431 protein-coding genes, 2 tRNA genes, 2 other RNA genes and 3 riboswitches (1 of these 438 running past the window's edge) are annotated in these 450,830 nt (G+C 66.1%); of the genes, 259 read left to right on the top strand and 176 right to left on the bottom strand.

Annotation, left to right across the window (positions count from 1 at the left end):
• The 11 genes from ACFOOL_RS02175 to ACFOOL_RS02125 all read left to right on the top strand — a co-directional run.
• Nucleotides 1-840, top strand: the 3' portion of a protein-coding gene (locus ACFOOL_RS02175; protein ID WP_380094466.1) for an ABC transporter permease. It extends 147 nt beyond the left edge of the window; the window shows 840 of its 987 coding nt (coding positions 148-987); its start codon lies beyond the left edge, outside the window; its stop codon occupies nt 838-840.
• Nucleotides 840-2,015 carry an ABC transporter permease gene (locus ACFOOL_RS02170; RefSeq protein ID WP_380094464.1) on the top strand — a complete coding sequence of 392 codons (1,176 nt, stop codon included), beginning with the start codon at nt 840-842 and terminating at the stop codon, nt 2,013-2,015. Before ACFOOL_RS02175 ends, ACFOOL_RS02170 begins: the two co-directional genes overlap by 1 nt.
• Before the next feature lie 4 nt (nt 2,016-2,019).
• Nucleotides 2,020-3,753: an ABC transporter ATP-binding protein gene (locus tag ACFOOL_RS02165; protein ID WP_380094462.1), complete on the top strand. Its 1,734-nt coding sequence runs from the start codon at nt 2,020-2,022 to the stop codon at nt 3,751-3,753.
• 9 nt (nt 3,754-3,762) lie between these two features.
• Nucleotides 3,763-4,548, top strand: a complete 786-nt coding sequence (gene hyi, locus ACFOOL_RS02160) for a hydroxypyruvate isomerase (protein ID WP_380094460.1) — start codon at nt 3,763-3,765, stop codon at nt 4,546-4,548.
• Between the two features lie 3 nt (nt 4,549-4,551).
• A complete protein-coding gene (locus ACFOOL_RS02155; RefSeq protein WP_380094458.1) occupies nt 4,552-5,427 on the top strand; it encodes a 2-hydroxy-3-oxopropionate reductase in 876 nt (291 codons plus the stop codon).
• Nucleotides 5,428-5,502: 75 nt separating this feature from the next.
• The gene (locus ACFOOL_RS02150) at nt 5,503-7,614 is read left to right on the top strand and encodes a beta-galactosidase (RefSeq protein WP_380094456.1); all 2,112 of its coding nucleotides are present in this window, start codon (nt 5,503-5,505) and stop codon (nt 7,612-7,614) included.
• A gap of 73 nt (nt 7,615-7,687) precedes the next feature.
• Nucleotides 7,688-8,671 (top strand): LacI family DNA-binding transcriptional regulator, encoded by a 984-nt coding sequence (locus tag ACFOOL_RS02145; RefSeq protein ID WP_380094454.1) that lies wholly within the window; start codon nt 7,688-7,690, stop codon nt 8,669-8,671.
• A 105-nt stretch (nt 8,672-8,776) separates the two neighbouring features.
• Complete coding sequence (locus tag ACFOOL_RS02140; protein WP_380094453.1) at nt 8,777-9,052, top strand: hypothetical protein; 276 nt, start codon at nt 8,777-8,779, stop codon at nt 9,050-9,052.
• 156 nt (nt 9,053-9,208) lie between these two features.
• The gene (locus ACFOOL_RS02135) at nt 9,209-9,817 is read left to right on the top strand and encodes a Tim44/TimA family putative adaptor protein (protein WP_380094451.1); all 609 of its coding nucleotides are present in this window, start codon (nt 9,209-9,211) and stop codon (nt 9,815-9,817) included.
• A 10-nt stretch (nt 9,818-9,827) separates the two neighbouring features.
• On the top strand, nt 9,828-10,199 hold the full coding sequence (locus tag ACFOOL_RS02130; RefSeq protein WP_380094449.1) for a DUF488 domain-containing protein: 372 nt from the start codon (nt 9,828-9,830) through the stop codon (nt 10,197-10,199).
• On the top strand, nt 10,196-11,587 hold the full coding sequence (locus tag ACFOOL_RS02125; RefSeq protein WP_380094448.1) for an NAD(P)H-dependent flavin oxidoreductase: 1,392 nt from the start codon (nt 10,196-10,198) through the stop codon (nt 11,585-11,587). Before ACFOOL_RS02130 ends, ACFOOL_RS02125 begins: the two co-directional genes overlap by 4 nt.
• A gap of 248 nt (nt 11,588-11,835) precedes the next feature.
• On the opposite strand, the gene ACFOOL_RS02120 is transcribed toward ACFOOL_RS02125, so the two are convergent.
• From ACFOOL_RS02120 to fgd, 8 genes are all read right to left on the bottom strand, one after another.
• Nucleotides 11,836-12,723, bottom strand: a complete 888-nt coding sequence (locus tag ACFOOL_RS02120) for a LysR family transcriptional regulator (RefSeq protein WP_380094446.1) — start codon at nt 12,721-12,723, stop codon at nt 11,836-11,838.
• A gap of 57 nt (nt 12,724-12,780) precedes the next feature.
• Nucleotides 12,781-13,623 (bottom strand): amidohydrolase family protein, encoded by an 843-nt coding sequence (locus ACFOOL_RS02115; RefSeq protein WP_380094444.1) that lies wholly within the window; start codon nt 13,621-13,623, stop codon nt 12,781-12,783.
• Between the two features lie 243 nt (nt 13,624-13,866).
• Entirely contained in the window at nt 13,867-14,868 is a 1,002-nt protein-coding gene (locus tag ACFOOL_RS02110) for a TIGR03842 family LLM class F420-dependent oxidoreductase (RefSeq protein WP_380094441.1), read from the bottom strand.
• Between the two features lie 70 nt (nt 14,869-14,938).
• Entirely contained in the window at nt 14,939-15,742 is an 804-nt protein-coding gene (locus tag ACFOOL_RS02105; protein ID WP_380094439.1) for an ABC transporter ATP-binding protein, read from the bottom strand.
• Nucleotides 15,739-16,740: an iron chelate uptake ABC transporter family permease subunit gene (locus ACFOOL_RS02100; RefSeq protein WP_380094437.1), complete on the bottom strand. Its 1,002-nt coding sequence runs from the start codon at nt 16,738-16,740 to the stop codon at nt 15,739-15,741. The genes ACFOOL_RS02105 and ACFOOL_RS02100 overlap by 4 nt, the downstream gene beginning before the upstream one ends.
• A gap of 17 nt (nt 16,741-16,757) precedes the next feature.
• Nucleotides 16,758-17,594, bottom strand: a complete 837-nt coding sequence (locus ACFOOL_RS02095; protein WP_380094436.1) for an ABC transporter substrate-binding protein — start codon at nt 17,592-17,594, stop codon at nt 16,758-16,760.
• 363 nt (nt 17,595-17,957) lie between these two features.
• Nucleotides 17,958-18,770, bottom strand: a complete 813-nt coding sequence (cofE, locus tag ACFOOL_RS02090; RefSeq protein ID WP_380094434.1) for a coenzyme F420-0:L-glutamate ligase — start codon at nt 18,768-18,770, stop codon at nt 17,958-17,960.
• The gene (fgd, locus tag ACFOOL_RS02085; RefSeq protein WP_380094432.1) at nt 18,767-19,774 is read right to left on the bottom strand and encodes a glucose-6-phosphate dehydrogenase (coenzyme-F420); all 1,008 of its coding nucleotides are present in this window, start codon (nt 19,772-19,774) and stop codon (nt 18,767-18,769) included. Before fgd ends, cofE begins: the two co-directional genes overlap by 4 nt.
• A 139-nt stretch (nt 19,775-19,913) precedes the next feature.
• Between fgd and ACFOOL_RS02080 the strand changes: the two genes are divergently transcribed.
• On the top strand, nt 19,914-20,867 hold the full coding sequence (locus ACFOOL_RS02080) for a nucleoside hydrolase (protein WP_380094431.1): 954 nt from the start codon (nt 19,914-19,916) through the stop codon (nt 20,865-20,867).
• A gap of 102 nt (nt 20,868-20,969) precedes the next feature.
• Nucleotides 20,970-21,458: a YciE/YciF ferroxidase family protein gene (locus ACFOOL_RS02075; RefSeq protein WP_380094429.1), complete on the top strand. Its 489-nt coding sequence runs from the start codon at nt 20,970-20,972 to the stop codon at nt 21,456-21,458.
• A gap of 110 nt (nt 21,459-21,568) precedes the next feature.
• Here ACFOOL_RS02075 and efp read toward each other — a convergent pair whose 3' ends face one another.
• The gene (gene efp / locus ACFOOL_RS02070; RefSeq protein ID WP_380094427.1) at nt 21,569-22,138 is read right to left on the bottom strand and encodes an elongation factor P; all 570 of its coding nucleotides are present in this window, start codon (nt 22,136-22,138) and stop codon (nt 21,569-21,571) included.
• Between the two features lie 128 nt (nt 22,139-22,266).
• On the opposite strand from efp, the gene epmA reads away from it, so the two are divergent.
• Together epmA and ACFOOL_RS02060 are read left to right on the top strand one after the other, a co-directional pair.
• Nucleotides 22,267-23,325, top strand: a complete 1,059-nt coding sequence (gene epmA / locus ACFOOL_RS02065; protein WP_380094425.1) for an EF-P lysine aminoacylase EpmA — start codon at nt 22,267-22,269, stop codon at nt 23,323-23,325.
• A 158-nt stretch (nt 23,326-23,483) separates the two neighbouring features.
• Nucleotides 23,484-24,518 carry a lysine-2,3-aminomutase-like protein gene (locus tag ACFOOL_RS02060; RefSeq protein WP_380094424.1) on the top strand — a complete coding sequence of 345 codons (1,035 nt, stop codon included), beginning with the start codon at nt 23,484-23,486 and terminating at the stop codon, nt 24,516-24,518.
• Nucleotides 24,519-24,546: 28 nt separating this feature from the next.
• On the opposite strand, the gene ACFOOL_RS02055 is transcribed toward ACFOOL_RS02060, so the two are convergent.
• Nucleotides 24,547-25,323, bottom strand: a complete 777-nt coding sequence (locus tag ACFOOL_RS02055; RefSeq protein ID WP_380094422.1) for an SDR family NAD(P)-dependent oxidoreductase — start codon at nt 25,321-25,323, stop codon at nt 24,547-24,549.
• Nucleotides 25,324-25,513: 190 nt separating this feature from the next.
• On the opposite strand from ACFOOL_RS02055, the gene ACFOOL_RS02050 reads away from it, so the two are divergent.
• From ACFOOL_RS02050 to ACFOOL_RS02005, 10 genes are all read left to right on the top strand, one after another.
• Nucleotides 25,514-26,710, top strand: coding sequence for an efflux RND transporter periplasmic adaptor subunit (locus ACFOOL_RS02050; RefSeq protein ID WP_380094420.1), 1,197 nt, complete (start codon nt 25,514-25,516; stop codon nt 26,708-26,710).
• A gap of 10 nt (nt 26,711-26,720) precedes the next feature.
• Nucleotides 26,721-28,733: a MacB family efflux pump subunit gene (locus tag ACFOOL_RS02045; RefSeq protein ID WP_380094419.1), complete on the top strand. Its 2,013-nt coding sequence runs from the start codon at nt 26,721-26,723 to the stop codon at nt 28,731-28,733.
• A 220-nt stretch (nt 28,734-28,953) separates the two neighbouring features.
• Entirely contained in the window at nt 28,954-29,973 is a 1,020-nt protein-coding gene (locus tag ACFOOL_RS02040) for a helix-turn-helix domain-containing protein (protein ID WP_380094417.1), read from the top strand.
• Between the two features lie 211 nt (nt 29,974-30,184).
• Nucleotides 30,185-31,105 carry an acetamidase/formamidase family protein gene (locus ACFOOL_RS02035; RefSeq protein WP_380094415.1) on the top strand — a complete coding sequence of 307 codons (921 nt, stop codon included), beginning with the start codon at nt 30,185-30,187 and terminating at the stop codon, nt 31,103-31,105.
• A gap of 299 nt (nt 31,106-31,404) precedes the next feature.
• Complete coding sequence (locus ACFOOL_RS02030) at nt 31,405-32,703, top strand: ABC transporter substrate-binding protein (protein ID WP_380095894.1); 1,299 nt, start codon at nt 31,405-31,407, stop codon at nt 32,701-32,703.
• A gap of 133 nt (nt 32,704-32,836) precedes the next feature.
• Entirely contained in the window at nt 32,837-33,709 is an 873-nt protein-coding gene (locus ACFOOL_RS02025) for a carbohydrate ABC transporter permease (protein ID WP_380094412.1), read from the top strand.
• A gap of 90 nt (nt 33,710-33,799) precedes the next feature.
• The gene (locus tag ACFOOL_RS02020) at nt 33,800-34,627 is read left to right on the top strand and encodes a carbohydrate ABC transporter permease (RefSeq protein ID WP_380094410.1); all 828 of its coding nucleotides are present in this window, start codon (nt 33,800-33,802) and stop codon (nt 34,625-34,627) included.
• 13 nt (nt 34,628-34,640) lie between these two features.
• On the top strand, nt 34,641-35,642 hold the full coding sequence (locus tag ACFOOL_RS02015) for an ABC transporter ATP-binding protein (RefSeq protein WP_380094408.1): 1,002 nt from the start codon (nt 34,641-34,643) through the stop codon (nt 35,640-35,642).
• Nucleotides 35,643-36,053: 411 nt separating this feature from the next.
• The gene (locus ACFOOL_RS02010; protein ID WP_380094405.1) at nt 36,054-37,934 is read left to right on the top strand and encodes an autotransporter assembly complex protein TamA; all 1,881 of its coding nucleotides are present in this window, start codon (nt 36,054-36,056) and stop codon (nt 37,932-37,934) included.
• A complete protein-coding gene (locus ACFOOL_RS02005) occupies nt 37,934-42,265 on the top strand; it encodes a translocation/assembly module TamB domain-containing protein (RefSeq protein ID WP_380094404.1) in 4,332 nt (1,443 codons plus the stop codon). The genes ACFOOL_RS02010 and ACFOOL_RS02005 overlap by 1 nt, the downstream gene beginning before the upstream one ends.
• Before the next feature lie 933 nt (nt 42,266-43,198).
• On the opposite strand, the gene ACFOOL_RS02000 is transcribed toward ACFOOL_RS02005, so the two are convergent.
• From ACFOOL_RS02000 to ACFOOL_RS01985, 4 genes are read right to left on the bottom strand one after another with little or no spacing between them, the layout of a single operon-like run.
• Nucleotides 43,199-45,040 (bottom strand): extracellular solute-binding protein, encoded by a 1,842-nt coding sequence (locus ACFOOL_RS02000; protein ID WP_380094402.1) that lies wholly within the window; start codon nt 45,038-45,040, stop codon nt 43,199-43,201.
• A 50-nt stretch (nt 45,041-45,090) separates the two neighbouring features.
• On the bottom strand, nt 45,091-46,713 hold the full coding sequence (locus tag ACFOOL_RS01995; protein ID WP_380094399.1) for an ABC transporter ATP-binding protein: 1,623 nt from the start codon (nt 46,711-46,713) through the stop codon (nt 45,091-45,093).
• A complete protein-coding gene (locus tag ACFOOL_RS01990; RefSeq protein ID WP_380094397.1) occupies nt 46,710-47,804 on the bottom strand; it encodes an ABC transporter permease in 1,095 nt (364 codons plus the stop codon). The genes ACFOOL_RS01995 and ACFOOL_RS01990 overlap by 4 nt, the downstream gene beginning before the upstream one ends.
• A complete protein-coding gene (locus ACFOOL_RS01985; RefSeq protein WP_380094395.1) occupies nt 47,801-48,907 on the bottom strand; it encodes a microcin C ABC transporter permease YejB in 1,107 nt (368 codons plus the stop codon). Before ACFOOL_RS01985 ends, ACFOOL_RS01990 begins: the two co-directional genes overlap by 4 nt.
• A 397-nt stretch (nt 48,908-49,304) precedes the next feature.
• On the opposite strand from ACFOOL_RS01985, the gene ACFOOL_RS01980 reads away from it, so the two are divergent.
• The 12 genes from ACFOOL_RS01980 to uxuA all read left to right on the top strand — a co-directional run bounded on the left by ACFOOL_RS01980 (nt 49,305) and on the right by uxuA (nt 64,246).
• The gene (locus ACFOOL_RS01980) at nt 49,305-49,538 is read left to right on the top strand and encodes a hypothetical protein (RefSeq protein WP_380094394.1); all 234 of its coding nucleotides are present in this window, start codon (nt 49,305-49,307) and stop codon (nt 49,536-49,538) included.
• A gap of 123 nt (nt 49,539-49,661) precedes the next feature.
• Nucleotides 49,662-50,252, top strand: coding sequence for an AprI/Inh family metalloprotease inhibitor (locus tag ACFOOL_RS01975; RefSeq protein ID WP_380094392.1), 591 nt, complete (start codon nt 49,662-49,664; stop codon nt 50,250-50,252).
• 438 nt (nt 50,253-50,690) lie between these two features.
• Nucleotides 50,691-51,821: a cell division protein ZapE gene (gene zapE / locus ACFOOL_RS01970; protein WP_380094390.1), complete on the top strand. Its 1,131-nt coding sequence runs from the start codon at nt 50,691-50,693 to the stop codon at nt 51,819-51,821.
• A 256-nt stretch (nt 51,822-52,077) separates the two neighbouring features.
• Nucleotides 52,078-53,040, top strand: a complete 963-nt coding sequence (gene mdh, locus ACFOOL_RS01965) for a malate dehydrogenase (protein ID WP_380094388.1) — start codon at nt 52,078-52,080, stop codon at nt 53,038-53,040.
• Between the two features lie 91 nt (nt 53,041-53,131).
• Entirely contained in the window at nt 53,132-54,331 is a 1,200-nt protein-coding gene (sucC, locus tag ACFOOL_RS01960; protein WP_380094386.1) for an ADP-forming succinate--CoA ligase subunit beta, read from the top strand.
• A 29-nt stretch (nt 54,332-54,360) separates the two neighbouring features.
• Complete coding sequence (gene sucD, locus ACFOOL_RS01955) at nt 54,361-55,269, top strand: succinate--CoA ligase subunit alpha (RefSeq protein WP_380094384.1); 909 nt, start codon at nt 54,361-54,363, stop codon at nt 55,267-55,269.
• 468 nt (nt 55,270-55,737) lie between these two features.
• Nucleotides 55,738-58,740 (top strand): 2-oxoglutarate dehydrogenase E1 component, encoded by a 3,003-nt coding sequence (locus tag ACFOOL_RS01950; protein WP_380094382.1) that lies wholly within the window; start codon nt 55,738-55,740, stop codon nt 58,738-58,740.
• Nucleotides 58,741-58,764: 24 nt separating this feature from the next.
• A complete protein-coding gene (gene odhB / locus ACFOOL_RS01945; RefSeq protein ID WP_380094380.1) occupies nt 58,765-60,030 on the top strand; it encodes a 2-oxoglutarate dehydrogenase complex dihydrolipoyllysine-residue succinyltransferase in 1,266 nt (421 codons plus the stop codon).
• A gap of 154 nt (nt 60,031-60,184) precedes the next feature.
• A complete protein-coding gene (locus tag ACFOOL_RS01940) occupies nt 60,185-60,631 on the top strand; it encodes a hypothetical protein (RefSeq protein WP_380094378.1) in 447 nt (148 codons plus the stop codon).
• Nucleotides 60,632-60,795: 164 nt separating this feature from the next.
• A complete protein-coding gene (lpdA, locus tag ACFOOL_RS01935; protein ID WP_380094376.1) occupies nt 60,796-62,205 on the top strand; it encodes a dihydrolipoyl dehydrogenase in 1,410 nt (469 codons plus the stop codon).
• Between the two features lie 86 nt (nt 62,206-62,291).
• Nucleotides 62,292-62,909: a trimeric intracellular cation channel family protein gene (locus tag ACFOOL_RS01930; RefSeq protein WP_380094374.1), complete on the top strand. Its 618-nt coding sequence runs from the start codon at nt 62,292-62,294 to the stop codon at nt 62,907-62,909.
• Between the two features lie 116 nt (nt 62,910-63,025).
• Nucleotides 63,026-64,246 carry a mannonate dehydratase gene (gene uxuA / locus ACFOOL_RS01925; RefSeq protein WP_380094373.1) on the top strand — a complete coding sequence of 407 codons (1,221 nt, stop codon included), beginning with the start codon at nt 63,026-63,028 and terminating at the stop codon, nt 64,244-64,246.
• Between the two features lie 51 nt (nt 64,247-64,297).
• Here uxuA and ACFOOL_RS01920 read toward each other — a convergent pair whose 3' ends face one another.
• From ACFOOL_RS01920 to ACFOOL_RS01895, 6 genes are all read right to left on the bottom strand, one after another.
• Nucleotides 64,298-65,032 carry an ABC transporter permease subunit gene (locus ACFOOL_RS01920; protein ID WP_380094372.1) on the bottom strand — a complete coding sequence of 245 codons (735 nt, stop codon included), beginning with the start codon at nt 65,030-65,032 and terminating at the stop codon, nt 64,298-64,300.
• Nucleotides 65,032-65,844, bottom strand: a complete 813-nt coding sequence (locus tag ACFOOL_RS01915; protein WP_380094370.1) for an ABC transporter permease subunit — start codon at nt 65,842-65,844, stop codon at nt 65,032-65,034. Before ACFOOL_RS01915 ends, ACFOOL_RS01920 begins: the two co-directional genes overlap by 1 nt.
• A 53-nt stretch (nt 65,845-65,897) precedes the next feature.
• On the bottom strand, nt 65,898-66,650 hold the full coding sequence (locus ACFOOL_RS01910) for a transporter substrate-binding domain-containing protein (RefSeq protein ID WP_380094368.1): 753 nt from the start codon (nt 66,648-66,650) through the stop codon (nt 65,898-65,900).
• Nucleotides 66,651-66,716: 66 nt separating this feature from the next.
• Nucleotides 66,717-67,514, bottom strand: coding sequence for an ABC transporter ATP-binding protein (locus ACFOOL_RS01905; RefSeq protein WP_380094366.1), 798 nt, complete (start codon nt 67,512-67,514; stop codon nt 66,717-66,719).
• A gap of 212 nt (nt 67,515-67,726) precedes the next feature.
• A complete protein-coding gene (locus ACFOOL_RS01900; protein WP_380094365.1) occupies nt 67,727-67,891 on the bottom strand; it encodes a DUF1328 domain-containing protein in 165 nt (54 codons plus the stop codon).
• Nucleotides 67,892-68,012: 121 nt separating this feature from the next.
• Nucleotides 68,013-68,807, bottom strand: coding sequence for a response regulator (locus tag ACFOOL_RS01895; RefSeq protein ID WP_380094363.1), 795 nt, complete (start codon nt 68,805-68,807; stop codon nt 68,013-68,015).
• 177 nt (nt 68,808-68,984) lie between these two features.
• On the opposite strand from ACFOOL_RS01895, the gene ACFOOL_RS01890 reads away from it, so the two are divergent.
• The 4 genes from ACFOOL_RS01890 to ACFOOL_RS01875 all read left to right on the top strand — a co-directional run bounded on the left by ACFOOL_RS01890 (nt 68,985) and on the right by ACFOOL_RS01875 (nt 72,193).
• On the top strand, nt 68,985-69,188 hold the full coding sequence (locus ACFOOL_RS01890; protein WP_380094362.1) for a NepR family anti-sigma factor: 204 nt from the start codon (nt 68,985-68,987) through the stop codon (nt 69,186-69,188).
• 4 nt (nt 69,189-69,192) lie between these two features.
• Nucleotides 69,193-69,747 (top strand): RNA polymerase sigma factor, encoded by a 555-nt coding sequence (locus ACFOOL_RS01885; protein ID WP_380094360.1) that lies wholly within the window; start codon nt 69,193-69,195, stop codon nt 69,745-69,747.
• Between the two features lie 128 nt (nt 69,748-69,875).
• The gene (locus tag ACFOOL_RS01880) at nt 69,876-71,285 is read left to right on the top strand and encodes a sensor histidine kinase (RefSeq protein WP_380094358.1); all 1,410 of its coding nucleotides are present in this window, start codon (nt 69,876-69,878) and stop codon (nt 71,283-71,285) included.
• Between the two features lie 2 nt (nt 71,286-71,287).
• On the top strand, nt 71,288-72,193 hold the full coding sequence (locus tag ACFOOL_RS01875; RefSeq protein ID WP_380094357.1) for a diacylglycerol/lipid kinase family protein: 906 nt from the start codon (nt 71,288-71,290) through the stop codon (nt 72,191-72,193).
• A 12-nt stretch (nt 72,194-72,205) separates the two neighbouring features.
• Here the strand turns inward: ACFOOL_RS01875 and ACFOOL_RS01870 are convergent, their stop codons facing one another.
• The 8 genes from ACFOOL_RS01870 to ACFOOL_RS01835 form a co-directional block, all read right to left on the bottom strand.
• Nucleotides 72,206-72,637: a hypothetical protein gene (locus tag ACFOOL_RS01870; protein WP_380094355.1), complete on the bottom strand. Its 432-nt coding sequence runs from the start codon at nt 72,635-72,637 to the stop codon at nt 72,206-72,208.
• A 2-nt stretch (nt 72,638-72,639) separates the two neighbouring features.
• Nucleotides 72,640-72,987 carry a DUF883 family protein gene (locus ACFOOL_RS01865; RefSeq protein WP_380094354.1) on the bottom strand — a complete coding sequence of 116 codons (348 nt, stop codon included), beginning with the start codon at nt 72,985-72,987 and terminating at the stop codon, nt 72,640-72,642.
• 167 nt (nt 72,988-73,154) lie between these two features.
• Entirely contained in the window at nt 73,155-73,313 is a 159-nt protein-coding gene (locus ACFOOL_RS01860; RefSeq protein ID WP_380094352.1) for a DUF3309 family protein, read from the bottom strand.
• A gap of 48 nt (nt 73,314-73,361) precedes the next feature.
• Nucleotides 73,362-73,529, bottom strand: a complete 168-nt coding sequence (locus tag ACFOOL_RS01855; protein WP_380094350.1) for a hypothetical protein — start codon at nt 73,527-73,529, stop codon at nt 73,362-73,364.
• 127 nt (nt 73,530-73,656) lie between these two features.
• Nucleotides 73,657-75,225, bottom strand: coding sequence for an FGGY-family carbohydrate kinase (locus ACFOOL_RS01850; protein ID WP_380095892.1), 1,569 nt, complete (start codon nt 75,223-75,225; stop codon nt 73,657-73,659).
• A 60-nt stretch (nt 75,226-75,285) separates the two neighbouring features.
• On the bottom strand, nt 75,286-76,761 hold the full coding sequence (locus tag ACFOOL_RS01845; protein WP_380094348.1) for a mannitol dehydrogenase family protein: 1,476 nt from the start codon (nt 76,759-76,761) through the stop codon (nt 75,286-75,288).
• 17 nt (nt 76,762-76,778) lie between these two features.
• Entirely contained in the window at nt 76,779-77,612 is an 834-nt protein-coding gene (gene sseA, locus ACFOOL_RS01840; RefSeq protein ID WP_380094347.1) for a 3-mercaptopyruvate sulfurtransferase, read from the bottom strand.
• A 95-nt stretch (nt 77,613-77,707) separates the two neighbouring features.
• Entirely contained in the window at nt 77,708-78,727 is a 1,020-nt protein-coding gene (locus tag ACFOOL_RS01835; RefSeq protein WP_380094346.1) for a substrate-binding domain-containing protein, read from the bottom strand.
• A 477-nt stretch (nt 78,728-79,204) separates the two neighbouring features.
• Here ACFOOL_RS01835 and ACFOOL_RS01830 point away from each other — a divergent pair, with 477 nt between their 5' ends.
• The 7 genes from ACFOOL_RS01830 (at nt 79,205) to ACFOOL_RS01800 (ending at nt 85,888) form a co-directional block, all read left to right on the top strand.
• Nucleotides 79,205-80,473, top strand: coding sequence for an ABC transporter substrate-binding protein (locus ACFOOL_RS01830; protein WP_380094345.1), 1,269 nt, complete (start codon nt 79,205-79,207; stop codon nt 80,471-80,473).
• Between the two features lie 93 nt (nt 80,474-80,566).
• Nucleotides 80,567-81,553, top strand: a complete 987-nt coding sequence (locus tag ACFOOL_RS01825) for a carbohydrate ABC transporter permease (RefSeq protein ID WP_380094343.1) — start codon at nt 80,567-80,569, stop codon at nt 81,551-81,553.
• The gene (locus ACFOOL_RS01820; protein ID WP_380094341.1) at nt 81,553-82,398 is read left to right on the top strand and encodes a carbohydrate ABC transporter permease; all 846 of its coding nucleotides are present in this window, start codon (nt 81,553-81,555) and stop codon (nt 82,396-82,398) included. The genes ACFOOL_RS01825 and ACFOOL_RS01820 overlap by 1 nt, the downstream gene beginning before the upstream one ends.
• A gap of 14 nt (nt 82,399-82,412) precedes the next feature.
• Nucleotides 82,413-83,417 carry an ABC transporter ATP-binding protein gene (locus ACFOOL_RS01815; RefSeq protein WP_380094340.1) on the top strand — a complete coding sequence of 335 codons (1,005 nt, stop codon included), beginning with the start codon at nt 82,413-82,415 and terminating at the stop codon, nt 83,415-83,417.
• Nucleotides 83,418-83,542: 125 nt separating this feature from the next.
• Complete coding sequence (locus ACFOOL_RS01810; protein WP_380094338.1) at nt 83,543-84,331, top strand: ThuA domain-containing protein; 789 nt, start codon at nt 83,543-83,545, stop codon at nt 84,329-84,331.
• 188 nt (nt 84,332-84,519) lie between these two features.
• Nucleotides 84,520-85,563: a Gfo/Idh/MocA family protein gene (locus ACFOOL_RS01805; RefSeq protein WP_380094336.1), complete on the top strand. Its 1,044-nt coding sequence runs from the start codon at nt 84,520-84,522 to the stop codon at nt 85,561-85,563.
• Between the two features lie 73 nt (nt 85,564-85,636).
• On the top strand, nt 85,637-85,888 hold the full coding sequence (locus tag ACFOOL_RS01800; protein WP_380094334.1) for a GlsB/YeaQ/YmgE family stress response membrane protein: 252 nt from the start codon (nt 85,637-85,639) through the stop codon (nt 85,886-85,888).
• Between the two features lie 68 nt (nt 85,889-85,956).
• On the opposite strand, the gene ACFOOL_RS01795 is transcribed toward ACFOOL_RS01800, so the two are convergent.
• On the bottom strand, nt 85,957-87,561 hold the full coding sequence (locus tag ACFOOL_RS01795) for a bifunctional metallophosphatase/5'-nucleotidase (protein WP_380094332.1): 1,605 nt from the start codon (nt 87,559-87,561) through the stop codon (nt 85,957-85,959).
• 264 nt (nt 87,562-87,825) lie between these two features.
• On the opposite strand from ACFOOL_RS01795, the gene ACFOOL_RS01790 reads away from it, so the two are divergent.
• From ACFOOL_RS01790 to ACFOOL_RS01765, 6 genes are all read left to right on the top strand, one after another.
• Nucleotides 87,826-88,287: a GtrA family protein gene (locus ACFOOL_RS01790; RefSeq protein WP_380094330.1), complete on the top strand. Its 462-nt coding sequence runs from the start codon at nt 87,826-87,828 to the stop codon at nt 88,285-88,287.
• Nucleotides 88,284-88,916 (top strand): class I SAM-dependent methyltransferase, encoded by a 633-nt coding sequence (locus ACFOOL_RS01785; protein ID WP_380094329.1) that lies wholly within the window; start codon nt 88,284-88,286, stop codon nt 88,914-88,916. The genes ACFOOL_RS01790 and ACFOOL_RS01785 overlap by 4 nt, the downstream gene beginning before the upstream one ends.
• Before the next feature lie 63 nt (nt 88,917-88,979).
• Nucleotides 88,980-89,630 carry a ThuA domain-containing protein gene (locus ACFOOL_RS01780; RefSeq protein ID WP_380094327.1) on the top strand — a complete coding sequence of 217 codons (651 nt, stop codon included), beginning with the start codon at nt 88,980-88,982 and terminating at the stop codon, nt 89,628-89,630.
• Between the two features lie 85 nt (nt 89,631-89,715).
• Entirely contained in the window at nt 89,716-90,570 is an 855-nt protein-coding gene (locus tag ACFOOL_RS01775; RefSeq protein WP_380094324.1) for a cytochrome b/b6 domain-containing protein, read from the top strand.
• Nucleotides 90,567-91,358 (top strand): molybdopterin-dependent oxidoreductase, encoded by a 792-nt coding sequence (locus ACFOOL_RS01770; RefSeq protein WP_380094322.1) that lies wholly within the window; start codon nt 90,567-90,569, stop codon nt 91,356-91,358. Before ACFOOL_RS01775 ends, ACFOOL_RS01770 begins: the two co-directional genes overlap by 4 nt.
• 42 nt (nt 91,359-91,400) lie before the next feature.
• Entirely contained in the window at nt 91,401-93,050 is a 1,650-nt protein-coding gene (locus tag ACFOOL_RS01765; RefSeq protein ID WP_380094320.1) for a DEAD/DEAH box helicase, read from the top strand.
• A gap of 60 nt (nt 93,051-93,110) precedes the next feature.
• Here ACFOOL_RS01765 and ACFOOL_RS01760 read toward each other — a convergent pair whose 3' ends face one another.
• Both ACFOOL_RS01760 and otsB read right to left on the bottom strand, forming a co-directional pair.
• Nucleotides 93,111-94,523, bottom strand: coding sequence for an alpha,alpha-trehalose-phosphate synthase (UDP-forming) (locus ACFOOL_RS01760; protein WP_380094318.1), 1,413 nt, complete (start codon nt 94,521-94,523; stop codon nt 93,111-93,113).
• 52 nt (nt 94,524-94,575) lie between these two features.
• Entirely contained in the window at nt 94,576-95,361 is a 786-nt protein-coding gene (otsB, locus tag ACFOOL_RS01755; RefSeq protein WP_380094317.1) for a trehalose-phosphatase, read from the bottom strand.
• Nucleotides 95,362-95,512: 151 nt separating this feature from the next.
• On the opposite strand from otsB, the gene ACFOOL_RS01750 reads away from it, so the two are divergent.
• On the top strand, nt 95,513-95,671 hold the full coding sequence (locus ACFOOL_RS01750; protein WP_380094315.1) for a hypothetical protein: 159 nt from the start codon (nt 95,513-95,515) through the stop codon (nt 95,669-95,671).
• Between the two features lie 22 nt (nt 95,672-95,693).
• On the opposite strand, the gene ACFOOL_RS01745 is transcribed toward ACFOOL_RS01750, so the two are convergent.
• From ACFOOL_RS01745 to ACFOOL_RS01725, 5 genes are all read right to left on the bottom strand, one after another.
• Nucleotides 95,694-96,326, bottom strand: a complete 633-nt coding sequence (locus ACFOOL_RS01745; protein ID WP_449240182.1) for a nucleoside deaminase — start codon at nt 96,324-96,326, stop codon at nt 95,694-95,696.
• Nucleotides 96,323-97,081, bottom strand: coding sequence for an META domain-containing protein (locus ACFOOL_RS01740; RefSeq protein WP_380094312.1), 759 nt, complete (start codon nt 97,079-97,081; stop codon nt 96,323-96,325). The genes ACFOOL_RS01745 and ACFOOL_RS01740 overlap by 4 nt, the downstream gene beginning before the upstream one ends.
• A gap of 73 nt (nt 97,082-97,154) precedes the next feature.
• Entirely contained in the window at nt 97,155-97,664 is a 510-nt protein-coding gene (locus ACFOOL_RS01735) for an ureidoglycolate lyase (RefSeq protein ID WP_380094310.1), read from the bottom strand.
• 2 nt (nt 97,665-97,666) lie between these two features.
• On the bottom strand, nt 97,667-98,482 hold the full coding sequence (locus ACFOOL_RS01730; RefSeq protein ID WP_380094309.1) for a bifunctional allantoicase/(S)-ureidoglycine aminohydrolase: 816 nt from the start codon (nt 98,480-98,482) through the stop codon (nt 97,667-97,669).
• A 51-nt stretch (nt 98,483-98,533) separates the two neighbouring features.
• On the bottom strand, nt 98,534-98,866 hold the full coding sequence (locus ACFOOL_RS01725) for an ArsR/SmtB family transcription factor (RefSeq protein WP_380094306.1): 333 nt from the start codon (nt 98,864-98,866) through the stop codon (nt 98,534-98,536).
• 51 nt (nt 98,867-98,917) lie between these two features.
• Between ACFOOL_RS01725 and ACFOOL_RS01720 the strand changes: the two genes are divergently transcribed.
• Both ACFOOL_RS01720 and ACFOOL_RS01715 read left to right on the top strand, forming a co-directional pair.
• Nucleotides 98,918-99,376 (top strand): SRPBCC domain-containing protein, encoded by a 459-nt coding sequence (locus tag ACFOOL_RS01720; protein WP_380094304.1) that lies wholly within the window; start codon nt 98,918-98,920, stop codon nt 99,374-99,376.
• Nucleotides 99,377-99,433: 57 nt separating this feature from the next.
• Nucleotides 99,434-99,583 (top strand): hypothetical protein, encoded by a 150-nt coding sequence (locus tag ACFOOL_RS01715; protein ID WP_380094302.1) that lies wholly within the window; start codon nt 99,434-99,436, stop codon nt 99,581-99,583.
• A 3-nt stretch (nt 99,584-99,586) separates the two neighbouring features.
• On the opposite strand, the gene puuE is transcribed toward ACFOOL_RS01715, so the two are convergent.
• The 6 genes from puuE to ACFOOL_RS01685 all read right to left on the bottom strand — a co-directional run bounded on the left by puuE (nt 99,587) and on the right by ACFOOL_RS01685 (nt 103,752).
• A complete protein-coding gene (gene puuE / locus ACFOOL_RS01710; protein ID WP_380094301.1) occupies nt 99,587-101,005 on the bottom strand; it encodes an allantoinase PuuE in 1,419 nt (472 codons plus the stop codon).
• A 78-nt stretch (nt 101,006-101,083) separates the two neighbouring features.
• Nucleotides 101,084-101,515, bottom strand: coding sequence for an SRPBCC family protein (locus tag ACFOOL_RS01705; RefSeq protein WP_380094299.1), 432 nt, complete (start codon nt 101,513-101,515; stop codon nt 101,084-101,086).
• Complete coding sequence (locus tag ACFOOL_RS01700; protein WP_380094297.1) at nt 101,512-101,943, bottom strand: DUF1801 domain-containing protein; 432 nt, start codon at nt 101,941-101,943, stop codon at nt 101,512-101,514. The genes ACFOOL_RS01705 and ACFOOL_RS01700 overlap by 4 nt, the downstream gene beginning before the upstream one ends.
• A 10-nt stretch (nt 101,944-101,953) precedes the next feature.
• Nucleotides 101,954-102,391: a DUF1801 domain-containing protein gene (locus tag ACFOOL_RS01695; RefSeq protein WP_380094296.1), complete on the bottom strand. Its 438-nt coding sequence runs from the start codon at nt 102,389-102,391 to the stop codon at nt 101,954-101,956.
• Nucleotides 102,388-102,711, bottom strand: coding sequence for an ArsR/SmtB family transcription factor (locus ACFOOL_RS01690; RefSeq protein ID WP_380094295.1), 324 nt, complete (start codon nt 102,709-102,711; stop codon nt 102,388-102,390). Before ACFOOL_RS01690 ends, ACFOOL_RS01695 begins: the two co-directional genes overlap by 4 nt.
• Before the next feature lie 57 nt (nt 102,712-102,768).
• Entirely contained in the window at nt 102,769-103,752 is a 984-nt protein-coding gene (locus tag ACFOOL_RS01685) for a LysR family transcriptional regulator (RefSeq protein WP_380094293.1), read from the bottom strand.
• Between the two features lie 159 nt (nt 103,753-103,911).
• On the opposite strand from ACFOOL_RS01685, the gene uraH reads away from it, so the two are divergent.
• The 11 genes from uraH (at nt 103,912) to ACFOOL_RS01630 (ending at nt 118,453) form a co-directional block, all read left to right on the top strand.
• A complete protein-coding gene (gene uraH, locus ACFOOL_RS01680; RefSeq protein ID WP_380094291.1) occupies nt 103,912-104,265 on the top strand; it encodes a hydroxyisourate hydrolase in 354 nt (117 codons plus the stop codon).
• Nucleotides 104,266-104,268: 3 nt separating this feature from the next.
• The gene (gene xdhA / locus ACFOOL_RS01675; protein WP_380094289.1) at nt 104,269-105,735 is read left to right on the top strand and encodes a xanthine dehydrogenase small subunit; all 1,467 of its coding nucleotides are present in this window, start codon (nt 104,269-104,271) and stop codon (nt 105,733-105,735) included.
• Complete coding sequence (gene xdhB, locus ACFOOL_RS01670) at nt 105,735-108,062, top strand: xanthine dehydrogenase molybdopterin binding subunit (protein WP_380094287.1); 2,328 nt, start codon at nt 105,735-105,737, stop codon at nt 108,060-108,062. Before xdhA ends, xdhB begins: the two co-directional genes overlap by 1 nt.
• Before the next feature lie 10 nt (nt 108,063-108,072).
• Nucleotides 108,073-108,939, top strand: coding sequence for a xanthine dehydrogenase accessory protein XdhC (gene xdhC, locus ACFOOL_RS01665; protein ID WP_380094285.1), 867 nt, complete (start codon nt 108,073-108,075; stop codon nt 108,937-108,939).
• A 1-nt stretch (nt 108,940) separates the two neighbouring features.
• A complete protein-coding gene (locus ACFOOL_RS01660) occupies nt 108,941-110,473 on the top strand; it encodes an ABC transporter ATP-binding protein (protein ID WP_380094283.1) in 1,533 nt (510 codons plus the stop codon).
• Entirely contained in the window at nt 110,457-111,539 is a 1,083-nt protein-coding gene (locus ACFOOL_RS01655) for an ABC transporter permease (protein WP_380094281.1), read from the top strand. Before ACFOOL_RS01660 ends, ACFOOL_RS01655 begins: the two co-directional genes overlap by 17 nt.
• Entirely contained in the window at nt 111,536-112,462 is a 927-nt protein-coding gene (locus ACFOOL_RS01650) for an ABC transporter permease (protein ID WP_380094278.1), read from the top strand. Before ACFOOL_RS01655 ends, ACFOOL_RS01650 begins: the two co-directional genes overlap by 4 nt.
• Nucleotides 112,463-112,495: 33 nt before the next feature.
• Nucleotides 112,496-113,578 carry a BMP family ABC transporter substrate-binding protein gene (locus tag ACFOOL_RS01645; protein WP_380094276.1) on the top strand — a complete coding sequence of 361 codons (1,083 nt, stop codon included), beginning with the start codon at nt 112,496-112,498 and terminating at the stop codon, nt 113,576-113,578.
• Nucleotides 113,579-113,725: 147 nt separating this feature from the next.
• Complete coding sequence (locus tag ACFOOL_RS01640) at nt 113,726-114,946, top strand: urate hydroxylase PuuD (protein ID WP_380094274.1); 1,221 nt, start codon at nt 113,726-113,728, stop codon at nt 114,944-114,946.
• Entirely contained in the window at nt 114,943-116,244 is a 1,302-nt protein-coding gene (gene guaD / locus ACFOOL_RS01635) for a guanine deaminase (RefSeq protein ID WP_380094272.1), read from the top strand. Before ACFOOL_RS01640 ends, guaD begins: the two co-directional genes overlap by 4 nt.
• A 55-nt stretch (nt 116,245-116,299) precedes the next feature.
• Complete coding sequence (locus tag ACFOOL_RS01630; protein ID WP_380094271.1) at nt 116,300-118,453, top strand: malate synthase G; 2,154 nt, start codon at nt 116,300-116,302, stop codon at nt 118,451-118,453.
• A gap of 57 nt (nt 118,454-118,510) precedes the next feature.
• Here the strand turns inward: ACFOOL_RS01630 and ACFOOL_RS01625 are convergent, their stop codons facing one another.
• Nucleotides 118,511-120,139 carry a CocE/NonD family hydrolase gene (locus ACFOOL_RS01625; protein ID WP_380094270.1) on the bottom strand — a complete coding sequence of 543 codons (1,629 nt, stop codon included), beginning with the start codon at nt 120,137-120,139 and terminating at the stop codon, nt 118,511-118,513.
• 4 nt (nt 120,140-120,143) lie between these two features.
• Nucleotides 120,144-121,853: an adenine deaminase gene (gene ade, locus ACFOOL_RS01620; protein WP_380094268.1), complete on the bottom strand. Its 1,710-nt coding sequence runs from the start codon at nt 121,851-121,853 to the stop codon at nt 120,144-120,146.
• A gap of 132 nt (nt 121,854-121,985) precedes the next feature.
• Here ade and ACFOOL_RS01615 point away from each other — a divergent pair, with 132 nt between their 5' ends.
• From ACFOOL_RS01615 to ACFOOL_RS01605, 3 genes are all read left to right on the top strand, one after another.
• Nucleotides 121,986-122,144, top strand: a complete 159-nt coding sequence (locus ACFOOL_RS01615) for a hypothetical protein (protein WP_380094267.1) — start codon at nt 121,986-121,988, stop codon at nt 122,142-122,144.
• Nucleotides 122,145-122,227: 83 nt separating this feature from the next.
• Nucleotides 122,228-123,274 carry an NAD(P)-dependent alcohol dehydrogenase gene (locus ACFOOL_RS01610; RefSeq protein WP_380094265.1) on the top strand — a complete coding sequence of 349 codons (1,047 nt, stop codon included), beginning with the start codon at nt 122,228-122,230 and terminating at the stop codon, nt 123,272-123,274.
• 77 nt (nt 123,275-123,351) lie between these two features.
• Entirely contained in the window at nt 123,352-123,861 is a 510-nt protein-coding gene (locus ACFOOL_RS01605; RefSeq protein ID WP_380094263.1) for an MgtC/SapB family protein, read from the top strand.
• 168 nt (nt 123,862-124,029) lie between these two features.
• Here the strand turns inward: ACFOOL_RS01605 and murD are convergent, their stop codons facing one another.
• From murD to ACFOOL_RS01590, 3 genes are all read right to left on the bottom strand, one after another.
• Nucleotides 124,030-125,322, bottom strand: coding sequence for a UDP-N-acetylmuramoyl-L-alanine--D-glutamate ligase (gene murD / locus ACFOOL_RS01600; RefSeq protein WP_380094262.1), 1,293 nt, complete (start codon nt 125,320-125,322; stop codon nt 124,030-124,032).
• A complete protein-coding gene (locus tag ACFOOL_RS01595) occupies nt 125,312-126,643 on the bottom strand; it encodes a hypothetical protein (protein WP_380094260.1) in 1,332 nt (443 codons plus the stop codon). The genes murD and ACFOOL_RS01595 overlap by 11 nt, the downstream gene beginning before the upstream one ends.
• Before the next feature lie 70 nt (nt 126,644-126,713).
• On the bottom strand, nt 126,714-127,604 hold the full coding sequence (locus ACFOOL_RS01590) for a metallophosphoesterase family protein (protein WP_380094258.1): 891 nt from the start codon (nt 127,602-127,604) through the stop codon (nt 126,714-126,716).
• 113 nt (nt 127,605-127,717) lie between these two features.
• On the opposite strand from ACFOOL_RS01590, the gene ACFOOL_RS01585 reads away from it, so the two are divergent.
• Nucleotides 127,718-128,191 carry an NUDIX domain-containing protein gene (locus tag ACFOOL_RS01585; RefSeq protein ID WP_380094256.1) on the top strand — a complete coding sequence of 158 codons (474 nt, stop codon included), beginning with the start codon at nt 127,718-127,720 and terminating at the stop codon, nt 128,189-128,191.
• Between the two features lie 50 nt (nt 128,192-128,241).
• Here the strand turns inward: ACFOOL_RS01585 and ACFOOL_RS01580 are convergent, their stop codons facing one another.
• Complete coding sequence (locus tag ACFOOL_RS01580; RefSeq protein ID WP_380094254.1) at nt 128,242-129,201, bottom strand: glutathione S-transferase family protein; 960 nt, start codon at nt 129,199-129,201, stop codon at nt 128,242-128,244.
• Between the two features lie 355 nt (nt 129,202-129,556).
• Between ACFOOL_RS01580 and ACFOOL_RS01575 the strand changes: the two genes are divergently transcribed.
• The 3 genes from ACFOOL_RS01575 (at nt 129,557) to ACFOOL_RS01565 (ending at nt 131,988) form a co-directional block, all read left to right on the top strand.
• Nucleotides 129,557-130,102, top strand: coding sequence for a GNAT family N-acetyltransferase (locus ACFOOL_RS01575; RefSeq protein ID WP_380094253.1), 546 nt, complete (start codon nt 129,557-129,559; stop codon nt 130,100-130,102).
• Nucleotides 130,103-130,183: 81 nt separating this feature from the next.
• A complete protein-coding gene (locus ACFOOL_RS01570; protein WP_380094251.1) occupies nt 130,184-130,810 on the top strand; it encodes a CoA pyrophosphatase in 627 nt (208 codons plus the stop codon).
• On the top strand, nt 130,807-131,988 hold the full coding sequence (locus tag ACFOOL_RS01565) for a CCA tRNA nucleotidyltransferase (protein ID WP_380094250.1): 1,182 nt from the start codon (nt 130,807-130,809) through the stop codon (nt 131,986-131,988). The genes ACFOOL_RS01570 and ACFOOL_RS01565 overlap by 4 nt, the downstream gene beginning before the upstream one ends.
• A gap of 9 nt (nt 131,989-131,997) precedes the next feature.
• On the opposite strand, the gene ACFOOL_RS01560 is transcribed toward ACFOOL_RS01565, so the two are convergent.
• From ACFOOL_RS01560 to ACFOOL_RS01550, 3 genes are all read right to left on the bottom strand, one after another.
• On the bottom strand, nt 131,998-132,183 hold the full coding sequence (locus tag ACFOOL_RS01560) for a DUF1059 domain-containing protein (protein WP_380094247.1): 186 nt from the start codon (nt 132,181-132,183) through the stop codon (nt 131,998-132,000).
• A 64-nt stretch (nt 132,184-132,247) separates the two neighbouring features.
• On the bottom strand, nt 132,248-133,120 hold the full coding sequence (hemF, locus tag ACFOOL_RS01555; RefSeq protein WP_380094246.1) for an oxygen-dependent coproporphyrinogen oxidase: 873 nt from the start codon (nt 133,118-133,120) through the stop codon (nt 132,248-132,250).
• Nucleotides 133,121-133,200: 80 nt separating this feature from the next.
• Nucleotides 133,201-133,671 carry a tRNA (cytidine(34)-2'-O)-methyltransferase gene (locus ACFOOL_RS01550; RefSeq protein ID WP_380094244.1) on the bottom strand — a complete coding sequence of 157 codons (471 nt, stop codon included), beginning with the start codon at nt 133,669-133,671 and terminating at the stop codon, nt 133,201-133,203.
• Between the two features lie 229 nt (nt 133,672-133,900).
• On the opposite strand from ACFOOL_RS01550, the gene petA reads away from it, so the two are divergent.
• The 5 genes from petA (at nt 133,901) to ACFOOL_RS01525 (ending at nt 137,500) form a co-directional block, all read left to right on the top strand.
• On the top strand, nt 133,901-134,428 hold the full coding sequence (gene petA, locus ACFOOL_RS01545; protein WP_380094243.1) for a ubiquinol-cytochrome c reductase iron-sulfur subunit: 528 nt from the start codon (nt 133,901-133,903) through the stop codon (nt 134,426-134,428).
• A 14-nt stretch (nt 134,429-134,442) separates the two neighbouring features.
• Nucleotides 134,443-135,693, top strand: a complete 1,251-nt coding sequence (locus tag ACFOOL_RS01540) for a cytochrome b (RefSeq protein ID WP_380094241.1) — start codon at nt 134,443-134,445, stop codon at nt 135,691-135,693.
• A gap of 14 nt (nt 135,694-135,707) precedes the next feature.
• The gene (locus ACFOOL_RS01535; protein WP_380094239.1) at nt 135,708-136,562 is read left to right on the top strand and encodes a cytochrome c1; all 855 of its coding nucleotides are present in this window, start codon (nt 135,708-135,710) and stop codon (nt 136,560-136,562) included.
• A 186-nt stretch (nt 136,563-136,748) separates the two neighbouring features.
• Nucleotides 136,749-136,943 (top strand): hypothetical protein, encoded by a 195-nt coding sequence (locus ACFOOL_RS01530; RefSeq protein WP_380094238.1) that lies wholly within the window; start codon nt 136,749-136,751, stop codon nt 136,941-136,943.
• 23 nt (nt 136,944-136,966) lie between these two features.
• Nucleotides 136,967-137,500: an adenine phosphoribosyltransferase gene (locus ACFOOL_RS01525; RefSeq protein ID WP_380094237.1), complete on the top strand. Its 534-nt coding sequence runs from the start codon at nt 136,967-136,969 to the stop codon at nt 137,498-137,500.
• 35 nt (nt 137,501-137,535) lie between these two features.
• On the opposite strand, the gene ACFOOL_RS01520 is transcribed toward ACFOOL_RS01525, so the two are convergent.
• The 5 genes from ACFOOL_RS01520 to ACFOOL_RS01500 form a co-directional block, all read right to left on the bottom strand.
• The gene (locus ACFOOL_RS01520; RefSeq protein WP_380094235.1) at nt 137,536-137,928 is read right to left on the bottom strand and encodes a VOC family protein; all 393 of its coding nucleotides are present in this window, start codon (nt 137,926-137,928) and stop codon (nt 137,536-137,538) included.
• A 109-nt stretch (nt 137,929-138,037) separates the two neighbouring features.
• Nucleotides 138,038-139,051, bottom strand: a complete 1,014-nt coding sequence (locus tag ACFOOL_RS01515; RefSeq protein WP_380094234.1) for a TerC family protein — start codon at nt 139,049-139,051, stop codon at nt 138,038-138,040.
• Nucleotides 139,052-139,189: 138 nt separating this feature from the next.
• Complete coding sequence (locus tag ACFOOL_RS01510) at nt 139,190-139,534, bottom strand: hypothetical protein (protein ID WP_380094233.1); 345 nt, start codon at nt 139,532-139,534, stop codon at nt 139,190-139,192.
• 31 nt (nt 139,535-139,565) lie between these two features.
• Nucleotides 139,566-140,123 (bottom strand): MaoC/PaaZ C-terminal domain-containing protein, encoded by a 558-nt coding sequence (locus ACFOOL_RS01505; protein ID WP_380094231.1) that lies wholly within the window; start codon nt 140,121-140,123, stop codon nt 139,566-139,568.
• Nucleotides 140,120-140,599, bottom strand: a complete 480-nt coding sequence (locus tag ACFOOL_RS01500) for a MaoC family dehydratase (RefSeq protein ID WP_380094229.1) — start codon at nt 140,597-140,599, stop codon at nt 140,120-140,122. The genes ACFOOL_RS01505 and ACFOOL_RS01500 overlap by 4 nt, the downstream gene beginning before the upstream one ends.
• A 162-nt stretch (nt 140,600-140,761) precedes the next feature.
• Between ACFOOL_RS01500 and ychF the strand changes: the two genes are divergently transcribed.
• The gene (gene ychF, locus ACFOOL_RS01495; protein ID WP_380094227.1) at nt 140,762-141,859 is read left to right on the top strand and encodes a redox-regulated ATPase YchF; all 1,098 of its coding nucleotides are present in this window, start codon (nt 140,762-140,764) and stop codon (nt 141,857-141,859) included.
• A 672-nt stretch (nt 141,860-142,531) separates the two neighbouring features.
• Entirely contained in the window at nt 142,532-143,878 is a 1,347-nt protein-coding gene (melA, locus tag ACFOOL_RS01490) for an alpha-glucosidase/alpha-galactosidase (RefSeq protein ID WP_380094224.1), read from the top strand.
• Nucleotides 143,879-144,559: 681 nt separating this feature from the next.
• Here melA and pth read toward each other — a convergent pair.
• The 7 genes from pth to lgt all read right to left on the bottom strand — a co-directional run bounded on the left by pth (nt 144,560) and on the right by lgt (nt 150,296).
• Nucleotides 144,560-145,267, bottom strand: coding sequence for an aminoacyl-tRNA hydrolase (pth, locus tag ACFOOL_RS01485; protein WP_380094223.1), 708 nt, complete (start codon nt 145,265-145,267; stop codon nt 144,560-144,562).
• A 70-nt stretch (nt 145,268-145,337) separates the two neighbouring features.
• Nucleotides 145,338-145,958 (bottom strand): 50S ribosomal protein L25/general stress protein Ctc, encoded by a 621-nt coding sequence (locus tag ACFOOL_RS01480; RefSeq protein ID WP_380094221.1) that lies wholly within the window; start codon nt 145,956-145,958, stop codon nt 145,338-145,340.
• 141 nt (nt 145,959-146,099) lie between these two features.
• The gene (locus ACFOOL_RS01475; RefSeq protein ID WP_380094219.1) at nt 146,100-146,456 is read right to left on the bottom strand and encodes a hypothetical protein; all 357 of its coding nucleotides are present in this window, start codon (nt 146,454-146,456) and stop codon (nt 146,100-146,102) included.
• Nucleotides 146,457-146,546: 90 nt separating this feature from the next.
• Nucleotides 146,547-147,479 carry a ribose-phosphate pyrophosphokinase gene (locus tag ACFOOL_RS01470; protein ID WP_380094218.1) on the bottom strand — a complete coding sequence of 311 codons (933 nt, stop codon included), beginning with the start codon at nt 147,477-147,479 and terminating at the stop codon, nt 146,547-146,549.
• Nucleotides 147,480-147,588: 109 nt separating this feature from the next.
• The gene (gene pgeF / locus ACFOOL_RS01465) at nt 147,589-148,353 is read right to left on the bottom strand and encodes a peptidoglycan editing factor PgeF (protein WP_380094216.1); all 765 of its coding nucleotides are present in this window, start codon (nt 148,351-148,353) and stop codon (nt 147,589-147,591) included.
• Complete coding sequence (locus ACFOOL_RS01460; RefSeq protein WP_380094215.1) at nt 148,350-149,429, bottom strand: class I SAM-dependent methyltransferase; 1,080 nt, start codon at nt 149,427-149,429, stop codon at nt 148,350-148,352. Before ACFOOL_RS01460 ends, pgeF begins: the two co-directional genes overlap by 4 nt.
• 42 nt (nt 149,430-149,471) lie before the next feature.
• Nucleotides 149,472-150,296 (bottom strand): prolipoprotein diacylglyceryl transferase, encoded by an 825-nt coding sequence (gene lgt / locus ACFOOL_RS01455; protein ID WP_380094213.1) that lies wholly within the window; start codon nt 150,294-150,296, stop codon nt 149,472-149,474.
• Nucleotides 150,297-150,469: 173 nt separating this feature from the next.
• Here lgt and ACFOOL_RS01450 point away from each other — a divergent pair, with 173 nt between their 5' ends.
• From ACFOOL_RS01450 to proC, 4 genes are all read left to right on the top strand, one after another.
• On the top strand, nt 150,470-150,931 hold the full coding sequence (locus ACFOOL_RS01450) for an NUDIX hydrolase (RefSeq protein WP_380094211.1): 462 nt from the start codon (nt 150,470-150,472) through the stop codon (nt 150,929-150,931).
• Between the two features lie 77 nt (nt 150,932-151,008).
• Nucleotides 151,009-151,260 carry an accessory factor UbiK family protein gene (locus ACFOOL_RS01445; RefSeq protein WP_380094209.1) on the top strand — a complete coding sequence of 84 codons (252 nt, stop codon included), beginning with the start codon at nt 151,009-151,011 and terminating at the stop codon, nt 151,258-151,260.
• Nucleotides 151,261-151,538: 278 nt separating this feature from the next.
• On the top strand, nt 151,539-152,039 hold the full coding sequence (locus ACFOOL_RS01440) for a type III secretion system chaperone family protein (protein ID WP_380094207.1): 501 nt from the start codon (nt 151,539-151,541) through the stop codon (nt 152,037-152,039).
• Nucleotides 152,039-152,860, top strand: a complete 822-nt coding sequence (gene proC, locus ACFOOL_RS01435) for a pyrroline-5-carboxylate reductase (protein WP_380094205.1) — start codon at nt 152,039-152,041, stop codon at nt 152,858-152,860. Before ACFOOL_RS01440 ends, proC begins: the two co-directional genes overlap by 1 nt.
• Before the next feature lie 23 nt (nt 152,861-152,883).
• On the opposite strand, the gene ACFOOL_RS01430 is transcribed toward proC, so the two are convergent.
• Both ACFOOL_RS01430 and ACFOOL_RS01425 read right to left on the bottom strand, forming a co-directional pair.
• On the bottom strand, nt 152,884-153,357 hold the full coding sequence (locus ACFOOL_RS01430) for a hypothetical protein (RefSeq protein WP_380094203.1): 474 nt from the start codon (nt 153,355-153,357) through the stop codon (nt 152,884-152,886).
• 123 nt (nt 153,358-153,480) lie between these two features.
• Complete coding sequence (locus ACFOOL_RS01425) at nt 153,481-153,918, bottom strand: MarR family winged helix-turn-helix transcriptional regulator (RefSeq protein ID WP_380095890.1); 438 nt, start codon at nt 153,916-153,918, stop codon at nt 153,481-153,483.
• A 217-nt stretch (nt 153,919-154,135) separates the two neighbouring features.
• Here ACFOOL_RS01425 and ACFOOL_RS01420 point away from each other — a divergent pair, with 217 nt between their 5' ends.
• Nucleotides 154,136-155,026, top strand: a complete 891-nt coding sequence (locus ACFOOL_RS01420) for a branched-chain amino acid aminotransferase (protein WP_380094201.1) — start codon at nt 154,136-154,138, stop codon at nt 155,024-155,026.
• Between the two features lie 74 nt (nt 155,027-155,100).
• Here ACFOOL_RS01420 and ACFOOL_RS01415 read toward each other — a convergent pair whose 3' ends face one another.
• The 6 genes from ACFOOL_RS01415 to ACFOOL_RS01390 all read right to left on the bottom strand — a co-directional run bounded on the left by ACFOOL_RS01415 (nt 155,101) and on the right by ACFOOL_RS01390 (nt 160,444).
• Entirely contained in the window at nt 155,101-155,547 is a 447-nt protein-coding gene (locus ACFOOL_RS01415; protein WP_380094200.1) for a molybdenum cofactor biosynthesis protein MoaE, read from the bottom strand.
• Between the two features lies 1 nt (nt 155,548).
• Entirely contained in the window at nt 155,549-155,800 is a 252-nt protein-coding gene (locus ACFOOL_RS01410) for a MoaD/ThiS family protein (RefSeq protein WP_380094199.1), read from the bottom strand.
• Complete coding sequence (pgsA, locus tag ACFOOL_RS01405) at nt 155,797-156,363, bottom strand: CDP-diacylglycerol--glycerol-3-phosphate 3-phosphatidyltransferase (protein WP_380094197.1); 567 nt, start codon at nt 156,361-156,363, stop codon at nt 155,797-155,799. Before pgsA ends, ACFOOL_RS01410 begins: the two co-directional genes overlap by 4 nt.
• A gap of 104 nt (nt 156,364-156,467) precedes the next feature.
• On the bottom strand, nt 156,468-157,541 hold the full coding sequence (locus ACFOOL_RS01400; protein ID WP_380094195.1) for a 3-deoxy-7-phosphoheptulonate synthase: 1,074 nt from the start codon (nt 157,539-157,541) through the stop codon (nt 156,468-156,470).
• A gap of 234 nt (nt 157,542-157,775) precedes the next feature.
• Nucleotides 157,776-159,659, bottom strand: coding sequence for an excinuclease ABC subunit UvrC (uvrC, locus tag ACFOOL_RS01395; protein ID WP_380094194.1), 1,884 nt, complete (start codon nt 159,657-159,659; stop codon nt 157,776-157,778).
• The gene (locus ACFOOL_RS01390; protein ID WP_380094192.1) at nt 159,656-160,444 is read right to left on the bottom strand and encodes an SDR family oxidoreductase; all 789 of its coding nucleotides are present in this window, start codon (nt 160,442-160,444) and stop codon (nt 159,656-159,658) included. The genes uvrC and ACFOOL_RS01390 overlap by 4 nt, the downstream gene beginning before the upstream one ends.
• A 173-nt stretch (nt 160,445-160,617) precedes the next feature.
• Here ACFOOL_RS01390 and ACFOOL_RS01385 point away from each other — a divergent pair, with 173 nt between their 5' ends.
• On the top strand, nt 160,618-160,938 hold the full coding sequence (locus ACFOOL_RS01385) for a hypothetical protein (protein ID WP_380094190.1): 321 nt from the start codon (nt 160,618-160,620) through the stop codon (nt 160,936-160,938).
• Nucleotides 160,939-161,010: 72 nt separating this feature from the next.
• Nucleotides 161,011-161,934, top strand: a complete 924-nt coding sequence (locus ACFOOL_RS01380) for a DMT family transporter (protein WP_380094188.1) — start codon at nt 161,011-161,013, stop codon at nt 161,932-161,934.
• Between the two features lie 49 nt (nt 161,935-161,983).
• Here ACFOOL_RS01380 and ACFOOL_RS01375 read toward each other — a convergent pair whose 3' ends face one another.
• A complete protein-coding gene (locus ACFOOL_RS01375; protein ID WP_380094186.1) occupies nt 161,984-162,430 on the bottom strand; it encodes an SH3 domain-containing protein in 447 nt (148 codons plus the stop codon).
• 160 nt (nt 162,431-162,590) lie between these two features.
• On the bottom strand, nt 162,591-163,013 hold the full coding sequence (locus tag ACFOOL_RS01370; RefSeq protein ID WP_380094184.1) for a hypothetical protein: 423 nt from the start codon (nt 163,011-163,013) through the stop codon (nt 162,591-162,593).
• Between the two features lie 127 nt (nt 163,014-163,140).
• On the opposite strand from ACFOOL_RS01370, the gene ACFOOL_RS01365 reads away from it, so the two are divergent.
• The 3 genes from ACFOOL_RS01365 (at nt 163,141) to hemH (ending at nt 166,863) form a co-directional block, all read left to right on the top strand.
• Complete coding sequence (locus ACFOOL_RS01365) at nt 163,141-164,058, top strand: LysR family transcriptional regulator (RefSeq protein ID WP_380094183.1); 918 nt, start codon at nt 163,141-163,143, stop codon at nt 164,056-164,058.
• A 75-nt stretch (nt 164,059-164,133) separates the two neighbouring features.
• Nucleotides 164,134-165,735, top strand: coding sequence for a HoxN/HupN/NixA family nickel/cobalt transporter (locus ACFOOL_RS01360; protein ID WP_380094181.1), 1,602 nt, complete (start codon nt 164,134-164,136; stop codon nt 165,733-165,735).
• Nucleotides 165,736-165,840: 105 nt separating this feature from the next.
• Nucleotides 165,841-166,863 carry a ferrochelatase gene (hemH, locus tag ACFOOL_RS01355; RefSeq protein WP_380094179.1) on the top strand — a complete coding sequence of 341 codons (1,023 nt, stop codon included), beginning with the start codon at nt 165,841-165,843 and terminating at the stop codon, nt 166,861-166,863.
• Nucleotides 166,864-167,065: 202 nt separating this feature from the next.
• Here the strand turns inward: hemH and ACFOOL_RS01350 are convergent, their stop codons facing one another.
• The 3 genes from ACFOOL_RS01350 to uvrB all read right to left on the bottom strand — a co-directional run bounded on the left by ACFOOL_RS01350 (nt 167,066) and on the right by uvrB (nt 170,939).
• Nucleotides 167,066-167,434 carry a hypothetical protein gene (locus tag ACFOOL_RS01350; RefSeq protein WP_380094177.1) on the bottom strand — a complete coding sequence of 123 codons (369 nt, stop codon included), beginning with the start codon at nt 167,432-167,434 and terminating at the stop codon, nt 167,066-167,068.
• 77 nt (nt 167,435-167,511) lie between these two features.
• The gene (locus ACFOOL_RS01345; RefSeq protein ID WP_380094175.1) at nt 167,512-167,892 is read right to left on the bottom strand and encodes a hypothetical protein; all 381 of its coding nucleotides are present in this window, start codon (nt 167,890-167,892) and stop codon (nt 167,512-167,514) included.
• Between the two features lie 545 nt (nt 167,893-168,437).
• The gene (uvrB, locus tag ACFOOL_RS01340) at nt 168,438-170,939 is read right to left on the bottom strand and encodes an excinuclease ABC subunit UvrB (RefSeq protein WP_380095888.1); all 2,502 of its coding nucleotides are present in this window, start codon (nt 170,937-170,939) and stop codon (nt 168,438-168,440) included.
• Between the two features lie 355 nt (nt 170,940-171,294).
• On the opposite strand from uvrB, the gene ACFOOL_RS01335 reads away from it, so the two are divergent.
• Nucleotides 171,295-171,666 carry a DoxX family protein gene (locus ACFOOL_RS01335; protein WP_380094173.1) on the top strand — a complete coding sequence of 124 codons (372 nt, stop codon included), beginning with the start codon at nt 171,295-171,297 and terminating at the stop codon, nt 171,664-171,666.
• 30 nt (nt 171,667-171,696) lie between these two features.
• Here the strand turns inward: ACFOOL_RS01335 and ACFOOL_RS01330 are convergent, their stop codons facing one another.
• The 5 genes from ACFOOL_RS01330 to ACFOOL_RS01310 form a co-directional block, all read right to left on the bottom strand.
• Nucleotides 171,697-172,098, bottom strand: coding sequence for a hypothetical protein (locus tag ACFOOL_RS01330; RefSeq protein WP_380094171.1), 402 nt, complete (start codon nt 172,096-172,098; stop codon nt 171,697-171,699).
• A 110-nt stretch (nt 172,099-172,208) separates the two neighbouring features.
• Nucleotides 172,209-172,781 carry a peptidase inhibitor family I36 protein gene (locus ACFOOL_RS01325; RefSeq protein WP_380094169.1) on the bottom strand — a complete coding sequence of 191 codons (573 nt, stop codon included), beginning with the start codon at nt 172,779-172,781 and terminating at the stop codon, nt 172,209-172,211.
• 106 nt (nt 172,782-172,887) lie between these two features.
• Nucleotides 172,888-173,544 (bottom strand): SH3 domain-containing protein, encoded by a 657-nt coding sequence (locus ACFOOL_RS01320; protein WP_380094168.1) that lies wholly within the window; start codon nt 173,542-173,544, stop codon nt 172,888-172,890.
• A gap of 204 nt (nt 173,545-173,748) precedes the next feature.
• Entirely contained in the window at nt 173,749-174,138 is a 390-nt protein-coding gene (locus ACFOOL_RS01315; RefSeq protein ID WP_380094166.1) for an acyl-CoA thioesterase, read from the bottom strand.
• A gap of 2 nt (nt 174,139-174,140) precedes the next feature.
• On the bottom strand, nt 174,141-174,734 hold the full coding sequence (locus ACFOOL_RS01310; protein ID WP_380094164.1) for a thymidine kinase: 594 nt from the start codon (nt 174,732-174,734) through the stop codon (nt 174,141-174,143).
• 417 nt (nt 174,735-175,151) lie between these two features.
• Between ACFOOL_RS01310 and ACFOOL_RS01305 the strand changes: the two genes are divergently transcribed.
• Nucleotides 175,152-175,544 carry a hypothetical protein gene (locus ACFOOL_RS01305; RefSeq protein ID WP_380094163.1) on the top strand — a complete coding sequence of 131 codons (393 nt, stop codon included), beginning with the start codon at nt 175,152-175,154 and terminating at the stop codon, nt 175,542-175,544.
• Between the two features lie 21 nt (nt 175,545-175,565).
• On the opposite strand, the gene ACFOOL_RS01300 is transcribed toward ACFOOL_RS01305, so the two are convergent.
• Entirely contained in the window at nt 175,566-176,471 is a 906-nt protein-coding gene (locus ACFOOL_RS01300; protein WP_380094161.1) for a DMT family transporter, read from the bottom strand.
• Nucleotides 176,472-176,668: 197 nt separating this feature from the next.
• On the opposite strand from ACFOOL_RS01300, the gene ACFOOL_RS01295 reads away from it, so the two are divergent.
• The 4 genes from ACFOOL_RS01295 (at nt 176,669) to ACFOOL_RS01280 (ending at nt 178,023) form a co-directional block, all read left to right on the top strand.
• Entirely contained in the window at nt 176,669-177,049 is a 381-nt protein-coding gene (locus ACFOOL_RS01295) for a DUF983 domain-containing protein (protein WP_380094160.1), read from the top strand.
• Between the two features lie 160 nt (nt 177,050-177,209).
• Complete coding sequence (locus ACFOOL_RS01290; RefSeq protein WP_380094158.1) at nt 177,210-177,392, top strand: hypothetical protein; 183 nt, start codon at nt 177,210-177,212, stop codon at nt 177,390-177,392.
• A 62-nt stretch (nt 177,393-177,454) separates the two neighbouring features.
• The gene (locus tag ACFOOL_RS01285; RefSeq protein WP_380094156.1) at nt 177,455-177,592 is read left to right on the top strand and encodes a hypothetical protein; all 138 of its coding nucleotides are present in this window, start codon (nt 177,455-177,457) and stop codon (nt 177,590-177,592) included.
• A gap of 32 nt (nt 177,593-177,624) precedes the next feature.
• Nucleotides 177,625-178,023, top strand: a complete 399-nt coding sequence (locus ACFOOL_RS01280) for a GNAT family N-acetyltransferase (protein WP_380094154.1) — start codon at nt 177,625-177,627, stop codon at nt 178,021-178,023.
• 8 nt (nt 178,024-178,031) lie between these two features.
• Here the strand turns inward: ACFOOL_RS01280 and ACFOOL_RS01275 are convergent, their stop codons facing one another.
• A complete protein-coding gene (locus ACFOOL_RS01275) occupies nt 178,032-178,460 on the bottom strand; it encodes a CBS domain-containing protein (RefSeq protein ID WP_380094153.1) in 429 nt (142 codons plus the stop codon).
• 126 nt (nt 178,461-178,586) lie between these two features.
• Nucleotides 178,587-178,886, bottom strand: coding sequence for a hypothetical protein (locus ACFOOL_RS01270; protein WP_380094152.1), 300 nt, complete (start codon nt 178,884-178,886; stop codon nt 178,587-178,589).
• Nucleotides 178,887-179,128: 242 nt separating this feature from the next.
• Between ACFOOL_RS01270 and ACFOOL_RS01265 the strand changes: the two genes are divergently transcribed.
• Nucleotides 179,129-180,331 (top strand): pyridoxal phosphate-dependent aminotransferase, encoded by a 1,203-nt coding sequence (locus tag ACFOOL_RS01265; protein ID WP_380094151.1) that lies wholly within the window; start codon nt 179,129-179,131, stop codon nt 180,329-180,331.
• 1,263 nt (nt 180,332-181,594) lie between these two features.
• Here the strand turns inward: ACFOOL_RS01265 and ACFOOL_RS01260 are convergent.
• The 3 genes from ACFOOL_RS01260 to greA form a co-directional block, all read right to left on the bottom strand.
• On the bottom strand, nt 181,595-182,494 hold the full coding sequence (locus tag ACFOOL_RS01260) for a LysR family transcriptional regulator (RefSeq protein WP_380094149.1): 900 nt from the start codon (nt 182,492-182,494) through the stop codon (nt 181,595-181,597).
• A gap of 201 nt (nt 182,495-182,695) precedes the next feature.
• A complete protein-coding gene (gene trxB, locus ACFOOL_RS01255) occupies nt 182,696-183,646 on the bottom strand; it encodes a thioredoxin-disulfide reductase (RefSeq protein WP_380094147.1) in 951 nt (316 codons plus the stop codon).
• A 237-nt stretch (nt 183,647-183,883) separates the two neighbouring features.
• Nucleotides 183,884-184,357, bottom strand: coding sequence for a transcription elongation factor GreA (gene greA, locus ACFOOL_RS01250; RefSeq protein WP_380094146.1), 474 nt, complete (start codon nt 184,355-184,357; stop codon nt 183,884-183,886).
• Nucleotides 184,358-184,624: 267 nt separating this feature from the next.
• Between greA and ACFOOL_RS01245 the strand changes: the two genes are divergently transcribed.
• Nucleotides 184,625-185,797, top strand: a complete 1,173-nt coding sequence (locus ACFOOL_RS01245; protein WP_380094144.1) for a PQQ-dependent sugar dehydrogenase — start codon at nt 184,625-184,627, stop codon at nt 185,795-185,797.
• A gap of 84 nt (nt 185,798-185,881) precedes the next feature.
• Here the strand turns inward: ACFOOL_RS01245 and ACFOOL_RS01240 are convergent, their stop codons facing one another.
• A complete protein-coding gene (locus ACFOOL_RS01240; protein WP_380094142.1) occupies nt 185,882-186,091 on the bottom strand; it encodes a cold-shock protein in 210 nt (69 codons plus the stop codon).
• A gap of 515 nt (nt 186,092-186,606) precedes the next feature.
• Here ACFOOL_RS01240 and ltaE point away from each other — a divergent pair.
• From ltaE to ACFOOL_RS01225, 3 genes are all read left to right on the top strand, one after another.
• Complete coding sequence (gene ltaE, locus ACFOOL_RS01235) at nt 186,607-187,632, top strand: low-specificity L-threonine aldolase (protein ID WP_380094141.1); 1,026 nt, start codon at nt 186,607-186,609, stop codon at nt 187,630-187,632.
• Nucleotides 187,633-187,727: 95 nt separating this feature from the next.
• Nucleotides 187,728-188,894, top strand: coding sequence for a GNAT family N-acetyltransferase (locus tag ACFOOL_RS01230; RefSeq protein ID WP_380094139.1), 1,167 nt, complete (start codon nt 187,728-187,730; stop codon nt 188,892-188,894).
• Nucleotides 188,887-190,191: a lipopolysaccharide biosynthesis protein gene (locus tag ACFOOL_RS01225; protein WP_380094138.1), complete on the top strand. Its 1,305-nt coding sequence runs from the start codon at nt 188,887-188,889 to the stop codon at nt 190,189-190,191. The genes ACFOOL_RS01230 and ACFOOL_RS01225 overlap by 8 nt, the downstream gene beginning before the upstream one ends.
• Before the next feature lie 44 nt (nt 190,192-190,235).
• On the opposite strand, the gene carB is transcribed toward ACFOOL_RS01225, so the two are convergent.
• The gene (carB, locus tag ACFOOL_RS01220) at nt 190,236-193,547 is read right to left on the bottom strand and encodes a carbamoyl-phosphate synthase large subunit (protein ID WP_380094137.1); all 3,312 of its coding nucleotides are present in this window, start codon (nt 193,545-193,547) and stop codon (nt 190,236-190,238) included.
• Between the two features lie 272 nt (nt 193,548-193,819).
• Here carB and ACFOOL_RS01215 point away from each other — a divergent pair, with 272 nt between their 5' ends.
• On the top strand, nt 193,820-194,212 hold the full coding sequence (locus ACFOOL_RS01215; protein ID WP_380094134.1) for a VOC family protein: 393 nt from the start codon (nt 193,820-193,822) through the stop codon (nt 194,210-194,212).
• A 49-nt stretch (nt 194,213-194,261) separates the two neighbouring features.
• Here ACFOOL_RS01215 and ACFOOL_RS01210 read toward each other — a convergent pair whose 3' ends face one another.
• Both ACFOOL_RS01210 and ACFOOL_RS01205 read right to left on the bottom strand, forming a co-directional pair.
• Nucleotides 194,262-194,462, bottom strand: coding sequence for a CsbD family protein (locus ACFOOL_RS01210; protein WP_380094132.1), 201 nt, complete (start codon nt 194,460-194,462; stop codon nt 194,262-194,264).
• A 70-nt stretch (nt 194,463-194,532) separates the two neighbouring features.
• On the bottom strand, nt 194,533-195,696 hold the full coding sequence (locus tag ACFOOL_RS01205; protein WP_380094131.1) for a THUMP domain-containing class I SAM-dependent RNA methyltransferase: 1,164 nt from the start codon (nt 195,694-195,696) through the stop codon (nt 194,533-194,535).
• A 70-nt stretch (nt 195,697-195,766) separates the two neighbouring features.
• On the opposite strand from ACFOOL_RS01205, the gene yghU reads away from it, so the two are divergent.
• The 4 genes from yghU (at nt 195,767) to ACFOOL_RS01185 (ending at nt 199,095) form a co-directional block, all read left to right on the top strand.
• Nucleotides 195,767-196,630, top strand: a complete 864-nt coding sequence (gene yghU / locus ACFOOL_RS01200) for a glutathione-dependent disulfide-bond oxidoreductase (protein WP_380094129.1) — start codon at nt 195,767-195,769, stop codon at nt 196,628-196,630.
• Nucleotides 196,631-196,969: 339 nt separating this feature from the next.
• The gene (gene motA / locus ACFOOL_RS01195; protein ID WP_380094127.1) at nt 196,970-197,833 is read left to right on the top strand and encodes a flagellar motor stator protein MotA; all 864 of its coding nucleotides are present in this window, start codon (nt 196,970-196,972) and stop codon (nt 197,831-197,833) included.
• A 21-nt stretch (nt 197,834-197,854) separates the two neighbouring features.
• Nucleotides 197,855-198,775 carry a flagellar motor protein MotB gene (locus ACFOOL_RS01190; protein WP_380094125.1) on the top strand — a complete coding sequence of 307 codons (921 nt, stop codon included), beginning with the start codon at nt 197,855-197,857 and terminating at the stop codon, nt 198,773-198,775.
• A gap of 146 nt (nt 198,776-198,921) precedes the next feature.
• Complete coding sequence (locus ACFOOL_RS01185) at nt 198,922-199,095, top strand: DUF1328 family protein (RefSeq protein WP_380094124.1); 174 nt, start codon at nt 198,922-198,924, stop codon at nt 199,093-199,095.
• 16 nt (nt 199,096-199,111) lie between these two features.
• Here ACFOOL_RS01185 and ACFOOL_RS01180 read toward each other — a convergent pair whose 3' ends face one another.
• From ACFOOL_RS01180 to ACFOOL_RS01170, 3 genes are all read right to left on the bottom strand, one after another.
• On the bottom strand, nt 199,112-200,647 hold the full coding sequence (locus tag ACFOOL_RS01180; protein ID WP_380094123.1) for a permease: 1,536 nt from the start codon (nt 200,645-200,647) through the stop codon (nt 199,112-199,114).
• Nucleotides 200,644-201,387, bottom strand: coding sequence for an ABC transporter ATP-binding protein (locus ACFOOL_RS01175; protein WP_380094121.1), 744 nt, complete (start codon nt 201,385-201,387; stop codon nt 200,644-200,646). The genes ACFOOL_RS01180 and ACFOOL_RS01175 overlap by 4 nt, the downstream gene beginning before the upstream one ends.
• 142 nt (nt 201,388-201,529) lie before the next feature.
• Nucleotides 201,530-202,438: a sugar kinase gene (locus ACFOOL_RS01170; protein ID WP_380094120.1), complete on the bottom strand. Its 909-nt coding sequence runs from the start codon at nt 202,436-202,438 to the stop codon at nt 201,530-201,532.
• 193 nt (nt 202,439-202,631) lie between these two features.
• Here ACFOOL_RS01170 and ACFOOL_RS01165 point away from each other — a divergent pair, with 193 nt between their 5' ends.
• The 3 genes from ACFOOL_RS01165 (at nt 202,632) to ACFOOL_RS01155 (ending at nt 206,678) form a co-directional block, all read left to right on the top strand.
• Nucleotides 202,632-204,098, top strand: a complete 1,467-nt coding sequence (locus ACFOOL_RS01165; RefSeq protein WP_380094118.1) for a mannitol dehydrogenase family protein — start codon at nt 202,632-202,634, stop codon at nt 204,096-204,098.
• Between the two features lie 94 nt (nt 204,099-204,192).
• The gene (ypfJ, locus tag ACFOOL_RS01160) at nt 204,193-205,107 is read left to right on the top strand and encodes a KPN_02809 family neutral zinc metallopeptidase (protein WP_380094116.1); all 915 of its coding nucleotides are present in this window, start codon (nt 204,193-204,195) and stop codon (nt 205,105-205,107) included.
• Between the two features lie 74 nt (nt 205,108-205,181).
• The gene (locus ACFOOL_RS01155; RefSeq protein ID WP_380094114.1) at nt 205,182-206,678 is read left to right on the top strand and encodes a glycosyltransferase family 32 protein; all 1,497 of its coding nucleotides are present in this window, start codon (nt 205,182-205,184) and stop codon (nt 206,676-206,678) included.
• A 28-nt stretch (nt 206,679-206,706) separates the two neighbouring features.
• On the opposite strand, the gene carA is transcribed toward ACFOOL_RS01155, so the two are convergent.
• Nucleotides 206,707-207,918, bottom strand: coding sequence for a glutamine-hydrolyzing carbamoyl-phosphate synthase small subunit (carA, locus tag ACFOOL_RS01150; protein WP_380094112.1), 1,212 nt, complete (start codon nt 207,916-207,918; stop codon nt 206,707-206,709).
• A gap of 192 nt (nt 207,919-208,110) precedes the next feature.
• Here carA and ACFOOL_RS01145 point away from each other — a divergent pair, with 192 nt between their 5' ends.
• The gene (locus tag ACFOOL_RS01145; protein WP_380094110.1) at nt 208,111-208,563 is read left to right on the top strand and encodes a GatB/YqeY domain-containing protein; all 453 of its coding nucleotides are present in this window, start codon (nt 208,111-208,113) and stop codon (nt 208,561-208,563) included.
• A 1-nt stretch (nt 208,564) separates the two neighbouring features.
• Here the strand turns inward: ACFOOL_RS01145 and ACFOOL_RS01140 are convergent, their stop codons facing one another.
• On the bottom strand, nt 208,565-209,710 hold the full coding sequence (locus tag ACFOOL_RS01140) for a GGDEF domain-containing protein (RefSeq protein WP_380094109.1): 1,146 nt from the start codon (nt 209,708-209,710) through the stop codon (nt 208,565-208,567).
• A gap of 215 nt (nt 209,711-209,925) precedes the next feature.
• Between ACFOOL_RS01140 and ACFOOL_RS01135 the strand changes: the two genes are divergently transcribed.
• A complete protein-coding gene (locus ACFOOL_RS01135; RefSeq protein WP_380094107.1) occupies nt 209,926-210,489 on the top strand; it encodes a DUF308 domain-containing protein in 564 nt (187 codons plus the stop codon).
• Between the two features lie 18 nt (nt 210,490-210,507).
• On the opposite strand, the gene ACFOOL_RS01130 is transcribed toward ACFOOL_RS01135, so the two are convergent.
• A complete protein-coding gene (locus tag ACFOOL_RS01130) occupies nt 210,508-210,900 on the bottom strand; it encodes a hypothetical protein (RefSeq protein ID WP_380094105.1) in 393 nt (130 codons plus the stop codon).
• Nucleotides 210,901-210,958: 58 nt separating this feature from the next.
• Between ACFOOL_RS01130 and dnaG the strand changes: the two genes are divergently transcribed.
• The 6 genes from dnaG (at nt 210,959) to ACFOOL_RS01100 (ending at nt 216,701) form a co-directional block, all read left to right on the top strand.
• Nucleotides 210,959-212,896 (top strand): DNA primase, encoded by a 1,938-nt coding sequence (dnaG, locus tag ACFOOL_RS01125; protein WP_380094104.1) that lies wholly within the window; start codon nt 210,959-210,961, stop codon nt 212,894-212,896.
• 194 nt (nt 212,897-213,090) lie between these two features.
• The gene (gene rpoD, locus ACFOOL_RS01120) at nt 213,091-215,127 is read left to right on the top strand and encodes an RNA polymerase sigma factor RpoD (RefSeq protein WP_380094102.1); all 2,037 of its coding nucleotides are present in this window, start codon (nt 213,091-213,093) and stop codon (nt 215,125-215,127) included.
• A gap of 14 nt (nt 215,128-215,141) precedes the next feature.
• A complete protein-coding gene (locus ACFOOL_RS01115) occupies nt 215,142-215,789 on the top strand; it encodes a uracil-DNA glycosylase family protein (RefSeq protein WP_380094100.1) in 648 nt (215 codons plus the stop codon).
• Entirely contained in the window at nt 215,786-216,100 is a 315-nt protein-coding gene (locus ACFOOL_RS01110; RefSeq protein WP_380094099.1) for a DUF2442 domain-containing protein, read from the top strand. The genes ACFOOL_RS01115 and ACFOOL_RS01110 overlap by 4 nt, the downstream gene beginning before the upstream one ends.
• Before the next feature lie 19 nt (nt 216,101-216,119).
• A complete protein-coding gene (locus ACFOOL_RS01105; protein ID WP_380094097.1) occupies nt 216,120-216,410 on the top strand; it encodes an HlyU family transcriptional regulator in 291 nt (96 codons plus the stop codon).
• 69 nt (nt 216,411-216,479) lie between these two features.
• On the top strand, nt 216,480-216,701 hold the full coding sequence (locus ACFOOL_RS01100; RefSeq protein ID WP_380094096.1) for a hypothetical protein: 222 nt from the start codon (nt 216,480-216,482) through the stop codon (nt 216,699-216,701).
• A 139-nt stretch (nt 216,702-216,840) separates the two neighbouring features.
• On the opposite strand, the gene ACFOOL_RS01095 is transcribed toward ACFOOL_RS01100, so the two are convergent.
• Nucleotides 216,841-217,230, bottom strand: a complete 390-nt coding sequence (locus ACFOOL_RS01095; protein WP_380094095.1) for a hypothetical protein — start codon at nt 217,228-217,230, stop codon at nt 216,841-216,843.
• 254 nt (nt 217,231-217,484) lie between these two features.
• Complete coding sequence (locus tag ACFOOL_RS01090; protein WP_380094094.1) at nt 217,485-219,695, bottom strand: OmpA family protein; 2,211 nt, start codon at nt 219,693-219,695, stop codon at nt 217,485-217,487.
• 257 nt (nt 219,696-219,952) lie between these two features.
• On the opposite strand from ACFOOL_RS01090, the gene ACFOOL_RS01085 reads away from it, so the two are divergent.
• Entirely contained in the window at nt 219,953-220,372 is a 420-nt protein-coding gene (locus tag ACFOOL_RS01085) for a secondary thiamine-phosphate synthase enzyme YjbQ (RefSeq protein WP_380094092.1), read from the top strand.
• Nucleotides 220,373-220,374: 2 nt separating this feature from the next.
• Nucleotides 220,375-221,205: a sulfite exporter TauE/SafE family protein gene (locus ACFOOL_RS01080; RefSeq protein WP_380094090.1), complete on the top strand. Its 831-nt coding sequence runs from the start codon at nt 220,375-220,377 to the stop codon at nt 221,203-221,205.
• Nucleotides 221,206-221,407: 202 nt separating this feature from the next.
• On the opposite strand, the gene ACFOOL_RS01075 is transcribed toward ACFOOL_RS01080, so the two are convergent.
• On the bottom strand, nt 221,408-222,124 hold the full coding sequence (locus ACFOOL_RS01075) for an SIMPL domain-containing protein (RefSeq protein WP_380094088.1): 717 nt from the start codon (nt 222,122-222,124) through the stop codon (nt 221,408-221,410).
• 193 nt (nt 222,125-222,317) lie between these two features.
• Between ACFOOL_RS01075 and ACFOOL_RS01070 the strand changes: the two genes are divergently transcribed.
• Nucleotides 222,318-223,469 (top strand): fumarylacetoacetate hydrolase family protein, encoded by a 1,152-nt coding sequence (locus tag ACFOOL_RS01070; RefSeq protein WP_380094087.1) that lies wholly within the window; start codon nt 222,318-222,320, stop codon nt 223,467-223,469.
• 18 nt (nt 223,470-223,487) lie between these two features.
• Nucleotides 223,488-224,927, top strand: a complete 1,440-nt coding sequence (locus tag ACFOOL_RS01065) for an aldehyde dehydrogenase family protein (RefSeq protein WP_380094085.1) — start codon at nt 223,488-223,490, stop codon at nt 224,925-224,927.
• Between the two features lie 53 nt (nt 224,928-224,980).
• Here the strand turns inward: ACFOOL_RS01065 and ACFOOL_RS01060 are convergent, their stop codons facing one another.
• The 10 genes from ACFOOL_RS01060 to ACFOOL_RS01015 form a co-directional block, all read right to left on the bottom strand.
• Nucleotides 224,981-226,042, bottom strand: a complete 1,062-nt coding sequence (locus ACFOOL_RS01060; protein ID WP_380094083.1) for a FecCD family ABC transporter permease — start codon at nt 226,040-226,042, stop codon at nt 224,981-224,983.
• Between the two features lie 74 nt (nt 226,043-226,116).
• The gene (locus tag ACFOOL_RS01055) at nt 226,117-227,073 is read right to left on the bottom strand and encodes an ABC transporter substrate-binding protein (protein WP_380094081.1); all 957 of its coding nucleotides are present in this window, start codon (nt 227,071-227,073) and stop codon (nt 226,117-226,119) included.
• The gene (locus ACFOOL_RS01050) at nt 227,070-227,888 is read right to left on the bottom strand and encodes an ABC transporter ATP-binding protein (RefSeq protein ID WP_380094079.1); all 819 of its coding nucleotides are present in this window, start codon (nt 227,886-227,888) and stop codon (nt 227,070-227,072) included. The genes ACFOOL_RS01055 and ACFOOL_RS01050 overlap by 4 nt, the downstream gene beginning before the upstream one ends.
• A gap of 112 nt (nt 227,889-228,000) precedes the next feature.
• Nucleotides 228,001-228,225: riboswitch (cobalamin riboswitch) on the bottom strand.
• A gap of 224 nt (nt 228,226-228,449) precedes the next feature.
• The gene (gene phoB / locus ACFOOL_RS01045) at nt 228,450-229,151 is read right to left on the bottom strand and encodes a phosphate regulon transcriptional regulator PhoB (RefSeq protein ID WP_380094078.1); all 702 of its coding nucleotides are present in this window, start codon (nt 229,149-229,151) and stop codon (nt 228,450-228,452) included.
• Between the two features lie 72 nt (nt 229,152-229,223).
• On the bottom strand, nt 229,224-229,934 hold the full coding sequence (gene phoU / locus ACFOOL_RS01040) for a phosphate signaling complex protein PhoU (protein ID WP_380094076.1): 711 nt from the start codon (nt 229,932-229,934) through the stop codon (nt 229,224-229,226).
• A gap of 19 nt (nt 229,935-229,953) precedes the next feature.
• Entirely contained in the window at nt 229,954-230,736 is a 783-nt protein-coding gene (gene pstB, locus ACFOOL_RS01035; protein WP_380095886.1) for a phosphate ABC transporter ATP-binding protein PstB, read from the bottom strand.
• Between the two features lie 68 nt (nt 230,737-230,804).
• Nucleotides 230,805-232,160, bottom strand: a complete 1,356-nt coding sequence (gene pstA / locus ACFOOL_RS01030; RefSeq protein ID WP_380094074.1) for a phosphate ABC transporter permease PstA — start codon at nt 232,158-232,160, stop codon at nt 230,805-230,807.
• Nucleotides 232,157-233,536, bottom strand: a complete 1,380-nt coding sequence (gene pstC, locus ACFOOL_RS01025; RefSeq protein ID WP_380094072.1) for a phosphate ABC transporter permease subunit PstC — start codon at nt 233,534-233,536, stop codon at nt 232,157-232,159. The genes pstA and pstC overlap by 4 nt, the downstream gene beginning before the upstream one ends.
• Before the next feature lie 73 nt (nt 233,537-233,609).
• On the bottom strand, nt 233,610-234,614 hold the full coding sequence (locus ACFOOL_RS01020; protein ID WP_380094071.1) for a substrate-binding domain-containing protein: 1,005 nt from the start codon (nt 234,612-234,614) through the stop codon (nt 233,610-233,612).
• Nucleotides 234,615-234,889: 275 nt separating this feature from the next.
• The gene (locus tag ACFOOL_RS01015; protein WP_380094069.1) at nt 234,890-235,645 is read right to left on the bottom strand and encodes an IclR family transcriptional regulator domain-containing protein; all 756 of its coding nucleotides are present in this window, start codon (nt 235,643-235,645) and stop codon (nt 234,890-234,892) included.
• Between the two features lie 316 nt (nt 235,646-235,961).
• Between ACFOOL_RS01015 and ACFOOL_RS01010 the strand changes: the two genes are divergently transcribed.
• Nucleotides 235,962-236,037, top strand: a tRNA-Ile gene (locus tag ACFOOL_RS01010).
• Between the two features lie 69 nt (nt 236,038-236,106).
• Here ACFOOL_RS01010 and ACFOOL_RS01005 read toward each other — a convergent pair.
• A complete protein-coding gene (locus ACFOOL_RS01005) occupies nt 236,107-237,144 on the bottom strand; it encodes an L-idonate 5-dehydrogenase (protein WP_380094067.1) in 1,038 nt (345 codons plus the stop codon).
• Between the two features lie 185 nt (nt 237,145-237,329).
• Between ACFOOL_RS01005 and ACFOOL_RS01000 the strand changes: the two genes are divergently transcribed.
• The 3 genes from ACFOOL_RS01000 (at nt 237,330) to ACFOOL_RS00990 (ending at nt 239,737) form a co-directional block, all read left to right on the top strand.
• A complete protein-coding gene (locus ACFOOL_RS01000) occupies nt 237,330-238,079 on the top strand; it encodes an SDR family oxidoreductase (RefSeq protein ID WP_380094066.1) in 750 nt (249 codons plus the stop codon).
• Between the two features lies 1 nt (nt 238,080).
• Nucleotides 238,081-238,566 carry a gluconokinase gene (locus ACFOOL_RS00995; protein WP_380094064.1) on the top strand — a complete coding sequence of 162 codons (486 nt, stop codon included), beginning with the start codon at nt 238,081-238,083 and terminating at the stop codon, nt 238,564-238,566.
• A gap of 145 nt (nt 238,567-238,711) precedes the next feature.
• Nucleotides 238,712-239,737: a LacI family DNA-binding transcriptional regulator gene (locus ACFOOL_RS00990; protein WP_380094062.1), complete on the top strand. Its 1,026-nt coding sequence runs from the start codon at nt 238,712-238,714 to the stop codon at nt 239,735-239,737.
• Between the two features lie 6 nt (nt 239,738-239,743).
• Here the strand turns inward: ACFOOL_RS00990 and ACFOOL_RS00985 are convergent, their stop codons facing one another.
• Nucleotides 239,744-240,115, bottom strand: a complete 372-nt coding sequence (locus tag ACFOOL_RS00985) for a SpoIIAA family protein (RefSeq protein ID WP_380094060.1) — start codon at nt 240,113-240,115, stop codon at nt 239,744-239,746.
• A gap of 322 nt (nt 240,116-240,437) precedes the next feature.
• Here ACFOOL_RS00985 and ACFOOL_RS00980 point away from each other — a divergent pair, with 322 nt between their 5' ends.
• The 3 genes from ACFOOL_RS00980 to ACFOOL_RS00970 all read left to right on the top strand — a co-directional run bounded on the left by ACFOOL_RS00980 (nt 240,438) and on the right by ACFOOL_RS00970 (nt 242,426).
• Complete coding sequence (locus ACFOOL_RS00980) at nt 240,438-241,283, top strand: hypothetical protein (RefSeq protein ID WP_380094058.1); 846 nt, start codon at nt 240,438-240,440, stop codon at nt 241,281-241,283.
• Complete coding sequence (locus tag ACFOOL_RS00975; RefSeq protein WP_380094057.1) at nt 241,273-242,193, top strand: EamA family transporter; 921 nt, start codon at nt 241,273-241,275, stop codon at nt 242,191-242,193. The genes ACFOOL_RS00980 and ACFOOL_RS00975 overlap by 11 nt, the downstream gene beginning before the upstream one ends.
• A gap of 92 nt (nt 242,194-242,285) precedes the next feature.
• Nucleotides 242,286-242,426 carry a hypothetical protein gene (locus ACFOOL_RS00970; protein WP_380094056.1) on the top strand — a complete coding sequence of 47 codons (141 nt, stop codon included), beginning with the start codon at nt 242,286-242,288 and terminating at the stop codon, nt 242,424-242,426.
• 3 nt (nt 242,427-242,429) lie between these two features.
• Here ACFOOL_RS00970 and ACFOOL_RS00965 read toward each other — a convergent pair whose 3' ends face one another.
• The 3 genes from ACFOOL_RS00965 to ACFOOL_RS00955 all read right to left on the bottom strand — a co-directional run bounded on the left by ACFOOL_RS00965 (nt 242,430) and on the right by ACFOOL_RS00955 (nt 243,831).
• Nucleotides 242,430-242,840, bottom strand: a complete 411-nt coding sequence (locus ACFOOL_RS00965; protein ID WP_380094055.1) for a DUF6766 family protein — start codon at nt 242,838-242,840, stop codon at nt 242,430-242,432.
• Nucleotides 242,841-242,923: 83 nt separating this feature from the next.
• The gene (locus ACFOOL_RS00960; RefSeq protein ID WP_380094054.1) at nt 242,924-243,136 is read right to left on the bottom strand and encodes a hypothetical protein; all 213 of its coding nucleotides are present in this window, start codon (nt 243,134-243,136) and stop codon (nt 242,924-242,926) included.
• Between the two features lie 50 nt (nt 243,137-243,186).
• On the bottom strand, nt 243,187-243,831 hold the full coding sequence (locus tag ACFOOL_RS00955; RefSeq protein WP_380094052.1) for a LysE family translocator: 645 nt from the start codon (nt 243,829-243,831) through the stop codon (nt 243,187-243,189).
• 151 nt (nt 243,832-243,982) lie between these two features.
• On the opposite strand from ACFOOL_RS00955, the gene ACFOOL_RS00950 reads away from it, so the two are divergent.
• Entirely contained in the window at nt 243,983-245,560 is a 1,578-nt protein-coding gene (locus ACFOOL_RS00950; RefSeq protein ID WP_380094050.1) for an ABC-F family ATP-binding cassette domain-containing protein, read from the top strand.
• A gap of 127 nt (nt 245,561-245,687) precedes the next feature.
• On the opposite strand, the gene ACFOOL_RS00945 is transcribed toward ACFOOL_RS00950, so the two are convergent.
• Nucleotides 245,688-246,629: a nucleoside hydrolase gene (locus ACFOOL_RS00945; protein WP_380094049.1), complete on the bottom strand. Its 942-nt coding sequence runs from the start codon at nt 246,627-246,629 to the stop codon at nt 245,688-245,690.
• 142 nt (nt 246,630-246,771) lie between these two features.
• On the opposite strand from ACFOOL_RS00945, the gene ACFOOL_RS00940 reads away from it, so the two are divergent.
• The 7 genes from ACFOOL_RS00940 to glgX all read left to right on the top strand — a co-directional run bounded on the left by ACFOOL_RS00940 (nt 246,772) and on the right by glgX (nt 259,270).
• Nucleotides 246,772-248,022 carry an AI-2E family transporter gene (locus tag ACFOOL_RS00940; RefSeq protein ID WP_380094047.1) on the top strand — a complete coding sequence of 417 codons (1,251 nt, stop codon included), beginning with the start codon at nt 246,772-246,774 and terminating at the stop codon, nt 248,020-248,022.
• A 115-nt stretch (nt 248,023-248,137) separates the two neighbouring features.
• Nucleotides 248,138-250,609, top strand: coding sequence for a glycogen/starch/alpha-glucan phosphorylase (locus tag ACFOOL_RS00935; RefSeq protein ID WP_380094046.1), 2,472 nt, complete (start codon nt 248,138-248,140; stop codon nt 250,607-250,609).
• Entirely contained in the window at nt 250,575-252,836 is a 2,262-nt protein-coding gene (gene glgB / locus ACFOOL_RS00930) for a 1,4-alpha-glucan branching protein GlgB (protein ID WP_380094044.1), read from the top strand. Before ACFOOL_RS00935 ends, glgB begins: the two co-directional genes overlap by 35 nt.
• A gap of 58 nt (nt 252,837-252,894) precedes the next feature.
• Nucleotides 252,895-254,166 (top strand): glucose-1-phosphate adenylyltransferase, encoded by a 1,272-nt coding sequence (glgC, locus tag ACFOOL_RS00925; protein WP_380094042.1) that lies wholly within the window; start codon nt 252,895-252,897, stop codon nt 254,164-254,166.
• A complete protein-coding gene (gene glgA, locus ACFOOL_RS00920; protein ID WP_380095885.1) occupies nt 254,166-255,626 on the top strand; it encodes a glycogen synthase GlgA in 1,461 nt (486 codons plus the stop codon). The genes glgC and glgA overlap by 1 nt, the downstream gene beginning before the upstream one ends.
• A complete protein-coding gene (locus ACFOOL_RS00915; protein WP_380094040.1) occupies nt 255,607-257,241 on the top strand; it encodes an alpha-D-glucose phosphate-specific phosphoglucomutase in 1,635 nt (544 codons plus the stop codon). The genes glgA and ACFOOL_RS00915 overlap by 20 nt, the downstream gene beginning before the upstream one ends.
• 13 nt (nt 257,242-257,254) lie before the next feature.
• Nucleotides 257,255-259,270 carry a glycogen debranching protein GlgX gene (gene glgX, locus ACFOOL_RS00910; protein ID WP_380094039.1) on the top strand — a complete coding sequence of 672 codons (2,016 nt, stop codon included), beginning with the start codon at nt 257,255-257,257 and terminating at the stop codon, nt 259,268-259,270.
• On the opposite strand, the gene ACFOOL_RS00905 is transcribed toward glgX, so the two are convergent.
• From ACFOOL_RS00905 to ACFOOL_RS00890, 4 genes are all read right to left on the bottom strand, one after another.
• The gene (locus ACFOOL_RS00905; protein ID WP_380094038.1) at nt 259,267-259,695 is read right to left on the bottom strand and encodes a DUF3995 domain-containing protein; all 429 of its coding nucleotides are present in this window, start codon (nt 259,693-259,695) and stop codon (nt 259,267-259,269) included. The genes glgX and ACFOOL_RS00905 overlap by 4 nt on opposite strands.
• A gap of 80 nt (nt 259,696-259,775) precedes the next feature.
• A complete protein-coding gene (locus ACFOOL_RS00900; RefSeq protein WP_380094036.1) occupies nt 259,776-260,387 on the bottom strand; it encodes a hypothetical protein in 612 nt (203 codons plus the stop codon).
• Between the two features lie 37 nt (nt 260,388-260,424).
• Entirely contained in the window at nt 260,425-260,844 is a 420-nt protein-coding gene (locus tag ACFOOL_RS00895; RefSeq protein ID WP_380094034.1) for an MliC family protein, read from the bottom strand.
• 120 nt (nt 260,845-260,964) lie between these two features.
• Nucleotides 260,965-261,369, bottom strand: a complete 405-nt coding sequence (locus ACFOOL_RS00890) for a hypothetical protein (protein WP_380094032.1) — start codon at nt 261,367-261,369, stop codon at nt 260,965-260,967.
• A 229-nt stretch (nt 261,370-261,598) separates the two neighbouring features.
• On the opposite strand from ACFOOL_RS00890, the gene ACFOOL_RS00885 reads away from it, so the two are divergent.
• Entirely contained in the window at nt 261,599-261,949 is a 351-nt protein-coding gene (locus tag ACFOOL_RS00885) for a hypothetical protein (RefSeq protein WP_380094030.1), read from the top strand.
• Between the two features lie 215 nt (nt 261,950-262,164).
• Nucleotides 262,165-262,572: a hypothetical protein gene (locus tag ACFOOL_RS00880; protein ID WP_380094028.1), complete on the top strand. Its 408-nt coding sequence runs from the start codon at nt 262,165-262,167 to the stop codon at nt 262,570-262,572.
• A 131-nt stretch (nt 262,573-262,703) separates the two neighbouring features.
• Here ACFOOL_RS00880 and ACFOOL_RS00875 read toward each other — a convergent pair whose 3' ends face one another.
• Nucleotides 262,704-263,357, bottom strand: a complete 654-nt coding sequence (locus ACFOOL_RS00875) for a helix-turn-helix domain-containing protein (RefSeq protein WP_380094025.1) — start codon at nt 263,355-263,357, stop codon at nt 262,704-262,706.
• 199 nt (nt 263,358-263,556) lie between these two features.
• Here ACFOOL_RS00875 and ACFOOL_RS00870 point away from each other — a divergent pair, with 199 nt between their 5' ends.
• The 5 genes from ACFOOL_RS00870 to ACFOOL_RS00850 all read left to right on the top strand — a co-directional run bounded on the left by ACFOOL_RS00870 (nt 263,557) and on the right by ACFOOL_RS00850 (nt 268,720).
• Complete coding sequence (locus tag ACFOOL_RS00870) at nt 263,557-264,711, top strand: hypothetical protein (RefSeq protein ID WP_380094023.1); 1,155 nt, start codon at nt 263,557-263,559, stop codon at nt 264,709-264,711.
• Between the two features lie 375 nt (nt 264,712-265,086).
• Entirely contained in the window at nt 265,087-265,824 is a 738-nt protein-coding gene (locus ACFOOL_RS00865; RefSeq protein ID WP_380094022.1) for a hypothetical protein, read from the top strand.
• Between the two features lie 157 nt (nt 265,825-265,981).
• Entirely contained in the window at nt 265,982-266,443 is a 462-nt protein-coding gene (locus ACFOOL_RS00860; protein ID WP_380094020.1) for an Lrp/AsnC family transcriptional regulator, read from the top strand.
• A 114-nt stretch (nt 266,444-266,557) separates the two neighbouring features.
• Nucleotides 266,558-268,213, top strand: coding sequence for an energy-dependent translational throttle protein EttA (gene ettA / locus ACFOOL_RS00855; protein ID WP_380094018.1), 1,656 nt, complete (start codon nt 266,558-266,560; stop codon nt 268,211-268,213).
• A 168-nt stretch (nt 268,214-268,381) separates the two neighbouring features.
• Nucleotides 268,382-268,720, top strand: coding sequence for a hypothetical protein (locus ACFOOL_RS00850; RefSeq protein ID WP_380094017.1), 339 nt, complete (start codon nt 268,382-268,384; stop codon nt 268,718-268,720).
• Between the two features lie 83 nt (nt 268,721-268,803).
• Here ACFOOL_RS00850 and ACFOOL_RS00845 read toward each other — a convergent pair whose 3' ends face one another.
• Nucleotides 268,804-269,253: a host attachment protein gene (locus tag ACFOOL_RS00845; RefSeq protein ID WP_380094015.1), complete on the bottom strand. Its 450-nt coding sequence runs from the start codon at nt 269,251-269,253 to the stop codon at nt 268,804-268,806.
• 193 nt (nt 269,254-269,446) lie between these two features.
• On the opposite strand from ACFOOL_RS00845, the gene rarD reads away from it, so the two are divergent.
• From rarD to rnpB, 7 genes are all read left to right on the top strand, one after another.
• On the top strand, nt 269,447-270,424 hold the full coding sequence (rarD, locus tag ACFOOL_RS00840) for an EamA family transporter RarD (RefSeq protein WP_380094013.1): 978 nt from the start codon (nt 269,447-269,449) through the stop codon (nt 270,422-270,424).
• Between the two features lie 102 nt (nt 270,425-270,526).
• Nucleotides 270,527-271,663, top strand: coding sequence for a DUF2336 domain-containing protein (locus ACFOOL_RS00835; RefSeq protein ID WP_380094011.1), 1,137 nt, complete (start codon nt 270,527-270,529; stop codon nt 271,661-271,663).
• A 95-nt stretch (nt 271,664-271,758) separates the two neighbouring features.
• Nucleotides 271,759-272,718, top strand: coding sequence for an ArsR/SmtB family transcription factor (locus ACFOOL_RS00830; RefSeq protein ID WP_380094010.1), 960 nt, complete (start codon nt 271,759-271,761; stop codon nt 272,716-272,718).
• Nucleotides 272,719-272,725: 7 nt separating this feature from the next.
• On the top strand, nt 272,726-273,646 hold the full coding sequence (gene metF / locus ACFOOL_RS00825; RefSeq protein ID WP_380094008.1) for a methylenetetrahydrofolate reductase [NAD(P)H]: 921 nt from the start codon (nt 272,726-272,728) through the stop codon (nt 273,644-273,646).
• 127 nt (nt 273,647-273,773) lie between these two features.
• Nucleotides 273,774-274,550, top strand: a complete 777-nt coding sequence (locus ACFOOL_RS00820) for a hypothetical protein (protein ID WP_380094007.1) — start codon at nt 273,774-273,776, stop codon at nt 274,548-274,550.
• Between the two features lie 169 nt (nt 274,551-274,719).
• Nucleotides 274,720-275,427, top strand: a complete 708-nt coding sequence (locus ACFOOL_RS00815) for a TerB family tellurite resistance protein (protein ID WP_380094005.1) — start codon at nt 274,720-274,722, stop codon at nt 275,425-275,427.
• Between the two features lie 32 nt (nt 275,428-275,459).
• An RNA gene (rnpB, locus tag ACFOOL_RS00810) (RNase P RNA component class A) lies at nt 275,460-275,844 on the top strand.
• An 83-nt stretch (nt 275,845-275,927) separates the two neighbouring features.
• On the opposite strand, the gene ACFOOL_RS00805 is transcribed toward rnpB, so the two are convergent.
• Together ACFOOL_RS00805 and ACFOOL_RS00800 are read right to left on the bottom strand one after the other, a co-directional pair.
• Nucleotides 275,928-276,356: a hypothetical protein gene (locus tag ACFOOL_RS00805; protein WP_380094003.1), complete on the bottom strand. Its 429-nt coding sequence runs from the start codon at nt 276,354-276,356 to the stop codon at nt 275,928-275,930.
• A gap of 663 nt (nt 276,357-277,019) precedes the next feature.
• Nucleotides 277,020-277,271, bottom strand: coding sequence for a BrnA antitoxin family protein (locus ACFOOL_RS00800; protein WP_380094002.1), 252 nt, complete (start codon nt 277,269-277,271; stop codon nt 277,020-277,022).
• Nucleotides 277,272-277,409: 138 nt separating this feature from the next.
• On the opposite strand from ACFOOL_RS00800, the gene ACFOOL_RS00795 reads away from it, so the two are divergent.
• The 14 genes from ACFOOL_RS00795 (at nt 277,410) to ftsA (ending at nt 294,285) form a co-directional block, all read left to right on the top strand.
• The gene (locus tag ACFOOL_RS00795) at nt 277,410-278,510 is read left to right on the top strand and encodes a carboxynorspermidine decarboxylase (RefSeq protein WP_380094000.1); all 1,101 of its coding nucleotides are present in this window, start codon (nt 277,410-277,412) and stop codon (nt 278,508-278,510) included.
• A gap of 44 nt (nt 278,511-278,554) precedes the next feature.
• Nucleotides 278,555-279,844, top strand: a complete 1,290-nt coding sequence (locus tag ACFOOL_RS00790; protein WP_380093998.1) for a saccharopine dehydrogenase C-terminal domain-containing protein — start codon at nt 278,555-278,557, stop codon at nt 279,842-279,844.
• Between the two features lie 223 nt (nt 279,845-280,067).
• Nucleotides 280,068-281,069 (top strand): 16S rRNA (cytosine(1402)-N(4))-methyltransferase RsmH, encoded by a 1,002-nt coding sequence (gene rsmH, locus ACFOOL_RS00785; protein WP_380093996.1) that lies wholly within the window; start codon nt 280,068-280,070, stop codon nt 281,067-281,069.
• Nucleotides 281,066-281,449, top strand: coding sequence for a cell division protein FtsL (gene ftsL / locus ACFOOL_RS00780; protein ID WP_380093994.1), 384 nt, complete (start codon nt 281,066-281,068; stop codon nt 281,447-281,449). The genes rsmH and ftsL overlap by 4 nt, the downstream gene beginning before the upstream one ends.
• Nucleotides 281,449-283,158: a peptidoglycan D,D-transpeptidase FtsI family protein gene (locus ACFOOL_RS00775; RefSeq protein ID WP_380093993.1), complete on the top strand. Its 1,710-nt coding sequence runs from the start codon at nt 281,449-281,451 to the stop codon at nt 283,156-283,158. The genes ftsL and ACFOOL_RS00775 overlap by 1 nt, the downstream gene beginning before the upstream one ends.
• A gap of 24 nt (nt 283,159-283,182) precedes the next feature.
• Nucleotides 283,183-284,625: a UDP-N-acetylmuramoyl-L-alanyl-D-glutamate--2,6-diaminopimelate ligase gene (locus ACFOOL_RS00770; RefSeq protein WP_380093991.1), complete on the top strand. Its 1,443-nt coding sequence runs from the start codon at nt 283,183-283,185 to the stop codon at nt 284,623-284,625.
• A 41-nt stretch (nt 284,626-284,666) separates the two neighbouring features.
• Nucleotides 284,667-286,079: a UDP-N-acetylmuramoyl-tripeptide--D-alanyl-D-alanine ligase gene (locus tag ACFOOL_RS00765; RefSeq protein ID WP_380093990.1), complete on the top strand. Its 1,413-nt coding sequence runs from the start codon at nt 284,667-284,669 to the stop codon at nt 286,077-286,079.
• A 9-nt stretch (nt 286,080-286,088) separates the two neighbouring features.
• Nucleotides 286,089-287,174 (top strand): phospho-N-acetylmuramoyl-pentapeptide-transferase, encoded by a 1,086-nt coding sequence (gene mraY, locus ACFOOL_RS00760; protein ID WP_380093988.1) that lies wholly within the window; start codon nt 286,089-286,091, stop codon nt 287,172-287,174.
• A gap of 286 nt (nt 287,175-287,460) precedes the next feature.
• Nucleotides 287,461-288,624, top strand: coding sequence for an FtsW/RodA/SpoVE family cell cycle protein (locus tag ACFOOL_RS00755; RefSeq protein WP_380095884.1), 1,164 nt, complete (start codon nt 287,461-287,463; stop codon nt 288,622-288,624).
• Nucleotides 288,621-289,742, top strand: a complete 1,122-nt coding sequence (gene murG / locus ACFOOL_RS00750) for an undecaprenyldiphospho-muramoylpentapeptide beta-N-acetylglucosaminyltransferase (protein ID WP_380093986.1) — start codon at nt 288,621-288,623, stop codon at nt 289,740-289,742. Before ACFOOL_RS00755 ends, murG begins: the two co-directional genes overlap by 4 nt.
• The gene (gene murC, locus ACFOOL_RS00745; RefSeq protein ID WP_380093985.1) at nt 289,739-291,157 is read left to right on the top strand and encodes a UDP-N-acetylmuramate--L-alanine ligase; all 1,419 of its coding nucleotides are present in this window, start codon (nt 289,739-289,741) and stop codon (nt 291,155-291,157) included. The genes murG and murC overlap by 4 nt, the downstream gene beginning before the upstream one ends.
• A 31-nt stretch (nt 291,158-291,188) precedes the next feature.
• A complete protein-coding gene (locus tag ACFOOL_RS00740) occupies nt 291,189-292,109 on the top strand; it encodes a D-alanine--D-alanine ligase (RefSeq protein WP_380093983.1) in 921 nt (306 codons plus the stop codon).
• Nucleotides 292,097-292,975, top strand: a complete 879-nt coding sequence (locus ACFOOL_RS00735; protein ID WP_380093981.1) for a cell division protein FtsQ/DivIB — start codon at nt 292,097-292,099, stop codon at nt 292,973-292,975. Before ACFOOL_RS00740 ends, ACFOOL_RS00735 begins: the two co-directional genes overlap by 13 nt.
• Nucleotides 292,972-294,285, top strand: coding sequence for a cell division protein FtsA (gene ftsA / locus ACFOOL_RS00730; protein WP_380093979.1), 1,314 nt, complete (start codon nt 292,972-292,974; stop codon nt 294,283-294,285). Before ACFOOL_RS00735 ends, ftsA begins: the two co-directional genes overlap by 4 nt.
• Before the next feature lie 184 nt (nt 294,286-294,469).
• Here ftsA and ACFOOL_RS00725 read toward each other — a convergent pair whose 3' ends face one another.
• On the bottom strand, nt 294,470-294,931 hold the full coding sequence (locus ACFOOL_RS00725; RefSeq protein ID WP_380093978.1) for a VOC family protein: 462 nt from the start codon (nt 294,929-294,931) through the stop codon (nt 294,470-294,472).
• A gap of 237 nt (nt 294,932-295,168) precedes the next feature.
• On the opposite strand from ACFOOL_RS00725, the gene ftsZ reads away from it, so the two are divergent.
• From ftsZ to ligA, 5 genes are all read left to right on the top strand, one after another.
• Complete coding sequence (gene ftsZ / locus ACFOOL_RS00720) at nt 295,169-296,821, top strand: cell division protein FtsZ (protein WP_380093976.1); 1,653 nt, start codon at nt 295,169-295,171, stop codon at nt 296,819-296,821.
• 107 nt (nt 296,822-296,928) lie between these two features.
• On the top strand, nt 296,929-297,885 hold the full coding sequence (gene lpxC, locus ACFOOL_RS00715; protein ID WP_380093974.1) for a UDP-3-O-acyl-N-acetylglucosamine deacetylase: 957 nt from the start codon (nt 296,929-296,931) through the stop codon (nt 297,883-297,885).
• 94 nt (nt 297,886-297,979) lie between these two features.
• Complete coding sequence (locus ACFOOL_RS00710) at nt 297,980-298,825, top strand: outer membrane protein assembly factor BamD (protein WP_380093972.1); 846 nt, start codon at nt 297,980-297,982, stop codon at nt 298,823-298,825.
• A 401-nt stretch (nt 298,826-299,226) separates the two neighbouring features.
• Nucleotides 299,227-300,897 (top strand): DNA repair protein RecN, encoded by a 1,671-nt coding sequence (gene recN / locus ACFOOL_RS00705; RefSeq protein WP_380093969.1) that lies wholly within the window; start codon nt 299,227-299,229, stop codon nt 300,895-300,897.
• A gap of 368 nt (nt 300,898-301,265) precedes the next feature.
• Nucleotides 301,266-303,476 (top strand): NAD-dependent DNA ligase LigA, encoded by a 2,211-nt coding sequence (gene ligA / locus ACFOOL_RS00700; RefSeq protein WP_380093967.1) that lies wholly within the window; start codon nt 301,266-301,268, stop codon nt 303,474-303,476.
• A 268-nt stretch (nt 303,477-303,744) separates the two neighbouring features.
• Here ligA and ACFOOL_RS00695 read toward each other — a convergent pair whose 3' ends face one another.
• Nucleotides 303,745-305,562 carry an aminopeptidase P family protein gene (locus tag ACFOOL_RS00695; protein ID WP_380093965.1) on the bottom strand — a complete coding sequence of 606 codons (1,818 nt, stop codon included), beginning with the start codon at nt 305,560-305,562 and terminating at the stop codon, nt 303,745-303,747.
• Nucleotides 305,563-305,894: 332 nt separating this feature from the next.
• On the opposite strand from ACFOOL_RS00695, the gene ACFOOL_RS00690 reads away from it, so the two are divergent.
• The gene (locus ACFOOL_RS00690) at nt 305,895-306,026 is read left to right on the top strand and encodes a hypothetical protein (protein ID WP_380093963.1); all 132 of its coding nucleotides are present in this window, start codon (nt 305,895-305,897) and stop codon (nt 306,024-306,026) included.
• Between the two features lie 64 nt (nt 306,027-306,090).
• Here ACFOOL_RS00690 and ACFOOL_RS00685 read toward each other — a convergent pair whose 3' ends face one another.
• Nucleotides 306,091-306,960, bottom strand: coding sequence for a 50S ribosomal protein L11 methyltransferase (locus tag ACFOOL_RS00685; RefSeq protein ID WP_380093961.1), 870 nt, complete (start codon nt 306,958-306,960; stop codon nt 306,091-306,093).
• A gap of 117 nt (nt 306,961-307,077) precedes the next feature.
• Between ACFOOL_RS00685 and ACFOOL_RS00680 the strand changes: the two genes are divergently transcribed.
• Nucleotides 307,078-307,368 carry a putative quinol monooxygenase gene (locus tag ACFOOL_RS00680; RefSeq protein ID WP_380093960.1) on the top strand — a complete coding sequence of 97 codons (291 nt, stop codon included), beginning with the start codon at nt 307,078-307,080 and terminating at the stop codon, nt 307,366-307,368.
• A 346-nt stretch (nt 307,369-307,714) separates the two neighbouring features.
• Here ACFOOL_RS00680 and ACFOOL_RS00675 read toward each other — a convergent pair whose 3' ends face one another.
• The gene (locus ACFOOL_RS00675) at nt 307,715-310,048 is read right to left on the bottom strand and encodes an ATP-dependent helicase (RefSeq protein ID WP_380093958.1); all 2,334 of its coding nucleotides are present in this window, start codon (nt 310,046-310,048) and stop codon (nt 307,715-307,717) included.
• A 251-nt stretch (nt 310,049-310,299) separates the two neighbouring features.
• Here ACFOOL_RS00675 and ACFOOL_RS00670 point away from each other — a divergent pair, with 251 nt between their 5' ends.
• A complete protein-coding gene (locus tag ACFOOL_RS00670) occupies nt 310,300-313,899 on the top strand; it encodes an AsmA family protein (protein WP_380093956.1) in 3,600 nt (1,199 codons plus the stop codon).
• A gap of 25 nt (nt 313,900-313,924) precedes the next feature.
• Here ACFOOL_RS00670 and ACFOOL_RS00665 read toward each other — a convergent pair whose 3' ends face one another.
• The 3 genes from ACFOOL_RS00665 to ssrA form a co-directional block, all read right to left on the bottom strand.
• Nucleotides 313,925-314,131 carry a ribbon-helix-helix domain-containing protein gene (locus ACFOOL_RS00665; RefSeq protein ID WP_380093954.1) on the bottom strand — a complete coding sequence of 69 codons (207 nt, stop codon included), beginning with the start codon at nt 314,129-314,131 and terminating at the stop codon, nt 313,925-313,927.
• A gap of 17 nt (nt 314,132-314,148) precedes the next feature.
• Entirely contained in the window at nt 314,149-314,631 is a 483-nt protein-coding gene (locus tag ACFOOL_RS00660; protein ID WP_380093952.1) for an SspB family protein, read from the bottom strand.
• A 102-nt stretch (nt 314,632-314,733) separates the two neighbouring features.
• Nucleotides 314,734-315,094, bottom strand: a transfer-messenger RNA (tmRNA) gene (gene ssrA, locus ACFOOL_RS00655).
• A 58-nt stretch (nt 315,095-315,152) separates the two neighbouring features.
• Here ssrA and ACFOOL_RS00650 point away from each other — a divergent pair.
• From ACFOOL_RS00650 to ACFOOL_RS00640, 3 genes are all read left to right on the top strand, one after another.
• Nucleotides 315,153-315,947 carry a thymidylate synthase gene (locus ACFOOL_RS00650; protein ID WP_380093950.1) on the top strand — a complete coding sequence of 265 codons (795 nt, stop codon included), beginning with the start codon at nt 315,153-315,155 and terminating at the stop codon, nt 315,945-315,947.
• A gap of 287 nt (nt 315,948-316,234) precedes the next feature.
• Nucleotides 316,235-317,287, top strand: coding sequence for a DUF4424 domain-containing protein (locus tag ACFOOL_RS00645; RefSeq protein WP_380093948.1), 1,053 nt, complete (start codon nt 316,235-316,237; stop codon nt 317,285-317,287).
• Between the two features lie 17 nt (nt 317,288-317,304).
• Nucleotides 317,305-317,820 carry a GNAT family N-acetyltransferase gene (locus ACFOOL_RS00640; RefSeq protein WP_380093946.1) on the top strand — a complete coding sequence of 172 codons (516 nt, stop codon included), beginning with the start codon at nt 317,305-317,307 and terminating at the stop codon, nt 317,818-317,820.
• Nucleotides 317,821-317,872: 52 nt separating this feature from the next.
• Here ACFOOL_RS00640 and ACFOOL_RS00635 read toward each other — a convergent pair whose 3' ends face one another.
• Nucleotides 317,873-318,172 (bottom strand): GIY-YIG nuclease family protein, encoded by a 300-nt coding sequence (locus tag ACFOOL_RS00635; protein WP_380095882.1) that lies wholly within the window; start codon nt 318,170-318,172, stop codon nt 317,873-317,875.
• 164 nt (nt 318,173-318,336) lie between these two features.
• Between ACFOOL_RS00635 and ACFOOL_RS00630 the strand changes: the two genes are divergently transcribed.
• From ACFOOL_RS00630 to hflC, 3 genes are all read left to right on the top strand, one after another.
• Nucleotides 318,337-318,861 (top strand): dihydrofolate reductase, encoded by a 525-nt coding sequence (locus tag ACFOOL_RS00630; RefSeq protein WP_380093945.1) that lies wholly within the window; start codon nt 318,337-318,339, stop codon nt 318,859-318,861.
• 63 nt (nt 318,862-318,924) lie between these two features.
• Nucleotides 318,925-320,016, top strand: coding sequence for an FtsH protease activity modulator HflK (hflK, locus tag ACFOOL_RS00625; RefSeq protein ID WP_380093943.1), 1,092 nt, complete (start codon nt 318,925-318,927; stop codon nt 320,014-320,016).
• 2 nt (nt 320,017-320,018) lie between these two features.
• Nucleotides 320,019-321,110 carry a protease modulator HflC gene (hflC, locus tag ACFOOL_RS00620; protein ID WP_380093941.1) on the top strand — a complete coding sequence of 364 codons (1,092 nt, stop codon included), beginning with the start codon at nt 320,019-320,021 and terminating at the stop codon, nt 321,108-321,110.
• A gap of 297 nt (nt 321,111-321,407) precedes the next feature.
• Here hflC and serB read toward each other — a convergent pair whose 3' ends face one another.
• A complete protein-coding gene (serB, locus tag ACFOOL_RS00615) occupies nt 321,408-322,280 on the bottom strand; it encodes a phosphoserine phosphatase SerB (protein WP_380093939.1) in 873 nt (290 codons plus the stop codon).
• Nucleotides 322,281-322,304: 24 nt separating this feature from the next.
• On the opposite strand from serB, the gene miaA reads away from it, so the two are divergent.
• Complete coding sequence (miaA, locus tag ACFOOL_RS00610) at nt 322,305-323,207, top strand: tRNA (adenosine(37)-N6)-dimethylallyltransferase MiaA (protein ID WP_380093938.1); 903 nt, start codon at nt 322,305-322,307, stop codon at nt 323,205-323,207.
• Here miaA and ACFOOL_RS00605 read toward each other — a convergent pair.
• Nucleotides 323,197-324,603: an MATE family efflux transporter gene (locus ACFOOL_RS00605; RefSeq protein ID WP_380093936.1), complete on the bottom strand. Its 1,407-nt coding sequence runs from the start codon at nt 324,601-324,603 to the stop codon at nt 323,197-323,199. The genes miaA and ACFOOL_RS00605 overlap by 11 nt on opposite strands.
• Before the next feature lie 78 nt (nt 324,604-324,681).
• Here ACFOOL_RS00605 and ACFOOL_RS00600 point away from each other — a divergent pair, with 78 nt between their 5' ends.
• The 4 genes from ACFOOL_RS00600 to ACFOOL_RS00585 all read left to right on the top strand — a co-directional run bounded on the left by ACFOOL_RS00600 (nt 324,682) and on the right by ACFOOL_RS00585 (nt 326,471).
• On the top strand, nt 324,682-325,035 hold the full coding sequence (locus ACFOOL_RS00600) for a DUF423 domain-containing protein (protein ID WP_380093935.1): 354 nt from the start codon (nt 324,682-324,684) through the stop codon (nt 325,033-325,035).
• A gap of 79 nt (nt 325,036-325,114) precedes the next feature.
• Nucleotides 325,115-325,390, top strand: a complete 276-nt coding sequence (locus ACFOOL_RS00595) for a glycine zipper domain-containing protein (RefSeq protein ID WP_380093934.1) — start codon at nt 325,115-325,117, stop codon at nt 325,388-325,390.
• Between the two features lie 292 nt (nt 325,391-325,682).
• Entirely contained in the window at nt 325,683-325,898 is a 216-nt protein-coding gene (locus ACFOOL_RS00590) for a cold-shock protein (protein ID WP_380093932.1), read from the top strand.
• A 105-nt stretch (nt 325,899-326,003) separates the two neighbouring features.
• Nucleotides 326,004-326,471, top strand: coding sequence for an NUDIX hydrolase (locus tag ACFOOL_RS00585; protein ID WP_380093930.1), 468 nt, complete (start codon nt 326,004-326,006; stop codon nt 326,469-326,471).
• Here the strand turns inward: ACFOOL_RS00585 and ACFOOL_RS00580 are convergent.
• Entirely contained in the window at nt 326,464-327,960 is a 1,497-nt protein-coding gene (locus ACFOOL_RS00580; protein ID WP_380093928.1) for an inorganic phosphate transporter, read from the bottom strand. The genes ACFOOL_RS00585 and ACFOOL_RS00580 overlap by 8 nt on opposite strands.
• Before the next feature lie 380 nt (nt 327,961-328,340).
• Here ACFOOL_RS00580 and ACFOOL_RS00575 point away from each other — a divergent pair, with 380 nt between their 5' ends.
• The 4 genes from ACFOOL_RS00575 (at nt 328,341) to ACFOOL_RS00560 (ending at nt 332,375) form a co-directional block, all read left to right on the top strand.
• On the top strand, nt 328,341-330,110 hold the full coding sequence (locus ACFOOL_RS00575; RefSeq protein ID WP_380093926.1) for an acetolactate synthase 3 large subunit: 1,770 nt from the start codon (nt 328,341-328,343) through the stop codon (nt 330,108-330,110).
• Nucleotides 330,111-330,134: 24 nt separating this feature from the next.
• The gene (gene ilvN / locus ACFOOL_RS00570; RefSeq protein WP_380093925.1) at nt 330,135-330,689 is read left to right on the top strand and encodes an acetolactate synthase small subunit; all 555 of its coding nucleotides are present in this window, start codon (nt 330,135-330,137) and stop codon (nt 330,687-330,689) included.
• A 95-nt stretch (nt 330,690-330,784) separates the two neighbouring features.
• On the top strand, nt 330,785-331,531 hold the full coding sequence (locus ACFOOL_RS00565; RefSeq protein ID WP_380093924.1) for a pyridoxine 5'-phosphate synthase: 747 nt from the start codon (nt 330,785-330,787) through the stop codon (nt 331,529-331,531).
• A 229-nt stretch (nt 331,532-331,760) separates the two neighbouring features.
• Nucleotides 331,761-332,375, top strand: a complete 615-nt coding sequence (locus ACFOOL_RS00560; protein WP_380093922.1) for an NADPH-dependent FMN reductase — start codon at nt 331,761-331,763, stop codon at nt 332,373-332,375.
• A 138-nt stretch (nt 332,376-332,513) separates the two neighbouring features.
• Here the strand turns inward: ACFOOL_RS00560 and ACFOOL_RS00555 are convergent, their stop codons facing one another.
• Nucleotides 332,514-333,635 carry an NADH:flavin oxidoreductase/NADH oxidase gene (locus tag ACFOOL_RS00555; RefSeq protein ID WP_380093920.1) on the bottom strand — a complete coding sequence of 374 codons (1,122 nt, stop codon included), beginning with the start codon at nt 333,633-333,635 and terminating at the stop codon, nt 332,514-332,516.
• 188 nt (nt 333,636-333,823) lie between these two features.
• Between ACFOOL_RS00555 and ACFOOL_RS00550 the strand changes: the two genes are divergently transcribed.
• The 15 genes from ACFOOL_RS00550 to ACFOOL_RS00480 all read left to right on the top strand — a co-directional run bounded on the left by ACFOOL_RS00550 (nt 333,824) and on the right by ACFOOL_RS00480 (nt 347,859).
• On the top strand, nt 333,824-334,711 hold the full coding sequence (locus ACFOOL_RS00550) for an alpha/beta hydrolase family protein (protein WP_380093919.1): 888 nt from the start codon (nt 333,824-333,826) through the stop codon (nt 334,709-334,711).
• A gap of 272 nt (nt 334,712-334,983) precedes the next feature.
• Nucleotides 334,984-335,790, top strand: a complete 807-nt coding sequence (locus tag ACFOOL_RS00545; RefSeq protein WP_380093917.1) for a DeoR/GlpR family DNA-binding transcription regulator — start codon at nt 334,984-334,986, stop codon at nt 335,788-335,790.
• Nucleotides 335,791-335,809: 19 nt separating this feature from the next.
• On the top strand, nt 335,810-336,871 hold the full coding sequence (locus ACFOOL_RS00540; RefSeq protein ID WP_380093915.1) for an ABC transporter ATP-binding protein: 1,062 nt from the start codon (nt 335,810-335,812) through the stop codon (nt 336,869-336,871).
• Between the two features lie 16 nt (nt 336,872-336,887).
• Nucleotides 336,888-338,183 carry an ABC transporter substrate-binding protein gene (locus ACFOOL_RS00535; RefSeq protein WP_380093913.1) on the top strand — a complete coding sequence of 432 codons (1,296 nt, stop codon included), beginning with the start codon at nt 336,888-336,890 and terminating at the stop codon, nt 338,181-338,183.
• Nucleotides 338,184-338,213: 30 nt separating this feature from the next.
• Nucleotides 338,214-339,089, top strand: a complete 876-nt coding sequence (locus ACFOOL_RS00530) for a carbohydrate ABC transporter permease (RefSeq protein WP_380093912.1) — start codon at nt 338,214-338,216, stop codon at nt 339,087-339,089.
• 1 nt (nt 339,090) lies between these two features.
• Nucleotides 339,091-339,909: a carbohydrate ABC transporter permease gene (locus ACFOOL_RS00525; protein ID WP_380093910.1), complete on the top strand. Its 819-nt coding sequence runs from the start codon at nt 339,091-339,093 to the stop codon at nt 339,907-339,909.
• A 21-nt stretch (nt 339,910-339,930) separates the two neighbouring features.
• Nucleotides 339,931-340,710, top strand: a complete 780-nt coding sequence (locus ACFOOL_RS00520; RefSeq protein WP_380093908.1) for a phosphodiesterase — start codon at nt 339,931-339,933, stop codon at nt 340,708-340,710.
• 18 nt (nt 340,711-340,728) lie between these two features.
• A complete protein-coding gene (locus ACFOOL_RS00515) occupies nt 340,729-341,511 on the top strand; it encodes an inositol monophosphatase family protein (protein WP_380093906.1) in 783 nt (260 codons plus the stop codon).
• A 208-nt stretch (nt 341,512-341,719) separates the two neighbouring features.
• Nucleotides 341,720-342,367, top strand: a complete 648-nt coding sequence (locus tag ACFOOL_RS00510) for a TetR/AcrR family transcriptional regulator (protein ID WP_380093905.1) — start codon at nt 341,720-341,722, stop codon at nt 342,365-342,367.
• Between the two features lie 30 nt (nt 342,368-342,397).
• Nucleotides 342,398-343,420: a ketol-acid reductoisomerase gene (ilvC, locus tag ACFOOL_RS00505; protein ID WP_380093903.1), complete on the top strand. Its 1,023-nt coding sequence runs from the start codon at nt 342,398-342,400 to the stop codon at nt 343,418-343,420.
• A gap of 534 nt (nt 343,421-343,954) precedes the next feature.
• Nucleotides 343,955-345,517: a 2-isopropylmalate synthase gene (locus ACFOOL_RS00500; RefSeq protein WP_380093902.1), complete on the top strand. Its 1,563-nt coding sequence runs from the start codon at nt 343,955-343,957 to the stop codon at nt 345,515-345,517.
• A 329-nt stretch (nt 345,518-345,846) separates the two neighbouring features.
• Nucleotides 345,847-346,785: an endonuclease/exonuclease/phosphatase family protein gene (locus tag ACFOOL_RS00495; protein ID WP_380093900.1), complete on the top strand. Its 939-nt coding sequence runs from the start codon at nt 345,847-345,849 to the stop codon at nt 346,783-346,785.
• A 234-nt stretch (nt 346,786-347,019) separates the two neighbouring features.
• Nucleotides 347,020-347,217 carry a hypothetical protein gene (locus tag ACFOOL_RS00490; RefSeq protein ID WP_380093898.1) on the top strand — a complete coding sequence of 66 codons (198 nt, stop codon included), beginning with the start codon at nt 347,020-347,022 and terminating at the stop codon, nt 347,215-347,217.
• 151 nt (nt 347,218-347,368) lie between these two features.
• Nucleotides 347,369-347,444: transfer RNA gene (locus ACFOOL_RS00485), tRNA-Lys, on the top strand.
• Between the two features lie 151 nt (nt 347,445-347,595).
• On the top strand, nt 347,596-347,859 hold the full coding sequence (locus tag ACFOOL_RS00480) for a hypothetical protein (protein ID WP_380093897.1): 264 nt from the start codon (nt 347,596-347,598) through the stop codon (nt 347,857-347,859).
• A gap of 49 nt (nt 347,860-347,908) precedes the next feature.
• Here ACFOOL_RS00480 and ACFOOL_RS00475 read toward each other — a convergent pair whose 3' ends face one another.
• Together ACFOOL_RS00475 and ACFOOL_RS00470 are read right to left on the bottom strand one after the other, a co-directional pair.
• Nucleotides 347,909-348,151, bottom strand: coding sequence for a hypothetical protein (locus ACFOOL_RS00475; RefSeq protein ID WP_380093895.1), 243 nt, complete (start codon nt 348,149-348,151; stop codon nt 347,909-347,911).
• 38 nt (nt 348,152-348,189) lie between these two features.
• A complete protein-coding gene (locus ACFOOL_RS00470; RefSeq protein ID WP_380093893.1) occupies nt 348,190-348,522 on the bottom strand; it encodes a DUF982 domain-containing protein in 333 nt (110 codons plus the stop codon).
• On the opposite strand from ACFOOL_RS00470, the gene ACFOOL_RS00465 reads away from it, so the two are divergent.
• Complete coding sequence (locus tag ACFOOL_RS00465) at nt 348,515-348,745, top strand: hypothetical protein (RefSeq protein WP_380093891.1); 231 nt, start codon at nt 348,515-348,517, stop codon at nt 348,743-348,745. The two genes, ACFOOL_RS00470 and ACFOOL_RS00465, sit on opposite strands and share 8 nt — an antisense overlap.
• Before the next feature lie 6 nt (nt 348,746-348,751).
• Here ACFOOL_RS00465 and ACFOOL_RS00460 read toward each other — a convergent pair whose 3' ends face one another.
• The gene (locus tag ACFOOL_RS00460; RefSeq protein ID WP_380093890.1) at nt 348,752-349,324 is read right to left on the bottom strand and encodes an NADPH-dependent FMN reductase; all 573 of its coding nucleotides are present in this window, start codon (nt 349,322-349,324) and stop codon (nt 348,752-348,754) included.
• A 294-nt stretch (nt 349,325-349,618) separates the two neighbouring features.
• Here ACFOOL_RS00460 and ACFOOL_RS00455 point away from each other — a divergent pair, with 294 nt between their 5' ends.
• The 3 genes from ACFOOL_RS00455 to ACFOOL_RS00445 all read left to right on the top strand — a co-directional run bounded on the left by ACFOOL_RS00455 (nt 349,619) and on the right by ACFOOL_RS00445 (nt 353,301).
• On the top strand, nt 349,619-350,311 hold the full coding sequence (locus tag ACFOOL_RS00455) for a YjbE family putative metal transport protein (RefSeq protein WP_380093888.1): 693 nt from the start codon (nt 349,619-349,621) through the stop codon (nt 350,309-350,311).
• 492 nt (nt 350,312-350,803) lie between these two features.
• Complete coding sequence (locus ACFOOL_RS00450; protein ID WP_380093887.1) at nt 350,804-351,979, top strand: lipid II:glycine glycyltransferase FemX; 1,176 nt, start codon at nt 350,804-350,806, stop codon at nt 351,977-351,979.
• On the top strand, nt 351,976-353,301 hold the full coding sequence (locus ACFOOL_RS00445) for a lipopolysaccharide biosynthesis protein (protein WP_380093885.1): 1,326 nt from the start codon (nt 351,976-351,978) through the stop codon (nt 353,299-353,301). Before ACFOOL_RS00450 ends, ACFOOL_RS00445 begins: the two co-directional genes overlap by 4 nt.
• Before the next feature lie 3 nt (nt 353,302-353,304).
• On the opposite strand, the gene ACFOOL_RS00440 is transcribed toward ACFOOL_RS00445, so the two are convergent.
• The 3 genes from ACFOOL_RS00440 to ACFOOL_RS00430 form a co-directional block, all read right to left on the bottom strand.
• Nucleotides 353,305-353,613 (bottom strand): type II toxin-antitoxin system RelE/ParE family toxin, encoded by a 309-nt coding sequence (locus ACFOOL_RS00440; RefSeq protein WP_380093884.1) that lies wholly within the window; start codon nt 353,611-353,613, stop codon nt 353,305-353,307.
• Nucleotides 353,613-353,882 carry a type II toxin-antitoxin system ParD family antitoxin gene (locus ACFOOL_RS00435; protein ID WP_380093883.1) on the bottom strand — a complete coding sequence of 90 codons (270 nt, stop codon included), beginning with the start codon at nt 353,880-353,882 and terminating at the stop codon, nt 353,613-353,615. The genes ACFOOL_RS00440 and ACFOOL_RS00435 overlap by 1 nt, the downstream gene beginning before the upstream one ends.
• Before the next feature lie 95 nt (nt 353,883-353,977).
• Complete coding sequence (locus ACFOOL_RS00430) at nt 353,978-354,541, bottom strand: hypothetical protein (protein ID WP_380093881.1); 564 nt, start codon at nt 354,539-354,541, stop codon at nt 353,978-353,980.
• A gap of 152 nt (nt 354,542-354,693) precedes the next feature.
• On the opposite strand from ACFOOL_RS00430, the gene acs reads away from it, so the two are divergent.
• From acs to ACFOOL_RS00410, 4 genes are all read left to right on the top strand, one after another.
• Complete coding sequence (acs, locus tag ACFOOL_RS00425) at nt 354,694-356,646, top strand: acetate--CoA ligase (RefSeq protein ID WP_380093879.1); 1,953 nt, start codon at nt 354,694-354,696, stop codon at nt 356,644-356,646.
• A 129-nt stretch (nt 356,647-356,775) separates the two neighbouring features.
• On the top strand, nt 356,776-357,879 hold the full coding sequence (locus ACFOOL_RS00420; RefSeq protein ID WP_380093878.1) for a glycoside hydrolase family 3 N-terminal domain-containing protein: 1,104 nt from the start codon (nt 356,776-356,778) through the stop codon (nt 357,877-357,879).
• A gap of 128 nt (nt 357,880-358,007) precedes the next feature.
• Nucleotides 358,008-358,808: a UDP-2,3-diacylglucosamine diphosphatase gene (locus ACFOOL_RS00415; RefSeq protein ID WP_380093876.1), complete on the top strand. Its 801-nt coding sequence runs from the start codon at nt 358,008-358,010 to the stop codon at nt 358,806-358,808.
• Nucleotides 358,809-358,935: 127 nt separating this feature from the next.
• Nucleotides 358,936-360,135 (top strand): MFS transporter, encoded by a 1,200-nt coding sequence (locus tag ACFOOL_RS00410; protein WP_380093874.1) that lies wholly within the window; start codon nt 358,936-358,938, stop codon nt 360,133-360,135.
• Between the two features lie 183 nt (nt 360,136-360,318).
• On the opposite strand, the gene ACFOOL_RS00405 is transcribed toward ACFOOL_RS00410, so the two are convergent.
• The 4 genes from ACFOOL_RS00405 to yajC all read right to left on the bottom strand — a co-directional run bounded on the left by ACFOOL_RS00405 (nt 360,319) and on the right by yajC (nt 364,636).
• A complete protein-coding gene (locus ACFOOL_RS00405) occupies nt 360,319-361,167 on the bottom strand; it encodes a phytoene/squalene synthase family protein (protein WP_380093872.1) in 849 nt (282 codons plus the stop codon).
• Entirely contained in the window at nt 361,164-361,559 is a 396-nt protein-coding gene (locus ACFOOL_RS00400; protein ID WP_380093870.1) for an Mth938-like domain-containing protein, read from the bottom strand. Before ACFOOL_RS00400 ends, ACFOOL_RS00405 begins: the two co-directional genes overlap by 4 nt.
• 98 nt (nt 361,560-361,657) lie before the next feature.
• The gene (gene secD / locus ACFOOL_RS00395) at nt 361,658-364,225 is read right to left on the bottom strand and encodes a protein translocase subunit SecD (protein ID WP_380093869.1); all 2,568 of its coding nucleotides are present in this window, start codon (nt 364,223-364,225) and stop codon (nt 361,658-361,660) included.
• Between the two features lie 63 nt (nt 364,226-364,288).
• On the bottom strand, nt 364,289-364,636 hold the full coding sequence (gene yajC, locus ACFOOL_RS00390; RefSeq protein WP_380093867.1) for a preprotein translocase subunit YajC: 348 nt from the start codon (nt 364,634-364,636) through the stop codon (nt 364,289-364,291).
• Between the two features lie 206 nt (nt 364,637-364,842).
• Here yajC and ACFOOL_RS00385 point away from each other — a divergent pair, with 206 nt between their 5' ends.
• Nucleotides 364,843-365,709 carry an ATP-binding protein gene (locus ACFOOL_RS00385; protein WP_380093866.1) on the top strand — a complete coding sequence of 289 codons (867 nt, stop codon included), beginning with the start codon at nt 364,843-364,845 and terminating at the stop codon, nt 365,707-365,709.
• An 861-nt stretch (nt 365,710-366,570) separates the two neighbouring features.
• Here the strand turns inward: ACFOOL_RS00385 and ACFOOL_RS00380 are convergent.
• Nucleotides 366,571-371,643, bottom strand: coding sequence for an apolipoprotein A-IV repeat region-like domain-containing protein (locus tag ACFOOL_RS00380; protein WP_380093864.1), 5,073 nt, complete (start codon nt 371,641-371,643; stop codon nt 366,571-366,573).
• Between the two features lie 365 nt (nt 371,644-372,008).
• Between ACFOOL_RS00380 and ACFOOL_RS00375 the strand changes: the two genes are divergently transcribed.
• The 6 genes from ACFOOL_RS00375 (at nt 372,009) to ACFOOL_RS00350 (ending at nt 377,240) form a co-directional block, all read left to right on the top strand.
• The gene (locus ACFOOL_RS00375) at nt 372,009-372,413 is read left to right on the top strand and encodes an Hpt domain-containing protein (RefSeq protein ID WP_380093863.1); all 405 of its coding nucleotides are present in this window, start codon (nt 372,009-372,011) and stop codon (nt 372,411-372,413) included.
• Between the two features lie 115 nt (nt 372,414-372,528).
• A complete protein-coding gene (locus ACFOOL_RS00370; RefSeq protein WP_380093861.1) occupies nt 372,529-374,130 on the top strand; it encodes a peptide chain release factor 3 in 1,602 nt (533 codons plus the stop codon).
• Nucleotides 374,127-375,296 carry a class I SAM-dependent methyltransferase gene (locus ACFOOL_RS00365; RefSeq protein WP_380093860.1) on the top strand — a complete coding sequence of 390 codons (1,170 nt, stop codon included), beginning with the start codon at nt 374,127-374,129 and terminating at the stop codon, nt 375,294-375,296. Before ACFOOL_RS00370 ends, ACFOOL_RS00365 begins: the two co-directional genes overlap by 4 nt.
• Before the next feature lie 27 nt (nt 375,297-375,323).
• Nucleotides 375,324-375,644, top strand: coding sequence for a 2Fe-2S iron-sulfur cluster-binding protein (locus ACFOOL_RS00360; RefSeq protein ID WP_380093858.1), 321 nt, complete (start codon nt 375,324-375,326; stop codon nt 375,642-375,644).
• Nucleotides 375,645-375,837: 193 nt separating this feature from the next.
• Nucleotides 375,838-376,863: an NAD(P)/FAD-dependent oxidoreductase gene (locus ACFOOL_RS00355; protein ID WP_380093856.1), complete on the top strand. Its 1,026-nt coding sequence runs from the start codon at nt 375,838-375,840 to the stop codon at nt 376,861-376,863.
• A gap of 56 nt (nt 376,864-376,919) precedes the next feature.
• A complete protein-coding gene (locus ACFOOL_RS00350) occupies nt 376,920-377,240 on the top strand; it encodes a 2Fe-2S iron-sulfur cluster-binding protein (protein ID WP_380093854.1) in 321 nt (106 codons plus the stop codon).
• Nucleotides 377,241-377,439: 199 nt separating this feature from the next.
• Here the strand turns inward: ACFOOL_RS00350 and ACFOOL_RS00345 are convergent, their stop codons facing one another.
• The 4 genes from ACFOOL_RS00345 to ACFOOL_RS00330 all read right to left on the bottom strand — a co-directional run bounded on the left by ACFOOL_RS00345 (nt 377,440) and on the right by ACFOOL_RS00330 (nt 382,036).
• Nucleotides 377,440-378,456, bottom strand: coding sequence for a YcjF family protein (locus ACFOOL_RS00345; protein ID WP_380093853.1), 1,017 nt, complete (start codon nt 378,454-378,456; stop codon nt 377,440-377,442).
• Nucleotides 378,453-379,949, bottom strand: a complete 1,497-nt coding sequence (locus ACFOOL_RS00340; protein ID WP_380093851.1) for a YcjX family GTP-binding protein — start codon at nt 379,947-379,949, stop codon at nt 378,453-378,455. The genes ACFOOL_RS00345 and ACFOOL_RS00340 overlap by 4 nt, the downstream gene beginning before the upstream one ends.
• 241 nt (nt 379,950-380,190) lie before the next feature.
• On the bottom strand, nt 380,191-381,102 hold the full coding sequence (locus ACFOOL_RS00335; RefSeq protein ID WP_380093849.1) for a homoserine O-succinyltransferase: 912 nt from the start codon (nt 381,100-381,102) through the stop codon (nt 380,191-380,193).
• Between the two features lie 67 nt (nt 381,103-381,169).
• The gene (locus tag ACFOOL_RS00330) at nt 381,170-382,036 is read right to left on the bottom strand and encodes an ATPase (protein WP_380093847.1); all 867 of its coding nucleotides are present in this window, start codon (nt 382,034-382,036) and stop codon (nt 381,170-381,172) included.
• A 325-nt stretch (nt 382,037-382,361) separates the two neighbouring features.
• Between ACFOOL_RS00330 and ACFOOL_RS00325 the strand changes: the two genes are divergently transcribed.
• The 3 genes from ACFOOL_RS00325 to ACFOOL_RS00315 all read left to right on the top strand — a co-directional run bounded on the left by ACFOOL_RS00325 (nt 382,362) and on the right by ACFOOL_RS00315 (nt 388,011).
• A complete protein-coding gene (locus tag ACFOOL_RS00325; RefSeq protein WP_380093845.1) occupies nt 382,362-384,125 on the top strand; it encodes a flagellar hook protein FlgE in 1,764 nt (587 codons plus the stop codon).
• A 68-nt stretch (nt 384,126-384,193) separates the two neighbouring features.
• Complete coding sequence (gene flgK, locus ACFOOL_RS00320; RefSeq protein WP_380093844.1) at nt 384,194-386,041, top strand: flagellar hook-associated protein FlgK; 1,848 nt, start codon at nt 384,194-384,196, stop codon at nt 386,039-386,041.
• A 14-nt stretch (nt 386,042-386,055) separates the two neighbouring features.
• Complete coding sequence (locus ACFOOL_RS00315; protein WP_380093843.1) at nt 386,056-388,011, top strand: hypothetical protein; 1,956 nt, start codon at nt 386,056-386,058, stop codon at nt 388,009-388,011.
• 546 nt (nt 388,012-388,557) lie between these two features.
• Here the strand turns inward: ACFOOL_RS00315 and flaF are convergent.
• The 8 genes from flaF to ACFOOL_RS00275 form a co-directional block, all read right to left on the bottom strand.
• Nucleotides 388,558-388,932 (bottom strand): flagellar biosynthesis regulator FlaF, encoded by a 375-nt coding sequence (gene flaF / locus ACFOOL_RS00310; protein ID WP_380093841.1) that lies wholly within the window; start codon nt 388,930-388,932, stop codon nt 388,558-388,560.
• Complete coding sequence (gene flbT, locus ACFOOL_RS00305; protein WP_380093839.1) at nt 388,883-389,308, bottom strand: flagellar biosynthesis repressor FlbT; 426 nt, start codon at nt 389,306-389,308, stop codon at nt 388,883-388,885. The genes flaF and flbT overlap by 50 nt, the downstream gene beginning before the upstream one ends.
• A 114-nt stretch (nt 389,309-389,422) precedes the next feature.
• Nucleotides 389,423-391,195 (bottom strand): flagellin N-terminal helical domain-containing protein, encoded by a 1,773-nt coding sequence (locus ACFOOL_RS00300; protein WP_380093837.1) that lies wholly within the window; start codon nt 391,193-391,195, stop codon nt 389,423-389,425.
• Nucleotides 391,196-391,587: 392 nt separating this feature from the next.
• Nucleotides 391,588-393,027: a flagellin N-terminal helical domain-containing protein gene (locus ACFOOL_RS00295; protein ID WP_380093835.1), complete on the bottom strand. Its 1,440-nt coding sequence runs from the start codon at nt 393,025-393,027 to the stop codon at nt 391,588-391,590.
• Nucleotides 393,028-393,323: 296 nt separating this feature from the next.
• Nucleotides 393,324-393,674: a hypothetical protein gene (locus ACFOOL_RS00290; RefSeq protein WP_380093832.1), complete on the bottom strand. Its 351-nt coding sequence runs from the start codon at nt 393,672-393,674 to the stop codon at nt 393,324-393,326.
• A gap of 101 nt (nt 393,675-393,775) precedes the next feature.
• Complete coding sequence (locus ACFOOL_RS00285; protein ID WP_380093829.1) at nt 393,776-394,243, bottom strand: hypothetical protein; 468 nt, start codon at nt 394,241-394,243, stop codon at nt 393,776-393,778.
• Nucleotides 394,240-394,572, bottom strand: a complete 333-nt coding sequence (locus tag ACFOOL_RS00280) for a rod-binding protein (RefSeq protein ID WP_380093826.1) — start codon at nt 394,570-394,572, stop codon at nt 394,240-394,242. The genes ACFOOL_RS00285 and ACFOOL_RS00280 overlap by 4 nt, the downstream gene beginning before the upstream one ends.
• Nucleotides 394,572-395,696, bottom strand: coding sequence for a flagellar basal body P-ring protein FlgI (locus tag ACFOOL_RS00275; RefSeq protein WP_380093825.1), 1,125 nt, complete (start codon nt 395,694-395,696; stop codon nt 394,572-394,574). Before ACFOOL_RS00275 ends, ACFOOL_RS00280 begins: the two co-directional genes overlap by 1 nt.
• 231 nt (nt 395,697-395,927) lie before the next feature.
• Between ACFOOL_RS00275 and ACFOOL_RS00270 the strand changes: the two genes are divergently transcribed.
• Both ACFOOL_RS00270 and dksA read left to right on the top strand, forming a co-directional pair.
• Nucleotides 395,928-396,347 (top strand): flagellar assembly protein FliX, encoded by a 420-nt coding sequence (locus tag ACFOOL_RS00270; RefSeq protein ID WP_380093823.1) that lies wholly within the window; start codon nt 395,928-395,930, stop codon nt 396,345-396,347.
• A 169-nt stretch (nt 396,348-396,516) separates the two neighbouring features.
• Nucleotides 396,517-396,933: an RNA polymerase-binding protein DksA gene (gene dksA, locus ACFOOL_RS00265; RefSeq protein WP_380093821.1), complete on the top strand. Its 417-nt coding sequence runs from the start codon at nt 396,517-396,519 to the stop codon at nt 396,931-396,933.
• A 75-nt stretch (nt 396,934-397,008) separates the two neighbouring features.
• Here dksA and ACFOOL_RS00260 read toward each other — a convergent pair whose 3' ends face one another.
• Both ACFOOL_RS00260 and ACFOOL_RS00255 read right to left on the bottom strand, forming a co-directional pair.
• Nucleotides 397,009-397,509: an SRPBCC family protein gene (locus ACFOOL_RS00260; protein ID WP_380093819.1), complete on the bottom strand. Its 501-nt coding sequence runs from the start codon at nt 397,507-397,509 to the stop codon at nt 397,009-397,011.
• 101 nt (nt 397,510-397,610) lie between these two features.
• Nucleotides 397,611-398,507: an N-acetylmuramic acid 6-phosphate etherase gene (locus ACFOOL_RS00255; RefSeq protein ID WP_380093818.1), complete on the bottom strand. Its 897-nt coding sequence runs from the start codon at nt 398,505-398,507 to the stop codon at nt 397,611-397,613.
• 224 nt (nt 398,508-398,731) lie between these two features.
• Between ACFOOL_RS00255 and ACFOOL_RS00250 the strand changes: the two genes are divergently transcribed.
• Both ACFOOL_RS00250 and nagA read left to right on the top strand, forming a co-directional pair.
• On the top strand, nt 398,732-399,517 hold the full coding sequence (locus ACFOOL_RS00250; RefSeq protein WP_380093816.1) for a GntR family transcriptional regulator: 786 nt from the start codon (nt 398,732-398,734) through the stop codon (nt 399,515-399,517).
• Between the two features lie 16 nt (nt 399,518-399,533).
• Entirely contained in the window at nt 399,534-400,694 is a 1,161-nt protein-coding gene (gene nagA / locus ACFOOL_RS00245) for an N-acetylglucosamine-6-phosphate deacetylase (protein WP_380093814.1), read from the top strand.
• A gap of 424 nt (nt 400,695-401,118) precedes the next feature.
• Here the strand turns inward: nagA and ACFOOL_RS00240 are convergent, their stop codons facing one another.
• On the bottom strand, nt 401,119-401,859 hold the full coding sequence (locus ACFOOL_RS00240) for an SDR family oxidoreductase (RefSeq protein ID WP_380093812.1): 741 nt from the start codon (nt 401,857-401,859) through the stop codon (nt 401,119-401,121).
• Between the two features lie 402 nt (nt 401,860-402,261).
• Here ACFOOL_RS00240 and ACFOOL_RS00235 point away from each other — a divergent pair, with 402 nt between their 5' ends.
• Nucleotides 402,262-403,692 carry a hypothetical protein gene (locus ACFOOL_RS00235; protein WP_380093811.1) on the top strand — a complete coding sequence of 477 codons (1,431 nt, stop codon included), beginning with the start codon at nt 402,262-402,264 and terminating at the stop codon, nt 403,690-403,692.
• Nucleotides 403,693-404,090: 398 nt separating this feature from the next.
• Nucleotides 404,091-405,050, top strand: coding sequence for an OmpA family protein (locus ACFOOL_RS00230; RefSeq protein ID WP_380093809.1), 960 nt, complete (start codon nt 404,091-404,093; stop codon nt 405,048-405,050).
• A gap of 183 nt (nt 405,051-405,233) precedes the next feature.
• On the opposite strand, the gene ACFOOL_RS00225 is transcribed toward ACFOOL_RS00230, so the two are convergent.
• Nucleotides 405,234-406,169, bottom strand: a complete 936-nt coding sequence (locus ACFOOL_RS00225) for an alpha/beta fold hydrolase (protein WP_380093807.1) — start codon at nt 406,167-406,169, stop codon at nt 405,234-405,236.
• Between the two features lie 209 nt (nt 406,170-406,378).
• Here ACFOOL_RS00225 and dapA point away from each other — a divergent pair, with 209 nt between their 5' ends.
• Nucleotides 406,379-407,254 (top strand): 4-hydroxy-tetrahydrodipicolinate synthase, encoded by an 876-nt coding sequence (gene dapA, locus ACFOOL_RS00220; protein WP_380093805.1) that lies wholly within the window; start codon nt 406,379-406,381, stop codon nt 407,252-407,254.
• Between the two features lie 57 nt (nt 407,255-407,311).
• Nucleotides 407,312-407,809, top strand: coding sequence for an SsrA-binding protein SmpB (smpB, locus tag ACFOOL_RS00215; protein WP_380093802.1), 498 nt, complete (start codon nt 407,312-407,314; stop codon nt 407,807-407,809).
• A 17-nt stretch (nt 407,810-407,826) separates the two neighbouring features.
• On the opposite strand, the gene ACFOOL_RS00210 is transcribed toward smpB, so the two are convergent.
• Entirely contained in the window at nt 407,827-408,378 is a 552-nt protein-coding gene (locus tag ACFOOL_RS00210) for a LabA-like NYN domain-containing protein (protein ID WP_380093800.1), read from the bottom strand.
• Between the two features lie 228 nt (nt 408,379-408,606).
• Between ACFOOL_RS00210 and rpoZ the strand changes: the two genes are divergently transcribed.
• From rpoZ to parC, 10 genes are all read left to right on the top strand, one after another.
• Nucleotides 408,607-408,975 (top strand): DNA-directed RNA polymerase subunit omega, encoded by a 369-nt coding sequence (gene rpoZ / locus ACFOOL_RS00205; protein ID WP_380093799.1) that lies wholly within the window; start codon nt 408,607-408,609, stop codon nt 408,973-408,975.
• A 230-nt stretch (nt 408,976-409,205) separates the two neighbouring features.
• Nucleotides 409,206-411,485: a RelA/SpoT family protein gene (locus ACFOOL_RS00200; protein ID WP_380093797.1), complete on the top strand. Its 2,280-nt coding sequence runs from the start codon at nt 409,206-409,208 to the stop codon at nt 411,483-411,485.
• The gene (pyrE, locus tag ACFOOL_RS00195) at nt 411,478-412,071 is read left to right on the top strand and encodes an orotate phosphoribosyltransferase (RefSeq protein WP_380093794.1); all 594 of its coding nucleotides are present in this window, start codon (nt 411,478-411,480) and stop codon (nt 412,069-412,071) included. Before ACFOOL_RS00200 ends, pyrE begins: the two co-directional genes overlap by 8 nt.
• An 88-nt stretch (nt 412,072-412,159) precedes the next feature.
• A complete protein-coding gene (gene acpS / locus ACFOOL_RS00190) occupies nt 412,160-412,579 on the top strand; it encodes a holo-ACP synthase (RefSeq protein WP_380093791.1) in 420 nt (139 codons plus the stop codon).
• A gap of 30 nt (nt 412,580-412,609) precedes the next feature.
• Complete coding sequence (lepB, locus tag ACFOOL_RS00185; protein ID WP_380093789.1) at nt 412,610-413,428, top strand: signal peptidase I; 819 nt, start codon at nt 412,610-412,612, stop codon at nt 413,426-413,428.
• Nucleotides 413,425-414,132, top strand: coding sequence for a ribonuclease III (rnc, locus tag ACFOOL_RS00180; protein WP_380093787.1), 708 nt, complete (start codon nt 413,425-413,427; stop codon nt 414,130-414,132). Before lepB ends, rnc begins: the two co-directional genes overlap by 4 nt.
• Nucleotides 414,129-415,052: a GTPase Era gene (era, locus tag ACFOOL_RS00175; RefSeq protein ID WP_380093785.1), complete on the top strand. Its 924-nt coding sequence runs from the start codon at nt 414,129-414,131 to the stop codon at nt 415,050-415,052. Before rnc ends, era begins: the two co-directional genes overlap by 4 nt.
• A gap of 54 nt (nt 415,053-415,106) precedes the next feature.
• Complete coding sequence (gene recO / locus ACFOOL_RS00170; protein ID WP_380093783.1) at nt 415,107-415,811, top strand: DNA repair protein RecO; 705 nt, start codon at nt 415,107-415,109, stop codon at nt 415,809-415,811.
• A 91-nt stretch (nt 415,812-415,902) separates the two neighbouring features.
• The gene (locus ACFOOL_RS00165) at nt 415,903-416,298 is read left to right on the top strand and encodes a DoxX family protein (protein ID WP_380093781.1); all 396 of its coding nucleotides are present in this window, start codon (nt 415,903-415,905) and stop codon (nt 416,296-416,298) included.
• Nucleotides 416,299-416,767: 469 nt separating this feature from the next.
• A complete protein-coding gene (parC, locus tag ACFOOL_RS00160; protein ID WP_380093779.1) occupies nt 416,768-419,068 on the top strand; it encodes a DNA topoisomerase IV subunit A in 2,301 nt (766 codons plus the stop codon).
• 48 nt (nt 419,069-419,116) lie between these two features.
• Here the strand turns inward: parC and ACFOOL_RS00155 are convergent, their stop codons facing one another.
• The gene (locus ACFOOL_RS00155) at nt 419,117-419,848 is read right to left on the bottom strand and encodes an arginyltransferase (RefSeq protein ID WP_380093777.1); all 732 of its coding nucleotides are present in this window, start codon (nt 419,846-419,848) and stop codon (nt 419,117-419,119) included.
• Nucleotides 419,849-419,907: 59 nt separating this feature from the next.
• Nucleotides 419,908-420,426, bottom strand: a complete 519-nt coding sequence (locus tag ACFOOL_RS00150) for an RDD family protein (RefSeq protein ID WP_380093776.1) — start codon at nt 420,424-420,426, stop codon at nt 419,908-419,910.
• 212 nt (nt 420,427-420,638) lie between these two features.
• Between ACFOOL_RS00150 and ACFOOL_RS00145 the strand changes: the two genes are divergently transcribed.
• Nucleotides 420,639-421,580 (top strand): DMT family transporter, encoded by a 942-nt coding sequence (locus tag ACFOOL_RS00145; RefSeq protein ID WP_380093775.1) that lies wholly within the window; start codon nt 420,639-420,641, stop codon nt 421,578-421,580.
• Nucleotides 421,581-421,587: 7 nt separating this feature from the next.
• On the opposite strand, the gene hemB is transcribed toward ACFOOL_RS00145, so the two are convergent.
• Nucleotides 421,588-422,601 (bottom strand): porphobilinogen synthase, encoded by a 1,014-nt coding sequence (gene hemB, locus ACFOOL_RS00140; RefSeq protein ID WP_380093774.1) that lies wholly within the window; start codon nt 422,599-422,601, stop codon nt 421,588-421,590.
• A gap of 110 nt (nt 422,602-422,711) precedes the next feature.
• Here hemB and ACFOOL_RS00135 point away from each other — a divergent pair, with 110 nt between their 5' ends.
• The 7 genes from ACFOOL_RS00135 to nusB all read left to right on the top strand — a co-directional run bounded on the left by ACFOOL_RS00135 (nt 422,712) and on the right by nusB (nt 428,494).
• Nucleotides 422,712-423,098, top strand: coding sequence for a hypothetical protein (locus tag ACFOOL_RS00135; protein ID WP_380093773.1), 387 nt, complete (start codon nt 422,712-422,714; stop codon nt 423,096-423,098).
• 231 nt (nt 423,099-423,329) lie between these two features.
• Entirely contained in the window at nt 423,330-423,839 is a 510-nt protein-coding gene (gene ldtR, locus ACFOOL_RS00130; protein ID WP_380093771.1) for a transcriptional regulator LdtR, read from the top strand.
• A 294-nt stretch (nt 423,840-424,133) separates the two neighbouring features.
• Complete coding sequence (locus ACFOOL_RS00125; protein WP_380093769.1) at nt 424,134-425,387, top strand: L,D-transpeptidase family protein; 1,254 nt, start codon at nt 424,134-424,136, stop codon at nt 425,385-425,387.
• Nucleotides 425,388-425,702: 315 nt separating this feature from the next.
• Complete coding sequence (locus ACFOOL_RS00120) at nt 425,703-425,915, top strand: DUF6898 family protein (protein ID WP_380093767.1); 213 nt, start codon at nt 425,703-425,705, stop codon at nt 425,913-425,915.
• A 47-nt stretch (nt 425,916-425,962) separates the two neighbouring features.
• Nucleotides 425,963-426,046, top strand: a riboswitch (ZMP/ZTP riboswitch).
• A 133-nt stretch (nt 426,047-426,179) separates the two neighbouring features.
• Entirely contained in the window at nt 426,180-427,478 is a 1,299-nt protein-coding gene (gene glyA, locus ACFOOL_RS00115; protein ID WP_380093765.1) for a serine hydroxymethyltransferase, read from the top strand.
• Nucleotides 427,479-427,484: 6 nt separating this feature from the next.
• Nucleotides 427,485-427,964, top strand: coding sequence for a transcriptional regulator NrdR (gene nrdR / locus ACFOOL_RS00110; protein ID WP_380093763.1), 480 nt, complete (start codon nt 427,485-427,487; stop codon nt 427,962-427,964).
• Nucleotides 427,965-428,008: 44 nt separating this feature from the next.
• Nucleotides 428,009-428,494: a transcription antitermination factor NusB gene (gene nusB / locus ACFOOL_RS00105; protein WP_380093761.1), complete on the top strand. Its 486-nt coding sequence runs from the start codon at nt 428,009-428,011 to the stop codon at nt 428,492-428,494.
• A 139-nt stretch (nt 428,495-428,633) separates the two neighbouring features.
• On the opposite strand, the gene ACFOOL_RS00100 is transcribed toward nusB, so the two are convergent.
• On the bottom strand, nt 428,634-429,071 hold the full coding sequence (locus tag ACFOOL_RS00100; RefSeq protein WP_380093760.1) for an outer membrane protein assembly factor BamE: 438 nt from the start codon (nt 429,069-429,071) through the stop codon (nt 428,634-428,636).
• A 166-nt stretch (nt 429,072-429,237) separates the two neighbouring features.
• Here ACFOOL_RS00100 and ACFOOL_RS00095 point away from each other — a divergent pair, with 166 nt between their 5' ends.
• The 7 genes from ACFOOL_RS00095 (at nt 429,238) to iolG (ending at nt 434,643) form a co-directional block, all read left to right on the top strand.
• On the top strand, nt 429,238-429,765 hold the full coding sequence (locus tag ACFOOL_RS00095) for a ubiquinol-cytochrome C chaperone family protein (RefSeq protein ID WP_380093758.1): 528 nt from the start codon (nt 429,238-429,240) through the stop codon (nt 429,763-429,765).
• Nucleotides 429,762-430,313, top strand: a complete 552-nt coding sequence (locus ACFOOL_RS00090) for a YceD family protein (protein ID WP_380093756.1) — start codon at nt 429,762-429,764, stop codon at nt 430,311-430,313. The genes ACFOOL_RS00095 and ACFOOL_RS00090 overlap by 4 nt, the downstream gene beginning before the upstream one ends.
• A gap of 81 nt (nt 430,314-430,394) precedes the next feature.
• Nucleotides 430,395-431,465, top strand: a complete 1,071-nt coding sequence (gene plsX, locus ACFOOL_RS00085) for a phosphate acyltransferase PlsX (protein WP_380093754.1) — start codon at nt 430,395-430,397, stop codon at nt 431,463-431,465.
• Nucleotides 431,462-432,439, top strand: a complete 978-nt coding sequence (locus ACFOOL_RS00080) for a beta-ketoacyl-ACP synthase III (protein WP_380093753.1) — start codon at nt 431,462-431,464, stop codon at nt 432,437-432,439. The genes plsX and ACFOOL_RS00080 overlap by 4 nt, the downstream gene beginning before the upstream one ends.
• 221 nt (nt 432,440-432,660) lie before the next feature.
• A complete protein-coding gene (locus tag ACFOOL_RS00075) occupies nt 432,661-432,972 on the top strand; it encodes an integration host factor subunit alpha (RefSeq protein WP_380093751.1) in 312 nt (103 codons plus the stop codon).
• A 27-nt stretch (nt 432,973-432,999) separates the two neighbouring features.
• Complete coding sequence (locus ACFOOL_RS00070; RefSeq protein WP_380093749.1) at nt 433,000-433,455, top strand: MerR family transcriptional regulator; 456 nt, start codon at nt 433,000-433,002, stop codon at nt 433,453-433,455.
• A 150-nt stretch (nt 433,456-433,605) separates the two neighbouring features.
• Complete coding sequence (iolG, locus tag ACFOOL_RS00065) at nt 433,606-434,643, top strand: inositol 2-dehydrogenase (protein ID WP_380093748.1); 1,038 nt, start codon at nt 433,606-433,608, stop codon at nt 434,641-434,643.
• 1 nt (nt 434,644) lies between these two features.
• Here iolG and iolB read toward each other — a convergent pair whose 3' ends face one another.
• The 7 genes from iolB to ACFOOL_RS00030 all read right to left on the bottom strand — a co-directional run bounded on the left by iolB (nt 434,645) and on the right by ACFOOL_RS00030 (nt 442,959).
• Nucleotides 434,645-435,445 carry a 5-deoxy-glucuronate isomerase gene (iolB, locus tag ACFOOL_RS00060; protein ID WP_380093746.1) on the bottom strand — a complete coding sequence of 267 codons (801 nt, stop codon included), beginning with the start codon at nt 435,443-435,445 and terminating at the stop codon, nt 434,645-434,647.
• Nucleotides 435,390-435,644 carry a hypothetical protein gene (locus ACFOOL_RS00055; RefSeq protein ID WP_380093745.1) on the bottom strand — a complete coding sequence of 85 codons (255 nt, stop codon included), beginning with the start codon at nt 435,642-435,644 and terminating at the stop codon, nt 435,390-435,392. Before ACFOOL_RS00055 ends, iolB begins: the two co-directional genes overlap by 56 nt.
• 68 nt (nt 435,645-435,712) lie before the next feature.
• The gene (iolE, locus tag ACFOOL_RS00050; protein ID WP_380093743.1) at nt 435,713-436,630 is read right to left on the bottom strand and encodes a myo-inosose-2 dehydratase; all 918 of its coding nucleotides are present in this window, start codon (nt 436,628-436,630) and stop codon (nt 435,713-435,715) included.
• 184 nt (nt 436,631-436,814) lie between these two features.
• On the bottom strand, nt 436,815-438,662 hold the full coding sequence (gene iolD, locus ACFOOL_RS00045) for a 3D-(3,5/4)-trihydroxycyclohexane-1,2-dione acylhydrolase (decyclizing) (RefSeq protein ID WP_380093741.1): 1,848 nt from the start codon (nt 438,660-438,662) through the stop codon (nt 436,815-436,817).
• 390 nt (nt 438,663-439,052) lie between these two features.
• Nucleotides 439,053-440,972, bottom strand: a complete 1,920-nt coding sequence (locus ACFOOL_RS00040; RefSeq protein ID WP_380093740.1) for a bifunctional 5-dehydro-2-deoxygluconokinase/5-dehydro-2-deoxyphosphogluconate aldolase — start codon at nt 440,970-440,972, stop codon at nt 439,053-439,055.
• Nucleotides 440,973-441,041: 69 nt separating this feature from the next.
• The gene (locus ACFOOL_RS00035; RefSeq protein ID WP_380095880.1) at nt 441,042-441,827 is read right to left on the bottom strand and encodes a MurR/RpiR family transcriptional regulator; all 786 of its coding nucleotides are present in this window, start codon (nt 441,825-441,827) and stop codon (nt 441,042-441,044) included.
• Between the two features lie 196 nt (nt 441,828-442,023).
• A complete protein-coding gene (locus tag ACFOOL_RS00030; RefSeq protein ID WP_380093738.1) occupies nt 442,024-442,959 on the bottom strand; it encodes a DMT family transporter in 936 nt (311 codons plus the stop codon).
• Between the two features lie 100 nt (nt 442,960-443,059).
• Nucleotides 443,060-443,201: riboswitch (FMN riboswitch) on the bottom strand.
• 180 nt (nt 443,202-443,381) lie between these two features.
• Between ACFOOL_RS00030 and ACFOOL_RS00025 the strand changes: the two genes are divergently transcribed.
• Nucleotides 443,382-444,800 (top strand): MFS transporter, encoded by a 1,419-nt coding sequence (locus ACFOOL_RS00025; RefSeq protein WP_380093736.1) that lies wholly within the window; start codon nt 443,382-443,384, stop codon nt 444,798-444,800.
• A 181-nt stretch (nt 444,801-444,981) separates the two neighbouring features.
• Here ACFOOL_RS00025 and ACFOOL_RS00020 read toward each other — a convergent pair whose 3' ends face one another.
• On the bottom strand, nt 444,982-446,988 hold the full coding sequence (locus ACFOOL_RS00020) for an aldo/keto reductase (RefSeq protein ID WP_380093735.1): 2,007 nt from the start codon (nt 446,986-446,988) through the stop codon (nt 444,982-444,984).
• Between the two features lie 160 nt (nt 446,989-447,148).
• Between ACFOOL_RS00020 and ACFOOL_RS00015 the strand changes: the two genes are divergently transcribed.
• The 3 genes from ACFOOL_RS00015 to ACFOOL_RS00005 all read left to right on the top strand — a co-directional run bounded on the left by ACFOOL_RS00015 (nt 447,149) and on the right by ACFOOL_RS00005 (nt 450,625).
• The gene (locus tag ACFOOL_RS00015) at nt 447,149-448,060 is read left to right on the top strand and encodes a helix-turn-helix domain-containing protein (protein WP_380093733.1); all 912 of its coding nucleotides are present in this window, start codon (nt 447,149-447,151) and stop codon (nt 448,058-448,060) included.
• A gap of 529 nt (nt 448,061-448,589) precedes the next feature.
• A complete protein-coding gene (locus ACFOOL_RS00010) occupies nt 448,590-449,525 on the top strand; it encodes a hypothetical protein (RefSeq protein WP_380093731.1) in 936 nt (311 codons plus the stop codon).
• Between the two features lie 65 nt (nt 449,526-449,590).
• Nucleotides 449,591-450,625, top strand: coding sequence for a hypothetical protein (locus tag ACFOOL_RS00005; protein WP_380093729.1), 1,035 nt, complete (start codon nt 449,591-449,593; stop codon nt 450,623-450,625).
• Nucleotides 450,626-450,830 lie beyond the last annotated feature (205 nt).

Genomic DNA, 450,830 nt, shown 5'->3' with positions numbered 1-450,830 from the left:
GACCCGCGCCAGATCGAGCGCCTGCGCGAGATCTACGGGTTCAACGACCCCATCTGGGTGCAGTATTTCAAGTGGATCACCGGCATCCTGCTGCGCGGCGATTTCGGCTATTCGTTCGAATGGAACCGGCCGGTCGCCGATCTGATCTGGGAGCGCATGGGCTCGACCCTGGCCATCTCCGTCGCCTCGCTGCTTTTCGTCTGGGCGGTGGCGCTGCCCATCGGCATCTATTCGGCCGTGCGGCGCCATTCGGTGGGGGATTACGTCTTCACCTTCATCGGCTTCATCGGCCTCGCCGTCCCCAATTTCATCCTGGCGCTCAGCCTGATGTATCTGAGCTACCGCTATTTCGGGCAGAGCGTGGGCGGACTGTTCTCGCCCCAATATGTCGAGGCGCCCTGGAGCTGGGGCAAGTTCGTCGACCTGCTCAACCATTTGTGGATTCCGATCATCGTCATCGGCACCTCGGGCACCGCCGCGATGATCCGCGTCCTGCGCGCCAATCTCAGCGACGAGTTGCACAAGCCCTATGTGATCACCGCCAGGGCCAAGGGCCTGCCCGAATACAAGGTGGTGCTGAAATACCCGGTGCGCATCGCACTCAATCCGTTCGTGTCGGCCATCGGCTGGGTGCTGCCGGACCTGGTGTCGGGCGTCACCATCACCGCCATCGTTCTCAACCTGCCCACCGCCGGCCCGCTGCTGCTGCGGGCGCTGATCAGCCAGGACATGTATCTGGCCGGCAGTTTCATCCTGCTCATGGGCGTCCTCACCCTGATCGGCATGCTGGTCTCGGACCTGCTGCTGGCCCTGCTCGATCCTCGAATTCGGTTCACCTGATGACTGTTCATGTTTTCATCGATGGCGAGCCCGACACCGGGCCGACCACTACCCCGCTCAAGGCCGGCGCCGGTTCCGGCGATACCGGCGCGGCCAATCAGTGGCGGCTGGTGTGGTACAAATTCTCGCGCAACAAGCTGGCGCTGGTCTCCGGGTTCGTCATCCTGTTCTTCTGTCTTGTCGGCCTCTTCGCCGAGTTTCTGGCGCCCTCCGTGCCCGATGCCTCGCGGCCGCAATTCACCAATGCGCCGCCCCAGCAATTGGGCTTTTTCGTCACCGAGCCGGACGGGTCGACGCGCTTCCAGCTACACGTCACCGGCTATACGATGGAGGTCGATCCCGCCTCCCTGCGCCGCACCTATGTCGCCGATCCCGAACAGGTGGTGCCGGTGGGACTGTTCGTGCAGGGCGCGCCCTACAGGATGTGGGGCCTGATCAATGCCGACCGGCATCTGCTCGGGCCGCTGGCCGCCGGCGATACCATGTATCTGCTCGGCACCGACCGGCTCGGCCGCGACCTCATGAGCCGGCTGGTCTATGGCACCCGGATTTCCATGTCGATCGGCCTCGTGGGCGTCTGCATCAGCCTGCTGCTGGGCGTGGTGCTGGGCGCCGTCTCGGGCTTTTACGGCGGCGCGGTCGACATGCTGATCCAGCGCATGATCGAGGTCATCTCCTCCATGCCCACCATTCCCCTGTGGCTGGGGCTGGCGGCGGCGATCCCGCTGACCTGGTCGCCGCTGACCGTCTATTTCGTCATCACCCTCATCGTCTCGCTCTTCGGATGGACGGGGCTGGCGCGCGAGGTGCGCGGGCGCTTCTTCGCGCTGCGCGGGGAGGATTTCGTCATGGCGGCCAAGCTGGACGGCTCCTCGGAGCGGCGGGTGATCTTCCGCCATATCCTGCCCTCGCTCACCAGCCACGTGCTGGCCGTGGTCACCCTGGCCCTGCCCACCATGATCGTGGCCGAAACGGCGCTGAGCTTCCTCGGCATCGGCCTCAAGGCGCCCATCGTGTCCTGGGGCGTGCTGCTGCAGGAGGCGCAGAACGTGCGCACCATCGCCAATGCGCCCTGGCAGCTGGTCTGGCCGGCCGGCGCGGTGGTGATGACGGTATTGGCCTACAATTTCCTCGGCGATGGCCTGCGCGATGCCGCCGATCCTTATGAAAGCTGATCCGATGCTCTCTCAGGCAGCAACAGCGCCAGTCGCGGTCGCAGAGGACGATGTGGTCCTCCGCGTCGAAAATCTCAGCCTCGATTTCCGGCTGCGCACCGAGATCCTGCATGCCGCGCGCGATGTCAGCCTCGAGCTCAAGCGCGGCAAGACGCTGTGCCTCGTGGGCGAGAGCGGTTCGGGCAAGAGCGTCACCGCGCGAGCGCTGATGCGGATCATCGACCGCAACGGCACCATCGCCGGCGGCCGCATCGTGCTTTCGGGCGACAAGGGCGCCATCGACATCGCCCAATTGGCGGAGAACAGCCCCGAGCTTCTCGAAATCCGCGGCGGCCGCATCGGGCTGATCTTCCAGGAGCCGATGAGCTCGCTCTCGCCGGTCCATACGATCGGATCGCAGATCATCGAGGCGGTGCGCCTGCATACGCGCCTGGACAAGCGCCAGGCGCGCGAGCGCACCATCGACTTGCTGCGGCAGGTCGAGATTCCCGACCCCGAGCAGATGGTGGACCGCTACACCTTCGAATTTTCCGGCGGCATGCGCCAGCGCGCCATGATCGCCATGGCGCTGGCGGCCAATCCGGAAGTGCTGATCGCCGACGAGCCGACCACGGCGCTCGACGTCACCACCCAGGCCGAAATCCTCGATCTCATCAAGCGGCTGCAGGTCGAGCGCGGCATGGCCATGCTGCTCATCACCCATGACATGGGCGTGGTGGCGGAGGTGGCCGACGAGGTGGCGGTCATGCATTTCGGCCGCATCGTCGAATTCGGCTCGGTCGACGACATCTTCTACAATGCGCGACACGCCTATACCCGCCGCCTGCTGGAATCGACGGTCAAGCTCGAGCAGAACCGCCGCGCATCCGCTCCGGCGGAGGGCGGGCCGGGCAAGGCGGTCGTGCTTTCCGCCCGCAATCTCACCAAGGTCTATGGGGCGGCGCGCACCTGGCTCGGCGGCAAGGGCTATGCGGTCAAGGCCGTGGACGATGTGAGCTTCGATCTGCATGCCGGAGAAAATCTGGGCATTGTGGGCGAAAGCGGCTCGGGCAAGACCACGCTGGGACGCATGCTGCTGCGCATGGTGGAGCCGACCTCGGGGGCCATCACCTTTTTCGGTGACGGCGATGCGCCGGTGGACGTCACCAGCCTGTCCAAGCGCGGTCTGCGCGCCTTCCACCGTCAGGTGCGCCTCGTCTTCCAGGACCCCTTCGCCTCGCTCAACCCGCGCATGACGGTGGGCGATATCGTGGGCGATCCGCTGGTGGTGGGGCGCAAGCTCGGCGGCGCGGCGCTCACGCGCCGGGTATGCGAACTGCTCGAGCTGGTCGGACTCGATCCGGCGATGCGCGAGCGCTATCCGCACGCCTTTTCGGGCGGCCAGCGCCAGCGCATCGGCATTGCCCGCACGCTGGCGCTCGACCCCAGGATCATCATTGCCGACGAGGCCACCGCCGCGCTCGACGTTTCCATCCGCGCCCAGATTCTCGACCTGCTGCTCGACCTGCAGAAACGGCTGGACCTGAGCTTCATCTTCATTTCCCACGACATTTCGGTGGTCCGCTATTTCTGCGACCGGGTGGCCGTGATGCATCGCGGCAGGCTGGTCGAGCTGGGGCCGGCCGAACAGATCTGCACCGCGCCCCGGGAGCCTTATACGCAAAGCCTCATCTCGGCCGTCCCGAGTCCCGATCCGCGCAACAAGCGCATGCTCCACCGCACCCGCTTCACCCAATAGGAGACCGCCGTGCCCCGCTTCGCCGCCAATCTGTCGTTTCTCTATCCGGAAGTGCCGCTGCTCGAGCGCATCGCCAAGGCGGCCGCCGACGGTTTCGGCGCGGTGGAATATGTCTCGCCCTACGAGCTGGACAAAGCTGTTCTTGCCGAGGCTCTCGACAGAGCGGGCGTGGTGCAGGCGCTGTTCAATCTTCCCGCCGGCGACTGGGCGGCGGGCGAGCGCGGCATCGCCTGCCTGCCGGACCGGGTGGAGGAGTTTCGGCGCGGCGTCGACACCGCCATCGACTATGCGCGGGCGCTCGATTGCCCGACGGTCAACTGCCTCGCCGGCATTGCGCCCGGAAACGCCGATCCGGCGCGGCTCGACCGGGTCCTCGCCGACAATCTGGCCTATGCGGCGCCGCGCCTCGCCGAGGCCGGGATCGCGCTGGTGTTCGAGCCGATCAACCGCCGCGACATTCCCGGCTATCATCTCGCCACCACCGACCATGCCGAAAAGATCATGGAAATGGCCGGCGTCGAGAACCTCAAGATCCAGTATGATTTCTATCACATGCAGGTCACCCAGGGCGATCTGATCCCCACATTCGAGCGCCTGTTCGCGCGCATCGGCCACGTGCAGATCGCCGACAATCCGGGCCGCAACGAGCCGGGCACCGGCGAGATCAACTACGATTTCATTTTCAGCACGCTCGACCGGCTCGGCTATGCCGGCTGGGTCGGGTGCGAATACAAGCCGCGCACCACCACGACGGACGGTCTTGGCTGGATGGCGCCTTATCTGCAGGAGAATTGAACCATGAAGATCGCGTTCATCGGCCTCGGCGTCATGGGCCGTCCCATGGCCGGGCATTTGCTGGCGGCAAAGCATGAACTGTTCGTCCATCGCATAAAGGCCGTTTCCCAGCATCTGGTGGATGCCGGGGCGCAGCCGGTCTCCAGCCCGCGCGAAGCGGCCGCCGCCGCCGAGGTGGTCATCCTCATGCTGCCCGATACGCCCGATGTCGCAACCGTTCTGTTCGGCAAGGATGGCGTGGCCGAGGGCGTCAGGGCCGGCACGCTGGTCATCGACATGAGCTCCATCTCCCCGGTCGCCACCAAGGATTTCGCGGCGTGGCTGGCGGAAAAGGGCGTCGACTATCTCGATGCGCCGGTCTCCGGCGGCGAGGTCGGGGCGAAGAACGCCGCCCTCACCATCATGGTGGGGGGCAGCGAGGCGGGGTTCGAAAAAGCCCTGCCGCTCTTCCAGCTCATGGGCAAGAACATCAATCGCGTCGGCGGGGTGGGGGACGGGCAGACCGCCAAGGTCGCCAACCAGATCATCGTCGGGCTCACCATCGAGGCGGTGGCCGAGGCGCTGCTCTTTGCCAAAAAGGCCGGGGCCGATCCGGCAAAGGTGCGCGAGGCGCTGATGGGCGGCTTTGCCTCCTCCCGCATTCTCGAACTGCACGGGGAGCGCATGGTCAGCCGCAGCTTCGATCCGGGCTTCCGGATTCGCCTGCATCGCAAGGACCTGTCGCTGGCGCTCGATGCCGCGCGGGCGCTGGATGTCGCTTTGCCCAATACGGCCGGCACGATGCAACTCATGAACGCCGCCCTCGCGCTCGGCGATGGCGACAAGGATCACTCGGGGCTCATCCGCACTCTGGAGACGCTGGCCGGCGCCGGCGACTGAGCCCCTTATCGCGACGCAGTTTTTTCAGGCGGCGCCTTGGCGCCGCACGGTCCCTCATTGCCCGGAGACACCACGATGCCGCTCGACAAACTTCCCCAGACCCCGTTCGGAGCCGTTTATTTCCGCAAGTCCAATCCGCCCCGCGAGGATTGGGAACGGGATTACGGCGTGGCCGCCGAAGACGGGCTCAACGTCTTCCGCCACTGGTTCATATGGTCGGCGATCGAACGGCGGCCCGGACACTACGATTGGGACGATTATGACCGCCAGATGGACCTGGCCGCCAAAAACGGCATCAAGACCGTCATCGCCGAGCTGACCCACACGGTTCCCGACTGGGCCTACCGGAAATTCGCGCATGCGCGCCAGATCCGCGCCGATGGCCGCCCGCTGACCGCAACGATGGGGGTGAGCGCGGCAGTGGGCGGCTTTGCCCATAATGGCGGCGGGGCCGGGTCGCTCACCATGAACTGCCCGGAGGTGAAGGAAGCCGCCGGCGCCTTCCTCACCGCCCTCGCCACCCGCTACAAGGGGCATCCGGGGCTATTGGGCTACGACATCTGGAACGAGGTGAACTATTCGGCCGATGTCGATTTTTCCGACTATATGCAGGCCGATTTCCGCCTCTGGCTCCAGCGCAAATATGGCGACCTGGAGACGCTGGCCGAGGCCTGGTACCGCTATTCCTATGCCGAGTGGGACGATGTCGAGGCCCCGCGCGAAATCGCCGCCTATCCGCAGAATCTCGATTGGCTGGAATTCAAGCGGGACAATTACTACGGCCAGATGCAATGGCGCATCGACACCATCCGGGCGGTGGACCAGGATTGCCTCATCGCCGCCCACGGCGTGGGCGGGGCCATTCCCAATATGGCTTCCCACGGCTCGGACGACTGGCTGGCGGCCTCCAAGGTCGAGCTCTACGGCCTCACCTGGGTGCCGGGCCGGCGCGGCTTCAAGCCCTGGCAGAACTTCTTCGGCCCCGACCTCACCCGCGCCGCGGCGCGCGGCAAGAAATGGTGGCATGCCGAGCGGCCCGGCGGGCCCTTGTGGATGCAGCCCCAGGTTCTGGGCCGCGACAAGGACGATGCCAGGGTGATGACCCCGGGCGATATCCGCCTTTTGACCATGACCTCGTTTGCCGCCGGCGCCACCGGGGTGATGAATTTGCGCTACCGGCCCTTGCTCGACGGTCCGCTCTTTGGCGCCTTCGGCTCCTACGGCATGGATGGCAGCCGCACGCCGCGTTCCGACATGGCCAGCCAGATCGCCCGATGGGCCAATGCGCCCGAGCAGGGGGAGGTCTTCGCCGCCCGGCCGGTCAAGGGCGATATCGGCCTCTTGGTCATTCCCGAGGCCCAGGCCTGGGACTATCTGCTCAACCACAATCACTGTCCGGAAACCTATCGACAGGCGATGTGGGGCGCCTATCGCGGCTTTTTCGACAACGGCATCCAGGCCGACTGGGTGCATATCGAGGATATCGCCGGCTACGACGTGCTCTATGCGCCATATCCCATCGCCATGAGCGGCAAGACCGCGGCGGCGCTCGCGTCCTGGGTGAAGGCCGGCGGCACGCTGATCTCCGAGGCGACGCCGGGCTATTTCGGTGACCGGGGCAAGGTGGGCACGATCCAGCCCAATAACGGGCTCGACGCGGTGTTCGGCGTGCGCGAGGACGAGGTCGAGTTCATGCCCGATATCGGCGAGCGGATCAAATTCTCCTTTGCCGGCACGCCGGCGCGGGGCGGGGGGTTCCTGCAATCCTATACGCTGGCCGGGGCGCAGGAGCTGGGCCGGTTCGACGATGGCCGCATCGCCATTGCCGAAAACGCCCATGACAGGGGGCGGACCCTCTTGGTCGGCACCCATCCGGGCATCGGCTATTTCACCCATGGCGAGGCCGGCAACAGCGCCTATTTCCGCGCCGTCCTCGCCTGGGCGGGGCGGTCGCCCCGGGTCGCCTGCTCGGACAACCGGCTGCAGGCCCGCCTGCACGAGGACGGCGGCCGCCGCGTGCTATGGCTGCTCAATCCGCTGCGCGAAACGGCCACGGTCAGCGTCCGGGTCGATGGCATTCCGGCAAAGGCGGCGTCGCTCCATTGGGGCGGTACCGAAAGCCTGGTGTCGGACGGCGTCTATGCCGTGCCGGCGCAGGACGTGCTGGTGATCGCGTTGGAAGGCTAATTTCACGGTTCTGTTATGTTGCGTTATGTGAGCGGGGCGCGTATCAGCGCCGGGAAAATCATCGGGGGCCGAATTGCCGCGCGTCACGCTCACCACCATCGCCAAGGCGACCGGCCTGTCCAAATTCGCCGTTTCCCGGGCCCTTTCGGGCAAGAGCGGCGTCAGCGAGCAGACGCGCAAGCGGGTCCATGAGGTCGCCGCCGAACTGGGCTATACGCGCCAGGCCGCCCCGACCCCGGCTTCGGACAAATTGGGCGTGGTCTTTCACGATACCGACCTGATCAATTCCGAGCTGCACCTGCTGGTCCAGACCGGCTTCCAGATGGAAGCGCAGAAACTGGGTTATCAGACCGGCATGGTCTGGACGCATCTGCCCGAGGATATCGGCCGGTTCGCACGCCAGTGCGCCGGGGTAGCCATGGTCGGCCCGCATTTGCGCGAAAGCATGTATCTGGTCCGGGAAATGGGCAAGCCGGTGGCGCGCAATGGCTGGATCGAGCCGCTGGAAGGCTTCGACATGGTCCATGGCACCGACCACGAGGCGGGGGCGGCGGTGGCGCAATATCTGCTGGGCCTCGGTCACCGCCGCATCGCCTATGTGCAGGGCGCGGCGCGCTATCGGGGCCGCAAGGAGCGCTTTTACGGCCTGCGCGAGGTGCTCGAGCAATATCCCGAGGTGCAGTTCCGCCAGATGACCTTCGATGCCGAAACCATGTTCCTCGACCGGCTGCGCGAAATCCAGGCGGATGGCTTCATGCCCACGGCGTTCTTCTGCGCCCATGACGGGCTGGCGCTCACCGCCATGTCCGAGCTGATGCGGCTGGGCTATCGCATTCCCCAGGACGCCACCATAATCGGGTTCGGCGATTTTTCCGCCGCCACGCAGATCACCCCCAATCTCACCACCGTCAAGACCCAGGGCCACGAAATCGGCGCGGGCCTCGCGCGCATTCTCGACGACCGGCTCAAGGGCCGCATCGATCCGGGCATATCCCTGCGCATCATGATCACCGGCCCCATCATCGAGCGCCAGTCCTCCGGCCCCGCCCCGGCCTGACCGCCGCGCGAGGGAACAAATCCGCCGGCGACGCTATTCCCCCTGGAGAACCCGCCATGACGGCGTGCCGCCGTTCATGGTTGCGGTTCCGACACGGGGAAAGACATGATCAAGACCGATACGATCCAGACCGGCATCGCGCTCGACGAGATCAAGATCGTCGTCAATTCGCTCTATCTGAGCCTGTCCTATCTGCTCGACCGCGTTGCCGAGGCGGGCGGGGAAGACGCCGCGCTCGCGGCGCGGGAGGGATTGATCGCTCACCTCCAGAGCGGCGATATCGATATGGCGATCATGGAGGATCGCAAGCTTTTCGACTTCGTCGTCTCCGTGGCCGAGGCGCTTCCCGCTCCCGCGCGGCCCGGCATGGAGCGGGTATAGGTTGCCGAATGGCGCCAGCTCGCTTTTCACCAAAATAAGTGTGCTTATCCTGCAATCAAATTCTGTTGCCTGCTGTTAGGGGAGGGCATAGCCTTGATATGCCGTCCGGGGCACGGCACACGCAGCCATGGCGTCCGGACGATGGAGATGGAGGTCATGCAAAATCTGCTCGATTATCTGCTGCTCCTCGCCGCGCTGGCGGCGTCCTGGCAGGTCCATGCCGCCTTCACCCGGTCGGAGCGGCTCAGCGAGGGGACGGGGCTGGAGGAGATAGGCTCCTCGGGCAAGGGCGAGCCGGAAAAGCGGCAGCCCTGGCCGGCCGATCTGGAAGGACGGTTCGCGGCGGTGTTCGGGCCGGAGGGGCCGGCCGATTTCATTGCCGGGGCCAAGCGGGCCTACGAGCTGATCCTGGCCGCCTTCACCGCCGGGGATTTGGGGCCGGTTTCGTTCCTGCTGGGAGAGAATTTGAACCGCACCTTCGCGCAGATACTGGCCGAGCGGCGCGCGAAGGGGGAGAGTTTTACCAATCACTTCATCGGCTTCGTTTCGGCCGAACCGGTCGATGCCGGGCGGGAGCGCGATCACGTCTGGGTGGAGGTCCGCTTCGTGACGCAGATGGTGTCGGAGCGGCGCGACAGCGCCGGCGCCCTCGTGGAAGGCGATCCGCACCGGGTGGGGGAGACCGCCGAGCTATGGACCTTCTCGCGGCCCATAAAGTCGCGGGACCCCAACTGGCTGCTGGTGGCCACGGGGCCGGACGAGTGAGGTTCCGGCGATGACCGCCGGCGGCGTCCCGGCCATCAAGCGCGCCTATCTGCCGGCGTCGCCCGATGACGGCAGGCGGGTGCTGGTCGACCGGTTGTGGCCGCGCGGCCTGCATCGGGACGGCGCCGGGATCGACGAGTGGATCAAGGAGGTCGCGCCCAGTACCGGCCTGCGCCAATGGTTCGGCCACGACCCCGCCCGCTGGGAGGAGTTCCGCCGGCGCTACCGGGCCGAGCTCGCCGCGAACCCAGCGCTGGAGCGGTTGCGGGCGATGGCGTCCCGGGGAAAACTGACGCTGATCTACGGGGCGCGGGACGAGGCCCACAACCAGGCCCGGGTGCTGGCCGACTATATCGCGGAGTTGGAGGAAACCGGAAGATGAGCCTGGGGCGGCAAGATGCCATCGGCCCGATATTGGGGTGCCGCCATCCCGTCGTGCTGGCCGGCATGGGCGGCGTGGCGCGCTCGGAGCTGGTGGCGGCGGTGACGGCCGCCGGCGGCTTCGGATTTCTGGGCATGGTGCGCGAGCCGGTAGCGCTGATCCGGGCCGAGGTGGCGGCGGTGCGGCGGCTGGGCCATGAGCGGTTCGGGGTCAATATCATCCCGGCGGCGACGGATGCGGCTTTGCTCGAGCGGCAGGTCGGGACCATCATCGAGCTGGGCGTGCCGGTGGTGTCGCTGTTCTGGGAGATCGACGCGGCCGTGGTGCGGCGGTTCCGCGATGCAGGCATCGTCGTCGTCTATCAGGTCGGTTCGCCCGAGGAGGCCCGCGAAGCGGAGAGGGCCGGGGCGGAGATCGTCATCGCCCAGGGCTGCGAGGCCGGCGGGCATGTCCGCGGCGCGACCCCGCTCCGGCGGCTGCTGCCGGGGGTGGTCGAGGCGGTGCGGGTGCCGGTGCTGGCGGCCGGCGGGCTGGCCGGCGGCGCCGATCTGGTGACGGTGCGGGCCCTGGGCGCCGCCGGCATGGTGCTGGGCACCGCCCTCATCGCGGCGACGGAATCCTTCGCCCATCCGCATCACCGCGACCGGCTGGTCGCGGCGGGACCGGACGACACGCTGCTCACCGACATGTTCCACATCAACTGGCCGGATGGCGCGCGGGTGCGGGTGCTCAAAAGCGCGGTGACGGCGGGCGAGCGGGGAAGGCCCCGCTCCGGCGCGCCGGTGGTGATCGGGGAGGAGGAGGGGCGGCCCATCTACCTGTTCAGCACCGATTCCCCGCTGCGCTCGATGCAGGGGGATTTCGAGGCCATGGCGCTTTATGCCGGGACCGGGGTGGGGGCAGTCTCGGCCGTCAGGCCGGCCGGGGAGATCATTGCCGATATCGTCGAGGAGGCGGCGGCGCTGTCGGCGAGCGGCGCGCTGGCGGCGCCGGCCGAGTTCGCCTCGCCGGTCTGTTATGCCGGGGAAATGAGCGGCGCCTATATGGGCTATCTCGAGCCCGGGGAAGCGGCGGCGGAAGTGGGCGCCGTGGTGCGGATGCTGGCTGCCGGCCTGCAGGCGGCGCTGGCGCGCCCGGGCGATGGCGCCGACCGTCCGCCGCTTGCGCCTGCGGGGCTACGCTTCGCCCGCCACATCCTCGCGCTGCGCCCCTATGCCGGGGAGGCGGAAGAGGCCGGGCGCTTCGGCGGCGCGGTGCCGCAGGCCCTGCCGGCGCTGATCCTGCAAAAGCTGCGCAGCCTGCTTCCGCGCCTGCCCGAAACCGACTGCCGCCGCGCCCTCGAAGCGCTGGCCAGGGAGCTGGAAGCCGATATGGAGCTGGCGCAATAAGGGATTTCCTCATCTCTCTTTTGGGAGAGAGGTCGGCCCAAGGCTCCTGGTTTGATCGTTGTTGTTCATACCAGCGCTGTGCTGCCCTCGGGCTCGACCCGAGGGCCGGCTTGGGAGCCCCGAAACCCGGTTTCCTGCACGTGGATATTGGCCCTCGGGTCAAGCCCGAGGGAAGCCCGGTGTGGGGGATAAATTGAGCTAGGAAGCCAGAATGAACACTCCCGGGTGAGAGGGCCTGCGGCCAATCCTCAGCCTTCGTCCCCACCACCGACCGCGTCCCATCCGGCGCCATGGTCCGGCGCGGTCATGGTCAGGCCCCGCCGCATCAGGTCGATGATGCTGCGGTCGGTGCGGCTGGAATAGACCATGTGCACAGAATAGGAGAAGGCGGGGGCGGAGACGACGCGGTGCAATTGCCCGCGCTCCAGATAGGGGGCGACGGCGCTGAGGCGGAAATAGCCGGTGCCGCCCACCCGCAGCAAATAGAGCAGGGCCAGCGGGCCGTGGGAAACGGACATGCCGGGGCTTTCCAGTTGCGGAAAGGCGGCCTGGTGGCTGGACTGGAAGGAGGGGCCCCAGTCGATCTGCACGTAGTCGTCGAAATTGTCGGGCCGACCCGAGGCATCGGTGGTGACCATCACCAGCTTTTCCTCGTGCAGCAGTTCGACCACGGCGGTGCTGTCCTGGGGCGGGGGATCATAAAGCACCGCCAGGTCCAGCGCACCGTTGCGCACCGCCTCGAGTAGGGGCCCGGCGGTGCCGACCTCGGCGCGCAAGGCGATGTCGGGCGCTTCCTTTTTCATCCAGGCGAGCCAGTCCACCAGTAGCGGGTGCCACAGGCTGATCTCGGCGCCGACGCTGGCGATGTCGATGCGGCCGGGGGGAAGGGCGACCTGCCGGCGCGCCCGGTCCCAGACCTGCACCAGCGTGGCGGCATGGCGCAGGAAGCGTTCGCCGGCCGGGGTGAGCCTTGCGCCGGATTTGTTGCGCACGAACAGCCGGCGCCCGAGCTGTTCCTCCATGGCGTGGACGCGGGCGCTGACCGCGGTCTGGGTGATGTTCAGCCGGCCCGCCGCGGCGACGAAACTGCCGGTTTCGACGATTTCGAGAAACGTCCTGGCGAGAGCGATGTCCATGGCGGCGAGATCACTTCCATTGGCCCTCCCGGCCCATAGCATCCATCCGGGCGGGGGTTAAGGGCTCGGGCGTTCCCCGATCCGGTAGATGCGCCGCGCATTGGCGTGAAGCAGGCGCGCCTGCTCGTCGGCGCTGGCGCCGGCGATGATGCGGCGCGTCGCGCCCACCCAGTCGGTCAGCGAGCCGCCCAGCGTCACCACTGGATGGTCGGACCCCCATACCACCCGGTCCCAGCCGAAACATTCGATGACGTGCTCGACATAGGGCCGGATGGAATCGAGCGTCCAGCCCGGCCCGGCATAGGCGATGATGCCGGAAATCTTGGCCATGACATTGGGCAGGCGGGCGATGGCGGCCAGATCCTCGCGCCAGGGGCTCGTCTCGCCCACGACGATGTCCTGGGCGCCGCAATGATCGAGGATGAAGCGGACCTCGGGAACGCGCGCCGCCAGGTCCCGCCCGAGCGCCAGCTGGTCGTGGCGGACGCACAGGTCGAAGCTGAGCCCATGGGCGGCGAGGCGGCGCAAATTCTCGGCAAACAGCGGCGTCCGGCTCAATTCGTCCGGCGCCTGGTGCAGGATCCGCCGCAGTCCCCGCACGCCGGGCAGGGCGGCGAGGCGCTCCAGTTGCGCGGGGAAATCGGGGCTTTCCGGGCGGCAGGCGGCGATGGCGCCGACCACGCCCTCGAGACCGGTGACGAAGGCGGTTTCCGCCTCGATATCGGCCTCGGCGACGTCGACCTCCATATGCAGCGCCGCCTCGATGCCCAGCGGCCGGGCCTCGGCGAGATAATCCTCCACCCGCCAGGCTCGGTTCAGCGCCGGGGCGCCGGCGAGCCAGGGGTAGGAGAAGCGCTCCGGATAGACCAGATGCAGATGGGTATCGAGAATGGGGATCATCATCGCTCTTTTGGATATGGTGGCCGCCAAAGCCTAGGATGATCCGGTCCGGATTGCCATCCATGCCAGTTTGCACTCATGATCCGGTTGCCCCTTTCCCCCTGCGGGAGAGGGTGGAAATCCGCGTTCAGCGGATTTCCGGGTGAGGGGTTCTCTCCGCGCACTCAGTGTTTGTGGAAAGCCTCCCTTTGCCGCAAGGGGAGAAGGCACGAGCCCAAGCCCCAAGCGCTCAAACGGAGCAGCCTACCGGAATTCGGGGATCACGTGCCGGCCGTAATTGGCGATGATTTCCTCTTCGTCGCCGCTGTCGAGATAGATGTTGAACTGGGTGACCCCGGCGGCTTCGAGTTCGTGCAGCTTGCGCACATGGTCCTCGGGCTCGCCCAGCACGCAGAAGCTTTCCACCACCTCGTCGGTGATGAAATCGAGATAGGGGTTATCGGCCTGGCCGTGCTTGGAATAGTCGTAGCCGCGCCGTTTTTCGATATAGGCGGTCAGGCTGGCCGGCACCTTGTCGCTGTCGGCGCCGTATTTCTCGACGATATCGGCGACATGGTTGCCGACCATGGCGGGGAACCATTTCACCTTTTCGATGGCGCGCCGCTTGTCGCCGAAATAGGCGGGAGCGGCGGCCATGGAGCGGTAATTGTCCATGTCCTTGCCGGCGGCCCTGCCGGCCTCCAGGCACTGGTCGGTGAACCATTTGCACAGGCCCGGATCGGCGATCTGCAGCACCACCCCATCGGCGTGCTCGCCGGCGGTCTTGAGCGCCAGCGGGCCGTAGGCGGCGATCCAGCTCGGCATGTCGTGGCCGACGGCCCAGGGGAATTTCACCGCCGCGGGGATTTCGCCATAGGTGACCTCCTCGCCGCGCACCATGGCCTTGGTCTTGTCGATGAATTCGGCGACGCGCTTGAGGGTCGCGGGCTTCTTGCCCATGACGCGCATGGAGCTGTCGCCGCGGCCCACGGCGAGGTCGAAGCGCCCGCCGGACTGCTTGGAGAGCGAGCCGAAGATGGAGGCGGCCACCGACCAGTCGCGCACGTCCGGATTGGTGACCAGCGGGCCGAAGCGCATGCTGGTGGTGTGTTCCATGCACATGGCGATGGCGGCGTAGCAATCGCGCCAGAGAATGTGGCTGTCATAGAACCAGCAATAGGAAAAGCCGGCATATTCGGCGGCGCGCACCAGATAGCGCGCCCGTTCGGCCTCGATGAATCCCTTGAAGGTGATTCCGAATTCCATAGTCTCCCCCGCATCCCTCGGCCAGAAATTTGACCAGAAGATCAAATTTTTGGCCGGTCGGGGGCGAATGTCAATCGGGATTCGACGCGAAAGGCTCCGCCGCCCCGTCATAGACGATCAGGGGCCGGCCGCCGCCGCCCTCGGGCAGCAGCCGGGCATGGACGCCATAGACCGAAAGCAGCAGGGCGGGCGTCAGCACCCGGGCGGGCGGGCCCTGGGCGACGACGCGGCCCCCCTGCAGCGCCACCAGATGGTCGCAGGAGCGGGCCGCCAGGTTCAGGTCGTGCACCGCCAGCATGATGGTGGCGCCGGTGGCGGCGCGGCGGCGCAGCAGGGCCAGCAATTGCAGTTGGGCGCGGATGTCGAGATGGCTGCTGGGCTCGTCGAGCAGCAGCAGGCGCGGCTGCTGCGCCAATGCCCGGGCGATCTGCACGCGCTGCTGCTCGCCCCCCGACAGCGTGTCGAAGCGGCGATCGGCGAAATCCGTCATGCCGGTCTGGGCGAGGGCGTCGGCGACGATGGCGTCGTCCTGCGGGGCGGGGCCGGCGGCGAAGGCGGACTGGAAGGGGATGCGCCCCAGCGCGGCGACGTCGCGCACGGTCAGGCGTTCCTCGGTCGAGGCGGATTGCTCGACATAGGCGGCGATCCGCGCCCGTTCGCGGCGCGGCATGCGGCCGAGATCGTGGCCGGCGAAGCGGGCGGTGCCGGCGGCGGGAACGAGGCCGAGCAGGGCCATGAGCAGGGTGGACTTGCCCGCGCCATTGGGCCCGATAAGGCCGGTGACGGCGCCGGCGGGGGCTTCGAAGCAAACCCCCGAGAGGATGGGGCTGCCGCCCCGGACGACCGCGAGATTGTCGACTGCGAGCCCCTTCACGTGATCCTCCGGTAGCGCAGGAGAACGAGCAGGAAGACCGGGGCGCCGATCAGCGCGGTGATGATGCCCACCGGCAGTTCGCGCGGGTCGAACAGCGTGCGGGCGGCGGTGTCGGTCCACAGCATGAAGATGGCGCCGGCCAGCATGGCGTGGGGCAGCAGCAGGCGGTGGCGCGAGCCGGTGGCGAGGCGCACCGCATGGGGCACGACGAGGCCGACGAAGCCGATGGCCCCGCCCACCGCCACCATGATGCCGGTAAGCAGGGCGGTGGCGCCCAGCAGCGTCCAGCGCAGGCGGGAAACGTCGATGCCCAATGCGGCGGCGGCATTGTCGCCGAAGGCGAAGGCGTCCAGCGCCCTGCCGGCCATGAGAATGGCGGGAGCGCAAAGGGCCAGCGCGGCCAGCACCAGCAGGGCGTCGGGCCAGATCGAGCCGGACAGCGAGCCCATCAGCCAGCTCAATATCTCGCGATAGCTGTCCCCGGTGGCCGACCAGAAGATCAAATAGGAGGTCGCGGCGGCGGCCAGCGCCGAGATGCAGATGCCGGCCAGGATCGCGCGCGAGGGGGTGGCGCCGCCCAGCAGCGCCGCGATGAGCAGCGCCAGCGCCAGCGCGCCCGAACTGCCCAGGAAGGCGCCGGCCGGCATCAGCGGGGCCGCGCCGGCCAGCAGGAACAGCACCGCGCCCAGCGCCGCTCCCGAGGACAGGCCCAGCAGGTAGGGGTCGGCCAGCGGATTGCGGGTCAGCGCCTGCATGACGGCGCCGGCGAGCGCCAGGCCCGCTCCGACGCCGAGCGCGGTCAGCACGCGCGGCAGCCGCAATTCCCACACGATGGCGTCGCGCAGATGGCCCACCGGGCTCTCGGGCAGCAGGCCGAGATGATGGAGGATGACCGACCATGCCTCGCCCGGCGTGATCTGCGCCGGCCCGAGGGTGACGGCAATCAGGGCGCTGGCGAGCAGCAGCAGGATGAGGGCGGGCAGGGCGATTGCGTTCATGACGCTGCCGCTTCCAGTCATTCTCCGAAATTCATTGCCGCTAGCTGTTCGGCCATGTCCGCCACCGCCGGCACGTTGCGCACCCCCGCTTCGGCGGCGGGGAAGGGAATGGTCAGATAGCGCTGATGGATGACGGCGTCGAGCCGGCTGGTGATGGGGTTTTCGGCCAGCAGGGCTTTTTTCTGCGCGATGGAATTCCAGTCCGTTCCCACCAGCACGATGATGTCGGGATCGGCGTCGACGATGGCTTCCCAGCTCGCCGAGATCCACCCCTCGTCGATAGCGGCGAAGATGTTGTCGAGGCCCAGCGCCGCCATCATCATGGCGGGGGCGTTGTTCCCGGCCCCGACATAGGGGGTCTTGGTGCCGGAGGAATACCACAGCGCCGTGAGCCCGCGATGGTCCGGCGCGATCCCGGCCAGCGTCGCCCGCTGTCGGGCAATGAGCGCATCGGCTTCCGCCGCCACGTCGAAAATCGCGCCCAGTTCGGCGATTTCGGCAAAGAGGCGGTCGAAGCTGAGCCGGGGCGGCTTGACCGAGCGGCAGGCGGCGGGGGCCACATAGGTGTCGACGCCGAGCCGGGCGAGGGTCTGGCGCTCGCCGGCGCCGTCGGCGGCGAAATTGCTTTCCCAGCCGCCATAGACGAAGTCGGGCGCGGTTCCGAGCACCACTTCCTGGCTCGGCACGCGGTCGGACAGGACCGGCAGAGGGGCGTCCAGATGTGCCGGCAGGGGGGCGTCCTGAAAACCGGTGCCGACGAGGCGGTCGGCCAGCCCCAGCGACAGCAGCAATTCGATGGCGGTGGACTTGATGGCCACCACCCGTTCGGGCGCCCGCTCCAGCGTCAGCGTCATCCCGCAATTGTCGAGCGTCAGCGGATAGGCGGTGGCGGCGAGGGCCGGAGGGCAAAGCAGCAGCGCCGCTATAAGGGACAGGCCGGGCAGGGCCGGGTAGTTCCGTCTCCTCCGCCTCCCTCCCCACTCGGGTAGCGCTTGCGCGCTCCCGAGCGCGGGCGCTTGAGGCGGGTTGTTTATTTTGGGCGCTCCTGATTTGATCGTTGTTGCCCACACAAATGCTGCGCTGCCCTCGGGCTTGACCCGAGGGCCGGCCTGGAAGCCCCGAACCTCAGGTTTCTTACGCGTGGGCAGTGGCCCTCTTCCCCTCCAGGGAGAGGAGAACCGCCATCGTTCCACGAAGGAGCGGGAAAAAGCCATCATCTAGTCCTGACGCTGCTTGCGTTTGGCCTTCATTTCCGCCAGCGCCGCCTCATAGCCGAGCCGATAGGCCTCGGCGCTGCCGAAGCGGAACATGTCGTCGTCGCCGGTGCGGGTGAGGGTGCGGGCGCCGGGACCGTCGAGGCCCCGCACATAGCGCTCGAGGCCGCGCAGCACCGCCACCGGGATATTGCTGGTCTTGCCCTTGACCAGATCGGCGGCGCCGGCGATCTCGTCGGCCACCACCGCCTGGGTGACGTGCAGGGGCCGGCCATTGGCGTCGTTCTCCCCGCGCAGGTCGTCGGTCAACTGCAGGCCGGCGGCGCCGATGGCCATGTCGGTCTGGCCGACGCGCCAGGGCCGGCCGATAGTATCGGTGACGACGAGGCCGATGCTGATGCCCAGCCTGTCGCGCAGGCCGGCGCAGAGGGCGCGGGCCGAGGCGTCGGGATCGGCCGGCAGGCGTAGCGCGGTGCCCTCGGGCACATTGGACATGTCGATGCCGGCGGCGGCCATGACCAGGCCCTGCCGCGTCTCGACGATGCGGAACGTGCCGCCGGGATGGACGCGCTCGGCCACGATGCGCACGCTGTCCTCGGCAATGGCCCGTTCGCGGTCGGCGGCCGAAACCTGCATGCCCTCGGCCTTGGAGACGATCTTGCTGGTCACCACCAGGATGTCGCCGTCGCGCAGCGCCAGTTCCGGGTCGGCGGCGGCCTGGGCGGCGGCGGCTTCGGCGATCAGGGCGACCAGATCGTCGCCCGGTCCGATTTCGGGCATGCCGGTGAGGCCCCAGGCGGAGAAGCGGGGGATCATGGCCGTCCCGCCAATTGGCGCAGCCGGGGCAGGATTTCCCTGGCATAGAGCCCGATGAAGCGGGTCTGGTCGGTCCCCGGCGCGTGGAAGACCAGATGGTCGAAGCCGTAATCCATATAGGTCTTGATGGCGGCCACGTGCTCGTCGGGGTCGGAGGAGACGATCCAGCGTTTGGCGACGCGCTCGATGGGCAGGGCGGCGGCGAGGCGTTCCATCTGCTCGGGGTCTTCGACGGAGTGCTTTTCCTCCGCCGAAAGCGACAGCGCCGCCCAGTTGCGGGTGTCCTCGAGAGCGCGGGCCGGGTCGGTGTCGAAGGAGACCTTGACCTCGATCATGCGCTCGAAAGGCCGCCCCTTCAGCTCGCTCTCGGCCCGGCCGGCCTCGACATTGGGCAGGAGCTGGTCGACATAGAGCTCGGCGCCCTTGCCCGAGGTGCAGATGAAGCCGTCGCCGGCGCGGCCAGCATATTTGGCATTGAGCGGCCCGCCGGCGGCGATATAGATCGGCACCGGCTCGGCCGGCTTGTCGTAGATGGTGGCGTTGACCGTGCGGTAGAACTCGCCCTCGAAGCTGACGCGGTCCTCGCGCCACAGCCGGCGGATGAGCTGCACCGACTCGCGCAGCCGCGCCGAGCGTTCCTTGAGCGCGGGCCAGGCCATGCCGGTGGCCGGCACCTCGTTGAGCGATTCCCCCGTGCCCACCCCCAGGATGACCCGGCCGGGAAACATCAGGCCCATGGTGCCGAAGGCCTGCGCGACCACGCTGGGATGGTGGCGGAAAGTAGGGGTGAGCACCGAGGTGCCCAGGACGATCCGCCTGGTGCTGGCGAGCACCGCCGACATCCAGGCCGGCGCGAAGGGGGCGTGGCCGTCCGTATGTTTCCAGGGCTGGAAATGGTCGGAGGTGAAGACGGAATCGAAGCCCGCCGCCTCGGCCTCCACCGCAAAGCGCAGCAGGTCGTTCGGGCCGAACTGCTCAGCCGATGCCTTGTAGCCGAAACGCATATCGATCTCCTCCATTCCCCATATTTGATCGTTTGGTCAAAAATCGTCTTTCGTCAAGCGCCGATTGCGCCTGAACGGCTTTGACCCCGGGGCCGGGGATGGCGTAAGGGCGGGCGAGCGAGAAAGGCATGACGAACGAATGAAGATCATCTTTGACACCGATCCGGGCATCGACGATGCGATGGCGCTGCTTTATCTGAGCAAGCTGCCCGAAATCGAGCTGCTGGGCATCACCACCGTGGTGGGCAATGCCGATATCGACACCACGACGCGCAACGCGCTTTTCCTCAAGCAGCAATTCGGGCTCGAGGCGCCGGTCGTCCGCGGCGCGGGCAAGACGCTCGACGGGGTGGAGAAGGCCGAGCCGGTGATCGTGCACGGTCTCAACGGGCTGGGCGATATCGCGCTGCCGGCGGTGGACGAAAGCGGGCTCGCCCCGGGTGAAGCCAGCCAGTTCATCATCGATACGCTCCGGGCCCATCCGGGCGAGGTCACCATCGTCGCGGTGGGGCGCATGACCAATCTGGCCCTGGCGCTGCGCGCCGCGCCGGAGGTGGCTGGCCTGGCCCGGCAGGTGATCATCATGGGCGGGGCCTTCGGCTATCGGGGCCGCAGCGGCAATATCACCCCGGCGGCGGAAGCCAATATCCATGGCGATCCGGTCGCGGCCGACGAGATTTTCGCTGCCGACTGGCCGGTGGTGGCGGTGGGGCTCGACGTCACCCACGATATCGTGCTCGACACCGATTATCTGGCGGCGCTGGCGCGCGATGCGGGCGAAAACGGCGAATTGCTGCGCCAGATGTGCGACCATTATGCCCGCTTCTACAAGGAGATCATGGGGCTTTCCGGCCTTGTCGGGCACGATCTGCTGGCGGTGACCTATGCGCTGTTCCCGGACTGGTTCGAGACGCGGCGCGGGCCGGTCCTCGTCGTGCGCGACGGCATCGCGGTGGGCCAGACCATCCAGATGCCAGAGACGCGCAAGGGCGGCCATCCCGCCTGGGCCGGGCGTCCGTCGCAGGCCATCTGCACCGGCGTCGAGGCGGCGCGCGTGCTCGCCCATTTCCGCGAGGTGACGGGCCGGCCCTGAGCGCCGCGCCGGAAGGGACGATCGTGACCGCGCCGGCAGGAACCCTTGCGATGCAAGTTTCGTTGCTGGCGCAGCGTCATCCCCCAACCGGAGTGTTTCGAAATGGCCGACAAGCAACTGGACGATCTTTTCCTCGATACGATCAAGGACATCTATTACGCCGAGCGTCAGATCCTCAAGACGCTGCCCAAAATGGCCAAGGCCGCCAGCTCGCCCGAGCTGCGCGCCGGCTTCGAGCAGCATCACGCGGAGACCGAGACCCATGTGGAGCGGCTCGAGCGGGTTTTCGAGCTGCTGGGCAAGGCCCCGCGCGGCAAGACCTGCGACGCCATTCTCGGCATCATCGAGGAGGGCAAGGAAATCATGGAGGATTTCAAGGGCACCCAGGCGCTCGATGCCGGGCTGGTCTCGGCGGCGCAGGCGGTCGAGCACTACGAAATCGCCCGCTACGGCACGCTGGCCACCTGGGCCAAGCAGCTCGGCCACAAGGAGGCGCTGGACCTGTTCCTCCAGACCCTCGCCGAGGAAGAGGCCACCGACAAGAAGCTCACCGACCTGGCCAAGAGCTCCGTCAACCGCATGGCGGCCTGAATGTGATTGCCCCCCACCGGGCTTTCGTCGGGTCAAGCCCGGCGTGGGGGATTAAATTGAGCCAAGAGCATGGCTCTCCGGGCCTGATCGCCGCCGGGGGCGGCCGCCGATCAGTCCTTGGCGCGTTCGACGTAGGAATTGTCTTCGGTGAGGATGACGATGCGGGTGCCGGCGCCGATATGGGGCGGCACCATGACGCGCAGGCCGTTGTTGAGCAGGGCCGGCTTGAACGAGGAGGAGGCGGTCTGGCCCTTCACCACCGGCTCGGTCTCGACGATCTCGAAGGTCAGGCGCTGGGGCAGTTCCATCGACAGCGCGATGCCCTCATGGGTCATCAGGTGCACCTTCATGCCATCGGTGAGATAGGCCTTCTGGTCGCCCACGATCTCGTCGGAAACGGTGATCTGCTCATAGGTCTCCGGCTCCATGAAGTGGTGGCCTTCGCCGTCCGAATAGAGATAGTCGTATTCGCGGTCGTCGACATCGGCCTTCTCGACCATTTCCACGGTGCGCCAGCGGCCTACCACCTTCACTCCGTCGGAAATACGGCGCATGGTGACGTTGGTGACCGAGTTGCCCTTGCCCGGATGAACGTTCTCGGCGGTGAGGATCACATGCAGATTGCCGTCCTGCTCGACGACATTGCCTTTGCGCAGGGACGAGGCGATGACCTTGACCATAATTCTTCCTTGTTCGTTTCGGTGGCGCGGTCTAGAGGCAGGGCCAACCCGGCGCCGATATGTCCTGTGTCGAGCGCCCGATATCCTATTCCGCGGCTTTTCGCCAGTCCGGACGGCAAGAAACCAGCATGACCCAGCCCAGTGCAATGGCGGCTTCGCCCTGGTGGCATCCCCAGCGCCACGCCGATCGGCGCCCGCTCCTGCTCGCCCGTTCGCGCATCGATGCGGCGGTGCGCCACTGGCTGGCCGAGGGCGATTTCCTCGTGGTCGATCCGCCGGGCCTGCAGCGTTCGCCCGGCAATGAGGCGCATCTGCATGCCTTCGCCACCGAAATGATCGGCAATGACGGGACGGGGCAGGCCATGTATCTGCATACCTCGCCCGAATTCACCATGAAGAAGCTGCTGGCCGCCGGGGAGACGCGCATCGCCAGCCTCCAGCATGTCTGGCGCAATCGCGAGCGCAGCGCGCTGCACCATCCCGAATTCACCATGCTGGAATGGTATCGCGCCGGGGCGCCCTATGAGGCGGTCATAAAAGACAGTCTCGCCCTCATCCGGCTGGCGGCACGGACCACCGGCATTTCCCGCTTCCGCTTTCGCGAGCGGGATTGCGATCCCCATGCCGAGGCCGAGCGGCTGAGCGTCGGGGAGGCGTTCCGCCGCCATGCCGGGATCGACCTTCTCGCCACCATGGACGAGGCGGGGGTTCCGGACGGGGCGGCGCTGGCCGGCCAGATGGAGCGGGCCGGCCTCGACGTTCCGGAGGACCGGGACTGGAGCTATCTGTTCACCCGGGTCCTGGTCGAAAAGGTCGAGCCGCAACTGGGCAATGGGCGGGTGACGGTGCTCGATCGCTACCCGTCCTGCGAGGCGGCGCTGGCGCGGCCGCTGCCGGGCGATCCGCGCCTTGCCGAGCGCTTCGAGATCTATGCCTGCGGGGTGGAGCTGGCCAATGGCTTCGGGGAACTGACCGATGCCGGCGAGCAGCGCCGGCGCTTCGTGGCGGAGATGGATGAAAAGGCCCGGCTCTATGGCGAGCGCTACCCCATCGACGAGGATTTCCTTGCCGCCCTGCGCCTCATGCCCGAGGCGAGCGGGGTGGCGCTGGGCTTCGACCGGCTGGTGATGCTGGCCACCGGCGCGCAGCGGATCGAGGCGGTGCTGTGGGCGCCGGTGGCCGAATGAGCGGGTTGGGGCGTAAAGGCATGGTTCCATCGCCTCCCTCCCCCTCGAGGGGAGGGACCGAGGGTGGGGGTTGGAAGCGAGCCGCCAATTCGATGGCTGTTGGAACAGCAGAACCCCCGCCCCTGACCCCTCCCCTCGAGGGGGAGGGGAATGGCACCGTGCGCAGCGTGAAATCCCTGGCACAATTGCAGGCTCTGGGTCTCGCCGAAGCCAGCCCGGCGCTTGATGCCGTGGCGGAGAAATATGCCATCGGCGTCACCCCCGCCATGCAGGACCTGATCGATCCCGCCGATCCGGACGATCCCATCGCGCGGCAATTCGTGCCCAGTGCCGCCGAGCTGACGGTGACGCCGCAGGAGCGCGCCGACCCCATCGGCGATCTCAGCCATTCGCCGGTGACGGGGATCGTGCATCGCTATCCCGACCGGGTGCTGCTCAAGGCGGTGCATGTCTGTCCGGTCTATTGCCGCTTCTGCTTCCGCCGCGAAATGGTGGGGCCGCAGGGCCTGGGCACGCTGACGGGGGCGGAGCTGGACGCGGCCATGGCCTATATCGCCGCTCACGAGGAGATCTGGGAGGTGATCCTGACCGGCGGCGATCCGCTGGCGCTGTCGGCGCGGCGGCTGCGCGACCTGATGGTGCGGCTGGCCGGGATCGATCATGTGCGCATCGTGCGCTTCCATACGCGGGTGCCGGTGGTGGAGCCGGAACGGATCGACGCCGAAATGGTCGCGGCGCTGACCGCCAGCGGCAAGACCACCTATCTGGCGGTGCACGCCAATCATCCGCGCGAGCTGACCCCGGCGGCGCGGGCGGGCTTCGACCGGCTGCTGGCGGGAGGCATCGTGCTGGTCAGCCAGAGCGTGCTGCTGCGGGGCGTCAACGACGATGTGGAGACGCTGGCGGCGCTGATGCGCGGCTTCGTCGAGAACCGCATCAAGCCCTATTACCTGCACCATCCGGACCTGGCCCCCGGCACCGGCCATTTTCGCGTCGGTATCGAGGAGGGGCAGCGGCTGGTCGCGGCGCTGCGGGGGCGGGTCTCGGGCCTCTGCCAGCCGGCCTATGTGCTCGACATTCCCGGCGGTCACGGCAAGGCCGATATCGCCGCCGCCTCCATAAGGGGCGGCGACGGATGCTTTACCGTGCGCGACTGGCAGGGAAACGAGCACGCCTATCCGCCCGCAGGCTGATCGGCCTGTCGACGCTGAAAGCGCGCTCCTATTCCCCGCGATGGATGTCGAAGGGGCCGATGGCCTGGGTGGTGGCCATGAGCTGGATCTTGTTGACGTTGACATGTTCGGGCAGCGAGGTCGCCCAGAAGATGGATTCGGCGATGTCCTCGGCGGTCATGGGCTTGGTGCCGGCATAGACGTTGCCGGCCTTGGCCTCGTCGCCCTTGAAGCGCACCACCGAGAATTCGGTTTCGGTCAGGCCCGGCTGGATATCGGTGACGCGGATGTTCTTGCCCTGCAGGTCCGAGCGGATGGCGAGGGCGAAATGCTTCACGAAGGCCTTGGTGGCGGCATAGACCGAGCCGCCCGGATAGGCGAATTCACCCGCCACCGAGCCCAGGGTCACCACATGGCCGCCGCCGCGCGCGATCATGCCGGGCAGCAGCAGCCGCACCGTTTGGACGAGGCCCGAGACATTGGTGTCGATCATGGTCTGCCAGTCGTCGAGATCGGCTTCCGCCGCCGGCTGCAGGCCCAGCGCCAGCCCGGCATTGGCGAGCACCACATTGATGCCGGCGAAGGGCTCGGGAATGGCGGCGATGGCCGCCTCGAGCGCCGCGCGGTCGCGCACGTCGAGCGGGATGGTGTGGCACTTGTCGTGCCCCAGTTCGTCGCGCAGCGCCAGCAGGCGGTCCTCGCGGCGGCCGGTGGCGATCACCTTGCCGCCGGCGGCGACATAGCGGCGCGCTGCGGCGGCGCCGAAGCCGGAAGTGGCCCCGGTGATGAAAACGACGAAGCGGCCGGGATCGAGCAGCGTATACATGGCGGTCCTGAAGGATGGTTCGGTATGGGCTTCAGGGTGGACCGCCGGGCGCCATGGCGTCAACATTTCCAAAGTTTAATACGGCTTACCGAGAGCTAACGTGAAATTGTCCGTTTGTGAGCCTATCGGTTAAGCGGGGGATGTTAGACTGAGCGCGTTCCGGTTCGCGCGGCAAGACAAGGCAGGGCCCATGAAGCGTTTGGCCAAATTCGTGATCGTGCTGATGGTGCTGGGCGGCGCCGCGGCGGCCGGCTGGTGGTATTTCTTCGGCGCCAGCCAGGCCAGCACCGTGCCCGACACGGTGGCGGTGAGCCGCGGCGACATCGAAACCACGGTGCTGGCCTCGGGCGTTCTCGAGGCGAGTTCGCTGGTCAGCGTCGGCGCCGAGGTCTCGGGCACGGTCAAGGCGGTGCATGTGGCGCTGGGCGATGCGGTCAGCCGCGGCGACGTCATCGCCGAGATCGACAGCCTCAACCAGGAGAACGCGGTCAAGTCCGCCGAGGCGGCATTGGCCGGCATCGAGGCGCAGCGGCGCAATCAGGAGGCGGTGCTGGCCAAGGCCGAAGCCTCGCTGTCGCGCCAGCAGCGCCTCAGCGCCAGCAGCCTGGTCTCGCAGACCGACCTCGAGACCGCCCAGGCGGCGGTGGAGCAGGCCCGCGCCCAGATCGACCAGCTCGACGCGCAGATCGCCCAGGCCCGGCTGACGGTGGACACCGCCCAACTCGACCTCGCCCGCACGCGGATCGTCGCGCCCGGCGACGGCACGGTGGTGGCGCTGCTGGTGGACGAGGGCCAGACGGTCAACGCCAATTCCGCCACCCCCACCATCGCCAAGATCGCCAATCTCGACACCATGGTGATCAAGGCCGAGATTTCCGAGGCCGACGTGGTCAAGGTGCGCCCGGGCCAGCGGGTTTATTTCACCATTCTGGGCGAGCCCGACAACAAGATCGAGGCCACCTTGCGCGAAGTGGAGCCGGCCCCCACCTCCATCGCCGAGGATACCGCCTCCTCGGGCAATGCGGTCTATTACAACGGCCTGTTCGACGTGCCCAATCCCGAACACCGCCTGCGCATCGCCATGACCGCCTCGGTCACCATCGTGCTGGACGAGGCCCGGGACGTGCTCACCCTGCCGGCCGGTCTCGTGTCGCGGCGCGGGCCCGATGGCGGCGTCATGGTCATGATCTACGATCCGGCCAGCCAGGAGTCCCGCCCGGCGCGGGTGGAAGTGGGCCTCAACAACAACATCACCGCCCAGATCGTCTCCGGCCTCGCCGAGGGCGACCAGGTGGTCAACGCCACCGGCGCGCGCCTTTCGGGCAGCCAGGGCCCGGGCCAGCGCGGTCCGGGCGGGCTGGGCGGCGGCATGATGATCCGGCGCTAGGGACCTTGCCATGAACCGCGCCTTCACCCTCGAGCCGCAGCCGCTTTCCCCACGGGCGGGCCGGAGCCCATCTTCCGGCGAGCCCATCATCGCCATTTCCGGGCTGGTGCGCCGCTTCGCGGCCGGCGGGGAAAGCGTTTCCGTGCTCAAGGGCGTCGATCTCGACATCCATCGCGGCGAGATGGTGGCCATTATCGGTCAGTCCGGCTCGGGCAAGTCGACGCTGATGAATATATTGGGCTGTCTCGACCGGGCCAGCGAGGGCCGTTACCTGTTCGCCGGCAAGGATGTGGGCACGCTGGATGCCGACGAGCTGGCGGCGCTGCGGCGCGAGCATTTCGGCTTCATCTTCCAGCGCTACCAGCTCCTGCCCGATCTGGATGCGGTGGAAAATGTCGAAGTGCCGGCGGTCTATGCGGGCGCCGACGCGGCGGCGCGGCGGCAGCGGGCCATCGACCTGCTGACCCGGCTGGGCCTGGGCGAGCGGCTCGATCACCGCCCCAATGCGCTCTCGGGCGGACAGCAGCAGCGCGTCAGCGTGGCGCGGGCGCTGATGAATGGCGGCGAGGTGATCCTGGCCGACGAGCCGACCGGGGCGCTCGATTCCCGCTCCGGCAAGGAGCTCATGGCCCTGCTCAAGGAACTGCACGGGGACGGGCACACCATCATCATCGTCACCCACGATCCGCAGATCGCCGCCCAGGCCGAGCGGGTGATCGAGATCGCCGATGGCGAGATCGTCGCCGACCGCCACAATGTCGAGCCGCGCCGGGTCGAGAAGCGGCAGGAGGGCATCAAGCCGGCGGCGAACTGGCGGCACGGGCTCGACCGCACCGGCGAGGCGCTGCGCATGGCCCTGCGGGCCATGGGCGCGCACAAGCTCAGGACCTTCCTCACCATGCTCGGCATCATCATCGGCATCGCCTCGGTGGTGTCGGTGGTGGCGCTGGGGCAGGGCAGCCAGCAGACGGTGCTGGAGAACATCGCCTCGATCGGCACCAATACCATCAATGTCTATCCCGGCTCGGGCTTCGGCGACATGCGCTCGGGGCGGGTGCGCACGCTGCGTCCCACCGATGCGGAGGCGCTGGCCGGGCAGGCCTATGCCGACAGCGTCACCCCACAGGTCTCCTCCAACGCCACGGTGCGCTATCGCAACACCGCCTCCAATGCCTCGGTCACCGGGGTGGGCGCCGATTTCTTCCAGGTCAATGGCCGCAGCTTCACCGCCGGCTCGGGCTTTGGCGCCGACAGCGTCGCCGGCATGGCGCAGGAAGCGGTGATCGACCAGACGGCGGCTGACGCCATCTTCGTCAATGGCGAGGACCCGGTGGGCGAGGTGATCATGCTCAGCAAGGTGCCGGTGCGCGTCGTGGGGGTGGTCGCCAATTCCTCCGGCTTCGGGCCGGGGGGCAACAGCGCCAATATCTACGTGCCCTACACGGCCGCCATGAGCCGCATATTGGGGCAGTCCTGGCTCAATTCCATCGCCGTGCGCATCGACGACGATTTCGACACCGCCCAGGCGGAAGCCGAGATCACCGAACTGCTGACGCGCCTGCATGGCGGCAATCAGGACTTCTTCCTGCAAAACACCGACACCATCCGCGAAACCATCCAGTCCACCTCCGCCACGCTGGCGGTGCTGATCTCCACCATCGCCATCATCTCGCTGGTGGTGGGCGGCATCGGGGTGATGAACATCATGCTGGTCTCGGTGTCCGAGCGCACCAAGGAAATCGGCATCCGCATGGCGGTGGGGGCGCGGCGCAGCGACATCATGCGGCAATTCCTCATCGAGGCGGTGCTGGTGTGCTTCGCCGGCGGGGCCGCCGGGGTGGCGCTCAGCTTCGCCCTCGGGCATGGCCTCAGCATCATCGTCGAGGGGGCGCGGCTGGCCTATTCCGCCGAATCCATCGCCGTCGCCATCCTCTCGGCCAGCCTCATCGGCGTCGTCTTCGGCTTCATGCCCGCCCGCTCCGCCGCCCGTCTCGATCCGGTCGAGGCGCTGGCGCGGGAATAGGCAGCTACCGGGGCATTTCTGGCAAAGACAACCTCCATTTTGCGGTTCGGAAACGCGACCCAATGCAGGCCTGAAGCGGTACTCCCATGCAGCCGCTTTTGCCACGAACGGCCTTTTGTGCAAAAAAGTATCAGTGGCCGAGCCGTTCGCAGGTAGCAACCGCGCTGCTCCAGCCCCTAGCGTTGCGGTGTCCAGTTAAGGAGCGAAAGGGACGGGGCGTATGAAACCGGATTTGGAATTCGTACAGATCTGTCAGGATGAATCCTTCAAGGCCTGGTCGCATGGCTATCCGTTCCGCACCGTGCGCTGGCACTTTCATCCCGAATATGAACTGCACCTGATTACCCGCACATCGGGAAAATATTTCGTGGGCGATTTCATCGGCGAATTCGAGCCGGGCAACCTCGTGCTAACCGGTCCGAACCTGCCTCATAACTGGATTACCGACTTGCCCGAGGGCACCTATAGCGAAGAATTCTGCACGGTCTTGCAGTTTTCTGACGCCTTCATCCGGCCCCTGATCGCCGCTCTGCCCGAATTGGGCGGGCTCGGCGCCATCCTGACCGCCAGCCAGCGCGGCGTGCTGTTTCCAAATGCGGTCTCCGTCGCGGTCGAGCCGATCCTGAAAGATCTGATCGCGGCCAGAGGCGCCCGTCGCATCGCCTGTTTCATGGATATCGTGCATATCCTGACCCTGTGCGACAAGACCGAGTTGCTGGCCGGGCCTCACTACAGCTCCGATAGCGAGACCTTCATGTCGGGAGCGATGAACCAGGTACTGATCCACATTGCCGAAAATCTGACCGATATCGACCGGACCACCGATCTGGCCGCAATCGCCGGATTGAGCCCATCGGCTTTTTCGCGCTCGTTTTGCAAGCATACGGGCATGACGCCGATCAAATACTTGACCCGCCTGCGGGTCGATCTGGCGTGCAGCCTGCTGATGAGCGATGCCGACGAACCGATCACCAATATCGCCTTCCATGTCGGGTTCAACAATCTGTCCAATTTCAATCGGCAGTTCCTGGCGCTCAAGGGCATGTCGCCCTCCCGTTTCCGGCAGCTCCATTACACCAGCAAGGGGCAGGCCATGGATAAAAGCGTGTTTTGGGACAGCGACCCGGCTCAGCAGCCCGCATTGCCGCACACATCGGCCCGCAGCTCGGCGCTGGGCCGACCTCCCTTGCGCCCGCCCTTGCCGGGACCGGCTTCCGCGCCGCTTATCGGCATGGCCTAGAGCATCGGATTGAAAAGTGCATTCGCGGTTTTCAGACCATCCCATGCGCAAACAAGGGTCGCTCTAGGGGTCGGGATGGGCTGGTCTCATCCCGTTCGCGGGGCGGATAAGGGGCGGCGTTTTTAGTCTCTAATCGGTGAAAGATATGCTGGCGGCTCCCGCGATGCGAGCGGGCGGCCCGATGTCACTTACGTAAATCAAGGACCGTTTCATGGCGATTCATCACTTCGTCCCCACTGCCTGGCACAATGTGTTGGGCACATTGCCACCTGTTCTGCGTTGCGCCGATGGGGATACGCTCGTTACCGAGACGCTCGATGCGGTAGGATATGATCGCAACGGAATCTTTCGCCAGCCCCCCCCCAATCCGATGGTGGGGCCGATCTATATCGAGGGGGCTGAGCCAGGCAATGCGCTGCGGGTTGAAATCGTGCGCATGACGCCAACGCGCGATACCGGCTGGACCCGGGTTGGGCTGGCGCCCAATGTGATGGATCCGGAAGCGATCCTGGGCCTGTCCCCCGATGCAAGGGCGGTGTGGGCCATCGACCGGGCAGCCGGTACGGTACAATTGCAGGACCCGGTTCCCGGACTGGAGCGGTTGGTGCTGCCGATCGAGCCGATGATCGGGTGTTTCGGTGTGGCGCCGGATCTGGGGCAGGCGTTTTCTACCGCCACCAGCGCGAAAAATGGCGGCAATATGGATTATCGCGCTTTTGGCCCCGGCACGACCGTATGGTTCCCCGTCGCGGTGCCTGGCGCCTTGTTCTATTTGGGCGATTGCCATGCCCTCCAGGGGGATGGCGAAATCGTCGGCACCGGCATTGAAACCACGTTCGAGGTCGAACTGCGCTTCAGTATCGAGAGGCAAAGGCCGATGGTCTGGCCCCGGGGCGAAACCGCCACCGATATCTTTTCGGTCGGCAATGCCCGCCCGCTCGACCAGGCGCTCCAGCACGCCACAACCGATATGCTCAACTGGCTGGTGGCCGATTACGGGTTGAGCGTTACCGCCGCCAGCCATTTGATGGGGCAGGTGGTGCGCTATGACGTGGGGAATGTATATGACCCGGCCTATACGATGGTATGCCGGATCGCCAAGAAATGGCTGCCGCCGCGCCGCCGGGCCTGAGGGTTTTGGAGTGGGGCAGGGGCAGCAAAAAAGTATCACCGGCCATGACGTGGCGTGGTGGTGGGCCAACCGATGCGCTGCTTATTCTTGCAGGCACGTGCAGAACCGAATTCGTCCAGGAACCATGCATTGTGCCGGCGCACCGGTTTTTGCGCCGTGGACTAATCATGGAACCGACACAAGCCAGTCGGACCGGGAGGCATCTGAGGGCATGGCGATGGATGCGGGCCGGACACGGATCATTCGAAATCATCACTGTTAAGGGTAGGGGTATTTACATGAAACTGCATAAAGCTTCGATGACATTGGCCGTAAGCGCCATGCTGGCCAGCACCGCGCCGGCCTGGGCGCAAACTGAACTCAATATCGCTACCGTCAACAATGGCGACATGATCCGCATGCAAAAGTTGACGGATGATTTCACCTCCAAGAACCCGGACATCAAGCTGAACTGGGTGACTATGGAAGAGAATATCCTGCGCCAGAGGGTCACCACCGATATCGCTACCAAGGGTGGACAATACGATATCTTGACCATCGGGCTGTATGAGACGCCGATCTGGGCCCGCCAGGGCTGGCTGGTGGCACTGGAGAATCTGGGCGACGATTACGATGCCGAGGATATCCTGCCCGCGATCCGCGAGGCGATCTCGATCGATGGCAAGATGTATGGCGCGCCCTTCTATGGGGAAAGCTCCATGGTTCTGTATCGCACCGATCTGTTCGAGGACGCTGGCCTGACCATGCCGGAAGCCCCGACCTGGGACTTCATCGCCGATGCAGCGCGCAAGATCACCGACCGTTCCATCGACCTGAACGGCATCTGCCTGCGCGGCAAGGCAGGTTGGAGCGAGAACATCGCCTTCATTACCGCCATGTCGAACTCATTCGGCGCCCGCTGGTTCGATGAAGACTGGCAGCCCGAGTTCAATGGGCCGGAATGGAAGAACACGCTTCAATTTTATGTCGACCTGATGCAGGACGCCGGCCCTCCCGGCGCCGCCTCCAATGGCTTCAACGAAAACCTGGCCTTGTTCCAGCAGGGCAAGTGCGGCATATGGATCGATGCCACGGTGGCTGCGGGTTTCGTAACCGATCCAAAGGATTCCATCGTTGCCGACAAGGTCGGCTTCGCCCTGGCGCCGGATAACGGCCTTGGCAAGCGCAGCAATTGGCTGGGATCGTGGAACTTGGCCATCCCGGCTGGTTCGCAGAAAATCGAAGCTGCGGAGAAGTTCCTGAGCTGGGCCACCTCCAAGCACTACACCGAACTGGTGGCGGCGAGCGAAGGTTGGGCCAATGTGCCGCCGGGTACGAGGATTTCGCTGTATGAGAACCCGGAATATCTGGAAGCCGCACCATTCGCCAAGCTGACGCTGGATTCGATGAATGCCGCGGACCCGATCAATCCGACGGTGAAGCCGGTGCCATATGTCGGCGTGTATTTCGTCGCCATCCCTGAATTCCAGGGTCTGGGGACTATCGTTGGCCAATTGTTCTCGGCGGCGCTGGCCGGCCAGAGCACGGTCGATGAAGCCCTGGCGCAGGCTCAGGAGGTGTCGGTGCGTGAAATGACGCGTGGCGGCTATATCAAATAGGCCCAAGCTCGGTTTTGAATAGGGCCGATACACTGGCATTGTCCAAAACGGGGCTGCGCGGCGCATGGCTGCGCAGCCCCGATCTGAACGTAGCCGCACCTATCACGATGGCGGCTGGGACGGGGGATTTATCATGGCGACCACACAGACCCGGGGCCTGGCCCGCTTGATGCTGATGCCCGCAGTGGGGGTATTGCTTATCTGGATGCTCGTGCCGCTGGGTATGACCCTGTGGTTTTCCTTCCAGAACTACAATCTGCTCATGCCTGGCAACGAAAGCTTTGCCGGCTGGTTCAACTACCAGTATTTCCTCACCGATCCGGCTTTCGCGCAAGCGATCGTCAATACGGTGCTGCTGGTGGGCGGGGTGCTGGTGATCACCGTGGGCGGCGGCACGTTGCTTGCGCTTTTGCTCGACCAGCCGATATTCGGCCAGGGGCTCGTGCGTATACTGGTGATCTCGCCGTTCTTCGTCATGCCCACGGTCGCGGCACTGGTGTGGAAGAATATGCTGATGAACCCGGTCAATGGGCTGTTCGCTCATGCGGCGCGGGGCCTGGGGCTGACCCCGATCGACTGGTTCTCGCAGTTTCCCCTGCTGTCGATCATCATCATCGTGGCCTGGCAATGGCTGCCTTTCGCTACCCTGATCCTGCTGACTGCGCTGCAATCGCTGTCGGAGGAGCAAAAGGAGGCGGCCCAGATGGATGGTGCCAATTTCTGGCGTCTGTTCCGCTACATCATCGCTCCCCATATCGCTAGGGCGGTAACGGTGGTCATTCTCATCCAGACGATTTTCCTATTGGCGATCTTCGCCGAGATCCTGGTCACCACCAATGGCGGGCCGGGGTATAATTCCACCAATCTGGCCTATCTGGTCTATCGCACGGCCCTGCTCAATTACGATGTGGGCGGTGCGGCCGCCGGGGGCGTGGTGGCGGTGGTGCTAGCCAATATCGTCGCCATCTTCCTGATGCGCGCCGTGGGCAGGAATCTCGATGCCTGACGCGACGCATAATGGGGGTTCGTGCGCCGGTTTTCATCGGCGCCAGCGCACTGGGCTGCTTGGCCCGCCACAGTCTTAGGAAGGAAGATCATGGCACGTTCCGTCACGCTGCGGCGCAAGATCGGCTTCACGGCCCTGGCCTGGGTCCTGGCCCTTCTGGTGTTTTTCCCGATCCTGTGGACGGTGCTCACCAGTTTCAAGTCCGAGGCCGAGGCCATAGCCTCGCCTCCGACCCTGATCCCGGACTGGACGCTGGAAAACTTCATCGAGGTGCAGGCGCGCTCCGACTATTTGCGCCATTTCATGAATTCAGTGATCATTTCCCTGGGCTCGACCCTGCTGGCCCTGCTGATAGCGGTGCCGGCGGCCTGGTCGATGGCGTTTTCGCCGGGCAAGCGCACCAAGGATATCCTATTATGGATGCTTTCGACGAAGATGATGCCGGCAGTGGGAGTGCTGGTGCCGATCTACCTGGTTTTACGTGATATCGGCCAACTCGATAATGTGGTGGGGCTCATGGTCATCCTGATGCTGATCAACCTGCCGATCGTGATCTGGATGCTTTACACTTATTTTCGGGAAATCCCGGTTGATATCCTGGAAGCGGCGCGCATGGACGGAGCCATTTTGTGGCAGGAACTGGTGTATATCCTGATGCCGATGGCGGTGCCGGGCATTGCCTCGACGCTGCTCCTCAATGTCATCCTTGCATGGAACGAAGCATTCTGGACGCTGAACCTGACGGCGGCCAAAGCGGCGCCCTTGACCGCGTTCATCGCCTCCTATTCCAGCCCCGAGGGGCTGTTCTGGTCCAAACTTTCAGCGGCATCGACGCTTGCCATCGCACCCATCCTGCTGCTCGGCTGGTTCAGCCAGAAGCAATTGGTGCGCGGGATGACGTTTGGCGCGGTCAAATAGAAGAGGTATTGCAATGGGCAGCATCACGCTCGAACACGTCAAGAAGACGTTTGGCGGCCATCAGGTCATTCCCGATATCAGCCTGGAGATCGCCGATGGCGAGTTCGTGGTTTTTGTCGGGCCGTCCGGCTGTGGCAAATCCACCCTGCTGCGCCTGATCGCCGGGCTCGAGGATGCGACCAGCGGCACCATTTGGCTCGATGGGCGGGATATGACCGATCAGCCGCCAGCCAAGCGCCATCTTTCGATGGTGTTCCAATCCTACGCGCTCTATCCGCATATGAGCGTTTACGACAATATCGCATTCCCGCTCAAAATGGCCAATCAGGCCAAGCCCGCCATCGATGCCAAGGTGCGTGAGGCGGCCGGGGTCCTGAACCTGACCGATTATCTGGATCGCAAGCCGCGTGCGCTTTCAGGCGGGCAGCGTCAGCGGGTGGCGATCGGGCGCGCCATCGTGCGCCAGCCCAAGGCCTTCTTGTTCGATGAGCCGCTGTCCAATCTGGATGCGGCGCTGCGGGTCAATATGCGGCTTGAAATAACCGAGCTGCACCAGCAGCTCAAGACCACCATGATCTATGTGACCCATGATCAGGTCGAGGCCATGACCATGGCCGATCGCATCGTGGTGCTCAATGCCGGACGGGTCGAGCAGTTCGGCACGCCGCTTGAACTCTACCGTACGCCGGCCAACCGGTTCGTCGCCGGGTTTATCGGCTCGCCACGCATGAATTTCATCGAAGGGGCGCAAGCCGCCCGCCATGATGCCCATGCCATCGGGGTGCGCCCCGAGCATTTCACCATTTCGGCGGTCGAGGGCGCTTGGGCCGGCACTGTCGGCATTGCCGAACATCTGGGCTCGGATACCTTCCTGCATGTGCAGACCCAGGACATGGGGCCGCTGACGGTTCGCGCCAGCGGCGAGCACGATTACCGCCATGGCGATCCGGTTTTCGTCACGCCTGACCCAGACAAAATCTACCGTTTCGACCAGAACGGCGACGCCAAGCGCTGATCTGTTCCAGCCGGTTCAGCGCCGCACTGCCAGCTCCTGTTCTCCACAAAACAGAATGGCCTCCGAGGGAGGGGAGCGTTTTACATCTGACTCTTTGAGGATTCTGCAGGGGCTTGTTGGGGTTCTTTCCACGCACCCCATGCCTCCGCACTCCTCCACCGTTGCCCATCCGCCACTTTCCTTCGCGCAATTGCGAATAAATTTCTTCCCAGGGTGGCCCCGGTCCGGGGCGGGCCCTAAACTGGACACGAAATCCCCGTCATTGTGGCGGAGAGGGGCTGCAGGCCGGGAAGGCTTAACGGAATCTTTTCGCTCCTGGGCAGAAGATCGGCTTTGCCCTTTCTGGTTGAAGCGTAATTGGGCGGGATGGGAACACTGCGAAGCGCGCGTCTGGTAACGAGTATTGGCGCCATGTGCGTGGCCCTGGCCCTTGTGGCCGGGACGGCCGTGCCCCTGTCCGCGTTCGAATTGTTCGGCATCAAGCTCTTCGAGGACCAGGCCGATCGCGACGCCGAGGCGGTGATCGTCGATCCTCAATCCTACCGGGTCGTCTTCACCGCCAGCGAGGGCGGGGCGGTGGAAGCGGCGCTGCGCAATGCCTCGGCGCTGCTGGCCGACGAGGGCGAACCGGCCTCGGGCGCCGCCGGGCTGATCGCCAAGGCGCGCGGCGACTACCGGCGGCTGCTGGCGGCGCTCTATGGCGAGGGCCATTACGGCGGCGCGGTCAGCATCCGCATCGGCGGGGTGGAGGCGGCCAATCTGCCGCCCGATACCGACTTGCCCGATCCGGTGGACGTCACCATCGCCGTCAGCGCCGGACCGCTGTTCACCTTCGGCAATGTCTATATCGTCAATCAGGCCCCGCCCACCGACGATCCGGGCGATCAGGTCGAGCTGCCGGTCATGCGCGGCTTCGGCGCGGGGGAGGTGGCCCGCTCCGCCGTCATCCTGCGGGCCGAGCAATTGGCGCTGGAGGCCTGGCGGCAGCAGGGTTATGCCAAGGCCGAGATCGTCTCGCGCGACGTGATGGCCGATCACGCCACCAACCGGGTCGATGCCACCATCACCGTCGATCCGGGCCGGCTTGCCGCCTTCGGGCCGGTGCGGGTCTCGGGCACCACGGCGATGAACCCCGATTTCGTCGCCCGCCAGACCGGGCTTGCGGTGGGCGAGGAATATGATCCGGATGAGATCGCCCGCGCCCAGAAGCGCCTCGACCGGCTGGAAGTCTTCCGCTCGGCGCGGCTGCAGGCGGCCGACAGCATCGGCGGCGACGGGCTGCTACCCTACGATCTCATCGTCGAGGAGCTGCCCGGGCGGCGCTTCGGGGTCGGTGCCAGCTATTCCACCGTCGACGGGCTGGGGCTGGAGGGCTACCATTTCTGGCGCAATTTGTTCGGGCAGGCCGAAAGGCTGCGGCTCGACGCGCGCATCGCCAGCATCGCCTGGCCGATCGACACCGCCCAGTTCGACTATTTCGCCGGCGGCACCTTCACCAAGCCGGGCTTCTATCATCCGGACGTGGACCTTATCGCGGCCATCTCGGCCGAGCGCACCATCTATCCCACCTATACCGAGACCTCCGCCGGCGGGCGGGTGGGCCTGTCCTGGTTCTTCTCGGACGAATTGACCTTCGAGGGCGGGGCCAGCTTCGAGGTGGCGCGGTTCGACGACGATTTCGGCACGCGCGACTTCCAGACCGCGGGGCTTTACGCCGGGGTGATCTATGACGGGCGCGACAGCAGCGTCGATCCTACCGAAGGCATCTATGCCGCCGCCAATCTCGAACCCTATTTCGATCTCCTGGGCGGCACGCCCGGCGCCAGGCTGGTGGTCGAGGGGCGGACCTATTTCGGCTTCGGGGAGAACGATCCGTTCGTGCTGGCCGGGCGGGTCAAGGCCGGCGCCCTGCTCGGCCCCTCGCTCGACCAGATTCCGCCCGACAAATTGTTCTTCGCCGGCGGCGGCGGCTCGGTGCGCGGCTATGCCTATAAATCCATCGGTGTCGATGACGGCTCGGGCCTGGTGACCGGCGGGCGCTATCTGCTGGAAGCCTCGCTGGAGGCGCGGGCCAAGGTCACCCAGGATATCGGCGTCGTCGGCTTCCTGGATGGCGGCTATGTGGCCGCCGACACCTTCCCCGGGCTCGACGACCTGCGGCTGGGGGCGGGCGTGGGGGTGCGCTATTATACCGGCCTGGGGCCGCTGCGGCTCGATCTGGCGGTTCCGATCAACAAGCGGGCCGGCGATCCCGACTGGGCCGTCTATGCCGGGATCGGGCAGGCCTTCTGATGCGACGTTTCCTCTCCTTGCCCCGCCGCCGCGCTCTCCTCGCCGCCCTGCTGCTGGCCTCCGCCGCCGTGCCGGTGGCGCTGGTGGCGCAGGACATGAGCAATGAGGAGCAGAAGGACTGGCTGACCAGCTTCGTCGAGGGCCAGCTCTCGACGCCCGAGCGGCAGATCCGCCTCTCCAATATCGACGGCGTGCTGGGCTCGGACGTCTCCATCCGCGAGATCACCATTGCCGACGCCGAAGGGGTCTGGCTGCGCATCAACAATGCCAGCCTCAACTGGAACCAGGCGGCCCTGTTCACCGGGCGGCTGGAAGTGCGCTCGCTCACCGCCGATTCCATCGACTATATCCGCAATGCGGTGCCGGCGGAGGGCGCGGCGGACCTGCCGCCCCCCGAGGCCGGTTCCCTCGAAATCCCCGAATTTCCAGTGGCGATCCAGTTGGGCGAGCTTTCCGTGCCCAGCGTGACCTTCGGGGAATCGGTGTTCGGGCTGGGCTCGGAAATCTCGCTTGCCGGCTCGATGACGCTGGAAGCGGGCAATCTCGATGCGGTGCTCGATATCGAGCGCCTCGACGGGCCGGGCGGCACGCTCGACCTCGACCTCGCCTATCGGCGCGAGGGCAATTCCATCGATCTGGGCCTGTCGCTGGTCGAGCCGCCCGATGGCGTCATCGCCAATCTGCTCAATATCGAGGGCCGGCCCGCCATGCAGCTCACCCTCGAGGGCGAAGGGCCGGTGGCCGATCTCACCGCCCATATGCGCCTGCTCGCCGACGAGCGCGAGGCCCTGGCCGGCACGGCGCGGATCGCCCAGCAGGGCGACGGTTTCGCTGTCGATGCCGATCTGGGCGGCCCGCTCTCCATGCTGATGGCCGAGCCCTATCGGCCGTTTTTCGGGGCGGAGACGCGGCTCGCCGCCCGGGCGCTGGTGCGGACGGAAGGCGGGTTCGACATTTCCGAATTGACCCTGGGGGGCGGCCAGCTCGAGCTGTCGGCCAGCGCTGCCACCACGCCGGACAATTTCCTTTCCCGGCTCGACCTGGTGGCCCGCATCGCCGATCCGGCGGGCGGCGCCGTCACCCTGCCGGTGCCGGGTAGCGCGACGCAACTGGGCTCGGCGGGGCTGGAGGTGCAGTTCGGCACCGGGGCCGGCGAGGACTGGCGGGCGGATCTCGCCATCGCCGATTTCCGCACCCAGGGCTTTGCCGCCGACAGTTTCGAGCTCGCCTTGGGCGGGGTGGCGCGCAATCTCGAGGACCCCGCGAGCCGCATGGTCACCTTCAACGGCGACGGGCGCCTTGCGGGCATCGCCGCCGATCCGGGCGTCGAAGCGGCGCTGGGCGACAGCGTCGGGCTTGGCCTTGCCGGGCTGTGGAATGCCGGCGAGCCGGTCCAGCTGGCGCAGTTGCGCGTCATCGGCGCGGCGCTTGCCGCCGGCCTTTCCGGTGAGATCGAAGGCATGGATTTCGATGGCCGCATCGAGGTCGAGACCGGCAATATCGCGCCGTTTTCCGCGCTGGCCGGCCGCGCCCTTGGCGGCGCCGTGTCATTGGCCGCCGAAGGCCGGATCATGCCGGTTTCGGGCGGCTTCGATCTGGCGTTCGACGGCACCGGCACCGATCTCAGGATAGACGATCCCACCGCCGATGCGCTGCTGGCCGGCACGGTCGGGCTGTCGGGGCGGCTGGCCCGCACCGGGGCGGGGATTTCGGCGGAGGATTTCCGCATCGCCAATGCGCAGGTCCAGTTCAGCGCCGATGGCGTCTATGCCAGCGACAATGCCGATTTCGACATCGCGCTCGATCTCGCCGATCTGGCGCTGGTGTCCGAGGCGGCGGGCGGGGCGCTCACCGTGCGCGGCTCGGCCCGCTCCACCGGGGCGGAAGCGCCGCTGGTGCTGATGCTCGACGGGCAGGTTCCCGCCGGAAAGCTGGGCGAACATGACCTGCGCGATGCCCGGATCGGGGTCGCCGCGACGCTCCTCGAGGGCAATGTCGATGGCGACGTCACCGGCTCGGCCATGCTGGACGGGCACCGCGCCACGCTCAACACCCATTTCGAGGCCGACGATACCCGGCAGGTGCTGTCGGGCATCGGCTTCGAGATCGCCGGCACGAGGCTGTCGGGCGCCGTGACGCGCATGGCGGAAACCGGCCTCATGGACGGGCGGCTCGACCTCGCTGCCTCCGATATTTCCCTGGCGGCGGCGCTGCTGCTGGCCGATGCCTCCGGTGCGGTCGATGCCGCCATCGAACTGATGCCGCGGGACGGCGGGCAGGGGGCCGGCGTCACCGCCAATGCCACCGCCCTGCGGGTCAACGACATCGCCATCGGCCGCGCCGAGATTTCGGCGGTGCTGCTGGATCTGTTCGGCGTGCCCGCCATCGATGGAAGCATCGCCGCCAGCGATATCGCGGCCGGCGGCGTCACCGTCGACAGGCTCGATGCCAGCGCCAGCCAGAGCGGCGGCAATACTTCATTCGCGGCAAAGGCGGCGCTGGCCACCGGCACCGATATCGATCTAGCCGGCGCCCTCGGCCCGCTCGAGGGCGGCTACCGGCTGGGGCTCGATCGCGCCGAACTGGTGCAGGGCGCGCTTTCGGCGCGGCTGGCCAATCCCACCGCCCTGATCATGCGCGGCGACAGCGTGGCGCTCGACGCCGTCCGCTTCAATGTCGGCTCGGGCAGCATCACCGCCACCGGCACCGCCGGCACCGTCCTCGACATGGTGGTGGATATCGCCGAGCTGCCGCTGTCCGTCGCCAATGCCGTGGCGCCCGATCTGGGCCTTGCCGGCACCGTCAATGGAAGGGCCGTGGTCTCGGGCTCGGCGTCCGATCCGCGCGTTTCGTTCGAGGCGCGGGCGGCGGGCGTCGGCGCTGGCGCCATCGCCCCCTTCGGCATCGCCCCGCTGACCCTTGCCGCCAGTGGCGCCTATGCCGGGGACACGATCAGTCTCGACAGCGTCACCGCCACCGGCAGCGGCGGGCTTGCCGTCTCCGGCTCGGGCCGCGTGCCGCTGGCCGGGGGGGGTCTTTCCGTGGCGCTCGAGGGCTCGGCGCCGCTGGTGCTGGCCAATCGCTTCGTTGCCGATCGCGGCGGGCAGTTCTCCGGCACTGCCGCCTTCGACGCGCGGATCGGGGGCAGCCTCTCCAGCCCGCAATTTTCCGGCACCGTCTCGACAAGCGGCGCCGGCTATGTCGATCCCGAGCTCAATCTGCGGCTGACCGATATCGCCGGGCGGGTGCAGCTTTCGGGCACCAGCGCCACCATCGAAAGCCTCACCGCCAATCTGGCCACCGGCGGCAGCGTTTCGGGTTCGGGCACGGTGGGCCTCACCGGCGACCTGCCGGCCAATATCGCGCTCGCCATCAATTCGGCCCGCTATGCCGATGGCGATCTGTTCGTTGCCACGCTTTCGGGCGGCCTCAACCTCACCGGCAATCTCGTCGGCTCGCCCCTGCTGGCCGGCACCGTCCAGGTCGAGCGCGCCGATATCACCGTGCCCGAAAGCCTGGGGGGCGCGGCCGAGCTCATCGATATCGAGCACCGGGCGACGCCCGCTCCGGTGCGGCAAACGCTCGACCGCGCCAGGATCGAGCGGCGCCAGCCCGGCACGGCGCCCAGCAATGCGCAATTGCAGCTCGACATCACCCTCAACGCCCCCAATCAGATCTTCATCCGGGGGCGCGGGCTCGATGCGGAAGTGGGCGGCTCGGTGCGGCTGACCGGCCCGGTCAGCGACATTCACCCGGTGGGCGGCTTCGAGCTCATTCGCGGGCGCCTCTCCATCCTGGGCCAGCGCATCACGTTCGAGACCGGCAATGTGACGCTGGTGGGCGATCTCGACCCGCAGCTCAATTTCGTGGCGCGCACCGAGGGCGACGGCATCGTGGTTTTCGTGACCGTCACCGGCCGCGCCTCCGCGCCCGATATCGCCTTCAGCTCCAATCCGGCGCTGCCGCAGGACGAGGTGCTAAGCCGGCTGATCTTCAAGCGCTCCATGGGCGAATTGTCGCCGCTGCAACTGGCGCAACTGGCCGCGGCGGCGGCCGAACTGGTCGGCGGCGGCGGCGGTGGCCTCGTCGACAGCCTGCGCGGCGCGGCGGGCCTTGCCGATCTCGATTTCGTCACCGACGATGAAGGCAATGTCGGGGTGCAGGCCGGCACCTATATCCAGGACAATGTCTATCTGGGCGTGCAGGCCGGCGCCAACGGGCAGTCGAAGGTCACCATCAATCTCGACGTCACCGACGACCTCACCATCAAGGGCGCCGCCGGCCAGGACGGCGATTCCAGCCTCGGCATCTTCTTCGAGCGGGATTATTAGAGGCTTTCATGTTTTGACGGAATCGGCGACCAGCGCTCCCTCCCCCTTGAGGGGAGGGTTGGGGAGGGGGTGGATCTGACGGATCACCGAAGGACCCCCACCCCCGACCCCTCCCCTCAAGGGGGAGGGGAGCAAGAAGGCGCTGATCCGCTTGACAGTGAAAGCCTCTGGGCGGGGAGGGCAGCACTCGGCAACCGACCATCGCTGCCCCGGGTTTCGGCCTTCCCCCGTGCTCCCCACCGTCATTACCGGGCTCGTCCCGGTAGTCCATGCCATGGTCCGGCACGGTGGATTGCCCGGATGGGAAGCAACGATCAAACTCAGGAGCGTCCAAAGTAAGCACTCCCTTGAGGCAGGGAACTGCCCATGGAAAAATCTGTGAGGCCGGCCCCTTCGCCTCCCTCCCCCCTGTGGGCTTCGAACTGTCCCGTAGGGTCAATCGCTCCGGTGGAGCGATTGAAGGTGAGAAGGCCATGAGAGCTATGCTCGAATGGCTGGGCCAGGTGGGGGTTCGGGATCGTCCGGGAGTCCGATCAATTCATCGAGAAAATCGACGGCGCGGAACCCCCAAGAGGGAGGGACACTGGAAGTCGCTTCGGTCAAAACATGAAAGCCTCCGGGCGGGGAGGGCGGCACTCGGTAACCCACCCACCATCGCTGCCCTCGGGCTGCGACCCGAGGGCCACTCCCCACGGGCACCATGCTTTGGAAAGAACGCAGCACCCGTCGCCGCCGGCCCTCGGGTCAGAGCCCGAGGGCAGCACCGGGGAGGGGAAGCATCGTGTCCCGACCCCCGCCGGACATTCGCCAAAACCGGCCCTCCGACCTTTCCCGATCTCCCCCCACCGTCACTACCGGGCTCGTCCCGGTAGTCCAGGCGAAGCCGGAACAGGTCCGGCAATGACGACGGAACGGACACCGCCCCGGCCGCCCTTACCGTCCCGCGCCGCCCGTCCTGGCCGCCTTGTCCTCGTCCCACCACCAGATGGTGGGGAAACCGTTGGAAAATTCGGGCAGCGTCTCGGGATGGCTGAAGCGGTTCCAGTGGGCGATGCGCGAATAGGTGAGGGTGTAGCCGGGCACCACGTAGTGGTGATGCAGCAGCACCCGGTCCAGCGCCGTCACCACGGCGAGCTGGGTGTCGCGGTCGTCGGCCACGACCAGCTTGTCGATCAGCGCGTCGACGCCCTTGTCGGCGATGCCGGCATAGTTGCGCGAGCCCGGCTCGTCGACGCTGGACGAGCCGAAGAAATAGCGCTGCTCGTTGCCGGGGGAGAATGACTGCACCCAGCTCGCATAGATCATGTCATAGTCGAAGCTGCGCAGCCGGTTGATATATTGGGGCGTGTCCACCATGCGGATGGACAACGCCACCCCGATCTGGCGCAGATTGGTGGCGAGGTTCTGCGCGATGGGCTCGAGCGTGGGCTGGTGCATCAGCAGTTCCATGCTGAGCTGGGTGCCGGTGGCGTCCACCAGCCGGTTGCCCTCCAGCACATAGCCGGCCTCGGTCAGCAGGCCCAGCGCGGTACGCAGATTGGCGCGCAATTTGCCCGGATCGCCATTGACCGGATTGGTGTAGATTTCGGTGAAGACCGAGGGCGGCACCAGGTCCCGGACGCTTTCGAGCACCGCCAGTTCCTCGCCTTCGGGCAGGCCCGAGGAGGCGAAGGGCAGGCCATGGAAATAGCTGTCGATGCGCTCGTACTGATTGTAGAAGACGGTGGCGTTCAGCTCCTCGAAGTCGAAGGCGTGGTTCAGCGCCTCGCGCACCCGCTCGTCCTGGAATTTCTCCCGGCGCAGATTGGGGATGAAGCCGGTCATCTGGCCGCTGCCATTATAGTCCTGGGGAAATTCCTCGCGGATCACCCGCCCATCGGCCACGGCGGGGAAATCGAAGCCGGTGGCCCAGCGGCGGGCGGTATATTCGCTCCACCAGTCGAACTGGTCGCCCTTGAACGCCTCGAACCACACCGATTCATCGAGGAAATATTCATAGCGGAGGACGTCGAAATTATTGGTGCCCACCCGGGTGGGATGGTCGGCGCCCCAGTAATCGGCGACCCGTTCATAGGTCACGGTGCGGCCGGCATCGAAGCTCGTCAGCCGGTAGGGCCCCGAGCCCAAAGGCGGCTCCAGCGTCGACTGGCCGATGTCGCGTTGCCTGCCATCCGCCGTCTCGCCCTCCCACCAATGCTGCGGCAGCACCAGCAATTGCCCCAGGATGTGGGGCAGTTCGCGATTGCCGGTCTGGTCGAAGGTGAAGGTCACCTCGCCCGGCGCCGTCACCTCGGCGTCGGTGACATTGGCGTAATATTGCGCATAGATGGGGCTGAGCTCGATCACCTTGTCGAAGGACCAGACCACGTCCTCGGCGGTCACTTTCTCGCCGTCATGCCAGCGGGCGTCGGGGTCCATGCGGAAGGTCACCGCGCCGTAATCGTCCGCTACCTTCATCGCCTCGGCCAGCAGGCCATAGGAGGTGTTCACCTCGTCCATGGAGGCGGTCATCAGCGTTTCATAGACGAGGCCGAGCCCGCTCGCCGCCTCGCCCTTGGGCAATATGGGATTGAAGGTGTCGAAGCCGCCGCGATCGCCCAGCCGCACCGTGCCGCCCTTGGGGGCCTCGGGGTTCACATAGTCGAAATGGGCGAAGCCTTCGGGATATTTCGGGCTGTCGGTCAGCGAATCGGCGTGCACCCAGACGCCGGTGGGCGTTTGCGCCGCCGCCGGCGCGGCAAGGGCGAGCAGGCCCGCGGCGAAAAGAAAAACCATGCTTGTCGGTCGCGGCATAACTCGGCTCCCATGCTTTGTGCGGGCAAAGTTTATCCGCCGGGCGGGGGCGGAGGCAATGCGCTCCCCTCCGCGGCAAGATCGAAGGCGGCGGCCAGCAGTTGGCGCGTATAGTCCTCGCGCGGGGCGGCGAAGATTTCGGCCGCCGGACCGGCCTCGACCACGCGGCCATGGCGCATGACGATCAGGCGATGGGCCAGCGCCCGCACGGTCCGCAGGTCGTGGCTGATGAACATATAGGTCAGCCCGCGCCGGCGCTGGGCGTCGCGCAACAGGTCGATGATCTGGGACTGGATGGAGACGTCGAGCGCCGAGGTCGGCTCGTCCAGCACGAGCAATTGCGGCTCCAGCACCAGCGCCCGGGCGATGGCGATGCGCTGGCGCTGCCCGCCGGAGAATTCGTGCGGATAGCGCGTGGCCGTTTCCGGGTCGAGCCCGACCTCGCGCAGCACCGCCGTCACCTTGTCGGCGCGCTGGGCCGGGGAAAGCTGCCGCATGTGCACCTTGAGGCCTTCCTCGACGATCTCGGCCACCGACAGGCGCGGGCTGAGCGAGCCGAACGGGTCCTGGAAGACGATCTGCATGTGCTGGCGCAGCGGCCGCAGCGCCTGCCAGGAGCGGTTCTCGATCGGCTGGCCCAGCACCACGATCCGCCCCCGCGAGGGGATCAGCCGCAGCACCGCATAGCCCAGCGAGGATTTGCCCGAGCCGCTTTCGCCCACCACCCCCAGCGTCTCGCCCTTGCCGATGGTCAGGTCCACCCCGTCGACGGCGCGGATATGGCCGACCGTGCGGCGCAGCAGGCCGCGCTTGACCGGGAACCACACTTTGAGGTCCTCGGCCTCGACGATGGCGGGCGCGTCGGCAGGCGGCTCGGGCGGCTCGCCCCGGGGCGCGGCGGCCAGCAGCTGGCGGGTATAATCGTGGCGCGGATCGGTGAAGATGGCGTCCACCGGCCCGGTCTCGACGATTTCCCCCTGCCGCATGACGCAGACCCGGTCGGCGATGCGCCGCACGATGGAGAGGTCGTGGGTGATGAACAGCATGGCCATGCCGTTCCGGCGTTGCAGCGCTTTCAGCAGCGCCAGGATCTGCACCTGCACGGTCACGTCGAGCGCCGTGGTCGGCTCGTCGGCGATCAGCAGTTTCGGATCGTTGGCCAGCGCCATGGCGATCATGGCGCGCTGGCGCTGCCCGCCCGAGAGCTGGTGCGGAAAATCGTCGATGCGGCCGGCGGGATCGGGAATGCCCACCGCTTCCAGCAGTTCGATGGCGCGGGCACGGGCCTGGTTCCGGCGCAGGCCCTGATGCAGGCCCAGCACTTCCCCGATCTGCCGCCCGATGGTGTGGACGGGATTGAGCGAGCTCATCGGCTCCTGGAAGATCATGCCGACGCGATTGCCCCGCACCGCCCGCAATGCCGCCTCCGGCGCGCCGGCGAGGTCGCGGCCCTCGAAAAGGATTTCGCCCGAGAGCGCCGCCGCGGGCGGCAGCAGCCGCAGGGTGGAAAGCGCCGTCACCGACTTGCCCGAGCCGCTCTCGCCCACCAGCGCCAGCGTTTCGCCCGGCGCGATGTCGAAGCTGACCTGCCGCACCGCCTCGGCGGCACCGAAGCGCACGGACAGGTCGCGGACCGAGAGCAGGGGCGAGGTCATCGGAAGGTCTTTCGCGGATCGAAGGCGTCGCGGACGGCTTCGCCGATGAAGACCAGCAGGGTCAGCATCAGGGCGATGGTGAAAAAGCCGGTGAGGCCCAGCCAGGGCGCCTGCAGATTGTTCTTGCCCTGCGCCAGCAATTCGCCCAGCGAGGGCGAGCCGGGCGGCAGGCCGAAGCCGAGGAAATCCAGCGAGGTCAGCGTCGCCACCGATCCCGACAGGATGAAGGGCATGAAGGTGAGCGTCGCCACCATGGCGTTGGGCAGCAGGTGCCGCCACATGATGACCGGATTGGAGACGCCCAGCGCCCGCGCGGCGGCGACATATTCGAAATTGCGGGCGCGCAGGAATTCGGCGCGCACGATGCCCACCAGGCTCACCCAGGAAAACAGCAGCAGAATGCCCAGCAGCACCCAGAAGCTGGGCGCGATGACGCTGGAGATGATCAGCAGCAGGTAGAGCGCCGGCACCGACGTCCAGATCTCGATCAGCCTTTGGGCGATGAGGTCGACCCAGCCGCCGAAATAGCCCTGCACCGCGCCTGCCAGCACCCCCACCGCCGAGGACACCACGGTCAGCACCAGCCCGAACAGCACCGAGATGCGGAAACCGTGCACGAGACGCGAGAGCACGTCGCGGCCGCGGTCGTCCGTGCCCAGCCAGTGATAATTGCCCTTATGGCAATCGGGGTCCTCCACCCCCAGCGGATAGCGCCGGCAGATGTCCTCGCGGCTTAAAAGGAAGCTGGGCGGATTGGCGCCGGAAAAGGCGATATTGCCGTCCACCGTGCCGTGGCTGAAGCGCACCGGCGGCCACAGCGCCCAGCCATTGGCGGCGATTTCCCCGGCGATGAAGGGATCGCGGAAATTGGTGGTGGCGAAGAAGCCGCCAAAGGTGGATTCGGGATAGTCGACCAGCGCCGGCACCAGCAATTCGCCCTTGTAGGACACCAGGATCGGCCGGTCATTGGCGATGAATTCGGCCCCCAGAGTCAGAACGAACAGCACGAGGAAGATCCAGAAGCTCCACCAGCCGCGGCGATTGGCGCGGAAATTGGCGAGGCGCCGCCGGTTGAGCGGGGACAGGGTCATAGGCTGCGGCTTTCGAAGTCGAGCCGCGGATCGACCCACATATAGGCCAGGTCCGAGACGAGGCCGATGACCAGCCCCAGCAGCGAAAAGATGTAGAGCGTCGCGAATACCACCGGATAGTCGCGGCTGACCACCGACTGGAAGCCGAGCAGGCCCAGCCCGTCGAGCGAGAAGATGGTCTCGATCAGCAGCGAGCCGCCGAAAAAGGCGCCGATGAAGGCGCCGGGGAAGCCGGCGATGATCAGCATCATGGCGTTGCGGAAGACGTGGCCGTAGAGCACCCGGCTTTCGCTCAGCCCCTTGGCGCGGGCGGTCACCACATATTGCTTGCCGATCTCGTCGAGGAAGGAATTCTTGGTCAGCAGCGTGGTGGTGGCGAAGGCGCCCAGCCCCATGGAGATGATGGGCAGGACCAGATGCCAGAAATAATCGAGCACCTGCCGCCACCAGGGGAAGCCGGCAAAGCCCGGCGAGGTGAGGCCGCGCAGCGGGAAGATCGACCAGAACGAGCCGCCGGCGAACAGCACCACCAGCGCCACGGCGACGAGGAAGCCCGGCACGGCATAGCCGACGATGACGAGCGTGGAGGTCCAGATATCGAAGCGCGAGCCGTCCCGCACCGCCTTGGCGATGCCCAGCGGAATGGAGATGCCATAGGCGATCAGCGTCATCCACAGCCCCAGCGAGATCGAGACCGGCATCTTCTCCTTGATCAGCTCGAGCACCGATATGTCGCGGTAATAGCTCTCGCCGAAATCGAAGCGCAGATAGCTGCCCAGCATGGAGACGAACCGCTCCAGCGGCGGCTTGTCGAAGCCGAACTGCCTTTCGATGCGCTCGACCAGTTCGGGCGGCAGGCCCTGGCTGCCGCGATAGCTCGAGCCGCCGGCCCCGGCGCCGGCCTGGCCCTGCTGGGCCACGAGATCGCCGCCCTCGCTGCCGGTCACCCGCTCCATGATGCCGCCGCCGGCGCCGGTCATATTGGCCAGCGCCTGCTCCACCGGCCCGCCGGGCGCGAACTGGGTGATCAGGAACGACACCGCCATGATGCCGAACACGGTCGGAATCATCAGCAAGAGACGGCGGATGATATAGGCGCCCATTCCCGCTCCGGCCCAAGGGATTTGCCCCAGCGATCGCCTTTGTGGCGACCGTCTCCACCGCAGGGCAAATCACCATGCAGTGAGGCGCCCGCCAATGCACCATGTCGCCGCCGCCTTGGCAAGACGGGCGCGGATGCGCATCGGACCGGTGTTTTTCCTCTCACCCTCCGCCCCCCACCGTTGCCCTCGGGTCGAAGCCCGAGGGCAGCATCGGTGCGGTTTTATGCCTCGTGAAAGTTCGCAAACCCCGGCGCATCTTCCCCCACCGTCATTGCCGGGCTCGTCCCGGCAATCCACCTTGCCGCCACACCGCATGGACCACCCCGCGCCCCACCGAACCCCCTTGCGTCCCCTTCCCCTTTCGGATCAGAATCGTTGCTGTTTCGAGGAGCCGCCGATGAAATTCCAGGCCATCGCCCAGATCGGGGACCAGGCCACCGCCAGGGTGCTGCTGGTGGCGTTGCGGGCGCATGGCTTCCATCCGCTGGAGCCGCGCGAGGGCGGGCTGCCCGGGGTGCCGAACCTTTTCGGGCCGGAGGGGTTTATCCTCGAGGTTCCCGAAGAGGAGGCCGAGGATGCCGGCGTACTGGTGGGCGATCTTCTCAAGGACATGGAAAAGCCGGTCCCCTAAAACGGCCACATTGCTCGCCAAGATGGCCCGATGCGGGATGGGCGATTGAACGGGGCGGGGAATTTGGTTTATATGCCGCCACAAGAGTTAACGTTCCTTAAGCCTTTGCGGCAGGAGTGATCAATGCAGGATTGGAAGCGCGGCGCTTCATCCGTCGTCAGCCTGGCCGCCGTTGCCCTTCTGGTGGCGGCCTGTTCTCCCAGCAGCCGGACCAATACGGCCAATCTCAACGTGGTGGGCGCGCCCCAGCAATTGCAGCCGGTGCAAAGCTCCACCGTGCAGCAGAACACGCTGCCGCCCATCGGGGCGACCGGCACGCCGGCGCCGGGCCTGTCGGGCCAGCCGGTCCTGGGTGGCCAGCCGGCGGCGAGCTCGACCGCGGTGGCGAGTGCGGGCAGCTCCATCGTCACCCTCGACCAGCCCATGGCCACGGGCCTGCCCAGCGGCCCCGAGGGCACCTGGAACGTGGTGGCCGGCGACCAGACCTGCCGGCTCAACCTGCCGCTCACCGCCAAGACCGGCACCAATTACTACCGCGCCTCGGCGCCGGGCTGCACCGTGCCGCAGATCGCCTCGGTGACCGGTTGGCAGCAGGTGGGCAGCCAGCTCCAGCTCTACGACGAGAACGGCAATATCGCCGCCTTCCTCGCCCCCTCGGGCGGGCGCTATATCGGCACGATGGGCGGCGGCCAGGCCGTCTCCATGGCGCGCTAGGGGCTTTCATGTTTTGACGGAATCGGCGACCAGCGCTCCCTCCCCCTTGAGGGCTTCGAACTGTCCCGTAGGGTCAATCGCTCCGGTGGAGCGATTGAAGGTGAGAAGGCCATGAGAGCTATGCTCGAATGGCTGGGCCAGGGGGGTTCGGGATTGTCCAGGAGTCCGATTGATCCATCGAGAATATCGATGGAGCGGAACCCCCACCCCTAACCCCTCCCCTCAAGGGGGAGGGGAACACGACAGCGGCCATTGCGCCGTCAGGCTCATATGCAATTCCGCTGCCCTTGAGAGGGAGTGTTTGCTTTGGACGCTTCTGGTTTGATCGTTGTTGCCCACACAAGCACTTTGCTGCCCTCGGGCTCGACCCGAGGGCCGGCCTGAGCGCCCCGAAACCGTGGGGGTATCTCTCCACGCACTGTCCCGTCGGAATATGTCTTGACCCCTCTGCCTGCCTCTCCCCACCCCGTCCGCGCCGCCTATGAGGCGCTTGCCGCCCGCCATGCCCTGACGCCCGATCCGGCGCAGCGCGACGCGGCGGGCGAACTGGACCGGGTTCTGGCGGACCTTGTGGCCACCAAGCCCAAGCGGATTTTCGGGCTGTTCGAAAAGCCGCAAAGCGTGCGCGGGCTCTACCTTCACGGCGAGGTGGGGCGGGGCAAGACCATGCTGATGGACCTGTTCTTCGCCGCGGTGCCGTTTGCGCATAAGCGGCGCCTGCATTTCCACGAATTCATGGACGAGGTGCATGCGGGCGTCGCCGCCTTCCGCAAGTCGAAAAAGGGACGCGACGACAATGCCGATCTGGTCGAGGCGGTGGTGCGCCCCATCCTCGCCTCGGGGCTGCGCCTGCTCTGTCTCGATGAATTCCATGTGCACGACATCACCAATGCCATGCTGCTCGATCGGCTGTTCGGCAAATTGTTCGCCGGCGGGGTGACGCTGGTGGCCACCTCCAATGTGGCGCCGGACGATCTTTACCGCGACGGGCTCAACCGCCAGCTTTTCCTGCCCTTCATCGCCCTGCTCAAGGAACGGACCGTGGTGGCGGACCTTCCCTCCGAGCAGGATTACCGGCGGCTCAAATTCGCCGGCCAGCACGTCTTCTCCTTCGGCGAGGGGCCGGAGGCGCGGGCCGCCATGGACGCGATGTGGCTGCGCCTCACCGGCGGCGAGGCGGGGGCGCCGGGGGTGGTGGAGAGCGTCGGGCGCCGCATCGCCGTGCCGCTCATGGCCATGGGCGCGGCGCGTTTCGGCTTTGCGGACCTGTGCGAGCGGCCGCTGGGCACGCGCGATTTCGTGCGCATCGCCCACCAGTTCGACGCGCTGGTCATCGACGGCGTGCCGCAGATGGGCCGCACCCGGTCCGACGCGGCCAAGCGCTTCATCCTGCTGATCGATTCGCTCTACGACCGCGGCGTCAAGCTCGCCGCCAGCTTCGCCGTGCCGCTCGAGCAATTGGGCGCCGACGACAAGACCGCTTTCGAGTTCCAGCGCACCCTCTCCCGCCTCACCGAGATGCAGTCCGAAGAATACCTCGCCAGGGGCCTGCGCGACGCGGCGGAGTGAGGTGTCGGCCCCTTCGCCTCCCTCCCCACAAGGGGAGAAAGAAGCGATCCACCTCCCTTTCTTCCTTCTCCCCTTGTGGGAGAAGGTGCCCGCAGGGCGGATGAGGGGTATTCTTTCGGTCCCTTTGCCCATCCGGCATCGCCCCATCGCCCATCGGCAAGGCTCATTCGCTGTTTGCGACGAAGGGTTCACTTGCCCGGCTGGGCCGACGGCGTTAAGACGTGCGCCAATTCAACGCAGTCCGGGATGATGACTTATGGCGCGCAGGAAGATTGCCCTTATCGGTGCGGGACAGATCGGCGGGACGCTGGCGCTGCTGTCGGCGCAGAAGGAACTCGGCGACGTCGTGCTGTTCGACGTGGTCGAGGGGGTGGGGGCCGGCAAGGCGCTCGACATCGCCCAGTCGGCGGTGACCCAGGGGTTCGACGTCGCCCTCAAGGGCACTTCCGAATATAAGGACATCGAGGGCGCCGACGTGGTGATCGTCACCGCCGGGGTGCCGCGCAAGCCGGGCATGAGCCGGGACGACCTGCTGGAAATCAACCTCAAGGTGATGGAGCAGGTGGGCGCGGGCATCGCCAAATATGCCGGGAACGCCTTCGTCATCTGCATCACCAATCCGCTCGACGCCATGGTGTGGGCGCTGCAGAAATTCTCCGGCCTGCCCACCGGCAAGGTGATCGGCATGGCCGGCGTGCTCGACAGCTCGCGCTTCTGCCACTTCATCGCCGAGGAACTGGGCGTATCCATCGAGGACGTCTCGGCCTTCGTGCTGGGCGGGCATGGCGATACCATGGTGCCGCTGGCCCGTTATTCCACCGTTGCCGGCATCCCGCTCACCGACATCGTCAAGATGGGCTGGCTGAGCAAGGACAGGCTGGACGAGATCGTGCAGCGCACCCGCGACGGCGGCGCCGAGATCGTGGGCCTGCTCAAGACCGGCTCGGCCTTCTACGCGCCCGCCGCCTCGGCCATCGCCATGGCCGAGAGCTATCTCAAGGACAAGAAGCGCGTCCTGCCCGCCGCCGTCCATCTGGATGGCGAATACGGCGTCAAGGGCACCTATGTCGGCGTGCCGGTGGTGATCGGCGCCGGGGGCGCCGAGAAGGTGGTGGAGATCGCCCTCAACGCCTCCGAGCGCAAGGCGTTCGACAAATCCGTCGCCGCCGTCGACGGCCTCATCGCCGCCTGCAGGAAGATCGCGCCCAAGCTGGCGTAAATCATCGGAGCCGCTGGCGGGAGCCGGCGGCTCGGCCCTTTCCGGTCTCCAGAATTGTCCGGTTATTGTCTGCCCACCCAAGGGGAAAAGCATGAATATCCATGAACACCAGGCCAAGGCGCTGCTCAAGGACTATGGGGCGCCGGTCGCCGCCGGCGTCGCCATCTTCTCGGCGGACGAGGCGGAGGCGGCGGCCAGATCGCTGCCCGGGCCGCTCTATGTGGTCAAGAGCCAGATCCATGCCGGCGGCCGCGGCAAGGGCAAGTTCAGGGAGCTGGGGCCCGACGCCAAGGGCGGGGTGCGCCTCGCCAAATCGGTCGAGGAGGTCGTCGCCAATGCCCGCGAGATGCTGGGCAATACGCTGGTGACCAAGCAGACCGGCGAGGCCGGCAAGCAGGTCAACCGCCTCTATATCGAGGACGGCGCCGATATCGCGCGCGAGCTCTATTGCTCGCTGCTGGTCGACCGCTCCAGCAGCCGCGTCTCCTTCGTCGTTTCCACCGAGGGCGGCATGGACATCGAGGCGGTGGCCGAGGCGACGCCGGACAAGATCGTCACCGTCGCCATCGACCCGGCCGCCGGCGTCACCGATGCGGACGTGGCCCGGATCAATTCGGCGCTCAGGCTGGACGGTGCGGCCGCCGAGGACGGCAAGAGCCTGTTTCCCTTGCTCTACAAGGCCTTCACCGAAAAGGACATGAGCCTGCTCGAGGTCAACCCGCTGATCGTCATGGAGGATGGCCGGCTGCGCGTCCTCGACGCCAAGGTCAGCTTCGACGACAATGCCGGCTTCCGCCATGAGGAGCTGAAGCCCCTGCGCGACCTCACCGAGGAGGACGCCAAGGAGATCGAGGCCAGCAAGTTCGACCTCGCCTATGTGGCGCTGGACGGCAATATCGGCTGCATGGTCAACGGGGCGGGCCTGGCCATGGCCACCATGGACATCATCAAGCTCTATGGCGCCGAGCCGGCCAATTTCCTCGATGTGGGCGGCGGCGCCTCCAAGGAAAAGGTCACCGCGGCCTTCAAGATCATCACCGCCGATCCGGCGGTGAAGGGGATTCTGGTCAACATCTTCGGCGGCATCATGCGCTGCGACGTCATTGCCGAGGGCGTCATCGCCGCGGTCAGGGAAGTCGGGCTCGCCGTGCCGCTGGTGGTCCGCCTCGAGGGGACCAATGTCAAGGAAGGCAAGGCCATTCTCGACAATTCGGGCCTCGACGTCATCTCCGCCGACGATCTCGACGATGCCGCCCAGAAGATCGTCGCCGCCGTCGGCAAGGCCGCCTGAAGCTCCCGCGCAGAAAGAGAAGCAAACCGATGTCTATTCTCGTCAACAAGGACACCAAGGTTCTCGTGCAGGGCCTCACCGGCAAGACCGGCACCTTCCACACCGAGCAGGCGCTGGCCTATTTCGGCACGAAAATGGTGGGCGGGGTGAACCCCAAAAAGGCCGGCGAAAGCTGGACCTCGGGCATCGACGCCTCGGCGGTGCTGCCGGTTTTCGCCAGCGTGGCCGAGGGCCGGGAGCGGACCGGCGCCGACGCTTCGGTGATCTATGTGCCCCCGGCGGGGGCCGCCGCCGCCATCGAGGAAGCGATCGAAGCGGAAATCCCGCTCATCGTGTGCATCACCGAGGGCATTCCGGTGCTCGACATGGTGCGGGTCAAGGCGAAGCTGGAAAAGTCGAAATCGCGCCTCATCGGGCCGAACTGCCCGGGCGTGCTCACCCCCGAGGAATGCAAGATCGGCATCATGCCCGGCTCGATCTTCTCCAGGGGCTCGGTCGGCATCGTCTCGCGCTCGGGCACGCTGACCTATGAGGCCGTGTTCCAGACCACCAATGAGGGCCTGGGCCAGACCACGGCCGTGGGTATTGGCGGCGACCCGGTCAAGGGCACCGAATTCATCGACGTGCTGGAGATGTTCCTCGCCGACGAGGCCACCAAGTCGATCATCATGATCGGCGAGATCGGCGGCTCGGCCGAGGAGGAAGCCGCCCAGTTCCTCATCGACGAGGCGAAAAAGGGCCGCAGGAAGCCGATGGCCGGCTTCATCGCCGGGCGCACCGCACCTCCGGGCCGCACCATGGGCCATGCCGGCGCGGTGATCTCGGGCGGCAAGGGCGGCGCCGAGGAAAAGATCGCCGCCATGGAAGCGGCGGGGATCCGGGTATCGGCCTCGCCGGCCCGCATCGGCGCGACGCTGACCGAGGTGCTCAAGGGCTGAGCGGAGGCAAGATGCTCCTGGAAACGCTGTGCTGCTCTCGAGGGCAGCCCGGTGTGGGGAATAAATTGAGCCAGGAGTCCATCGCCCCCTCCCCCTTGAGGGGAGGGGTTAGGGGTGGGGGTTCCGCTCCATCGATATTCTCGATGAATCAAGCGGACTCCCGGACAATCCCAAACCCCCACCCCCGGCCCCTCCCCTCAGGGGGGGAGCAAAGGCAACGGTTCCGCCTGGCAAGGGCGCAGCGGGGGCCATGCGACCAATGTCGGTCGCGCTTCGGTCACGGTTCGGTGCTAGTCGTGGCCCATACACGATCGAGTGAGAAGGCGCCCCTTGCGGGCGCCGCAAGTCTTAACAAGATACAAAGGAACAGCGGTCAATATCGCTTCATTGGTTTGACCGCATCTGGCATCGGCCGAGGGCCGGTTCGTTGAGAAGGATGACAGGGCGCAACACCCTGCGACGCACGCGATGACACGACAGGAAAAGAACGACACGTTCTTGCTGACCTCTTTCCTCTACGGAGGGAACGCCGACTACATCGAGCAACTCTATTCCCGCTACAAAGCGGATCCTTCCAGCGTCGATCCGACCTGGGCGAGCTTCTTTTCCCGGCTCGGCGACAGCCCGGCCGAGGCTCTCAAGAATGCCGAGGGACCGAGCTGGGCCCGCCGGGACTGGCCGCGCGCCGAAAGCGGCGAGCTGGTCAGCGCCTTCGACGGCGACTGGGGCGAGGTGGCGCTCAAGACCGGCAAGGCGGTCGCCGCCAAGGCCGCCGCCGAGGGCAGGCCCGCCCCCGATGCGGCGGACGTGCTGCAGGCCACCCGCGATTCGATCCGCGCCATCATGATGATCCGCGCCTATCGCATGCGCGGGCATCTGCATGCCGATCTCGATCCGCTCAAGCTCAGGGCCGACGATGTGGCGCCCGAGCTCGACCCGGCCAGCTACGGCTTCACCGAAGCCGATTTCACCCGGCCGATCTTCATCGACAACGTGCTGGGCCTCGAATACGCCACCATTCCCGAAATGCTCGCCATCCTGCGCCGCACCTATTGCGGCACGCTGGGCATCGAGTTCATGCATATCTCCGCGCCCGAGGAGAAGCAGTGGATCCAGGAGCGGATCGAGGGGCCGGACAAGGAGATCAGCTTCACTCCCGAGGGCAAGAAGGCGATCCTCAACAAGCTGGTGGAGGCCGAGGGCTTCGAAAAGTTTCTCGACGTCAAATATACCGGCACCAAGCGCTTCGGCCTTGATGGCGGCGAGGCCACCATTCCGGCGCTCGAGCAGATCATCAAGCGCGGCGGCGCGCTGGGCATCAAGGACATCGTCTTGGGCATGGCCCATCGCGGCCGTCTCAACGTCCTGACCCAGGTTCTGGGCAAGCCGCATCGCGCGCTGTTCCACGAGTTCAAGGGCGGCGCCTTCTACCCCGACGACGTCGAGGGTTCGGGCGACGTGAAATACCATCTGGGCGCCTCGTCCGACCGCAGCTTCGACGACAACAGCGTGCACCTGTCGCTGACGGCCAATCCCAGCCATCTGGAAATCGTCGACCCGGTGGTTCTGGGCAAGGCCCGCGCCAAGCAGGACCTGCATATCTCGCCCGAGGGCAAGCTGGCCCAGTTCGACAAGGAAGCCCCGATCGACCGCTCCAGCGTGCTGCCGCTGCTGATCCATGGCGACGCCGCCTTTGCCGGTCAGGGTGTGGTGGCCGAGTGCCTGGGCCTGTCCGGCCTCAAGGGCCATCGTACCGGCGGCTCGATCCATTTCGTCATCAACAACCAGATCGGCTTCACCACCTCGCCGATCCATTCGCGCTCCTCGCCCTATCCCACCGATGTCGCCAAGATGATCGAGGCGCCGGTGCTGCACGTGAACGGGGACGATCCCGAGGCGGTGGTGTTCGCCGCCAAGGTGGCGGTCGAGTTCCGGCAGAAGTTCGGCAAGCCGGTCGTCATCGACATGTTCTGCTATCGCCGCTTCGGCCATAACGAAGGCGACGAGCCCAGCTTCACCCAGCCGCTGATGTATTCGCGCATCCGCTCGCACAAGAGCACGCTCGAACTCTATGCGGAAAAGCTGATCGGCGAGGGGCTGGTGACCGCCGCCGATGTCGACCGGCTCAAGGCCGACTGGAAAGCGAAGCTCGAAGGCGAATTCGAGGCCGGGCAAGACTACCGCCCCAACAAGACTGACTGGCTGGACGGGCAGTGGAAGAGCTTCCGGCAGGCCGACGACGAGGGGCCGCGCCGCGGCAAGACCGGCGTGGCCATCGACCGGCTGGTGGAGATCGGCACGCGGCTCACCGACGTGCCCGCCGATTTCAACGTCCACCGGACGGTGAAGCGCTTCCTCGACAATCGCCTCGCCGCCATCAAGTCGGGCGAGGGCATCGACTGGGCGACCGCCGAGGCGCTGGCCTTCGGCACGCTGGTCACCGAGGGTTATCCGGTGCGCCTGTCCGGCCAGGACTGCGAGCGCGGCACCTTCAGCCAGCGCCATTCGGTGCTGAACGACCAGCAGGTCGACAACCGGACCTTCACCCCGCTCAACAATCTCGACCCCGAGCAGGCCCGCTACGAAGTCATCAACTCCATGCTCTCGGAAGAGGCGGTGCTGGGCTTCGAATACGGCTACTCGCTGGCCGAGCCCAAGGCGCTGACCCTGTGGGAGGCGCAGTTCGGCGACTTCGTCAACGGCGCGCAGGTGGTGATCGACCAGTTCATCTCCTCGGGCGAGCGCAAATGGTTCCGCATGTCGGGCCTGGTGATGCTTTTGCCGCATGGCTATGAAGGGCAGGGGCCGGAGCATTCCTCCGCGCGGCCCGAGCGCTTCCTGCAATTGTGCGCCGAGGACAACATGCAGGTCGCCAACTGCACGACGCCGGCCAACTACTTCCACATCCTGCGGCGCCAGTTGAAGCGGGATTTCCGCAAGCCGCTGGTGCTGTTCACGCCCAAGAGCCTGTTGCGCCACAAGCGGGCGGTTTCGGGCCTGGTGGAGCTGGGGCCGGATAGCTGCTTCCATCGCCTGCTCTGGGACGACGCCGAGGCGCCGGGCCTGCCCAAGACCACCATCAAGCTGGTTCCGGACGACAAGATCAGGCGGGTGCTGCTGTGCACCGGCAAGGTCTATTACGACCTGCTCGAGGATCGCGAGAAGCGCGGGGTGGACGATGTCTATCTGCTGCGCATCGAGCAGCTCTATCCGTTCCCGGCCAAGGCGCTGCTGGACGAATTGAACCGTTTCCCCAACGCCGAAGTGGTCTGGTGTCAGGAAGAGCCCCGCAATATGGGAGCCTGGGCTTTCATCCAGCCTTATGTAGAGTGGGTGTTCGACCAGATGGGCCGGACCGGCCAGCGCGTGCGCTATGTGGGCCGGGCGGCCGCCGCCTCGCCGGCCACGGGCCTGATGCGGACCCATCTCGAACAGCTCCAGGCGTTCCTCGAAGACGCATTCGCTGAATAGCCCAACGAAGAAGGACACAATTTCATGTCGACAGAAATCCGCGTGCCGACGCTGGGCGAAAGCGTCACCGAGGCCACGATCGGCCAGTGGTTCAAGAAGGTGGGCGATGCCGTCGCCGCCGATGAGCCCCTGGTTGAGCTCGAGACCGACAAGGTGACCATCGAGGTTCCGGCGCCCGCCGCCGGCGTGCTGGAAACCATTGCGGCCCAGCCCGGCGAGACCGTGGATGTGGGTGCGCTGCTCGGCGCCATCGCCGCCGGCGCCGGTGCGGCCGCCGCGGCGCCCGCCGCTGCGCCCCCGGCCGAAGCCAAGAGCGAGGTTCCGGCCAATAATGCCGCCGGTCCCGAGCCGATCGAGCCGGAGCCGGCCCCCCGGCCGGTGACCGCCACCGACCGCGCCCCGTCCCCTTCGGCCCGCAAGCTCATCGACGAGAACGACCTCAAATCCGGCGACATCGCCGGTTCGGGCAAGGCCGGTCAGGTGCTCAAGCAAGACGTGCTGGCGGCCCTGGCCCAGCCTGCCGCCGCGCCGGCCCCCGCCGAGGCCAAGGCTCCGGCCGCCCCGCGCGCGCCGGTCGCCGCCGATGACGCCTCGCGCGAGGAGCGGGTGCGCATGACCCGCCTGCGCCAGACCATCGCCCGCCGCCTCAAGGACGCGCAGAACACCGCCGCCATGCTCACCACCTTCAACGAGGTGGACATGAAGCCGATCATGGACATGCGCAACGCCTATAAGGAGCTCTTCGAGAAGAAGCACGGCGTCAAGCTGGGCTTCATGGGCTTTTTCGCCAAGGCGGTGGTGCATGCCCTCAAGGAGATTCCGGCGGTCAATGCCGAGATCGACGGCGAGGACATCATCTACAAGAACTACGCCCATATCGGCGTGGCTGTGGGCACCGACAAGGGCCTCGTGGTGCCGGTGGTGCGCGATGCCGACCGGCTGAGCATGGCCGAGATCGAAAAGGAGATCGGCAAGCTGGGCCGCAAGGCCCGCGATGGCCAGCTCTCCATGGCCGACATGCAGGGCGGCACCTTCACTATCTCCAATGGCGGCGTCTATGGCTCGCTGATGTCCACGCCTATCCTCAATGCCCCGCAGTCGGGTATTCTGGGCATGCACAAGATCCAGGAGCGGCCCGTCGTGGTGGGCGGCCAGGTCGTGGTGCGCCCGATGATGTATCTGGCGCTTTCCTACGATCACCGGATCGTCGACGGCAAGGAGGCGGTGACCTTCCTCGTGCGCGTCAAGGAAAGCCTCGAGGCGCCCGAGCGTCTGGTCCTCGATCTCTAGGTTCTGCTGCATCCGGGTATTTTTGAAGGGCTCGCTCCGGCGGGCCCTTTTGTTCACCAAATGGTGTGCGGGGCAGGGCGAAATGCTAACGATGTGTTAGCGAACAATGCGGTTATGCAAGTGCGATGTGACCGCGTTTTCGGAGAGTTCGGTGTTGCGAAGGTTTGTAGCTGTTTGCGTGGCCCTGGCGCTGCTGTCCGCGCCCGTCGCGGCGCAGGAGGATGGCGATTCCGCCCTGGTGGGCGAGCTGATGGCCTTTCACGGCTCGCGGGCCATCATCGACGTGATGACCACCCATTGCTACGAGACCACCGGGCTCGACACCGCCTACAAGACCGCCTCGGAAAACTGGTATCTGAGGAATATCAGCTACTTGGACCTGGCCGACCGGGTCATCGAGCGGCTGGGCGGGGGCGCCGAGGGGCAGCGGGAGGCCGCCGAGATCTATGGCGGCAGCCAGATCATGACCGCCTATAACCAGGCGCCGGACAAGACCGTATTCTGCCGCGCCTTTCTCGAACAGGTCGAGGACGGGGCGCTCGATATCGACCGGCAACTGCCCGAAATATTGAAACGGGCCCAGGAAATTTCCGCGTCCTGACCGCCAATCCATTGAATTATAATATAAAATAGAACCCGCGCTTTTATGGCCTTCGCCCTCTGGGCCAAAGGGCGCGTTGCCCGCCCCGCTCAGGTGGTGTATCGGATTTCATGCCGGCCCGGCCGGCAGCGCAGCAGCTTATCGATCGTTCGGGGCAATCCATCATGTCAGACCAATTCGACCTCACCATCATCGGCTCGGGCCCGGGCGGCTATGTCTGCGCCATCCGCGCGGCCCAGCTCGGCATGAAAGTCGCGGTGGTCGAAAAATGGCCCACGCTGGGGGGCACCTGCCTCAATGTCGGCTGCATCCCCTCCAAGGCGTTGCTGCACGCCTCGGAACTGTTCGAGGAAGCCGGACATGGCTTCAAGGCGCTGGGAATCGACATTCCCGCGCCCCAGCTCAATCTGGGGCAGATGCAGCTCCACAAGAGCGAGACGGTCGCCTCCAATGTCGGCGGTGTCGATTATCTCTTTAAAAAGAACAAGATAACCGTTTTCCGCGGTATCGGCTCGATCCCCGCTGCCGGCAAGGTTCTGGTGACGCCGCAGAGCGGCGCGCAGACTGAAATCTCCACCAGGAACATCGTCATCGCCACCGGCTCGGTCTCGGCCGACCTGCCGGGCATCGAGATCGACGAGAAGACCGTGGTGACCTCGACCGGCGCCCTCGAGCTGGACCAGGTACCGCAGCGCCTGGTGGTGATCGGCGCCGGCGTCATCGGGCTCGAGCTGGGTTCGGTGTGGGCGCGGCTGGGCGCGCAGGTCATCGTGGTCGAATATCTCGATCGTATCCTGCCCGGCATGGACAGCGAGGTGGCGCGCCAGTTCCAGCGCATGCTGCAGAAGCAGGGCATGGAGTTCCGTCTCTCGAGCAAGGTCACCGGCATCGACAGGCAGGACGACGGCTCGCTCAGGCTCGCCGTCGAGCCCTCGGCGGGCGGCGAGGCAGAGGTGCTGGACGCCGACGTCGCGCTGGTCGCCATCGGCCGCAAGCCCTTCACCGAAGGGCTGGGGCTCGAACTCGCTGGCGTGGCGCTGGACGAGCGCGGCCGGGTGCGGGTGGACGGGCATTACAAGACTTCCGCGGACGGCATCTACGCCATCGGCGACGTGATCGCCGGGCCGATGCTGGCGCACAAGGCCGAGGACGAGGGCATCGCCGTCGCCGAGATTCTGGCGGGGCAGGCAGGGCACGTGAACTATGCCGCCATTCCCTCGGTGATCTACACCAATCCCGAGGTCGCCTCGGTCGGCAGGACCGAGGACGAGCTCAAGGCCGACGGCATCGACTACAAGATCGGCAAATTCCCCTTCACCGCCAATGGTCGCGCCAAGGCCATGCAGGCGACCCAGGGCTTCGTCAAGATCCTGGCGGACGTGGAGACGGACCGGGTCCTGGGCGCCCATATCGTGGGCAGGAACGCCGGCGAGATGATCCACGAGCTGGTGACGCTGATGGAGTTTTCCGGCGCCGCCGAGGATTTGGCGCGCACCACCCATGCGCACCCGACCTTGTCCGAGGCGATCCGCGAGGCGGCGCTCGCCCTTGGCGACGGGGCTATTCACATCTAGAGCGTCGGACCGATGCCATCCTTCGAGGCCGGGAGGGCGGCTCCCGGGCGTCGCGCCCCGGACCGCCGCCCTTCAAGGATCGCGCCATGCTGTTCATCGGCTTTTACATCGCCATCACCGCCGAGGCCATGACCGCCGCGCTGGCGGCGGGCCGGCGCAACATGGACTGGTTCGGGGTATGCCTCATCGCCTGCGTGACGGCGCTGGGCGGCGGCACGGCCCGGGACATATTGCTCAATCACTATCCGCTCGTGTGGGTGGAGAACCCTTACGTGCTGCTGCTGGTGTGCGGCGCGGCGCTGATGACCATCGCCCTGGCGCGCATCGTGGCGCGGCTGAAATGGCCCTTCCTCCTGCTCGACGCGCTGGGCCTCGTGGTCTTCACCATCATCGGCTGCAATATCGGCATCGAAAGCGGCGTGCATCCGATCATCGTCATCGTCGCCGGCATGATCACCGGCATCTTCGGCGGCATCCTTCGCGACGTGCTGTGCAACGACATTCCGCTGGTGTTCCAGGGCGAGCTTTACGCGACGGTCTCCATCGTCACCGGCGTCGTCTACTATCTTGGGCTCATGGCCGGCGTTCCGGTCGACCTGATGGTGATCATCTCCATGGCCGTGGGGTTCCCGCTGCGCGTCATGGCCCTGGCCTTCAAGTGGGAAATGCCCAGATTTGTCTATGACCGCGAGATGCGCAAATAAATCCGCATCGTTCCGGCGGACCGGCCTGCCGTGGCGTCGATATGTCTGGTCAAGGCCGGCCCTGCCGGGGCAAGATGCCGCGACACTCAAATGCTTTTGTGGAATGGAGTTTTACGTTGCGACAGACTTGGCGATGGTTCGGCCCCAAGGACCTGACCAGCATCGACGACATCATGCAGGCCGGCGCCGCGGGCGTGGTCAGCGCGCTGCATCATGTGCCCAATGGGGCGGTGTGGACCCCCGAGGACATTGCCAGGCGCCATGAGGAGATCGCCACGCGCAAGGACGGCAGCGCCTCGGGACTGACCTGGGACGTCGTCGAAAGCCTGCCGGTCAGCGAGGACGTCAAGAAACAGAAGGGCGACTGGCGCGAGCATATCGAGAATTACAAAATCTCGATGCGCCATCTCGCCGAAAGCGGCCTCGAGACCATCTGCTACAATTTCATGCCGGTGCTGGATTGGACGCGCACGGATTTGCGCTGGGAAGTAGCCCATGGCGGCTCGTGCATGCGTTTCGACATCAATGACTTCGCCGCCTTCGACATCCATATCCTCAAGCGCCCCGGGGCCCCGGTGGACTACAGCAACGTCATTGCCGACGAGGCCGCGCGCCGTTTCGAGGCGATGAGCGAGGACGAAAAGAAACAGCTTTCCCGCAATGTCACCATGGGCTTGCCGGGTTCGACCGAATCCATGACGCTCGAGGACGTACAGGCGCATCTGGATGAATACGGCGCCATCAGCCGCGATCGGCTGCGCGCCCATTTCGTGACCTTCCTGGAAGAAGTGGTTCCGGTGGCCGAGAAACTGGGCCTGCGGCTCTGCTGCCACCCGGACGATCCGCCCTTCGCCCTTTTGGGCCTGCCGCGGGTCATGTCCACCGAGGAAGACTATCGCTACATGCTCGATGCCGTGGACAGCCCGGCGAACGGCATGACGCTGTGCTCGGGCTCGCTCGGCGTACGGCCGGACAACGACCTTCCCGGCATGATGGAGCGCCTCGGCTCGAAGGTGCATTTCCTGCATCTGCGCAACGTCAAGCGCGGCAGCGACGATATCGTGGGGTCCTTCCACGAGGCCGAGCATCTGGGCGGGGATACCGACATGGTGGCGCTGATCGCCGCCATCCTCACCGAGGAGCGCCGCCGCAAGCAGGCGGGCCGCAAGGACTGGGAAATCCCCATGCGTCCGGACCACGGCCAGGACATTCTGGACGATCTGGGCCGGCGTTCGCAGCCCGGCTATCCCACCATCGGGCGCATGAAGGGGCTGGCGGAGCTGCGTGGCGTCATCACCGCGCTGGAGCACGCCCAGTTCGGCCTGCCCGCGCGCTGACGGCCTCACGGCCCGGGACATATCGTTCCGGGCCGGTCTTGCCTCCAGGTTTCAGCGCAGCCATCCCGGCATGAAGCGCAGCCGCGGCTGGGCGGGCAGGTGACGCATCAGCCGCTGATAGATCAGGCCGAAGACGAAGAAGATCACCAGCGACACCAGCAGGAAATAGAGAGCCGCCACCGGGAAGTGCAGGAAGGCGTTGAAATCCCGCTCGAACAGGCCCTTGGCGGTGATCATCAAATCCTTCTGCGTCCCGATCACGGGAAGGGCGAAATAGACGATGGCGGTGGCGTGGAAGAGGAAGACCACCTCATTGGTATAGGCCGGCCAGGCGAGGCGGATGAGATTGGGCCAGACCACGCGCCGGAACTGCTGGGACCGGCTCATGCCATAGGCGCGGGCCGCCTCGACGGCCCCGCGCGGCACCGCCCGCAGGGCCCCATAGAAGATTTCCGCCGAATAGGCCGAGGTGTTCAGCACCAGCACCAGCGGCCCTATGAACAGCGGATGCAGCACGAAGCCGGAGATGCCGAGCGGCCGCCACACGGCGACGTTGAGCGAGAGGGCCAGCGAATAGAACATGAAGAACTGGATGAACAGCGGCGAGCCCCGGAACGCATAGATATAGCCGCGCGACAAAAGATTGACGAGCGGATTGGAGGACGCCTTCCCCAGCGCGAGGAATACCGCGAGGACGAAGCCGATCGGAATGGAAGCGGCGGCAAAATAGATGTTGAACAGCACCGCCGGCGCCATGATGGCCAGATCGTCGAGAAATGCCTGCATCAGGTGGGCTCCTCGCTGAGGATGCCGCGTCCGGCCCGGCGCATGAGCGCCTCGAAGACGCGCTCGGAGAGCCAGGTGACGAGGATGTAGAAGACGAAGAGCACCAGATAGTAGCGCCAGCGCCAGTCCTCGTGCACGAGGCCGACGGCCGGCAGGAAGTTCGGCGCCCCCAAGCGGTCCGCCCACAGCACGATATCGGCGATCTGCAGCAGGGAGAGCAGCGAGGTCGATTTGACGATCAGCATCCAGACATTGGACAGGCCCGGCAGCGCATAGACCCACATCTGGCGGATATGCACGCGCCAAAGCACTTGAGTGCTCGACATGCCGTAGGCGCGCGCCGCCTCCAACTGGCCGGCGGGCACCGCCCGCATGGCGCCGTGAATGACATTGGTGGCGAAGGCGCCATAGACGAGGCCGAGCGATACGCTGGCTAGGAGCAGATATTCGCCCGTGCCCAGGAACCAGTTTGCTTCCTTGCAGGGCGGCCAGGGCGAGGTCTGGGCGGCGATGGCTTCAGGCGTGCAGACCTGGGTGGAGACGAACCATTCCACGGCCTGTTCGAAGGCCAGGGGAAAGAACAGGAAGAACAGCACGTCCGGCACGCCGCGCACGATGGACGAATAGGTCGAGCCGATCAGCCGCAGCGGGAAATGGCGGGAGGCCTTGAGGGTGGCGCCCAGCAGACCGAAGACCACGGCGAAGAACCCGCCAACGAGCGCGGCGAAAATGGTGAACTGGAAACTGCCGTACCAGGCGAGATGCTTGCCATTGGTGAGGTAGGACAGCCAGAAAGTGACGTCTTCGATCATTCAGATGCCCGAGCGAACGGGCTCCCGGCCGAAGGGCCGGGAGCCGGGCCAGATTAGTCGGCGTAATAGGGGCCACGGCCGTCGAACCATTGGGCGATGAGCCCGTCGACGGTGCCGTCCGCCTTGAGGGCGGCGATGGCGTCGTTGATCCTGGCGGTCAGGTCGGCGTCTTCCTTGCGCAGGCCGACGGCCATGCCTTCGCCGATCATGATCTCCGGGCCGGTATATTCGATCGATCCGCCCGAGGCGCTGACGATGGGATCGACATAGGCGCCGTCGGCGAAGATGGCGTCGAGATTGCCGGCGGCGAGGTCGGCCACGGCCTGGTCGGCGGTGGTGAAGGAAATCACGGTGTTGTCCTGGGCGAGATTGCTTTCGGCATGATCGGCCTGGATGGTGCCGCCCTGCACGCCGATACGGGCGCCCGAGAGGGGCTCGAAGTCGATGGCGGCGCCGGCGAGGGCGACGTAGCGCGACGGATCGGGCGGGAAATATTCGTCGCTGAAGTTGATCGTCTGCTGGCGCTCCTCGGTGATCGACATGCCGGCCATGATGGCGTCGTAGTTGCCCGCGAGCAGGTTGGGGATGATCGAATCCCAGTCGTTGACGATGAATTCGCAGGACAGTCCGGCCTGCTCGCAAATGGCGTGCGCCAGGTCGATCTCGTAGCCGGCGGGTTCGCCGCTGTCGTTGAGGAAGTTCCAGGGGGCATAGGCGCCTTCGGTGGCGATGCGCACATTTTCCTGGGCGAGGGCGGGGGTGCCGAATGCGAGGACGGCGGCTGCCGCCAGCATCATCTTCTTCATCTTGTTCTCCTTTACGTTGATCTTGTCGTTGTCGCGCCCGGTTTTCCGGGTCGGTTCCCAATGGCGTCAATCATGATTGGCCGCATTGAGGAATTGCTTGAGCCGGGCGGAGCGGGTGGCGCCGAACACCTCGTCGGGTGAACCTTCCTCCTCGATCAGCCCTTGGTGCAGGAAGATCACCCGGTCGGATACCGAGCGGGCGAAATCCATGTCATGGGTCACCAGCACCATGGTGCGCCCCTCGTCGGCGAGCAGCTTGATGACGCGCAACACCTCGACCTCGAGCTCGGGGTCGAGCGCCGAGGTCGGCTCGTCGAACAGCATGACGCGCGGATTGATGCAGAGTGCCCTGGCGATGGCGGCGCGCTGTTGCTGGCCGCCTGAAAGCTGGGCGGGATAGGCGTCCGCCTTGGCGCCGATCCCCACCTTGTCGAGCATGGCGCGGGCCTCGGCCTCCACTTCGGCGCGCTGGCGCTTCTGCACCACCAGCGGCGCTTCCATGACGTTTTCCAGAATGGTCAGATGGGCCCAGAGATTGAAGGACTGGAACACCATGCCCAGTTCCGAGCGGATGCGCCGGATCTGGTTCTCGTCGCCGATGCGGCGCTCCGGTCCCTCGCCCTTGAGGGCGACGGCCTCGCCATCGATGAGGACCTCGCCCCGGTCGGGAATCTCGAGCATGTTGATGCAGCGCAGCAAGGTGGACTTGCCCGAGCCCGAAGAGCCGATCAGCGAGACCACCTGTCCTTCGCGAGCGATGAAGGATATGCCTTTGAGCACTTCCAGAGCGCCGAAGGACTTGTGAAGATTGCGCAGTTCGACAACCGGCGACGCCTCCGCTGCGGAGGGCTCAGCTTGCTTCATACTCACCACGGGGCCCGCGACGCGGGACGCCTTCCTGACTGGGCGACTGCCTTATTATCGGGGATGGCAATCTTGACCGGTTGGTAGAAAAGCAGAAGACGGGGAGATAGCAAGCGAAAAAGGCCGCCAAGGCCCCGGACGCCCCGGAGCGGGCGGCCGGACGATATCTTCTCTGGGCCGTTACCCCTCGAAAATGGAAGGGGGGCGGTGCGTCAGGTGCGCCGGAAGAACCCGATCACCAGCGAGATCACCAGGAAGGCCAGGAACAGGAAGAACAGAATCTGGGCGATGCCGGCGGAAGCGCCGGCAATGCCGCTGAAGCCGAGCACGCCGGCGATGAGCGCGATGACCAGGAAGACGAGAGCATAGTAGAGCATGGGGAAACTCCATGATTTATCCCTGCTCGATAAATGGATGGCAGGCATCGGGAGTTCCGGCAAAAATGGCAAAAGGCCGGCGCTGGGGCCGGCCTTTGCACAGATTTTTACCTCGCCCGCTTTAGGCCGCGGCGCGTGAGCCTTCATCGAAGAAAAGCGCCTGGCTGATCAGCGCCTTGACCATTTCCGGGTTGAACGGCTTGGTGACGAGGAAGGTGGGCTCGGGCCGCTGTCCGGTCAGCAGGCGCTCGGGGAAGGCGGTGATGAAAATCACCGGCACGGAATGGGAGTTGAGGATGTCGTTGACGGCGTCGATGCCCGAACTGCCGTCGGCGAGCTGGATATCGGCGAGGATCATGCGCGGGTTGGTCTGGCCGAACAGCGCGACCGCCTCCTTGTGCGTGCGGGCGATGCTGACCACCTTGTGACCGAGGCTCTCCACCATCTGCTCGATGTCCATGGCGATGAGCGGCTCGTCCTCGATGATCATGATCTCGGTGGCCACCTGCCGGGAGATGTCGGCCGAGGCGGTTTCCACCAATTTCGCGAATTCCTCCTCGCTGGTGGAAAGGATTTCGGCCGCCTGGGCATGGTCGAAGCCTTCGACGGCGACGAGCAGGAAGGCCTGGCGGGGAAGCGGGGCCAGATTGGCCAGATTCGCGGCGGCGCGCTGCTCCCAGACGAAGCTGGATGCCGGCTCGGGCACCGAAACGGCCGAGGAGGAGAACAGCGCGGAAAACAGCTTGTAGAGCGCGATGCGATCGCTGGAGGCTTCGGGGAAAAGCGAAATATCGGCGATCAGGGTTTCCAGCGTGGCGGCGACATAGGCATCGCCCGAGGTCTGCGAGCCGGTGACGGCTCTGGAGAAACGCCGCAAATAGGGCAGGTGCGGCGCGATCCGCGTGGACAATGACATTAGCGAGGTCTCCCAGGTGACGCTGACGTGTTATCACGACGAGGGGAAACGTGCTCCTTGGAGAAAAGTTCCGTAACGGAGGGAACTTTTCTTCGCCTCTGTGCATTTGGGGGAGCGAAGAGGGCAGATAATAACGAGACTGATCGGTCGACCAATAGCATGACAAAGGATATTCGGGTGAGCCAGCAACGTATGCGAATGCAGGCGGGGCGGGCAGATGACGGGCTGGGTCCGACTTCGGACATCGGTTCGCGTCTGCGTGCCCTCTATGGTGCTGTCCAGGACGAGGGCGTGCCTGAGCGACTTCTGGATCTGCTCGAAAAACTCGACAGCGTGGAGAAGGCGCGGACGGAGAAGCAATCAGCGCAGGACGGGGAGTGACGGCATGGCGCCCGAGGGTACTTCGTTCAAGCGCGAAATGCTGGCTACGCTGCCGAGCCTGCGCGCCTTCGCCGTGTCGCTGACGGGCAAGCACGACAAGGCCGACGATCTGGTGCAGGACACGGTGATGAAGGCGTGGGCGAAGCAGTCCAGTTTCGAGATGGGCACCAATATCAAGGCGTGGCTGTTCACCATCCTGCGCAATGAGTTCTACAGCCAGATGCGCAAGCGCGGCCGCGAGGTCCAGGACAGCGACGGGATATTCACCGAGCGCCTCTCGGTTCATCCCGCGCAATATGGCGCCATGGACCTCGAGGATTTCAAGAAGGCGCTGGCCCAGTTGCCCGACGACCAGCGCGAGGCGATCATCCTGATCGGGGCCTCGGGATTTTCCTATGAGGAAGCGGCCTCGATCTGCGATTGCGCCGTGGGGACGATGAAAAGCCGGGTGAGCCGGGCGCGCTCCCGCCTCACGGAACTGCTCAAGATCAGCGGCGAATCCGATTTCGGCCCCGATGCCGTCTCGGCCCAGGTCACCTCCGGCAATCAATCCTTCTAGCGGCGCTGCCGCTGCGGGGCAGTCCTTTTCCCGATGGCCTCAATACTGCCATTGCCGATGCGCAAAGCTTGGCATCATGATGGGACGGAGCCGGCTGCCGGCTCCGTGTGGCGGACAGGATGGGCGTCTTGGCTGAGAAGCTTGCGAGTATCGGCGTGCCGAATGCGGTTCGTCCCACCGCGCGGCGGCTGGCCATCTGGGCGTCCCTGGTGCTGATCTGCCTTGCCGCCATCGCCTCGCTGATGCTGATGCGCGGGATAGACCGGCAATTGCGGGACGTCACAGACACTTATGCGGTACGCACCGCCGCGCGCGAATTGACCCATGCGCTGAGCCAGGCGGAGGCCGGCCAGCGCGGCTTCCTCCTCACCGCCGATCCGCAATTCCTCGAATCCTATCGGCGCGCAGTGTCGAGCATCGACCGTCGGGTAAACACCCTCCTGGAGATGACGGCCGGCGATGCCGGGCAAAGCGCGCGGGTTGCCAGCATCACCGGAGACCTCGCCGGCAAGATGGCCGAGATGGCCCGAACACTGGAACTGGCCACCAGCCAGCGCGGCGCGGAAGCCCAGAGTCTGACCGAGACGGGAATGGGCGCCCGGCTGATGGCGGAAGTGAGTGCGACGCTCGAGGATTTCATCGCCGAGGAAGATAGCAAGCTGGAAATCCGCAACCGGGCCATCGACCAGACCCGCATCGGCCTGGTGATCGCCCTGCTCGCGGCGCTGGCGGCGGCGGCTATTCTCGCCTATGCGCTGCTCACCCGGACGCAGCGGCAGGTCAGCGCGCTGGCCCAGAAGCATCTCGGGCTGATGAGCCAGAACGAGGCGCTGGAGGCCGAAGTGCTGGAGCGTACGCGCGATATCGAGGAAGCGCGCACCCATGCGGAACGCGAAAGGCAGCGCGTCGAGGCGCTGCTGCAGGACACCAATCATCGGATCGGCAACTCGTTGGCCACCGTCTCCTCGCTGCTCGCCTTGCAGGTGATGCGGTCGCGCAGCGAGGAAGTGAAGACCGCCCTCGAAGCCGCGCGGCTGCGCATCCACGCCATCGCCTCGGCGCATCGGCGACTGCGCCTGGGGGACGACATGGAATCGGCGAGTGCCGAGGATTTCCTGTCCTCGGTCCTCGAGGACATCGCCGCGACCAGGACCGATGGCGGCCGGGTGGAGCTGCGTGGCGATATCGACCCCATCGTGGTGAGCGCCCGCGACGCGACCACATTGGGCATTCTCGTCAGCGAACTGGTCACCAATGCCTTCAAGCATGCCTTTCCCGATGGACGCAAAGGGTCGATCACGGTCAGCCTTCTGCGCAATGCCGATGGCGTTCCGACCCTCAGCGTCGCCGACGACGGCATCGGCCTCGACAATGGCGAGGCGGTCAGGGACGACGGGTTGGGGTCGGTGATCGTGCGGCAGCTCGCCGGACAGTTCGGGGGCGAACCCGTCTATGAGTCCTCGCCCGCCGGCGGGCTTGCGGTCAGCATCGCGCTGCCGGAACTGGGGCGGCCGGCCGTCGCCGCAGCGGAGGACTGACCATGCGGGTCCGCGCCATTCTCAATCGGGACGGGGGCACCTTGCGGACCATGGACATGGAGGCGCTCCGTGCGCGCGCCCTCGAAGTGTTCGAGGCGGAAGGGCATGAACTGGACTGCCGCGTGATCGGCAGCGATGCGGTAGGCGCGGAACTGGAGACGGCGGCCGCCGCGTCCGATGTCGATGCGCTGATGGCGGGAGGCGGCGACGGTACCGTTTCCGCTGCGGCGGCCACGGCCTATCGCAGCGGCAAGCCGCTGGGCGTGCTGCCTGCCGGGACGATGAACATGTTTGCCCGGGCCCTGGGCATGCCTGCCGATCTCGACGCGGCGCTGCTCGCCATCGCCGGGGGAACGATCGATCATGTCGACATCGCCACCGCCAATGGCCGACCCTTCGTGCATCAGTTCGGCGTGGGCATTCATGCACGGCTGGTGCGCATCCGCGATGGCATGGCCTATCGCGGCCGCGCCGGCAAGATGCTCGCCAGCCTGCGCGCCATCGTGGCGGCGGCGATCGATCCGCCGCGCTTCGAGGTCGAGCTCCGTTCGGCGAAAGGCACCGTCAGGCGCGTCGCTTCGGGGATCGCCGTATCCAACAATCCGCTGGACGATGGCCCGGTGCCGGTGGCGGCCCGCCTCGATACCGGCCGGCTGGGCGTCTATGTGGCCGATAGCGTCACCAGCCGCGAATTGCTCAATCTGGCTTTCGACGTGATGACGGGCGGGTGGCGCGCCAATGCGGCGGTGAAGGAGGTGGAGGTCAGCGAACTGGTGCTGCATTTTCCCAGGCGGAAGCGCGGTGCGCATGCCGTGGTGGACGGGGAACTGATCGATCTGGAGACGAGCGTGACGCTCGAAATTCACCCAAAGGGGCTTTCCGTCATCCGTCCCGGAGGGAGTGGATGACGGAACCCGTTTTCAGCGATCCTCGGCTTCGGATCGGCGCATCAGAACATAGGCGAGCGCGGCAAGCGGCAGGCCGACGCGCAGGACCACCGGAGACCGCATCACCATGGGCAGGGCGGTGATGGCGGCAGAGGTCAGCAAGGCACCGGTTTCGCTGGCATGGCGACGCTCCGTCTGCTCCCGCCGCTGGCGCCCGCGGCCGATCAGCATGCCCAGATAGACGATCAGCGCCAGGAGCAGGAAGATGCCCGCCAGGGTCAGTGCCGCCAGCACCGGGCCGATGATCTGGGCCAAACTCATGAAACCGGCCGCTATGAGAAATATCGCTGCGACCAGCAGCAGCAACCCGATCGTGCCATAGGCCAGTGCGGCGGCTCTGGCCTTGGTCATGAGTTTTTCCGTTTCCAGGCCGAGCAGTGCCGCAAGCGGCGCGAGCAGGCCCATGGTCAGCGCCGCGTCAGAAGAGCCAGGAGAAAGCCGGCACCGACCGCTGCTGCCACGGCGGTGAGGGGCTTTTCACGGATCGTGTCCTTGATCTGCTGCTCGACTTCGCCGACCTGCTCCTGGGCGTCGTCCAGCATCTTCTGGCCCTGGCGCTGCAAGTGCTTGAATTCGGATGAGGCAATCTGGCGCGCTTCGCCCACCTTTTCGCCGGTCAGCTTGCCGAGCGTGTCGGTGACGGCCTTGAGATCGGCCTGAAGCTGCGAAATCTGGGCTTCCAGTTCCTTTTCGCGTCCCTGCGAGGTGCCGCCGGATTTACGGCGGGTTGGAGCCATGTCGCTGGTTGTTGCCATGAAGCGTTCCTTTCATGCGAGTTGAGATGCGGCGGTCCCCGACCCCGCACGCTGCGCAAAAATTTCCGGCAGATCGGCGCCGGAGGCGAGGGTGCGGACCGAAATGGGGGCGGCATCGGTCCGCTGCGGGCCGTCCCCTGAGGAGCGGCCCGTTTTCACCGGATCGGCTAAATCCGTCCCATCAGGACGAGGATGAGCACGACGATCAGCACCACACCCAGAATGCCGGAGGGGAAATAGCCAAAGCCGCGCGAATAGCCCCAAGTGGGCAAAGCGCCGATCAGAAGCAAAATGAGGATGATGAGTAGAATTGTGCCGAGCGTCATGAAACCCTCTCCTATCAGTCGATATATCGATGCCGTGCTGCTGCGACCCTAGAGCAAAGCGACGAGCAGGGCGGTGGCCGTGGCCAGGATCAGCGAAGCCGGCAGCAAAGCCACGGCGACTTCGGCAAAACGGGGCTGATTTCCGATATGTTCGCCGGACCATACGGCACTCGCACGGCCGGCTTCCTCGAGCGTTCTGACTTCCAGATGCTGCATCGTCCGTTTCCCGCGACCCGGATCGGCCGGACCATTCCACGCGGCCGACGGGCCGCGTGTCATGAAAACGGAAGGCGAGGAAATTGGTTCCCGCAAGGGTCAAGGGAAGATCCGCCGCCAGGCGGTCTCAGCCCATGGCGTCCAGGATCTGCCGCTGTTGCAGCATTTCGAGGAAAATCCGGTAGTCCCTGTCGAACTGGTCCCGCGCCGCCGGATCGGGGCGGTGAGCCGTCCCGCCCTGCTGCATGGCCCGGCATGCCTGTTCGAGGCTGGGATGGAGGCCGGCGGCGCTGGCCGCGATCATGGCCATGCCGAGCAGGGTGGCGTCAGGGGTCGACGGCTCGATCACGGTACACCCCGTGGCATCGGCATAGAGCCTGAACAGCAGCGGGTTTTTGGTGTGGCCGCCCACCACATGGATGGTGTCGATGGCATAGGGGCCGGAATTGAGCACTTCCAGAATGTGGCGGATGCCCAGCGCGATGCCGACGCAACTGCGCCAATAGAGCCGGCACAGACTGTCGAAATCGCTGTCGAGGGTGAGGCCGGAAATGACGCCGAGCGCCCTGGGGTCGGCCAGGGGCGCGCGATTGCCGTGGAAGTCGGGCAGGACGTGCAGGCGGCGGGCGAGGCCGTTGCCTTCGACGCGCTGCAGCTCCAGCACCCGCTCGCAGACCATCCGGTGCCGTTCCGCCGTGGGCTCGCCGCCGGCGCCGTGCCATTGCAGGATGTGGTCGAGCAGCGCGCCCGAGGCGGACTGGCCGCCTTCCATCTGCCAGAAGCCTGCCAGGATGGTGCCCAAATGTGGTCCCCATATGCCCTTGATGGGAGTGCCGGTGGTCGACATGGCCATGACGCAACTGGAGGTTCCGGCGATCAGGGCGCAATGCCTGTTCATGCCGGCGGCGTCCGCGGTCAGGGGACCCAGCGTCGCCAGGGCACCCGCATAGGCGTCGACGACGCCGGCGCCCACCCGGCAGGCCGTGGTGAGGCCGAGCTCTCCCGCCGCCTCAGCGGTCAGCGGGCCCAGATCGGCGCCCACCGGCGTTGCCCGGTCCGGAAGCCCGGCGCGTTCCAACAGATCGGGAAGCCCCACGCGCTCGAGGAAATCCCGGCGCCAGCCTTCGGGGCGATGGGCGAGGAAAGTCCATTTGGTGGCGAGCGTGCATTGGGAGCGCGCCGGCGAGCCGGTGGCCTTCCAGGACAGGAAATCGGCCAGGTCGAAAATCTGTCCGGCACGGGCCCAGCTTTGCGGCAGGTGCCGTTTGAGCCACATGAGCTTGGGGATTTCCATCTCGGGAGACATGACGCCGCCGATATTGTCCAGCACTTCATGGCCGGTATCGGTGCATTCCTGCGCCTCTGCGATGGCCCGGTGGTCGAGCCAGACGATCGTGTCCCAGCGATCCTCGCCATCGTCCGATACGGTGACCGGCTCTCCTTCCGCATCGCGAACGACGAGCGAGCAGGTGGCGTCGAAGCCGATGCCGATGACGCTGGCCGGATCCGCGCCGGCCTCGGCCAGCGCCCCCCTTACGGCGGCGCAGACGGCGGACCAGATCTGGGCGCTGTCATGTTCGGCGAAATCGGCGCCGGTGCGACGCATGACGATGGAACTTTCATGGCGGCCCAGGAGTTTGCCGTCCCCGGAAAAGACGCCCGCCCGGGCGCTTCCCGTCCCCACATCCACTCCCATGAGGAGGTTTTCCGACACCAGCCCACCCTCGCCACCGATCCGGGCCGGACCATACGTGAGCTAGAGAGCGTCTGCCAAGTAGCGTTCGAGCGTCGCCGCCGTGCCGATGGTCCAGATCGTGGCAAGCGCGTGCGAGAAGGTCTCGATAAAGCCGGCATCTTGGGAAAGCGCGCCGTAAATATCGGTCATCTCCAGCCAGGCAGCGGGATTCTTCCGTGCTCTTTCTGCCTGCGCGGTGAGCCGGTCCCAGGCGGGATCGTTGGGCTCGATCGTCGCGCCGCTGTCGGTGGTGCCGTGGCAATAGCGGCACCAGAAGGCCGAAACCAGGGCCAGGCCCGTCAACCCGGCGCCGGATTCTATCCGGTCCGCTATCGAGGGCACGATGAATTTGGGCTGCCGATTGGAGCCGTCGAGGGCGAGGCGCCGGACGGTGTCGCCGATGCGGGGATTGGCGAAGCGCTGTTCGCACAGCCTGAAATAATCATGGAGATCGGTATCGGGCACCGGGGGCACGACGGGAATGATCTCTTCCCGCTCCACCTTCCGCAGGAAAGCGGAGATGAGGGGATGCTCCATGGCCTCGTGCACGAAATGGATGTCCAGAAGCCCCGCCGGATAGGCGATGGTGGCATGGCCGCCATTGAGGATGCGGATCTTCATGTGCTCGTAGGGCGCCACATCGGACACGAATTGCACGCCGACCTTTTCCAGTGCCGGCCGTCCGGCAGGAAAATCGTCCTCCAGCACCCATTGCCGGAAGTTTTCGCAGAAAACCGGCGCGGCATCGTCGATGGCGAAGGCGTCGGCGAGAATGCGGCGCTCGCGCTCGGAGGTGGCCGGGGTGATGCGATCCACCATGCCATTGGGGAATGAGACGGTCGATCTGACCCACTGGGCCAGTGCCGGATCGATGAGCGCGGCGAGGCCGGCGACGGCGTTTTCGGTCACCGCGCCATTGCCGGGGATATTGTCGCAGCTCATGACGGTGAAGGCGGGGATGCCGGCATCGCGGCGGCGCAGCAACCCGGCGAGGATCAGGCCGAAGACGGTTCCGGGCGCGTCGGAATGGGCGGCATCGTGAACGATGTCGGGATGGCTGGGATCGAAGCTCTGGGAGGCCGGATCGATATAGTAGCCGCCCTCGGTGATGGTGAGGGAGACGATGCGCGTATTCGGATCGGCGAGGCGGTCGATAATGGCCTCGGTGTCGCCGGGGCTCAGATAATCGATCATGGCACCGGTGACCCGGGCCGCGCTGCCATCGGCCTCCTGCTCGACCACGGTGGTCAGCCAATCCTGCGCGCGCAATTTGCCGCGCATGACCTCGTCGGCGTCGCGCACGCCGGCGCCGATAATGGCCCAGTCGTGGTCCTCGCCCAGATTGAACAGGGCATCAAGATAGACCGCCTGATGGGCGCGGTGGAAATTGCCGATGCCGAAATGGAAGATGCCGGGCGAGAGAGTTTCGCGCCGGTAGCGGGGCGTCGCGGCGGTCTCGATGGCGGGGAGGGCGGCAAGGGAAAGCCTGGTGGTCATGCGGTTTCCAGTCCTGCTCAACTTTCGATCTCGGCGTCGGGGCGTGCGCCCCATTCGGCCCAGGATCCGTCATAAACGGCGACCTCTTTGGCGCCGGCCTGCTCGAGGGCGAGGGCGAGGGTGACGGCGGTGATGCCGGAGCCGCAGGAGGTGATGAGCGGCCTGTCCAGCGCGACGCCGCGCTCGGCAAACAGCGCCCGCAGCGCCTCGGGGGATTTGAGCGTGCCGTTTTCGCTCAAGAGGCCGACCGGAACGTTGAGGCTGCCCGGAATATGGCCCGAGGCGAGGCCGGGACGCGGCTCGGGCACCTCGCCATGGAAGCGCGGCGCCGGGCGCGCGTCGATGATCTGGGCGGCTCCATCCTTCGCCCGCGCCGCCACCTGGTCGAAATCGACCACGGCGCTAGCGTCGAAGCGCGGGGTAAAAACCACGGCCTGCCGGGCGACGATGCCAGCTTCGACGGGTCGGCGCTCGTGACGCCATTTGGGCCCGCCGCCTTCGAGCATGACGGCCTTGGACGCGCCGAAGGCGCGGAAGGTCCACCAGGCGCGGGGCGCGCTGAACAGGCCGACCTCGTCATAGACCACGATGGTCATGTCCGGGGAAATCCCCAGCGCGCCGACGGCGCGGGCGAATTCGGCGGGCGCGGGAAGCATGTGCGGCAGGTCGGTGGCGGCATCGGCGATGACGTCGATGTCGAAAAACACCGCGCCGGGAATATGGCCGTCCAGATATTCCGCCTGGGCGTTGCGGGCGGCATTGGGCAGGTGCCAGCTGGCATCGACCACGACGAGGCCGGGATCGGCCAGGTGCTGGGCCAGCCATTCGGTGGTGACGAAAGGAGAGGTCATGGTGTTGCTCCGCTGGAAAAGCGCGATCCCGGGGGATGGCAGCGGCATGTTATCGGCCGCCGCCTTCGCCGTCATCCTCGGCCTGGCAATCTTGTTCAAGCCCGGGGCGCAGGCCCAGAGCTTTCGCGCAGCACCAGTTCCACCGGCCAGAGTTCATGCACATCCACCAGCGGCTTGCCGGCCAAGACCTGGGCGATGAGCTCGGCAATGCGCACGCCCGCCTGGCGGATGGAGGAACGCGTGGTGGACATGGAGGGGTACATGTTGTCGGCGTTGAGATAAGGGAAGACGTCGTCATGGGCGATCATGGATATGTCGGTGCCCAATTGCAGCCCCGCCTGCCGGATGGCCCGGAAGACGCCGAGCGCGGTCATCATGGAGCCGGCGAGGAAAGCGGTGGGGCGGGGCCGCAATTCGAGCATGGCCTGGGCGCGGCGGAAGGCGATCTCGTCGGTGAACGCGGTATTGCCCACGAGAGCGGGGTCGACCTTGATGCCGCGGGCCGAGAGCGCCGCGCGATAGCCGATTTCGCGATGTTCGGCGAAAGTGCGTCCCTTGACGCCGTTGAGCAGGGCGATGCGGCGATGGCCCAGATCGAGCAGATGGCTGGTGGCGCGCTCGAGGGCGCCCTTGTTGTCGATATCGAGCCAGGCCAGGGGATGTCCGATCTCGGTGCGTCCGTGCAGGACGAAGGGGATATTGAGCTGCATCAGCAGTTCGGCGCGCTCGTCGCGAATGGTGGGGGAATGCAGGATGACCGCATCGACCTTCTGGCTGGCGGCGAGGCGCCGATAGGCAGCCAGTTCCTCCTGATGGGTGGCCACGGTGGTCACCAGCATGTCGATCTCGCGGCTGGCCATGGCGCCGCCCAGCCCGGAGAGGAATTCGGACATGTGCGGCCCCAGTTCGTCGGCGCCGCGCAGGACGAGGCCGATGGCTCCGGCACGGCCGGTGGCAAGGCGCAGGGCGCTGGCATTGGGCCGGTAGCCGAGACGGTCGGCAGCATCGGCGACGCGGCGGCGCGTGGCCTCGTTCACCTCGGGATAGCCGTTGAGGGCTCGGCTGACCGTGGTTTGCGACAGACCGAGATGCTCGGCGAGGTCTTTCAGTCTCATAGCAACCTGGCCCGGATGGTTCGACACCGGCCGCCGTCCGGCCGGGCGCGCGGCATGCGACTTGCCATTTAGGGCAGGCAGCCGCTCATGCACAGCGCCAACTGCCTTCCTCCCATAAAACTGCATTCAAAGCGATTTCAAATTCGAGTGCAAGAGGTGGAAAGCGGCGCGGCCCCCTTGAGGTGCGTACATCAATTCAAACTGGAGCAGAATTGGCCAGGAACAGAGATAGTTTCGGCCAACATATTGAGAAATAATCAGAAATTCTAGGTGCATCGGAAAATTCCGCGAATTCGTCTCGCGGGCCGCTTGACAGTAAAACGGCCGTCTGGTTCCCTTCTGTTCAAAGCGCTTTGAGGCGACCGCCTGTCGGGCCCGGCTCGGAACGCTTTTAGGGGGAGGAACGGGCCAGGCGCAATCACGCCCGGCCCGTCGAACACGCCTCTCCGCGACGTGTTTCTTTCGGGAGGATTTCCAATGAAAATCAACAAACTGCTCGTTGGTCTGCTGACGAGCGTGACGCTGGTGGCGGGCGCGGCACAGGCGGCCGAGCTGTCGGTCGTGTCGGGCGATACCGGCACCGGGCTCGAATTCCTACGCGGCCAGCTTGACAAGTTCGAGGCCGATACCGGCCACACCGTCACCATCGTGCCGATGCCGTCCTCGACCACCGATCAGTTCGGCCAGTACAAGCTCTGGCTGGCCGCGGGCAACACCGATATCGACGTCTACCAGACCGACGTGATCTGGGCGCCGCAGCTCGCCGATCAGTTCCTCGACCTCTCCGAGGCGGCCAAGGACGTGGTGGGTGACCATTTCCCCTCGATCATCGAGTCCCAGACCGTTGACGGCAAGCTGGTGGCCATGCCGGCCTTCACCGATGCCCCGGCGCTGTTCTACCGCAAGGATTTGCTAGAGAAATACGGCAAGGACGTTCCCGCGACCTGGCAGGAACTGACCGATACCGCCAAGGAAATCATGGATGGCGAGCGGGCCGACGGCAATCCCGAAATGTGGGGCTTCGTCTTCCAGGGCAATGCCTATGAGGGCCTCACCTGCGACGCGCTGGAATGGGTGAAATCCTATGGTGGCGGCCAGATCGTGGAAGCCGACGGCACTATCTCGATCAACAATCCGCAGGCCGCCGCCGCCATCGACCTTGCGGCAAGCTGGATCGGCACCATCTCGCCCGAAGGCAACCTCGCCTATATGGAAGAGGAAAGCCGCGGCGTCTGGCAGCTCGGCAATTCGGTGTTCCACCGCAACTGGCCCTATGCCTATTCACTCGGCAATGGCGAGGACTCGCCTATTGCCGGCAAGTTCGACGTCGCGCCGCTGCCGGCCGGGGAAGGGCCCGAGGCCCGTTCCGCGGCGACGCTGGGCGGCTGGAACGTCGCCGTCTCCAAGTACTCGCCCGATCCGGATGCCGCCATCGAGTTGGCGCTCTATCTGAGCTCGGCCGAAGTGCAGAAGGAGCGCGCGATCCTGCAGTCCAACCTGCCCACCATCGAAGCGCTCTATGACGACGCCGATATTGCCGAGGCCCAGCCGATCATCCCGGCCTGGAAGGAAATCTTCCAGAATGCGGTGCCGCGCCCGTCCGCGCCGACCAAGGTGAAGTACAACGAGGTCTCCTCGCTGTTCTGGAGCGCCGTGCACGACACGCTTTCGGGCAATGGCACGGCTGCCGAAAACCTCGAGCTCCTCGAGGCCGACCTCGCCGATCTCAAGGGCGACGCCTGGTAAGTCCTCCCGGGTAGCCTGAAGCAGGGCGGGCGGGCGGGAGTTTCCCGGCCGCCCGCCCTGTGCGAAAAAAAGCCTCGAATGCTTCGGGAGGAGATGAAGATGGCGACCGAGACATTGGGCGCGGCCAGCGTGGCGCCGGCACCCAAGATCAAGTCGGAACTGATGGAGCAGCGCGTGCGCTCCGCACGGCTGTTCCTGATACCGATGCTGGTCGCGCTGGCGGTGGTGGCCGGCTGGCCGCTGCTGCGCTCGATCTATTTTTCCTTCACCGACGCCTCGCTGAGCAATCTGGACGCGGCGCAATGGTACGGCGTCGGCAATTATCTGCGCTGGCAGGTGCTCGACAGCGGCGCCGTGCGCTATCGCGGACTGCTGGTGGACACGGCCTGGTGGAACGCGGTCTGGAACACGGTGCGCTTCGCCTTCATCTCGGTGGCGTTCGAGGCGGTGCTGGGCATGATCGTGGCGCTGGTGCTCAATGCCGAATTCAGGGGGCGCGGCCTCGTGCGCGCCGCCATTCTCATCCCCTGGGCCATTCCGACCATCGTCTCGGCCCGTATGTGGGGCTGGATGCTCAACGACCAGTTCGGCATCCTCAACGATCTGGGCATGCGGCTGGGCCTGCTGAGCCAGAAGGTGGCCTGGACCGCCTCGGCCGACACGGCGATGACGGCGGTGCTGATCGTGGATATCTGGAAGACCACGCCCTTCATGGCGCTCCTGGTGCTGGCGGGCCTGCAGATGATCCCCAAGGACATCTACGAAGCCGCCGAAATCGACGGCGTGCATCCGGTCAAGCAGTTCTTCAAGATCACGCTGCCGCTGGTGCGCCCGGCGCTGATGGTGGCGATCATCTTCCGCCTGCTCGACGCGCTGCGCATTTTCGACCTGATCTATGTGCTGACGCCCAACAGCGCGGCGACCAAGACCATGAGCGTGCTGGCGCGGGAGAATCTGTTCGACTTCGACAAGTTCGCCTATGGCTCGGCCATGTCGACGCTGCTGTTCCTGATCATTGCGGCGCTGACCATCCTTTATATCTGGCTGGGCCAGGTTCGTTTCGACGGGGGAGACCGCTGATGGGCGCGACGTTCAACCTGTGGAAATTCACCAAATGGGTGCTGTTCTACCTGCTGGTGGCGGTGATCGTGGTGATCAGCGTATTTCCTTTCTACTACGCCATCCTGACAAGCTTCAAATCGGGCACGGACCTGTTCCGCATCAATTACTGGCCGACTTCGTTCAGCCTCAACAACTATTTCAACGTGCTCAATACCGGCAGCTTCCCGCGCAATCTGCTGAACTCGGTATTCATTTCCGCGGTCACCGTGCTGCTGGCGCTGTTCCTGGCGATCACGGCGTCCTTCGCCCTCAGCCGGGTGCGGTTCCGGGGGCGGGGGCTGTTGCTGATGACCATTCTGGGCGTGTCGATGTTCCCGCAAATGGCCGTGCTGGCCGGACTTTTCGAGCTGATCCGGTTTCTGGGCATCTACAATACGCCCTGGGCACTGATCTTTTCCTATACGATCTTCACCCTTCCGTTCACCGTCTGGGTGCTGACCACCTTCATGCGTGACCTGCCGGTGGAGATCGAGGAGGCGGCCATCGTCGATGGCGCGTCGCCCTGGGTCATCATCACCCGCGTCTTCATGCCGCTGATGTGGCCGGCGCTGGTGACCACGGGCCTGCTGGCCTTTATCGGGGCGTGGAACGAGTTCCTGTTCGCGCTGACGTTCACGGCCAGCAACGACACGCGCACCGTGCCGGTGGCCATCGCGCTGCTCTCGGGCAGCACGCAATATGAAATTCCCTGGGGTAATATCATGGCCGCGTCGGTGATCGTCACCGTGCCGGTGGTGGTGCTGGTGCTGATCTTCCAGCGCAAGATCGTCAGCGGGCTGACCGCCGGCGGCGTGAAGGGCTAATGGAGTACTGAGAAATGGCAAGCATCGAGCTTCGCAATATCCGCAAGTCCTTCGGCATGGTCGAAGTCATCAAGGGGGTGGATCTTGAAATCCGCACCGGCGAGTTCATGGTTTTCGTCGGTCCCTCGGGCTGCGGCAAATCCACACTTTTGCGGCTGATCTCGGGCCTCGAGGACATCACCTCGGGGGAAATGCTGTTCGACGGCAAGCTGGTCAATGCGCTGGCGCCCTCCAAGCGCGGCATCGCCATGGTATTCCAGTCCTATGCGCTTTATCCGCATATGACGGTCTATGAGAACATGGCGTTCGGGATGACGCTGGAGAAGGGCCACTCCAAGGACGAGATTCGCCGGCGGGTGGAAAAGGCCGCCGACATGCTGCAGATCCGGCAATATCTAGACCGGCTGCCCAAGCAGCTTTCGGGGGGGCAACGTCAACGCGTGGCCATCGGCCGGGCCATCACCCGCGATCCGAAAGTGTTCCTGTTCGATGAGCCGCTATCCAATCTCGACGCGGCCCTGCGCGTGGCCACACGTATCGAGATCGCCAAGCTCCACGAGGGCATGCAGGACACCACCATGATCTATGTCACGCACGACCAGGTAGAGGCCATGACGCTGGCCGACCGCATCTGCGTGTTGCGCGACGGCATTATCGAGCAGGTGGGCACGCCCATGGAGCTTTACGAAAAGCCCGACAGCCTGTTCGTGGCGGGTTTCATCGGCTCGCCCAAGATGAATTTCATCACCGGGGAAAAGGCCGAGGCCTTCGGCTGCGCGACGCTGGGAATCAGGGGCGAGCACATGGTCATCAAGCCCGACGGCATCTGGGAAGGCACGGTGATCCATGAGGAGAACCTGGGCGCCGACACCTATGTCTATCTGGAGATGGGGGCGGAGGAGCCGGTGGTGGTGCGGCTCGAAGGGGCCCAGCAGCACGATAGCGGCGACACGCTGCGGGTCTCGCCGCACGAAGACAAGATTCACCGTTTCGACGGCGCGGGGAAACCCCTGCGCTGATCGCAAGATTTTGAGTTGCGGCTTGCGGGCCGCCGCTCTTTCAAGTCACCGGCTCTTTCCGCCCGGCGGGAGGGACGGCGTTGAGAGGCGGCGACCATCGATGCTGCCGAATTGGAGATATCATCATGCCTATCCGTACCCTGGTCTGGGGCGAAAACGTCCATGAAAAGAAGAATCGGACCGTTGCCGAAAACTACCCCGAGGGGATGCATAACCAGATTGCGTCCCTGCTGCGCCAGGACGCCAATATCAGCGTCAGGACCGCGACGCTGCAGGAGCCCGAACATGGCTGCACCGAAGAGGCGCTGGGCCAGACCGACGTGCTGATCTGGTGGGGCCACGCCGCCCACGACCAGGTGGACGATGCGGTGGTCAGGCGCGTCATGGAGCATGTCTGGCAGGGCATGGGGCTGATCGTGCTGCATTCGGGCCACCACTCCAAGGTGTTCAAGGGGCTGATGGGCGCGCCGGCCAATCTGCACTGGCGCGAGGCGGGCGAGCGCGAGCGCCTCTGGGTGGTCAATCCCGGCCACCCGATCGCTAAGGGTCTGCCGGCCTATTTCGAGCTCGAATACGAAGAGATGTATGGCGAGCCCTTCACCGTGCCCGAGCCGCTGGAAACAGTGTTCGTCTCCTGGTTCCAGGGCGGGGAGGTGTTCCGTTCCGGTCTCACCTATCGGCGCGGCGCCGGCAATATCTTCTATTTCCGGCCGGGCCACGAAACCTATCCCACCTATCACAACGCCAATGTCGGGCAGGTGTTGCGCAATGCGGTCAACTGGGCCTATAGCGGCGAGCGCCACGCGCAACTGATGAAGGCGCCGAACCGGCCGGTGGGCGAGGCCATCGAGAAGATCGAGGAACGCGGGCCCAAGCTCACCGCCTCGATGCATGCCGGCGAGGTCAAGGAATAGTCAGAAATATTTCCAGGATCGTCAGTGCCCGGCTCGTCCGGGCAATCCATGCCGCGGAGGGCGTGGGCGGCTCCTGTGGGCCGCCCGGGCAAGCCGGGTGATGACGATGGTTGAGAATGTGGTTCATCCCTCAAGGCTGGTGGACCGGTGAATGGTTCTAAGGGGCAGGGTGCCCAGGGAATAAAACGATGCGTATCCTCATCCTGGGTACCGGCGGTATGGCCAACCAGCATGCCAAGCATTTCGCGGCCATCGAGGGGGTGACCCTGGCCGGCGGCGTCGACGTCGATCCGGCGCGGGTCGAGACCTTCTGCGCGGCGCACAATATCGAGCGGGGCTTCGGCTCGCTCGATGCGGCGCTGGCCTGGGGCGAATTCGATGCCGTCGCCAATGTGACGCCCGACAGCGTGCACTATCCCACCACCATGGCGGCGCTGCTGGCGGGTAAGCACGTGTTCTGCGAGAAGCCGCTGGCGACCGACCATGCCCGCGCCTCGGAAATGACCGAGACGGCGGAGCGGCTGGGTCTGGTCAACATGGTGAACCTGACCTACCGCAATGTGGCGCAATTGCAGAAGGCCCGCGAGATCGTGCAGTCAGGGGAGCTGGGCACGGTCAAGCATTTCGAGGCGAGCTATCTGCAAAGCTGGCTGGTCTCGAAGGCCTGGGGCGACTGGCGCACGGAAAGCCAGTGGCTCTGGCGCCTCAGCAAGAAGCACGGCTCCAACGGGGTCCTGGGCGATATCGGCGTGCATATTCTGGATTTCGCCACCTATGGTGCGGGCAGCGATTTTTCGCGCGTCTTCTGCCGGCTCGAAACCTTCGACAAGGCGCCGGACAACCGCATCGGCGAATACGATCTGGACGCCAATGACAGTTTCGCCATGACCGCGCAACTCGAAAACGGCGCGCTGGGCGTGATCCATGCCTCGCGCTGGGCAACAGGCCATTTCAATGAATTGCGCCTGCGCGTCTATGGCGACAAGGGGGCGCTGGAAGTGCAGCACCGGCATGACTGGTCCAAGCTGTTCACCTGCCTGGGCTCGGATATCGAAACCGGTGTCTGGACGGAAACGGACGTTCCGCCCGTGGCGACCAATTACCAGCGTTTCGTCGAGGCCTGCCGGTCCGGCTACACTCTGGAGCCCAGCTTCCGCCACGCCACCAATATCCAGAAGGTGCTGGACCTGGGCACGGTCACCGACCGGGACCGGATGGAACATCAGGTCTGAGGCTTTTCCGTAGGCCTTGCAACCGGATGAGGCGTTCGGGATTTACTCTTGCGACAGAACACGGAGCGTCAGCATGTCCATCCTCTGGGCCATCATCATCGGATTTCTCGCCGGACTTATCGCCAAGTGGATCACGCCGGGGGACAACAAGCCCTCCGGCTTCATCCTGACCACGGTGCTGGGCATTGTCGGCTCGGTGCTGGCGACCTGGCTGGGTCAGCAGATCGGCTGGTATGCGCCGGGTGACGGAGCGGGCTTTATCGCCTCCATCGTCGGCGCCGTCATCATCCTGCTGATCTGGGGGCAGCTGGCGCGGCGCGCTTAGCAAGTCTTTCGGTTCAGGACAAAAAAAGGGCGCCCGACGGGCGCCCTTCGCGTCTGGCATGACCGGGATCACTTGATCTCGGTGATGCGGCCATCGGTATAAGGAGTGTAGGTGCCGCCCTGCTTGGCGATGTAGTCGGCGACCACTTCCTCGAGCGGGGGACCGAAGTCATAGGGGTTGTCGCCTTCGGCAAAGGTGCCATAGCCGTCGCCGCCGCCACGCACATAATTATTGGTGACGATGGTGTAGGTGGCATCCTCATCGATGGGCACCCAGCTATCGCCCTCGCCCTTGACCAGCACGTCGCTGACGCGGCTTCCCGCAGGCTCGGCCAGGTTGAAGCTGTATTTGAGGCCGGCGACCTGGGCGAAGCGGCCGGCGCCGTTCTCGACATCGCTGACGCCGTTTTCGAGCGCGTCGATGACATCGGCACCGCTGATCTGCACGGTGGCGAGCGTGTTGGAGAACGGTAGCACGGTCAGCACGTCACCAATGGTGATTTCGCCCGCATCGATGGAGGCGCGGATGCCGCCGCCATTCTGGAAGGCGATGGAGGCGCCCTGGTCGGCCACGCGGTCGAGAATGGCATCGGCGAGCAGATTGCCCATGGAGCATTCCATGGCGCGGCAGATTTCGCGCGAGCCTTCGAGCTTTTCGGTGGCGGTGCCGATGACGGTGCCGGTCAGTTCTTCGATCGGGCCGAGCAATTCGGCGAGCTGGCCCTTGAAGTCCTCGTTGGCCTCGACCGAAGCATCGATCAGGAAGGGCTCGCCTTCCGCCTTGATGACATTGCCCTCATCGTCCCAGGTGATGGCGATGTCGCCCAGATATTTGCCGTATTGATTGGCCTGGACCACGGGAACTTCCACGCCTTCGGGATTGGTGACCATGGTGGGATAGGGGCCTGCGGCGCCTTCGGCGGTATTGGACAGCAGGGTGTGGCTGTGGCCGCCCACGATCACGTCGACCAGGGGCAGGGCGGCGGCGACCTGCATATCCTCATTATAGCCGATATGGCTCAATAGGATGATCTTGTTGATGCCGGCCGCGTCGAGCGCCTCGGAAGCGCCGCGCACATATTGGATGACGTCGTAGAACTCCACATCTCCCGGCGAGGCGATTTCGGGCGTATCCTCGGTGGTCGCCCCGATAATGCCGATCTTTTCCCCGCCGATCTCGACGACGATGGAGCCCTTGATCTTGCCGCGCAGGCTTTCATCGCGGGTCACGTCGAAATTGCCGCCGATGATCGGGAATTGCGCCGCCTCGATGAAGCGCATGAATTCTTCGGGGCCGTCGTCGAATTCATGGTTGCCGGTGGCGACCACGTCGAAGCCCATCTGGTTGAAGAAGTCGGACACCACCTTGGACTTGTAGGTGGTGTAATAGAGCGAGCCCTGGAAATTGTCGCCGGCCGAAAGCAGGATGGAATTGCCGTCGGCATATTTATCGCGGGTGTCGTCAATGATGGTCTTGAGGCGGGCGATGCCGCCGAAGCATTCGCCGGCGGCGTCGGTCTCGGGATCGCAATTGGAATCGGAGCCGGTGATCGGATCGAAGCGCGAATGGAAATCGTTGATGTGCAGGATGTTCAGCGTGAAATCGGCATAGGCCGCGCTGGAAAACCCGGCGCAGAGGGTGAGGGCGGTGGCGCCCAGCAGCAGTTTCTTCATCCCTGTTGTCCCTTGTTGCTCTTTACATTCGACGTTACCGGCACCGGGACGATCCCGGCCTGTCCCTCTCGGGCTCCGACCGCGTCAAGGACAGTTAATCAGCAATTTGTAACAGGAGAAAGTGGACCATCGGGTCAAATCCGACCGGGGGCAAGAATCCGTTCACCATGCCGGGCGGCGGAACCGACTGGGCCGGGCTTCGTAACCCGGGGGCAAGACCTTCAGCCCGATGATCGCGATCCATGTTCCGATCCGAGCCCTGTGATGAGCGCCGCCCTTGAGAGCCTGATGCGTGTGCCGCCTTCCCTTGCCGACAGCGAGGCGAATGCCCGTGGGTTGGGGGCGTTCCTGCTCGTTGGCGCCGCCGCCGCGCTGGGTTTCGTTGCCACGAGCAGTCTTGCGGTCATGCTGCTGCCCCATGTCGAAAGCTGGGTGGTGAGCGCCGTATGCTATGCGGCATTCATCGCCCCGGTCTATCTTTTGCATCGCCGCTTCAGTTTCCGCTCGCGGGCGGCGCATGGCCAGGCGCTGCCGCGCTATGTGGCGGTGCAGGGGATGGCGCTGGCGTTAGCCGCCCTCTTCTCCTACCTGTTCCATGGTGTGCTCGGGCTGCCCGGCCTGCCGGCGGCGCTGCTGGTGATCGCGCTGACCTCGGGGGCCAGCTACATGGTGCTCAAGGGCTGGGCGTTCGCCACGAGCCGGCACGAGCGGGTTTTGCCGGCATGATCGGCAGCGCCGCCAAGCGGGCTCTCAACGCGATCCACGGCGGGCTGATCTTCCGGCGGCGGGTCGAGGTGCTGGCCCAGCTATTGGCGGACATGCTTCCCGCAGGCCCCGGCCGCGTGCTCGATCTGGGCTGCGGTGATGGGCAGGTTGCCCTGGCGCTGATGCGACGGCGTCCGGAATTGGAGGTGGAGGGCACTGACGTGCTGGTGCGACCGACAACCCATATCAAGGTGACGCGCTATGACGGGACGGTGCTGCCCTTTGCGGAGAATAGCTTCGATCATGTCACCATGGTCGATGTGCTGCACCATACGGACGATCCGGCCGCCGTGCTGGCCGAGGCGGCGCGGGTGGCGCGAAGCAGCGTGCTGGTGAAGGACCATCTGCGCCGGGGCTGGCTGGATGGGCCGACCCTGCGGCTCATGGATTGGGTGGGCAATCGCGGCCATGATGTGCGCCTGCCCTATAATTATCTCGACGCGGCCGGATGGAGCGGGGCCTTTGCCCGGGCCGGGCTGGCCGAGGCGAAAAGGTCGGACCGGCTGGGGCTTTATCCCCCGCCGCTCGACTGGCTGTTCGGGCGGCGGCTGCATTTCATCAGCCGGCTCAGAGGCGCCGATCTGCGCTGATGGGCTTACAATACCGTTCCTGTGGGGTATTCTCCGCGCCGTTTGATTTGCGGGGAAATGCTCATGCGTAGTGCTTTGATCGTCTATGGCGGATGGGAAGGACACGATCCCGAAGAATGTGCCGCCATCTATCGCCGCTGGCTGCATGAGGATGGTTTTTCGGTGCGTACCGCCACTGAGACCAGCGCTTTCGCCGATCCTTCCATCCATGACCTATCGGTGATCGTCCCTATCTTCACCATGAGCAAGATCGCCAAGGAGGAGGTGGAGAACCTCACCAAGGCGGTGGAGAATGGCGTGGGTCTGGCTGGGCATCATGGCGGCATGAGCGACGCCTTCCGCGACTCGGTGGAATATCAGTTCATGGTGGGCGGCCAATGGGTGGCCCATCCGGGCAACATCATCGACTACACCGTCGAGGTGGCCAAGCCCGACGATCCGATCATGGCCGGCATCAAGCCGTCCTTCCCCTATACGTCTGAGCAATATTACATGCATGTCGACCCCTCCAACGAGGTGTTGGCGACCACTACGTTTTCGGGCGAACATGCGCCCTGGATCGAGGGCGTGGTGATGCCGGTGGTGTGGAAGCGCCATCACGGCAAGGGCCGGGTTTTCCACATGACGCTGGGCCACCGCGCCAAGGAATTCGACAATTCCAGCATGGCGACCATCATGCGCCGCGGTCTCAACTGGGCGGCGCGGGACGAATAGGTGCCGGCCCTGCCGCTCCGCGTCGCCTTAAGGTGAGTTGAAACCATCGGCGATTGGGCATCCAATGGCCCCGGGAGGTTTCAGGATGGGCCAGGAGGCGGAGAAGGCATTGCCGGCGGCACGCGGGCCGCTGATCTATCGGCAATCGGTATGGACGCGGCTGACCCATTGGGTCTGGACGATTTCGCTGTTTTTCCTCCTGCTTTCGGGCCTGCAGATTTTCAACGCCCATCCTGCCCTTTATATCGGGATGGAGTCCGGCTTCGACTACGACAATGCCGTCCTGCGCATCGGTGCGGTGAATACGGCCGAAGGGCCGCGCGGACGCACGACGCTGCTTGGGCGCAGCTTCGACACGACCGGCGTCCTGGGCATGAGCGGGCCGGCGGCCAACCCCAGTTTCACGGCCTTTCCCGGTGCCCTCACCATTCCCTCGTTCCGGGATCTGGCGACGGGACGGGTGGTGCATTTCTTCTTCGGCTGGGTCTTCGTCGGGACGCTGTTCGCCTGGTTTCTCGCCAGCCTCGTCAATGGCCATCTGCGCCGCGACATCGTCCCGAGGGGGACGGATTTGCGGGCTTTGCCGGGGGATTTTGTCGACCATGCGCGCCTGCGCCTGCATCGCGGACGGCGCTATGGCCCGCTGCAGAAGCTGAGCTATTTCATCGTGTTCTTCGTTCTGTTTCCACTGATCGTGCTGACCGGGCTGACCATGAGCCCGGGCATGGATGCGGCCTGGCCCTGGCTCCTCGACCTGTTCGGCGGCCGGCAGACGGCCCGCACTATCCATTTCATCGTCATGCTGGCTTTGGTGCTGTTCTTCCTCGTCCATATCGCCATGACGGTGCTGGCCGGCCCGCTCAACCTGCTCCGGTCGATGACGACCGGGTGGTATCGCGCCGGCGCGGCAACGCCGGCCGAGCCGGGAGACAGGCCATGAGTCGCCTGATCGTCAACCGGCGCCGGTTTCTTCTCGGCTCGGCTGCGGCCGGGTCGGGCCTGGTGCTGTCGGGATGCGAGCCGTTCGATTTTCTCGGGCAGCGCGGACACCCGGTCCGTCGCGCCATGGAGCAGGCCAATGTACTGACCTACCGGGCGCAGCGGGCGCTGATCGGCGAGCAGGCGCTGGCGCGCGAATATGGAGAAAGCGAAATCCGCCAGGGCATGCGGCCCAACGGCTCGGTCGAGCCCACGACGCCTGAATATACGCTGTTGCGCAATGCCGGCTTTGCTCCCTATCGGCTGACCATAAAGGGCATGGTGGAGCGGCGGCTGAGCTTTTCGCTGGCCGAGCTGCGCAATATGCCGGCCCGGACGCAAATCACCCGTCACGATTGCGTCGAGGGCTGGAGCTGCATCGCCAAATGGACCGGAACGCGCCTGGGGCCGCTCTTGGACGAGGCGGGGGTGAAGCCGGGCGCGCGCTATTGCGTCTATCACTGCTTCGACAATATCCAGCGCACCGCCAGCGGCGACATTCTCTATTATACCAGTTCCGATCTGATCGACGCCTATCATCCGCAGACGATCCTGAGCTACGGCCTCAACGACCAGGTGCTGCCGGTGAGCAACGGGGCGCCGATCCGGCTGCGCATCGAGCGGACGCTGGGCTACAAGCAGCCAAAATATCTCCATACGATCGAAGTGGTGGACGATCTCTCTCCCTTCGGCCGCGGCAAGGGCGGCTATTGGGAGGACAATGGCTATGACTGGTATGGCGGTATCTAGCGCCGTGCCGTGGCGGTATCGCCGTGTTGGCGCAGGGCTCCCATGCACGCGTGCGAAAGCGACGGCCTTGTGTTTTCCGCCGCTTTCCCCCATATCGGACAGGTCGCGGCCCGATGGCCGCCGATGGACTTCTCTTCTTGCTTTGCGGTGAGCGGCGAAGTCGACCCGGAAGCCGCCTCGCGCTCCGGGTTTGAGCCTGCACCCGCGCGATATTCCCTGTCGCCCGATTGCGTTTATTGTACCGGCGCCCGCCGCTGCGGCGAGGCGCTTCGCGCGGATTCGCGCAATATGAAAGATTTCTATTTGACCGACTTCATTTCGCTCGGCCTGCCCGCCCCGATTACCGACAGCCTGTCGGCGGGCGGTTTCACCGAGCCCACGAAAATCCAGACCCAGGCGATCCCGCGGCTTCTCGAAGGCCGGGACATGATGGGCATCGCCCAGACCGGATCGGGCAAGACGGCGGCGTTCGGCCTGCCGATCCTGGCCGGCATTATGGGCCTCACCGGCCGGCCGCGGCCCATGACCACCCGCGCCCTGATCCTGGCGCCGACGCGCGAACTCGCCGTACAGATCGACGAGAATATCCGCAAATTCGCCGGTTCCGGGATGAAGCTCGATACCGTGCTCGTCCTGGGCGGGGTATCGCGCTACCATCAGGTGCAGAAGATCGCGCGCGGCGTCGATGTGGTGGTGGCGACCCCCGGCCGCCTCAAGGACCTGCTCGACGATAACAAGATCCGGCTCAACGAGACCCGTTGGCTGGTGCTCGACGAAGCCGACCGCATGCTCGACATGGGCTTTATCGCCCCGGTGCGGGCCATCGCCAAGGCCATCGGCCTGCGGCGCCAGACCATGCTGTTCTCGGCCACCATGGCGGCCGAGGTCGAGGATCTGGCGCGGACGCTGCTCAAGGACCCGGTCAAGGTCGAGGCTGCGCCGCAGGGCTCCACCGTGGTCAAGATCGATCAGCGGGTGATCCTGTCCGGTTCCAAGGCCAAGCGCGGCGTGCTCAACGACCTGCTCGGCGACGAGCAGGAAGGCATGGACCGCGTCATCGTCTTCGCGCGCACCAAGCATGGTGCCGACAGGGTGGCCAAGAACCTCGCCATCGATGGGCACGAGGCCGCCGCCATTCATGGCAATAAGAGCCAGAACGCCCGGCAGGCGGCGCTCAAGGGGTTCGCCAGCGGGCAGGTGCGCATTCTCGTCGCCACCGATATCGCGGCGCGCGGCATCGACGTGCAGGGGATCACCCACGTGGTCAATTACGAACTGCCCGACGATCCGGAAAATTACGTGCACCGCATCGGCCGCACCGGACGCAATGGCGCCTCGGGTATCGCGATCACGTTGTGCGACGGCACCGAGCGGGGCAAGCTGCGCGACGTGGAGCGGCTGATCCGCCGCACGCTGCCGGTTTCGGGCGATCTCGACCTGGTCGAGGAAGCGGCGGCCGCGCCCTCGCGCAACCGGGCCGGCCGCCCCGGCCCGCGCCAGGCACGCAATCCCAAGGCGGCCGGCGTACGCCGCCCCCAGGCCAATGCGCGGCCAGCCGCCGAGGCCGGCAGCAAGGACGAGGCCCGGTCCGCCCGCCCGCAAGGTGCCAAGCCGGCCGCCGCCAAGAAACCGCGCTGGACCCGTGCCAAGCGGGAAGCCGCCAGGTCCCGCCGTACCGTGGTCAATGCCTGATTGAAAAGGGCGCTCTTGGGAGCGCCCTTTGTAATTTGTCGGCCGGCATCGGCGGTGCCCTCACGCGACCGAGGCGAGATAGAGGATGTCCCGCGTGGCGCTGGCTTTCCTGGTGGTGCCGGGGGCGAGGCGGTCGAGGAAGCTGATGGCCCAGTCGTCGACATTGTGCGCGCGCGCCGCTTCCATCAGCGCCTGCCAGCGCTGGCGGCGTTCCTCGAGCGGCATGTCGAGCGCCATGCGCAGCGCCTCGGCCGTTTCATCCGTGTCGAAGGGATTGACCAGCAGCGCCTCGGGAAAGATCTCGGCGGCGCCGGCAAAGCGCGACAGGATCAGAACGCCCGGATCGTCGGGGTTCTGGGCGCCGATGAATTCATGGGCGACCAGGTTCATGCCGTCCCGCAGGGGCGTGACGAGGCCGACACGGGCCAGCCGGTAGAGGCCGGCGAGGCTGGGCTGGCCATAGGCGCGTTTCACATAGGTGAGCGGCTGCCAGTCGGGTTCGGCGAAATGGCCCATGACGCGCCCGCACATGGCGTCGAGCGTGTCGCTGGTCTCCTGATATTCCCGGATGGTGTCGCGCGAGGGCGGCGCCACCTGCAGCAGGTGCACATTGCGGCGCAGGCGCGCATTGTTGGCGAGGAGCTTCTCATAGGCCTCGACGCGCTGGGGCAGGCCCTTGGAATAATCCAGCCGATCGACGCCCAGGATCAGCCTCTGCTCGCCGATGGCACGCTTCATGCGGTGGATCATCCTGGTGGCGGCGGGGCTGACCGCCAGGCGCGCGAAGGCGTCGGGATCGGAGCCGATGGGGAAGGCGTCGATTTCGGTGCGGCTGAAATCGATGGCGTCGACCTGCCCGCCAAAGGTGGAGGGTTCCTGATGCTCGGCGAACTCGGTGAAGGCGGCGACGTCGCGCCGCGCCTGCATGCCCACCAGGTCGTAGCGGGAAAGGTCCCGCATCAGGTCGGCATGGTGAGGGATGGCGTAGAGCGCATCGGGTGTCGGGAAGGGGATATGCAGATAAAAGCCGATGCGGTTGCGCACGCCGAGCCGGCGCAGTTCCGAGGCGAGCGGGATCAGGTGATAATCGTGCACCCAGATGAGGTCGTCCGGCTTGAGGAGAGGCAGCAGGGCCTGGGCGAATTGCTGGTTCACCCGGCGGTAGCCCTCGTACCAATGGCTTTCCATGGTCGCCAGATCGAGCCGCAGGTGGAAGCTGGGCCAGAGGATGGAGTTGGAAAAGCCGGCGTAATAGGCGTGGTGATCCTCACGGGTGAGGTCGATCTGCGCGATCCTGAGCCCTTCCACCTCTTCGAAGCGCGCTTCCTTGGCCGGCTGGTCGGTCAGCTTGCCCGACCAGCCGAACCAAAAGCCCTCGCGCTCCCCCAGCACCTTGCGCAAGGCGACGGCCAGGCCGCCGGCGGCGGGTCCCTTGCCGGGGGTGCGATTGGAGATGTTGACGATGCGGCTCATGTGGTTCGGGCTCCCTGATCGGTTGAAAGGCAATGGCGGCCAGCGGCCGGCGTCAGTGCGGCACATCCTCCGGCGCGTCGGAGTGGCCGCCGGCGGAGATATCGGCGAGGCCCTGCAGCAGGGCATAGACCGAGGCGATGTCGGCGATGCGCATCCTGGCGGCGGTCGTGCCGGGGCCAAGTTTGATGCCGATGCCGCCCAGCTCCTGCGCGGCGCGGAAGGCGTCCTCGTCGGTGCGGTCGTCGCCGATAAAGACCGGTACGCGCCCGGCGAACGGCTCTTCCTGCATGAAGGCGCGCAACGCCGTGCCTTTGTCGAGCCCGGCGGGGCGGGCTTCATAGACCATCTTGCCGGGAATGAGGGTGAAGCCGGGATGCTCGAGCAGGGCTTCCTCCAGGGCGCGGCGGCAGGTTTCCTCCAATTCGGGCGCACGGCGGTAATGTAGCGCGACGGATCCGTCCTTGGGCTCGACGATCAGCTCGGGATGAGCCTGGACCAGCGGCTCGAGCGCCAGCGCGATGGCGTCGGAGGCGGTGCTGACGGATTGATCGAGGGTGTCGAAGCTCCCATCGGCGCGCCGGCGCTGCGCGCCGTGAACCCCCGCCACCGGCAATTGCAGCGGCGACAGGTAGCGGTCGATATCGGCAATGTCCCGGCCGGTGATGACCGCGAAAGCGTGATCGAACTGCGACAGGGCGCGGCCGAGCCGGTCGGTCACTTCGGCCGGGACTTCCACTCCATCGGGCGTTTCGGCGATTTCCACCAGCGTACCGTCGAAATCGGTAAAAACCGCCAGCAAGGGCGGCGTTCCGCCCGGTCGGGCGTTCGGTTCGAGCATAACTACCCCTAAAATTGTGTGCCCAGAATGAACGCCCAGGAACCGCAAAGGTTCGGCGCTCATGGCTGCCATGCGCCAAGGGGGGTAGGTGAATGGGCCGACAGTGAGGCATTGCTCCAAAAAACCGGGCCGGAAAGGCAGGAAAAGAGCGATGCAGATCGAAAAAACCGTGGGATCGGAGCGTCCGGGCATCGTCCTGCGTGTCGTTGCGGCCGTTCTGTTTGCTCTGGCGCTGAGCGTTCTGAGCTTCGCCGCCTCCTTCGCGGAAGCCCCGCGCAGCGAATATGTGCCCATGGCGCTGGCGGATTAAGGCCGATCGGTAGCGGCCCGCCTCACGCCAGGGGGATGCCTTTGCCGCCCTTTTCGTTCTGATAGATATCGGAGAGATCGGCGTAGAGCGCGTTGATGTCGTCGAAGCGCGCCATGAGGGATTCGCGGCCGTCGCGGTCGAGGCCGGCGATCATCTCCTGCAGGCCGTTTCCGGTCCAGAACCGATTCCGGCGGTTGTAGAGCGGCCTTTGGGCCGATACCGCCCCGGTTTCGGGGTCGGGCACGGCGAACACCGCCTGCAATATCTGGATGTCGTAGGGAATGGCGAAGCTGTCGCGGCTGTCCTGATGGCTGAACAGATAGTAGAAATTGTCGAAGCCCGACCAGGTGATGCCCGAAAGACAGAGCGAACAGGGTTCGTGCGTCGCAAGGAACAGGCAGTCGGATGGTGCCGGACGGTTGCCGGCGGGCAGTTCGAAGAAGCGCTTGATGGCGTGCATCTCGCCATGCCAGAGCGGGTTTTCCACCTCGTTATTGGTCTCGGCCACCACCACCGAAAGGTCGGATTTCCTCAGGATCGCGGCGCCGAACAGCTTGTTGCCGCGCCGGACGCCGCGGGCGGTGACCGGGACGATGTCCTGTTCGATGACGTCGAAGAGGCGCGAAATCAGCGCTGCGTTGTCCAATCTGCTCACTCCCGGTTGCGGACGAGACCGACCAGCGGCACGCCGGCCGCATCGAGCAGGCGCAGGCTGCCGCTATCCAGTTCGAATGCGGCTACCGCCGCAAGGGCGGCAAAATATTCCGCCTCCTGCGCCATCAACTCGGGCGCGCAGGCCATGCGGGTGGCAGCGGCCGGACCGAAGGCGATGGCGTCGCCCTCGATGGTGGTCTCGGTGAAATAATTGTTGCAGCCGCCCGAGCCGCCGGCGCGCAGATCGGCGGCGATGGTCAGGGTCAGGTCCCGCGTGCCGCGTATGGGACGGCCGCCAATGCTGGTCACCGTCCAGATGGCGTCGAGCAGGTCGGGCGGCGCGGCGGGCGGAGGATCGGCGCTGAAGGGCGCGGGGCCGGGGGCGTAATGCACTAGGATGTGAACCGGGCCGGCATCCGTCGCGTCGACCGGCACGGGCTGGACATTGCGGAACAGCACCCGCCCGGCGCTGCTGATTTCGGCCATGAGGCCGTAGGTCCCGCCTGCATCCAGATCGCTGTTCACATTGAGGGAAAAGGCGATGGGCACGCCGCCGATGGCCGGAATGCTCGCGGTGGCGCCCACCTGCGGGAGGCCGCCGGGCAGATCCACCAGGGTGACGCGCAGCCGGGCATCGGGCGGCAGCGCCATTTTTTCCCGATAGGTCACGGTTCCGTTGAACGTCGTGCCGGCCAGGGCGGGGAAGGTCATCAGCGCCAGGGCCAGGACGATACGGATGAGCTTGGACAGGTTCATGCTCGTCTCCATCCCGTTTGTCCTCAAACTAGCGCAGGCGCCAAAACGTTGCGAGGCGCGGTTGCCGTTAGGGTTACGGCGCAGCGGCCGGATCGACGATCAGCCAGGGCGTTTCGAAGCGATATTCCTCGAGATTGCTGCCGGTCCCGCCCCGATCGACGACGAGGAAATCGCTCTCGCGTTCCAGCGGTGTCAGAACGCCATGCCAGATGCCGATGGCGATGTTGACGCCCTCGCCGGGAGCGGGACGGAAGGCGCGCAGGCGCACCGGCCGGCCGTCATCGTCCTCGGCGACGATCACCAGCCAGGGATTGGCCGAAAGCGGATAAAACGCCTGGCTGCCCAGGGGATGCCGCTCGACTAGGCTGAGCGGCAGGGGAAGAGTGTAGGGCCGGCCGCGAAAGATGGAGATGAGCGGGTGGGCCTCCTCCCCGCCCAGTTCGATGCGGGCGAGATCGTGATAGCGGTCGGTCATCCCGTTATTGATGGGAAAATGCGAGGCCTCCCCGGTCCCGATAACCTGTCCGAACGGGGCGAAGGCTGCGGCGCTGAGCGGCTCGATGGCGACGATAGGTTCGGTCATGGTCAGAATGGCAGCCTGGCGTGGCGGTTGACGTCCTTGTAGAGCAGATAGCGGAATCGCTCCGGCCCGGCATAGCAGGCCTGTGGGCAGAAGGCTCGCAGCCACATGAAATCGCCGGGCTCGACCTCCACCCAGTCGCGATTGAGCCGATAGACGGCCTTGCCTTCGAGCACGTAGAGGCCATGCTCCATCACATGGGTCTCCTCGAAGGGAATGACGGCGCCGGGCTCGAGAGTGACGATATTGACGTGCATGTCATGGCGCAGATCGGCGGGGTCGACGAAGCTCGTGGTGCCCCAGCGCTCATCGGTGTCGGGCATCCAGCGTATTGGCTCGTCCTGTTCATTGGTCACGAAGGCGGGCGGGCTGTCGATGCCCTCGACCATTTCGTAGCGCTTGCGCACCCAATGGAAACGCGCCGGCGCGGTGGCGCGGTTGGTGAGGGTCCAGTGGCTGCCGGCCGGCAGGAAGGCATAGCCGCCTTCGCCCAGCATGTGGGGCTCGCCCCCGATAGTCAGGGCCACCTGTCCGGCGACGACGAAGAGCACGCCTTCGGCCTCGGGGTTCTGCTCCGGGCGCTCGCTGCCGCCGCCGGGGGCGACCTCAACGATATATTGCGAGAAGGTTTCGGCGAAGCCGCTCATCGGCCGGGCGATGATCCAGGCGCGGCTGTCGCGCCAATGCGGCAGGCGGGAGGTGACGATGTCGCGCATCACCCCATGCGGAATGAGGGCATAGGCCTCGGTGAAGACGGCGCGGCCGGTGTGAAGGGTCATCTGGGCCGGAAGACCGGCGGCGGGGGAGGCGTAGGAAGCCATGTTGATCTCGAAGCGGAGGGTCGTCCCGCTCTTGATAACGCATCTGGCGCCCTATGGCACCTCCGCCTCGACCTGCCGGCGCAGGCGGCCGAGCATTGAGGCGGCATAGGCCGCGTAAGGACCGATCCAGCGTTCATGAATGGCATGGACGGGCAGGGCGTCGAGATGGTTCCAGCGCTCGCGCCCGCGCTTTTCGGCGACGATCAGCCCGGCGTCTTCGAGAACCCGCAAATGCTGCATGACGGTGCAGCGGTCGAGCTGCGGGAACTGCTCGCAGAGCATGCCGGTGGTACGCGACTCGACCTTCAAAAGATCGAGAATGCGCCGTCTGGCGCGATGGCCGAGCGCCTTGAAGATGAGGTCGTCTGTATCGTCCGTTGACATGTTATATAATTATAACATATCTTCTTGCCGGTCAAGATTGAGGAGGTGACCATGGCATATGAGTTCACCGTTCGCGGCCGTATCTCCCGGCCGGTGCACGAAGTGTTCGAGGCGGTGGCCGACCCGTCGCGGCTTTCGAGTTATTTCACCACGGGCGGCGCGCAGGGACGTCTCGAAACCGGGGCGACCGTCACCTGGGATTTCCATGATTTTCCGGGCGCTTTCCCGGTCGATGTGGTCGAGGTGGTGCCGGACCGAAAAATCGTTCTGCGCTGGGATGCGCCGCCGGACGACGATCCGGCGGGCCCCTACCAGACGGAGGTTACGATGACCTTCGAGGCTCTCGAGGATGGGCGCACGCTGGTCGCCATCCATGAAGGCGGCTGGCGTGAGAACGAGGTGGGCCAGAAAGCCTCCTACGGCAATTGCGAGGGTTGGACCGGCATGCTCTGCGCCATGCGCATGTGGATCGAGCACGGCATCAATCTGCGCAACGGCTTCTACAAGTAGGCGGTGGGAAAGCGTTAGGGTTACGCAATCTTCAACATTGCGGCGCAAGCTCGGTCCATGCGTAGCTTGTTCTCCAGTATCGGCCTGTCGCCCGGCACTCATTGGGTGCAGCACAACCTGCCCTGGCTGGCGATGCTGGCCCTGGTGTTCGGCTTCGAGCGCGACGAGGAAGACCCGGCCGAAAAGCCGGTTCAGCTCGACGGCTAGGCGTCAGGGCAATATCGCCTCGAGGCGCAACAGGGCGATGCGCTCGACCTGGGCGCAGGCGGTGGCCAGTTCCTCCTCGGCCGAATTGGCCAGGCGCCGTTCGAAATTTTCGAGGATCGACGCCTTGGTGTGGTCGCGCACGGCGATGATGAAGGGGAAGCCGAATTTTTCGACATAGGCGGCGTTGAGCGCGGTGAATTTCTCGCGCTCCCTGTCGGTGAGGGCGTCGAGACCGGCCGAAGCCTGCTCGGCGGTGGATTCGGCGGTGAGGCGCCTGGCGGCGGCCAGCTTGCCGGCGAGGTCCGGATGGGCGCGCAGCACGCACAGGCGTTCTTCGGGCGTCGCCATGCGGAACTGGCTGCGCAGCGCGAAATGCAGGCCGGCGGCGGTGTCGTTGGCCGGCCCCATTTCCGCCTCCCAGGCACGTTCGGCGATAAAGGCGGAATGCTCGAAGATAGAGCCGTAGCGGGCGACGAATTCGGCGCGCTCGAGCCGGCTGGGGACGACTTCGGGCGCGACATAGGGGTGTTCCTGGGCCCAATGCCGCGCGATATCCAGCCGCGTCGGCACCCAGACCTTGTCGAATGTCTTGATGTAATTGATGAACTTCTTCAGGCCCTGATAACGGCCCGGCTGCCCCACCAGCCGGCAATGCAGGCCGATGGACATCATCCTGGGGCTGCCGGCCTCGCCCTCGGCATAAAGGCAGTCGAAGCTGTCCTTGAGGAAAGTGAAATATTCCTCGCCATTGGCGAAGCCCGGGGCAGTGACGAAGCGCATGTCATTGGCGGAGAGGGTGTAGGGGATGATGAGCTGCGGCTTGCCGCCGATCACTTTCCAATAGGGCAGGTCGTCGTCATAAGTGTCGGAAATATAGGCGAAGCCGCCATGCTCGGCCACGAGTTCGATGGTGTTGAGCGAGGAGCGGCCGGTATACCAGCCCTGCGGGCGGGCGCCGGTGGCCACTTCGTGCAGGCGCACCGCCTCGGCGATCTGGGCCCGCTCCTCCTCCGGCGGCATGTCCTTGTGCTGCACCCATTTGAGTCCGTGGCTGGCGATTTCCCAGCCGGCCTCCTGCATGGCGGCGAGTTGGGCGGGAGCGCGCATCAGCGCCGTGGCGACGCCATAGACGGTGACCGGCAGGCCGGCGCCGGTGAACAGGCGATGCAGCCGCCAGAAGCCGGCGCGGGCACCATATTCATACATGGATTCCACATTGGCATGGCGCTGTCCGGCCCAGGGCGCGGCCCCGAGCACGTCGACCAGAAACGCCTCGGACGCCGCATCGCCATGGAGGATGCAGTTCTCCCCGCCTTCCTCGTAGTTGAGCACGAATTGCACGGCCACATGGGCGCCGCCGGGCCAGTTGGCGTGGGGCGGGGTGGGGCCGTAGCCGTGCATGTCGCGGGGATAGCGGTTCATTCCGGGCCTCTTGTTCTTAAGCATTGGCCGGGATGGTAACCAGACTTGTGGCGCCGAGGCTAGGTGCCGCGTGGGGCGTCAGCCCTCCCGGTCCAGAACCCCTTCGAGCTTTTCGAAAAATCCCTTCCAGCCGGCATGGGCGCCGCCATAGGCCTGTTTCTGGTCGGGACGGAAGCCGGCCTGTTCCATGCGCAGATGCGTGCCGGTGCCGCTGGGCGTCAGCGTCCAGGTGACGACGCTCTTGAGGCCATAGGCGGGATCGTCATTGTCGAAATTCCAGGTGTAGGAGAGCGAGCGGTTGGGCTCGATGGCGAGCACTTCGCAGTCGAGCACGCCGCCCCATTCGCCGCGCAACTGGAAGCGGTGGCCGACCGTCGGGCTGAAATCGTTCTGCATCAGCCATTCGGCGATGAGGTGCGGCTGGGTCAGCGCCCGCCAGATCTTTTCGGCGGGGTGGGGAATGTCGCGTTCGACCACGACGGTGCGGGTCTCGGTTGTGGTATCGGTCATGGAGCGGTCCTCTTTTCCTTTCGGGGCGGATTGCTGGCATTGAGCGCTGCGGCGGCGCGGACGAGGTCCTTGAAGGCGGACTCGTCGAACGGTTCGCTCTCGAAAAAGTCGATGGCGCGGCGGACATTGCCCTCGAGGCTGGAATTGAACAGCCGCCCGGGATCGTCAAGCGCCGCTCCCCTGGCGAAAGTGGTCTTCACTGCCTTCTTGTAAACCTCGCCGGTGCACAGGATGCCGTCCCGGGACCAGACCGGCTTGCCCCATTTCCATTCCTCGACCACTTCGGGCAGCGCCTCGTGGATCAGGCGGCGCAATCGAGCCAGTGTTTCGCCGCGCCAGTCGGGCAGGGCCGCTATGCGCTGGTCAATCAGTTCGGCGGGCGTGGCGCCGGTCGCCAGGTCGGCCGCGCTGTTTTTGCCAAAGCTCATGGTTCGGTTCTCACATCTTCTCGCCGGGAAGGCGGCTGGCCTGCCTCACCCAGTCGGCGAACCGGGCCTCGTCGATCTCGTCTTCTTCATAGATATCGAGATAACGCACATCTGGCTGCTTGGATGTGCCCGGGGGCGGCGGGTCGAGGTGGGCGCCTTTGAAGAAGGAGACTTTCAAATATCGGGTCATGCAGTGATAGCTCATGAACCAGTGATCCTTCTCGGTGCCGTAAAAGGGCGAGTTCCACTTCACCGCCTTTTCCACGCCGGGCACCGTCTTTTCGATGATGGCGTCGAGCCTGCGGCCCACCGCGCTCTGCCAGCCGGGCATGGCATCGATATAGGTCTGCACCACCGCGTCCCCATAACCCTTGGGGATTTGCGGATTGCCGCCGGCGAGGCGAACGATGCCGTCCGGGCCGGGCGTGAGCGGTTTCCTCTGGCTCATTGGTCCATCCTTTGCAGCAGGTTTTCGAGATCGTCGAAGCGGCTTTCCCAGAAGCCGGTCATTTCCCGGGTCCAGTCGAGAAGCGGCGCCAGGGCGTCGGGACGGACGGAATAATGCGTCTGCCGGCCGGCCGGCCGATCCTCGACCAGCCCCGCCTGCTTGAGCAGCGACAGATGCCTCGAGACGGTGGGCTGGGCGACGCCCGCCGCGGTGGTCAGGGCGCCCACTGTTTGCTCGCCATGGCGGCAGAGCCGCTCAAAAATGGCGCGCCTCGTCGGATCGGCAAGCGAGCGGAACACCAGGTCCCTCGTGTCTGTCATGGCAATTCATTCATCGTTGGCTATGAATTGCATTCAATAGCTGGACGGCTATGGATGTCAACCCGTCTCGCCGGGCAGCAACAGCCCGTCGAAATAGGCCTTGGCGTGTTCGAAGAAGATGGCGGGCGCCAGATGCAGCGGAGCGCCGGAGCGCAGCAATATGCCGAAATGATTGGTGGGCAGGCCTCCATCGTGCAGGGGTCGGAAGATCAGGCGTCCGGCCTCGATCTCGTTCTGCGCCCCGATCGGGGTCATGATCGCCGCATAGTGGCCGCCCAGCGCCAGTTCCACCAGCATGCGGATAGAATCGGCCTCGACCAGCGGCGGCAGGAAGGGGGCGGAGCCGCGCAGGAACGGATCGATCACCTCGCGAATGGAGATTTCCGGCTTCACCACCGCCAGGGGATGGTCGAGGCATTGTTCCATGGTCAGCGCCTGCGTCGCGGCGAGCGGGTGGTCCGGCACCATCACTGCGCCGATCCGCACCTCGCGGCGAACGGCGATTTCGATCTGGCGCGGCGGGCGGCCGAAAAACCCGATGCCGATATCGACCCGCTCGTCCAGCAGGCGCTCGATCACCTCGGCCGAGGAAACGATGGAAATATCGAGGTTGAGCCGGGGATAGAGCCGGCCGAAATCGCCGATCAGCCGGGGCAGGAAGGAGAGGCCCACGCTTTCGGCGGCGGCGATGCGCACCGAGCCGGCGCGGATGCCGCGCAGCAATTCGATTTCCGAGACTGCCGCCTCCATGGGTGCGATGAGGCGGCGTGAATGCCGGAAGAGGATTTCACCGGCCGGCGACAGCCGCAGCCGCCGCTTTTCCCGCAGGAACAGGGCGATGCCCAGCGCATCCTCCAGTTGCGCCACCTGCCGCGTCACCGCCGAGGAGGCGACGTCCAGCCGCCGCGCCGCCTCACGGATGGACAGATGCGTTGCCACGGCGTTGAAATACAACAGGGACGGCTGGTGAAAGACACGGGCCAGCAGGCTTGCCGAAAGGGCGTGCTCGCGCGGGCGGTCCGGTGTCTGGCGCGGTTCCATGGGCGTGCTCCGCTGTTGCCGAAACGGCAGCATAGTGCTTCCAACTTGAGAGTATCAAGAGCAACGTGGCGTGATATGGTTGCCTTGGGAGACGATTTGCGATGTGCATGCCGGACGACCCGGAATCGGGCTCGGCAGCATATCGGAGGAGGAGCAGGCATGGCGGGCGGACGCCTCACCACCCATGTACTCGACACCACGCATGGCCGGCCGGCGCGCGGCATGCGGCTGGAACTGCATTTCGTACATGGCGATCATACCCATCACCTGCTCGACAGCCATACCAATGAAGACGGGCGGGTGGACCAGCCGCTGCTGGCCGACGACCAGTTCCAGCAGGGCGAGTTCGAGATCCGCTTCCATGTGGGGCAGTATTTCGAGCGGCTGGGCGTCGAGATCGAAACCCCCTTTCTCGACGTGGTGCCGGTCCGGTTCACCATTTCCGAGGACAGGCATTATCACGTGCCGCTGCTGGTCAGCCCCTTCTCCTATTCCACCTATCGGGGAAGCTGAAACATGGCCGAGGTCGCCAACGCCATAAAATTCCTGCTCAACGGCGAAGAGGTGACGCTGACCGACGTGGCGCCTGACCAGACGCTGCTCGACTGGCTGCGGCTGGAGCGCCGGCTGCGCGGCTCCAAGGAAGGCTGCGCCGAGGGCGATTGCGGCGCCTGCACCGTGCTGGTGGGCCGGCTGATGGGCGATGAGATCGTCTATGACTCGGTGACGGCCTGCATCCGTTTCATGGGCAGCCTGCACGGCACCCATGTGGTGACTATCGAACATCTGCGCGGCGAGAACGGCCATCTGCATCCGGTGCAGCAGGCCATGGTGGATTTCCACGGCAGCCAGTGCGGTTTCTGCACTCCCGGCTTCGTCATGAGCCTTTATGGCCTGTGGATGCGCGATCCCCACCCCTCGCGGAATGCTATCGAGAAGGCCCTGCAGGGCAATCTCTGCCGCTGCACCGGCTATGCGCCGATCATCCGCGCCGGCCAGGCGATTTCCAGCTACGGCCAGCCGGAGGGCGATCCGCTATGGGCCGAGCGCATCGCGGTCAGGGACCGGATCAGGGCTATCGATGACGGGCGGCGGGTGGAGCTCGGAGAGGGTGATAACCGTATCGTCATTCCCGCCAGCCTCGACGATTTCGCCGCCTTTTACGCAGAAAATCCGGAGGCGCGGATCGTGGCCGGCTCCACCGATGTAGGGCTCTGGGTCACCAAGTTCATGCGCCGCATCGGGCCGGTGGTGTTCATCGGCCATCTGCCGGAGTTGAAGCGTATCGCCGAGAACGACAGCGAGGTGCGCTTTTACGCCGGTGTCTCCTATTCGGAGGCGCTGCCGGTCATTGCCGCGAATTTCCCGCAACTGAACGAGCTCTGGAGCCGCATTGCCGGCGAGCAGGTGCGCAATATGGGGACGATCGGGGGCAATATCGCCAATGGCTCGCCCATCGGCGATACCCCGCCGCCCTTCATCGCGCTGGGTGCCAGGCTGCATCTGCGCCGGGGCGAGCATCGCCGCGAAATCAAGCTCGAGGACTATTTCCTCGCTTATGGCAAGCAGGATCGCCAGCCGGGCGAGTTCGTCGAAAGCGTCACCCTGCCGCTGCTGCCGGCGGGCGAAAAATTCGCTACCTACAAGATTTCCAAGCGCCGGGACGAGGATATTTCGGCATTGTGCGGCGCCTTTCGCGTCTTCGTCAACGATGCCGGCACGGTCGGGATGGCGCGGATCGCCTTTGGCGGCATGGCGGCGACGCCCAAGCGCGCCAAGGCTGTCGAGGCGGCCTTGGTCGGCAGGCCCTGGACGCTCGAAACGGTCGAGGCCGTGCTGCCCGCCTTCGCCACCGATTATCAGCCGATCGGCGATATGCGGGCCAGTGCCGAATACCGGCTGCTTGCAGCGCAAAACCTGCTCAAGCGTTTCTATCTCGAGACGATCGGGCAAGGCGAAAGGCTGAAACGGGAGGTGGCGTGATGAACGAGCATGCGGCTGGCATTTCCTTGGCGACCCTGCACAAGGCGACGCCGCACGACAGTGCGCCCAAGCACGTCTCCGGCACGGCCGAATATATCGACGACATGGTCGAGCCGGCGGGCACCATGCACGCCTATCTGGCGCTCTCGAGCCGCGCCCATGCCGACATCCTCTCCATCGACTTTGCGGCGGTGCGGGCAGCGCCCGGCGTCATCGGCGTGCTCACCAATGAGGACGTCCCCGGCGTCAACGATGTCAGCTCCGCCCATGTGCATGACGAGCCGGTCTTTGCGCTCGGGAAAGTGCAGTTCTGGGGCCAGCCGCTCTTTGCCGTCGTCGCCGAGACCCGCGATCAGGCACGGCGGGCCGCGCATCTGGCCAGGATCGAATATCGGGACTTGCCCTTCGCGCTCGACGTGCGGGCGGCCCAGGCGGCGGGCGGCAAGCTGGTCACCAAGCCGCTGAAGCTCGAGCGTGGCGAGGTCGAGGCAGGCCTTGCCGCCGCGCCGCGTCGTGTGCAAGGCGCCGTTACCATTGGCGGGCAGGACCATTTCTACCTCGAAGGGCAGATCGCCATGGCGGTTCCGGGCGAGGACGAAGACGTCACCGTCTATTCCTCCACCCAGCATCCGACCGAGGCGCAGGTCATGGTCGCCCATGTGCTGGGCATCCGCCAGCACGCGGTGACCGTTGAGGTGCGCCGCATGGGCGGGGGCTTCGGCGGCAAGGAGACGCAGGGAAACCTGTTTGCCGTGATCGCGGCTCTTGCGGCCAAGAAGTGGAACCGCGCCTGCAAGATCCGCCCCGACCGCGACGACGACATGAGCGCCACCGGCAAACGCCACGATTTCGTCGTCGATTATGACGTGGGTTATGACGACGACGGCAAAATCCTGGCGGTGGACGCCGTGTTCGGAGCGCGCGCGGGCTATTCGGCCGATCTTTCCGGGCCGGTGACCGACCGGGCGCTGTTCCATTGCGACAACGCCTATTGGTATCCGGCAGTGCGGGCCCGTTCCGAGCCGCTCTATACCAATACCGTTTCCAACACCGCCTTCCGCGGCTTTGGCGGCCCGCAGGGCGTATTGGCCAGCGAGCGCTGGATCGAGGATATCGCCTATGCGCTGGGCAAGGACCCGCTCGACATCCGCAAGGCCAATTTCTACGGGCGCGACAGCGATAACGTGACGCCCTATCACCAGACGGTGGAGGACAATATCGTCCATCGGGTGGTGGAGGAGCTGGAAGCGTCCTCGGATTACCAGGCGCGCCGCCGCGATATCCTTGCCTTCAACAGGACCGGCTCCATCCTGCGCAAGGGCATCGCGCTGACGCCGGTGAAGTTCGGCATCTCCTTCACCGCCACCTGGTACAATCAGGCCGGCGCCCTGGTTCATGTTTACAAGGACGGCTCGATCCATCTCAGCCATGGCGGCACCGAGATGGGGCAGGGGCTTTACATCAAGGTGGCGCAGGTGGTGGCCGATGCCTTCGGCGTCGGGATCGACAGCGTCAAGATCATGGCGACCACCACGGGCAAGGTGCCCAATACCTCGGCCACGGCGGCCTCGTCCGGCTCCGATCTCAACGGCATGGCGGCCTGGGATGCGTGCGAGCAGATCAAGGCGCGCCTGCTGGCCCATGCGGCCAAGCTCCATGAGGCCGACGAAGCCGATTGCCGCTGGGTCGAGGGCGGCATGCAGGTGGGCCGCCGCTTCGTGCCCTTCGCCGAATTGTGCGCCTCGGCCTATATGAACCGGGTGCAGCTCTCCGCCGCCGGCTTCTACAAGACGCCGAAGATCCACTGGGATCGGGCCACCGGCCGCGGGCATCCCTTCTACTACTTCGCCTATGGCGCCGCCGTCAGCGAAGTCACCATCGATACGCTCACCGGCGAATACAGCGTCGACCGCGTCGATATCCTGCATGATGTGGGCCGCTCGCTGAACCCGGCCATCGATCTGGGCCAGGTCGAGGGCGGCTTCATCCAGGGCATGGGGTGGCTGACCAGCGAGGAACTGGTTTGGGACGACAAGGGGCAGTTGCGCACCCACGCGCCCTCGACCTACAAAATTCCCCTGGCGTCGGACATTCCGCCCGTCTTCAACGTCAGGCTGGCCGAATGGAGCGTCAACCGCGAACCCACGATCGGCCGTTCCAAGGCGGTGGGGGAGCCGCCCTTCATGCTGGCCATCAGCGTGGTCGAGGCGCTGGGCATGGCGGTGGCGAGCATCGCCGGTTACCGCGTCGCGCCGCAGCTCGATACGCCGGTCACCCCGGAGCGGGTGCTGATGGGGGTGGAGCGCATGAAAGGCATGGCGGGGTGAGGTTGGTCGCATGACTCCCGGCTCCGCCTCCGCCCTCGAAACCTTCCTTGCGGTCAATGCCGACGTCATCCAGTGCGAGCTGATCTCGGTGCGCGGGTCCTCGCCGCGTGAGGAGGGGACGTTCATGCTGGTGGGCATGGGGTCCATCTGGGGCACGATCGGAGGCGGGGCGCTCGAATATATGGTCATCGAGCATGCAAGGCGCCTGATCGCCGCCGGACGGGCGGAGGAGGCGATGGACGTGCCGCTCGGCCCCGAGATCGGCCAGTGCTGCGGCGGTCGGGTCAAGGTCGCGCTGCGCTACGCCGATGCCGGGCTGCGGCGCAGCCTTGCCGGACGGGTGGCCGCCGAGGAGACCGGGGCGGCACGGGTCTATGTGTTCGGCGCCGGGCATATCGGGCGGGTGCTGGCGCAGATATTGGCCCTGCTGCCGGTGCGGGTCGAGGTCATCGATACGCGGCAGGCCGAGCTCGATACGCTGCCGGCCGGCATCGCCCATCGGCGCGTGGCCATGCCCGAGGCGGTGGTGCGCGCCGCGCCTTCCGGCAGCGCCTTCGTGATCATGACCCATGACCACGCGCTGGACTTTCTCATCGCCCAGGAAGCGCTGGCACGGCTGGACAGCCCCTATGTCGGCATGGTGGGATCGAAAACCAAGCGGGCCAGGTTCGCGCACTGGTTCACCGAACAGGGGGGAGATCCCGAGGCCCTGGCGCGCCTGGTCCTGCCGATCGGGGCGCAAGGGCTTGGGGATAAACGTCCTTCAGTGATTGCGGCGCTGGCGGCGGCTGAAATTATGGTCCACGTGGGGGAACGGGAACGTTTCGCCGGGCAGCAGCCCGCCCCTGCGAAACAGGGGGTGGCGAGTGGACACTGAAATGCCCAATCGGCTTGAATTGCGTGGAATCACCAAGAGGTTCCCCGGCGTTCTCGCCAATGACGACGTGTCGTTCGCGGTCAAGCCGGGCGAAATCCATGCGCTGCTGGGCGAAAACGGCGCCGGCAAGTCCACCCTGGTCAAGATGATCTACGGCATCATGCAGCCCGATGCCGGAGAAATCCTGTGGAACGGGCAGCCGGTGGCGGTGCCCAACCCCAAGGCGGCGCGGCGACTGGGCATCGGCATGGTGTTCCAGCATTTCTCCTTGTTCGAGGCGCTGACCGTGCTGGAGAACATCGCGCTGGGCATGGATGCGAAAATCCCCGCGCGCGAGCTCGAGGCCCGCATTCGCGAGGTCATGCACACCTACGGTCTGGCGCTCGATCCGCATCGGACCGTGGCGACGCTGTCGGTGGGCGAAAGGCAGCGCATCGAAATCGTGAGGGCTCTGCTGCTCAATCCCGAATTGCTGATCATGGACGAACCCACCTCGGTGCTGACGCCGCAGGAGGTCGAGCAGCTTTTCGCCGTGCTGCGCCAGCTCGCCAGGGAAGGCTGCTCCATTCTCTACATTTCGCACAAGCTCCATGAGATCAAGGCTTTGTGCGACACCGCCACCATTCTGCGCGGCGGGCGCAAGGTCGATACCTGTGATCCGAGCCAGGAAACCAGCCGCTCCATGGCCGAGAAGATGATCGGCACCGGGCTGCGCGACATCGTCAAGGCCGAGGGGCGGCGCTTCGGCGAACCCAAGCTGGTCGTCGACCGGCTCTCCACCCGCAAGGCCGGGCATTTCGACGTGCCGGTCGATGGGGTGAGCTTCAGCGTCCGGGCCGGCGAAATCCTGGGCATCGCCGGGGTGGCGGGCAATGGGCAGAACGCGCTGCTCGACGCGCTCTCCGGGGAGGTGCGGGCCGAAACCGCCGCCGCCATTTCCATCGAGGGGCGCAATATCGGGCTCATGGATACCACCGAGCGGCGGCGATACGGGCTTTGCGCCGTGCCCGAGGAGCGCAACGGCCATGCCGCGGTCGGCGATTTCACCCTTTCGGACAATAGCGTGCTGACGGCGCGGGACCGGCTGGGCATGGTGATGCTGGGCCTGATCAATTCGGGCGCCGCCCGCACCTATACCGGCAAGGTGATCGCCGATTTCGCCGTCAAGGCGCTGGGTCCGGCCTCGACCGCCGACTCGCTCTCGGGCGGCAATCTGCAAAAATACATCATGGGCCGGGAAATCCTGCAAAAGCCCTCGGTGCTGGTGGTCAGCCAGCCGACCTGGGGCGTCGATGCGGGCGCAGCGGCGGCCATCCATCAGGCGCTGGTCGATCTGGCGGCGGCCGGTTCGGCCATCGTGGTCATCAGCCAGGACCTCGATGAATTGCGGGCGCTGTGCGATACGCTGGCAGTGATCAATATGGGGCGGCTGAGCCCGGCGCGGCCGGCGGATAAATTCACCGTGGAAGAAATCGGGCTGCTCATGGGCGGCGTTCACGGAGCCGAAGAGGTGGACGATGCAGTTCCGGCTTGAAAAGCGCACCGAGCCCAGCAAGGCGATGCTCTACCTCGCCCCCATCGGGGCGGTGCTGATCACGGCGCTGGTCGGCGCCATCATCTTCTCGCTGATCGGCTATGACGGCACGCGGGCGGTGCGGGAAATCTTCGTCACCCCCATCCTCAACCCGCTCAAATGGCAGGATCTGGCGGTCAAGGCCGCGCCGCTCGTCATCATCGCGGTGGGCCTGGCCATCGGCTATCGCGCCAATGTGTGGAATATCGGGGCCGAGGGGCAATATATCCTCGGCGGTCTCGCCGGCACCGGCATGGCCCTGCTGACGCGGGACTTTTCCGGTCCCTGGATTCTGCCGCTGATGATCCTGGCGGGTGCCGCCGGCGGCATGGCCTGGGCGGTGCTGCCGGCGCTGCTGCGCACGCGGCTGCAGGTCAACGAGATCCTCACCAGCCTGATGCTCACCTATGTGGCCATCCAACTGCTCAACTATCTGGTGATCGGACCGTGGAAGGACCCGATGGGCTTCGGCTTTCCCCAGACCCGCATGTTCACCGCCGACCAGATGCTGCCCCAGATCGTGCCGCGCACCATCGTGCATCTGGGCGTGCCCATCGCGGTCGTCGTGGCCGTCATCGCCTGGTTCGTCATGGGCCGGTCGGTCTTCGGCTACCAGGTCAAGGTGGTGGGAGCGGCGCCCAATGCGGCGCGCTATGGCGGCTTTTCCATCAACCGCACCATCTGGCTGGCGCTCCTGACCAGCGGGGCGCTGGCGGGGCTGGCGGGGGTGCTCGAGGCCGCCGGCACGTTCGGGCGCATGGTGCCGTCCTTCCCCACCAATTACGGCTTCACCGCCATCATCGTCGCCTTTCTGGGGCGGCTGCATCCCATCGGCGTCATCTTCGCGGGTCTCGCCATGGCGGTCACCGTGGTGGGCGGCGAGGTGGCGCAGACCACGATCCAGCTCCCCGCCGCGGCGGTGGGCATCTTCCAGTCGATGATGCTGTTCTTCCTGTTGGCGAGCGACCTGCTCGTGCGCTACCGGATCAAGATCGTGGGCCGGCGGACGGTGGAGGTCGCACCATGAATACCGATCTGATCGTCCCCATCATCATCACCCTGATCGGCGCCTCGACCCCGATCCTCATCGCCGCGCTGGGCGAATTGGTGGTGGAAAAGAGCGGCGTGCTCAATCTGGGCGTCGAGGGCATGATGCTGATCGGCGCCGTCATCGCCTTCGCCGTCACCTTCACCACGGGCAATCCCTGGCTGGGCATCCTGCTGGCGGCGGTGGCGGGCGCCGCGTCCTCGATGATCTTCGCCTTCCTCACCCTGTCGCTCTCGGCCAATCAGGTGGCGACGGGCCTGGCGCTGACCATTTTCGGCACCGGCTTTTCCGCGTTGTTCGGCCAGGCCTATACCGGCCGGCCCATCGACATCTTCCGCTCGGTGTTCCCCGAGGCGCTGGCCACCCATCCGCTGTGGCGGCTGGTGTTCGGCCATAGCCCGCTGGTCTATTTTTCGCTTTTCCTCGTCTTCGCCGTCTGGTGGTTTCTCAAGAAGACCCGGGCCGGGCTGATCCTGCGGGCGGTGGGTGAGAACGATCTTTCGGCCCATTCCATCGGCTATTCGGTCATCGGGGTGCGCTATGCCGCCGTCGCCTTCGGCGGCGCCATGGCCGGGATCGCCGGCAGTTGCTTCCCGCTGCTGCTGACCCCGCAATGGGCCGAGCGCCTGACGGCGGGCCGGGGCTGGATCGCGCTGGCGCTGGTGGTGTTCGCCGCCTGGCGGCCGTTCCGGCTTCTGGGCGGGGCCTATCTGTTCGGCCTCGTCATGACCATCGAGCTCTATACCAAGGCGTCGGGCAGCACCGGCGGCATCCCGTCCGAGTTCTGGGCGGCCTTGCCCTATCTCGCCACCATCGCGGTGCTGGTGCTGATCTCGCTGCGGCGCTCGGGCAGTTCGGCGGCGCCGGCATGCCTGGGTAAACCCTTTCTACCGACTACCTAACCAACCAGAAGACGTCAGACAGGAGAGAATAGGATGGCAAACTTCACTCGTCGCTCCGTGCTCAAGATCGGTGGCGCCAGCCTGGCGCTGCCGCTGCTGGGCCAGGCCGCTTTCGGCCAGGACGGACCGCTCAAGATCGGTTTCGTCAATGTCGGTCCCAAGGACGACAATGGCTGGACCTTCGGCCACTGGACCGGCGCGCAGGCGCTGGAAGCCGAATTCGGCGACCAGGTCGAGATCACCTTCGTGGAAAGCGTGGCCGAGGGCCCGGACTGCGAACGCGTGCTGCGCGAACTGGCCCAGCAGGGCAACAAGATCATCTTCGCCACCAGCTTCGGCTTCGGCGACTATGTGATCAAGGTGGCGCGCGAATTCCCCGACGTGGTGTTCGAACATGCCACCGGCTACCAGCGCTCCGAGAATGTGGGCACCTATAATGCCCGCTTCCATGAGGGCCGCGCCGTCATGGGCACGCTGGCGGGGCATCTCTCCAAGACCAACACCATCGGCTATATCGGCACCTTCCCGATCCCCGAAGTGGTGATGGGCATCAACGCCTTCACCCTCGCTGCCCGCAAGGTCAATCCGGAGATCAAGGTCAATGTCGTGTGGCTCTCGAGCTGGCACGATCCGGCCAAGGAATCGGACGCCACCCGCGCGCTGATCGACCAGGGCGCCGACATCATCGCCCAGCACTCGGACGGCCCCGCCGCCCTGCAGGTGGCCGAGGAACGCGGCATCGTGGGCGGTTTCGGCCAGGGTGCCGACATGAGCGCCTTCGCCCCCAATGCCCATCTTTCGGCCATCATCGACGTCTGGGCGCCCCACTATATCCAGGTGGTCAAGGACGTGATGGACGGCACCTGGGTATCCGATGATAGCTGGCCGGGCATTGCCGCCGGCGAAGTGGTGATCGGGCCCTATAACGAGAAGATTCCCGCCGATGTGGTCGAGGCTGCCGAAGCCGTCAAGAACGGCATCGTCGACGGCTCGCTCAACCCGTTCACCGGCCCGATCGTCGACAACGAGGGCAATGAACGCGCCGCCGAGGGCGAGATCATCGACGATGCCGGCCTGTGGGCCATGGATTGGTTCGTCGAAGGCGTCAACGCCTAGAGGCGCTGCGGGACCAGAGGAGGCGGGATTCTTCCCGCCTCTTTTCACGGGTGGAAATGCCGCGCCGTCTCGAGGTGCGGATGAGGGGTAGAGCGCTGGAGCTGCGCTGAAAAGGATGCGGGGCGCTCCGGCTGGGGAGGGTGAGCGATGCCCGATTATGCGATCTTTTACGAATGGGCGATGTTCGCGGTGCGCTGGCTGCACGTGGTTACGGCCATCGCCTGGATCGGCTCGTCCTTCTATTTCATCGCGCTCGATCTGGGCCTGCGCCAGACGCCGAGCCTGCCCCCGCTCGCCCATGGCGAGGAATGGCAGGTGCATGGCGGCGGCTTCTACCATATCCAGAAATATCTGGTGGCGCCCGAATTCCTGCCTGAGCATCTGACCTGGTTCAAATGGGAGAGCTACGCCACCTGGCTCTCCGGGGCCATGCTGCTGGCGCTGCTCTATTATGTGGGCGCCGATCTTTTCCTCGTCGACCGCAACGTGCTCGACGTGCCCGCCTGGGTCGCCATCCTGCTTTCGGCCGGTTCCATCGTTCTGGGCTGGCTGCTCTACGATGCCTTGTGCAAGTCGCCGATCGGCCGGTCGACCACCGGGCTGATGCTGGTGCTGTTCGCCATTCTCGTCGCCATGAGCTGGGGCTATACGCAGCTGTTTACCGGCCGCGCCGCCATGCTGCATATGGGCGCCTTCACCGCCACCATCATGACCGCCAATGTGGCCATGATCATCATACCCAATCAGAAGATCGTGGTGGGTGACCTCAAGGCCGGGCGCGTGCCCGACGCCAAATATGGCCGGATCGCCAAGCAGCGTTCGCTGCACAACAATTATCTCACCCTGCCGGTGATCTTCTTCATGCTCTCCAGCCACTATCCGCTGGCCTTCGCCACGCAGTGGAACTGGATCATCGCCTCGCTGATCTTTCTCATGGGCGTGGTCATCCGGCACTATTTCAACACCCGCCATGCGCGCCAGGGCAATCCGCACTGGACCTGGGGCGTGGCCACGGTGCTGTTCCTGGTCATCTGCTGGCTGTCGACGGCGCCCCGACTGCCCGGGTCCGAGACGCTGGCCTCGGCCACCGGGGAGCGTTTCATGGCGGCCGGGCATTTCGCGGCGGCCAGCCAGGCGGTGCAGACGCGCTGCGCCATGTGCCATACCGCCGAGCCGGTATGGGAGGGCATCCACCAGCCGCCGAAGGACGTTATTCTCGACACCGATGCGGCCATCGCCAACTACGCCCGCGACATCGTCATGCAGGCGGGCTGGAGCCATGCAATGCCGCCGGGAAACCTTACCGAAATGACCGATGCGGAACGGGCGCTGCTGGTGGAATGGTATCGTGAAGGGTCCGGTTCATGACCCGCACCGTGCTGCGCGGCCGGGTGCTCAGCTTCTATCGCGCCCCGGAAGGGATCGAGGACACCGAAAGCCATCTCTATCTTGAGGACGGCGCCGTTCTCATCGAGGATGGGCTGGTGGCGGCGGTCGGCGATTATGCCGACATCGGGGAGAGTGGAGCGGTGGTCATCGATCACCGGCCGCACCTGATCCTGCCCGGCTTCATCGACCTGCATCTGCATTACGTCCAGAGCCAGATCACCGCCGCCTATGCCGGCTCGCTGCTCGAATGGCTCAACACCTATACCTTCGTGGAGGAACAGAAATTCAGCCGCCAGGGCCATGCCGAGGCCGTGGCGGCGGATTTCTACGATGCCCTGATCCGCCACGGCACCACCACGGCGGTGGCCTATTGCTCCAGCCATCCGCGTTCCGTCGACGCCTTCTTCGCCGAGGCGCAGCGGCGCAACATGCTGATGGTGGGCGGCAAGGTGATGATGGACCGCAATGCTCCCGAGGCGCTCTGCGACACCGCGCAATCGGGCTATGACGACAGCAAGGCGCTGATTGCGCGCTGGCACGGGCGGGGCAGGGCGCTTTATGCCATCTCGCCGCGCTTCGCCATCACCTCCTCCCCGGCGCAGATGGAGGCGTCCCGGGCCCTGGTGGCCGAACACCCCGAGGCCTATGTGCAGACCCATCTCAGCGAGAACGACGCCGAGATCGCCTATTCGATGGAACTGTATCCGGATTCCGCCGACTATACCGGCATCTACGAGGATTATGGCCTGCTGGGGCGCAAGACCCTGCTCGGCCACTGCATTCATCTCAGCCACCGCGAAGCCGGGGTCCTCGCCGAGACCGGCGCGGTGGCGGTGTTCTGCCCCACCTCCAATCTCTTTCTGGGCTCGGGCCTGTTCGACCGCCAGCGGCTGCTCGGGCGGGGCGTGCGCATGGGCATCGCCACCGATATCGGCGGAGGCACCAGCTTTTCCATGCTGCGCACGCTCGACGAGGGCTACAAGGTGCTGCAATTGCGGGGGCAGCGGCTCGACCCGCTGGCCTCGTTCCACATGGCCACGCGCGGCAATGCCGAGGCGCTGGGCCTCGAGGGAACGATCGGCTCGATCGCCCCGGGCCGGGCCGCCGACCTGGTGGTGCTCGATGCGCGGGCGACACCCACCATGCGCCTGCGCATGGCGACGGTCGAAAGCCTTCCCGAGGAATTGTTCCTGCTCCAGACGCTGGGAGACGACCGCGCGGTGGCCGAGGTCTATGTCGCTGGCGCAAGGGTGAAGTCCACCCTGGCCGGGTTGTGAAACCCTGATCCGATGGCCTAAACCATACGGCACATCTGTTCGGAAGGTATATGCAATGACCAATTACCAGTCGAAAGCCGGCCTCGCCGTGCATCCTCTGCTCGTCGATTTCATCGAGAAGGAAGCGCTGCCCGGGCTTGCGGTATCGGCTGATGGGTTCTGGGACGGGTTCGCGGCGCTGGTCCGGGAGCATATGCCCACCAATGCACGCCTGCTGGCGCGCCGCGACGAATTGCAGGGCAAGATCGACGACTGGCACCGCGAACACGGCCCGGTCGCCAACGACCCGGCCGGATATGAGAGCTTTCTGCGTCGCATCGGCTATCTGGTCGAGGAGCCGGGCGCGTTCTCCATCGGCACGGATGGGCTCGATCCGGAGATCGCCTCGGTCTGCGGCCCGCAGCTCGTGGTGCCGGTCAGCAATGCCCGCTACGCCCTCAATGCCGCCAATGCCCGCTGGGGCAGTCTCTACGACGCGCTCTACGGCACCGACGCCATTGGCCGCGACGGCGATCTGGCGCCGGGCAAGGAATACAACCCCGCCCGTGGTGCTGCCGTCTTCGCCAGGGTGGCCGATTTTCTCGACGGGGCCTTTCCGCTCGATGGGGCGAGCCATCATGACGTGGTCGGCTATGGCGGGGCCCGGAATGCCTTTGCGGCCCGCCTCAAGAACGATCGCACCGTCCATCTCAAGGACCCGGCGCAATTCGCTGGCCATCGCGAAGACGGCCATGCGGCCATATGGCTGCTCGAGCATCATGGCCTGCATGTCGAGCTGGTCATCGATGACGCCACCCCGATCGGCGCTGCTCACCCCGCCGGCCTCAGCGACGTGATCGTCGAGGCGGCGACCACGACCATCCAGGATTGCGAGGATTCGGTGGCCGCGGTCGATGCCGAGGACAAGGTTGGCGTCTATCGCAACTGGCTCGGGCTCATGCGGGGCGATCTCGAGGAGAGCTTCGAGAAGGGCGGCCGGATGATGACTCGCCGGCTCAATGGTGACCGCACCTATACCGATCCTTCCGGCAACGCCCTGGTGCTCAAGGGGCGCTCGCTGCTGCTGGTGCGCAATGTGGGGCACCTGATGACCAGCGACGCGGTGCTGGTGGACGACAAGCCGGTGGGCGAGGGGCTGATGGATGCGGCGGTGACCGCGCTTTGCGCCATGCACGACAAGGGCGGCAATTCGCGCCACGGCTCGATCTACGTGGTCAAGCCCAAGATGCACGGCCCGGAGGAAGTGGCCTTTGCCTGCGCCATCTTCGCCTCGGTCGAGACCATGCTGGGCCTTGCGCCCAACACGATCAAGATCGGCATCATGGACGAGGAGCGGCGCACCTCGGCCAATCTCAAGGCGGCGATCTACGAGGCGCGCGACCGGGTGTTTTTCATCAATACCGGGTTCCTCGACCGTACGGGCGATGAAATCCACACTTCGATGGAGGCCGGCCCGGTCCTGCGCAAGGACGGGATCAAGGCCGAGAGATGGATCGGCGCCTATGAAGACCGCAACGTGCTGATCGGCCTGGCCTGCGGGTTTTCGGGCCGGGCGCAGATCGGCAAGGGCATGTGGGCGCAGCCCGACGACATGGCCGCCATGCTCAAGGCCAAGATCGGCCACCCCAATGCCGGCGCCAACACCGCCTGGGTGCCCTCGCCGACGGCGGCGATCCTGCATGCGCTGCATTATCACGAGGTGGACGTGTTCGAGGCCCAGCGCCGCCGGCACAATGAGGCGCTGCCCCCGCTTGCCGATCTGTTCTCCATGCCGGTGCAGGCGCGCGATGCGCTGAGCCGCGAGGAGATCGTCCGCGAGCTCGAAAACAACGCGCAGGGCATTCTCGGCTACGTGGTGCGCTGGGTGCAGCAGGGAGTGGGCTGTTCCAAGGTCCCCGACATCAACGATGTCGCCCTCATGGAGGACCGCGCCACCTGCCGCATTTCGAGCCAGGCGGTGGCCAACTGGCTGCGTCATGGCCTGGTGAGCCGGGACGACGTGACGGCCGTGTTCGAGCGCATGGCCAGCGTGGTGGACGGGCAGAATGCCGACGATCCGATCTACCGGCCCATGGCGGAGAATTTCCAGTCCGTGGCCTTCACCACCGCGCTGGACCTGGCCCTGCACGGCGCCGACCAGCCCAGCGGCTACACCGAGCCCATCCTGCATGCCGCCCGCCGCAAGGTGAAGGCGCGCGACCGGAAATAAGGGCTGGGACGCGGTCTCTCACCGCCCTGGCGCCTTTCCGCTTGATGGTGAAAATCCCTAGCCGATATCGTAGGTCGGCAGGGTGATCGCCGTGCCCGCGTGCAGGATTTCCACCGCGTTCGCCTCCATCCTCACCGCGGTGGCGAGCGGTTCGCCGGTGCCGGGATTGCGGGCATAGCGCGGATGGGCGCCGGAGGAGATCTGCAGCCGCAGCCGGTGGCCGGGGCGGAAGCAGTGCGCCGTGGCGTGGAGCGGGATGGCGAGGCGCCAGCTACCGTCCGGCTCGGTCGGCGTTTGCGGGGTGACCCGGATGAAGCCGTCGCAGATATTGCGCGATATGCCGTCCGGTCCGACATCGCAGAGCCGGACGAAGAAATCGACATGGGGCAGGCTGGCGCGGGCGTGCAGCGCGGCGGTGCATTGCCCGATTATGGTCAGATCGCCGGTCAGCACCGGTCCGGTATAGGTCAGGACGTCGGCGCGGGCTTCGAGCGGGGTGTTGTCCACCGCGCCGGCACCGGTGAAGGCGAAAATGGCGCCGCCCAGATTGGGGGTGGGGTCGGCCGGGTCGTAGCGATAGCGGTCGCTGCCGGCGGAGGCGGCTTCCCGTTCCGACAATTTTCCCCCGGTACCGATGGCCCAGCTTCGCGGTGCGGGCGGGCCGGGCGGGTAGAGGTCGAATTCGTGCCATTCCTCGAGCCCTGAAATGTGGAGGCGCACCGGGTGCGAGCGCAGGCCGCTGCGGTCGCCCATCAGATGGGCGCGCATCCAGTTGAGGGTTTCGCGCAGATTGTCGCGCTGCAATTCCTCGGCGACGTGGAACCAGGTGCCGATGGTCAGGAACGGCCTGTGCCCCAATTCGACCAGCCGCCGATAGTCGGCCAGCAGGGGATCGAGCATGAAATCGTACCAGCCGGAGATGAAGTGCACCGGCGGCGTCTGCCGGTTCAGCCGGTGGCGGTGGTCGAGGCCGGTCCAGAAGGCGTCGTTGCCGATGGCGTGCTCGAACCAATGCCGCCAGAAGCCGACTTCGTGGCCCACCGCCATCCTGTCGGCCTCGATCACCGGCAGCGCCGTGGCCGCCTGCTCGGTACGCCGCTCGATATCGCCCGAGAACATGCGGGCGGCGGTCGAGAGCGGCCGCTTGCGCAGGCCCTCGATCACCTGCACCCAGGACAGCCAGAGATTGAGATGGAAGGCTCCCGAGGGAAACACCACCGGGCGGAAATCGGCGGTGGTGACCTTGACGGCCAGCGCGGCGATGGGCGGCAGGGCGTCGCAGATGGCCCATTGGGCGTAGCCCAGATAGCTCGGTCCGGTCAGCCCGATGCGGCCGTCGAACCAGGGCTGGGCGCGGATCCAGTCCAGCGTCCGCAGCCCGTCGGCGCGTTCATTGGCGAAGGGGTCGAACTGCCCTCCCGAGCTGTCGGTGCCGCGGCAGGCCTGGATCACCACGTTGAAGCCGCGCTCGGCATAGGCTTCGGCGATCGGTCCGAAGCCCCGCCGTCCGTATGGCAGGCGCATGAGGATGGTGGGGTGGGGGCCCTCCGCCGCCGGGGCGTAATGATCGGTCTTGAGCACCACGCCATCGTCCATGGCCAGGGCGATGCCGCGTCTTTTGCGCACGGCATGGAGGCGGGGCGGCAGGTCCTCGACCCAGGCCAGATAGAGCGAGGACAGGCTCATCCGTTCAGCTCACGAAATCGAAGGCGTCGACGTCGAACAATCCCCGGTCCGTCATCTTGAGGTGCGGAATCACCGGCAGGGCGAGAAACGCCACCTGGAGGAACGGCTCGGGCAGCACACAGCCGAGCGCCCGGGCCGCGTCGCGCAGCCGGTGCAGGTCCTGCGCCACCTGCTCGAAGCTCTCGAGACTCATCAGGCCGGCGAGGGGCAGGGCCAGTTCCGCCGTCACCCTGCCGCCCTCGGCGACCACGAATCCGCCGCCCAGCGCGATCAGCCGGTTGACCGCCACGGCCATGTCCGCATCGGTCGTGCCGACCACGGTGATATTGTGGCTGTCATGCCCCACCGAGGAGGCGATGGCGCCGCGCTTGAGGCCGAAGCCGTGAACGAAACTGCGCCCGATATTGCCGTTCTTGCCATGACGCTCGATGACGGCGAGCTTGATCACATCGGCATCCAGATCGGGTTGCAGGCCGGTTTCGGTGACGGCGAGGGTGGCTTCCTCGCGGAAGGTGAGGATGAGGCCGGGACGCACCCCGATGACCGGGACGCTGTTCCGGCCCGGTTTGGGCGCGGTCACGAAGGTGTCCCCGGTCACCGGCGTCGCCTTCATCGAGGCCAGGCCGACCGGCGCCACCGTGCCGCGCCCCGCGAAAAGCCGCGGAGTCACCAGCCGGCCGGCGGCGATGACGTCGGAGACGCGGCAATCCTCGAGGCTGTCGAGCAGGGCGATGTCGGCGCGCCAGCCGGGAGCCAGCAGGCCCCGGTCGCGCAGGCCGAAAATGCGGGCGGCCGAATGACTGGCGGCGCGATAGACGTGGTGCAGCGGCCGGCCCATGGCGATCAGCCGGCGGATCGAGCTGTCCAGATGCCCTTCCTCGTCGATATCGAGCGGATTGCGGTCGTCGGTGCACAGCGCGACGAAGCTCGAGGTGTTTTCGTCGAGGATTTCGGCCAGCGCCTCCAGGTCCTTCGACACCGAACCCTCACGGATCAGGATGGCCATGCCCTTGCCGAGCTTTTCGCGCGCCTCGGCGGCGGAGGTGGCCTCGTGATCGGTGCGGATGCCGGCGGCGAGATAGCCGTTGAGCGCCTGGCCGGACAGCAAGGGCGCGTGACCGTCGATATGGCCGTCCTGGAAGGCGGCGAGCTTGGCGACGATGCCCGGATCACCGGCGAGCACACCGGGGAAATTCATCATCTCCGCCAGCCCCACCACTTTGGGATGGTCGCGGAATGGCAGGAGATCCTCGATTTCCAGCCGCGCGCCGGCGGTTTCGAAGGCGGTCGCGGGCACGCAGGAGGAAAGATTGATCCTGATGTCCATGATGGTGCGCTCGGCACTGTCGAGGAAATAACGAATGCCCTCGGCGCCCAGCACATTGGCGATTTCATGGGGGTCGCACAAGGCGGTGGTGACGCCGTGCGGCAGCACGCAGCGGTCGAATTCCAGTGGCGTCACCAGCGAGGATTCGATGTGCAGATGGGTATCGATGAAGCCGGGAACGGCGAAGCGCCCGCCGCCGTCCACCACCGTGTCGCCGTCATAGCCGGCAAGGGTGCCCACGATGCGGTCGGCCACGATGGCGATATCGGTCCGGCTCACCTCTCCGGTGACGACGTCCAGCAGGCCGACATTGCGGATGACCAGGTCGGCCGGCGCCTTTCCCTGCCCGGCCATGATCATTCGGGTGAGCAGGTCTGGGCAGGTCATGGGTGCGGTCTCTCGGCTGATCGTTCCGGAAGGTCGACCGTGGCAGGGGCGGCGTCAAGTCCTCCGCAGCCGGCGCGAGGAACCGGGAGCGCCCGGTGCACGTTGGGCTTGCAGCGCCGAAGGGAGTCTCCCATGGAAACTTACGATCCGCACAAGAACACGACCGAGCTGCGGCAGGGCAATCCGCGCAAGATGAACATGCGCGTCCTCGTCGTCTCGCTCATCGGCATCGTGATCCTGTTCCTGCTTCTCTATATCGCCTTCTTCATGATGCAGCCGGCCTCGAGCTGACCGGGCCGCTCTCCGGCCGGGAAGGATTGGCAGACGCCCCGCCGATGGGTTACTGCTCGGCCGAACGATCTGGGAGAGCAGGGATGGCGAAGGCGCGCGCGCTGGTGCTGGAGCGGCAGGGCGAACTGTCGCTGCGCGATATCGATCTGAAGCTGGAAACCGGGCCCGGCATGGTCCGGATCGCGGTGCACACGGTGGGCGTGTGCGGTTCGGACGTGCATTACTACACGCATGGGCGCATCGGCCCCTTCCTCGTCGAGGCGCCGATGGTGCTGGGCCATGAGGCGGCGGGCACCGTGGTGGAAGTGGGGCCGGGCGTCACCCATCTCGCGGTCGGCGACCGGGTCTGCATGGAGCCGGGCATTCCCGACCCCGATTCGCGGGCCAGCCGGCTGGGCATGTACAATGTCGATCCCGCCGTGCGGTTCTGGGCCACACCGCCCATCCACGGCGTGCTGACGCCGGAAGTGGTGCATCCGGCCAATTACACCTTCAAGCTCCCCGATCACGTCAGCTTCGCCGAAGGCGCCATGGTCGAGCCCTTCGCCGTGGGCATGCAGGCCGCGACCAAGGCCCGCATCGCGCCCGGCGACATCGCGGTGGTGCTGGGGGCGGGGCCGATCGGCACCATGGTGGCGCTGGCGGCATTGGCGGGCGGCTGCGCCCGGGTGATCCTGGCCGACCTCGCCCAGCCCAAGCTCGATATCGCGGCGCAATATCAGGGCATCGTCCCGGTCAATATCCGGGAGCGCGATCTCGGAGAGGAGCTCGACCGCCTCACCGGCGGCTGGGGCGCCGATGTGGTGTTCGAATGCTCCGGTTCGCCCAAGGCGTGGGACACGATCATGGACCTGCCCCGGCCCGGCGGGGCGATCGTCGTGGTCGGATTGCCGGTCGAGCCGGTCCGCATCAACATTGCCGGGGCCTCGGTCAAGGAAGTGCGGATCGAGAACGTCTTCCGTTACGCCCACCAATATGAGCGCGCCATTGCGCTGATCGGCTCGGGCAAGGTCGATCTCAAGCCGCTGATTTCGGAAACCTTCGCCTTCGAGGATGCCGTTGCGGCCTTCGACCGTGCCGTCGAGGCGCGCCCCACCGACGTGAAGCTGCAAATCCGCGTGGCGGGCTAGCGGCTTCTGCCGGCACGAGGGGAACCGCGCGGCCCCGGCCGTGTTTTGAGTGCACTGCCGTAATTTGGGGTGCGCGGATGGATGTGGGGAATGGTTTTGGGCTGGTGGAGACCTATCTGCCGCTGCACATCATCGCCATCCGGCTGGTGCTTGCGGCGTTTTTCGGGGCGATGATCGGGTTCGAGCGTGAGATGCACACCGCCGAGGCGGGGCTGCGCACCCATATTCTGGTGGCGGTGGCGGCGGCGCTGTTCACCATATTGGCCTTCGAGATCTTTCACACCATTCAGGACGCCGCCAACACCAATCCCGATCCGATCCGCGCCGTCGAGGCGATCACCGCCGGCATCGCCTTTCTGGGGGCAGGGGCGATTTTCCGCAGCGGCGCCGGCGTCAAGGGGCTGACCACCGGGGCCGGCATGTGGCTGGCGGGGGCGGTGGGCCTCGCCACGGCCCTGGGGCATTATTACGTCGCCGCCGGGGTGGCGCTGCTGGCGGTGCTGGTCATGGCGAGCCTGCAGGTCTTCGCCCACCGGGTGCTGGGAAACAAGCCGCCCGAACGCGAAGACGATGAGGAGCAGGCCTAGAGGCTTTCATGTTTTGACGGACTCGGCGACCAGCGCTCCCTCCCCCCTTGAGGGGAGGGTTGGGGAGGGGGTGGGTTTGGCGGAGCACCGAAGGACCCCCACCCCCGACCCCTCCCCTCAAGGGGGAGGGGAGCAAGAAAGCGCTGATCCGCTTGACAGTGAAAGGCTCTAGGCGGCGAATGCCGCGCGGCACAGGGCGACGAAGCGGTCGCCGCGTTCCTCGAAATTGCGGAACTGGTTGTAGGACGGCGCGCCGGGCGACAGGATCAGCGTGTCGAAACGCTCCCGCCTGGCGGCGAGCGCGGCGATGGCACGGTCGAGGTCCTGCGCCTCGATGCGTTCGATTTCGGGCGAGGCCGCCGCCGCCGCGCGGGCCAGCCGGTCGCCGGTCACCGGCAGCGTCGCCAGCAGGGTGACGCCATATCCCGCGAGCAGGCCCGCCAGTTCGGCGTAGTCCTGCTGGCGCTCGTGGCCCCCGGCGATGAGGGCGATGCGGCGGCCCGCATAGGCGGCCAGCGCCGCCTTGGTGGCTTCCGGCGTGGTCGCGATGGAATCGTCCACCACGGTCATGCCGCCCAATACGTGTTCCTCGAGGCGGTGGGGCAGGGGTCGGAAGGCGGCGATGCCGGCCAGCACGCCCTTCATGCTGCCACCGGCGCCCAGCGCTATCTGCGCGGCGAGGCGGGCATTGCCCAGATTATGGGCGCCGCGCAGGCGGGATCCTGAAACGGCGGCGGCGACCGCCTCGTCCTGTGCTTCCGTCAGCCCGGGCAGCAGCCGGCGAGTATCGCGCAGCGCCCGGGCGATGCGGGGATTGCCTTGGGCCGAGGCCCCCAGGGCCACGGCGAAATCGCCGTCGCGGTCGATCAGGTGCAGCTTGTCCTCATAATAGCGCTCCACCGAGCCGTGCCAGTCGACATGCTCGGGATAAAGATTGGTGAGCGCGGCGATATCGGGCAGGAAATCCATGTCCGCCGTCTGGTAGCTGGAGAGCTCGAAGACCACTATGGCGTGCCTGCCGGCGATATCGAGCGGGGCCAGCCCCACATTGCCGGCGAGGCCCGCATCGAGGCCGGAACGGGTCAGCATGAGATGGGCCAGGGTGGCGGTGGTGGATTTGCCCTTGGTGCCGGTGATGGCGATGACCTTGCGCCCGCTCCGGAACGCCGTGCCCCACAAATTGAGGTTGGAGGTGACCGCGATGCCGGCCGCCTCCATCAGCGCGAAAACCGGCTTGTAGCGGGAGACCCCGGGGCTCTTGACGACGAGGCCGAACCGGCGCGCGGCGATCGCCGCCGGCAGGTCCTGCGGGGCGATAGGCGCCGTGTCCGGTATATCGGCGCTGCCGCTGTCGACGGTCACGAAGACCTCGAGGCCGGGCTGGCGCTCGGCGAGGAAGGCGCGGGTGGACAGCGCTTCGCGCCCGGCGCCGTAAAGCAGGACCGGCGCGTCAAACCGCATAGGCGGCCACCTTGGCGGCGAGCGCGGCGGGAATGTGGTGGTCGTGGCTGTCGGTCAGGCATTCGGCCATGGCCAGTTGCAGCTTCTCCTCGCCATATTGGGCGAAGAGGTCGGCCTTCACTGCGCGCACCACCGCGTCCTCGTGCCAGTCGGCGTGGCGGGTCAGCGTATAGAAGCAGGCCGCTGCCTCGAGGATTTCTCCCACGCATTCCCACGGCTTCTGCCCCGCCAGTCCCGCCAGTTCGCGGAATGAGCGCTCATTGGCCGGCTCGGCCAGCAGGTTCTTTCCGAAGATGGCGAGCAGCCGGTCCTTGGCCATGAAGGGGGCGAAGATCAGGAAGACGAAATGGCATTTGGGGCACTCGCCGCACCAGAGCGGGCCGTCATTGCCGGTGAGGCGGAAATTACGGTTGCAGCTCGAAAACACGCTGTCGAATTTTGTGCTCTGCGTGAAAAGCGAGGCGATGCGCGCTTCCGAATAGGGGCGCAGCAGGGAGAAATATCGGAGCGCACCGCCGGTGGCATTGGCCAGCACATCGGCGATCAGCAGTTCGAAGCCGAGCGATTTGGAATGCTGATGGTTGGTCTCGCGCCCGTCGAACATCACATTGCCCTCGCTGGCCGAGCGCTCGTTGGAAAGCACGATCTGGCTGTAGCCGTAAAGGACGGCGCACAGCGCCGCGACCATGGAGTTGATCGCGGTCGAGGGCACGTGGCCGTTGTAGAAACCCGGCTGCTGGCCGAGCCGGATCATTTCGGCGTCCAGCGTGCGGGTGACGTAGAGCGGCTCGGTGCCGATGGCGGCGATGGAGCTCAGGATCGGGCCCTTGGGATTGACCGCGAAGGGGGTGAAGGCGACGCCGGTATGGGCGAGCAGGTCGGCGCTGACCAGCGAATCCTTGCCGCCCCCGATGGGCAGCAGCGTGCGTTCGGGCAGGTCGGGCGCCGGCTTGCGTTCTTCCGCGTCTTCGGGCGCCGACAGGCTCAGCCTGCCGAAGCGGGCCAGTTGGTTGCGGGCATAGAATTCGCCCATCCCGTTCTCATAGACGTCGATGACGAAGGCCCGCTCGGAGGCGGTCAGGGGGATGTCCGGCGCCGCGATGGCGAATGGGGCGCGCAGCTTGAAATAGCTCACCCCCAATACGATGGCGGTCAGGTCCAGCAATTTCCGGAAGGACGGGCTTTGCGCGGTCCTCTCGTCGGCGCCGGCGGGCAGGGCCAGCACTTCGGTGAAGGCGAGCGCGCCCAGGCGGTAGGGGAAGCGCGCCTCGCCCGTTGCCGGGTCGAAGCTGGGGCGGTCGATGCAGAAGGTTTCGGTCACGGTCAACTCGCTGGCTTTGCGCTATCATATAATTGATTTGCGGCCTTGGCGGGAGTGAGGCGCGGGCCGTTCAATAAATCCGCATCTGCATGCGCATGACGATATCGTCGCCCAGGCGCTGGAAGCCGTATTCACGCATGATGCAGCGCCAGCCCTCGCCGGTCCGCTCGATGCGGAAGAGATTGTAGCGGGCGGGGTCGTCGAGCGTGCCGCCCTTGGCGGCGCTGGCGGCGGCGACGCCGATCACCGGCACTTCGTGGCTGCTGCCGGGAATGTGGTGGATGGAGGAGCGGTGCGTGTGACCATGCAGGATCAGTTCGGCGCCCTGCTCGGCGATGACGCGGCGGAAGATGCGGTGGCCCTTGAGGCCGAAGGAGGGATGCTGCAATTCGGCATTGGGCGGATGGTGGATGAGCACGGCGCGGAAATAGCCGGCATCGCCCAGAAGCTTGAGGATGCGGGCGAGGCGGGCGGCCTGCTTTTCCTCGAAGCGCCCCACCGCCATGAAGGGGGGCGTGGGCACGGCGCTGGAGCAGGAGATGATCGCCAGGTCCCCCACCCGCCGCACGAAGGGAAAGGCCTGCCCCTCGATGGTCTCGCCCTGGAGATAGGGGCCCCACAGCTCCTGCGCGCATTCCAGCGCGCCGGGAACATAGGCATCGTGATTGCCGGGGCAGACGGCGGTGCGGGCGCTGTCGCCCAGCGCTTCCAGCCAGCGGCCGGCGCGCTCGACCTCGCTGCGCAGCGCCAGATTGGTCAGGTCGCCGGTGACGGCGGTGAAATCGGCGTTCTGCTTCTGCATATGGCTGACGAGGCGCTCCAGCGTCTCGCTGTTGAGCTCGCCACGGCGCTTGAGCTTCCAGTTGAGAAAGCCGGTGAGGCGTTTGCCGGCGAGGTCCTGCAGACCCACCTGGGGCAGGGGAGACAGGTGGATGTCGGAAATATGGGCGAGGGTGATCATTGCGGCGGTTCTGCCAGAAGCGACAGGGCAAGAAAACGGTCAATCGTGCCTGCGCACGATTTTGTCGCGCTCAATCCTCTGATAGCCATGGGAAAGAGAGTGGAGCCTGCGGCATGATGAATCGCTTCCAGCGCGTTCGCGCCAGGATTTTTCTGACCATCAAGGGATTGTGGCATCGCATGACCGTGGGTACGCGCGTCATGGTGGTGGATGGAGACAAGGTGCTGCTGATCCGCCATACCTATGTGCCGGGTTGGCAGTTTCCCGGCGGTGGCGTGGGGCCGGGCGAGACCTTCGAGGAGGCCGGCGCGCGCGAAACGCTGGAGGAAACCGGCTATCGCGTCATCGGCCCGATGCAATTGTTCGGCCTTTACCACAATACCAGCCCGGTGACCAATCGCGATCACGTGGCGTTTTACGTGGCGACGCGCTTCCAGCACGAATTCGAGCGCCGGCCCGATCACGAGATCGCCGAGGTCGGCTGGTTCGACCGCCATGCCCTGCCCGACCAGGTCACCCCGGCCACCTCGCAGCGGATCGACGAATATTTCGACCGGGTCGAAAAGCGCAGCATCTGGGGATATTGAGCCCGCCGGCCGCTCCTGGGCGGAGCAGCCGGGGGCCGTGGCGGTGCGGATCAGGCCAGGAACGGCAGTTCCGGCCCGATGGGCACGATCCGGTATGGATTGATCGTGGTGTGGCTCCAGTAATAATGCGTGCGGATATGGTCAAGATCGACCGTTTCCTTGATGCCGGGCACTTCGTAGAGCGCCTTGAGATATTGCGAGAGATTGGGATAGTCGGCGATGCGCCGGCGGTTGCACTTGAAGTGCCCGACATAGACGGCGTCGAACCGCACCAGGGTGGTGAAGAGCCGCCAGTCGGCCTCGGTAGCGGTGTCGCCGGTGAGATAGGCGGTTTCGCCCAGCAGGCCCTCGACCCAGTCGAGCGCCTCGAACAGCGTGCCGACCGCTTCGTCATAGGCTTCTTGGGTGGTGGCGAATCCGGCCTTGTAGACGCCGTTATTGATGTCGTCATAGACGCGGGCATTGATGGCGTCGATGCTCTCGCGCAACGCCTCGGGGTAGAAATCCTCGTTGTTGCCGGTCAGCCCGTCAAAGGCCGAGTTGAACATGCGGATGATTTCCGAGCTCTCGTTGGAGACGATGGTTCCGGTCTTCTTGTCCCAGAGGACCGGCACGGTGACGCGACCGGTGAAATCGGGCTGCGCCTCGGCATAGACCTGCCAGAGATAGTCCTTGCCCAGCAGCGCGTCGCCGGTCGAGCCTTCGTCCCGGTTGAAGCTCCAGCCGGTCTCGTCGGGCATTTTGGGCGAGACCACGGAAACCGAAATGAGGTTTTCCAGTTCCTTGAGCTTGCGGAAGATCAGGGTGCGGTGGGCCCAGGGACAGGCCAGCGAGACATAGAGGTGATAGCGGTCCGCCTCGGCGGCGAAGCCACCCGTGCCGGAGGGGCCGGGGCTGCCGTCGGGGGTGATCCAGTTGCGGAAGCCAGCCTGCGTCCGGACGAATTTCCCGCCCGTCTTGCTGGTGTCATACCACTGGGTGGACCATTTTCCGTCGATCAATTGTCCCATTTCGGAGCCCTTTCGGTCATTGTGGGGCCGGTCTTGGCGGATCGTATCCGCCTTGCCGCCCGTGTTGCGGTGTCGCCTTCCTAGCTAGGCGCCGGGGGCGGCGGCAAAAAGGCCCGGTCTGGGCAACAGTGCGTTATGCATTTGGGACACAGAGGCGGCCCGGCACAAGGATTTTCCGGCGCGCGGCGCTTATCCCCATTTACGCCCGGCCGTGGCGATGCTAATGCGGGACCAGACGTGGAGGCGTCCATGATGGTGAAGGTTTTGCGGGTGAACCGACGACCCTAGACGGTCGTTTAGAGCGGTGGCGAGCGAGCCGCCGTGCCCTGTTATGCAAACTTCCCGGATCTGACCCATGACCATGCCTGTTGCGGCCCAGACCGCCGCCTCTCCCGCTGGCCAGCCCATCGTGCGGCCGGCCACCCCCGCCGACGATGCCTTTGTCGAGGAGCTGCAGGCGACCGCCTTCGGACCCGGCCGGTTCGCGCGCACCGCGTTCCGGGTGCGGGAGCGGTTTCCGATCGATCCTTCGCTCAGTCTCATCGCGGAAGTGGACGGCACGCCCTGCGGCTCGGTGTGGATGACCCCGATCAGCGTCGGCGGCGTAAGAGGCTATCTGCTCGGGCCGCTGGCCACCCATCCCAATTTCCGCAAGCGCGGCGCCGGCAAGCTGCTGGCGCGGGAAGTGTCGCGGCTGGCGCTGGAGCGCGGCGAGGGCGCTTTCGTGCTGCTGGTGGGCGACCAGGACTATTATTGCCCGCTGGGCTGGAAGGCGACGCCGCCGGGCAATATCCGCTTTCCCGGGCCGGTGGACCCGGGCCGGGTGCTGATGCTCGCCGGGGACGAAAATCTCGTGACTGCCGTGAAGGGCGCGATAGCCGGCTTCGACGCCGGCGCGTGACCCCTTCGCCGAAAGCGGCTAGGGTGGCCGGCGGTTCGGACGCGCTCCGGCCGCTTCCTGATCCGCCGCCCGAGTATCTTCTTGTTCACCGATATGGATTTTGCCGCATCCCTGTCCTCGCGCTTGCTGCGGGAGCCGCCGCCCCGGCCCCCGGTGGAGGAACTGGTGCCGGACTGGGAGCCGCTGACGCCGGCCGGACGGCCGCCCGTGCCCGCTGCGGTGCTGATCGCGCTGGTGCGGCGGCCGGAAGGGCATACCGTACTCTATACCGAACGCTCGCCCGACCTGCGCGCCCATTCCGGCCAGGTGGCGTTTCCGGGCGGCAAGATCGACCGGGACGATGCCAGCGTCGCCGCCGCCGCCCTGCGCGAGGCGCATGAGGAAGTGCATCTGGTGCCCGAGGACGCGACCATTCTGGGCTATATGCCCACCTATTACACCGGCACCAATTATCTGATCACCCCGGTGGTGGCCGAGGTCACGCCGCGCGGCGCCTTCGTGCCCAATCCGGGGGAGGTGCATTCGGTGTTCGAGGTGCCGCTGGCGCGCATCCTCGATTCCAGGACCTATGGCCGGTTCCGCATCAAGCGGGCGGGCAAGGAGCACGTCACCTGGCAGATCGATCATGACGGACATCTTATCTGGGGTATCACCGCCAATCTGACCCGGCGCTTCCGCGCCGTGGCGCTGGGCGAGGAAGCGGCGTGATTCCCCGGCGGATCGAGGACGCTGAATGGCTCGGCCGTCCGGCGGTGCAGGCGATTTTCGCCGCGCTCGAGGGGGCGGCGGGCCGGACGCGCGCCGTGGGCGGCGTGGTGCGCGACAGCCTGGTGGGCAAGCTGCGGCCCCATGCCGATATCGACATGGCCACCGAGCTCCTGCCCGTCGCGGTGATGCAGAAGGCCCGCGCCGCCGGGATCGGCGCCCATCCCACCGGGCTCGATCATGGGACGGTGACGCTCACCCTGGAGGACACCACGGTCGAGGTGACGACGCTGCGCCGCGACGTCGTCACCGACGGACGCCGTGCCGAGGTGCGATTCGGCACCGATTGGGTGGAGGATGCGCAACGGCGCGATTTCACCCTCAACGCGCTCTACTGCCATGCCGACGGCACGCTGTTCGACCCGCTGGGCGGGGCGGGGGATCTGCTGGCGGGCCGTGTCCGCTTCATCGGCGATGCGGCGCGGCGCATCGCGGAGGACGGGCTGCGCGTCTATCGCTTCTTCCGGTTTTCCGCCAGCCATGGCGGCGAGCTTTTCGATGCCGAGGGGCTGGCCGCCTGCCGGGCCGCTGCCGGCCGTCTCGATCACCTCTCGCGCGAGCGGGTGGGTTCGGAAATACTGCGCATGCTGGGCCTGCCGAAAATTGCGCGGACGCTGGCGGCCATGGCGGGGATCGGGCTGGTTGAGCTGGGTGAAGCCCGCCTGGCGATGCTGACGCGTTACGAGGCGCTCGGCGGACGCAGCGTGGCGGCGCGCCTGGCGCTGTGGGCCGAAGGCCCCCCCGAGACGCAGCGTGAAGCCTGGCGTCTTTCCAACGCGCTTTTCGAGGAGGCCGGCAAGATCGCCGGCGCCGCCCGGTTGCTGGCGGACGGCAGGCTGGAATGGGCCGTCTATCGCTTCGGGGAGGCGGCGGTCGAGGGGCTTGCCGTGGCGGCGGCGCAGGGCGACTGGCCGCGCGACCGACTGGCGGAAACGGCGCGCGACGTGGCGCGCCTGCCGGTGGCGCCATTGCCGGTCAGCGGCGACGACCTTCTGGCAAGGGGCATGGCGCCGGGGCCGCTCTTGGGTGCCACGCTGCGGCGGCTGGAGGAAAAATGGGTCGAGAGCGGGTTCAGCCTCGAGCGCGACGCGCTGCTCGCCATGGCGGACGGGGCCGGTTGAAGCGGCCCGTCAGGGGCGCTCCTCCACATCGACGATGCGCTCCTTGATGCGTTCCACCATGTCGGGGCGCACCTCGGCCTCGTCATTGAGCTTTTTCATGTTCTCCACCGCGCGCCGCACCACCTCGGCCTCGGTCTCCGCTTCGACGTGCCAGGTGGCACCGGGAATCAGCGTGCCCGAATCGAAGCGTTTCATGGTGACCTCCTGACCTTCTGGTGAGTCAGGGGAAACGCGGGCGGGGCGGGGATGGTTCCGGCCGCTACGGCCATCGCACCGCCGGGGGCAGCGACGACAATATCGAGTTGACGTTGCCGCCGGTCTTGAGGCCGAACGTGGTGCCGCGGTCGTAGAGCAGGTTGAACTCGACATAGCGACCGCGCCTCACCAATTGCTCCTCGCGCTCTTCATCGCTCCAGGCGGTCTCGAAATTGCGGCGCACCAGCCGGGGATAGATGTCGAGAAAGGCCTCGCCGACCGCGCGGGTGAAGGCGAAATCGGCGTCCCAGTCGCCCGAATTGAAGTGATCGTAGAAGATGCCGCCAATGCCGCGCGGCTCGTTGCGGTGGGGCAGGAAGAAATATTCGTCGCACCAGTCCTTGAAGCGCTGATAGTCGACGCCGGGCCGGTTCTCGCAGGCGGATCGCATGGCGGCGTGGAAATCGAGCGTATCGGGGTCGGACTGGGTGCGGCGGCGGTCGAGCACCGGGGTGAGGTCGGCGCCGCCGCCCCACCATTGCTTGCCGGTGACGATCATGCGGGTATTCATGTGCACCGCCGGCACGTGCGGGTTCCAGGGGTGGATGATGAGCGAGATGCCCGAGCTCCAGAATGCGGTGCCCGCTTCGGTGCCCGGCATCTGGCGGGCGAAATCCTCGGTGAAATGGCCATGCACGGTCGAGACGTGCACGCCGGCCTTTTCGAAGACGCGGCCATGCAGCATGGACATTTCGCCCCCGCCGCCGGCGGCGCGATCCCAGGGCGTGCGCACAAAGCGTTCCGGGGCCATACCGGCATTGGGGCCGGTCACTTCCGTCTCGATGGCCTCGAGTGCGGCGCAGATGCGGTCGCGCAATTGGTGGAACCAGGCGCTGGCGGTGGATTTCTTGGTGTCGATATCGGCTGGAAGGGTCATGGCTGGGAAATGGACCTTTGGGGAAATCGTGTAAAGCGGCAGGGGCAATTGGCCGCGCCCCCGGAAGTGGTCGGTGCGGCTCAGGCGCCCCGGGGAAAAGCGCCGATCTGGCGCATCGCCTCTCCCGCTATCATGGCGCCGGCCAGCGCCACATTGATCGAGCGCAAGCCATGCCGCATGGGGATGCGCACGGCAAGGTCGCAGGCGGCGGCCACCGCGCCGGGGACGCCGGCGCTTTCGCGGCCCAGCATGAGGATGTCGCCCGTGGCGTAGTCTGCGTCATAGGCGGAAATCTCCGCCTTGGTGGAGAGCAGCACGAGGCGGCGGCCTTCGCGGCGGCGCCAGTCCTGGAAGGCGGCAAAGCCCGTGTGCTCGACCAGCGCGGCCTCGTCGAGATAATCCATGCCGCTGCGCGCCAGGTTGCGCCGGCTGACGGTGAAGCCGGCGGGATGGATGAGGTGGACGGGAATCCCCAGGCAGGCGCCCAATCGCAGCAGCGTGCCGGTATTGGCGGCGATGTCGGGCTGGTAGAGGGCGAGATCGAGGGGCACGGCTGTTTGCTCCAGCGCACATAAAGGCCCCGGAAATCGGGGGCGATACGGGTATAGTGTCGCAGTTTTGCCCTGTCACGAACCGCGCACTGGACAAGTTCCTGTGACAGTGCAAAAAGAACTCCAACTGACGGACCGCTTGAGGGTGGCCGGTGGTGGATTCCGCATATGCGTAATCGCCAGTCGGGTGCCGGCTCCGTCAAGTGTAGATCGTACGGGGATACGGAACTTGGCCACGCAAGCACAAAACTCACCCACGAACCGGCGGGACTTTCTCTATGTCGCGACGGGCGCCGTCGGCGCGGTCGGCACCGCAGCCGTGGTTTGGCCGCTGATCAATCAGCTCAATCCCGATGCCTCGACGCTGGCATTGGCGACCATCGAGTTCGATATTTCGGCGATTGAAGAAGGTCAGTCGGTGACCATCACCTGGCGCGGCCTGCCGGTCTTCGTGCGGCATCGCACCGAGGCGGAAATCGAAGAAGCCAAGGCCGTGCCGCTGAGCGAGCTCAAGGACCCCGAGACCGACGAGCAGCGCACCAAGGAAGGCCATGAGCAATGGCTGGTGATGATCGCCAACTGCACGCATCTGGGCTGCGTGCCGGTGGGCGAGGCCGGCGATTTTGATGGCTGGTTCTGTCCCTGCCACGGGTCGCACTATGATACGGCCGGCCGCATCCGCCGTGGTCCGGCGCCGCTCAACCTGGTCGTGCCGCCCTATGAATTCGTCAGCGACACGCTGATCCAGATCGGCTAGGGGGAGCTTTTCCGATGTCTGAACATTCCACCTACACCCCGGGAAGCACCGTCGAGAAGTGGCTGGACGACCGCCTGCCGGTGGTCCGCTTCGCCAAAGAACACCTGATGGACTTCCCCACGCCGAAGAACCTCAACTACTGGTGGACCTTCGGCGCCATCCTCGTGCTGTGCCTGGCCGTGCAGATCGTCACCGGCATCATCCTGGCCATGCACTATACGCCCAACGTGGCCATGGCCTTCGATTCGGTGGAGCATATCCGCCGCGACGTGAACGGCGGCCGCATCATCCAGGCCACCCACGCCGTGGGCGCCTCGATGTTCTTCGTGGCCCTCTACATCCACATCTTCCGCGGCATGTTCTACGGCTCCTTCAAGGCGCCCCGCGAGATTCTGTGGATCCTGGGCGTCATCATCTTCGTGCTCACCATGGCGACGGCCTTCATGGGCTATATCCTGCCCTGGGGTCAGATGAGCTTCTGGGGCGCGACGGTGATCTCCAACATCTTCACCGCGATTCCGCTGGTGGGCGAGCAGATCAAGCAATTGGTGCTGGGCGGCTTCGCGGTGGGCAACCCGACCCTCAACCGCTTCTTCTCGCTGCATTATCTGCTGCCCTTCATCATCGCCGCCGTCGTCGGGCTGCATATCTGGGCGCTGCACGTTCCGGGCAACAACAACCCCACCGGCGTCGAGGTCCGGGACAGCCGCGATACCGTGCCCTTCCATCCGTACTATACGATGAAGGACCTCTACGCGATGGTGCTGTTCATGATCCCGTTTGCGTGGTTCGTGTTCTTCGCGCCCGACATCCTGGGCCATCCGGACAACTACATCATGGCCAACAGCCAAGTGACGCCGGCCCATATCGTGCCCGAATGGTATCTGCTGCCCTTCTACACCATCCTGCGCGCCATCGACTTCAACGTGCTGTTCATCGACTCCAAGCTGGGCGGCGTGATCGCCATGGGCGGCTCGATGCTGATGCTGCTGATCCTGCCCTGGCTCGACACCTCCAAGGTCCGCGCCGGTACGTTCCGCCCGCTGTTCAAGTGGTTCTACGCCCTGTTCGTGATCAACTTCATCGGGCTGATGTATCTGGGGGCCCAGCCGGCCGAGGGCATCTACACGGTGCTGGCCAAGGTGTGCACGGCCTACTACTTCATCTATTTCCTGGTGGTGCTGCCGGTGCTCTCGCGGATCGAGACGCCTCGCCCCCTGCCAACCAGCATTTCCGAGAGCGTTCTCGGCAAGGCAAACGCGTGATCGGGGCGAAAGACATGTTCAAGACCAAGATCGTCATCGCCGCCGCGGCTATCGCCATGGGCCTCGCATCGCTGCCGGCGCAGGCCGCCGAGGGCGTTCCCCATATCGAGCGGGAAAACTGGAGCTTTGCCGGCATTTTCGGAACCTATGACCAGAACCAGCTACAGCGCGGGTTCCAGGTGTTCCGGGAAGTGTGCGCGAGCTGCCACGGGGCGCGGCTGATGGCCTTCCGCAACCTGTCCGAGCCGGGCGGCCCGGGCTTCACCGAAGCGCAGGTCAAGGCGCTGGCGGCCGAATACGAGGTCGAGGATCCGACCGCCGATGGCGGCACCCGGCCGGCGGTCGCGGCCGACCGCTGGCCCGATCCCTTCGCCGACGATCAGGAGGCGCGCGACGCCAATGGCGGTTCGCTGCCGCCGGACTTCTCGGTGCTGGCCAAGGCGCGCGGCGTCAGCGATCCGTTCCCGACCTGGGTGTTCAACTATTTCACCGGCTACCAGGAAGGGGGCGCGGACTATATCCATGCCCTGCTGACCGGCTATCACGACGAAGTGCCCGAGACGGCCCCGGAGGGGTTCGAGCTGGGCGACGGCCAGTATTACAACGACTACTTCCCGGGCCACGCCATCGGCATGGCGCCGCCGCTTGCCGAAGGCTCGGTGACCTACGAGCCGGGCGAGGACGGGGTGACGGTGCCCGAGACGCTCGATCAGTATTCGCGGGACGTGTCGGCCTTCATGATGTGGGTGGCCGAGCCGCATCTGGTCAGCCGCAAGCAGACCGGTTTCGTGGTGCTGCTGTTCCTGGTGCTGTTCGCCGGCCTGATGTACGCCACCAAGCGCAAGCTGTGGGCCGGCATCGAGCACTGAGCCGGGCGACACATCGCGTGAAAGATCCGAAGGGGCCCGCGGGGCCCCTTCCTCGTTTGGGGCAGGGGCCGGACGGGACCCGGCCATGGGTGGGAGAAAGATGGCTTCCGGCGCGCTCCGCCCCTTGCCAAGAGCGGGCATAGCCACGATATTCCCGGTTGCGTTCCGGTGTTTTGGGAGAATGCGATGTCCGCCATTCGCCTGGCAGTCACGGTGGTCGGTGCGGCGCTGACCGTCAGCCGCCATCCTGCGGTGCGGGCCGGCCTGCAGGCCGTGGTCAGCAATCCCAGGGCGCGTGAAACCGCCATCAACACCACCCGCAACGCCGCCTACAATGCAGGCGTCCTGGCCCGGCATCTGCTCGGCCGCAACAAGTCCTGACACTCTCCACGCCAAGGCCATCGATGTCGCTCGACCTGAAGTCGCTCGTCCGGACGATTCCGGATTATCCCAAGAAGGGCATCCTGTTCCGGGATATCACCACGCTGATCGAGCATCCCCAAGGGTTCCGCGAGAGCGTCGAGCGCATCGCGGCCCTATATGCGGGGCAGGGCATCACCCATGTGGCGGGCATCGAGGCGCGCGGCTTCATCTTCGGGGCCGGGGTGGCGATCGCGCTCGGCGCCGGCTTCGTGCCCATCCGCAAGAAGGGCAAGCTGCCCGGCGAAACCATCGGCCAGAACTACGCGCTTGAATATGGCGTGGACACCATCGAGATTCATGCCGACGTGGTCGGCCCGGCCCATAACGTCCTGCTGGTCGACGATCTGATCGCCACGGGCGGCACCGCGCTGGCGGCGGTGGGCCTGTTGCGCCGCACCGGCGCCGCCGTGGCCCATGCCGCCTTCGTCATCGACCTCGTCGAGCTGGGGGGCGCGGCGCGGCTGGCGGCGGAGGACGTGGCGGTCAGCGCGCTGATGGAATTCGAGGAGCACTGAACTCCGCCCTCGAGGAAAGGCAGCGGCCCGCAGCCCTATGCCGCCATGGCCTCGCGCCGGTCGACGAGGCAGAACTGATTGCCTTCCGGGTCGCGCATGACGGTATAGGTGGGCAGGACGCGGTCGACGCTGGCGCCGGCCTGCTTGAGGCGCTCCACCTCGCCGGCCCGGTCGTGGACCTCGACGTCGAAATGCACGCGATTATTGTCGTAGCGCCGGCCTTCCACATTCTGGAAGCACAGCGACGGGCCCGGGCCGTCCACCATGACGGTGGGGTCGGTTTCGGGGGTGAAGCCCAGCGCCGCGAGGCGGGCGATTTCGGTTTCGTCATAGGCGCGAACCGCATATCCCTCCAGCAGTCCGGCCCAGAAGCGGGCCAGCACCGCGGGCTTGTCGCAATCGAACACGATTTCGTGGATGGCACCCATTGCCGATCTCCTTTGTCGTTTCGGAAAATCCGTTAACGGAAGATTGCGGCAAGACTCCAGCGGGCCGCGCGACTGCGCCCGGCCCGCCCGATATTTCCCCGTTCGAGGATTAGGAACGGCTCCTGGCCGCCTCGTCCCCGGGTCCCATGCTGGGCTCCCGGCGCGTCTTCCACAGCGAATAGAGCACGCCCCCGGCCAGGATCGCCAGCGTCACCACCAGCGAGAGCAGGGTGTCGATATGGATGCCCAGCGGCACGAGGAAGATCTTGATGCCGATGAGCACCAGGATGACCGCCAGCGAGACCTGCAGGTAGCGGAAGCGGTTCATGGCCGCGGCCAGGGCGAAATAGAGGGCGCGCAGGCCCAGAATGGCGAAGATGTTGGAGGTGTAGATGATGAAGGTGTCCTGGGTGACCGCGAAGACCGCCGGCACCGAATCCACCGCAAAGATCAGGTCGACGAACTCCACCATGATCAGCGCCACGGCGAGGGGGGTCAGCCAGGTGACGATGCGGCCGGTGTGCGGGTCGGGCTCGCGGACGAGGAATTGCCGGCCGCGCAGCGTGTCGGTGATGCGGAAGCGTTTCCGCAGGAATTGCAGTATCTTGTTGTCCTCGAAGTCGGGCGCCTCGTCCCGCTGCGAGAACATGCGGATGCCGGTGATGACGAGGAAGGCCCCGAAGACGAACAGGATCCAGTTGAACTGATAGACCAGCGCCGCGCCGACGCCGATCAGGATGGCGCGGAAGGCGATGACGCCCAGAATGCCCCAGAACAGCACGCGGTGCTGGTAGAGCCGGGGAATGCCCAGGAAGGCGAAGATGGTGGCGATGACGAACATGTTGTCCATCGCCAGCGATTGCTCGATCAGATAGCCGGTGAAAAATTCCAGCCCGGCGGTGGCGCCGCGCTGGACCCAGACCCAGGCGCCGAAGGCCAGGGCGGTAAGCACGTAGAAACCGTAGAGCAGCAGGCTCTCTTTGGCTTCGATCTCATGTTCGTCGCGATGCAGGATGCCCAGGTCGAAGACCAGCAGACCGATGACGATCGTGATGAACGCGACCCAGAAAAATACGGGAGTACCAAGAAAATCGCCCGTCAGGGCGGCAAGAAGCGATTCCATCGCCGGACCTTCTCCATGTGAATAGCTGGAGCAGCTCCGACATCATCATAGCAAGGGGCTACGACCAGAGGGGCCCGGCGCTGCCCTCTGTAAATGCGTGAAAGCGGTCGAAAGTTCAACCCCCCGCCGGAAAACGCCTCAGCGCGGATTGCACAGCATGACGATGGCGTCGCCGGTTTCCAGTTGCAGGGCGATGCCGTGGATGGGGTCGTCGAGCATGCGGCCGGCCTGGATGCCGGCACTGGCGCGCAGATTGCCGTCATTGAAGCCCACGCCGTCCTGATAGGGAGTCAAATTGCCGGTGCCGGAGCTGGGGTCGCCCGCCTTGCGGGAGGCCCAGCCATAGACCTGGCCGTAAACGGTCAGGATGCCGGCGCGCTCGGCGGTGGCGTCGCGGCAGCTCCAATTGCCCTGATAGGCCTGAGCCAGGGCGGGCGCGGCGGAAAGGGCGGTGAGGGCGAGGCAGAGGGCGAATCGGCGCATGCGGGCAGAGTGCCGATGGGTGGGCGCGGTTTCAAGCCCCGCGCTTGAGGCGCGGGCCGATGAGCGGCATCCTGGCCAGCACGGCGAGGAGGCGCAGCCGCAATGGCGGGCGGTAATCACGCAGTTTTGAAAAGGCGACGAGATCGGCGCGATAGACCAGCCTGCCGTGCTGGTTGGTGGCGGTGAGCCGGTTGAACAGCAGGCCCCAGCCGGGAAGGGAGTTGGATTTGCGCTTGCCGGTGACCGTCAGCTCGTAGCTGACCGTGTCGCCCGGGCGTACCGGCGCCTTGAATTCCATGGCATTGACGCCGGGCGAAGGGCCGCTGACGCCCGGCTCCTGCCCCAGGGCCCGCAGGCGTTCCTCTTCGGCGGACAGCGCATCCACCATCTTGCGGTGCCCCACGGACACGGTGTGCCAGCCCGAGGCGACGAGGCCGCCGAAATGGCTGTGGCGGGCCAGTTCCGGATCGAGGTGGAAATATTGCGGATCGTAGCGCTCGGCGAAGCGCATGATCTCCTCGGCGGTGAAGCTGTGGCTGCCCAGGCTGACCGGCTCGCCGATGACGATCTCCTCGAACCAGCGGGTCATGGAGCGGCCTCGGCCGTGCGGCATTCCACCAGATTGGCCAGCCGCATGGTCATCACCGGCCTGTCGTCCTGATTGGCGATGCGGAAATCGAGCTTGACGATGCCCCAATGCGGATGGCTGGACGAGCGGCGCAGCTCGACGATGGTGGCGGTGCCGCCGATGGTGTCGCCGACGAGCACGGGCGCCTTCCACCGCAGGTTCTCGAAGCCCAGCCCCCCGCAGGCGGCAATATGCGACAGGAACCGGTCCACCAGCATGCGCAGGGTCAGCGCGCCGGTATGCCAGCCGCTGGCGGCGAGCCCTCCTAGCAGGCTGTCGCGCGCGGCCTTTTCGTCCAGGTGGAACGGCAGCGGATCGAATTCGCGGGCGAAGGAGACGATCGTGTCCCTGCTGACGGTGGTGCGTCCCAGATCGATGGTCTCGCCCAGGGCGAGGTCCTCGAAATGGCGCCGGGTTTTTGTGACAGGATTGGTCATTGCGCTGCCCTATACGTCAATACGCTTTGTCGCATGGCCGGCGGGGGAGGGCAAGATTGCCGGCGCTTCCGGCCTGCCGTTCCGGGCGGGCGTGCGGCCGGCCCGCATTGACATCGGCGGCGATCCGACCCAATTGGAGCCCAAAGATTTCCGGAGTTATCCATGGGTTTCAAGATGGGCATCGTCGGCCTGCCCAATGTGGGCAAGTCGACGCTTTTCAACGCTTTGACGCGGACCGCGGCGGCGCAGGCGGCCAATTTCCCCTTCTGCACCATCGAGCCGAATGTGGGGGAGGTCTCGGTGCCCGATCCGCGCCTGGAGAAGCTGGCCGCCATCGGCAAGTCACAGGCCATATTGCCGGCGCGGATGAGTTTCGTCGACATTGCTGGCCTGGTGAAGGGCGCCTCGCAGGGCGAGGGGCTGGGCAATCAGTTCCTGGCCAATATCCGCGAGACCGACGCCATCGCCTATGTGCTGCGCTGTTTCGAGGACCCCAACGTCATCCACGTCGCCAACCGGGTCGATCCGCTGGCCGATGCCGAGGTGGTGGAGACCGAATTGATGCTGGCGGACTTGGAAAGCCTCGAAAAGCGCCGGGCCGGCGTCGAGAAGAAGGCCAAGCAGGGCGACAAGGACGCCAAGGTCACGCTGGATCTGGTGGATCGGGCCATTGCGGTCCTGCGCGAGGGGCGTTCGGCGCGCTTCGTCCAGCGCGAGGCGGAGGAGGAAAAGGCCTTCCGCGAGCTGCAATTGCTCACCAGCAAGCCGGCGCTTTATGTGTGCAATGTCGACGAGGCTTCCGCCGCCACCGGCAATGCCCTCAGCCGCAAGGTCGAGGACTATGCCAGGGCCAATGATGCCGGCGTCGTGGTCATTTCCGCCGAGATCGAAAGCCAGCTGGCGCAATTGCCCGACGAGGAGCAGGCCGAATATCTCGAATCGCTGGGCCTCGACCAGCCCGGCCTCGACCGGCTGATCCGCGCCGCCTACGAGCTTTTAAACCTGCAGACCTATTTCACCGTCGGCCCCAAGGAGACTCGGGCCTGGACCATTCACCAGGGCGACCGCGCCCCGCAGGCGGCCGGCGTCATCCACACCGATTTCGAGCGCGGCTTCATCCGCGCCCAGACCATCGCCTTCGATGATTTCGTCGCGCTCGGGGGCGAGCAGGGCGCCAAGGAAGCCGGCAAGGCGCGCGACGAAGGCAAGGATTACGTCGTCCGCGACGGCGACGTCATGCTCTTCAAATTCAATACTTAGGACCGGCGGCCCGCCGCGAAATCGCTCCAGTGGAGCGATTTCAGGTCCTAAGGCCATGAGAGCTATGCTCGAATGGCAGACCGGCGGCCCGCCGCGAAATCGCTCCAGTGGAGCGATTTCAGGTCCTAAGGCCATGAGAGCTAGGCTCGAATGGCGCCGACCGGCGGCCCGCCGCGAAATCGCTCCAGTGGAGCGATTTCAGGTCCTAAGGCCATGAGAGCTGCGCTCGAATGGCGCCGACCGGCGGCCCGCCGCGAAATTCCGGTTCTATGGCCTCGCCTCTTCCCCAGGAACGACCCGGCGGGAAGAACGCCCAGAATCTTCCATTACAAACGGAATCAGCGCCTTTCTGCTCCCCTCCCCCTTGAGGGGAGGGGTCGGGGGTGGGGGTCCTCCGGTGCTCCGCAGAGCCACCCCCTCCCCTCAAGGGAGGGAGCACCGCCGCTTCCTCCTTCGTCATCCACCTTGCCGCCACACCGCGCCGATCGCGCTATCGGCGCAAAGCCGGCCGCCGCATGTGCCTCCGGAAGGCGGACATCTTAGAAATCCGAAAAACTCACCTTCCATCCCGGATTGCCACGCCGCTGGCAGGCGCTAAGCATAGGCCATGGCGGCTGAGGGGCTGCCGGGCTGGCTTTTCGGCCAGCGGCGCGTTTTCGGAGCATTCCCCGCATGGCAAATCCCAAGATCACCTTTATCGGTGCCGGTTCGGCGGTGTTCATGAAGAACATCGTGGGCGACATATTGCAGCGTCCGGCGCTCAGCGGCGCCACGATCCGGCTGATGGACATCAATCCGCAGCGTCTCGAGGAAAGCGAGGTCATCGCCGGCAAGCTGATCGCCACGCTGGGCGTGCCGGCGCGGGTGGAAAGCTATTCCGATCAGCGCCGGGCGCTGGAAGGCACCGATTTCGTCGTCGTGTGCTTCCAGATCGGCGGCTACGAGCCTTCGACCGTGATCGATTTCGAGGTGCCCCGGAAATACAATCTGCGCCAGACCATCGCCGACACGCTGGGGGTGGGCGGGATCATGCGCGGCCTGAGGACCGTGCCGCATCTGTGGAGCATCTGCGAGGACCTGCTGGCGGTCGCGCCCGATGCGATCATGCTGCAATATGTCAACCCGATGGCCATCAACACCTGGGCGATCGCGGAAAAATATCCCGCAATCCGCCAGGTGGGGCTGTGCCATTCGGTGCAGGGCACGGCCATGGAGCTGGCCAACGACCTCGACATTCCCTACGAGCAGCTCCGCTACCGCTCGGCCGGCATCAACCACATGGCGTTCTATCTCAATTTCGAGCAGCGCCTGCCGGACGGCTCCTACAGGGATCTTTATCCCGAGCTGCATCGCGCCTATCGCGAGGGCCGGGCGCCCAAGCCGGGTTGGAACCCGCGCTGCCCCAACAAGGTGCGCTACGAGATGATGACGCGGCTGGGCTATTTCGTCACCGAAAGCTCCGAGCATTTCGCCGAATACACGCCCTATTTCATCAAGGAGGGGCGCGAGGACCTGATCGAAAAATTCGGCATTCCGCTCGATGAATATCCACGGCGCTGCATCGAGCAGATCGAGAACTGGAAAAAGACCTCGCAGGAGTACCGCACCGCCGAGCAGATCGTGGTGAAGCCCTCGAAGGAATATGCCAGTTCCATCGTCAATTCGGTCTGGACCGGCGAGCCCTCGGTCGTCTACGGCAACCAGCGCAATAACGGGGTCATCACCTCGCTGCCCGATGCGGCGGCGGTGGAGGTGCCGTGCCTCGTCGACGAGAACGGCCTGCAGCCCACCTTCATCGGCGATCTGCCGCCCCAACTCACCGCCCTCATCCGCACCAATGTCAATGTGCAGGAGCTGACCGTGCGGGCGCTGGTGGACGAGAAGCGCGAGCACATCTATCACGCCGCCATGATGGACCCGCACACCGCCGCCGAGCTCGATCTCGACCAGATCTGGAACCTCGTCGACGACCTCATCGCCGCCCACGGAGAATGGCTGCCCGAATGGGCTCGGGCATGACGGACGCCTAGCGTCCTGCAAATCTCTCCGGTGGAGAGATTTGAATGCCCGAGGCCATGAGAGCTTCGCTCGAATGGCGGGCTGTCAGGAAACCCCTCATCCGCCCCTTCGGGGCTCCTTCTTCCTCAGGGGGAGAAGGGTGGTTCTGAGGTGAGGGGCTCCCGCCACACGCTTGATGCTCGCAGTATCCCCCCCAAAAAATCTATCCCCGCCGCTGCGCCCGCGCCTATCATTCCTCCATCCCCGCCATTACGCGGCCCCCACGCAGGGCCGGGCGGGGAGGCCGGGGAGAGGGGCGCCTCTCTACGCGGGTAGAAGCTCGGCAGCCGGACCTGCAATAACGGTACCGCCTGAATCCGGACCCGTGGAAAATCCGTGTCCCGTAGCGGGCGGCCCTTGGCTCCCAGCGTAGTAAACAGGAAAGAGCCAAAGGCCGCCCGTTACCGTTATCCGTGAAACCGCAAAGCCAAAGGCCGGGCGGCAAATAGGCACGTCCGGAGACCGGCGGCCCTAGAGGCTTTCATGTTTTGACGGAATCGGCGACCAGCGCTCCCTCCCCCTTGAGGGGAGGGTTGGGGAGGGGATGGGTTTGGCGGAGCACCGAAGGACCCCCACCCCCGACCCCTCCCCTCAAGGGGGAGGGGAGCAAGAAAGCGCTGATCCGCTTGACAGTGAAAGGCCCTATTTCTCGTCCTTGCCGAAGAGCTTGCCCAGCATGGCCGCCATGGGGCCGGTCTTGGGAATGTCGGCCCGGGGCCGGCCGGGCCGGGCCTGCCTGATATGGCTTTGGCCCTTGGGCGGGTCGGCTGGCTTGGGGTCGTCCGCGCCCTGCATCGCCAGGGCCAGCTTGTTCATGAAGCCGCTGTCGTCGCCCGCGAGCAGGAGCGGCGCCTGGCGGCCGATCTCGTCGAGCAGCTTCCGCAGCCAGTCCGCGTCGGCCTTGGCGAAGTCGCCGAGCACGTGGGGCGTGACGTATTCCTTGCCGGGATGGCCGATGCCCAGGCGCACACGCTTGTAGGCGCGGCCGATCTGGGGGTCGATGGAGCGCAGGCCGTTATGGCCGCCATTGCCGCCGCCGGTCTTGATCCGCACCTTGCCGGGCGCCAGATCGAGCTCGTCGTAGAAGACGACGATGTCGGAGACCGGGATCTTGAAGAAGCGGGCGACCTGCTGCACACTGTCGCCGGAACGGTTCATATAGGTCTGGGGCTTGAGCAGCAGCACCCGCTCGCCGCCGATGCTGCCCTCGGCCAGAAGGCCGGCATGCTTGGCTTTCCAGCCCGATATGCCATGGGCCGAGGCGATGGCGTCAATGGCCATGAAGCCGATATTGTGACGGTTTCCGGCATATTGGGCGCCGGGATTGCCCAGGCCGACCAGCAGTTTCATGATGACGAGCCTCCCAAATGAGTGAGGCGGCCACGGGGCCGCCTCGAAACGCTTTGCAGTGCCGGCAGGATCACTCCTCGGCGGCTTCCTCTTCGTCTTCACCGGCGGCATCGGCGGACTTGAGGCCCGAGGGAGCGACGATGGTGGCGATGGTGAAGTCGCGATCGGTGATCACCGGCCTGGCGTCATCCTGCAGGGCGACGGCCGAGATGTGAACGGAATCGCCGATTTCGGTGCCGGTGAGATCGACGATGAGGGATTCGGGAATGGCGTTGGCCGGAACGTTGATTTCCACGCTGTGGCGCACAACGTTGAGCGTGCCGCCGCGCTTGAGGCCGGGGCTCTGCTCTTCGTTGATGAAGTCCACGCGAACGTCCACGTTGAGCCGGGCATTGCCCGAGATGCGCAGGAAGTCGATATGGAGCGGCTGCCCCTTGACCACGTCGAGCTGGTAGTCGCGCGGGATCACCTTGTGAACGGTGCCATCGACGTCGAGGTCGAGGATCGTCGACTTGAAACCGCCGGCATAGATATGCTTGAGCGCCTCGTTGAAGGCGACGGAGACGGTGACGGGGGACTTCTTGTCACCATAGATAACGGCGGGAACACGTCCCTGACGACGCAGTTCGCGAGCGGCCCCCTTGCCCACTCCCTCACGCGCCTGTGCCTTGAGCACTTTGTTGGCAGCCATGGAATCATCCATTCTGGGTTGGTGTATGCCATTCCTTCAACGGCATACGCGCCCGTCCTCCAGGGGTGACGAGCGCTTCATGGCGGCGGGATATAAAGGAAAGCCGGGCACCGGGCAAGTATTTGCCGCGGGCTTTCGCCGTCAGGCCCCCGGCAGGGGCAGGCATTCCATGATCTCGACGCCGGTGCCGGGGAAAATGCCGAAATGGGGATGGTTCTCGAACATCGCCGCCGCCGCCGCGTGCGTCGGGGCCTCGACGATGACATAGGCGGCCACGGCATTGCTCATGGGCTCGATGCCGCCCGGATGGGCGAGGAGCGTCCGGCCCAGCGGGGCGCCCATGTCGAGGATCGCCTCGCGGTGCCGTTCGGCCCAATCGCCCCAGGCCTGCATGGCAAGCTGGCTGCGCTCGGCCTTTTCGGCCTCGGGCAGCCGGTTCCAGCGGCGCTGGACCTCGGCGTCCTGCGTGCCCATGTAAAGGGCCAGAAAACGGGGCATGTCATCCTCCTCGCATCGTGCGCGGCGGGAGGATAGAGCATCGGACCGAAAAGGGCGAAGCGGTTTTCGGACGGCTCCGATGCGGGAATTTCAGTCGAACAGGCTCGAAACGCTCTGCTCGCTGGCGGTGCGGGCGATGGCTTCCCCGATCAGCGGGGCGATGCTCATGCGCCTGATATTGGGCGCGTCGCGGGTGGCATCGGTCTCGAGGATGGAATCGGTCACCACCAGTTCCTTGAGCTTGCTGGCGGCGACGCGCTCGGCCGCGCCCTCGGAGAGGACGCCATGGGTGATATAGGCGGACACTTCCTTGGCGCCGGCCTCCAGCAGCGCTTCGGCGGCATTGACCAGCGTGCCCCCCGAATCGACGATATCGTCGATGAGGATGCAGGCCTGGCCCTCGACGTCGCCGATGATGTTCATCACCTCCGAGACGCCGGCGCGGGGGCGGCGCTTGTCGACGATGGCGAGGCTGGCGCCGATGCGCTCGGCCACGTTGCGGGCCCGCACCACGCCGCCGACATCGGGGGAGACCACCATGACGTTCCGGACGTCGTAATTGTCGCGAATGTCGCGCACCATAACCGGGGCGGCGGTGAGATTGTCGGTTGGAATGTCGAAGAAGCCCTGGATCTGGGCGGCATGCAGGTCCAGCGTCAGGACGCGGTTGGCGCCGGCCTCGGTGATCAGGTTGGACACCAGCTTGGCGGAAATCGGGGTGCGGGGCGCCGATTTGCGGTCCTGGCGGGCATAGCCGAAATAGGGCAGGACGGCGGTGATGCGGCGGGCCGAGGAGCGGCGCAGCGCATCGGTGATGATCAGCAGCTCCATGAGATTGTCATTGGCCGGATAGCTGGTCGACTGGACGACGAATACGTCCTCGCCGCGCACGTTCTCGTGCACCTCGACATAGACTTCCATGTCGGCGAAGCGCTTGACGGTGCAGTCGGTTAGCGGGAGTTCGAGATAGCCGGCGATTGCCTGGGCCAGCGGACGATTGGAGTTGCCGGTCACCAGCTTCATGGGGCGCGATCCTGTCTCAACCGGTCCGGGGAGAGGACCTACCAGTTTCGCGGGCAGCTTTAGCGAGTCGGGCCGGAAGTCGCAATGTCACTTTCGGCCGATGGGTAAATTAAACCTGTGTCAATCCGATGACGGCGATCTGTCGGCCGGTTCGCGTGCCCCGATGGGTGGCGTGGCGATGGGAAAAATAGCGCTCGGGATGGGCATAGGTGCAGGCGCCGACCCGCTCGATAGTGGTGACGCCGGCGGCGCGCAGCCGGGCCTCGACGAAGCCGGGCAGGTCGAAATGCGGCTGGCCGCCGGGCGGCGTATGGAAATGCCGCCCGCCATCGGGATGAAGGGCGAGGAAATCCCGCTTGAAGCCCTCGCCCACCTCGTAATTGGGCCCGGAGATGGTGGGCCCGTAGGCGGCGCGGATCCGGGCGGGATCGGCGCCGAGCGCGGTCATGGCGGCGACGACATTGCCCACGACCCCGTCGACGGCGCCGCGCCAGCCGGCATGGGCGGCGCCGATCACGCCGGCCGCCGGATCGGCGAAAAGGATGGGGGTGCAGTCGGCGGTGAGGATGGCCAGGGCGAGGCCGGGCGTCGCCGTGACCATGGCGTCGGCCTCGCGGCTCGACGGATCGACCGGGCCGGTGACGGTTTCGACCCTGGCGGAATGAACCTGTCTGAGGATGACCAGCTTGCCCGCGCCGATCGCCTCCTCGACCCGCCGCCGGTTCTGTTCGACCACGAGCGGGTCGTCCCCCACGGACCAGGAGACGTTGAGCCCGGCGAAGTCGCCCGTCGAGACTCCGCCGCTCCGGCCGAAAAAGCCGTGGCGGATGGCCGGGATGGCAGCGAGGGCGGGGGCGGTCTCGCAGGCAGTCATGGCGCGAAACCGGCCGGCGCGAGGCCCGGGCTGTGCGCGCAGAACGCCTTGAACAACTCGCCCATCTGCTCCTGGCCCACCAGCCGGTCGTGGGCGGCCCGGACCTCCTCGGCGGAACCCGGATTGGCACGGGCGAGGGCAGCGGCGCGCTCGCCGATGCCGAGGCGGGTGAGGAACTGGCCCTGCGTGGCCAGCGGCTCGACGGCGAGGCCGGCGGCGCGGGCGACATTGGCGAGGGCGCCGAAATCGACATGAGCCGAGAGATCGGTCTCGCCCGGCGCTTCGAGCACGTCGGCAAAGGCGTGGCGGCGGACGCCCTGCAGCGTGTCGCCGGTCCGCGTGGCCGCATAGCCGTAGTCGAGGGCGAGGATGGCGCCGCCCTGCCGCGCGACGATGGCGGCCAGGCGCGACATCACCTCGGCGCCGGCGAAACAGACTTCCAGCATGGTGTCGGTCGGGGCGTCGGCGACCGCGTCGGGCATGGAGCCGGGGGGAATGGCGGTGGGCGAGAGGCCGAAGCTGCGCTTGCCGTCGACCAGGCCGATCTGGCGCTCGTGCCAGCCATCCGCCTTGCGGATGAACTGGCGGATGGGCAGGGCGTCGAAGAACTCATTGGCGACGATGAGCACAGGGCCGTCTTCGAATGCGTCGAAATTCTCCAGCCATTTCGGCCCATAAGCCGCCAGGTTCCGCTTCTGCTCCGCCATCAGGGGCGGGCTGGTCTCGAAAAGGGCGAGGCGCATCGCATCGCGGAAGCCGGGGGCGCGGGTGGCGGCACGCAGCAAATCGGCCATGAGCGTGCCGCGTCCGGGTCCCAGCTCCAGCAGGGTGAAGGCTTTCGGCTCGTTCATCTGCTGCCAGAGATTGACGAGGAAGAAGCCGATGAGCTCCCCGAACATCTGCGAGATTTCCGGCGCGGTGATGAAGTCGCCGTTCGCGCCCAGCGGGTCGGCAGCGCGGTAATAGCCCTTGGACGGATGGGTCAGGCAAAGGCCCATATAGGTGGCGACCGAAATCGGTCCCGAGGTGCGGATCTGCAGGTCGATCTGCTGGTCGAGGCTCAGTGCGTCGTTCACGGTGGCGGTCTCACTTCCGGCAAATGCCGCTAAGGTCTTTCATCAGGGCCGCAAGGGGTTTTCGCGCCGGCTCGCTGCGTGGATCACCAGGATCAGGCCCCCCAGCAGGATGGGCAGGCTCAGCACCTGGCCCATGGTGAGCCAGCCGCCATACAGATAGCCGAGCTGGATATCGGGCAGGCGGACGAACTCCACCAGGATCCGGGCCAGGGCATAGCCGATGGCGAAAATGCCGGCGACGAGGCCGGGCTTGCGCAGGGCGTATAGGACGTGGGTGGCGATGCGGATGACGAGGAACAGCACCAGGCCCTCGAGCACGGCTTCGTAGAGCTGGCTGGGATGGCGCGCCACCTGCAGGGGATCGGTGGGAAAGACCACGCCCCAGGGGGCGTCGGTGGGGGCGCCGTAGAGTTCGGCATTGATGAAATTGGCCAGGCGCCCGAGGAAAATGCCGATGGTGGCCACGGCGCCGAGCAGGTCGAGCGAGGAGAGCCAGTTGCCGCCCCTGGAGCGGGTGAACAGGATCGCCGCCAGCATCAGCCCGGCCATGCCCCCGTGGTAGGACATGCCGCCATCCAACGTATTGAAGATCTCCAGCGGGTTCTGGCTGTAATAGGGCAGGTTGTAGAACAGCACGTAGAAGGCCCGGCCGCCGACGACGATGGCGAGCATGGCCCAGAAGGCGAAATCCCAGACGTCCTTGGCGGGAAAGGGCGGGGCGCCGCGATGCCAGAGGCGCTCGTTGCGCAGCAGCAGATAGCCATAGCCGGCGCCGAGCAGCACCCCGAACAGATAGGCCAGCGCATACCAGCGCACCGCGAAGGGGCCGATGGCGAAGGCGACGGGATCGATATCGGGAAAGGGCACGCGCGAATTCTCCACGGGTTTGGCCGGATGTGCCCGCGAAATAAGGCAGCATCGTGCAGGCCATACCCTCCGCCCGGCATCCGGCTCAACCCAAACTTGCACGATGGCGTCTCCATCGCTAGGAGTGCGGCCCGAAAATCGCCCGCATCCGGTCGGCCCGGGAGGAATGAGCAATGAGTTTCAGGCTGGCGGCTTATGCGGTTTCCATCGCGCACGGAGCAGTGCTGCTCGTCCGCCAGCCGTCCGATATCTGGTCGCTTCCCGGCGGCAGGGTCGAACACGGGGAAGACCCGATCGACGCGGTGATCCGCGAATTTGCCGAAGAAACGGGCCATGACGCGGCGGTCGAGCGGCTGCTGGGCGTCGATTCGAGGGTGGTCCCCGCGGCCGAACGCATGGTTTCGGGCCAGCCGGAGCATCACAATGTGGGCATTTACTACCAGGTCCGCATCACCGGCGGACGGTTGCGGCCCGAGCCGAACGGGGCGACCGCCGAGGCGGTCTGGATTGCACTGGACGCAGTGGCGCTTCTGCCCCGCTCGTCGCTGGTCGATATCGGCATCGAACTGGCGCGGGAAAAGCCGCCGACCGGCCATGTCGCTGCCGTGAAGGTCGGGGGGCTGGTGCAGCACTGAGCGGCCTTGGCACTGGTCAAGCCGGGTGCCTTGCCCTACATATCGCCAACGAGCAGCAATTGCGGGACGGATGCGCCATGAGCCAGAGCAACAGGATTTTCGACGATCTGGGACGCCTGATGAACGAGGCGGCGGGCGTGGCCGATGGGGTGCGCCGCGAGGTCGAGACCGTGGTGAAGGCCCAGGCCCAGCGCATCGTCAACGACATGGAACTGGTCAAGCGCGAGGATTTCGACGCGCTGCGCGAACTGGTGCAGGTGCAGGGCGAGGAAATCGACGCGCTGCGCAAGGAAATCGCCGCGCTGCGGGGCGACAAGCCCGCCACCTGAGCCGGCGGCCCATCCTGCCTATCGATTGTGATCCGTTCCGGCACGCTTCGGCCGGGCGGCGTTAACCTCCCGTTAATCCTTGGGTCGCAATCATCATCCACAAGAGAATGGCGTCCGCCTGTCCGCCCGCGTCCCCGGAATCGATGGCGCGGTGTAGGGTTTGTGCAGGAGGACGATTCGAGCGTCGCCGTTGCGGCGGGATAGTTCCTCCAGCGTATCCGAACAGCGCCGGCCCATGGCCGAGCGGACGACCAACGCCTTTGCGAGGACGGACCTGCATGTCCCTGATTGAATTCGAGCCCGACCGGACGTCCCATCCCGTGGACCTGGTCGAGCATATCGCTTCGATCAACGACTGGACGTTCGAGCGACAGGACGCCGACGAGATTTCCATCTCCGTGCGCGGCGGCTGGAGCGACTATCACGTCTCGTTCAACTGGATGGAAGATCTGGAAAGCCTGCATATCGCCTGCGCCTTCGATCTCAAGGTGCCTGAGGCGCGGCGGAGCGAAATCAAGCAGCTGATCGGCCTCATCAACGAGCAGCTCTGGATCGGTCATTTCGATATCTGGAACAAGGAAGGCGTGGTGCTGTTCCGCAATTCGCACCTGCTGACCGGTGGTGCCGATGTCTCGCCGCAGCAATGCGAGGCGCTGCTGCGCTCGGCCACGGACAGTTGCGATCTTTACTATCAGGCATTCCAGTTCGTGGTCTGGGCCGGAAAGTCGGCCGCCGACGCGCTGAGCCATGTGATGTTCGAAACGGTGGGTGAAGCCTGATGGCCGATCTGCGCGGGATCGGGCCGGTCATGCTGGTCGGCGCCGGCCAGATGGGAGTGGCGCTGGCGCGCGGCTGGCTGGATGGCGGATTGCCGCCGGGCAATCTGGTTCTGGTCGATCCCATGCCCGGGGACGCGGCCCGGGAGCTGGCGGAGGATTTCGGCCTCGTCGTTCATGCGCAGGCGGTGGGGCTGCAGCCCAATGTCCTGGTGCTGGCGGTCAAGCCGCAGATCGTCGATACGGTGATGGAAGGGCTATTGCCGGTGACGGGGCCGCAGACCGTGGTGCTCTCCATCGCGGCGGGAATTTCCCTTGCGCGGCTGTCGCAGGGTCTGGGCACCGGGCGCGTGGTGCGCACCATGCCCAATACGCCTGCCCGGATCGGCAAGGGCATGACCGGGGCGGTCGCCGGTCCCGATATCGATGCGCAAGACCGCGCTGCCGTGGATGCGCTGCTGGCGGCGGCCGGGCAGGTGGCCTGGTTCGACAGGGAAGGCGATCTCGATGCGGTGACGGCGGTGTCGGGCTCGGGGCCGGCCTATGTGTTCAACCTGGTCGAGGCGCTGGCCGCGGCCGGGATGGCGCAGGGGCTGGACGAGGCCGTGGCCATGCGGCTGGCGCGGCAGACGGTGATCGGCGCGGCGGCGCTGATGGAGGCCGACCCCACGCCCGTTTCCGTGCTGCGGCAGAACGTGACGTCGCCCCAGGGCACCACGGCGGCGGCGCTGGAGGTGCTGATGGCGGCGGACGGTCTGACCCCGCTGATGGAGCGGGCGGTCGGCGCGGCGCGGCGGCGCAGCGAGGAGCTGGGCCAGGGCTGACCGGCCGGCCCGGCGCCGGCGAACTATCGTGCCGCCCGGCGGTGGCGGGATGCGAGATCGAGCAGCAGCGCGCGAACGGAATGCAGCCAGTCGAGGGTTTCGGTGGCGCCAGCGCGGAGCATGACGGCTTCGGCATCGTCGAGCGTCAGATGGGCGACGAGCAGGTCGGTGCGGTTGTCGGAGCGTTCGAAGCGGCGGCAATAGGCCAACGCCAGATTGGTATCGGCGATGGCCGTCTCGAGGGTCTGATCCGCTATCGACCGCCCGGCGCGGGCCCCTGTAAACAGCTTGATGGCCTCGTCCAGCAGGATGGAGGTGGGCGAGCTGGGCCGGGCTTCCTGCAACAGCAAGGTGGCAAGGCTCAGCATGGCCTGGGTCCTGATATCGGGAAAGGGTGCCATGGACGGCTGGCGGAGCAGCACCCGATAGCGGTACACGGCCTGATCCGTCTGACCGGATTCCGCCAGTTGCCGGGCATCGTCCAGCCGGCGGAGCAATTCCGATCGTTCCTCCCGATCCTGTCCAGCAGGGAAATTCAAACCGGACCGCCTCCCCGCTCCGCTTTCCTCGCAGCATAGGCGGGGCCGGAGAGCGAGGCAATCCGCCCCGGTGCGCCGGGTCTAGATGTTGATGGTGAGGTTGAGCCGGTCGAGCACGACGCGATCGCTGGGGTCGACCATGCCGACGAGGAAAAGCCGGACCATGCGGGCGGCCCCGGGCGGCAGCGCGTCGATGGAGGCGTCGATGCGACTGGCCTGGGTAGCCGAAAGCGCGGCGAAGAGCTGCCGCCCCTTGTCGGTGGCATGGAGCAGGCGCTGCCGCCGGTCGGCGTGGCCGGTGCGCTGCTCGATATAACCACTGTCCACAAGTTGGCGCAGCACCCGGGCGAGGCTCTGCTTGGTGATCTTGAGAATGTCGAGCAGGTCGGCCACCGGCATGCCCGGCCGCAGGTTGACGAAGTAGAGCACGCGGTGGTGGGCGCGCCCGAAGCCCTGCCGCTCCAGCAGCGCGTCGGCCACCCCGGTGAAGTCGCGATAGGCGAAAAACAGCAGCCCCATAATGTCCAGGGGCAGGTGTGTTTCGTTCACAATGGAATTTATGTCAGCCTTGTTGACATTTTTGGAGTCCGCTGGCATTCTTACCCCATCACCGCCGTCGTTTTGTCTTATCCCAGAGCCATTCCGGTTTGCCAAGGGTCAGGCCCTGAGGCATGATTGCCGCGAACGACCATTCCGCAAAAGACGGCGGAAAAGAACAGGTTTTCGGAGACGAACTATGGCAGGCGTGCCGATGGACCAGCGCGATGGCTGGATCTGGTTTGACGGTGAACTCAAACCCTGGAAGGACGCAAAGCTGCACGTGCTGACGCACGGGCTGCATTACGCCAGTTCCGTATTCGAGGGCGAGCGGGCCTATGGCGGAGAGATCTTCCGGTCACGCGACCATAGCGAGCGCCTGATCCGCTCCGCCGCGATGCTGGACATGCCGTTCCCCTATACGGTCGACGAGATCGAGGCCGCCAAGCGGCTGGTGCTGGAAAAGAACGGCCTGGTGGACGCCTATGTGCGGCCGGTGGCCTGGCGCGGTTCGGAAGAATTGTCGGTGCCGGCGCGCAACAACAAGGTGCATGTGGCCATCGCGGCCTGGGTGTGGCCGAGCTATTTCTCGGTGGAGGAAAAGCTCAAGGGCATCCGCCTCGAATGGAGCAAGTGGAAGCGTCCCAGCCCGGAAACCATTCCCTCCTCGGCCAAGGCGGCGGGTCTTTACATGATCTGCACGCTCTCCAAGGACGCGGCGATGGCCAACGGCTTTGCCGATGCGCTGATGCTGGATTATCGCGGCTATGTGGCGGAAGCCACGGGCGCCAACGTCTTCTTCATCAAGGGCAGGGAAATCACCACCCCGACGCCGGACTGCTTCCTCAACGGTATCACGCGCCAGACGGTGATCGATCTGGCCCGGGAAAACGGCTTCACCGTCACCGAGCGGCATATCCTGCCCGAGGAACTGGCGCAGTTCGACGAATGCTTCCTCACCGGTACGGCGGCGGAAGTGACGCCGGTGTCGCTGATCGGCGATCATGCCTTCACCCCCGGGGAAGGCTGCCGGACGCTGATCGACGCCTATACGGCGGCGGTGCAGCCCAAGCGGGCGGCGGCGGAATAGGTTCGCCCAGGCGACGGATATAGACAGGGCCGGGTCTCGAAGACCCGGCCCTTTTGCTTTGCCGGGCAGGTGGCTTATTCCATCCAGCGCGCCCGCGCCTCGTCGTCTTCGGCGCGGGCCTCGACCCAGCGCAGGCCGGCGGACGTCTCCTCCCGCTTCCAGAACGGGGCGCCGGTCTTGAGGTAGTCCATGAGATATTGGGCGCCCTCGAAAGCGGCATGGCGGCGGGGCGCCAGCGTCATCACGCTCATGATGGTCTCGCCGGGCAGGAGCCGGCCATGCCGGTGGATGACCGCCGCGTCGATGAGGCCGAAGCGGGCAATGGCGTTTTCGCGCATGATGCCGATCTCGTTCTCGGCCAGTTCCGCATAGCATTCGAGCACGAGGGCGGTGATCGGAGCCTCGGGCGACGAGCGCACGATGCCGGTGAAGCCGACCATGGCCCCGGCGCCCGCATGAGCGGCCTGGAAGCGGTTCGCCTCGAGGCCGGGATCGAAAGGGTCGGGGGTGATGCGGATCATGTCAGCCGCCGGTCATGGGCGGAAGGATGGCGACGGTCCGGGCGCCGGCGAGCGGGGTATCCCAGGGCACGATACGGGCGTCGCGCGAGAGCTTGAAGATCGTGGGATCGTCCATGGCCAGGTCGAGGGCCTCGTCGCGGGCGCGCAGCCAGGCGACGAGATCGGCCAGGGTCACGACGTCGGGCGGCGGGGCGACTTCGTCACTGCTGCGGTTGAGGCGCTCGCGCAGCCAGGCGAAATAAAGGACCTTCATTCGCCCACGCCCGAAAGATGCGGCCAGGACGCGCGCAGATAGGCCCAGCCGGTCCAGAGCGTGATGGCGCCGGCCACCCATAGCACCGCGTCCGAGACGAGGCCGACGCCGGGCAGCAGCGGTTCCGCCAGGACCACCGCCAGCGCCACCAGTTGGATCGTGGTTTTCCACTTGGCCAAGGGGCTGACGGGCAGGACGACGGTACGGTTGCCGAGGAATTCGCGCAGCCCCGAAACGAAGAATTCCCGGAACAGGATGGCGGAGGCCGGCACCATGTCCCAGGCGGTCAGGCTCCCGTCCCAGGCGAGGGCGGCGATGAGGATGCCCACCACGAGCTTGTCGGCGATGGGGTCCAGCATGCGGCCCAGATCCGAATACTGGTCCCAGGCGCGGGCGAGATAGCCGTCGACCCAGTCGCTGGCGGCGGCCAGGATATAGAGGGCGAGCGCGACGAGGCGCATGGCGGTATCGCCCTGCATCACCAGCGCGACGATGGGGATGATCGCCAGGATGCGGGCGACGGTGAGGATATTGGGGACGAGCAGCAGCGGGTTCCGGTTCATGGCGGGAGAGAACAGGAACGGAAGCGGAGGGTCAAGGCGATGTTTTGGTGCCGGACGATAGGGGCCGCCCCGGAAAGGCCGGAGCGGTCCATCCCATATCGCGATCAGGCCACCGCCTTCTTGGTGGCGGAGCGGCGCTGTCCGACGGTTTCGGCGAGGGCCGTGAGGGCCGCTACCGTCGTATCCCAGTCGATGCAGCCATCGGTGATCGACTGGCCGTAGACCAGTTCCCGGCCGGGAACGAGATCCTGCCGTCCGGCAACGAGGTTGGATTCGATCATCACGCCGATGATGCGCGTGTCGCCGGCTGCGATCTGGGCGCCGATCTCGGCCAGGACCTGCGGCTGGTTCTCCGGTTTCTTGGCGGAATTGGCGTGGCTGGCGTCGATCATGATGGCGGGGGCGAGGCCGGATTTCTCGGCGGCCTTGGCGGCTGCATCGACGCTTTCGGCGTCGTAATTGGTGGTCTTTCCGCCGCGCAGGATGATGTGGCAATCCTGGTTGCCGGTGGTGCCGGCAATGGCGGAGCGGCCATCCTTGGTGACGGCCATGAAATGATGCGGCTGGGTGGCGGACAGCACGGCGTCGAGCGCGATCTTCACATTGCCGTCGGTACCGTTCTTGAAGCCCACCGGGCAGGACAGGCCCGACGCCAGCTCGCGATGCACCTGGCTTTCGGTGGTGCGCGCCCCGATGGCGGCCCAACTGACGAGATCGGCGATATATTGCGGCGTGGTCATGTCGAGGAATTCGCAGGCCGCGGGCAGGCCGAGATTGGCGACATCGAGCAGCAGGGCGCGGGCGGCGTGCAGCCCCTGGGTGATGTTGAAGCTGCCGTCGAGATCGGGATCGTTGATGAGGCCCTTCCAGCCCACGGTGGTGCGGGGCTTTTCGAAATAGACGCGCATGACGATTTCCAGCCGGTCGCCCAGGCGCTCGCGCAGCGGGGCGAGGCGGCGGGCGTAGTCCATGGCGGCGACGGGATCGTGGATGGAGCAGGGGCCGACGATAACGGCCAGGCGATCGTCCTGGCCGGTCAGAATATTATGGAAGGCATGGCGGGCGGCGAGGACGGTGCGGGTGGCCGTATCGGTGCGTGGATGCTCCCGCATGACCTCGATGGCCGTGGGCAGCGGTTTGATTTCGGTGATGCGCAGGTCGTCTGTGGATTTGAGCATTTCCTGGGTCTCGTCTCTGGTTGGGAGACGGCCAAGAAAAAAGCCGCCTCGAAAGTCGGGCGGCTGGCTTGCGGTTTGGTCTGGTCGGTAGGGATCAGGACGCGCGCGCATTAGCCTCCGCCGGGAGCGGATAGCTAAAGTACCAATAAAAGGCGGCGGCGTTGATCATGGGGTAAAGTGTAGCGGGGCGCGACGGGCTTGTCGAGTCCCCACTTTGGTCGCAGAGGCGACGGGCTAGGTCCGGTTGAAATGATCGTAGATCGATTGCGCCATGGTCTTGGAAATAGTGGGCACCGATTCGAGGTCGGCGAGGGAGGCGCGGCCAACGGCCTTGGCGGAGCCGAAATGGTTGAGCAGCGCCCGCTTGCGGGTGGGGCCGATGCCTTCGATCTCGTCGAGGGGGTTTTTCACCACCTCCTTGCGGCGGCGGGCGCGATGGGTGCCGATGGCGAAGCGGTGGGCCTCGTCGCGCAGGCGCTGGACGTAATAGAGCACCGGGTCGCGATGGGGCAGCATAAAGGCGTCGCGGCCTTCCATGAAGAATTTTTCGCGCCCCGCATCGCGCTCCTCGCCCTTGGCGATGCCGATGAAGATCACTTCGCGCGGCAGGTTGAGCTGGGCGACGACCTCGCGCACAGCGTTGAGCTGGCCGGCGCCGCCATCGATGAAGACCAGATCGGGCCAGTCCGGCATGCCGGTGGCCTCGTCCTCGGCATCGGTGTCGCTCTCGCTGGCGAGGCGGGAAAAGCGGCGCGTCAGCACTTCGCGCATCATGCCGAAATCGTCGCCCGGCGCGATATCGGTCGAGCGGATATTGAAGGTGCGATAGTGCTTCTTGGAAAAACCTTCCTCGCCGGCGACGATCATGGCGCCCACGGCATTGGTGCCTGAAATGTGGGAGTTGTCATAGACTTCGATGCGGCGCGGCGTCTCCTCGAGGCCGAAGGTCTCGGCGACGCCTTCGAGCAGGGTGCGGTTGGAAGCGCCTTCGGCAAGCTGGCGGCCGAGCGCCTCGCGGGCATTTTGCAGGGCATGGTTGACGAGATCGCGCTTTTCCCCGCGCCGGGGAATTTGCACATGGACCCTGTGGCCGGCCCGGCTGGACAGGGCCTCCTCGATCAGCGCCGGCTCGGCCAGATCGTGGCTCAGCAGCACCAGGCGCGGCGGGGTCCGGTCTTCGTAGAACTGGGCGATGAAGGCTTCGAGCACCTCGTTGTCGGTGAGGCTGTCGTCGGCCTTGGGCCGGAACGCGTGATTGCCCCAGTTCTGGAAGGCGCGGAAAAAGAAGACCTGCACGCAGAACTGCCCGCCCTCGTGATGGATGGCGAAGACATCGGCCTCCTCGACCGAGCGGGCGGTGGCATCGCCCTGCGACTGGATCAGCGCCAGGGCCGAGAGGCGGTCGCGCAACAGGGCGGCGCGCTCGAAATCGAGATTTTCGGCAGCCTCGTTCATGTCCTTTTGCAAATGGTCGCGCACCGATTGCGACTTGCCCGAAAGGAACAGGCGCGCATCCTCGACCAGCGCCGCATAGTCCTCGAGGCTGATTTCGCGGGTGCAGGGGGCCGAACAGCGCTTGATCTGGAACAGCAGGCACGGCCTTGTGCGGGCGGCGTAGAAGCTGTTCGAGCAATTGCGCAAGAGGAAAGCCTTCTGCAGGCTGGCGATGGTGCGGTTGACCGCCACGACCGAGGCGAAGGGGCCGAAATAATGGCCCTTGCGGCGGCGCGCCCCGCGATGCTTGGTGAGTTCGGGCGCCTCGTGATCGGTGGCGATGAGGATGTAGGGAAAGCTCTTGTCGTCGCGCAGCAGCACGTTGAAGCGCGGCTTGAGGCGCTTGATGAGATTGGCCTCGAGCAGCAGCGCCTCGGATTCGGTCTCGGTGCGCACGAATTCCATGCCGACCGTGGCGGCGATCATGCGCTGAATGCGAACCGGCAGCCCTTCCGGCCTCGTGTAATTGGTGACCCGTGAGCGGAGGGAGCGAGCCTTGCCCACATAGATGACGGCCCCCTCGGCATCGAGCATGCGATAGACGCCGGGCGCCGAGGGCAGCGTGCGGACGAAGGCCTGGATGACCTCGGGACCGGAGGGCGGCGGTGGATCGTGGTCGGTCATAGTCGGGGCGTAGGCCCGTTTTGAGGTGGAAATTCGAGGTGTTCGCCGCCGTCGAGCGCTAGCATCTGGCCGGTGAAGGCGGGCATGGACAAAATCGCCAGGATGCCGCGCGCTATGGCTTCGGGGCCGGCATGGCGGCGCAGCGGCAGGGCCTCGACCGAGCGGTCGAACTCGGCCTGGGTCTGGCGCGAATTGGGCAGGACCGGGCCGGGGCCGATGGCGTTGACCCGGATGGAGGGGGCCAGCGACTGGGCCAGGGTGCGGGTGGCGGTCCAGAGCACGGACTTGGAGAGGTAGTAGCTGAAAAAGGCCGGGCTCGGATGCAGCACCCGTTCGTCGATCATGTTGACGACATTGCCCTCGACGTCGTCGGGTAGCTGGGCGGCGAAATCGCGGGCGAGAAAGACCGGCGCCTCGGCGTGAATGGCGAAATGGGCGTCCCAGAGCGCTTCGTCAACGTCCATGGCGCTGTCGGGCTCGAAGATCGAGGCATTGTTGACCAGGATGGTGAGCGGACCGAAAAAGGCCGCGGCGCGGGCGATGACGGTACGGCGCTGGGCGCGCCTGGCCAGATCCGCCCTGAGGATTTCGGCCCGGCCGCCCTCGGCGCGGATGCGGGCGCGCAGGCTTTTGGCTCCCGCCGCGTCGGAGCGATAATGAATGACGACGGCGTGGCCTTCCATGGCCAGGGCCATGGCGATGGCCGCCCCGATACGGTCGCCGGCCCCGGTGACCAGGGCAACCGAACGGGCGTGATTCGGAACTGTTCTTGCAGGCTGTGGCATCGAGCGGACCATAGGCCGGAAACGGCTTCGTCTTCAATCGGGAGCCGCCGTCTTCGGCGAGGCCGCTGACAAGGCATGGCAGCAAGCCTTTTCCGTTTGACGGCCCGCAAAAGTGGCGTAGCCTGTCATCGTTGCGGGGCGGTCCGCCTCGTGCGCAAGTGGAGGGGGATTAAATGGAAGTCATGGTACCTATCCTGGTGCAGTTGGTTGCCGGCGGGGCCGGCGGCAACGTGATCGGCCAACTGGCCAAGAACCTCAATCTGGGAACGGCCGGCAATTCCATCGTCGGGGCCATCGGCGGACTGGCCGGCACCTGGCTGGCCGGCATGATTCCGGGGCTCGATTCGCTGGTGGGCGCCGCCGCCGGAGCGGCGGGGGCGGCCGGAACGCTCGATGTGGGCGCATTGGTCGGGCAGGGGGTCACCGGACTTGTCGGCGGCGGCCTGTTGACAGCGATCGCCGGCCTCGTCAAATCGGCCATGGCGAAAGCCTGAGGCCCGACAAAGGACGATCGCGCCTCGCGGCCGGATCGCCGCGGGGCGCTTTTTATTGGGTCGTTTTCAAGAATGTCCATTTCCGACAGTTCCGGCCGCAGCGACCAGATCGGCCGCGCCATCGCCCTCACCCTGCTGACCATCGGTGTGTTCGGCGTCCAGGATGCCGTCTCCAAGGGGCTGGTGCAGATCTATTCGCCGTTCCAGATCACCATGATGCGCTATTGGGGCTTCGCGGTGTTCGCCCTCATCCTGGTGGCGCGGCAGGCCCCGCTGCGCCAGGCGCTGCGTTCGCGCTCGCCGCGATTGCAGATATTGCGCGGGGTGTTGCTGATCGTCGATATCTGGTTCTTCGCGCTGGCGCTGCAAACCGTGCCGCTGGGCGAATTGCAGGCCATCGTCATCGTCTATCCGTTGCTGGTGACGCTGTTCGCCATACCGGTGCTGGGCGAAAAGGTGGGAGTGTTCCGCTTCGGGGCGGTGGGCGTCGGATTTGTCGGGGCGCTGATCATCATGCGTCCGGGCGGCGTTCCGCTCGACTGGGGCGTCGGGTTCGCGCTGGCCTCGGCCTCCGCCTACGCGTTCTATCTGGTGATCACCCGCAAGGTAGCGGCCGTCGACAGCGCCGCCACCAGCATGACCTATACGGCGCTGGTGGGGCTGGTGTTGTCGACCGGCATCGGCATCTTCTTCTGGGAGCCCATGGGCTGGGGCGATTTCCTGTTGGTGGTGGTGATCATGATCACCACCTGCGCGGGCCATGGGGTGATGATCTTCGCGCTGGCCATGGCGCCCGCCAGCGTCCTGCAACCCTTCAACTATTTCTCGCTGCCCTGGGCCATCGTGCTCAGCATCGTGGTGTTCGGCCACTGGATCGACACCATCTCGCTATTGGGTGCCGGCATCATCGTGGCGGCGGGCCTCGTGGTCATGGCGCGCGAGCGGGTGAAGAAGGTGCCGGTGGTGAACGAGGCGGTGCTGCCGGCGCGCGAATGAAAACGCCGCCCCGAAGGGCGGCGCAGGTAGCGGATGGAAGGTGACGGCCTCAGTTGCCGATGCAGAAATAGCCGTTGGGGCCATTGAAGCAGACGCTGCCGGAATTGCCGGGATAGACCGGCCGGGGGCGCGGGTTCCAGTGCGGCGGGCGCGGCGGACGGGGATTCCAGTGCGGCGGGCGCGGATTGGGGTTCCAATGCGGCGGACGCGGAGGAACCGGACGATCCCAGCCGGGGCGGCCGCTATCGAGATAGCTGGACGAGACCCAGCCATTGAGGCCGCGCTTTTCCACGAAGCACCAACTGCCGCGGCAGTGGTCGACATCGACCCGCTCGCCACGGCGCAGCGTATCGATGACGCGATAGCTGGTGCCGGGACCCGAGCGGACATTGACATTGCCGGTGGCGACGGCTGGCGCGGCGGAAACCGCGACGGTGGTGACCAGCACGGCCAAAGCGGCCAGGCCGGATGCGAGAAGCTTCCTCTTGGTGGCCATGGGTGGACTCCTTTCCCTGTGGGCGTGGCGTCTATCGCCTTGTCCGCAGCAAACAGCATTGCGGATGAACCCAAGCTGAATGAGCCATTAAGGAACGAGCCAGAGAAAGGGCAGTTCCGTCCGGAGGCGTTTTGCGGTGCTCGGGAAAAGCCGGCGGCGGTCAGAGTTGAAGCAGGTTGACGAAGCGGGACAGCGCGGCGGCGAGCTTCTTGCGCTGCTTGGGCTTCAATTCGCCCAAAAGGGCCTCCTCGAGCTGGGCCCAATGGTCGGCGAGGCCGTTGCGGATGCGCAGGCCGCGTTCGGTGAGGGCGAGGCCCGGCTCGAGCTGGGGGCCGACGGCGCGCCGGGCGATGAGATCGCGGCCGGCGAGCCGTTCCAGCCGCTCCGCCAGGGCGTCGGGGGCCAGCCCCAGTTCGCCCGCCAGTTCCGCCTCCGTGGTGCCCGAGCGGCCGAGGACGAACAGCACCGCATCGTCGCCCGGCTGCAGGCCTTTTTCGATGACCGGTACCAGCAGGGCCTTGTGCGCCAACTGGCCGGCTTCGATGAGCCGGTAAAGCGCGGAGCGGGACGAGGGCGTGGACATGGGTGGAAAAATAGTCCGAACTCCCGGGTGCAGTCGATGAGGCTTCCATCCTATCGTTAATCGTACAACGACCAAGCCCGGTTATTGTTCACCTCCCGCCTATGGGCTATGCGTCGATCGACGATGTTTGAGCGAACGGACGGCCATGGCGCAGGATCTCGCCCGGATCAGGGCTTTCGTGCAGGTTTTCGATGCGGGAGGGTTTTCCGCCGCGGCCCGCGCCCATGGACGCTCTAAGGCGCTGCTGAGCAAATATGTGACCGATCTCGAGGACTATCTGGGCGTGCGGCTGATGAACCGCACCACGCGCAAGCTGAACCTGACCGAGGCCGGGGAAGCCTATTACCGGGAAGCCTCGAGCCTGTTGCAGCAACTGGACGAACTCGACGCCACCATCACCGACCAGACGGCCGAGCCGCGCGGCCTGCTGCGGGTCTCGGCGCCGCGCAATTTCGGGGAAAGCACGCTGGCCCCGGCCATGTTCGAGTTCCTGCGCCAGCATCCCAAGGTGACGCTCGATCTGCGGCTCGAGGACCGCTATGTCGACCTGGTGGACGAGGGGCTGGACCTGGCGCTGCGCATTTCCACGCTGCCCGATTCCTCGCTGATCGCCCGCAAGATCGCCGATATGCACCACGTGGCGGGCGCCGCGCCGGCGCTGGTGGAGCGCCTGGGCATGCCCGCGCATCCGGAGGATTTGCGGCACCTGCCCTGCGTGGTCGACGTCAATCTGCAAGGGCAGTCGAACTGGCGCTTCACCGAGGACGGCAAGACCATATCGGTGCCGGTGAGCGGGCCGGTGCGGGTCAATTCTCCGCTCGCGGCGCGGACGGCGGCGACGATGGGCCTCGGTTTCGTCGTATTGCCGTCCTATCTGGCCGAGCCGGCATTGGCGGCGGGAGACCTCGTGCCGGTGCTGGGCGATTATCTGCCCACCGGGCAGACGCTGCAGGCGGTCTATCCGCACCGGCGGCACCTGGCGGGCAAGGTCCGGGCGCTGATCGACCATCTGGTGGAGTGGTTCGCCGCCCACCCCATCCGCTAGGTCGGGAAGCGTTCGACAGGACGCGGGATGCCGACCCATCTTCCTGTTATCGCGTGGCTCCGGGGGCAACGGGTCTTGAATACAATCTTGTCGCGGAGCTGGACGGTGCTGACGCTGGCGGCCATGGCCGCGTTCGGCCTCGCCCAGCCGGCGGCGGCGCATCCGCATATCTTCATCGATGCCGGGGTGACGGTGGGTTTCGACGAGGCGGGCCGCGTCGCCAGCCTGCGCCATAGCTGGACCTTCGACACCGCCTTTTCGGTGTGGATGGTGCAGGGGCTCGACACCGATGGCGACGGCATCGTCAGCCCGGACGAAATGCAGGAGCTGGCGGACGAGAACATGCTCGGCCTCGCCGATTACGGCTTTTACACCTTTGCCGGCGACGACATGGACTTCGTCGCCGCGGGCGACCAGGCCATGTCCTATGCCGGCAACCGGGTGACGCTGGGTTTTTCCATCGACGCGACCGCGCCGCAGCCGCCCGGAGCGCGATTCGAGCTGGGGGTCTACGACCCGGAATATTACGTGGCGATCACCTTCGCGGACCCGGACCAGGTGCGGTTGGAGAACGCCCCCGCCGATTGCGCCGTGCATCTGGAGCCGCCGGCGCCGATGTCGCGGGAGCTGGAGGAGCGGCTCTACGCGCTGGGGCCGGAAGTGCTGGAACTGCCGCCCGACCTGGCGGCGGCGATGCGCGGGACCCAGGGCATGATCGTGATTTCCTGCGGAGACGCGCCGGCGCCGGCAACCGCCGTGGAGGCGGCGAACCAGGTGGCGCAGAGCCGCCCGGCAACGCCCTTTGGTGGGCCGCCCCCCGAAGTGGGGCTCAACCTGCCGCGCACCGGGTTCTTCGGCTGGCTGCAACAGCAGCAGCGCGATTTCTACGCGGCGATGACCGGGGCGCTGGACGGGCTGCGCAGCGACTGGACCGCCTTCTGGCTGCTGGGGGGCCTGAGCTTCCTCTATGGCGTCTTCCATGCCGCGGGCCCCGGGCACGGCAAGGTCGTCATCTCCTCCTACATGCTGGCCAATGAGCGGCAATTGCGCCAGGGCGTGGTGCTGAGCGGGCTGTCGGCGCTGATGCAGTCGCTGGTGGCGATCGGCTTCGTGCTGATCCTGGCGGGGATGCTGAACCTGACCAGCACCGCCATGGGCGTGGCGGCCCATTGGGTGGGCGTGGTTTCCTACGGGCTGGTGGCCCTGCTCGGCCTGTGGCTGGTGCTGCGCAAGGTATTCGGCTGGGGGCACCACCACCACCAGGATCATGCTCACGCTCACGAGCACACCCACGCGCATCACCCTCACGATCATCACGGCCACGACCATATGCACCATGCGATCGGGCCCGGGGACATCAAGGGCAATTGGCGCGAGCAGCTCGGCGTGGTGCTGGCGGTGGGACTGCGGCCCTGTTCGGGGGCGCTGGTGGTGCTGGTGTTCGCGCTGTCGCAAGGCCTGCTGGCGGCGGGCATCGTCGCCGTGCTGCTGATGGGGCTGGGAACCGCGATCACCGTGGCGGCGCTGGCGACGCTGGCGGTGGGGGCCAAGGGACTGGCCGGACGCCTTGGCGGGGCCGACAGCGCCCTGGCGCGGGCGCTGGTCTGGTGGGCCGAACTGCTGGGGGCCGTCGCGGTCCTCGCCTTCGGCGTCCTCCTGCTGATCGCCAGCTTTTAGTCCTTGAGCGAAATCAATATCCGGCGCGACCCATCGCCGCCTTGCACGGAAGGCGCAAAAGGTTAAGGTGCGCGCCACACTGGAACCCTTCCAAACTGGCCCCCGATGTCCGACCTCCTCCCCGTTTCCCGCTCGTCCTCGTCCCCGCAGAAGATCGGCGTCCTGCTGCTCAATCTGGGCACGCCGGACGGCACGGATTACTGGAGCGTGCGGCGGTATCTGGGGGAGTTCCTTTCCGATCCGCGCGTCATCGAGACGCCCAAGGCGCTGTGGTGGCCGATCCTCAACCTGTTCGTGCTCAGCACCAGGCCGCAAAAGAGCGGCGAGGCCTATTCCCTGATCTGGGACCGGGAGCGCGACGACAGCCCGCTGCGGGTCATCACCCGCGCCCAGGCGGACAACCTGGCGCAGCGGCTTGCGGGGGACGGCATCATGGTCGATTTCGCCATGCGCTACGGCAATCCCTCCACCAGAAGCGTGCTGGAGAAGATGGAGGCGGCGGGGTGCCGGCGGATCCTCTTGATGCCGCTTTATCCGCAATATTCGGCCACCACCACCGCCACCGCCAACGACAAGGCCTTCGACGCCCTGCGCCGGATGCGCTGGCAGCCGGCGGTGCGCACGGGTCCGGCCTATTTCGACGATCCCAAATATGTCGAGGTGCTGGGCGAATCGATCCGCGAGGGCATCGCGGCGCTGGATTTCGAGCCGGAACTGGTCCTCACCTCCTATCACGGCCTGCCGCAGAGCTATGTGGACAAGGGCGACCCCTATGAGCGGCACTGCCACGAGACGACGCGGCTGGTGGGCGAATATCTGGGCTGGCCGGCGAGTCGGCTGAAGGTCACCTTCCAGAGCCGGTTCGGGCCGAGCAAATGGCTGAGCCCGGCCACCGACACCACGCTCGAAACCCTGCCGAAACAAGGGGTGAAGAAGGTGGCGATCCTGGCGCCGGCCTTCCATGCCGACTGCATCGAGACGCTGGAGGAAATCGCCATCGGCGGCAAGGAGAGCTTCCTTGCGGCGGGCGGCGAGAACTTCGCCTATATCCCGTGCCTCAACGACACGCAGGCCAGCATGGACATGATCGAGGCCATGGTGCGCCGGGAGCTGAGCGGCTGGCTCTAGAGGCTTTCATGTTCTGACGGAATCGGCGACCAGCGCTCCCTCCCCCTTGAGGGGAGGGTTGGGGAGGGGGTGGGTTTGGCGGAGCACCGAAGGACCCCCACCCCCGACCCCTCCCCTCAAGGGGGAGGGGAGCAAGAAAGCGCTGATCCACTTGACAGTGAAAGGCTCTAGCCGCCGTCGAGAGCGGGCGGGGCGCCGTGTTTCACCAGCCCGGGCCGGAGAAATCGGGCGGGGTGACGTTGACGAGACCGCGGCCGACGATCCAGGACCGCTCCACCCAGCCATAATCGGGAATATGGCACCATTGCGCGGCGCCGGCGGGCCAGAGGGTGTGGCCGGCATCGCCGATCCACGAGCCGCGGCGGCTGTCGCTGTCGGTCTGGGTGCAATGGTCGATGGGGATTTCCGTGCCGTCGGCGACGCGCCCGACGATGCGGTAATGATCGCCGGGCCCCTCGCGCACGGCGATATTGCCCCCGGAGACGCGGGCGGTGACGGTAAGAGCCAGGGCCGGGCCGGCGAGGGCGGCCATGGCGATGGCGGCAAAGGCGAAACGGATGAGGGGGCGCATGGAAGCCTCCAATGCTGTTTCCCCCTAAATGCGCGAAGGCCATGGCGGGTTCAAGGCGGAGGTGGCCGGCCGCAGACCTATTGCAAGGGCAATTCGACATTGCCGGGCGGAGAGGGGGCGTCGTCAAAATCATCGCCGTCATCCGTCCACGGATCGAGCTGATCGGCATGGAGGGCCTCGAAATGGCGCAGGGCGGCGGCGAGGCGGAAGACGAGAACGGTGAAATCGGCCGGGCTCAGCGTGCTGTCGGCGATCCAGGGAAACCACGGCAAGTCGGCATGGCGGCAAAACAGCTTGTTGGCCCGATGCCGGACGGTTTCGAGCGCCCGGATGGTGGGATCGTTCATGGTGCCCGAGGGCTTGCGAAAATCCAGCGCGTCCTTGAGCGCATCGACTTCGACGCGGAGGCGGCGATAGCTGGCGAGGGCCCGGGGGCCGAGAGGGGGGATGGTCGTCATGGGATCTGCCTCGTTCCGATTGCGGATGAGGCAGTGTAACGCCGTGCGCAGCAGCGGGGATAAGCGCCCGGCCTTGCGGCTTGCGCTTGCGACATAGTCGTTCGGGGAGAACGGTAACGGGCGGCCTTTGGCTCTTTCCTGTTTACTACGCTGGGAGCCAAGGGCCGCCCGCTACGGGACACGGATTTTCCACGGGTCCGGATTCAGGCGGTACCGTTATTGCAGGTCCGGCTGCCGAGCTTCTACCCGCGTAGAGAGGCGCCCCTCTCCCCGGCCTCCCCGCCCGGCCCTGCGTGGGGGCCGCGTAATGGCGGGGATGGAGGGATGATAGGCGCGGACGCAGCGGCGGGGATAGATTTTTTTGGGGGGATACTGCGAGCATCGAGCGTGTGGCGGGAGCCCCTCACCTCAGAACCACCCTTCTCCCCTGAGGAAGAAGGTGCCCCGAAGGGGCGGATGAGGGGTTTCCTGACAGCCCGCCATTCGAGCGTAGCTCTCATGGCCTCGGGCATTCAAATCTCTCCACCGGAGAGATTTGCCGGACGCTAGGCGTCCGTCATGCCCGAGCCTTCCAGCGTGTCCAGCTCCATTTCGCGCAGGCGCTTGACCTCGTCGCGCAGCCTGGCGGCTTTTTCGAATTCCAGATTGGTGGCGGCTTCGCGCATTTCGCGTTCGAGGTCGCGGATGACGGTGGCGAGGTTCTCGCCGGCGACGATCTTTTCCTTGCCGTCCCTGCCCTTGCCGATGGAAATGGTGACGTGGTCCTGCTCGTAGACGCTGTCGACGATGTCGTTGATGCGGGCCTTGACCGATTGCGGGGTGATGTCGTTGGCCTCGTTATAGGCGAGCTGCTTGTCGCGGCGGCGATTGGTTTCGGCCAGGGCCCGCTCCATGGAGCCGGTCTCGCGGTCCGCATAGAGGATGACACGCCCGTCGACATTGCGCGCGGCGCGGCCGATGGTCTGGATGAGCGAGGTTTCCGAGCGCAGGAACCCTTCCTTGTCGGCGTCGAGAATGGCCACGAGCCCGCATTCGGGAATGTCGAGGCCCTCGCGCAGCAGGTTGATGCCGACCAGCACGTCGAAGGCGCCGAGGCGCAGGTCGCGGATGATCTCGATGCGCTCGATGGTGTCGACGTCCGAGTGCATGTAGCGCACACGGATGCCCTGCTCGTGCAGATATTCGGTGAGGTCCTCGGCCATCTTCTTGGTGAGCACGGTGACGAGCGTGCGGTAGCCGGCCTTTATGGTGGTGCGGATCTCGTCGATGACGTCGTCCACCTGATGGGTGGCGGGGCGAATCTCCACGGGAGGATCGATGAGGCCGGTGGGGCGGATGACCTGTTCGGCGAAGACGCCGCCGGTCTGCTCCATTTCCCATGAGCCGGGCGTGGCCGAGACATAGACCGATTGCGGGCGCATCGCGTTCCACTCCTCGAAGCGGAGCGGGCGGTTGTCCATGCAGGAGGGCAGGCGGAAGCCGTATTCGGCCAAAGTCGCCTTGCGCCGCAAATCGCCGCGATACATGGCGCCGAGCTGGCCGATGGTGACGTGACTCTCGTCCACGAAGACCAGCGCGTCGTCGGGGAGATATTCGAACAGCGTGGGGGGCGGCTCGCCGGGCTTGCGGCCGGAGAAATAGCGCGAATAATTCTCGATGCCGGCGCAGGAGCCGGTGGCTTCCATCATTTCGAGGTCGAACAGGGTGCGCTGCTCGAGGCGCTGGGCCTCGAGGAAGCGCCCGGCGCCGTTGAGCTCCTGCAGGCGCGCGGCGAGCTCGGAGCGGATGGCCTTGAGCGCCTGGTTCATGGTGGCGCGGGGCGTCACGTGGTGGGAGTTGGCGAAGACGCGGATGAAGGTCAGGTCGGCCGATTTCTTGCCGGTCAGCGGATCGAACTCGACGATGGATTCGACCTCGTTGCCGAACAGCGAGACGCGCCAGGCGGCGGCTTCGTAGTGGGCCGGGAAGATCTCCACCGTATCGCCGCGCACGCGGAAGGTGCCACGCACGAAGCCGGTATCGCCGCGCTTGTATTGCAGGGCGACCAGCTTGGCCAAGAGCTGGCGCTGGTCGATCTTCTCGCCCTTCTGCACGTCGATGGTCATGGCGGTGTAGTCTTCCACCGAGCCGATGCCGTAGATGCAGGAGACCGAGGCGACGATGATGACGTCGTCGCGCTCGAGGATCGCGCGCGTGGCCGAGTGGCGCATGCGGTCGATCTGCTCGTTGATGGTCGATTCCTTCTCGATATAGGTATCGGTGCGCGGCACATAGGCCTCGGGCTGATAGTAGTCGTAGTAGGAAACGAAATATTCCACCGCGTTGTCGGGGAAGAAATTCCGGAACTCGCCATAGAGCTGGGCGGCCAGCGTCTTGTTGGGCGCCAGGATCAGGGCCGGACGCTGGGTGCGCTGGATGGTCTGGGCGACGGTAAACGTCTTGCCCGAGCCGGTGACCCCGAGCAGGACCTGGTCGGTCTCGCCATTCTCGATGCCCTCCACCAGCTCGGCGATGGCGGTGGGCTGGTCGCCGGCGGGGACGTAATCGGTGGCGAGGCGGAAGGGTTTCGAGGCGCCGCTCTTGGCCGGACGCTCGGGGCGATGCGGCACCCAGGGGGCGGAGCCTTCCACCTCCTTGCGGCCATGCAGGATGATCTGCTCCAGCGCCTTGACTGTGGCGGTGACGCCGACGGTCTGGGCATTGGACAGGTCCTCGTGCTTTCTGGCCTTGTTCTTCTTCACCGAGGCGTCCAGCGCCTCGCGCACCCGGGCCATGGCCTCGGGATCGGTGGCGGCGGTGCGGGCAATGTCGCGGGCGGTGACCTTTTGCGCGGGCACATGGCCGAACCCGGCCTGGGGCGCCTCGCCGAAGCCGTCGAAATCGACGCGGTCGACCGGATTGATCTTGGTCTTGCCGGTCTTCCTGGCCATGCCGGTGGCGGTGTCGTGGTTCGACTTGGTGGTGCGGCGCTTTTCGAGCGGCGACAATTTGGCCGTCTCGGTCTTTTCCGCCGCCTCGGCGCGATCGAGGGCGCGCTTGTTGCGCATGCGCTCGGCGTAAAGGGGCTTCGAGGCCGCGATGTCCTCGGCTTTCTCGATCTCGCCGATGAAATCGTCAATGGAGAACTCGGCCTTGCCGGGCCGGGCGGACTTGGGGGCCATGGGGATCGCTCAGACTGTCCGGGATGCGTCTCAGATGGGAAACGAGGCGCATGAATGCAATGTTCCCGTTACCCTAGCACCCCGCGAACGGAGAGGGAACGGGGGCTGCTGACAGGGCAAGGCAGGAGCGATGGCGGCGAACGGCAAAAAATCCGCAAGGAAATGTCGAAGCCGGGTAGGCCCGTTCGTTATCGTCACATGAGGGCGGCGGGACCGCCAGGCTGTTTTTCGGAGGGACGGAATGAAGATCGCGGGTTGGATATTGAGCGGGCTGGTGGCGCTGTTTATTGCGGGGGCCTCGGCGGCGCCGAAGCTGTTGCAACTGGACGTGGCCATGGAGCCGATGCGGGTGGTGGGCTGGCCGGAGAAATATCTGGTGCCGATCGGGCTGATCGAGCTGGGCTGCATGGTGCTGTTCCTGATCCCGCGCACGGCACTCCTGGGCGCGGTGCTGACCATGGGCCTGCTCGGCGGGGCGCTGGCGGCCAATCTGCGGGTGGACAATCCGCTGTTCAGCCACACGCTGTTCTCGGTCTATCTGGGCATAGCGGTGTGGGCGGCGCTGTGGCTGCGCGAGGAGAGGGTGCGGGAGTTATTCCCGCTCCGGCGCTGAAAGGGCGCCGCCCGGGAGCGGCGTCCGAGCTCACTCGGCGGGGTGGGCGATGCCGTGATGGTGATGGACCGGCGCCCAGACCACCCAGGCAAACAGCAGCACACCGGCGAAGGTGATCAGCGAGGCGACGGCGACGATGGGCTCCATGGCGGTATTGCCCGATAGGAGCAGATAGAGCGCGGCGGTCATCACCACCACGCCGAGCGTATAGACGCCGTATTGCAGCATGGGCAGCAGGCCGGCGGCCTTGGTGGGGTTCAGCGCGTAATAGGTGCCGAACAGCGCGCTGGTGACCCAGCCGAGCAGATTGATATGGGCATGGGCACCAATGACGTTATGGGTGCCGCCGATGGCCATCTGCAGGCCGATGCCGATACCGGCGATCAGGAACAATATGGCGGTGCGAAAGAAATATTCGGACAAGCGGGGCATGGTCTCTCCTCCCGAAAGGCTGGTCGCCCAGTCCCCTCACGGACTGAGTCCAGGGAGGCGCAAAATATGCCTGTCGAGCCCCGAAATCCATCGGAATCGAGGCGAATGCCTCAGTAGAGGCGGATGGAGGACACGTTGCGGCTGAGAAACCGGTTCAGCACCGGCTGGTCGGCGGCGATGCGCTCGCAATAGGACTGGAAGAAGCGGTCGCGGCAGACGGCGGCGCTGGTTCCGGTGACGACGCGGACCGAGCCGATGCGGTTGTCCCAGCCCAGCATCGCCAGATCCGGGAAGACCTGGCCGGTGGCGGCACAAAAGGAACGGCCGCTGAAATGGCTGCCCTCGTAAAAGCACATCTCCCCGCCGGCGAGATCGGGACGCGGCGCGGTGGGATCGAGCAGCGGCCAGGCCGGGTCCTTGCCGAAGTCGATGGCGCCGTTGCGCGTCCAGCCCCGGCCGCCCGGGCCGTCGACATTGCACCACAGCTTCTGGCAGCGCAGGATCTTGATGGCGAGCTTGCCGGCGATCTCGCCGGTGACCGGATAGTGATCGCCGGGGCCGCTATGCAGCACCAGGGCGGCGCGGCTCCAGCCATGACTGCCGGCGGGGGAAAGGGCGAGGGCGGGGATGCCGGGCAGCAAAGCCAGGGCGAAGGCGAGTCCGAAGGCCAGAAATGCGCGCATGGGCGAGAATCCGCTTGAGGAAGCCGGACCGAGGTTAGCCCGGCGCGGCGCCGGATGCAAAGCAAAGCGCCGCCCCCAAGGGGACGGCGCTGGCGGCGAGGCCGGATCAGCGGATGCGGATCGAGGCGATGTAGTCGTCGAAATCGCCCAGCGAGGAGGCGCTGGTGGTGTAATTGCGGCAGCTGCGGAAATTGGTCTGCGAGCAGACCTGCACGTTCAGCCGGCCACGGTTCTCGAGCGAGGAGATGCGGTCGGTCCACCGGCGCAGGTCGCGGATGGATTCGCCCCGGCTCATGCAGAAGCTGTCGCCGCGGAACTGGGTGCGGTCGTAAAAGCATACCTCGTCGCGCGAGACGACGGGCGGACGCGGGCCGGGACGCGGCGGCTGGGCCTGATTGCCCACGCCGATGCTGATCTGCGGGCCGCCGGGGCCGCCAATGGTGAAGCCGAAGGAAATGCCGGGATCGCGGGGATTGACCGGACGGCCATTGGCGCTGAGATAGCTGGCCGAGACCCAGCCATCGGCGCCGGGCTTGACGACATAGCACCAGGACCCCTGGCAGCGCTGGACGTCGACCTGCTGGCCGCGGCGCAGCGTATCGACCACGGCATAGCCGGTGCCCGGACCCGAGCGCACATTGACATTGCTGGTGGCGGTGCCCGGGGCCGCCTGGGCGGCGGGCAGGAACATCACCACGGCGGCGGCAACGACGGCCACGCCGGTGGCCAGGTTGAGAAGTTTCTTGCGGATCTGACGGTGCATGACGTGCTCCCTTTACACAGGACTGCCGGTCCCGAATGCCGGGACGACCCTTGCGGCAGCCCTGCCGGCTGTTTGTAACTCCAGAAACGGCATCGGCACAAAAAGAGTTCCGACAGGGGTTTCCGGCCTCTGGCGTCCGTTTTTCGAAACGCCGATGGGATGCACAAAAGCAGGGACAGGCTGAACGCAGCCTGAACGGCCGGTTCAGGCGGGCGGGATGGGGCTCTTGCGGCCGGCCTCGTCGAGCGAGACATAGACGAAGCGCGCCTCGGTGACCTTCTGGCGATCGTCGAGCATGTTGCGGCGCACCCAGGCCTCGAGGCCGATGGTGATGGAGGTGGTGCCGATGCGCTCGATGGCGGTATAGACGCAGAGCACGTCGCCGACCTTGACCGGGGCGATGAAGGTCATGGCCTCCACCGCCACGGTGACGACGCGCCCCCGGACCCGCTCGATGGCCGCGATGGCGCCGGCGATGTCCATCTGGCTCATCACCCAGCCGCCGAAGATGTCGCCGGCGGGATTGGCGTCGGCGGGCATGGCGAGGGTGCGGATGGTCAACTCGCCCCGGGGTTCGGCGGTAGCGGTGGGCATGGTCAGGGTCCTTTCACCGGCCAGCGGCCGACGGCTTCCTCCCAGTGCCGGCGGCAGAGGGACAGATAGACGGATTTTTCGATCGATACCTGGTCGCCATCGGTGAGCACGCGTCCGTCGGCATCCTGCCGGACCACCATGGTGGCCTTGGCGCCGCAGGTGCAGATGGTGCGGATCTCGCGCAAAGTGTCGGCGATGGCGAGCAGTTCCATGGAGCCGGGAAAGAGCCGACCCTGAAAATCGGTGCGCAGGCCGTAGCACATGACGGGGATGCCGAGCCGGTCGGCGACGCGGGCCAGTTGCCAGACCTGCTCGCGGGTGAGGAACTGGGCCTCGTCCACCAGCACGCAATCGACCCGGGATTCCTCGTGGGCGTCGCGGATCGACTGATAGAGGTCGTCATTGGCGCCATAGAGCGCGGCGGGCTCGGCGATGCCGATGCGCGAGGAGATGGCGCCCCGGCTGTCCCCGGCGTAAAGGGCGGAGGTATAGAGCAGCGGCCGCATGCCGCGCTCGCGGTAATTATAGGCGGCCTGAAGCAGCAGGGTGGACTTGCCAGCATTCATCGCCGCATAGGAAAAATAGAGCTTGGCCATGATCGCGCCCGGTATATCGCTTCCGTTGTGCCGCAGGACAAGCCGGGGGGCGAGCGCCAAACCGGCGCGCTCCACAAAAAAGAGGCCGCCCGCAGGCGGCCAGGGCCGATCTTCTCGGTGGGAAGGCCGGGGGTTGGCGGGCCGGGCCTTCGGGTGCCGCGCGTCGGAGACGCGGGGGCGGGGCCGGCCAGGGGTGGGCCGGACGAAACCATGTTAGCGGCACAGGATGACAGGGTGGTGACAAGGCCCGTTCAGCTTCGGTTCAGCGGCGGCGGCGCAGAACGCCATCCAGCCCAGGAGCGCCGGACGATCCGATGCCATCGGATCGAGCGCTCCATCTGTTTATGATCGCATCGGATCAGTCCGAAAGCCGCTTCGCACTTTCGGTTCGATGCCCAGTCACGGGAGCGTAACGACATGACCGGTTTTGCCCGCACCGCCCTTGCGGCCATTCTCAGCCTCGCCACCCTGCTGCCGGCAGCGGCCTCGCCGGTCGGCCTGTGGGAAATCGAGATGCGGGATTCGCGCTACGACGTGACCATGTGCGGCGACGGCACCCAGCTCTGCGCGGAACTGGTGTGGCTGGGGAACGGCGCGGACAGCCCGGAAAACCTGCCCTACATGAATACGCTGCTGATCGACCATGCGCGCCAGACGCGGGCGAACCAGTGGAAGGGCGAGCTGCATATCTACGGGCAGCGCGCGGCCGGGACCATCACCCAGGTCGGCGCCGACCAGATCACGCTCAAGGGATGCGTCGCCTTCGTGATCTGCAAGACCTACCAGATGTATCGCTACGCCCCGAAATAGGCGCCGGCCCCGGCTCTCGCTCTAATTGGCGATGCGCGGCTCGTGCGCCTTGCGGCGGGCCAACAGGGGCGGAATGGTTTCCACCAGCAGGATGGCGGCGAAGATGAGGGTGGCGCCGGCATAGCCCACCATGGGCAGGCGCTCCCCCAGCAGCAGCGCGCCGCCCAGCGCCGCGAACAGGCTTTCGGCCGACAGGATGATGGCCGCATTGGCCGGCGGCACGTGCTGCTGGCCGATGGCCTGGAGGGTGAAGCCGACGGCGGTGGAGAGCACCGCCGCATAGGCAATCTCCACCCAGCCGGCGCCGATCGAGGCCAGTTGCGGCGCTTCGGTGCCCAGGGCAATGAGGCTGGCGGCGCTGCCGGCGGCCAGGAAGCTGATGCAGGAGACGAAGACCGGCAGGCCGGTCAGCCGCGCCACATGGCCCAGCAGGATGACGTGCATGGCCCAGAAGACGGCGCTGCCCACGATGAGCCAGTCGCCGCCATTGAAGCTGTCGAGCCCGCCGCCATTGAGATAGTAGATGCCCACCAGCGCCAGCGGCACGCCGACGAAAATGATCGGGTGGGGACGCGTACGGAACAGGGCGAAGCCCAGCAGCGGCACGAAGAAGACGTAAAGCCCGGTGAGAAAGCCGCCATTGGTCGCGGTGGTGGTGGCGAGGCCCGCCTGCTGCAGCCAGGAGCCGAGGAAGAACACCGTGCTCATGGCGGCGATGAAGGACCAGTGGCTGGCGGTAAGCCGTATCGGCCGGCGGCGGCGCTCGTGCAGCGCCAGCGGCAGGACCAGCAGGCCGCCAATGAGGAAGCGGACGCCGGCGAAGGTCAACGGCCCCATGCTGTCCATCGCCGATTTCTGAGCGATGAAGGCGAAGCCCCAGAACATGGTGCATACAATGAGCAGGAAGGAAGCGAACGAGCGGGACATGGCGGGCCTTGGTGAACGACGACAGGAGCCGTAGCCTTCAACCGGGGCGGACGGCAAGGGGAAGCGTGCAAGTGTCGCGGCACGAACCGGGGCCATGCGGCTGGCGGAGCCGGGGCAACGATGGCATTCTCGTCCGGCGCGCAGAACCGCCTGCCCCTCCCAGGCGTTCGGAAACAAGATCGACAGGATATATATCGATGGCCGATGAAAATCTGGACGAAAAGCCGACATGGCCTGCCATCTGGCGCGGCATCAAGTGCAAGTGCCCGCGATGCGGCAAGGCCTGGCTGTTCCACCACTATATCGAGCAGGTCGATGCGTGCCCGGTATGCGGCGAGCCGCTCGCTTACTACAAGGTGGGCCTGTTTCTGCCGCTGATCGTCATCACCATCATGGTTCACATCATCGCCTTCACGATGCTGCAGATGGAACTGAGCGGAAACTCCAATCCGCTGGTCTATCTATATGTGCTGGTACCGCTGTCGGGCGTCCTTTCGCTCGCGCTCCTGCCGCCGGCCAAAGGCGGGCTCATCGGGTTGATGTGGGCCAAGGGGTGGAGCGACGAGCAGGACCGCTAAAAGCGTTTCCTGACCATCGGAACCGGGGCCATGAACCTCGGGCTCCCAGAAGTGAACGCGGCAGGCTCTTTGTGAACGACGGCGCCGGAACGCTTGCCCGCCTGCGGGATTGCGGTGGTGCCGGGGCTGGCGCCCTGGCTTGTTCACGAAAGGAACCATCATGCCTAACAGCAACAACAATCGTGGCGGGAGCCACGAGCAGCACGTTCGCGCTGGCCAGCAGAGCCACAAGAACGACGATATGCGCCAAGCGGGGAGCCGGGACGACCAGCAGCAGTCCTCGCGTGGCGGCACGCATGAACAGCACGTCAAGGCGGGGCAGCAAAGTCACAAGAAAGACTGACCCGCCCGCCGGCTGGAGGGCCTTACGGGCCCTCCAGGCCGTTGCAGCGAAAGGATGCCATCATGAACGACAAGAAACCCAAACCGCCCCCGGAGGAGACCCGGCCCGGCAAGCAGCAGGACGACAATATCGACGATCTGGGCCGCCGGCCGGACGGGTCGCGGCAGGAACAGCCGGCAAAAGGGACACCGACGAGATAGGCCGCATCAAGGCCGCCTCGGGGGATGGGCGCATGACGGACTATAGGATCGATCCGTTTCCGCGGATCGAGGAGTTGGACGCGCTGTGGCGCCGGGCCTGGGGCGGGCCGGTCGCCGCAGGCTATGGGGCGGTGCTGGAGCGCAGCCTGGCCCATGTCGGGGCGTGGGAGGAGGGAAGGCTGGCAGGCTTCGTCAATGTCGCCTGGGACGGCGGCGTCCACGCCTTCATCCTCGACACTTGCGTCGATCCCGATGTCCGGCGGCAGGGCATCGGCACGCAGATGATGCGGCTGGCGATCACGGTGGCGCGCGAGCGCGGCGCCGAGTGGCTGCATGTCGACTATGAGCCGCATCTCGACGCTTTCTATACCGGCTGCGGCTTCAGGCCGACCCTGGCCGGCCTGATCCGGCTCCGGCCGGCGCAAGGCTGAGGGTACGCTCAGCCCGAGATATATTCGCGCAGGGCTTCGGCTTCCTGCTCCACCTGCTCGATCTTCTGCTTCACCACGTCGCCGATGGAGACGATGCCGACCAGCCTGCCGTCCTCGATGACGGGCATGTGGCGGACGCGGCGGTTGGTCATGCGCTCCATGACATCCTCGATCGGGGTCGTGCGCTCGCAGCTCACCAGGTCCCGGCTCATGCAGGCGCCGATGACCATGCCGAGCGTGGTGGACGGGGTGCGGCCGAGCTGCCGGACGATATCGCGCTCGGAAAGGATGCCGGTGACCCTGCCATCGGCGCTGCGGATCACCACGGCACCGATATTATGGGCGTTGAGCAGGGCGACGGCGTCGGCGAGGGTGCCGGTTTCGGGAAGGGTGTGCACCGCGACACCCTTGGTCTGCAAGATGGTCTCTACGTGCATGGGCCTGTCCTCCTTGCCATGGGAGTGTGGACCCCGGCCGGAGCGGCGGCAATAGGCCTTAAGTCATAAGAAAAAGGCCGGCGCGGGGCCGGCCGAGTTTCGTCAGGAGGCAAGCGGGACAGTCGCTCAATCCCGGGCCCGGCCGGACGACCAGTCGGTGGACCGGACGCGCCGGGCGGGGGATTGGGCCGGCAGGGTGCCGCGCCGCACGAAGCGCGCGACTTCGAAGAGCAGGACCAGGAGCAGCAGGGTGAGCGGCACCATGAAGACCGCCACCTGCGTATCGGGCTGGCCGGCAAAATGCGCCGCCCGGGCGGGAGAAACGCCGGCAATGAGCGCTGCCGCCGTGCCAAGGCCCACTGAAAGCGCGCCCAGAAGGGCAACCAGCCTGAATGTCTTGCGCCTGGGGGACGTGGATATGTGCATGGGATCGACGTCTATCCTCGCTTCGCTGCCGGAACGCCGCGCGGTAGGCCCGGTTGGCCTTCCTCGCTCGACGCTCGGGTAGAGGACCATGTCAATGCGGTTCGACTGTGAAGCAAAAGCGGACAGTGCCGGGCCATTCCGGGGCCGAACTGTGGCGCCCGGGGCCGGGTGGCTGGAATCGCGATTTCACTTTTTTGCGCAATGCTCTAAACCCGAGCCCACTTGAAAGCGGGAGACAGGCAATGGGGTTTCTTTCGGAGGCGCTGGGGCGCGTGGCGCCGTCGGCGACGGTGGCGATCAGTCAGAAGGCGCGGGTGATGGCGGCCGAGGGCCGGGACGTCATCGCGCTCAGCGCCGGCGAGCCGGATTTCGACACGCCGGAAAATGTGCGCAATGCCGCCAAGAAGGCGATGGACGAGGGCAAGACCCGCTACACTAATGTCGACGGCATAGCCGAGCTCAAGGAAGCGGCGGCGGCCAAGTTCCGCCGCGACAACGGCCTCGAGGTCACGGCGGCGGACTGTTTCGTCGGCTCGGGCGGCAAGCAGATCATCTTCAACGCGCTGATGGCGACGCTCAATCCCGGCGACGAGGTGGTGGTGCCGGTGCCCTATTGGGTGAGCTATCCCGAAATCGTACGGCTGTGCGGGGCCGAGCCGGTCTTTGCGGTGGCCGATGCCTCGACCGGTTTCAAGCTCAAGCCGGAGGCGCTGGAGGCGGCGATCACGCCCCGGACCAAATGGCTGATCCTCAACACGCCCTCCAACCCCACGGGGGCGGCCTATTCGGACGAGGAGCTCAAGGCCCTGGCGGCGGTGCTGATGCGCCACCCCCATGTCCACATCCTGACCGACGACATTTACGAGGTGCTGGTCTATGACGGCCGCCGCTTCGCCACCATTGCCGGGGTGGAGCCGGAATTGCAGCCCCGGACGCTGACCATGAACGGGGTCAGCAAATCCCACGCCATGACCGGGTGGCGGATCGGCTATTGCACCGGCCCCAGGCCGCTGCTGGCGGCGATGACCAAGCTGCAGGGACAATCGACCACCAATGCCGCCTCCATTTCGCAATGGGCGGCGGTGGAGGCGCTGAATGGGCCGCAGGATTTCCTCGGGGAATGGCGCCAGGTGTTCCAGCAGCGGCGCGACATGGTGGTGGCCGGGCTCAATGCCAATACCGGGCTCGACTGCCTGGTGCCGGAAGGGGCGTTTTACGTGTTCCCCTCCTGCCAGCGGCTGCTGGGCAAGACAAGCGCGGGCGGGGCGATGCTGGCGACCGACGAGGACTTCGTCATGGCGCTGCTGGAGGAAACCGGGGTGGCGCTGGTGCATGGCACCGCCTTCGGCCTGCCCGGGCATTTCCGCCTCAGCTACGCCGCCGGCAATGCGGAACTGGAAGAGGCGATAAAGCGCATCCAGGCTTTTTGCGCGGGGATCGCGTAGCGGGAGCAAGGCCGGAAAACAAAGGCCCCGCCCGAGGGGATGGGCGGGGCCAGAGGTCTTCGGCCGGGGCCGCTGACCTTGGAGAAGGCAGGTCACCACGAACCCGCCGTTGGCCGGAGTATCGGGCGGCGGCGGCAGAAGCGCAAACGCGCAATGGGAAGTGCTGCCATGCAGAATTGACGGCACCGGCAAAAAAAGAGGCTCCAACCGAAGTTGGAGCCTTATTGATAGGGCCGAAGCCAAATCGAAAGTAATGGCCCGGGCGCAAGGGAGGAGGATAGCGCCGGGGCCAGAGGGCATCCACCGAGGGAGGAGGAGTACGGTGTCAGCCCAATTGTCGGGCAACGCGGGTCCGAGGGAGGAGGAACGGAGCGGCGTCGCAGCGACAAAGCGAATATAGGTTTTGACCCTTCGGTCAGCAATAGACGGCTCGTCATGTCAGCCATGCATTTCGCACAGCGGCAATCTGGCCGTCGGAGTGACAAACGCGATCGCGCCGGCCCGGTTCCCGAAGGCGCAAAAAAAAGGCCCCGTCCGAAGACAGGGCCTGATCGATCGGCAGAGCCGGATCGTAAGTGGGGGCAGAGAGCAGGGAGGAGGATAGCGCTCTGCCACGAGCTTCGGACCCAAGGGAGGAGGAGAAGGTCCCAAGCTCAGTGTTGCGATACGCAGGTCCGAAGGGAGGAGGAGATCGGAGTGCGCCTCAACAACAACGCCAATATGAACTCTACCGACTTAATCGACAATCCCTTCACTGACATGTCAGCCATGCATTTTTGCCGGGCGCGGCCATGCCGGCAAAAAGAAAAAGGCCCCGCTCGAGGGGAGAGCGGAGCCCAAGGGGGCAGGCAGAGCCTGCCAGGAGGGAACGCAGCGGACGCAAGGGAGGGAGGAGAAACATCCGCTGTGCTGTGGGCCATATATGAGCGGATCCCCCTTCTGCCAACCGCCATTGAGGCATGCCAGCCATGCCCTGGGTGCATGGCGGGGCGAATCTTCGAGCAAATTCAATGGCCTGATTTGGCGCCGCACCGCGTCGGGCACGGGAACGTCCGGTGAAGGGCACGGATTCCGGCTGACAGTGAAAAGCTCTAGAGGCTTTCATGTTTTGACGGAATCGGCGCCCAGCGCTCCCTCCCCCTTGAGGGGAGGGTTGGGGAGGGGGTGGGTTTGGCGGAGCACCGAAGGACCCCCACCCCCGACCCCTCCCCTCAAGGGGGAGGGGAGCAAGAAGGCACGGACACCGGCTGACAGTGAAAAGCTCTAAAAGCTCCACTCGCGGGCCTTGGAGACCAGGAAGTCGCGGAAGACGCCGACGCGCTTGGAGTTCTTGAGCGCGGGGGGATAGACGAAGAAGGCTTCGTAGGCGGGCAGCTCGATCTCGGGCATGACCTGGACGAGGCTGTCCTCCTGGTCGGTGACATAGGCGGGCAGCATGGCGATGCCGATGCCGGCCCGGCAGGCCTGCAGCATGCCGTAGATGGCGTTGACCTTGAGCACGGCGCGGCGCGGGTTGGAATCGGGACGGCCCATGCGCTCGAGATAGTTGATGTCGCCCAGATAGGACGGCACCGGCTCGCCAAAGCTGATGATGCGGTGATCGTCCAGCTCGTCGGCGGTGGTGGGCGTGCCGTGCTCGTCGAGATAGGACCGGCTGGCGTAGAAATGGTTGTGGACGGTGAACAGCTTGCGCTGGATCATCTCCGACTGGTTGGGCCGGTGCAGGCGGATGGCCACGTCGGCCTCGCGCATGGCCAGGTCCAGCTCGGCGTCGTTGAGGCGGATCTCGAGCTGGATCTGCGGGTAGAGCTTGAGGAATTCATCGAGCCGCGAGCTGAGCCAGGTCGAGCCGATGCCCACGGTGGTGGTGACGATGAGCGGGCCGGTGGGCGTGTCCTGGCTCTCGGACATCTGCGTCTCGACCTGCTGCAATTCCCAGTGCATCCGGTGCGCGGTGCGGAAAAGCTGCTCGCCCACCTCGGTGAGCACGAGGCCCCGCGCATGGCGGATGAAGAGCTTGAGCCCCAGATCGTCCTCGAGCGCCGAAATCTGCCGGCTGACCGCCGACTGGCTCATGCCGAGCCGTTCGGCGGCGTGGGTGAAACTGCCCGACTCAGCGGCGGTATGGAATATCCGGAGCTTGTCCCAGTCGAGCAATCTCATGGCGCTTTTACCTTAATCAGCCAGGTCGAACGATAACGCCGGCCCCGGGGCGCCGCAGGCCCCGACGAAGGGGCGGTGCGCCATTTTCTCTTGATCCCGTCGCGACTTGCGAAAAACCGCCTCCCGCGTCCGATGCTCTAGGCGATGGCCACGCGGGAATTATGACAGGGGCGGGTTTTGCTCGGGTCATGACGTCGCAGCCTATTCCGCGGCCTCGGCCAGTTCGTGTTCGGCCAGGAACCGTTCGGCGTCGAGCGCGGCCATGCAGCCCATGCCGGCGGCGGTGACGGCCTGGCGGTAGACGTCGTCGGTGACGTCGCCGGCGGCGAAGACGCCCGGAATATTGGTCTGCGTCGTGCCGGGCTTGACCAGCAGATACCCGCCCGGCTTCATGTCGAGCTTGCCGGCGAAGATGGAGGTCGCCGGCGCGTGGCCGATGGCGACGAAGACGCCATCCACCTTCTGCTCATAGGTCTGCCCGGTGACGCGGTCGCGCAGGGTGACGGCATTGACCGAAGGCGGCATGGGCGTGCCGCCGACTTCCACCACTTCGGTGTTCCAGCGCACCTCGATCTTGGGATTCTTGAACAGGCGCTCCTGCAGGATGCGCTCGGCGCGCAACTCGTCGCGGCGATGCACGAGGATGACCTTTTCGGCGAAATTGGTGAGGAACAGGGCTTCCTCGACGGCGGTATTGCCGCCGCCCACCACCAGCACCTGCTTGCCGCGATAGAAGAAGCCGTCGCAGGTGGCGCAGGCGGAAACGCCGAAACCCTGGAATTTCTGCTCGGAGGGCAGGCCCAGCCATTTGGCCTGGGCGCCGGTGGCGATGATGAGGCTGTCGCAGGTATAGGTGTCGCCGCTGTCGCCATACAGCACGAAGGGGCGGCGGTCGAGATCGACCGCGGTGATGACGTCGTTGACCATGCGGGTGCCGACATGTTCGGCCTGCGCCTTCATCTGGTCCATGAGCCAGGGCCCCTGGATGACGTCGGCGAAGCCGGGATAATTCTCGACATCGGTGGTGATGGTGAGCTGGCCGCCGGGCTGGAGCCCGTGGATCATCACCGGCTCGAGCATGGCGCGCGCCGCATAGATGGCAGCGGAATATCCGGCCGGGCCGGAACCGATGATGATGACTTTCGCGTGCATCGCGACGCTTCTCCAAAAACGAGACGAAAGCTCCCTCGCCCCTTAGTTAAGGGACGAAGCGGCAAGGTTTCAAGGCAAACCCGCCATCGCCGCGATAGAGGGAAGCAGGGGGAAGCGGGAAAAAACGGATATCGCGGCAGGCCGCAAGGCTTTTCGCCCGGGCCCGCCGCTCATCGAGGGCAGGCCCGGGCGAAGCGTTTGGTGTGGAAAAGCCGGCGGGCGACGTCCGGCCCGGGTTCAGATGTAGCGGATCTTGACGATCTCGTAGCTGCGCGAGCCGCCCGGGGCGGCGACCTCGAACGAATCGCCCTCCTGCTTGCCGATCATGGCGCGGGCGATGGGCGAGGAAATCGAGATGCGCCCGGCCGAGGCGTCGGCCTCCGGATCGCCCACGACCTGGTAGGTCTTTTCCTCTTCGGTGTCCTCGTCGAGAAAGGTGACGGTGGCGCCGAACTTGACCGTGTCGCCGGCGAGCTTGGAAACGTCGATGATCTCGGCGAGCGCCAGCACCGCCTCGAGCTCCTGGATGCGGCCTTCGTTGAGGCTCTGCTGTTCCTTGGCGGCGGAATATTCGGCGTTTTCCGAAAGATCGCCATGGGCGCGGGCTTCGGAAATGGCGTCGATGATCCGGCGGCGCTCATTCGAGGTGCGGTGCTCGTATTCGGCGGCAAGGGTCTGATGGCCCTGAACCGTTATCGGGATCTTGTCCATTTTCGTGCTGCCTCCAATCGGCTCGGCAAAAAATACGTCTGCGCGCGGCCGTTCTTCCAGGGCCGCGACGCGCCAAATTCCTGATTGCCGGTAAGCGCCGCTGCCGGCGTTCCGACGTGGTGTCTCCCGCCAAACTTCGTTCGGCCACCGCTTCACGATAAGTTTTGAGGAAGATGCGAACCAGCTTGCCCGGCTGCCGCGTTGCGGTCAAGCCGATGTTCTTCGATGAGATAGGTGCTCCACATGGCAAATGCAAAGGCGACGATCATGACCGGTTCCGGACCTGCAATTCCATCGGCCATCCGGCTTTCGGCCTTTCCCCTGGCTCTGGCGATGACCGCGCTGACCATGGCGGCGAGCGCCGGGCAGACGGTGGACTCCAGCGCCGGCCCGCTATCGGCCACGGTGCTGGCCGAGGGGCTCGAACATCCCTGGGCGCTGGCCTTCCTGCCCGATGGGCGGTTTTTGGTCACCGAACGGCCGGGGCGCCTGCGCGTGGTGGCGGATGGCGCCCTGGGACCGCCGATCGAGGGCGTGCCCGAGGTGGTGGCGCGGGGGCAGGGCGGCCTGCTCGACCTGGCGCTGGCCCCGGATTTCGAGCGGAGCGGACGGCTCTTTCTCAGCTATGCCGAACCCGCGGAGGCCGCCGGCCAGCCGGGAGGCGCCGGCACGGCGGTGATGGCGGCGCGGCTGCTGCTGGAGGGCGATGGCGGGCGGCTGGAGGACCAGCAGGTGATCTTCCGCATGAACCGTTTCGACGATTCCAGCCGGCATTTCGGCTCGCGCATCGTGGTGGGCGCCGATGGCAATCTGTTCGTGACGCTGGGGGAGCGCGGCACGATGGAGCGGGCGCAGGACCCGACGGATTTGGCGGGCGGCGTGGTGCGGATCGGCCCCGACGGCTCGGTGCCGGAAGACAATCCGCGCCCCGAAGGCTGGGCGCCCGAGTTCTGGAGCATCGGGCATCGCAATCCGCAGGGCGCGACGCTGCGGGACAGCGATGGCGCGCTGTTCACGGTCGAGCACGGCGCAAGGGGCGGCGACGAGGTGAACAAGCCGGAGGCCGGAGGCAATTACGGCTGGCCGGTCATCACCTATGGCATGGATTATTCCGGCCTGCCCATCGGCGAAGGGCAGGAAAAGGCGGGAATGGAGCAGCCGCTCCACTATTGGGACCCGTCCATCTCGCCTTCGGGACTGGATTTCTACGAGGGCGAGCTGATGCCCGCCTGGGACGGCGACCTGGTGCTGGGCGGGCTGAGCGGCGAAGTGCTGGTGCGGCTCGATATGGAAGGCGACCGGGTGGTCGGGGAGGAAAGGCTGTTCGAGCGGCAATTGGGCCGGGTGCGCGACGTGCGGGTCGGCGGGGACGGGGCGATCTACCTGCTGACCGATGCGGCGGATGGAAAGCTGATCCGGGTGGCGCCGGAGGGGCGGTAGGCCGGTGCGGGAAGCCTGCCCCCGGGCAAGGGAAGGGGCGCGCCCCGGGTTGGAGCGCGCCCCCGATCAGATAGCGCCAGTGGTTCAGGTGGCGGTGAGGTTGTCGGCGGCGGACTTGCCGGTCCGCTTGTCCTTGACGATCTCGTAATTGACCTTCTGGCCTTCATCCAGGCCATTGAGGCCCGAGCGCTGGACGGCGGAGATATGGACGAAGACGTCCGCCCCACCTTCGTCCGGCTGAATGAAGCCATAGCCTTTTTGGCCGTTGAACCACTTAACGGTGCCCGTTGCCATTTTGCGCGTTCCCTCGTGCAATCGCTGCTGGTGCGATCCCGGCCATGCACCTGACCGGAGACCAGATAATATCGAAATACCGGAAGATGACGTCAGCAATGGCGAATGGCATTCGCGTCTTCAGATCAGTCGGCCGCAATATTCGATGCTGCAAATCTACCCTGAAATTCGCGGCGCATCAATATGGTCCATGGGCACGACGAAACGCCCGGCGGACGCGGGGTCCGTCGAGGGGAAAGGCAACTGGTCTCAATGGCATTCCGGACCGGGACGGGCCGGAACATGATGCCCGCAAAGGGCGTGGCGGCAAGCGAGCCACCAGCCGGCATTCTAGGCGAGTCGCGGGCAATGAGAAGGGCGCAAATGGTCACATGAGTTCGCCCGCCGTATTTTACTCGCATCGATCGGGCCGGGCGTTACGGCAAAGCGCGCCGCGCCGCCGCAGCCCGAACTTGTGCTGGTCAGGACGGCGCGGGCTTGGCAGAAAGGGCGACATGCTTTTGCGGAAGGCCACGATGAATACGATCCGTCATGATTTCCGGTCCGATACGGTGACCCGCCCCAGCCAAGCCATGCGCGCGGCCATGGCGCGGGCGGAGGTGGGGGACGACGTCTTCGGCGACGATCCCACCGTCAACCGGCTCGAGGGCCACATGGCGGCGATGCTGGGAAAGCAGGCGGCGCTGTTCGTGCCCTCGGGGACCCAATCCAACCTGCTGGCGCTGATGAGCCATTGCGGAAGGGGCGACGAGTTCATCGCCGGGCAGGAGGCGCATTGCTACAGGTTCGAGGCAGGCGGGGCGGCGGTGCTGGGCTCCATCCAGCCGCAGCCCATCGCGCATCTGCCCGACGGCACCATGGCGCTGGCGGAGATCGAGGGCGCGATCAAGAGCGCGGACAGCCATTTCGCCAGGACGCGGGCGATCGCGCTGGAAAACACCTTCGGCGGGCGGGCGCTGCCCATGGATTACATGCAGGCGGTGGCGGATCTGGGCCGCCGGCACGGCCTGGGGCTGCACCTGGACGGCGCCCGCGCCTTCAATGCCTGCCTGGCCCTCGGGGTGACGATAAGGGACCTCGCGGCGCCGTTCGACACGGTATCCGTGTGCCTGTCGAAAGGATTGGGGGCGCCGGTCGGCTCGGTGCTGGTGGGCGGAAGCGAACTGATCGAGACGGCGCGCCGTCATCGCAAGATGCTGGGCGGGGGCATGCGGCAGGCGGGCATATTGGCCGCGGCGGGGCTGCATGCGCTCGAGCACAATGTGGCGCTGCTGGAAGAGGACCACCGGCGGGCGCGGGTGCTGGCCGAGGGCCTCGCGCGCCACCAGGCGCTCGCGGTGACGATGCCCGATACCAATATCGTCTGGGTCGACATGGAGGCGACGCTGGGCGCCAGGCTTGGCGCGGCGTTGGCGGCGCAAGGCATCGGGGTGAGCGGCATCCAGGGCCGGCAGCGCTGGGTGACCCATCTCGATGTCGGCGATGCGGACGTGGCGGCGGCGCTGGCGGCGGTGGAGCGGTTTTTCTCCGAATCCGGTTAGATTCTATTTGGATGCGGCAATAGTTTCTTCACCCTCTTGCACAAGACCTTGTTCAATCCCTGTCGTTAGGGTCTGTGCGGAAGGGAAAGACCATAGTGCCGTCCAGAAATGCCATAACAAGTCGCGTACTCGTCACGCTGGCGGAGATCGAAGCGGTTGCCGATGCCTGGCAGGAGCTCGAGCGCCATTGCGCCGATCCGCTGGGATATTTCCAGAGCTATGAATGGTGCCGGGGCTGGGTGAAGCATTTCGGCACCGGTGGCCATCGCCCCTATGTGATGACGCTCTGGCGCGGCGAGCAACTGATCGCGCTCTGGCCGCGCATGATCGTGGAGACGCCCGGCCTGCGCCGGCTGGAGACGCTGGGCACCCCCCATACGCAATATTGCGGCGCGCTGGTGCGGCGGGGCAGCGCGCCCATGGCCGAGATTTCCCGGCGGATGACGGCGGCGGCGCGCGCCTCCGGCTGCGATGTGACGATTTCACGGGCGGTGCCGGAGGGGACGGCGCTGGCCGAACTGCTCGCCGGCAAGCCGGAAGTGCGCGGCAGCGCCAATGCGGCTTCGATGCTCGATCTGAGCGGCTTCGGCGGGCCCGAGGACTATGTGGGGCAATTGGGCAAGCTGCAGAGGCGCAACCGGAACCGCCGCCGCAACCATCTGGCGCGACTGGGGGAACTGGGCTTCGAGACGGTCTGGCCGGAACATCCCGAATTCGAGGAGCTGGTCCGGCTTTGCACCGGGATGAAGCGCCGCTGGCTGGCGGAGACCGGGCGCTACAGCGTCGGCTTTTCCATGAGCGGCTATGAGGATTTCCTCGCGGAACTGCCGGGCGACCGCCGGAAGCTGAGCGGGGCGTGCCTGTTCGTGTTGCGGGCCGGCGAGTGCCCGGTCGCCATCGAACTGGGCTTCATCCGGAAGCGGCACTATTACGCCTATATCGGCGGCTTCGACTGGGACCTGCGCGATCTGTCGCCCGGCAAGGTGCAGATGGACATGACGGTGGCCTGGCTGATCGAAAACGGCATCGACGCCTATGACCTGCTGATCAACGAAGCGGACTACAAGGCGAGCTGGACCAGCCGGACCGTCGCCGTGACCACGCGGGCGCAGGCGCTGAGCTGGAAGGGCTGGCTCTACACCGCGGCCTGGCTGCCGAGCCTGCGGCCGGCCCTCAAGCGCCTGCACGGGGCGCTGCCGGCGATAGCGGATCGGGTGACGGTGCTGATGCGGCCCGCCGCCTGCCTGCTGCTTTATGTCTGAGACCCGCGCCGGCGCCCTGGATGCCGCCATCGCGCTGGGAATCAGGGTGGCGAGCGCCGGGCTGGTGTTCGGGCTGCAGGTGTTGCTGGCGCGGCTGATGCCGGCGGAAGGGTATGGCGGCTTCGTCACCCTGTGGACCTGGATGCTGGCGCTGGGCAGTTTTGCCGCGCTGGGCTTTGCCGAATCCAGCCTGCGGTTCCTGCCGCGCTATCAATTGCGCGGTAGGCGGGTGGCGGTGCGGCAATATTGGCGGTTCGGGCTGGCGATGGTGCTGGCGGTGAGCCTGCTGCTGGGGTTCGCTGCGGTGGCGCTGGGCGCCGGCATGGCGGAGGGGCCGGGACAGATGGTGCTGCTGGTGGGCCTGGGCCTGCCGTTCCTCGCCATGGAATATTATCTCGAGGGCGTGGCCCGCAGCTTCGGCTGGTTCCGGCTGGCGGCGGTGCCGGTCTATATCGTGCGGCCGATCTTGATCGGGCTGGCCTGCCTGGGGCTGCATGCCGCCGGAACGGCGCTGACGCTGCCGCTGGTGGGGGCGGTGCTGATCGGGGCCATGGCGGTGACGGCGATGGGCGTGGCGCTGGTGCTGGCAAAGCGGCTGCATGCCCTCGCGCCCCTGCGCAAGGCGGCGTCGCCGGGACAGCGGCGGCTATGGCTGCAAGCCTCCCTGCCGCTGCTGCTGCTGTCGGGGCTCGAAGACCTGGTCAGCCACGCCGACATCCTGCTGCTGACGCTGCTGGCCGAGCCGGAGGCGGTCGGCATCTATTTCGCGGCGGCGCGCAGCCTCGCCCTGGCGGGTTTCGTGGCCTATGCGATGACGCTGGTGTGGGGTCGGCGCTTCGCCCTGGACCTGGCGGGGAAATCGCGGGCGCAACTGCAGGGCAGCATTCTCGAGGCGACGCGCCTCACCCTGTGGGCGACGGTGCTGGCGGTGGCGGCGGCCCTCGCGGCCGGCCCGGTGCTGCTCGGGACCTTCGGCGCCGAGTTCCTGGCGGGGCAGGGCGCGATGTGGATATTGGGCGCCGGCATGGTGCTGCGCGCGGTCGCCGGGCAGGCGGGGGAAGTGCTGATCGTGACCGGACGGCAGCGCGAAGGCCTGCTGATCGGCCTGGGGGTCCTGGCGGTGACGCTGGCGCTCGGCCTCGTCCTCGTGCCGTGGCTGGGGATCATGGGCGCGGCGCTGGCCAGCGCCCTGGCCATGGCGTTCCGCACCCTGGCGCTGGTCCTGGTGCTGCACCGCACGGAAAACCTGCGCATCGCCGCCTTCGGCCTGCCGGCGCTGGGCCGGGTCGCCGGATGAGCGGACTGCCCCGGTGGCGGCGCCAGAACGGCGCCGCCTGAGGCTCAAGCGGCGAAATATTCCTGCAGGGCACGGACCTGGAGATTGCCCTGGCGGTAGGCGAGAATGCCCTCCACCGCCGCCAGCGCGCCGTCGAGGGTGGTGTAATAGGGGATTTTCGCCAGCAGGGCGGTGCGGCGGATATCGCGGCTGTCGGAAATCGCCTTGAGGCCGTCGGTGGTGTTGATCACCAGTTGCACGCCGCCGTTCTTCATCGAATCGACGATATGCGGGCGGCCCTCGAGCACCTTGTTGATCTTGACCGCCGGCACGCCGTTGTCATTGAGGTAACGCTGCGTCCCACCGGTGGCGAGGATGGTGAAGCCGGCCTCGACCAGGTGGCGGGCCAGATCGACGATGCCCGGCTTGTCGGCATCGCGCACCGAGATGAAGGCGGCGCCGGTCGAGGGCACCTTGGAGCCGCCGCCCATCTGCGACTTGGCGAAGGCCATGGCGAAATCGGTGTCGAGGCCGATCACCTCGCCGGTGGACTTCATTTCCGGACCCAGGACCGTATCGACGCCGGGGAAGCGGTTGAAGGGGAAGACCGCTTCCTTGACCGCGATGTGGTCGAGCTGCTTTTCGGCGAGGTCGAAGCTGGCAAGGCTTTCGCCCGCCATGATGCGCGAGGCGATCTTGGCGATGGGCTCGCCGATGACCTTGGCGACGAAGGGCACGGTGCGCGAGGCGCGCGGATTGACCTCGAGCAGGTAGATGACGCCGTCCTTGAGCGCGAACTGCACGTTCATCAGGCCCCCGACCTTGAGCGCGAAGGCGAGCTCGGCGGTCTGGCGCTTCAGTTCGGCGATGATCTCGGGCGAGAGGCTGCGCGGGGGCAGGGTGCAGGCGCTGTCGCCCGAATGGATGCCCGCTTCCTCGATATGCTCCATGATGCCGGCCACGAACACGTCCTTGCCGTCGCACAGGCAATCGACGTCGATTTCGGTGGCGCCGGACAGATAGGCGTCGAACAGCAGCGGATTGTCCGAAAGCACCGAATTGATCTGGCCGGTGCGGTCGTTGGGGTAGCGGTGCAGGATGTCGGGGGGCACGAGGCCGGTCAGGGTATCCTGCACATAGCGCTCGAACTCGTTGGCCGAGTGGACGATGGCCATGGCGCGGCCGCCCAGCACGTAGGAGGGACGGATGACCAGCGGATAGCCCAGCCGCTCGGCCACCAGCCGGGCCTGTTCGAGGCTGTAGGCGATGCCGTTCTTGGGCTGGGTCAATTCCAGCTTGTTGAGCAGCTTGGAGAACAGGTCCCGGTCCTCGGCCAGGTCGATGGCGTCGGGCTGCGTGCCCAGGATCGGCACACCGGCCTTCTGCACCGCCTCGGCAAGGTTGAGGGGGGTCTGGCCGCCGAACTGCACGATGACGCCATGCAGGGTGCCGTTCTGCTTTTCGGTCTCGAGAATCTCGATGACGTCCTCCTCGGTCAGCGGCTCGAAATAAAGCCGGTCGGAGGTGTCGTAGTCGGTCGAGACGGTTTCGGGATTGCAGTTGACCATGATGGTCTCGTAGCCGGCCTCGGCCAGGGCGAAGGCGGCATGGCAGCAGCAATAGTCGAACTCGATGCCCTGGCCGATGCGGTTGGGGCCGCCGCCGAGAATGACCACCTTCTTGCGGTCCGAGGGACGGGCCTCGTCCGCGACCTTGCCGGCGAAGGGCACCTCATAGGTCGAATACATGTAAGCGGTGGGCGAAGCGAATTCGGCGGCCGAGGTGTCGATGCGCTTATAGGCCGGGCGCACCTCGAGGCTGTGACGCAGCCTGCGCACATCGGAGGCCTTGAGGCCGGCGAGCTCCGCCAGGCGCTTGTCGGAAAAGCCCATGGACTTGAGCTGGCGCAGGGTCGCCGCGTCCTGGGGCAGGCCGAATTCGCGCACCCTCGCTTCCATGTCGACGATGCCGCGCATCTGCTCGAGGAACCAGGGGTCGATCTTGCAGGCTTCGAAAATGTCCTCGTTGGAGACGCCCAGGCGCATGGCCTCGGCCACGTGCAGCAGGCGCTGCGGGGTCGGCGTGCCCAGCGCCGCGCGGATGGCGTTCTTGTCCTCGCCCTCGCCAAGGCCGGGAATGCCGACCTCGTTGAGGCCGGTGAGGCCGGTTTCGAGGCTGCGCAGGGCCTTTTGCAGCGATTCCTGGAAGGTGCGGCCGATGGCCATGGCCTCGCCCACCGATTTCATCGAGGTGGTGAGGCGATCGTCGGCGCCGGGGAACTTCTCGAAGGCGAAACGCGGAATCTTGGTGACGACATAGTCGATGGCCGGCTCGAACGAGGCCGGGGTGGCGCCGCCGGTGATGTCGTTCTCCAATTCGTCGAGCGTATAGCCCACCGCCAGCCGCGCGGCGACCTTGGCGATGGGAAAGCCGGTGGCCTTGGAGGCCAGGGCTGAGGAGCGCGACACGCGCGGGTTCATCTCGATGACGATCATGCGGCCGTCGGCGGGATTGACGGCGAACTGCACGTTGGAGCCGCCGGTCTCCACCCCGATCTCGCGCAGCACCGCGATCGAGGCGTTGCGCATGATCTGGTATTCCTTGTCGGTCAGCGTCAGGGCCGGGGCCACGGTGATGCTGTCGCCGGTGTGGACGCCCATGGGATCGATGTTCTCGATCGAGCAGATGATGATGCAGTTGTCGTTCCGGTCGCGGACGACTTCCATCTCGTACTCTTTCCAGCCGAGAACGCTTTCCTCGACCAGCACTTCATTGGTGGGCGAGGCGTCGATGCCGCTCTCGCAGATGGCGAGATATTCTTCCTTGTTGTAGGCGATGCCGCCGCCGGTGCCCCCCAGGGTGAAGCTGGGGCGAATGATGGCCGGCAGGCCGATGACTTCCAGCGCCTGCAGGGCCTCGATGGTGTTGTGGGCGAGCATGGAGCGCGGGGTTTCGAGGCCGATCTTCTTCATGGCGTCGCGGAACAATTCGCGGTCCTCGGCCTTGTCGATGGCCTCGGCGGTGGCGCCGATCATCTCCACGCCGAATTTGTCGAGCACCCCCATCTTGCGCAGCGAAAGGGCGCAATTGAGCGCGGTCTGGCCGCCCATGGTCGGGAGCAGCGCGTCGGGGCGCTCCTTTTCGATGATCCGGGCGACCACTTCGGGGGTGATCGGCTCCATATAGGTGGCGTCGGCCAGATCGGGATCGGTCATGATGGTGGCGGGATTGGAGTTGACCAGGATGATCCGGTAACCCTCCTCCTTGAGCGCCTTGCAGGCCTGGGTGCCCGAATAGTCGAATTCGCAAGCCTGCCCGATGATGATGGGACCCGCGCCGATGATGAGGATCGATTTGATGTCGGTACGCTTCGGCATTCGGGGCTCGCTCTGCTCTCAAAACTGGATGGCGGGCGAGAAGGGGAATCGCCCGGACGCACCTGTCCACGCGAAACCCGCGCGGCAGTTGAGCACTGCGGCGCAGGGGAGAAGGCCGAACATGGTGGTTAGGTGGGCGGTTTAGCGGAAGAGTCGCGGGAAGGGAAGGGGGCGCAAAGCTTCGCGAAGGCCCGATGCGCAACTTTCTTGCGGCGGCCGGTTTCTGATAGGCTCGGCACCGGCTGCCGGCGAAATCGCAAAGGACGGGCCCGATGAAAATCTATGTCACCAGCGTCATGGTCGACGACCAGGGCAAGGCGCTGCAATTCTACCGCGACAAGCTGGGCTTCCAGGTGAAGAACGATATCGACATGGGCGGCGGGGCGCGATGGCTGACGCTGGTTTCGCCGGAAAATCCCGAGGGCACGGAATTGCTGCTGGAGCCGGCGGGGCACAGGGCAGCCGCTCCCTTCAGGCAGGCCCTGGTGCAGGACGGCATTCCCTTCACCTCGTTCATGGTGGACGATATCCAGAGCGAATACCGGCGGCTGCAAGGGCTCGGCGTACGGTTCACGCTGGAGCCCATGGATGCGGGAACGGTGTGGATGGCGGTATTCGACGATACCTGCGGCAACCTGATCCAGATCGTGCAGATGAAGGGCTAGGGCCGGCAAAAAGCGCCCGGCCGGGTGGCCGGGCGCTTTCACGACGCTGTCAGTTCAGGCGGCCGGACCAGTCGTCGACTTCCTTGCGGACCTCGTCCTTGGCCTTGCCGTAGCGTTCCTGGATCTTGCCTTCCAACTGTTCGCGGTTGCCGTTGATCTGGGTGATGTCGTCATCGGTGAGCTTGCCCCACTGCTCCTTGACCTTGCCCGAAAACTGCTTCCAGCCACCTTCGATGCGGTTCCAGTCCATTTTCGTCTCCTCGACAATGTGTGTGCCGGATCAACGCGCTAGATGGTCCGAGGTTCCTGCGGCGGAACACTTATAAGGGATCGGTGCGGTAAAGGGCGATGCGGATGCCGCCATGCAGGACCGGCGGCAGCGCGGGGCCGAAGGCAAGGCCGGTGGCCTCGGCGAGTTGCCGGTCGGCGGTGACGATGCCGACCCGCCAGCCGGCGAAACGGGCCTGCAGCACCCGGCCCAGATTGCGGTGGAGGGCGATGAGCGGCCCCTTGTCGCCGATGCGCGCGCCATAGGGGGGATTGACGATGACGAGGCCGGGCGGCCCCTCGGGCGGCGTCAGCTCCTCGACGGGCTGGCGGGAGAACCGGGTGTGGGCGCCGACGCCGGCGCGGGCGGCGTTTTCCTCCGCCATGCGCACGGCGCCGGCATCGCGGTCGGAGCCATGAAACAGCAGCGGCGTGTCGCGGGGCGGGGGCGGGCGGCGCATCGCGGCCCATGCCTCGTTGTCGAAGCCCGGCAGGAGCTCGAAGGCGAAATCGCGCTCGCGACCGGGCAGAAGCCCGAGCGCGATCTCGGCCGCCTCGATGGGAAAGGTGCCCGACCCGCACATGGGGTCGAGCACCGGCTCGCTGCCGTCGAAGCCGCATTGGCGCAGGAACATCGCGGCCATGGTCTCGCGCATCGGCGCCTTGCTGACCGCTGCCTTGAAGCCGCGCTTGTGCAGGGATGGTCCGGTCGTATCGAGGCTGATGGTCACCAGATCGTCCTCGATGCGGACCATGACCCGCAGGGGCGCATCGGCGGCGACGGGCGCTCCGACCGTATCGGCAATGGCATTGGCGACGCGCTGGGCGGCGGCGCCGGCGTGATAGATGCGTGAACGGCGGCAGGCCGCCTCGACCTGCACCGGTACGTCGGGGCGCAACAGCTCCGCCCAGGGCAATTTGCGGGAACGCTTGTCGAGCTGGGCCAGATGCACGGCACGGAAGGAGGCGATGCGGGCCAGCACCCGCGTGGCGCCGCGCAGCACCAGATTGGCGCGCCGGACATCGGGCCAGGTGCCGGAGAAAATCACCCCGCCATCGGTGATGCGGGCCTCGGTGAAGCCGGCGGCGCGGGCTTCCTCGGCCAGCGGCGCTTCGAGGCCAGGCGTGGCGACGAGGAAGATGTCGAAGGGAGCATCGGTCATGCGCGAGCAGTAGCGGCGGGTCGGGGCGCTGGCAATGGCCGGCAGCGGGCGCACTTTGCCTCTATCGGCGAGTGGCGATATAAGGCGGCACTCCTTTCCCGCAAACTTTCAGTGAGTCTCCATCATGTCCGATGAATATGTGCCGCCCAAGGTCTGGAAATGGGATCAGGGGGGCGGCGGCATCAGCACCAACCGGCCCATAGCGGGGCCGACGCATGACCAGGAGCTGCCGCGCGGCCGACACGAGCTGCAACTGCACTCGCTGGCGACGCCGAATGGGCAAAAAGTCTCCATCATGCTCGAGGAATTGCTGGCGGCGGGACATGAGGCCGAATACGACGCCTGGCTCATCGATATCGGCAAGGGCGACCAGTTCGGTTCGGGCTTTGTCGGCATCAATCCCAATTCCAAGATCCCGGCCATGATCGACTATGGCCCGGCCGAGCCGATCCGGCTGTTCGAGAGCGGTTCGATCCTGCTCTATCTCGCCGACAAGTTCGATGCTTTCCTCTCCAAGGACGTGGCCAGGCGCGCCGAGACCATGAACTGGCTGTTCTGGCAGATGGGCAGCGCGCCGTTCGTCGGCGGCGGGTTCGGGCATTTCTATGCCTATGCGCCCACCAAGCAGGAATATCCGATCAACCGCTACGCCATGGAAACCAAGCGCCAGCTCGACGTGCTGGACCGGCAACTGGCCGAGCACGAATTCGTCTCGGGCACCGATTACACCATCGCCGACATGGCGATTTTCCCCTGGTATGGCGGAATGGTGCTGGGCCGCGCCTACGGGGCGGCGGAATTCCTCGACGTCCAGACCTACAAGAACGTGATGCGCTGGGCCCGGCAGGTCGATGCGCGCGAGCCGGTCAAGCGCGGCCGCTGCGTCAACGCCACCGGCGGGCCGGAAGACGAGCAACTGGCCGAGCGTCATTCGGCCGCCGATATCGACAAGGTGCTGGCCATCCGCAAGGCGCGCGGGACGGTTTAGAGGCTTTCATGTTTTGACGGAATCGGCGACCAGCGCTCCCTCCCCCTTGAGGGGAGGGTTGGGGAGGGGGTGGGTTTGGCGGATCACCGAAGGACCCCCACCCCCGACCCCTCCCCTCAAGGGGGAGGGGAGCAAGAAAGCGCTGATCCGCTTGACAGTGAAAGGCTCTAGGCGGGACTGAGCGCGGAGCGCCTGCGACAAGATGGCGGGGTGGTCCGGACGAGCCGCCCCGCCCCCATACACCCCCTGTTAAGCATGATCGGGCCATGATCGGAGAGCGGCGTCGGGCGGAATTCCGGCCGCTGCACGGAATTCTGTCGCCAGCCCGAGTGTGTCCTCATGCGTCTGATCATCGGTGTCATCGTCGTTTTCGCCAGCGTCTTCGGCGGCTATGCGGCGATGGGCGGGCATGTGGAAGTGCTCTGGCAGCCCTTCGAGTTCGTCATCATCCTGGGCGCGGCGATCGGCGCCTTCGTCATCGGCAATGGCGCGCCGGTGCTCAAGGCGGTGCCGGCCATGTTCGGCTCGCTGTTCAAGGGGCCGAAATACGACAAGGCCGCCTATGTGGAACTGCTGGGCATGCAGTTCGCCCTTTACAAGCTGGTGCAGCAAAAGGGCATTCTGGGCATCGAGCAGCATATCGAGGACCCGCGCAATTCCACGCTGTTCAACGCTTTCCCCACTTTCGCGCGCAACCATCATGCGGTGGAATTCGTGTGCGACTACATGCGCATGGTGACCATGGGCGCCAATAATGTGCACGAGATGGAAGCGCTGATGGACGAGGAGCTGGAAACTCACCATCAGGAGCAGGAGCGGATCGTTTCCGCCGTGCAGGCCATTGCCGACGCCACGCCGGCGCTGGGCATCGTCGCGGCCGTGCTGGGCGTGATCAAGACCATGGGCGCCATCACCGAGCCGCCCGAAGTGCTCGGCCATCTGATCGGCGGGGCGCTGGTGGGGACATTTTTCGGCGTCTTCGTGGCCTATGGCTTTTTCGGACCCTTCGCGCAGTCGCTGCGCAACACCTTCGAGGCGGAGGCGAAATATTTCCTCTCGCTCAAGGTCGGCCTTCTGGCCCATATCGGCGGGCAGCCGCCGGTCATGGCCATCGAATTCGCCCGCAAGGCGCTGATGAGCGAGGTGCGGCCCACATTCAACGAGGTGGAAGCCGCCACCGCGGCCCTGCCGGCGACGGCCTAGGCGGAGCGGAGCTGAGCCAGAATGGCCAATTACGACCAGCCGATAATCATCAAGAAAATCCGGAAACGGAAGCATCCGCATCATGGCGGTGCCTGGAAGATCGCCTATGCCGACTTCGTGACGGCGATGATGGCCTTCTTCCTGCTGCTCTGGCTCATCAGCATGACGACGCCCGAGCAGAAGCAGGGCCTGGCGGATTATTTCGCCCCGGCGGCGGTGAGTCTGTCCAGCAGCGGAGCCGGCGGGGTGATGGGCGGCAATGCCATGGACGATACGGGCGATCTCATGTCCGGGTCCTCGGTCGAGGTGGTGGTCGAGGCGCCGGCTTCGCCGCAAAGCGCCGATACCGGCGCGGCGGAAGCCAGCCTGGGCGGGCCGGCGCGCCAGCCGGGCAGCGAGAACCAGGCCAGCAGCGACAGCGAATTCAACCTCAAGGCGATCGACAGCCAGGCGTTCCACAGCGCCGCCGCCAGCATCAGGCAGGCCTGGCAGGCCATGCCGGAGCTGACCCCGTTCATGGACAATCTGCTCATCGAGCAGACCGAGGAAGGGCTGGATATCCAGATCATCGACCAGCAGGGGCAGCCGATGTTCCCCGAGGGATCGAAATATCCGCTGGAGCCGACGCGCGCCGCCATCGCCGCCATCGCCCCGGTCGTGCAGCAGCTCAATGCGCAGATCACCATTTCCGGCCATACGGCGGCGGGTGGGCGCTATGACAATCCGCGCTACGGGCCCTGGGAGCTGTCGGCGGACCGGGCCAATGTGGTGCGCTCGGTGCTGGGAGAATTCGGGCTGAGCGAGGACCGCATCAAATCGGTGATCGGGCGGGCGACGGATGAGCCGTTCTTTCCCAACGATCCCTATATGGCCGCCAATGAGCGGGTGCGCATCACCGTGCTGCAGGTGCCGCCGCCGGTGCCGGCGGGGTTGCGGCCCTAGAGGCGTTCAGGTCTTGACGGAAGCGCCGACCGGCGCCCCCTTGCCCAGCGAGAGGTGAAGGGGCTTTGCAATGAATGCCCAGCCCGGTGGAACGTCCGGATAGGCATGGCGTTTCTGTCGATCCGCAACGGAAACAAAGACGCACCATGCTGCAACTTCTGCTTATCCTTGTGATCATCGCCCTGGTCGCCGGCGCGATGGGCTTTACCGGGCTGGCGGGCACGGCGGCGACCCTCGCCAAATTGGTGCTGGTCCTCATGCTGATCGCCATCGCCATCATCCTGATCCTCACCCTGACCGGGATCGCCGTGCTGTTCTAGGGCCGTTCCGGAACCTTCACGCGGGGCCCCTGGGGGAGAGGAGGCGCGCCAGCGCCAGCACGCCGATGGCGACGAGGGCCGGGACCAGCGCCAGCGGCGATCCCGCGACCCAGAGCGCGCCGGTGGCGGCCCAGGCGATGGAGGAAAAGGCCTCGCACAGCGTGGCGGCGCGCGAGGCGACCTGGCGGCGGCGGAACATTGACCGCCTCGCGGTGACCCGGAACCAGAGCTGGATGGCGGTGGAGGCGCTGGCGGCGAGCAGGGCGCAGGCGGCCGTGACCATGGCCATGGACGGGGATGCCAGGGCCAGAGCCAGCAATAACGGCAGCAGCACGGCGGCGATGACGGCGAGCACCGCCTCGACCTTGGCACGCAGGATGGTGCCCGGCGAGAGCGGCGCGGTGGCGACCAGATCATGCGCGTCCTCCCCGGAAATGGCCAGCCAGGCGAGGCCGCCCGCCAATTGGCCGGAGGCCATGACCAGCACCGGCACGATGACGATATAGGTGCCTTCGCCGGCGCCGTAATTGACCCAGAGCAGCAGGGCCGGCGGCACCAGGTAAAGCAATTGCATCAGCGTCTGGGAGAGCAGCCAGGGATCGCGCTGGAGCAGCTTCCATTCCTTGCGGCGCAAGGCGTGCCGCGGGGAGGCGGCGGAGAAAGCCCGGGGCGAGATGCGGCGCTGGCTGCCGACATGGCTGAGCCCGGCGGCGGAGGTGGCGAGACGGGCATAGCCCGGCGCGGTGAGGGCGATGGCCAGGAGCAGGAGCAGCAGGGCCAGGGCGAACAGCATTGCGGCCAGCACCGGATCGCCCATGGCGGCGCGGGCGGGCAGGAAGAGCGGGCTGGCCGTGTCGGGGGCGTTGGCCAGCAGATCCTCGGACTGGAAAAAGGCGAAGCGGGAAAAGCCTTCATGCGAAAGGATCGCCGCGGCCTGGATGCCGATGACGAAGCCGGCGCCGACAATGGCGGCGACGATCTGGGCGATGAGGCGGGTGCGGCGCGGGCCGGCGAGGCGGAACAGCAGCCGGGTGAGGGTGAGCGCGATGGCGACGGAGAGGGCCGCGAGCGCCGCCAGGACCAGATAGATCGAGAGCCAGCGCCAGCCGTCCTGCAGGACCAGCGCCCATACGAGCGGGCTGACCAGCAGGGCGCCCAGCGCGAGGGTGGAGGCAAGCACCGCGCCGGCCCGCACGGCGAAAAGGCGGCGGCTGGGAGCGGGCGAGGAAAGGACGAGATCGAGGTCGGAGCGGGCGTAATAGGCGCGGGTGACCGCTTCGAGGGCCTGCGAGAGGGTGACGGCCCAGAACAGCAGGCCCATGCCGCTGACCATGACCAGCGCCTGCTTGTCGATGACGATGCCGGCTTCGACCCAGGGGCGGATCGCGAACCAGGCAATGACCTGCATGAGGGCATAGACGGCGAGGCCGCCAATGGCGAAGCCGATGAGGCGGGGCCGCCGCCCGCCGGTCATCATCGCCATCCATTCGCGCCAGGCGAGACGGAATTCGTGATGGGCGAACCAGAGAATGGAGGTGGGAGCCAGGGTCACGCCGCCGCATTCCCCCGGGCCACCAGATCGAGAAATATGTCCTCGAGCGTGGATTGCTGGCCCACGCGCTCGCGCAGCTCCGCCAGCGTACCCTCGGCGATGAGGCGGCCGCCCGACAGCACGCCGATCCGCTCGGCCATGCGCTCGGCGACTTCCAGAATATGGGTGGTCATGATGACGGTGACGCCGGAGGCGACGCGGGCGCGCAGCACGTCCTTGACCTGCCGGGCGGAGCCGGCGTCGAGCCCGGTCAGGGGTTCGTCGAGGATGATGAGGCGCGGATCGTGCACCAGCGCGCCGGCGAGGGCGACCTTTTGCAGCATGCCCTTGGAAAAGCCGCCGCACAGCTCGTTGGCGTGGGGACCGAGCCCGAGCCAGTCGACCAGGTCATGGGCGGCCGCGCGGGCGCGGGCCGGCTCGACCTGCCAGAGGCCGGCGACGAAATCGAGATATTCGAGCGGGGTCAGGCGCTCATAGACCATGGGCTCGTCCGAGACCCAGGCCATGAGGCGCTTGGCGGCGACGGGATCGGCAAGGGCATCGATGCCGAATACCGAGATGGCGCCGGCATCGGGGCGCAGCAGGCCGGCGACCATGCGCAAGATGGTGGTCTTGCCGGCGCCGTTGGGGCCGAGCAGGGCGTAGAATTCGCCGGCGTCGATGGTGAGGTCGAGGCCGTTCACCACCGGACGGTCGAAGGCTTTGGCAAGGCCGGACAGGACAAGGGCGGGAGGCGGCATGGGGCACGGTTCCGGAGCAGGGCCACGAAGATATGGCCGAGCCTAGGCTCGCGGGTCTTTCCGGCGGGTGAATGGCAAGCGTTAACGAATGTGGTCAGTTTGCCGTGAGCGGGCGCGCCGTCCTCGACGGCCGGGCGCCGCCTTACCGAACGAGGGCAGGGTCGACCAGGGCGCCCTTGTGGCCGATGACGATGCCGGCGGTACGGTGGGCGGCCTCGGCGGCTTCGGCGAGACTCTTGCCGCTTAGCCGGGCGGCGAGATAGGCGCCGTTGAAGCTGTCGCCGGCGCCGGTGGCGTCGACCACCTCGACGCCCGAGGCGGGGGCCATGCGGACACGCTCCCCGGCAGTGGCGACGAGAGCGTCCTTGCCGCCGTCCTTGACCACGACTTCCTCGACGCCCAGTTCGAGATAACGGTCGGCGGTGTCCTCGATGGTCTTGTCGCCGAACAGCGGCGCCTCGTCGGTATGGGTGGGCAGCACGATGTCGCAGAGACTGGCGGCGGCGGTGAGCACGCAGGCCATGACGCGAGGGCTGGTCCACAGGGCCGGGCGCAGATTGGTGTCGAAGGCGATCCGGGCGCCATTGTCCCGGGCCCTGACGATGGCCCCCAGCAGGCGGCCGCGGGCGCGGGGCGCGAGAATGGCGAGGGTGATGCCGGAGAAATAGACCAGTTCGGCGCCTTCGACCGCCTTGGCGAGAGCGTCCCTGTCGTCGGCGAGGAGCTTGGCGGCGGAGGTGTCGCGCCAATAGGTGAAGTGACGGTCGCCCCGCTCCTGATGGATCATGTAAAGGCCGGGCCGGCGCTCGGGAATGGTCTGGATATGGCCGGTGCCGATATCGTTGTCGGCGAGAAAGGCGCGGATGTCGCCGGAATAGCGGTCTTCGCCCAGCGCCGTGGCGTAATCGACCGACCAGTCCCTGCCCAGGAGGGCGCGCAGATACCAGGCGGTGTTGAGCGTGTCGCCGGCATAGCCGAGGCGATAGGTGCGGTCCTCGCCGCCGCTCATCTCGATCATGCATTCCCCGATGCTGACGATGCGCCTGGTCAATATAAGCTCCTGTTCCGGATGGCTCCGTTTAGCACATGGCCCTCTCGGCGAAAGCGGAAATTCGGTTTCCATCCTCCGGCACGGCGCGATGAGCGCACCGGTCTGGGGAAAGGGGCCGGGCGGCATCATTCCAACTTCCATACAAGAAAGGAAGTGACTAAGGTGCGGCAAAATTCAGCCCGGAGCCCCGAACATGACGCGTCTCAGCGCCGCTTTCCTTGCCCAGCCCCGCACGGGCGTTCAGATCCCCGACTATGACCGCAAGCAGGTGAGGCCGGGCATCGTGCATCTGGGCATCGGCGCGTTTCACCGGGCGCATATGGCGGTCTATGTCGACGACCTGCTGGGCCGCGATCCGGACTGGGGGATCGTCGGGGCCAGCCTGCGCCGGCCCGACACCAAGGAGGCGCTGGAGCCGCAGGACGGGCTCTACACCATCGCCGTGCGCGATGCCGCCGGCACCCATCCGCGCGTCATCGGCTCGATCCTGCGGGTGATGGATGCCAATAGCGAGCGCGAGGACCTGCTCTCGCTGATGGCCGATCCTGCCATTCGCATCGTTTCGCTGACGGTGACGGAAAAAGGCTATTGCCACGATCCGGCGACGGGCGAGCTGGACGAAACCCATCCCGATATCGTGCATGACCTGGCCCATCCCGGCGCGCCCAGATCGGCTCCGGGGATGATCGTCGAGGCGCTGGCGCGGCGGCGGGCGGAGGGCGTGGTGCCCTTCACGGTGATGAGCTGCGACAATCTTCCCTCCAATGGCGAAACCGCCAAGCGGATCGTGACGCGGTTTGCGGCGCTGCGCGACGCGGCGCTGGGCGCATGGGTGAAGGATGTGGCCTTTCCCTCGACCATGGTGGACCGCATCGTGCCCTCGACCACCGATGCCGACCGGGCGGAGGTGACCGAACTGATCGGGGCGGAGGATGCCTGGCCGATCATGACCGAGCCGTTCACCCAATGGGTGATCGAGGACGATTTCCCCGGCGGGCGCCCGGCCTTCGAGGCGGTGGGGGCGCAATTGGTCGCGGATGTCGAGCCGTTCGAGCATATGAAGTTGCGCATGCTCAACGGATCGCATTCCACCATGGCCTATGCCGGTTATCTGGGCGGCTACGAATATATCGCCGAGGTCATGGGCGACGCCGCCTATGTGAAGCTGATCCACGACCTGATGAGCGAGGAAGTCATGCCGACGCTCGACATGCCGGGCGTCGATCTGGGCGCCTATCGCGACCAGTTGCTGGAGCGGTTCCGCAATCCGGCGCTCAGGCACCGGACCTGGCAGATCGCCATGGATGGCAGCCAGAAGCTGCCGCAGCGCCTCCTGGGCACGATCCGCGACCGCATCGCGGCGGGGCAGGAATTCGGGCGGCTGGCGCTGGGGGTGGCGGCCTGGATGCGCTACGTCACCGGAGTGGATGAGGACGGCAACGAAATCGACGTTCGCGATCCGCTGGCGCTGCGCATGCACGCCATCGCCGCCGATGCGGGGGACGATCCGGCGGCCCTGTTCGCGGGGCTGACCTCGCTCAGCGAGGTGTTCGGCACCGATCTGGCCGATAACGAGACATTCCGGGCGGCGGTGGTGGGCCAGTTGGAGAGCCTGTTCGACAAGGGAGCGAGGGCGACCGTGAAAGCAGCGGCGGGTTAAGGGCTCGGCCGCGCTGGAAAGTCCTCCTTTGGAACCCGTTCCCCGCCGCTGCACTTACTGCTAGCGTTCGCATGACTATCGAAAGGCGTCGGCAATGAAGTGGCGGGGGCGGGAGCGCAGCTCCAATATCGAGGATCGCCGGGGGCAGCGTATCGGGGGCGGGCTCGGCGGCCTGGGCGGCAGGAGCGGCGGCATCCGCATCCCCATGGGCGGGGGCGGGCGCGGCGGCATCGGCGGCCTTATCGGCATAGCGGTGGTGCTGGGCTTTTTGTGGCTCGCCACCGGGCAGAACCCGCTCGACATGCTGGCGGGCGGTTCGTCCCCGGGGCCGTCATCGGGCGCGAGCTCGACGCAATTGCCGGCGGAGGGCCAGGACGAACTGGCCGATTTCGTCGCCGTGGTGATCAAGGAAACCGAGGATCTGTGGAGCGAGCAGTTCGCCGCCCTCGGCGAGGACTATCCCGAACCCAAGGTGGTGCTGTTCACCGACCGGGTGAATTCGGCCTGCGGAATGGCCGACGCCTCGGTGGGGCCGTTCTACTGCCCGGGCGACAGCCGGGTCTATATCGACCTCAGCTTTTACGATCAGTTGCACCGGCAGTTCGGCGCGCCGGGCGATTTCGCCCAGGCCTATGTGCTCGCCCATGAGATTGGACACCACGTGCAGAACCTCACCGGCGTGCTGCCCGAGTTCAACCGCCGCCGCCAGGCGATGAGCCAGGAACAGGCCAATGCCTATTCTGTGCGGGTGGAGTTGCAGGCCGACTGCTATGCCGGGGTGTGGGCCAGCTATGCCGGCCAGCAGAACCTGCTCGAATCGGGCGATATCGAGGAGGCGCTGAACGCGGCCAACCAGATCGGCGACGATACGCTGCAAAAGCGCATGCAGGGTTTCGCCGTGCCCAAGACCTTCAATCACGGCACTTCGGCCCAGCGCAAGACCTGGTTCGAGCGCGGCTATCGCACCGGCGATCCGGGGGCCTGCGACACGTTTTCGGGGAATATCTGACAGACGCGGGCACGGGTGACCGAGGCGGACGCATGCTGTAAGGCTGCCGCAAACTGTTGCAGCGGCCTTATTTCATGACCATTCCGAAAATCCTGCATTTCACCTGGAAGACCAAGACCCTTACCAGGTTCGCCCAGAAAATATGGGACGACTGGGCGCGTACCCATCCCGACTGGGAGATGAAATTATGGGACGATGGGGATATAAGGGCGCTGGTGGAGGAGCATTATCCGGAGCATCTGCCGACCTTTGACGGCTATCCCTCGGGCATTTTCCGGGCGGACGCCTTCCGCTTCTTCGTGCTGCACCGGGAAGGCGGCGTCTATGCCGATCTCGACGTGGTGCCCAAGGGACGCATCGATCCGCTGTGCGCGGCGACGTCCTGTTTCGTGGGGGCGGAACCGGAAATCCATGTCGAGGAAAATGACGGCCGCTATCGCGGCATGCCGTTCGTGCTGTGCAATGCCTTCATGGGGTCGGAGCCGGGCCATCCGTTCTGGCAGCGCTGTCTCGACAGGCTGGCGCAATGCTCGGTCAGCGGCGATGTGGTGGACGCGACCGGGCCGCGCTTCGTCAACGGGGTGGCGCTGTGTGCGCCCCCCGAAGAGCGGCCCGATGCGCTCCTGCCCAATTACTGGAGCCCGCTTTCGGGCTGGGGCCGATATTGCCCGACCTCGGAGGCCTATGCCGATGCGGTGGCGGCGGAATTCCGGGTGATCGGGCGTGGCGAGCCGGCGCTGGTCTCGCATCTGTGGCGCAATTCCTGGTTCATGCCGTTCTTCTACAAGGGGCCGCAGTTCTGGAGGCTGCCCAACAGGCTGCAATGGTGGTGGCGGGCCAGGCGGCATAAGGAGCTGTCGGGGCTGGAGTTCAAGGCACCGAGCCGGAGCTATGCCGACCAGGAAATAAAAGTGCCGGCCGAACTGCCGCCACTCTATGTCGCCGTGGACCTCTCGGAGGGTCGAAGCGAGGGGCTTGCGGCGCTGTTGCAGGGCCTGTCCTATCCGGCGGAGAAGCTGACCTTCGGGTTTTTCGGCGGCAGGGTGGAGGGCGTTGCCGGCGAGATGCATGCAGCCACCGCCGATGCGGCGCAGCGCCACAACGCCATGCTGGAGGCCAGTGCCGGCAAGGGGGATTTCGTGCTGCTGGACGGGCGGCTGGCCTCACTGCCGCCGGGAATATTGGAGGCCATGGTGGGTGCCGAGAGGCCGGTGGTGACGGTCAATGTGGTTTCGGGGGAGGGCGAGGACCGGAACGAGCACACGCTGCTCTACAATGCCGATCTGTTCAAGGCGCTGTTCCGCGCCGGGATCAGGGACGGGGAAGTGCATCCCCGCGCGAGCAGCAGCGTGCTGCCGCTGCACGATTTCCGCTATCTCAACATCGCGCCGGTGACGACGGCCGGCGCCGACCTGCTGCTGGTGCGACAGGCGGTGGCGGAAGCGGGGGTTCGCTTTGCCGAGATGCCCTACAAGCTCCATGGGGACGTGCGCGGCCTGGCCCTCTTGTCGCGGGACCGGGGTTTTGAAGTGGCGGCCCTGCCCAACTGGACGGCGGTCACGACGCGATAGCGCCTTTCATTGTGAGCGCCGCCCGGTACTAGGCCGCGGCGTCGGAGCCGGTCGATTCAGGCTGTTCGGGCAGGCCCTTCTGGCGGCGCACCAGGTTGAGGAAGCGCGTGAACAGATGGTGGCTGTCGCGGGGGCCGGGGCTGGCTTCGGGGTGGTACTGCACCGAGAAGATCGGCTTGCCGTCGACCGCCAGGCCGGCATTGGAGCCGTCGAAGAGCGAGATATGGGTCTGGGTCACGCCCTGGGGCAGGCTCTCGGTATCGATGGCGAAGCCGTGGTTCATCGAGGTGATTTCCACCTTGCCGGTCACCAGGTCCTTGACCGGATGATTGGCGCCGTGGTGGCCCTGATGCATTTTCGAGGTGCTGCCGCCCAGCGCGAGGCCGAGGAGCTGGTGACCGAGGCAGATGCCGAAAATGGGCTTGCCGGTATCGATCAGCTTGCGGATGGCGGGCACGGCGTATTTGCCGGTGGCGGCCGGGTCCCCCGGGCCGTTGGACAGGAAGATGCCATCGGGCTCATGCGCGAGGATTTCGGCGGCGGTGGCGGTGGCGGGCACCACGGTGACCTTCGCGCCGCCATCGGCAAGACAGCGCAGGATGTTGCGCTTGGCGCCGAAATCGACGGCAACGACGTGGAATTGTGGGTTCTCGACGACGCCATAGCCCTTGTTCCACTGCCAGCCCGTCTGGTCCCAGTGATAGGTCTGGGCGGTGGTGACCTCCCGGGCCAGGTCGAGCCCTTCGAGGCCTGGAAAGGCCTTGAGCTCCGCCAGGATCGAGGCGTCGTCGAACTGGCCGCTCGGCTCATGGGCGACGACCCCGTTCGGCATGCCGCTCTCGCGGATTAGCGCGGTGAGGGCGCGGGTGTCGATGCCGGCGATGCCCACGATATTGCGCTTCTTGAGCCAGGCATCGAGCTTCTGGGTGGCGCGGTAATTGGACGGATTGGTGATGTCGGCCTTGAGCACCACCCCGCGCACGCCCGAAAGGGCCGCCGGGTTCAGCGTCTCGGTGTCTTCCTCATTGGTGCCGACATTGCCGATATGGGGAAAGGTGAAGGTGACGATCTGGCCGGCATAGGACGGATCGGTGAGCACTTCCTGATAGCCGGTCATGGCGGTGTTGAAGCAAACCTCGCCGGCCGCGTGGCCGATGGCGCCGATGCCCCTGCCTTCGAGGCGGGTGCCGTCCGCAAGGATCAGAACTGCGGTCGCGGGGGTCTGTTGCCAGCCGGTCACTTCGGGTCTCCAAGGCTCGGGTTTCGCATGGCCGCGCGGCAAGAACGATGGCGGAGGGCCGTCCACTGGCGCAGCGATGATGTCGGTTGAGGGCTCCTCTTAAAAGGCCGGCGCGGGCAGCGCAAGTGGCGCCGGCTGCGTTTCGCGCCTATATGATGGCCACAATCTGCATAGCAAGGAGCCAGCACGACCATGCGCGAAGACATCAGCGAAGGGCTCAAGCAGGCGCTGAAGGCCCGCGACCAGCGGCGCACGGCCACCCTGCGGTCCATCAATGCCGCCATCAAGGATCGCGACATCGCCAATCGCGGCGAGGGCAAGGGCCCGGCGACCAATGACGAAATCCTCGCCATGATCCAGAAGATGGTGAAGCAGCGCGAGGAAAGTTTCGCCATCTATGCCGAGGCCGGGCGGGCCGACCTGGCGACGGTGGAAAAGGAAGAGATCGACATTCTCAACGAATTCCTGCCCAAGCCGCTCACCGAGGACGAGGTGGCCGCCGCGATCAAGGCGGCGATCACGGCCACCGGCGCCGGCGAGCCCAAGGACATGGGCAAGGTGATCGCCCGGCTGAAGGCCGATTATCCGGGGCGAATCGATTTCGGCAAGGTCAGCGGACAGGTCCGCGCGGCGCTGAGCGCCTGAATCAGGCCACCAGCCGGAGCGCGGCCAGGTGCACCTGGTTGCGCCCGGCGCTCTTGGCCTTGTAAAGCGCGGCGTCGGCACGGCTGAGGACGGAGGAGAAGGTTTCGCCGGCGCCGGCGGTGGCGAGGCCGGCGCTGACCGTGGCGATGCCATCGGAGGAGCCGATGGGGATGCGCAGGCCCGCAAAGCCTTCCCTGATGCCTTCGGCAACCCGCTGGGCGGCCTCGCGGTCGAGCCCGGGCAGGATGACGCAGAATTCCTCGCCACCCAGACGCGCCACGACGTCCTTGCCCCGGAGCTGCTCCCGCATCACCCCGGCGAATTGCTGCAACACCAGATCGCCATGGGCGTGGCCGTGGCGGTCGTTGATCTGCTTGAAATTATCGAGATCGAACATCAGCACGCCAAGATCGGGAACGATGTCGTCCTCCCCGAAGCGCTCGAACAGGGCGCGGCGGTTGAGCACGCCGGTGAGCGCATCGGTATTGGCCTCGGTCCGATGGCGGCGGGCGGCGCGGGCATGATGCAGTGTGAGGGTGATGGCGCCGATGCCCGTCAGGCCGACCAGCGCCATGATGGAATTGACGTCCTCGGCCCAGTTCTGGGGCGGGCCGTCGAGCACCCATTGGCGCTGGACGGCCAGCATTACCGCGCAACCGACAAAGGACAGGGCGGTGAGCGCGTAGAGCGTGGCGTTGACCGCCATCGCCGCCGGCGCCTCGTGGCGGCCGCGCCAGAACTCCAGTCCGCACAGGAACATGAACAGCGCCCCCGACAGATTGAGCATCAGCGTGCCGGTGCCGGCATAGCCGGCGATCAGCGGCGCGGCGGTGAAAAGGATGCAGGCAAGGCCGAGCAGCAGGGAGGGGAACAGGCGCGCATGCGGGTTCCGGAACAGGCGGGAGCCGGAATGAATGAAGGAAAACCCGGCGATGAGCACCGCGAAGGGAACGAGCTGGTGCTGCAATTCATAGGCGCCGTTGCGCAGGCCCATGGCGCCCAAGGCCACCACCACCAGTCCGATGCCGATGGCGCCGTGGCCGAGATAGGATTCGCCGCGCGCGTTCAGCCAGCCGATCAGCAGCGCCACCATGAGGGAAGCGCTGGAGAACGCTATGCCGATGAGAAGCGACGCGTTGTCGATCATGGTTCCATCTGCCGCCGATCCATTTCGGCGCCGTCTTAACGCGGAATGTCACAACGATCCCCTACGCAGTTGCAGCAAATGCGATGATGGTGACCAGTCCGTTACCCCGCGGAAGGCGGCGTGGCGCGGCCGGGAAGGGCTTGGGCGACTCTGCAAGACGGGTTAGTCTAGCCAATATCCAACGGGTGCGGCGGGGGCCGCGAGGAGGCTTGGAAATGGCTGTTTCGTCCCAAACCAAACGGCGCTTCGCGCTGGCGACCGCCCTGCGCGGGCTGCTGATGCTGCTGGCGGGCATCTATGCCGTCATCTGGCCGGCGGAGACCTTGACGGTGCTGGTGCTGTTCGGTGGAGCCCTGCTGGTGATCGATGGCGTGCTGGGCCTGTGGAGCCTGACCTTCGGGGGCGGCAAAAGCGGCAATTACTGGTTCGACGTCGTCGCCAACGCCGCGTCGCTGATCCTGGGCATTCTCATTCTCATCAGCCCCTTTCTCGCGACGATCTTCACCGTGACCTTCATGGCCACCCTGGTGGGCCTGGCGGCACTGTTCGTGGGGATCATGCAGATCGTGGTGGTGGTGCGCGAGCGTGAAACCTATGCGCGGATCTGGCCGGTGGTGCTCTCGGGGCTCTCCTATGTGCTGCTCGGCCTGCTGTTCCTGCTGTTTCCGCTGCTCAGCGCCACGATCGGGGTCATCATCGGCGGGGTGCTGCTGATCTTCTTCTCCATCGGCCTGTTCGGCTGGGCCTGGCGGCTCTACCAGGCCAGCAAGGCCGCCTGAGGGGCAGGCAGGCCCCGCTCAGCGATAGCGAACGGCGACGCCGGCCACGCCGTCGTCCTGCCGGTAGATTTCCACGTCCGGCGGCAGGACGATCTCGATACGGCCCTCTTCGTCCCAGCGGGGTGCGAGATCGGCCGCGGCGGCGATCGAGACGAAGCTGGCGGCGTCGAAGGGCACCTCCTCGCCGGGCGGCACGAGCGCGGCCTGGGTATTGGCGGTGGTGGTGGCGCCGCAATCGCGGGAGAAGACCACGAGGTCGAAGGCGCCATCAGGCGCGGGAAGGCGCCGCTGCTCCTCCACCACGCATTGGGGGAGCAGGTCGGTGACGAACCACAGGGTCATGCCGATGGCGACGGCCGGGCCTAGGGTAAGGGCCAGAAGCACGGCGAGCGGCATCCGGTTGCGGGCCATGGCTGTGGATAAGCTCCTAGTTGGTGACATCGGATAAGCAAGCGCCTACTTAGCACATATGCGCTTTTCCGATCAGTTCCTGGATGAGATCCGCCAGCGCCTGCCGATCACGCAGGTCGTGGGCGAGCACGTGCTCTGGGACAAGCGCAAGAGCCAGCCGGGCAAGGGCGACATGTGGGCCTGCTGCCCCTTCCATGCCGAAAAGACCCCCAGCTTCCATGCCGACGACCGGCGCGGCATTTATCACTGCTTCGGCTGCGGGGCGAGCGGGGACCATTTCCGCTTCCTTACCGAGAAGGCGGGCATGAGCTTTCCCGAGGCGGTGGAAAAACTGGCCGGAATGGCCGGCGTGCCGATGCCGGCGCGGGACGAGCGCACCGAGCAGCGCGAGGCGGCGCAAAAGACGCTGATCGACGTCATGGAACTGGCGACGCAGTATTTCGAGGCGGCGCTGGCCCACAATATCGGCGCGCGGGCGCGGGGCTATCTGTTCGAGCGCGGCGTGTCGCCCGCCAGCCAGACACGGTTCCGGCTGGGTTTCGCGCCGGACAGCCGCAACGGGCTCAAGGAGCATCTGGCGGCCAACGGAGTTTCCGCCCAGGCGATGGTGGATACGGGGCTGGTCACCAGCCGCGAGGGCGATGCGCTGACCTATGACCGCTTCCGCAACCGGGTGATGTTTCCCATCACGGATTTCCGCGGGCGGGTGATCGCCTTCGGTGGGCGGGCGATGAGCCCCGACGTGCCGGCGAAATATCTCAATTCGCCCGAGACGCAGCTCTTTTCCAAGCGACAGACGCTCTATAACGGCCAGGCCGCCAGGGCGGCGGCACGGGACGGCGCCACGGTGGTGGTGGTGGAAGGCTATCTCGACGCCATCGCGGCGGTGGCGGCCGGCTTCGAAGGGGCGGTGGCGCCGCTGGGCACCGCGCTCACCGAGGAGCATGTGCAATTGCTCTGGCGCATGAGCGATGCGCCGGTGCTGTGCTTCGACGGCGACCAGGCGGGGCTGAGGGCCGCCGAGCGGGCGGCGGACCTGGTGCTGCCGCATCTGAAGCCGGGCAAGACAGTGCGGATCGCCACGCTTCCCGAGGGGCAGGACCCCGACGACATCATCAAGAGCCAGGGCAGGGGCGCCTTCGCCGAGGTGATCGAGAAGGCACGCAGCCTCTCGGACATGGTCTGGAGCTTCGAGACCGGCGGGCTGGTGCCCGAGGCGCCCGAGGAGCGCGCGGCCCTGCAGGCGCGGCTGCGCGAGCGGGCCAATTCGATCCAGGATTCCACCGTGCGCTTCCATTATGCGCAGGCGTTCGACGAGAAGCTGAAGGCGTTTTTCGCGCCCCTGCGGCAGATCGGGCGCGAGGGCTGGCGCAGCGGCCGTCCCGCCTATGGGCAAAGCGGCGCCTATGGATATCCGGCGCGGGGCACGCCGCGGCTGGTGGTGTCGGACACGTTGCGCAATTCCCGGCTGCTGCGCACCGGGACGGTGGCCGACGCCTCGCCGCGCGAAGCCGCGATCATCCTGACGCTGGTGAACCATCCGGTGCTGGTGGAACAGCAGTTCGAGGCGCTGGCGGCGCTCGACTGCGAGACGCCGGTGGCCCGCAAGGTTTTGGGCGATATCCTGGCGCTCGCGGTGCGCCATCACGACATTTCCGCCGAGGATCTGCTCTCGGCGCTGGGCGTTCGCGGGCACGGCCCGGCCTTGCAGCGCATGAGCGAGACGCTGGCGGGTCAGGGCGTGTGGCAGGTGGCGCCCGAGACGGCGCTGGCCGACGCGGAGACCGGATTGAGTCATGCGCTGGCCTTGCATAACAAGAAAGTTCAGCTAAATAGAGAACTGAAAGCAGCCGAAGCCGCGCTGGGCGAAGACCCGAGCGAAGAAACCTTTGAAAGGCTGCGGGATATCAAGAACCAGATTACCACTGTCGATGGCACAGAGGCATTGATCGAAGGATTCGGTTCGCTATCGGGACGCGCAACTCGCAGTTTTTAGGGGAAACCCCTGAAAGCAGCGACGGTGCGCCATTTTGCGTTGTGGCGAATCACTCGCCAATACCCCGAAGCGCCGAGGTTCGCGCGGGCCGTTAACGGTCCGGTGACCAGACCTTTACCTTGTCTTGAGGTGTCACCACCTAATGACGCAACGGGCGCCCGATGCCCCTCCCCCCGGGCCCCCAGGAGTACCAGATGGCCACCAAGGCAGCGAACAAAGCCGGCAAGGACACTGAAAAGCCGGAAGTCGGCGCAACCGAATCATCCCCGGACAGCCCGCTGATCGACCAGAACGATGCGGCCGTAAAGAAGCTGATCAAGGTCGCCAAGAAGCGCGGCTATGTGACCTATGAGGAACTCAACGCCGTCCTGCCCTCGGACGAGGTGAGTTCCGAGCAGATCGAAGACTTCATGTCCATGTTCTCGGAAATGGGCATCAATGTCGTCGACGAGGACGAGGTCGAGGAAACCGAGGTCGAAAAGGACGAGGACGACACCGGCTCGGAAGTCGCCCCCTCCAGCGGCACCGCCGTTGCGAGTACCTCCAACACCAAATCCGGCGCCGACCGCACCGACGATCCGGTGCGCATGTATCTGCGCGAAATGGGCTCGGTGGAGTTGCTCAGCCGCGAGGGCGAAATCGCCATCGCCAAGCGCATCGAGGCCGGCCGCGAGACCATGATCGCGGGCCTGTGCGAAAGCCCGCTGACGTTCCAGGCCATCATCATCTGGCGCGACCAGCTCGCACAGGGCGAAATCCTGCTGCGCGACATCATCGACCTCGAGGCCACCTATGCCGGCCCCGACGCCAAGCAGGCGGCACCCGCCGCCGCCGAGGCGGCCAAGCCCGAGCCGGAGCCGGCCAAGGGAAAGCCCGCATCCCGGAACGCCACTGCGGACGGCGATGATGGCGACACGGCGGAGGCAGCGCAGGACACCGCCGAGGACGATGACGACGAATTCGACAACGCCCTGTCGCTCTCGGCCATGGAGGCCGAGCTCAAGCCGCAGGTGGTCGAGACGTTCAACCGCATCGCTGACGCCTATGGCCAGATGCGCGAAATGCAGGATCGGCACGCCGAGGACCGCACGGCCGCCGTCTCCGAGGCGGAAAGCACGCGCCTCAACGCGCTGCGCCGCGACGTCATCGCCGATGTGAAGTCGCTGTCGCTCAATGCCAGCCGCATCGAGAGCCTGGTCGAGCAGCTCTACGACATCAACAAGCGCCTGGTGCGCTTGGAAGGTCGCCTGCTGCGCCTGGCCGAAAGCTATGGCGTCAAGCGGGAAGTGTTCCTCGAGAACTATTACGGGCGCGAGCTCGACCCGAGCTGGGAATGGGAGCTCGAGAATTTCGAGGGCAAGGGCTGGGGCGAATTCGCCCGCCGCGAGGTCGACACGATCAAGGAGATCCGCACCGACGTGGCGACGCTGGCCAGCGAAACCGGCCTCGATATCGCCGAATATCGCCGCATCGTGCACAAGGTGCAGAAGGGCGAGCGGGAAGCGGCCATCGCCAAGAAGGAAATGGTGGAAGCCAATCTGCGGCTCGTCATTTCCATCGCCAAGAAATACACCAATCGCGGCCTGCAGTTCCTGGACCTGATCCAGGAGGGCAATATCGGGCTGATGAAGGCGGTGGACAAATTCGAATATCGCCGCGGCTACAAGTTCTCCACCTATGCGACCTGGTGGATCCGGCAGGCCATCACCCGCTCGATCGCCGACCAGGCGCGCACCATCCGCATTCCGGTGCACATGATCGAGACGATCAACAAGATCGTGCGCACCAGCCGGCAGATGCTGCATGAGATCGGCCGCGAGCCGACGCCTGAGGAACTGTCCGAAAAGCTGCAGATGCCGCTCGACAAGGTGCGCAAGGTCCTCAAGATCGCCAAGGAGCCGATCAGCCTCGAAACGCCGATCGGCGACGAGGAGGATTCGAACCTGGGCGATTTCATCCAGGACGTGAACGCGGTTCAGCCCATCGATGCCGCCATCCAGTCCAATCTGCGCGAGACCACGACCCGGGTGCTGGCGTCGCTGACCCCCCGTGAGGAACGCGTGCTGCGCATGCGCTTCGGCATCGGCATGAACACCGACCATACGCTCGAGGAAGTGGGCCAGCAGTTCTCGGTGACGCGCGAGCGCATCCGGCAGATCGAGGCCAAGGCCCTGCGCAAGCTCAAGCATCCGAGCCGCAGCCGGAAGCTGAGGAGCTTCCTGGATAACTGAGAGTAGCGCCGCCCATGACTTTCGAAGATATCCGGCGGCGTATTGAGATTGAGTATGTTGCAGGCGGATATGGATTGGGCTGGCGGCTCCTCGCCAGCCCAATCTCCTGCCTGAACGAATGCCGGGTTGCCTTTATCGGTCTGAACCCAGGTGGCAATGAGGATACCGGCCATGCCCGATTGGCTATGGATGTCGGCAGTGCCTATGTGGAGGAACGATGGGCGGGCTACGCACCTGGCCAAAGTCCCTTGCAGCGACAAGTCCAGCGGTTATTCAGAAATCTCGAAGTCGAGCCGCCGCACGTTCTTGCTGGGAACCTAGTTCCCTTCCGAAGCCCCGACTGGGCCGCATTGCCAAACAAGACTCGGGCGTTGGCATTCGGCAATACCATATGGACCGAACTGCTACGCCGGGCTGAGCCTGAATTGATTGTGACAATGGGCGGAACGGTTTTCGAAAGCCTGGCTGCGCAATTGGGCCTGACACGCATGAAGCGGGTCGCCAGTGGCTGGGGACAGGTGGCTATCCGGTACGGCGAAGCGGATGGAAGAAAAATGGTCGGTCTGCCGCATCTTTCTCGTTTTGCCTTGCTGGGCAGGCCGGAGAGCGAACGTCCGCTGAAGATGGCTTTTGGCGGTTTCTGGAAGGGCGAGCTTCGATGAAATCCGGTCTGCAAGGCATAGGGGTCAGAGCGCGCCCGCTCAAGGTTACTTCCATCCGCACCGCCGTGCCGTTCAGGCTGGTGGTGACGTTTTCCGATGGCAGCCATGGCACGTTCAATGCCGCGTCCATGCTGGGCGAGCGGGGCGAGGGCACCGAGCCGCTGCGCGAGCGGGCCTTTTTCGCCCGGGTGACGCTGGCCAACGGGGTGCCCACCTGGCCGAACTATTTTGACATCTCGCCGCTTTGGTTGCAGGAGGAGATGAACAAGCGCGGGGAGTTGATAACTCCCCGTTCCATGCGCAGGCCGTGAGCATTCAGGAGGTTCGGTGGTGTCGTTTTTCAAAAAGCTGTTCGGAGGCGGCGCGGCGAGCGCCGAGCCGGCCGGAGACAAGGTATTGGGCGAGGAAAGCTACAAGGGCTTCCTGATCAAAGCCATCGACATGAAGGCAGGCAGCGAGTTCCAGCTCGCCGGCACCATCGAGAAGGAAGTCGGGGGCGAGCTCAAGACCTACCGCTATATCAGGGCCGACCGCATGAGCTCGCGCGACGATGTCACCGCGCTGGCGCTGGGCAAGGGCCGGCAGATCATCGATGAGCAGGGCGAGCAGATCTTCAACTGATCGTCTGCCGCTACGCATTCAGGACCGCGGGCCGGCCGGCCCGCGGTCGTATTTTTAAAGGAGTCTCCCATGGCCAGAAAGCCGACCGCCCGCACCGAATTCGTCATGTTCGACGTCGTTTACGAGGATGGCAGCCAACGCTCCAACCGCAAGGTGGATGCCAGCCTGCTGGGCGGGCTGGATGGCGACGAGCCCGCCCGCACCGCCATCATGGAACAGGACATCGCGATATCGGAAAAATCCGGCATGCCGCCGCTGGCGATCAAGACGATCCGGCGCAGCGCGAAATAACCGCCGGACCTTTTTCCACGCACAAAAAAGACCCCGGGGGGAGACCGGGGTCTTTCAGAGCGGAGCATCGGCAACGATTGTGCGGTGATGCTCCGCGGGCCCTGGAGGGAGGGTCAGGGCCCGGGGGGAGGGGTGTCTATCAGACGCCCGGGCTGGCCGGTTCGGCCGCCGGAGCGGGCTCGGTCTCGGTGCCCGCGGGAGCTTCGGCAGGCGGCGCGACATCGGCCGGGGCGGCATCAGCCGGCGGAGCTTCCGTCATCGGGGCCGGGGCCTCCATGGGAGCCGGCGTTTCCGTCATCGGCGCAGGCGCCGTGCCCGGATCGGTCATCGGGGCATCGAGAGCCGGGGCGTTGTTGACGTCCACGCTGGTCGAGGGGCCGGAATTGGCCGAGAAGACCAGATAGCCAATGGCCAGAAGGGCCAGCGCAACGATGATACCAACGAACCAGCCGGTACCATTGCTCTCACGAGTATAGACGGTGCGGTCACCGTCGTGGGTGTAAACAGTATCGCGTTCGGGGGTAGCCATCAGTTTGCTCCTTTGTTTCAACGCTGCCTAAGAAACGTCGCTGCAAAGCTTGAGTTCCCGCGATTGTGATGTGCCGCGAAAAGATCGACCCCCGGGAAATTTTCTATTGAAAATCAAATCATTGCCTTGTGGAGCAGGGCCAGGTCGGGGCAGATTTTTTGTGGCTTTTTTGAGGTTTTATCGACTGCGGGCAAAGGGCGGCACAAAAAAGGGCCGGGCGCATTGCCCGGCCCCCCGTTTTCGTCGCTTCCGCCTCAGCTTCTGGCGAGGGTGATCAGCGGCGTGATGCGCCGGATGGTGACACGCCGGTTCTCCCGCTCGGCTGCTTCGGTGCGGATTTTGAGATAGCGCTCGCCATAGCCCTGGGTGGCCAGGTTCTCCGGCGGGACGCCGTAGAAGTCGGTGAGCACGCGGGCGACGGTCGCGGCCCGAAGGTCCGACAGGCGCAGGTTGGAGATGTCCGAACCGACCGCATCGGTATGGCCTTCGATGAGGAAGGTCTCGTTCGGATTGCGCTCGAGCAGCGCCAGCATGGCATTGGCCACATTGGAGAGCGCCCGGACCTGATCGCGGCCGATGGTGGCAGCGGCGGTGTCGAAGGTGAGATTGCCCACCTCCAGCTTGCGCACGCTGTCGCGGACGCGGGCGGAACGCTTCACCTCGTCGATGGAATAGATGCGGGCGACCTGCTCCACGGGCGGCTGGGCGAAGAAGGTCTCCACCTCGCGCTCGTCGGCATAGCGGGCATCCAGCACGTAGTCGCGCACCGGAATATTGAGCCGCAACGGGGGCAGGTTGGCACCCGGATCGCGCCATTCCACCAGGTCGCGGTCATAGCGGTCGTCGAACCAGGCCAGGACGGTCTCGTGTCCGTCCGGCGTGATGCGCGAGCGGCGCAGGATGTCGCCATTGCGGTTGCGCACGGTGACGATCTGAGTGCCGTCCGGACGGGTGATCACTTCGCGAACCCGGCCATTGCGCAGGTTCTCGTAATAAATCTCGTCCTGCTGCGGGTTGTAGAAGCGGTCTGTATCCTGGCCGATCGAATTGACGATCAACTGGGTGCCGACCTGTAGGATCACCTGGGTGATCGCCTCGCCCGGCGTCGCCGGCCGCAATATGTTCTGCTGAACATTGTTCTGTTGGCCGATATTGGTCACCGAATTGTCGATATTGGTGACGTTGGTGACATTGTTGGTGATGTTGGTCTGGTTGACGATGGTGACGTTCTGGGGAACGGCGACCTCGACCGCGGTTACCTCGACCGCCTCGCCTTCGTCTGCCAGCGCGGTGAACTGGGCGGCATCCTCGGGCAGTTCGAAGCCGGCCTGGGCGTCCTGATCGCTGGCGGGAGGGGGCGCCGCGGGCTCGGCCGGGGCCGTCTCGACGGTCTCCTGTTCGGCGGGCTGTTCCTCGCCCGCGTCTATGGCGGTTTCCTCATCCTTGACGCTGTCGAGCACCGGGGCGATCTGCTCGGGGGGCACGCCCTCGGGCAGTTCGACGACCGGTTCGGCCGCCTGACCATCTTCCGTGGTTTCCTCGATGGGAGCGGGCTGCTCGGCTGGGGCTTCTTCTTCCGCAACCGGCTCACCGGCTTCCTGCTCCTCCGCCGGTACGGCGGGCGTCGGCTCGATGGCCGGCACCGCCGGAAGCTCGAGGCCATATTGCGCGAGGCAAGCGGTGGGATCGGGCTGGCCGGCTTCGGCGCAGATCGCGGCGATCTCGGCGCGGGCGGCATCGATGCGCGCCTGAGCGTCGGCGGCATCGCCGCCAGCCATCAGATCGGCAATGGCCGCTTCGTAGAGATCCACCTGGGCGGCCAGCAGGGCGCCATAGTCCGCGGCGGGCTGCTCGGCAGGGGCTTCCGCAGCGGGCTGTTCGGCCGGAATTTCGGCAGCGGGCTGTTCTGCGGCAGGAGCTTCCACGGGCGCTTCGGGCGCCGCTTCCTCGCTGGCCGGCTCTTCGGCTGCGGGTGCAGGCTCCTCGGCGACGGGGGCAGGTTCGGGCTCCGGCTCGGGAGCGGGCTCTTCGATGACGGGTTCAGGCTCCGGCTCGGGTGCCGGTTCCTCGATCACGGGGGCGGGCTCCGGCGCAGGCGCGGGCTCCTCGGCCGTGGGAGCGGGCTCCGGCTCTGGCGCGGGTTCGGGCTGCGGCTCCTCAATGACGGGCTCGGGTTCAGGCTCCGGCTGCGGTTCGGGCTGGGCCTGCGGCTCGGCGGCGGGCGGCGCGCCGCCGCCGGCAAGGGTCGCGAGGCATTCCTCGAAACCGGCATAACCGCCCACGATGCACAGTTCGGTCAGGTTCGCCCGCGCCGCTTCGAGCGCGCCGGCGTCACCGGAGGACTGGGCCTGCAGGTAGGCCTGATAGGCGGCCTGGATTTCGGCGTCCTGGGCCAGTGCTGAAATCGGCGCAAAGGCCATCAGGCCGATGCTGGTTCCGGTAAGCAGCCAGGTCTTGAGGCTCATCGTTCTTAATCCTTTTGTGTTTGCCACACGTCTTGCCCAGCATCGAGGATGGTTCCTGAATGTGCCCTGAACGGACGGCACACAGAAAATCCCGGCCCGGCAATCCCCGCAAGGCCCGAAACGCGACGGCTCGCGGCATGGTTCCCGCGCGGGGATGGCGGGAATGGGGCCTGCGATCGCGGCGGCATTGGGGCAATATGGACGGATCGGCGCGCTATGGTCTCCCCGAGGGCGCGCCTTCATGCTAGTCGGGACGCATGCGCCAGGCACTGGAGTCCATCCGCATCGATACCGAGGGGCAGGGCCTCTACGAGATTACGAGCGCTCTCGAGGCCTTCGTGATCCGTGCCGGAATTTCCATGGGCCTCGCCACCGTCTATGTGCGGCACACCTCGTGCTCGCTGGTCATCCAGGAAAATGCCGATCCGGACGTCAGGACCGACCTTGCGGGATTTTTCCGCCGACTCGTGCCCGAGGGGATGGACTGGCTGGTGCACACGACCGAGGGACCGGACGACATGCCGGCCCATATCAAGGCGGCGCTGACCCAGACCTCGATCGGCATTCCGATCGAAAACGGCAAGCCGGTATTCGGCACCTGGCAGGGACTTTATCTGTTCGAGCACCGCCGCCGCCCGCATCGGCGCGAACTGGTGCTGCATATCACGGGAGAATAAGCATGGATTGGGGCGTGGTGGCGGGCTATTGGCCGTTCGTCGTCGGAATGCTGGTCACGGGTCTCGTCTCCGGCGTGGCGGCAGGCCTGCTCGGTATCGGCGGCGGCGCGGTCATCGTGCCCGCGCTCGGCAATGCACTGCTGCTGATGGGGTACGACGCGGAAGTGGTGCAGCATGTGGCGGTGGGGACCTCGCTCGCCATCATCATCCCCACAGGCGTCATGAGCGCGCGGGCGCATCACCGGCGCGGCGCGCTCGATCTGGGCGTGCTCAAGCTCTGGGCGCCCCTCATCGTGGCGGGCACGTTCGTCGGGGGGCTGATGGCCGGCTGGTATTCGGGAGACGTGCTGCGCATCGTCTTTGCGGCCATGGCCTTCCTCATCGCCGCCAATATCGTATTCGGTTTCCAGACCCGGCTCATGGGACATCTGCGGGGCTCGGCGGCCACGCATCGCGTTTCCGCCTTCGTGGTGGGCTATCTGTCGTCGCTGATGGGGATCGGGGGTGGTTCGCTCACCGTGCCCACATTGGTGGCCTTCGGCCAGACCATGCACAAGGCGGTGGGCACCTCGGCGGCGATCGGCGTCGTCATCGCCCTGTCGGGCACGGCGGGCTTCCTCATTTCCGGCTGGGGCGCGGCCAACCTGCCCCCGCTCAGCCTGGGCTACATCAACCTGGTGGCGCTGGTGCTGGTGGGGGCGATGGCGGCGATCTGCGCGCCCCTGGGCGCGGCGCTGGCCCACAGGCTCGAGCAGAAGACGCTGAAATATGTGTTCGCCATCTTCCTCGTGGCAGTGGGGCTCAACATGCTGTGGAAGGTGGTGCTGGGTTAGGGCCGCACCCGGCCGCTGGTTTCCCGGGCCGAAGGGTTGGTGGGGACGGGTGACTACGGTGGACCGTCCCCACCGCCCAAGCCCCCTCGAAAGAGGGGATCCGGGACTCCAGAAACGGGATTCGATCCCGCTCCTGAAGAACAGGGCGCCTTTGGCCGGTCCGATTTGGCCAAAACATGGCAAAGACGAAAGAGTGCACCGATTAGTCGTCGGTGTTGTCCAAATCCCACTCCACATTGACCGTCACGGCAAAGCTCATCTCGCCCGCCTCGACCGGCACGGCGGCAGCCGATTGCAGCTCGGCCCGGGCATACATGGGATAGGGCTGCGGGCCGGAGAAGTCCTGGCGCTCCGAAATCGATTCCAGATCGCCCAGCCGGGCGCCGGCGATGCCGGCATAGAGCTCGGCCTTGTCGCGCGCATCGGCGAAGGCGGCGCGGCGGGCGTCGTTGAGCAGGTCCGTGGGGTCGGCCACCGAGAAGCTGACCCCGTTGATGGTATTGGCGCCGACGGTGACCGAGCGGTCGAGAATGGCGCCGAGCTCCGCCAGATCGCGCACCACGACGCTGACCGAATTGGACACCTGATAGCCATTGATCCGGGGCGGCAGGGAATAGCCCAGCTCGTCACGGGCATCGGAATAGACGTAGTTGGGGTTGACCGAAAAGCCCGAGGTCTGGATGTCGCGCGCTTCGATGCCGGCTTCCTTGAGCGCGGCGATCAGCTCGTTCATCGCGGCGGTATTGGCGTCGAGCGCCTCGCGGGCGGTGGCGCCCTGGGTGGTGACGCCGGAGCCGATGGTAGCCATGTCCGGAGCGGCGCGCACTTCCCCGCGGCCCTCGATGGCGATGGAGCCGGCATGAGCGGGAAGGGCGGTGGCGAGAAGCACGAAGGGAACGAGGATGCTGTGGGCGCGCATGGCCAAACTCCTTAAATATGTCTGCCCGCGAGGTTTCCGGGGCCAATGCGTCAGTATTGCGGCGCGGATGAACCGGAGTTGAACGGAAGGGGACGTATAGATCCTAGGCAAAAAGTATGACTTTTCCTGATCTTCGCTTGCGTTCGCCGGCGCTCGTGGGCTAGTCACTTCGAGGCAGTTTTCGAGGGACGATATGGGCAGGAACGACATTCCCGATGGCATCCTTGTGGGCCGGGCGCAGGTGCCAGGCTTCGATTATCCGCGCATCGTGACGGTCCGGGACGGCCAGCTCATCGACATCACCGCGCGGGGCATGGCCATGGTGCGCGACGTGGCCGAGAGCGGTCACGCGGCCGCACATGTGCGCAGCGCTCCCGGCCGCGCCATCGGCGAAATCGGGGCGGTGCTGGACAATTCCATCGCCGGCCGGACCCGCGACGACCTGCCGCGCCTCCTGGCGCCCATCGACCTGCAGGCCATCAAGGCCTCGGGGGTGACGTTCGTGGTGTCCCTGCTTGAGCGGGTGATCGAGGAACAGGCACGCGGCGACAAGTCCCGCGCCGACGCACTGCGCGGGGAAATCCTCGAGCTCATCGGCACCGATCTCAGCCAGTTGGTACCGGGGTCCGACGCGGCCATGAAGGTCAAGGCGGCGCTGATCGAAAAGGGCGTGTGGAGCCAGTATCTGGAGGTCGGCATCGGCCCGGATGCGGAAATCTTCACCAAGAGCCAGCCGATGAGTGCGGTGGGCCATGGCGCCGAAGTGGGCCTGCATCCGGTGTCCAAGTGGAACAATCCCGAGCCCGAGGTGGCGCTGCTGGTAACCAGCAAGGGCGAAATCATCGGCGCGACGCTGGGCAATGACGTCAATCTGCGCGACGTCGAGGGCCGCTCGGCGCTGCTGCTGGGTAAGGCGAAGGACAACAACGCTTCCGCCTCGCTCGGCCCCTTCGTGCGCCTGTTCGACGAAACCTTCACACTGGAAACCGTCAGCCGGGCCGAGGTCGCCCTGCGCGTCGAGGGCGAGGACGGCTTCGTGCTGGAAGGCCATTCCAACATGGCCGAGATTTCGCGCACGCCCGAATCGCTGGTGGCCGCCACCATCGGTACGCATCATCAATATCCCGATGGGCTGGTGCTCTATCTGGGCACCATGTTCGCCCCGGTGAAGGACCGTGACGGGGCCGGGCAGGGCTTCACCCACAAGGTCGGCGACATCGTCTCCATTTCGACACCGGAACTGGGTACGCTTTCCAACCGGGTGAACCTGTCCACCCAATGTCCGCCCTGGACCTATGGCACCAGCCATTTGCTGCGCGACCTCGCGCGCGCCAACCTGATCTAGTTCCGAAAGGCCTTTCTCATGACCGAACTGCACAAAAATCTCATCGACGGTGAATGGGTGGGCACGGATGGGGCGGAAAACATCAACCCCTCCAATATCGACGAGGTGGTGGGGGTCTATGCCCGCGCCAGCGCCGAGGAAACCAAGCAGGCCATCGCCGCGGCGAAGGCGGCGTTCCCGGCCTGGTCGCGCTCGGGCATTCTCGAGCGCCATGCCATCCTCCGGAAGACCGCCGACGAAATCCTCGCCCGCAAGCAGGAGCTGGGCGAACTGCTGAGCCGCGAAGAGGGCAAGACCCTGCCCGAAGGCATTGGCGAGGTGACCCGCGCCGGACAGATCTTCGATTTCTTCGCGGGCGAAGTGCTGCGACTTGCCGGCGAGATCCTGCCCTCGGTTCGCCCCGGGGTCGGGGTGGAGATCACCCGCGAGCCAGTCGGCGTCGTCGGCATCATCACGCCGTGGAATTTCCCCATCGCCATCCCCGCCTGGAAGATCGCGCCGGCGCTGGCCTATGGCAATACGGTGGTGATCAAGCCCGCTGACCTCGTGCCCGGCTCGACCTGGGCCATCGTCGACATCCTCGTGCGGGCCGGCCTGCCCAAGGGCGTGCTGAACCTGGTCATGGGCCGGGGCTCGGTGGTCGGCCAGACCCTGCTCGACAGCCCCGATGTGGACGCCATCAGCTTCACCGGCTCGGTGGGCACCGGCAAGCGCGTCGCTGCCGCCTCGATCGAGCACAACCGCAAGTTCCAGCTTGAAATGGGCGGCAAGAACCCCACCGTGGTGCTGGATGACGCCGATCTGGGCGTCGCCGTGGAAAGCGTCGCGCAGTCGGCTTTCTTCTCGACCGGACAGCGCTGCACGGCGTCGAGCCGCGTCATCGTGACCGAGGGTATCCATGACAGGTTCGTGGCGGCCCTGGCCGAGCGCACCAGCAATCTGCGTGTCGGCCATGCCCTGCACAAGGAGACCGAGATCGGCCCGGTGGTCGATCCCAGCCAGCTCAAGCAGGACACCGACTATATCGAGATCGGCAAGCAGGAAGGCGCCAGGCTGGTGGCCGGCGGCGAATTGGTGAAGAAGGATACCGAGGGGTATTTCCTCCAGCCCACGCTGTTCACCGAGGCGACCAATTCCATGCGCATTTCCCGCGAGGAGATCTTCGGGCCGGTGGCGGCGGTGATCAAGGCGAAGGATTACGAGGAGGCCCTGTCCATCGCCAACGACACCGAATTCGGCCTCAGCGCCGGCATCGTCACGACCTCGCTCAAGCATGCGACGCATTTCAAGCGCAATGCCGAGGCGGGCATGGTGATGGTCAACGTGCCGACCGCGGGCGTCGATTTCCACGTGCCGTTCGGGGGGCGCAAGGGCTCGAGCTACGGCCCGCGCGAGCAGGGCAAATATGCCGCCGAGTTCTTCACCATCGTCAAGACCGCCTATACCGCCGCCGGCTGAGGCGCGGAACGGAGAGACGGGAACGGGGCCTTCGGGCCCCGTTTTTCATGGCGTCAGTTCATGCCGCGATTGCGGCGCAGCAGCATGAGGAAGAAGACGCCGCCAATGAGGCCGGTGATGACGCCGATGGGGATGTCCTGCGGCGGGATGACGATGCGCGCCAGCATGTCCGCCAGCACCAGGAAGACGGCCCCGACCAGCGCGGAGAGCGGCAGGACGCGGCGATAATCGCCGCCCGCCACCATGCGCACGATATGGGGGATCATCAGCCCGACAAAGGAAATGACGCCGGAAAAGGCGACGGCGGCGCCGGTGAGCAGGGCGCAGACGATGAAGACGACGAGGCGGAAGCGCCCGGCGGGGATGCCCAGCGAGGTGGCCGATTCATCGCCCAGGGTCATGGCGTTGAGATAGCGGGCGCGGAATAGCAGATAGGCGCCGCAGCCGAACAGGGCGGCGAGGGGAAAAAGCAACTGGTTCCATTGCGCCAGCCCCAGCCCCCCCAGCATCCAGAACAATACCGTATGGGCCGCGCGCGGATCGCCGAGGAAAATGCCGAGGCTGCCTGCCGAGGTGATGACGAAACTGACCGCGACCCCGGCCAGCACCAGCCGACCGGCGCTGGTGGACCGGGTGAGGCCGGCGGCGCCCACCACGATCACCGTGGTCACCAGCGCGCCGACAAAGGCGAAAAAGGGCAGCGTCGCCAGGCCCAGGATCATGCCGGTATGCAGCAGGGCGATGATGGCGCCGAGCGCGGCGCCCGAGGAAATGCCCAGCAGATGCGGATCGGCCAGCGGATTGCGCGTCACCGATTGCAGCGCCGCGCCCACCAGGGCCAGGCTGGCGCCCACGGTGGCGCCGAGGATGACGCGGGGCAAGCGCACTTCCCATACGATATTGTCGCGGCCGGGCGACCAGGCGATCTCGACGCTGCCGGGCATGAGGTGGGAGGCGATGACGCCCCAGACCACATCGAGCGGAATGCCGACGGCGCCCACGCCCACGGCGGCCGCCATGGTGAGGACGAGCAGCAGGACGAGGCCGGCCACCAGCAGGGGCAGATGATGCAGCAGCCAGTGGCGGGGACCGGGGACGAGGTGGCGGTGGGACATGGAACCTGCGAAGGACGAAAAGGCCTCTCCCACCATGGGGAGAGGAGAAGAGCGGAGAGGAGCGGGGGCGGCGCCTAGCTCCGGAAGGCGGCAGCGAGGCGCTTGATGGCTTCGATATTGCGGGGCCCCGGGGTGGCCTCGACATATTCGAGGACGACGAAACGGTCCTCGGCCACGGCGGGGATGTCCTTGAAGGCCGGGTTGGATTTCATGAAGTCGATCTTCTGTTCGGCGGTGACCGCACCGTAATTGACGATGACGACGACATCGGGATTGCGCTCGATGACCGGCTCCCAGCCGATCTCCACCCAGCTCGAGGCGACGTCGTCCATGATGTTGACGCCGCCGGCCGCTTCGATCAGCGCCGTGGGAATGGCATAGCGTCCGGCGGTGAAGGGCTTGTCCTCGCCCGAATCGTAAACAAAGACATCGACGGGGTTGCCGAGGGCCGGCAGCGAGGCGGTGAAATCGGCCAGTTCGGCCTCGTAGCCCGCAACCAGCGCCTGGGCGTCTTCTTCCTTGCCGAAGATGCGGCCCAGATTGATGAGGTCGGCATAGACGTCGCCCATCGACGCCTTGGCCTTTTCCATGACGTGGATGCAGCTCTCGGTCAGTTCATAGACGGAGATGCCGAACTGGGCGAGGCTGTCCGGCGTGACTTCGCCGCCGACGCGCATGCCATAGTTCCAGCCGGCGAAGTAGAAATCGGCGTCGGCACCCAGCAGGACTTCCTTGGTGGGATATTCGGGCGACAGCTCGGGCAGTTCGGCAACCCCGTCCCGCAGGCGCTCGTCCAGCGTCTTCCAGCCGGAAACGCCGGTATAGCCCACCATGCGGTCGGACAGGCCGAGCGCCAGCATCATCTCGGTGAGGTTGACGTCGTTGGAGACGGCGCGGGCCGGAGCGCTCTCGAAGGTCACCTCGCGATCGCAGCTCTGGACCGTGACGGGAAAGCCGGAGGCCGCCGCCGGGACGGCGAGCAGGGCGCAGGCGGCCAGGGTGGCGGAAAAGGCGACGGGCAGGCGGATCATTTTATGTCTCCCTCAAATGATCGATCGAGATGGAAGGAAAAGCGCGGCTGGCCGGTGACCGGATGGTGGTCGATGGCGGCGCCGACGGAAAAGACGGAGCGGATGGCGTGGGGCGTCAGCACGTCGAGCGGCGCGCCCAGCGCCACCTGCCGCCCATGCTCCAGCACCAGGATGCGGTCGGCATGGGCCGAGGCCAGGGCCAGATCGTGCAGCGAGACGATCACGGTGGTGGAGAGGCGTGCCAGCAATGAGAGCACTTCGAGCTGGTGGCGGATATCGAGGTGATTGGTGGGCTCGTCGAGGATGAGCAGGTCCGGCCGCTGCACCAGGGCGCGGGCGATCATGGCCCGCTGCTTCTCGCCGCCCGAAAGCGTCGCGAAGTCGCGCGCGGCCAGATGGGTCAACTCCATCAGGCCCAGCGCCTGTTCCACCGGCGTATAATCGTGGCCGGAAAGCGCGCTCTGGTGCGGGGTGAGGCCCAGCTCGACGATTTCGGCCACGGTGAGCCCGAAATCGGAGGCGCTTTCCTGCAGCACGGTGGCGACGCGCCGGGCGAAGGCGCGGGGCGGCAGCGTCCAGATATCGGCGCCGTCGATATGGACGTGGCCGGCGCCGGGACGATGGAAGCGGTAAAGGCAGCGCAACAGGCTGGACTTGCCGGCGCCATTGGGGCCGACCACTGCCAGCATTTCACCGGCGGCAACGGAGAATCCGAGATTTTCGATGATGGGCCCATGGCCCGGCGGTCCCCAGGCGAGGCCGGAGACGGTCAGTCGTGCCGGGCTCGGGCCGGTCAGGCGGTCAGGGATCTTCATGGCGGGCACCCATGGAATCGGGGGCGTCGCCAAGCGAGGAGATCACACTGAGAATCGCAATGGAAAAATCTGCGTCAGCCATCGTCTTCCCCCGCGGCACACCCCGGCCGGGTTTCAGGTTGCGTCGATGGCAGGTCTCCTGGCTTGCGGGTCACGGCGTTTCCGAACCTTCCCATCCCCGGACGTGTCGGGGGACAGTGGCAATCACGGAAAAGCTCACCGCTTACAGTTGCGGGGGCAGCCACGGCTTTGCGCCCTGATGGGTACGTCGCACCGTGTTCCCTATTATTTCCCCTTGGATGCGACCGCGGGGAAACCAAACGACGCGGTGTTTATGCGTTGGGCGGGAGGGGGAGTCAATGGGACGGGCCGGGATGCGTCGGCGGGCTCCCTAGAGGCTTTCATGTTTTGACGGAATCGGCGACCAGCGCTCCCTCCCCCTTGAGGGGAGGGTTGGGGAGGGGGTGGATTTGCGGATCACCGAAGGACCCCCACCCCCGACCCCTCCCCTCAAGGGGGAGGGGAGCAAGAAGGCGCTGATCCGCTTGACAGTGAAAGGCTCTAGGCGGTCTGGGCGAATCTCTCGTCGAAGGCGTAGCCGGCGCCGCGGACGGTGCGGATGGGGTCGGCTTCGCGGCCGCGATTGATGGCGCGGCGGAGCCGGCCGATATGGACGTCGACGGTACGCTCGTCGACATAGACGTCGTTGCCCCAGACGCCGTCCAGCAGTTGCTCGCGCGAGTAGACGCGGCCGGGATGGCGCATGAGATATTCGAGCAGCCGGTATTCGGTGGGACCCAGATGCACGTCGCGATTGGCGCGGCGCACCCGATGGGTGGTGCGATCGAGCTCAAGATCGCCTACCTTGAGCGCGGCGGTGACGAGATTGGGATTGGCCCGGCGCAGCAGGGCGTGGATGCGGGCGACCAGTTCGGGCACGGAGAAGGGTTTCACGACATAGTCGTCGGCACCGGTGGTAAGGCCGCGAACCCGCTCCTCCTCCTCCCCGCGCGCGGTGAGCATGATGATCGGCACGCGTGCGGTTTCGTCGCGCGCCCGCAGGCGCCGGCAAAGCTCGATCCCGGATATTTCCGGCAGCATCCAGTCGAGCAGGATGAGGTCGGGCAGTTTTTCCTGGACGGCGTGCTGGGCCTCGTCCCCGCTTTCGGCGGTCACCACGCGGAAGCCTTCGGCCTCGAGATTGTAGCGCAGCAGAATGGCGATATCGCCTTCGTCTTCGACAACGAGAATTGTCGCCGGCATGGTCATGCTCCGTCGTTCGGCGCCCGGGCGGGAGGCCGATATTTATGTTCCGACCGCACCCTGCGATGCTTGTCAGGCCTTGATCTGGGTGCGTTGCAGTTCCTGCACTTCGCTGGTGAGCTGCTTGCCGGTGGCAAGGTAATAGGCGCGCTCGGCGATATTGGTCGCGTGATCGCCGATCCGTTCCAGGTTCTTGGCGCAGAACAGCAGATGCGTGCAGGTGGTGATGTTGCGCGGGTCCTCGAGCATATAGGTCAGGAGCTCGCGGAACAGCGAGGTGTACATGGCGTCGACCTCGTCGTCGCGGTTGCACACCTCGACGGCGGCGGGCGCCTCGCGGTTGGCATAGGCGTCGAGCGCGTCCTTGACCTGGTGCAGGACCAGCGCGGTCATGTTCCGCACGCCATTATAGAAAGTGGGCTGGAGATTGATGCCCTCGAGCTTGAGCGAGCGGCGCGCCAGTTGCTTGGCCATGTCCCCGATGCGCTCCAGATCGTTGGCCACGTGAATGGCGGTGACGATGGCGCGCAGATCGCTGGCCATGGGCTGGCGGCGGGCGATCATGGAGACGGCCATGTCGTCGATGCGGCGCTGCATGTCGTCGATGCGCTGGTCGGCGGCGATGGTCAGGTCCGCCAGCTCGCGGTCGAGCTTCAGCAGCGATCGGGTGCCGTTCTCGATGGAGACTTCCACAAGCCCCCCCATTTCCGCGATGGACTGGGCGAGGGCGGCGAGCTCGTCGCTATAGGCGGTGACGATATGTTCGGAAGCGGTATTGGGCATGGTGGTTTCCTTCCCGCGGTCAGCCGATGCGGCCCATGATGTAGTCCTGGGTCTGCTTGTTCACCGGATTGGTGAAGATGTCCTCGGTGTCGCCCTGCTCGATGAGATTGCCCAGATGGAAGAAGGCGGTTTTCTGGGAAACGCGGGCGGCCTGCTGCATGGAGTGGGTGACGATGACGATGGTGTAGTTCTCGCGCAATTCGTCGATCAGTTCCTCGATGACGGCGGTGGCGATGGGATCGAGCGCCGAGCAGGGCTCGTCCATCAGGATCACCTCCGGTCCCACCGCGATGGCGCGGGCGATGCAGAGACGCTGCTGCTGGCCGCCGGAAAGACCCGTGCCGGGCTCGTTGAGGCGGTCCTTGACCTCCTCGAACAGGCCCGCCTTGCGCAGGGAGGACACCACGATCTCATCGAGATCCGCCTTGCTGCGCGCCAGGCCGTGGATGCGCGGGCCATAGGCGACATTGTCGTAGATCGACTTGGGGAAGGGATTGGGTTTCTGGAACACCATGCCGACGCGGGCGCGCAGCTCCACCACGTCGAGGTCGGGGGCGTAGATGTCCTGGCCGTCGAGTTCGATGCGGCCTCCCACCCTGGCGCCCTCGATGGTGTCGTTCATGCGGTTGATGCAGCGCAGGAAAGTGGACTTGCCGCAGCCCGAGGGGCCGATAAAGGCGGTGACGGCGTGATCGGGGATGTCGATCGAGATGCCGTGCAGGGCCTGCTTGGCGCCGTAATGGACGGTGACGTCACGGGCGGTGAGGCGGATGGAGGGCTCGACGAGCTCGGCAGCGTTCATGATGGTGTCCGGGGTAGGGCTGGCCGTCCTGGCCTTGCCGGCAAGAATATCCATGTTTCTCAATCTCCTTAAACACGCTTTTCAAGGCGCGAGCGCAGGAAGATGGCGATGGCGTTGAGAAAGATCATCAGCGCCAGCAGCACCAGAATGGCGGCGGAAGTGCGGGGCTCGAAGAAATTGCGGTTCTCGTTGGCCTGCCAGAGATAGATCTGGACGGGCAGGGCGGTCGCCTGCTCCACCGGCGTGGCCGGCACGGCGGCGACGAAGGCGTTCATGCCGATGAGCAGCAGCGGCGCGGTTTCGCCCAGCGCCTGCGCCACCCCGATGATGGTGGCCGTCAGGATGGAGGGGAAGGTGACCGGCAGGACATGGTGGAACACCATCTGCGTCTTGCTGGCGCCCATGCCCAGGGCGGCCTGGCGCAGGGCCGGGGAGACGCCCTTGAGCGCGGCGCGGGTGGCGATGATGATGGTGGGCAGGGTCATCAGGGTCAGCACCAGCCCGCCGGCCAGCGGCGCCGAGAGCGGCAGGCGGAACCAGTTGATGAAGACCGCCGCGCCCAAGAGGCCGAAGACGATGGAGGGCACCGCCGCCAGATTGTTGATATTGACCTCGATCAGGTCGGTCAGGCGCGATCTGGGCGCGAATTCCTCGAGATAGATGGCGCTGCCGACCCCGATGGGCACCGCCAGCACGATCACGATCAGCATCATCCACAGCGAGCCCATGAGGGCGCCGAGCAGGCCGGCCGAAGCGGGCGCGGAACGGCTGTCGACATTGGTGAACAGCGACCAGGCGAAGCCCTGCGAAATGGTGCCATTCTCGACGAACAGGTCGATGAGGGCGCGGGCGGGGGCGGAAAGCTGCTGCTGGGCATCGCCCAGTTCACGGTTGATATTGCCCTTGATCCAGTTGTCGGTATTGGCCGAGGCGAGCAGGTCGACGGTGACGGTCTCGCCCAGCAGGCCGGGATCGGCGACGAAAATCTCCCGCACGCGGTGGCGCGCATCGGTCTCGGTGATGGTGAGAATCTGGCGTGCGTCGATTTCATAGCCGGCGGGCGCCGCCTGGCGCAGCCCGGCCTCGATGACGTTGTTCCAGTTGAGCATCGCCACCTGACGCTGCCAGGCCAGGCTCTGCGCGCGATAGTCGGCATCCGACTGGCCGGCCTCGCGCACCGGCGCCGGATCGACCTTGAGCAGTTCGGGATCGAAGGTGATTTCGAGGCGGATATTGGACTGGGTGAAGGCGGGGATGCCCTTGCGCAGCACGTCGGTGAACAGCAGGGCCACGAAGCCCAGCGCCAGGACGATGGCGACGACGCCGAACGCCCGGAACAGCCGTTCGCCGGCGTGGCGCCGCGCCAGGCCGGCGCGGACGCGCTCGCGGCGCGCGGCGGCCTGGCCGAGGGATGTGCTGGTCATTCGTACTGCTCCCGGAAGCGGCGGACGATGTAGAGGGCGACGATGTTGAGGCAGAGCGTCATGATGAACAGCGTCAGGCCCAGCGCGAAGGCGACCAGCGATTGCGGGCCGGTGAAGTCGGTGTCGCCGGTGAGCTGGTTGACGATGGAAACGGTGATGGTGGAGACCGGCTCCAGCGGATTGCCCCGCAATATCGGCGAATTGCCGGCGGCCAGCACCACGATCATGGTCTCGCCGATGGCGCGGCTGACGGCGAGGAGGAAGGCGCCGACGATGCCCGGCAGGGCGGCGGGCAGCAACACGTTGCGGATGGTTTCGGACTGGGTGGCGCCCAGCCCGTAGGCGCCGTCGCGCAGGGTGCGCGGCACCTGGTTGAGGATGTCGTCGGACAGCGAGGAAATGAACGGCACGATCATCACGCCCATCACCAGCCCCGCCGTCAGCGCGCTGGTGGCGCTGATATTGAGCCCGATGGCATTGCCGAAATCGCGCAGGAACGGCCCCACGGTCACCAGGGCGAAAAAGCCGTAGACGATGGTGGGGATGCCGGCGAGGATCTCGATGACCGGCTTGACGACGGCGCGGACCGACCGGTGCGCATACTGGTTGAGATAGATGGCGGCCATCAGCCCCACCGGTACGGCGACCAGCATGGCGATGGCCGAGATCATCAGCGTACCGGCCAGCAGCGGCAGCAGGCCGTATTGTCCTGCATCGCCCGCCCCGGTGGAGGAGAAGCGCGGCGCCCAGACGGTGCCGAAGAAGAAATCGAGCGGGCTCACATAGGTGAAGAAGCGGAAGGCCTCGGTGACCAGCGAGGCGACGATGCCCAGCGTCGTCACGATGGCGACCGCCGAACAGGCGATCAGCAGCCAGGAAACGGCGCGTTCGACCTCGTTGCGGGCGCGCAGCCGCACCCCGATGCGGCGCTGGGCGAAGCTGAGGCCGAGGACGCCCAGCCCGGCGGTCGCCGCAGTCATGATCAGGAAGCTCAGCAGCTGGAAGCGGCCGAGATTGGCGCCGGCGGTTGCCTCGAAGGGCTGCAAGTCGCCCGGAACGCCATAGCCGGAGGCGAGGTCGCGAATGCGCTGGAGCTGCCGGTTGAGCCCGGCCTGATCGAGCTCGACGAGGATATCGGAGGGGATTTGCGACACTGCGTACCAATGGGTGACGCCGGGGGAGAAATAGGCCCAGACGGCCAGGACCAGCAAGGCGGGGCCCAGGGTCCACAGCGCCGTCAGCGTACCGTGATATTGCGGGCGGGAATGGATGCGCGCCCCTTCGGGCGTGACCAGGGAACGGCTTTTGGCCCAACCCAGCCGATAGGCGAGGCCAAGCAGGACGAGCAGCAAACCGGCGACGATCAGGGTGTTCACTTGGCGGCTTTCCTGGTGGCTCGGAAGCGAGGACAGGCCGCCGGAAGGTTCCGGCGGCCCGCAAAGGCGTGGCTTACTGCGCGGCCTGGAAGGCGGCGAGGGCCTCGGCCGTCACTTCGGCCGGCTGCGGGATGAGGCCGGCGGCTTCCAGAATGCCGCCCTGGCCCGAAACGCCTTCGGACAGGAAGTATTCGGTATAATCGGCCAGACCCGGAACGACGCCGATATGCTCCTTCTTCACGTAGAAGAACAGCGGGCGCGAGACCGGATATTCGCCGGCGGCGACGGTGTCGTTGCTGGGGACGATGCCGTTGACGGTGGCGACCTTCAGGGTGTCGCGGTTCTGGTCGTAGAAGGACAGGCCGAACACGCCGATGGTCTCGGGGTTGGACTGGAGGCGGGCGAGGGTTTCGGTGTAGTCGCCGGCGATCTCCACGACCACGTCCTGGCGCAGGGTCAGGCAGGCATCGTCGGAAGCGCCTTCGGGAAGGCCGACTTCTTCACAGCCGGCTTCCACGACGTTGAGGTCGAAGACTTCGCGGGTGCCGTGATTGGTGCCGGGAATGGCGAAGGAGATGGCCTGCTCGGGCAGGGACGCGTCGATCTGGTTCCAGGTGGTGTAGGGATTGTCGACGAGCGCGCCGTCGACCGGCACCTGGGCGGCGATGGCCTGGTAAACCAGGGCCGGGGTCAGGGCGAAATCCGGACCGCTGGCGGAGGAGGCGAAGACGATGCCGTCATAGCCGAACTGGACCTCGATGGGGGTCACGCCGGCGGCGGCGCAGGCTTCGGCCTCGCCGGCATTGATGGCGCGCGAGGCATTGGCGATGTCGATGGTGTTGTCGCCGGTGCCTTCGCAGAACTGGCGGAAGCCGCCGCCGGTGCCGCCCGAACCCACCACGGGGGTGTTGAACTCGGGGAAGGCGGCGCTGAATTCTTCGGCGACGATGGAGGAGAAGGGCAGCACGGTCGAGGAGCCGGCGATCTGGATGGTGTCGCGCGACTGGGCGAGGGCGGCCGGAGCGGCGAGCGTGGCGAGCACGATGGCGGCAGCACTGGCGTAGAGTGCGGTCTTCATGGAAGTTCCCTTTCGGAATTCATTGCAAACATGGCCAGCCGGTCGTTCGGGCCGCCCTGTGACGCGGCCGACCATAGAAGCGGCAAGAAACAGTTTTATTGCAGTTGCATGACTGGTTTGTGACGGATCAACCCTTTGATATTTCAATGATTTTAGAATAACAAAGGCGGGGTGGGGCGGTAGATCCGGCCAAAATGAAAAGGTCCTGTTATGGACGGCAGCGAGTCTCGCGTCCCATCATGGCGTGCTGAATTTGCGGCGCGGCTCGTGTCGTTTCAGCGCAGCAGGGGACGGACTTCGGCCTGCACCTTGCGCATGAGCGGCAGGAAATGCGCGATCATGCGCGAGGTGGGCGCGCGCGCCGTCTGGGCACCGATATTGAGGCCGGCCACCACCTGGCCCGAGGCGTTGAACAGCGGCACGGCGATGGAGCACAGCCCCAGTTCGAGTTCCTGATCGATGACGGCGAAACCCTGCGCGGCGACCACTGCCAGTTCGGTGACGAGACCGGCAATGTCGGCCTTGGTGCGCTCGGTATAGGCGACGCGGTTCGAACGGTCGAGGATGGCCCGGGCCTCCTCGGGCGGCAGCGCCGCGAGCAGGATCCGCCCCATCGAGGTGCAATAGGCCGGAAGGCGCGCGCCGGCGCCCAGATTGATGGACATGACCCTGCGGGTGGAGGCGCGGGCGATATAGAGAATATCGGTGCCCTCCAGCACGGCGGCGGAGGTGCTTTCGCTGGTGGCGTGGGACAGTTCCTCGAGGAAGGGCTGGATCAGCCGCGGCAGCGGGGTGCCGGCCAGATAGGAATGGCCCAGATTGAGCACGCGCGGCGTGAGCTGGAAGAATTTGCCGTCATAACTGGCGTAGCCCAGGTGAACCAGCGTCAAAAGGCACCGCCGCGCCGTCGCCCGTTCGAGCCCGGTGCGCATCGATACATCGGTGATCGACAGGCGCGCATGGTCCTCGTCGAAACATTCGATGACGGCGAGGCCGCGAATGAGCCCGTGGATGATGTCGCCCTTACGCATGTGCGAATGCCGAATGCTGTGCGGATCGCGCACAGGATAGGATGGGCGGGAGTGAATGGAAAGGCCGGTTCGCTCATCCGATGCGCAGCATTCGTCATGGGCGCCTTTCGCGCCGCAAAACGCTCCTCCTTCTTCTTGGGGGAGGGTTTTTTCCCGACCGCGGCGGAGGGAAGCGCTCAAGAATTCGCCGGTCCAGCAAGTATTTGGCGGCGTCTGGAACGGAGATCGAAACCCCGTCCCAATGACATGTCCCCGGAAACGTCGATCTATAGCCTCTTGCGTCATCAGTCCGGATGTCGCAAAAGCCGCGTGGTAGGGGCGTGTAGCATAACGGTTAATGCCAGCCGCTCATAACGGCTCCGATGTCGGTTCGATTCCGGCCGCGCCTACCATCTCCCGCCATTGCAGGGAGCATACTTCAAGGAGCGGCTGACCTGCGGCGAACGCAGCCAGCCTGCCGTTCACGCGGCGGCGAAGACGATCTGCGCCTTGAGCGCCGAGCTGCGGTCCGAAGCCAGCTTGAAGGCGGCTTCCGCTTCAGCCAGCGGCACCGAATGGGTGATCAGCGGCTTCACGTCGATCAGCTTCTTGCGCATCAGCTCGACCCCGATGGCGAATTCCTCGTGGAAGCGGAACGAACCGCGCAGATCGAGCTCTTTGGCGGTGATCGCCTGCATGGGCACGCTCATGTCGCCGCCCAGGCCCAATTGCAGGATGATGCCGCGCGGGCGCAGGGCGCCGATGCCGGATGCCAGCGCCTGGGGGGCGCCGGAGCATTCGTAGAGCACGTCGAAATAGCCCTTGTCGGCGCCATAGACCGCAAGGTCATCCGGATGGGCTCCGGTATTGATGACGCGGTCGGCGCCGGCGCTTTTCGCCAGGACAAGGGTGAAATCGGAAAGATCGGTGGCCACGATCTCCGTGGCGCCGGCGCGCCGTGCGGCAAGGATGGACAGGACGCCGATGGGACCGCAGCCGGTCACCAGCACGCGCTTGCCGAAGAGCTGCCCGGCACGACGCGTGGCGTGGAGCGTCACCGCCAGCGGTTCGGCCATGGCCGCCTCGCCGGCGCTGAGCCCGTCAGCCGGCACGCATTGGCTGGCCATGGCCACCAACTGCTCGCGGAACGCACCCTGGATATGGGGGAAGGGCATGGCCGAGCCATAAAAGCGCATGTCGAGGCACTGGTTGTGCAGCCCTTCCTGGCAATAGCGGCAGGTGCCACAGGGACGGGACGGGGAGACGGCGACCAGTTGCCCCTTTTCCAGCCCTGTCACGCCCGGACCGATTTCATCGACAAAGGCGGAAACCTCGTGGCCCAGGATCATCGGCTCGCGCAGGCGCACCGTGCCGAAGCCGCCATGGTGGTAATAGTGCAGGTCCGAGCCGCAGACGCCTCCGGTGGCCAGGCGCAGCGACACCTCGCCGGGGCCGGGTGTTTCCACGGGGCGATCCTCGATGCGAAGATCCTTGGCGGCATGAATGACGATGGCTTTCATCAGAGCACCGGGGTGATGAGGTCGACCGTGCCCGAGGCATGATGCGGCTGCGGCAGCACGTTGTCGAGGGCGAGGAAGTGCGGCTTGGTCATGTGCACCCGGCTTTTGGCTTGACAGGAATTGTTATCGATAACAAAACAGACGCGACGGCGTTTGTCGAGCCTGTTTCGAACGAGGATGATGCAATGCAGATTTTTGACTTGACCGGTCGCCGCGCTCTCGTCACCGGGTCCTCGCAGGGGATCGGTCTGGCGCTTGCAAAGGGGCTGGCGGAAGCCGGCGCCACGCTCGTCCTCAACGGTCGTGACGAAGCCAGGCTCGCTGCGGCCGCCGCTCAAATTCCCGGTGCCTCCACGCTGGCCTTCGACGTTACCGATCATGCTTTGGCGCGTGCGGCCGTGGACCGGTTCGAGGCGGAGCAGGGCGCCATCGACATCCTCGTCAACAATGCCGGCATGCAGTATCGGGCGCCGCTGGAGGATTTTCCTGCCGACGCCTTCACCCGGCTGCTGCAAACCAATGTCGCCAGCGTCTTCAATGTCGGCCAGGCCTGCGCCCGCCACATGATCGGCCGCGGTGCCGGCAAGATCATCAATATCGCCAGTGTGCAGACTTCGCTGGCCCGCCCCTCGATCGCGCCCTATACCGCGACCAAGGGTGCGGTGGGCAATCTCACCAAGGGCATGTGCACCGATTGGGCGAAATACGGCCTGCAATGCAACGCCATCGCTCCCGGCTATTTCGACACCCCACTCAACGCCGCACTGGTCGCCGATCCCGATTTTTCCGCCTGGCTCGAAAAGCGCACGCCGGCGGGGCGCTGGGGCAATGTCGAGGAACTGGTCGGCGCCTGCATCTTCCTCGCCTCGTCCGCATCGAGCTTCGTCAATGGCCATACGCTCTATGTCGATGGCGGCATCACGGCTTCGCTCTGACATGCGCATAGTGGTCATGGGGGTCTCGGGCTGCGGCAAGTCGAGCTTCGGCGAAGCGCTCGCCGCACGGCTGGGCCTGCCCTATTACGAGGGCGATGCCCTGCATTCGGCTTCCAATGTCGAAAAGATGCGCAGCGGAGTCCCGCTGACCGATGAGGATCGCTGGCCCTGGCTCGATCGGGTCGCCGCGACCCTTTCGATGCCCGGCGTCCTCTCCTGCTCGGCCCTCAAGCGCGCCTATCGCACCCGTATTCGCGACGGTGCCGGTGGGCTCGTGCGCTTCGTGCACCTGGCCGGCGACAAGGCGGTGATCGCCGAGCGCATGGCCGCCCGCAGCGGCCATTACATGCCCACGAGCCTGCTCGACAGTCAGTTCGCGACGCTGGAAGCGCCCGGAGCCGACGAAGCGATCACGCTCGACATCGTCAAGCCCGTCGATGAACTTCTCGACGAAGCCATCATTGCCCTGGAAGGAATGCGCTCCTGATCGAGCCTGTTGGCCTGGCCTGGCCGGTGCCGGCATCGGTACGAAGAGCCCTGATTTAAGTCTTGAATAGAGGTGGCGCGATTGCTCACCTGGCCGCGCCGCCAATACTCACGGAGACACCATGCCGCCCTCCAGAACCCCCACCATGCAGGACGTTGCCCGCAGGGTCGGTGTTTCGCCGATGACGGTCAGCAGGGCGTTGCGCGACGGCACTTCGGTCAATGCCCAGACGCGGGAGGCCATCCTCCAGGCCGTGGACGAGCTGGGCTACGTGTTCGACGCCACGGCGGCTAATCTGCGCAACCAGCGCACGGGCTTCGTGGCGGTGACAATTCCCTCGATCAACAATGCCAATTTCGCCGATACGGTTCGCGGCCTGTCGGAAGGTTTTCGCGAGCATGGCTTGCAGTCGCTTCTCGGCTACACCGACTATGACATGGCTCAAGAGGAGGTTTTGGTCGAGCAATTGCTGCGCCGCCGGCCCGAGGCCATCATCGTCACCGGCGGTCGGCATACCCCACGCTGCCGGCGTCTGCTCGAAAGTGCGGGCATCCCTGTGGTCGAAACCTGGGATCTGCCGGCGGAGCCCGTGGGTCATGTCGTCGGGTTTTCCAATGCGGCGGCAGCGGGCATGCTGGTCGACCATCTGGTCGAAACGGGACGCAAGCGCATCGCCTTCATCGGCGGCGAGGAGGGGCGCGACTCTCGTGGCGCCGATCGTCGCGCGGGTTTTGTCGCAGCCATGCGACGGCATGGGCTCGATGCGACACGCCTCGTGGCTGCCGGCGTTCCGCCTGTGTCCATGATCGAGGGCGCCTCGGCCACCCGTGTCTTGCTGGAACAATGGCCTGACATAGACGCTATTCTTTGTGTATCCGATCTCGTGGCTTTCGGCGCACTGACAGAGTGTCTGCGCCTGGGCATCGTCATGCCCGATCAAATCGCCATAGCCGGTTTTGGCAATTACGAGGTGGCCGAAGTCAGCGTGCCGCCGATGACCACTGTGGACCCATTCCCCGAAGCGATCGGCCGAGGGAGCGCCGAGGCGGTGTTGCGCGCACTGGGGCTGGTGGAGCGCAGTGACGCCCACACCGCCGAGATTGTGCCGCAACTGCTTGTCCGCGCATCGACCGTGCCCGTGGCGCGATCAGTTGTTCCGGCGCCCGCCTGATCGGCGTCAGTGCAGGTCGGAGACCCAGCGGAGGGCTTCGTCCTTCTCATCGGGAGAAAAGACGCGGGCGTCGATCTGGGGAAAGAGCTTGTCGGCCATTTCGGTGGCCCCCTTGATCCACTGCTTGTCCGAGATGACGGCTGCGCGCTTGAACCGGTGAAGCTCGCCCAGCTTGCCCATGCCGTATTGCAGGTCGCGTTGCAGTGCCTCGCCCGTCATGTCCTCCATCGCGGCGAGATCGGCGAGGACGCCGATTTCCTTGTGTTCTGCGAGCGTGTCCTCGATTTCGGGGATGATCTGGTCGTAATCCGCCGCGGTGACGGTTCCGGCGATGCGGAAGGCCGCCACATGATCCGGAGCGTCGATAACTTCAATCATGATCTTCTCCTGTGTTGGGCATAAGGTCGTAACGACCGCGTGGGCCTGCCGTTCCCCACCCGGGCGGACACGTTTCGACGGCTTTTTCGCGCGGGATCAAGAAGGGCGACGGGGGCCCGGCAAGCGAGTTTGCGTGGTACCGGAGGGGGCGTGCATGGCCTGCCGGGCGCTCGGCGATGCCGGAGCAAAGCCTCGCCCGCAGGGAAGGATAATGTTTGGCGGTCATCCGCAAAAAACTGTCGAGCCTCATGCCCTCTGCATGGATATCCTTGACGCGGTTGGAAAATATTTGCTTCTAATTGCGCGGGCCGGGGGGAAGATCATGACCATTGCAGACGTGGCGGAGACCGACGGCAACCGGCTGCCGGAATACGAATCCCAGCCGCGGCCCTTCAAGCGGCTGATGTGGCTCAGCCTCGCGGCCTGCGCGGCGATCATCCTGGCCATCGAATATCTCGATCTCGATGCCAAGGTCGCCCTGATCACCCGGCAGGACGAGGCCTCGGCGATCGGCTTCCTGCTGAACAGTGCGCTGTTCGTGTGTTTCTGGCTGGTCTACTTCTCGTCCGGCTGGTCCGAAACGCTGCGGTGCCAGACCTTGCGCACCCTGCTCAAGAGCCACTCGAACATGTGGGCGCAGGAGGGCAAGCCCGAGCAGGTCAGCTATTTCCGGGAGAAAGCGCGTTCGACCATGACGTCGCAGGCGATCTTCATCGCCATTACCGTCTTCATCATGAACGCGCTGGCCCGCGACCCGCTGATCGTCACTCCCGCCGACGCGCTGGCGCTGGACCGGCTGATCGCGTTTTCCTCGCTCAGCGCCGCCGCGGTGGCCTTCACCCTGCTGCTGGTGTCCACGGATGCGGCGGAAACCATGTTCAACACCTTCAAGGTGCGCGAATATGTGGCCGTCTCGTCGCTGTACCTGACTTCGGCCAGGCTCAAATATTACGGTTTCGTCCTGTGCTTCGTCGCCATCTCGCTGTTCACCTACACGATGTATGCGATGGTGGCGTCGCTGACCATCGTGGTGCTCACCCTGTGCGGCTATCCATACTGGTTCAACGACATTTCCGCCGATCAGCGATACAAGCATGAAAAAACGCTCTATCGAATTTTCGTGCTGCTGGCCAACATGACGGTTTTTGCCCTCGCCTATGTCAACTGACCTTCTCCCGGCGCTGATGGCCGGCCTGCTCTGGGCGATTTCCGCTCCGGTGATCAATCTGGGCCTGGCCAAAGTCCGCAAGGCGCAGATCGACCGCCCGGCCTTGCTGTTCTTCGGCCTGACCACCGCGCTGGTGTGCGGGTTTTTCGGCATCTGGATCGCCAGCGGCTTCGCCTCGCCCATCGGTGAGCTGGGCTGGTACGTGGTGTTGGGGGGCGTTTTCACCTTCCCCATCGGCACCGGGCTTTATTACCTCGCCAGCGCTGCCTATGAAAACCGCGCCGCCGTGGCCTCGCAATATGCCAATGTCAAACCTGTCCTCTCCATCGGCGCGGGCGTGGTTCTGTTCGGAGAAATCCTTGCGGGCAGGGACTACGCGGTCGTGGCTCTGATCGTGAGCGGGGTGGCGCTCATGCTCATCGCCGCGGTCAGGCGGGAGGTGCATGTCGTGCCCGTCCTGCTGGGCCTGGCCCTGGCCTTTGCCTGGAGCGCGGGGGAAGTGTTCATCCGGCTGGCGGCAGATGGGGCGAGCAATATGCAGCTGACCCTGGGCGCCCTGTTCAGCGCCCTGCTGATCACCCTGCCTGCCGCCGGTCTGCTGGCGCTCCGGCGGCGCGCCGCCGGCCATCGCATCGGCCCGGTGCCGGCTTCGGCGATGGCGCCCTTTGCGGTGCATGGCCTGTTGAGCTTTGCGGGTGCCTATTACTTCTTCTTCCAGTCGATCGGCAATATCGGCCTGTCGAAAACCATCATGGTGACGGTGTGGTGGCCGGCACTGGCGCTGGTCTTCGATATCGGGCGGCGGATGGTGGAGCGGCGGCCGCTCGGCCTTTCCTGGCCGACCTCGCTGGGGCTGGCATTCTTCCTTGCCGCCGGGATCGTGCATGTGTGGGCCCCGCAGGCCCTTTAGCATCGCATCACCATGCGCGCGCCCTGCCGCCGCGGACGCAACCATAAGTATGGTCGTGCTTTCCATCCTTGTGCAGATGAAGAGGCGGTCTCATGAAAACCCTGACCGAAAAACACCGGGCGCCGGACGCAGCCGAGGGCAGGGCGCTGCTCGGACCCGGCGTCTATGTGCCGCTGGTGCTGGTTGTGCTGCTTGCCCTGCTGCTGCTGTTCCTCGAGCTCGGCCCGCTCTGACCGCTACGAGAAGCGGCGCTCGTAACCCGGGTCGGTGTGCCGGCCGGCATAGGCTTCATCGACGTTCCTGATGATGCGATCCGCTTCCTCGGGGTTCACCTGGCGCAGCAATTCGTCGAGCTTGGCCTCGACGCGGTCGTCGCCTTCCTTCGATTGGGGCGAGCCCAGATAGAACAGATAGGCCAGCCCGCCGACCTGCCAGAGGAGCTGCAGGAACTCCGACTGCCAGTTCTCGAAAGTATCCCGCGCCATTTGCATGACGTAGCTGTTCACCTCGATGGGCTGGGCGTGGGCGGCCTGTTCCTCGACAAAGGCGGCCCAGCCGAAAATCCAGTGACCGGCCAGCGAAAAGAGAAAAAACGCCAGGGTCACCCAGGCAAAGCTGTATCTCTTCCAGATCGACGCGTTCTGCACTTATGCCTCCTTTGCGCATTGGAGGCTGAATGGCGGCGCGGTGCTTGCGTTCCATCACTTCACGCCGCATCGAAGCGGGCGGATCAGGCGGTTTTGTTGAGGCGGGTCATGGCCATGCGGGAGACGAGGTCGCCCTGGGCGGCGGCATGGTTGATCTGGATGCTGGCGAAACCATTGGCCAGCGCCGCAGTCTTGGCCTGGGTCTCGGCCGCCTGGGCGCGCCGCTCGCGCAGATATTGCAGCCGTTCATAGGCGCCGAGCTGATGCATGTTCCAGCGGTTGATCTTGGACGACATGGCCATGCATCGAGCCTGCCCGGCCAGGGTGAACAGGAGGTTAACGCCGCTCAGTGCTGAAAGGCGACGAGGCCGGCGGCGCTGGCCATCATGACGCCGGCGGTCTTGTTGAGCCGGCCCAGGGCTTTTTCGCTGCGGAACATCTCGCGCGCCGCGCCCGCCAGCCAGGCATAGCCGCAACCGATGATCAGCAGCACCACGATGACGATGGCGGTCAGCTCGGCGAAGGCCAGCGGGGTCATCTGCCCCAGCGGCACCACGGTGGGCAGGATGGCCAGGTAGAACACGATGGTCTTGGGATTGCCCATGGTCAGCGAGAAGCCGGCCAGGAAGGTCCTCCAGCCATCTTCGTTCCTGGGCTTCATCTGTTCCGAGCCGGGGCGGGCGGTCCAGAATTTCCAGGCGATATAGAGCAGATAGGCGGCGCCGCCCCAGCGCACGATGACGAAGACGGGGCCGAACCAGGTGGCGATGGCGGCAAGGCCGAACACCGCGAAGACGAAATAGACCAGATCGCCCACCAGAATGCCCAGCACCATGGGCAGGGCGCCGCGAAAGCCGCCGCCCAGCGCCCGCGCCACCACGGCGGCCACGCCCGGCCCCGGGACCAGCACGGCGATGGCATAGGCGATGGTGAAGGCAGTGAGAGTGAACAGGTCCATGGCGAGGGTCCGGCGGGAAAACGCGCGCGACATTATCCCCTCGCAAGATGATTTGCCAGCGCGAGCTTGACCCCGGCCGCCAGGAGTTTATCTAGGAAACATCGCAACCCGACCGGACGGTTCTTAATGGATCGCACCCTCAACGCAATGCCGACCTGCCTTGCCCCTGGGGACTTCTCGATCCATGCCATCCGTCACGATTTCACAGCTTTCCTATACCGGCCCTGACGGCCGCCCGCTTTTCTCCGATCTCGATCTCAGTTTCGGCGCCGAACGCACTGGCCTTGTCGGCCGCAACGGCGTGGGCAAGACGACGCTGCTGCGCCTGACAGCCGGGGAACTGAACCCTTCTTCCGGCGCCATCGGCGTTTCGGGGCGGGTCGGCGTGCTGCGCCAGCAGGTGCAACCTGGCCCGGACGAGACCATAGCCGACCTTTTCGGTGTCCGCGCCGGGCTCGACCTGCTGGCCCGGGCCATGGCCGGCGCGGCCGACATGGACGAATTGGCCGAGGCCGACTGGACGCTCGAGGCGCGGCTGGAGGCGGCACTGGACCAGTTGGCGCTGTCGCTCATCCCGCAGACGAGGCTGTCCACCCTCTCGGGCGGGCAGCGGACGCGGGCGGCGCTGGCCGCCTTGGTGTTTGCGGCGCCGGACCTGATCTTGCTCGACGAGCCGACCAATAATCTCGACACGGAGGGACGGGCGGCGGTAACGGCGATGCTGGCCGGCTGGCGGGGCGCGGCCATCGTCGTCAGCCATGACCGGGCGCTGCTCGAAACCATGGACGCCATCGTCGAGCTGACCGGGCTGGGTGCCACCACCTATGGCGGCAATTGGAGCTTTTATCGCGAGCGCAAGGCGCTCGAGCTGGCCGCGGCGCACCACGATCTCGACGTCGCCGAGCGGCAGGTGAAGGAGGCGGCGCGGGCGGCGCAACAGGCGCGCGAGCGGCAGGCCCGGCGCGATGCCGGCGGACGGCGCAAGGGTGCAAGGGGCGATCTGCCCAAAATCGTGATCGGCGGGCTGAAGCGGCAGGCCGAGGCGACCGCCGGCGGGCTCGACCGGCTGGCGGAAAAACAGCAGGATGCCGCCGCCGGGCAGGCGCAGGCGGCGCGGGCGCGCCTGGAGGTTCTGGCCCCCTTTGCGGTGCGCCTGGCGCCGAGCGGAGTGCCGGCGGGCAAGGCGGTGCTGCGCGCCCGCGACCTCAGCGGCGGTTATGACCGGGACGACCCGGCGATCTCGAATTTCTCCCTCGATCTCATCGGGCCGGAACGGGTGGCGATCACCGGGCCGAACGGGGCGGGCAAGACCACCCTGCTCAAGCTGCTGACGGGCGCTCTCGAGCCGTTTTCGGGCCATGTGCAGCGGGGCGGGCCGATGGCCCTGCTCGACCAGCAGGTGGCGCTGCTGGAGCGGGAGCGGAGCATTCTCGAGAATTTTCGCCGCCTCAATCCCGGCAGTTCGGAGAACGATTGCCGCGCGGTGCTGGCCGCCTTCATGTTCCGCAACACGGCGGCCCTGCAAGTCGTGGAAACGCTGAGCGGCGGCGAAATGCTGCGCGCCGGCCTCGCCTGCGTCCTCGGGGGCGGGGTGCCGCCCGCGCTGCTGGTGCTGGACGAGCCCACCAACCACCTCGATATCGACGCCATCGAGGTGGTGGAGGCCGGGCTGCGGGCTTTCGACGGCGCCCTGCTGGTGGTCAGCCACGACCGGGCGTTTCTGGAGAATATCGGCGTGACGCGCGAAGTGCGGCTGGGGTGACTTACCTCTCCCTTGAGGGAGAGGTCGACGCGCAGCGGCGGGTGAGGGGGCCTTCCAGCGAAATGGAGAGGCCCCCTCACCCGGTTTGCTTAGCAATCTTACCTACCCCAAGGGAGAGGTAAGATTGCTACGGCAACAGCGCCAGTCTTTCGGTCAGCAGCGCGTAAAACCCTTCGGCGTCGGCGGAGCGCAGGAAGGTGGCGTTGCGGGGACGGTCGGTGACGTGCCAGTAGTCCGCCACGGTCATGCCCAGGGTGAGTTCGCTTGCCGTCTCGATCTCGACATTGCAGAGGCGGCCTTCGAACAGCTCGGGCCGCAGCAGATAGGCGATGACCGTGGGGTCGTGCAGCGGCGCGCCCTCCCAGCCATATTTCTTGAGATCGAAGCTTTCCGAGAAGGTGAGCATGGCGTGGACGGCCGCGCCGGTGCGGTTGCCCAGCGCCCGGATGGCGTCGAGCCGCGCCGGCGTGGACTGCACCATATGGGTGACGTCGAGCGGCAGCATGGTGATCGGCGCGCCGCAGCGCAGGACGATGTCGGCGGCTTCGGGATCGACATAGATGTTGAATTCGGCCGCCGGGGTGATGTTGCCGACCTCGAAATAGGCGCCGCCCATCATCACGATCTCCTGGATGCGTCCGGCGATGCGCGGCTCCTTGACCAGCGCCATGGCGATATTGGTCAGGGGACCGAGGGTGCACAGGGTGATCGTTCCCGGCTCGGCCTGCATCAGCGTCTCGACGATGTAGTCGACGCCGTGCCGGGGCTGGAGCGGAATGGCCGGATCGGGCAGGTCGGGGCCGTTGAGGCCGGTATCCCCATGCACGTGCTCGGCGGTGACCAATTGCCGGCGCAGGGGGCGGGCGCAGCCGGCGTAAACCGGGATATCGGTGCGGCCGGACAGTTCCACCACCTTGCGGGCATTGTCGGCATTGTGATGCAGGCCGACATTGCCGGCCACGGCGACGATGCCGAGCACGTCGATTTCCGCGGGCGAAGCGAGGGCGAGCAGGATGGCGACGGCATCGTCCTGGCCGGGGTCGGTGTCGATGATGATCTTGCGGGACATGAGGACTTTCTGGCGACTCGTGACGGAAGCGGGACGAGCTTAGCCAAGCGGCGCGGCGCGGTCGACAGGGCCGGCCCCGCCACGGAACGAAAGGGCCGGAAGCATCGTTTTCGGCTTAACGCGGGGGCACAGGAAATCCAGGATGCGTCAGAGTCATTTCAGGCCCGGCGAGCCCGGCGAAAGCCAGTTCGAGCGGGTGCTCGACACCAGCGCCCGGCTGGCCGTGGTGGGGATCGGGTTCGCCGTGCTGCTGACGATCCTGCAAGCCGGGCAGGTGTTCCTCGCGCCGGTGACGCTGGCGGTCGTCGTGGGGCTGATGTTCGGCCCGGTGGCGGATCGGGTCGAGGGCTGGGGCGTGCCGCCGGCCCTGTCGGCGGCCATCGTGGTGCTGCTCCTGCTCGCGGTCATCGCCGGGTTCACCGCGCTGTTCGCCGTGCCGCTCAGCGAGTGGGTGGCGCGGGCGCCCATGCTCTGGGACAAGTTGCAGACGCAATTGGCCAGCCTCAAGGAACCGCTGCAATCGATCAGCGATTTCCAGGCGCAACTGGGCGCGGCGCTGGGTACGGATGGCGCGATGGCAGTGACGGTGGAGGATGGCGGCACCGTGACCGGCGTGGCCATGCTGGCGCCGGCGGTGCTGGCGCAGATCGCCATCTTCCTTGCCAGCCTCTATTTCTTCGTCGCCACGCGCGACCATATCCGCATGTCGGTGCTGTCCATGTGCGTCACGCGGCGCATGCGCTGGCGCACGGCGCATATCTTCCGCGATGTCGAGTTCAAGGTCAGCCGCTTTCTCCTGACCGTGACGATGATCAATCTGTGCGTGGGCACGGCGGTGTCGCTGGCCATGTGGGCCATCGGCATGCCCTCGCCGCTATTGTGGGGCGCCATGGCGGCGGTGCTCAACTACATTCCCTATGTGGGGCAGGCGATCATGATCGCCGTGCTGCTGGCGGTGGGGCTGGGCACGCAGACCGGCCTCGTCGAGATCCTGCTGCCGGTGGCGTGCTATGCGGGGATCAATTTTCTCGAAGGGCAATTGTTCACCCCCCATTTCATCGGGCGGTCGCTGACGCTCAACCCGTTCGTCATCTTCCTGTCCATCACCTTCTGGATCTGGGCCTGGGGGCCGGTGGGCGGACTGGTGGCCGTGCCGACGCTGCTGATCGCCCAGTCGGTCATCACCCACGCCCTGCCCAGCAAGCCGGTCAGGCCGCGCCGGCCGGTGCGCCGCACCGCCAGGATGACCGCGCGCGACGAGCTTCTGGCCAATGCCGCCCAGGCCATCCGCGAGCAGCGCCAGGAGGAAAAGGCGGGGGAGGGCAAGCCCGCGGAGAAATTGGAGCCGCCCCAGGGCACCGGTCCCACCGGGGTGGAGCCCGCCGCCCGCTAGCACGGTCCGGAAGGGGCGCGGAGCGCCGGAATATGAGGGGCTTTTCCCTCCTCGGATTAAGTGCAAGACTGCTCGTCTTCTGAGGGGAATGTCGTCATGAACACTGGATTGCGAAATGCGGCAAAAGCCGATCGTTTACGATGCCCCTACGCCGGAGCCCCGTTCGACCAATGTTGAGGCCCTCCAGGCGGAGATCCTCGAGAACCTGATCTATTCGGTCGGCAAGGACCCCATCGTCGCCCGGCCGCACGACTGGTTGCGGGCGACCATATTGACGGTGCGTGACCGCATCATGGACCGCTGGATGGAGAGTTCGCGCGAAACCTGGCGGACCTCGAACAAGCGCGTCTACTATCTCAGCCTCGAATTCCTGATCGGTCGGCTCATGCGCGACGCCATGAGCAATGTGGGGCTGATGGAGCCGGTGGCCGAGGCGCTCAGGAACCTCAATGTCGATCTGGGCGATCTGATCAATCTCGAACCGGATGCGGCGCTGGGCAATGGGGGCCTGGGGCGGCTGGCGGCGTGTTTCCTCGAATCCATGTCCACCGTGAAGATCCCGGCCTATGGCTATGGCATCCGCTATGCCCATGGCCTGTTCCGGCAGGAGATGAGCGAAGGCTGGCAGGTGGAGCTGCCCGAGGACTGGCTGGCGCACGGCAATCCCTGGGAGTTCGAGCGCCGCGAAAGCGCCTATGAGGTGGGATTCGGCGGCCATGTCGATCCGGTGACCGATCCGGACGGCGCGGTACGCCAGGAATGGCGGCCCAACGAGCATCTGCTGGCCGTGGCCTTCGACACGCCCATCGTGGGGTGGCGCGGCGCGCGGGTCAACACGCTGCGCCTGTGGAGCGCCCAGCCCATCGACCCGATCCTGCTCGACAAGTTCAATTCCGGCGATCATATCGGCGCGCTGGAGGAAAGCGCCAGGGCCGAGGCCATCACCCGGGTGCTCTATCCCGCCGATTCGACGGCGGCGGGACAGGAATTGCGCCTGCGGCAGGAGTTCTTCTTTTCCTCCGCCTCGCTGCAGGACATCGTGCGGCGGCATTTGCAGCAATATGGCGAGCTGGGCTCGCTGCCCGACAAGGTCGCCATCCAGCTCAACGACACGCATCCGGCCATTTCGGTGGCCGAGCTCATGCGCATCCTGGTCGACGATAACGGCATCGCCTGGGCCGAGGCCTGGACGCTGACCAAGGGCACGTTCGGCTATACCAACCACACCCTGCTACCCGAGGCGCTGGAAAGCTGGCCGGTGGCGCTGCTGGAACGGCTGCTGCCGCGCCATATGCAGATCATCTACCAGATCAATGCCGATATCCTGGCCGAAGCCCGCACGCGGGCCAAGTTCACCGATCAGCAGATCGCCTCGGTGTCGCTGATCGACGAGAATGGCGGGCGGCGCGTGCGCATGGGGCAACTGGCCTTTGTCGGCTCGCACTCCATCAACGGCGTTTCGGCGCTGCATACCGAACTGATGAAGCAGACGGTCTTTGCCGACCTGCACCGGCTCTATCCCGAGCGCATCAACAACAAGACCAATGGCATCACCCCGCGCCGCTGGCTGATGCAGTGCAATCCGGGCCTCACCCGGCTGGTCGGGGAAAGGATCGGCCCGGAATTCCTCGACAATATCGACAAGCTGAAGCTGCTGGTGCCCCATGCCGAGGACCCGGGCTTCCAGAACCAGTTCGCCGCCGTGAAGCTGGAGAACAAGCGGCGCCTCGCCCGGCTGATCAAGGACCGGATAAACGTCACGGTCTCGCCCGACGCGCTGTTCGACGTGCAGATCAAGCGCATCCACGAATATAAACGGCAATTGCTCAACATCATCCACGCCGTGGCGCTCTATGACGAAATCCGCACCCGCCCGGACCGGGACTGGGTGCCGCGCGTCAAGATCTTCGCCGGCAAGGCGGCGCCCAGCTACTGGAACGCCAAGCTGATCATCAAGCTGATCAACGACGTGGCGCGGGTGGTCAACAACGACCCGGCCGTGCGCGGCCTGCTCAAGGTGGTGTTCCTGCCCAACTACAATGTGAGCCTGGCCGAGGTGATCGTGCCGGCCGCCGATCTTTCCGAGCAGATCTCGACGGCCGGCATGGAGGCCTCGGGCACGGGCAATATGAAATTCATGGGCAATGGCGCCGTCACCATCGGCACGATGGACGGCGCCAATGTGGAAATGCACCGCGAGGTGGGGGCGGACAATATCGTCATTTTCGGGCTCAACGCCGAGGAGGTGGAGGAGAAGCGCAGAAGCGGGGAGCCGCCGCGCGCCGTGATCGACAAGTCGCCGCGCCTGCGCGAGGTGCTGGAGACCATCGCCTCGGGCGTGTTCTCGCCGGACGATCCGCATCGCTATCGGGACCTTATCGGCGGGCTCTACGATCACGACTGGTTCATGGTGGCGCGGGATTTCGACGCCTATGCGGCGGCGCAGGCGCGGGTCGAGGGCATCTGGCGCGACCGGGCGCATTGGAACGCCATGGCGATCTGCAACACCGCCAATGTCGGCTTCTTCTCGTCGGATCGTACAATCAGGCAATATGCTGCCGATATCTGGGGCGTGCCGACCGCGTGACGGTCGGGATAGGGGTAGGGGGAATGAGGGCGTGAGCGTATCCGGAACAGGCTGGCAGGCCGACAAAAGGGAAATCGATGCCATCGTGGCCGGGCGCCACCGCGATGCCTTCGCCTTTCTCGGGCTGCATCAGGTGGCTGGCCATTGGGTGCTGCGCGCCTTCGTGCCCCATGCCGAGACGCTGGACGCCTTTGGGCTGGACGGGACGGCGCTGGGCCGGATGACGCTGCGCCATCCGGCCGGGTTTTTCGAGGCCCGGGTCGAGATCGCCGGCCGCCAGCCGATCCGCTATCGCGCCGGCAATGCGGGCGGGGAATGGGACGTGTTCGACCCCTATTCCTTCGGACCGGTGCTGGGGCCGATGGACGACTATTATATCGGCGAGGGCAGCCATTTGCGGCTGTTCGACAAGCTGGGTGCCCATGAAATGGAGTTCGAGGGCATTCACGGCACCCATTTCGCCGTCTGGGCGCCCAATGCGCAGCGGGTTTCGGTGGTAGGGCCGTGGAACGACTGGGATGGGCGACGCCATCCCATGCGCAACCGCAACGGTATCTGGGAGGTGTTCATCCCGGTGCTGGGCACCGGCACCATCTACAAATACGAGATCGTCGCGCCCGATGGCGTGGTGCTGCCGCTCAAGGCCGATCCCTTTGCCCGGCAGGCCGAAATGCGGCCAGCCACCGCCTCGATCGTGCCCGATCCGACCCCTTTTGCCTGGACCGACCAGCGCTATATGGAAGAACGGGCCGGCCATGACTGGCGGCGCACGCCCATGTCCATCTACGAGGTGCATCTGGGCTCGTGGCGGCGCCGGCCCGATGGCAGCTTCATGAGCTATGACCAGCTTGCAGAGCAGCTCGTGCCCTATGCGGCCGACATGGGCTATACCCATCTCGAATTCCTGCCCGTTTCCGAGCATCCCTTCGATCCGAGCTGGGGCTATCAGCCCACGGGCCTTTATGCGCCCACTGCGCGCTTCGGCGATCCGGCGGGGTTCGCCCGGCTGGTCGACGCGGCGCATGAGGCGGGGCTGGGGGTGATCCTGGATTGGGTGCCGGCGCATTTCCCCACCGACGAATTCGGCCTCAGCCATTTCGACGGCACCGCGCTTTACGAGCATGAGGACCCGCGCCAGGGCTTCCATCCCGACTGGAACACGTCGATCTACAATTTCGGGCGCAAGGAGGTGTCGGCCTATCTCACCAATAATGCGCTCTACTGGTTCGACAAGTTCCACATCGACGGGCTGCGCGTCGATGCCGTGGCCTCGATGCTCTATCTCGATTATTCCCGCCAGCCGGGCGAATGGGTGCCCAACAAGCATGGCGGCAATCAGAATCTGGAGGCGGTCGCCTTCCTCCAGCGGGTCAATGCCGAGGTCTACCGGCAGTTTCCCGGCGCCTTCATGATCGCCGAGGAATCGACGTCGTGGCCGGGGGTGAGCGCGCCCATCTATGCCGGCGGGCTGGGCTTCGGGTTCAAGTGGAACATGGGCTTCATGAACGACACGCTGCGCTTCATGAGCCGTAACCCGATCCACCGGCGCTTCCACCACAACGACATGACCTTCGGCATGATGTACGCGTTCAGCGAGAACTTCGTGCTGCCGCTCAGCCATGACGAAGTGGTGCACGGCAAGGGGTCGCTGCTCAACAAGATGCCCGGCGACGACTGGCAGCAATTCGCCAATCTGCGCGCCTATCTCGCCTATATGTGGGGCTATCCGGGCAAGAAGCTGCTGTTCATGGGCCAGGAGTTCGCGCAGCGCGAGGAGTGGTCCGAAAGCAAGGCGCTCGACTGGTGGCTGCTGGATTCGCCCAGCCACGAGGGGATGCGGCGGCTGGTGGCCGATCTCAATGCCGCCTATCGCAGCCTGCCGGCGCTGCATGAGCGCGATTGCGAGCCCGAGGGGTTCGAATGGGTGATCGCCAATGATCACGCCAATTCGGTTCTCGCCTGGCTGCGCAAGGCGCCGGGCGCCGATCCGGTGCTGGTCATCGCCAATTTCACGCCGATGCCGCGCAGCGGCTACAAGGTGCCCATGCCGCGGGCGGGGCGCTGGCTGGAGCGCATCAATACCGATGCCGGCTGGTATGCCGGCGGCAATACCGGCAATCAGGGGGGCGTCGAAGCCTATGCCGTCGAGGGGCGGCACTGGCCGGCGGAGGCGGAGATCTATCTGCCGCCGCTGGCCACCCTGTTCCTCAAATTCGAGCCGGCATGAGCCGGCCCGGGAACGATACGATCCGGGACAGAGCCGGGCGCAAGTGGAGGGTAGTAGAATGGCAGATTATCGGATTCCGTCGCCGCTGGCACGTGAAGCGATGGCCTATGTGCTGGCCGGAGGGCGCGGCACCAGGCTGATGGAGCTGACCGACCGGCGCGCCAAGCCGGCGGTCTATTTCGGGGGCAAGTCGCGCATCATCGATTTCGCGCTCAGCAATGCGATCAATTCGGGCATCCGCCGGATTTCGGTGGCGACGCAATACCAGGCCCACAGCCTCATCCGCCATCTGTCGCGGGGCTGGAACTTCCTCCGGCAGGAACGGAACGAGAGTTTCGACGTGCTGCCCGCCAGCCAGCGGGTCTCGGAAACCCAGTGGTACGAGGGCACCGCCGACGCCGTCTATCAGAACATGGACATCATCGAGGATTACGGCGCCCGCTATATCGTCATCCTGGCGGGCGACCATATCTACAAGATGGACTACGAGATCATGCTGCGCCAGCACGTGGACACGGGCGCGGACGTGACCATCGGGTGCCTGGAAGTGCCGCGCATGGAGGCCACCGGCTTCGGCGTCATGCATGTGGACGGGCGCGACCGGGTGGTGGGGTTCGTGGAAAAGCCCAAGGACCCGCCCGGCATTCCAGACCGGCCGGATACGGCGCTGGCCTCCATGGGCATCTATGTGTTCGAGACCCGGTTCCTGATGGAACAGCTCAAGCGCGATGCGGCCACCGAAGGCTCGAGCCGCGATTTCGGCAAGGACATCATTCCCTATATCGTCAAGAACGGCACGGCCTGGGCGCACCGCTTCACCCGTTCCTGCGTACGCTCGAGCAATGAGAAAGTGGCCTATTGGCGCGATGTGGGGACGGTCGACGCCTATTGGAAAGCCAATATCGACCTTACCGACATCACTCCGCAGCTCGACCTGTACGATCGCGACTGGCCGATCTGGACCTATGCGGAAATCACCCCGCCGGCCAAGTTCGTGCACGATTTCGACGGACGGCGCGGCTCGGCGGTCAATTCGCTGGTCTCGGGCGACTGCATCGTCTCGGGCGGGCATTTGCAGCGTACGCTGCTTTCGACCGGCTCGAGGGTGCACTCCTATTCGACGCTGGATGAGGCGGTGGTGCTGCCCTATTGCGACATCGGGCGCAATGCGCGGCTGAGGAAGGTGATCATCGATCGCGGCGTCTCCATCCCCGAGGGGCTGGTGGTGGGCGACGATCCCGAATTCGACGCCAAATGGTTCCGTCGCACCGAGGAGGGGGTGACGCTGATCACCCAGAACATGGTCAACAAATATCTGGCGGACCGATGATCGAGGTTCTTTCGGTCACTTCGGAAATCTATCCGCTGGTCAAGACCGGCGGGCTGGCCGACGTCGCGGGCGCGCTGCCCGCGGCGCTGGCCGGGACCGGGGTGACGATGCGCACGCTGGTGCCCGGCTATCCGGCGGTGATCGACAGGATGACCAATGGCCGCGAGGTGGCGCGGTTCGACGACCTGTTCGGGGTCGTGGGACGGCTGCTGGCCGGGCGGGTGGACGGGCTCGACCTCATCATGCTCGACGCCCCGGCGCTCTATGACCGTCCCGGCAATCCCTATATGGGGCCGGAAGGCTGGGACTGGCCGGACAATTGGCGGCGCTTCGCGGCCCTGTCCTGGGCCGCCTCCGAACTGGGGCTGGGGCTCGTGGAAGGCTATCGCCCGCATCTCATCCATGCCCATGACTGGCAGGCCGGCCTCGTGCCCGCCTATGTGAAATATGGGCCCTCATCGACGCTGAAGACGGTGATGACCGTCCACAACATGGCCTTCCAGGGCGTGTTCGGCGCCGAGATCTTCGGGCAATTGCGCCTGCCCGCCCATGCCTTCTCCATGGAGGGCGTCGAATATTACGGCGGGGTGGGCTATCTCAAGGCAGGCGTCGAATGCGCCGATGTGGTGACCACGGTGTCGCCCACTTATGCCGCCGAAATCCGTACCGCCGAATTCGGCATGGGGCTCGAAGGATTGCTCGGCAACCGCTCCGCGACGGTGCTCGGGGTGCTCAACGGTATCGACATGGACGCCTGGAACCCGGCGACCGACACGGCCCTCGCCCGCCCCTACACCGCCGGCACCATCCAGCACCGGCTGGTCAACAAGCGGGCGGTGCAGGAGGCGTTCGGGCTCGAGGTGCGGGACGGACCGCTCTTTGCCGTGGTGAGCCGCCTCACCTGGCAGAAGGGCATCGACCTGCTCGTGGCCAATATCGACCTGCTGGTGGCCTCGGGCGGGCAATTGGCCGTGCTCGGCTCGGGCGATGCGGAACTGGAGAATGCCGTACGCGGCGCGGCCATGCGCCATCCCGGCAGGGTGGGGCTGGTCACCGGCTATGACGAGAAGCTGAGCCATCTGGTGCAGGGCGGGGCGGACGTGATGGTGGTGCCCTCGCGGTTCGAGCCGTGCGGGCTGACCCAGATGTATGCGCTGCGCTATGGTTGCGTGCCGCTGGTGAGCCGGGTGGGCGGGCTCAACGATACGGTGATCGACGCCAATGTCGCGGCGATCCAGGCCGACGTGGCCACGGGCGTGCAATTCGCGCCGCCCACGGAAGGGGCGCTGGCCGACGCCATCATGAGGGTGTTGACGCTCTATGCCGACCAGAAATCGTGGAAGAAGATGCAGCGGCGCGGCATGAAGTCGGACGTGAGCTGGCAAGCCAGCGCCGCCCGTTATGCCCAGCTCTATGCCTCGTTGATCGGGTATTCGACAGATGACAGTGAAGACGATTAAGACCACTCCCTATTCCGACCAGAAGCCCGGCACCTCGGGCCTGCGCAAGCGGGTTTCCGTCTTCCGGCAGCCGAACTATGTCGAGAACTTCATCCAGTCGATATTCGACAGCCTCGAAGGCGTCGAGGGACGGACGCTGGTGATCGGCGGCGACGGGCGCTTCTACAACGACGTGGCCATCCAGAAGGCCATCCGCATCGCCGCCGCCAACGGGTTCGGCCGGGCGCTGGTGGGCAGGGGAGGATTGCTCTCGACGCCGGCAGCCAGCCATCTCATCCGCCACAATCGCGCCCTGGGCGGGCTGGTGCTCTCGGCCAGCCACAATCCGGGCGGGCCGGAGGGCGATTTCGGTATCAAGTACAATGTGGGCAATGGCGGGCCGGCGCCCGAAAAGATCACCGAGGCGGTCTTTGCGCGCTCGCAGGCGATCGACAGCTACAAGACGCTGGACACGCCCGATATCGATCTGCACAGCCTGGGTGCGCAACAGGTCGGCGCCATGGTGGTGGAGGTGGTCGATCCGGTCGCCGATTACGCCGCGCTGATGCAGACCCTGTTCGATTTCGATGCCATCAGGGGGCTCTTCGCCTCGGGCTTCCGCATGACCTTCGACGCCATGCATGCGGTGACCGGCCCCTATGCCCATGCCATTTTCGAGGACCTGCTGGGGGCGCCCAGGGGCACGGTGGTCAATGGCGTGCCCTCGCCGACCTTCAATGACGGCCATCCCGACCCGAACCTGGTCTATTGCAAGGAAATGCACGACCTGCTGATGACCCCGGAGGGGCCTGATTTCGGCGCCGCCTCGGATGGCGACGGGGACCGCAACCTCATCATCGGCCGGAACCGTTTCGTCACCCCCTCGGATTCGCTGGCCATCCTGGCGGCCAATGCGCATCTGGCCCCCGGCTACAAGGACGGTATCGCCGGCATCGCCCGCTCCATGCCGACCAGCGCGGCGGCCGACCGGGTGGCCGAAAAGCTCGGTGTCGAGCTGCACGAAACGCCCACCGGCTGGAAGTTCTTCGGCAATCTGCTCGATGCGGGCCGCGTGACCATATGCGGGGAGGAGAGCGCCGGCACCGGCTCGAACCATGTGCGCGAGAAGGACGGGCTGTGGGCGGTCCTGCTCTGGCTCAACATCCTGGCGGTGCGCCGGCAGGGGGTCGACGAGATCGTGCGCGACCATTGGCGGACCTATGGCCGCAACTATTATACGCGCCACGATTATGAAGAGGTGGAAACGGAGGTGGCGAACCGGCTGGTCGAGGACCTGCGCGCCCGGCTGCCGGCCTTGCCCGGCAGTGTTTTCGAGGACGACATGCAGGTCGCCTATGCCGACGATTTCGCCTATCACGATCCGGTGGACGGCTCGTCGAGCGCAAGACAGGGCATCAGGATCGGCTTTGTCGACGGGTCGCGGATCGTTCTGCGGCTGTCCGGAACCGGCACGGTCGGCGCTACTTTGCGGCTCTATCTCGAACGCTACGAAGCGGCGGACGGGCGGCACGATCTCGACACCCAGCTCGCCCTCGGGTCGCTGGTGGAGATTGCCGAGACCCTGGCCGGCATTCGCGCCCGCACCGGCCGCGATGCGCCCAGCGTGATTACCTAGGAGGGGTTGGACAATGGAGCCGGAACTGGTGCCAGGAGGCGGCCGGACCGATATTCTGGGGGCGACGGCCTCGCGGGAAGGCGTCAATTTCGCCGTCTATTCCGAAAGCGCGTCGGCCATCTGGGTGTGCCTGTTCAGCGAGCAGGACCAGGAGATCGGGCGCTTCGAGCTGGACGTGCACGAGGACAATATCCATGCCGGGCTGATCCGGAACGTCGCGCCCGGCGCCCGCTATGGCCTGCGCGCCGACGGACCCTATGACCCCGACCAGGGCTATTTCTTCGATCCCAACAAGCTGCTGGTGGACCCCTATGCGCGGTTCCTCGACCGGGTCTTCGTGCGCTCGCCGCGGCTGCGGCTGGCGCGGGAGGACGCGGTGGACACCGCGCCCCTGGTGCCCAAGGCCATCGTTCTGGGGTCGGCCAACGAGCCGGCCCGGCCGCGCAAGAAGGCGCCAAGCCTGTTCTATGAGCTCAATGTGCGCGGCTTCACCATGCGTCATCCGAGCGTGCAGGGGCCGTTGCGCGGCACCATCGCGGCGCTGACGACGCGGCGCGTGATCGATCATTTCAAATATCTGGGCGCCGACACCCTCCAGTTGATGCCGACCGCCGCCTGGATCGACGAGGGCCATCTGCCGGCGCTCGGGCTCACCAATGCCTGGGGCTACAACCCGATCACCTATTTCGCGCTCGATCCGCGCCTGGCCCCCCGCGGTCCGCAGGAATTGCGGGTGATGACCGACACCTATCGCAAGGCCGGCATCTCGGTGATCCTCGACGTCGTCTACAACCATACCGGCGAGGGCGATTCCCAGGGGCCGATCCTGTCCATGATGGGGCTCGATCCGCACACCTATTACCGCTTCGTCGAGGCCGACGGAAAACAGCATCTGGTCAACGATACCGGCACCGGCAATACGCTGCGCTGCGACCATCCGGCGGTGCAGCGGCTGGTGATCGAGAGCCTGCGCTATTATGTCGAGGAATTGGGCGTTTCCGGCTTCCGCTTCGATCTCGCCACCGTTCTCGGGCGCGAGCCGGGCTTCAACCCCGATGCCCAGATGCTGAAAAAGATCAAGGCCGATCCGGTGCTCTCCAAGGCGATCCTGGTGGCCGAGCCCTGGGATCCGGGGCCGGGCGGCTATGCCCTGGGGCAGTTCGGCAATGAATTTTACGAGCACAACGACACCTATCGCGACGAGATAAGGGCCTTCTGGCGCGGCGATGAGGGCAAGATCGGCGCGCTGGCGGGAAAGGTCGCGGGATCGGCGGAGATTTTCGATTTCCACGGCCGCAAGCCGAGTGCCGGGGTCAATATGCTGGCCGTGCATGACGGGTTCACCCTGCGCGACCTGGTGAGCTATCACGACAAGCACAACGAGGCGAACGGCGAGGGCAATCGCGACGGGCACAACCACAATTCCTCGTGGAATTGCGGCGTCGAGGGCGAGACCGACGATCCGGCGATCAATGCGGCGCGCAAGCGCGACGTGCGGGCGCTGCTGGCCACTTTGTTCCTGTCGCGCGGCATGCCGCTGATCCAGCAGGGCGACGAGATGTACCGGACGCAGATGGGCAACAACAATGCCTATGCACAGGACAACGAGATCACCTGGGTGGACTGGGAAAGTGCCGATGGGGCGCTGGTCGATTTCGTCGCCGCCGTCCATGGCTTCCGCAAGGCCCATCCGGCCCTGACCCACGACCATTTCATGAGCGGGCAGGAGCGCAACGGCGTCCGCGACGTGGTGTGGCTGCATCCGGACGGGCGCGAGATGGACGATGCCGACTGGACCGAGTCCGGCGCCTCGGTGCTGGGCATGTGGCTGCGGCACAAGGAGGACGAGGTTCTGGTCTGGTTCAACCGCCGGGTCGAGCCGGTGGTCGCGCATCTGCCCGAGGGGGATTGGGCGGTCGGCATCCAGTCGGACGACACCGCCGAAATCACCTTCACCGAAGGCACCGGGACCCTGCCGCCGCGCTCCGTCGTGGCGCTGGTGCGGCCGGGCGAGGCGGAACCGGGCTAGAACCGCAGAGAGATGAGCACGAGAAAACCCAGCGCCAGCAGCAGGCAGAGCGGGGAATAGACGCGTCTGTCGTTGAGGCGGAAATTCGGCTCCGGGGTGAGCTTTTTCCACCAGGCCGTATAGCCCAGGACGCCGCGAACCAGGAAAACGGCGGCGAGCGCGAGGCCGGCGAGGCTGAGCGCGGTGCCGCCGCTGTCATGATCGGCCAGCGCCAGGGCGAGCACGCCGGCGGCAAGCGCCCCAACCGCCATGGCCAGCAGGAACAGGCGTGGCGGCATGCGCTCTACATCCCGGAAGCCCACCACGGTGCGGGCCAGCAGCTTTTCGTCGCGGATCGGCCAGGTGCGCCCCAGCGCCCAGAGGAAATGCGCGATCGAGACCGCGAACAGGGCGATGAACATGAGGGACGAGACGAACATGCTCATGGCCGGAAAATCCTCGTGGACGGCGTTTCACCCATGCCCTGCGCCATAGTTCAAGGAAATATGTTCGTCCAGCCCGCCGTTCATCCGGCGGCCGTGTTGAAGAACTGGCCGATGAGATAGAACTGATAGACGATGTGGATGCTCACTATGGCCAGATGCACCCGCCGGTCGCTCGAGCGCCAGGCGATGACGCAGAGCACCATGCCGACCGGGACCTGCATGAAATAGCCCAGGTTGAAGCGCTCCAGATAGATGCCGCCCTTGATCAGCGTATCGATGGTGTCGAGCACGAAAGTGGCCGCGAGCAGGCCGAAGAACCAGTTCCGGCGCTTGAGGAAGAAGTCCTCGTAGCCGTCATAGTCGCCGACATTGTCGGGGGAGAGCAGCGCCGCCATCATGAACAGGGTGATGGCGTAGAAGATGATGAACAGCGCGATGCCGAAGGTCCAGTATTGCAGGCGGAACAGCGCGAATTCCCACCACCAGAACAGTACCAGTTCGAGCAGCATCGAACCCACCCAGAGCAGGTGGACCACCGAGCGCCGGCCCCGGTTGGGGTGTTGGACGATGCTCGCCACCGTCATCAGCAGGCGGGTGATGCCCAGGCCGACCACCGTGCCCATGACGATGCGGATATGGGGGAAGAGTTCGGCGGGGCTCGATGCATCCATGGCGATCCTTGGCGCATCCATTGCCGATGCGTCGTCGAGAAACGGGGCGTCAGGCGGTCTAGGGCGTGTTGCTGGCGGCGAGGCAGGTGGCGAGCGGGGGCGCGTCCTCCTCCTGCATCAGGTCGCGCAGCGTGGCCTCGTCGCCCTTGGACCACCATTCGAAGGGGCCGGCGACATAGCGGGCCCCGGAGGCGGAGAGGGTGGTGACGAAGACATGATGGACGCCGTCCACGGGCAGGATGGCGAGGAAGTTCGGCGCCGCGTTCACGTAGTGGACGGCTAGCGCCTGTTCGTCGTCGCACTGATAGATGACCGACTTGCGCTCGATATCGCTGCTGCTTTCAAGCGTCAGGGTCAGGGCTGACGAGACCGTCGCCGGCGCCGTCGGGGCGGCTGCCGCCTCGTCCTGGGCCAGGGCGGGCGGGGCCGCGAGCAGCGCGGCGGCAAGGAGGGCGGGCAGGCATCTCGTCAGGGTCATGGCAATTCCTCCGGTGACTGAAACGGCGCGTCGAAGCGCACCGCGCCAGTCCTGCCCACAATCGTGTCGATTGCGAGGTCTGGCAAGGGATTATGAGAGGAGTTTTGCCGGGGCACCGTCTCAGTTCCGCGCCGGCCGGCCCTGGCGATAGATGGCGACGGCGCGGTCGATGATTTCGTCCAGCAGCTTCTCGCCCTGGGCCAGTTGGGCGTCGCCGCGCTGGGTGGCCGCCACCAGCGACACGCCGAGCACCTGGATGGCGTAGGCGTGCTTTCTGTGGCCCTGGCGGTGATAATCGTTGCCGCGGGTCATGAAGGAGGACAGCAGCGCGTCATAGGCGGCGGGCGACATGGCGCGCTTGGCGGCCGACCAGTTCGTCTGCTCCAGCGAATCGGCGAGGTCGGATGCGAGGCTGCCGATGAGGCCCATCGCTTCGGGATCCTCGATGCCATCCTGTTGCAGGTCGGTCATCACGCTGATGAAGCGCTGCTTGAAGGCGGCTTCCTTGGTGGGGGGAGTGGTCATGCTGCAGCCCTCGAAACTGGCGAAGCGCCGTTAAAGCAGCTTTGGGTGCGGGGCGCCATGCCTCCGGGGTGAAAATGACCGCCTTTGCCCGCAAGGGCCCATGCGGTCCGGCATCCGGCGGCGATCACAATTTCCGGCTCTCCGGGAAATCCGTGCAACGGAGCGACCGGTTGATCGTTGTAGTCTCGAGCAAGCGCTCTTCCCCAAGCAATTTCAAGAGGTTATTAAAATGCGCATTCAATCTGCCATTTCCGTCATTGCTCTTGTTTCCGGCCTGATCGCCGGCCCGGCCTTCGCTCAGTCCCTCACCATTGGCGGCGAAGTGGTCGCCGATGCCGATGTGGCCGCGGTGCAGGCGCGGTGCGACGAACTCAAGCTGGCCTCGGAAGGTTCGATCTCCGAAAGCACGGAGCAGGCGACCGATGAAGTCACCGACGAGGACGGCGCCGTGGTCGAAGAGAACGACGGTGCCAGCAGCGACGAGCCGGAGGTCAACGGCATGGACCAGGCCCTGGCGACGATCGATCTGGAAACCATCACCCTGGCCGATTGCGAGGCCGGTGGCTGGATCACCCAATAAGGACCCTGTCCTTGTCATTGCGCCCGGCTTTCCGGCCGGGCGTTTTTTCGTGCCTCGAGGCGGGTTTTCTTCGCTCAGCCATGGGGCATTTCCCGTATTTTCGCGCATCTTGCGCATGCAACGCATGAAATCGGCCGGTTCGATTGTCTTTGCCGGAGCCGCGATGCCCCCTGTTCACGTGTCGTCGTAACACGCGTTCAACAGGAGTATCCGATATGAAACCGATTATCGCGCTTTCCCTCGTCGCCGCCCTCGCCATGACCCCTTCCGCCCAGGCGGGCGGTTTTTTCGGCAATGCCGGCAATGGCGGCCTTCTGGGCAACATCACCTCGGCGGTGGGCCTGAGGGATGTCAACGTGCTCAACGGCAATACCGTCGCCGTGGGCAATAACAGCTCGATCCTGTCCAATATCGGCAACGGGATTCTCAGCGGCAACGGCATACTGGGCGTCGGTGGCCACAACACCAGCTATGCCAATAGCGGCAACACCACCCACACCAATACCTATCTCAATTCCGGCAACACGACGAACAGCGGCAACAAGACCAGTGTGAACAGCGGCAACAGCCAGTCCAGCTACTGGAACAGCTTCAACCGGCAGTCCTCCGGCAAGCGCTGGTAGTTGCAGCCTTGCCTGACGTGAGGGACGGTCGACCTCCATAAATCCCTCACGGACCCGCGCTGCTGCCCCGGCGCGGGTCGCCCCTTGTTCCGCTTTCCGATCTGCCTTGCTCCCGCCGCCGTCCTGCCCTTTCACCGGGGCAGGGCGGCGGTGTTTGGTTCCGGTTCCTGCCGCCAGAGCGTCAGGGCGCGGCGCTCGATCTCGTCCGGCCCGATGCGGGTTTCCTCGAAGCGGATGTCGTCGAGCCCATGGGCGCGGGCGAAGTGGGGTTCGGCGAGGCAGACCCGCATTCCGGCGACCGAATAGATGGTCTTGGTCAGGGTGACGCTCCAGAATTCGCCGTCCTGCCGGAAGGGCAGGGTGAGGGTCAGCCCGACCACGCCCCCGGGCTGGTCCAATATGGCCAGGAACCGCCGCCAGGCCGGCGTGAAGGCGGGATTGCGCTGCGGATCGAGCACCCAGCCGAAGCGGTCGAGCGGATTGGGCGAGGCCCGCAGCGGCCGGCTGCGGGCGATGATGCCGTGACGGGCATCGATCAGCAGCAGATGCTGCCCCGATTGCTCGACGAAGTGCCGGAGCGCCCGGATCGGCTCGCCATCCTGCCCCCAGATCAGCCGGCGGATGGCCTCGACATTATGCGGACGCGGCAGGTCCCGGCCGCTTTCCCAGCGGCTGACCTGGCTTTGGGTGACGCCCAGGCACTCGGCGATGGCGGCCTGCTGCAAGCGGGCGGCGATGCGCCATTTGCGCAGGGCCTGGCAGATTCCAGCGGCGTCATATTGCATGGCAATAAATTCCTTCCGATGCGGGAAGGATTTGGCGCCGCGGAAGAATAACATAGTTAATCAAATACTTACGGAGCCATATTCCGCTGTTCACCATTAATCCGGACCGGAAATCATACGGGCGAACCCTTAGCATCTACGTGGAATATTGGTTAGCGGAGCCCTCCCATACTGGCGGTGTTGTTGGGGAAGGGCCGTCATGCGTATTCTCGTCGTCATCATCGCCTCGGTGTTTTTTCCGCTTCTGGCGCATGGGCAGGCGCCGCTGTCCCTGTCGAGCCGCCTCGAATCCGGGTGGACCTCCAATGCCCCGGAGCGGCCCGGCGGGTCGGCCGACACCTATCTGCGCCAGATTCACGACCTGTCGCTGCGCGGCACGCTGGGCATCACCGCCATCGGCCTGGGGCTGTCGCTGGAGCAGATCCGCTTCACCGGGCAGCACGCCGAGGACGACTTTGCCGTCACCGGCGCCATCGAGGCGAGCACCGCTCCGGCCGATGGCGTGCAATTGCGGCTGGGCTATGCGCAGACCCGGCGCTGGAGCGGGGAGACGGCCGATCTGGGCGGCGTGGTCTTCGGCATCCGCAACCCGGTGACCGAACATGAAACCATTGCCGAGTTGACGCTCGAAGGTGCCGGCATGAGGCTGGTGATGGGGGTGGATGGATTGTGGCGCATGCCCGGCCTCGCCACCGTGGCCGGCCTGCCCTTGCCGCCGCGCCGCATCGAGCCGGAAACGGCGCTGGCGACCCTGCGGGCCGATGGCGAAATGGCCCTGGGTACGGATCTGGCCGGCCTGGCCCGCCTGCGCGGTTTTTACACCCATGTGCCCGCCGCCGACCGGTTCAACTATTGGCGCGAACCGGCATCGGCCTTGCGCGGTGCGGCCGGGCTGCGGTTGCGGCTGGATCGGTTCACGGCGCAGGTCCATGCCGGGCTGGATTTGGTCCGGCCCCAAAGCGCCCCGCATCTCCTGCGCGCGCTGCCCCATTTCGAGGCCTCGGCCGAAGCGGCGGTGCTGGAGAGGTTGACCCTGAGGGGCAGCGCTGTCACCGGACTGGAACTGCTCGACCCCATCGATGGGGTGGCGGGGCGCACCATGGAGGCGGAACTGGGTGCGCGGCTGGCGCTCACCGAGCCGTTGTCACTATCGGCCACCGCCGCCGTCAGCCGCGAGCGGGGCCTTTACGACCGGACCCTCGGCCAATTCAGCCGCTCCGTCCGTCTCGGCGCGGCCTACGCCCTCGCGCCGGGCGTCGAGCTGGAAATGACGGCCGGGCAGGAACATGTGGAGGGGCCGGGCGGGCCCTATTCGGTCCGCAAGCTCGCCGCCACCCTTGCCGGGCGGCTTTGATCACAAATCGCGCACCATGCCGCTTTATGGGGAACCGGCCCTTGCCCGGTCCGTTGACCACCCGAACCCGGCGCCTCGGCCGGATGTTCCTATGGTGCAGGACCGACAGAGCCTGTGCCATACCGGCGGCGGCTGGCCGTAAAGGCTGACGCTCCTTTGTGGCCGCCCCGAAAGGGCGCGAAACTTCGGTTTCGCGCCCTGCCTTTATGGTATTTGCAATATGTATGAACTTATTACCCAAATATCCTAAAAATGATAAGGTGTCGGCAAAGTAATATTCGCCTTGTCCTATAGTTTCATCCATCTTCCGCAACCCTTTCCGTCCTGCCGGCATCATCTCCTTTGCGGCGCTCCGTCGCGCAAAGGAGATGGATCATGAGATTGATGACTGTAACCTTTCTTTCCGCCGCCCTGTTGATGGGCGTCAGCTTTCCCGCGCAGGCCCAGTCCCTTCTGGGCGGCGTGCTGGGCAGCAAGGGCGATGACGCGGTGGTGACGCTCGGCTCGGGCGACGCCGGAACGTCGGGCCTGGTCAATGTGGGCGTCGGCGGCAGCGACCAGTTGCTGGATGTCAATGTCGGCGGCAGCAGCGCCGGTTCCCTGGCCACCGCGACCGTAGGCACGCGCGACGGTGTCGGCGCCGATGTCAACCTCCTGGACGGCACCGCCCGGGTCGGCGTGGGGGTGGGCGGCAGCGGCGGCCTGCTCGATGTCGATATCGGAGTGGGCGGTCCGGGCGGCTCCAATGGCAATGGCGGCAATGGCGTGCTGCCCGGCGCCTCCATGGCCAGCACCGGTTCGGGCGGTGGCGCGGGTGCGGCCGCCTGCGTGGGCCTGTCGAGCAGCCAGCTCGAACGGCTGCTGCGCAGCACCCGCATCGACGGGTCGTGGGCGCGGGCCAGCAATGTGGCGATCCAGCCGGTCAGCGTCTGCCCGGAAATGCGCCCCTGGCTGGCCGCGGCGCTCGGCAATAGCGGGCTCGGCGACAGTCTCCGCTCGGCCATCGCCGGGGATGCGCTGCTCTCGGCTTCGCTCAGCCGCACGCCCTACGATGCGGGCCGGGTCTTCGCGGTGCAGCGCCAGGGCAGCCAGTTGACCGTCTTCGTCTATTAAGCCCGCATCACCTCCCCCCGGGGGGAGGGCGCGCAACGCGGGCGAGGGGGCTTTGCCGGAAGCCGAGTCTGCCGGAAGGCCCCTTCGCGCTTGCTTTTTCCGCGCCTTGGCATTCAATGCCGGACAGGGTTCGGGGATTGTGGGGCAAGGCGCAAGGATGTTGCAACTGGACGGGACGGATCGCAAGCTCCTGCGCGAATTGCAGCGGGATTCCCGCCGCAGCGTGCAGGTGCTGGGCGAGGCGGTCGGGCTTTCCGCCTCGGCCTGCCACCGCCGTATCCGGGCGCTGGAGGATCACGGCTATATTTCCGGCTATCGGGCCGATCTGGACGCGGCGCGGCTGGGCTATGCCATGCAGTTCTTCATCGAGGTGGGGCTGACCAGCCAGAGCGAGGCGGCGCTGGAAGCCTTCGAGGCGGCGGTGCAGGACATTCCCGAGGTGCTGGAATGCCATCTGACGGCCGGCCATTCCGATTATCTGCTGCGCGTCATCTGCCGCGACCATGAGGATTTCGAGCGGCTGCATCGCCGGCTCAGCGCCCGCCTGCCGGGCGTGGCGCGCATCCATTCCAATATGAGCATCCGCACCGTCAAGGCGCGTATGGGCCTGCCGCTATAGGCCCGGTTGCGCCGGCCGGGCCCGCCCGCCGGGACGGTTGCGGGGAGCGCGGGCTTGGCCTACATACGGCGCAATTCATCACGTCAGCGCATGCGCAAAGGGGTGTCGCCGCCTATGGCTCGCCAGTTCATCTACCACATGCACGGAATGTCGAAGGCCTATGCCGGCGGCAAGAAGGTGCTCGACAACATCAATCTCAGCTTCTACCCCGACGCCAAGATCGGCGTGCTCGGCCCCAACGGCTCGGGCAAGTCGACCCTGCTCAAGATCATGGCCGGGATCGATACCGAGTTCACCGGCGAGGCCTGGGTGGCCGATGGCGCCCGTGTCGGCTATCTGCCCCAGGAGCCGCAGCTCGATCCGGCGCTCAACGTCCTGGGCAATGTCATGACCGGGGTGAAGGAGAAGAAGGACATCGTCGACCGCTACAACGAGTTGATGATGAACTATTCCGACGAGACCGCCGACGAGGCCGCCAAGCTGCAGGACGTCATCGACGCGCAGAACCTGTGGGATCTCGAATCCCAGGTGGAAGTGGCCATGGAGGCGCTCGGCTGCCCGCCGGGCGATGCCGACGTCACCAAGCTCTCGGGCGGCGAGAAGCGCCGGGTGGCGCTGTGCGCGCTGCTGCTGTCCAAGCCCGACCTGCTGCTGCTGGACGAGCCCACCAACCATCTCGACGCCGAGACCACGGCCTGGCTCGAGCGGCATTTGCGCGAGTTCGAGGGCGCGGTGCTGATCATCACCCACGACCGCTACTTCCTCGACAATGTGACGGGCTGGATTCTCGAGCTCGATCGGGGCCGCGGCATTCCCTATGAGGGCAATTACTCCGCCTATCTGGGCGCCAAGGCCAAGCGCTTCGCCCAGGAAAAGAGCGAGGACGCCGCCCGCGCCAAGGTGCTGGAGCGCGAGCGCGAATGGATGGGCCAGTCCCCGCAGGCGCGGCAGGCCAAGTCCAAGGCGCGCATCAAGGCCTATGACGAGCTGGTCAAGCTCAACGAGGCCCGCACCCAGTCCCACGCCGCCCAGATCATCATTCCGCCCGGCGAACGCCTGGGGCAGAACGTCATCACCGTCGAGGGGCTGTCCAAATCCTTCGGCGACCGGCTGCTGATCGACGATCTCAGCTTCAAGCTGCCGCCCGGCGGGATCGTGGGCATTATCGGCCCCAACGGGGCCGGCAAGACCACCTTGTTCCGCATGCTGACCGGGCAGGAGCAGCCCGACAGCGGCACCGTCACCGTCGCCGAGAACGTGCATCTGGGCTATGTCGACCAGAGCCGCGACGCGCTCGACCCCAACAAGACCGTCTGGGAGGAAATCTCCGAGGGCAACGATGTCCTCATGCTGGGCAAGCGCGAGATGAACAGCCGGGCCTATACCTCGGCCTTCAACTTCAAGGGCGGTGATCAGCAGCAGAAGGTGGGCAATCTCTCGGGCGGGCAGCGCAACCGCGTGCACCTGGCCAAGATGCTCAAATCCGGTGCCAACGTGCTGCTGCTGGACGAGCCGACCAACGATCTCGATACCGAAACCCTCGCCGCGCTCGAAGAGGCGCTGGAGGAATTCGCCGGCTGCGCCGTGATCATCAGCCACGACCGCATGTTCCTCGACCGGCTCGCCACCCATATGCTGGCCTTCGAGGGGGACAGCCATGTGGAGTGGTTCGAGGGCAATTTCCAGGATTACGAGGCCGACAAGATACGGCGTCTGGGTCCCGATGCGGTCAATCCCAGGCGGGCGACCTACAAGCCGCTGACCCGCTAAGCGAAAAAAGGCGCGGGCATCGTCCGCGCCTTACGCTTTTCCGCGCTTTTTCCGCCTTTACCATCCCTTTGCCGCCATGCGAAAAGCCGTTGGGTTTGCTGGACTTTCTGCAATAAGCTGTGCAGAACGGAGCAGGGCCCCGTTCGGGTTCGGCTTCTGGGGGAATGGATGAAGATTTTTCTGACGGGGGCGGCGTTGCTGGCAGGACTTGCCCTCGCTGGTCCGGTTGCCGCGGCGCCGGGGCAGTGCTCGATGACGGGCTATGGCTCCTTCGATTGCGACGTCACCGCCGATGGCGGCGGCATCACCTTCGTCCTGCCGGACGGGCAGACCTTCGTTTTCGCGCATATGGCGGATGGGGAAGGCCCCGGCTATCTCCTTCCCGCCGAGGCCCGGCCCGGCCGTTATCCCACCGAGCTGGGCGTGTTCCGTCCGGTGGAGGGCGAGGACGGCTGCTGGCTGGGCGACAAGGACGCCATCACCTTCTGCGCCGCCCTGGTGCAGTGACCGGGCTGCCCCCGTCGCTGTCGGCTCCCTTCACTCAAGGGGAGGGAGCGCTGGTCGCCGCTTCCCTCACATCATGAAAGCCTCTAAACCGCGATGATCCCGTCCAGGTGCTTGTCGAGCTGGGGCGTGGGGACGTTGGTGAGGTCCTTGTCGAGCTCGGCCACGATGGTCTTTTTCACATGCTCGGACAGGGCCTTGCGCAGATTGCCCAGCGCGATCGGAGCGGCGGCGATGACCAGCCGGTCATAGGCGCCGGCCTTGGCCTTGGCCTCGATGGCGCTGGCCAGCGAGCGGACGAATTCGGCTTCGCGGCGCTCCGCCGGGTCGGTCTTGGGCTCCATGGCGCTGCGCCGGCCGCCGGAGGGAGAAAAGCCGCGCCCGGGGCGGTCCGAATCGATGTCCTGGGATTGCAGCGAGGGAATGGACCATTCCAGGCCCTTGACTTGTGCCAGGCCCTTGCCGGGCCCCGAATGCTCCAGCATGCGGGCCTGGGTGCCGTTGGCGATCAGGATCCAGGTTACGGTCTTTCTCATCTGCTGCTCCTCGGGTTGGGACGGTCGGGACGCACGGCGCACCGCGTGTCCCCAAGGCCAAACGTCCTGCACCGACAAAGGTTGGGGGGCGTTCGCCATCAATGCAAGGGGCGCGGATCACAAAGTCCGAATTGTCCTGGCGCGACCGGGCTGATAGAGGATCGGGGCGCCCGTCGCGGCGCGGAGTTTTTCCATGACCCTGCCTGAACAGGCGCCGGAGATTGCAGCCCCGGCCGCCTCTGCCATGCTCCAGCCCGATCCCGCCGAGACCCGTAAGGGGGTCGCGGCCGCGCTCGGCGCCTATCTGCTGTGGGGCTTCCTGCCCATCCTGTTCCGCCTGCTCGATTCGGTGGGGGCGGTGCTCATCGTGGCGGAACGCACCATCTGGTCGCTGGTGCTGCTGGCGGCCATCATCGGCTTCAGCGGCGGGTTCGCCGAAGTGCGCGCGATGCTCGCCGACTGGCGGCGGTTGCGGGTGATCGCGCTCTCGGCGGTGCTGCTGGTGGCCAACTGGCTGCTTTACGTCTGGGCGGTGGAGAGCGGACAGTTGCTGGAGGCGAGCTTCGGCTATTTCATCAACCCGCTGGTCAGCGTGGCCATCGGCATGGTGCTGTTGGGCGAGCGGCAGAACCGGCTGCAGACCCTGGCCATAATGATAGCCGTCATCGCCATCCTCATTCAGGCGGCGGGGCTGGGCAAGGTGCCCTTCATCGCGCTGGGGCTAGCGCTGTCCTTCGGCTTTTACGGCTATATCCGCAAGACCGCCCATGCCGGGCCGGCCACGGGCCTGTTCGCGGAAACGGCGGTGGTGGCGCCGTTCGCCATGGCCTTCATCCTGTTCGACATGATCGGCAACGGGCCGGGGGCTCACGCCGATCCCACGCTCATGCTGCTGCTGGTGCTCACCGGGCCGGCCACGGCGGTGCCGCTGCTGCTGTTCGCCTATGGGGTGAGGCGGCTGCGGCTCACCACGATCGGCATGTTCCAGTATCTGGCGCCCTCCATCCAGTTCCTGGTGGCGATCTATCTGTTCGGCGAGACGCTCAATGAGCTGCGCCTGCTCAGCTTCGCGCTGATCTGGCTGTCGCTGATGGTGTTCAGCTATGACGGCCTGCGCCGGCGCAGCCGGGGGGGCGGAGCAGACGGCCTGAGCGGCGCTCGGGCGGGATAGCTGCAATTTTAAACAAATGCGGCTATCCGCTTTCAGCGCGCGCAAGCAGGTCGGGCCGCATTCTCCCGCCCGTATAGCGGCAGAAGCCGGGAGATCGACCCAATGACCGACCCCCTTACCGAGCTGGATGAAGGCCACAGGGCGTTTGCGAATTTCCGCGTATTGAACGGCGAGGACAACCGGTCCGAGCGCGAGCAGTTGTTCCGCAACATGGCGCAGCTTTTCAGCTATGTCTCGGATCGCTGCGACGACGAGCAGGTCGCCCAGTATGACGAGGTGCTCTGCCAGCTCGCCGAACTGGTCGAGGTGGAAGCGCGGGTGCATGTGGCGGGCCTGCTGGCGTCGCTCGACCGCGCGCCCGGCACCGTGGTGCTGAAGCTGGCCAATGACGATATCGAGGTGGCCCGGCCCTTGCTCGAATTCTCCAACGTGCTGAGCGATGACGACCTGATCGACATCATCTCGCGCCAGTCGGAGAACCACCGCGTCGCCATTGCGGGCCGGGCGGCGCTGACCGAGCGGGTGGGCGAGGCCATTGTTGAGCACGGCGAAACCGCTTCGGTGGTGACGCTGGTGCGCAATCCCAGGGCCGAATTCGACCGCGCGACGCTGGAAAAGCTGGTGGAGCGCGCCACCCATGACGCCGAGATCGCCGCCGACCTGCGCGGGCGCAGCGATATCGACTGGAAGTCGCTGCGCGGCGAGATCGACCATGTCGCGGGCAAGGTGCTGGAATCGCTGGGAGAGGTCGAGCGGTCCTTCGATCCGGTGGCCGCCGGCAAGGTCAATACCGTCGTTTACAATCGCATCCGCAACCGCGCCGGCTTCAACGCCCAGGAGTGGAAGGTCGCCTATAACCAGGTCAAGGGCCTGGCCGACCGCAAGCAGCTCGACGACCGGGCGCTGGCCCGCTTCGCCCGCTTCGGCTATGGCCACCATGCCGCCGCCGCCATGGCGGTCATTCTCGGCGTGGCCCCGGAAATCGTGGTGAAGTGGCTCGCCGGCCAGGATTATGTCGCCGTCACCGTCGCCCTGCGCGCGGGCAAGCTGAGCCCGGACCTGTTCGAGGCCATCGTGGCGACGCTGCCCTGGCGCGACCTGCCCAGCGAAACCGACAAGCAGATGGTGCTGTCGCGCTTCGAGGCGCTGGATGAAGAGGACGCCAGGAACATCTTCGAGCTGTGGCGGGCCCATTCCTTCCGCAAGCGCGCCATCGGCGAGGAGCGGCAGACCGCCTGAAACGATGCCCTGTCGCCCGCCGGGGAACCGGTGGATAACGGGCTGGACCCGCGCTCGAAATTGGATATAAAGATATCTTTATATCCGAGGTGACGATGAGCGGTCTGGGCGGTCTGGTTGGGGTATTGAAGGCGGCGGGCGAAAGCACGCGGCTGCGTCTTCTCGCGCTTCTGGCCGATGGCGACCACTCGGTCAAGGATCTGACCGAAATCCTCGACCAGAGCCAGCCGCGCGTGTCGCGGCATCTGAAGCTCCTCGCCGATGCGGGCCTGGTGGAGCGCCATGCCGAGGGCGCCTGGGCCTATTACCGGCTGGCGCCGGCGGGGCAGGGGGCGGAACTGGCGCGCTGGCTGACCGCCCGGGTCGATCCCGACGCGCCCGAACGGCGCCGCGACCAGGCGCGCCAGCGCGAGGCCCGCGCCGCGCAACAGGCGGTGGCCGCCGATTATTTCGCCAAAGTGGCCGATAGCTGGGACCTGCTGCGCACGCTGCACGTGCCGGAAGTGGCGGTGGAAGCGGCGGTGTTGGCCGAGCTGGGCGGGCGCAAGGTCGATCTGCTGGTCGATCTGGGCACCGGCACCGGCCGCATGCTGGAAGTGCTGGCGCCGGCCTACCGGCATGGCATCGGCATCGATTCGAGCCGGGAAATGCTGGCCGTGGCGCGTTCGCGCCTTGCCGCCGCCGGCCTGGCCCACGCGCAGGTGCGGCTGGGCGATATCGCGGCGCTGGATCCGTCCATCGGCCCGGCCGATGTCGTCGTCATCCATCAGGTGCTGCATTATTTCGACGATCCGGGGCGAATGCTGGCAGAGGCGCGGCGCCTGCTCAAACCCGGCGGGGAAATCCTGATCGTGGATTTCGCCCCGCACGAGCTGGAATTCCTGCGCACCGACCACGCCCATCGCCGGCTTGGCCTGTCGCCGGAGCAGATGGAAAACTGGGCGGAAATGGCGGGGCTGGAGGTGCTCTCGGCCCGCGACTTTCCCGGCGACGGCAAGGAGCGCGGCCTGACGGTCTGCCTCTGGCGTCTCGGCGGCCCCAACAAGACGGAATGACAAGACCATGATCGACGACAACCTGCGCGCCAGCCGCAAGACCGCTGACCAGCGCCCCGACCTGCAGCTTTCCTTCGAATTCTTCCCGCCCAAGACCGATGCGATGGAGGAGCGGTTCTGGGACAGCATCGGCAAGCTGGCGCCGCTCGGGCCGCGCTTCGTCTCGGTGACCTATGGCGCGGGCGGCTCGACCCGCGAGCGTACGTTGCGCATGGTGAGCCGCATCACCTCCGACACCGGCGTGCCGGCGGCGGCGCATCTGACTTGCGTGGGGGCGAGCCGGGACGAGGTCGACGAGGTGGTGCGCGGCTATGGCCGGGCCGGCGTGGGGCGCATCGTGGCGCTGCGCGGCGATCCGCCCGAGGGCGTCGGCCAGCCCTTCACGCCGCATCCGGACGGCTATCGCAACGCCGCCGATCTCGTCGCCGGCATCCGCCGCATCGGCGATTTCGACATCTCCGTCGCCGCCTATCCCGAAAAGCACCCGCAAAGCGCCGATTGGGACGAGGATATCGACAATCTCAAGCGCAAGCTCGATGCGGGGGCGGACCGGGCCATCACCCAGATGTTCTTCTCCAATGCGGACTATCTGCGCTATCTCGAGCGGGCCCGCCGGGCCGGGGTGACGGCGCCCATCGTGCCGGGCATCCAGCCCATCCATTCCTTCCGGCAGATTTCGGGCTTTGCCACGCGCTGCGGGGCCTCCATTCCCGGCTGGCTGGCCGAACGCTTCGAGGGGCTGGAGGACGATCCGGAGACCCACGCGCTGGTGGCGGCGGCGGTGGCGGCCGAGCAGGTGACCGAACTGCTCGACGAAGGGGTGACCGAATTCCACTTCTACACCCTCAACCGCTCCAATCTGGTGCTGGCGCTGGCGCGGCTGCTGGGCCGGCGGCCGGGAAGCGGCGAGGCGGCGGCCTCGGCGTGACGGCTTCGGGCCCGTTCATCGCCGGTTCAGGCCCGATGGTGAAGACCGGGTAAAGGCGTGTCCATATTCTGGCCACGATAAAACGCATCTTCGCCGGCAGGGCCACGTGCCATTTGGAATTCATGCCATGCAGATCGACCACCGCATCATCACCGGGCTCGCCTGGGCCGGCGCCCTGCTGGTCGTGGCGATCCCCGCCGCCGATTTCGCCCTGGGCCGGTTTGCCGGCCCGCCGGCGCCGCAGGTGGCGGTGATCGAGGAACGCCCCGAAGCGGAGGCGCCCGCGCCGGCTCCTGCGGCGGCGCCAGCCGCCCGGCCCAGCGCGCCCGCGCCCGAAGCCGCCGCGCCCGCTGCGTCCGACCCGGTGGTCACCTCCGCCGCTGCGCGTCCGGTATCGGGCGAGGATGCGGTGGACGCCTATCTCCGCTCCGGCCGCAGCCTGCCCGGCTATATCAGCAATGGCGAGGGCTCGGCGGCAGGCCCGGAGCCGGACGTGGTGCCGGAACCCGCGCCCGCGCCCGCGCCCGAGACTGCCGCGGCATCGGAGCCGGAACCGCCCGCCCGGCCGGAACCGCCGGTGACGACCCCCGCTCCGGTCGTGGCGATGCCGACGCCGCTCTCCGAGCGGCCGCCTTCGGTCGCCTCGGTCCAGCCGGCCCCATCGGCCCCGCCGGCGCTGGTCGTCGACACGCCGGCGCCGGTCGTGACGGCGGAGGATCTGGAGGATTGGGAAACCGGCCCGCTGTCCGACTTCCTCGCCAACCGGCAGGGGCAGGGTAACCGGGCGCCGGCGGATTACGATTACGATCCGGACGGCTTCTTTCTCGATGAAGGTCCCAATGCGCGGCGCGTGCAGCGTTTCCCCCGGGCCTATGAGGACGATTTCTATCCGTTCGGGCGCTGAGGGCAGGGCGCCATGCCCAACCGGCGATGGACCGGCGGCAGGCCAGCCGATAGGCTGCCGGCAATGATCCCCGTTTCCGCCCGCATGCCGCCGCCGCATCGACCGGCGGGGGCGATGAAAGGCATTTGCCATGTTGTGCTGCGTTCGAAAAGCCGAGGAAAACCGTGACGTGCGGCAGAAGCTGGCGCGGTTTTTCGGCTCGTTCTCGCGCCGCACCGGCGTCGTCGGGCAGATCGCCAATATGCTCGATCCGGACAACTGGCTGCCGGGCGGGCGCGATGCGGCCTTCACCCTGGCGCTGATCGCCCTTTCGGCCAAGATGGCGGTGGCCGATGGCGCGGTCACCGCGTCGGAAGTGCGCGCCTTCAACGCCACCGTCGATATCGCCAGGGGCCATGAGCCGCAGGTCGAGCGCCTGTTCAATCTCGCCCGGCAGGACGTAGCCGGCTACCAGGCCTATGCGCGCAAGGTCGCCCGCTTCTTCGCCGACACGCCCGAGACGCTGGAGCATGTGCTGGACGGCCTGTTCTTCATCGCCACCGCCGATGGGCTGGTGCACGAGGCCGAGCTCGACTATCTGCGCGAGGTCAGCGCCATTTTCGGCTTCGACGAGGCGCGGTTCGAGCAGATCGCGGCCCAGCACGTGATGCTGGAGGAGGGCGTCGATCCCTATACCGTCCTGGGCCTGTCGCACGACGCCCCGCCCGAGGAGGTGCGGCGCGTCTATCGCCTGCTGGTGGCCGAGCACCATCCCGACCGGCTGATCGCCCGGGGCGTTCCGGAGGAGCTGATCGACGTCGCCACCGCCCGCATGGCGGCGATCAACCTGGCCTATCGGGCGCTTGCCGGAGCGCGTCCGCAGCCGCTCCTGACTTGACGGCGGCGCCGGGCTCGCCCACATATCGCCGGCCAGTTGACCGGGTGGCCGCCGGCATGCGGGTAACTGCATGCCGGAGGAAAGTCCGGGCTCCATCGAAACACGGTGACGGCTAACAGCCGCCGGGGGCGACCCCAGGGAAAGTGCCACAGAAAGCAAACCGCCCCGGTTTCCGGGGCAAGGGTGAAAGGGTGCGGTAAGAGCGCACCGGGCGTCCGGCAACGGAGGCCGCACGGTAAACCCCACCGGGAGCAAGACCAAATAGGGATGACGCGGGACTTCGGTTCCAGCCTGTTTCGAGGCCAGGTCATCCGGGTTGGTTGCACGAGCGCGCTGGCGACAGCCGCCTCAGATGAATGGTCACCACGTCGCGGCAACGCGGCCCTACAGAACCCGGCTTACAGGTCAACTGGCACTTAAACCTTAGCCTTCGGAAGATTGCAGCGAGCCACTCCAAAGTGAGGCGGAGCAACGCCCAAACATCGCCGGGGCAACGGTGCTTAGACGCGCATTTCCTTTAATGAGCGCCACTTTGCCTCACCCGGAAACTGGACTTCCCAATAATTCCAACCGTTCAACTGTGTTTTGCTGCCGCCTTTGGTCACTGCAACCGCGTTGGCAGCGGCAGAAAGAGACGTGTAGCTCTTCCCATTTACCAGCAGCGCGCCATTGAGGAAGACGCCCTCATATTGCTGCTTACCATGCTGATAGCTCATTCTCGCGCGTGAGCCGTGAGGTACTTCGATACCATCTTCTATCCAAGGACGGCCTGAGCCAATCGACGCCGAGTTCGTTGCACCCCCGGCAGATGCAGGCTCTGGAAGGTTAAGCAAGCGGCGAAGCGCCAGATACGGCTGTTCATCAAAGCCACGCCTTTCGGATTCGATAAGGCGATGGATGTCCCAGTCAATTTCAATCGTGGATAACATTGGCTGATCTCCTCTTTTGAGAGACTCTACCTTATCAGAGTAAATTATTTGATCAAGGAGTGGGTCTCCTTATAAAAGTTTAAAATGTTAACCGCGGTTAGTCTTTGAGGGTTAGTTCCGACTTGTGGCCGTGCTATTCTGTATGTTCGACTGTCGGCAGCCGAAAGCCAACCTTTGGCGAGGTGCAGGCGATGGACGAAGACGAGGAGCGCCGCGAGGCTATCCGCAAAGCGAAATGGGCTACTGCCACGGAACCGCTTGTTCGCCATTTCAGCACGTCATCAAAAGACTATCCGCATCCTGACCTTAATCGGCTATAGGAGCGGCGGCCGGTGGTCGTGACCTGCACGATGAGGCCCGGCACTTTGCTGTCCTAAAGGTCGTAACGCCTGTTGCCGGGGCGCAGGCTGGCAAGTCTGGTTTCGCTGAGTTTCGTTCGCGCCAATCTGCTCTCCGGCCAGTCGGAAAAGCGGCGATCAATGCCGCGCCAACTGCAGAGCAACAAAAGCATCCGAGAGGATATTTCGACAATGTATCAAAGGTTAGTGAGAAAAGGCATTTCGGCGTGCGGTAAGAGCGCACCGGGCGTCCGGCAACAGAACCCGGCTTACAGGTCAACTGGCGTTGTCTTTCCGGGCCTCCGCAAACGGCGCGCCGCCGCCGTCAGAGCCCGACCGCCTTTTTGAGGATGTCGTCGATCCGCGTCTGCCAGCCGGGCCCCTGCGCCTTGAAGCGTTCGACCACTTCCGGGCTGAGGCGGATCGAAACCGGAATCTTCTTCGGTGCGGCCTGTGGGCCGCGCGTTTTGGGGAACGCCTTCAGCACCTGTTCGGGCAGGACTTCATGCGCGGGTCTGGCGCGTTGAAAATCGGCCTCGGTCCATTCGGGGTTGTCGGCGTCGAACGCGATTTCCATGCTTTTTGTATATACAGATTGCGCTGGCCGAATACAAGAAGCCCGCGCCGCGCTCTTGCGATCCGGGGCGGCGATGTTTACATCACATCCTCTTCCGCCGATGCACCGGCGGGCACACGCTTTGGAGTTTTCGGCGCGATGCCCCTGGCTACCCCTCATTACCTTATCGACGAAGCGGCGCTGGATCGGAATCTGGCCAGGGTGGACCGGTTGCGCGCCGCATCGGGCGCCAAATGCCTCATGGCGCTCAAGGCCTTCGCCACCTGGTCCACCTTCGCGCAGATCGCGCCGCATATGGATGGCTCGACCTCCTCCTCGCTCAACGAGGTCAAGCTGGGGCGCGAGAAATTCGGCGGGGAAACCCATGCCTATTCCGTCGCCTGGGCCGATCACGAGATCGACGAGGCCATCGCGCAGGCCGACAAGATCATCTTCAATTCGATCGGACAGCTCGAGCGTTTCCATGAAAAGGCGGCGCATCTGCCCGTGGGGCTGCGCGTCAATCCCGGCGTCAGCCATTCGCATTTCGACCTCGCCGATCCGGCCCGTCCCTATAGCCGGCTGGGCGAGCGGGACCTGTCGCGCGTCGAGGCGGTCATGGACCGGCTCAGCGGCTTCATGATCCACTGCAATTGCGAGAACGATTCCTTCGACAGCTTCGCCGCGCTGCTCGACCGCTTCGAGGAAAGGCTGGGGCATCTGTTCGAGCGCATCGAGTGGGTCAGCTTCGGGGGCGGCATCCACTTCACCGGCGAGAACTATCCCCTCGATGCCCTGGCGGCGCGGCTCAGGGCTTTTGCCGAAAAATACCGCCTGCAGGTCTATCTCGAACCGGGCGACGCCATCGTCACCGGCACGACCACGCTGGAAGTCTCGGTGCTCGACATCGTGCACAACGAGAAGGCCGTCGCCATCGTCGACAGCGCCGTGGAGGCGCATATGCTGGATTTGCTGGTCTATCGCGAGAGCGGCTCGGTCGCGCCCGATGCGGGCCCGCACCGCTATGTGATCGCCGGCAAGTCGTGTCTGGCCGGAGACGAGTTCGGCGAATTCGATTTCCCCGCACCGCTCGCGGTGGGGGACCGCATCTCCCTGCTCGATGCGGGGGGCTATACGATGGTCAAGAAGAACTGGTTCAACGGCGTACCCATGCCGGCCATCGCCATTCGAAGGAAAAACGGCACAGTAGAACTTGTGCGCTCCTTCGACTATGCTGACTACGTCACCAGTCTCTCGTAAAGAGCGGCTGATCCCGTAACCCCTCAACAGGTGTTTCGTGCCAATTGAAAAAGAACGTTCTGATTATCGGCGCCGGAGGTGTCGCGCAGGTCGCAGCCTTTAAGGTAGCAATGCACAACGATGTGCTCGGAGACATTCACATTGCCTCCCGCACGCTTTCGAAATGCCAGGCCATCGTTGCCGGTATTCTCGAGAAACGGGCGCTCAAGCGTCCCGGCATCTTGGCCGCTCATCAGCTCGACGCCATGGATGTCGAGGCGACCAAGGCCCTGATCCGGCAGACCAAGAGCCAGATCGTCATCAATGTAGGATCGGCCTTTCTCAACATGTCCGTGCTGCGGGCGTGCATGGATACCGGTGCCGCCTATATCGACACCGCCATCCACGAAGACCCCGAAAAGGTGTGCGAGCCGCCGCCCTGGTACGGTAATTACGAGTGGAAGCATCGCGAGGAATGCGAGCGCAAGGGCGTCACGGCCGTCCTGGGGGCCGGGTTCGATCCGGGCGTGGTCAATGCCTATGCGGCGCTGGCGGCGCGGCACTATTTCGACCGGGTCGACAGCATCGACATCATCGATGTGAACGCCGGCAATCACGGACGCTATTTCGCGACCAATTTCGATCCGGAGATCAATTTCCGGGAATTCACCGGCACGGTGTGGAGCTGGCAGCAGGGCCAGTGGACGGCGAACAAGATGTTCGAGGTCCAGCGCACCGACGATTTGCCGGTGGTGGGGTCGCGCACGACATATCTCACCGGCCATGACGAGGTGCACTCGCTCTCGGCCAATCTCGACGTGCCCGATATCCGCTTCTGGATGGGGTTCGGCGAGCATTATATCAACGTCTTCACCGTCCTGAACAAGCTCGGCCTGCTCTCCGAAAAGCCGGTGGTCACCGCCGAGGGGATCGAGGTCGTGCCGCTCAAGGTGGTCAAGGCCGTGCTGCCCGATCCGATGTCGCTGGCGCCGGACTATACCGGCAAGACCTTTATCGGCGATCTGGTGAAGGGGATGCGCGACGGCGTCGAGACGGAATTGCTGGTCTACAATATCAGCGATCACGAAGCCGCCTATGCCGAGACCAACAGCCAGGCCATTTCCTACACCGCCGGGGTGCCGGCCGCGGCGGCGGCGATCCTCATCGCCAAGGGGGAGTGGGACTGCCACCGCATGGCCAATGTCGAGGAATTGCCGGCGGTGCCGTTCCTGGACCTGCTTGGCCGGATGGGCCTGCCCACCAGGGTTCGCGACGCCGATGGCGACCGCGCGTTCGACCCGGCCGAATTCCGCGAACCGCGCGGCAAGGCCGCCCGCGTGGGCGGGGTATCGTAAGCCTCTGGCGGCCGGGGATTTCCCCGGCCGTTTTTGTTGTGGGGCCGGCTCCTTCGCCTCCCTCAAAGGGGAGGGGAGCGAAAACACTTTGATTCCACTTGATCAAATCCCCCGCCCGCCCGACCGGCCGGGGAAATGGGAAACAGAATCTTAAAGGTCGGCATGCAAAATCGGCGTGAGTTTGTGGTACCGGCCCCTGGGCCGGAGTGGAGTTGTGGCGGATATGGGCAAGCCATCCCTGCCCGGGACCGGTATGGCGGATGGCCCGCACGTGCCCGTTCTGCTCGATGAAGTGCTGGCCGCGCTCGCTCCTGCGGGCGGCAGCAGCATCGTCGATGGCACGTTCGGGGCAGGGGGATATTCGCGCGCCCTGCTGGAGGCGGGCGCCCGCGTGATCGGAATCGACCGTGACCCGGGCGTCGCCGCCCATGCCGCCGCGCTCGAAGCCGAGTTTCCGGGCCGCTTCACCTTCCTTGCCGGCCGCTTTTCCGAGCTCGACAGCCTCGCCCTCGCCCATGGCCCCATCGATGCGGTGGTGCTCGATATCGGCGTTTCCTCCATGCAGCTCGATGAGCCGGAGCGCGGTTTTTCCTTCATGCGCGAGGGGCCGCTCGACATGCGCATGAGCCAGTCGGGCCGCAGCGCCGCCGATCTCGTCAACGGGCTCGATCAGGATGACCTGGCCGATCTGCTCTATGCCTATGGAGAGGAACGGAAATCCCGCCGCATCGCCCGGTTCATCGTGGCGGCGCGGGAGGAGGCGCCCATCGCCACGACGCTGGAGCTGGCGCGGATCATCGAAAAGGCCATCGGCCGCAAGCCGGGGGACGTACATCCGGCGACGCGCTCCTTCCAGGCGCTGCGCATCGCCGTCAATGGCGAGTTTGAGCAATTGGCGGAGGGCCTGTTCGCCGCCGAACGGCTCCTGGCCGAAGGCGGGCGGCTGGCCGTGGTCAGCTTCCATTCGCTCGAGGACCGCATCGTCAAGCGCTTCTTCGATCCGGAAAAGGGCGGGCCCACGGCCTCGCGCCACCTGCCGGCGCCGGTGGCCGAGCCGCGCCGCTGGCGGAATGTGGCCAGGGCCGTCAAGCCCGGTGCGGCGGAGCTGGCGCGCAATCCCCGCGCCCGGTCTTCCGTCCTGCGCAGCGCCGTGCGCAGCGGCGAGCCGCCGCGTCCGGTGCGGCTGGAGGGGCTTGGCGTCCCTCGCGTCGGAGGGGCCGCATGATCCGCAGCATCAATATCTTCCTTTTGTTCGTCTCCATCGCCATGCTGGCGGGGGTCTATGCGCTCAAATTCTCCATCGAGGGCACGGCCGCCGAGCGCACGGCGCTGACCGCCAAGATCGCCGAACAGGAGGGGCAGCTATCTCTCCTGCAGGCCGACTGGGCCGTATTGAACCAGCCCGGCCATATCGATCCCATCGTGCGCCGGCATGAGGCCGAGCTGGCCATCGGGCCGGTGCGGCAGGAACAGTTCGGCTCCTTCGCCGCCCTGCCCATGCGCCCGGCAAAGCCGGACACCGAGGCCATGGACGCGCTGTTCCGGGCGATTGCCGAGGGCATCGACCCCATCGATGCCATCCTCGAGCTGGAAGGGATCGACTGATGGCCGTCGTCACCGAGGATTTCGCCCCCACCATCGCGCTCGACGGCGCCCGCAAGCAGCGCGGCAATCTCACCCAGGCCCGCATCCGCTGGATGATCCTGGCCGTCCTGATCGGCTTCGCGCTGGTGGGCGGGCGGCTGGTGCAGCTTGGCATGGTGGAGACCGACCAGACCATCGAGGGGCAGACGCGCGACGCCATCATGGCCAGCCGCCCGCCTATTCTCGACCGCAACGGGCTCGAAATGGCGGTGGATATCCGCGTGCCCTCGCTCTATGCCGAACCGCGCCGCATCATCGACGTGGAGGAAGCGGTACGCAAATTGCGCACCGTACTGCCCGATCTGGGCGAGAGCTGGCTGCGCAACCGCCTGACCGGGGACAAGGGCTTCGTCTGGGTGCAGCGCGAGCTGACCCCCGCCATTCAGGACCAGGTGATGCGGCTGGGCATTCCCGGCATCGACTTCATCACCGAATCCAAGCGCTTCTACCCGGCCATGAACGAGGCCGCCCACATATTGGGCTCCACCAATGTCGACAATCAGGGGATTGCCGGCATCGAGCGGCACATGGACAGCGAGTCGATCGCGCTGTTGCAGGAACTGGGCCTGGCGCGCGGCAATGCGCTGACGCCGGTGGAACTTTCCGTCGACATGCGCGCCCAGCATGTCATGTACGAGCAATTGCTCGATGCGCTGGACCGCTATCAGGCCGTCGCGGCGGCCGGGGTGATGATGGACATCCATACCGGCGAGATCGTCGCGCTGGTTTCGCTCCCCGATTTCAATCCCAACGAGCCGGCGACGGCGCTGGTCAAGGATACGTTCAACCGCATCACTTCGGGCATTTTCGAGCCGGGCTCGATCTTCAAGACGGTGACCATCGCGGGGGCGCTCGACAGCGGCCAGGTGCGCATCACCGACGATTTCGACGCCCGCTACGGCATTCGCTTCGGCCGCTACACCATCGACGATTTCCACGGCAAGCACCGTATTCTGAGCGTGCCGGAAATCTACAAATACTCCTCCAATATCGGCACGATCCGCATCATGCAGGCCATGGGCAAGGACAATTTCCGCGCCTTTCTCTCGCGCCTGAAATTCGATGAGCGGGTGCAGTTCGAGCTGCCCGAGATGCGCGTGCCGACCGTGCCGAAGGAATTGTCCGAGGTGGGCGCGGCGACGGCCTCGTTCGGCCATGGCCTGTCGGTATCCCCGCTCCACATGGTCACCGCCTATGCGGCGCTGGTGAATGGCGGCAATTACATCGCCCCCACCCTCTACAAGCGCGACGTCGCCGAGGCCGAGGCGCTTTACGAACGCGTCATCAGCCCGGAAACCAGCGACAATATGCGCTATCTGATGCGGCTCAACGCGCTGGAGGGCTCGGGTTCGCAGATGAACCGGCTGGCGCAGGGCTATCGCATCGGCGGCAAGACCGGCACCGCCGAAAAAGTGGTGGACGGCCGCTATTCCTCCAGCAAGGTCACCAATTTCTTCGCCTCGGCATTTCCGCTCGACAATCCGCGCTATGCCATGGTCATCATGGTGGACGAGCCCAAGGCGGAGAACCCGCAATCGGGCACGACGGCGGGGTGGAACGCCGGCCATCTGACGGGCCGCATCGTGCAGCGGGTGGCGCCCATGCTCGGGATCGCGCCCGATTTCAGCGAGGCGCTCGACCAGCAGATCGTGCCGCGTGTTCTCCGTTAGCTCAGTCCAGAAGGATTTGACGCCGTGTCAATCAGCGTAACCCAACTGCTCGAAGGCTCCGGCGCCCGCCCGAAAAAGGGGCTGGGCGCGGTTTTCGGGCTGAATTCGGACAGCCGGCGGATCGAGCCGGGCGACGTCTTCTTCGCGCTGCCGGGCGCGAAGGTGCACGGCAATCAGTTCATTCCCGACGCGGTGGAGCGCGGGGCGCTGGCCGTGGTCACCGATATCGCCCCGCCGGGCGATCCGGGCGTGCCCATCATCGTGGTCAAGGATGTGCGGGCGGCCTATGCGCGCGCCGCCAGCCGGGTATTCGAGCCGCAGCCCGAAATCCTGGTCGCCGTCACCGGCACCAATGGCAAGACCTCGGTGGCCTCCTTCGTGCGCCAGATCTGGGACCATGCCGGCGTTCCCGGCGCCAGCATCGGCACGCTGGGCATCGAGACCTCGCGGCGGCGCATCGAGGGGGCGCTGACCACGCCGGATTCGCGCACGCTGCATCAGGCCATGCGGGCGCTCAAGGCGCAGGGCATCGACCACGTGGCGCTCGAGGCCTCCAGCCACGGCCTCGACCAGCGCCGGCTCGACGGCATCCATTTCGAGGCGGTGGCCTTCACCAATCTCAGCCGCGACCATCTCGACTACCACGCCGACATGGACGAATACCGCAACGCCAAGCTGCGCCTGTTCACCGATCTGCTGGTCGATGGCGGCGCCGCCATCGTCAATGTCGACGATCCCGAGCACGAGCAGTTCATGTTCGCCGCGCTCACGGCCAGCTCCACCTTGCTGACCGTAGGGCGCGAAGGGGCCTATATCGAAATCCTCTCGATCCGGCCCGAAGGCTATGGCCAGCGGGTCGAGGTGCGCCATATCGGGGAAAAGGTCAGCTTTCACCTGAAGATCCCGGGCGAGTTCCAGGTGTCCAACGCGCTGATCGCGGCGGCGCTGGCCATGTCCTCGGGCGTCGACAAGGCCGACGCCTTTGCTGCGCTGCCCGAGCTGGTGGGCGCGCGGGGCCGGCTGGAACTGGTGGCCGAGCATAAGGGCGCGGCCATTTTCGTCGATTATTCGCACAAGCCCGAGGCGCTGCGCGTCGCGCTGGAGACGCTGCGGCCCTATGCCGGCGGCAAGCTGCATGTGGTGTTCGGCTGCGGCGGCGACCGCGACCGGGGCAAGCGCCCGCAAATGGGCGAGATCGCCAGCCGGCTTGCCGATGTGGTGATCGTCACCGACGACAATCCGCGCACCGAGGACCCGGCCGCCATCCGCGCCGAGGTAATGGCGGGGGCGCCGGGCGCCCGGGAAATCGCCGACCGCAAGCAGGCCATCGAGGAGGCGGTGCGGGCGCTCGCTCCGGGCGACGTGCTGCTGGTGGCCGGCAAGGGCCACGAGACCTACCAGATCGTGGGCACCAGAAAATCCCACTTCTCCGATCACGAGGTGGTCGAGGCGGCGACGAGGGGGTAAGGAAGCAGGCGTAGGAAAATCCTCCGACCCCGGCCCCGCACATGACCCAGCCCCATTTCACCATTGCCAGCCTTCTCGCCGCCACCGGCGGGGTGGCGGAAGGCCTCGATCCCGCCGCCCCGGTCAATTCCATCTCCATCGATTCGCGCGAGCTGGGGGCCGATGCCCTGTTCGTCGCCATCAGGGGCGACCGCTTCGACGGGCATGATTTCGTCGCCGCCGCGCTCGCCAACGGGGCCGCCGCCGCGCTGGTCAGCCGCGATCCGGGCCCGGGCCGCATTCTCGTGCCCGATGCCCTGGGGGGGCTCGAAGACATTGCCCGGGCGGCGCGGCAGCGCAGCCGCGCCTTCATCGTCGGGGTGACCGGCAGCGTGGGCAAGACCACCACCAAGGAGGCGCTGCGCACCGTCTTCGAGGCGGCGGGCGAGACCCATGCCTCGATCAGAAGCTTCAACAACCATTGGGGCGTGCCGCTGATGCTGGCGCGGCTGCCGGCGACGGCGCAGTTCGGCGTTTTCGAGATGGGCATGAACGCCCCGGACGAGATCCGGCCGCTGAGCCGTCTGGTGCGCCCGCATGTCGCCGTCGTCACCAATGTCGCGGCGGCGCATCTGGAGCGGCTGGGCAGCCTCGAGGCCATCGCCCGGGCCAAGGCCGAAATCTTCGAGGGGCTGGAGCCGGGCGGCACCGCGGTGCTCAATGCCGATCATCCGCAGCTCGGCGTGCTGCGCGACGCAGCCCTCGCCGCCGGGGTTTCCGATATCGTCACCTATGGCTTCGCCGATGGCGTCGACTGGCAAATTCTCGATCCGCAAAATACCGCCGACCGGGCGTTCGCCACCGTGCTGCATGAGGGCGCGCGCCACGCCCTCGCGCTGGGCGCTCCGGGGCGGCACATGCTCTCCAACGCCACGGCGGCGCTGGCGGTGGCCTATCTGGCCGGCATAGCCCCGGAGGTCGCCCTCAAGGCCCTTGGCGGGTTCGGGGCGCAGCCGGGGCGGGGGCAGCGCCGGCTTCTGGGGCCGGCGGAAAAGCCGCTTCTGCTCATCGATGAAAGCTACAACGCCAATACCGCTTCCATGCTGGCGGCGCTGGAGGTGTTCGCCGCGGTCGAGGCGCCGGGCGGGCGCAAGGTCCTGGTGCTGGGCGACATGCTGGAGCTGGGCGAAACGGCGGAGGCGCTCCATGCCGGGCTGGCCGATGCGGTGCGCGCCAGCGGCGCGGCGCGCGTCCATCTGGTGGGGCAGCACATGGCGGCGCTGGCGGCGGCGCTGCCGGCCGGGCTCGTCGCCGGCCATGTCCTGCATGCCGACGAGGCCGCCGACGTGATCATGGACGCGCTTGCCTATGGCGATGCAGTTATGGTCAAAGGGTCGAATGGTGTCGGGCTCGGGCGCATCGTGACGGCGATTGCCGCCCGCTTCGGGCAGAGCGGAAACACCCAACCGGAATAGCGGAACAGTATGCTCTATTTTCTTGGTCAGCTGGGTGACGCTCTCGCCGCCTTCAACGTCTTCCGTTACATCACCTTCCGCACTGCCGGCGCGGTGGTGACGGCGCTGTTCTTCGTCTTCCTGTTCGGGCCGGGCATGATCTCGCTGCTGCGGCTCAAGCAGGGCAGGGGACAGCCGATCCGCGAGGACGGGCCTGCCAGCCACCTCATCACCAAGAAGGGCAAGCCCACCATGGGCGGGCTGATGATCCTGTCGGGGGCGCTGGTCTCGATCCTCTTGTGGTCCGACCTCACCAATGTCTATGTTTGGGCGGTGCTGCTGGTGACCACCGGCTTCGGGCTGGTCGGTTTCTGGGACGATTATCTCAAGGTCAAGTACCAGTCCCACAAGGGTTTTGGCGGCAAGCAGCGCCTCATCATCGAGGCCGCCATCGCGGTGGTCGCCTGCGTCATGATCGCCAGCCAGACCCAGGCCCCGTTCTCCACCTCGCTGCTGTTCCCCTTCATCAAGGGGTTGGCGCTGGACATGGGCATTTTCTACTTCGCCTTCGGCGCCTTCGTCATCGTGGGCGCCAGCAATTCGGTCAATCTCACCGATGGGCTGGACGGGCTCGCCATCGTGCCGGTGATGATCGCCGGCGCCTCGTTCGGGCTCATCGCCTATCTGGTGGGCAACCAGAATTTCGCCGATTACCTGTTCATCAACTTCGTGCCCGGCACGGGCGAGCTGGCCGTGGTGTGCGGCGCGCTGATCGGGGCGGGGCTGGGCTTTTTGTGGTTCAACGCGCCCCCGGCCCAGATCATCATGGGCGATACCGGCTCGCTGTCGCTGGGCGGGGCGCTGGGCGCCATCGCCGTCGCCACCAAGCACGAAATCGTGCTGGCCATCATCGGCGGGCTGTTCGTGCTCGAGGCGGTGTCGGTGATCGTGCAGGTCACCTCGTTCAAGCTGACCGGCAAGCGCGTCTTCCGCATGGCGCCGATCCATCACCATTTCGAGCATCTGGGCTGGACCGAAAGCCAGGTGGTGATCCGGTTCTGGATCATCGCCATCGTGCTGGCGCTGATCGGCCTGTCCAGCCTCAAGCTGCGCTAGAGCAGTTCAGTTTTTGGCGGAAGCGTTCTCTCAACGCCGTCATTGCCCGGCTTGTCCGGGCAATCCATCTTTGGCGCAAAAAAAGCACGGACCACCCGGACAAGCCGGGTGGTGACGGTGAAGAAAACGTCGATTCCAGATAAGATGGAAACGAGCTAGACGGCCGGAGCGACATGAGAGCTGATCGCCCCGGATTCGCAAAACGCGAAAATCCTTGGCAAATCGGTAACCATCGGTCCGGTACAATTTGCGTCAGTTTGTATCGAGTACCGGCATTTCCCCGATGATGTTCTCCCGCGCCGAAAAAACTCCCCTGGCCGAATGGTGGTGGTCGATCGACCGCGAATTGCTGGCGGCGCTGCTCATGCTGCTCACCTGCGGCATGGTGCTGAGCTTCGGTGCCAGCCCGGCAGTGGCCGAGCGCATCGGGCTCGATGAATGGCATTTCGTCATCCGCCACGCCGTCTTCTGCCTGTTCGCGGTGCCGGTAATGCTGGCGACCTCGCTGCTGAGCCACCGGCAGGCGCGCCTGGCGGCGCTGGGCACGCTCGCGATCATGGTGCTGCTGCTCTGGGCGACGCTGCGCTTCGGCACCGAGGTCAAGGGCGCCCGGCGCTGGATTTCCTTTGCCGGCCAGTCCATCCAGCCTTCCGAATTCGTCAAGCCGGCCTTTGCCGTCATCGGCGCCTGGCTGTTCTCCGAATATATGATCCACCGCAACGTGCCCGGGCGGCTCATCGCCACCCTTGTCATGCTGGTCATCGTGGCCGGCCTGTTGCTGCAGCCCGATATCGGGCAGACGGCGCTGGTGCTGGCCACCTGGGCGGTGCTGCTGTTCTTTTCGGGCATCTCCTGGTGGATCATTTTTGGCCTTGCGGGCGCCGCCGGCGGCCTGCTCATGGGGGCTTATCTGTTCTTCCCCCACTTCGCCCGCCGCATCGACACCTTCATCAATCCCGACGGTGGCGGCAACACCTACCAGATCGACCGGGCCCTGCAATCGCTGATGGAAGGCGGCTGGTTCGGGCGCGGGCCGGGCGAATCCATCGCCAAGAAGCTGATCCCCGACGCTCATGCCGACTATGTGTTCTCGGCTGCCGCCGGCGAATTCGGCATTCTGTTCTGCATCGGGCTGGTGGCGCTGATCGGCTTCATCGTGGTGCGCGCCATGCTGGCGGCGCAGCGGCAGACGAGCCTGTTCGCGCGGCTCGCCGCCTCCACCATCGCGGTGCAGTTCGCCATGCAGTCGGGCATCAATCTGGCGGTCAATCTCAATCTCATCCCGCCCAAGGGCATGACGCTGCCCTTCGTTTCCTACGGTGGCACCTCCATGCTGGCGGTGGCCTTCGGCATGGGGCTGATGCTGGCGCTGACCCGCACCAAGCCCGAGGAACGCATGACTACCGGGCTTCCCTCCTATCGCAGCGCCGTGGTAGCCCCCGCCGAATGAAAACCTTCGTCCTCATTGCCGGCGGCACCGGCGGCCATCTCTTCCCGGCCATGGCGCTGGCGCAGGAGCTGATCCGGCGCGGCCATGCCGTGGAGCTGATGACCGATCATCGCGTCGAAAGCTATGGCGCCGATTTTCCGGCCCGCCAGATCCATGTCGTTCCCGCCGCCACCCCTTCGGGCGCCAATCCGGTGCGCATGGCCGGCGCCGCCCTCACCATAGCGCGCGGCATCGGCGTTGCCTGGCGGGGTTTGCGCCGTCTGCGCCCCGACGCGGTGATCGGCTTTGGCGGCTATCCCACCTTTCCTCCCTTCATCGCCGCCAGCCTGCTCGGCATCCCCGGCATATTGCACGAGCAGAACGCGGTGATGGGCCGGGCCAACCGGGCGCTGGCGCGCTTCGCCGACGTGCTCGCCATGAGCTTTCCCGCCACCCGCTTCGCCGAGAAGCACGGCAATCTCGAAAAAGTGCTGACCGGCAATCCGGTGCGCGACCGGGTCCGCGCGCTTGCCGGACGCCCCTATCCGGCGCTCGACGGCAAGGGGCCGGTCCGTCTCGTCGTCACCGGCGGCAGCCAGGGGGCGCGGGTGCTGTCCGACGTGGTGCCGCTCGCCATCGCCCTGCTGCCCGAGGAGCTGCGCCGCCGGCTGCATATCGTGCAGCAGGCGCGCCCCGAGGATATCGACCGGGTGGCCGAGAGCTATCGCCGCTCGCGCACCGGGGTGGAGCTGGCCGCCTTCATCCCCGACCTGCCCGAGCGCATCGCCGAGGCGCATCTGGTCATCGGCCGGGCCGGCGCCTCCACCGTCACCGAACTGTGCGTCATCGGCCGTCCGGCCATTCTCATCCCGCTGCCCGGGGCGCTGGATTCGGACCAGATGCACAACGGGCTGTTCCTCGAAGAGGGCGGCGGTGGCTGGGTGGCCGAGCAGGCCACGGTTTCACCGCAATCGCTTGCCAATCGGCTGCTCGAGCTGCTGGCCGATCCGGGGCGTCTCGAGGCGGCCGCCGCCGCTGCCCTGTCGCTGGGCCAGCCGCAGGCGGTCGAGAAGCTGGCCGATCTGGCCGAGATGCTGGCCGGCCGGCATATCCAGTCCGAAGGGAGACCCATGAAATGAAGATGCCCCGCAATATCGGGCCGGTCCATTTCATCGGCATTGGCGGCATCGGCATGAGCGGCATCGCCGAGATCCTGCACAACCAGGGCTATGTGGTGCAGGGCTCGGACATGGCCGTCAATCCCAATGTGCAGCGCCTGCGCGACATGGGCATCAGGGTCGAGATCGGCCAGAGCGCCGACAATCTGGGACAGGCGGAAGTAGTGGTCGTCTCCTCGGCCATCAAGCGCGACAATCCCGAGCTGGTGGCGGCGCGGGCGCGGGCCCTGCCCATCGTGCGCCGGGCCGAGATGCTGGCCGAGATCATGCGCTTCAAGACCGCCATCGCCATCGGCGGCACCCATGGCAAGACCACCACCACCACGCTGGTGGCGACCCTGCTCGATGCCGGCAATCTCGATCCCACGGTCATCAATGGCGGCATCATCAACGCCTATGGCACCAATGCCCGGCTGGGGGCGGGGGAGTGGATGGTGGTGGAGGCCGACGAGAGCGACGGCACCTTCGTCAAGCTGCCCGCCGACGTCGCCGTCATCACCAATATCGATGCCGAACATCTGGACCATTACGGGGATTACGAGGGGGTCAAGCGCGCCTTCCACCAGTTCGTCGAGAACGTGCCCTTTTACGGCTTTGCGGTGATGTGCCTCGATCACCCGGCGGTGCAGTCGCTGGTGGGCGAGATCCGCGACCGCCGCGTCGTCACCTATGGCCGCAACCCGCAGGCCGATGTGCGGCTGGTTGACCTCGAGAACCGCGACGGCGTCCAGCATTTCTCCGTCGAGATCCGCGACCGCATCCGCCAGACGCAATTGCGCATCGACGGGCTGGAACTGCCCATGCCCGGCATCCACAACGCCCTCAACGCCCTGGCCGCCATCGCCGTGGCCGATCAGCTGCACGTGCCCGCCGAGGCGATCCGCAAGGGCCTCAAGGGCTTTACCGGGGTCAAGCGCCGCTTCACCCGCACCGGCGAGGTGGGCGGGGTTACCGTCATCGACGATTACGGCCATCATCCCGTCGAGATCGCCGCCGTGCTCAAGGCGGCGCGGCAATCGGCGCGGCGCGACGTCGTCGCGGTGGTGCAGCCGCACCGGTTCAGCCGCGTGCATGACCTGTTCGACGATTTCGCCGCCTGCTTCAACGATGCCGATACCGTCATCGTCGCGCCCATCTATGCCGCCGGCGAGCAGCCCATTGCCGGGGTCACCCATGAGGAGCTGGTCAACCGCATCCGCGCCCGCGGCCACCGCGACGCCCGCGTCCTCGATCGCCCCGAAGACCTCGCCCGCCTGCTGGCCGCGCGGGTCGAGGACGGCGACTATGTCGTGTTCCTGGGCGCCGGCAACATCACCCAATGGGCCGCCGCCCTGCCGGACGAGCTGGAAGCGCTGATGGGGAAGGGGGCGGCGTGATGGCACTGCAGTTTTTCGACAGGACCCTGCCATGACCAAGCATGTCGCCGTTCTCATGGGAGGGTGGTCCAACGAGCGCGAGGTGTCGCTGAGCTCGGGCCGCGAATGCGCCGCGGCGCTGGGCCGGGCCGGCTATCGGGTCACCGAGGTGGATGTGGGGCGCGACCTCGCCAATGTGCTGCTCGCGCTCAAGCCGGACGTGGCCTTCAATGCCCTGCACGGCCCGTTCGGCGAGAGCGGCATGGTGCAAGGCGTGCTGGAGCTTTTGCAGATCCCCTACACCCATTCGGGGGTTCTGGCCTCGGCGCTGGCCATGGACAAGCACCAGGCCAAGATCGTGCTCAAGGCCGCCGGCATTCCGGTGACGGATCATGTGGTCGCGGGGCGGGACGAGGTGGCGCGCGCCCATGTCATGGCGCCGCCCTATGTGATCAAGCCGATTGCCGAGGGCTCGAGCTTCGGGGTCTTCATCGTCAAGGCCGGCACCAGCCATCCGCCGCAGGAGATCCTGCGCGAGGACTGGAATTGCGGCGAGCGCGTCATGGTCGAACGCTATATCCCGGGCCGCGAGCTGACCTGCGCGGTGATGGGCGACGTGGCCCTGCCGGTGACCGAGATCGTCACCGATCTCGGCTTTTACAATTACGAGGCCAAATATGCGACGGGCGGTTCGCGCCATATCGTGCCGGCCGAGATTAAACCTAAAATTTACGACAAAGTGCAAAAGCTTAGCCTGGCCGCGCATGCGGCGCTCGGTTGCCGTGGCGTGACGCGGACGGATTTCCGCTACAACGACGCGGCCGGCGAGGATGGCGAGCTCGTCTGTCTGGAGATCAACACCCAGCCGGGCATGACCCCCACCTCCCTGGTGCCCGAGCAGGCCGCCCATGTCGGCCACGGCTTTGAGGATCTGGTCTCCTGGATGGTGGAGGACGCGAGTTGCAACAGGTAGGGAGCGAGACATTTCTCGCCGGCGCGCGGCCGGTCGATCCCCGCGCCCTGCCTGTTCCCGTCCGCACGCCGCGGCGGCGGCTCGCCAACCGGCTCAACCGCGCCTGGGTCCTGCATGGACGGGCCATCAGGCGCGGCCTGATGGTGGCGGCGCTGCTCTTGGGGGGGCTTGTCCTCTATCAGGTCCGCGAGCCCATCGGCGCCCTGGCCGCGGCACTGGGGGGCATCGCGCAGGGCAATTTCGCCCAGGCGGGGCTGGCCATCGGCGAAATCTCCATCACCGGCCAGACGCTGACCGCCGAACAGGATATTTTCGACGCGCTGGGCATCCAGCCGCACACCTCGACGCTGGCTTTCGACGTCGAGGCGGCGCGGCAGCGGATCGCCGAACTGCCGGCGGTAGCCTCGGTCAGCGTCCGCAAGACCTATCCGGGCGACGTCGAGGTGGTCATCGCCGAAAAACGGCCGGTGGCGCGCTGGCGGGTGGACGGCATCACCTTCGTCATCGATGGCCGCGGCGAGCAGATCGGCGAGGATGGCGGCGCCTATGGCGATTTGCCGCTGGTGATCGGGGACGGGGCGGCCGACGACGCGCTGGTGATGATCCGGGCGCTCGACGGCGTGCCGCGCCTCAGGGAGGGCCTGGTGGCGCTCTCGCGCATCGCCGACCGGCGCTGGGACCTCATCTACGACACCGGCCTGCGCGTGCAGCTGCCGGAGCAGGGCGTGGCGCAGGCGCTGCGGAACCTGCTCTCCTATCAGGCCGACTACCAGCTTCTCGACCGCGACGTCTCCATCATCGATCTGCGGATCGATACCGTCGTCGCGGTGCGCCCCAACCAGTCCGAAGACGCCAAGAAATCATGATGACCGATGCGATGACCTCCCGGCTGCGGCCGGTCCAGCCGGGCAAGACGACGCTGGTGGCGGTGCTCGATATCGGCTCGACCAAGATCTGCTGCGTCATTGCCCGGCTGGTGCCGCGCCCCGAGGGCCGCTCGCTGCGCGACCGCACCCACCAGGCCGAGATCATCGGCTTCGGCTACGGCCCTTCCGCAGGGGTCAAGAGCGGCGTCGTCACCGATATCGAAAAGGCCGAGCACGCCATCCGCAGCGTCGTGGGCATGGCCGAGCGCGCCGCCGGGCTGACGCTGGAATCGGTGCTGGTCAACGTCACCGCCGGGCGCCTGGGCTCGGAAACCTTTTCCGCCGCCGTCTCGCTCGACGGGCAGGAGGTGGAGAAGGCCGATATCGTGCGGGTGCTGAAGGCGGTCAATTCCCGCTCGGTGCGGCCCGAGCGCTCCATCATCCACGCCCTGCCCATCGGTTACGCACTGGACGGCCAGCGAGGCATCCGTGATCCCAGGGGCATGGTGGGCGAGAAGCTGGGCGTCGACGTCGCCGTGGTCAGCGCCGAGACCCTGGCCATGCGCAATCTCGAACTGGTGCTGCATCGGTGCCATTTGCAGATCGAGGCGCTGGTGGCCACGCCCTATGCCTCGGGCCTCGCCACCCTGGTCGACGACGAGGCGCAACTGGGCGTCGCCTGCGTCGATTTCGGCGGCGCCACCACCACCGTCTCCGTCTTCAATGACGGCCATATGGTCTATTCGGATGCCATCGCCATCGGCGGGCACCATCTCACCCTCGATATCGCCCGCCAGCTCTCGGTCAGCGTCGCCGATGCCGAACGGCTCAAGACCCTGCACGGCTCGGTGCTGCCCGGCCAGGCCGACGAGCGCGAGATGATCGCCATCCAGCCGGTCGGGGCCTCGCATGACGAGGCGCCGGGGCAGATTCCTCGCGCCGTGCTGACCCGCATCATGCGCCCGCGCATCGAGGAAATCCTCACCGCCATCCGCGACCGCATGCAGGCCACCGGCATGATGGACGTCTGCGGCCGCCGTTTCGTGCTGACCGGCGGCGCCAGCGAAATGACCGGCCTGCCGGAAGTGGCGCGGCGCATCCTCGCCCGCAATGTGCGCAATGGCCGGCCCATGGGCATTGCCGGCCTGCCCGAGCTGGCCCGCGGCGCCGCCTTCGCCACCGTGGCGGGCATGCTGGTCTATCCGCAGGTCTGCGCCCAGGAATATGTCGAGCCCCGCGGCTCGCGCCGCCTCATCGGCACCGACGGCTATTTCGCTCGCGTCGGCAACTGGCTCCGCTCGAGTTTTTAGCGGCCCACACCTCCACACACCCCGCCATTCCCCCGACACCTCCCCCATCGTCACCACCGGGCTCGTCCCGGTGGTCCAGGCGATGCCGCGTCACGCTAGATTGCCGGGACAAGCCCGGCAATGACGGCGGGTGTGGGGGTAAGCCGGCGCCGGGGTAGGCGGAAGCTCCGAAGATAGGAAATCCTCACTCCCCCGCATAAGCCTTTTGCACATCGGCCACGATGATCTTCCTCATCTTGAGCATGGCCTGCATGGCGCGGTCGGCGCCTTCCCGGTCGGGGCCGGCGAGCGCTTCGGTCAATTGCCGGGGCACCACCTGCCAGGAGAGGCCGAACCGGTCCTTGCACCAGCCGCATTGGCTTTCCTCGCCGCCCTCGCCGACGAAGCGGTTCCAGAAATAGTCCACCTCCTCCTGGCCGTCGCAGTCGATGACGAAGCTGACCGCCTCGGTGAAGGGGAATTCCGGGCCGCCATTGAGCAGCATGAAGCGCTGGTTCTCCAATTCGATCACGGCGGTGAAGGCGGGCCGATCCGGCTCGGGGCGGACCACCTCCACCACCCGCGCCGTCCGGAAGGTGGCGGTATAGAAATCGATCGCCGCGTCGATCCGGTCGTCGATCCACAGGCAGGGCATGATGCTGGTCATGACTGTTCTCCGATCACATTTGCATAACCATAAGGATATATACCATAGTGGTAATGCCGGAAAACCCGGCATGTCAATCCCTAAAACCCCCGGAATGCCGTGGTTAACGCGCCCTGAACGCGTAACGGCGCCGTGTCGCAATTTGCGCGGAAGTTAACCGCGACCGCGCATTTGTTAGGCTGGAGTTAACGAATGGGACGCTAAATCTTAACCAATCACGCCACTATGGGGCCACTCATGACCATCAATCTCACCATTCCGGACATCCAGGAACTCAAGCCCCGCATCACCGTGTTCGGTGTCGGCGGCGGTGGCGGCAATGCCGTCAACAACATGATCGAATCCGGTCTCGACGGGGTCGATTTCGTCGTCGCCAATACCGACGCGCAGGCACTGGCCCTCTCCAAGGCGCAGCGCATCATCCAGCTCGGCGTCGGCGTCACCGAGGGTCTGGGCGCCGGTTCGCATCCGGAGGTGGGCCGGGCGGCGGCGGAGGAGAGCTGGGACGAGATCAACGATCATCTCAGCGGCTCGCACATGGTGTTCATCACCTGCGGCATGGGCGGCGGCACCGGCACCGGCGCGGCTCCCGTGGTGGCGCGGGCGGCCCGCGAGCAGGGCATACTGACGGTTGGCGTGGTCACCAAGCCGTTCAATTTCGAAGGCAATCGCCGCACCCGGCTGGCCGATGACGGCATCGACGAGCTGCATCGCCATGTCGACACGCTGATCGTCATCCCCAACCAGAACCTGTTCCGGGTGGCCAATGAGAAGACCACCTTCGCCGATGCCTTCGCCATGGCCGACCAGGTGCTGTTCTCGGGCGTGGCCTGCATCACCGACCTCATGGTCAAGGAAGGGCTGATCAATCTCGACTTCGCCGACGTGCGCGCCGTGATGCGCGGCATGGGCAAGGCGATGATGGGCACCGGCGAGGCGTCGGGCGAGGATCGCGCCCGCCACGCCGCCGAGGCGGCCATCGCCAATCCGCTGCTCGACGATGTGTCGATGCAGGGTGCGCGCGGGCTCCTGATCTCCATCACCGGTGGTCCCGACCTCACCCTTTACGAAGTGGACGAGGCGGCCAGCCGCATCCGCGAGGAGGTCGATTCCGACGCCAATATCATCCTGGGCGCCACCTTCGACCCCAACCTCAACGGCACGGTCCGCGTGTCCGTGGTCGCCACCGGCACCGATGCCACCATGGTTCAGGCCATGGAGCCGGCCAAGCCCAGCGCCACGCGCACCCCGCTGGCGGTGAAGCGCCATGTCCCGGCGGCGCCCGCCGCCCCGCAGGCCACGCCGGCCATGGCCGAAGCCGAGGATATCGGCCATCAGGTCGAGGCCGCCGTGGCCGAAGCCTTTGCCGCCGAGCGTCCCGCTCAGGCTTACGCGCATGAGGACGACGGCATCGTGGTCGAGCCCTATGTTCCGGCCGCCGAGGCCCATGCCGAGCCGGAGGAGGCGCCGATGCTCGAGGAGCAGCCGATTCCCAGCGTCTATGTCCCCTCCCATGCCGCCCGCCCCGAAGGGCAGCGCCGCATGCCGCGCACCGACGAACTTCCCGCTGTTGCGCGTCGGACACAGGAGGCGCAAGAACGTCACGAGTCCGAGCCGCGCAATGCCCGGGCCCTGTTCAAGCGCCTCGCCTCCAATGTGGGCCTCAATCTGGGCCAGGCCCAGGACGAGCCGCGTGCCGAACCGCGCGCATCCCTGGCCGACGATGCCGCCGCCCGCAGCGCCATAGAGGCCGGTGGGGCAAGGACTGTGCGGGTTCCGCCGGCCAGCGAGGGTGCAAGGGGCAATCACGACGGCCATGGCCGCGCGCAACTGGCGCCGGCGCAGAAGGAGCACTTGGAAATTCCGGCTTTCCTGCGCAAGCACGGTTGATCCGGCGGTGATCTTTCTTCAAAAGCTTCTCGGCGCGGCTTCCGCGCCGAGTTTTTTTTGGCTAACAGTTGCGTGAGCGTGACGATCCGGGCGGAGTATCCTCAGGAATGAATAGACTTGCTACGCGCCAGCGCACGCTTGCCGGCGAAATCAGCTTTGCCGGATATGGCGTGCACGGGGCGCAGCCGGTCACGCTCAGCATCGGCCCCGCCGCGCCGGACAACGGCTACACCATCCGCCGCAGCCTGGGCGACGACGCCTTCACCAATCCGGTTCCGGTCCATCATTCGCGCGTCAGCCGCACCACCTTGTGCACCACGCTCGATCTGGGCGACAGCATCAGCGTCGCCACCGTCGAACACGTGGTCTCGGCCCTGTCGGGCATGGGCGTCGACAATGCGCTGATCACGCTGGACGGCCCCGAATGCCCGATCATGGACGGCTCGGCCTATCCCTTCGCCGCCGCCATCATCGAATGCGGCGTCGATATCCAGCCGGCCCAGCGCAAGTTCCTCAAGGTCATCCGCGCCGTCACCGTGCGCAACAACGACGCCTTCGCGGCGCTCGAGCCCTATAATGGCCGCGCGCTCGACCTCGAGATCGATTTCGACTCCAAGGTCATCGGCCGGCAGCGCATGATCTTCGACTGGACGCCGCGCCGCTATTTCGAGGACATTTCCCGCGCCCGCACCTTCGGCTTCGTGCGCGACGCCAAGATCCTGCGCCAGGCCGGCTATGCGCTGGGCTCCAGCCTCGACAATTCCATCACCGTGCACGAGGATCGCATCCTCAATCCGGACGGGCTGCGCTATGAGGACGAATTCGTCCGCCACAAGCTGCTCGACGCCATCGGCGATTTGTCGCTGGGCGGCTTGCCGATCTGGGGGCGCTTCCGCTCCTACAAGGGCGGGCACGCGCTCAACGCCCATGTCCTGAGCGGTCTCTTTTCCAGCGAGGCCAATTATGAGATAGTCGAGGCGGCGGACCTGCCGCTGGAATTCGAGGCGTTCGACGACCAGCCGGAAGGTCTCGAAGTTCATCACTATCTGCGGTCCGTGCGCTGACCGGTCCCCGCCGGGTCGGCTGCCGCCACAGTTTTGATCCATTTGCCAACTACGCCGCAACCCTTTGCGGGGTGACAGAGGAACGGGGCAATTCGTGAAGATTGACGTTGTAAGCCAGTTTTCCAGCCGGGTCGTCCGGTTCGCCGCCATCGGCCTCGTTGCCGCCATGCTGTCGGCCTGCGCCGGCGGCGGCCTGTTCGGGCCGCCCAAGGTCAAGGAAGAGCCCATCGTTCCGGCCGCCGCCCTTTATCAGGGCGCGCTCGATGACATGGACCGGCAATATTACCAGACCGCCATCCAGAAGCTCGAAAAGCTCGAGCGCCAGCATCCGCGCGATCCGCTGGCCGAGCAGGGCAAGCTGATGATCGTCTATGCCAATTACCGCATCGGTAAGTTCGACGAGGCGATCCTGGCTGCCGACCGCTATCTGGCGCTCTATCCCTCCGGCAAGGAGGTTCCCTACGTGCTCTGGCTCAAGGGCACCGCCTATTTCGCCCAGATCAAGGACATCACCCGCGATCAGCAGCTTTCGCGCGACGCGATCGACACCTATCAGATCCTGATCAACAATTATCCAAAGTCCGAGCACGCCATCGACGCCAAGGAAAAGCTCTTGGTCGCCTATGACCAGTTGGCGGGCAAGGAAATGTCGGTGGGGCGCTATTATCTGGGCAACGGCCAATATACCGCCGCCATCAACCGCTTCCGGGAAGTGGTGGAGAAGTGGCAGACCTCGACCCATATCGAGGAGGCGCTCTACCGCCTGACCGAGGGCTATCTGCTGCTGGGCCTCACCACCGAGGCCACCTCCGCCGCCGCGGTCCTGGGCCACAACTACCCGTCCAGCGAGTGGTACCGGCGCGCCTTCGAACTGCTCGGCAAGCAGGGCCTCGCCCCCGCGCTCAACTCCGGCAGCTGGCTCGCCGCCCATCGCAGCTAGAGCATCGGATCGAAAAGTGCGAAGCGGTTTTCGGACGAGTTCGGTGCTCTAGCAAATGGATAGAGCGCTCGATCCGATTGGGCAGGGCCTCGTCTTGTCTCCTCCTCGCCTCTTCCCGGTGTCATTCCCGCGAAAGCGGGAATCCCTGTTTATGTGAACGAGGCCGGCAACGGAGATTCCCGCATGCGCGGGAATGACCCTGCGAAAAAAGCGGCCACACATATGTGAGCCGCCTTCCTCCCCGCCCACAAAGCGTGTTGCCATTTTGTTCCGTTGCGCTAAGATGCGTGCCGTTTCGTCCTCCCGTCTTTGCTGTGGAAGCGCCCAGGGCGCGCCGGATGGAGGGGGCGGGGCGGTGCTATAGCGGAAGGATCGGCCCGCCGGGCCACGGGAAGCTCGCCATGCTCAATGCGTTGTCGGTCCGCAATATCGTCCTCATCGACCAGCTCGACCTGGCGCTCGACCAGGGCATGACCGTGCTGACCGGCGAGACCGGCGCCGGCAAGTCCATATTGCTCGATGCGCTGACCCTGGCGCTGGGCGGGCGCGGCGATGCCTCGCTGGTGCGCCAGGGGCAGGAGAGCGGGCAGGTGGTGGCGGTGGTCGAGCTGGCCGCCGATCATCCGGCGCGGGCGCTGCTGCGCGACAATGCCATTGCCGACGACGAGGACGTCATCCTGCGCCGGGTGCAGTTCGCCGATGGCCGCACCCGCGCCTTCATCAACGACCAGCCGGTGTCCGCCTCGCTGCTGCAAAAGGTCGGCAGCCAGATCGTCGAGATCCACGGCCAGCACGACGACCGGGCGCTGGTCGATGTGGCGACCCATCGCGCCGCGCTCGACGCTTTCGGGGAACTGGGCGCCGAGGCGGCGGCGGTGCGCGAGTGCTGGGCCGCGCTGGTCGAGGCGCAGCAGGCGGTCGAGGAGCAGCGGGCGCTGGTGGAGGCGGCGCTGGCCGCCGAGGACTATGCCCGCCACACCGTCGAGGAACTGGGCAAGCTCAATCCCGCGGCCGGGGAGGAGGACGATCTGGCCGAACGCCGCCAGCAGCTCCAGCAGGCCGAAAAGGCCGCGTCCGACGTGGTGGAGATCGACGAGATCCTCAATGGGCCGGGCGCGCCGGCGCCGGCGCTGGCCTCGCTGATGCGGCGGCTGATGCGCAAGGTCGATTCGGGGGGCGAATTGTTCCAGCCCATCGTCGAGGCTCTCGATGCTTCGCTGGTGACGCTGGACCGCACCGCCGAGGCGCTCGAGGAGCTGCGGCGCGAAATGGCCTTCGATCCGGGCGAGCTGGAGGCGGTGGAGGAGCGGCTGTTCGCGCTGCGCGCCGCCGCCCGCAAGCACCAGACGAGCTGCGACGGGCTGGCGGAGGTGCTGGCCCGGTATGAAAGCGACCTCGAAACGCTGCAAAGCGGCGAAAGCCGCCTGGTGGCGCTCGAGGCCGAGGAAGCCGGAGCCCGCGCCCGCTATCGCGAAGCGTCCGAGGCGCTCAGCGCCGGGCGGAAAAAGGCGGCCCGGGCGCTCAGCAGGGCGGTCGAGGCCGAGCTGCCCGACCTCAAGCTGGGCGGGACGAAATTCATCGTCGATCACCAGGTCGATGCCGGGCGCGTCTCCGCCGCCGGCTTCGACCAGATCGCCTTCCACGTGCAGACCAATCCGGGCACCGCCGCCGGGCCGCTGCTCAAGGTCGCCTCGGGGGGCGAACTGAGCCGGTTCCTGCTGGCGCTCAAGGTGGTGCTGGCCGATCGCGGTTCGGCGCCGGTGCTGATCTTCGACGAGATCGATACCGGGGTGGGCGGGGCGGTGGCCGATGCCATCGGCCGGCGGCTGGCCCGGCTCGCCGGCACGGTGCAACTGCTCGCCGTCACCCATGCGCCCCAGGTCGCGGCCCGCGCCAACCGGCACTTGCTCATCGAAAAGCAGATGGTGGAGGAGGGGGCCTTCATGCGCACCCATGTCCGTCCGCTCGATACCGGCGCGCGGCAGGAGGAGGTGGCCCGCATGCTGGCCGGCGCCGAAATCACCGACGAGGCCCGCGCCGCCGCCAGCAAATTGCTGGGCGCGGTGGGGTAGGGCGAAGCTCCCGGGCGGCGCAATAGAAGCTGTTGCGTTCCCCTCCCCCTTGAGGGGAGGGGTTAGGGGTGGGGGTTCCGCTCCATCGATATTCTGGATGAATCAAGCGGACTCCCGGATAATCCCGAACCCCCACCCTCGATCCCTCCCCTCAAGGGGGGAGGGAGGCGAAGGGGCCGGCATCGCGGATTTATCCATATGCAATTCCTCTCCCCCCTCAAGGGGGAACGAGGGTGGGGGTTCGGGCGGTTTCACGGGTCGAATGCAGCCGACGGATTTGCTATGGCTGCGGAACCCGCACCCCGGCCCTCCCCGGGGGAGGGTGCGATAGAACCGAAACCGCCGTGCTAGCTGGGTATAAGCATCCCATGTCCGATTTGCCGCTGAAAGACGTTGCCGACCTTTCCGAGGACGAAGCCCGCATCGAGCTGGAGCGGCTGGCCGCTGCCATTGCCGCGGCCGACATCGCCTATCACCAGCAGGACGCGCCCGAGATCAGCGACGCCGAATATGACGCGCTCAAGCGCCGCAACGACGCGCTGGAGGAGGCGTTTCCCGATCTGGTGCGCCCCGACAGCCCCTCCGGCCGGGTCGGGGCGGCGCCGGCGGAAGGCTTTGCCAAGGTGCGCCACATGGTGCCCATGCTCAGCCTCGCCAAGGCCTATACCGATCAGGACGTGGCCGATTTCATCGAGCGGGGCCGGCGCTTTTTCGACCGCGACAAGGACCTCGACCTCGCCTTCACCGCCGAGCCCAAGATCGACGGCCTGTCGGCCTCGCTGCGCTATGAGAACGGCGTCTTCGTGCAGGGCGCGACGCGCGGCGACGGCGCGGTCGGCGAGGACATCACCGCCAATCTGCGCACCATCGGCGATATTCCGTCCAGGCTGGCCGGCTCGGGCTGGCCGGAGGTGATCGAGATCCGCGGCGAGGTCTACATGACCTATGCGGAATTCCAGGCGCTCAAGGCGCGTGCCGCCTCCGCCGGCGGGCAGGACTATGTCAATCCGCGCAACACCGCTGCCGGTTCCCTCCGCCAGAAGGACCCCTCCATCACCGCCAGCCGCAATCTCAAATTCTTTGCCTATGCCTGGGGCTTTGCCAGCGCGGAGCCGGCGGCGACCCAATATGAGGCGGTGCGGAAATTCGCCGAATGGGGCTTTGCGATCAGCCCGCTCATGGTTCGCGCCACCTCCGCCGACGAGCTGATCGCCCATTACCGCACCATCGAGGCGCAGCGGTCCTCGCTGGGCTACGATATCGACGGGGTCGTCTACAAGGTCGACCGGATCGATCTGCAGAAGCGCTGGGGCTATGTCACCGGCGAGCCGCGCTGGGCCGTCGCCCATAAATTCCCTGCCGAGCGGGCGACGACGACGATCCGCGACATCGAGATCCAGGTCGGCCGCACCGGCACGCTGGCGCCGGTCGCCCGGCTCGATCCGGTCAGCGTCGGCGGCGTCACCGTGGTCAATGTGACCCTGCACAACGAGGATTACATCGCCGGCCGCGACAGCGCCGGCCTGCCGATCCGCGAGGGCAAGGATATCCGCATCGGCGACACCGTGGTCATCCAGCGGGCCGGCGACGTCATCCCCCAGATCGTCGACGTGGTCATGGAAAAGCGTCCCGCTGCCGCCCAGCCCTACCATATGCCCGAGACCTGCCCGGTCTGCGGCTCGCCGGCCGTTCGCGAGCACAATGAAAAGACCGGCAAGCTCGATTCGCGCCGCCGCTGCACCGGCGAATTGATCTGCCCGGCCCAGGCGGTGGAGGGATTGCGGCATTTCGTGTCGCGCGGCGCGCTCGACATCGAGGGGCTGGGGGCGGAAAACATCGAGCTCTTCTTCGGCAAGGGGCTGATCCGCACCGCCGCCGACATCTTCACCCTGCGCGACCGCCGGCCCGAAGTGCAGCAGGCGCTGGCCGAGCGGCGCGAGGAGCAGGCGCGGGCGCGCGAGGCGGCCTCGGGCCGGGTGCGCAAGAATGTCCGCGCCGTCGAGGACCGCAATTTCGAGGGGCTCGACAAGCTGTTCGCCGCCATCGACGCGCGGCGCGAGCCCGAGCTCGACCGCTTCATCTTCGCGCTGGGCATCCGCCATATCGGGGAAACCACCGCCGCGGCGCTGGCCCGCACCTTCGGCACCATGGAAGAGCTGATCCGCGTCGGCAAGGAAGTCGCCGCCGCCGAGGACCCCGTTTCCGTCTTTCCCTCCATCGACGGCATCGGGGGCACGGTGATCGAGGCGCTTTCCGGCTTTTTCGGCAATCGGCGCAATGACGACGTGCTGGAGGCGCTGCTGGGGCAGGTGCGCCCGAAACCCTATGTGGTCACCATTTCCGCCGACAGCCAGGTGGCCGGCAAGACGGTGGTGTTCAGCGGCTCGCTCGAGCGCATGACCCGCTCGGAAGCCAAGGCCATGGCCGAGCGCCTCGGCGCCAAGGTCGCCGGCTCGGTCTCGGGCCAGACCGACATCCTCGTCGCCGGCCCCGGCGCCGGCTCCAAGCTGACCCGGGCGCAGGAGCTCGGCGTCGAGGTGATCACCGAAGACGAATGGTTCGACCGCGTCGGCGGGTAGGGGATATCGTCGTCACCAAGGAGAGGTGCTGCTGCGCGCCTCCCCCGCACCGCTGCCGGGATTGCGAGGACATTTCAGCCCTCACCAAATCCCACCCGATGTGCCTCGATCCACCCCCCATCGTCACCACCGGACTTGTTCCGGTGGTCCAGGCGATGTTGCGGAAAAGGTGGATTGCCGGAACAAGTCCGGCAATGACGAAGGGAGGTGCCGTTGCGCGCCTCCCCCACACCGCTGCCGGGATTGGGACCAAGGGGGCGGGGGCTTTTTAGATCGCCGCCGTGGCCCGATCCAGCCAGTCCCTCACCGCGCCGTCCACCAGCGGGCCGATTTCCGCCCGCACCCTTTTGTGGAAGGCGTTGAGCCAGTCGCGCTCGGCGCCGGTCAGCAGGTCCGGCTCGATCAGCCGCGTGTCGATGGGCGCCAGGGTCAGCGTTTCGAAATCGAGATAGCCGGCAAAGCCCTCGGCCTGCTTCACCACCAGCAGGTTCTCGATGCGGATGCCGTATTCGCCCGGCTTGTAATAGCCCGGCTCGTTGGAGATCACATTGCCCTCCTCGAGCGGCAGCGTGTAGCGCGGGGCGATGCCCACCGGCCCTTCATGCACCCCCAGGCCGGCGCCGACGCCATGCCCGGTGCCGTGATTATAGGTCACGCCGGCCTGCCACAGGAACTGCCGCGCCAGCGCGTCGATCTGGGCGCCGGTGGTGCCCTTGGGGAAGCGGACGGTGGAAATGGCGATCATGCCCTTGAGCACGCGCGTATAGCGGTCCTTCTGCTCGGCGCTGGCCGGACCGGTCGCCATGGTGCGGGTGATGTCGGTGGTGCCGGAAACATATTGCGCCCCCGAATCGACCAGCATGATCTCGCCCGGCGCCAGCCGGCGATCGGTCTTTCCGGTCACGCGGTAATGGACGATGGCCCCGTTCGGCCCGGCTCCGGCAATGGTGTCGAAACTGGCGTCGAGGCAGGTTTCCTCCTCGCGGCGGAAGGCTTCGAGCGCGGTGACGATGGCGATTTCGGTCAGCTTGCCGGCGGGGGCCTCCATGTCGAACCAGTGGAGGAACTTCGCCATGGCGACGCCGTCGAGCCGGTGCGCCTCGCGCATGCCGGCCAGTTCGGCGGCGTTCTTGCGCGATTTGGGCAGCAGCACCGGGTCGCGCTTCTCGATCAGCCGGGCGCCGGCCCCGGCGAGGGTTTCGGCAATGGCGGCGGGAGCGCTGTCGGGGTCGATCTGCACCGCCTTGCCGGATGCGCCCAGCCGCCCCAGCGCCGCATCCAGTTCGGTCTCTTCGGCGATGTCGGCCACGTCCTGCAGGGCGGCGCGGAGGTCCGGCGTGATCTTGGCCGGGGCGAGGAACAGCGTCGGCCGCCCCCTTTGCGGCACCAGTGCGAAGCTCAGCACGAAGGGGGTGTTGGGCACGTCGCGCCCGCGCATGTTGAACAGCCAGCAGATGGATTCGGGCAGGGTCAGCACGGTGGCGTCGGCGCCGGTCTCGGCCAGTTGCGCCTGGATATCGGCGATCTTGTCCCCGGCGGTGCGCCCGGCGCGGTTGTGGCCGAGAAATTCGATGGCGCCGGCCGGCGGGGCGGGGCGGCCGGTCCAGATGGCGTCCACCAGATTGGCGACGGGCACCAGCGTGGCGTGGCCCTCGAGGCGTCCGGCCATGGTCTTCAATTCGCCCGGCGTGTGCAGCCAGGGATCGTAGGCCAGCTTCGTTCCCGCGGGGATGAACGGCTTGAGGTCGAAGCTCATGCCCGCCACTTCGTGCACGCTGACCAGCCGGGTGTCGGTCTGGGCCGGGGCCTGCAGCGTATAGCGGCTGTCCACGAACAGATCCGCCCGTTCCCGCCCGATCACCGCCAGCCCCGCCGAGCCGGTGAAGCCGGTGACATAGGCCAGTCGCGCCTCGCTCGCCGGCACCGATTCGCCCCGATGCGCGTCGGCACGGGGAATGAGGAAGGCGTCGACGCCCGCCTTTTCCATGGCGGCGCGCAGGGCGGCGAGGCGCGGCGCCACCTCGGCGGGATCGGCCTTTTCCTCGAAACTCTGGAACCGGGCGGGGGGGAAGGATGTGGCGGTCATGGCTCTGGCATTCCTGTCGCCGGAGGGTCTCCGGCCTTGCTGTCGTTTGGCGGGGCGAACCTAGCGCAAGCGCGCGCCGAAGGCGATTGCCGCGTCGGGCGGGGCGGCACTAGAGCATCGGGCGAAAAAGTGGGAACCGGTTTTTCACAAAAGAGATGCGACATCAAAGAGTAAGAGCCGGCGATTTGATGCAGTCAAATCGTATGAGGCTCTAACCTGCCCTGCGGGATCGGCATGGCTGGTGTGCCCCAAACCCTCTTACCGAGATGGCGCGGACGGCCTAATTATCCTGTGGCGGACGGCAACAGACCCTTCGCCGCATGGAGAGGAAGATGACTGAGAGCAAGAACGGTTTCCGCAGCGTCCTGGGTGGTCTCATCGATGCCCGCGGCCGCGAGGCGACCCGTCAGGTCAGCTACCGCATGCAGCACCAGCTCATCGGCGCGGTCACCAAGCGCCCCTAGCGCATCGGACTGCCGACGATCCAGGCCCCATCCCCGAAGCACGCTTCGGGGATTTCTTTTTGCCTCACCGCTTTTCCAGCACCAGCGTCGACCAGTCCTTGCGCCGCAAATGGTCCCGGAGGGCGAAGCCGGCTGCCGCATAGGCGGCGATCACCGCATCGGCCTGGGTGTTGAGGATGCCCGAAAGGATGGTGGTGCCGCCGGGGGCGGCGATCGCGCCCATGCCGGGGGCGAGCTCGGTCAGCGGGCCGGCCAGGATATTGGCGACGATCAGGTCGTAAGGCGCGCGGGCGGCGATTTCCGGGTGGTCGAGCCCCGCCGCCTCGATGGCGTCGATCCGCTCGCCCACATCGTTGTCGCGGGCATTGCCGATGGTGGTCTCGACCGCGACCGGATCGATGTCGGTGGCGAGGATTTTCGCCTCGAGCCGCTTGGCCAGGGCGATGGCGAGCACGCCGGTGCCGGTGCCGACATCGATCATGCGGGTGGGCCGGCGCGTCGCCAGCAGCATGTCGATGGCTTCGAGGCAGCCGGTGGTGGTTTCGTGGTGGCCGGTGCCGAAGGCCTGCGCCGCCTCGATCCGCATCGGCGTCAGCCCCTCGGGCACCGGTTCGGTGGAATGGCCGCCATGGACGTAGAATCCGCCGGCGATCACCGGCGCCAGCCCCTCGAGCGACCGGGCGACCCAGTTGACCTCCGGATCGAGCGTTTCCACCGTAAACTTCACCTCGCCGCCCAGCACCTGCCGTGCCAGTTGGGCGAAGGCCTCGACATCGGGCGGGCCCTCGCAGGTCGCCTCGAAGATCCACTCGCCGGTTGCCTCGTTCTCGTGCGCCGAGGCGGTCAGCGCCAGCTCCTCGCGCTCCGACACCGCGTCCACGAGCGCGAAGGCCTGCTCCTTGCTGAGCGAAACGGAAAGCTGGTCGACGGACATGGCGGGCCTCACATTGACTGGCGGCTTCATTGCGGCAGGAGGGCGGGGCAAGTCAATGGCGGGGGCTTGATCCGGCGCGCCGTCCTGTTCATCATTCGTTCGAACCGGAGAACGACCATGTATGGACTGATCGGAAAAATGCTGGCCGTCGAGGGCCGGCGCGACGAGCTCCTGACCCTGCTGCTGGAGGGCAACGCCCCGATGCCGGGCTGCCGCTCCTATGTCATCGCCCGCGATCCCGCCAGCGCCGACGGCATCTGGATCACCGAGGTGTGGGACAGCCGCGAGCAGCATGCGGCCTCGCTGCATCTTCCCGCCGTGCAGGACACCATCGCCAGGGCCCGCCCCCTCATCGCCGGTTTCGCCGAGCGTTTCGAAACCGAACCGGCGGGCGGCATCGGCGTTTAGAGTCTTTCACTGTCAAGCGGATCAGCGCTTTCTTGCTCCCCTCCCCCTTGAGGGGAGGGGGCGGGGGTGGGGGTCCTTCGGTGATCCGTCAGATCCACCCCCTCCCCAACCCTCCCCTCAAGGGGGAGGGAGCGCTGGTCGCCGATTCCGTCAAAACATGAAAGCCTCCAGAGCACCCCCCACCGGGTCATTCCCGCGAAAGCGGGAACCTCCGTTATCCCTGCCGCAATCAAACAGAGGTCCCCGCATGCGCGGGGATGACGGCGTGGGGGGCGAGGTTCTGGCGCCGATTGCAGACGCTGGGTGATGCCCCGGGAGCGGGCGGCACGGGACACCCGTTTGCCGCTCACCCCTTGCGGATGAAGCTCTCCAGGACCTTCTTGGTGCCGGCCTTCTCGAAATCGATGGTCAGCTTGTTGCCCTCGATCTGGATCACCTCGCCATAGCCGAATTTGAGATGGAACACTCGCTCGCCCAGCGCGAAGTGGCTGGACTGGCCGCCCAGATCCACCGAGCGGGCGACCAGTTCACCCTCGATGGTCAGCGGGCCGCCGCCCCTGCGGCTGGCCTGGTTGGCGCGGGCGCGCTGCCAGCCGGGGGTTTCATAGACGCTTTCGAAGGGGTCCGCCTTGTTGAAGCGGCTGGTCGCGCCCCCGCCATAGCCATAGCCGCCATAGGAGGAGCCGGTATCGCTCACCTCCACCACGTCGGGGGGCAATTCGTCGAGGAAGCGCGAGGGGATGGCCGATTGCCAGAGCCCGTGGATGCGGCGGTTCTGCGCCATGGAGAGGCGCACCCGCCTGCGGCCCCTGGTGATGCCGACATAGGCGAGGCGCCGTTCCTCCTCGAGGCCGGCGCGGCCGCTTTCGTCGAGCGAGCGCTGGTGGGGGAACAGCCCCTCCTCCCAGCCGGGCAGGAACACCGTGTCGAATTCCAGCCCCTTGGCCGAATGCAGCGTCATGATGGAAACGGCGTCCTCGGCCTCGCCGCTGTCGCGGTCCATCACCAGCGAGATATGTTCGAGAAAGCCGCCCAGCGTCTCGAATTCCTCCATGGAGCGAACCAGCTCCTTGAGGTTTTCCAGCCGTCCGGGGCTGTCGGGCGCCTTGTCCGCCTGCCACATGCCGGTATAGCCGCTCTCGTCGAGGATCTGCTCGGCCACCTCGTAATGGGGCACCGCTTCGAGCCGCGCCGCCCAGGCGTCGAACTGCATCACCAACTCGCGCAGGGTAGTGCGCTGCTTGGGCTTCAATTCCTCGGTCTCGACCAGCATGCGCGTCGCGGCCAGCAGCGGCACGTTCTGGTGCCGCGCCGTTTCCAGCAGCACTTTCACGGTGGAATCGCCGATGCCGCGCTTGGGCACGTTGACGATGCGCTCGAAGGCCAGATCGTCGGCCGGCTGCGCCACCAGCCGCAGATAGGCCAGCGCGTCGCGGATTTCCCGGCGCTCGTAGAAGCGCGGACCGCCGATGACGCGGTAATTGAGCCCCAGCGTGATGAAGCGCTCCTCGAATTCGCGCATCTGGAAGCTGGCGCGCACCAATATGGCCATGGAATTGAGGCTTTCGCCGGCGCGCTGATATTGCTCGATTTCTTCCCCGACATGGCGCGCCTCCTCCTCGCTGTCCCATACCGAGGTGACGGTGACCATCTCGCCGCCCTCGGCGGTGTCGGTGTGCAGCGTCTTGCCCAGCCGTCCTTCGTTGAAGGCGATGAGCGTCGAGGCGGCCTTGAGGATATTGGCGGTGGAGCGGTAATTGCGCTCCAGCTTGATCACCCTGGCGCCGGGGAAATCCGTTTCGAAGCGCAGGATGTTGTCCACCTCGGCCCCGCGCCAGCCATAGATGGACTGGTCGTCGTCCCCCACCACGCAGATATTGGCCTCGGGTGCCGGCTTGCCCTGGGCCAGCAGCCGCAGCCAGAGATATTGGGCGGTGTTGCTGTCCTGATATTCGTCCACCAGCATATATTTGAACTTGCGGTGATATTCGGCCAGCACTTCCGGATTTTCCCGGAACAGCCTGATGCATTCGAGCAGCAAATCGCCGAAATCGGCGGCGTTGAGCGCCTTCAGCCGCGCCTGGTAATCGGCATAGAGCTTGCCGCCCCGTCCATTGGCGAAATAGGCGCTTTCGGACGAAGGCACGTCCTTGGGGAGCCAGCCGCGATTTTTCCAGGCGTCGAGAATGCCGGCGAATTGCCGGGCCGGCCAGCGCTTCTCGTCGATATTGTCCGCCTCCAGCAATTGCTTGATCAGCCTGATCTGGTCGTCGGTGTCGAGGATGGTGAAGGAGGGTTTCAAATCCACCAGCTCGGCATGGTGCCGGAGGATGCGCGCGGAAATGGAGTGGAACGTGCCCATCCAGGGCAGGCCGTCGAGGCTCGGCACCAATTCGTGGATGCGCTTCTTCATCTCGTTGGCGGCCTTGTTGGTGAAGGTCACCGCCAGAATCTGGCTGCCCCAGGCCAGGCGCTGGCTGAGGATATGGGCGATGCGCGTCGTCAAGACGCGCGTCTTGCCGGTGCCGGCGCCCGCCAGCACCAGCAGCGGCCCTTCGGTGGTTTCCACCGCCTCGCGCTGTTCGGGATTGAGCCCGGCCAGATAGTCCGGCGCGCGCCGGTTGAACTGGCTGGTGATGGGCCCGGCGCCGGGGCGGGGCAGGGGGACGGGATCGGCCATGGGCTTTGAAATCTTCCGGAGCGCATCCGCAATCGCGGCAGCGTCCTGTCTTGACGAATCTTCTTTTGTTCTCCTGCGCAATATAGGGATGCGGGGCGGCGCTGTATAGAAGTGCCGCCGCTTGCAGCCCCGCTGCCGCCGAGGCCGACCGTCGCCGGCCCTTGCGCTCAAATCCTTTTGCATGCGACTTGCGCGGGGGCGGCAACCGCCTACACTCACGCCGTTTCCCACACCTCGGCAGCAGAGGCACAGTGCTCAATCGCATCTATATCGTGGTCGGCCTCTTCGCCATCCTGGTGCTGGCCGCGGCCTTCATTGTGCCGCGTTTCGTGCAATGGGGCGATCATCGCGACCGCATGGAGGCGCTGGCCACCGGCGTTCTGGGCGCCGAGGTGTCGATTCGCGGCGATATCGGCTTTTCGCTGCTGCCCACGCCGCGCCTTGAATTCACCGACGTGATCGTGGGCGACGCGGAATCGCCGGTGGCCAGCGTCGCCGCCGTCGAGGCCGAATTCGCGCTGATGGATTTTCTGCGCGACAATTACACCATCACCGACCTGACCTTGCTGCGCCCGGTGCTCGATCTGGTGATCGACGAGAACGGGCTGTTCAGCAGCGGGGTCGACATTGCCGGGGCCGGCAGCGCCGTGGCGCTGGGCCATGCCCGCATCGAGGGCGGGGGGATACGGCTCACCGATCTGCGGGCCGACGAGAGGTTCACCGCCTCGGGCATCACCGGCGATCTGCGCCTGTCCAGCTTCACCGGCCCGTTCCAGTTCCAGGGCGTGGCCGAATATGACGATGCGCGCTACGAGGTCCGCTTCAATTCCGGCGCCGCCGATGCCCTGGGCAACAGCCGGGTATCGAGCTATCTGCGCGAGGCGTCGGGGAGTTTTTCGGTCACCGCCGAAGGCATGCTGGCGGCGGGCATGGCGCCCAAATTCGACGGTACGCTGCTGTTCCGCCAGTCGCCGCCCGCCGCCGCGCGCGCCGACGACATCCGCGGCGATCTGGTGCTGGAAAGCGCCATTGCCGTTTCCACCGACCGGGTGGTGGTCTCGGGCTATACGCTGCATCCGGACGAGAACCGCGCGGGCATGCGGCTGACCGGCACCGCCAGCATCCAGCTCGGCGCGCGGCGCAGCTTCGATGCGGTGGTGTCGGGGGGCGTCTTCACCCTGCCGCCGCGCGACGCCACGGAGGTCGCGGCCGAACTGCCCTATGAATTCGTGCGCCTGCTCGCGGAAATTCCGCCGCCGCCGCTGCCGCCCATGCCGGGCCGGCTCGGCGTTGATCTGGCCGAGATGGGGATGCGTGGCTTTTCCCTGCGCGAAGTGCGGCTGGAGGCCACCACCGAGGGCACCGACTGGCGCATCGCCCAGGCCGTGGCGCGCCTGCCCGGCGACACCGAATTGCGCTTTTCCGGCACCGTCACCAACGAGGCCGGCCATGTGGGGCTGCGGGGCGATCTGTCCATGCGCGCCACGCGGCTCGATGCGCTGGCCCAGCTCTGGCGGCGCCAGGGCGAGGACAATCCGCTGTTCAACGTGCCCGGCGCGCTCGAGGGGCGGCTGATGCTGGCGGGCGATGCCTTCGGGCTGGGCAATGGCCGGCTGGTCTTTGCCGGCCAGACCCATGGCGTCGAGCTGCGCCTCGGGTTCGGCGAGGAGCCCCGGCTCGATACGGTGCTGCAACTGGGCCGGCTCGATCCGGCCCAGACCGCCGCGCTGCTGGCGCTGCTGCCCGAGCCGGTCGGGGACAGCCGCTTCGGCGTCAGCTTCCCCGATGGCAGTTTCGCGGTGACGGCGCAGTCGGTCGATGTTCTGGGGCTGGCGGCCGCCGATCTCGTGGCCGAGGCGCAATGGTCGCCCAGCGCGATCCGGTTCTCGCGCCTCGCCACCACCGACTGGGGCGGGGTCGGCCTGGGCTCGACCATGCGCTTTTCCGGCAATCCCGCCGATCCGCGCGTCACCGGTTCGGGCCAATTGGCCATCGCCTCGCCGGACGCGCCGGGGCTGGCGGTGCTGCATGAAATGCTCGGCGTGCCCTTTGGCTGGCAGGAGGCGCTGGCCGGGGCCTGGCCGGCGGATCTGCAATTCATCCTCGCCGATGCCGAGGAGGGGCCGGGGCAGGTGCTGACCCTGGGCGGGTCGCTGGCGGGCGCCGCCTTCGACTTCCGCGCCGAGATGGACGAGGGGCTGCGCAAGCTGGCCGAGGCCGATCTGCGCCTCGTCGCCTCGCTCGAGGCGGACGACCAGCAGGATCTTCTCGCGCGGTTCGGCCTCGGCGCCGAGGCGCTGTTCTCGGGCGGGCAGCCGCTGGTGGCGAGCCTGTTTTTCGAGGGCAGCGGGCCGGACGGCTTCGATGGCCGTCTGGCGCTGGGCCAGGGCGAGCAATCGGCCAGCTATTTCGGCCGCATCGCCATGGCCGCCAATGGCGAATTGAGCGGCGAGGGCACGCTCGACATCGTCACCGCCGAGGGCAGTTCCCTTGCGGCGCTGGCGGGGGTGCGCGGCGCCAGCCTGCCCGGCTTCGATGCCAGCGCCGCCCTGCGCTTCGAAGGCGCGCGCAGCCTCTCGCTCTCGGATATTTCCGGCGTCGCCGGCCGGACCGGATTCGGCGGCGACATCGCCATGCAGCGCCTCGGCCCGCTGCCCGGTTTCAGCGGCACGCTCCGGCTCGATTCGCTCGACCTGGCGGGGCTCGCCGCCGCCGTCTTCGGCGCCGAGGCGCTGGTGGGGGCGGGGGACGGCGCCTGGCCGGAAGGGCCGCTGGCGCTCGCCTCCCAGCCGCGCTCCTCGCGCGGCGACATCGCCGTCACGGCGGCTTCGGTCACCGCCAATGGCACCGACATTCTGGGCCGGACCGGCTTCACCTTTTCCTGGAGCCCGCAATCGATCGGCCTCGACCGGCTGGAGGCGGAAGTCGGGGGCGGGGTGCTGGGCCTCAATCTGGTCCAGTGCTGCGCCGGCGCGCTGGCCGAGCGCAGCCTGTCCGGGCGGGCGACGCTGAGCGGCGTCGATCTCGATGCCATCGTGCCGGCGCCCATCGCCGCCGGGCTCGACGGGCGCATCGATGCGGGGCTGCAATTCGAGGGCACCGGGCAGAGCCTCGCCGAGGTCATGCGCGCCATGACCGGGGAGGGCAATTTCACCCTTGCCGGCTTTGCCGCGCGCGGTCTTTCCCCCGGCGTCTTCCCGGCCATTGCCGGCTTCGGCGACGTGCTCGACACCGAGGCCGAAGCGCTGGAAACCCTCATCGCCCTGGCGCTGGGGCGGGGCGAGTTCGCCGCTCCGGAGGCGCGCGGCGCCTTCACCATTGCCGGGGGCATGGCGCGGCTGGCCAATCTCATCGTCGAGGGGGAGGGGGGGCGGCTGGCGGGCAGCCTCAATCTGGCGCTGGACCGGCTGGGGCTGGATGGCGGCTTCGTGCTGACGCCGCGCGGCTACGCCGATCCCGATGGCCTCGTGGAGCCCGATACCGCCCGCATCCTCACCCGTATCGGGGGCACGCTGCCCGCGCCGGAGGTGCGGCTGGACCTGGGTGAGATGGTGGCGGCCATCCAGGTGCGGGCCAATGAATTGGAAGTGGAGCGGCTGGAAGTCCTGCGCCGCGAGGACGAGGAGCGCCAGCGCGCCGCCGCCGAGGAGCGCAACCGCCTCATCGAGGAACAGCGCCGCCGTGCCGCCGCCGAGGAAGAAGCGCGCCGGCTCGAGGAGGAGCGCCAAAGGCAGGAGGAATTGCAGCAGCAGCAGTCCGAAGAGCCGCCGCCGCTGCTCGGCCCGCTCGATCTCGGCTTCCAGCCCGGCGTCGCCCCCGCCCCGCCGCTCCAACTCCTCCCGCTCGATTAGCGCGGCAGGGCCGCGCCCCGCGCCCCTATCCCCCGTCCCGATAGAATTTCAGCACCGCCAGCCGGATGGCCGAGGACAGGTTGGGGGTTTCGCGCGTCTCGTCGATGTCCCGGACCAGGCCGGCCAGGCTCAGCCCGCGCCGGGCCGCCATGGTTTCGAGGCCATGCCAGAAATCGGGTTCGAGCGCGATGGAGGTGCGGTGTCCCGCGATGGAGAAGGAGCGCTTTTCCATTCCCGGGACGGGCCGGGTCAGGGCTTCTTGCGGAAGGCGTCGAGGCTGACGACCTTTTCGCCGCTCGCCTCGGCGGGCTCGCTGGCGGCCGCCTCGGTGGCGGCGTCGGCCGCTTCCTCGCCCGCTTCGGCGTCATTGCCGGCATTGGCCGGGTCGAACTGCAGCCCGAACTGCACCGAAGGATCGAAAAAGCCCTTGATGGCGGCGAAGGGCACGACCAGCATTTCGGGCTGGCCGTTGAAGCTCAGGCCCACCTCGAAGGCGGCTTCGGTGACCTTGAGATCCCAGAACTGGTTCTGCAGCACGATGGTCATTTCCTGGTCGTACTGCTTGAGCAGTTCCTCGCTGATGCGCACGCCGGGCGCGCGGGTGGCGAAGGAGATGAAGAAATGGTGCTCGCCCGGCAGGCCGGTGCGCGAGACCTCGGCCAGAACCTTGCGCACGACGCCGCGCAGGGCTTCCTGGGCGAGAATGTCGTATCGCATATGGTCTTCGGCCATGGTGGTGTAAAACTCCTCGTCGCATCGGGTCGAATCCCGAACGGCCCATATCAGCCCTACGTTCCGGGAGATTTCAAGGATAAAGGCGTCGGGCGGAGCTTGAGTGCAGGCTTCTGTTGCCAGGTGCCTGCGAACCCCGCCTACGCCCGGCTAGGAGCGGAGGACTTTAATTCCCAGTGCTGGCACCGCTTAAGCGGCGAGAGCGACCGGAGCCTTATGGTTGTCATTGGCAACTATAAGTTTTCGGACCGATAACGGTGGTACCTCACCGAGCAAAAGCACATTCTTTACGCCCTCGTCGATCCTGTTTCGTCCCCATTGGCTCCTCCCGCCAAGGGAGGGGAGATGGTGGAGACGCCGGGTACTGCCCCCGGGTCCGATGGGTTTATTACAATGACCATTTATCGCCATAGCCCTTGCGGGCACCCCCAATATAGGCGTCCGGCGCGGCACATGCAAATATCCCGGCCAACCTTTTTTCGCCGGCAGCGCAGCGCCCCCGAATCGGACTAGATAGCCCCATGCAGCCCTATCTCCAGCTCCTCTCCGACATTCTCGAAAACGGCACCGACAAGGCCGACCGCACCGGCACCGGCACGCGCAGCCTGTTCGGCTACCAGATGCGCTTCGACCTGTCGGAGGGCTTTCCGCTGCTCACCACCAAGAAGCTGCACCTCAAATCCATCATCTACGAACTGCTCTGGTTCATCCGCGGCGAGACCAATGTGCGCTGGCTGCAGGAGCGCGGCGTCCGGATATGGGACGAGTGGGCCGACGAGAACGGCGATCTCGGCCCGGTCTATGGCAGCCAGTGGCGGAGCTGGCCGGCGCCCGATGGCCGCCATGTCGACCAGTTGGCCAATGTGGTGGCCGCCATTCGCGACAATCCCGATTCCCGCCGCCACATCGTTTCCGCCTGGAACCCGGCCGAAGTGGACCGGATGGCGCTGCCGCCCTGCCATTGCCTGTTCCAGTTCTACGTCGCCGACGGCAGGCTGAGCTGCCAGCTCTATCAGCGCTCCGCCGACACCTTTTTGGGCGTGCCCTTCAACATCGCCTCCTATGCGCTGCTCACCCATATGGTGGCGCAGGTCGCCGGGCTCGCGCCGGGCGATTTCGTCCACACCTTCGGCGACGTGCATCTTTACGCCAACCATTTCGAGCAGGCGCGGCTGCAACTGACCCGCGCGCCGCGTCCGCTGCCGCGCCTTCTGGTCAATCCGGAACGCAAGCGGCTCGAGGATTTCGTCTTCGAGGATTTTTCCTTCGAGGGCTACGATCCCCATCCCCACATCAAGGCCGACGTGTCGGTATGAACCGCTGTCGTGTTCCCCTCCCCCTTGAGGGGAGGGGTTAGGGGTGGGGGTTCCGCGCCGTCGATTTTCTCGATGGATCAGTCGGATTCCCGAACAATCCCGAACCCCCCACCCTGGCCCAGCCATTCGAGCATAGCTCTCATGGCCTTCTCACCTTCAATCGCTCCACCGGAGCGATTGACCCTACGGGACAGTTCGAAGCCCTCAAGGGGAGGGAGCGCTGGTTGCCGCTTCCGTCAAAACATGAAAGCCTCTAAACAGGCATGGCCGGTCATCGGGAGGTCGGGATGAGAGCCGTCACAATCGCCGCATTCGCGCTTGCCGCCGCCCTGCCGGCCATGGCCAACGACACCACCGCGCAATTGGGCACCGGCGGGCTGGTCTTCGTCACCAACGACGCCATCGAGATGACTTCCGAACATCTCTTCGTCTCCCCTGACGAGATCAGGGTGGTCTATACTTTCACCAATACGCAGGACGCCCCGCAGACCATCCTCGTCGCCTTCCCCATGCCCGACATCGAGGGCGGGCCCGAATCCATGGTCGACGTGCCGAGCGCCTATGCCGAGCAGGCCGGCATGGATGCCAGCGATCCCGACAATCTGTTCGGCTTCAGGACCACGCTCAATGGCGAGCCGGTCAGCGCCGAGCTGCATCAAAATGCGTTCCACAACAATATCGACTATTCCAAGCTGCTGACGAAATTCGGCATCCCGCTCAACCCGGTGAGCGGGGCCACCTATCGCGCGCTCAACGCCACCTCCGCCGCGCAGGCAGAGCAATTGCTGCATAACGGCCTTATCTTCGGCATGGAATACGATGCCGGCAATGGCCCCACCAGGGATTATTCGCCGCTCTGGTCCCTGCGCTCCGCCTATAGCTGGCAGGCCACTTTCCCGCCCGGGCAATCCGAGGTCGTCCACACCTACCGGCCCAGCGTCGGCGGCACGGTGGGCATCACCTTCATGCCGCAGGAGGACGATGACGGCTATTCCCGGCGCCGCCTCGCCGAATACCGGGACAAATACTGCCTCGACGACGCCTTTGTCGCCGCCCTCGGGCAGACCGCGATCGATCGGGAAGGCTGGACCACCTATCCCTATATCGAGAGCTGGATTTCCTATGTCTGGTCCACCGGCAACAACTGGTCCGGCCCCATCGGCCGGTTCACCCTCACCATCGACAAGGGCAGCGCGGACAATTTGGTTTCCTTCTGCGGCGACGATGTCCGCAAGACCGGTCCCACCAGTTTCGAGCTGACGCAGGAGAACTGGCATCCGCCCTGGGACCGCGAGCTCGAAATCCTGCTGCTCAAGCGCGTCGACTGGTACGACGAATAGACTGGAAGACCGCCATCGTGCCAGCTCCCCATCTTGCCATCCGCCCCGCCGCGCCGGGCGACGCCGGGCTGATCCTCGCCTTCATCCGCGCCCTCGCCGACTATGAAAACCTCCTCGGCGAGGTCGAGGCCACCGAAGCCGATCTCGCCCGCGACCTGTTCGGCCCCGACCCCAAAGTATTCTGCGACATCGCCGAATGGGACGGCGAGCCGGCCGGCTTCGCCCTGTGGTTCCACACCTATTCCACCTTCCAGGGCCGCCACGGCATCTGGCTCGAAGACCTCTATGTGGACCCCGCCCTGCGCGGCAAGGGCATCGGCAAGGCCCTGCTCGTCCACCTCGCCCGGCGCTGCCTCGAGGGGGATCTGGGCCGCCTCGAATGGTGGGTGCTCGACTGGAACGACCCCTCCATCCGCTTCTACCAGGCGCAGGGCGGCGTGCTGCAGGACGAATGGACCAAGGTGCGCATCGCCGGCCCGGCACTGCAAAAGCTCGGCGGGGCAGGGGCGAGCGCTGCGCCGGTTGGGGATTGAGCCGGCCGCCCCCCACTATGTCATTCCCGCGAAAGCGGGAATCCCCGTTTCCTCAGTTTCCGGCGATCTCGGGGTAAAGGTCGCGCCATTCGGGATTGGTTGTCTCGATCAGTTCGATTTTCCAGGCCCGCCGCCATTTCTTGAGCTGTTTTTCGCGCTGGATGGCCAGGCCCGGCTCGAGAAAGCTTTCGAAATATACCAGCTTGCGGATGTGATAGCGGCGGGAATGCCCGTCTGCCAGGCCTTCGCGATGGAGATAGGCTCGTGACACTAGATTTCCGGTCACCCCGATATAGAGGGCTCCATATTTCCGGCTGGCGAGTATATAGACGAAGTAGTGCTTGCCCACGATGTTGTTAACCGGGATTCCCGCATTCGCGGGAATGACACTGGGATGAACGCGATAGTTGGGTCAATGTCGTTCTGTCCCAACACACTCGGTGTCATTCCCGCGAATGCGGGAATCCTTGTTTCTCCCCGCCCCGACCATCCCCCACCCCACCCGAAGAGCCGCCCATGACCATCCGCATTTCCCTCATCGCCGCCGTCGCGCGCAATGGCGTCATCGGGGCCGGTCAGGCCATTCCGTGGCGCATTCCGTCCGATTTCGCCTGGTTCAAGCGCACGACCATGGGCAAGCCCATGGTGATGGGCCGCAAGCAGTTCGAGACCTTTGCGCGGCCCCTGCCCGGGCGGCCCCATGTCGTGGTCACCCGGCAGGCCGGCTACGCGCCCGCGGGGGTGACCGTGCGCCATGGCCTCGATGCGGCGCTGGAAACGGCGCGGGGCATGGCGGCTTCTGCCGGGGTGGACGAGGTCATGGTCATCGGCGGTGGCGACATATACGCGCAGGCGATGGCGGTGGCCGACCGGCTCTATATCAGCCATGTCGAGCTCGAGCCGGAGGGGGACGTGCGCTTTCCCGCCATCGATCCGGCGCAATGGCGGGCGGTGGACGCGCCCGATCCGCCCCGCTCCGGCAGCGACGAAGCGGCCTATTCCGTACGGGTCTATGAGCGTATTCACGGTTCCGCGCATTGATCACCATGCCCGCTTGCTTATATATGGCAGCGACCAATTCTCTAGGACACCGAAAGGAATGCGATGCCTTGGGAGAACAATAGTGGCGGAGGCGGCCGCAATACAGGCGGCCCCTGGGGCCAGGCACCGGGTGGAGGCGGCGGCCCGCGCCGGCCGGGCGGCAATACTCCCAATCTGGAAGACATTCTCAATCGCGGCCGCGACCAGTTCCGGGGCGGCGTTCCCGGCGGCCGCTGGGCCATAGTGGGCGGCGTCCTGGCGCTGCTGGCCTTCTGGGGCGTCAACGCCATCTACACCATCAATCCGCAGGAAGTCGGCGTCGAGCTGCGCTTCGGCAAGCCCAAGACCGAACTGTCCGGCCCGGGCCTGCATTTCATGCTCTGGCCCGTCGAGACCGTCGAGCGGGCCACCACCACCGTCAACCAGACCCAGATCGGCCTCGCCAATGCCGCCGGCTCGCGCTCCAGCGCCAATGACGGGCTGATGCTGTCGGGCGACCAGAACATCGTCAACGTGCAGTTCTCGGTGTTCTGGGCGATCAGCGATCCGGTCGCCTATCTGTTCAATGTCCGCGACCAGGAATCCATGGTCCGCTACGCCGCCGAAAGCGCCATGCGCGAGGTGGTGGGCCGCCGTCCGGCCCAGGACATCTATTCGGACGACCGCTCGGGCATTTCGGCCGAGGTGCTGCGCATCATCCAGTCGACGCTCGAGAGCTACGGGCTGGGCGTCACCGTCAGCCAGGTGCTGATCGAGAATGCCGGCCCGCCCTCCGAAGTCATCGACGCCTTCAACGAAGTGCAGCGGGCGCGGCAGGACGAGACGCGCCTGCAGGAAGAGGCCCGCTCCTACGCCAATACGCTGCTGGGCGATGCGCGCGGCCGTGCCGCGGCCCTGCGCGAGGAGGCCGCCGCCTATACCAATCGGGTGGTGCAGGAATCCACCGGTGAGGCGGAGCGCTTCAATTCGGTCTATGCCGAATATGTCAACGCGCCGGACGTCACCCGCAAGCGCCTGTTCCTGGAAACCATGGAAGAGGTGCTGGGCGGTTCGGAGAAGGTCCTGATCGAGAGCGGCTCGCAGGGATCGGGCGTCGTGCCCTATCTCCCGCTGCCTGAACTGCGCTCGCGCGCCAACTCGACGACGGGGAACTGATCATGACGAATCGCCTCTTCATCATCGGTGCCGTCATCGTGGCGGCCCTCTATGTGTTCTTCTCCTCGATCTACATCGTGGACGAGCGCGAGCAGGCCATCGTCATGCGGTTCGGCCAGATCACCGATATCCGCACCGAGCCGGGCATCTATTTCAAGATCCCCACCGATATCGTGGACAGCGTGCAGGTGGTCGAGGACCGGCTGCTGCGCTACGACATCGCCAATATGCGGGTGCAGGTCTCGGGCAACGCCTTCTACCAGGTGGACGCCTTCCTGACCTATCGCATCTCCAATGCGCGCCTGTTCCGCGAGCGCGCCACCGGCCAGCTCGCGGTGGCCGAGGCGCGGATCGGGGCCAGCCTCGATGCGGCGCTGCGCCAGGTCTACGGCCTGCGCGAGTTCAGCGATGCCCTGTCGGACCAGCGGGCGCAGATGATGCAGGAAACCCGCGACCTCATCCGGCCGGACCTGGCCGAATTGGGGCTCGACATCGTGGACGTGCGCATCCTGCGCACCGACCTCGATTCGGACGTTTCGGCCACCACTTTCGAGCGCATGCGCGCCGAGCGTCTGGCCGAGGCGGCGCTGCTGCGGGCCCGCGGCCAGGAGCAGGCGCAGAGCCTGCGCGCCATCGCCGATCGTCAGGCGGTGGAGATCGTCGCCGCCGCGACCCGCGATGCCGAGATCATCCGCGGTCAGGGCGACGCCGAGCGTAACCGCATCTACGCCGCCGCCTATGGGCAGGACGCGGAGTTCTTCGAGTTCTACCGCTCGATGGAAGCCTATCGCCTGGCGCTGCCCAATTCCGGCACCACCATGGTCCTCTCGCCCGAAAGCGCCTTCTTCCGCTATTTCGGCTCCGACGGCGAACTGCCCGAGGCGAGCACCGAGTTCGCGACGCCCCTGCCGCCCGCTTCCGTGCCCGAGATCGGCACGGGCAGCGACCAGCCGGCGCTGGACGGGCTGGGCATCGAGGAGGTCGTGCCCCCCAGCATGACCCTCGAGGACGGCTCGCAGCTCGAGCCGACCGTGGGCACCGAGGCGCCCGCGCCGGTCGAGGACGCGGCGCCGCTTCCGGCTCCGGCCCAGTAAGGGACGTATCGGCGCACGATTTGCGGCCGGCGCGGGCAACCGCGCCGGCCTTCGCATATGTGGCTCCGGCGCGACGCGATGCAGTGGAAAATGCTAACGATGTGCTGGCACCGGACCGGCCGATGCGACCGGGTGCCAAAGCCTTTCATTGTCAGGCGGAATCAGCGCCTTTTACTCCCCTCCCCCTTGAGGGGAGGGGTCGGGGGTGGGGGTCCTCTTCGGTGGCTCGCAAGCCCCTCTCCAACCCTCCCCTCGAGGGAGGCGCGGGTCGTCGCTTCCGTCAAAACATCAAGGCCTCTAGCGCACGAAATCGTCTTCGGCATAGCCCTGCAGATAGAGCAGGGCGGTGAGGTCGCCATGGTCGATGCGCAGGCCTGCGGCGGCGGCGACGGCGGGCTTGGCATGCAGCGCCACTCCGAAGCCGGCCACCCCGATCATGTCGAGATCATTGGCGCCGTCGCCCACGGCCAGCGTTTGCGACAGCTCGAGCCCGTGTTCCGCCGCCAGCGCCAACAGTCTGTCTTTCTTGGTGTTTTTGTCGACGATGGGTTTGCTGACGGTGCCGGTCAGCCGGTCGCCGTCGAAGTCGAGCACATTGGCGATGGCCTCGTCGAAACCGATCCGCCTGGCGAAGTAGTCGGCAAAGAGGGTGAAGCCCCCGGAGACCAGCGAAGTATAGGCGCCATAGGCCTTCATCGTGTGCACCAGCGCCCGTCCGCCCGGCGCCAGGGTAATGGCTTCGCGGCGGATTTCCTCGATAACAGAACGCTCTAACCCCTTGAGCAGCGCCACGCGGGTATCCAGCGCCTGGGCAAAATCGAGTTCGCCGCGCATGGCCCGGTCGGTGATCTCGGCGACCTGCGGCTTGAGGTCCAGCGCCGCCGCCAGTTCGTCGATGCATTCCTGCTCGATCATGGTGGAATCCATGTCGGCCACCAGCAGCAGCTTGCGGCGCCCCTCGGTCGGCACCATATTGGCGTCCACCGCCTTGCTCCCGATGATATCGCGTGCAATATCAAGGGCTTCGGGAGCGGTGGGCTCGATGATGTCGCAGGCTACGCCGTGGTGGAGCCAGTTGAGTTCGCCGCCGGTCCGGGCCAGAACGGCTGCGGCGAGGCCGGTATCCAGTTCGGGGTCGGCGGGATTGGCGATCAGGGAAAGAACCGGCATGGCGACAGCAGCTTTCGGGAACGGATGGTGAGGGGCCAGAGACGCGCAGTGCTGATAGCGGGTCCGACTGCCAGCGGCAAGTCGGCGCTGGCCCTGGCGCGGGCCCGCGAGACGGGCGGCATCGTCGTCAATGCCGACGCCATGCAGGTTTACGACACGCTGCGCATCGTCACCGCCCGTCCCGGCCCCGAGGAAGAGGCCCTGGCGCCGCATCGCCTTTATGGCGTCGTGCCGGCGGCCCAGCGCTTCTCGACCGGCCGCTGGGTGCGCGCGGTCACCGACACCGCCGCTGCGGAGGATCCGGCCCGCGAGCTGATTTTCGTTGGCGGCACAGGGCTTTACTTCGATGCGCTGACCAAGGGATTCGCCGACATGCCGGAAATTCCTGATGAATTGGTGCTGGACGTTCAACAAGAGATTCAAGCGCTGGACGAGGCGGCGCGCATGGCCTTGCTCGTGGAGGCGGACCCGGTGGCGGCCCGCCGCCTCAAGGTCGCCGACCCGCAGCGGGTGATCCGGGCCCTGGCGGTCCGGCGGGCCACCGGCCGGCCGCTCTCCAGTTTCCAGCAGGATCAGAAGCCCGGCCTGCTCGAAGGCTGGGCGGTGGAGCGCATGGTGCTCTGGCCGGGGCGCGACGTGCTCCGCGACCGCATCGCACGGCGCTTCGAGACCATGCTGGAGGGCGGTGCGGTGGCGGAGGTGGAGGCGTTGCGGGCGCAGGCCCTCGATCCGTCGCTGCCGGCCATGAAGGCCATCGGGGTCCCGGAGATTTCCGGCTGGCTCGACGGTGTTTACAGCCGCGAGGAGGCGGTGGCTCTCGCCGTTACCGCCACCCGGCAATACGCCAAGCGGCAGCGGACCTGGTTCCGCAACCGCATGGGCGACTGGCCGCTCATGGGGCTGGAGGGCGGGCCGTTCAGAGCCTGATCCGATCCAGCAGCCCCAGCCGCTCGCGCATGGCGAAGCGTCCCACCAGCAGCACCGCGACGAAGGCCAGTCCGCAGGCCAGCCCGGTCCAGATGCCGACGCCGCGCCAGTCGAAGACGAAGCCCATCACATAGGCGATGGGCAGGCCGACCAGCCAATAGCCGAATATCGCCATCAGCATCGGAATCTTGGTGTCGCTCAGGCCGCGCAGCGAGTGGGCGGCGACGACCTGGGCTCCGTCGACAAGCTGGAAAATGCCGGCAATGGCGAGGAAAGACGCGGCCAGCGCCAGGGCATGGCGGTTTTCCGGCACGCCCGGATCGAGGAAGATGGTGACGATGGCCGGGCCGAACAGCAGGAAGCAGAGCGCCGATACCGCCATGAACCCGGTGCCGAGCGCGAAACTGGTCCAGCCGGCCTTGCGGACGCCTTCGCGATCCTGCCGTCCATAGGCGATGCCCACGCGCACTGTGGCGGCGACGCCCAGCCCCAGCGGCACCATGAAGGCCAGGGAAGCGCATTGCAGCGCGATGGCATGGGCCGCGACCTCGTCGGTGCCCAGCCGGCCCATCAGCATGGTGGCGGCGGTGAAGAGGCCGACTTCGGCGAGCACGGTGAGGCCCATCGGGACGCCGATGTGGAACAGTTCGCGGAAACGCGGCCAGTCGGGCTTCCAGAAGCGGATGAGCACGTTGAAGCGCCGGAAGCGCCTGTGGCGCAGCACATAGGCCAGCATCGCCGCCAGCATGAAGATATTGGTGAGCACGATGACGATGCCGGCGCCCCGCAGTTCCAGCCGCGGCATGCCGAAATTGCCGAACATCAGCAGATAGTTGCCGAAAGCGTTGACCACCACGCCACCGATCGTGACCACGAGAATCACCCTGGTGGCCTCGAAGGAGGACAGGAACGAGCGCAGCACGATGACGCCCAGGGCCGGAAACAGCATCAGCACGGCGATCTGGATATATTCCTCCGCCCGCGCCGCCAAGGCAGGGTCCTGCCCGATCCAGGAAAAGACCGTCCTGATCTGCAGGACGACGGGCAGCAGCAGGGCGGCGAGCAGAATGGCCGCCCAGAAGCCCTGACGCACGATGCGGCGGATCGCCTTGATGTCGCGGGCTCCGCGCGCCTGGGCCGTCAGCGGCGCCACCGCGCCGACCACGCCGGCGGCGAACAGGAAGAAGGGCATGAGGAAGCTGGAGGCCAGCGCGCCGGCCGCCAGCGCTTCCGGCCCGAGCCAGCCCATCATGATGACGTCGCTGGCCTGCAAGGCGTTCTGCGCCACCTGGGCGATCACCAGCGGCCATGCGAGGGTGAAGGTGGCGCGGAACTCGGTGCTCCAGCCGTGCAGGGAGCGGGGCGCCGAGGCGGTCGGCGCGACGTTCTCACTCATTGTCGTTTTCTCTCTGTTACCCCCATGCTCTAGTCGAAAGCGGGCCGGCGGGGAAGGCCGGCTCCCGGGAGGCGCGACGTGACGGCGATTGCACGGATGCTATTGGGGCTGGCCGGGCTTATCGGCGCAACAGGCGTGGCCGCCGCCGCCGCTGCGTCGCATCTGGCCGAATCACGCAATCTGGCGGCCCTGGCCGCGATTTTTCTTGCTCATGGACCGGCATTGCTGGCGCTCGGGCTGTTCGGGCGCTCGCGGCCGCTGCTTGTGGCGGGCCTAGTGCTGGCGGCCGGAACGCTGCTGTTCGGCGCCGATCTGGCCTTGCGGGAATGGCTCGGGCAGGGTGCCTTTCCCGGCGCCGCGCCTATCGGCGGCGCCATCATGATCCTGGGCTGGATCGGCCTGGCTATAAATGCCATCCTCTCCGGGGAATGAGACAACAAAGTTAAAACTGCGTTGGAACCTTTGATAAGGTAACGCATTCCTGCCAGCGAGCATTTCTTTGGAGGAATTCATGCATAAAATCCTGATCATTGCCGCGGCAGCGCTGTCGCTTACCGCTTGCACCACCACCCAGCAGGGCGCGGCAGGCGGTGCGGTCGTCGGCGGCGTCGTCGGAGCTGCGGCTTCCGGCGGGAGCCTTGTGGGCACGGCGGTCGGTGCCGGTGTCGGTGCGGTCGCCGGTGCGGCAGTCGGAGAAATGATCCGCGTCCACGATCGGAACCGCAACCAGTGCGTATACCGCGACCGCTATGGCCGTGAGTATATCGACGTCTGCCCGAAGGGCTGATGCGCTATCCCCCTCCGCAGCGCCCCCTGCGGTGAAGCGCCCCCAGGCGCCAGACGCCCGGCCGGTTCCTCCGGCTGGGTGCTCTTTCTGAGGATGGATAACGGCCTTGAAAAAGTCATGGCGGGCAGTGATAATTGGGAACTACGTGCCACTTGTCTTGCGCTATCTGAACGACCGGCTTGTCCGGAAACTTGGCTACCTCCTGATCTCGTGAACCGTAAGTCCGGGAACCAACGCTCCCGGATAAACCCTTCCGCCGCGCAAGCGGTAAACCAGACCAAGAGGTCCATCCATGTCTTCCATCACGGGCACCGTGAAATTCTTCAACACCACCAAGGGCTACGGCTTCATCTCGCCCGATAATGGCGAGAAGGACGCGTTCGTCCATATCTCTGCCGTGCAGCGCTCGGGCCTGCAGGGCCTTTACGAAGGCGACAAGGTCACCTTCGAGCTGCAGACCGGCCGCGATGGCAAGGTCTCGGCGACCAATCTGGCGCTGGTGAGCTGACCTCGCTTTTGAAAGGGCCCTTCGGGGCCCTTTCTTCTGGCGCCATGGACATTGGCTGCCCGGCTGTGCCACAGAGCCGGAAACCGATATGCCCGTGAAATTGAAATGCGCGAATTCCTCAAGAACTGGAGCCCCAGGGTCGAAACGCCCGACGGGCTGAGACAGGCGGGCGCCATGCCCTATGCCCTGGTCGAGGGGCGCATGGCCTTTCTGCTCATCACCTCGCGACGCAGCGGCAAGTGGATCTTTCCCAAGGGCGCCATCGAGCCGGGCATGACGCCCTGGGACAGCGCGGCCCTCGAAGCGCTGGAGGAAGCCGGCGTTTCCGGCACGATGGGCACCGAGCCCGTCGGCAGCTATCGCGCCAGCCTGGGCAATAACGGCTCCACGCTGGTCGATGTGGATCTTTATCCGTTGCGGGTGACGCAGCAGCACGAAAACTGGCTGGAGCAGGACGAGCGCATGCGCCACTGGGCGACGCTCTCGGAGGCGAGGCGGCTCCTTGCCGACCGCTCGCTGAGCCGTCTCGCCGCGCTGCTTCATGCGCGGCACGAGGCCGACGGGATCAGATGATCAGGTCGAGACCGAGATAGAGCACGCCCGCCAGTACCGCCGAAGCGGGAACGGTGACCACCCATGCCGCGGCGATGCCGTATACGTGCTGCCGGCGCACCAGCAACCGCCTCTCCACCTTGCGGGCATTGGCCAGCGCTTCTTCCGGCGTGGCGTTCAACTGGGTGGGATCGACGAAACGGGCGTTGACCGGGACGGAGATGCCCTCCATGTCCCGCCGCGAGGCATATTCGCGCAGGAAACCGACGCCGAAGACCGCGCCGACGGCGATATGGGTCGACGATACCGGCATGCCCAACGCCGAGGCGACGAGAACGGTGATCGCCGCCGAAAGCGCGGCGCAATAGGCGCGGATCTCGTTGAGCTTGGTGATCTGCTCGCCCACCGTGCGGATGAGCCGCGGTCCGAACAGCGCAAGGCCCAGCGCGATGCCGATGGCGCCTATCGCCAGCACCCAGAAGGGGAGGGTTATGCCGGCGGCTTCGCCCTGGCCGGTTTCGAGCGTGGTCACGATGGCCGCCAGCGGGCCGATGGCATTGGCCACGTCATTGGCGCCGTGCGCGAAAGAAAGCAGGGCGGCGGACCCGATCAGCGGCAGGCGGAACAGCATGGCGACGTGTTTCTTGCGGTTTTCCATGTGCCTGGATTGCCGGCGCACCCATGGCATGGCGACGAGCCATCCCAGCACGCCGAAGACGACGCCGAGCAGCAGGACGGTGACGATGTCCGGCTGCCAGACCCGGCTGAGGCCCTTGGTGGCCAGATAGATGGCGAAAACACCGGTCATCACCGCGACGAAGACGGGCACCCAGATGCGGGCGGCGGTGATCTTGTCGAGACGGCCGGTGATGGTCGCCTGGACGACGATGAGGAAGATGGCGGCGAAGATGCCGCCGAGAACCGGGGAGACGACCCAACTGGTGGCGACGGCGCCGATGGTGGGCCAGTTGACCACAGCGAATCCCGCCGAGGCGATGCCCGAGCCGCAGACCCCGCCGACCACGGCGTGGGTGGTGGAGACGGGGGCGCCGATATAGGTGGCGAGATTGACCCAGAGCGCGGAGGCGAGCAGGGCGGCCATCATCACCAGGACGAAGGTGGTGCTCTCCATCTCCGGGGAGATCAGCAGGTCGCGGGCCACCGTGTTGACGACGTCGCCGCCGGCCAGCAGCGCTCCAGCCGCCTCGAAGATGGCAGCGATGACCAGCGCGCCCACCATGGTCAGGGCGCGCGAGCCCACGGCCGGGCCCATATTGTTGGCCACGTCGTTGGCCCCGACATTGATCGCCATATAGCCGGCGATGACCGCGCCGATCACCACGATATGGGTCGAAGGCCCGTGATCCATAGCGAAGCTCGCCCACACGGCGGCGGCCAGCAGGAAGACCAGCGCGATGCCGGGAGCCGCCAGGGTGCGGGTCAGGTCGTGGGTCGCCGCCTCCAGGCCGGAAACCCGCTGCAAATCCTTGTCGAGCACGCTCTTGATCATGTCATCAAACTGTCACATGAGGGTCAGTGTGGCGTTTAGCATTCCACGCGGACAGTGCCAGCCCCAAAAGCGCCGCCCGGCAGCGCTGTCCCCATCTGAAACCGGATGGGAAACGAAGGTTCCGGAAACCGCGGCTTGACTTTTCCGCCCCGATACTCCTATCAATGCGCCGTCTAATTGTTTGGAGCGGTCCCGTGCGGGCACTCATTCTCGTAGTAGGCAGGCGCATCGGCAACGTGGGGTAAAACCCCGCGCGTTGGCTGGTGCGCCGAAAACAGGTCCCGATCGGGGCCTTTTTTATTGCCTTTTTTCCGCCCGGCGGGAGAGGCGGCAGGTGACAGGCAGGTCCTACGGGGCCGACGAGTTAGGAAGGGCTGACAATGGCCGAGAAAATGACCGGCGCCGAAATGGTGATCCAGGCGCTCACCGATCAGGGCGTCGAACATATATTCGGATATCCCGGCGGCGCGGCGCTGCCGATCTACGACGCGATGTTCCAGCAGGATTTCGTCAAGCACGTCCTGGTGCGGCACGAGCAGGGCGCGACGCACATGGCCGAAGGCTATGCCCGCTCGACCGGCAAGCCCGGCGTGATCCTCGTCACCTCGGGGCCGGGCGTCACCAATGCGGTTACCGGACTGACCGACGCGCTGCTCGATTCCATCCCGCTGGTGTGCATCACCGCCCAGGTGCCCACGACGCTGATCGGCACCGATGCCTTCCAGGAATGCGACACGGTCGGCATCACCCGCCCCTGCACCAAGCATAATTACCTCGTCAAATCGGTCGACGACCTGCCCCGGGTCATGCACGAGGCCTTCCTCATCGCCACCACCGGCCGCCCCGGCCCCGTCGTCATCGACATTCCCAAGGACGTGCAGTTCGCCATGGGCGAATATTACCGTCCGGAGGCCGACACGCTGCGCCACCAGTCCTATCGCCCGCGGGTCGATGGCGACCTCGCCGCCATCGAGATGGCGGTGGACATGATGCTGAAGGCGGAGCGGCCGATCTTCTATACCGGCGGCGGCGTCATCAATGCCGGCCCGGAAGCCTCGGAAAACCTGCGCGAACTGGCCGAACTGACCGGTTTCCCGGTGACCTCGACGCTGATGGGGCTGGGCGCCTTCCCGGCCTCGCACCCGCAATGGATGGGCATGCTGGGCATGCACGGCACCTATGAGGCCAATCTGGCCATGCATGACTGCGACGTCATGATCAATATCGGGGCGCGCTTCGACGACCGCATCACCGGCCGCGTCGACGCCTTCTCGCCCAATAGCCGCAAGATCCACGTCGATATCGATCCGTCCTCGATCAACAAGATCGTGCGCGTCGACGTGCCGATCGTGGGCGATAGCGGGCGCGTGCTGGAAGAGATGATCCGCATCTGGCGCTCGAAAACCAATCAGCCCCGCTCCGAGGCCCTGGCGCCGTGGTGGAAGCAGATCGACAAATGGCGGTCGGTCGGCTCGCTCAACTTCAAGAATTCCGACACGGTCATCAAGCCGCAATGGGCCATCCAGCGCCTCTATGAGGCGACCCGGAAGCAGGACAGGGAGGTGTTCATCACCACCGAGGTGGGCCAGCACCAGATGTGGGCGGCCCAGCACTTCCACTTCGACAAGCCCAACCGCTGGATGACCTCGGGCGGGCTCGGGACCATGGGCTACGGCCTGCCGGCGGCGGTCGGCGTGCAGGTGGCCCACCCCGATGCGCTGGTGATCGACATCGCCGGGGAGGCCTCGGTGCAGATGACCATCCAGGAGCTTTCGACGGCCGTGCAATACCGCCTGCCGGTCAAGATCTTCATCCTCAACAATGAGCGCATGGGCATGGTGCGCCAGTGGCAGGACCTGCTGCACGGGTCGCGCTACGCCCATTCCTATTCGGAATCGCTGCCCGATTTCGTCAAGCTGGCGGAGGCCTATGGCGGCAAGGGCATTCGCTGCGAAAACCCGGCCGAACTCGACGCGGCCATCGCCGAAATGCTCGATTATGACGGGCCGGTGCTGTTCGACGTGGTGGTGGAGAAGGACGAGAACTGCCTGCCCATGATCCCCTCGGGCAAGCCGCATAACGAGATCATCCTGCCCGACACCGCCAATATCGGCGACATCATCGACGAAAAGGGACGGCAACTGGTCTGAGGGCCGTTGCGGAGGTAACACGACATGAACGCACATCTGCAACCGACCGGTTCCGCCTATTTCCTCACCCAGGAAACCCAGCAGACCGAACGCCATACCCTCTCGGTGCTCGTGGACAACGAGCCGGGCATCCTGGCCCGGGTCGTGGGCCTGTTCTCGGCGCGCGGCTACAATATCGAGAGCCTGACGGTGAGCGAGACCGAACACGACAGGCGACTTAGCCGCATCACCGTCGTCGTGGTGGCCACGCCCCGGGTGCTGGTCCAGATCAAGCTGCAGCTCGAACGCCTGGTGCCGGTGCACCGGGTGCACGACCTGACCGCCGAAGGGCCCTATGTCGAACGCGAACTGGCGCTGATCAAGGTGCGCGGCTCGGGCGAGCATCGGGCCGAAACCCTGCGGCTGGCCGATGCCTTCCGCGCCCATATCGTCGACGCCACGGTCGAAAGCTTCGTCTTCGAGGTGACCGGCAAGCCGGAGAAGATCGACAGTTTCGTGTCGCTGATGGCGCCGCTTGGCCTTGTCGAGGTGGTGCGCACGGGCCTTGCCGCCATCGGCCGCGGCCCGGAGAGCATGTGATCGGGCCACGGTCCGATTCCTCTCATCCCAAGGTTCGATTGGGAGAAAGCGCCAATCCGGTATAGGAGGGGGCTAGTGCTGTTCGAGTCCCCGCCATGACCTTGCTTTCCGTCAATCTCAATGCCGTCGCCCAGCTTCGCAACCGGCGCGATCTGCCATGGCCCAGCGTCACCGGCATGGCGCGGGTGGTGCTGGACGCCGGCGCCAGCGGCATAACCGTGCATCCGCGGCCGGACGAGCGCCATATCCGCCGCACCGACGTGTTCGAGCTGTCGGCGCTGTTGCGGGCCGACTATCCACGGGCCGAGTTCAATATCGAAGGCTATCCCAGCGACGACTTCCTCGCCCTCATCGAGGCGGTCCAGCCCCAGCAGGTGACGCTGGTGCCCGATGATCCGGCGCAGGCGACCTCGGACCATGGCTGGGATTTCGCCGGTGCGCACGATCTTCTCGTCGCCGTGGTGCGGCAATTGCAGCGGCCCGGACGGCGGGTCTCGCTGTTCTGCGATCCCGATGCGGGGGAGGCGGGGGCACGGGCCGCCAAGGCCACCGGAGCCGACGGCATCGAGCTGTTCACCGGACCCTATGGTGCGTGCCACGACCGGCCGGAGCAGGAAGAGGCCGAGCTTGCGGCGCTGGCCGGGACCTGCCGGGCGGCGCTGGCGCTGGGGCTGCGGGTCAATGCCGGCCATGACCTGACGCTGGCCAATCTGCCCCGCTTCCAGGCAGCGGTGCCGGGGGTGGCGGAGGTTTCCATCGGCCATGGAATCACCGCCGACGCGCTGCTGCTGGGGTTTGAGGAAGCGACCAGGCGCTACGTGGAAATCCTCCAGAGCCGATAATATCGTTCGCTGTTCGAGAACGTAGCGTCCACGGGCGGTGGCGAACGGCGCCGGCGTGGTCGAGTTTGGCCCGTAAATTCCGAAAAAACCTTGCGCGACCTATACTTACACGAATGTAACCAAGCGACCTTCATGTCCCCCGATGACAGCAAGGTGCCTTCTTGAGGGTTTCGCCAATAGGCACATATATCGCCTCAGTTACGATTTGTTACCAAGGAGGCTTTCCAAAATGTCCAAACTTAAGATCGGCGTCATCATTTCGTCCACCCGTCCGACCCGCTTCGGCGAACTCCCGGCCAAGTGGATCCTCGACAAGGCCAATGAGCGCCCCGAGATCGAGGCCGAACTGGTCGACCTGCGTGATTTTGATCTGCCGTTCTTCGACGAGGTGGCCTCCAATGCCTGGGCTCCGTCCCAGAACGCCAATGCCGTCAAGTGGCAGAACAAGATTTCCGAGTTCGACGGCTATATCTTCGTCGTCGCCGAATATAACCGCGCCATCACCGGCGCGCTGAAGAACGCCATCGACCAGGCCTATGTGAACTGGAATAAAAAGACATTCGGCGCAGTGGGTTACGGTAGCGTTGGCGGCGCCCGCGCCATCGAGAACCTGCGTACGATCGGCGTGGAACTGCAGATGGTCTCGACCCGTTCGGCCGTCCACATCGCCGGTGCCGACTTCATGTCCGTCCATCCCGGTTTCGGTGGCACCAAGGCCATTTCCGAGATCGAAGGCTCGATCGGCAACTCGGCCACGGACATGCTGGACCAGCTCGTCTGGTGGGGCGAGGCCACCAAGGCCGCGCGCGCCGAAGAGGCCGCCACGGCCAAGGCCGCCGAATAAACCGGTCCTGCCGATTCGTTTACAAAACGGGGTCGCTTCGAAAGAAGCGGCCCCTTTTCGCGTGGTGCGGCATCGATGGCGCCAATGCCAGCACATCGTTAGCATCCGACGCTGCAAACCGTCGCGTCCCGGCGACGTTCAGCCCCTGATGCCAAGGATGCGGTCGCGGCCCAGAACCCGCTGCGTCTGCACTGGCCAGAGCGCGTAATCGCCGTCGAGCACGCGGGCGGCGTGGACGGCCCAGTTGGGATCGTCGAGCGCGCCGCGCGCCAGGGCGATGAGATCGGCGTCGCCGTTTTCCAGCACCGCCTCGGCCGCCGCGATATCGCCCAGCAGGCCCACCGCCATGGTAGGAATGCCGGCGCCCTGCCGGACCGCCCGGGCGAAGGGCACCTGATAGCTGGCGGCGGAGACGATGCTGCCCTGGGCGAAGCCGCCGCTGGAGCAATCGAGGGCATCGACGCCGCGCGCCTTGAGCTCGCGCGCCAGCGCCACGCTGTCCTCGACGCTCCAGCCGCCCGGCGCGTTGTCGCTGACCGACAGGCGGACGAGAAGGGGCTTGTCTTGGGGCCATACGGCGCGCACCGCCTCGACCACTTCCAGCGGCAGGCGCATGCGGTTCTCGAGGTTGCCGCCATAGGCGTCGGTGCGATGATTGGCGAGCGGGGAAAGAAACTGGTTGAGCAGATAACCGTGGGCGGCATGTATCTCGACGGTGTCGAAACCGGCGCGCTCGGCGCGCCGGGCCGCGGCGACGAAGCCCTCGACGACGCGGGCGATGCCGGCGCGGTCGAGCTCGGTCGGCACCTGATAGTCGGCATTGCCCGGATCGTGCGATTCGGCGCTGGGCGCGACGGGCTGCCAGTGCTCATAGCCGGCGGCGCGGCGCTGCTCCGCGGTGGCCAGGTCCTCGGGGCCGCGCCAGGAGACGGGCGTGGAGGCCTTGCGGCCGGCATGGGCGAGCTGGATGCCGGCGGCGGCGCCCTGCGCATGCAGAAATTCGACGATGCGGGCGAGGGGCGCGATCTGCTCGTCCTTCCACAGGCCCAGATCGCCATAGGAAATGCGCCCCTCGGGCAGTACCCCGGTCGCCTCGGCGATGACCAGCCCGAAGCCGCCAAGCCCGAACCTCCCCAGATGCACGAAATGCCAGTCATTGGCGATGCCGTCCACGGCCGAATATTGACACATGGGCGCCACCACGGTGCGGTTGCGCAGGGTAAGGCCGCGCAGGGCGAGCGGGGAGAAAAGCTTGGACATGGGGTTCCTCGGCCGGAAGGGCAGGGCAAAACGCCTGAAACGAAAGGGACCGCCGGAGACCGGTCCCGGATATCGGCAAAATGCCCTCTTTACGCTTCATCGGCAAGTGCCGATGAATGGTGCCGATTGCCGACGGCAATGCGGGCAGGATAGGTTCCGGGCACAAGGGCTTGCCGCATGAGGGAACCATGACATTCGACGCCGAACGCTTCCGTCATCTGCTCGGGTTCGAGGAGCGGACCGCCGATCCGGTCGCGGCGGAGATCGAGGACAAGGGCGACTTTTTGATCGAGCGGCTCAGGCTGCGGCTGGGCGGGGAGGAGGTGCGCGGCTTTCTCACCCGCCCGGCCGGGGCGGCGGGCCGGCTGCCGGCGATCCTCTATGGCCACTCGCATGGCGGCCTGTTCTCGATGGGGGCGCGGGAACTGCTCGACGGGCGGGAATATCTGCTCGATCCGCTGGGGCCGGTCTTCGCCCGCGCCGGCTATGTGACGCTGGCCATCGACATGCCGGTCTTCGGCGAGCGGGCGCGGGAAAACGAGGGTTTTGCCGCCAAGGCGGCGCTCTGGCACAGCCGGCCGCTCTTCGGCCGCATGCTGTCGGATCATGGCGGGGCACTGACCTATCTGGCCGGGCGCGACGATGTCGACGCGACGCGGATCGGCGCCTTCGGCATCTCGATGGGGAGCCTTCTGAGCTGCTGGCTGTCGGCCATCGACGAGCGGATCGCGGCGGTGGCGCATCTGTGCGCCTTTGCCGATCTGCGCACGATGATCGCGCTGGGCAAGCATGACGGGCACGGCATCTACCTCACCGTGCCGGGCCTGCTGAACGAGGCCGATGGCGGCAGCATCGCCGCCCTGATCGCGCCGCGGCCGCAACTGGTCTGCGTGGGCGAGGCGGACGCGCTGACCCCCATGCCGGCGGTGGAGCGGGCGCTGGCCGATCTGCGCCCGGCCTATGCGGCCGCGCCCGGGCGGCTGGAGCTCATTTCCGAGCCCGGCGTGGGGCATCGCGAAACCGCAAGGATGCGAGCCGGGGTGATGGCGTTTTTTGCGCGGTGGCTACAGGGGTAGGCTGAGGAGTCCCCCTCCGTCTTTTCCTCAGCTTCCGCCCCTTCCTCCGTCATTGCCCGGTTATCCGAGCAATCCAGTTCACCGCGGCATCGAGTGCGCGGAGAGAACCCCTCACCCTGAATAATCTGCTGGACGCGGATTATTCCGTCCCTCTCCCGCAAGGGGAGAGGGGAACAAAGGCGCCTCCAGGTTAAAGATCCGGCATTGACAAGATCGCTTTCGCTCGTAAAGATGAGCGAAATGGATCACGAAGATGATCGAGGAGGGATTTTTTGGGCGCCCTGCAACAGGATGAGGTGTCGAGCGGGAAGTTTCGATCCGCCGGGCAGCGCCGGGCGCGGTTGATCGAACTGCTGCGGACCGAGCTTTTCGCGGATATCCAGATCCTGCGGGAGCGCCTGGGCGTCTCCATCGCCACGGTGCGGCGCGATCTCAGCGAGCTGGAAAGCAAGGGTCTGCTCAAGCGCACCCATGGCGGCGCCACGGTAATCAACCAGGTGACCCGCGACAATGACGCGATCGTGCGCGAGGCGATCAATGCCGCCGAGAAAGCCCAGATCGGCGAGGCTGCGGCCGAGCTGGTGTCGGATGGCGACGCGGTGATGATCGACAGCGGCACGACCTCGCTGCAGGTGGCGAAAGTGCTGGCCGCCAACGCCAATCTGACCTTCGTGACCAATGGCACCGACGTGCTGAAAGCCCTTGTCGAGGGGGGCGCCCGCAATGTGCATTTCATCGGCGGCGAATATGTCGACATCAACCATTCCTGCGGTGGCGCCATGGCCGCCGAACAGGTCCGCCGCTTCAATGTCGACAAGGCGATCCTGAGCGTTTCCTCGGTCGATGTGAAGCGCCGCCTGATCTGCACGCTCAGCCCGCAGATCGGCTCGGTGCAGCAGGCCATGATCGAAATCGCTCAAGAAGTCATCGTGGTGGCGGACCATTCAAAGTTCGACCGCACGGCCCTGTCGGTGATCGGCGGGCTGGATGCGCTGGACTATATCGTCACCGACGCGGCCACGCGGCCGCTGGTAGGGGGGCTGCCCGATGCCCTCAAGCAGAAATTCATCTTCGCCTGAACCGCGAGCGGAGGAACCTTTGTCGACCATCAAGATCGATCGACTCGTCAAGCGCTGGGGCGATTTCACCGCCGTGGACGATATCAGCTTCGAGACGGGCGAGGCTGAATTCGTCGCGTTGCTCGGCCCGTCCGGCTGCGGCAAATCGACGACGCTGCGGCTGATCGCCGGGCTCGAGGAGCCCAGCGCCGGCAGGATCGTGCTCGACAACCGCGACCTCACCAATGTGGTGGCGGCCAAGCGCAACCTCTCCATGGTGTTCCAGTCCTACGCGCTATTCCCCCATCTCAACGTGGCCGACAATATTCTGTTCGGCCTGTCGGTGCGCCGGGTTCCGCGGGCGGAGCAGCGAAAGCGCCTCGAGGAGACGGCACGGCTGCTCGGCCTCACGCCCCTGCTCGAGCGCAAGCCGAGCCAGCTCTCGGGCGGCCAGCAACAGCGCGTCGCGCTGGGCCGCGCGCTCATCTCGCAGACCAAGGTGTGCCTGCTCGACGAGCCGCTCTCCAATCTCGACGCCAAGCTGCGCGCGGAAATGCGCAACGAAATCCGCTCGCTGCAGCGCCGCCTGGGCATCACCATGATCTTCGTCACCCATGACCAGACCGAGGCCATGAGCATGGCCGACCGGGTCATCCTGATGAACCAGGGCAAGGTCGAGCAAGCAGGCCCGCCGAGCGAGCTCTATGAGCGGCCGGCCTCGACCTTCGTGGCCGGTTTCATCGGCGTGCCGCCGATGAACGTGCTCGATCTCGACGAGCGGGGAGCCGTCGCCGGCACGGATCTGGTGGTTGCGGCGGAGGCGGGAGCGGGCCTGCAACTGGGCATCCGACCCGAGCATGTCGAGCTGGCGCCCGAAGGTCTGCCGGCGGACGTCGAGACCAGCGAATATTTCGGGGCGGATTCCATCGTGGCGTGCCGGGCGGGCGACCAGCGTATCAATCTGCGCGTTCCCGGCCCGCCGACGCTCGACGCGGGCGCCCGGGTGCATCTGCGCCTGCCGCCCGAAGCCCTGCATTTCTTCGACCGGCAAACCACTTTGCGCCGGGACGACATCCGCCCCACGGCGGAACTTCAGCGATAACAGGAGGAAAGCGACCATGCATAAAACCAGGCATTTGACGGCAGGTTTCCTGCTTGCGGGACTGTCGATGGCAGCCCTGACCAGCGCGGCGACCGCCCAGCAGACCGTGGTGGATTTCTATTATCCGATCCAGGTCGGGGGCCCGCTCACCCAGGTGATCGACGGCTATGTGGCCGAGTTCGAGGCCGCCAATCCGGACATCGACATCGTTCCGGTCTATTCGGGCAATTACCAGGACACCACGACCAAGGCGCTGACCGCCGCCAAGGCGGGTGATCCGCCGGCGCTGGCTGTGCTGCTGGCCACCGACATCTTCACGCTCATCGACGAAGACGTCATCGACCCGATCGACAGCTTCTTCTCGCCCGAGGACCAGGAGTGGGTCGACGGCTTCATGCCGGCCTATCTCGCCAGCGCGCGGGTCGACGGCAATCTCTGGTCGGTTCCCTTCCAGCGCTCGACCGCCGTGCTCTACTGGAACAAGGACGCCTTCGCCGAAGCCGGTCTCGATCCGGAAAAATATCCCGCCACCTGGGACGAGATGGTCGAGTTCGGCAAGGCCGTGATGACCAAGGACGCCAATGGCAACGTCACCCGCTGGGGCGTGGGCATTCCGGGCAATCCCGGATCGGCCCAGTGGCTGTTCACCGCGCTGGCGGCGCAGAACGGCGCGCGGCTGATGAACGACGAGGGCAACGAGGTCTATCTCACCGATCCCAAGGTGGTCGAGGCGCTGCAATTCTGGCGCGATTTGAGCGTCGTCCATGGCGTGCATCCCCCCGGCATCCAGGAATGGGGCACCACCCCGTCCGACTTCCTCGAGGGGCGGATCGCCATGGTGTGGACCACCACCGGCAACCTCACCAATATCCTCAACAACGCCACCTTCGATTTCGGCCTCGCCCCCTATCCGGGCAACCCCGATTCCGCCTCGGCGCTGGGGGGCGGCAATCTCTACGTCTTCAAGGATGCCTCGGACGAAGAAAAAGCCGCGGCGATGAAGTTCGCCAAGTTCCTCACCTCGGACGAGCTGCAGGCCGACTGGGCGATCCAGACCGGCTATGTGGCGCCGCGCGACGGCTCCTGGGAAACCGACACGCTCAAGGACTATGTCGCCGAAGTGCCGGCGGCCGATGTCGCCCGGCAGCAGATTCCCACCTCGGTGCCGGAATACTCGACCCATGAGAACGCCCGCACCACCAAGGTTCTCAATGACGCGATCGCCGCGGCGCTGACCGGGGGCAAGAGCCCCGAACAGGCGCTGTCCGACGCGCAGGCCGAGATCGACCGCATCCTGCGGTCCTACCGCTAAGGCGCCGGGTCGTCAGGATCGGATGAAACGATGAAACTCTCCAGGAATGCGCTTTATGGCAGCCTGCTGCTGCTGCCCGCCGCCGTTCTTTTGTGGACCTTCACCTATCAGCCGATCCTGACGACGATGGTCAACAGCCTGTTTTCCACCCCGCGGGGGCGGCGGCCCGCCGAATTCGTGGGGCTGGAAAACTACGAGGTGATGATCAACGATCCGGTGTTCTGGAAGTCGCTGATCAATAACGGCATCTACGCCGTGACCACCATTCCGCTCTCTATGGCCCTGGCGCTGGCCATGGCGCTGCTGGTCAATTCCAAATTGCGCGGGCAGGGCCTCGTGCGGATGGCCTATTTCACTCCCACCGTGCTGCCCATGGTGGCGGTCGCCAATATCTGGCTGTTCTTCTATGCGCCCGATTACGGGCTGATCGACCAGTTCCTGCGCCCGTTCGGCCTGGCCGGAAGCAATCTGCTGGGGACGCCCGAAACCGCGCTGTGGGCGCTCATCGTGATCACGGTGTGGAAGGAAGCGGGCTTCTTCATGATCTTCTACCTGGCCGCCCTGCAGCAGATTTCGCCGACGCTTCTCGAAGCGGCGCGCCTCGAGGGGGCCAGCCCGTGGCAGATCCTGCGGCGCGTCACCCTGCCGCTGCTGATGCCCACCACGCTGTTCGTCTCCATCAATGCGGTGATCGGCGCCTTCCGGCTGGTCGACCATGTCATCGCCATGACCAAGGGCGGCCCCGACAACGCCACGACGCTGCTGCTGTTCTACATCTACCAGACCGGCTTCAGCTTCTGGGACACCAGCTATGCGGCGACGCTGACCGTGGTGCTGCTGGCCATATTGGCGCTGATCGCGCTGTTCCAGTTCGGCTATGCCGACAAGAGGGTGCATTACAGATAGCATGGAAACCCGCAGCAAACCCGTCATCGCCCTGACCACGATCGGCGCCTGGTTCCTCGCCTTCATCTGGATCCTGCCGCTGCTCTATGCGTTCTGGACGGCCTTCCATCACCCCGGCGGCGCGGCAAGGTTCGACCTGTTCGCGCCCTGGACGCTGGACAATTTCGCCCGCGTCCTCGCGGTGGCGCCGTTCGGCCAGTATTTCCTCAACACCTTCTTTCTGGTGACGCTGATCCTGGTCTGCCAGTTCGTGATCTGCACCATGGCGGCCTATGCCTTCGTCTGCTTCCCGTTCAGGGGCTCGGACATCCTGTTCATGCTGGTGCTGGTGCAGCTCATGATCATGCCCGAAGTGCTGCTGATCGAGAACTACAAGACCATCTCGGCGCTCGGGGTGCTCGACACCACGCTGGCCATGGGCCTGCCCTATCTCGCCTCGGCGTTCGGGATCTTCCTGTTCCGGCAGAACTTCAAGAGCGTGCCCAAGGAACTGGAGGAAGCGGCGCGGCTGGAAGGGGCCAATCCGATCCAGGTGCTGCTGCGCGTCTTCGTGCCGGTCGCCAAGCCGACCTATATCGCCTATGGCCTCGTGACCGTGAGCTATCACTGGAACAATTTCCTCTGGCCGCTGGTCGTCACCAATTCGGTGGAGACCCGCCCCGTCACCGTGGGCCTGCAGGTGTTCGCGACCGTCGAGCAGGGCGTGGACTGGAGCCTCGTCACCGCGGCCACGCTGCTCTCGGTGGCGCCGCTGCTCATCGCCTTCCTGTTGTTCCAGCGCCAGTTCGTCCAGAGCTTCATGCGCGCCGGCATCCGCTAACCCCCGAGGACCGGATCATCCATGTTCATCGCCCATATTTCCGATTTCCATGTCTTCGCCGATGCGCCCGAAACCTCGCTGGTGCGCCCTGACGCCGAAGCGGCGGCGCGCAAGGTGGTGGCCGACATCGTCGCCGCCAATCCGCCTTTCGACGCCGTCTGCTTCACCGGCGATCTCGTGGATGGCGGGTCGGAGGCCGACTATGCCCTGCTCAAGGACATATTGGCCCCCATAAAGGTGCCGATCTTTCTCGTTCCGGGCAATCACGACCGCCGTGACACGCTGCGCGCCGCGTTCCGCGAGCGGCTGGATTTCGCCGCCGGGACCACGCTCCACTACGAAGCCGCGATCGGCCATGTCCGCATCCTGGCGCTCGATACCCTGGTCGAGGGCCAGATCGCCGGGGCGCTCGACGCCGGCCAACTGGCCTGGCTCGAGGAACGGCTGGCAAAGGTCACGCAGGGGCCGACGCTCCTGCTCATGCACCATCCCGCCTTCCCCTCGGGCATTCGCGGGCTCGACGACATGGCGCTGATCGAGGGCCGGGAGGCGCTGGGACGGCTGGTAAAGGCCTATCCCGGCACGCTGCGCATCCTGACGGGCCATATCCACCGGCCCTTCCACGCGATCTGGAACGGCGCCTATTGCGCGGTGGGCGGCAGCCCCGCCTTCCAGCACCAGCTCGATCTCGACCCGACCGCGCCCGAACCCGGATCGGTCGCCGAGCCCTATGCCTATTTCATCCATCGGCTGGACGCTGCAGGCACGCTCACCGTCCACACCCGCTATCTCGCGCTTTGAACCATCGGATTTTTGAGCATGCAGGCAATTGTTGAAACCATCGCGCGCCAGGCGGGCGATCTGGCCATGGCGCATTTTGGCAGGCTGGCCAGTGTCGCGGTGGAATCCAAGGGTCACCTCGACCTGGTCACGGCCGCCGACAAGGAGGTCGAGGCCTTCGTGATCGGCGAATTGCGCAAGGCCTTCCCGGATGACGGGGTATTCGGCGAAGAGGGCGGCGCGGTCTCGAGCCGGTCGGGGCGGGTCTGGGTCATCGACCCCATCGACGGCACCTTCAATTTCGTTCGCGGCGGCGATCAATGGGCGGTGTCCATCGGTCTTTATGAAGGCGGCGCCCCGCGCTTCGGCGTGATCAACGCGCCGGCGCGCGCGCAACTGGTCGCCGGCGGGGAAGGCATTCCGGCCACCCTCAACGGGGAACCGCTGGCCGCCCGCCAGGGCATGGATCGCAGCAAGGCGTCGGCCGGCGTCGGCTTCCACCCCGTCATCCCGGTCGAGGACCGGCTCGAAATGCTCCGCTTCGTCCTGGAAGACGCCCGCATGGTCTTTCGCTGCTGCGGCTCGGCGACGATCTCGTTGCTGGAAATCGCCAGCGGCGAGGTGGATGGCTATATCGGCATGGGAGAGTCCACCTGGGACCTCATGGCGGCCTTGCCGATCCTGGCGCAGCTCGGCGTGCACAGCACCGTCGACTGGAGCGACATCTCGCTCGAGGCGAAGCTGAAATTCGCCTGCGGGACGCCCGATTTTCTCGAGCTCGTAGCTCCCGCCGTGCCGTTCGGCTCCGTCCTCTCGCGTTAGGCCGGACCGATATCCGGCCCGGATCGCCGCGGAGCCCCTTTTTCTCCCAGGGGAAGAGGGCGATAGCGCCGGTGCGCCCGAATTGAGGCGATCCTGCAACTTCCCGCCGCCGGCCCGAGGAGATTCCGCTTGCATGGAACCGTACCGTACGGTACGGCTCACGGGAGAGTGCCGGGCGGTCCGGCTTGTGGTTCCAAGAGGCGTTCGGGTGGCCCTGCCGATCAAGGTCAGCGAAGAGACGTTCACGCCCCGGCAGCAGGCGGTGCTGACGGCGGCGCTCGACCTGCTGGTGGAGAACGGCGACGGGCTGACCATGACCGCGGTGGCGCGCCGCGCCTCCTGTTCCAAGGAAACGCTCTATAAATGGTTCGGCGACCGCGACGGCCTGCTGACGGCGACGGTGCAATGGCAGGCGGCCAAGGTGCGCATGCCGTTCGTCGACCGCAGCCATCTCAACGTCAAGGCGCTGCGCATCAGCCTCGAGCAGTTCGCGCGCGACCTGCTCACCACCCTGATCGGGGAGGTGTCGATCACGCTCAACCGCACCGCCGTCACCCATGCGGCGCAGGAAAAGAGCGGGCTGGGCGATATCGTGCTGGAGAACGGGCTGCTGGCCGTCCGGCGGCGGCTGAAGCCGATCCTGGAGGCGGCGCGCGACGCGCGGCTGTTGCGCTTCTCCAATAGCGAGGAAGCCTATCGCACCTTTTTCGGGCTGGTCGTGCGCGACGTGCAGATCCGTCTGCTGCTGGGCGACAAGACCCTGACCCAATCCAATGTCGAGGCCAATATCGAAGCCGATGTGAAGACCGCGACCGACCAGTTCCTTGCCCTTTACGGGGCCAGGGCCAATACGTGACCCCAAACGCATAATCCAGGGAGAGCCCCAATGCGCGTCTATTACGATCGGGACGCCGATCTCAACATCATCAAGTCCAAGAAGGTCGCCATCATCGGCTATGGCTCGCAGGGCCATGCCCATGTGCTGAACCTGCGCGACAGCGGCGTCACCGATGTCGCCGTGGGCCTGCGCCCCGGTTCGCCCTCGGCCAAGAAGGCCGAAGGCGAAGGCCTCAAGGTGATGAGCGTGGGCGAGGCTTCGGCCTGGGCCGACGTCATCATGCTGCTGACGCCCGACGAATTGCAGGCCGATATCTACAAGGAGCATATCGAGCCCAATATCCGCGACGGCGCCGCGCTGGCCTTCGCCCACGGCCTCAACGTGCATTTCAACCTGATCGAGCCCAAGTCCACCGTCGACGTGATCATGATCGCGCCCAAGGGCCCGGGCCACACGGTGCGCGGCGAATATCAGCGCGGCGGCGGCGTGCCCTGCCTGATCGCGGTGCATCACGACGCCTCGGGCAACGCCCACGATATCGCGCTGGCCTATGCCTCGGGCGTGGGCGGGGGCCGCTCGGGCATCATCGAGACCAATTTCCGCGAGGAATGCGAGACCGATCTGTTCGGCGAGCAGGTGGTGCTGTGCGGGGGCCTGGTGGAGCTGATCCGCGCCGGCTTCGAGACGCTGGTGGAAGCCGGCTACGCGCCCGAAATGGCCTATTTCGAGTGCCTGCACGAAGTGAAGCTGATCGTCGACCTGATCTATCAGGGCGGCATCGCCAACATGAACTACTCGATCTCGAACACCGCCGAATGGGGCGAATATGTCTCGGGTCCGCGCATCATCAATTCGGACACCAAGGCCGAGATGAAGCGTGTGCTGCACGATATCCAGTCGGGCAAGTTCACCTCGGAGTGGATGCAGGAGATCAAGGCCGGCGGCGGCGCCCGCTTCAAGGCCACGCGGCGCCTGGCCGACGAGCATCCGATCGAGGAAGTGGGCGCCAAGCTGCGCGACATGATGCCCTGGATCAAGGCCGGCGCGCTGGTCGACAAGGCGAAGAACTAAGCGAATCCGCGTTCGCTGCGGGCGCGGTCGCGACAGTTTGCACCGGGTCATTCCCGCGCAAGCGGGAATCTCCGTTTCCTCTTCCTGCCGCCCCAACAGGGATTCCCGCGTTCGCGGGAATGACACCGTGGGCCGGGACGATGGCGGAGCCAGAACAATAAAAACGGGGGCGAGAGCTCCCGTTTTGCCGTTCCCGGCCGTGGCTTTTGCATTTTTCCGGGTTGGCCCTTGCATCCCCGCGGCGGCTGGCGCTATGGTCTTTGGGTCAGACAAGCGGATCAGAGCGTATCCCGATGCAGCGCCGTCGCGCCAGAGCCATTGCCATCGCACAGCAGCAGGTCCTCCGGACCCGGCTGGCGATTGCTGCCGCCCTGCTGCTGCTTCCCGCCCTGCTTCTCCTTCTTATCAGCCCCTGATCACCGGCAGCTCGGTTTCGCGAGCGGGTCGTCAGGGGAGTGCGCCATCAACCGAACAGTGAACATGTCCGGTCCGGCGAGGCGTCGCCTCGGGGCCGATAGGAACGAGAGCCAGGAAATGTCCGCAGCAGCCAGCGAGTCCAACAAGGATCGCGTCTTCATCTTCGACACCACATTGCGCGACGGCGAGCAGTCGCCCGGAGCCACCATGACGCTGGAGGAAAAGCTCCAGGTCGCCGAGGCGCTGGACGAGATGGGGGTCGACATCATCGAGGCGGGCTTCCCCATCGCCTCGGTGGGCGATTTCGAGGCGGTGGTCGCCGTCGCCAAGCAGGCCAAGAACGCCACGGTGGCGGGGCTGGCCCGCGCCATCACCGCCGATATCGACCGGGCCGGCGAAGCGGTGCGCCACGCCCGCAGGGGCCGCATCCACACCTTCGTTTCCACCTCGCCCATCCATCTGGCGCACCAGATGAAAAAGACCGAGGACGAGGTGATCGAGATCATCGCCCGCACCGTGGCGCAGGCGCGCAATCTCATCGACGACGTGGAATGGAGCGCCATGGACGCCACCCGCACGCCGATCGAATTCCTCAAACGGTGCGTGGAGACCGCCATCAAGGCCGGCGCCACCACCATCAACCTGCCCGACACGGTGGGCTATGCGGTGCCCGAAGAGCATTTCCGCATGTTCAGGGACATCATCGGCAGCGTGCCGGACGCCGACAAGGCGATCTTCTCGGTACATTGCCACGACGACCTGGGCATGGCGGTGGCCAATTCGCTGGCCGGCGTCGCCGCCGGGGCGCGGCAGATCGAATGCACCATCAACGGGCTGGGAGAACGCGCCGGCAATGCGGCGCTCGAGGAAGTGGTGATGGCGCTGCATACGCGCGGCGACGCCATGCCCTACTACACCGAAATCGAAACCACCCATCTCAGCCGCGCCAGCCGGATCGTGGCGGCGGCCTCGAATTTCCCGGTGCAGTACAACAAGGCCATCGTAGGCAAGAACGCCTTCGCCCATGAGAGCGGCATCCACCAGGACGGCATGCTCAAGAATGCCGAGACCTACGAGATCATGACCCCGGCCAGCGTCGGCATCAAGGAAACCACGCTGGTGATGGGCAAGCATTCGGGCCGCGCCGCCTTCAAGGACAAGCTCAGGGAACTGGGGTACGAACTGGGCGACAACGCCTTCCAGGAAGCCTTCGTGCGCTTCAAGGACCTGGCCGACCGCAAGAAGCACGTCTATGACGCCGATATCGTGGCGCTGGTGGACGACGAGGTGGGCTCGGCCGGCGACCGCATCCGGCTGGTCGACATGGAAGTGGTCAGCAAGACCGGCGGCATGCACCGGTGCGAGCTGACCGTCACCATAGACGGGGAGGAAAGCCGGGTGTCCTATGAGGGCACCGGCTCGGTCGACGCCATCTTCAACGCCATCAAGGCCGCCTCGGGCCAGAACCCGCATCTAGTGCTCTATGCCGTGGACGGCGTCACCGGCGGCACCGACGCGCAGGCCTCGGCCCATGTCCGGCTCGAAATGAACGGCCGCATCGCCTCGGGCAATGCCGCCGAACCCGACACGCTGGTGGCCTCGGCCCGCGCCTATCTCAACGCGCTCAACCGGGTGATGATCGAGCGCGGCGCATCGGCGCAGGGGGCGCTGGCGGGGTAGGGGGAAGCAAGACTTCGCTAGAGTCATTCACTGTCAAGCGGATCAGCGCCTTCTTGCTCCCCTCCCCCTTGAGGGGAGGGGTCGGGGGTGGGGGTCCCTCGGTGATCCGTCAGATCCACCCCCTCCCCAACCCTCCCCTCAAGGGGGAGGGAGCGCTGGTCGCCGATTCCGTCAAAACATGAAAGCCTCTAGGGAGCGCAGGTGCCCCCGCAAGCTGCGCAGCCCGGCGGATGGCGCCGGGGCGGCTGAACTCGTGAACCTCGCCGTGACTTGCATCCGGAAGCGGAAGCTGCTCTAGCCGCGCAGGCGGTGACGGAAGGAGCGGCGGCATGGACAGGGCGGAGTTGCGCGGCGGGGTGCTGGCGCTGGCGGGGGTGGTGCTGCTGGGGCTGCTGGTGGCGTCGGCGACGCCGGGCCTGCCGGGGGAATTGCTGGTGCAGTCGCTGCGGTTCCACCTGGTCGCCGCCGGCCTTGCGCTGGTCGCCGCCGCCATGATGCTGGGGGCGCGCTGGCGGGGGCTGGCGGTGCTGCTGCCGGTGCTGGCCGGGCTGGGGCACGGCGCGCTGCTGCTGCGCGAATTCCATGTCCACGAGCGCCCGGCGGGCGAGCCGGCGGCGCAATTGCGGCTGCTCAGCTTCAACGTGCTGAGCGGGAACCCGCGGGCGGCGGAACTGGTGGACGCCATCCTCGCCGATCCGCCCGATGTGGCGGTGATCATGGAGACACCGGGCATCAGGGCCCATCTGGGAAAGCTGGCGGAGGCGCTGCCCTATCGGGTGGGGTGCGCGGACAGCCGGACCTGCGACATCTCCCTGCATTCGCGCTTTCCCATCGAGGACGGGCAGATCCGCACCATGCCGCCCTTCGGCAATGAGCGGCTGGTCGTGGGGCGGGTGCGGGTGGACGGACAGTCGGTGACCATTGCCGGCATCCATCTGTCCAAGCCCTATTTCGACCAGGCCTCCTGGATCGAGCTGGCGCATCTGGGGCAGGTGCTGGAGGGCGTGGAGGGGCCGCTGGTGCTGGCGGGAGACTTCAACTCGGCGCCGTGGACGGAGCCGATGGCGCGCCTTGCCGGACGGCTGGAACTCGCCACAGGACCCTGGCCGCCGGCGACCTGGCCGGTGCGGCTCGGGCCGCTGGGCGTGCCGATCGACAATGTGTTCACCAGCGGCGCGGCGCGGCTGCTGGCGCTCGAATCGGGCGACAGCCACGGCTCCAACCATCGGCCGCTGCGGGCCGTCATCGGTCTTTACGGGGAGCGGTGAGGTCCGGGGCGCGAACGGCCCTCGGGCGATCCCCCGGAGTTTTTCACAGCGCGAAAAGGACTTGCATCGCCGCAAGCGCCCGGCATCGGGCGGTTTGGGGACGGGAACGGTTTCCATCGGATTTGCATCAAATGCCACCGGTGCCGGCAAGGAGCGGGGAACTATGCAGGCGCACCCTTTCCAGGCGCCGAACACCGGCGATTCCACCGTTCAACCATGTCGAGGAGACTGCGAGTGCTACCAACCTATGTGCTGGCGCGCGACCACCTGCAACGAGCCGCCATCATCCTGCAGGGCACGGACCAACGGTCGCGGCAACTACGCTCCATCATCGAACGCACGATCGGGCTCATGGACGAATATCGCCCCGAGCCGGCCACCCGGGCCGCCAATGTGCTGGAACTCAACGAATACCGGCATCGGCGGGGCTGACACCGCGCGGCCCGGCCAGAAGGCCGGGCGCCCGCGGGCCATGCCGCCGCCGCAAGGTTTTGTCGCCACAAAGTTTCGCCGGGTGCTGGACAGCGCCGAACCGCTTTGATAGAGAGACGCCACTTTGGTGCCGGCGCGTTCCACGAACCCCGGGTGCATAGCTCAGATGGTAGAGCAGCTGACTCTTAATCAGCGGGTCCAAGGTTCGAGTCCTTGTGCACCCACCAAAGCATCCCCTTGTTTTCGTTAAGACCTTCCCGTCCGTCACGCCGGCGGAAACGGTGTGCGGCTGAACGCAGGCTGAATGCCGGCATCATCACCGCTTCAGTCGCGGCGGTCCAACCTCTCCACAGGATCAGTTCTGGAGAGGAGATCGAAATGACCGGAAAAACCATCGCAACGCTCGCCATCGGAGCCCTCATCGCCCTCGGCGCCACCACGCAGGCGCAGGCCTACAAGCTGCATTACTGGCAGGACGGCACCATAAGCTGGATGTGCAATGACGGCATCACCGTGGGCGTCATGGACGATGGCAGCATGCCGCCCGAGGAGGTGGTGATCGCGGCCTGCGCCGCATATGGCGGCATGGCCACCACGGGCAAGACCCTCGAGGCGGCCAGAACCGCGGCGCCGAGATTGTGAAACCGCCCGATTTCGGGATGGCGAGGGACAGCCCCGAGGCTGTCCTTTCCTATGCCGCCCGTTCGAGCGGGAAGTTTTCGGCGTTGTAGAGATTGAGGATCTGGGTGCCGTCGAAACGCTCTTCCTTCACCTCGAGATAGGCGCCACGGAGCAGGACGGCCGGCATGTCCTCGACGGCGAAGCGGACCGCCTCGGCGGCGGATTTGAAGCGCCTGTAGCCGATGCGGCGAGTGGCCTTGGCGTTCTTGCCCGGAAAAAGCTCGGCGGGCGCGGTATAATCGATACGGTTCATGTTCGTTCCTTTTCTTGTTGGGCCAGGGGCCGGGACGGCTAGGCGGAGGGCTGCGCGGGCGGCGCGACAGGCCGGTTGATCAAGGCCAGCGCCTTGCCGGCCGTGGCGGGACGCATTTTCCAGCCCCGGTCGAGGACGCCGGCACGCTCGGCGGCGGCAATGAGATAGTTACGGGCCGATTCGGCGGATACCAGATTGTCGAGCGCGCTCCGGCACATCGCCTTGGCGCGCCGGTATTCGGCGGTTCTCGGGCCCGTCCAGAAGCGGTCGAGATATTCGAGCGCCTCCCAGGCGCTGCGTGCCTGATAGTTTCCGGTCCGGTTCTGCTGCAGGCGAAGAAAGACCGGACGCATGAATGGCTTGTTGCCCATCACGTTCCCCAAACATTCTTCAAAACGGAATTGCGGTCAATGCCGCAAGGCTCATATGGTGATGCTTGCTCAGTATTTCAAGGGGTCGATTTTCTTTTTGAATGCCGGGTATTCGGCGCGATTGTGGAAGTCGTCGGCAAGAAAAAACCGGCCCCGCAAGCCGGAGCCGGAGGGGCCGGAACAGGGCACCACGCCATTGCCCGGTTTTGGCCGGGCAATTTAACCGTGCTCAGGCGTCGCGGGGCAGCACCTGCAAGACGCGGGCGATGAAGATCCTGAATTCCATCATGTAGTTGCGCAGGAATTCCTCGGTCGAGGCGACGGTGACCTCGCCATCAGGCATGATCAGGTCCGGGGTGAAGTGGATATAGGCCTCGGGGGCGTTCATCTGCGGGGAATCGCAGAAGCTGAGGACGCTGCGCAGGCTCTGCTGCGCCACCGCGGTGCCGATGGCGCCGATGGAGGCCCCGATCACCGCCGAGGGTTTTCGCGAGAAGGAGTTCTTGCCCCAGGGCCGGCTGGCCCAGTCGATGGCGTTCTTGAGCCCGCCGGGAATGGAGCGGTTGTATTCAGGCGTCACGAACAGGATCGCGTCCACCGAAGCGATGGCGTCCTTGAGGGCGCGGGCTTCGGGGGGATAGTCGGCGTCGTAGTCATAGCTGTAGAGCGGCAGGTCGCGGAACGGGATTTCCGACAGCTCCAGTTCGGGCGGCGCCAGGCGCACCAGCGCGGCCGCGAGCTTGCGGTTGATCGATTCCCTGGCAAGGCTGCCGACGAAATAGCCTACTGTGTGCTTGGTCATGAATGCCTCCTGACGCTTTTCCAACCGCTCGGCCCGGCTCCCGGCACCGGCTTGCGGGTCCGGGAAACACGACCGCGGATCAAGCTGAACCGCAGGGCGGGCATGTGGTTCCGGATCGGGAGGCTTTTTTGGAGGGCGGGGGCGCCAAGCTGTCGCCAAGCTGTCAGGGGCGGCAGAAAAAGGCCGGGATACCGGTGTTTTTCGCCGATAAGGCCATTTGACCCTTGCAGGAGCGAATGTCGCGCAGTAGCAGCTTGACTGCGCCCCGCCACGCGCCTTTCCCAAGGACCCATCATGTTCGGCTTCGATCCCAGCTTCCTCAGCTCGCTCCTGCAAGTCATCCTGATCGACCTCGTGCTCGCCGGAGACAATGCGGTGGTAATCGGGCTGGCGGCGGCGGGGCTGGAGCCGGATCTGCGGCGCAGGGCCATCCTGATCGGCATTCTCGCCGCGACGCTGCTGCGCATCGCCTTCGCGCTGATCACCACCGAGCTGCTGTCGCTGGGCGGGGGGCTGCTCATCGCCGGCGGCGTCTTGCTGCTGTGGGTGTGCTGGAAGATGTATCGCGAGCTGGCCGTCTCGGAGGAGGCGGAGCTGGAAGCGACCGAGGTGCTGAGCGACGCCGACGTGAACGGCGACGGGGTCATCGCCGCCAAGGCGCCGCGCAAGACGCTGCGGCAGGCCGTCACCCAGATCATCATCGCCGACGTCTCCATGTCGCTGGACAACGTGCTGGCGGTGGCCGGCGCGGCGCAGCATCATGTGGAGGCGCTGATCTTCGGGCTGGCGCTGTCGGTGGTGCTGATGGGCGTGGCGGCGACCTTCATCGCCCGCGTGCTGCACCGCTTCCGCTGGATCGCCTGGATCGGCCTGCTGGTCATCCTCTACGTAGCCATCCGCATGACGCTGGAAGGGGTGGGCGCCTTCGTCGGCATTCCGGATATCCCGCTGCTCTACACCTCGCACACGGCGCCGGCCGCCGCCTAGAGGCTTTCACTGTCAAGTGGATCAGCGCTTTCTTGCTCCCCTCCCCCTTGAGGGGAGGGGTCGGGGGTGGGGGTCCTTCGGTGCTCCGCCAAACCCACCCCCTCCCCAACCCTCCCCTCAAGGGGGAGGGAGCGCTGGTCGCCGATTCCGTCAAAACATGAAAGCCTCTAGGTTGGGGAGCGGGTGGATTTGTGAGCCATCGAAGAGGCCCCCACCCTGGCCCAGCCATTCGAGCATAGCTCTCATGGCCTTCTCACCTTCAATCGCTCCACCGGAGCGATTGACCCTACGGGGCAGTTCGAAGCCCTCAAGGGGGAGGGGAGCGAAGGCAACTATTCCGCCTGACAGTGAAAGGCTCGAGATTGCGCCGTTCGCCGAGAGGCTTTGGTAACCACGGGCCAAGGTTTGGGGCAGGGGCGGCCGCCCGATAGGAAATTGCTCACGAGATGGGGCTAGCCTCCGGCCGACTCATATGAAGCCGGGAGTGTCCCCATGTACGCCTTTGCAGGCCTCGCTCCAGAAGCCGCCGTTCGACCCGATCAGCGCGACGGGGCGGGCGCCGTGCCGAAGCTGAGGGCGCGGGCGCTCGCCGGAGCGGAGTGGGACGCGGCGGTCGCGGATTTCGACACGATCTGCCAGGAGCAGCTCCATGCCTTCGCCAAAGGGCGCTGGCCCGGGGTGAGCCTCGAGCCGCGCCTGTTCGAGCACCATGGCCGCGTCGTCGGGGGCGCGCTGATGATGGTGCAGAAGCTGCCGCTGGGGCTGGCCCGGATCGCCATCTGCAAATGGGGGCCGATGCTGGCCGATATGGAGGGGGAGGACGCCGCCGCCCTTTATGCGGGCATGGTGGAGGCGCTGATTGCCGAATATGCGGACGCGCGCGGCATGATGCTGTCCATCCTGCCCCATGCGGCGCCCGGAGCCATCAATGAAGACTATCTGGCGCTGCGGCGGCGCGGCTTCCGGCGCGGCTCGATGCTGGCCTATCCCGACCGCTATCTGGTCGATCTGCGCCTCGGCGACGCCGAACAGCGCCGCAGCTTCCAGCAGGGCTGGCGCCGCCAGCTCAACAAGGCGGAGAAGGCGGGCCTGAGGTTCGAGCATGCCGGGGCGGAGCGGCTGGGCGATTTCCAGGCGCTTTACGAGGCGATGACCGACCGCAAGCAGTTTCCCGACTATTCGGCCTATGAGACGCTGGACGAACTGATGGCGCTGGCGCCAGCGCTGCGGCCCGAATTGTTCTTCGTCCACCATGACGGCGAGCCGGTAGCAGGAGCGCTGATCTTCAAGGCGGGCGGGCGGGCGGTCTATCTCTACGGCGCCACCAACGACCGGGCGCTGGGCCTGCGGGCCGGCTATTTCCTCCATTGGCACATCATCCGCTGGCTGCGCGACCATACGCGGGCGCGCTGGTACGATCTGGGCGGCACCGACGGCTTCCGGGGCCTGCACCAGTTCAAGAAGGGCATGGTGGGCTCGGCGGGCGTCATCCGCCCGGTGCCGCCGGTGGTCAATTACGCCTCGCGCCCGCTGGCCTATCTGCTGGGGGCGGGGGCCTTCGCGGCCCGCGATGCCCTGTTGCGGGCGAAGGCGCGGCTCGACCGGTTCAATCCCGGCAAGGCCCGGCCCGACCAGAAGCCGCACGTGCCGGAAGATTACCTGCGATGAGCCTCGCCCGCCGGCTCGCCTCCCAGTCCACCATCATCTTCGGCGGACGCCTGTTCGGCGCGGGCATCGTGTTCCTGGTGCAGGCCTTCATCGCCCGGGTCTGGGGCGCGGCGATCCTGGGCGACTATCTCATCGTCATCGCGGCGGTGAACCTGATCGCCGTGGTCATGCCGCTGGGCTTCCAGACCATCGGCACCTATTTCGCCGCCGAATACGGCGCGCGCCGGGACCGCCGCCAGCTCGTCGCCTTCCTGATCCGCTCCTACGGGCATGTGACGGCCTGTTTCGCGCTGCTGCTGCTGGCCGGCCCGCCGCTGCTCTCCTGGGCCGGGCAGGGCGACGGCGTGGTGGGGGCGCATTTCGTGCCGGTGGCGCTGCTGGCCCTGGCCACCGCCGTGGTCTATGTCAACGGCGCGGTGCTGGTGGGGCTGCGGCGGCCCTTTGCCGGGTTCTTCGCCGACGGCATCTTCCGCCCCATGGCGGTGATGGGCGCCTTCCTCGCCTGCGCGGCGGTGTTCGAGGCGCCGCCGGACGGTTTCAGCGCGATGCTCTGGGCCATCGCCCTGGCCTATGTGGCGATTTCGACGGTACATTTCGGGGTGGTGGCGGCGACGCTGGCGCGCGTGGGCAGCGACGCGGCGGCGCGGCCCGCGGAAGCCCCGCGCTGGTGGCGTTTCGCCGCGCCCTGGGTGCTGATCGCGCTGGCGACGGACTTCTTCTTCGATATCGACCTGCTGCTGCTCAGCCATCTACTGAGCCGGGAGGAACTCGCCATTTTCGGCGTCTGCACCCGCATCTTCTCGCTGGTCTCGTTCGGCGTCGCCGCCGTCTATGCGGTGACGCTGCCGGACATGTTCGAAAGCGAGGCCAATGCCGACCGCGCCGCGTTCCACCGCAAGGTGGGGGAGGCCAATATGGTGGCGAGCCTGACGGCGCTGGCGCTGTTCGGCGCCGTCATCCTCGGCGCCCCCCTGGCGCTGAACCTGTTCGGCCCCGGCTTTGCCGCCGGCACGGTGCCGCTGGCCATATTGTGCCTAGCGCTGGTGGTGCGCTCGGTGATGGGGCCGGCCTCGATGGTGCTGTCCATCCACGACCGGCCCTGGGCCAGCCTGCCGGCGGTGCTGCTGGGCATGGGAACGCTGGTGCTGGGCAATCTCGTGCTGGTGCCGCCCCTGCAACTGGTGGGCGCGGCCCTGGCCGCCATCACCGCCATCACCGTGTGGTCGGTGGGACTGTGGCTGATCGCGCTGCGCACGGCGCGGATCGACGTGTCGATCCTGCAATGGTTCCGCGCGCGGGCGGCGGTGGCGGCGGCGGAATAGGTTCTAGTCGCCCAGCAGCGCGGCATAGTCGCGCCCGCCATAGAACACATTGACGATCTCGACGCCGCCTTGGGCAATGCGAAAGGCGATGACCGCCGAGCGCTCGAAGGGAGCGAGGCGAATGCCGGGACCCAGATCGGGCCTCGGCGCATAGCCCTCCGGCACATCGCCGATCTTCTCGCATTGCTTCCGGATACGCCCGATATAGCTCAGAACGACGGTTTCATGCGCCTCCTGCCCGACGAGATAGGCGGCAATCTCCTCGAGATCGGCGATCGCCTCCTCCCGGAAACGGACCGGCAGGCTGCGCATCAGCCGCTGCGCGAGAGGCGTTCGGCATGGGCCTTCACGCGGGCAAAGGCTTCTTCGAGGGGAACGGCCGGACGCGGGTCGTCCAGGGAACGCTTTATGCGGGCCCGAACCGCCGCAAGGCGCTCGGCGTGCTCTTCCTCGTCGCGCATCCAGACCCGCACGGCCTCGCGCAGCACTTCGCTGGTCGAGGCATATCGCCCCGCTTCCACCTGGCGCCGGATGAGGGCGAGCATTTCAGCGGGCAGGGTGATGGTGAGTTTTTCCGACATCCTTGGCGCTCCTTGCCGGAAAGTAGGAACAAATCCGGCGCCCCGCAAGCCGGGCTGGCGGGCGTGACGCTCAGGAGGCGGGCCGAACTCCCCGCTCAGGCCCCCACCAGGCTTTTCAGCCTGGTCTTCAGCCGGCCCATGCGGCCGACATAGCCGTGGTCGTAGGCGACGTCGGGGCGGGTGTAGAATTTTTCGATGAGCAGGTAGTCCTGGCCGAAAATATGCTGTTCGAGCAGGCAGATCTCCCGGTAGCCGTAGCGCTTGAGCAGCATGCGGGCGACCTCGTTTTCGGGGCGCACGAAGGTATAGGCCTTGTGGAAGCGGGTATTGTCCCAGTGCTCGTCGAAGGCGCGCATGCCGAACATGCCCAGCCGCGTCTGGCGGTGCGAGGGGAAGACCCAGCTCCAGTAGCGGAAGATGGCACCGCATTCGGGGCCCGAAACCATGGCTCCCCCGGGAACGCCATCGGCGCACATGATCATGATGTGCCAGGGATCGATGGCCAGCAGGTTGCGCAGGAAGACCTTGTTCAGCCGCATCGATTCATGCGCCTTGAAGCGGTCGCTGTAATGGGGAGAGGTGGCGATGACGTCCATCAGCTCGCGATGGATGAGATCGATATCCGCAGGGGTCGCGGCACGTATGGTCATCTGGGCCATGTTGCAGCTCCTCGAGGCGGCGCTCCGGCACCGCGGCAGGACGCACGATAACGCGGCGGCGGTTAACGTCCGGTGGCTTGCGGCCGCCGGGGCTTGCCGCCGTGGGTGCGCCTGATTAGAACGGGTCCACAAAAGACCAAGGGAGGAAGCCGATGAGCGACCAGCTCATATTCCAGCCGAGCGCGGAAACGATCGCACGTACCCATATCACCGCCGAGCAATATGCCGGGCTCTATGAGCGCTCGGTGCGCGATCCGGACGGATTCTGGGCCGAGCAGGCACAGCGGCTCGACTGGGTGACCTTCCCCAGGACCATCAAGAACACCACGTTCCAATATCCCGACGTGTCGATCAAATGGTTCGAGGACGGCGTGCTCAACGTCGCGGCCAATTGCATCGACCGGCATCTGGCCGAGCGCGGCGACGACATCGCCATCATCTGGGAGCCGGACAATCCCGAGGACGCGGCCGAATACATCTCCTACCGCACGCTGCACGAAAAGGTGTGCCGCTGCGCCAATGTGCTGAAATCGCTGGGCGTCAAGAAGGGCGACCGCGTCACCATCTATCTGCCGATGATCCCGCAGGCGGCCTATGCCATGCTGGCCTGCGCCCGCATCGGGGCGGTCCATTCGGTGGTGTTCGGCGGCTTTTCGCCCGACGCGCTGGCCGGCCGCATCAACGATTGCGATTCGGCCGTGGTGATCACCGCCGACGAGGGCCGCCGGGGCGGCAAGACGGTGCCGCTCAAGGCCAATGTGGACAAGGCGCTGGAAGACTGCCCGGGCGTGCAGAAGGTGCTGGTGGTGCATAATACCGGCGCCGACGTGCCGATGAAGGGCACGCGCGACATCTGGTGGCACGAAGCGGCCGCCGGGGTCGAGCCGTTCAACGATCCCGAGCCGATGAATGCGGAAGACCCGCTCTTCGTCCTCTACACCTCCGGCTCGACCGGCAAGCCCAAGGGCGTGCTGCACACCACCGGCGGCTATCTGGTCTATACCGCGCTGACCCACGAACAGACCTTCGACTACCGGCGCGGCGACGTTTATTGGTGCACCGCCGACGTGGGCTGGGTGACCGGGCACAGCTATATCGTCTATGGGCCGCTGGCCAATGGCGCCACCACGGTGATGTTCGAGGGCATTCCCTCCTGGCCCGATGCCAGCCGCTTCTGGCAGGTGGTGGAGCGGCACAAGGTCAACATCTTCCACACCGCGCCGACCGCCATCCGCGCGCTGATGGGCGCCGGCCCCGAATTCGTCGAGAAATACGAGATGCCGAGCCTGCGGCTGCTGGGCACGGTGGGCGAGCCGATCAACCCGGAAGCCTGGCTGTGGTATCACGACAAGGTGGGCAAGGGGCGCTGCGAGGTGATCGACACCTGGTGGCAGACCGAAACCGGCGGGCACATGATCGCGCCGCTGCCCGGGGCCATCCCGACCAAGCCGGGCTCGGCGACGCGGCCGTTCTTCGGCGTGCAGCCCGAAGTGCTGTCGCATGAGGGCGAATTGCAGACCGACACGGTGGCCGAGGGCGTCCTCGTCATCAAGGATAGCTGGCCGGCCCAGGCGCGGACGCTGTGGGGCGATCACGGCCGCTTCGTCTCCACCTATTTCGAGACCTACAAGGGCTATTACTTCAGCGGCGACGGCTGCCGCCGCGACGAGGACGGCTATTACTGGATCACCGGGCGCGTCGACGACGTGCTCAACGTCTCTGGGCACCGCCTCGGCACCGCCGAGATCGAGAGCGCGCTGGTGGCGCATCCGAAAGTGTCGGAGGCGGCGGTGGTGGGCTTTCCGCACGACCTCAAGGGGCAGGGCATCTATTGCTATGTCACGCTGATGGCCGGGGAGGACTATGACGAGGCGCTGCGCGGGGAGCTGCGCAACTGGGTCCGCAAGGAAATCGGCCCCATCGCCTCGCCCGACTTCATCCAGTGGGCCCCGGGCCTGCCCAAGACCCGCTCGGGCAAGATCATGCGCCGCATCCTGCGCAAGGTGGCCGAGAACGACTATGGCGCGCTGGGCGACACCTCCACCCTCGCCGATCCCTCGGTGGTGGAAGACCTCATCGCCAACCGGATGAACAAGCCGGGATAGGAATGCCCCCGCGGCCTCGGAGTTGATCCGGGCGCCGCGTTTGGGGATGGCGGCAGGGCACGGAATCATTGTCTCGCCGGAATTTGGCGGTCATGGTGGCCGCCCGATTCTCCGGCAAGGACCAGGTATTTGCTGCGCGCCCTTTTCGTCTCCGCCGCCTTTTGCGCCCTTTTTGGCGCTTCGGCGCTGCCCGCCACCGCCGCCACGCTGGAGGAGATGGCGGGGCAGATGATCGTGGTGGGGTTCGAGGGCGAGGACGCCGACGCTCCCGGCGCGGTGGCGGTGGCCGAGGAACTGGCCGCCGGACGGCTGGGCGGGGTGATGTTCCTCAAGAAGAACGTCGCGAGCCTCGCGGCCGTGCGGCGGATGAATGCCGGGTTCCGCGAGGCCGCGCCCGGCCTGCCGCCCTTCATCACCCTCGACCAGGAGGGCGGGGCGGTGGAGCGGCTGACGCGCGACGTGGGCTTCACCGAAATCCCCAATGCGGCGACAGTGGCGGCGCGCAATACGCCGGAGCGGGCCGAGGCCATCTATGCACGCATGGCGGCGGGCATCGCCGAACAGGGGTTCACCGTGAATTTCGGGCCGGTGGCCGACCTCAACATCAATCCCGACAACCAGATCATCGCCCGCTACGGCCGCGCCTTCGCCGCCGATCCGGAAACCGTCATCGCCTATGACCGGGCCTTCATCGCGGCGCATCGCGCGGCGGGGCTGGCGACGGCGCTCAAGCATTTCCCCGGCCACGGCTCCTCCACCGCCGACAGCCATGAAGGGTTCGTCGACATCACCAGAAGCTGGGCGCCGGAGGAACTGGAGCCCTATCGGGTGCTGATCGGGGAGGGGATGGCGGACATGGTGATGGTGGGGCATCTCTACCACGCCGATTATGCCAGCGGGGACGGGGAAACCCCCGCCTCGCTGTCGGAACGCTGGATCGGGGGCGTGTTGCGCGGGGAGCTGGGCTTCGATGGCGTGGTGGTCAGCGACGATCTGGAAATGGCCGCCATCCGCGATCATTTCACCCTGGAAGAAACCGTGACGCGGGCGGTGCGGGCCGGAATGGACGTGCTGCTGTTCTCCAACACCGCCGACTACCGGCCGGAGCTGTCGCGGGAAGTGCTCGCCATCCTGCTGGCGGAAGCGGCGGACGATCCGGCGTTCGCGGCGCGGATCGAACAGAGCCATGGGCGCATCGCGGCGTTGAAGGCGCGGCTGGAACAGGGCCGGTGACTTTGCGGGAGCGTTGAATTTGCCGGGAACGAGCATCGCGGCCGGTTTCCCCCGCTTTCTCGGGGGTGCGGTTTTCACCGTCATCGGGGCGGGATAATGTGCCGGCATGAAGCAGGAACCGAGGGCTGATGGCCGAAAACCATGAAAAACGGCGCGTAAGGGCGCTGTTCCTGTCGGATGTCCACCTGGGCATGAAGCCGATCCGAATCGGCCAGCTCATCGCATTCCTGCGGGTTCACGATGCCGAGACCATCTATCTGGTGGGCGACATCGTCGATGGATGGCGGCTGGCCAAGGCGTGGCGCTGGCCGGCCGAATACAATGTGCTGGTGCAGATCCTGCTCGACAAGGCGGCGGCAGGCACGCGCATCGTCTATCTGCCGGGCAATCACGACGAGTTCCTGCGCGAATATCTGGGCACCTATTTCGGCGAGATCGAGCTGGTCGACCGCACCATCCACGCCTCGGCCTCGGGCAAGACCTATCTGGTCATCCATGGCGACCAGTTCGACGTGGTGGTGATGAACGCCAAATGGCTCGCCCATGTGGGCGACTGGGCCTATAACGCGGCACTGCGCGTCAATATCGCCATCAACTGGACGCGGCGGCGGCTGGGCCTGCAATACTGGTCGCTGAGCGCCTGGGCCAAGCAGAAGGTCAAGAACGCGGTTTCCGTCATTGGGCGCTTCGAGGAAGCCCTGGTGCACGAGGCGCGCGAAAGCGGCGTCGACGGCGTCATCTGCGGCCATATCCATTTCGCCGACATCCACGACCGGCTGGGCATCGAATATATCAATACCGGCGACTGGGTGGAGAGCTGCACGGCGATCGCGGAGAATTTCGACGGCCATTTCGAATTGATCAAATGGACGGAGATGGTGACCGGGGAGCCCCGCCGGACCAAGGCCAGGCGCGCCGCCGAGCCATAGAGGCGCCGGCCGCAAAGGCGGCGGCGCAAGGCCGGCGCCGGGCGCGGGCAGATGGCCCTTGCGTCGCCTGCGCTTCCGGGGCACCTAAGGGCCAGCGGCGCCGTTCGCGCCCGGGAGTCCCTTTTCGATGCCGGCGGTATTCTCGCGTCTGGACACGCCCGAGCTGCGGGTGAGCCTCTACCAGTTCACCGTCTACCTCCCCGGGGGCGTGGCCTCGGTGTTCCTGGGCATCTGGCTGAGCGACCATGGCATTCCCGCCGACCAGATCGGCATCATCAACGCCCTGCCGACGCTGGGCCTGCTGCTGCTCAACATGGTGGTGGGGCGCGTGGCCGACCGGGCCGACGACTGGCGCACGGCGCTGATCGTGCTGTCGCTGCTGTCGGCGCTGGCCCCGCTGCCGCTGTATTTCGTGTCGGAATTCTGGGGCATCCTGCTGGTCTGGGCGCTGTGCGCCACCAGCAACGGGCTGGTGGCTCCGGTGATCGACGCGGCGACCGTGCGCATGACCAGGCGCAACGGCACCGATTTCGGCACGGTGCGGGCCTGGGCGACGGTGGGCTATGTCGTCGGCGCCGGCGGGCTGGGACTGTTTCTCAACACGCTCGGCTCGGCCGCCTTCGTCAGCCTCTATGTGGCCATGGTGGTGGGGCGGGCGGGGCTTGCCTTCCTGCTGCCGCGCTTCCGCGCCCCGGCGCCGCAGGTGACCCTGGCCGAGGCCATGCCGGAGGCCGCCGCGCCGCCCAGCCGGCTGCGCGACGCGCTCAAGCTGTGGTTCGTGCTGCCGATCCTGGCCTTCGCGCTGGTCAATTCCAGCAATTCGGTCATCGGCAGCTTCGGCGCGCTGCTTTGGCACGAGAACGGCATTCCGAGCTATTACCTGGGGCCGCTGCTGGGCTTTGCCGCGGTGGGCGAGGTGATCCTCATGTTCGCCTGGCGCCGGTTCGGCGGACGGGTGACGGCGCGCAACATGATCCTGGCCGCGGCGATCGCCGGGCTGGTGCGCTTCACCGTCATGGCCTTCAATCCGCCGGTGGAAGTGCTGTTCCTCACCCAGTCGCTGCACGCCTTCAGCTTCGGCATGGGCTATTTCGGCGTGGTGCATTTCATCGCCAACTGGACCAACGAGGCCAATGCGGCCGAGGCCCAGGGTTTCGCCAACATGCTCAATATGGCCATGGCCATGCTCGCCCTGGTCGGCTTTGGCGTGCTGATGGAATATTTCGGCGCCTACGCCTTCCTCTCCTCCTCGCTGACCTCGCTGCTGGCCATCTTCTGCGTGCTGCTGTCCCTGCGGCTGAAACCGCCCAGGGAGGCGGCGATATAGAGGCTTTCATGTTTTGACGGAATCGGCGACCAGCGCTCCCTCCCCTTGAGGGGAGGGTTGGGGAGCGGGTGGATCTGACAGATCACCGAAGGACCCCCACCCCCGACCCCTCCCCTCAAGGGGGAGGGGAGCAAGAAGGCAACGATTCCGCCTGACGATGAAAGGCTCCAGGAGGCGGCGGTATTATCTGTTCCGCCAGGTCCACCAGGCGAGGCGGGTGATCTTGCGCCAGTCGGGATCGCCGGGCGGCGGGGCGAAGGGGGAGCCGGTCTTTTGCCGCCAATCGGCAAGCTGGCGCTCGAGCACGGCGATGGCGGCGAAGGCCGGGCGGAGCCCGGAGGGCAGGGCGGCGATGGCCGTGCGGGCCTTGTCCAGATGCTCCCCCGCCAGTTCGGCGATCTGGCCGAGCGCGGCATGGAGCCCCTCGCTGTCCCGGCCGGTGAACAGCTCGCTTTCCCGCACGCCGTTGGCTTCGAGGATGGACCAGGGCAGCATGATGCGTCCCTGGGACGAAACGTGGCCGAGGGCGCGCAGATGGCCGATCATCGCCTGCGCCACGCCCAGATGGCCGGCGGCATCGCCCGGCTCGACCGGCTCGCCATGGTTGAGGATCATGGCCGAGAGCTGGAACAGGGTGGAAGCGGTTTCCCCGGCATAGCCCTCGAAAGTGGGCAGGTCCGGCATGGGGTCGTCGTAAAGATCGAAGCGCCGCGCGCCGAGCAGGCGCTGCAGCGTGCCCGCCGGCAAGCCGTGGCGCTCGATGGCGTCCAGCAGCGCGGCGGCGACCGGGTTCTGCCGCACCTCGCCATGGCCGTCCCCCGCCAGGGCGTCGTTCCACCATTGCAGGCGGATCTCGCCCGGCTGCGGCCCCGAGACGCGCTCGCGAATGGCCGCGACCTCGGCATTGAAGGCCAGCAGGGCGGATATGGCCGGACGATGGGCGGCGGGCAGCACCAGCGTCGCCAGATAGCGGTCGCGGTCGAGCTCGCGCAGGGTGCGGGCGGCGAAGTCGGTATCGTCCTGCCCCGTCATCGCGCCTTCTCGACGGCGATGAGGGCGGCGGCGACGGCGCGGTCTTCGGCCAGCAGGACGTTATAGGTGCGGATGGCGCCGCCGGTCTGGGTGGGCTCGACGATGACCCGGCGCGCGCGGAAGGCGGCGCGGATGGCCGGGTCGATGGCGACGATATCGGGCCCGAGGCCGATCAGCAGCACGTCGAGCTCGTCGGCGCATTCGAGCGCCGGCCGCAGGCTCTCCAGCGTCAGCGCGGACGCGTCGGCCACCTCCCAGCCATGCATCCCCGTGGGCAGGCAGAGCAGCGAGCCCTTGTGCGACATGTCGGCGAAGCGGAAGCCGCCATTGCCATAGGCGTCGATGCCGACGCGATGGGGGAAATGGCCGGAGGCGATGATCTGATCAGCCACGATGTCGTTCCCGCGAATGCGGGAACCCCTGTTTGCTGCGGCGGTCCCGGACACCGCCATTCCCGCTCCGGGGGAATGACGGTGATGCCGCAAAGGCCCTAAACCGAGGCTCCGTCGGCGGAGCGTTTCTTCTTGGCGTCCTCGGCGGCGGCGACTTCCTCGTCGGATTTCTGCTTGAGGCCGAAATTGATGAGGATGGGGCCGTTGATGATCACCGAGGAATACATGCCCACCAGCGAGCCGAAGGTCATGGCGATGGTGAAGCTGCGCAGCACCTCGCCGCCGAACAGCACCAGCGGCACCAGTGCCAGCAGCAGGGTGAACTGGGTGAGCGAGGTTCGTACGATGGTCTGGTTGATCGACAGGTCGATCAATTCGGGCAGCGGCATCTTGCGATGTTTTCGCAAATTCTCGCGGATACGGTCCGAGACCACCACGGTTTCGTTGAGCGACAGGCCGACCAGGGTCAGCACCGCCGCGATGGAACTGAGGTTGAACTCCAGCCCCGATATCGAGAACAGCCCGATGGTCATGATCAGGTCGTGCGAGGTGGTGGTGACCGCCGCCATGGCGAACTGCCACTCGAAGCGGAACCAGATATAGATGAGGATACAGATCAGCGCGATGATCACCGCGATGGTGCCGGTCCAGGCGAGCTCGCCCGAGACGGTGCCGCTGACGGCCTCGGTTCGTCGGATCTCGTAGTGATCGGTGGCCAGCGCGTCGCGCACCTTGGCCACCGCCACCTGGTCGGCATCCTGGCCGCCCTCCTGCGCCTGCACCCGCACCAGGACGTCCTGGGGCGTACCGAAGCCCTGCACCTGCACTTCGCCCAGTTCGAGATCGCCGAGCAGCTCGCGCACCCGCCCCACATCGGCGGGGCCGTCGACCCGCTGCACCTCGATGGCGGTGCCGCCCACGAAGTCGATGCCCAGGTTGAAGCCCTTGAAATAGGCCGTGCCGATCGACACCACGGTCATGACCACCGACAGCGCGATGACATAGCGCGAGATCTTCATGAAGGGGATTTTGGTGCCGTCCGGGATGAAGCGGAAATGCTGGATCTTCAGCCGCTTGGGACGGACGCGCTTGTACCACAGATTCACCTGGTAGGAGGTGACGGTATAGGAGGTGAACAGCGAGGTGAGGATGCCCAGGCCCAGCGTGACGGCAAAGCCCTGGATGGGGCCGGAGCCCATGAAATAGAGCACCACGGCCGCGACGAGCTGGGTCAGGTGCGAGTCGATGATGGTGCCCCAGGCGCGCTGGAAGCCGGCATTGATGGCCTGCAAGGGCGTTCGCCCGTCCCGCTGCTCCTCGCGCATTCGCTCGTAGATCAGCACGTTGGCGTCCACCGCCATGCCGATGGTGAGCACGATGCCGGCGATGCCGGGCAGGGTCAGCGTCGCGCCCAGTGCCGAGAGCGCGGCGAAGATGAGGATGATGTTGAGCACCAGCGAGACATTGGCGAAGACGCCCCACACGCCATAGGCCAGCACCATGAAGCCGACCACCAGCACCGAGGCGACCACGCCCGCGGTGAGGCCGGCGCGGATGGAGTCGGCGCCCAGGCTGGCGTCCACCGTGCGCTCCTCGATGACGTTGAGGCTGGCCGGCAGCGCGCCGGCGCGCAGCAGCACGGCCAGGTCGTTGGCCGAAGCGGTGGTGAAGCTGCCGCTGATCTGGCCCGAGCCGCCGGTGATCGGCTGCTGGATGACCGGGGCGGTGATGACCTGGTTGTCGAGCACGATGGCGAAGCGCTGGCCGACATTGGCCGAGGTGATCTCGCCGAAGGTGATGGCGCCGCGCGTGTCGAACTTGAAGCTGACGACGGGGATGCCGCGCTGGGGATCGTAGGCGGGCTGCGCATCGACCAGCGATTCCCCGCCCAGCGCCACGTCCTCGTAGAGCAGTTCGCGCGCGCCGTCCTGGCTGGGCAGGATCATGGTTCCGGCGGGCAGGCCCTGGGCCTCGGCCTGGTCGGCCGTCATGCCCGGATAGACCATGTGGAAGGTGAGGCGCGCGGTCTGCGAGATGATGTTCTTGAGGCGGGTGGAATCGCCGAAGCCCGGCACCTGCACCAGCACGCGGGTATCGCCCTGGCGCTGGATGGAGGGCTCGGTGGTGCCCAATTCGTCGATGCGGCTGCGGATGACCTCGATGGACTGGCCGACCAGCGAGCTCATGCGCTGGGTAATGCCGCCGGGGGTGAGCCCGATGGTGAGGCGCCCGTCGGGGGTTTCCCCGAAGACCAGTTCGTCGATGCCGGCGCCGGCGGAGAACAGCGTGTCGCTGAGCGTATTCTGCAGGGCCTGGAGAGCGGTGCGCGCCTGTTCCTTCTGGGACGGGTCGGTCAGCTCGATCTGGATGGCGTTGGCGGCCTCGTCGGTGGTGATGATGTTGCCGATGCCGTTCTGGTTGGCCAGAATGTTGCGCGCGTCGCGGCGGATGTCGCTGAGGCGCTGCGAGATGATGCCGGAGCGGTCGACCTCAAGCAGCAGGTGCGAGCCGCCCTGCAGGTCGAGACCGAGGACCAGGCCGGGCTGCGGCAGCCATCCGGGCAGCGCTTCCTGCACGTTCCTGGGCAGGAAATTGGGCGCGGCCAGCAGGATGCCCGCGATGGCAACGAGAAGGATGATGGCTACGCGGAACGGCGACTGGTTCATGAAACGGCGTCCTGGAAACTGGAAGCCGGAGCCCGTTCAGGCCCCGGCCGGATATTTTCGGCCTCAGGCCGGCTTGTTGTCGTTGACCGGCTCGGACTTGGTGCGGACATCCGCCACCATGCCGCGCACCACCTTGACCTTGATGCCCTGGGCGATCTCGACCTCGAGATCCTCGCCTTCGGCCGCCTTGGTCACCTTGCCCACGATGCCGCCGGTGGTGACGACGGTGTCGCCGCGGCGAATGGCGGACAGCATGGCCTGCTGGGCCTTGAGGCGCTTCTGCTGGGGGCGGAAGATCAGCAGCCAGAAGATCAGCACCAGAAGCGCGATCGGCATCAGCTGGATGAAAACGTCAGCCATGCCTCCCGGCGCCCCAACCGCATCCTGTGCATAGGCGGGCGTTACAAACATCAAGCGAACTCCTTATCGTTTCTTTTTCGCGCGATTTGAAGGATGGGGGGCGGCCCGGCGCCGACATCGACTGCGCGCTGGACGCTATCGGGCTGTCGTGCACTTGCGCCCCGGCCAAAATCGCGCGGACTATACATTTGGGCATTCCCGATTGCAAAGCGAAAGGGAAGCCCGGGATTGCCGCGCATGACACAAGGACGAGAGTGGTGAAGACCAAGGACTATCTGGGCCGGATCGCCCAGGCGCTGGAGAGCATCGCCCGGACGCTGGAGAGCGGGCCGGCCGACGCGCCCGGCTTCGAGCCGGGCGTGGAGAACGCCTATTACTGGCAGGGCGAGACCGGGACGCTGCTGCCCGTCGCCAAGGTCAGCCGGGTGCCGCTCGCCATGCTCAAGGGCATCGACCGGGTCCGCGACATCCTGCTGCGCAATACCGAGCAGTTCGCCCGCGGCCACGGCGCCAACAACGCGCTGCTCTGGGGCGCGCGGGGCATGGGCAAGTCGTCGCTGGTCAAGGCCATCCACGCCGATATCGAATCGCGGCAGGGATTCGGGCGGCTGGTGCTGATCGAGATCGCGCGCGAGGACCTCGAGACGCTGCCCCGGCTGATGCGGCTCATCGCCGGGCAGACGGCGCGCTTCATCGTCTTTTGCGACGATCTCAGCTTCGATGGCGGCGAGACCAGCTACAAGTCGCTCAAGACCATATTGGATGGAGGCCTCGAGGGGCGGCCGGACAATGTGCTGTTCTACGCCACCTCCAACCGCCGCCACCTGATGCCGCGCGACATGATCGAGAACGAGCGCTCGACGGCGATCAATCCCAGCGAGGCGGTGGAGGAAAAGGTGTCGCTGTCCGACCGCTTCGGGCTGTGGCTGGGCTTTCACAATTCCGACCAGGACGATTACCTGGCCATGGTCTCGGCCTATGCCGATTATTACCGGCTCGACATCGACGCCGAGACCCTGCGCGCCCGGGCCATCGAATGGGCCGCCACCCGCGGCGCCCGTTCGGGCCGCGTGGCCATCCAACTGGTGCGGACGCTGGCCGGGGAAGAGGGCAAGGCGGTTTAGGGCCGGCGCAGCGGTTTCGCCCTTTTGTCGTCATTGCCGGGCTGGTCCCGGCAATCGCGCTTCCTGCATCGCATGGACCACCGGAACAAGTCCGGTGGTGACGATGGGGGAGATATGGGGTGGTGACGATGGGGGGAGATATGGGGTGGTGACGATGGGGGGAGATATGGGGTGATGACGATTGAGGGATATCTAGAGGCTTTCATGTTTTGACGGAATCGGCGACCAGCGCTCCCTCCCCCTTGAGGGGAGGGTTGGGGAGGGGGTGGGTTTGGCGGAGCACCGAAGGACCCCCACCCCCGACCCCTCCCCTCAAGGGGGAGGGGAGCAAGAAAGCGCTGATCCGCTTGACAGTGAAAGGCTCTAGGGGGCGGCGCGGGGCGGGTTCTTGCGTCCCGGCTTGGGGAACTTACCCTTCCTTCGTCATTGCCGGGCTGGTCGTGTTCCCCTCCCCCTTGAGGGGGAGTGTTCATTTCGGACTGCTGGCACAATTTATCCTCCACACCGGGCTTCCCTCGGGCTTGACCCGAGGGCCTCTGTCCACGTGCAAGAAACTCGGGTTTCGGGGCGCCCAGGCCGGCCCTCGGGTCACGCCCGAGGGCAGCACAGCGTTGGTGTTGACAACAACGATCAAACCAGAAGCGTCCAAAGTAAACACTCCCCCCCTTGAGGGGAGGGGTTAGGGGTGGGGGTTCCGCACCGTCGATTTTCTCGATGGATCAATCGGATTCCCGAACCCCCCCTGGCCCAGCCATTCGAGCATAGCTCTCATGGCCTTCTCACCTTCAATCGCTCCACCGGAGCGATTGACCCTACGGGACAGTTCGAAGCCCTCAAGGGGGAGGGAGGCGAAGGGGCCGGTCAGGCGAGGCGGCCGCTGGCGTGGGCGAGGGTGGTATAGACCTTGCCGCGGTCGGAGAGCAGGTGGTCGCGGGTTTCGGCGGCGGGGTTGGGGCCGGCGGCGGCGCGTTTCAGCAATTGCTCGAACTCGCTCATATAGGCCTGGGCGGTGCGGGCGAACTCCGGATCGCGCTGCACGCGCTTGCGGACCTCGTCATAGGTGCCCTGGCCGGTGAGCGTGTAGATGCGGCGGGTGAAGACGTTGGATTCGCCGGCCTGATAGCGCGACCAGGCCTCGGCCAGCGCCGCGTCGTCGATGGAGCGGGCGATTTCCTCCGAGAGGCCCGACAGCGCCTGCGGGGCCTGCACCCCGGCCTGCTTGGCCGAGGCGTTGCGCAGCACGTCGCGCAGCCAGCCGCCTTCGACCTCGGCCGCGGGGCGCGGCGCGGGAGCGGAGGCCGCCGGGGGCGGCGCGACCGGCTGCTGCACCGGGGCGGGGGCGGGCTGCTCGATGACGCCGGCGCGGATCGGGTCGACCAGCGGCGGGCGGGCCGGCTCGGGCCGATAGGCCTCGCGCGCCGGTTCGGGCTGGCGCGGCGGCTCGGGCGGACGCTGCGAGCGCTGCGGGGCGCGGCGGTCGGTCAGGTCGTGGCTGGCCGGCTGCGAGCGCACGATGGCGTTGAGCTCGCTCAGGGCCTCGATCTGCTCGGCCACGACGCGGCGCATGGCGGCGGCGCTGGCCCGGGTCTCCTCGGGCAGCTCGTTGACGCCGCGGGCCAGTTCGGCGCGCGTCGCCTCGAGCTCGCTGCCCACCTCGCGGGCCGTCTCGCGCATGGCGCGGGCGGTGTCGGCGAAGCGCTGGGTGGCTTCCTCGATGGCGCGCTGCATCTCGCCGGCCATGCGCTGCTGGGCCTCCTGCAGGGCCTGGCTGGCGCGGCGGCCTTCGGCGTCGGCGGCTTCGTGGAACTCGCCCAGCCGCCCGGTGACCTCGCCGGTGGTCTCGTCGAGGGCGCGGCGGAGCTGGCCGGTATTGGAGGCGATGGCGTTACGCACCGAGCTGGTCGAGTCGGAAATGGTGTCGGCCAGCGTGCTGGTGGTGGTGGTGAGCACATCGGTGACGCTGCCGGCGGTGGAGGCGAGCACGTCGCTGACGCGATTGGCGTTCTCCTCCAGCGCGGCATTGACCTGGTCGGCCTGGTCGGACAGCGCCAGGCGCACCGAGGACGAGGTCTGGCCGAGCGCGGCGGCGGCGGCATCGGCGGCGCGGCGCACCGTGTCGTCCATCTGCGCCAGATTGGCGTTGATCGTCGAGGTGAAGCGCTCATTGGTGGTGTAGAGCGCGTCGTTGACGCTGCCGGTGGTGCTTTCCAGCGTCTGGGTGATGGTGGCGGTGGTCTGGCCCAGAACGTCGGTCACCGAATGGGTGGTGGCGTTGAGGGCCTCGTCCATGGCGCGGCGGGCCCCGATCAGGCGGCGCTCGGTATCGTTGACCGTGTCGGCGATGGACTGGGCGAACACGCGCATGCGGCCGTCGATGTCGTCGGCGCGGGCAGCGAAGCTCTGCGCCAGCGCATCCATGGCGCCACGGCGATCCTCGAGATTGTCGAGCGCGGTGGAGCTGCTGGCCTCCAGGGCCCGGGAGGCCTGGGTGATGCCGGCGGCCTCGGCGTCGAGACGCCCAAGAATGCCGGCGAACTCGTCGACCATGGCCCGGATGGTGGTCTGCAGGGCGCCCACATGCTGGGTGACCATGGCGCCGGCCTGCTCGGTCTGGCCCATGGCTTCGCGCATGGTGTCGGAATAGTTCGCCGTCTGCTGGGCGACGCTGGTTTCGAGGCTGGCCAGATTGGCCGTCGAGGCATCGAGCACGCGCTGCAGCAGCAGGTTGGAGTCGTTGAGCTTGTTGAGCGCGGTGGTGACGTCGCCCAGGATGCGCGAGGTGGAGGCCGCCATGATCTGCTCGGCTTCGCGGCTGTTCTCGGAGAGGGCGTCGCGCAGCAGGTTGCCGTGGCTGGCCAGCGCGCTCTCGAGCTGCTCGGACTTGCTGGTCACCAGATCGGCGAAGCTGGCGGTGTGCTCCTCCAGCGAGCGGTTGATGCCCGACAGGCGCGTCTCGATGGCTTCGGCGGCGCCGACGGCCTTGACCGAGACGAGCTGGTCGATGCTGGCGCCGGCCTGGCGGAGCAGGTCGAGAGCGCCGCGCACGGCGCCGTCCATGCGACTGGCCGTGGCCTCGACATCGGCGGAAATCGCGTCGCTGGCCGCGGTGATGCGGGTGGCGATGGTCTCCTCGATGCGATCCGCACCGGCCTCCAGATCGGCCATGGACTGGGTGATCGAGGTGCTGATCGAGGCATTGAGCGCGGCGAGGCGCTCGGCGGTGATGTCGGCGCGGGCGGTGATGGCCTCGGGCAGGGTGCCCAGGCGCTGATCGACCATTTCGACGATGGCGGCGCGCGCCGAGGTGACGCCGCTCTCGATGAGCTCGGCGGCCTGGCGGGCGCTCTCGCCCACGGTGGCGCTGGCGCTCTCGATGCGGGCGGCAACGCCGCGCTCGGCATCGGAAATGCGGGCGATGGCGCCGTCGAGGTCGTGGCCGAGGCTCTCGTTGATCTCGGTGACCTTGCTGGAAACGGCGGTGGACATCTCGTCCAGTCGCGTGGCCATGGTCTCGGTGGCGAGGCGCAGCGAGGTATCGATGCCCTGGCGGGCGGCGGCGCCGTGCTGGTCGAGGGTCGCGGCCAGCTCGCCCGTATGCAGGCCGATGGTCTCGCCGATGGAGGTGGTGTGGGTCGCCAGCGTGTCGGAGAGGGCCTGGGTACGGCCGGCCAGCGCCTCGGAAAGCTGCTGGGTGCGGGTATGGACCGCGCCGGCCAGTTCCTGGGTGCGCTGGTCGAGGCTCGAGATCATCTGGCCGCCACGCTCGTCCAGCCGCGACACCAGCGTGCCGGTGCGCTCATCGAGCTGGGAGACCAGGGCGTCGGTGCGCTCCTCGAGGCGGCCGGCGAGGTCGCCGGTGCGGGTCTCGATTTCGAGCGAGAGCGCGTTGGTGCGCTCCGAGAGCGTGTCGGCGAGGCGCTGGGTGCGACCGGAAATGGCCTGGTTGAAGGCCTGGGTGCCGGCGGCGAGGGTGTCGCCCAGCTCCTGCGAGCGCAGGCGGATGGCTTCGCTCGCCTCGGCGCTGCGGGCGCCCAGCGTCTGCTCGAGCTCGGCGGCGCGGGCGCTGAAGGTTTCGTCCAGGCGGGCGGCGTTGGTGGACAGCACCGTGTCGAGCCGGCCGGTGCGGCTATCCAGCGCCTCGGCGATGATCTCGGCGTGGCCGTCCAGCGAGTCGGAGATTTCCCGGGTGCGGTTGACGAGGCTTTCTGAAATCGCCTTGGTCTTGGCGCCCAGCACGTCGCCCAGTTCGCGGGTTTTTTCGGTGACGATGTCGTTGAAGCGGCCCGATTCCTCGTTGAGCGCCATTTCCAGCACATTGGCGCGGGCGGCGAAGCTGACGCCCTGCTGGTCGAGGCGCGCCACGAGCTGTTCGCCGCGGTCGCCGATCAGGCCGTCGAGGGCGCTGAGCTTCTCGTCCAGAAGGCCGGTGATCTCGGTCAGGCGGGCATCGAACAGGCCCAGCGAATCCTGCCCGGCGGTCGAGAGCGTCAGCCGCGCCCGCTCGGAGGTGTCGTCCAGCGCGCCGTTGATCTCGATGATCGCCGATTGCAGGCGGCTGTCCAGGGCGTTGAGCTGGATGGAGACGGATTCGTCGAGCTGGCGGCTGAGGGTGGCGAGCAGCAGCTCGGCCTCGGTGGTGCGGCTGCCGATATCGCCCGAGACGCGGGCGCCGATGGCCTCCAGCGCCTCGCTCACGGATTCACCGCGGGCGCGCAATTGCTCGACCAGGACCGAGCCGCTTTCGCCCAGCAGATTGGCGAGCGCGGCGGTGCGCTCGTCGATGGCGCCCGAAAGGGACAGGGTCTGGTTCTCCAGCGTGCCGGCGAAACTGGCGGCGCGGCTGTCGAGCGCTTCGGTCAGCGCGTCCATGCGGCTGTCGAGGGCCGAGGTCAGCTCCAGGGTGTGCGTTTCGAAGCTGCGCGCCATGGTGCCGGCGTGGTCCTCGAAGCTGAGCGAGAGGCGGCCGGCGCTGTCATCGAGCGCCGAGAGGAAATCGCCGGTGCGGTTGTCGACCAGGTTGACGAAGCTGTCGGCGCGCTCGGAAAAACCGGTGGTCAGGGTATTGCCGGCGGTTTCCAGCGCCCGGGTGAGATTGCCGCCGCTTTCCACGATGGTGCCGGCGATGCGCTGGCTGATCATGTCGAGGTCGAAGACGAGGCCGGTATGGCTCTCGGTGATGGCCTCGCGCACGCGCTCGGTATTGGTGAGCACGCTTTCGCGCTGGCTGGCCAGCTCGGCGATCAGCGCGCGCATGCGCGATTCATTGTCCGAATAGGTGCGCTCGAGGGCGGTCACCTCGTTGTGGATCATCACCTCCAGCTCACCGGCGCGCGACAGGGCGCGCTCGAGCCCGTCGCCCAGCGCGTTGACCTCGCGGCGCACGGCCTGGCCCACCGAGGCCACCTTGTCGGCGGCGGTGACTTCGGGCTCGGCCAGGCGAATGGCGGCCTGGGTGATGGAGGAGGCGGCGTTGCGCAGATCGGCGGCGCGGCGGAACAGGGTGGCGACGGCGAAGAACCCCAGCACCGGCAGCACCATGATGGCCAGCAGCGCCACGAATTCCATCGAGCCCAGAAAAGCCCCGAAATCGCTGGTTTGGGTGCCGAAGCGCATCCAGGCGACGACGCCAGAAATGGCGATCCAGACGATGGAGAGCAGCAGGGCCAGCCAGGTGGGGGCGGCGGAGGAGCGCCCCTGCAGGCCGTAAAGCAGCTTGGAGGTGGAGACGCGATCGTCATTGGCGATGACGCCGGCCTGCTGGGCGATCCTGTCGGCGGCGCGCAGGCGCTCGGAGCGCGCGGGCTCGGCGGATTTTTTCTCGGGCGCGGGCTGGGCCGGCGGGTCGAGGTTGAACACGGAGTCCTTGAGGGCGTCCTCGACGGCCGAAAAGGCCAGTGCAGCCGGATCGTTCTGGGGGGTCGGATTCTTCGCCATACTCTTTACAACTCTCGCGTCGGCACTGCAAAAACAAGGCGGACTTCGGGAGGTGTCATGACACGCCAGCCCTTTCCGGGCCGGTCGTCAATCCGGAACAATTCGATGCAAATGCCCCGCATCGTCCCTCCAAACCCTCGCCGCCGCGCGCTGGTTCAAAGCCCATACATACATTCAATTTTATGCAAACCGAACGGATTCTTACCCAAAGGTTAATTTTCGGGTGGGAAACGGCGGTGACTTGAGAGCCAAACAAAGGCGAAGATGTGGCTTAATCACCTGTTCACGCCCCGCTGTTTAGGCTTGTCCACACAGGAAAGGGTGCCGACCGACGAGGCCGCCCCAAACGAGCAGGAGCAGCCGGAATGGCGCAAGGAGCAGTCGTGCGGAACGCGGCCCAGGCGGACAGGGACGAGGCCCGGGCCCCGCGCACCCGCCCCATCGACATGGAGCATCTGGCCAATCAATGCCTCGGGGATGAAAATCTCGGGCTCGAAGTGCTGCGGATGTTCGACGGCACCATTGCCGGCTATTTCGGCCGGCTCCGCCTGGCGACGGCCTTCGACGAGCTGGCGGCGCATCTGCATACCATCAAGGGCGCCGCCGCCGGAGTGGGCGCCCGGGGCGTGGCCGACCTCGCCCGCGCGCTCGAGGACGATCTGCGCGCCGGCCGGCCGCTGAAGCCGGAGCGCATCGACGATCTGGGCATGGCGGTCGAGGAAGTCCGCAGCTTCATCGCCGGGCTGGTGGCGGCGGACGAAGCCGAATAGGGCCGGAGCCCGGCTGCTGCAAATTGACGCTTTGCGCGCATGCGCTTATAGAGCGCCGCAGATCGTTTCCGACCCGGCCGGCCCTGGCGCCGGCCCTCTGGCACCAGCAGTTTCCATGTCCCCATCCGCCGCCGCCGAGGCCAGTCCTCGGGCCCCACTCGAGCCGTTCCGCCTGCGCCGCACCTTTGCGATCATCTCGCACCCGGACGCGGGCAAGACCACGCTGACCGAGCGGCTGCTGGCCGCCTCGGGCGCCATCCAGCAGGCGGGCCTGGTGCGCGGCAAGTCAGGCCAGCGCTCGACCCGCTCGGACTGGATGGAGATGGAGCAGCAGCGCGGCATTTCCATCACCTCCTCGGTGATGACGTTCGATTATGACGGGCTGACGCTCAACCTGCTCGACACGCCGGGCCACTCGGATTTCTCCGAGGACACCTATCGCACGCTGACCGCCGTGGATGCGGCCATCATGGTGATCGACGCGGCCAAGGGCATCGAAAGCCAGACCCAGAAGCTGTTCGAGGTCTGCCGCCTGCGCGACATTCCCATCATCACCTTCATCAACAAGGTGGACCGGGAGGGGCTGAGCCCGCTCGAGCTGATCGACGAAATCCAGGACAAGCTGGCGCTCGACCTGACGCCGGTGCTCTGGCCGATCGGGCAGGGGGTGGATTTCGGCGGCTATATCGATCTGGTGGAAAAGCGGGTGCTCGATCCCCAGGGCAAGCCGGTCGCCGAATTCGAGGCGCTGGAGGACCTGCTGGAGGTCGAGGCGCTGGTGGACAATCCGGTGTTCATGACCGCGCTCGAAACGCTGGAGATGGCGCAGGCCATGCTGCCCGGCTTCGATCTCGACGTCTTCCACCAGGGGCATCTGAGCCCGGTGCTGTTCGGCTCGGCGCTCAAGGGAATCTCGGTGGCCGAGCTGCTGCGCACGCTGGGCGAGTGGGGGCCGGAGCCGCGGCCCCAGCCCGCCATTCCGGCGCCCATCGAGCCGTCCGAGAAGAAGGTGTCCGGGTTCGTCTTCAAGGTGCAGGCGAACATGGACGCCAATCACCGCGACCGCATCGCCTTCGTGCGGTTGTGCTCGGGGAAATTCACCCGCGGCATGCGCCTGCGCAACGTGCGCTCGGGCAAGGACATGGCGGTTTCCAATCCCATGTTCTTCTTCGGCAATAATCGCGAGCTGGCCGAGGAGGCGGTGGCCGGCGATATCGTGGGCATTCCCAATCACGGCACGCTGTCGGTGGGCGACACGCTGACCGAGGGCGCCAATATCAACGTCACCGGCATTCCCAATTTCGCCCCCGAAATCATCCGCCGCGTGCGGCTCGCCGATGCGATGAAGACCAAGCAGATGTCCAAGGCGCTGCACGACCTGGCCGAGGAAGGCGTGACCCAGGTGTTCCGGCGCATGATCGGATCGGACTGGATCGTGGGCGTGGTGGGGCAATTGCAGCTCGAAGTGCTCGCCTCGCGCGTCGCCAAGGAATATGGCGTGCCGATCACCTTCGAATCCATGGGTTATGAGGTGGCCCGCTGGGTGGAAAGCGACGATCCCGAAGAATTGAAGCGCTTCATCGCGGCGCAGAAGACCAATATGGCCGAGGATCGGACCGAGGCGCCGGTGTTCCTGGCGCAGAATGCGTGGTGGGCGGACCGGGCGAAACAGGACTGGCCGAAAATCCGCTTCCTCACCACCAAGGAGCGGCATTGAACGCGACCGGCCGCATCATCGAGTTCGCCCTCGCGGTCCGCGAGGCCTTCGAGGAGGGCACGCTGATCCGGCTGCGCCTGGCGGGCTATGAAGGGGCCGAGCCGGACCTCAAATCCGTCGACATGCGGCGGGTGGTCGTCAAGGGCGCGGAAAAGTTCAGCGCCGTCCGCCATTACCGCACGCGCGACATCACCAAGAACCACGCGCTGGACGAGGCGATGGACACGCTCATCACCGAGCTGGGCGGGACTTTTCGCGTCGCCACGCTCAACGCCGTCGGTTTCGACCTGGTACTGGAGCGGCACGGGGAAAAGGTCAGGCTGCGCCGCACCGAGGTGCCGGGCCGCGATGCGCCGCCCATTGCCCATGACCGGGCCAAGAACCGCCCGCTGGTCGACACGCACAAGCCCTGGCTGCAGGCGCTGGGGATCGTCGCCAAGAACGGATCGGTACGCCACGACACGCAGGACAAGTTCAGGCAAATCAACAGGATGGTGGAGATTTTCGCCCCGTTGATTCAAGAACTTCAAGCAGAGAATCCGCGTATCGTCGATATGGGCGCGGGCAAGGGATATCTCGATTTCGCGCTCTACGACTATCTTTCGAGCCTGGGCCGGAAGGTGGACATCGTCGGCGTCGAATTGCGCGACCGGCTGGTCGAGGACGGCAATGCGACGGCGCGGGCGTCGGGATTTTCCGGCCTCAGCTTCGTTGCGGGGACGATCCTCGACCATGACGCCGCCGGCGCCGATGCGGTCATTGCCCTGCATGCCTGCGACACGGCGACGGACGACGCCATCTATCGGGGCATAGAGGCGGGGGCGGAACTGATCGCGGTGGCGCCGTGTTGCCACAAGCAGGTGCGCCGGCAGATGGAGGCGGGCCAGGCCGACGACCGGCTCGGGTTCCTCCTGCGCCACGGCACCTTCATGGAGAAGCAGGCAGAAATGGTAACCGACGGGTTACGCGCCCTGCTGCTGGAGGCGAGCGGCTATCGCACGAAAGTGTTCGAATTCGTCTCGGACGCGCATACGCCCAAGAACAATCTCATCGTCGCGCAAAAAGGCCGCGCCGGCCCGCGGCAGGCGGCGATTGACCGCATTGCGGCGGCGAAGGCGATGTTCGGTATAAGGAAGCACCATCTCGAAGGCCTGCTTGGCCTTTGAGCCCCTGCAGAAGGATTTCGGCCCCCAATGACCAGGATCACCTATGTCACCCCGCATGGCGAGCAGATCGAGACCGATGGCGAGAACGGCTCCACGGTGATGGAGACGGCGATCATGAACGGCGTGCCCGGGATCATCGCCGAATGCGGCGGCGCCTGTACCTGCGCCACCTGCCACGTCTATGTGGACGAGGATTGGACCCAGATCGTGGGCGGGCCCTCGAACATGGAAGAGGACATGCTCGACTTCGCCTTCGACGTCCGCGACACCAGCCGCCTGAGCTGCCAGATCAAGGTGCGCGACGAGCTGGACGGGCTGGTGGTGCATGTGCCGACCCGGCAGGGATAGGCAGGGCCGCGCTTTAGCCGCGCCCCTTCCTTCGCCGGTCCTCCTGGGGTAAGTGGACCGCACCTATCATATTACCTGGGCGGCATTCCCGCGAAGGCGGGGGCCCCCGGGTTCCCTCAAAACGGATATTCCCGCTCCCCCGGGAATGATGCCGAGGCAGTCAGGGCGCTTCGGCCAGCTGGACATGAATGAAATGAGCACTGAGATCACCACCGATGTCGTCGTCATTGGCGCGGGCCCCTGCGGGCTGTTCGCGGCCTTCGAACTCGGGCTGCTCGACGTCAAGTGTCACTTCATCGACATCCTCGACCGCCCCGGCGGCCAGTGCGCCGAGCTCTATCCGGAAAAGCCGATCTACGACATTCCCGGCTTTCCGGTGATCACCGGGCAGCAGCTCACCGACAACCTCATGGCGCAGATCGCGCCCTTCGAGCCGGAATTCCATTTCTCCCGCATGGTCAATTCCATCGAGAAGCTGGACGACGGCTCGTTCCGGCTGGAGACCGACGCCGACGAGATTTTCCATGCCAAGGTGGTGGTGATCGCGGCCGGGGGCGGCTCGTTCCAGCCCAAGCGGCCGCCGGTGGAGGGCATCGAGCAGTATGAGAACAAATCGGTGTTCTACGCGGTGCGCCGCATGGAGGATTTCCGCGATCAGGACGTGGTGATCGTGGGCGGCGGGGATTCGGCGCTCGACTGGACGCTGAGCCTCGAGCCCATCGCGCGCACGCTGACGCTGGTGCACAGGCGCGACGCCTTCAAGGCGGCTCCGGCCTCGGTCAACAAGATGAAGGAGCTGGTGGCGGAGGGGAAGATCAGCTTCCAGCTCGGCCAGATCGCCCGGCTCGAGGGAACGGACGGGCAGATCGACCATGTGCACCTGGCCACCGCGGCGGGCGACCTGGCCATCCCGGCGACGCGCCTGCTGCCGTTCTTCGGGCTGACCATGAAGCTGGGCCCGGTGGCCGACTGGGGGCTGGAGCTCAACGACAACACCATCGTGGTGGACACGGAAAAGTTCGAAACCTCCGTGCCCGGCATCTTCGCCATCGGCGACATCAATTATTATCCGGGCAAGCTCAAGCTGATCCTTTCCGGCTTCCACGAGGCGGCGCTGATGGCCCAGGCGGCCAAGCGCATCGTGTCGCCGGGCGAGCGGGTGGTGTTCCAATACACGACCAGCTCGACCAAATTGCAGAAGAAGCTGGGCGTGGTCTGAGGCGGGCCCCGCTGCGCCGTCCATCTTCACTCCCATCGCGCTGTCGAGGAGCGCCCATGAAGATCATCGTGACCGACCAGAGCGGCGAAATCCATGAACTGGAAGGGCTCGAGGGCTGGCGGGTGATGGAGGTCATCCGCGACTGGGGCCTCGACATCAAGGCCGAATGCGGCGGCGCGCTGAGCTGCGCCACCTGCCATTGCTATGTCGATGGCGACTGGCTCGACGTGGTGGGCGCGCCCAGCGACGAGGAAGAGGACATGCTCGACAGCGTCGGCGACGTGCGGCCGAATTCACGGCTGAGCTGCCAGATTCTGTGCTCTGAGGCGCTGGACGGGCTGGAGGTCACGCTGGCGCCGAGCGCGGCGAAGGATTGAGGCTTCCGAAGCCGGTTGCCAAGAAGCCGCGTTTCATGCTCTTGCGCCTCCCTCCCCTTGAGGGGAGGGGTTAGGGGTGGGGGTTCCGCGCCGTCGATTTTCTCGATGGATCAGTCGGATTCCCGAACAATCCCGAACCCCCACCCTCATTCCCTCCCCTCAAGGGGGAGGGAGGCGATGGAGCCGAGGGCTCAGAGGCTTACCCAGCCTTTCTCATCTCGCTCGTCACCTTCACCAGTTCCGGGATGAAGTCGCGGACCATGGGCTGGGGCAGGGTTTCGAAGGGGAGGGGGCGCACGACGCGCATGGCGGCGATGCCGACGCGCACCGTCATCAGCCCGTTGACGACGCCCTCGCCCAGCCGCGCCGAGAGCTTTGCGGCAAGGCCCTGGCCGACGAGCTGCTCCACCACGCCATCGGTCAGCACCAGGCCGCCGGTGACCGCCAGGTGGGCGAGCACCGCGCCGGCCAGCCGCCAGAAGCCGAAAAAGCCGGGCCGGGCGCCGTAAAGCGCGGCGATGGCCCCGGCGAGGCGCACGCTTTCATAGATGACGAAGGCGATGTCGATGAGGGCGCGGGGCGAGACGGCGGTGACCAGCGCTACGCGCCGGGCCGAAGCGGCGGTCAGCGCCCGGGCGCGGCGGTCGAGCGGGGCCATGAGGCCGCGTTCGGCCAGGGCGATCACTTCATGGCCGTCGAACAGATCGGGCAGGTGGCCGGAAACCTCGCGGCGGGCGGCGGCGAGATCGGCGCGGTGGGCGTAGATGGCGTCGAGACGGCCGGCCACCGACCCGGCCAGCCGGCGATCGTTGTCGGCCGCGGCGCGGGCGGCGTCGCGCTTGAGGCCGTCGAGGACGCGCAGGCGCCGCAGCGCCAGCATCTCGCGCAGGACCAGCGCCAGCACGGCGACGAGGAAGGCGCCGAGCACGCCCAGCCCGATCCAGCCCAGATAGGGGTTGGAGGCGAACAGGTCGCGGATCAGCCGGTCGGCGGCAAGGCCGAGGCCGGCGGAGACTAGAATGCCCCCCGTGGTCCAGGCGAGGCGGCCCAGCCATCCCATGCGGCGCGGCGGCGGCCCCACCAGTTCCGGCTCGGGCTCGGGGTCGAACGTCGCCTCGACGATTTCGGCGCGCTCGGGGGTGAAGGTGCGGGGCTGGCGCGCCGCCTCGGCGTCGGGGGCGGCCTGCTGCGTGGGTCGGGCGATGGGGCGCTTCATGCCATCCAGTCTCCGATGAGGTAATCCAGCGCGCGGTCGAGCCTGATATGGGGCAGGACGGGGTCGCCGGCGGCGTTGCGCTCCAGCCTGGCCGGCGGCGCGAAGCGCAGGAAATTGAGCGCGACGGGAGTGCCGTTCTCGAACAATGAATCCGGACGTTCCGGCAAGTCCCCGGGAAACAAGGCGATTTCGGTGCTGCCGTCATAGCTGGCGCCATCAAGGACCTCGCCCGCGAGTGGGGTGCCGATCAGGGTGGGCAGGGTTTCGCCATGCTCGCGGATGGTGCCTTCGCCGGTGGCGCGGATGCCGGCAATGGCCATGGAACGCGTCTGGGCGCCGGCAAAGCGGGCGCGCCGCGCGGCATTGGCGACGAGGCGGTTGAGGATGGCCTCCAGCCGGTCGTGGCTGGTGTGATGGACATGGTCGGCCTTGGTGGCGGCGAACAGGATACGGTCGATGCGGCGGGAGAAGGGGCGCAGCAGCATATTGGCCTCGCCCTGGCGGAAGCAGGCCAGCACGGCGGTGAGCGCGGTTTCGAGATCGCTGACCGCCGCCGGTCCGGCATTGAGGGCGCGCAGCGTGTCGACCAGCACCACCTGCCGATCGAGGCGGGCGAAATGGTCGCGGAAGAAGGGCCTGACGATGCGGTCCTTATAGGCCTCGTAGCGGTTCTCCAGCATGGCATGGAGGCTGGACCTGCGCACCGGCCCGGCGGGCGGGGGGAGCGGCGCAAAGGTCAGCGCCGGCGAGCCTTCGAGGTCGCCCGGAAGCAGGAAGCGGCCCGGCGGCAGGGTGGAGAGCGCGCCATGCTCGCGGGAGCGGCGCAGATAGGCGGTGAAGGCGGCGGCGAGCCGTTCGGCCTCGGGATCGCTGGCCGGCGCGAGCATATCGGTGCCCTCGAGCGCCGCAAGGAACTCGCCGGCCTCGTCGGCATGGCCGGGCAGGCGGGCGCGGGCCAGCGCATCGGCGCTCCATTCGGCAAAGGAAAGGCCCAGCAGCGGCAGGTCCAGCAGCCATTCGCCGGGATAGTCGACGATGTCGAGATTGAGCGTCGCCGGCCCGGCCATGCCCGACCACCATTTTGCCGACTGATAGCGCAGCACCAGCCGCAATTGCGAGATGCGGCGGGTGCTTTCGGGCCAGACGGGGGGATTTGCGGTCAGCGCCGCCAGATGCTGCTCATAGGCGAAGCGGGGAATGGTGGCGTCGGGATATTCGGCGAGCCGGGCGCCGATGAAGCGCCCCTCGGCCAAAGGCGCGAAGCCGGGCAGGCGGCCCTGCGTCAGCAGGTTGTGAACGAGGGCGGTGATGAAAATGGTCTTGCCGGCGCGGCTGAGCCCGGTGACGCCCAGCCGCAGGGTCGGCGTCAGGACGCCGGTGGCGCTGTCGGCGAGGTTGGAAAGGGCGATGCCCAGTTCGTCGGTGATCCTGGTCGGCGGCTGCGGCAAGGCATGTCCCCTGTGGTGAGTGCAAGGTAGGGAGCGGACACGCATTTGCAAAGAGGGGAGGACACGGAGGGGGCCGTCTGTTTACTTGGACGCTTCTGGTTTGATCGTTGTTGTCCACCCAAACGCCGTGCTGCACTCGGGCTCGACCCGAGGGCCGGCCTGGGAGCCCCCAAACCCGAGTTTCCTGCACGTGGACAGCGGCCCTCGGGTCACGCCCGAGGGCAGCCCCGCGTGGGGGATAAATTGTGCCAGCAGCCCGAAATGAACACTCCCCCCTGGGAGGACGCTACATCCCGATCCGCTCCAGCTCGTAAGGCGTCGTCTGGTAGATTTCATTGATCCAGTTCTGGAACAGCAGATGGGCGTGGCTGCGCCAGCGGTTTTGCGGCTCGGCGCTGGTGTCGCCATTGGGGTAGAGGTTTTCCGGCGGCCTGGGGTCGAGGCCCGATTTGAGGTCGCGCTCATATTCGTCGGCCAGCGAGCGGTTGTCATATTCCAGATGGTTGAGGAAATAGACGGCGCGCCCGTCCTTGTGCTCGAGCATGCACAGGCCCAGATCGTCGTTGTCGATCAGCACGTCGAGCTCGCCCGGCACCGAGCCGCGCTCGATGTCGTTATAGCGCGAAACCGGGATCATCGGATTGTCGGACATGCCGCGCAGCCAGGGCGAGCCGGGCCGGACGATGCGGTGCCGGTAAACGCCGAAGGCCTTTTCGGGCATGCGGTAGCGCCGCACGCCGTGAAAATGGTGCAGCGCCGCCTGCGCGCCCCAGCAGATGAACATGGTGTGGTGCACATTGGTGCGCGTCCACGCCATGATCTCGAGCATTTCGGGCCAGTAGCGCACTTCCTCGAAGGGGATGTTGGCGATGGGGGCGCCGGTGACGATGAAGCCGTCGAACTTGCGTTCGCGCACCTCTTCCCAGGTCTGGTAGAAGGTGTTGAGATATTGCTCGGGCGTGTGCTTGGACTGATGCTCGGTGATGCGCACCAGGCTGAGATTGACCTGCAGCGGGGTGGCGCCGATGAGGCGCGAGAACTGCGTCTCGGTGCGCTCCTTGTTGGGCATCAGGTTGAGCAGGCCGATTTCGAGCGGGCGGATGTCCTGCCGCGCGGCGCGGCTGGAATCCATCACATAGACACCCTCTTGCTCGAGGGTCTTGCGGGCGGGTAGGTCGTCGGGAATTCGAATAGGCATGGCAGCCTCTTAACTGGATGCAATGGACAAGCGATGCAAGCTGGCGCGTCCCCGTTCCGGGGGCGCGCTAGCGCATTCGCTTCTCGATCGCCGCCGCGATGAGGTCGACGAACTCGTCGCCGTCGCGCACGATGGCCAGGTCCGACGCCTCCACCACATAGCCGAACCGGTCCGCCAGCGCCTGGTAGCGGGGCAGGCGGTCGTGCAGCAGCGCCTCGAACCCCCAGGCGCCGAAGCCGGCCGGATCGACGTCGTTATCGTCCTTTATCCGGTGCAGGCGCTTGTATTCGGCCCATTTCTCGATGAGGAAAGGCGGGCGGTAATACATCGGCTTGGGGTTCTTCCGGAACCGCTTCACCAGCTCCTCGGCGTCCCTGTCGGTGCCGCGGATATAGACCAGCGCCGTATGGGCGGCGAGGGTCTCGACCACCGGGTCGTGCGGATCGGCGTGGTCGATGACCTCGATCAGCGAGCCGCCGGTATCGGCGATGAAATCGTCATAGCCGTAAAGATCGTGCGCCCGCCCGATGAAATAGGGCACGTCGCGCAGCGCCGCGATCTCGGCCACCCGGTGCTGCTCCTGCCGGCGCTGATATTCGGCCAGCGGCAGGCCGCCTTTTCGCGGATCCCCGGGCGTGCCCAGATAGGTCGAGAGCGGGTCGAGATTGTCGAAGGTGATGTTGGACGAGATATAGATCGAATCCGAGCGCAAGAGCTGGGCCAGGAACGGCACCTTCATCGCCTCGCGCTTGAAATTGTCGACGATGAATTCGCCCATATAGCGCGTGCCGATGCGGTAATCGGCCGAATAATGGAACCAGCGATCGGCGCGCAGCATGTTGGAGAGGCGCGTCTTGCCGACGCCGGCCATGCCGAAGACGGTCACGGCGCGGCGCGGCGCCTTCACGAATTCATCGACGCTGGAAAAGAGCATGGCGGTCTGTTCGGGTCTCTAGCGGGCGAGAAAAAGATCGCAGATTCTCCCGGTGCCGATAGCTCCCTCCCCCTGGGGGGGAGCCATGGCCAATGCCGGGAAAACTGCAATCACTCAGACCAGACGATGTAATGCAAGCGCCCCGCTTCCACAAGCAATGGGCAAAAACTGCCCGCCGCCCGGCCGCTTCTGCCGCCTTGTCGCCGCATTTCTATTTCGGCGAGTTGAAAAGCCCAATGAAATCAATGGCAGGCCGGTTTGGCATCACCCTTGCATCCCCATTGGGGAGCGCGTCGTCGGGCGCATAGGGCATACGGAGTCAAAGATGGGCATTTACGGGGCGCTGTCCAGCGCGGTCACCGGGTTGCGGGCGCAGTCGCATGCGCTGGAGAATATTTCGGGCAATATCGCCAATTCGCAGACCACCGGCTACAAGCGCATGGAGACGAGCTTTATCGACCTCATTCCCGATGCGCCGCTGAAATCGCAGGTGCCCGGCGCGGTGCTGGCGCAGTCGCGCGCCACCAATAATCTGCAGGGCGACATCCAGACCTCGTCCAACGAGACCTATATCGCGCTCAACACCAACGGCTTTTTCGTGGTCGAGCCCAAGGTGGGGCAGTCGGACGGCAATTCGGTGTTCGCCGGCTCGAACTATTTCACCCGCCGCGGTGATTTCGAGATCGACAAGGACGGTCTCCTGGTCAACGGCGCCGGCTATTATCTGAAGGGCCTGCCCATCGATCCGGGCACCGGCAATATCTCCGGCTCGGTGCCGGAGGTGATCAAGCTCTCCAATGCCTATCTGCCGGCCAATGCCACCAAGACGATCAATTACCAGGCCAACCTGCCGCAGGTGCCCAAGACGGCGCACTACAACGCCAATATCTACAATAGCGAGCTGCTGCAGGCGGCCAGCTACGGCACGGGGCCGTGGACCACGGCGGCGATGAGTGGCCTTACCGGCGTGGTCGGCGCCGATCCCGCCTCCAGCGCGATCCCCGACGGCTCCTCGATGACCTTCACCATCAACGGAAATACGGTGACCTTCGATTTCCATGACGGCGGCACCGCCCCGGGCGGGAATACGCCGATCGACCTCAGCGGCAAGACGCTGACCCAGGTGGCCGAGGAGATCCAGACGGCGCTGCAGCAGATGGGCGGCGGCGCGTCGGCCTCCGCCAATGTCAGCGTCGCCGGCGGCAGGTTCGAAGTCGATCTGGGCGACGACTACCACGCGCGCTTCGAGGTGTCGGGCACTGCGGCGACCGCCCTCGGCCTGCCGGCGGTCTCGTCCGATCCGTCGCGTCCGCCGATCACCACCATTTCCGCCGATGAGGCCGACGATTTCGTGGCCCAGTCGGTGTCGGGCGGGGCCATCACCGTCTATGCGGCCAATGGCGCGCCGGTGAACGTGCAACTGCGCTGGGCCAAGGTGGACAGCGCCGCCGCCGGCGGACAGGACACCTGGCAGCTCTTCTACCTCTCGGACAGCAATGCCGCCGGGGCGGGCACCGAATGGACGGCGGTGGGCACGCCGGGGACGCCCGAGCAATACCGGTTCAACAGCAATGGCTCGCTGGCCGGCGCGGGCATGCCCTCGGTGAGCATCAACGACCTCACCGTCAACGGCGTCTATATCGGCAATGTCGAGCTGGCCCACCAGATGAACGGCATTTCCCAGTTCGCCGACGTCAACGGCACGGTCAGCGTGTCCTCGCTCAACCAGAACGGCTATGGCGCCGGCGAATTCCTCTCGGTCGCCATCACCGATTCGGGCCGCGTGGTCGCCACCTATTCCAATGGCGAGCGCATCGAGATGGCGCAGGTGGTCACCGCCCAGTTCAACGGCGTCAATTCGCTCAAGCGCCTGGATGGCGGGGTGTATCAGGCGACCTCGGAATCGGGCGAGCCGATCTTCGACCTGTCCGGCTCGGGGATCATCGGGGGGGCGCTGGAAGCCTCCAACACCGATATCTCCGACGAGTTCACCAAGCTCATCATCACCCAGCAGGCCTATTCGGCCGGCACCCGCATCGTCTCCACCGCCGACGAGATGTTGCAGGAAGCCCTGAACATGGTGCGCTGAGGCGGGCCGTCGTAACCGGCCCGGGACACGATGTTCCGGGCCGTTCCTGAAGTTGAGGGCCGGTTGTCATGGGTCTGATTTCGTCGCTGTCCAATGCCGTTTCGGGCCTTCGGGTCAATCAGGATGCCATCACCATCCTGAGCCGGAACGTCGCCAATTCCGGCACGCCGGGCTATCACCGGCAATCGCTCAACGTCGTCGACTACAATTCCACCAACGCCACCTATGCGCGCTCGGCCGGGGTGGACCGCGCCTTCAGCCAGAGCCTGCAAACCTATTACAACCGTCAGGTGTCGGACGCGGCCTCGGCCAATGTCGTGGCCAATTATCTCAACAAGCTGCAAGGGTTTCTGGGCAAGCCGGGCGATGCCGGCTCGCTCGACGCCATGTTCGGCTCGTTCAAGAATTCCCTCCAGGCGCTGGCCACCAGCCCGGACGACTATCCCACCCGCGCCAATGTGGTGGCCGAGGCGCAGGCCATGGCCCAGCGGCTCAACTCGCTCTCGGGCGTGGTGCAGGAGCTGCGCCAGGAAACCGAGACGCGCATCGCCAACAACGTCTCCGAAGTCAACGCCATGCTCATCTCGCTCAACGAGGTGAACAACCGCATGCTCGACCTGGGCATGACGGACACGGCGCGGGCCGCGCTTTACGACCAGCGCGACCGGCTGGTGGCGTCGGTGGCGGAAGTGATCGACGTGCAGGCCAATTACCGGCCGGACGGCACGGTGGCGCTGATGACCCGCTCCGGCGTCGGCCTGCTCGACAATGGCGTCAGCACCTTCAAGTTCACCACCGCCGGGGCGCTTTCGCCCACCTCGCAGGCCAATATCAAGACCAGCGACAGCAAGGTGGGCGTCCTGACGCTGACCACCCCTTCGGGCCTCACCATCGACCTCGTGCAGCAGGGGGTGTTGCAGGGAGGGGAACTGGCCGGGCTGGTGGAGCTGCGCGACAAGGTGCTGGTGGAAACGCAGAACCAGCTCGACGAGATCGCCGCGGGCCTGGCTTCGGTGTTCTCCACCATCGCGACGCCCGGCGAAGCGGCGGAGGACGGGCTGGGCGCCACCGGGCTCTCGGCCGATATTTCCCATCTCAAGCCGGGCAACGACATCCTTCTCGCCTATACCCAGAACGGGTCCGAGCAGCGCGTCCGCATCGTCAACAGCGCCAATGGCGACGATTACGTCGATGCCAGCGGGCAGCGTGTCATCTCGGTCGATTTCGGCACGCCGCCCGATGCCGCCGCCGTCGCGGCGGAATTGCAGAGCCGGCTGCCGGGCCTTGCCATCACCAGTTCCGGCGCGGGCCGGCTGCAGGTGCTCGACGATGGCACGGGCGGCACGCGCGACGTCATCGGCCTCACGACGCGAGGCACGGCGACGGGGACCCAGAGCGGCGAGCTCGCCATGGCGCTGTTCGTCGACCAGGGCAATTCCCCCTTCACCGGCGATCTCGACGGCGACCCGCCGCAGATCGTGGGCTTTGCCGCGCGCATCGCCGTCAATCCGGCGGTGCTGGCGGACAACAGGCTGCTGGTGCAGTTCGATCTCGACCACACGCTGGGCGACGCGGCGCGCCCCGAGCATATCCTGGCCCAGCTCAACGCCATGACCTTCGTGTCGGGCACCAGCCCCGCGGCGAATGCCGGGCGCCACCAGCTCAACGGCACGCTGGAGCAGTTGATCGGGCAGACGCTCAACTATCACGGCACCATGATCGGCTCGGCGTTCAGCGCCCGCGACAACCGGCTGCTGACGCTCGAGACCATCACCACGCAGATGGAGGAGGAATACGGCGTCAATGTCGATGAGGAAATGGCCCGGCTGACCGAATTGCAGAGCGCCTATGCCGCCAATGCGCGCGTGGTGTCGGTGGTCAAGGAACTGCTCGATACCCTGTTCGCGTCGACCTGAGCGAGGACCGCATCATGATCGTCAACAAGTCGATGTTTCCCCTGCAGACCGGATTTTCCGTCATCTCCAAGATGCAGGACAAGTTCGCGAACCTGCAGATGCAGCTGGGCACCGGGCTCAAGGCGCAGACATTGTCCGGCATGGGGCGCGACCTGCCGGTGTCGCTCTCGGTGCGCTCGCGCCTCGGCACCATCGCCGGCTACAATGCCAGCATCGAGCAGGTGGCCCTGCGCCTCAGCTTTCTCGACAATGCGCTGACGCGCATGGACAAGATCGAGGGCGAGGCGCGCAATTCGGCGGTGCAGGGCCAGTACGGCACCAACAATATCAACATGGCGACCATTTCCGCGCAGTCGCTGGCGCGGTTCGACGAGATGGTGACCATGCTCAATGCCGACGTGGCGGGGCGCTATCTGTTCGGCGGCTCGGTGACCGACAAGGCGCCGCTGCCCACCACCCAGACGCTGCTCGAGGGCGCCGGCGGGCGGGCGGGCTACAAGACCGTGGTGACCGAGCGGAACGCCGCCGATCTGGGCCAGTCGGGGCTGGGGCGGCTGACCAGCACGGTGGCCTCGGCAACGCCCGCCGATCCGGCCAGCGTGACCCTGGCCGAGGATGGCGACCACCCCTTCGGCTTCAAGCTCTCCACCGTTTCGGCGATCGGCGCCAATATCGGCATCGCCCCGAACCTGGCCGCCGCGCCCGCCAGTATCGGGTTCACCTTTCCGGCGCCGCCCGATGCGGTAGCCGAAGGCGACAGCGTCACGCTGGGCTTCACCCTGCCGGACGGCACCGAAACGCAGATCACGCTCAAGGCGGTGACGGCGGAAAACGCCACCGGCTCGGTCTTCGAGTTCGTCATCGGCGAGGACGCCATCGAGACCTCCACCGCCTTCGACGCCGCCTTGCGGGGCGCGCTCGACCAGGTGGCGGATGGCGAGCTCAAGGCCGCCTCGACCTATGCGGCGGCGCAGAACTTCTTCAATGCCGCCGGCGAGCCGGTGCTGCGCGTGCAAGGTTCCGATCCCTACAACGCCACGGCGCTGCGGGTGGCGACCGCCACCGACACGGTGATGTGGTATGGCGGCGAAACGGCCGCGGTCTCGGCCACCGGCATGGGGCGGCTGACGGCGGCGCGCAGCGACGAAACGGTGACCCTCACCCAGAATATCCCGGTTTCCGCCGCCCATGGCTTCCACATCGCCGGGGCGGTCTCGAGCAAGCCGGCGGCCATCGCCGCGTCCGCGACGCCCGGCGATCCGGCGCGGGCGGATTTCACCATCGCCGACAATGCGGCGCTGGTGCTGGGGGACAGCGTCACCCTGACGCTCACGGAGCCCGATGGGCGCACGCGCGAGGTGACGCTGACGGCGGTGACCGGCAAGGCCGGGCCGGGCCAGTTCACCATCGGCGCCGATGCCGAGGCAACCGCCGCCAATTTCGACAAGGCCCTGCAGCGCGCGGTCACCGAGGCGGCGGCGGAGGCCGAGGGCAATCCCCGCCAGTCGGTCAATGCCGCCATCGAGGATTCGGGCCGGGTCAATTACGGCATGCAGGCCAATGAAAGCGGCTATCTGCGGCTGATGCGCAGCCTCGCGGCGATGAGCGTCGAGACCTATCCCGAGATCGTCAACGCCGCCGATCCCGACTCCCCCGATCTCGATCCGGCCCGGCGGCGCTTCGACGCCATGGCACGGCGCCAGCATCTGGAGCTGTCCGAGGCCCACAATGTCGAGCGCGGTTCGATCGAGCTGGTCACCATGGAGCTGGGCGTCGCCCACGCTGCCCTCAACGCCGCCGGCGAGCGCCACACCAATTACAAGGCCCAGCTCGACAATCTGTTGAGCGATGTCGAGACGGTGAGCAAGGAGGACGTGGCCATGGAAATCCTCGCCCTGCAAACCCGGCTGACCGCCAGCTACCAGGTCACCGCCATGATCAGCCAGCTCAGCCTGGTGAACTTCCTCTAGAGCCTTTCCCTGTCAAGCGGATCAGCGCTTTCTTGCTCCCCTCCCCCTTGAGGGGAGGGGTCGGGGGTGGGGTCCTTCGGTGCTCCGCCAACCCCACCCCCTCCCCAACCCTCCCCTCAAGGGGGAGGGAGCGCTGGTCGCCGATTCCGTCAAAACATGAAAGCCTCTAAGGGCTGCCTGGTTTTAACGAAGCGGCGGCTGGCGCCCCCTCTCCCTTTGAAGGCAGGGGAATTGTATATGAGCCTGACGGCGCAATAGAAGCTGATGTGTTCCCCTCCCCCTTGAGGGGAGGGGTTAGGGGTGGGGGTTCCGCACCGTCGATTTTCTCGATGGATCAATCGGATTCCCGAACCCCCACCCTCATTCCCTCCCCTCAAGGGGGAGGGAGGCGAAGGGGCCGGCCTCACTGATTTTTCCATATGCGATTGCCCTGCCCCTTGAGGGGAGGGTTGGGAAGGGAAGAGCAGGCACCTCCCCGCCATGACGGCGCCAGGCAAAAAGAAAAGCCCCGCATCGCTGCGGGGCTGTTTCCTTCCGGCCTTCGGCTTACATGCCGCGCAGGCCCGCCGCGATCTGGCGGTTGAGCTGGACCAGGACGTCGAGCCGGTTGGGCTGCGGGTCGAGGTCGAGCAGGATTTCACGGGTATGGTTGAGGATGAACATGCCCAGATTGGCGATGTTCTGGCGGACCTCATGGGGCAGGGGATTGTCCTCCTGCGTCACCGCCGACATGAAGATGGTCCACAGCTTGCGGTTGAAGGTCAGGGCCGCCTTGAGGTCTTCGCGGGTCGAGGTGCTCCACTCGTCCTTGATGCGCTGCAGGCCGGCGGCGGCCTTCATCAGCAGGGCGGATTCGCGCTGGCGCGGGGACTCAACGACCTTCGCCGTCTGCTGGTACGCCTGAGCGCCGTGCTGATACATGATTGAGCAGGTCCTGTTCGTACTCGATAAGCCGCTGGGCGGCCTTCAGAGCCTTGTAAAGAGACCCGGTTAATATCTCGTTATTGATTTGGTCGACAAAGCGGGCGGAAGAGGGCACCGCGGTGACGAATTCCTTTGACAGCGCCAGATAGGAGGCGCGCGCCTCGTCCGAGCTGTCGTCGATATACATGAGCTGGATCGCCAGGTAGAGGCGCTTGGCGGGCGTGTCGGCGGTCTCGGACGTGAGGATGTCCTTTTCCCGCAGGATGGGGGCGTTGCCGTCGATGAACAGGCGGGTGCGCTGGTCCGAATTGGTGACGACGCAATTGCCGATCAGCAGCTTCTCGCCCGGCTTGAGTTCGACCTTGAGCGCCATGTCCATCCGCCTCCCGGGAATCGGCTTTCGCGGCGCCTATCTAGCCCGACAATATGGCAAAAACAAAGAAGGCGGGCCGGAGCCCGCCTCGCATGGCTAACGAAAGCTGTCGGCCTATTGCAGCAGCTGGAGGACCGACTGGTCGGCCTGGCTGGCCAGCGAGAGCGAGGAGCTCGACAGCGACTGGCGGGTCTGCAGGGCCAGCAAATTGGCGGCTTCCTCGTTCATGTCGGCCAGCGTCAGATTGGCGGCGCCGGTCTGGAGCGTATTGGTCATCTCCTTGGTGAAGTTCTGCCGGTTCTGCACGATGGACAGATTGTAGCCGAAGGAGGAGGCCTGCGAACGCACGCTGGCGAGGGCCGATTTCACCTCGTTGAGCAGGGAGTCGATATCGGCATCGGCATCGAGATTTTTGGCGATGAGGTCGTAAAGGCCCAGATTGGCGGAGCTGAGGGCATCGCCGTTCTTGGTCTGGATGTCGATCGAGGAGGTGCCGTTCTCGTTGAAGGTGATCTTGAGATTGTCGCCGCGCAGCAGGTTGATGCCGTTGAACGAGGCATCGTCGGCCAGCTTGTCGAGCTGGTCGCGCAGCTCGTTGAACTGCTCGGCCAGATCGGCGCGCACCGAATTGCCGGAGATCTTGGCCGCCCCGAACGAGGTGCCGTCGATGATGCCCGAGGAGGTGACGCCCTTAATCTGGAGATCCTGGGTGGACAGGTTCTCGATGCGCAGTTTGCCATTGTCGTTGCTGGCGCGGATCTTGGTCTTGAGGTCGGCGTCGCGGTTGATCTCGCGAACCAGCTGATCCACGGACTTGACCGCGTTGGCCGGCGTGATGGTGCCGACGGTCCCGGAAGCGGGGATGCCGTCGGTGGTGGTGGTGGCGGTCATGTCCAGGGGGGCCAGGGTGCCCCCGAGCGTGAAATTGATGCCGTCGTCATTGGTGAGGGTGATGCCCCCCGAGCCGTTGTCGCTGGCCTCCACGCCGGCGGCCTGGGCCGCCGAGGACGTGTTGATGTGACCGATCAGGGCGGTCACATCGGCCACGCCGCTGGGAATGGTTATGCTGCTGCCATTGATGGTGAAGGTGAATTGAGACGCGATGGGGAAGGTGATGCCCGTCGCGCCGCTGGTCGCCGTCGCATCCTCCGCCGTGACATTGCCGGCGGCCAGGCCGATGAATTCGATATCGACGCTGCCGGCCAGGTCGATCGCCTCGCCCTTCGAGCTGGAAATCTCGAGCTGCCCCTTGACGACGCGGGCGGTGACGCCGCCACCATCGTCCAGGGCGCTGATATGGGAATTGATCTTGGCGGCGGCGGTCTCGGCGGTATCGGCGGCGTTCAGGGCGATGGTGACCGCCGTGCCCCCGTTCAGGCTGTCGGTCTGGATGGACAGCGTGCTCGCCTTGCCGGCGCTGCCCCCGGCATTGGCAAAGCCGTTATTGCCGGTGATCACCTTGTTGTGCAGGGTGATCGAACCCATGCCATCGCCAAAGGCCCCTTCGGTGAAGTCGAGGGTCTGGATGGTGCCGGTGCCGATCGTGTCGGCGTCGAGCGAGAAGGAATCGGTCTCGAAGCTCTTGTCCTGCCGCGCCTGGCGCAGGGTGGACTGCATCGATTCCAGCGTCTTGGTGATGGCGGTGAGGCCGTTATCCGCCGCTTCCAGCGTCTGGATGCCGTTGGCCATGGAATCCATCAGCGCGTTGAGGTCGCCGGCCCGGGCGTTGAGCGCCGAGGCGGTGAAGAAATTGGTGGGGTTGTCGAGGGCGGAGTTCACCTTGTTGCCGGTGGCCAGACGGTTCTGCGTCCTGGCCATCAGCTCGGCGGTGTTCTGGAGGGAAAGCAGGTTCGACCGAACGGCTTTCGAAAGTGAGATATCGGACATGGTGCTTCCTTGACTACAGCGCCGACAACCGGCCCATCCTCCGGAGAGGTTGCTGTATAGGTAACGCACCGAATCCTAATGCAGCGTTAACCATGTTTATTGGCGAAGCGCTAACCATCCCGATTAGGGGTTTATTGCGATGAAAGCGACTGCGCCAGTTCCATCGCGCTCCCTCGAATATCGCCTTCCTCCGCTGTGTCATTCCCGCGGACGCGGAAATCCCTGTTGGGCTGCTGGAAGGGGGAGCGGAGATTCCCGCGTTCGCGGGAATGACACCGTGGAACGAGCGTGAAAGGGTCCGATGTCACCACAGGCCCCCGGCGATGAGGGGGACCCAAAACAAAAAAGGCGGGCCGAAGCCCGCCTTTTCCGATTTCGTGTTGCCGTTCCGGTTAACGGATGAGCTGGAGCACCGACTGGTCGGCCTGCGAAGCCAGCGAGAGCGAGGAGCTCGACAGCGACTGGCGGGTCTGCAGGGCCAGCAAATTGGCGGCTTCCTCGTTCATGTCGGCCAGCGTCAGATTGGCGGCGCCGGTCTGCAGCGTGTTGATCATGTTCTTGGTGAACGCCTGGCGGTTCTGCACGATCGACAGGTTCGAGCCGAAGGCGGAGGACTGCGAGCGGACCTGGTTCAGGCCGGCCTTCAGCTTGTCCAGCTCGTCGTCGATATTGCTATCGCTGTCGAGGTCGGCCTCGTTCATCCAGGTGGAGATCTTGAGGTTGGCCGAATTGATGGCCTCTTCACCCTTGGTGTTGATGTCGATCGAGGAGGTGCCGGTCTCGTTGAAGGTGATCGTCAGCTTGTCGCCGCGCAGCAGGTTGATACCGTTGAACGAGGCGTCGTCGGCCAGCTTGTCGAGCTGGTCGCGCAGTTCGTTATACTGACGCGAAAGGTCAGCACGAACGCTGTTGCCTTCGATTGTGGCTTCACCCTTGACGCCGGTTGGCGTGCCCACTTCGAGGTCCTGCGTCGACAGATTCTCGATGCGCAGCTTGCCGTTGTCGTTGGAGGCCCGAATCTTGCCGACGAACTGTCCTTCCTTGTCGTTGATTTCCTTCACAAGGTCATCGACGGACTTGACCCCGGCAGGTACGGCGAGCACACCGTCGTCCGTCGTCGTTTCCGTAGCGGAGATACCCGTTGCAGTGGCCGCCGCGGCGTTGCTGCTCTGGATAGAAAAATTCGTGCCGTCTTCAACTTCGATGGCAATGCCGTCGCCGTCGATGGTCACGGTGCCGCCAGTGGCGGTTTCCAGAGCGGCCTGGAGAGCGGCCTTCTGACCGGTTGTTGCATCGGTAAAGGTATAAACGACCTCGCCATTGACCGAGATGGTCTCACCTTCATGCGCCGCCCAATCGACGTCTGTCGAAAGATCCACAGCCGCGCCGCTATAGGTGGCGGGCGTCGCATCAACTGCTTCCGTGTTCATGGAAATGGTCAGTGGATCATCACCGATGGCGCCGCCGCTGAAGCTGATATTGCCGCTGGCATTGTCGGCAATAGTATAGGACTCGGTCTGGAACGACTTGTCCTGCCGGGCCTGGCGCAGGGTGGACTGCATCGATTCCAGCGTCTTGGTGATGGCGGACAGGCCATTGTCGGCGGCTTCCAGGGTCTGGATGCCGTTGGCCATCGAGTCCATCAGCTGGTTCAGGTCGCCGGCGCGGCTGTTGAGCGACGAGGCGGTGAAGAAGTTGGTGGGGTTGTCGAGGGCGGAGTTCACCTTGTTGCCGGTCGCCAGACGATTCTGCGTCTGGGCCATCAGCTGCGCGGTGTTCTGGAGGGAAAGCAGGTTCGAGCGAACGGCTTTCGAAAGAGAGATGTCACCCATGTGGTGAGTCCTTTTCTGGGATTACGCATACTAAAGCGCCTCTTCCTGAGGCAGGTCCGATCCTCCATCCGCAGGCGATAAAGAAGCGTTAAGCCGGCCGCGAAACTTTGGCGAAATTGCCGCGGGGGAAGGGGGTGATCGACAGGCTTTGCCCGCCGCCCGCGCCTTGGCTCGTTTTCTTACCCTTTCCACCGAGTATCCCCTCCCACCGGTGTCATTCCCGCGTGCGCGGGAATGACACCGGGAAGGAGCGCGGCCGGAGCCTTCATCCGCGTTTTTTCGGAAGATGAAACGCCCTAAGCCAGCAGGTCCCGGAGCCGGGCCTGGGATTCCTCGGGGATTTCGCTGGCGCCGATGCGGCGGATCAGCTCGCCCATGCTTTTTGGCGTGGGCGGCAGGGCGCCGGCGATCACCGCGGCGGCGAAATTGGCCGAGGAGCTGCGCGCCGGCGGGGCCGGGGGCTCGGACCGGGAGCGGGACTGGCGCTGGTCCGGGGAGGGCTGGCGCTCGCCGGGGCGGGCATTGGCCGGGGAGCGCTGGGTGCTGTCGGGCAGGATGGTGCGCTCGCCCATGGCGGGGCGATGGCGATGTTCCATGAAGCCGGCCGTGCCCGCCGAAACGGGCTCGATGGCAAGGTTGGCAACCATGTCACTCCCCCCGGAAAATACCGAATCCGGGGGAAGGCTAGGCCGGGAGGCCTTAGCCGGAGATGAGCGCCGGCCCTCGCATTTGATTCAAACCCGGCTGATCACAGAGCCCGGTTGACGGCGATGCCGCGGGCGGCCCGGTCGGGATCGGCGGCAATCTGGCCGGCGGCGCCATAGGTGCGGGCGTGGTTCTGCTGGCCCACCATGCGCGCCACGTCGGCGAGCACGTCCTCGGCCACCGATCTGGCGGTGGCCAGCACGCGCAAATTCTCCGCCATCTGGGTAGCCAGGCTCTCATGGCCGTGGCGCAGCCGCTCCAGCGCGGCGGGGGCTTCGCTCGCCAGCCGCGCGCCCTGGCGCTGGATGGCGCGGGCAAAAGTCACGTAGTCCTGGGCCAGCCGGGTCTTTTCCGGGGTGAGCTGGCCGGCCTGCCGCATATGCCCGGCGCGCAGCAGCGTGGTCTCCTGGTTCATCACGTCGACCAGCGCCGCCAGGGCCGCTTCGGCGCTGGCGCATAATTGCCCGGCGGGCATGGTGTCGAGGGCGGCGAGGCGGGCGGCTGCGGTCATTTTCCGTAAACTCCGATACCGGAAAGACTATGGGGGATGGCGGGGACGCCGCCGGCGGTTTCCTGAAGGTCGAGCATCTGGCGCACCAGGTCGTCGGCGATGCCGATGCCGCCGGCGCGCGCCATGGCGTCGGCAAGCTGCTCAGCCTGCATGGAGCGCCAGGTCTCCTCGCCGAAGCCACCCCCGCCCAGGGCCTCATTCGGCTTGACGCTGGCGAACATTTCCTTGGTGAGCATGGTGAGGAAGACGCCTTCGAGCTCCTCCGCCTGCTGGCGGACCTGGAGCAGGCGGGCCGGGGCGGCGCCGTTCGCGGGGTCGATGCCGGCCATCACAGCACCTCGATCTCGGCTTGCAGGGCGCCGGTGGCCTTGATGGCCTGGAGGATGGCGATGAGGTCGCGCGGCGAGATGCCCAGCGCGTTGAGCCCGTCCACCAATTGCTGCAGCGTCACCGATTCCTCGACCACCTGCAGGGCGGTATCGGCCTGGTTGACGTTGAGATTGGTATTGGGCTCGATGGCGGTTTCCCCGAAGCTGAAGGGGGCCGGCTGCACCACTTCGGGGTTTTCGGCAATGGTGACCGTCAGGTTCGACTGCGCCACCGCCACGCTCGAGACGCGCACGTCCTTGCCCATGACGATGATGCCGGAATTCTCGTCGATGACGATCTTGGCGGTCTGGTCGGTCTGCACGATGAGCTGCTCGATATCGGTGAGCAGGTCGACGATATTGCCGTTGAAATTGCGGGGCAGGGTGAGGCGCACCGTGGCCGGGTCCTCGGGCACGGCGGTGGGCGCGCCGATGAAGTCGTTGACCGCCAGCGCGATGCGGCGGGCGGTGGTGAGGTCCGGATTGCGCAGGGCCAGCCGCAGCGAATGCTGCGAGCCCAGATGGAAGTCGATCTCGCGCTCGATCAGCGCGCCAGAGGAGATGCGGCCCGTGGTCGGCACGCCGGAAATCACCGTCGCCGCGTCGCCCTGAGCCTTGAAGCCGTTGATCAGCACCGGGCCCTGGGCGATGGCATAGACCTCGCCGTCCGCGCCCAGCAGCGGCGTCACCAGCAGCGTGCCGCCCTGCAGGCTGTCCGCGTCGCCCAGCGCCGCCACCGAGACGTCCATGCGCGAGCCCTGGGTGGCGAAGGGCGGCAGATTGGCCGTCACCATCACGGCGGCGACATTGGCAGTGCGGACGTTCTCGCCCTGGGTGTTGACGCCCAGCCGCTCCAGCATGGATTGCAGCGATTGCTTGGTGAAGGGGGAATTGTTGAGGCTGTCGCCGGTGCCGTTGAGGCCCACCACGAGGCCATAGCCCACGAGCTGGTTCTCGCGGATGCCCTCCATGTCGACGATGTCCTTGATGCGCGCCGGCGCGGCCATGGCGGGGGCGATGGGGGCCAGCGACAGGGCGAGGCCCAGCGTGGCGGCGGCGATGGTGCGAAAGAGACGCGTCGGCATTTTCTTCCCCGGCTGCGCCGCCCCATCCCCATGGCGCGGCTTTCCCTCACGGCAATGCCAGAAGCGTGCCAGACGGACGACAATCTGGTAATCTTTTGAAATATAATGATTTTTATTGCCGCACGGGCCATTGCCGGAAGCGTGGCGGGCAATTCCTGCCGGGCGCGTTAACGCTTCGTTAAGCCTTGTGGGCAGATTTTGCCGGGGTATTGAGGCGGTGAGTCAGGTTCCTTGCGCATAGATGCCACCAATCGATCCGGCGGTGTGGCCGGCCGCGGCGCCGTCGGCAAGTCCGGCAGCGGCCCGGCCTTCGTGCCGGCCGGAGCGCCGGATGCGGCGCGCGTGGCCCATGCGGCGCCGGCGGCGCCCACGGCGGGGCTCGATGCCATTCTCGCCTTGCAGGCGGTGGGGGATTTTTCCGAGCGCCGCCGCAAGGCGGTCCGGCGCGGGACGGATTTGCTCGACCTGCTCGAGGCGATGAAGGCGGATCTGCTCGTGGGGCGCGTCGGCGAGGGGCGGCTCGAGGCCATGGTCGTCCAGCTTGGCGCGCTGCGCGAGCGGGTGGAGCCGGAGCTGGATTCGGTGCTCGACGAGATCGAGCTGCGGGTCCGGGTCGAGCTGGCCAAGCATGGACGCTTTCCGGCGCCCTGACGCCGCATCCGTATTTATCCCATGTCATCAATATGTTGCAGGCTTTGCGCTATGGGCCTGATGCGCCGGGGGATTCGAGCGTTAACAAGTGGTGACCTGCCGGCTTGCTCGGGACGGGCGGGGCGCATATATAGGCCGCCAAAGGGAGTATTGGGAGTTGAGTCTGCTGATGTCTTCGGTTGAACTTACGGACTATCGACCCAGCGAGGACGAGTCGTTCATGAATTCGCGCCAGCGCGAATATTTCCGGACCAAGCTGCTGGCCTGGAAGGACGAGATTCTGCGCGAAAGCCGCGAGACGCTCGAAAATCTCCAGGAAGAAAGCCAGAACCATCCGGACATGGCCGATCGCGCCAGCTCGGAAAGCGACCGTTCGCTCGAACTGCGCACCCGCGACCGGCAGCGCAAGCTGATCGCCAAGATCGACGCCGCACTCAAGCGCATCGATGAGGGCACTTACGGCTATTGCGAGGAAACCGGCGAGCCCATCGGCATCGCCCGGCTCGACGCCCGCCCCATCGCCACGCTGAGCCTGGAGGCGCAGGAACTGCACGAGCGCCGCGAAAAGGTCTATCGCGACGAATAGGGCTGGCGGCCTGCGCGCAGAGAGGTAAATTGCCGGGACGAGCCCGGCAATGACGGGGGAGGGGCGGAGGCCCACTCACCCCTGGATTCCGCGCGCCACTTCCTCCAGTTGCGCGGCGCAGAGGCCCCAGCCTTCGTGAAAACCCATTTTCTCGTGGGCCTGGCGGTCCTCCACCGTCCAGTGGCGGGCGAGGGCGGTGTAGCGGGTCTTGCCGTTCTCCGGCTCGAAGGTGAGGATGCAGGTGAAGAACGGCTTTTCCGATGGCGTCCAGTCACCGGTGAAGGCATCGGTGAACACCAGCCGGCGGTTGGGCACCACTTCCAGATATTGGCCGGGATTGGGATATTCCGTGCCGGCCTCGTCGGCCATCACCACGCTCGAGGCGCCGCCGGGGCGCACGTCGAGCGTGGCGCGCGGCGTCGTCCAGGGGCGGGGCGCGAACCATTTGACCAGCAGTTCCGGGTCGGTCCAGCAGCGATAGACCGCCTCGGGCGGTGCATCGATCAGCCGGGTGAGCACCAGGTCGCGGTCGGTGGCGGCAGTCTTGGCATGGTGGATCTTGGCATGTTCGGTCATGGCGGGTCTCCGGTTTCAAAAGGGCGTCACCGGAGCGACGAAGCGCAGGACGCGGTTTCGACACGGGGCTGCAAGAAAGATATGGGCGGGAGGAAATCGGCTCAGCGGCGCAGCGCGTCCAGCGCCGGGCGCAAATGTCCCTCATGGCGGGCCAGCAGCGCCTCGGCGCTCCGCCGGTCCGGCGCGCCGGCCGCGAGCAGCACCGCCGGCTTGACCGCGCCGTCCGCCGCCTCCAGCGCCGCCCCGGCCCGGGCTTCGTCCACCCCGGCGATGCGGGCGACGATGCCGCGCGCCCGCGCGCGCAGCTTGCGGTTGTCCGCCACCAGATTGACCATCAGCCCGTCATGCACATGGCCCAGCCGGATCGCCATCAGCGTCGAGAGCATGTTGAGGGCGATCTTCTGCGCCGTGCCGGCGCCCATCCGCGTCGAGCCGGCGATGATTTCGGGGGGCGTCGGCAGGCAGATGGTCACCTCGGCCACGCCCGCGAGCGCCGAGCCGGGATTGTTGACGATGCCCACGGTTCGCGCGCCCGCCGCCCGCGCCGCCTCCGCCGCCGCCAGGGGATAGGGAGTCTGGCCGCTGGCCGTGACCGCGATCAGGCAATCGGCCGGGCCGGGGGCGAGCGCCGCCATGGCGCGCCGCGCCGCCCCGGAATCGTCCTCGGGGCCGCCGCGCATGTCGGTCAGCGCGTCCATGCCGCCGGCGAGCAGCACGGCGATGCGGTCGCGCGCGATGCCGTAGGTCCCGGGCAGCTCCAGCGCGTCGGCCAGTGCCATCAGCCCCGAGCTGCCGGCCGCCGCATAGATCAGCCGCCCGCCGCCGGCGATGCTGGCTGCCGCCAGCGCGGCCCCGCGCGCGATGTCCCCGATGGCGCTGCCGACGCTCGCCGCCGCCGTCGCCTGGCCCTCCGCCAGCAGCGCCAGGATGTCCGCGTCGGCGCGCAGCTCGAGCCCCGGCGCCTGCGCGTGCGGCCGTTCCGTCTGCCTGTCGGTCATGGCGCCTCCGCCGCGGTTGATCCCGGAGCGTGGATAATGCCAAAAAAATACCACTTGTCCAGTTCGGGATGCCAGTGCATAAGCGGCCCGACTCAAAAGAACAATGGCTCCAGCCATATGGTGGCGCGATGCTGCGGCGTGCCGCATCGGGGCTTGGTAAATGGTATTTTATTGGTATCATAGCATGGATGCGGCAGCGGCCGTGGGGACACCGGCGAGGAAGCGTGGCTGAACGGACGGGCGATATCTTCGGCGACGGCCCGGTGGCGCTGCCCCGGGGCGGCCCGCTCTATCTCCAGCTCAAGCGCTGGATCGAGGCGGCGATCGAGCGCGGCGCGATCCGGCCCGGCGACGCGCTGCCCTCCGAGCGCGACCTGGCGCAGCGGGCGGACGTCTCCCGGGTCACCGTGCGCAAGGCAATGCAGCAATTGGTGCGCGAGGGGGTGCTGGTGCAGCGCCACGGCTCGGGCACCTTCGTGGCGCCCGAAACCCGGCGCGTGGAGCAGTCGCTGTCCCAGCTCACCTCCTTCACCGAGGACATGGCGCGGCGCGGCATGGCGGTGCGGGCCGAATGGCTCGACCGCGGGCTTTACCCGCCCTCGCCCGAGGAAACGGTGATCCTGGGGCTGGGGTCGGGGGAGCGTGTGGCGCGGATCGCCCGGCTGCGCCTCACCGGCGACACGCCGCTGGCCATCGAGCGGGCCAGCCTCGCCGCCGGCATCCTCGCCGATCCGGAGGCGGTCGGGGATTCGCTCTACAGCCATCTCGAACGATCCGGCGCCCGTCCGGTCCGTGCCCTGCAGCGCATCCGCGCCGCCCATATCGCCGAGGCCGATGCGCTGCTCTTGCAGGTGCCGGCCGGTTCGGCGGGCCTGCATATCGAGCGCATCTCCTATCTCGCCACGGGGCGCGTCATCGAATTCACCCGCTCCATCTATCGGGGCGACACCTATGATTTCGTCGCCGAGCTGCGCCTTGGCGACGCCAGCAACGGAACCGGCCAGCCATGACCCGGAGACCCATGACATGAGCGACCTTCTCGCCATTACCGGCGCCCGCATCTTCGACGGCGATGGCTGGCACGACGATGCCGCGCTATTGATCGAATTCGGCTATGTCAGCGGCATCGTCGCCGGCGCCGCCGTGCCCGCCCATGCGCGGCGCGTCGTGCTGGACGGCGGCATGGTGGTGCCCGGCTTCATCGACCTGCAAGTCAATGGCGGGGGCGGGGTGCTGTTCAACAACGCGCCGACGCTGGCCTCCATCCGCACCATCTGCGCCGCCCATGCGCAGTTCGGCACCACGGCGCTGCTGCCCACGCTGATCACCGACACGGCGGCGGTCAACATCGCCGCCATCGCCGCCGGCATCGCTGCCCATGAAGAGCGCGTGCCCGGTTTCCTGGGGCTGCATCTGGAAGGGCCGCATCTGTCGCTGGCGCGCAAGGGCACGCACGACCCGGCGCTGATCCGGCCCATGGACGAGGAGGACCTGGCCCGGCTCACCGCCGCCGCGCGCGACCTGCCCAACCTCATCTGCACGGTCGCGGCCGAAACGGTGGGTCCGGCGCAGATCGCCGCCCTGGCCGAGGCGGGCGCCGTGGTCAGCATCGGCCATTCCGACGCCGATTACGCCGCCGCCAAGGCCGCTTTCGCCGCCGGCGCCACCATGGCGACGCATCTGTTCAACGCCATGAGCCAGATGGGCAATCGCGAGCCGGGCGTCGCCGGGGCGGTGCTGGACAGTCCCGCGGTCTTTGCCGGGCTCATCGCCGACGGCATCCATGTGCACCCCGCCACCATCGGGGCGGCACTGCGGGCCAAGACGGCGCCGGGCCGCATCTTCCTCGTCACCGACGCCATGTCGCAGACCGGCACCGACATCCAGACCCTGACGCTCAACGGCCGCACCATCACCCGCGCCGAGGGGGCGCTGCGCCTCGCCGACGGCACCCTGGCCGGCGCCGATCTCGACATGATCGACGCGGTCGATTTCATGATCGGGCGGATCGGCCTCGCGCCCGAGGAGAGCTTCCGCATGGCGGCGCTCTACCCGGCCGAGGCCATGGGCCTCGCCGCCACCCACGGCCATCTGCGCCGCGGCGCCGTCGCCAGCTTCGTCCACCTCTCCGACGACCGCCGCGTCCGCTCCACCTGGATCGACGGCGAAACGGCATGGGCGGCGTAGGCTGGACTGACGGAACCTGCCCGGCGCACGAGCCCTAACTCACACGCCCCCACCACCCATGGTGTCCTTCCCGCGCAAGCGGGAATCTCAGTTCTTTTCTTCTCCAACAGGGATTCCCGCGTTCGCGGGAATGACACTGCGCAGGGTCGGCGGCGAAGGGGTGGAAGCATGGGGCAGGGGTGTCGCTTGCCCCGGTGCTCCAACCACCCACGGTGTCCTTCCCGCTTGCTCACACGTCCCCACCACCCACGGTGTCCTTCCCGCGCAAGCGGGAATCTCCGTTCTTTTTCCTCTCCGACAGGGATTCCCGCGTTCGCGGGAATGACACCGTGGAGGGGAATGACACCGTGGAGGGGGAATGACACCGTGGAAAGGACATGACACCGTGGAAAACGCGCCACACCCACCGCTGCCCGAGGCGACCCTAGCCCCGCCCGATATAGGGCATGGTGGTAGCCATCACGGTCATGAACTGCACATTGGCCGCGAGCGGCAGGCCGGCCATGTAGAGGATCGCGTCCACTACATGGGCGACGTCGAAGGTGGGCTCGGGCATGGTGGTGCCGTTGGCCTGCAGCGAGCCGGTGCTTATGGCATGGGTCATGTCGGTGGCGGTATTGCCGATATCGATCTGCCCGCAGGCGATGCCGAAGGGGCGGCCGTCGAGCGAGATGGCCTTGGTCAGGCCGGTGATGGCATGCTTGGTGGCGGTGTAGGAGGCGGCCTGCGGCCGGGGCACATAGGCCGAGATCGAGCCGTTATTGATGATGCGCCCGCCCTGGGGATCCTGCTCGCGCATCAGCCGGAAGGCCTCGCGCGCCACGTAGAAGGCGCCGTTGAGATTGGTGTCGACCATTTCCCGCCACACCTCGACCTCGAGGTCGCCGAAGACGCGGGCCGGGGCGAACCGCCCGGCATTGTTGAACACCAGGTCCAGCCGGCCATGGTCCCGGCGGATCCGGGCGAACAGCGCCGCCACCGCCTCGGGGTCGGTGATGTCGCAGACAAGGGCCGACAATCCGTGCTCGCCGCGCAGCGCCTCGAGCCGGTCCGCCCGCCGCCCGCAGGCGATCACCGTCCAGCCGGCCGCCGAAAGGCCCAATGCCGCCGCCCTGCCGATGCCCGAAGTGGCGCCGGTGACCAATGCTATGCCGGATTTTTTCATTCATTCCTCCACATTTGCGCCGTCATGCCGCCGCCGATGCGGCAGCCGCTTACGGGAAGCGGCAATGGCCTTTTTCGGTCCCGCTGTCCATGGCGGCGGCGGCGGGAGCCCAGAAAACGCCGGATTTTAACGAAATCTTCAGGCGGCTTAACGATTGGTTTCAATCTGTGTGCTGAATCTGCAACAACCGCATGGCAACCACATTGTGCCGGCCGGAAAAGCCGCTTGCCGCGATTGCGTCCATTTTTCCCATGCGTAGAGTGGGCCCTGCGAATCCATGCATGGGATCGTTTGTCGGTCGCGACGCGACGGCAACACACAGCACCACGAATTGTGTGGTCGCGTTTCGGCAAACCGCTGGGTAACCGGCACTAAGAAATGACTGACTTTGGAGGTCAATTAATGAAACTCAAGAGCCTTATCCTCGGTTCTGTCGCTGCCGCTGGTCTGTCGACCGCCGGCTTCGCCGCCGATCTGGGCGTTCTCACCTCGCTCGACGTGTGCGACTCGCTCGGCATTTCCGGCCTGACCCTGTCGTCCTCCGACAACTGCCTGCAGATCACCGGCGGCGTGTCGTATGAGTTTATCTGGGGCGACTACCGCACCGAATCTTATGTTGCTCGTACCTTCGACGGCAATCGCAACGTTTCGATCGCCGATGCCGGTCCGGATTGGTCCAGCAAGGTCGAAGCCTGGGTGAAGTTCGTCGGCACCGCCTCGAGCGATTTCGGCCCGGCTTCCGCCACCATCAAGCTCAAGGAAATTGACCAGACCCGCGTGCGTGGTACGGCAAATGGTATCCTTATTGACGGTGGCGACGATACCGGCGGTCTCGAAATCGACGAAGCCTTCGTGCAGGTCGGCGACACCACCACCATCATGGCCGGTAAGAAGGGCTCGATCGCCAATCTCGGCGACGACGAGCCGTTCAATTTCCTCGGCCTGTTCAACTCCGATGCCATTGACGGCAAGGGCGTTGGCGTCGATGGCGACACCACCTATCTCGGCGGTCACGTCATCCAGGTCGTCTCGGAAGTAGCCGATGGTGTCAAGATCGGCATCGGTCTGGAAAATCTGAATGGTGGCAGCGGTGCTATCACTACTCCGGCCGCTCCTGTTCCTCCCGCTGTGGGTCCTCTCATTCATGAGAATGACCCGCTCACCCACGGCACGCTGGTTGGTGTGGTCTCCTATGCCGGTGAAGGCGTCACCGCTCACCTGACCGGTGCAGCCCTCGGCATCCTCGACGGTACTGTCGAATCCTGGTTCCTGCATGCTGGCGCCACCGGTTCGTTCGATGCCTTCAAGGTCCGCGGTGCGGTCTCCTACTGGGACAACTTCAAGTTCGGCCGCGAGAACACGACCACCAGCAACAAGGTTGACGTCCTGAATGCGCTGCTCAGCGTCGAAGGCACGTTCGATCTGTTCAAGATCGCCGTCTCGGGTGAAGTGGCCAACGTCAGGCAGTCTGCCGGTACCGACTACACCGACTACGGAATCGGCGGCTCGATCGGCGTTGCCGTCACCGAAGGCGTGTCGATCAATCTCGGCGCCCGTCACTTCCATGATGACCTGAATAACGAGGGCACCACGCAGGTTGCCGCCCAGATCGTCGCGGCTCTGACCGAGACCATCAAGGCCACCGGTGAAGTCGGCGGTTACTTCGGCGACGCCATCGCCAACAACGCTGCGTTCCAGAACGACTCGATCTTCTACGGCGCTGCCGAGTTGGCCTGGGCTCCGGGTGGTGGTTTCACCTCCTCGATCAAGGGCGAAGCCAACAGCGAAAACGCCTACAAGGTCACCTTCAAGGCTGCCAAGGAATTCAAGTAATCCTTGGATTACTCCTGAATTGGGAAAGGCCCGGCTCACGCCGGGCCTTTTCTTTTGCCGCATCTTCCCTCTCCCCTGTGGCGCCGCTGCGTTCCCCTCCCCTGAGGGGAGGGGTTAGGGGTGGGGGTTCCGCTCCATCGACATTCTCGATGAATCAAGCGGACTCCCGGATAATCCCGAACCCCCACCCCCGACCCCTCCCCTCAAGGGGGAGGAGAGAACCCTCACCCTCGCAAATCCGCTGAACGCGGATTTCCCGTCCCTCACCCCCAGGGGGAGAGGGGTGACGCCGGCAGGCGGACTGCTTCACGTTTCCGCGGGGCGCGCGCCATTTTCCTTTGTCCGTCCGCGCAAATCATCTACTTTCCGGAAAAGTGCGGTTTTCCAATGGATTCGGGATGATCAGGGACCTTCTCAGGCGGGTCGCGCCCTGCCTCGTTGTCAGTCTTGGCGGGACGGTCGCGGTTGTGGCGGCGCCGGCCATCGACATAGCGCAGGCGGTTTCGCCGCGGTCGGGCGGGGGCGCCATCGTCCAGCTCGCGCCGCCGCGCATCGCCGATTACTGGATGAGCGTCAATCGCCAGCCCGGCGGGGTGCTGGTGTTCGACGGCTATGTGCCGGACGAGGCCAGCCGCGCCGCCTTCGCCAAGCGGGCCGGCGCCGATGTGAGCTTTCTCAAGCTGGGCAGCGGCGCCCCGGCCTCCTATCGCCGGGCGGTCGATTTCGGCCTCGTGCTGCTCTCGCATCTGTCCGAGGGCCGGTTTTCGCTGCGGGGCGAGGAGGTGTCGCTTTCCGGCATCGCCGCCAGCCCCGCCGCCCATCGCCGGCTCGGCGCGCTCCTCGAGACCGGCCTGCCGCCCGGCCTCGGCCTCGGGCAGGTCGATTACCGTCTCCCCGAGGGGGCGCGGCCCGTCATCGCCGTGGAGGCGCCCGAACCTGCGCCCGCGCCTGAAACAACGGCAGCGGTTCCGCCGCCGGACGGCCTCGCGCTGTGCCGCGACCGGCTGGCGGAGCTCTCGGCGCATAATGCCATCCTGTTCCAGTCGGGCGCCGCCGTCATCGCCGCCGGCGCCGCGGGCGAGCTCGATGCCTTCGCCCAGGCGTTGGGCCTGTGTCCGGAGGCGCCGGTGGACATTGCCGGCCACACCGACAGCGACGGCGATGCGGGGCGCAATCTGGCGCTCTCGGTCGCCCGCGCCGAGGCGGTGGTCGCCGCGCTCATCGAGCGGGGCGTCGCGGCCGAACGGCTCTACGCCATCGGCTACGGCGAATCCCTCCCCGTCGCCGACAACGCCACCGCCGACGGCAAGCGCCGGAACCGCCGCATCGTGGTGACGCTGCGCGACGAGGAAGGGTAGGGCGGCGCCGGAGGGGTGAGGGCACGAAGGGGGAAGGCTTTCATGTTTTGATAATGCGGCGACCCGGCGCCCCCTCCCCCTTGAGGGGAGGGTTGGGGAGGGGGTGGGTTTGCGGGCCACCGAAGGACCCCCACCCCCGACCCCTCCCCTCAAGGGGGAGGGGAGCAAAAAAAGGCTCCGCCCTCACCCGGCGCTGGTGCGGAAGACGAAATCGGCGACGGCTTCGATTTCCTCGTTCTGGTCGAACAGGGCCGGCGAGCCCTGGCCGGCGATGGTGAGGGCCGGCGCGTCGGGGCGGCGGCGGGTCATTTCCTCGAAAGTTTCGCGCCGGAGCTGGTCGGTGAGCTGGGTGCGCAGCAGCATCAGCTTCATGGGTTTGAGCGCGTCGTAGAAGGGCCATTGCGGCACCAGCACGTCGTCGAAGCCGATATCCCCGAGCAGCTCGATCAGCCGCCGGTCGAACAGCGGCCGGGGGCGGCCCTTGCGGTCGAACCAGTGGCTGCGCAGCGCCAGCGCGTCGAGGGTGTTTTCGGCAAGGCCGGGATAATCGCCGCCCAGCATGCGGCGGAAGCCGGCCATGGCCGCCCGGCCGCCGCCCAGGCTCTCCACATGCGCCAGATTGTTGCGCAGCCGCACGATGCCGCGCGAATCCGTCACCGGGCCGGCGTCGAGCAGGATGGCGCCGCCGACGAAGAGCGGCCGCGCGGCGGCCAGCGCCATCGCCACCTGCCCGCCATGGCCCTGGCCCAGCAGGATCGCCCGCCCGATGCCCAGCGCCGCCAATATGTCGGCCAGGTCGCGCGCATCGGCGAGCGAGCCGTAATCCTCGCTTCGGGGGCGGTCGTCGGCGCGGCCGCGCCCCGGCAGGTCGATCAGCACGACCGGCCAGTCGCCTGGCCCGAGCCGGGAGAAATAATCGGCGAAAGCGGTGAAATCGCTCATATTGCGATGGTAGCCGGCAAGGCACACCACCGGCAGGCGGCCCCGGGCGAACCGGCCGCGCCGGTGCACCGCGGCGCGGGTGCGCGCGTCGCCGGTCACCACATGAGTGACGGGCAGGCCCTCGAAGGCCTTGTGGTGGGCGGGCACGATCCTGCGGCGGCGGAACAGCGGCGTCATGCGTCCTGTCTAGAGCATCGTGCCGGAAAGTGGAATTGCGGTTTTCGCGCGGTGCCGGGAGGGCCGGGTCGGGCCGACAAGGCCGGCTCGCTCGTCTTGTGGCGGGGCGCCGATGAAAGTATGGTGCGCTCGCCCCGCGCCGCCCGGCGCCTGGGCATCATCCAGGCCAGCGCCGGCCCAGCCCGGCAATAATTGAGGAATACCTGTAAATGCTGCGAGGCTCGATCACGGCGCTCATCACCCCCATGCGCGATGGGGGCCTGGATGAGAAAGCCTTCGCCAGCTTTGTCGAATGGCAGATCGCCGAGGGCATTCATGGCCTGGTGCCGGTCGGCACCACCGGCGAAAGCCCCACCGTCAGCCATGATGAACACAACCGGGTCGTCGATATCTGCGTCGAGGTCGCCAATGGGCGCGTGCCGGTCATCGCCGGCGCCGGCTCCAATTCCACCGCCGAGGCGGTGTCGCTGGCCCAGCACGCCGAAAAGTCGGGCGCCGATGCGGTGCTCTCGGTGGTGCCCTATTACAACAAGCCCAACCAGGAAGGGCTGTTTCACCATTTTTCCGCGGTGGCGCAGTCGGTCGGCATCCCGGTCATCCTCTATTCCGTCCCCAGCCGCACCACGGTGGATCTCACCGTCGACACCATCGCCCGGCTGCGCGACGCCCATGCCAATATCGTGGGCGCCAAGGACGCCACCGCCGATATGGGGCGGGCGAGCCTGCAGCGCGCCAAGCTGGGCCCGGATTTCATCCTGCTCTCGGGCGAGGACATGACGGCGCTGGGGTTCAACGCCCATGGCGGGCATGGCTGCATCTCGGTCACCTCCAATCTGGCGCCGCGCCTCGTCTCGCAGATGCAGGAAAAGTCGCTGGCGGGCGATTTCAAGGGGGCGCTGGAGATCCACGACCTGCTGGTGCCGCTGCACAAGAACCTGTTCCTCGAGCCCAACCCGACGGCGGTGAAATATGCCGCCAGCCGGCTGGGGCTATGCGCCAACGAATTGCGCCTGCCGCTGGTGACCGTCTCCAAGGAGACCGAGGCGGCGGTGGACTTTGCATTGCGCCACGCCGGCCTTATCTAGGGGCATCGGGCGAAGCGGCTGCCGGTCCTTCGCGCCGGGGACGCGACCGGGGAATTCATGGCCAGCAAGAACGACAGGAACAAGCGCGGATGGATCAGCCACGGGGTCGTGGCCGAGAACCGCCGCGCGCGCTTCGATTACGAGATCGGGGACACCATGGAGGCCGGGATCGTCCTCACCGGCACCGAGGTCAAGTCGCTGCGGCTGGGCAAGGCGCAGATCGCCGAAGCCTATGCCTCGCCCGAAAGGGGCGAGCTGTGGCTGATCAACGCCCATATTCCCGAATATCTGGAGGCCAACCGCTTCAACCACATGGAGCGGCGCCCGCGCAAGCTGCTGGTCAGCAAGAAGCAACTGGCCCGGCTCGACGCCGAAGTCGCCCGCGCCGGCAACACTATCGTGCCGCTGAAACTCTATTTCAACGATCAGGGCCGCGCCAAGCTGCTGATCGGCCTCGGGAAGGGCAAGAAGAATTTCGACAAGCGCGCCACCAGCCGCGACCGCGACTGGAACCGCGACAAGGCCCGCATCCTCAAGGAAGGCGGCAGGGGATAGGGGCGAAAGGCCGCGCCTCAGGCCTCGGCCGGCTTGGGGGCCTGGGGGCGGCCGACGCTCTTGGCCAGGTCGGCGACGTCGAGGAAGAAATCGGCCTGACGCCGCAATTCGTCCGAGATCATCGGGGTGGCGGTGGTCAGGGTCGACACCACGGTCACCCGCTTGCCCTTGCGCTGCAGGGCGGCGACCAGGGCGGTGAAATCCCCGTCGCCGGAAAACAGCACCAGATGGTCGTAAAAGGGCGAGAGCTCCAGCGCATCGACCGTCAGCTCGATGTCCATATTGCCCTTCACCTTGCGCCGCCCGGTGGCGTCGGTGAATTCCTTGGCCGGCTTGGTGACCACGGTGTAGCCATTGTAGTCGAGCCAGTCGATCAGCGGCCGGATCGAGGAATATTCCTGATCCTCCACCAGCGCCGTGTAGTAGTTGGCGCGCAGCATATAGGCCTTGGCGCCGAATTCGGCCAGCAGCTTGCGATAGTCGATATCGATGCCGATCGCCTTGGAGGTGGCATAGAGATTGGCGCCGTCGATGAAGAGCGCGATCTTTTCACGCGGGTCAATGGCCATAAGTAAAGCTCCCGGAAGGACGGGGACGTCCCCCGTCGCCTGTGCCGAAAAACCGGCGTCTTTAATTAAATTCCGTCGAAAGTTTTAATCTCGTGGTTTCGGTGTTCGCACATTTGCCTTCGTCCGGCAAGCGCTTCGGCCCGGAGCCGGCAAGGCACGCAAACCTTGCCATTGGCGGCGCCATCGTGTAATGCGGACCCTCATTCCCCCCAAAGTGTGGAGACGTTCGTGGCACGCGTCACCGTTGAAGACTGCATTGAAAAGGTCGAGAACCGCTTCGACCTCGTCCTCATGGCCGCTCACCGCGCGCGCATGATTTCCTCCGGCGCCCAGATCACCGTGCCCCGCGACAACGACAAGAACCCGGTCGTGGCGCTGCGCGAGATCGGCGACGGCACCATTTCGCCCGAGGATCTGCACGAGGATTTGATCCACTCGCTGCAGAAATATGTCGAGGTCGACGAGCCCGAGACCAGCGCCGCCCCGCTCATCGAGAGCGCCGGCGACGACGATTCGGTCAATTTCGACACGATCAGCGAAGAGGAATTGCTGCGCGGCATCGAAAGCCTCGCTCCCCCCGAGCGGCGCGACGACTAAGAGCCGTCCCGTCAGGGCAAATCGCTCCGGTGGAGCGATTTGAGGCGAGCAGGCCATGAGGGTCGTGCTCGAATGGCGAACGGACAAAAGACCGAAGCACCCCTCTGCGAAAGCCGGGGGGTGTTTTGCGTTGGAGCTGACGGAAGGTTGCGTCAGAAACTCCTTCACCCGGCCCTTCCCATTTTCCCGCGACGCGTTAAGTATGGAATGATCCGAGAGCGACCCACTCCATGATGCGTCAGTACGAGCTTGTCGAACGGGTTCAGGCCTACAACCCGAACGCCGACGAGCAATTGTTGAACAAGGCCTATGTCTACGCCATGCAGAAGCATGGTTCGCAAAAGCGCGCCTCGGGCGACCCCTATTTCAACCATCCGCTGGAAGTCGCGGCGATCCTGACCGAGCTCAAGCTCGACGACGCTTCCATCGCCGTGGGGCTGCTGCACGACACCATCGAGGACACCGACGCCACCCGCGCCGAGATCGACCAGCTATTCGGCTCCGAGATCGCCGCCATCGTCGACGGGCTGACCAAGATCGACCGCCTCAACCTGGTCTCGCGCGAGGAGGCGCAGGCGGAAAACCTGCGCAAGCTGCTGCTGGCGATCAGCCAGGACGTGCGCGTGCTGCTGGTCAAGCTGGCCGACCGCCTGCACAATATGCGCACGCTGCACTACATGCCGGCCGAAAAGCAGCGGCGCATCGCCCAGGAGACCATGGACATCTATGCGCCGCTGGCCGGCCGCATGGGCATGCAGGACCTGCGCAACGAGCTGGAGGACCTCAGCTTCCGCATCCTGCAGCCCGATCATTACGATGCGATCATGGCCCGGCTCGAGCAGATGCAGGCCGATAACAGCGAAGCCATCGAGACCATCACCGCCGAGCTGACCGAGCGCCTCGCCGAGGCCGGCATCGCCGCGCGGGTCAAGGCGCGGGTCAAGGCGCCCTATTCGATCTTCTCCAAGATCGAGCGCAAGTCGATCGCGCTGGAACAGCTTTCCGACATGATCGGCTTCCGGGTCATCGTCGCCTCGGTGGAGGAATGCTACCGCACCGTGGGCATCGTCCATACCCAGTGGAAGGTCGTGCCCGGCCGCTTCAAGGACTATGTCTCGGTCCCCAAGCACAATGACTACCAGTCGATCCACACCACCATTGTCGGCCCCAGCCGGCAGCGCGTCGAATTGCAGATCCGCACCGAGGAGATGGACCGCATCGCCGAATTCGGCATCGCCGCCCATGCCCTCTACAAGGACGGCGCCTCGGCCAATCTGGGGCGCATCGAGATGGAATCGCACGCCTATGGCTCGCTGCGCCAGACCATCAGCCATCTGACCTCGGGCATTTCGAGCGAGGATTTCCTCGAATACACCAAGCTCGAGCTGTTCCAGGACCAGGTGTTCTGCTTCACCCCGCGCGGGCGCCTCATCGCCCTGCCGCGCGGCGCCACGCCCATCGATTTCGCCTATGCCCTGCATACCGATATCGGCGACACCTGCGTCGGGGCCAAGATCAACGGGCTGATCCTGCCGCTGGTCACCCAGTTGCGCTCGGGCGACGAGGTGGAGATCCTGCGCGACCAGAACCACCGCCCGCCCAGCAACTGGATCGGCATCGCCGCCACCGGCAAGGCCCGCGCCGCCATCCGCCGCGCCGTGCGCCAGTCGGCGGTGCAGCGCGCCTACGCCCTGGGCGAGCACGTGCTCAACATGATGCTGGAGCGCGAGGGCGTCATGCTGGACGAAAGCGAGGGCAAGGCGCTGGCCGATGCGCTCGAGCAGCCCGGGCGGCGCGATCTTCTCATCGCCCTGGGCGAAGGCAAGATCGGGCCCGAGCCGCTGGCCAATGCCCTGGCCCAGGTCAAGGGCATCCGCAAGCGCCGCCGCAAGCTCGACCTGCCGGTGGCCGACACGGCCGATGGCTGGTTCGCGCTGCGCGCCACCGACCGGTTCCGCTTCCGCGTGCCGGGCGGGCAGCGCTCCGGCCCCAATGCCACCGCGGCCCTGGCCGAGCTCGATTTCCATACCCAGGTGGCGCTGTCGGGCGAGGGGGTGGTGCCCGGCGACCGGCTGGTGGGCATTCTCGAGCCCGGCAAGCCGCTGATGGTCTATCCCATCCATTCCGACGCGCTGACCCAGAAGCACGACAGCGACGTGGCCTGGGTGGATGTGCGCTGGAACCTCAAGGGCGGCGAGGAAAGGCCCTATGCCACGGTCATTTCCATGGAGTCGGTCAACCGACCCGGCTCGCTGGCGCAGATTTCCTCGGCCATCGCCGCCTGCGACGCCAATATCAACAATCTGGTGATGCGCATGATTTCGCCGGACTTTCACCAGATGATCTTCGAAATCGAGGTGCGCGACCTTGCGCAACTCACCGATGTTCTGGCAACCCTCAAGCGCAGCCCGGGCCTATCGGCCGTCCAGCGGGCGGGCATTCGCGAGGCGGGGATGATCTCCACTCTCGAATGGGACGGCAAGGTCGACAGGAGCGCGCGCGATGACTAGGGACGAAGTGCTGGATATCTTCCGCGAGTGCGGCGCCATGCTGGAGGGGCATTTCATCCTCTCCTCGGGCCTGCGCTCGCCGGTCTTCCTGCAAAAGGCCCGGGTCTTCCAATATGCGCGCCAGACCGAAAAGCTCTGTAAGGCGCTGGCCGAGCGCATCCGGGCGGAAGTGCCCGGTGTCACCAAGGTGGTTTCGCCGGCCATTGGCGGCATCATTCCCGGCTACGAGACCGCGCGGCAACTGGACGTGCCGGCGCTCTATACCGAGCGCGTCGAGGGGCAGTTCGAGCTGCGCCGCGGCTTCGAGATCGCGCCCGAGGACGTGGTTGTGGTGGTCGAGGACATCGTCTCGACGGGCCTGTCGATCCGTGAATGCGTCGATGCGCTCCGGCGCCTCGGCGCCAATGTCGCCGCCGCCGCCTGCCTCATCGACCGTTCCGCCGGCGAGGCCGATGTCGGCGTCAAGCTGGTGTCGCTGATCGAGTTCAAGGTCCCCGCCTATCCGGCCGACCAGCTTCCCCCCGACCTCGCCGCCATCCCCGCGGTCAAGCCCGGCAGCCGCGGCATCCAGGGGGTGAAGCGATGATTTCCGGTATTGCCCCGCACGCGATCTGTTCCCTCCCCCTCGAGGGAAGGGCTGGGGTGGGGGGCGCTTTGTGGGTCCCGGTGGCAGCATGATCGTCGGCCTGGGCTCCGACCTCATCGGGATCGAGCGGGTGCAGCAGACGCTCGAGCGGTTCGGCGAGCGCTTCACCCAGCGCTGCTTCACCGAGATCGAGCGGAGCAAATCCGACCGCCGGGCGCAGCGCGCCGCCTCCTATGCCAAGCGCTTCGCCGCCAAGGAGGCGTGCTCGAAAGCGCTGGGGACCGGCATTTCCTGGGGGGTCTACTGGCGCGACATGGGCGTGGTGAACCTGCCCTCGGGCAAGCCGACCATGCATCTGACCCATGGCGCGGCCCGGGCGCTGGCCCGGCTTGTGCCGCCGGGGCACGAGCCCCATATCCACCTGACCATCACCGACGACGCCGGGCTCGCTCAAGCCTTCGTCATCATCGAAGCGCTCCCGATTGACCCGGCCAAGACAAACGCCTAACCCTTCGGCACCGCAATTCCGGGGACAGCCATGACCCAGCCTGCCGAAAAGCCCGCCAAGAAGTCGGCCAAGAAGTCGGCCAAGAAATCCGCCACCAATGAGTGGGTGGAGACCTTCGTGGTCATCGTCGAGGCGCTGCTGATCGCCATCGTGCTGCGTTTCTTCCTCTACCAGCCCTTTTCCATCCCCACCGCCTCCATGCAGCAGACGCTGATGATCGGCGACTATTTCGTCGCCAACAAATTCGTCTGGGGCTATGGCAAGCATTCCTTCTCGCTGGGCCGCTACGGCGATTTCACCCTGCTCGATTTCGAGCTGCCGATCTCCAACCGCATCTTGGGGCGCGATCCGAACCGCGGCGACATCGCCGTCTTCCGCCCGGTGCCGCAGAACATCGAATATATCAAGCGCATCGTGGGCATGCCGGGCGACCGCATCCAGATGAAGGACGGCCGGCTCTATATCAACGAGGTGATGGTGGAGCGCGAGGAAGTCGGCAAGACCATGGATACCGACAGCAATGGCGATACCCGCGAGGTCACCGTCTATCGTGAGTTCTTCCCCGAGGGCACCAGCCACATCATCCAGGAGATCGGGGACAATCTCTCGCTCGACAACACCCCCGAATATGTTGTGCCGGCCGGCCATTACTTCATGATGGGCGACAATCGCGACCGCTCCGCCGACAGCCGGGTGCTGAGCCAGGTGGGCTATGTGCCGGCGGTCAACCTGATCGCCAAGGCCGAGGCGCGCTTCTTCTCCATCAAGGACAATATCCCGCCCTGGCAGCTCTGGCAGTGGCCGGCCAATGTGCGCTGGGACCGCATGTTCCGCTCCGTCTATCAATGAGCCGGCGCGACAAGTCCCACGAAAAGCTGCAGTTCCGCCTCGGCTACCGCTTCGCCGATATCGACCTGCTGGAGCGGGCGCTGACCCATTCCAGCGCCATCGCGCCGCGCAAGCGCATCGAGCGTTCCTATCAGCGGCTGGAATTCCTGGGCGACCGCGTGCTCGGCCTCGTCGTCGCCGACATGCTCTATCGCCGCTTTCCCGCCTCCAATGAGGGGGAGCTGAGCCGCACCCTCAATACGCTGGTGCGCAAGGAAAGCTGCGCCGTCATCGCCCGCCGGCTCGATCTGGGGCCAGAGATGATCCTGGGCGAGAGCGAGGCGCGCTCGGGCGGCGCCGACAAGGACGCCATATTGGGCGACGTCACCGAGGCGGTCATCGGCGCCATCTATCTCGATGGCGGGCTGGGCAAGGCCTATGGCTTCATCGAGCGCCTGTTCGGCGAATTCCTCGATGACGGGCAGGTCAACCGCGCCGACGCCAAGACGACGCTGCAGGAATGGGCGCAGGCGCGCGGCCTCGAGCCGCCCGATTACGTGCTGGTCGAGCGCACCGGTCCCGACCATGCGCCCGAATTCACCATCGCGGTCGACCTGGCCGGCTTCGAGCGCGTCGAGGCGGCCGGCAATTCCAAGCGGGTCGCCGAGCACAAGGCCGCCGAACGCTTTCTCGTCGCCCGCAAGGTGTGGAAGGACAGCCCATGAACGACCCCGCGGAACTGGCCGATACCTCCTGCGGCTTCATTGCCCTGGTGGGCGCTCCCAATGCCGGCAAGTCGACCCTGCTCAATTCGCTGGTCGGCACCAAGGTCTCCATCGTCACCCACAAGGCCCAGACCACCCGCTCGCAGGTGCGGGGCGTGTTGACGCTCGATGCGGCGCAACTGGTGTTCATCGATACGCCGGGCGTCTTCGCGCCCAAGCGCCGGCTCGAGCGGGCCATGGTGGACAATGCCTGGGGCGGGGCGGGAGACGCCGACATCGTTGCCTTCATCGTCGATGCCGGGCGCGGCATCTCCCCCGAGATCGAGCCCTTGATCGAGGGCCTCGGCAATATCCGCCAGCCCAAGGTGCTGATCCTCAACAAGATCGACCAGGTGCAGCGCGAAAAGCTGCTGGAGCTGTCCCGGGAGCTCAACGAGCGCCTGCGCTTCGAGGCGACCTTCATGCTCTCGGCGCTCAAGGGGGACGGGGTGCGCGATTTCATCGACTGGTGCGTCGCACACATCCCGCCCGGGCCGTGGCATTTCCCCGAAGACCATCTCACCGACCTCACCATGGCCATCACCGCCGCCGAGGTGACGCGCGAAAAGCTGTTCCTGCGCGTCCATGACGAGATTCCCTACAACGCCACGGTCGAGACCGAGAGCTTCAAGATCCAGAAGGACGGCTCCTACAAGATCGATCAAGTCGTCTATGTCACCCGCGACAGCCACAAGAAGATCGTGCTGGGGGCCGGCGGCCAGACCATCAAGGCCATCGGTGCCGAGGCCCGCAAGGAACTGATGGATATGTACGAGGTGCCCATCCATCTCTTCCTCTTCGTGAAAGTGCGCGAAAAATGGGCCGACGACCCCGAGCGCTACCGCGAAATGGGGCTGGATTACCCGCATGGGAAGAAGTGAGCCGAACGCCGGCGCCGCCCCTTCCTCCCAAGGGGAGAAGGGAAGGTAGTCACCGTGGAATGGACCGGTGAAGCCCTGCTCATAGGCGTGCGCCGCCACGGCGAGACCAGCCTCATCGCCGAGGCGATGGTGGCGGGGCGCGGGCGGTGCCTGGGCCTCGTGCGCGGGGGCAGGTCGTCGCGGCATGCCGCCACGCTCCAGCCGGGCAATACGGTGCAGCTCACCTGGCGCGCCCGTCTCGAGGATCATCTGGGCACGTTCAGCGTCGAGCTGCTGCAAGCCCGCGCAGCCGGCCTCATCGCCGACCGCCGGCGCCTCTATCTGGCGCAGCTCGTGTGCGAGCATCTGCATCTCCTGCCCGAGCGCGACCCGCATGACCGCCTGCTGGCCATGGCGCTGGAGCTCATCGACAATGCGCCCGACGGGGTGGCGCTGGCCCGGTTCGAGCTGGCGCTGCTGGACGAATTGGGGTTCGGGCTCGATCTGGAAAGCTGCGCCGCCACCGGCGCCACCGCCGATCTCACCCATGTTTCGCCGCGCACGGGCCGGGCCGTTTCCCGCGCCGCCGCCGAGCCCTACAAGGACCGGCTGCTGGCCCTGCCCAGCTTCCTTGCGGCGCGCGGCAATGCCTCTCCCGACGATCTGCGCGACGCCTTCCGCCTCACCGGCCATTTTCTCGACCGGCATGTGTGGTCGGCCCGGCAGATCGAGGCGCCGCCGACGCGCGAGCCGCTGATCTTCATGCTGACGCAGGGATAGAGGCCGCTGCCGTCCGCAGCGGCCCATATTCCCCGCTTGTCAATTTTGGCCGTCCCTCTAGCATCGGTTCATTGCTGCAAGGGAGACTCACATGGTTGCCAGAATAGTTTACTGGGTCAGCACTCTGGCCTTCTGCGCCTTTTATGCGCTGAGCATCTACACCTATATTTCCGACCCGGCCGGCTCGGCTGCCGGCTATGCGGCGGTGGGTTATCCGGCCTATCTGGTCTCGCTGATGATCTTCGTGAAGATCGCCGGCATCCTGGCGGTGCTGGTGCGCCGGCCCCTGGGGCTCGCGCAACTGGCCTATGCCGGCTTCTTCTATCACCTGATCCTGGCCTTCTCCGCCCATGTCACCTCGGGGGTGCCGGGCTTCGAAATCTCCGTCGTGCTCTTCGTCCTGGTCATCCTCTCCTGGCTGTCCCAGAACGCCGCCCGCGGCCCCGGCGCCGCCTACGTCCCCAACTGGTTCGACCGCTGGGCTTAGCGGCGTTCCGCTTGCGGACGAAAGGCTCCAGTGGAGCCTTTCGAGCCGATAAGGCCATGAGAGCTATGCTCGAATGGCGGGGGCGGGCGTTCCGCTTGCGGACGAAAGGCTCCAGTGGAGCCTTTCGAGCCGATAAGGCCATGAGAGCTATGCTCGAATGGCGGGGCGGTGTGCGCATATGGAAAAATCCGTGCGGCTGGCTCCTTCGCCTCCCTCCCCCTTGTGGGGAGGGATCGAGGGTGGGGGTTGAGGATTATCCGGGAGTCCGCTTGATTCATCGAGAATATCGATGGAGCGGAACCCCCACCCCTAACCCCTCCCCTCAAGGGGGAGGGGAACACGACAGCTTCTATTGCGTCGTCAGGCTCATATGCGATTGCCCTGCCATGTGGGGAGGGAAAGAGGGTGGGGGTTCGGAGACCGCCGGCTATACTCTGCTCCTGATTCGTTCTCCTGTTCCGAGCCGCCAATGTCCGATGCCGATACCCTTCCGCCGCCCGACGACCAGCGCATCGTCGATCTCAAGCAGGCGCTCGAGGAGCGGTATCTGAGCTATGCCCTGTCCACCATCACCCAGCGCGCGCTGCCCGATGCCCGCGACGGGCTGAAGCCCGTGCACCGGCGCATCCTGCATGCGATGCGGCTTTTGCGGCTCGATCCCAGCCAGGGCTACAAGAAGAGCGCCCGCATCGTGGGCGACGTCATCGGCAAGTTCCACCCCCATGGCGACCAGTCGATCTATGACGCGCTGGTGCGCCTCGCGCAGGATTTCGCCCTGCGCTATCCGCTGGTCGACGGGCAGGGCAATTTCGGCAATATCGACGGCGATAGCCCGGCGGCCATGCGCTATACCGAAAGCCGCATGACCGAGGTGGCCACGCGGCTCCTGGAAGGCATCGCCGAGAACGCCATCGACTTCAAGCCGACCTATGACGGCGAGGACGAGGAGCCGGTGGTGCTCCCCTCGAACTTTCCCAACCTGCTGGCCAACGGCTCCACCGGCATCGCCGTGGGCATGGCCACTTCGGTGCCGCCGCATAATCTGGTCGAATTGTGCAATGCGGCGCTGAAGCTGATCTACAATCCCGCCGCCACCACCGAGGAACTGGTCCATCCCGATCCCGCCGCGCCCCCGTCCATGGACGATCTGGTGCGCGGCCCGGATTTCCCCACCGGCGGGCAACTGGTCGAATCTCGCTCCTCCATCGTCCATTCCTATGAAACCGGGCGCGGCTCCTTCCGCCTCCGCGCCATCTGGGAAAAAGAGGAAAAGGGCAGGGGCGTCTATCAGATCGTCGTGACGCAGATCCCCTATGGCGTGCAGAAGGCGCGTCTGGTCGAGAAGATCGCCGAATTGCTGCTGGCGAAGAAGCTGCCGCTGCTCAAGGACGTGCGCGACGAGAGCGCCGACGATATCCGCCTCGTGCTGGAGCCGCGCTCCGGCACGGTGGATGCGGTCATCCTCATGGAGCAGCTGTTCAAGCTCACCGAGCTCGAGGTGCGCTTCGGGCTCAATCTCAACGTCCTCGACCGGGGCACGGTGCCGCGCGTCATGGGGCTGGCCGATGCGCTCAAGGCCTGGCTCGATCATCGCAAGGTGGTGCTGGTGCGCCGCTCCGAGCACCGGCTGGAGCAGATCGCCAACCGCCTCGAAGTGCTCGAGGGCTATATCGTCGCCTTCCTCAACCTGGACGAGGTGATCCGCATCATCCGCGAGGAGGACGACGCCAAGGCCAGCCTCATCGCCGCCTTCAGCCTGACCGACAATCAGGCCGAGGCCATCCTCAACATGCGGCTGCGTTCCCTGCGCAGGCTCGAAGAGCTGGAATTGCGCCGGGAGCATACGACGCTGACCGAGGAGAAGGGCCGGCTCGACGCGTTGATGGCCTCGGACAAGCGCCAATGGGGCGAGATCGCCAAGCAGGTCGAGACGCTGAAAAAGACCTATCCGCTGTTCGAGGCCGATGGCGCGACGCCCCACGCGCTGGGCGCGCGCCGCACCGTGTTCGGCAATGTCCCGACGGCCGATGCCGCCGAGATCACCGAAGCCTTCATCGAGCGCGAGCCGATCACCGTCATCCTGTCGGAAAAGGGCTGGATCCGCGCCCCCAAGGGCCACAACGCCACCATTGACGACAAGGGCTTCAAGACCGGCGACCGGCTGAAGCTCGCCCTCAATTGCGAGACCACCGACAAGCTGCTGATGCTCACCACCGGCGGGCGGGTCTATACGCTGGGCGCCGACAGGCTGCCGGGCGGGCGCGGACAGGGCGAACCGGTGCGCATCATGGTCGATATCGAGGAGGGGCAGGACATCGTCGACCTGTTCGTCTATCGGCCCGGCGCGCGGCGCATCGTGGCGTCCGCCTCCGGCTACGGCTTCATCGTCGCCGAGGACGATCTGGTCGCCAATACCCGCAAGGGCAAGCAGGTGCTCAATGTCGGCGCGCCCGACGAGGCGCGGCTCATCGTGCCCTGCGACGGCGACCGCGTGGCGGTGATCGGGCAGAACCGCAAGCTGCTGGTCTTCCCCATGGCGCAACTGGCCGCCATGAGCCGCGGCAAGGGCGTGCGCCTGCAACGCTACAAGGATGGCGGCATTTCCGATATCAAGACCTTCTACGCTGCCGATGGCCTGACCTGGACCGACTCCTCGGGCCGCACCTATTCCAAGCCCACCGAGGAGCTGATCGACTGGCTCGGCGACCGCGCCGCCGCCGGCCGCCAACCCCCCACCGGCTTCCCGCGCAACAACCGCTTCGTGGGGTGAGGGTGGAGCGGGAGCCGTTCCGTCCCCTTCATCCCCGGAGGCGCCCGCCTATTCCTCCAGCCGCATCCAGCCCAGGGAGCCGCGTTGCACCTCCAGCGGGCGGTAGTCGGTCTTGTAGGCCATTTTCGGGGAATCCTTCACCCAATAGCCCAGATAGACATAGTCCAGCCCGGCCGAGCGCACCTGGGTCACGTGGTCGAGGATGAGGAAGGTGCCCAGGCTGCGATGGGCGAGATCTGGGTCGAAGAAGCTGTAGACCATGGAGAGCCCGTCGGGCATCACGTCGGTCAGGGCCACGGCCACCAGCGGCTGGTCGGGCAGGTCGCGGAGGCGGTATTCCACCAGCACCGATTGCACCGGCGTGTCCTCGACCATGTATTCATAGTCCTCATAGCTCATCTGGGTCATGCCGCCGCCGACATGGCGGGTGTCCAGATAGCGCTTGAACAGATCGTATTGCTCGAGCGTGGCGAGGGTGGGCTGCACGGTGACGCCGATATCCTCATTGGCGCGCAGCACGCGGCGGAAGCGCTTTCCCGGCCGGAACTCGCCGGCCACGATGCGCACCGACTGGCAGGCATTGCAGCTTTCGCAGGCGGGCCGGTAGATGAGGTTCTGGCTGCGGCGGAAACCGTTGTCGCTGAGCAACTGGTGCAGCATGGCGGCGCGCCGCCCCGACAGATGGGTGAACAGCTTCCGCTCCATCCGCCCCGGCAGATAGGGACACGGCATGGCGGCGGTGAGAAAGAGCTGGGTGGTTTCCGGCGTCTGGTCGGTCATGGACGACCCTTGGTGCAATCGGAGGGAGTGTAGCGCTCCCCCGCACCCCGGGCAACGTCTCAAACGCCGTATTGATCCCCGGCGCGCATGCGCTGCCAGTGTCGCGTCATCGGCGAGCGACGCACCATCAGCGTCCCCACCACCAGGTCGTGAATCATCTGCCGGCGCGGGGTGAACAGCGCGAACAGCAGCGAGACCGGCCAGGAAATCCACACCGTCACCCAGAACACCAGCGCGTGCAGGATCGCCATCCAGCCGTCCAGCGGCTGTCCGCGCGTGGGGGTGAGCACGATGTCCATGGCCTGCATGCCCACCGTGGCGCGGCGGTGCGAGCCCAGCGTCGCGGCGTAATAGAGGACGATGGAGGCCGGCACGACGAAGATCAGCGACACCCAGGCGAGACCGAAGGTGAAAAAGCCCAGGACGGCGCCGACCACGCTGAGAACGACGACGATGACGCCCATCAGCACCAGGTCGATGAGATAGGCGGCGACGCGCCGCGTCAGCAGCCCGTCGAACAATTCGGGGGCGGAGGCGGGGTCGGGCAGAACGGGGCGGGCGGCGAATTCCTGGCTCATGGCCCACAAATCGTCACCTTCGGCCCCGGGTGCAAGGGGCGGCGTGCAAAAACCTCGCGCGGTTCGACCGAGGGCTCAGCCGCAGGCCTTTCTTCGCCTCGCGGCGAGCCTCTGTCCTTCCCGGCGCGGCGCCTCTATGCTGGCGGCATTCCTTTTCTCCTATCCGAGTCGTCCGCAACGGTTTTCAAGCGGCGCCCTCGTCGGAAACGTTCATGCCCCGCACCCCTGCGCCTTCGGCGCCCCTGACCCACCAGCCGCTGCGCGGCCTGCTCCTCGCCCTGGGCGCCACGCTGCTGTTCGCCTATAGCGACACCACCAACAAGGTGCTGATCGAGGATTACAACGTGCCGCTGGTGATGGCGGTGCGCTATATCGGCCATTGCCTGCTGATGCTGGCCCTGGTGGCGCCGCTGCACGGGCGCGAGATGGTGCGCACCCAGCGCACCGGCCTCGTCTGGGTCCGCGCCGCCAGCCTGGCGGTCGGCTCGCTGCTGGTCGGCTTCGCGCTCGAGCGCATGCCGGTAGCCGAAACCACCGCCATCATCTATCTGTGCCCGGTGCTGGTGGTGGTGCTGTCCGGCCCGCTGCTGCGCGAAAAGGTGGGGCCGGGAGCCTGGGTGGCGGCGCTGCTGGGCTTTGCCGGCGTGCTGCTGATCGCCCGTCCGGGCGGCGGGCTCGACCCGATCGGCGTGATGTTCGTCCTGGGCAATGTCATGCTGGCCACCGCCTATAACCTGCTCTCGCGCGTCCTCGCCCATACCGAGCGGACCATGGCCATGCTGTTCTATTCGGCGCTGGCGGGGGCGGTCGGCTTCGGGGTGCTGCTGCCCTGGACGCTGCATGGCCCGGCGCCCTCGCTCCTGCAGGTCGGGCTGTTCGTCAGCCTGGGCGTCGCCGCCTGGCTGGGCCATTACATGTTCACCCAGTCCTATCGCTATGCGCCCGCCGCGCTGGTGGCGCCGATGACCTATATGCACCTGGCCTGGGCCGGCATTCTGGGCTGGCTGGTCTTCGGCCACGCGCCCGAGCCGGTGGCGCTGGCCGGCATGGGCCTCGTCGCCCTGGCCGGCATCATCAGCGCCATGCGCCCGCGCCGCGGCCAGCGGCCGGCCCAGTTCGCCGCCGAAGCCGGCACCACCGAACGGGCGGGGTAGGGGAGGATTACCGCCCCAGCCGCCGCGCCATCTCCAGCGCGAAATAGGTCAGGATGCCGTTGGCGCCGGCGCGCTTGAAGGCCCAGAGGCTCTCCAGCACCGCCGCGTCGCGGTCGATGGCCCCGGCGGCCCCCGCCATCTCGATCATGGCGTATTCCCCGCTCACCTGATAGGCATAGATGGGGATGTTGAAGGCGTCGCGGGCCCGGCGCACCACGTCCAGATAGGGCAGGCCGGGCTTGACCATGATGCTGTCGGCGCCCTCGGCGATGTCCTGCTCGATCTCGCGCAGCGCCTCGTCGGAATTGGCGAAATCCATCTGATAGGTGCGCTTGTCGCCCTTGAGGCGGCTGCCCGAGCCCACCGCCTCGCGGAAGGGGCCGTAGAAGCACGAGGCGTATTTGGCCGAATAGGCCATGATCTGCACGTGCTCGAAGCCATTCTCGTCCAGCGCTGCCCGGATCGCCGCCACGCGCCCGTCCATCATGTCCGAGGGCGCGATGATGTCGGCACCCGCCCGGGCCTGGGCCAGCGCCGACTTCACCATCACCGCCACGGTCTCGTCATTGAGGATTTCCCCGTCGCGCACCAGCCCGTCCTGGCCGTCGCTGGAATATTCGTCCAGCGCCACGTCGGCGATGAGCCCGATATCGGGCACCGCGTCCTTGATGGCGCGCAGCGCCCGGCACATCAGATTGTCCGGGTTATAGGCCTCGGCGGCATTGTCGCTGCGCAGATGGTCCGGCGTGTTGGGAAACAGCGCCAGCGCCGGAATGCCGGCCTCGCGCGCCGCCCGCGCCGCCTCCACCAGGAGGTCGACCGATAGCCGCTCGACGCCCGGCATGGTCCTTATGGCGGTCTTTTCGTTGTCGCCCTCGATGACGAAAAGCGGCCAGATCAGGTCCGAGGGGGCGAGGCTGGTCTCGCGCACCATGGCCCGGCTCCATTCGGCCTGCCGCGTGCGCCGCAGCCGGTGGCCGGAAAGAAACGACATGTCGTGCCTGGGCCAGTCCTGCGTCATCGATGCGTCTCCCTGTCGGCGCTGTTCTCGGTGGCCCTAGTTAACAGCCGGCGCGGCGGCGTCCAAGCCACGGCTTGTCGCAGCCCCGTTCCGGGTCTATTGAACCGTGCATGCTGTTTCAGGCACCCGGCTTCGGGCTCTATATCCGCATCCTTGCCATTCTGGCCCTGTTCCTGGGCCTCAACGATGCCGCGCGCCTGCTGGGCGTCAATCTGGGCGCCACCAGCCCGATCAGCGCCATGGGCTTTCCCGCCTTCGTGTTCCTGGCGGCGTTCTCGCTGGCCCGGCTGTTCGCCGCCGTCGGGCTGTGGATCAGGGCGAGCTGGGGCGCGGTGCTGCTGGTGGGCGCCACGGCGCTGGAGCTGGGTCTTTTTATTGCCGGCAATCCCGACATCCGCCTCACCGCCATCGGCTTTGCCATGCGCGTCGTGCTGCTCGTCGCCATGCTCGCCATCTTCGTGCTCAGCCTGCGCTTCACCCGCGCCGAAGCAGAATAAGGCGCCCCTCGAGAGGGAGGAAACGCTCCCCCTCGATCAGCGGAAGCATTCCCCGCCAAAGCGGTAAGGTTACGATTTTATCACCCGGGGTTACCAATCATAAAGGCAAATTCTCATTGCTTTCCAGTAAGATAGTTTTAAGCGTGTCGCTTAGGGCGATCTTAGTCGGGCCCGCCTAGTCTGGCCTCATGAGATGCGAAGAAACGCACGCAGACAAACAGTGAGGCACAAATGGCAATCAAGTCGAACGCGGCCGAGGCGCTTACTCCGGAACGCAATGAAGGTCTCAAGCCCCTTTATCTGGAAGCCGTTTCCCGGGTGGAGCGCCTCCACCGCCGCCTGCTCGATCTGATCAAGGACGAGTTCGACCGCATGGGCTGGGATGACATCAATCCCGTACAGGCCCTGTTGATGTTCAATATCGGCGATGCCGAGCTCACCGCCGGCGAACTGCGCTCGCGCGGCTACTATCTGGGCTCGAACGTCTCCTACAATCTCAAGAAGCTGGTCGAGGCCGGCTATATCTTCCAGGAGCGCTCGCGCACCGACCGCCGCTCGGTCCGCATCCGCCTCACCCCCAAGGGCGAGGAAGTGGCGGAAGTGATCGACGAGCTTTACGACCGGCACCTCAAGTCCATCGACAAGGTCGGCGGCCTGGGCGGCGAGGAATTCGACGGCCTCAACAAGGCGCTGGCCCGGCTGGAGCGCTTCTGGGTCGATCAGATCCTCTACAAGCTCTGACCGCGCGCCCTGCGGGGCGGGAGGACAGCCGCAGTTGGTGGCGCATGTGTTGCCTCCATGCTACATCCGCTGAAAAGCGCCGGCCCCGGGGCCGGCGTTTCTTATTTGTGCCGCAAACCGGCGCCACCTCATGCTCCGGCCTCGCGCCATTACGGGGTTGGAAACCATTTTCCGGGTAGAACGAGGGCAGTGCCCCGCATGGTTCACAAGGCGTTGACCGCCATTGTGAGCGCGGAGGCGGCGGTGCTAATCGCCCATAATGGCGGCAGTGACTTCTCGGGTGGACGAATGCGCTTGAACAGACGGAAATTTATCGGGTCCCTGGCTCTCATGGGAGCGTCCGCCGCCCTGCCGGCGGCGCGGGCGCAGGACGGCAGCTCGCTTTTCGACATGTTCTCGCGCGACCGGGTACTGCGCGACACCGACCGGTCGGGAAATACCGCTGCGGCGGCGGCGCTGATCGCCACCAACGAGCCGATCCTGTCCTATGACACCCTCTACAATCTGCAATTGGCGATTTCCCAATACGAGCCCTTCGTGGCCGCCGGCGGCTGGGAGGAGGTGCCCCAGCAGGCGTTTCGCCTCGCGCTGGGTCAGTCCTCCCCGGCGGTGGTCCAGCTCAAGCGCCGCCTGATCTCCTCGGGCGACATGCCGCTGGTGGAATATGCCAGCGACGTCTTCGACGCCGATGCCGACCGGGGCGTGCGCACCTTCCAGGCCCGCCACGGTCTCGTCGTCAGCGGCCAGGTGGACGAGGCGACCTGGTATGCGCTCAACGTGCCGGCGGCCACGCGGCTGCAACAGCTCTACCTCAACTACACCCGCGTCCAGAACATGGCGGCGAGCCTGTCCGAGCGCTATGTAGTGGTCAACATTCCCGCCGCCACCATCGAGGCGGTGGGCGGGGGCATGGTCGAGCAGCGCCACACCGCCGTCGTGGGCCGCGTCGACCGGGCGACGCCGATCCTGGCCAGCAAGATCCATCAGATCAACTTCAATCCCTACTGGCACGTGCCCAAGTCGCTGGTGGAGCGGGACCTGACCAAATACATGCAGGAAGACCCGCAATATCTGGCCAAGCAGAGCATCTTCATCTACGACGGCAGCGGCAACATCATCGATCCGGCCACCATCGACTGGACCAATCTGGGCAATGCCATCAACTACATGTACCGGCAGGAACCCGGCGCCGAAAACTCGATGGGCCACTGCAAGATCAATTTCTACAACAAGCACGACGTCTATCTGCACGACACGCCCGGCAAGGCGCTGTTCGGCGAGAATGCGCGCTTCCATTCCTCCGGCTGCGTGCGCGTCGAGGGCGTCAACGAACTGGTGACCTGGCTGTTGCGCGACAATGGCGACTGGGACCGGGGCCGGGTCGACCAGACCTTCGATTCCCTCCAGCGCCTCGACGTCGCGGTCAAGTCGCCGGTGGCCATCCACACCACCTACATCACCGCCTGGGCCAACCGCCAGGGCACGGTCAGCTTCCGCGACGATGTCTATCAGTTCGACGAACAGGGCAAGGTCCGCTTCGAGGCTTGAGACCGGCCCGCAGGGAGAATTCGCTCCAGTGGAGCGAATTCAGGCCTCAAGGCCATGAGAGCTACGCTCGAATGGCGGGCTGCCCGCAGGGAGAATTCGCTCCAGCTCATCCGCCCTTTCAGGGCACCTTCTCCTGCAAGGGGAGAAGGGAAGTCGTGGCAACCCCTATGCTCACCCCTCTCCCCTTGTGGGAGAGGGTGGAAATCCGCGTCCAGCGGATTTCCGGGTGAGGGGTTCTCTCCACGCCCGCGATGCCGCCAACCCGCATTGCCCCCGCCGGATGCAGCGGCTACCCTTCCCGCCATGGAGGGCGTGATGAGCGAAGGCCGCGTGCTGTTCGAATTCGTTCAACTGGGCCAGCAGATGCGCGTGGCGGCCATCGACGAGGCGACCGGCACCGAGGTCGTGGTCATCGCGCCGCTCAACGCCGCGCGGGGTCATATGGAGCGGCTGGCGCTGGCCAAGCTGCGCCGCCGGCTGGCGGCCGATGCGCCCGCGCCGCCCGCCGGGCGCGGCAAGTTCGCGTGATCCCGCGCCGAGCCTCTTTCCCTTGCCGCCGTTCTGGGCCATAAGGGAGCCGTTCGCGCGACTGGCGAGAAAAGATGGGGAACCATCGGGGAACGCGAACCTTGCAAGAGCCGCTCGCCTGGGCACCCAATCGCAACAGGGAGCCCCCATGTCTTCAGAACAGCTATTTTCAGCACCTTCCGCCCGGCCTTGGAATCGCGCTTCGCGCCGTGATAAGAGCCCCCTCATGCCCATCCGCTTCGTCGCCTGCGAGGTCACCGTCCAATGAGCGCCGCTGCCGCTTCCCCGCTTTTCCCGAACTTCTTCACCGCTCCGGTCGCCGAGATCGATCCCGAGCTGGCGCAGGCCATGGCCGATGAACTGCAGCGCCAGCAGGACGAGATCGAGCTCATCGCCTCGGAAAACATCGTCTCGCGCGCCGTGCTCGAGGCGCAGGGCTCGGTGCTGACCAACAAATATGCGGAGGGCTATCCGGGCCGGCGCTATTATGGCGGATGCCAATATGTGGACGTGGCCGAAAACCTCGCCATCGAGCGCGCCAGGCAGTTGTTCGGCGTCGGTTACGCCAATGTGCAGCCCAATTCCGGCTCGCAGGCCAATCAGGGCGTCTATCAGGCGCTGATCCAGCCGGGCGACACCATTCTGGGCATGTCGCTCGACGCCGGCGGCCATCTCACCCATGGGGCGAAGCCCAACCAGTCGGGCAAATGGTTCAACGCCGTCCAGTACGGCCTGCGTCAGCAGGACGGGCGCGTGGACATGGACCAGGTGCGCAGCCTGGCCCGCGAGCACAAGCCCAAGATGATCGTCGCCGGCTTCTCGGCCTATTCGCGCGTCATGGACTGGGCCGAATTCCGCGCCATCGCCGACGAGGTCGGGGCCATCCTGTTCGTCGACATGGCCCATGTGGCGGGGCTGGTGGCCGGCGGGGTCTATCCCAGCCCGTTCCCGCACGCCCATGTGGCCACCACCACCACGCACAAGACCCTGCGCGGTCCGCGCGGCGGCCTCATCCTCACCGATGACGAGGCCATCGCCAAGAAGATCAATTCGGCCATCTTCCCCGGCATCCAGGGCGGGCCGCTGATGCATGTCATCGCCGCCAAGGCGGTGGCCTTCAAGGAGGCGCTCTCGCCCGACTTCAAGACCTATGCCCAGCGGGTCGTGGCCAATGCGCGGGTCCTGGCCGACACGCTGCTCAAGGGCGGCGTCGACATCGTCTCGGGCGGCACCGACAACCATCTCATGCTGGTCGACCTGCGCCCCAAGGGCCTCACCGGCAAGGCCACCGAGACGGCGCTGGGGCGTGCCCACATCACCTGCAACAAGAATGCGGTGCCCTTCGATCCGGAAAAGCCGGCCATCACCTCCGGGGTGCGGCTGGGTACGCCCGCGGGCACGTCGCGCGGCTTCGGCGAGGCGGAGTTCCGCGAGGTGGGCGAGCTCATCATCGAAGTGCTCGACGGGCTCAAGGCCAATGGCGAGGACAATAATGGTGCGGTCGAGGCCGGCGTGCGCGAGAAGGTGAAACTGCTCACCGACCGTTTCCCCATCTATAGCTGAGAGACCATGCGCTGTCCCTATTGCGGCAATGACGATACCCAGGTGAAGGATAGCCGCCCGACCGAGGATTCGGGCGCTATCCGCCGCCGCCGCGTGTGCAATGCCTGCGGCGGCCGCTTCACCACCTTCGAGCGCGTGCAGCTGCGCGACCTCACCGTGGTGAAAAAGACCGGCCGCAAGGTGCCGTTCGACCGCGAGAAGCTGGCGCGCTCGGTCAATACCGCCCTGCGCAAGCGCTCGGTCGAGCCCGAACGCGTCGAGCGCATGATTTCGGGCATCGTGCGCCAGCTCGAAAGCCTGGGCGAGGTGGAGGTCACCTCCGACCAGATCGGCGAATATGTCATGGAGGGCCTCAAGGGGCTCGACGATGTCGCCTTCGTCCGCTTCGCCAGCGTCTACAAGAATTTCTCGGCCGCCGACGATTTCCGTTCCTTCCTGGCCGAACTGGCGCAGGATGAGACCGTTATCGGGGAAGACGACGATTGAAGCCGGCGCCCCCGCCCGAACCGAAAGCGAAACCGAACAGCCAGATGACCGACCATCCCAAACGCGATTCCGGAACCCTGCGGCCGGCCAATCAGCGCGGCGCCGCCCGCCTTGCCGCCGTGCAGGCGCTCTATCAGATGGATATCGGCCGGGCGACGCTCGAGGATACGCTGGCCCAGTTCGGCGCCTTCCATCTGGGCCGGGAGATCGAGGGCGAGCAATATCTGCCGGCCGATGCCGATTTCTTCCGCCAGATCGTCACCGGGGTGGCCGCGCATCAATTGCAGATCGATCCTTCGGTCGACCGGGCCCTGGCCGAGAACTGGCCCATCGAGCGGGTCGATGCGACGCTGCGCGCCATCCTGCGCGCCGCCGCCTTCGAGCTGCTGCGCCGCAAGGACATCCCGCCGCGCGTCGTCATCAGCGAATATGTCGACGTGGCCCGCGCCTTCTACGAGGACGACGCCAGCGGCCTGGTCAACGCCGCCCTCGACACCATCGCCCGCGCCGCCGGGGCGGATATGGGGTGAGGGGCAAGCCTCCTCTCTCACCGCCGTCATTGCCCGGCTTGTCCGGGCAATCTGTCTTTGGCGCAAAAGCCCGGACCACCCGGACAAGCCGGGTGGGGACGGTGAAGAAAACATCGATCCGAATAAGGCGGAAACGCTCCTAGAACGACGACAGGATGGCGTCGATGAAGGTCGCGTCCTCGCCGAAGGAGGGGGTGCGGCGGGTTTCGATATTGATCACCTTGCCATCGTCCAGCGTATAGATGGCCCGGTCCACCACCTTCTTGTTGCGGTCGAAATAGACCGCCAGCACGGTGCGCTCCTGCACCATGGTGAGGCCGAACGAGGTCTGGTTGACCTTGGTTTCGACATAGTACCAGGCGGTGCGGTCGCCGAAGGTGTTGGTGGACTGGGGCGAGCCCAGCACCAGGGTGACGAGTTGCTGGCTCTGGCCGGGGCGAATCTGCTGCAGGGCCGAGTCGGGAATTTCATAGCCCTGGGTGCGCTTGGAAATCAAAGAGGTGCTGCTGGTGCAGCCGGCGAGCGCAACGGCGAGGACGGCCGCGGCAACGGAGGCTTTTGCAAGACGCAGAGGCATGAATTTGACTTTCCCGATTGCTCTCGACTATAGGCGTGACAACGAGGCGCTTGGCCCTGGGCCGCCGGAATGTGTAGCCGTCAACTGAGCCGTCTGGCAAGCTGGCAATGGTCCCGGCACCACTGTCCGCTTGTGTTTGACCGATACCGACGCTGAGCGCAATCCCATGATCCTGTCCCTGTTTCGCAAGAACACCGCCACCGAGCCGGTTTACGCCGTCTATAATTCCATTGTGGCGCAATCCCGGCAGCCGGTATTCTATGCCGAGTGGGGCGTTCCCGACACGGTGACCGGGCGCTTCGACATGATCAGCCTCCACATGGCGCTGCTGTTTCGCCGCCTGCGCCACGGGCCGGAGGGCGCCAGGGCGTTCAGCCAGGCGGTGTTCGACCTTTTCTTCAAGGACATGGACCGCTCGCTGCGCGAGATGGGGGTGGGGGATCTGTCCGTCCCCAAGAAGATCCAGAAGATGGGCAATATCTTTTTCGGGCTGCTCGCCGCGCTCAACGAGGCGCTCGACCGCGGCGATGCCGGGGCGGTGGCCGCCGTTCTGGCCCGCAACGTGCTCGACGAGGCCGGCGATGCCGATGCCGCCGCGCTCGCCGCCTATGTGATGGCCCGCGATGCCGAGCTGGCCGGGCAGGCGGTCGAGGCCATCACCGGCGGCACCGTCCGCTTCGAGGCGGCCGCGTGAGCCGCGGGCCCGAGCCCATTTTCGATGCGGTGGTGCGCATCGACAGGCTGCCAGCCTCCGGCCGCTCGGTGGCGGTGGAGGCCGATGCGGCGGCGCGCCTCGCCATCGCCCAGGCCATGGGCATCGTTTCGGTGGAAGCGTTCAGCGCCGCGCTGACCGTGGTGCCCTTCCGGGGCGGCCTGCGGGCGCAGGGGCGGCTGGAAGCGCGCGTCACCCAGGCTTCGGTGGTCAGCTTCGAGCCGGTCGCCGAACATATAGAAGAAGAGATCGACCGGGTGTTTCTGCCCGCGCCCAAGCAGGGCCAGCAGCCCGCTGCCGGCTCGGAAGTCTTCATCGACCTTGAAAACGACGATTTTCCCGATCACATCGACGGGCCGGAGGTGGATCTCAGCGCGCTGCTGCTGGAAACCCTCGCTCTGGCGCTCGATCCCTATCCCCGGCGGGAAGGCGAGACGATCGACACGCTCGGCCTGGGGGCCGGGGATGACGGGGACGGACCCTTCGCCAAGCTCGCCCGCCTCAAGGCGGACGATGGGAAGAAGGACTGAGCCGTGGGGTCGGGGCTTGCGCCGACCCGACGATGGGATATGTTTGCTTGCCTGCGCCGGCGGGCCTAAAAACGGGCTGAAATGACCGATTCCATAACGATTTCCGTGGATGCCATGGGCGGCGACCACGCCCCGCGGGCCGTCATCCACGGGGCCCATCTGGCCCTGAAGGAGCGCAAGAATACGCGTTTCGTCTTTCACGGCCGGCAGGAGCAGATCGCGCCCCTGCTCGATGAATTTCCGGCGCTGAAGCCCGTTTCCACGGTCCGGCACTGCGAAACCGTCATCGCCATGGATGAAAAGCCCAGCCAAGCCCTGCGCAAGGGCAAGGGCACGTCCTCCATGTGGATGGCCATCCAGTCGGTCAAGGACGGGGAGGCCGACGTCGCCATTTCCGGGGGCAATACCGGCGCGCTCATGGCCATGGCCACCTTCTGCCTGCGGCCCATGGAGGGCATTTCCCGGCCCGGCATCGCCGCCATCTGGCCCACCCTGCGCAGCGACATCATCGTGCTCGACATGGGCGCCACCATCGGCGCCGATGCGCGCCAGCTGGTGGATTACGCCATTCTCGGCTCGGCGCTGGCCCGGGCGCTGTTCGACGCCGAATCGCCTTCGGTGGGCCTGCTCAATGTGGGCACCGAAGAGGTGAAGGGGCTGGACTACATCAAGGAAGCCGGCCGCATGCTGTCGGAGGCCAGCGGCGCGGGCTTCACCTATCACGGGTTCGTCGAGGGCGACGATATCGGCAAGGGCACGGTCGATGTCGTGGTCACCGAGGGCTTTGTGGGCAATGTCGCGCTCAAGACCGCCGAGGGCACCGCCAGGCAGGTGGCGTCCTATCTGCGCAGCTCGCTCAGGGCGACGCTGATGAGCCGGATCGGGGCGCTGTTCGCCTCCTCCGCCCTCAACGCGCTGCGGCGCAAGATGGACCCGCGCACCGTAAATGGCGGCGTTTTCATGGGTCTTAACGGCATCGTCATCAAATCCCATGGCGGCACCGACGAAATCGGCTACAAGAGCGCCCTGGGGCTGGCCTATGAAATGGCCCGCAGCCGGCTGATGGACAAGGTGGGCGACACCATGCACCGTTTCCCCATTCACAAGGCGGCCGCCGGCACGCCGACCGAGACCGAGGCCAGATCGGCGTGACCAGAATTCGTTCCGTCATTCGCGGGGTGGGCAGCTATCTGCCGGCAAGGATCGTCACCAATGACGAGCTGGCCAGGACCATCGACACCTCCGACGAATGGATCCGCCAGCGCGTCGGCATCAGGCAGCGCCATATCGCGGCGGAGGGGGAGTTCACCTCCGACCTCGCCGTGGCCGCCGCGCGCGCCGCCCTCGACAATGCCGGATACGCCATTGCCGACATCGATCTCATCATCGTCGCCACCACCACGCCCGACTATACCTTCCCGGCCGCCGCCACGCTGGTGCAGATGAAGCTGGGCATGGAGCACGGCTTCGCCTTCGACCTCCAGGCGGTCTGTTCCGGCTTTGTCTATGCCGTCGCCACCGCCGACAGCTATATCAAGAACGGGCTCGCCCGCCGCGTGCTGGTCATCGGCGCCGAGACCTTTTCGCGGCTGCTGGACTGGACCGACCGCAGCACCTGCGTGCTGTTCGGGGACGGGGCGGGCGCCGCCGTCATGGAGCGCATCGATCTGGAGGAGGGCGAGCCCGAGCGCGGCGTGCTGGCCTCGGCCCTGCGCTCGGACGGCCGCCATTGGGACAAGCTCTATGTCGATGGCGGGCCCTCCACCACCGGCACCACCGGCCATGTGCACATGCAGGGGCCGGAAGTCTTCCGCCACGCCGTGGGCAAGATCACCGACGTGGTCTATGCGACGCTCGAACAATCGGGCTACGGCGTCGGCGACCTCGACTGGTTCGTGCCGCACCAGGCCAATAAGCGCATCATCGACGGGGCCGGGGCCAAATTGGGCCTGCCGCCGGAAAAGGTGGTGACCACGGTGGACCGCCACGCCAATACCTCGGCCGCCTCGGTGCCGCTGGCGCTCAGCGTCGCGGTCGCCGATGGGCGGATCAAGCAGGGGGACCTCGTCATGATCGAGGCCATGGGCGGCGGCTTCACCTGGGGCGCCTCGCTGATCCGCTGGTAGTCGAGCGACATTGACCTCAAGCGTTTCAAGGCGTTAGTGTCTTGCGGGGCAGACAGGCCCGGCGCCGAACGGGGGGTGAAAACGGCCCTTCGGCGCCGTTCGGGCAGGGTTCCCCGGGACGGCGCGCGGCTCGTGCGAGTCGCGCCAACGGTGGAGATATTGGCGATTTTCCATGCCGTACGCCTGGGAAACCGGTCATATGGCGATATTTGGGGGTGCGAATGGCGCAGAAGACGGTAACGCGGGCCGATCTGGCGGATGCGGTTTACGGCACGGTGGGATTGTCCCGGACCGAGTCGGCCGAACTGGTCGAGCGGGTGCTTGAATTGATCACCGACGCCCTGGTGGAGGGCTCGAACGTCAAGCTGTCCTCTTTCGGCTCCTTCCAGGTGCGCTCCAAGAACGAGCGGATCGGCCGCAACCCCAAAACGGGCGAGGAAGTGCCGATCCTGCCGCGGCAGGTTCTTGTGTTCAAACCCAGCAATGTGTTGAAGTCGAAGATCAACAAGTCTATGGTCTCCGCTGGAAAGTAAGGCTTTATCGCCAGAAGGATCAGCGGTTTGGACAAGTCGCCAGACGCATTCCGGACCATCTCGGAAGCTGCCGAGGAACTCGACCTTCCCCAGCATGTCCTGCGCTTCTGGGAGACGCGCTTCTCGACCATCAAGCCGCTGAAGCGCGGCGGCGGCCGGCGCTATTACCGTCCCGAGGACGTGATGCTGCTGCGCGGCATCCGGCACCTGCTTTACGATCAGGGTTTTACCATCAAGGGCGTGCAGCGCATCCTCAAGGAGCAGGGGCCGCGCTATGTCATCGCCGTGGGCGAGGGCAGGGGGCTCGACGAGATCCTGCCCATGATCGAACAGGCGGAGGACGCCGGCGACGAAGCCGAGCTCGAGGAAGCCGCCATGCTCGCCAGCCCCGCCCTCGACGAGGAGGCGCGCAACAAGCTCTCCGACGTCCTGCGCGAACTGCTCGAATGCAAGCGCCTGCTCGAACGCGCCCGCGAGCATTAGGATCGCCCCCCTCCCCAACCCTCCCCTCAAGGGTGAGGGATCGCGCGTGGGGCTGGAATTCCCGTTCCAAATCCACCGCAAACCGTCTATTCATTCCGTCGATTTCGGGCCGGTCCGGTTTCCGGTCCAACAGGGTGGAGGGTTCCCGTCATGACCACAAATTTTGGCCTGCTCGGCGCCGGCCGCATCGGCAAGGTGCACGCCCGGGCCGTCACGTCCAATCCCAAGGCGCGCCTAGTGGCGGTTGCCGATGCGATGGCGCCGGCCGCCGCTGAACTGGCCGCCGGCTATGGCGCCCAGGTGCGCAGCATCGAGGCCATCGAGGCTGCCGCGGATATCGACGCGGTGATCATCTGCACCCCCACCGACACCCATGCCGAGCTGATCGAGCGCTTCGCCCGCGCCGGCAAGGCGATTTTCTGCGAGAAGCCGATCGATCTCGACGTGGAGCGGGTCAAGGCCTGCCTCAAGGTCGTCGATGCGGCGGGCGCCACCCTCATGGTGGGGTTCAACCGCCGCTTCGATCCGCATTTCCAGGCGGTGCGGCAGGCCATCGACGCCGGGCAGATCGGCACGGTGGAAATGGTCACCATCGTCTCGCGCGATCCCGGGCCGCCGCCGCTCGACTACATCAAGCGCTCGGGCGGCATTTTCCGCGACATGACCATCCACGACCTGGACATGGCGCGCTTCCTGCTGGGCGAGGAGATCGAGACCGTTTCCGCCCAGGCCTCGGTGCTGGTGGACGAGGCCATCGGCGCGGCGGGCGATTATGACAGCGCCTCGCTCATGCTGTTCACCGCCTCGGGCAAGCACGCCACCATCTCCAATTCGCGCCGCGCCAGCTATGGCTACGACCAGCGCATCGAGGTGCACGGCTCCAGGGGCGCCGTCGCCGCCGAGAACCAGCGCCCGGTGTCGATCGAGCTGGCCACCGAAGCGGGCTATACGCGGCCGCCGCTGCATGACTTCTTCATGACCCGCTACACCGAGGCCTATGCCCGCGAGATCGCCGCCTTCATCGACAGCGTCGAGGCCGGGACGCCCGCGGTGCCCAGCGGCGCCGACGGGCTGATCGCCCTCGCTCTGGCCGATGCGGCGCTGAAATCCGTCGCCGAGGGCCGGGCCGTCAAGGTCAGCGAAATCACCGGCACCCTGGCCGACAAATCGGTGTTCCGGGGGCGATAGCCTATCCCAGCAGCCACTCATGCTCGGGCGCATTGTGGAATTTCCACACCCGCCTGGGCCCGGCCATGACGTTGAGGTAATAGAGGTCGTAGCCCGCCGTGGTCGCCACCGGGTGGTAGCCGCGCGGCACCAGGGTCACGTCGCCATCCTCCACCGCCATGGCCTCGTCCAGGCTGCGGTCGTCGGTATAGACGCGCTGGAAGGCGAAGCCCTGGGGCGGGTTCATGCGGTGGTAATAGGTTTCCTCGAGCCGGCTTTCGTGCGGCAGGTTGTCCTCGTCGTGCTTGTGGGGCGGATAGGAGGAGGTATTGCCTTGGGGCGTGATCACCTCCACCACCAGCAGGGAATGGGCGGCGCCATCGTCCTCGGGCATGATATTGTGGACGTGCCGCACATTGGCGCCCTTGCCGCGGGTGAGGCGCGGATGGGTTCCGGGCGGGATGGCCCGGGCGTGGAAATCGCCGCCGCCCGGCGCCGAGCAGATCGCCAGTTCGAGCTCGGTGGTGGCGTCGACGGCCCAATTGCGCCCCGCCGGCACGTAGAGCGCCCAGGGCGCGCCCTCGAAGGGGTTCATGCGCTCGCCCAGTTCGCCGAAATCCTCGCCATCGACGGCGAAGCGCCCCTTGCCGCCTACCAGCACGAGGCACACTTCCCGCTCCTCCGTCGCCTCGCCATAGGTCTGGCCGGGCGCGAGACGGTGCAGGGCGAAGCCCACATGGGTCCAGCCCGCCGAGGCGGGGGTCACCTCATGGATCTTGCCGGTCTTCGCTCTCGGCCGGATCAGCAGGGGGGAGTGCGTCATGAGCCTGCTCCTTGGGAAAGGCGTAGAAGAAATTATAGGCGGCATAGGCCAGGGCGGCGCCCACCAGCACGGCCCAGAACATGTCCCTGGTGAACAGCAATTCCCAGCCCAGCCACAGGACGAGGAAGCACGTCACCGCGACGCGCCGCCACAGCGGCTGGAACCAGGTCACGTCGTTCTGCTTGAGCTTGAGCGCCATGGGGGCCGCTGTCCTTTTGTTCGTCGTTCATCCCGCGCCCGCTCCATAGCACAGGGGGCACGGAAATCTCACCCCTGGGGAAAGCCCTGCGTTTCCACCGTATAGCCGGCGGCGTCCATCACCCGCATGAGCTCCTTGTAGCCGATCCGGGCCATCTCGAGCGGCGGGTTCTTCCTCGGGTCCTGCTCCGCCTCGACCACGAACCAGCCCTCATAGCCGTGATCGGCGAGGCGCTGCACGATGGCGCCGAAATCCAGCGAGCCGTCGCCCGGCACGGTGAAGGCGCCCAGCGCCACCGCATCGAGGAAGCTCTGCCGGTCGCGGTCGAGCCCGTCCACCACCTCGCGGCGGATATCCTTGACGTGCACATGGTTGATGCGGGCATGGTGATTGTCGATGGCGCGCAGCACGTCGCCGCCGGCAAAGGCCAGGTGCCCGGCATCGAGCAGCAGCGGGATGCCCTCGCCCGAATGACGCATGAAGGCGTCGAGCTCCGTCTCGGTCTCCACCACGGCGCCCATGTGATGGTGGTAGGAGAGGGGCATGCCCTGGTCGGCGCACCATTCGCCGAACGCGGTCATGCGGCGGGCGTAATCCTTCATCTCGTCCTCGCCAAGGCGCGGCTTTTGCGCCAGCGGCACCTCCCGCCGCCCCTGGATGGAGCGGCCCACCTCGCCATAGACGATGCAGGGCGCGCCGACCGCCTTGAACAGCTCGATCATGGGGGCGATGCGGTCCTTGTTGGCCGCCAGCTCCTCGTCCACCACCGTGCCCGAGAACCAGCCCCCGCACAGCGTCACGTCGGCGGCCCTGAGGATGGGCAGCATCACCGCCGGGTCCTCGGGAAAGCGCCGCCCCTTCTCCATGCCGGTGAACCCGGCCGAGCGCGACTGCCGCAGGCACTCCTCCAGCGACACGTCATCGCTCAGTTCCACCAGATCGTCGTTCCACCATGCGATGGGCGACATGCCGAGCTTGGCTTTCACTGCATTTCTCTCCTGCGCTGTTGCGCCAAAATACCCCTCACCCGTCCCGGCCTCTGGCCGCTCTTCCCTCTCCCGCAAGGGGAGAGGGAAGAGCGGGCGATTGTGCGAGCCACGATACCCTTCTCCCCTCGTGGGAGAAGGTGCCCCGAAGGGGCGGATGAGGGGGCCTTCGTTGCCTGCCGCCTTATCCCGCCCGCTGCGCCCGCAAGGCCTTCACATAGGCCTCGCGCGCCGCGTTCACCTCGCTGCGCTCGCTCACCTCGGGCACCGCCACGTCCCACCAGTGCCCGCCCGCATCGGTGGTGATCAGCGGGTCGGTGTCGATGACGAAGACCGAAACGCCCTCCGTTCCCTCGCTCTCCTTCAGTGCTGCCTCCAGCTCGGCCAGCGATTGCACCTTGCGCGCCCGCGCGCCCAGGGCGGCGGCGTGGGCGGCGAAGTCCACCTGCGGCAGCGCCACGTGATGGGTGTCGCGGAACAGATTGTTGAAATTGGCGCCGCCGGTGGCCATTTGCAGCCGGTTGATGCAGCCATAGCCGGAATTGTCGAGCACGACGAAGGTGAGAGTCAGCCCCATCATCACGGCGCTGACGATTTCCGAGTTCATCATCAGATAGGAGCCGTCCCCTACCATGACGACGACATCGTCGTCCGGCCTGGCCAGCGCCACGCCGAGGCCCGCCGCGATCTCGTAGCCCATGGTCGAAAAGCCGTATTCGAGGTGGTAGCTGCCCGGCCCCTCGGCCCGCCACAGCTTGTGCAGCTCGCCCGGCAGGCCGCCGGCGGCGCAGACCACGGTGGCGTCCCGGCGGCCGCGCTGCACCGCGCCGATCACCTGCGCGTCCGAGGGCAGCTCGGCATTGGAGGCGGCGCGGGCGGCATCGGCCGCGTCCAGCCAGTCGTCCTTGCCGGCGCGCGCTTTCGCGGTCCAGCCCGCATCCACCCGCCAGCCGGCCAGCGCCGCGCCCAGCGCCTCGAGGCCCACCCGTGCATCGGCCACCAGCGGCAGCGCGTCGTGCTTCATGGCGTCGAAGACCTGCACGTTGAGCCCGACGATCCTGAGACCGTCATTCTTGAACAGCGCCCAGGAGCCGGTGGTGAAATCCTGCAGCCGCGTGCCCACGGCCAGCACCAGGTCCGCCTCTTCCGCCAGCGCATTGGCGGCGGAGGTTCCGGTCACCCCGATACTGCCCATATTGAGGTCGTGGTCGTGGGGCAGGGCGCTTTTGCCCGCCTGCGTCTCCATCACCGGAATGCCGTGTGCCTCGGCAAAGGCGGCGAGGCTGTCGCTGGCCTGGGAATAGAGCACCCCGCCGCCGGCGATGATCACCGGCTTTTCGGCCCGGCGCAGCGCCGATGCCGCCTCGGCGAATTCGTCGGCATCCGGCATGATGCGGCGCGGCACCCAGATTTTTTCGGCAAAGAAGTTTTCGGGATAGTCATAGGCTTCCGCCTGCACGTCCTGGCAGAGGCTCAGCGTCACCGGGCCGCATTCGGCCGGGTCGGTCAGCACCTGCATGGCCCGGCGCAGGGCGGGGATGATCTGCTCGGGCCGGGTGATGCGGTCGAAATAGCGGCTCACCGGGCGGAAGCAGTCATTGGCCGACACCGTGCCGTCGCCGAAATCCTCCACCTGCTGCAAGACCGGGTCGGGCAGGCGGTTGGCGAAGACGTCGCCGGGCAGCAGCAGCACCGGCAGGCGGTTGACATGTGCCAGCGCCGCCGCCGTCACCATGTTGAGCGCGCCCGGCCCGATGGAGCTGGTGCAGGCCATGAAGCGGCGGCGGAAACTGGCCTTGGCATAGGCGATGGCGGCATGGGCCATGCTCTGCTCGTTCTGCCCGCGATAGGTGGGCAGCACGTCCTTGACCGCGTGCAGCGCCTCGCCCACCCCGGCCACATTGCCATGGCCGAAAATGGCCCAGACCCCGCCGAAGATCGGCACCGTCTCGCCATCGATCACCGTCTTCTGCGCCGTCATGAACCGCGCCACGGCCTGCGCCATCGTCAATCGAACTGTCTTCTGGCTCATCGCCGCTCTCTCCAAATCCGTCAGGGGTGCTCCCGTATTCTTTCCCCGGCCTCCCCTTCGTCATTGCCGGGCTCGTCCCGGCAATCCACCTCGCGGGGCCGTCTGGACCACCGGAACAAGTCCGGTGGTGACGCAGGTGAAGAATTCACAGCCTCCCCCTCATCATTCTCCTTCGTCATTGCCGGGCTCGTCCCGGCAATCCACCTCGCGAAGCCGTCCGGGCCACCGGAACAAGTCCGGTGGTGACGCAGGTGGAAGTTCGGTAAGCCCTCCGCCTCCCCCTCATCATCCCCCTTCGTCATTGCCGGGCTCGTCCCGGCAATCCACCTCGCGAGGCCATCTGGACCACCGGAACAAGTCCGGTAGCGATGCAGGGAATGGGTCAGGCCCTCAGCTTCCTTCCCAGACCTCCACCAGCGCCCCGAACCGCCGCGCCATGTCGGCGACCGCCGCCTCGTCGCTCATCGTTCCCTCCAGCCATTGCCGCGCCGCGTCGGCGAAGATGGTGCGGCCCACCGCGAACCCCTTGACGCGGGGCGATGCCTTGGCGGCCCGGAACCCGGCTTCCAGTTCCGCCTGCGGGGCGTCGAGCCCCAGCAGCACGATGCCGCGGCACAAAGGATCGCGCGCCGCGATCACCGCCTCGGTGCTCGCCCAGGCGGCGGGGCTGGCCTGCGGCTCCAGCTTCCACCAGTCGGGCTTGATGCCCGCATCGTAGATCGCGGCGAGGGCGCGCGCCACCGTGTCTTGTTCAAGCGGTCCGTTCCTGCCGGCGATGATCTCCACCAGCAATTCCCGTCCGATGGCGCGGGCGGCGTCGAAGGCGGCGCGCAGCTTGCCGATCTGGGTGGCGCGCAGCTCCGCCGGATCGTCGGGATGGTAGAAGCAGAGCACCTTGATGCAGTGGTCGACCGGCCATTCCACCAGGCGCGAACCCAGATCCTGGGTGAACTCGAATTGCAGCGGGCGCGAGCCGGGCAGCTCGATCGGCTTGCCGATCCAGAAATTGCCGATCGCCCCGGCGGCGTAGAGCGCGTCGCGCCCGTATTTGTCGTCCAGCAGCATGCCGAAGCCGTCGCGTCCGCCGGCCACCTGCGCCGCGGCGCGCACGGCCAGCACCTTGAACTCGGGTATGCGCGCCAGCATCTGCGCGTCGCCGCCGGCCATGTCTTCGAACTGGCTGCGATGGTCGATGGCCAGCGCCATCAGCCTGGGGATGTCCCGCCGCCGCGTCGTCGCCCAATGCACGTGGTTGATCGCCTCGTCCTTGCGCAGGGCGCGCTCGGCGCTGCCGTGGTCGAGGAAGAAATTGAGCTCGGTCCAGGTGGGGATTTCCGGGGCGCAGAGCAGGCGGCTCACCGCGAAGGCGCCGCAGGCATTGGCCCAGGTGGCGCTGGTGGCGTGCGGCTCGCCGCGCAGCCAGCCGCGCAGGAAGCCGCTCATGAAGGCGTCGCCGGCGCCCAGCACGTTATAGACCTCGATGGGAAAGCCCTTGCCCACGATGCCCTGTTCGAGATCGTCGGGAATGGCGCCGTCATAGACGATGCAGCCCATGGGTCCGCGCTTCAGGACGATGGTCGCGGAGGAGAGCGACCGGATCGTCCTGAGCGCGTCATGCAGGCCGGCCTGGCCGGCTGCAATGAGAACCTCTTCTTCCGTGCCCACGATCAGGTCGCATTCGGGCAGCACCGTGCGCAGATGCGCCGAGACCGTGTCGGAGGCGATGTAGCGGCTGTCGCCGGCGTCGTGCCCGGCCAGCCCCCACAGATTGGGCCGGTAGTCGATGTCGAAGACCACCTTGGCGCCATTGGCGCGGGCGATGCGCATGGCCTTGCGCTGCGCCGCGTCGGAATGGGGCTGGGAAAAATGCGTGCCGGTGACCAGCACCGCCCGTGCCGAGCGGATGAAGGCCTCGTCCACGTCGTTCTCGTCGAGGGCGGCGTCGGCGCAATTGTCGCGATAAAAGATCAGCGGGAAGGAATCGTCGTTCTCCACCGAGAGCAGCACCAGCGCCGTCAGCCGCTCCTTGTCCGTGACGATGCCGGCGGTCTCGACGCCCTCGCGCTGCAACTGCTCGCGGATGAAGCGGCCCATCTGCTCGTCGCCGACCCGGGTGATCAGGGCCGATTTCAGCCCCAGCCGCGCCGTGCCCACGGCGATATTGGTCGGGCAACCGCCCACCGATTTGGCGAAGCTGCCGACATCCTCCAACCGCGTGCCGATCTGCTGTCCGTAAAGATCGACCGAGGCCCGGCCGATGGTGATCACATCGAGCGTCTTGGTGCCGTTTTCGGCCTCGCTTCCAGACATGCCGCTCCTCCGTCAGGTTGTCAGAAATGAAACACAGGTTCTAAAATAAGGCAAGATAGAATAAAAATTCTAGACCCTTCGCTGCCGGCGCTTTTCGGCCACCGAGACGGTCAGCGCCATGGCCAGGGCCATGCTGGCGGAAAGCGAGCGGAAGCCGGCATGGTCGGCCTCCACCACGTCGAACCGGACATCGGCGCATGCGGCCAGCGGCGAGAGCGCCGAATCGGTCAGCGCCACCAGCGGGACGCCGTTGGCCGCCAGCGTTTCCGCCTGCCGGGCGCTTTCGGTGGCATAGGGCGAGAAGCTGACGGCAAAGCCCGCGTCGCGGGGCGTGGCCAGCGCCAGCAGGTCGTCGTCGATGCCGGCCTCGGTGCCGGCCAGTTGGCAGCGCACCCGCAATTTGCCGAAGGCATAGGCCATATAGGCGGCGATGGGGAAGGCGCGGCGGCGGGCGACCAGATAGATGGTCTCGGCGCCGGCCAGCAGGTCGGCCGCCCGCTCGAACTCCGCCGCATCGACGCTGGCCGAGAGCGCTTCGAGGCTGGCCTGGGCGGCGGCGACGAAATTGTCGAAGATGGCGGCGCCTTCGCCCTTTTGCGCGCCGCCCGCGCCCAGTTTGCGCAGCCGCTCCTCATAGGAGGGCGTCCGGCCGATCAGCCGGGCCCGGAAAATCTGTTGCAGGTCGGAAAAGCCGCCAAAGCCGAAAGCTTGGGCGAAGCGCACCAGCGTCGAGGGTTGCACGCCGGCGGCGGCGGCGATGCTGGCGGCGGTGCCGAAGGCGATCTCGTCGGGATGGTCGAGCGCATAGCCGGCCACCTGCACCAGCCGTTTCGGCAGCGTCGACTGGCGCTCCATTATGGCGGCGCGCAGGCCGTCGAAATCCTGTGCGGCGACGCGGATGCGATCGGTCAAGAGCCCGCTCCCTGGAATATTCGTTCCAGATTTGGAACAGATTGTGCCCCGGGGCAAGAAAAAGGGCGAACCCGTTGATGGATTCGCCCCCGATGCAGTGGAAAATGCTAACGATGTGCTGGCATTGGCGCCGGCGATGTTACGCCGGTTGCAGGCGCGTCGGCTCCTCGCGGCTCTCGACCCAGAAGATGAAGGCCGAGGCCCCGGCGATCAGCGCCGCGCCGGGCCAGAACCAGATCGAGGGCACCTGGCCGAGCAGGATCCATCCCACCAATCCGCTCAGCGGCACCTTGAGGTCGCTGAACGGCTGGAGATAGGTGGCGTCGGCCAGCTTGTAGGCGAAGCTCAGCAGATATTGCGCCCCGGCGGTCAGTGCGCCCAATAGCAGCAGCAGGAACAGGCCGTTCCCCTCGGGCAGGCCGAATCCCAGCCCCGCCGGCATCCAGCCCAGCGCGTTGACGGCGAGCAGGATGAGCAGATGGTTCGGGGTCATCAGCACCAGCAGGGAAACCGTAATGGTTTCAGGGCTTTCCTCGCGCGCCAGATATTTGGTCAGCACGTCGTTGGCGGCCCAGAGCGCGGCGGCGAGGATCGGCACGAAGGCCTGCCAGCCAAGCTGTTCCGAGCCTACGCCCGAGACCAGTATGGCACCGACGAACCCGGCCAGCGCCGCCCCGATCCGGGCCGAGGACACGCGCTCGCCCAGGAACAATGTGGAGCCCAGAACGATGAATAGCGGGCCGGTGGCCAGCAGCGTCACCATCTGCCAGATCGGCACGCCCGAGGCGAAGCCATAGACGAAGACATGCACGCCCAGCGCCGAGGCGAAGGCCCGGGCCTCATGTGCCAGGGGGTGGCGCGTGCGCAAATTATTGAGGCCTATCCGTAGGATAAGGGGCAGGGCCAGGATGGAGGCAATGAGATATTGCCAGAAGGCCATGCCGGTGGAGTTCATGCCGAACTGCCAGGGCAGGATGGATTGCAGCGTGTTGGTGCCGGCAAAAACCAGGCTGGCGGCCAGCATGAACATGGCGCCGGATGCGGCGCCGTGGGCAGTCGAGGAAATCTGGTTCATTCGTCGTCCTTTCCGTAACCAGTTTCCTCAGGGTTACGGGAGACGACAGGCCGGAGAACGCACGGGCCAACGGCCTGCGCGCGCCGGCAAAGGCGCTTGGTCCCGTTCTCTTTCATCCGGACTGTGACCGTCGGCTCCGGGATTGCACCGGATCTGCTGACCTCCCCGAAAGGAGCGCTCGCGGGCTTGGCATCGCTGCCTTTACCGCCGGTGGGGAATTTCGCCCCGCCCTGAGAACAATGCAGGAAAAACCTGCATGCCGATATTTAGGGCAGGGGGCCGCGAAGGACAAGTAAGCACAAGGGTGTAACCATGGGAGGGCGGATGTCGGCGCAGGGCAGGGCGGCGAAAACAATGCCTCCCCTTCCCAACGCCGTGGCCGTAGATTAGCAAGTCGATTCTTGTTTAATTGGATATTTTCGATGTCTGATACTGTCGAGGGCCGTTGGGCCGAGATTTTCGGACCGCGTTACCTGCCGGTGACGGTGATCCTGTGCCTGGGCGTGTCGCTGTTTGCCTTCAACGCCTTCCTGTCCTCCACCGCGCTGCCCTCCGCCGTTCAGGAACTGGGCGGCATCGAGGTGATTTCCTGGGCGACCACGCTTTATCTGGTCCTTGCCATCGTGGGCGGGGCGGCGGCGGCGATGCTGAAGCGGCGGATGGGGTCGCGCTGGTCGCTGCTGTCCTTCGCCGGGATTTTCCTGGCCGGAACGCTGATCGCCGCCATGGCCGGCGACATGGCGCAGGTGCTGGTGGGCCGGGCCATTCAGGGCTTTGGCGAGGGCGTGGTGGCGGCGCTGTGCTTTGCGCTGATTCCGGAGCTGTTCCCCAGCCGTCTGGTGCCCAAGGTGTTCGGCATGCAGGCGGTGGTCTGGGCGGTGGCAGCCTTTGGCGGACCGGCCGGAGCGGGCGCCCTGACGGAGCTGATTTCCTGGCGCGCCGCCTTTCTGATCAACGTGCCGCTGGTGGCGATCTTCTGCACCATGGTACTGCTGGTGGTGCCGCGCGGCGGGCGGGTGAAGCAGGCCAGCGGCTTTCCCGGCTTGCGGCTGCTGGCGATCGGCGGCGGCACCATGCTGGTGGCGCTGGCCGCCATCGCGCCCTCCGTGCAGGCGGTACTGCTGCTCGCCGCGGCGGCGGCGACGCTTGCGGGGGCCGTCTGGCTGGACCGCCGCAGCGTCCAGCGGCTGATGCCGCCCGACGCGTTTTCCCTGCGCACGGCGGTGGGATCGGGCCTGTGGGTGTTCCTGCTGATGCCGGTCGCCGGCGCGGCCACGGCGGTCTATCTGGTGTTGCTGTTGCAGCAGCTCTGGGATTATGGGCCGACCCTGGCCGCCGCCGTCGGCGCGATCATGGCGGTCGGCTGGAGCCTCGCCTCGGTGACGGTCGCCAATGTGCGCCGCCGTTCGACGCGGCATATCCTGATCCAGGCCGGGCCGGTGCTGCTGGCGCTGGGATTGCTGGCGGTGCTGGGCGGACTGCAATGGACCTCGCCGGCCCTGCTGGTGGTGGGGCAGGTGGCCACGGGCCTCGGTTTCGGCATGTCCAATGGCTACATCATGCTCACCATCATGGAGGCCAGCAGCGACGCGGAGCGCGACCGGACGTCCACCCTCCTGCCCACCACCCAATCGGCCGGCAATGCGCTGGGCGCGGCACTGGCCGGCGTTGCCGCCAACGCCGCCGGCTATGCGCAGGCTCCGGACAAGATGGCCATATTGGCGAGCATCGTGCCGCTTTTCGCCATGGCGATAGCCTTTGCCGCGCTGGCCTTCCTCGCGGCGCTGCGGCTGGTGCGGCTGGCCAAGGTGACCCCGGTGGGCACGTTCGCCGAGGAATAGCCGGGGCTGAATGCCCGCGATGAGTGTCACCACCAAGCCGGGCAATGACGAAGACCGTTGCCGTTGGGGGAGGGCTGGGGGTGGCTTTGCGGATCACCGAAGGACCCCCACCCCCGACCCCTCCCCTCAAGGGGGAGGGGAGCAAAGGCACCGACTCCGCCTGACAATGAAAGGTGCCGGCTCAGCCCTCTTCGAGCCACTTCACCTGTTCGGGCGTCAGGCTGATCTCGAAGGCCTTGAGGCTGTCCTCGAGTTCGAGCAGGCGCCGCGGCCCGATCAGCGGCACGCTGGGGAAGGGCTGGGCGAGGACATAGGCCAGGGCAATGTGGATGGGCGAATGCCCGAGCTGCCTGCCCAGCTCGATCGCGCGGTCGCGGCGGCCGAAATTCTGCTCGTTATACCAGCAGCGCACCAGTTCCTCATTGTCGCGCTTGTCCCGCCCGGCAAGGTCGGTGAAGAAGCCGCGCGCCTGGCTCGACCAGGAGAAATTGGTGATCTGCCGGTCGATCAGCCATTGCTTGAACTCGGGCGTGGCGGCCGTCACGCAGCCATCCCAGATCGGGTCGAGCATTTCGGCGAGGGCGAAATTGTTCGAAAGCGCCTGCGGCTTCGTCTTGCCGGTGCGCTCCGCATAGGCGATGGCCTCGTCCATGCGCTCCCGGGTCCAGTTGGAGCCGCCGAAGGGGCCGCGGATGCGTCCGGCCTTCACCTCGGCATCCATGGCATCGACGAACTCCCCGACCGGCACGTCGGGATTGTCGCGGTGCATGAAGTAGATGTCGACATAATCGGTCTGCAACCGGTCCAGCGACTGCGCCAGTTGCTTGCCGATGACGTCCGGATAGACCAGCGGTGAATGCGCGCCCTTGCCGATGAGCACGGCCTGCTCGCGTACGCCGCGGCTCTTCTGCCATTGGCCGAACAGGGTTTCGGTGTAGCCGCCGCCATAGATGTAGGCGGTGTCGAAGAGGTTGCCGCCCCGTTCCCAGAAGGCGTCGAGCAGGATGGCGCCGGACGGGAAGGTCTTGAAATCCTCGAAGCCCAGCGCCACGGCGGAGGCCGGCTTGTCCAGGCCCGGGATGGAGCGCCGGGGGATGATGCCGCTATTGGGGCCCAGCGGGCGGTTGTCGAGCGTCCTGGTGCGCGTGGCGGGCGTTTCCACCGAGAAGGCGATGCCGGCGTCCTGGCGCCATTTGTCGAGAACCCGCAGATTGCCCAGCGTGTCGTCCCAGCTCATGCCGGGCACGTCGAATTCCTGCTTCCCGGCAAGAATGGCCAGCGACGCGGCGTCCGCCTCGAAGGAATAGAGATGGGCGGTGGCGTTGACGCTGATGGTCTCGGTCCTGCCGTCCCTGATGACGTCGATATGGCCCAGGCCCTGGTCGCGGTCGCCGCCGGCGAACCAGAAATCGGGCACCTCGATGCGGCCTTCCGAGCCGTGGATGCGCAGCACATTGTCCAGATTGGCCATGACGGCGCAGGACACCTGGGCGACGATGCCGTTGTCGAAGGTGAGGATGGCGGCGGCCCAGTCATCGGTGCCTTCGGCGTTGAGGGCGGCGGTGCCGGCGATCCTGACCGGATCGGCGAAGGGCCGGTCCTGCGCCGCGCCGGCGAGAAGGCGGGCCATGGAGACCGGATAGCAGCCCACATCCATGATGCCGCCGCCGGCCAGGTCCGAGGCGAACAGCCTGTGCTCCGGCTGGAACGTGCCCATGGAGAAGCCGAAGCTCGACTGGATCATGCGGATCTCGCCGATGGCGCCGGAGCGGATCAACTCAATGAGCCGGGCGGTCTGCGGGTGCAGGCGATACATGAAGGCTTCGCCGGCGAAGGTGCCGGCCTTGCGGTGGGCGTGGAACACCGCATCGGCCTCGTGGGCGGAAAGGGCCAGCGGCTTTTCCACCAGGACGTGCTTGCCGGCCTGGGCCGCCTTGATGGCCCATTCGGCATGGCCGGGATGGGGCACGGCGATATAGACCGCGTCGATCTCCTTGTCGGCCAGGAGCGCGTCGTAGCCGTGCACGATGCGGGCGCCGGGGAAGGTTTCCGCCAGGCCGGGCCGGTCGGGATTGCGGGTGGCGATGGCGGCGAGCACGCCATGGCGGCTGGAGGCGAGGCCGCCGCGGAATGCCTTGGCGATGCTGCCCGGGCCGATAATGCCCCAGCGGATCTTGGGTTCGGTCATATCAGGTTCCTCACGAAGATGCCGGATCGTTGTCCGGCGGCCCGGCGGCAGCCGATGGCGCTGCCTTTTTCGATTGCTCCGGGACCGAGTGGTTTCTAAGTTAGCGCGCCCGAATGAGCCATACCCTTTCATCGGCCATGCGGACCGGGCGGAAAGTAAGATGGATTCTCGCCTCTATTACGAGCCTTTGGCAAATGGCGTCGAGCGCGCGCCCACGGCGCTGCAGATGTTCCACACCACGCCCCGCATCATGCGCGTGGCGCATTGGCACGCCCAGGTGGAGGTGAACTATATCGTGCGCGGCTGGGCGCACTACCGCATGGCCGGGCACGATGTGCGGTTCTCGGCCGGCGATTTCGCCCTGTTCTGGGGCGGGCAGCCGCATCGGCTCGACGATATCTCTGACGATCTGGTCTATGCCGGCGGGCATCTGCCGCTGGTGCATTTCTTTCGCCTGCGCCTGCCGGCCGGGGTGCAGTCGCGGCTGATGCAGGGGGCCACGCTGGTCTCGTCCGCCACCGATGCGGCCGATCCGGTCAATTTCCTGCGCTGGGTGGAATATGCGCGTTCGGGCGATGCGATGAAGGCCAGCCTGGCGGTGGACGAATTGCTGTTGCGCATCGAGCGCCTGCATTTCTCCCCCTATCGCCTGCTGCCCGAAACCGCGGCGGTGCAGGACGAGGGCGGGCTCGATCCGCACATTTCGCCCATCGTGGTGCGCATCTGCGACTATATCGCCGCCAATTTTCGCGAGGAGATCGATTCCATCGATATCGCCGTCGCCGCCGGCATCCATCCCAAATATGCCATGACCGTCTTCCGCAAATGCACGGGCATGACGCTCAACGACTATATCAATCTCATGCGCCTGTCCTATGCGCAGGCCATGCTGATGAAGGACGGGGCGAGCGTGCTGGCGGTGGCCATGGAGAGCGGTTTCGGGTCGCTGAGCGCCTTCAACAAGTCGTTCCGCCGCATTGCCGGCATGTCGCCCAGCGATTTCCGCCGCGATGTCCGCAGCCGGCCGGCGGTTGCGGCGATGGCCACATTGGACCGCGCCATCGCGCCGTGAGCGGAAAATTGAGCGAGGATAATTTTCCACGCCGCGAACGGGGAAACATCATCCGGCTTTATAAAGTGCTGTCAACAAGGAAAAATCCAAAATCTAACTTTTTGTTAAGAAAGTGTGGACGATTGGGCGGTTTCATGGCAGTATTCTGTCCTTCAAACGAAGTAAGTGGCTCACGAACCTCGGGAGGGTGTGACCAGTGAAAGTTTATACGCGCCGATAGGCGTAAAACCCGCTCCTTCAGACAAGTTTATCTTGCATTCTGCGTCCTGTGGCGCAGTAGAGCAGTCCTTGTCTGCATAATGCGGTAAAAGACTATCATCAGAGCAATTGTTTGATTTTCACGCGGCGCCTTTGCGGTTCCACGAACGAGCAAACCTGCTCTGCTGGTGCGGTATTACTGGCAGATTTGTCGATAACGCCGAAAGCTGTGCTTTCTGCGCAGAGATGTTCTGTGTCCAGGAATGCCGGAGTACGCCGCGACCGGAATAATCCGGCGCGGTTCAAAAGGGAAGCAAACTGGAGAACTACCATGAAGAAACTTGTATTGGCCTCGGCGCTGTTCAGCGCCACGATGCTCAGCATTCCGGCGGCATTTGCTAGCGGCATGTTTCCGCCATATTTCCCGCCGTACACGCCCCCGCCGCCGCCCCCGCCCACTGTTGATCTGCCGAGCTGCGACACGCTGTGCGATCCGCTCCGCGACGACATCCGGCAGAAGCTCGAAGGCTTCCAGAAGGCGATCAACATGATCGTCGATGTCGATGATGCCACCGATATCGTCCAGACCGCCGTCAATGCCGGCAACCTGGTCAATCTGGACTCCGTCGTCTTCACGCTGGGCACGGTGGATCAATATGCCGATGTCAGCCAGTTCGCCTTCAACCTGATCGATGGCGGCAAGGGCAGCACCTTCCAGAACCTGGAACAGGCCGCCACCAATGTCGTGAACTCGATCACCGGCACCACTGCCTGGAACATCAAGCAGGAAGTGAAGGACCACCAGGTGGCGCTCAACACCATTCTGGGCGGTTCGGGCGGCTATGACGCCGATCTCGATGGCGCGCTGGAAGATGCCATGACCCAAAGTGCGGTCAACGCATCCAATCTGGTCGATATCGACAAGTTGAAGAACGACATCGTCCAGACGTCGACCAATAGCCAGACCGCCATCAATACGGCGGTATTCCAGAGCCAGCCGATTTATTATGGCCCCTATCCTGCCGGCTATATCGATGCCGACGTCTGGGATCTCGGCCAGTCGGCGACCAACGTGACCAACAACGTCTCGGTCGGCGATATCGATCTGAGCGGCGCCTGCGCCTGCGACTTCGAAGTGTCGCAGTATGCCGACGCCGGCCAGCTGGCCAAGAACTACCTGTCGACCTTCGGTGACGTGAACAACATCATCCAGTCGGCGACCAATGTGGCCAACTCGATCAGCCTGCCGTCCACCAACGGCGACTGACCCTCACACGCTCCACGGGTCGCGCCATCGGCGCGGCCCGCCTTGCTCCTTGAGGAATAGATGAAATGCGCCGCCTCGGCCTTGCCTGCATCGCTGTCCTGGTTTCGTCCGGCGTCGCCCTGGCGCAGGATGAAGTCGCCTTCGAGCAGTTTGCCGACGGCTCGCAGGTCGCCGACAACGAAGTCAGCGTCGATACGCTCGAGGCCCTGACCGACCGGTTCCTCACGGAAATGCTGGATTTCAGAACTCTGGGCAGTCTCACCCAGAAGGGCAGCAATAGTGTCAACACCATCGAATATAGCGGCAGCGTGGGCAATGTCGTGCAGCGCTTCCATGGCGAGCAGTCCGTCTCCAACGTCGCGGCGCTCGGCAGCTATGCGGTGGCGGGCGTGCTGTTCCAGGAGGGCACGAACATCGCCGGCGTGGCCTCGGCCCAGACCCTGACCTTCGCCGACCAGCTCTTCGCTTCCGATGCGCGGCAATTGATCTTCAACAGTGCCGAACTGGGTCTGCTGACCGGTTCGGTATCGCAACGCGGCAGCAATACCGCCAATATGGCGATTGCCGAATACGCCATCGGCACGGCCAACCAGACCATTGCGCTGGGCGCGGTGCAGCGCATCGACAACAGGCTGCAACTGGCGGCAGGCGCCAGCATCGACGCCCATATTTCCCAATATGGCGAGAATTTCGGCAATGTCATGCGCTCCGAAGTCGTCGAGACGGCGACGCGCACTTTTGCCGGCGACCAGATCGTCCACAATGTGGCGACCTTGCAGGAGCTTTCCGACGCCCGTATCGAACAGCACGGGATCAATGTCGCCAATCTCGTGCAGTCGAGCCGCATCGGCTCGATCAGCCAGGTCTCGATCGGCACCCAGACCGTCATCAACGAGGTCTACGGCCCCGACGGGCAATTGCTGACCGGTGGCAATATCGTTCAGACCAGTGACAGCATGGTCAACGTCACCATCCTGACGGCGCCCGAGGGCGGCAACGACAACGGGGTGCTGTCGGTCGACCAGAATGCCGGTTTCCCGCAATCGTCCAACGCCAATGGCGGCTCCCAGAGCGGCAATACGGCGGTGATCAGCCGATAATCCGGCGCGCCTTTCCCCCAATCGAACAGAGCTATCGCAGAGGATGAATCTGTATTCCCGGCCCCCGCGCCTCCCTCAGGGGGGAGGGGTCATTTCAGGCTCTTGGCTCAATTTATCTCCCACACCGGGCTTCCCTCGGGCTTGACCCACTGCTGTCCGGTTAAATTTTCTGGACTACGTGCATGACATTGATTCTACTTCGTTT

This window comes from Devosia honganensis, assembly GCF_042648785.1.
Classification (GTDB): domain Bacteria; phylum Pseudomonadota; class Alphaproteobacteria; order Rhizobiales; family Devosiaceae; genus Devosia; species Devosia honganensis.
Note: the sequence above shows the minus strand (reverse complement) of the source record. Positions and strands in the feature narration are given on the sequence as shown.

Coding starts and splice junctions, on each gene's coding strand:
- ACFOOL_RS02170 (WP_380094464.1), top strand. CDS start 840: ATGACTGTTCATGTTTTCATCGATGGCGAGCCCGACACCGGGCCGACC.
- ACFOOL_RS02165 (WP_380094462.1), top strand. CDS start 2,020: ATGCTCTCTCAGGCAGCAACAGCGCCAGTCGCGGTCGCAGAGGACGAT.
- ACFOOL_RS02155 (WP_380094458.1), top strand. CDS start 4,552: ATGAAGATCGCGTTCATCGGCCTCGGCGTCATGGGCCGTCCCATGGCC.
- ACFOOL_RS02150 (WP_380094456.1), top strand. CDS start 5,503: ATGCCGCTCGACAAACTTCCCCAGACCCCGTTCGGAGCCGTTTATTTC.
- ACFOOL_RS02140 (WP_380094453.1), top strand. CDS start 8,777: ATGATCAAGACCGATACGATCCAGACCGGCATCGCGCTCGACGAGATC.
- ACFOOL_RS02135 (WP_380094451.1), top strand. CDS start 9,209: ATGCAAAATCTGCTCGATTATCTGCTGCTCCTCGCCGCGCTGGCGGCG.
- ACFOOL_RS02130 (WP_380094449.1), top strand. CDS start 9,828: ATGACCGCCGGCGGCGTCCCGGCCATCAAGCGCGCCTATCTGCCGGCG.
- ACFOOL_RS02125 (WP_380094448.1), top strand. CDS start 10,196: ATGAGCCTGGGGCGGCAAGATGCCATCGGCCCGATATTGGGGTGCCGC.
- ACFOOL_RS02120 (WP_380094446.1), bottom strand. CDS start 12,723: ATGGACATCGCTCTCGCCAGGACGTTTCTCGAAATCGTCGAAACCGGC.
- ACFOOL_RS02115 (WP_380094444.1), bottom strand. CDS start 13,623: ATGATCCCCATTCTCGATACCCATCTGCATCTGGTCTATCCGGAGCGC.
- ACFOOL_RS02110 (WP_380094441.1), bottom strand. CDS start 14,868: ATGGAATTCGGAATCACCTTCAAGGGATTCATCGAGGCCGAACGGGCG.
- ACFOOL_RS02100 (WP_380094437.1), bottom strand. CDS start 16,740: ATGAACGCAATCGCCCTGCCCGCCCTCATCCTGCTGCTGCTCGCCAGC.
- ACFOOL_RS02095 (WP_380094436.1), bottom strand. CDS start 17,594: ATGACGCTGACGCTGGAGCGGGCGCCCGAACGGGTGGTGGCCATCAAG.
- cofE (WP_380094434.1), bottom strand. CDS start 18,770: ATGATCCCCCGCTTCTCCGCCTGGGGCCTCACCGGCATGCCCGAAATC.
- fgd (WP_380094432.1), bottom strand. CDS start 19,774: ATGCGTTTCGGCTACAAGGCATCGGCTGAGCAGTTCGGCCCGAACGAC.
- ACFOOL_RS02080 (WP_380094431.1), top strand. CDS start 19,914: ATGAAGATCATCTTTGACACCGATCCGGGCATCGACGATGCGATGGCG.
- ACFOOL_RS02075 (WP_380094429.1), top strand. CDS start 20,970: ATGGCCGACAAGCAACTGGACGATCTTTTCCTCGATACGATCAAGGAC.
- efp (WP_380094427.1), bottom strand. CDS start 22,138: ATGGTCAAGGTCATCGCCTCGTCCCTGCGCAAAGGCAATGTCGTCGAG.
- epmA (WP_380094425.1), top strand. CDS start 22,267: ATGACCCAGCCCAGTGCAATGGCGGCTTCGCCCTGGTGGCATCCCCAG.
- ACFOOL_RS02055 (WP_380094422.1), bottom strand. CDS start 25,323: ATGTATACGCTGCTCGATCCCGGCCGCTTCGTCGTTTTCATCACCGGG.
- ACFOOL_RS02050 (WP_380094420.1), top strand. CDS start 25,514: ATGAAGCGTTTGGCCAAATTCGTGATCGTGCTGATGGTGCTGGGCGGC.
- ACFOOL_RS02045 (WP_380094419.1), top strand. CDS start 26,721: ATGAACCGCGCCTTCACCCTCGAGCCGCAGCCGCTTTCCCCACGGGCG.
- ACFOOL_RS02040 (WP_380094417.1), top strand. CDS start 28,954: ATGAAACCGGATTTGGAATTCGTACAGATCTGTCAGGATGAATCCTTC.
- ACFOOL_RS02035 (WP_380094415.1), top strand. CDS start 30,185: ATGGCGATTCATCACTTCGTCCCCACTGCCTGGCACAATGTGTTGGGC.
- ACFOOL_RS02030 (WP_380095894.1), top strand. CDS start 31,405: ATGACATTGGCCGTAAGCGCCATGCTGGCCAGCACCGCGCCGGCCTGG.
- ACFOOL_RS02025 (WP_380094412.1), top strand. CDS start 32,837: ATGGCGACCACACAGACCCGGGGCCTGGCCCGCTTGATGCTGATGCCC.
- ACFOOL_RS02020 (WP_380094410.1), top strand. CDS start 33,800: ATGGCACGTTCCGTCACGCTGCGGCGCAAGATCGGCTTCACGGCCCTG.
- ACFOOL_RS02015 (WP_380094408.1), top strand. CDS start 34,641: ATGGGCAGCATCACGCTCGAACACGTCAAGAAGACGTTTGGCGGCCAT.
- ACFOOL_RS02010 (WP_380094405.1), top strand. CDS start 36,054: ATGTGCGTGGCCCTGGCCCTTGTGGCCGGGACGGCCGTGCCCCTGTCC.
- ACFOOL_RS02005 (WP_380094404.1), top strand. CDS start 37,934: ATGCGACGTTTCCTCTCCTTGCCCCGCCGCCGCGCTCTCCTCGCCGCC.
- ACFOOL_RS02000 (WP_380094402.1), bottom strand. CDS start 45,040: ATGGTTTTTCTTTTCGCCGCGGGCCTGCTCGCCCTTGCCGCGCCGGCG.
- ACFOOL_RS01995 (WP_380094399.1), bottom strand. CDS start 46,713: ATGACCTCGCCCCTGCTCTCGGTCCGCGACCTGTCCGTGCGCTTCGGT.
- ACFOOL_RS01990 (WP_380094397.1), bottom strand. CDS start 47,804: ATGACCCTGTCCCCGCTCAACCGGCGGCGCCTCGCCAATTTCCGCGCC.
- ACFOOL_RS01985 (WP_380094395.1), bottom strand. CDS start 48,907: ATGGGCGCCTATATCATCCGCCGTCTCTTGCTGATGATTCCGACCGTG.
- ACFOOL_RS01980 (WP_380094394.1), top strand. CDS start 49,305: ATGAAATTCCAGGCCATCGCCCAGATCGGGGACCAGGCCACCGCCAGG.
- ACFOOL_RS01975 (WP_380094392.1), top strand. CDS start 49,662: ATGCAGGATTGGAAGCGCGGCGCTTCATCCGTCGTCAGCCTGGCCGCC.
- mdh (WP_380094388.1), top strand. CDS start 52,078: ATGGCGCGCAGGAAGATTGCCCTTATCGGTGCGGGACAGATCGGCGGG.
- sucC (WP_380094386.1), top strand. CDS start 53,132: ATGAATATCCATGAACACCAGGCCAAGGCGCTGCTCAAGGACTATGGG.
- sucD (WP_380094384.1), top strand. CDS start 54,361: ATGTCTATTCTCGTCAACAAGGACACCAAGGTTCTCGTGCAGGGCCTC.
- ACFOOL_RS01950 (WP_380094382.1), top strand. CDS start 55,738: ATGACACGACAGGAAAAGAACGACACGTTCTTGCTGACCTCTTTCCTC.
- odhB (WP_380094380.1), top strand. CDS start 58,765: ATGTCGACAGAAATCCGCGTGCCGACGCTGGGCGAAAGCGTCACCGAG.
- lpdA (WP_380094376.1), top strand. CDS start 60,796: ATGTCAGACCAATTCGACCTCACCATCATCGGCTCGGGCCCGGGCGGC.
- ACFOOL_RS01930 (WP_380094374.1), top strand. CDS start 62,292: ATGCTGTTCATCGGCTTTTACATCGCCATCACCGCCGAGGCCATGACC.
- ACFOOL_RS01920 (WP_380094372.1), bottom strand. CDS start 65,032: ATGCAGGCATTTCTCGACGATCTGGCCATCATGGCGCCGGCGGTGCTG.
- ACFOOL_RS01915 (WP_380094370.1), bottom strand. CDS start 65,844: ATGATCGAAGACGTCACTTTCTGGCTGTCCTACCTCACCAATGGCAAG.
- ACFOOL_RS01910 (WP_380094368.1), bottom strand. CDS start 66,650: ATGAAGAAGATGATGCTGGCGGCAGCCGCCGTCCTCGCATTCGGCACC.
- ACFOOL_RS01905 (WP_380094366.1), bottom strand. CDS start 67,514: ATGAAGCAAGCTGAGCCCTCCGCAGCGGAGGCGTCGCCGGTTGTCGAA.
- ACFOOL_RS01900 (WP_380094365.1), bottom strand. CDS start 67,891: ATGCTCTACTATGCTCTCGTCTTCCTGGTCATCGCGCTCATCGCCGGC.
- ACFOOL_RS01895 (WP_380094363.1), bottom strand. CDS start 68,807: ATGTCATTGTCCACGCGGATCGCGCCGCACCTGCCCTATTTGCGGCGT.
- ACFOOL_RS01885 (WP_380094360.1), top strand. CDS start 69,193: ATGGCGCCCGAGGGTACTTCGTTCAAGCGCGAAATGCTGGCTACGCTG.
- ACFOOL_RS01875 (WP_380094357.1), top strand. CDS start 71,288: ATGCGGGTCCGCGCCATTCTCAATCGGGACGGGGGCACCTTGCGGACC.
- ACFOOL_RS01870 (WP_380094355.1), bottom strand. CDS start 72,637: ATGGGCCTGCTCGCGCCGCTTGCGGCACTGCTCGGCCTGGAAACGGAA.
- ACFOOL_RS01865 (WP_380094354.1), bottom strand. CDS start 72,987: ATGGCAACAACCAGCGACATGGCTCCAACCCGCCGTAAATCCGGCGGC.
- ACFOOL_RS01860 (WP_380094352.1), bottom strand. CDS start 73,313: ATGACGCTCGGCACAATTCTACTCATCATCCTCATTTTGCTTCTGATC.
- ACFOOL_RS01855 (WP_380094350.1), bottom strand. CDS start 73,529: ATGCAGCATCTGGAAGTCAGAACGCTCGAGGAAGCCGGCCGTGCGAGT.
- ACFOOL_RS01850 (WP_380095892.1), bottom strand. CDS start 75,225: ATGGGAGTGGATGTGGGGACGGGAAGCGCCCGGGCGGGCGTCTTTTCC.
- ACFOOL_RS01845 (WP_380094348.1), bottom strand. CDS start 76,761: ATGACCACCAGGCTTTCCCTTGCCGCCCTCCCCGCCATCGAGACCGCC.
- sseA (WP_380094347.1), bottom strand. CDS start 77,612: ATGACCTCTCCTTTCGTCACCACCGAATGGCTGGCCCAGCACCTGGCC.
- ACFOOL_RS01835 (WP_380094346.1), bottom strand. CDS start 78,727: ATGAGACTGAAAGACCTCGCCGAGCATCTCGGTCTGTCGCAAACCACG.
- ACFOOL_RS01830 (WP_380094345.1), top strand. CDS start 79,205: ATGAAAATCAACAAACTGCTCGTTGGTCTGCTGACGAGCGTGACGCTG.
- ACFOOL_RS01825 (WP_380094343.1), top strand. CDS start 80,567: ATGAAGATGGCGACCGAGACATTGGGCGCGGCCAGCGTGGCGCCGGCA.
- ACFOOL_RS01820 (WP_380094341.1), top strand. CDS start 81,553: ATGGGCGCGACGTTCAACCTGTGGAAATTCACCAAATGGGTGCTGTTC.
- ACFOOL_RS01815 (WP_380094340.1), top strand. CDS start 82,413: ATGGCAAGCATCGAGCTTCGCAATATCCGCAAGTCCTTCGGCATGGTC.
- ACFOOL_RS01810 (WP_380094338.1), top strand. CDS start 83,543: ATGCCTATCCGTACCCTGGTCTGGGGCGAAAACGTCCATGAAAAGAAG.
- ACFOOL_RS01805 (WP_380094336.1), top strand. CDS start 84,520: ATGCGTATCCTCATCCTGGGTACCGGCGGTATGGCCAACCAGCATGCC.
- ACFOOL_RS01800 (WP_380094334.1), top strand. CDS start 85,637: ATGTCCATCCTCTGGGCCATCATCATCGGATTTCTCGCCGGACTTATC.
- ACFOOL_RS01795 (WP_380094332.1), bottom strand. CDS start 87,561: ATGAAGAAACTGCTGCTGGGCGCCACCGCCCTCACCCTCTGCGCCGGG.
- ACFOOL_RS01790 (WP_380094330.1), top strand. CDS start 87,826: ATGAGCGCCGCCCTTGAGAGCCTGATGCGTGTGCCGCCTTCCCTTGCC.
- ACFOOL_RS01785 (WP_380094329.1), top strand. CDS start 88,284: ATGATCGGCAGCGCCGCCAAGCGGGCTCTCAACGCGATCCACGGCGGG.
- ACFOOL_RS01780 (WP_380094327.1), top strand. CDS start 88,980: ATGCGTAGTGCTTTGATCGTCTATGGCGGATGGGAAGGACACGATCCC.
- ACFOOL_RS01775 (WP_380094324.1), top strand. CDS start 89,716: ATGGGCCAGGAGGCGGAGAAGGCATTGCCGGCGGCACGCGGGCCGCTG.
- ACFOOL_RS01770 (WP_380094322.1), top strand. CDS start 90,567: ATGAGTCGCCTGATCGTCAACCGGCGCCGGTTTCTTCTCGGCTCGGCT.
- ACFOOL_RS01765 (WP_380094320.1), top strand. CDS start 91,401: ATGCACGCGTGCGAAAGCGACGGCCTTGTGTTTTCCGCCGCTTTCCCC.
- ACFOOL_RS01760 (WP_380094318.1), bottom strand. CDS start 94,523: ATGAGCCGCATCGTCAACATCTCCAATCGCACCCCCGGCAAGGGACCC.
- otsB (WP_380094317.1), bottom strand. CDS start 95,361: ATGCTCGAACCGAACGCCCGACCGGGCGGAACGCCGCCCTTGCTGGCG.
- ACFOOL_RS01750 (WP_380094315.1), top strand. CDS start 95,513: ATGCAGATCGAAAAAACCGTGGGATCGGAGCGTCCGGGCATCGTCCTG.
- ACFOOL_RS01740 (WP_380094312.1), bottom strand. CDS start 97,081: ATGAACCTGTCCAAGCTCATCCGTATCGTCCTGGCCCTGGCGCTGATG.
- ACFOOL_RS01735 (WP_380094310.1), bottom strand. CDS start 97,664: ATGACCGAACCTATCGTCGCCATCGAGCCGCTCAGCGCCGCAGCCTTC.
- ACFOOL_RS01730 (WP_380094309.1), bottom strand. CDS start 98,482: ATGGCTTCCTACGCCTCCCCCGCCGCCGGTCTTCCGGCCCAGATGACC.
- ACFOOL_RS01725 (WP_380094306.1), bottom strand. CDS start 98,866: ATGTCAACGGACGATACAGACGACCTCATCTTCAAGGCGCTCGGCCAT.
- ACFOOL_RS01720 (WP_380094304.1), top strand. CDS start 98,918: ATGGCATATGAGTTCACCGTTCGCGGCCGTATCTCCCGGCCGGTGCAC.
- ACFOOL_RS01715 (WP_380094302.1), top strand. CDS start 99,434: ATGCGTAGCTTGTTCTCCAGTATCGGCCTGTCGCCCGGCACTCATTGG.
- puuE (WP_380094301.1), bottom strand. CDS start 101,005: ATGAACCGCTATCCCCGCGACATGCACGGCTACGGCCCCACCCCGCCC.
- ACFOOL_RS01705 (WP_380094299.1), bottom strand. CDS start 101,515: ATGACCGATACCACAACCGAGACCCGCACCGTCGTGGTCGAACGCGAC.
- ACFOOL_RS01700 (WP_380094297.1), bottom strand. CDS start 101,943: ATGAGCTTTGGCAAAAACAGCGCGGCCGACCTGGCGACCGGCGCCACG.
- ACFOOL_RS01695 (WP_380094296.1), bottom strand. CDS start 102,391: ATGAGCCAGAGGAAACCGCTCACGCCCGGCCCGGACGGCATCGTTCGC.
- ACFOOL_RS01690 (WP_380094295.1), bottom strand. CDS start 102,711: ATGACAGACACGAGGGACCTGGTGTTCCGCTCGCTTGCCGATCCGACG.
- ACFOOL_RS01685 (WP_380094293.1), bottom strand. CDS start 103,752: ATGGAACCGCGCCAGACACCGGACCGCCCGCGCGAGCACGCCCTTTCG.
- uraH (WP_380094291.1), top strand. CDS start 103,912: ATGGCGGGCGGACGCCTCACCACCCATGTACTCGACACCACGCATGGC.
- xdhA (WP_380094289.1), top strand. CDS start 104,269: ATGGCCGAGGTCGCCAACGCCATAAAATTCCTGCTCAACGGCGAAGAG.
- xdhB (WP_380094287.1), top strand. CDS start 105,735: ATGAACGAGCATGCGGCTGGCATTTCCTTGGCGACCCTGCACAAGGCG.
- xdhC (WP_380094285.1), top strand. CDS start 108,073: ATGACTCCCGGCTCCGCCTCCGCCCTCGAAACCTTCCTTGCGGTCAAT.
- ACFOOL_RS01660 (WP_380094283.1), top strand. CDS start 108,941: ATGCCCAATCGGCTTGAATTGCGTGGAATCACCAAGAGGTTCCCCGGC.
- ACFOOL_RS01655 (WP_380094281.1), top strand. CDS start 110,457: ATGCAGTTCCGGCTTGAAAAGCGCACCGAGCCCAGCAAGGCGATGCTC.
- ACFOOL_RS01650 (WP_380094278.1), top strand. CDS start 111,536: ATGAATACCGATCTGATCGTCCCCATCATCATCACCCTGATCGGCGCC.
- ACFOOL_RS01645 (WP_380094276.1), top strand. CDS start 112,496: ATGGCAAACTTCACTCGTCGCTCCGTGCTCAAGATCGGTGGCGCCAGC.
- ACFOOL_RS01640 (WP_380094274.1), top strand. CDS start 113,726: ATGCCCGATTATGCGATCTTTTACGAATGGGCGATGTTCGCGGTGCGC.
- guaD (WP_380094272.1), top strand. CDS start 114,943: ATGACCCGCACCGTGCTGCGCGGCCGGGTGCTCAGCTTCTATCGCGCC.
- ACFOOL_RS01630 (WP_380094271.1), top strand. CDS start 116,300: ATGACCAATTACCAGTCGAAAGCCGGCCTCGCCGTGCATCCTCTGCTC.
- ACFOOL_RS01625 (WP_380094270.1), bottom strand. CDS start 120,139: ATGAGCCTGTCCTCGCTCTATCTGGCCTGGGTCGAGGACCTGCCGCCC.
- ade (WP_380094268.1), bottom strand. CDS start 121,853: ATGACCTGCCCAGACCTGCTCACCCGAATGATCATGGCCGGGCAGGGA.
- ACFOOL_RS01615 (WP_380094267.1), top strand. CDS start 121,986: ATGGAAACTTACGATCCGCACAAGAACACGACCGAGCTGCGGCAGGGC.
- ACFOOL_RS01610 (WP_380094265.1), top strand. CDS start 122,228: ATGGCGAAGGCGCGCGCGCTGGTGCTGGAGCGGCAGGGCGAACTGTCG.
- ACFOOL_RS01605 (WP_380094263.1), top strand. CDS start 123,352: ATGGATGTGGGGAATGGTTTTGGGCTGGTGGAGACCTATCTGCCGCTG.
- murD (WP_380094262.1), bottom strand. CDS start 125,322: ATGCGGTTTGACGCGCCGGTCCTGCTTTACGGCGCCGGGCGCGAAGCG.
- ACFOOL_RS01590 (WP_380094258.1), bottom strand. CDS start 127,604: ATGATCACCCTCGCCCATATTTCCGACATCCACCTGTCTCCCCTGCCC.
- ACFOOL_RS01585 (WP_380094256.1), top strand. CDS start 127,718: ATGATGAATCGCTTCCAGCGCGTTCGCGCCAGGATTTTTCTGACCATC.
- ACFOOL_RS01580 (WP_380094254.1), bottom strand. CDS start 129,201: ATGGGACAATTGATCGACGGAAAATGGTCCACCCAGTGGTATGACACC.
- ACFOOL_RS01575 (WP_380094253.1), top strand. CDS start 129,557: ATGACCATGCCTGTTGCGGCCCAGACCGCCGCCTCTCCCGCTGGCCAG.
- ACFOOL_RS01560 (WP_380094247.1), bottom strand. CDS start 132,183: ATGAAACGCTTCGATTCGGGCACGCTGATTCCCGGTGCCACCTGGCAC.
- hemF (WP_380094246.1), bottom strand. CDS start 133,120: ATGACCCTTCCAGCCGATATCGACACCAAGAAATCCACCGCCAGCGCC.
- ACFOOL_RS01540 (WP_380094241.1), top strand. CDS start 134,443: ATGTCTGAACATTCCACCTACACCCCGGGAAGCACCGTCGAGAAGTGG.
- ACFOOL_RS01535 (WP_380094239.1), top strand. CDS start 135,708: ATGTTCAAGACCAAGATCGTCATCGCCGCCGCGGCTATCGCCATGGGC.
- ACFOOL_RS01530 (WP_380094238.1), top strand. CDS start 136,749: ATGTCCGCCATTCGCCTGGCAGTCACGGTGGTCGGTGCGGCGCTGACC.
- ACFOOL_RS01525 (WP_380094237.1), top strand. CDS start 136,967: ATGTCGCTCGACCTGAAGTCGCTCGTCCGGACGATTCCGGATTATCCC.
- ACFOOL_RS01520 (WP_380094235.1), bottom strand. CDS start 137,928: ATGGGTGCCATCCACGAAATCGTGTTCGATTGCGACAAGCCCGCGGTG.
- ACFOOL_RS01515 (WP_380094234.1), bottom strand. CDS start 139,051: ATGGAATCGCTTCTTGCCGCCCTGACGGGCGATTTTCTTGGTACTCCC.
- ACFOOL_RS01510 (WP_380094233.1), bottom strand. CDS start 139,534: ATGCGCCGATTCGCCCTCTGCCTCGCCCTCACCGCCCTTTCCGCCGCG.
- ACFOOL_RS01505 (WP_380094231.1), bottom strand. CDS start 140,123: ATGACCCGCTGGTTCGAGGAGATCGTCATCGGCGAGCCGGTCAGCCTG.
- ACFOOL_RS01500 (WP_380094229.1), bottom strand. CDS start 140,599: ATGACCAATCCTGTCACAAAAACCCGGCGCCATTTCGAGGACCTCGCC.
- ychF (WP_380094227.1), top strand. CDS start 140,762: ATGGGTTTCAAGATGGGCATCGTCGGCCTGCCCAATGTGGGCAAGTCG.
- melA (WP_380094224.1), top strand. CDS start 142,532: ATGGCAAATCCCAAGATCACCTTTATCGGTGCCGGTTCGGCGGTGTTC.
- pth (WP_380094223.1), bottom strand. CDS start 145,267: ATGAAACTGCTGGTCGGCCTGGGCAATCCCGGCGCCCAATATGCCGGA.
- ACFOOL_RS01480 (WP_380094221.1), bottom strand. CDS start 145,958: ATGGCTGCCAACAAAGTGCTCAAGGCACAGGCGCGTGAGGGAGTGGGC.
- ACFOOL_RS01475 (WP_380094219.1), bottom strand. CDS start 146,456: ATGCCCCGTTTTCTGGCCCTTTACATGGGCACGCAGGACGCCGAGGTC.
- ACFOOL_RS01470 (WP_380094218.1), bottom strand. CDS start 147,479: ATGAAGCTGGTGACCGGCAACTCCAATCGTCCGCTGGCCCAGGCAATC.
- pgeF (WP_380094216.1), bottom strand. CDS start 148,353: ATGACTGCCTGCGAGACCGCCCCCGCCCTCGCTGCCATCCCGGCCATC.
- ACFOOL_RS01450 (WP_380094211.1), top strand. CDS start 150,470: ATGAGTTTCAGGCTGGCGGCTTATGCGGTTTCCATCGCGCACGGAGCA.
- ACFOOL_RS01445 (WP_380094209.1), top strand. CDS start 151,009: ATGAGCCAGAGCAACAGGATTTTCGACGATCTGGGACGCCTGATGAAC.
- ACFOOL_RS01440 (WP_380094207.1), top strand. CDS start 151,539: ATGTCCCTGATTGAATTCGAGCCCGACCGGACGTCCCATCCCGTGGAC.
- proC (WP_380094205.1), top strand. CDS start 152,039: ATGGCCGATCTGCGCGGGATCGGGCCGGTCATGCTGGTCGGCGCCGGC.
- ACFOOL_RS01425 (WP_380095890.1), bottom strand. CDS start 153,918: ATGGGGCTGCTGTTTTTCGCCTATCGCGACTTCACCGGGGTGGCCGAC.
- ACFOOL_RS01420 (WP_380094201.1), top strand. CDS start 154,136: ATGGCAGGCGTGCCGATGGACCAGCGCGATGGCTGGATCTGGTTTGAC.
- ACFOOL_RS01415 (WP_380094200.1), bottom strand. CDS start 155,547: ATGATCCGCATCACCCCCGACCCTTTCGATCCCGGCCTCGAGGCGAAC.
- ACFOOL_RS01410 (WP_380094199.1), bottom strand. CDS start 155,800: ATGAAGGTCCTTTATTTCGCCTGGCTGCGCGAGCGCCTCAACCGCAGC.
- pgsA (WP_380094197.1), bottom strand. CDS start 156,363: ATGAACCGGAACCCGCTGCTGCTCGTCCCCAATATCCTCACCGTCGCC.
- ACFOOL_RS01400 (WP_380094195.1), bottom strand. CDS start 157,541: ATGCTCAAATCCACAGACGACCTGCGCATCACCGAAATCAAACCGCTG.
- uvrC (WP_380094194.1), bottom strand. CDS start 159,659: ATGACCGACCACGATCCACCGCCGCCCTCCGGTCCCGAGGTCATCCAG.
- ACFOOL_RS01390 (WP_380094192.1), bottom strand. CDS start 160,444: ATGCCACAGCCTGCAAGAACAGTTCCGAATCACGCCCGTTCGGTTGCC.
- ACFOOL_RS01385 (WP_380094190.1), top strand. CDS start 160,618: ATGGAAGTCATGGTACCTATCCTGGTGCAGTTGGTTGCCGGCGGGGCC.
- ACFOOL_RS01380 (WP_380094188.1), top strand. CDS start 161,011: ATGTCCATTTCCGACAGTTCCGGCCGCAGCGACCAGATCGGCCGCGCC.
- ACFOOL_RS01375 (WP_380094186.1), bottom strand. CDS start 162,430: ATGGCCACCAAGAGGAAGCTTCTCGCATCCGGCCTGGCCGCTTTGGCC.
- ACFOOL_RS01370 (WP_380094184.1), bottom strand. CDS start 163,013: ATGTCCACGCCCTCGTCCCGCTCCGCGCTTTACCGGCTCATCGAAGCC.
- hemH (WP_380094179.1), top strand. CDS start 165,841: ATGTCCGACCTCCTCCCCGTTTCCCGCTCGTCCTCGTCCCCGCAGAAG.
- ACFOOL_RS01350 (WP_380094177.1), bottom strand. CDS start 167,434: ATGCGCCCCCTCATCCGTTTCGCCTTTGCCGCCATCGCCATGGCCGCC.
- ACFOOL_RS01345 (WP_380094175.1), bottom strand. CDS start 167,892: ATGACGACCATCCCCCCTCTCGGCCCCCGGGCCCTCGCCAGCTATCGC.
- uvrB (WP_380095888.1), bottom strand. CDS start 170,939: ATGCGCAACAAGCGCGCCCTCGATCGCGCCGAGGCGGCGGAAAAGACC.
- ACFOOL_RS01335 (WP_380094173.1), top strand. CDS start 171,295: ATGAAGATCGCGGGTTGGATATTGAGCGGGCTGGTGGCGCTGTTTATT.
- ACFOOL_RS01330 (WP_380094171.1), bottom strand. CDS start 172,098: ATGCCCCGCTTGTCCGAATATTTCTTTCGCACCGCCATATTGTTCCTG.
- ACFOOL_RS01325 (WP_380094169.1), bottom strand. CDS start 172,781: ATGCGCGCATTTCTGGCCTTCGGACTCGCCTTCGCCCTGGCTTTGCTG.
- ACFOOL_RS01320 (WP_380094168.1), bottom strand. CDS start 173,544: ATGCACCGTCAGATCCGCAAGAAACTTCTCAACCTGGCCACCGGCGTG.
- ACFOOL_RS01315 (WP_380094166.1), bottom strand. CDS start 174,138: ATGCCCACCGCTACCGCCGAACCCCGGGGCGAGTTGACCATCCGCACC.
- ACFOOL_RS01310 (WP_380094164.1), bottom strand. CDS start 174,734: ATGGCCAAGCTCTATTTTTCCTATGCGGCGATGAATGCTGGCAAGTCC.
- ACFOOL_RS01305 (WP_380094163.1), top strand. CDS start 175,152: ATGACCGGTTTTGCCCGCACCGCCCTTGCGGCCATTCTCAGCCTCGCC.
- ACFOOL_RS01300 (WP_380094161.1), bottom strand. CDS start 176,471: ATGTCCCGCTCGTTCGCTTCCTTCCTGCTCATTGTATGCACCATGTTC.
- ACFOOL_RS01295 (WP_380094160.1), top strand. CDS start 176,669: ATGGCCGATGAAAATCTGGACGAAAAGCCGACATGGCCTGCCATCTGG.
- ACFOOL_RS01290 (WP_380094158.1), top strand. CDS start 177,210: ATGCCTAACAGCAACAACAATCGTGGCGGGAGCCACGAGCAGCACGTT.
- ACFOOL_RS01285 (WP_380094156.1), top strand. CDS start 177,455: ATGAACGACAAGAAACCCAAACCGCCCCCGGAGGAGACCCGGCCCGGC.
- ACFOOL_RS01280 (WP_380094154.1), top strand. CDS start 177,625: ATGACGGACTATAGGATCGATCCGTTTCCGCGGATCGAGGAGTTGGAC.
- ACFOOL_RS01275 (WP_380094153.1), bottom strand. CDS start 178,460: ATGCACGTAGAGACCATCTTGCAGACCAAGGGTGTCGCGGTGCACACC.
- ACFOOL_RS01270 (WP_380094152.1), bottom strand. CDS start 178,886: ATGCACATATCCACGTCCCCCAGGCGCAAGACATTCAGGCTGGTTGCC.
- ACFOOL_RS01265 (WP_380094151.1), top strand. CDS start 179,129: ATGGGGTTTCTTTCGGAGGCGCTGGGGCGCGTGGCGCCGTCGGCGACG.
- ACFOOL_RS01260 (WP_380094149.1), bottom strand. CDS start 182,494: ATGAGATTGCTCGACTGGGACAAGCTCCGGATATTCCATACCGCCGCT.
- trxB (WP_380094147.1), bottom strand. CDS start 183,646: ATGCACGCGAAAGTCATCATCATCGGTTCCGGCCCGGCCGGATATTCC.
- greA (WP_380094146.1), bottom strand. CDS start 184,357: ATGGACAAGATCCCGATAACGGTTCAGGGCCATCAGACCCTTGCCGCC.
- ACFOOL_RS01245 (WP_380094144.1), top strand. CDS start 184,625: ATGACCGGTTCCGGACCTGCAATTCCATCGGCCATCCGGCTTTCGGCC.
- ACFOOL_RS01240 (WP_380094142.1), bottom strand. CDS start 186,091: ATGGCAACGGGCACCGTTAAGTGGTTCAACGGCCAAAAAGGCTATGGC.
- ltaE (WP_380094141.1), top strand. CDS start 186,607: ATGAATACGATCCGTCATGATTTCCGGTCCGATACGGTGACCCGCCCC.
- ACFOOL_RS01225 (WP_380094138.1), top strand. CDS start 188,887: ATGTCTGAGACCCGCGCCGGCGCCCTGGATGCCGCCATCGCGCTGGGA.
- carB (WP_380094137.1), bottom strand. CDS start 193,547: ATGCCGAAGCGTACCGACATCAAATCGATCCTCATCATCGGCGCGGGT.
- ACFOOL_RS01215 (WP_380094134.1), top strand. CDS start 193,820: ATGAAAATCTATGTCACCAGCGTCATGGTCGACGACCAGGGCAAGGCG.
- ACFOOL_RS01210 (WP_380094132.1), bottom strand. CDS start 194,462: ATGGACTGGAACCGCATCGAAGGTGGCTGGAAGCAGTTTTCGGGCAAG.
- yghU (WP_380094129.1), top strand. CDS start 195,767: ATGTCCGATGAATATGTGCCGCCCAAGGTCTGGAAATGGGATCAGGGG.
- motA (WP_380094127.1), top strand. CDS start 196,970: ATGCGTCTGATCATCGGTGTCATCGTCGTTTTCGCCAGCGTCTTCGGC.
- ACFOOL_RS01190 (WP_380094125.1), top strand. CDS start 197,855: ATGGCCAATTACGACCAGCCGATAATCATCAAGAAAATCCGGAAACGG.
- ACFOOL_RS01185 (WP_380094124.1), top strand. CDS start 198,922: ATGCTGCAACTTCTGCTTATCCTTGTGATCATCGCCCTGGTCGCCGGC.
- ACFOOL_RS01175 (WP_380094121.1), bottom strand. CDS start 201,387: ATGCCGCCTCCCGCCCTTGTCCTGTCCGGCCTTGCCAAAGCCTTCGAC.
- ACFOOL_RS01165 (WP_380094118.1), top strand. CDS start 202,632: ATGACGCGTCTCAGCGCCGCTTTCCTTGCCCAGCCCCGCACGGGCGTT.
- ypfJ (WP_380094116.1), top strand. CDS start 204,193: ATGAAGTGGCGGGGGCGGGAGCGCAGCTCCAATATCGAGGATCGCCGG.
- ACFOOL_RS01155 (WP_380094114.1), top strand. CDS start 205,182: ATGACCATTCCGAAAATCCTGCATTTCACCTGGAAGACCAAGACCCTT.
- ACFOOL_RS01145 (WP_380094110.1), top strand. CDS start 208,111: ATGCGCGAAGACATCAGCGAAGGGCTCAAGCAGGCGCTGAAGGCCCGC.
- ACFOOL_RS01140 (WP_380094109.1), bottom strand. CDS start 209,710: ATGATCGACAACGCGTCGCTTCTCATCGGCATAGCGTTCTCCAGCGCT.
- ACFOOL_RS01135 (WP_380094107.1), top strand. CDS start 209,926: ATGGCTGTTTCGTCCCAAACCAAACGGCGCTTCGCGCTGGCGACCGCC.
- ACFOOL_RS01130 (WP_380094105.1), bottom strand. CDS start 210,900: ATGGCCCGCAACCGGATGCCGCTCGCCGTGCTTCTGGCCCTTACCCTA.
- dnaG (WP_380094104.1), top strand. CDS start 210,959: ATGCGCTTTTCCGATCAGTTCCTGGATGAGATCCGCCAGCGCCTGCCG.
- rpoD (WP_380094102.1), top strand. CDS start 213,091: ATGGCCACCAAGGCAGCGAACAAAGCCGGCAAGGACACTGAAAAGCCG.
- ACFOOL_RS01115 (WP_380094100.1), top strand. CDS start 215,142: ATGACTTTCGAAGATATCCGGCGGCGTATTGAGATTGAGTATGTTGCA.
- ACFOOL_RS01110 (WP_380094099.1), top strand. CDS start 215,786: ATGAAATCCGGTCTGCAAGGCATAGGGGTCAGAGCGCGCCCGCTCAAG.
- ACFOOL_RS01100 (WP_380094096.1), top strand. CDS start 216,480: ATGGCCAGAAAGCCGACCGCCCGCACCGAATTCGTCATGTTCGACGTC.
- ACFOOL_RS01095 (WP_380094095.1), bottom strand. CDS start 217,230: ATGGCTACCCCCGAACGCGATACTGTTTACACCCACGACGGTGACCGC.
- ACFOOL_RS01090 (WP_380094094.1), bottom strand. CDS start 219,695: ATGAGCCTCAAGACCTGGCTGCTTACCGGAACCAGCATCGGCCTGATG.
- ACFOOL_RS01085 (WP_380094092.1), top strand. CDS start 219,953: ATGCGCCAGGCACTGGAGTCCATCCGCATCGATACCGAGGGGCAGGGC.
- ACFOOL_RS01080 (WP_380094090.1), top strand. CDS start 220,375: ATGGATTGGGGCGTGGTGGCGGGCTATTGGCCGTTCGTCGTCGGAATG.
- ACFOOL_RS01075 (WP_380094088.1), bottom strand. CDS start 222,124: ATGCGCGCCCACAGCATCCTCGTTCCCTTCGTGCTTCTCGCCACCGCC.
- ACFOOL_RS01070 (WP_380094087.1), top strand. CDS start 222,318: ATGGGCAGGAACGACATTCCCGATGGCATCCTTGTGGGCCGGGCGCAG.
- ACFOOL_RS01065 (WP_380094085.1), top strand. CDS start 223,488: ATGACCGAACTGCACAAAAATCTCATCGACGGTGAATGGGTGGGCACG.
- ACFOOL_RS01060 (WP_380094083.1), bottom strand. CDS start 226,042: ATGTCCCACCGCCACCTCGTCCCCGGTCCCCGCCACTGGCTGCTGCAT.
- ACFOOL_RS01055 (WP_380094081.1), bottom strand. CDS start 227,073: ATGATCCGCCTGCCCGTCGCCTTTTCCGCCACCCTGGCCGCCTGCGCC.
- ACFOOL_RS01050 (WP_380094079.1), bottom strand. CDS start 227,888: ATGAAGATCCCTGACCGCCTGACCGGCCCGAGCCCGGCACGACTGACC.
- phoB (WP_380094078.1), bottom strand. CDS start 229,151: ATGCCGGCGACAATTCTCGTTGTCGAAGACGAAGGCGATATCGCCATT.
- phoU (WP_380094076.1), bottom strand. CDS start 229,934: ATGCCCAATACCGCTTCCGAACATATCGTCACCGCCTATAGCGACGAG.
- pstB (WP_380095886.1), bottom strand. CDS start 230,736: ATGAACGCTGCCGAGCTCGTCGAGCCCTCCATCCGCCTCACCGCCCGT.
- pstA (WP_380094074.1), bottom strand. CDS start 232,160: ATGACCAGCACATCCCTCGGCCAGGCCGCCGCGCGCCGCGAGCGCGTC.
- ACFOOL_RS01020 (WP_380094071.1), bottom strand. CDS start 234,614: ATGAAGACCGCACTCTACGCCAGTGCTGCCGCCATCGTGCTCGCCACG.
- ACFOOL_RS01015 (WP_380094069.1), bottom strand. CDS start 235,645: ATGCGTAAGGGCGACATCATCCACGGGCTCATTCGCGGCCTCGCCGTC.
- ACFOOL_RS01005 (WP_380094067.1), bottom strand. CDS start 237,144: ATGAAAGCCATCGTCATTCATGCCGCCAAGGATCTTCGCATCGAGGAT.
- ACFOOL_RS01000 (WP_380094066.1), top strand. CDS start 237,330: ATGCAGATTTTTGACTTGACCGGTCGCCGCGCTCTCGTCACCGGGTCC.
- ACFOOL_RS00995 (WP_380094064.1), top strand. CDS start 238,081: ATGCGCATAGTGGTCATGGGGGTCTCGGGCTGCGGCAAGTCGAGCTTC.
- ACFOOL_RS00990 (WP_380094062.1), top strand. CDS start 238,712: ATGCAGGACGTTGCCCGCAGGGTCGGTGTTTCGCCGATGACGGTCAGC.
- ACFOOL_RS00985 (WP_380094060.1), bottom strand. CDS start 240,115: ATGATTGAAGTTATCGACGCTCCGGATCATGTGGCGGCCTTCCGCATC.
- ACFOOL_RS00980 (WP_380094058.1), top strand. CDS start 240,438: ATGACCATTGCAGACGTGGCGGAGACCGACGGCAACCGGCTGCCGGAA.
- ACFOOL_RS00975 (WP_380094057.1), top strand. CDS start 241,273: ATGTCAACTGACCTTCTCCCGGCGCTGATGGCCGGCCTGCTCTGGGCG.
- ACFOOL_RS00970 (WP_380094056.1), top strand. CDS start 242,286: ATGAAAACCCTGACCGAAAAACACCGGGCGCCGGACGCAGCCGAGGGC.
- ACFOOL_RS00960 (WP_380094054.1), bottom strand. CDS start 243,136: ATGTCGTCCAAGATCAACCGCTGGAACATGCATCAGCTCGGCGCCTAT.
- ACFOOL_RS00955 (WP_380094052.1), bottom strand. CDS start 243,831: ATGTCGCGCGCGTTTTCCCGCCGGACCCTCGCCATGGACCTGTTCACT.
- ACFOOL_RS00950 (WP_380094050.1), top strand. CDS start 243,983: ATGCCATCCGTCACGATTTCACAGCTTTCCTATACCGGCCCTGACGGC.
- ACFOOL_RS00945 (WP_380094049.1), bottom strand. CDS start 246,629: ATGTCCCGCAAGATCATCATCGACACCGACCCCGGCCAGGACGATGCC.
- ACFOOL_RS00940 (WP_380094047.1), top strand. CDS start 246,772: ATGCGTCAGAGTCATTTCAGGCCCGGCGAGCCCGGCGAAAGCCAGTTC.
- ACFOOL_RS00935 (WP_380094046.1), top strand. CDS start 248,138: ATGCGGCAAAAGCCGATCGTTTACGATGCCCCTACGCCGGAGCCCCGT.
- glgB (WP_380094044.1), top strand. CDS start 250,575: ATGCTGCCGATATCTGGGGCGTGCCGACCGCGTGACGGTCGGGATAGG.
- glgC (WP_380094042.1), top strand. CDS start 252,895: ATGGCAGATTATCGGATTCCGTCGCCGCTGGCACGTGAAGCGATGGCC.
- ACFOOL_RS00915 (WP_380094040.1), top strand. CDS start 255,607: ATGACAGTGAAGACGATTAAGACCACTCCCTATTCCGACCAGAAGCCC.
- glgX (WP_380094039.1), top strand. CDS start 257,255: ATGGAGCCGGAACTGGTGCCAGGAGGCGGCCGGACCGATATTCTGGGG.
- ACFOOL_RS00905 (WP_380094038.1), bottom strand. CDS start 259,695: ATGAGCATGTTCGTCTCGTCCCTCATGTTCATCGCCCTGTTCGCGGTC.
- ACFOOL_RS00900 (WP_380094036.1), bottom strand. CDS start 260,387: ATGGATGCGCCAAGGATCGCCATGGATGCATCGAGCCCCGCCGAACTC.
- ACFOOL_RS00895 (WP_380094034.1), bottom strand. CDS start 260,844: ATGACCCTGACGAGATGCCTGCCCGCCCTCCTTGCCGCCGCGCTGCTC.
- ACFOOL_RS00890 (WP_380094032.1), bottom strand. CDS start 261,369: ATGACCACTCCCCCCACCAAGGAAGCCGCCTTCAAGCAGCGCTTCATC.
- ACFOOL_RS00885 (WP_380094030.1), top strand. CDS start 261,599: ATGCGCATTCAATCTGCCATTTCCGTCATTGCTCTTGTTTCCGGCCTG.
- ACFOOL_RS00880 (WP_380094028.1), top strand. CDS start 262,165: ATGAAACCGATTATCGCGCTTTCCCTCGTCGCCGCCCTCGCCATGACC.
- ACFOOL_RS00875 (WP_380094025.1), bottom strand. CDS start 263,357: ATGCAATATGACGCCGCTGGAATCTGCCAGGCCCTGCGCAAATGGCGC.
- ACFOOL_RS00870 (WP_380094023.1), top strand. CDS start 263,557: ATGCGTATTCTCGTCGTCATCATCGCCTCGGTGTTTTTTCCGCTTCTG.
- ACFOOL_RS00865 (WP_380094022.1), top strand. CDS start 265,087: ATGAGATTGATGACTGTAACCTTTCTTTCCGCCGCCCTGTTGATGGGC.
- ACFOOL_RS00860 (WP_380094020.1), top strand. CDS start 265,982: ATGTTGCAACTGGACGGGACGGATCGCAAGCTCCTGCGCGAATTGCAG.
- ettA (WP_380094018.1), top strand. CDS start 266,558: ATGGCTCGCCAGTTCATCTACCACATGCACGGAATGTCGAAGGCCTAT.
- ACFOOL_RS00850 (WP_380094017.1), top strand. CDS start 268,382: ATGAAGATTTTTCTGACGGGGGCGGCGTTGCTGGCAGGACTTGCCCTC.
- ACFOOL_RS00845 (WP_380094015.1), bottom strand. CDS start 269,253: ATGAGAAAGACCGTAACCTGGATCCTGATCGCCAACGGCACCCAGGCC.
- rarD (WP_380094013.1), top strand. CDS start 269,447: ATGACCCTGCCTGAACAGGCGCCGGAGATTGCAGCCCCGGCCGCCTCT.
- ACFOOL_RS00835 (WP_380094011.1), top strand. CDS start 270,527: ATGACCGACCCCCTTACCGAGCTGGATGAAGGCCACAGGGCGTTTGCG.
- ACFOOL_RS00830 (WP_380094010.1), top strand. CDS start 271,759: ATGAGCGGTCTGGGCGGTCTGGTTGGGGTATTGAAGGCGGCGGGCGAA.
- metF (WP_380094008.1), top strand. CDS start 272,726: ATGATCGACGACAACCTGCGCGCCAGCCGCAAGACCGCTGACCAGCGC.
- ACFOOL_RS00820 (WP_380094007.1), top strand. CDS start 273,774: ATGCAGATCGACCACCGCATCATCACCGGGCTCGCCTGGGCCGGCGCC.
- ACFOOL_RS00805 (WP_380094003.1), bottom strand. CDS start 276,356: ATGTTATCCACGATTGAAATTGACTGGGACATCCATCGCCTTATCGAA.
- ACFOOL_RS00800 (WP_380094002.1), bottom strand. CDS start 277,271: ATGGAAATCGCGTTCGACGCCGACAACCCCGAATGGACCGAGGCCGAT.
- ACFOOL_RS00795 (WP_380094000.1), top strand. CDS start 277,410: ATGCCCCTGGCTACCCCTCATTACCTTATCGACGAAGCGGCGCTGGAT.
- rsmH (WP_380093996.1), top strand. CDS start 280,068: ATGGGCAAGCCATCCCTGCCCGGGACCGGTATGGCGGATGGCCCGCAC.
- ftsL (WP_380093994.1), top strand. CDS start 281,066: ATGATCCGCAGCATCAATATCTTCCTTTTGTTCGTCTCCATCGCCATG.
- ACFOOL_RS00775 (WP_380093993.1), top strand. CDS start 281,449: ATGGCCGTCGTCACCGAGGATTTCGCCCCCACCATCGCGCTCGACGGC.
- ACFOOL_RS00765 (WP_380093990.1), top strand. CDS start 284,667: ATGACCCAGCCCCATTTCACCATTGCCAGCCTTCTCGCCGCCACCGGC.
- mraY (WP_380093988.1), top strand. CDS start 286,089: ATGCTCTATTTTCTTGGTCAGCTGGGTGACGCTCTCGCCGCCTTCAAC.
- ACFOOL_RS00755 (WP_380095884.1), top strand. CDS start 287,461: ATGTTCTCCCGCGCCGAAAAAACTCCCCTGGCCGAATGGTGGTGGTCG.
- murG (WP_380093986.1), top strand. CDS start 288,621: ATGAAAACCTTCGTCCTCATTGCCGGCGGCACCGGCGGCCATCTCTTC.
- murC (WP_380093985.1), top strand. CDS start 289,739: ATGAAGATGCCCCGCAATATCGGGCCGGTCCATTTCATCGGCATTGGC.
- ACFOOL_RS00740 (WP_380093983.1), top strand. CDS start 291,189: ATGACCAAGCATGTCGCCGTTCTCATGGGAGGGTGGTCCAACGAGCGC.
- ftsA (WP_380093979.1), top strand. CDS start 292,972: ATGATGACCGATGCGATGACCTCCCGGCTGCGGCCGGTCCAGCCGGGC.
- ACFOOL_RS00725 (WP_380093978.1), bottom strand. CDS start 294,931: ATGACCAGCATCATGCCCTGCCTGTGGATCGACGACCGGATCGACGCG.
- ftsZ (WP_380093976.1), top strand. CDS start 295,169: ATGACCATCAATCTCACCATTCCGGACATCCAGGAACTCAAGCCCCGC.
- lpxC (WP_380093974.1), top strand. CDS start 296,929: ATGAATAGACTTGCTACGCGCCAGCGCACGCTTGCCGGCGAAATCAGC.
- recN (WP_380093969.1), top strand. CDS start 299,227: ATGCTCAATGCGTTGTCGGTCCGCAATATCGTCCTCATCGACCAGCTC.
- ligA (WP_380093967.1), top strand. CDS start 301,266: ATGTCCGATTTGCCGCTGAAAGACGTTGCCGACCTTTCCGAGGACGAA.
- ACFOOL_RS00695 (WP_380093965.1), bottom strand. CDS start 305,562: ATGACCGCCACATCCTTCCCCCCCGCCCGGTTCCAGAGTTTCGAGGAA.
- ACFOOL_RS00690 (WP_380093963.1), top strand. CDS start 305,895: ATGACTGAGAGCAAGAACGGTTTCCGCAGCGTCCTGGGTGGTCTCATC.
- ACFOOL_RS00685 (WP_380093961.1), bottom strand. CDS start 306,960: ATGTCCGTCGACCAGCTTTCCGTTTCGCTCAGCAAGGAGCAGGCCTTC.
- ACFOOL_RS00680 (WP_380093960.1), top strand. CDS start 307,078: ATGTATGGACTGATCGGAAAAATGCTGGCCGTCGAGGGCCGGCGCGAC.
- ACFOOL_RS00675 (WP_380093958.1), bottom strand. CDS start 310,048: ATGGCCGATCCCGTCCCCCTGCCCCGCCCCGGCGCCGGGCCCATCACC.
- ACFOOL_RS00665 (WP_380093954.1), bottom strand. CDS start 314,131: ATGGAAAAGCGCTCCTTCTCCATCGCGGGACACCGCACCTCCATCGCG.
- ACFOOL_RS00660 (WP_380093952.1), bottom strand. CDS start 314,631: ATGGCCGAAGACCATATGCGATACGACATTCTCGCCCAGGAAGCCCTG.
- ACFOOL_RS00650 (WP_380093950.1), top strand. CDS start 315,153: ATGCAGCCCTATCTCCAGCTCCTCTCCGACATTCTCGAAAACGGCACC.
- ACFOOL_RS00645 (WP_380093948.1), top strand. CDS start 316,235: ATGAGAGCCGTCACAATCGCCGCATTCGCGCTTGCCGCCGCCCTGCCG.
- ACFOOL_RS00630 (WP_380093945.1), top strand. CDS start 318,337: ATGACCATCCGCATTTCCCTCATCGCCGCCGTCGCGCGCAATGGCGTC.
- hflK (WP_380093943.1), top strand. CDS start 318,925: ATGCCTTGGGAGAACAATAGTGGCGGAGGCGGCCGCAATACAGGCGGC.
- hflC (WP_380093941.1), top strand. CDS start 320,019: ATGACGAATCGCCTCTTCATCATCGGTGCCGTCATCGTGGCGGCCCTC.
- serB (WP_380093939.1), bottom strand. CDS start 322,280: ATGCCGGTTCTTTCCCTGATCGCCAATCCCGCCGACCCCGAACTGGAT.
- miaA (WP_380093938.1), top strand. CDS start 322,305: ATGGTGAGGGGCCAGAGACGCGCAGTGCTGATAGCGGGTCCGACTGCC.
- ACFOOL_RS00605 (WP_380093936.1), bottom strand. CDS start 324,603: ATGAGTGAGAACGTCGCGCCGACCGCCTCGGCGCCCCGCTCCCTGCAC.
- ACFOOL_RS00595 (WP_380093934.1), top strand. CDS start 325,115: ATGCATAAAATCCTGATCATTGCCGCGGCAGCGCTGTCGCTTACCGCT.
- ACFOOL_RS00590 (WP_380093932.1), top strand. CDS start 325,683: ATGTCTTCCATCACGGGCACCGTGAAATTCTTCAACACCACCAAGGGC.
- ACFOOL_RS00585 (WP_380093930.1), top strand. CDS start 326,004: ATGCGCGAATTCCTCAAGAACTGGAGCCCCAGGGTCGAAACGCCCGAC.
- ACFOOL_RS00580 (WP_380093928.1), bottom strand. CDS start 327,960: ATGATCAAGAGCGTGCTCGACAAGGATTTGCAGCGGGTTTCCGGCCTG.
- ACFOOL_RS00575 (WP_380093926.1), top strand. CDS start 328,341: ATGGCCGAGAAAATGACCGGCGCCGAAATGGTGATCCAGGCGCTCACC.
- ilvN (WP_380093925.1), top strand. CDS start 330,135: ATGAACGCACATCTGCAACCGACCGGTTCCGCCTATTTCCTCACCCAG.
- ACFOOL_RS00565 (WP_380093924.1), top strand. CDS start 330,785: ATGACCTTGCTTTCCGTCAATCTCAATGCCGTCGCCCAGCTTCGCAAC.
- ACFOOL_RS00560 (WP_380093922.1), top strand. CDS start 331,761: ATGTCCAAACTTAAGATCGGCGTCATCATTTCGTCCACCCGTCCGACC.
- ACFOOL_RS00555 (WP_380093920.1), bottom strand. CDS start 333,635: ATGTCCAAGCTTTTCTCCCCGCTCGCCCTGCGCGGCCTTACCCTGCGC.
- ACFOOL_RS00550 (WP_380093919.1), top strand. CDS start 333,824: ATGACATTCGACGCCGAACGCTTCCGTCATCTGCTCGGGTTCGAGGAG.
- ACFOOL_RS00535 (WP_380093913.1), top strand. CDS start 336,888: ATGCATAAAACCAGGCATTTGACGGCAGGTTTCCTGCTTGCGGGACTG.
- ACFOOL_RS00530 (WP_380093912.1), top strand. CDS start 338,214: ATGAAACTCTCCAGGAATGCGCTTTATGGCAGCCTGCTGCTGCTGCCC.
- ACFOOL_RS00525 (WP_380093910.1), top strand. CDS start 339,091: ATGGAAACCCGCAGCAAACCCGTCATCGCCCTGACCACGATCGGCGCC.
- ACFOOL_RS00520 (WP_380093908.1), top strand. CDS start 339,931: ATGTTCATCGCCCATATTTCCGATTTCCATGTCTTCGCCGATGCGCCC.
- ACFOOL_RS00515 (WP_380093906.1), top strand. CDS start 340,729: ATGCAGGCAATTGTTGAAACCATCGCGCGCCAGGCGGGCGATCTGGCC.
- ilvC (WP_380093903.1), top strand. CDS start 342,398: ATGCGCGTCTATTACGATCGGGACGCCGATCTCAACATCATCAAGTCC.
- ACFOOL_RS00500 (WP_380093902.1), top strand. CDS start 343,955: ATGTCCGCAGCAGCCAGCGAGTCCAACAAGGATCGCGTCTTCATCTTC.
- ACFOOL_RS00495 (WP_380093900.1), top strand. CDS start 345,847: ATGGACAGGGCGGAGTTGCGCGGCGGGGTGCTGGCGCTGGCGGGGGTG.
- ACFOOL_RS00480 (WP_380093897.1), top strand. CDS start 347,596: ATGACCGGAAAAACCATCGCAACGCTCGCCATCGGAGCCCTCATCGCC.
- ACFOOL_RS00475 (WP_380093895.1), bottom strand. CDS start 348,151: ATGAACCGTATCGATTATACCGCGCCCGCCGAGCTTTTTCCGGGCAAG.
- ACFOOL_RS00470 (WP_380093893.1), bottom strand. CDS start 348,522: ATGGGCAACAAGCCATTCATGCGTCCGGTCTTTCTTCGCCTGCAGCAG.
- ACFOOL_RS00460 (WP_380093890.1), bottom strand. CDS start 349,324: ATGACCAAGCACACAGTAGGCTATTTCGTCGGCAGCCTTGCCAGGGAA.
- ACFOOL_RS00455 (WP_380093888.1), top strand. CDS start 349,619: ATGTTCGGCTTCGATCCCAGCTTCCTCAGCTCGCTCCTGCAAGTCATC.
- ACFOOL_RS00450 (WP_380093887.1), top strand. CDS start 350,804: ATGTACGCCTTTGCAGGCCTCGCTCCAGAAGCCGCCGTTCGACCCGAT.
- ACFOOL_RS00445 (WP_380093885.1), top strand. CDS start 351,976: ATGAGCCTCGCCCGCCGGCTCGCCTCCCAGTCCACCATCATCTTCGGC.
- ACFOOL_RS00440 (WP_380093884.1), bottom strand. CDS start 353,613: ATGCGCAGCCTGCCGGTCCGTTTCCGGGAGGAGGCGATCGCCGATCTC.
- ACFOOL_RS00435 (WP_380093883.1), bottom strand. CDS start 353,882: ATGTCGGAAAAACTCACCATCACCCTGCCCGCTGAAATGCTCGCCCTC.
- ACFOOL_RS00430 (WP_380093881.1), bottom strand. CDS start 354,541: ATGGCCCAGATGACCATACGTGCCGCGACCCCTGCGGATATCGATCTC.
- acs (WP_380093879.1), top strand. CDS start 354,694: ATGAGCGACCAGCTCATATTCCAGCCGAGCGCGGAAACGATCGCACGT.
- ACFOOL_RS00415 (WP_380093876.1), top strand. CDS start 358,008: ATGGCCGAAAACCATGAAAAACGGCGCGTAAGGGCGCTGTTCCTGTCG.
- ACFOOL_RS00410 (WP_380093874.1), top strand. CDS start 358,936: ATGCCGGCGGTATTCTCGCGTCTGGACACGCCCGAGCTGCGGGTGAGC.
- ACFOOL_RS00405 (WP_380093872.1), bottom strand. CDS start 361,167: ATGACGGGGCAGGACGATACCGACTTCGCCGCCCGCACCCTGCGCGAG.
- secD (WP_380093869.1), bottom strand. CDS start 364,225: ATGAACCAGTCGCCGTTCCGCGTAGCCATCATCCTTCTCGTTGCCATC.
- yajC (WP_380093867.1), bottom strand. CDS start 364,636: ATGTTTGTAACGCCCGCCTATGCACAGGATGCGGTTGGGGCGCCGGGA.
- ACFOOL_RS00380 (WP_380093864.1), bottom strand. CDS start 371,643: ATGGCGAAGAATCCGACCCCCCAGAACGATCCGGCTGCACTGGCCTTT.
- ACFOOL_RS00375 (WP_380093863.1), top strand. CDS start 372,009: ATGGCGCAAGGAGCAGTCGTGCGGAACGCGGCCCAGGCGGACAGGGAC.
- ACFOOL_RS00370 (WP_380093861.1), top strand. CDS start 372,529: ATGTCCCCATCCGCCGCCGCCGAGGCCAGTCCTCGGGCCCCACTCGAG.
- ACFOOL_RS00360 (WP_380093858.1), top strand. CDS start 375,324: ATGACCAGGATCACCTATGTCACCCCGCATGGCGAGCAGATCGAGACC.
- ACFOOL_RS00355 (WP_380093856.1), top strand. CDS start 375,838: ATGAGCACTGAGATCACCACCGATGTCGTCGTCATTGGCGCGGGCCCC.
- ACFOOL_RS00350 (WP_380093854.1), top strand. CDS start 376,920: ATGAAGATCATCGTGACCGACCAGAGCGGCGAAATCCATGAACTGGAA.
- ACFOOL_RS00345 (WP_380093853.1), bottom strand. CDS start 378,456: ATGAAGCGCCCCATCGCCCGACCCACGCAGCAGGCCGCCCCCGACGCC.
- ACFOOL_RS00340 (WP_380093851.1), bottom strand. CDS start 379,949: ATGCGTGTCCGCTCCCTACCTTGCACTCACCACAGGGGACATGCCTTG.
- ACFOOL_RS00335 (WP_380093849.1), bottom strand. CDS start 381,102: ATGCCTATTCGAATTCCCGACGACCTACCCGCCCGCAAGACCCTCGAG.
- ACFOOL_RS00330 (WP_380093847.1), bottom strand. CDS start 382,036: ATGCTCTTTTCCAGCGTCGATGAATTCGTGAAGGCGCCGCGCCGCGCC.
- ACFOOL_RS00325 (WP_380093845.1), top strand. CDS start 382,362: ATGGGCATTTACGGGGCGCTGTCCAGCGCGGTCACCGGGTTGCGGGCG.
- flgK (WP_380093844.1), top strand. CDS start 384,194: ATGGGTCTGATTTCGTCGCTGTCCAATGCCGTTTCGGGCCTTCGGGTC.
- ACFOOL_RS00315 (WP_380093843.1), top strand. CDS start 386,056: ATGATCGTCAACAAGTCGATGTTTCCCCTGCAGACCGGATTTTCCGTC.
- flaF (WP_380093841.1), bottom strand. CDS start 388,932: ATGTATCAGCACGGCGCTCAGGCGTACCAGCAGACGGCGAAGGTCGTT.
- flbT (WP_380093839.1), bottom strand. CDS start 389,308: ATGGCGCTCAAGGTCGAACTCAAGCCGGGCGAGAAGCTGCTGATCGGC.
- ACFOOL_RS00300 (WP_380093837.1), bottom strand. CDS start 391,195: ATGTCCGATATCTCACTTTCGAAAGCCGTTCGGTCGAACCTGCTTTCC.
- ACFOOL_RS00295 (WP_380093835.1), bottom strand. CDS start 393,027: ATGGGTGACATCTCTCTTTCGAAAGCCGTTCGCTCGAACCTGCTTTCC.
- ACFOOL_RS00290 (WP_380093832.1), bottom strand. CDS start 393,674: ATGGTTGCCAACCTTGCCATCGAGCCCGTTTCGGCGGGCACGGCCGGC.
- ACFOOL_RS00285 (WP_380093829.1), bottom strand. CDS start 394,243: ATGACCGCAGCCGCCCGCCTCGCCGCCCTCGACACCATGCCCGCCGGG.
- ACFOOL_RS00280 (WP_380093826.1), bottom strand. CDS start 394,572: ATGGCCGGCATCGACCCCGCGAACGGCGCCGCCCCGGCCCGCCTGCTC.
- ACFOOL_RS00275 (WP_380093825.1), bottom strand. CDS start 395,696: ATGCCGACGCGTCTCTTTCGCACCATCGCCGCCGCCACGCTGGGCCTC.
- dksA (WP_380093821.1), top strand. CDS start 396,517: ATGTCTTCGGTTGAACTTACGGACTATCGACCCAGCGAGGACGAGTCG.
- ACFOOL_RS00260 (WP_380093819.1), bottom strand. CDS start 397,509: ATGACCGAACATGCCAAGATCCACCATGCCAAGACTGCCGCCACCGAC.
- ACFOOL_RS00255 (WP_380093818.1), bottom strand. CDS start 398,507: ATGACCGACAGGCAGACGGAACGGCCGCACGCGCAGGCGCCGGGGCTC.
- nagA (WP_380093814.1), top strand. CDS start 399,534: ATGAGCGACCTTCTCGCCATTACCGGCGCCCGCATCTTCGACGGCGAT.
- ACFOOL_RS00240 (WP_380093812.1), bottom strand. CDS start 401,859: ATGAAAAAATCCGGCATAGCATTGGTCACCGGCGCCACTTCGGGCATC.
- ACFOOL_RS00235 (WP_380093811.1), top strand. CDS start 402,262: ATGAAACTCAAGAGCCTTATCCTCGGTTCTGTCGCTGCCGCTGGTCTG.
- ACFOOL_RS00230 (WP_380093809.1), top strand. CDS start 404,091: ATGATCAGGGACCTTCTCAGGCGGGTCGCGCCCTGCCTCGTTGTCAGT.
- ACFOOL_RS00225 (WP_380093807.1), bottom strand. CDS start 406,169: ATGACGCCGCTGTTCCGCCGCCGCAGGATCGTGCCCGCCCACCACAAG.
- dapA (WP_380093805.1), top strand. CDS start 406,379: ATGCTGCGAGGCTCGATCACGGCGCTCATCACCCCCATGCGCGATGGG.
- smpB (WP_380093802.1), top strand. CDS start 407,312: ATGGCCAGCAAGAACGACAGGAACAAGCGCGGATGGATCAGCCACGGG.
- ACFOOL_RS00210 (WP_380093800.1), bottom strand. CDS start 408,378: ATGGCCATTGACCCGCGTGAAAAGATCGCGCTCTTCATCGACGGCGCC.
- ACFOOL_RS00200 (WP_380093797.1), top strand. CDS start 409,206: ATGATGCGTCAGTACGAGCTTGTCGAACGGGTTCAGGCCTACAACCCG.
- pyrE (WP_380093794.1), top strand. CDS start 411,478: ATGACTAGGGACGAAGTGCTGGATATCTTCCGCGAGTGCGGCGCCATG.
- acpS (WP_380093791.1), top strand. CDS start 412,160: ATGATCGTCGGCCTGGGCTCCGACCTCATCGGGATCGAGCGGGTGCAG.
- lepB (WP_380093789.1), top strand. CDS start 412,610: ATGACCCAGCCTGCCGAAAAGCCCGCCAAGAAGTCGGCCAAGAAGTCG.
- rnc (WP_380093787.1), top strand. CDS start 413,425: ATGAGCCGGCGCGACAAGTCCCACGAAAAGCTGCAGTTCCGCCTCGGC.
- era (WP_380093785.1), top strand. CDS start 414,129: ATGAACGACCCCGCGGAACTGGCCGATACCTCCTGCGGCTTCATTGCC.
- ACFOOL_RS00165 (WP_380093781.1), top strand. CDS start 415,903: ATGGTTGCCAGAATAGTTTACTGGGTCAGCACTCTGGCCTTCTGCGCC.
- parC (WP_380093779.1), top strand. CDS start 416,768: ATGTCCGATGCCGATACCCTTCCGCCGCCCGACGACCAGCGCATCGTC.
- ACFOOL_RS00155 (WP_380093777.1), bottom strand. CDS start 419,848: ATGACCGACCAGACGCCGGAAACCACCCAGCTCTTTCTCACCGCCGCC.
- ACFOOL_RS00150 (WP_380093776.1), bottom strand. CDS start 420,426: ATGAGCCAGGAATTCGCCGCCCGCCCCGTTCTGCCCGACCCCGCCTCC.
- ACFOOL_RS00145 (WP_380093775.1), top strand. CDS start 420,639: ATGCCCCGCACCCCTGCGCCTTCGGCGCCCCTGACCCACCAGCCGCTG.
- hemB (WP_380093774.1), bottom strand. CDS start 422,601: ATGACGCAGGACTGGCCCAGGCACGACATGTCGTTTCTTTCCGGCCAC.
- ACFOOL_RS00135 (WP_380093773.1), top strand. CDS start 422,712: ATGCTGTTTCAGGCACCCGGCTTCGGGCTCTATATCCGCATCCTTGCC.
- ldtR (WP_380093771.1), top strand. CDS start 423,330: ATGGCAATCAAGTCGAACGCGGCCGAGGCGCTTACTCCGGAACGCAAT.
- ACFOOL_RS00120 (WP_380093767.1), top strand. CDS start 425,703: ATGAGCGAAGGCCGCGTGCTGTTCGAATTCGTTCAACTGGGCCAGCAG.
- glyA (WP_380093765.1), top strand. CDS start 426,180: ATGAGCGCCGCTGCCGCTTCCCCGCTTTTCCCGAACTTCTTCACCGCT.
- nrdR (WP_380093763.1), top strand. CDS start 427,485: ATGCGCTGTCCCTATTGCGGCAATGACGATACCCAGGTGAAGGATAGC.
- nusB (WP_380093761.1), top strand. CDS start 428,009: ATGACCGACCATCCCAAACGCGATTCCGGAACCCTGCGGCCGGCCAAT.
- ACFOOL_RS00100 (WP_380093760.1), bottom strand. CDS start 429,071: ATGCCTCTGCGTCTTGCAAAAGCCTCCGTTGCCGCGGCCGTCCTCGCC.
- ACFOOL_RS00095 (WP_380093758.1), top strand. CDS start 429,238: ATGATCCTGTCCCTGTTTCGCAAGAACACCGCCACCGAGCCGGTTTAC.
- plsX (WP_380093754.1), top strand. CDS start 430,395: ATGACCGATTCCATAACGATTTCCGTGGATGCCATGGGCGGCGACCAC.
- ACFOOL_RS00075 (WP_380093751.1), top strand. CDS start 432,661: ATGGCGCAGAAGACGGTAACGCGGGCCGATCTGGCGGATGCGGTTTAC.
- iolG (WP_380093748.1), top strand. CDS start 433,606: ATGACCACAAATTTTGGCCTGCTCGGCGCCGGCCGCATCGGCAAGGTG.
- iolB (WP_380093746.1), bottom strand. CDS start 435,445: ATGACGCACTCCCCCCTGCTGATCCGGCCGAGAGCGAAGACCGGCAAG.
- ACFOOL_RS00055 (WP_380093745.1), bottom strand. CDS start 435,644: ATGGCGCTCAAGCTCAAGCAGAACGACGTGACCTGGTTCCAGCCGCTG.
- iolD (WP_380093741.1), bottom strand. CDS start 438,662: ATGAGCCAGAAGACAGTTCGATTGACGATGGCGCAGGCCGTGGCGCGG.
- ACFOOL_RS00040 (WP_380093740.1), bottom strand. CDS start 440,972: ATGTCTGGAAGCGAGGCCGAAAACGGCACCAAGACGCTCGATGTGATC.
- ACFOOL_RS00035 (WP_380095880.1), bottom strand. CDS start 441,827: ATGGAGCGCCAGTCGACGCTGCCGAAACGGCTGGTGCAGGTGGCCGGC.
- ACFOOL_RS00030 (WP_380093738.1), bottom strand. CDS start 442,959: ATGAACCAGATTTCCTCGACTGCCCACGGCGCCGCATCCGGCGCCATG.
- ACFOOL_RS00025 (WP_380093736.1), top strand. CDS start 443,382: ATGTCTGATACTGTCGAGGGCCGTTGGGCCGAGATTTTCGGACCGCGT.
- ACFOOL_RS00020 (WP_380093735.1), bottom strand. CDS start 446,988: ATGACCGAACCCAAGATCCGCTGGGGCATTATCGGCCCGGGCAGCATC.
- ACFOOL_RS00015 (WP_380093733.1), top strand. CDS start 447,149: ATGGATTCTCGCCTCTATTACGAGCCTTTGGCAAATGGCGTCGAGCGC.
- ACFOOL_RS00010 (WP_380093731.1), top strand. CDS start 448,590: ATGAAGAAACTTGTATTGGCCTCGGCGCTGTTCAGCGCCACGATGCTC.
- ACFOOL_RS00005 (WP_380093729.1), top strand. CDS start 449,591: ATGCGCCGCCTCGGCCTTGCCTGCATCGCTGTCCTGGTTTCGTCCGGC.